This window comes from Butyrivibrio sp. AE3003 (assembly GCF_000686065.1).
Classification (GTDB): Bacteria; Bacillota; Clostridia; order Lachnospirales; family Lachnospiraceae; genus Butyrivibrio; species Butyrivibrio hungatei_A.
Genome location: NZ_JMLX01000001.1, coordinates 749,731 through 1,211,103, shown reverse-complemented (window position 1 = coordinate 1,211,103; position 461,373 = coordinate 749,731). Strand labels below are relative to the sequence as shown.

General features: G+C 40.6%; 421 protein-coding genes, 2 tRNA genes, 1 other RNA gene, 10 pseudogenes and 1 other annotated feature (2 of these 435 cut by a window edge). Of the genes and pseudogenes, 232 read left to right on the top strand and 202 right to left on the bottom strand.

Translation table 11 applies throughout. The features are described 5' to 3' along the window. Window positions 1-626, bottom strand: the 5' portion of a protein-coding gene (locus CD00_RS0105820) for a YitT family protein (RefSeq protein WP_034461998.1). The gene continues 250 nt to the left of window position 1, outside the view; only the first 626 of its 876 coding nucleotides appear in the window; the start codon lies at window positions 624-626; its stop codon lies off the left edge, out of view. 88 nt (window positions 627-714) lie between these two features. On the opposite strand from CD00_RS0105820, the gene CD00_RS19165 reads away from it, so the two are divergent. The 3 genes from CD00_RS19165 (at window position 715) to CD00_RS0105795 (ending at window position 3,518) form a co-directional block, all read left to right on the top strand. Beyond that, window positions 715-1,143, top strand: coding sequence for a hypothetical protein (locus tag CD00_RS19165; RefSeq protein WP_051594096.1), 429 nt, complete (start codon window positions 715-717; stop codon window positions 1,141-1,143). A gap of 21 nt (window positions 1,144-1,164) precedes the next feature. Further along, window positions 1,165-2,202: a hypothetical protein gene (locus tag CD00_RS19160; protein WP_051594095.1), complete on the top strand. Its 1,038-nt coding sequence runs from the start codon at window positions 1,165-1,167 to the stop codon at window positions 2,200-2,202. A 710-nt stretch (window positions 2,203-2,912) separates the two neighbouring features. After that, window positions 2,913-3,518, top strand: a complete 606-nt coding sequence (locus tag CD00_RS0105795; protein ID WP_026655098.1) for an L-2-amino-thiazoline-4-carboxylic acid hydrolase — start codon at window positions 2,913-2,915, stop codon at window positions 3,516-3,518. A gap of 191 nt (window positions 3,519-3,709) precedes the next feature. Here the strand turns inward: CD00_RS0105795 and CD00_RS17390 are convergent, their stop codons facing one another. Together CD00_RS17390 and CD00_RS21135 are read right to left on the bottom strand one after the other, a co-directional pair. Further along, window positions 3,710-4,363, bottom strand: a complete 654-nt coding sequence (locus CD00_RS17390) for a LysR family transcriptional regulator substrate-binding protein (RefSeq protein WP_330370343.1) — start codon at window positions 4,361-4,363, stop codon at window positions 3,710-3,712. A gap of 52 nt (window positions 4,364-4,415) precedes the next feature. Continuing rightward, window positions 4,416-4,583: a LysR family transcriptional regulator gene (locus tag CD00_RS21135; protein WP_330370342.1), complete on the bottom strand. Its 168-nt coding sequence runs from the start codon at window positions 4,581-4,583 to the stop codon at window positions 4,416-4,418. A 301-nt stretch (window positions 4,584-4,884) separates the two neighbouring features. Here CD00_RS21135 and CD00_RS0105785 point away from each other — a divergent pair, with 301 nt between their 5' ends. The 11 genes from CD00_RS0105785 to CD00_RS0105725 all read left to right on the top strand — a co-directional run bounded on the left by CD00_RS0105785 (window position 4,885) and on the right by CD00_RS0105725 (window position 14,413). Beyond that, window positions 4,885-5,880: an alpha/beta hydrolase gene (locus tag CD00_RS0105785; RefSeq protein ID WP_026655097.1), complete on the top strand. Its 996-nt coding sequence runs from the start codon at window positions 4,885-4,887 to the stop codon at window positions 5,878-5,880. Between the two features lie 100 nt (window positions 5,881-5,980). Next, window positions 5,981-6,226: a hypothetical protein gene (locus tag CD00_RS20570; protein WP_242838920.1), complete on the top strand. Its 246-nt coding sequence runs from the start codon at window positions 5,981-5,983 to the stop codon at window positions 6,224-6,226. A gap of 61 nt (window positions 6,227-6,287) precedes the next feature. Further along, window positions 6,288-6,974, top strand: a complete 687-nt coding sequence (locus tag CD00_RS17385) for a serine hydrolase domain-containing protein (RefSeq protein WP_242838919.1) — start codon at window positions 6,288-6,290, stop codon at window positions 6,972-6,974. Between the two features lie 85 nt (window positions 6,975-7,059). Continuing rightward, window positions 7,060-7,293, top strand: coding sequence for a hypothetical protein (locus CD00_RS0105775; RefSeq protein ID WP_026655096.1), 234 nt, complete (start codon window positions 7,060-7,062; stop codon window positions 7,291-7,293). Between the two features lie 1,062 nt (window positions 7,294-8,355). Then, window positions 8,356-9,858, top strand: coding sequence for a hypothetical protein (locus tag CD00_RS0105765; RefSeq protein WP_026655095.1), 1,503 nt, complete (start codon window positions 8,356-8,358; stop codon window positions 9,856-9,858). An 87-nt stretch (window positions 9,859-9,945) separates the two neighbouring features. Then, the gene (locus tag CD00_RS0105755; RefSeq protein ID WP_026655094.1) at window positions 9,946-10,233 is read left to right on the top strand and encodes a hypothetical protein; all 288 of its coding nucleotides are present in this window, start codon (window positions 9,946-9,948) and stop codon (window positions 10,231-10,233) included. A 110-nt stretch (window positions 10,234-10,343) separates the two neighbouring features. After that, window positions 10,344-11,489 (top strand): ATP-binding protein, encoded by a 1,146-nt coding sequence (locus CD00_RS0105750; protein WP_026655092.1) that lies wholly within the window; start codon window positions 10,344-10,346, stop codon window positions 11,487-11,489. A gap of 57 nt (window positions 11,490-11,546) precedes the next feature. Next, window positions 11,547-12,305 (top strand): SDR family NAD(P)-dependent oxidoreductase, encoded by a 759-nt coding sequence (locus tag CD00_RS0105745; protein ID WP_026655091.1) that lies wholly within the window; start codon window positions 11,547-11,549, stop codon window positions 12,303-12,305. Between the two features lie 212 nt (window positions 12,306-12,517). Beyond that, window positions 12,518-12,865, top strand: coding sequence for a PadR family transcriptional regulator (locus CD00_RS0105740; RefSeq protein ID WP_026655090.1), 348 nt, complete (start codon window positions 12,518-12,520; stop codon window positions 12,863-12,865). Then, window positions 12,865-13,416, top strand: coding sequence for a DUF1700 domain-containing protein (locus tag CD00_RS0105735; protein ID WP_026655089.1), 552 nt, complete (start codon window positions 12,865-12,867; stop codon window positions 13,414-13,416). The genes CD00_RS0105740 and CD00_RS0105735 overlap by 1 nt, the downstream gene beginning before the upstream one ends. 100 nt (window positions 13,417-13,516) lie before the next feature. Beyond that, a complete protein-coding gene (locus tag CD00_RS0105725; protein ID WP_026655088.1) occupies window positions 13,517-14,413 on the top strand; it encodes a DUF4097 family beta strand repeat-containing protein in 897 nt (298 codons plus the stop codon). 133 nt (window positions 14,414-14,546) lie between these two features. Here the strand turns inward: CD00_RS0105725 and CD00_RS17380 are convergent, their stop codons facing one another. Further along, entirely contained in the window at window positions 14,547-15,959 is a 1,413-nt protein-coding gene (locus tag CD00_RS17380; protein WP_185750397.1) for an IS1182 family transposase, read from the bottom strand. A 279-nt stretch (window positions 15,960-16,238) separates the two neighbouring features. On the opposite strand from CD00_RS17380, the gene CD00_RS0105715 reads away from it, so the two are divergent. Further along, window positions 16,239-17,234 (top strand): DUF4003 family protein, encoded by a 996-nt coding sequence (locus tag CD00_RS0105715; protein WP_026655087.1) that lies wholly within the window; start codon window positions 16,239-16,241, stop codon window positions 17,232-17,234. A gap of 98 nt (window positions 17,235-17,332) precedes the next feature. Here CD00_RS0105715 and CD00_RS17375 read toward each other — a convergent pair whose 3' ends face one another. Continuing rightward, entirely contained in the window at window positions 17,333-18,676 is a 1,344-nt protein-coding gene (locus CD00_RS17375; RefSeq protein ID WP_051198932.1) for a putative bifunctional diguanylate cyclase/phosphodiesterase, read from the bottom strand. Window positions 18,677-19,009: 333 nt separating this feature from the next. Here CD00_RS17375 and CD00_RS19155 point away from each other — a divergent pair, with 333 nt between their 5' ends. From CD00_RS19155 to CD00_RS17360, 10 genes are all read left to right on the top strand, one after another. Further along, window positions 19,010-19,645 carry a C39 family peptidase gene (locus CD00_RS19155; protein WP_051594094.1) on the top strand — a complete coding sequence of 212 codons (636 nt, stop codon included), beginning with the start codon at window positions 19,010-19,012 and terminating at the stop codon, window positions 19,643-19,645. Window positions 19,646-19,663: 18 nt separating this feature from the next. Further along, window positions 19,664-21,502: a C1 family peptidase gene (locus CD00_RS0105700; protein ID WP_026655086.1), complete on the top strand. Its 1,839-nt coding sequence runs from the start codon at window positions 19,664-19,666 to the stop codon at window positions 21,500-21,502. An 84-nt stretch (window positions 21,503-21,586) separates the two neighbouring features. Then, a complete protein-coding gene (locus tag CD00_RS0105695) occupies window positions 21,587-21,871 on the top strand; it encodes a hypothetical protein (protein WP_092336220.1) in 285 nt (94 codons plus the stop codon). 395 nt (window positions 21,872-22,266) lie between these two features. Continuing rightward, window positions 22,267-23,469, top strand: coding sequence for a cobalt-precorrin-5B (C(1))-methyltransferase (locus tag CD00_RS19150; protein ID WP_051594093.1), 1,203 nt, complete (start codon window positions 22,267-22,269; stop codon window positions 23,467-23,469). A 52-nt stretch (window positions 23,470-23,521) separates the two neighbouring features. Beyond that, complete coding sequence (gene trpS, locus CD00_RS0105680; RefSeq protein WP_026655083.1) at window positions 23,522-24,616, top strand: tryptophan--tRNA ligase; 1,095 nt, start codon at window positions 23,522-23,524, stop codon at window positions 24,614-24,616. Continuing rightward, entirely contained in the window at window positions 24,616-26,061 is a 1,446-nt protein-coding gene (gene glgA, locus CD00_RS0105675; RefSeq protein WP_026655082.1) for a glycogen synthase GlgA, read from the top strand. Before trpS ends, glgA begins: the two co-directional genes overlap by 1 nt. A 9-nt stretch (window positions 26,062-26,070) precedes the next feature. After that, the gene (locus CD00_RS0105670; RefSeq protein WP_026655081.1) at window positions 26,071-27,750 is read left to right on the top strand and encodes a putative polysaccharide biosynthesis protein; all 1,680 of its coding nucleotides are present in this window, start codon (window positions 26,071-26,073) and stop codon (window positions 27,748-27,750) included. A 75-nt stretch (window positions 27,751-27,825) separates the two neighbouring features. After that, on the top strand, window positions 27,826-28,374 hold the full coding sequence (locus CD00_RS0105665; protein WP_034461994.1) for a hypothetical protein: 549 nt from the start codon (window positions 27,826-27,828) through the stop codon (window positions 28,372-28,374). 184 nt (window positions 28,375-28,558) lie between these two features. Continuing rightward, a complete protein-coding gene (locus CD00_RS0105660; protein WP_026655079.1) occupies window positions 28,559-29,506 on the top strand; it encodes a hypothetical protein in 948 nt (315 codons plus the stop codon). 51 nt (window positions 29,507-29,557) lie between these two features. Further along, window positions 29,558-30,994: a radical SAM/SPASM domain-containing protein gene (locus CD00_RS17360; RefSeq protein WP_081811964.1), complete on the top strand. Its 1,437-nt coding sequence runs from the start codon at window positions 29,558-29,560 to the stop codon at window positions 30,992-30,994. 80 nt (window positions 30,995-31,074) lie between these two features. On the opposite strand, the gene CD00_RS0105650 is transcribed toward CD00_RS17360, so the two are convergent. After that, window positions 31,075-32,850, bottom strand: a complete 1,776-nt coding sequence (locus tag CD00_RS0105650; RefSeq protein WP_026655078.1) for an Rqc2 family fibronectin-binding protein — start codon at window positions 32,848-32,850, stop codon at window positions 31,075-31,077. A 206-nt stretch (window positions 32,851-33,056) separates the two neighbouring features. On the opposite strand from CD00_RS0105650, the gene CD00_RS0105645 reads away from it, so the two are divergent. From CD00_RS0105645 to CD00_RS0105635, 3 genes are read left to right on the top strand one after another with little or no spacing between them, the layout of a single operon-like run. Beyond that, entirely contained in the window at window positions 33,057-33,455 is a 399-nt protein-coding gene (locus CD00_RS0105645) for a hypothetical protein (protein WP_026655077.1), read from the top strand. A gap of 7 nt (window positions 33,456-33,462) precedes the next feature. Continuing rightward, window positions 33,463-33,882 (top strand): CPBP family intramembrane glutamic endopeptidase, encoded by a 420-nt coding sequence (locus CD00_RS17355; protein WP_026655075.1) that lies wholly within the window; start codon window positions 33,463-33,465, stop codon window positions 33,880-33,882. Between the two features lie 20 nt (window positions 33,883-33,902). Next, entirely contained in the window at window positions 33,903-34,106 is a 204-nt protein-coding gene (locus tag CD00_RS0105635; RefSeq protein WP_026655074.1) for a PspC domain-containing protein, read from the top strand. 57 nt (window positions 34,107-34,163) lie between these two features. On the opposite strand, the gene CD00_RS0105630 is transcribed toward CD00_RS0105635, so the two are convergent. Then, window positions 34,164-35,114: an SGNH/GDSL hydrolase family protein gene (locus tag CD00_RS0105630; protein WP_026655073.1), complete on the bottom strand. Its 951-nt coding sequence runs from the start codon at window positions 35,112-35,114 to the stop codon at window positions 34,164-34,166. Window positions 35,115-35,369: 255 nt separating this feature from the next. On the opposite strand from CD00_RS0105630, the gene CD00_RS0105625 reads away from it, so the two are divergent. From CD00_RS0105625 to CD00_RS0105525, 22 genes are all read left to right on the top strand, one after another. Further along, a complete protein-coding gene (locus tag CD00_RS0105625; RefSeq protein ID WP_026655072.1) occupies window positions 35,370-36,869 on the top strand; it encodes a tagaturonate reductase in 1,500 nt (499 codons plus the stop codon). Between the two features lie 77 nt (window positions 36,870-36,946). Further along, window positions 36,947-37,834 carry a YicC/YloC family endoribonuclease gene (locus CD00_RS0105620; protein WP_026655071.1) on the top strand — a complete coding sequence of 296 codons (888 nt, stop codon included), beginning with the start codon at window positions 36,947-36,949 and terminating at the stop codon, window positions 37,832-37,834. Continuing rightward, complete coding sequence (locus CD00_RS0105615) at window positions 37,827-38,090, top strand: DUF370 domain-containing protein (protein WP_026655070.1); 264 nt, start codon at window positions 37,827-37,829, stop codon at window positions 38,088-38,090. The genes CD00_RS0105620 and CD00_RS0105615 overlap by 8 nt, the downstream gene beginning before the upstream one ends. After that, a complete protein-coding gene (gene gmk / locus CD00_RS0105610) occupies window positions 38,080-38,700 on the top strand; it encodes a guanylate kinase (protein ID WP_026655069.1) in 621 nt (206 codons plus the stop codon). Before CD00_RS0105615 ends, gmk begins: the two co-directional genes overlap by 11 nt. A gap of 75 nt (window positions 38,701-38,775) precedes the next feature. Continuing rightward, the gene (rpoZ, locus tag CD00_RS0105605) at window positions 38,776-39,042 is read left to right on the top strand and encodes a DNA-directed RNA polymerase subunit omega (protein WP_330365391.1); all 267 of its coding nucleotides are present in this window, start codon (window positions 38,776-38,778) and stop codon (window positions 39,040-39,042) included. Between the two features lies 1 nt (window position 39,043). Next, complete coding sequence (gene rimO / locus CD00_RS0105600) at window positions 39,044-40,399, top strand: 30S ribosomal protein S12 methylthiotransferase RimO (RefSeq protein WP_026655066.1); 1,356 nt, start codon at window positions 39,044-39,046, stop codon at window positions 40,397-40,399. Then, window positions 40,396-40,938: a CDP-diacylglycerol--glycerol-3-phosphate 3-phosphatidyltransferase gene (pgsA, locus tag CD00_RS0105595; RefSeq protein WP_026655065.1), complete on the top strand. Its 543-nt coding sequence runs from the start codon at window positions 40,396-40,398 to the stop codon at window positions 40,936-40,938. The genes rimO and pgsA overlap by 4 nt, the downstream gene beginning before the upstream one ends. Beyond that, complete coding sequence (locus CD00_RS17350) at window positions 40,925-42,787, top strand: DEAD/DEAH box helicase (protein ID WP_051594091.1); 1,863 nt, start codon at window positions 40,925-40,927, stop codon at window positions 42,785-42,787. The genes pgsA and CD00_RS17350 overlap by 14 nt, the downstream gene beginning before the upstream one ends. A 6-nt stretch (window positions 42,788-42,793) precedes the next feature. Beyond that, window positions 42,794-44,038 carry an ion transporter gene (locus CD00_RS0105585; protein ID WP_081811840.1) on the top strand — a complete coding sequence of 415 codons (1,245 nt, stop codon included), beginning with the start codon at window positions 42,794-42,796 and terminating at the stop codon, window positions 44,036-44,038. An 18-nt stretch (window positions 44,039-44,056) separates the two neighbouring features. Further along, window positions 44,057-44,899, top strand: coding sequence for an HAD-IIA family hydrolase (locus CD00_RS0105580; protein WP_034461991.1), 843 nt, complete (start codon window positions 44,057-44,059; stop codon window positions 44,897-44,899). 387 nt (window positions 44,900-45,286) lie between these two features. Continuing rightward, window positions 45,287-45,976 carry a thiamine diphosphokinase gene (locus tag CD00_RS17345; protein WP_051198943.1) on the top strand — a complete coding sequence of 230 codons (690 nt, stop codon included), beginning with the start codon at window positions 45,287-45,289 and terminating at the stop codon, window positions 45,974-45,976. A gap of 27 nt (window positions 45,977-46,003) precedes the next feature. Then, entirely contained in the window at window positions 46,004-47,176 is a 1,173-nt protein-coding gene (locus CD00_RS0105570; RefSeq protein WP_026655062.1) for a cation diffusion facilitator family transporter, read from the top strand. A gap of 19 nt (window positions 47,177-47,195) precedes the next feature. Continuing rightward, window positions 47,196-48,920 (top strand): DUF4153 domain-containing protein, encoded by a 1,725-nt coding sequence (locus CD00_RS0105565; protein WP_026655061.1) that lies wholly within the window; start codon window positions 47,196-47,198, stop codon window positions 48,918-48,920. A gap of 105 nt (window positions 48,921-49,025) precedes the next feature. Then, a complete protein-coding gene (gpmI, locus tag CD00_RS0105560; RefSeq protein WP_026655059.1) occupies window positions 49,026-50,573 on the top strand; it encodes a 2,3-bisphosphoglycerate-independent phosphoglycerate mutase in 1,548 nt (515 codons plus the stop codon). Window positions 50,574-50,651: 78 nt separating this feature from the next. Next, window positions 50,652-50,894, top strand: coding sequence for a preprotein translocase subunit SecG (secG, locus tag CD00_RS0105555; RefSeq protein WP_026655058.1), 243 nt, complete (start codon window positions 50,652-50,654; stop codon window positions 50,892-50,894). A gap of 83 nt (window positions 50,895-50,977) precedes the next feature. Further along, window positions 50,978-53,428, top strand: coding sequence for a ribonuclease R (gene rnr, locus CD00_RS0105550; RefSeq protein ID WP_026655057.1), 2,451 nt, complete (start codon window positions 50,978-50,980; stop codon window positions 53,426-53,428). 12 nt (window positions 53,429-53,440) lie between these two features. Further along, window positions 53,441-53,908: an SsrA-binding protein SmpB gene (gene smpB, locus CD00_RS0105545; RefSeq protein WP_026655056.1), complete on the top strand. Its 468-nt coding sequence runs from the start codon at window positions 53,441-53,443 to the stop codon at window positions 53,906-53,908. Between the two features lie 82 nt (window positions 53,909-53,990). After that, window positions 53,991-54,346, top strand: a transfer-messenger RNA (tmRNA) gene (ssrA, locus tag CD00_RS19765). Window positions 54,347-54,410: 64 nt separating this feature from the next. Next, complete coding sequence (locus CD00_RS17340; protein WP_081811963.1) at window positions 54,411-56,093, top strand: glycoside hydrolase family 3 protein; 1,683 nt, start codon at window positions 54,411-54,413, stop codon at window positions 56,091-56,093. 188 nt (window positions 56,094-56,281) lie between these two features. Next, window positions 56,282-57,082 carry a glutamate 5-kinase gene (proB, locus tag CD00_RS0105535; protein ID WP_026655055.1) on the top strand — a complete coding sequence of 267 codons (801 nt, stop codon included), beginning with the start codon at window positions 56,282-56,284 and terminating at the stop codon, window positions 57,080-57,082. Window positions 57,083-57,239: 157 nt separating this feature from the next. After that, on the top strand, window positions 57,240-59,012 hold the full coding sequence (locus CD00_RS0105530) for a methyl-accepting chemotaxis protein (protein WP_026655054.1): 1,773 nt from the start codon (window positions 57,240-57,242) through the stop codon (window positions 59,010-59,012). Between the two features lie 240 nt (window positions 59,013-59,252). Then, window positions 59,253-60,086 (top strand): bifunctional hydroxymethylpyrimidine kinase/phosphomethylpyrimidine kinase, encoded by an 834-nt coding sequence (locus CD00_RS0105525; RefSeq protein WP_034461989.1) that lies wholly within the window; start codon window positions 59,253-59,255, stop codon window positions 60,084-60,086. 72 nt (window positions 60,087-60,158) lie between these two features. On the opposite strand, the gene CD00_RS0105520 is transcribed toward CD00_RS0105525, so the two are convergent. After that, window positions 60,159-60,728 carry a hypothetical protein gene (locus tag CD00_RS0105520; RefSeq protein ID WP_026655052.1) on the bottom strand — a complete coding sequence of 190 codons (570 nt, stop codon included), beginning with the start codon at window positions 60,726-60,728 and terminating at the stop codon, window positions 60,159-60,161. Window positions 60,729-60,827: 99 nt separating this feature from the next. On the opposite strand from CD00_RS0105520, the gene CD00_RS0105515 reads away from it, so the two are divergent. From CD00_RS0105515 to CD00_RS0105460, 12 genes are all read left to right on the top strand, one after another. After that, window positions 60,828-63,614, top strand: a complete 2,787-nt coding sequence (locus tag CD00_RS0105515) for an FtsK/SpoIIIE family DNA translocase (protein ID WP_026655050.1) — start codon at window positions 60,828-60,830, stop codon at window positions 63,612-63,614. Further along, window positions 63,615-65,291, top strand: a complete 1,677-nt coding sequence (locus tag CD00_RS0105510; RefSeq protein ID WP_026655049.1) for a formate--tetrahydrofolate ligase — start codon at window positions 63,615-63,617, stop codon at window positions 65,289-65,291. Between the two features lie 50 nt (window positions 65,292-65,341). Then, complete coding sequence (gene folD, locus CD00_RS0105505) at window positions 65,342-66,199, top strand: bifunctional methylenetetrahydrofolate dehydrogenase/methenyltetrahydrofolate cyclohydrolase FolD (protein WP_026655048.1); 858 nt, start codon at window positions 65,342-65,344, stop codon at window positions 66,197-66,199. Between the two features lie 40 nt (window positions 66,200-66,239). Then, complete coding sequence (locus CD00_RS0105500) at window positions 66,240-67,676, top strand: chitobiase/beta-hexosaminidase C-terminal domain-containing protein (RefSeq protein ID WP_026655047.1); 1,437 nt, start codon at window positions 66,240-66,242, stop codon at window positions 67,674-67,676. 50 nt (window positions 67,677-67,726) lie between these two features. Beyond that, the gene (locus CD00_RS0105495) at window positions 67,727-68,602 is read left to right on the top strand and encodes a sulfide/dihydroorotate dehydrogenase-like FAD/NAD-binding protein (RefSeq protein ID WP_026655046.1); all 876 of its coding nucleotides are present in this window, start codon (window positions 67,727-67,729) and stop codon (window positions 68,600-68,602) included. 62 nt (window positions 68,603-68,664) lie between these two features. After that, window positions 68,665-70,047, top strand: coding sequence for an NADPH-dependent glutamate synthase (gene gltA / locus CD00_RS0105490; protein WP_026655044.1), 1,383 nt, complete (start codon window positions 68,665-68,667; stop codon window positions 70,045-70,047). A gap of 117 nt (window positions 70,048-70,164) precedes the next feature. Beyond that, window positions 70,165-70,785 (top strand): Holliday junction branch migration protein RuvA, encoded by a 621-nt coding sequence (ruvA, locus tag CD00_RS0105485; RefSeq protein ID WP_026655043.1) that lies wholly within the window; start codon window positions 70,165-70,167, stop codon window positions 70,783-70,785. A 6-nt stretch (window positions 70,786-70,791) separates the two neighbouring features. Next, entirely contained in the window at window positions 70,792-71,823 is a 1,032-nt protein-coding gene (gene ruvB / locus CD00_RS0105480) for a Holliday junction branch migration DNA helicase RuvB (RefSeq protein WP_034461988.1), read from the top strand. 52 nt (window positions 71,824-71,875) lie between these two features. After that, window positions 71,876-72,283: a cell division protein ZapA gene (gene zapA / locus CD00_RS0105475; RefSeq protein ID WP_026655041.1), complete on the top strand. Its 408-nt coding sequence runs from the start codon at window positions 71,876-71,878 to the stop codon at window positions 72,281-72,283. 40 nt (window positions 72,284-72,323) lie between these two features. Then, on the top strand, window positions 72,324-74,606 hold the full coding sequence (locus CD00_RS0105470) for a peptidase U32 family protein (RefSeq protein WP_034462331.1): 2,283 nt from the start codon (window positions 72,324-72,326) through the stop codon (window positions 74,604-74,606). 4 nt (window positions 74,607-74,610) lie between these two features. Next, window positions 74,611-76,005 (top strand): FtsW/RodA/SpoVE family cell cycle protein, encoded by a 1,395-nt coding sequence (locus tag CD00_RS0105465; RefSeq protein ID WP_026655039.1) that lies wholly within the window; start codon window positions 74,611-74,613, stop codon window positions 76,003-76,005. Beyond that, a complete protein-coding gene (locus CD00_RS0105460) occupies window positions 75,971-77,434 on the top strand; it encodes a peptidoglycan D,D-transpeptidase FtsI family protein (RefSeq protein WP_026655038.1) in 1,464 nt (487 codons plus the stop codon). Before CD00_RS0105465 ends, CD00_RS0105460 begins: the two co-directional genes overlap by 35 nt. 7 nt (window positions 77,435-77,441) lie before the next feature. Here the strand turns inward: CD00_RS0105460 and CD00_RS0105455 are convergent, their stop codons facing one another. Beyond that, window positions 77,442-78,509, bottom strand: a complete 1,068-nt coding sequence (locus CD00_RS0105455) for an HD-GYP domain-containing protein (RefSeq protein ID WP_026655036.1) — start codon at window positions 78,507-78,509, stop codon at window positions 77,442-77,444. A gap of 148 nt (window positions 78,510-78,657) precedes the next feature. Here CD00_RS0105455 and CD00_RS0105450 point away from each other — a divergent pair, with 148 nt between their 5' ends. From CD00_RS0105450 to CD00_RS0105345, 21 genes are all read left to right on the top strand, one after another. Next, a complete protein-coding gene (locus CD00_RS0105450) occupies window positions 78,658-78,984 on the top strand; it encodes a hypothetical protein (RefSeq protein ID WP_026655035.1) in 327 nt (108 codons plus the stop codon). Window positions 78,985-79,001: 17 nt separating this feature from the next. Then, on the top strand, window positions 79,002-79,979 hold the full coding sequence (locus CD00_RS0105445; protein WP_026655034.1) for a hypothetical protein: 978 nt from the start codon (window positions 79,002-79,004) through the stop codon (window positions 79,977-79,979). A 28-nt stretch (window positions 79,980-80,007) separates the two neighbouring features. After that, window positions 80,008-80,409, top strand: coding sequence for a GerW family sporulation protein (locus tag CD00_RS0105440; RefSeq protein ID WP_026655033.1), 402 nt, complete (start codon window positions 80,008-80,010; stop codon window positions 80,407-80,409). Window positions 80,410-80,431: 22 nt separating this feature from the next. Then, window positions 80,432-80,968, top strand: coding sequence for a J domain-containing protein (locus tag CD00_RS0105435; protein WP_026655032.1), 537 nt, complete (start codon window positions 80,432-80,434; stop codon window positions 80,966-80,968). Between the two features lie 270 nt (window positions 80,969-81,238). Further along, window positions 81,239-82,300, top strand: a complete 1,062-nt coding sequence (gene recA / locus CD00_RS17335; RefSeq protein ID WP_034461987.1) for a recombinase RecA — start codon at window positions 81,239-81,241, stop codon at window positions 82,298-82,300. Next, a complete protein-coding gene (locus CD00_RS0105425) occupies window positions 82,300-82,917 on the top strand; it encodes a regulatory protein RecX (protein WP_026655031.1) in 618 nt (205 codons plus the stop codon). Before recA ends, CD00_RS0105425 begins: the two co-directional genes overlap by 1 nt. 119 nt (window positions 82,918-83,036) lie before the next feature. Then, entirely contained in the window at window positions 83,037-84,581 is a 1,545-nt protein-coding gene (gene rny, locus CD00_RS0105420; protein WP_026655030.1) for a ribonuclease Y, read from the top strand. Window positions 84,582-84,683: 102 nt separating this feature from the next. Further along, window positions 84,684-86,015, top strand: coding sequence for an RsmF rRNA methyltransferase first C-terminal domain-containing protein (locus tag CD00_RS0105415; protein WP_026655028.1), 1,332 nt, complete (start codon window positions 84,684-84,686; stop codon window positions 86,013-86,015). A 26-nt stretch (window positions 86,016-86,041) separates the two neighbouring features. Beyond that, window positions 86,042-87,766: an ABC transporter ATP-binding protein gene (locus CD00_RS0105410; protein WP_026655027.1), complete on the top strand. Its 1,725-nt coding sequence runs from the start codon at window positions 86,042-86,044 to the stop codon at window positions 87,764-87,766. Further along, complete coding sequence (locus CD00_RS0105405; protein WP_026655026.1) at window positions 87,763-89,493, top strand: ABC transporter ATP-binding protein; 1,731 nt, start codon at window positions 87,763-87,765, stop codon at window positions 89,491-89,493. The genes CD00_RS0105410 and CD00_RS0105405 overlap by 4 nt, the downstream gene beginning before the upstream one ends. Before the next feature lie 167 nt (window positions 89,494-89,660). Continuing rightward, on the top strand, window positions 89,661-91,316 hold the full coding sequence (locus CD00_RS0105400) for a putative manganese-dependent inorganic diphosphatase (RefSeq protein ID WP_026655025.1): 1,656 nt from the start codon (window positions 89,661-89,663) through the stop codon (window positions 91,314-91,316). 273 nt (window positions 91,317-91,589) lie between these two features. Next, window positions 91,590-91,970, top strand: coding sequence for a DUF5082 domain-containing protein (locus CD00_RS0105395; RefSeq protein WP_026655024.1), 381 nt, complete (start codon window positions 91,590-91,592; stop codon window positions 91,968-91,970). Window positions 91,971-91,991: 21 nt separating this feature from the next. Next, the gene (locus tag CD00_RS0105390) at window positions 91,992-92,294 is read left to right on the top strand and encodes a hypothetical protein (RefSeq protein ID WP_026654099.1); all 303 of its coding nucleotides are present in this window, start codon (window positions 91,992-91,994) and stop codon (window positions 92,292-92,294) included. Between the two features lie 5 nt (window positions 92,295-92,299). Then, a complete protein-coding gene (locus CD00_RS0105385; protein WP_026655023.1) occupies window positions 92,300-97,675 on the top strand; it encodes a DUF6531 domain-containing protein in 5,376 nt (1,791 codons plus the stop codon). Between the two features lie 752 nt (window positions 97,676-98,427). Continuing rightward, the gene (locus tag CD00_RS0105375; protein WP_026655020.1) at window positions 98,428-99,462 is read left to right on the top strand and encodes an RHS repeat-associated core domain-containing protein; all 1,035 of its coding nucleotides are present in this window, start codon (window positions 98,428-98,430) and stop codon (window positions 99,460-99,462) included. Further along, a complete protein-coding gene (locus CD00_RS0105370) occupies window positions 99,450-100,010 on the top strand; it encodes a hypothetical protein (RefSeq protein ID WP_026655019.1) in 561 nt (186 codons plus the stop codon). Before CD00_RS0105375 ends, CD00_RS0105370 begins: the two co-directional genes overlap by 13 nt. 39 nt (window positions 100,011-100,049) lie before the next feature. Continuing rightward, window positions 100,050-100,706, top strand: coding sequence for a hypothetical protein (locus tag CD00_RS0105365; protein ID WP_026655018.1), 657 nt, complete (start codon window positions 100,050-100,052; stop codon window positions 100,704-100,706). A gap of 73 nt (window positions 100,707-100,779) precedes the next feature. Next, window positions 100,780-101,892 carry an RHS repeat domain-containing protein gene (locus CD00_RS0105360; RefSeq protein WP_026655017.1) on the top strand — a complete coding sequence of 371 codons (1,113 nt, stop codon included), beginning with the start codon at window positions 100,780-100,782 and terminating at the stop codon, window positions 101,890-101,892. A 28-nt stretch (window positions 101,893-101,920) separates the two neighbouring features. Further along, window positions 101,921-102,085, top strand: coding sequence for a hypothetical protein (locus tag CD00_RS20365; RefSeq protein WP_207640453.1), 165 nt, complete (start codon window positions 101,921-101,923; stop codon window positions 102,083-102,085). Then, window positions 102,085-102,264, top strand: coding sequence for a hypothetical protein (locus CD00_RS0105350; protein ID WP_026655016.1), 180 nt, complete (start codon window positions 102,085-102,087; stop codon window positions 102,262-102,264). The genes CD00_RS20365 and CD00_RS0105350 overlap by 1 nt, the downstream gene beginning before the upstream one ends. Window positions 102,265-102,603: 339 nt before the next feature. Then, window positions 102,604-102,906, top strand: a complete 303-nt coding sequence (locus CD00_RS0105345; RefSeq protein WP_026655015.1) for a hypothetical protein — start codon at window positions 102,604-102,606, stop codon at window positions 102,904-102,906. Window positions 102,907-103,018: 112 nt separating this feature from the next. Here CD00_RS0105345 and CD00_RS0105340 read toward each other — a convergent pair. Next, window positions 103,019-103,101 (bottom strand) — tRNA-Leu (locus CD00_RS0105340). A 96-nt stretch (window positions 103,102-103,197) separates the two neighbouring features. After that, entirely contained in the window at window positions 103,198-103,803 is a 606-nt protein-coding gene (locus CD00_RS0105335) for an NUDIX hydrolase (RefSeq protein WP_026655013.1), read from the bottom strand. A 114-nt stretch (window positions 103,804-103,917) separates the two neighbouring features. On the opposite strand from CD00_RS0105335, the gene CD00_RS19145 reads away from it, so the two are divergent. From CD00_RS19145 to CD00_RS0105290, 9 genes and pseudogenes are all read left to right on the top strand, one after another. Beyond that, window positions 103,918-105,006, top strand: coding sequence for an HD-GYP domain-containing protein (locus CD00_RS19145; RefSeq protein WP_051198950.1), 1,089 nt, complete (start codon window positions 103,918-103,920; stop codon window positions 105,004-105,006). Window positions 105,007-105,122: 116 nt separating this feature from the next. Continuing rightward, window positions 105,123-105,446, top strand: coding sequence for a zf-HC2 domain-containing protein (locus tag CD00_RS17325; protein WP_027208305.1), 324 nt, complete (start codon window positions 105,123-105,125; stop codon window positions 105,444-105,446). A gap of 814 nt (window positions 105,447-106,260) precedes the next feature. Next, a pseudogene (polA, locus tag CD00_RS19760) lies at window positions 106,261-107,710 on the top strand (DNA polymerase I); the annotation flags it as partial. Then, window positions 107,697-107,984: a dephospho-CoA kinase gene (gene coaE / locus CD00_RS20565; protein ID WP_242838917.1), complete on the top strand. Its 288-nt coding sequence runs from the start codon at window positions 107,697-107,699 to the stop codon at window positions 107,982-107,984. The pseudogene polA and the gene coaE, both read left to right, overlap by 14 nt. Before the next feature lie 4 nt (window positions 107,985-107,988). Continuing rightward, on the top strand, window positions 107,989-108,339 hold the full coding sequence (locus tag CD00_RS20560) for a dephospho-CoA kinase (RefSeq protein ID WP_442856155.1): 351 nt from the start codon (window positions 107,989-107,991) through the stop codon (window positions 108,337-108,339). Beyond that, a complete protein-coding gene (locus CD00_RS0105305) occupies window positions 108,336-110,504 on the top strand; it encodes a cell division protein FtsA (RefSeq protein WP_242827150.1) in 2,169 nt (722 codons plus the stop codon). Before CD00_RS20560 ends, CD00_RS0105305 begins: the two co-directional genes overlap by 4 nt. 12 nt (window positions 110,505-110,516) lie before the next feature. Further along, window positions 110,517-111,314 carry an MBL fold metallo-hydrolase gene (locus tag CD00_RS0105300; RefSeq protein WP_026655010.1) on the top strand — a complete coding sequence of 266 codons (798 nt, stop codon included), beginning with the start codon at window positions 110,517-110,519 and terminating at the stop codon, window positions 111,312-111,314. Between the two features lie 15 nt (window positions 111,315-111,329). Continuing rightward, window positions 111,330-111,602: an ACT domain-containing protein gene (locus CD00_RS0105295; RefSeq protein WP_026655009.1), complete on the top strand. Its 273-nt coding sequence runs from the start codon at window positions 111,330-111,332 to the stop codon at window positions 111,600-111,602. 12 nt (window positions 111,603-111,614) lie between these two features. Next, complete coding sequence (locus CD00_RS0105290) at window positions 111,615-112,979, top strand: PFL family protein (protein WP_026655008.1); 1,365 nt, start codon at window positions 111,615-111,617, stop codon at window positions 112,977-112,979. 13 nt (window positions 112,980-112,992) lie between these two features. On the opposite strand, the gene CD00_RS0105285 is transcribed toward CD00_RS0105290, so the two are convergent. Together CD00_RS0105285 and CD00_RS0105280 are read right to left on the bottom strand one after the other, a co-directional pair. Next, window positions 112,993-114,300, bottom strand: a complete 1,308-nt coding sequence (locus tag CD00_RS0105285) for a sensor histidine kinase (RefSeq protein WP_207640452.1) — start codon at window positions 114,298-114,300, stop codon at window positions 112,993-112,995. 23 nt (window positions 114,301-114,323) lie between these two features. Then, entirely contained in the window at window positions 114,324-115,064 is a 741-nt protein-coding gene (locus CD00_RS0105280) for a LytR/AlgR family response regulator transcription factor (protein ID WP_026655005.1), read from the bottom strand. Between the two features lie 204 nt (window positions 115,065-115,268). Here CD00_RS0105280 and CD00_RS0105275 point away from each other — a divergent pair, with 204 nt between their 5' ends. The 21 genes from CD00_RS0105275 to CD00_RS19140 all read left to right on the top strand — a co-directional run bounded on the left by CD00_RS0105275 (window position 115,269) and on the right by CD00_RS19140 (window position 142,704). Continuing rightward, window positions 115,269-118,385 (top strand): polysaccharide deacetylase family protein, encoded by a 3,117-nt coding sequence (locus CD00_RS0105275; protein WP_026655004.1) that lies wholly within the window; start codon window positions 115,269-115,271, stop codon window positions 118,383-118,385. A 14-nt stretch (window positions 118,386-118,399) separates the two neighbouring features. Beyond that, window positions 118,400-120,289, top strand: a complete 1,890-nt coding sequence (locus tag CD00_RS0105270; protein WP_026655003.1) for a glycosyltransferase family 2 protein — start codon at window positions 118,400-118,402, stop codon at window positions 120,287-120,289. A gap of 9 nt (window positions 120,290-120,298) precedes the next feature. After that, window positions 120,299-122,158 carry a polysaccharide deacetylase family protein gene (locus CD00_RS0105265; RefSeq protein ID WP_026655002.1) on the top strand — a complete coding sequence of 620 codons (1,860 nt, stop codon included), beginning with the start codon at window positions 120,299-120,301 and terminating at the stop codon, window positions 122,156-122,158. A 33-nt stretch (window positions 122,159-122,191) separates the two neighbouring features. Next, the gene (locus CD00_RS0105260; protein WP_026655001.1) at window positions 122,192-123,253 is read left to right on the top strand and encodes a glycosyl hydrolase family 18 protein; all 1,062 of its coding nucleotides are present in this window, start codon (window positions 122,192-122,194) and stop codon (window positions 123,251-123,253) included. A 215-nt stretch (window positions 123,254-123,468) separates the two neighbouring features. Next, the gene (locus CD00_RS0105255; protein ID WP_026655000.1) at window positions 123,469-123,855 is read left to right on the top strand and encodes a GntR family transcriptional regulator; all 387 of its coding nucleotides are present in this window, start codon (window positions 123,469-123,471) and stop codon (window positions 123,853-123,855) included. Beyond that, window positions 123,852-124,757: an ABC transporter ATP-binding protein gene (locus CD00_RS0105250; protein ID WP_026654999.1), complete on the top strand. Its 906-nt coding sequence runs from the start codon at window positions 123,852-123,854 to the stop codon at window positions 124,755-124,757. The genes CD00_RS0105255 and CD00_RS0105250 overlap by 4 nt, the downstream gene beginning before the upstream one ends. Further along, window positions 124,729-126,927 (top strand): hypothetical protein, encoded by a 2,199-nt coding sequence (locus CD00_RS0105245; protein ID WP_026654997.1) that lies wholly within the window; start codon window positions 124,729-124,731, stop codon window positions 126,925-126,927. The genes CD00_RS0105250 and CD00_RS0105245 overlap by 29 nt, the downstream gene beginning before the upstream one ends. Further along, entirely contained in the window at window positions 126,924-127,844 is a 921-nt protein-coding gene (locus tag CD00_RS0105240; RefSeq protein WP_081670519.1) for a carbohydrate ABC transporter permease, read from the top strand. Before CD00_RS0105245 ends, CD00_RS0105240 begins: the two co-directional genes overlap by 4 nt. Before the next feature lie 8 nt (window positions 127,845-127,852). Further along, the gene (locus CD00_RS0105235) at window positions 127,853-128,794 is read left to right on the top strand and encodes a carbohydrate ABC transporter permease (protein WP_051594089.1); all 942 of its coding nucleotides are present in this window, start codon (window positions 127,853-127,855) and stop codon (window positions 128,792-128,794) included. After that, the gene (locus tag CD00_RS0105230; RefSeq protein ID WP_026654994.1) at window positions 128,791-130,350 is read left to right on the top strand and encodes an HlyD family efflux transporter periplasmic adaptor subunit; all 1,560 of its coding nucleotides are present in this window, start codon (window positions 128,791-128,793) and stop codon (window positions 130,348-130,350) included. The genes CD00_RS0105235 and CD00_RS0105230 overlap by 4 nt, the downstream gene beginning before the upstream one ends. A 2-nt stretch (window positions 130,351-130,352) precedes the next feature. Then, window positions 130,353-130,796: a hypothetical protein gene (locus CD00_RS0105225; protein WP_026654993.1), complete on the top strand. Its 444-nt coding sequence runs from the start codon at window positions 130,353-130,355 to the stop codon at window positions 130,794-130,796. A gap of 37 nt (window positions 130,797-130,833) precedes the next feature. Further along, complete coding sequence (locus tag CD00_RS0105220) at window positions 130,834-131,559, top strand: ABC transporter permease (RefSeq protein ID WP_185750395.1); 726 nt, start codon at window positions 130,834-130,836, stop codon at window positions 131,557-131,559. Further along, entirely contained in the window at window positions 131,526-133,997 is a 2,472-nt protein-coding gene (locus CD00_RS0105215) for an ABC transporter substrate-binding protein (protein ID WP_026654990.1), read from the top strand. The genes CD00_RS0105220 and CD00_RS0105215 overlap by 34 nt, the downstream gene beginning before the upstream one ends. A 38-nt stretch (window positions 133,998-134,035) precedes the next feature. Beyond that, complete coding sequence (locus CD00_RS0105210) at window positions 134,036-136,483, top strand: ABC transporter substrate-binding protein (RefSeq protein WP_026654989.1); 2,448 nt, start codon at window positions 134,036-134,038, stop codon at window positions 136,481-136,483. Between the two features lie 169 nt (window positions 136,484-136,652). Beyond that, entirely contained in the window at window positions 136,653-137,813 is a 1,161-nt protein-coding gene (locus CD00_RS0105205; RefSeq protein WP_026654988.1) for a hypothetical protein, read from the top strand. Between the two features lie 148 nt (window positions 137,814-137,961). Beyond that, the gene (locus tag CD00_RS0105200; protein WP_026654987.1) at window positions 137,962-138,264 is read left to right on the top strand and encodes a hypothetical protein; all 303 of its coding nucleotides are present in this window, start codon (window positions 137,962-137,964) and stop codon (window positions 138,262-138,264) included. A 50-nt stretch (window positions 138,265-138,314) separates the two neighbouring features. After that, window positions 138,315-138,494: a hypothetical protein gene (locus CD00_RS0105195; protein WP_026654986.1), complete on the top strand. Its 180-nt coding sequence runs from the start codon at window positions 138,315-138,317 to the stop codon at window positions 138,492-138,494. An 88-nt stretch (window positions 138,495-138,582) separates the two neighbouring features. Beyond that, window positions 138,583-139,068 carry a large conductance mechanosensitive channel protein MscL gene (mscL, locus tag CD00_RS0105190; RefSeq protein ID WP_051198952.1) on the top strand — a complete coding sequence of 162 codons (486 nt, stop codon included), beginning with the start codon at window positions 138,583-138,585 and terminating at the stop codon, window positions 139,066-139,068. 90 nt (window positions 139,069-139,158) lie between these two features. Then, window positions 139,159-140,697 (top strand): cobyric acid synthase, encoded by a 1,539-nt coding sequence (locus CD00_RS0105185; protein WP_026654983.1) that lies wholly within the window; start codon window positions 139,159-139,161, stop codon window positions 140,695-140,697. Between the two features lie 20 nt (window positions 140,698-140,717). Further along, window positions 140,718-141,818 (top strand): tRNA 2-thiouridine(34) synthase MnmA, encoded by a 1,101-nt coding sequence (mnmA, locus tag CD00_RS0105180; RefSeq protein ID WP_051594088.1) that lies wholly within the window; start codon window positions 140,718-140,720, stop codon window positions 141,816-141,818. 109 nt (window positions 141,819-141,927) lie between these two features. Beyond that, window positions 141,928-142,704, top strand: a complete 777-nt coding sequence (locus CD00_RS19140) for a hypothetical protein (RefSeq protein WP_051594087.1) — start codon at window positions 141,928-141,930, stop codon at window positions 142,702-142,704. Window positions 142,705-143,247: 543 nt separating this feature from the next. Here CD00_RS19140 and CD00_RS0105170 read toward each other — a convergent pair. Next, entirely contained in the window at window positions 143,248-144,270 is a 1,023-nt protein-coding gene (locus CD00_RS0105170; protein WP_242838915.1) for a LacI family DNA-binding transcriptional regulator, read from the bottom strand. Window positions 144,271-144,272: 2 nt separating this feature from the next. After that, window positions 144,273-145,691 (bottom strand): glucuronate isomerase, encoded by a 1,419-nt coding sequence (uxaC, locus tag CD00_RS0105165; RefSeq protein WP_026654980.1) that lies wholly within the window; start codon window positions 145,689-145,691, stop codon window positions 144,273-144,275. Between the two features lie 190 nt (window positions 145,692-145,881). Between uxaC and CD00_RS0105160 the strand changes: the two genes are divergently transcribed. Then, on the top strand, window positions 145,882-147,384 hold the full coding sequence (locus CD00_RS0105160; RefSeq protein ID WP_026654979.1) for a UxaA family hydrolase: 1,503 nt from the start codon (window positions 145,882-145,884) through the stop codon (window positions 147,382-147,384). Between the two features lie 9 nt (window positions 147,385-147,393). Here CD00_RS0105160 and CD00_RS0105155 read toward each other — a convergent pair whose 3' ends face one another. Beyond that, window positions 147,394-149,505 carry a hypothetical protein gene (locus tag CD00_RS0105155; RefSeq protein WP_026654978.1) on the bottom strand — a complete coding sequence of 704 codons (2,112 nt, stop codon included), beginning with the start codon at window positions 149,503-149,505 and terminating at the stop codon, window positions 147,394-147,396. A gap of 150 nt (window positions 149,506-149,655) precedes the next feature. Next, window positions 149,656-150,918, bottom strand: a complete 1,263-nt coding sequence (locus tag CD00_RS0105150; RefSeq protein WP_026654977.1) for a tRNA(Met) cytidine acetate ligase — start codon at window positions 150,916-150,918, stop codon at window positions 149,656-149,658. A gap of 115 nt (window positions 150,919-151,033) precedes the next feature. Between CD00_RS0105150 and CD00_RS0105145 the strand changes: the two genes are divergently transcribed. The 37 genes and pseudogenes from CD00_RS0105145 to CD00_RS19125 all read left to right on the top strand — a co-directional run bounded on the left by CD00_RS0105145 (window position 151,034) and on the right by CD00_RS19125 (window position 185,943). Next, entirely contained in the window at window positions 151,034-152,227 is a 1,194-nt protein-coding gene (locus CD00_RS0105145) for an acetate/propionate family kinase (protein WP_026654975.1), read from the top strand. A 78-nt stretch (window positions 152,228-152,305) separates the two neighbouring features. After that, entirely contained in the window at window positions 152,306-154,003 is a 1,698-nt protein-coding gene (locus CD00_RS0105135; RefSeq protein ID WP_026654974.1) for a hypothetical protein, read from the top strand. Between the two features lie 13 nt (window positions 154,004-154,016). Continuing rightward, window positions 154,017-154,877 carry an AraC family transcriptional regulator gene (locus tag CD00_RS0105130; RefSeq protein WP_026654973.1) on the top strand — a complete coding sequence of 287 codons (861 nt, stop codon included), beginning with the start codon at window positions 154,017-154,019 and terminating at the stop codon, window positions 154,875-154,877. Window positions 154,878-155,008: 131 nt separating this feature from the next. Further along, complete coding sequence (gene rpmF, locus CD00_RS0105125) at window positions 155,009-155,191, top strand: 50S ribosomal protein L32 (RefSeq protein ID WP_026512861.1); 183 nt, start codon at window positions 155,009-155,011, stop codon at window positions 155,189-155,191. A gap of 125 nt (window positions 155,192-155,316) precedes the next feature. Continuing rightward, on the top strand, window positions 155,317-156,324 hold the full coding sequence (gene plsX, locus CD00_RS0105120) for a phosphate acyltransferase PlsX (protein WP_026654972.1): 1,008 nt from the start codon (window positions 155,317-155,319) through the stop codon (window positions 156,322-156,324). Window positions 156,325-156,401: 77 nt separating this feature from the next. Further along, a complete protein-coding gene (acpP, locus tag CD00_RS0105115; protein WP_026654971.1) occupies window positions 156,402-156,638 on the top strand; it encodes an acyl carrier protein in 237 nt (78 codons plus the stop codon). Window positions 156,639-156,725: 87 nt separating this feature from the next. After that, entirely contained in the window at window positions 156,726-157,421 is a 696-nt protein-coding gene (rnc, locus tag CD00_RS0105110; RefSeq protein ID WP_026654970.1) for a ribonuclease III, read from the top strand. Next, window positions 157,421-160,978 carry a chromosome segregation protein SMC gene (smc, locus tag CD00_RS0105105; protein ID WP_026654969.1) on the top strand — a complete coding sequence of 1,186 codons (3,558 nt, stop codon included), beginning with the start codon at window positions 157,421-157,423 and terminating at the stop codon, window positions 160,976-160,978. The genes rnc and smc overlap by 1 nt, the downstream gene beginning before the upstream one ends. A gap of 6 nt (window positions 160,979-160,984) precedes the next feature. After that, a complete protein-coding gene (gene ftsY / locus CD00_RS0105100) occupies window positions 160,985-161,893 on the top strand; it encodes a signal recognition particle-docking protein FtsY (RefSeq protein WP_026654967.1) in 909 nt (302 codons plus the stop codon). A gap of 24 nt (window positions 161,894-161,917) precedes the next feature. After that, entirely contained in the window at window positions 161,918-163,144 is a 1,227-nt protein-coding gene (gene ilvA / locus CD00_RS0105095; RefSeq protein WP_026654966.1) for a threonine ammonia-lyase, read from the top strand. A gap of 4 nt (window positions 163,145-163,148) precedes the next feature. Then, on the top strand, window positions 163,149-164,024 hold the full coding sequence (locus tag CD00_RS0105090) for a YitT family protein (RefSeq protein WP_026654965.1): 876 nt from the start codon (window positions 163,149-163,151) through the stop codon (window positions 164,022-164,024). A 5-nt stretch (window positions 164,025-164,029) separates the two neighbouring features. Beyond that, on the top strand, window positions 164,030-165,118 hold the full coding sequence (locus CD00_RS19135; protein WP_051198956.1) for a glycoside hydrolase family 25 protein: 1,089 nt from the start codon (window positions 164,030-164,032) through the stop codon (window positions 165,116-165,118). Next, window positions 165,118-165,966: an AraC family transcriptional regulator gene (locus tag CD00_RS0105080; protein ID WP_081670521.1), complete on the top strand. Its 849-nt coding sequence runs from the start codon at window positions 165,118-165,120 to the stop codon at window positions 165,964-165,966. The genes CD00_RS19135 and CD00_RS0105080 overlap by 1 nt, the downstream gene beginning before the upstream one ends. A gap of 108 nt (window positions 165,967-166,074) precedes the next feature. Further along, entirely contained in the window at window positions 166,075-166,395 is a 321-nt protein-coding gene (ylxM, locus tag CD00_RS0105075) for a YlxM family DNA-binding protein (RefSeq protein ID WP_242838914.1), read from the top strand. A gap of 3 nt (window positions 166,396-166,398) precedes the next feature. Then, window positions 166,399-167,773 (top strand): annotated as a pseudogene (gene ffh / locus CD00_RS21355) (signal recognition particle protein). Between the two features lie 72 nt (window positions 167,774-167,845). Further along, window positions 167,846-168,091 (top strand): 30S ribosomal protein S16, encoded by a 246-nt coding sequence (gene rpsP / locus CD00_RS0105065; protein WP_026512872.1) that lies wholly within the window; start codon window positions 167,846-167,848, stop codon window positions 168,089-168,091. Window positions 168,092-168,134: 43 nt separating this feature from the next. Then, window positions 168,135-168,362: a KH domain-containing protein gene (locus CD00_RS0105060; protein WP_026512873.1), complete on the top strand. Its 228-nt coding sequence runs from the start codon at window positions 168,135-168,137 to the stop codon at window positions 168,360-168,362. 93 nt (window positions 168,363-168,455) lie between these two features. Continuing rightward, a pseudogene (trmD, locus tag CD00_RS21350) lies at window positions 168,456-169,266 on the top strand (tRNA (guanosine(37)-N1)-methyltransferase TrmD). Next, on the top strand, window positions 169,263-169,775 hold the full coding sequence (gene rimM, locus CD00_RS0105050; RefSeq protein WP_026654962.1) for a ribosome maturation factor RimM: 513 nt from the start codon (window positions 169,263-169,265) through the stop codon (window positions 169,773-169,775). Before trmD ends, rimM begins: the two are co-directional and overlap by 4 nt. Before the next feature lie 97 nt (window positions 169,776-169,872). Further along, a complete protein-coding gene (udp, locus tag CD00_RS0105045; RefSeq protein WP_026654961.1) occupies window positions 169,873-170,652 on the top strand; it encodes a uridine phosphorylase in 780 nt (259 codons plus the stop codon). A gap of 44 nt (window positions 170,653-170,696) precedes the next feature. Next, the gene (locus tag CD00_RS0105040; RefSeq protein ID WP_026654960.1) at window positions 170,697-171,902 is read left to right on the top strand and encodes a BMP family ABC transporter substrate-binding protein; all 1,206 of its coding nucleotides are present in this window, start codon (window positions 170,697-170,699) and stop codon (window positions 171,900-171,902) included. 148 nt (window positions 171,903-172,050) lie between these two features. Further along, window positions 172,051-173,565, top strand: coding sequence for an ABC transporter ATP-binding protein (locus CD00_RS0105035; protein ID WP_081811962.1), 1,515 nt, complete (start codon window positions 172,051-172,053; stop codon window positions 173,563-173,565). Further along, window positions 173,565-174,698 carry an ABC transporter permease gene (locus CD00_RS0105030; protein WP_034461981.1) on the top strand — a complete coding sequence of 378 codons (1,134 nt, stop codon included), beginning with the start codon at window positions 173,565-173,567 and terminating at the stop codon, window positions 174,696-174,698. The genes CD00_RS0105035 and CD00_RS0105030 overlap by 1 nt, the downstream gene beginning before the upstream one ends. Beyond that, the gene (locus tag CD00_RS0105025) at window positions 174,698-175,639 is read left to right on the top strand and encodes an ABC transporter permease (protein ID WP_026654956.1); all 942 of its coding nucleotides are present in this window, start codon (window positions 174,698-174,700) and stop codon (window positions 175,637-175,639) included. The genes CD00_RS0105030 and CD00_RS0105025 overlap by 1 nt, the downstream gene beginning before the upstream one ends. Window positions 175,640-175,653: 14 nt before the next feature. Continuing rightward, complete coding sequence (gene cdd / locus CD00_RS0105020; RefSeq protein WP_026654955.1) at window positions 175,654-176,076, top strand: cytidine deaminase; 423 nt, start codon at window positions 175,654-175,656, stop codon at window positions 176,074-176,076. 105 nt (window positions 176,077-176,181) lie between these two features. Beyond that, window positions 176,182-176,532, top strand: a complete 351-nt coding sequence (gene rplS / locus CD00_RS0105015; protein WP_026487880.1) for a 50S ribosomal protein L19 — start codon at window positions 176,182-176,184, stop codon at window positions 176,530-176,532. A 63-nt stretch (window positions 176,533-176,595) separates the two neighbouring features. Further along, window positions 176,596-177,183, top strand: a complete 588-nt coding sequence (lepB, locus tag CD00_RS0105010) for a signal peptidase I (protein WP_026654954.1) — start codon at window positions 176,596-176,598, stop codon at window positions 177,181-177,183. A gap of 29 nt (window positions 177,184-177,212) precedes the next feature. Continuing rightward, window positions 177,213-178,088, top strand: coding sequence for a ribosome biogenesis GTPase YlqF (ylqF, locus tag CD00_RS0105005; protein ID WP_026654953.1), 876 nt, complete (start codon window positions 177,213-177,215; stop codon window positions 178,086-178,088). 29 nt (window positions 178,089-178,117) lie between these two features. Next, window positions 178,118-178,657, top strand: a complete 540-nt coding sequence (gene lepB / locus CD00_RS0105000) for a signal peptidase I (protein WP_026654951.1) — start codon at window positions 178,118-178,120, stop codon at window positions 178,655-178,657. Continuing rightward, window positions 178,657-179,418 carry a ribonuclease HII gene (locus tag CD00_RS0104995; protein ID WP_026654950.1) on the top strand — a complete coding sequence of 254 codons (762 nt, stop codon included), beginning with the start codon at window positions 178,657-178,659 and terminating at the stop codon, window positions 179,416-179,418. Before lepB (CD00_RS0105000) ends, CD00_RS0104995 begins: the two co-directional genes overlap by 1 nt. Continuing rightward, on the top strand, window positions 179,415-181,154 hold the full coding sequence (fliK, locus tag CD00_RS0104990) for a flagellar hook-length control protein FliK (RefSeq protein WP_026654949.1): 1,740 nt from the start codon (window positions 179,415-179,417) through the stop codon (window positions 181,152-181,154). Before CD00_RS0104995 ends, fliK begins: the two co-directional genes overlap by 4 nt. A 2-nt stretch (window positions 181,155-181,156) precedes the next feature. Continuing rightward, a complete protein-coding gene (locus tag CD00_RS0104985; RefSeq protein ID WP_026654948.1) occupies window positions 181,157-181,456 on the top strand; it encodes an EscU/YscU/HrcU family type III secretion system export apparatus switch protein in 300 nt (99 codons plus the stop codon). Between the two features lie 23 nt (window positions 181,457-181,479). Further along, window positions 181,480-181,674, top strand: a complete 195-nt coding sequence (locus CD00_RS20090) for a YraN family protein (RefSeq protein ID WP_051594086.1) — start codon at window positions 181,480-181,482, stop codon at window positions 181,672-181,674. A 4-nt stretch (window positions 181,675-181,678) separates the two neighbouring features. Then, complete coding sequence (locus CD00_RS20360; RefSeq protein ID WP_207640451.1) at window positions 181,679-181,852, top strand: hypothetical protein; 174 nt, start codon at window positions 181,679-181,681, stop codon at window positions 181,850-181,852. A gap of 25 nt (window positions 181,853-181,877) precedes the next feature. Then, a complete protein-coding gene (gene pgeF / locus CD00_RS0104975) occupies window positions 181,878-182,759 on the top strand; it encodes a peptidoglycan editing factor PgeF (RefSeq protein WP_034461980.1) in 882 nt (293 codons plus the stop codon). Window positions 182,760-182,776: 17 nt separating this feature from the next. Continuing rightward, the gene (locus CD00_RS0104970; RefSeq protein WP_026654946.1) at window positions 182,777-183,472 is read left to right on the top strand and encodes a response regulator transcription factor; all 696 of its coding nucleotides are present in this window, start codon (window positions 182,777-182,779) and stop codon (window positions 183,470-183,472) included. Beyond that, window positions 183,469-185,943 (top strand): sensor histidine kinase, encoded by a 2,475-nt coding sequence (locus tag CD00_RS19125; protein ID WP_026654944.1) that lies wholly within the window; start codon window positions 183,469-183,471, stop codon window positions 185,941-185,943. The genes CD00_RS0104970 and CD00_RS19125 overlap by 4 nt, the downstream gene beginning before the upstream one ends. Before the next feature lie 75 nt (window positions 185,944-186,018). Here CD00_RS19125 and CD00_RS0104960 read toward each other — a convergent pair whose 3' ends face one another. Beyond that, window positions 186,019-187,218 carry a ribose-phosphate pyrophosphokinase gene (locus tag CD00_RS0104960; protein WP_026654943.1) on the bottom strand — a complete coding sequence of 400 codons (1,200 nt, stop codon included), beginning with the start codon at window positions 187,216-187,218 and terminating at the stop codon, window positions 186,019-186,021. A gap of 190 nt (window positions 187,219-187,408) precedes the next feature. Here CD00_RS0104960 and CD00_RS17280 point away from each other — a divergent pair, with 190 nt between their 5' ends. The 16 genes from CD00_RS17280 to CD00_RS0104885 all read left to right on the top strand — a co-directional run bounded on the left by CD00_RS17280 (window position 187,409) and on the right by CD00_RS0104885 (window position 203,701). Further along, window positions 187,409-188,767 carry a radical SAM protein gene (locus CD00_RS17280; RefSeq protein ID WP_034461979.1) on the top strand — a complete coding sequence of 453 codons (1,359 nt, stop codon included), beginning with the start codon at window positions 187,409-187,411 and terminating at the stop codon, window positions 188,765-188,767. 12 nt (window positions 188,768-188,779) lie between these two features. Then, entirely contained in the window at window positions 188,780-190,108 is a 1,329-nt protein-coding gene (der, locus tag CD00_RS0104950; RefSeq protein ID WP_026654942.1) for a ribosome biogenesis GTPase Der, read from the top strand. A gap of 2 nt (window positions 190,109-190,110) precedes the next feature. Beyond that, a complete protein-coding gene (gene plsY / locus CD00_RS0104945; RefSeq protein ID WP_026654941.1) occupies window positions 190,111-190,764 on the top strand; it encodes a glycerol-3-phosphate 1-O-acyltransferase PlsY in 654 nt (217 codons plus the stop codon). Window positions 190,765-190,781: 17 nt separating this feature from the next. Beyond that, the gene (locus CD00_RS0104940) at window positions 190,782-191,804 is read left to right on the top strand and encodes an NAD(P)H-dependent glycerol-3-phosphate dehydrogenase (RefSeq protein WP_185750394.1); all 1,023 of its coding nucleotides are present in this window, start codon (window positions 190,782-190,784) and stop codon (window positions 191,802-191,804) included. Window positions 191,805-191,869: 65 nt separating this feature from the next. Beyond that, window positions 191,870-192,122, top strand: a binding site (T-box leader). Between the two features lie 82 nt (window positions 192,123-192,204). After that, entirely contained in the window at window positions 192,205-193,425 is a 1,221-nt protein-coding gene (gene tyrS, locus CD00_RS0104935) for a tyrosine--tRNA ligase (RefSeq protein WP_026654939.1), read from the top strand. A gap of 100 nt (window positions 193,426-193,525) precedes the next feature. Then, complete coding sequence (locus tag CD00_RS0104930) at window positions 193,526-194,488, top strand: hypothetical protein (RefSeq protein WP_026654938.1); 963 nt, start codon at window positions 193,526-193,528, stop codon at window positions 194,486-194,488. Window positions 194,489-194,733: 245 nt separating this feature from the next. Next, entirely contained in the window at window positions 194,734-195,237 is a 504-nt protein-coding gene (locus tag CD00_RS0104925) for a hypothetical protein (protein ID WP_026654936.1), read from the top strand. Window positions 195,238-195,411: 174 nt separating this feature from the next. Next, window positions 195,412-195,771 (top strand): ArsR/SmtB family transcription factor, encoded by a 360-nt coding sequence (locus tag CD00_RS0104920; RefSeq protein WP_026654935.1) that lies wholly within the window; start codon window positions 195,412-195,414, stop codon window positions 195,769-195,771. A 77-nt stretch (window positions 195,772-195,848) separates the two neighbouring features. After that, a complete protein-coding gene (locus tag CD00_RS0104915) occupies window positions 195,849-196,067 on the top strand; it encodes a cation transporter (protein ID WP_026654934.1) in 219 nt (72 codons plus the stop codon). Between the two features lie 22 nt (window positions 196,068-196,089). Beyond that, window positions 196,090-198,000, top strand: a complete 1,911-nt coding sequence (locus CD00_RS0104910; protein ID WP_026654933.1) for a heavy metal translocating P-type ATPase — start codon at window positions 196,090-196,092, stop codon at window positions 197,998-198,000. A 50-nt stretch (window positions 198,001-198,050) separates the two neighbouring features. Continuing rightward, window positions 198,051-198,569: a hypothetical protein gene (locus tag CD00_RS19120; protein ID WP_051594085.1), complete on the top strand. Its 519-nt coding sequence runs from the start codon at window positions 198,051-198,053 to the stop codon at window positions 198,567-198,569. After that, entirely contained in the window at window positions 198,520-199,983 is a 1,464-nt protein-coding gene (locus CD00_RS17275) for a serine hydrolase domain-containing protein (RefSeq protein ID WP_051594084.1), read from the top strand. The genes CD00_RS19120 and CD00_RS17275 overlap by 50 nt, the downstream gene beginning before the upstream one ends. A 96-nt stretch (window positions 199,984-200,079) precedes the next feature. Further along, window positions 200,080-200,913, top strand: a complete 834-nt coding sequence (locus CD00_RS0104900; RefSeq protein WP_026654932.1) for a purine-nucleoside phosphorylase — start codon at window positions 200,080-200,082, stop codon at window positions 200,911-200,913. Between the two features lie 9 nt (window positions 200,914-200,922). Beyond that, window positions 200,923-202,596 (top strand): MutS-related protein, encoded by a 1,674-nt coding sequence (locus CD00_RS0104895; RefSeq protein WP_026654931.1) that lies wholly within the window; start codon window positions 200,923-200,925, stop codon window positions 202,594-202,596. A gap of 2 nt (window positions 202,597-202,598) precedes the next feature. After that, on the top strand, window positions 202,599-203,087 hold the full coding sequence (gene rnhA / locus CD00_RS0104890) for a ribonuclease HI (protein ID WP_026654929.1): 489 nt from the start codon (window positions 202,599-202,601) through the stop codon (window positions 203,085-203,087). Next, window positions 203,084-203,701, top strand: a complete 618-nt coding sequence (locus CD00_RS0104885) for a metallophosphoesterase family protein (protein WP_026654928.1) — start codon at window positions 203,084-203,086, stop codon at window positions 203,699-203,701. The genes rnhA and CD00_RS0104885 overlap by 4 nt, the downstream gene beginning before the upstream one ends. A 72-nt stretch (window positions 203,702-203,773) precedes the next feature. On the opposite strand, the gene fsa is transcribed toward CD00_RS0104885, so the two are convergent. Further along, on the bottom strand, window positions 203,774-204,427 hold the full coding sequence (fsa, locus tag CD00_RS0104880; protein WP_026654927.1) for a fructose-6-phosphate aldolase: 654 nt from the start codon (window positions 204,425-204,427) through the stop codon (window positions 203,774-203,776). 217 nt (window positions 204,428-204,644) lie between these two features. Between fsa and CD00_RS17270 the strand changes: the two genes are divergently transcribed. The 5 genes and pseudogenes from CD00_RS17270 to CD00_RS19750 all read left to right on the top strand — a co-directional run. Continuing rightward, window positions 204,645-206,192 carry a sodium:solute symporter family protein gene (locus CD00_RS17270; RefSeq protein WP_034461978.1) on the top strand — a complete coding sequence of 516 codons (1,548 nt, stop codon included), beginning with the start codon at window positions 204,645-204,647 and terminating at the stop codon, window positions 206,190-206,192. A 42-nt stretch (window positions 206,193-206,234) separates the two neighbouring features. After that, entirely contained in the window at window positions 206,235-207,116 is an 882-nt protein-coding gene (locus CD00_RS0104870) for an aldose 1-epimerase family protein (protein ID WP_026654926.1), read from the top strand. A gap of 21 nt (window positions 207,117-207,137) precedes the next feature. Beyond that, entirely contained in the window at window positions 207,138-207,983 is an 846-nt protein-coding gene (locus CD00_RS0104865) for an amidohydrolase family protein (RefSeq protein ID WP_026654925.1), read from the top strand. Between the two features lie 3 nt (window positions 207,984-207,986). Then, on the top strand, window positions 207,987-208,454 hold the full coding sequence (locus CD00_RS0104860; RefSeq protein WP_026654924.1) for a GNAT family N-acetyltransferase: 468 nt from the start codon (window positions 207,987-207,989) through the stop codon (window positions 208,452-208,454). Window positions 208,455-208,581: 127 nt separating this feature from the next. Next, window positions 208,582-208,749 (top strand): annotated as a pseudogene (locus CD00_RS19750) (diguanylate cyclase); the annotation flags it as partial. Between the two features lie 58 nt (window positions 208,750-208,807). Here the strand turns inward: CD00_RS19750 and CD00_RS0104850 are convergent. Beyond that, window positions 208,808-210,610: a methyl-accepting chemotaxis protein gene (locus tag CD00_RS0104850; RefSeq protein ID WP_026654923.1), complete on the bottom strand. Its 1,803-nt coding sequence runs from the start codon at window positions 210,608-210,610 to the stop codon at window positions 208,808-208,810. A gap of 200 nt (window positions 210,611-210,810) precedes the next feature. On the opposite strand from CD00_RS0104850, the gene CD00_RS19115 reads away from it, so the two are divergent. The 5 genes from CD00_RS19115 (at window position 210,811) to CD00_RS0104825 (ending at window position 217,360) form a co-directional block, all read left to right on the top strand. Beyond that, a complete protein-coding gene (locus CD00_RS19115) occupies window positions 210,811-212,178 on the top strand; it encodes a sensor domain-containing diguanylate cyclase (protein WP_185750393.1) in 1,368 nt (455 codons plus the stop codon). Window positions 212,179-212,309: 131 nt separating this feature from the next. Beyond that, entirely contained in the window at window positions 212,310-212,570 is a 261-nt protein-coding gene (locus CD00_RS0104840) for a prevent-host-death protein (RefSeq protein WP_026654920.1), read from the top strand. Beyond that, the gene (locus CD00_RS17260; RefSeq protein WP_034461977.1) at window positions 212,567-212,914 is read left to right on the top strand and encodes a type II toxin-antitoxin system RelE/ParE family toxin; all 348 of its coding nucleotides are present in this window, start codon (window positions 212,567-212,569) and stop codon (window positions 212,912-212,914) included. The genes CD00_RS0104840 and CD00_RS17260 overlap by 4 nt, the downstream gene beginning before the upstream one ends. 120 nt (window positions 212,915-213,034) lie before the next feature. Further along, complete coding sequence (locus CD00_RS17255) at window positions 213,035-215,206, top strand: DEAD/DEAH box helicase (protein ID WP_051594083.1); 2,172 nt, start codon at window positions 213,035-213,037, stop codon at window positions 215,204-215,206. Between the two features lie 162 nt (window positions 215,207-215,368). Beyond that, the gene (locus CD00_RS0104825; RefSeq protein WP_026654919.1) at window positions 215,369-217,360 is read left to right on the top strand and encodes an oxidoreductase; all 1,992 of its coding nucleotides are present in this window, start codon (window positions 215,369-215,371) and stop codon (window positions 217,358-217,360) included. A 214-nt stretch (window positions 217,361-217,574) separates the two neighbouring features. On the opposite strand, the gene CD00_RS0104820 is transcribed toward CD00_RS0104825, so the two are convergent. Next, window positions 217,575-218,441, bottom strand: coding sequence for a LysR family transcriptional regulator (locus CD00_RS0104820; protein WP_026513337.1), 867 nt, complete (start codon window positions 218,439-218,441; stop codon window positions 217,575-217,577). A 121-nt stretch (window positions 218,442-218,562) separates the two neighbouring features. Here CD00_RS0104820 and pnuC point away from each other — a divergent pair, with 121 nt between their 5' ends. From pnuC to CD00_RS0104800, 4 genes are read left to right on the top strand one after another with little or no spacing between them, the layout of a single operon-like run. Further along, a complete protein-coding gene (pnuC, locus tag CD00_RS0104815; protein ID WP_026654918.1) occupies window positions 218,563-219,261 on the top strand; it encodes a nicotinamide riboside transporter PnuC in 699 nt (232 codons plus the stop codon). Next, a complete protein-coding gene (locus CD00_RS0104810) occupies window positions 219,251-220,258 on the top strand; it encodes an AAA family ATPase (protein WP_034461976.1) in 1,008 nt (335 codons plus the stop codon). The genes pnuC and CD00_RS0104810 overlap by 11 nt, the downstream gene beginning before the upstream one ends. Window positions 220,259-220,286: 28 nt before the next feature. Beyond that, window positions 220,287-220,760: a flavin reductase gene (locus tag CD00_RS0104805; protein ID WP_026654916.1), complete on the top strand. Its 474-nt coding sequence runs from the start codon at window positions 220,287-220,289 to the stop codon at window positions 220,758-220,760. A gap of 25 nt (window positions 220,761-220,785) precedes the next feature. Continuing rightward, on the top strand, window positions 220,786-221,874 hold the full coding sequence (locus CD00_RS0104800; RefSeq protein WP_034461975.1) for a DUF6688 domain-containing protein: 1,089 nt from the start codon (window positions 220,786-220,788) through the stop codon (window positions 221,872-221,874). A gap of 344 nt (window positions 221,875-222,218) precedes the next feature. On the opposite strand, the gene CD00_RS0104795 is transcribed toward CD00_RS0104800, so the two are convergent. After that, window positions 222,219-223,250, bottom strand: coding sequence for a helix-turn-helix domain-containing protein (locus CD00_RS0104795; RefSeq protein WP_026654913.1), 1,032 nt, complete (start codon window positions 223,248-223,250; stop codon window positions 222,219-222,221). A 156-nt stretch (window positions 223,251-223,406) separates the two neighbouring features. Here CD00_RS0104795 and CD00_RS17250 point away from each other — a divergent pair, with 156 nt between their 5' ends. From CD00_RS17250 to CD00_RS0104775, 4 genes and pseudogenes are all read left to right on the top strand, one after another. Further along, window positions 223,407-224,147 (top strand): carbohydrate-binding module family 20 domain-containing protein, encoded by a 741-nt coding sequence (locus CD00_RS17250; RefSeq protein WP_026654912.1) that lies wholly within the window; start codon window positions 223,407-223,409, stop codon window positions 224,145-224,147. A gap of 73 nt (window positions 224,148-224,220) precedes the next feature. Further along, a pseudogene (locus tag CD00_RS19745) lies at window positions 224,221-224,337 on the top strand (arsenate reductase family protein); the annotation flags it as partial. Window positions 224,338-224,413: 76 nt separating this feature from the next. Further along, window positions 224,414-225,361, top strand: coding sequence for a phosphatase PAP2 family protein (locus CD00_RS0104780; protein ID WP_081811836.1), 948 nt, complete (start codon window positions 224,414-224,416; stop codon window positions 225,359-225,361). 236 nt (window positions 225,362-225,597) lie between these two features. After that, the gene (locus CD00_RS0104775; RefSeq protein ID WP_207640450.1) at window positions 225,598-226,542 is read left to right on the top strand and encodes a CPBP family intramembrane glutamic endopeptidase; all 945 of its coding nucleotides are present in this window, start codon (window positions 225,598-225,600) and stop codon (window positions 226,540-226,542) included. Between the two features lie 54 nt (window positions 226,543-226,596). Here the strand turns inward: CD00_RS0104775 and CD00_RS0104770 are convergent, their stop codons facing one another. From CD00_RS0104770 to iorA, 4 genes are read right to left on the bottom strand one after another with little or no spacing between them, the layout of a single operon-like run. Then, window positions 226,597-227,034, bottom strand: a complete 438-nt coding sequence (locus CD00_RS0104770; RefSeq protein WP_026654909.1) for an acetolactate synthase — start codon at window positions 227,032-227,034, stop codon at window positions 226,597-226,599. A 40-nt stretch (window positions 227,035-227,074) separates the two neighbouring features. Then, on the bottom strand, window positions 227,075-228,376 hold the full coding sequence (locus CD00_RS0104765) for a phenylacetate--CoA ligase family protein (protein ID WP_026654908.1): 1,302 nt from the start codon (window positions 228,374-228,376) through the stop codon (window positions 227,075-227,077). Between the two features lie 56 nt (window positions 228,377-228,432). Beyond that, window positions 228,433-229,008, bottom strand: a complete 576-nt coding sequence (locus CD00_RS0104760) for an indolepyruvate oxidoreductase subunit beta (protein ID WP_026654907.1) — start codon at window positions 229,006-229,008, stop codon at window positions 228,433-228,435. Window positions 229,009-229,010: 2 nt separating this feature from the next. After that, entirely contained in the window at window positions 229,011-230,768 is a 1,758-nt protein-coding gene (iorA, locus tag CD00_RS0104755) for an indolepyruvate ferredoxin oxidoreductase subunit alpha (protein ID WP_026654905.1), read from the bottom strand. Window positions 230,769-231,039: 271 nt separating this feature from the next. Between iorA and CD00_RS0104750 the strand changes: the two genes are divergently transcribed. From CD00_RS0104750 to CD00_RS17240, 6 genes and pseudogenes are all read left to right on the top strand, one after another. Continuing rightward, on the top strand, window positions 231,040-232,674 hold the full coding sequence (locus CD00_RS0104750) for a class I adenylate-forming enzyme family protein (protein ID WP_026654904.1): 1,635 nt from the start codon (window positions 231,040-231,042) through the stop codon (window positions 232,672-232,674). 62 nt (window positions 232,675-232,736) lie between these two features. After that, window positions 232,737-235,350 (top strand): annotated as a pseudogene (locus CD00_RS17245) (heavy metal translocating P-type ATPase). Between the two features lie 236 nt (window positions 235,351-235,586). After that, the gene (locus tag CD00_RS0104740) at window positions 235,587-236,024 is read left to right on the top strand and encodes a dUTP diphosphatase (protein WP_026654903.1); all 438 of its coding nucleotides are present in this window, start codon (window positions 235,587-235,589) and stop codon (window positions 236,022-236,024) included. Between the two features lie 164 nt (window positions 236,025-236,188). Beyond that, complete coding sequence (gene gltX, locus CD00_RS0104735) at window positions 236,189-237,667, top strand: glutamate--tRNA ligase (protein ID WP_026654902.1); 1,479 nt, start codon at window positions 236,189-236,191, stop codon at window positions 237,665-237,667. A 16-nt stretch (window positions 237,668-237,683) separates the two neighbouring features. After that, complete coding sequence (locus CD00_RS0104730) at window positions 237,684-239,552, top strand: ATP-dependent helicase (RefSeq protein ID WP_207640449.1); 1,869 nt, start codon at window positions 237,684-237,686, stop codon at window positions 239,550-239,552. Window positions 239,553-239,573: 21 nt separating this feature from the next. Next, window positions 239,574-240,407, top strand: a complete 834-nt coding sequence (locus CD00_RS17240) for a PD-(D/E)XK nuclease family transposase (protein WP_081811835.1) — start codon at window positions 239,574-239,576, stop codon at window positions 240,405-240,407. 91 nt (window positions 240,408-240,498) lie between these two features. Here the strand turns inward: CD00_RS17240 and CD00_RS0104720 are convergent, their stop codons facing one another. Further along, complete coding sequence (locus tag CD00_RS0104720) at window positions 240,499-240,858, bottom strand: DUF1292 domain-containing protein (protein ID WP_051198964.1); 360 nt, start codon at window positions 240,856-240,858, stop codon at window positions 240,499-240,501. A gap of 144 nt (window positions 240,859-241,002) precedes the next feature. Between CD00_RS0104720 and CD00_RS0104715 the strand changes: the two genes are divergently transcribed. The 28 genes and pseudogenes from CD00_RS0104715 to CD00_RS0104585 all read left to right on the top strand — a co-directional run bounded on the left by CD00_RS0104715 (window position 241,003) and on the right by CD00_RS0104585 (window position 272,262). After that, window positions 241,003-243,024, top strand: a complete 2,022-nt coding sequence (locus CD00_RS0104715) for an alpha-amylase family glycosyl hydrolase (RefSeq protein ID WP_026654897.1) — start codon at window positions 241,003-241,005, stop codon at window positions 243,022-243,024. Next, entirely contained in the window at window positions 243,021-244,265 is a 1,245-nt protein-coding gene (gene pepT / locus CD00_RS0104710; protein WP_026654896.1) for a peptidase T, read from the top strand. The genes CD00_RS0104715 and pepT overlap by 4 nt, the downstream gene beginning before the upstream one ends. Continuing rightward, window positions 244,265-245,731 (top strand): tRNA (N6-isopentenyl adenosine(37)-C2)-methylthiotransferase MiaB, encoded by a 1,467-nt coding sequence (gene miaB / locus CD00_RS0104705; RefSeq protein WP_026654895.1) that lies wholly within the window; start codon window positions 244,265-244,267, stop codon window positions 245,729-245,731. Before pepT ends, miaB begins: the two co-directional genes overlap by 1 nt. 68 nt (window positions 245,732-245,799) lie before the next feature. Beyond that, window positions 245,800-248,442, top strand: a complete 2,643-nt coding sequence (gene mutS, locus CD00_RS0104700; RefSeq protein ID WP_034462312.1) for a DNA mismatch repair protein MutS — start codon at window positions 245,800-245,802, stop codon at window positions 248,440-248,442. Continuing rightward, a complete protein-coding gene (gene mutL, locus CD00_RS0104695) occupies window positions 248,443-250,494 on the top strand; it encodes a DNA mismatch repair endonuclease MutL (RefSeq protein WP_026654893.1) in 2,052 nt (683 codons plus the stop codon). After that, window positions 250,491-251,430 (top strand): annotated as a pseudogene (gene miaA, locus CD00_RS21345) (tRNA (adenosine(37)-N6)-dimethylallyltransferase MiaA). The gene mutL and the pseudogene miaA overlap by 4 nt, the downstream one beginning before the upstream one ends. After that, window positions 251,423-252,724 carry a methionine gamma-lyase family protein gene (locus tag CD00_RS0104685; RefSeq protein ID WP_026654892.1) on the top strand — a complete coding sequence of 434 codons (1,302 nt, stop codon included), beginning with the start codon at window positions 251,423-251,425 and terminating at the stop codon, window positions 252,722-252,724. The pseudogene miaA and the gene CD00_RS0104685 overlap by 8 nt, the downstream one beginning before the upstream one ends. Window positions 252,725-252,788: 64 nt before the next feature. Then, the gene (gene radC / locus CD00_RS0104680; protein WP_026666765.1) at window positions 252,789-253,502 is read left to right on the top strand and encodes a RadC family protein; all 714 of its coding nucleotides are present in this window, start codon (window positions 252,789-252,791) and stop codon (window positions 253,500-253,502) included. Window positions 253,503-253,512: 10 nt separating this feature from the next. Continuing rightward, window positions 253,513-254,517: a rod shape-determining protein gene (gene mreB, locus CD00_RS0104675; RefSeq protein ID WP_026654889.1), complete on the top strand. Its 1,005-nt coding sequence runs from the start codon at window positions 253,513-253,515 to the stop codon at window positions 254,515-254,517. Further along, window positions 254,517-255,392 carry a rod shape-determining protein MreC gene (gene mreC, locus CD00_RS0104670; protein WP_026654888.1) on the top strand — a complete coding sequence of 292 codons (876 nt, stop codon included), beginning with the start codon at window positions 254,517-254,519 and terminating at the stop codon, window positions 255,390-255,392. The genes mreB and mreC overlap by 1 nt, the downstream gene beginning before the upstream one ends. Before the next feature lie 172 nt (window positions 255,393-255,564). Next, window positions 255,565-255,924, top strand: a complete 360-nt coding sequence (gene mreD / locus CD00_RS17230; RefSeq protein ID WP_051594082.1) for a rod shape-determining protein MreD — start codon at window positions 255,565-255,567, stop codon at window positions 255,922-255,924. Continuing rightward, window positions 255,917-258,928, top strand: coding sequence for a penicillin-binding transpeptidase domain-containing protein (locus CD00_RS0104660; RefSeq protein ID WP_034461970.1), 3,012 nt, complete (start codon window positions 255,917-255,919; stop codon window positions 258,926-258,928). Before mreD ends, CD00_RS0104660 begins: the two co-directional genes overlap by 8 nt. Window positions 258,929-258,953: 25 nt before the next feature. Continuing rightward, window positions 258,954-260,072, top strand: a complete 1,119-nt coding sequence (locus CD00_RS0104655) for an FtsW/RodA/SpoVE family cell cycle protein (RefSeq protein ID WP_026654886.1) — start codon at window positions 258,954-258,956, stop codon at window positions 260,070-260,072. Between the two features lie 18 nt (window positions 260,073-260,090). Further along, window positions 260,091-260,486: a methylglyoxal synthase gene (gene mgsA / locus CD00_RS0104650; protein WP_026654885.1), complete on the top strand. Its 396-nt coding sequence runs from the start codon at window positions 260,091-260,093 to the stop codon at window positions 260,484-260,486. Then, window positions 260,470-261,435 carry a D-alanyl-D-alanine carboxypeptidase family protein gene (locus CD00_RS0104645; protein ID WP_034461968.1) on the top strand — a complete coding sequence of 322 codons (966 nt, stop codon included), beginning with the start codon at window positions 260,470-260,472 and terminating at the stop codon, window positions 261,433-261,435. The genes mgsA and CD00_RS0104645 overlap by 17 nt, the downstream gene beginning before the upstream one ends. Window positions 261,436-261,507: 72 nt before the next feature. Further along, window positions 261,508-261,928 (top strand): annotated as a pseudogene (locus tag CD00_RS17225) (twitching motility protein PilT). Between the two features lie 47 nt (window positions 261,929-261,975). Further along, entirely contained in the window at window positions 261,976-262,440 is a 465-nt protein-coding gene (locus tag CD00_RS20555; RefSeq protein WP_051594081.1) for an HlyD family efflux transporter periplasmic adaptor subunit, read from the top strand. Next, window positions 262,412-263,539, top strand: coding sequence for an HlyD family efflux transporter periplasmic adaptor subunit (locus CD00_RS17220; protein ID WP_051594080.1), 1,128 nt, complete (start codon window positions 262,412-262,414; stop codon window positions 263,537-263,539). The genes CD00_RS20555 and CD00_RS17220 overlap by 29 nt, the downstream gene beginning before the upstream one ends. A gap of 117 nt (window positions 263,540-263,656) precedes the next feature. Next, the gene (locus tag CD00_RS0104630; protein WP_026654882.1) at window positions 263,657-264,184 is read left to right on the top strand and encodes a cell division protein SepF; all 528 of its coding nucleotides are present in this window, start codon (window positions 263,657-263,659) and stop codon (window positions 264,182-264,184) included. A 60-nt stretch (window positions 264,185-264,244) separates the two neighbouring features. Further along, on the top strand, window positions 264,245-265,351 hold the full coding sequence (gene aroB, locus CD00_RS0104625) for a 3-dehydroquinate synthase (RefSeq protein WP_026654881.1): 1,107 nt from the start codon (window positions 264,245-264,247) through the stop codon (window positions 265,349-265,351). Between the two features lie 217 nt (window positions 265,352-265,568). Continuing rightward, window positions 265,569-265,919, top strand: a complete 351-nt coding sequence (locus tag CD00_RS17215; protein WP_334291135.1) for a signal peptidase II — start codon at window positions 265,569-265,571, stop codon at window positions 265,917-265,919. A 12-nt stretch (window positions 265,920-265,931) separates the two neighbouring features. Next, a pseudogene (locus tag CD00_RS17210) lies at window positions 265,932-266,860 on the top strand (RluA family pseudouridine synthase). 49 nt (window positions 266,861-266,909) lie between these two features. Continuing rightward, window positions 266,910-267,545 (top strand): cytidylate kinase-like family protein, encoded by a 636-nt coding sequence (locus CD00_RS0104610; protein ID WP_026654880.1) that lies wholly within the window; start codon window positions 266,910-266,912, stop codon window positions 267,543-267,545. A 166-nt stretch (window positions 267,546-267,711) separates the two neighbouring features. After that, a complete protein-coding gene (locus tag CD00_RS0104605; RefSeq protein WP_026654879.1) occupies window positions 267,712-268,041 on the top strand; it encodes a hypothetical protein in 330 nt (109 codons plus the stop codon). 165 nt (window positions 268,042-268,206) lie between these two features. After that, a complete protein-coding gene (locus CD00_RS0104600) occupies window positions 268,207-269,244 on the top strand; it encodes a M42 family metallopeptidase (protein ID WP_026654878.1) in 1,038 nt (345 codons plus the stop codon). Window positions 269,245-269,266: 22 nt separating this feature from the next. Next, entirely contained in the window at window positions 269,267-270,040 is a 774-nt protein-coding gene (locus CD00_RS17205) for a PHP domain-containing protein (RefSeq protein ID WP_034461966.1), read from the top strand. Window positions 270,041-270,241: 201 nt separating this feature from the next. Beyond that, window positions 270,242-271,042 carry a CPBP family intramembrane glutamic endopeptidase gene (locus tag CD00_RS19105; RefSeq protein WP_207640448.1) on the top strand — a complete coding sequence of 267 codons (801 nt, stop codon included), beginning with the start codon at window positions 270,242-270,244 and terminating at the stop codon, window positions 271,040-271,042. A gap of 203 nt (window positions 271,043-271,245) precedes the next feature. After that, a complete protein-coding gene (locus CD00_RS0104585; protein WP_026654875.1) occupies window positions 271,246-272,262 on the top strand; it encodes a tyrosine-type recombinase/integrase in 1,017 nt (338 codons plus the stop codon). Between the two features lie 80 nt (window positions 272,263-272,342). On the opposite strand, the gene CD00_RS19100 is transcribed toward CD00_RS0104585, so the two are convergent. Continuing rightward, the gene (locus CD00_RS19100) at window positions 272,343-273,578 is read right to left on the bottom strand and encodes a D-alanyl-D-alanine carboxypeptidase family protein (RefSeq protein ID WP_051594079.1); all 1,236 of its coding nucleotides are present in this window, start codon (window positions 273,576-273,578) and stop codon (window positions 272,343-272,345) included. A 159-nt stretch (window positions 273,579-273,737) separates the two neighbouring features. Then, the gene (locus CD00_RS19095; RefSeq protein WP_051198970.1) at window positions 273,738-274,157 is read right to left on the bottom strand and encodes a LysM peptidoglycan-binding domain-containing protein; all 420 of its coding nucleotides are present in this window, start codon (window positions 274,155-274,157) and stop codon (window positions 273,738-273,740) included. Window positions 274,158-274,327: 170 nt separating this feature from the next. On the opposite strand from CD00_RS19095, the gene lexA reads away from it, so the two are divergent. Then, entirely contained in the window at window positions 274,328-274,948 is a 621-nt protein-coding gene (gene lexA, locus CD00_RS0104570; RefSeq protein WP_026654874.1) for a transcriptional repressor LexA, read from the top strand. Window positions 274,949-275,033: 85 nt separating this feature from the next. Here lexA and rsfS read toward each other — a convergent pair whose 3' ends face one another. From rsfS to CD00_RS0104420, 30 genes are all read right to left on the bottom strand, one after another. Continuing rightward, complete coding sequence (gene rsfS / locus CD00_RS0104565) at window positions 275,034-275,396, bottom strand: ribosome silencing factor (RefSeq protein ID WP_175531788.1); 363 nt, start codon at window positions 275,394-275,396, stop codon at window positions 275,034-275,036. A 13-nt stretch (window positions 275,397-275,409) separates the two neighbouring features. Further along, entirely contained in the window at window positions 275,410-275,991 is a 582-nt protein-coding gene (gene yqeK, locus CD00_RS0104560; RefSeq protein WP_026654872.1) for a bis(5'-nucleosyl)-tetraphosphatase (symmetrical) YqeK, read from the bottom strand. Then, the gene (nadD, locus tag CD00_RS0104555) at window positions 275,988-276,596 is read right to left on the bottom strand and encodes a nicotinate-nucleotide adenylyltransferase (protein WP_026654871.1); all 609 of its coding nucleotides are present in this window, start codon (window positions 276,594-276,596) and stop codon (window positions 275,988-275,990) included. Before nadD ends, yqeK begins: the two co-directional genes overlap by 4 nt. 28 nt (window positions 276,597-276,624) lie before the next feature. Beyond that, window positions 276,625-276,933 (bottom strand): ribosome assembly RNA-binding protein YhbY, encoded by a 309-nt coding sequence (gene yhbY / locus CD00_RS0104550; protein ID WP_026654870.1) that lies wholly within the window; start codon window positions 276,931-276,933, stop codon window positions 276,625-276,627. A gap of 5 nt (window positions 276,934-276,938) precedes the next feature. Then, window positions 276,939-278,297, bottom strand: coding sequence for a GTPase ObgE (obgE, locus tag CD00_RS17185; RefSeq protein WP_034461962.1), 1,359 nt, complete (start codon window positions 278,295-278,297; stop codon window positions 276,939-276,941). A gap of 81 nt (window positions 278,298-278,378) precedes the next feature. Next, window positions 278,379-278,666 carry a 50S ribosomal protein L27 gene (gene rpmA, locus CD00_RS0104540; protein ID WP_026654869.1) on the bottom strand — a complete coding sequence of 96 codons (288 nt, stop codon included), beginning with the start codon at window positions 278,664-278,666 and terminating at the stop codon, window positions 278,379-278,381. Between the two features lie 3 nt (window positions 278,667-278,669). Further along, entirely contained in the window at window positions 278,670-278,999 is a 330-nt protein-coding gene (locus CD00_RS0104535) for a ribosomal-processing cysteine protease Prp (protein WP_026654867.1), read from the bottom strand. 20 nt (window positions 279,000-279,019) lie between these two features. Then, window positions 279,020-279,328 (bottom strand): 50S ribosomal protein L21, encoded by a 309-nt coding sequence (rplU, locus tag CD00_RS0104530; protein ID WP_026654866.1) that lies wholly within the window; start codon window positions 279,326-279,328, stop codon window positions 279,020-279,022. A gap of 86 nt (window positions 279,329-279,414) precedes the next feature. Next, entirely contained in the window at window positions 279,415-280,587 is a 1,173-nt protein-coding gene (locus CD00_RS0104525) for a ribonuclease E/G (protein WP_026654865.1), read from the bottom strand. After that, a complete protein-coding gene (locus tag CD00_RS0104520; RefSeq protein WP_026654864.1) occupies window positions 280,580-281,308 on the bottom strand; it encodes a TIGR03936 family radical SAM-associated protein in 729 nt (242 codons plus the stop codon). Before CD00_RS0104520 ends, CD00_RS0104525 begins: the two co-directional genes overlap by 8 nt. A gap of 9 nt (window positions 281,309-281,317) precedes the next feature. Further along, window positions 281,318-283,195 carry a TIGR03960 family B12-binding radical SAM protein gene (locus CD00_RS0104515; protein ID WP_026654863.1) on the bottom strand — a complete coding sequence of 626 codons (1,878 nt, stop codon included), beginning with the start codon at window positions 283,193-283,195 and terminating at the stop codon, window positions 281,318-281,320. Between the two features lie 9 nt (window positions 283,196-283,204). Next, window positions 283,205-284,491: a bifunctional phosphoribosyl-AMP cyclohydrolase/phosphoribosyl-ATP diphosphatase HisIE gene (gene hisIE, locus CD00_RS20550; protein ID WP_026654862.1), complete on the bottom strand. Its 1,287-nt coding sequence runs from the start codon at window positions 284,489-284,491 to the stop codon at window positions 283,205-283,207. A gap of 4 nt (window positions 284,492-284,495) precedes the next feature. Continuing rightward, window positions 284,496-285,086 (bottom strand): imidazoleglycerol-phosphate dehydratase HisB, encoded by a 591-nt coding sequence (gene hisB, locus CD00_RS0104505; RefSeq protein ID WP_026654861.1) that lies wholly within the window; start codon window positions 285,084-285,086, stop codon window positions 284,496-284,498. A 183-nt stretch (window positions 285,087-285,269) separates the two neighbouring features. Beyond that, on the bottom strand, window positions 285,270-286,559 hold the full coding sequence (gene hisD, locus CD00_RS0104500) for a histidinol dehydrogenase (RefSeq protein ID WP_026654859.1): 1,290 nt from the start codon (window positions 286,557-286,559) through the stop codon (window positions 285,270-285,272). Window positions 286,560-286,562: 3 nt separating this feature from the next. After that, the gene (gene hisG / locus CD00_RS0104495; protein ID WP_026654858.1) at window positions 286,563-287,198 is read right to left on the bottom strand and encodes an ATP phosphoribosyltransferase; all 636 of its coding nucleotides are present in this window, start codon (window positions 287,196-287,198) and stop codon (window positions 286,563-286,565) included. An 11-nt stretch (window positions 287,199-287,209) separates the two neighbouring features. Next, window positions 287,210-288,319 carry an ATP phosphoribosyltransferase regulatory subunit gene (gene hisZ, locus CD00_RS0104490; RefSeq protein WP_026654857.1) on the bottom strand — a complete coding sequence of 370 codons (1,110 nt, stop codon included), beginning with the start codon at window positions 288,317-288,319 and terminating at the stop codon, window positions 287,210-287,212. Window positions 288,320-288,480: 161 nt separating this feature from the next. Next, complete coding sequence (locus CD00_RS0104485) at window positions 288,481-289,017, bottom strand: Holliday junction resolvase RecU (RefSeq protein ID WP_026654856.1); 537 nt, start codon at window positions 289,015-289,017, stop codon at window positions 288,481-288,483. A gap of 46 nt (window positions 289,018-289,063) precedes the next feature. Beyond that, window positions 289,064-290,047 carry an RluA family pseudouridine synthase gene (locus CD00_RS17180; RefSeq protein ID WP_051594078.1) on the bottom strand — a complete coding sequence of 328 codons (984 nt, stop codon included), beginning with the start codon at window positions 290,045-290,047 and terminating at the stop codon, window positions 289,064-289,066. Between the two features lie 8 nt (window positions 290,048-290,055). Continuing rightward, a complete protein-coding gene (locus CD00_RS0104475) occupies window positions 290,056-290,673 on the bottom strand; it encodes a hypothetical protein (RefSeq protein WP_207640447.1) in 618 nt (205 codons plus the stop codon). Window positions 290,674-290,682: 9 nt separating this feature from the next. Further along, window positions 290,683-291,414 (bottom strand): pseudouridine synthase, encoded by a 732-nt coding sequence (locus tag CD00_RS0104470; protein WP_026654854.1) that lies wholly within the window; start codon window positions 291,412-291,414, stop codon window positions 290,683-290,685. Further along, a complete protein-coding gene (locus CD00_RS0104465) occupies window positions 291,414-292,454 on the bottom strand; it encodes an N-acetylmuramoyl-L-alanine amidase family protein (protein WP_026654852.1) in 1,041 nt (346 codons plus the stop codon). The genes CD00_RS0104470 and CD00_RS0104465 overlap by 1 nt, the downstream gene beginning before the upstream one ends. Before the next feature lie 93 nt (window positions 292,455-292,547). Beyond that, window positions 292,548-293,261: a hypothetical protein gene (locus tag CD00_RS0104460; RefSeq protein ID WP_026654851.1), complete on the bottom strand. Its 714-nt coding sequence runs from the start codon at window positions 293,259-293,261 to the stop codon at window positions 292,548-292,550. Continuing rightward, window positions 293,262-293,765 (bottom strand): pantetheine-phosphate adenylyltransferase, encoded by a 504-nt coding sequence (gene coaD, locus CD00_RS0104455; RefSeq protein WP_026654850.1) that lies wholly within the window; start codon window positions 293,763-293,765, stop codon window positions 293,262-293,264. It abuts the gene before it with no gap. Then, complete coding sequence (rsmD, locus tag CD00_RS0104450; protein WP_026654849.1) at window positions 293,762-294,319, bottom strand: 16S rRNA (guanine(966)-N(2))-methyltransferase RsmD; 558 nt, start codon at window positions 294,317-294,319, stop codon at window positions 293,762-293,764. The genes coaD and rsmD overlap by 4 nt, the downstream gene beginning before the upstream one ends. Then, window positions 294,316-296,553, bottom strand: coding sequence for a DNA gyrase/topoisomerase IV subunit A (locus CD00_RS0104445; protein ID WP_026654848.1), 2,238 nt, complete (start codon window positions 296,551-296,553; stop codon window positions 294,316-294,318). Before CD00_RS0104445 ends, rsmD begins: the two co-directional genes overlap by 4 nt. A 10-nt stretch (window positions 296,554-296,563) precedes the next feature. Further along, window positions 296,564-298,486 carry a DNA gyrase/topoisomerase IV subunit B gene (locus CD00_RS0104440; protein ID WP_026654847.1) on the bottom strand — a complete coding sequence of 641 codons (1,923 nt, stop codon included), beginning with the start codon at window positions 298,484-298,486 and terminating at the stop codon, window positions 296,564-296,566. Window positions 298,487-298,543: 57 nt separating this feature from the next. After that, window positions 298,544-299,413, bottom strand: a complete 870-nt coding sequence (locus tag CD00_RS0104435; RefSeq protein WP_026654846.1) for a DegV family protein — start codon at window positions 299,411-299,413, stop codon at window positions 298,544-298,546. Window positions 299,414-299,481: 68 nt separating this feature from the next. Beyond that, entirely contained in the window at window positions 299,482-301,551 is a 2,070-nt protein-coding gene (recG, locus tag CD00_RS0104430) for an ATP-dependent DNA helicase RecG (protein ID WP_026654845.1), read from the bottom strand. Between the two features lie 92 nt (window positions 301,552-301,643). Next, a complete protein-coding gene (locus tag CD00_RS0104425) occupies window positions 301,644-303,536 on the bottom strand; it encodes a DAK2 domain-containing protein (protein WP_026654843.1) in 1,893 nt (630 codons plus the stop codon). 33 nt (window positions 303,537-303,569) lie between these two features. After that, a complete protein-coding gene (locus tag CD00_RS0104420; protein WP_026654842.1) occupies window positions 303,570-303,932 on the bottom strand; it encodes an Asp23/Gls24 family envelope stress response protein in 363 nt (120 codons plus the stop codon). Between the two features lie 229 nt (window positions 303,933-304,161). On the opposite strand from CD00_RS0104420, the gene rpmB reads away from it, so the two are divergent. Beyond that, entirely contained in the window at window positions 304,162-304,347 is a 186-nt protein-coding gene (gene rpmB / locus CD00_RS0104415) for a 50S ribosomal protein L28 (protein WP_026512990.1), read from the top strand. A 119-nt stretch (window positions 304,348-304,466) separates the two neighbouring features. Here the strand turns inward: rpmB and CD00_RS0104410 are convergent, their stop codons facing one another. The 5 genes from CD00_RS0104410 to CD00_RS20080 all read right to left on the bottom strand — a co-directional run bounded on the left by CD00_RS0104410 (window position 304,467) and on the right by CD00_RS20080 (window position 308,137). Next, the gene (locus CD00_RS0104410) at window positions 304,467-305,387 is read right to left on the bottom strand and encodes a hypothetical protein (protein ID WP_026654841.1); all 921 of its coding nucleotides are present in this window, start codon (window positions 305,385-305,387) and stop codon (window positions 304,467-304,469) included. A 79-nt stretch (window positions 305,388-305,466) separates the two neighbouring features. After that, window positions 305,467-307,290 carry a glycosyltransferase gene (locus CD00_RS0104405; protein ID WP_026654840.1) on the bottom strand — a complete coding sequence of 608 codons (1,824 nt, stop codon included), beginning with the start codon at window positions 307,288-307,290 and terminating at the stop codon, window positions 305,467-305,469. Window positions 307,291-307,295: 5 nt separating this feature from the next. Beyond that, window positions 307,296-307,520, bottom strand: coding sequence for an antitoxin HicB (locus CD00_RS0104400; RefSeq protein ID WP_207640446.1), 225 nt, complete (start codon window positions 307,518-307,520; stop codon window positions 307,296-307,298). Continuing rightward, window positions 307,517-307,765, bottom strand: a complete 249-nt coding sequence (locus CD00_RS0104395) for a hypothetical protein (RefSeq protein ID WP_026654838.1) — start codon at window positions 307,763-307,765, stop codon at window positions 307,517-307,519. The genes CD00_RS0104400 and CD00_RS0104395 overlap by 4 nt, the downstream gene beginning before the upstream one ends. Before the next feature lie 207 nt (window positions 307,766-307,972). Continuing rightward, entirely contained in the window at window positions 307,973-308,137 is a 165-nt protein-coding gene (locus tag CD00_RS20080; protein WP_185750389.1) for a hypothetical protein, read from the bottom strand. A 325-nt stretch (window positions 308,138-308,462) separates the two neighbouring features. On the opposite strand from CD00_RS20080, the gene istA reads away from it, so the two are divergent. Both istA and istB read left to right on the top strand, forming a co-directional pair. After that, complete coding sequence (gene istA / locus CD00_RS0104380) at window positions 308,463-310,025, top strand: IS21 family transposase (RefSeq protein WP_026654837.1); 1,563 nt, start codon at window positions 308,463-308,465, stop codon at window positions 310,023-310,025. A gap of 13 nt (window positions 310,026-310,038) precedes the next feature. Further along, window positions 310,039-310,815, top strand: coding sequence for an IS21-like element helper ATPase IstB (istB, locus tag CD00_RS0104375; RefSeq protein WP_034461944.1), 777 nt, complete (start codon window positions 310,039-310,041; stop codon window positions 310,813-310,815). 99 nt (window positions 310,816-310,914) lie between these two features. Here the strand turns inward: istB and CD00_RS0104370 are convergent, their stop codons facing one another. Both CD00_RS0104370 and CD00_RS0104365 read right to left on the bottom strand, forming a co-directional pair. Further along, window positions 310,915-311,271, bottom strand: coding sequence for a hypothetical protein (locus CD00_RS0104370; protein ID WP_026654835.1), 357 nt, complete (start codon window positions 311,269-311,271; stop codon window positions 310,915-310,917). Window positions 311,272-311,678: 407 nt separating this feature from the next. Next, window positions 311,679-311,873, bottom strand: a complete 195-nt coding sequence (locus CD00_RS0104365) for a hypothetical protein (protein WP_026512709.1) — start codon at window positions 311,871-311,873, stop codon at window positions 311,679-311,681. Here CD00_RS0104365 and CD00_RS21470 point away from each other — a divergent pair. The 3 genes from CD00_RS21470 (at window position 311,790) to CD00_RS0104350 (ending at window position 314,400) form a co-directional block, all read left to right on the top strand. Then, window positions 311,790-312,257 (top strand): DUF6431 domain-containing protein, encoded by a 468-nt coding sequence (locus CD00_RS21470; protein WP_442856190.1) that lies wholly within the window; start codon window positions 311,790-311,792, stop codon window positions 312,255-312,257. The two genes, CD00_RS0104365 and CD00_RS21470, sit on opposite strands and share 84 nt — an antisense overlap. 74 nt (window positions 312,258-312,331) lie before the next feature. Beyond that, on the top strand, window positions 312,332-313,594 hold the full coding sequence (locus CD00_RS0104355) for a DDE-type integrase/transposase/recombinase (RefSeq protein WP_026512707.1): 1,263 nt from the start codon (window positions 312,332-312,334) through the stop codon (window positions 313,592-313,594). Continuing rightward, window positions 313,594-314,400 carry an ExeA family protein gene (locus CD00_RS0104350; protein WP_026654833.1) on the top strand — a complete coding sequence of 269 codons (807 nt, stop codon included), beginning with the start codon at window positions 313,594-313,596 and terminating at the stop codon, window positions 314,398-314,400. Before CD00_RS0104355 ends, CD00_RS0104350 begins: the two co-directional genes overlap by 1 nt. Window positions 314,401-314,739: 339 nt before the next feature. On the opposite strand, the gene CD00_RS0104345 is transcribed toward CD00_RS0104350, so the two are convergent. The 10 genes from CD00_RS0104345 to CD00_RS17170 form a co-directional block, all read right to left on the bottom strand. Continuing rightward, complete coding sequence (locus CD00_RS0104345; RefSeq protein ID WP_026654832.1) at window positions 314,740-315,099, bottom strand: hypothetical protein; 360 nt, start codon at window positions 315,097-315,099, stop codon at window positions 314,740-314,742. Further along, on the bottom strand, window positions 315,056-316,846 hold the full coding sequence (locus tag CD00_RS21080; RefSeq protein ID WP_081811832.1) for an ATP-binding cassette domain-containing protein: 1,791 nt from the start codon (window positions 316,844-316,846) through the stop codon (window positions 315,056-315,058). Before CD00_RS21080 ends, CD00_RS0104345 begins: the two co-directional genes overlap by 44 nt. A 27-nt stretch (window positions 316,847-316,873) precedes the next feature. After that, a complete protein-coding gene (locus CD00_RS0104335; RefSeq protein ID WP_026654831.1) occupies window positions 316,874-317,653 on the bottom strand; it encodes an ABC transporter permease in 780 nt (259 codons plus the stop codon). A 44-nt stretch (window positions 317,654-317,697) separates the two neighbouring features. Continuing rightward, window positions 317,698-317,817 (bottom strand): SDR family oxidoreductase, encoded by a 120-nt coding sequence (locus tag CD00_RS21465; protein WP_185750388.1) that lies wholly within the window; start codon window positions 317,815-317,817, stop codon window positions 317,698-317,700. A 1-nt stretch (window position 317,818) separates the two neighbouring features. Beyond that, on the bottom strand, window positions 317,819-318,424 hold the full coding sequence (locus CD00_RS0104330) for an SDR family oxidoreductase (RefSeq protein ID WP_026654830.1): 606 nt from the start codon (window positions 318,422-318,424) through the stop codon (window positions 317,819-317,821). Between the two features lie 23 nt (window positions 318,425-318,447). Continuing rightward, the gene (locus CD00_RS0104325) at window positions 318,448-319,935 is read right to left on the bottom strand and encodes a class I adenylate-forming enzyme family protein (protein WP_026654829.1); all 1,488 of its coding nucleotides are present in this window, start codon (window positions 319,933-319,935) and stop codon (window positions 318,448-318,450) included. Beyond that, window positions 319,932-320,159, bottom strand: coding sequence for an acyl carrier protein (locus CD00_RS0104320; RefSeq protein WP_026654828.1), 228 nt, complete (start codon window positions 320,157-320,159; stop codon window positions 319,932-319,934). Before CD00_RS0104320 ends, CD00_RS0104325 begins: the two co-directional genes overlap by 4 nt. Window positions 320,160-320,285: 126 nt before the next feature. After that, a complete protein-coding gene (locus CD00_RS0104315) occupies window positions 320,286-321,833 on the bottom strand; it encodes an MBOAT family O-acyltransferase (RefSeq protein WP_026654826.1) in 1,548 nt (515 codons plus the stop codon). Between the two features lie 19 nt (window positions 321,834-321,852). After that, entirely contained in the window at window positions 321,853-323,391 is a 1,539-nt protein-coding gene (locus CD00_RS0104310) for a hypothetical protein (RefSeq protein ID WP_207640445.1), read from the bottom strand. 517 nt (window positions 323,392-323,908) lie between these two features. Further along, entirely contained in the window at window positions 323,909-325,063 is a 1,155-nt protein-coding gene (locus CD00_RS17170; protein WP_051594077.1) for a class I SAM-dependent methyltransferase, read from the bottom strand. A 130-nt stretch (window positions 325,064-325,193) separates the two neighbouring features. Here CD00_RS17170 and CD00_RS0104295 point away from each other — a divergent pair, with 130 nt between their 5' ends. Both CD00_RS0104295 and CD00_RS17165 read left to right on the top strand, forming a co-directional pair. Next, entirely contained in the window at window positions 325,194-325,493 is a 300-nt protein-coding gene (locus CD00_RS0104295) for a transposase (protein ID WP_026654823.1), read from the top strand. Continuing rightward, the gene (locus tag CD00_RS17165) at window positions 325,457-326,203 is read left to right on the top strand and encodes an IS3 family transposase (protein ID WP_185750495.1); all 747 of its coding nucleotides are present in this window, start codon (window positions 325,457-325,459) and stop codon (window positions 326,201-326,203) included. The genes CD00_RS0104295 and CD00_RS17165 overlap by 37 nt, the downstream gene beginning before the upstream one ends. A gap of 70 nt (window positions 326,204-326,273) precedes the next feature. On the opposite strand, the gene CD00_RS19085 is transcribed toward CD00_RS17165, so the two are convergent. The 23 genes from CD00_RS19085 to CD00_RS0104175 form a co-directional block, all read right to left on the bottom strand. Further along, a complete protein-coding gene (locus CD00_RS19085; protein ID WP_051594076.1) occupies window positions 326,274-327,176 on the bottom strand; it encodes a WavE lipopolysaccharide synthesis family protein in 903 nt (300 codons plus the stop codon). Next, complete coding sequence (locus CD00_RS0104280; RefSeq protein WP_026654822.1) at window positions 327,173-328,378, bottom strand: glycosyltransferase family 2 protein; 1,206 nt, start codon at window positions 328,376-328,378, stop codon at window positions 327,173-327,175. Before CD00_RS0104280 ends, CD00_RS19085 begins: the two co-directional genes overlap by 4 nt. Further along, window positions 328,378-329,421, bottom strand: a complete 1,044-nt coding sequence (locus CD00_RS0104275; RefSeq protein WP_081811828.1) for a WavE lipopolysaccharide synthesis family protein — start codon at window positions 329,419-329,421, stop codon at window positions 328,378-328,380. The genes CD00_RS0104280 and CD00_RS0104275 overlap by 1 nt, the downstream gene beginning before the upstream one ends. An 81-nt stretch (window positions 329,422-329,502) precedes the next feature. Next, complete coding sequence (locus CD00_RS0104270; protein WP_242838913.1) at window positions 329,503-330,267, bottom strand: glycosyltransferase family 2 protein; 765 nt, start codon at window positions 330,265-330,267, stop codon at window positions 329,503-329,505. After that, window positions 330,248-330,568 carry a hypothetical protein gene (locus tag CD00_RS0104265; protein WP_026654819.1) on the bottom strand — a complete coding sequence of 107 codons (321 nt, stop codon included), beginning with the start codon at window positions 330,566-330,568 and terminating at the stop codon, window positions 330,248-330,250. The genes CD00_RS0104270 and CD00_RS0104265 overlap by 20 nt, the downstream gene beginning before the upstream one ends. Further along, window positions 330,549-331,301 (bottom strand): glycosyltransferase family 2 protein, encoded by a 753-nt coding sequence (locus CD00_RS0104260; protein WP_026654818.1) that lies wholly within the window; start codon window positions 331,299-331,301, stop codon window positions 330,549-330,551. Before CD00_RS0104260 ends, CD00_RS0104265 begins: the two co-directional genes overlap by 20 nt. After that, window positions 331,301-331,933: an HAD family hydrolase gene (locus CD00_RS0104255; RefSeq protein WP_026654816.1), complete on the bottom strand. Its 633-nt coding sequence runs from the start codon at window positions 331,931-331,933 to the stop codon at window positions 331,301-331,303. Before CD00_RS0104255 ends, CD00_RS0104260 begins: the two co-directional genes overlap by 1 nt. Further along, entirely contained in the window at window positions 331,912-332,553 is a 642-nt protein-coding gene (locus tag CD00_RS0104250) for a hypothetical protein (RefSeq protein ID WP_026654815.1), read from the bottom strand. The genes CD00_RS0104255 and CD00_RS0104250 overlap by 22 nt, the downstream gene beginning before the upstream one ends. A gap of 129 nt (window positions 332,554-332,682) precedes the next feature. After that, entirely contained in the window at window positions 332,683-333,552 is an 870-nt protein-coding gene (locus CD00_RS0104245; protein ID WP_026654814.1) for a hypothetical protein, read from the bottom strand. Between the two features lie 635 nt (window positions 333,553-334,187). Next, window positions 334,188-334,349: a hypothetical protein gene (locus CD00_RS20070; protein WP_185750387.1), complete on the bottom strand. Its 162-nt coding sequence runs from the start codon at window positions 334,347-334,349 to the stop codon at window positions 334,188-334,190. 57 nt (window positions 334,350-334,406) lie between these two features. Then, the gene (locus tag CD00_RS0104235) at window positions 334,407-335,132 is read right to left on the bottom strand and encodes a DUF3226 domain-containing protein (protein WP_026654813.1); all 726 of its coding nucleotides are present in this window, start codon (window positions 335,130-335,132) and stop codon (window positions 334,407-334,409) included. Continuing rightward, window positions 335,129-336,226 (bottom strand): AAA family ATPase, encoded by a 1,098-nt coding sequence (locus CD00_RS0104230; protein ID WP_026654812.1) that lies wholly within the window; start codon window positions 336,224-336,226, stop codon window positions 335,129-335,131. The genes CD00_RS0104235 and CD00_RS0104230 overlap by 4 nt, the downstream gene beginning before the upstream one ends. Continuing rightward, window positions 336,226-336,531: a helix-turn-helix domain-containing protein gene (locus CD00_RS0104225; protein WP_051594075.1), complete on the bottom strand. Its 306-nt coding sequence runs from the start codon at window positions 336,529-336,531 to the stop codon at window positions 336,226-336,228. Before CD00_RS0104225 ends, CD00_RS0104230 begins: the two co-directional genes overlap by 1 nt. Window positions 336,532-336,636: 105 nt before the next feature. Next, the gene (locus CD00_RS0104220; protein ID WP_026654810.1) at window positions 336,637-337,722 is read right to left on the bottom strand and encodes a glycosyltransferase; all 1,086 of its coding nucleotides are present in this window, start codon (window positions 337,720-337,722) and stop codon (window positions 336,637-336,639) included. A gap of 16 nt (window positions 337,723-337,738) precedes the next feature. Continuing rightward, on the bottom strand, window positions 337,739-338,782 hold the full coding sequence (locus tag CD00_RS0104215; protein WP_026654808.1) for a glycosyltransferase: 1,044 nt from the start codon (window positions 338,780-338,782) through the stop codon (window positions 337,739-337,741). Then, complete coding sequence (locus CD00_RS0104210) at window positions 338,721-339,713, bottom strand: glycosyltransferase family 2 protein (RefSeq protein ID WP_026654807.1); 993 nt, start codon at window positions 339,711-339,713, stop codon at window positions 338,721-338,723. Before CD00_RS0104210 ends, CD00_RS0104215 begins: the two co-directional genes overlap by 62 nt. After that, window positions 339,682-340,350, bottom strand: a complete 669-nt coding sequence (locus tag CD00_RS0104205; protein ID WP_026654806.1) for an SH3 domain-containing protein — start codon at window positions 340,348-340,350, stop codon at window positions 339,682-339,684. The genes CD00_RS0104210 and CD00_RS0104205 overlap by 32 nt, the downstream gene beginning before the upstream one ends. 12 nt (window positions 340,351-340,362) lie before the next feature. Next, a complete protein-coding gene (locus CD00_RS0104200; protein ID WP_207640444.1) occupies window positions 340,363-342,075 on the bottom strand; it encodes a hypothetical protein in 1,713 nt (570 codons plus the stop codon). A gap of 108 nt (window positions 342,076-342,183) precedes the next feature. Next, window positions 342,184-342,855 carry a hypothetical protein gene (locus CD00_RS0104195; RefSeq protein WP_026654804.1) on the bottom strand — a complete coding sequence of 224 codons (672 nt, stop codon included), beginning with the start codon at window positions 342,853-342,855 and terminating at the stop codon, window positions 342,184-342,186. Window positions 342,856-343,080: 225 nt separating this feature from the next. Then, window positions 343,081-343,497, bottom strand: a complete 417-nt coding sequence (locus tag CD00_RS0104190) for a hypothetical protein (RefSeq protein WP_026654803.1) — start codon at window positions 343,495-343,497, stop codon at window positions 343,081-343,083. Then, window positions 343,494-344,261, bottom strand: a complete 768-nt coding sequence (locus CD00_RS0104185) for an RNA polymerase sigma factor region1.1 domain-containing protein (protein ID WP_026654802.1) — start codon at window positions 344,259-344,261, stop codon at window positions 343,494-343,496. Before CD00_RS0104185 ends, CD00_RS0104190 begins: the two co-directional genes overlap by 4 nt. Window positions 344,262-344,268: 7 nt before the next feature. Continuing rightward, on the bottom strand, window positions 344,269-345,147 hold the full coding sequence (locus CD00_RS0104180; protein WP_026654801.1) for a membrane protein: 879 nt from the start codon (window positions 345,145-345,147) through the stop codon (window positions 344,269-344,271). Window positions 345,148-345,242: 95 nt separating this feature from the next. Next, window positions 345,243-346,154, bottom strand: coding sequence for a hypothetical protein (locus CD00_RS0104175; protein WP_026654799.1), 912 nt, complete (start codon window positions 346,152-346,154; stop codon window positions 345,243-345,245). Between the two features lie 152 nt (window positions 346,155-346,306). On the opposite strand from CD00_RS0104175, the gene CD00_RS0104170 reads away from it, so the two are divergent. Continuing rightward, window positions 346,307-350,560 carry a 2-hydroxyacyl-CoA dehydratase gene (locus CD00_RS0104170; protein ID WP_026654798.1) on the top strand — a complete coding sequence of 1,418 codons (4,254 nt, stop codon included), beginning with the start codon at window positions 346,307-346,309 and terminating at the stop codon, window positions 350,558-350,560. A gap of 57 nt (window positions 350,561-350,617) precedes the next feature. Here CD00_RS0104170 and CD00_RS0104165 read toward each other — a convergent pair whose 3' ends face one another. The 50 genes from CD00_RS0104165 to CD00_RS0103925 all read right to left on the bottom strand — a co-directional run bounded on the left by CD00_RS0104165 (window position 350,618) and on the right by CD00_RS0103925 (window position 395,858). Continuing rightward, on the bottom strand, window positions 350,618-351,097 hold the full coding sequence (locus tag CD00_RS0104165; protein WP_026654797.1) for a hypothetical protein: 480 nt from the start codon (window positions 351,095-351,097) through the stop codon (window positions 350,618-350,620). A gap of 115 nt (window positions 351,098-351,212) precedes the next feature. Next, window positions 351,213-352,178 carry a homoserine O-acetyltransferase MetA gene (gene metA, locus CD00_RS0104160; RefSeq protein ID WP_026654796.1) on the bottom strand — a complete coding sequence of 322 codons (966 nt, stop codon included), beginning with the start codon at window positions 352,176-352,178 and terminating at the stop codon, window positions 351,213-351,215. Next, window positions 352,168-353,940, bottom strand: a complete 1,773-nt coding sequence (gene ligA, locus CD00_RS17155; RefSeq protein ID WP_330370314.1) for an NAD-dependent DNA ligase LigA — start codon at window positions 353,938-353,940, stop codon at window positions 352,168-352,170. The genes metA and ligA overlap by 11 nt, the downstream gene beginning before the upstream one ends. Then, a complete protein-coding gene (locus tag CD00_RS21075) occupies window positions 353,861-354,211 on the bottom strand; it encodes a DNA ligase LigA-related protein (RefSeq protein ID WP_330370313.1) in 351 nt (116 codons plus the stop codon). The genes ligA and CD00_RS21075 overlap by 80 nt, the downstream gene beginning before the upstream one ends. A 105-nt stretch (window positions 354,212-354,316) precedes the next feature. After that, window positions 354,317-355,027 (bottom strand): pseudouridine synthase, encoded by a 711-nt coding sequence (locus CD00_RS0104150; protein WP_026654795.1) that lies wholly within the window; start codon window positions 355,025-355,027, stop codon window positions 354,317-354,319. Between the two features lie 58 nt (window positions 355,028-355,085). Next, window positions 355,086-355,934 carry an adaptor protein MecA gene (locus CD00_RS0104145; RefSeq protein ID WP_026654794.1) on the bottom strand — a complete coding sequence of 283 codons (849 nt, stop codon included), beginning with the start codon at window positions 355,932-355,934 and terminating at the stop codon, window positions 355,086-355,088. 50 nt (window positions 355,935-355,984) lie between these two features. Further along, a complete protein-coding gene (gene hypE / locus CD00_RS0104140) occupies window positions 355,985-356,995 on the bottom strand; it encodes a hydrogenase expression/formation protein HypE (RefSeq protein WP_026654792.1) in 1,011 nt (336 codons plus the stop codon). Between the two features lie 90 nt (window positions 356,996-357,085). Further along, window positions 357,086-358,132: a hydrogenase formation protein HypD gene (hypD, locus tag CD00_RS0104135; protein ID WP_034461958.1), complete on the bottom strand. Its 1,047-nt coding sequence runs from the start codon at window positions 358,130-358,132 to the stop codon at window positions 357,086-357,088. Window position 358,133: 1 nt separating this feature from the next. Further along, complete coding sequence (locus tag CD00_RS0104130; RefSeq protein ID WP_026654790.1) at window positions 358,134-358,352, bottom strand: HypC/HybG/HupF family hydrogenase formation chaperone; 219 nt, start codon at window positions 358,350-358,352, stop codon at window positions 358,134-358,136. A 3-nt stretch (window positions 358,353-358,355) separates the two neighbouring features. Beyond that, window positions 358,356-360,704, bottom strand: a complete 2,349-nt coding sequence (gene hypF, locus CD00_RS0104125) for a carbamoyltransferase HypF (protein WP_034461957.1) — start codon at window positions 360,702-360,704, stop codon at window positions 358,356-358,358. A gap of 6 nt (window positions 360,705-360,710) precedes the next feature. After that, window positions 360,711-361,178 carry a 4Fe-4S dicluster domain-containing protein gene (locus CD00_RS19730; protein WP_026654788.1) on the bottom strand — a complete coding sequence of 156 codons (468 nt, stop codon included), beginning with the start codon at window positions 361,176-361,178 and terminating at the stop codon, window positions 360,711-360,713. Window positions 361,179-361,215: 37 nt separating this feature from the next. Continuing rightward, window positions 361,216-362,295: a hydrogenase large subunit gene (locus tag CD00_RS0104115; RefSeq protein WP_026654787.1), complete on the bottom strand. Its 1,080-nt coding sequence runs from the start codon at window positions 362,293-362,295 to the stop codon at window positions 361,216-361,218. A gap of 14 nt (window positions 362,296-362,309) precedes the next feature. Next, window positions 362,310-362,642, bottom strand: coding sequence for an NADH-quinone oxidoreductase subunit C (locus CD00_RS0104110; protein WP_026654786.1), 333 nt, complete (start codon window positions 362,640-362,642; stop codon window positions 362,310-362,312). After that, window positions 362,639-363,307, bottom strand: coding sequence for an NADH-quinone oxidoreductase subunit B family protein (locus CD00_RS21070; protein ID WP_026654785.1), 669 nt, complete (start codon window positions 363,305-363,307; stop codon window positions 362,639-362,641). The genes CD00_RS0104110 and CD00_RS21070 overlap by 4 nt, the downstream gene beginning before the upstream one ends. Window positions 363,308-363,323: 16 nt before the next feature. After that, window positions 363,324-364,193, bottom strand: a complete 870-nt coding sequence (locus CD00_RS0104100) for a respiratory chain complex I subunit 1 family protein (protein WP_026654783.1) — start codon at window positions 364,191-364,193, stop codon at window positions 363,324-363,326. Then, window positions 364,193-366,010: an NADH-quinone oxidoreductase subunit 5 family protein gene (locus CD00_RS0104095; RefSeq protein ID WP_242838912.1), complete on the bottom strand. Its 1,818-nt coding sequence runs from the start codon at window positions 366,008-366,010 to the stop codon at window positions 364,193-364,195. The genes CD00_RS0104100 and CD00_RS0104095 overlap by 1 nt, the downstream gene beginning before the upstream one ends. Window positions 366,011-366,158: 148 nt before the next feature. Further along, window positions 366,159-366,449, bottom strand: coding sequence for a metal-sensing transcriptional repressor (locus CD00_RS0104090; RefSeq protein WP_081811827.1), 291 nt, complete (start codon window positions 366,447-366,449; stop codon window positions 366,159-366,161). Window positions 366,450-366,570: 121 nt separating this feature from the next. Beyond that, window positions 366,571-367,014, bottom strand: a complete 444-nt coding sequence (locus CD00_RS0104085) for a MarR family winged helix-turn-helix transcriptional regulator (RefSeq protein ID WP_026654780.1) — start codon at window positions 367,012-367,014, stop codon at window positions 366,571-366,573. A 127-nt stretch (window positions 367,015-367,141) separates the two neighbouring features. After that, window positions 367,142-367,423 (bottom strand): cell division topological specificity factor MinE, encoded by a 282-nt coding sequence (gene minE / locus CD00_RS0104080; RefSeq protein WP_026654779.1) that lies wholly within the window; start codon window positions 367,421-367,423, stop codon window positions 367,142-367,144. Window positions 367,424-367,438: 15 nt separating this feature from the next. Continuing rightward, window positions 367,439-368,218 carry a septum site-determining protein MinD gene (gene minD, locus CD00_RS0104075; protein ID WP_026654778.1) on the bottom strand — a complete coding sequence of 260 codons (780 nt, stop codon included), beginning with the start codon at window positions 368,216-368,218 and terminating at the stop codon, window positions 367,439-367,441. A 12-nt stretch (window positions 368,219-368,230) separates the two neighbouring features. Then, window positions 368,231-368,974, bottom strand: a complete 744-nt coding sequence (gene minC, locus CD00_RS17150; RefSeq protein WP_051199086.1) for a septum site-determining protein MinC — start codon at window positions 368,972-368,974, stop codon at window positions 368,231-368,233. A 183-nt stretch (window positions 368,975-369,157) separates the two neighbouring features. Then, window positions 369,158-370,111 (bottom strand): translation elongation factor Ts, encoded by a 954-nt coding sequence (gene tsf, locus CD00_RS0104065; RefSeq protein ID WP_026654777.1) that lies wholly within the window; start codon window positions 370,109-370,111, stop codon window positions 369,158-369,160. 83 nt (window positions 370,112-370,194) lie between these two features. Beyond that, a complete protein-coding gene (gene rpsB / locus CD00_RS0104060; protein ID WP_026654775.1) occupies window positions 370,195-370,950 on the bottom strand; it encodes a 30S ribosomal protein S2 in 756 nt (251 codons plus the stop codon). 279 nt (window positions 370,951-371,229) lie between these two features. Further along, on the bottom strand, window positions 371,230-372,030 hold the full coding sequence (locus CD00_RS0104055; RefSeq protein WP_026654774.1) for a hypothetical protein: 801 nt from the start codon (window positions 372,028-372,030) through the stop codon (window positions 371,230-371,232). A 14-nt stretch (window positions 372,031-372,044) separates the two neighbouring features. Then, window positions 372,045-372,914, bottom strand: a complete 870-nt coding sequence (locus CD00_RS0104050; protein ID WP_026654773.1) for a DUF6115 domain-containing protein — start codon at window positions 372,912-372,914, stop codon at window positions 372,045-372,047. Between the two features lie 193 nt (window positions 372,915-373,107). Then, window positions 373,108-373,377: a hypothetical protein gene (locus CD00_RS0104045; RefSeq protein WP_026654772.1), complete on the bottom strand. Its 270-nt coding sequence runs from the start codon at window positions 373,375-373,377 to the stop codon at window positions 373,108-373,110. 15 nt (window positions 373,378-373,392) lie between these two features. Beyond that, window positions 373,393-374,970, bottom strand: a complete 1,578-nt coding sequence (locus CD00_RS0104040; protein ID WP_026654771.1) for a DUF342 domain-containing protein — start codon at window positions 374,968-374,970, stop codon at window positions 373,393-373,395. Between the two features lie 30 nt (window positions 374,971-375,000). After that, on the bottom strand, window positions 375,001-375,777 hold the full coding sequence (locus CD00_RS0104035; RefSeq protein ID WP_026654770.1) for a FliA/WhiG family RNA polymerase sigma factor: 777 nt from the start codon (window positions 375,775-375,777) through the stop codon (window positions 375,001-375,003). 26 nt (window positions 375,778-375,803) lie between these two features. Then, entirely contained in the window at window positions 375,804-376,145 is a 342-nt protein-coding gene (locus CD00_RS0104030) for a hypothetical protein (RefSeq protein WP_026654769.1), read from the bottom strand. Further along, window positions 376,142-376,627, bottom strand: a complete 486-nt coding sequence (locus CD00_RS0104025; RefSeq protein WP_026654768.1) for a chemotaxis protein CheD — start codon at window positions 376,625-376,627, stop codon at window positions 376,142-376,144. Before CD00_RS0104025 ends, CD00_RS0104030 begins: the two co-directional genes overlap by 4 nt. A 10-nt stretch (window positions 376,628-376,637) precedes the next feature. Next, complete coding sequence (locus CD00_RS0104020; protein WP_026654766.1) at window positions 376,638-377,273, bottom strand: chemotaxis protein CheC; 636 nt, start codon at window positions 377,271-377,273, stop codon at window positions 376,638-376,640. A 17-nt stretch (window positions 377,274-377,290) separates the two neighbouring features. Further along, window positions 377,291-377,794, bottom strand: a complete 504-nt coding sequence (locus CD00_RS0104015) for a chemotaxis protein CheW (protein WP_026654765.1) — start codon at window positions 377,792-377,794, stop codon at window positions 377,291-377,293. 38 nt (window positions 377,795-377,832) lie between these two features. Continuing rightward, on the bottom strand, window positions 377,833-379,959 hold the full coding sequence (locus CD00_RS0104010; protein WP_026654764.1) for a chemotaxis protein CheA: 2,127 nt from the start codon (window positions 379,957-379,959) through the stop codon (window positions 377,833-377,835). Window positions 379,960-380,074: 115 nt separating this feature from the next. Next, window positions 380,075-381,145 carry a protein-glutamate methylesterase/protein-glutamine glutaminase gene (locus CD00_RS0104005; RefSeq protein WP_081670603.1) on the bottom strand — a complete coding sequence of 357 codons (1,071 nt, stop codon included), beginning with the start codon at window positions 381,143-381,145 and terminating at the stop codon, window positions 380,075-380,077. Window positions 381,146-381,147: 2 nt separating this feature from the next. Beyond that, window positions 381,148-381,870, bottom strand: coding sequence for a flagellar brake protein (locus CD00_RS0104000; protein ID WP_026654762.1), 723 nt, complete (start codon window positions 381,868-381,870; stop codon window positions 381,148-381,150). A gap of 37 nt (window positions 381,871-381,907) precedes the next feature. Then, window positions 381,908-382,834, bottom strand: a complete 927-nt coding sequence (locus CD00_RS0103995) for a MinD/ParA family protein (RefSeq protein WP_026654761.1) — start codon at window positions 382,832-382,834, stop codon at window positions 381,908-381,910. Between the two features lie 17 nt (window positions 382,835-382,851). Continuing rightward, window positions 382,852-384,129 carry a flagellar biosynthesis protein FlhF gene (gene flhF, locus CD00_RS0103990; protein WP_026654760.1) on the bottom strand — a complete coding sequence of 426 codons (1,278 nt, stop codon included), beginning with the start codon at window positions 384,127-384,129 and terminating at the stop codon, window positions 382,852-382,854. Then, window positions 384,130-386,187, bottom strand: coding sequence for a flagellar biosynthesis protein FlhA (gene flhA, locus CD00_RS0103985; RefSeq protein ID WP_026654759.1), 2,058 nt, complete (start codon window positions 386,185-386,187; stop codon window positions 384,130-384,132). It abuts the gene before it with no gap. Window positions 386,188-386,235: 48 nt separating this feature from the next. Then, window positions 386,236-387,390, bottom strand: coding sequence for a flagellar biosynthesis protein FlhB (gene flhB, locus CD00_RS0103980; RefSeq protein ID WP_026654757.1), 1,155 nt, complete (start codon window positions 387,388-387,390; stop codon window positions 386,236-386,238). After that, window positions 387,365-388,150 (bottom strand): flagellar biosynthetic protein FliR, encoded by a 786-nt coding sequence (gene fliR, locus CD00_RS0103975; RefSeq protein ID WP_026654756.1) that lies wholly within the window; start codon window positions 388,148-388,150, stop codon window positions 387,365-387,367. Before fliR ends, flhB begins: the two co-directional genes overlap by 26 nt. 9 nt (window positions 388,151-388,159) lie before the next feature. Next, complete coding sequence (gene fliQ / locus CD00_RS0103970) at window positions 388,160-388,432, bottom strand: flagellar biosynthesis protein FliQ (RefSeq protein WP_026654755.1); 273 nt, start codon at window positions 388,430-388,432, stop codon at window positions 388,160-388,162. Between the two features lie 32 nt (window positions 388,433-388,464). Continuing rightward, window positions 388,465-389,409: a flagellar type III secretion system pore protein FliP gene (gene fliP / locus CD00_RS0103965; protein WP_081670602.1), complete on the bottom strand. Its 945-nt coding sequence runs from the start codon at window positions 389,407-389,409 to the stop codon at window positions 388,465-388,467. A gap of 3 nt (window positions 389,410-389,412) precedes the next feature. Next, window positions 389,413-389,754: a flagellar biosynthetic protein FliO gene (locus tag CD00_RS0103960; protein ID WP_034461954.1), complete on the bottom strand. Its 342-nt coding sequence runs from the start codon at window positions 389,752-389,754 to the stop codon at window positions 389,413-389,415. 58 nt (window positions 389,755-389,812) lie between these two features. After that, window positions 389,813-391,078 carry a flagellar motor switch phosphatase FliY gene (fliY, locus tag CD00_RS0103955; protein WP_026654752.1) on the bottom strand — a complete coding sequence of 422 codons (1,266 nt, stop codon included), beginning with the start codon at window positions 391,076-391,078 and terminating at the stop codon, window positions 389,813-389,815. Window positions 391,079-391,082: 4 nt separating this feature from the next. Continuing rightward, complete coding sequence (gene fliM, locus CD00_RS0103950; RefSeq protein WP_026654751.1) at window positions 391,083-392,066, bottom strand: flagellar motor switch protein FliM; 984 nt, start codon at window positions 392,064-392,066, stop codon at window positions 391,083-391,085. Between the two features lie 60 nt (window positions 392,067-392,126). Beyond that, complete coding sequence (locus tag CD00_RS0103945; protein ID WP_026654749.1) at window positions 392,127-392,669, bottom strand: flagellar basal body-associated FliL family protein; 543 nt, start codon at window positions 392,667-392,669, stop codon at window positions 392,127-392,129. Between the two features lie 18 nt (window positions 392,670-392,687). Beyond that, window positions 392,688-393,521 (bottom strand): OmpA/MotB family protein, encoded by an 834-nt coding sequence (locus CD00_RS0103940; RefSeq protein ID WP_026654748.1) that lies wholly within the window; start codon window positions 393,519-393,521, stop codon window positions 392,688-392,690. Continuing rightward, a complete protein-coding gene (locus tag CD00_RS0103935; RefSeq protein WP_026654747.1) occupies window positions 393,521-394,330 on the bottom strand; it encodes a motility protein A in 810 nt (269 codons plus the stop codon). The genes CD00_RS0103940 and CD00_RS0103935 overlap by 1 nt, the downstream gene beginning before the upstream one ends. Window positions 394,331-394,380: 50 nt before the next feature. Then, entirely contained in the window at window positions 394,381-394,554 is a 174-nt protein-coding gene (locus CD00_RS19725) for a flagellar FlbD family protein (protein ID WP_081670600.1), read from the bottom strand. Window positions 394,555-394,928: 374 nt separating this feature from the next. Beyond that, window positions 394,929-395,858, bottom strand: coding sequence for a hypothetical protein (locus CD00_RS0103925; protein WP_026654745.1), 930 nt, complete (start codon window positions 395,856-395,858; stop codon window positions 394,929-394,931). Between the two features lie 309 nt (window positions 395,859-396,167). Here CD00_RS0103925 and CD00_RS0103920 point away from each other — a divergent pair, with 309 nt between their 5' ends. Beyond that, entirely contained in the window at window positions 396,168-396,737 is a 570-nt protein-coding gene (locus CD00_RS0103920) for a tyrosine-type recombinase/integrase (RefSeq protein ID WP_026654744.1), read from the top strand. A 43-nt stretch (window positions 396,738-396,780) separates the two neighbouring features. Here the strand turns inward: CD00_RS0103920 and CD00_RS0103915 are convergent, their stop codons facing one another. The 24 genes and pseudogenes from CD00_RS0103915 to CD00_RS0103795 all read right to left on the bottom strand — a co-directional run bounded on the left by CD00_RS0103915 (window position 396,781) and on the right by CD00_RS0103795 (window position 423,480). Further along, window positions 396,781-397,020 carry a CopG family antitoxin gene (locus CD00_RS0103915; protein WP_051594073.1) on the bottom strand — a complete coding sequence of 80 codons (240 nt, stop codon included), beginning with the start codon at window positions 397,018-397,020 and terminating at the stop codon, window positions 396,781-396,783. Beyond that, window positions 397,017-397,214: pseudogene (locus CD00_RS21340) on the bottom strand (BrnT family toxin); the annotation flags it as partial. The pseudogene CD00_RS21340 and the gene CD00_RS0103915, both read right to left, overlap by 4 nt. 205 nt (window positions 397,215-397,419) lie before the next feature. Further along, window positions 397,420-398,814, bottom strand: a complete 1,395-nt coding sequence (gene ltrA, locus CD00_RS0103905; RefSeq protein ID WP_026654742.1) for a group II intron reverse transcriptase/maturase — start codon at window positions 398,812-398,814, stop codon at window positions 397,420-397,422. Between the two features lie 545 nt (window positions 398,815-399,359). After that, window positions 399,360-402,473 (bottom strand): flagellar hook-basal body complex protein, encoded by a 3,114-nt coding sequence (locus CD00_RS20530; protein WP_051594072.1) that lies wholly within the window; start codon window positions 402,471-402,473, stop codon window positions 399,360-399,362. A 157-nt stretch (window positions 402,474-402,630) separates the two neighbouring features. After that, window positions 402,631-403,056 carry a TIGR02530 family flagellar biosynthesis protein gene (locus CD00_RS0103890; protein WP_026654740.1) on the bottom strand — a complete coding sequence of 142 codons (426 nt, stop codon included), beginning with the start codon at window positions 403,054-403,056 and terminating at the stop codon, window positions 402,631-402,633. Window positions 403,057-403,080: 24 nt separating this feature from the next. After that, window positions 403,081-403,764, bottom strand: coding sequence for a flagellar hook capping FlgD N-terminal domain-containing protein (locus CD00_RS19070; RefSeq protein WP_051199084.1), 684 nt, complete (start codon window positions 403,762-403,764; stop codon window positions 403,081-403,083). A 21-nt stretch (window positions 403,765-403,785) separates the two neighbouring features. Then, window positions 403,786-405,279 carry a flagellar hook-length control protein FliK gene (locus CD00_RS19065; protein ID WP_051594071.1) on the bottom strand — a complete coding sequence of 498 codons (1,494 nt, stop codon included), beginning with the start codon at window positions 405,277-405,279 and terminating at the stop codon, window positions 403,786-403,788. A 124-nt stretch (window positions 405,280-405,403) separates the two neighbouring features. After that, window positions 405,404-406,351: a magnesium transporter MgtE N-terminal domain-containing protein gene (locus tag CD00_RS0103875; protein WP_026654739.1), complete on the bottom strand. Its 948-nt coding sequence runs from the start codon at window positions 406,349-406,351 to the stop codon at window positions 405,404-405,406. Window positions 406,352-406,353: 2 nt separating this feature from the next. Beyond that, window positions 406,354-406,812, bottom strand: coding sequence for a flagellar export protein FliJ (locus CD00_RS0103870; RefSeq protein ID WP_026654738.1), 459 nt, complete (start codon window positions 406,810-406,812; stop codon window positions 406,354-406,356). Between the two features lie 18 nt (window positions 406,813-406,830). Beyond that, the gene (gene fliI / locus CD00_RS0103865) at window positions 406,831-408,150 is read right to left on the bottom strand and encodes a flagellar protein export ATPase FliI (RefSeq protein WP_442856189.1); all 1,320 of its coding nucleotides are present in this window, start codon (window positions 408,148-408,150) and stop codon (window positions 406,831-406,833) included. A gap of 56 nt (window positions 408,151-408,206) precedes the next feature. Continuing rightward, window positions 408,207-409,082, bottom strand: coding sequence for a FliH/SctL family protein (locus CD00_RS0103860; RefSeq protein WP_026654736.1), 876 nt, complete (start codon window positions 409,080-409,082; stop codon window positions 408,207-408,209). Further along, window positions 409,075-410,100, bottom strand: coding sequence for a flagellar motor switch protein FliG (gene fliG, locus CD00_RS0103855; protein WP_051199082.1), 1,026 nt, complete (start codon window positions 410,098-410,100; stop codon window positions 409,075-409,077). Before fliG ends, CD00_RS0103860 begins: the two co-directional genes overlap by 8 nt. Window positions 410,101-410,114: 14 nt before the next feature. Continuing rightward, window positions 410,115-411,731: a flagellar basal-body MS-ring/collar protein FliF gene (gene fliF, locus CD00_RS0103850; RefSeq protein ID WP_026654734.1), complete on the bottom strand. Its 1,617-nt coding sequence runs from the start codon at window positions 411,729-411,731 to the stop codon at window positions 410,115-410,117. A 48-nt stretch (window positions 411,732-411,779) separates the two neighbouring features. After that, window positions 411,780-412,121: a flagellar hook-basal body complex protein FliE gene (gene fliE / locus CD00_RS0103845; protein ID WP_026654732.1), complete on the bottom strand. Its 342-nt coding sequence runs from the start codon at window positions 412,119-412,121 to the stop codon at window positions 411,780-411,782. Window positions 412,122-412,167: 46 nt separating this feature from the next. Continuing rightward, window positions 412,168-412,614: a flagellar basal body rod protein FlgC gene (gene flgC / locus CD00_RS0103840; RefSeq protein ID WP_026654731.1), complete on the bottom strand. Its 447-nt coding sequence runs from the start codon at window positions 412,612-412,614 to the stop codon at window positions 412,168-412,170. A 45-nt stretch (window positions 412,615-412,659) separates the two neighbouring features. Then, window positions 412,660-413,055 (bottom strand): flagellar basal body rod protein FlgB, encoded by a 396-nt coding sequence (flgB, locus tag CD00_RS0103835; RefSeq protein WP_026654730.1) that lies wholly within the window; start codon window positions 413,053-413,055, stop codon window positions 412,660-412,662. 313 nt (window positions 413,056-413,368) lie between these two features. Next, window positions 413,369-414,148, bottom strand: coding sequence for a GTP-sensing pleiotropic transcriptional regulator CodY (codY, locus tag CD00_RS0103830; protein ID WP_026654729.1), 780 nt, complete (start codon window positions 414,146-414,148; stop codon window positions 413,369-413,371). A gap of 139 nt (window positions 414,149-414,287) precedes the next feature. Beyond that, window positions 414,288-416,402 (bottom strand): type I DNA topoisomerase, encoded by a 2,115-nt coding sequence (gene topA / locus CD00_RS0103825; RefSeq protein ID WP_051594070.1) that lies wholly within the window; start codon window positions 416,400-416,402, stop codon window positions 414,288-414,290. Window positions 416,403-416,521: 119 nt separating this feature from the next. After that, window positions 416,522-417,679: a GGDEF domain-containing protein gene (locus CD00_RS0103820; protein ID WP_026654727.1), complete on the bottom strand. Its 1,158-nt coding sequence runs from the start codon at window positions 417,677-417,679 to the stop codon at window positions 416,522-416,524. A 225-nt stretch (window positions 417,680-417,904) separates the two neighbouring features. Beyond that, entirely contained in the window at window positions 417,905-418,582 is a 678-nt protein-coding gene (gene hypB / locus CD00_RS0103815; protein WP_026654726.1) for a hydrogenase nickel incorporation protein HypB, read from the bottom strand. Between the two features lie 30 nt (window positions 418,583-418,612). Beyond that, on the bottom strand, window positions 418,613-420,010 hold the full coding sequence (gene hemZ / locus CD00_RS0103810) for a coproporphyrinogen dehydrogenase HemZ (protein WP_026654725.1): 1,398 nt from the start codon (window positions 420,008-420,010) through the stop codon (window positions 418,613-418,615). 1 nt (window position 420,011) lies between these two features. Next, window positions 420,012-420,665 (bottom strand): MBL fold metallo-hydrolase, encoded by a 654-nt coding sequence (locus CD00_RS0103805; RefSeq protein WP_034461953.1) that lies wholly within the window; start codon window positions 420,663-420,665, stop codon window positions 420,012-420,014. Continuing rightward, on the bottom strand, window positions 420,665-422,950 hold the full coding sequence (locus CD00_RS0103800; RefSeq protein ID WP_051199080.1) for a RelA/SpoT family protein: 2,286 nt from the start codon (window positions 422,948-422,950) through the stop codon (window positions 420,665-420,667). The genes CD00_RS0103805 and CD00_RS0103800 overlap by 1 nt, the downstream gene beginning before the upstream one ends. 5 nt (window positions 422,951-422,955) lie before the next feature. After that, window positions 422,956-423,480, bottom strand: a complete 525-nt coding sequence (locus CD00_RS0103795) for an adenine phosphoribosyltransferase (protein WP_026654721.1) — start codon at window positions 423,478-423,480, stop codon at window positions 422,956-422,958. 470 nt (window positions 423,481-423,950) lie between these two features. Here CD00_RS0103795 and CD00_RS0103790 point away from each other — a divergent pair. Beyond that, a tRNA-Thr gene (locus tag CD00_RS0103790) sits at window positions 423,951-424,023 on the top strand. 224 nt (window positions 424,024-424,247) lie between these two features. Here the strand turns inward: CD00_RS0103790 and CD00_RS0103785 are convergent. From CD00_RS0103785 to CD00_RS19055, 14 genes are all read right to left on the bottom strand, one after another. Next, window positions 424,248-424,571, bottom strand: a complete 324-nt coding sequence (locus tag CD00_RS0103785; RefSeq protein ID WP_026654720.1) for a hypothetical protein — start codon at window positions 424,569-424,571, stop codon at window positions 424,248-424,250. A gap of 131 nt (window positions 424,572-424,702) precedes the next feature. Continuing rightward, window positions 424,703-427,135, bottom strand: a complete 2,433-nt coding sequence (gene glgB / locus CD00_RS17120; RefSeq protein ID WP_034461952.1) for a 1,4-alpha-glucan branching protein GlgB — start codon at window positions 427,133-427,135, stop codon at window positions 424,703-424,705. Window positions 427,136-427,263: 128 nt separating this feature from the next. Further along, window positions 427,264-428,505, bottom strand: coding sequence for a DUF1015 domain-containing protein (locus CD00_RS0103775; protein ID WP_026654719.1), 1,242 nt, complete (start codon window positions 428,503-428,505; stop codon window positions 427,264-427,266). A gap of 2 nt (window positions 428,506-428,507) precedes the next feature. Further along, complete coding sequence (locus CD00_RS0103770; protein ID WP_026654718.1) at window positions 428,508-429,677, bottom strand: phosphoglycerate dehydrogenase; 1,170 nt, start codon at window positions 429,675-429,677, stop codon at window positions 428,508-428,510. 1 nt (window position 429,678) lies between these two features. Then, window positions 429,679-430,761 carry a 3-phosphoserine/phosphohydroxythreonine transaminase gene (serC, locus tag CD00_RS0103765; protein WP_026654716.1) on the bottom strand — a complete coding sequence of 361 codons (1,083 nt, stop codon included), beginning with the start codon at window positions 430,759-430,761 and terminating at the stop codon, window positions 429,679-429,681. Between the two features lie 384 nt (window positions 430,762-431,145). Beyond that, on the bottom strand, window positions 431,146-432,735 hold the full coding sequence (locus CD00_RS0103755) for a L,D-transpeptidase (protein WP_026654715.1): 1,590 nt from the start codon (window positions 432,733-432,735) through the stop codon (window positions 431,146-431,148). A gap of 62 nt (window positions 432,736-432,797) precedes the next feature. Further along, the gene (locus tag CD00_RS19060) at window positions 432,798-434,339 is read right to left on the bottom strand and encodes a L,D-transpeptidase (protein WP_026654714.1); all 1,542 of its coding nucleotides are present in this window, start codon (window positions 434,337-434,339) and stop codon (window positions 432,798-432,800) included. Between the two features lie 24 nt (window positions 434,340-434,363). Further along, entirely contained in the window at window positions 434,364-436,046 is a 1,683-nt protein-coding gene (gene ilvB, locus CD00_RS0103745; protein ID WP_026654713.1) for a biosynthetic-type acetolactate synthase large subunit, read from the bottom strand. Between the two features lie 33 nt (window positions 436,047-436,079). Next, the gene (gene ilvD / locus CD00_RS0103740) at window positions 436,080-437,756 is read right to left on the bottom strand and encodes a dihydroxy-acid dehydratase (RefSeq protein ID WP_026654712.1); all 1,677 of its coding nucleotides are present in this window, start codon (window positions 437,754-437,756) and stop codon (window positions 436,080-436,082) included. Between the two features lie 20 nt (window positions 437,757-437,776). Then, window positions 437,777-439,474 carry a glycosyltransferase family 39 protein gene (locus CD00_RS0103735; protein ID WP_026654711.1) on the bottom strand — a complete coding sequence of 566 codons (1,698 nt, stop codon included), beginning with the start codon at window positions 439,472-439,474 and terminating at the stop codon, window positions 437,777-437,779. Then, complete coding sequence (leuB, locus tag CD00_RS0103730; protein WP_026654710.1) at window positions 439,452-440,555, bottom strand: 3-isopropylmalate dehydrogenase; 1,104 nt, start codon at window positions 440,553-440,555, stop codon at window positions 439,452-439,454. Before leuB ends, CD00_RS0103735 begins: the two co-directional genes overlap by 23 nt. Before the next feature lie 122 nt (window positions 440,556-440,677). Continuing rightward, on the bottom strand, window positions 440,678-441,052 hold the full coding sequence (gene yajC / locus CD00_RS0103725; RefSeq protein WP_026654709.1) for a preprotein translocase subunit YajC: 375 nt from the start codon (window positions 441,050-441,052) through the stop codon (window positions 440,678-440,680). Window positions 441,053-441,154: 102 nt separating this feature from the next. Next, complete coding sequence (gene tgt, locus CD00_RS0103720; RefSeq protein WP_026654707.1) at window positions 441,155-442,336, bottom strand: tRNA guanosine(34) transglycosylase Tgt; 1,182 nt, start codon at window positions 442,334-442,336, stop codon at window positions 441,155-441,157. A gap of 9 nt (window positions 442,337-442,345) precedes the next feature. Continuing rightward, window positions 442,346-443,461 carry a M15 family metallopeptidase gene (locus tag CD00_RS19055; protein WP_051199078.1) on the bottom strand — a complete coding sequence of 372 codons (1,116 nt, stop codon included), beginning with the start codon at window positions 443,459-443,461 and terminating at the stop codon, window positions 442,346-442,348. 227 nt (window positions 443,462-443,688) lie between these two features. On the opposite strand from CD00_RS19055, the gene aroC reads away from it, so the two are divergent. Further along, window positions 443,689-444,786 (top strand): chorismate synthase, encoded by a 1,098-nt coding sequence (gene aroC / locus CD00_RS0103710; protein WP_026654706.1) that lies wholly within the window; start codon window positions 443,689-443,691, stop codon window positions 444,784-444,786. 42 nt (window positions 444,787-444,828) lie between these two features. Here the strand turns inward: aroC and CD00_RS0103705 are convergent, their stop codons facing one another. The 15 genes from CD00_RS0103705 to CD00_RS17105 all read right to left on the bottom strand — a co-directional run. Then, entirely contained in the window at window positions 444,829-445,893 is a 1,065-nt protein-coding gene (locus tag CD00_RS0103705; protein ID WP_026654705.1) for a lactonase family protein, read from the bottom strand. Between the two features lie 42 nt (window positions 445,894-445,935). After that, window positions 445,936-446,622, bottom strand: coding sequence for a hypothetical protein (locus tag CD00_RS0103700; protein ID WP_026654704.1), 687 nt, complete (start codon window positions 446,620-446,622; stop codon window positions 445,936-445,938). Window positions 446,623-446,693: 71 nt separating this feature from the next. Beyond that, entirely contained in the window at window positions 446,694-447,746 is a 1,053-nt protein-coding gene (locus CD00_RS0103695) for a S66 family peptidase (protein WP_051199077.1), read from the bottom strand. After that, window positions 447,743-449,689: a class II aldolase/adducin family protein gene (locus tag CD00_RS0103690; RefSeq protein ID WP_026654702.1), complete on the bottom strand. Its 1,947-nt coding sequence runs from the start codon at window positions 449,687-449,689 to the stop codon at window positions 447,743-447,745. Before CD00_RS0103690 ends, CD00_RS0103695 begins: the two co-directional genes overlap by 4 nt. After that, on the bottom strand, window positions 449,689-450,930 hold the full coding sequence (locus CD00_RS0103685; protein WP_026654701.1) for a glutamate-5-semialdehyde dehydrogenase: 1,242 nt from the start codon (window positions 450,928-450,930) through the stop codon (window positions 449,689-449,691). The genes CD00_RS0103690 and CD00_RS0103685 overlap by 1 nt, the downstream gene beginning before the upstream one ends. 18 nt (window positions 450,931-450,948) lie before the next feature. Further along, entirely contained in the window at window positions 450,949-451,551 is a 603-nt protein-coding gene (locus tag CD00_RS0103680) for a 5-formyltetrahydrofolate cyclo-ligase (protein WP_026654699.1), read from the bottom strand. Between the two features lie 23 nt (window positions 451,552-451,574). Further along, a complete protein-coding gene (locus CD00_RS0103675) occupies window positions 451,575-453,281 on the bottom strand; it encodes an NAD(P)/FAD-dependent oxidoreductase (protein ID WP_026654698.1) in 1,707 nt (568 codons plus the stop codon). Window positions 453,282-453,305: 24 nt separating this feature from the next. Continuing rightward, entirely contained in the window at window positions 453,306-454,535 is a 1,230-nt protein-coding gene (locus tag CD00_RS0103670; RefSeq protein WP_026654697.1) for an aminoacetone oxidase family FAD-binding enzyme, read from the bottom strand. A gap of 11 nt (window positions 454,536-454,546) precedes the next feature. Continuing rightward, window positions 454,547-456,178: a hypothetical protein gene (locus tag CD00_RS0103665; protein WP_026654696.1), complete on the bottom strand. Its 1,632-nt coding sequence runs from the start codon at window positions 456,176-456,178 to the stop codon at window positions 454,547-454,549. A gap of 24 nt (window positions 456,179-456,202) precedes the next feature. Beyond that, the gene (gene ybeY, locus CD00_RS0103660) at window positions 456,203-456,706 is read right to left on the bottom strand and encodes an rRNA maturation RNase YbeY (RefSeq protein ID WP_026654695.1); all 504 of its coding nucleotides are present in this window, start codon (window positions 456,704-456,706) and stop codon (window positions 456,203-456,205) included. After that, window positions 456,690-457,469: a hypothetical protein gene (locus CD00_RS0103655; protein ID WP_185750385.1), complete on the bottom strand. Its 780-nt coding sequence runs from the start codon at window positions 457,467-457,469 to the stop codon at window positions 456,690-456,692. Before CD00_RS0103655 ends, ybeY begins: the two co-directional genes overlap by 17 nt. A 419-nt stretch (window positions 457,470-457,888) precedes the next feature. Continuing rightward, the gene (locus CD00_RS0103645) at window positions 457,889-458,938 is read right to left on the bottom strand and encodes a PhoH family protein (protein ID WP_026654691.1); all 1,050 of its coding nucleotides are present in this window, start codon (window positions 458,936-458,938) and stop codon (window positions 457,889-457,891) included. Continuing rightward, window positions 458,935-459,417 carry a 23S rRNA (pseudouridine(1915)-N(3))-methyltransferase RlmH gene (gene rlmH / locus CD00_RS0103640; protein ID WP_092335963.1) on the bottom strand — a complete coding sequence of 161 codons (483 nt, stop codon included), beginning with the start codon at window positions 459,415-459,417 and terminating at the stop codon, window positions 458,935-458,937. The genes CD00_RS0103645 and rlmH overlap by 4 nt, the downstream gene beginning before the upstream one ends. Window positions 459,418-459,566: 149 nt before the next feature. Then, window positions 459,567-460,610 (bottom strand): branched-chain amino acid aminotransferase, encoded by a 1,044-nt coding sequence (locus tag CD00_RS0103635; protein WP_081670598.1) that lies wholly within the window; start codon window positions 460,608-460,610, stop codon window positions 459,567-459,569. 88 nt (window positions 460,611-460,698) lie between these two features. Continuing rightward, window positions 460,699-461,373 carry the final stretch of an AI-2E family transporter gene (locus CD00_RS17105; RefSeq protein WP_051594069.1) on the bottom strand. The gene runs 720 nt beyond the window's last position, so only the last 675 of its 1,395 coding nucleotides appear in the window; its start codon lies beyond the right edge, outside the window; it ends in the stop codon at window positions 460,699-460,701.

The following is a 461,373-nucleotide window of genomic DNA, read 5'->3' as shown; positions in this document are numbered from 1 at the left end:
AACAGCGTAGTTTGCTGGTATTTACGGTACAGTACGTGGATCACTGTCGTAGATACGTATTGGAATACAATGGAATAAAGAGCTCTTTCCCACCCGAACAATGCTCCGGCGGTAATGAGGATACAGGCATTAACATATAATGCAACATTGAAGCCGTCAAAACCTTTTTTGTACAGATAAATAGCTATAAAGTCTATTCCTCCGCTAGTTGCATCCATCAAAAGGCAAAGGCTTATGGCCACTCCGTTTATGATGCCTCCAAAGATGCTGATGAGTATAAGGTCGTTGGTTATCACATAGCCGGGAATAAGATCGGCCAGAATACCTGTGAGCAAGATAACAATGCATGAAAGCGAAGTGAACTTTTTTCCTATATACTTAAAACCTATAAAAACGGGAACAACGTTTATGGCGACGTTAATAGGAGTATAGGGAATCTTGATTCCTATAAATCTATCAGCAATCTCCTGTATCAGAAGTGTCAATCCGGTCGCTCCTCCGGGTAAGATACCTCCTGTTCTGACAAAAGATTTGATATTAAGCGCAAATACCACAGAAGCAATAGTCACCACAACAAATCGAAGCGACATCCATCTGTAATTATTTCCTTTAATCTTTTCGTTCATTTCAGACCATCCTTACATATTCGTTTCTTTCCTATAATTATATCATTAGAGTATAATTTAATAAAAAGAAACAGGAGGCGTATACGCTATGGCGTTTAACATTGATAAGATTTTTGAAAGCTATGAGCCTTTTAGCAGGATAACTACTAAAAAAGAGTACGAGAACCGGATGAGCACCTTTCAGGCTGAAAGATACTCTTATCTTAGTGAACTTACAGAGGCCACGGATATAGCAGTAGCTTCAAATGCTTTTTGCGACGGAGTACATGAGAAGTTTAAGAAGTTTGGCAAGGTTCGCACGGGAACGTTAATGGACTTAAACTGCTTCCTCATTTACTACATTTTTCCCGCTATTCTTAAGAATGAGGGAGAAAGAGCTTTGACTATATGCGACACTCTTAGGGACACCTGGAACAGCCGCTTTAAATGCGACATAAACTATACGGATTACGATAGCTTAATGAGTGGATTTAAGAAAAAGCTGCTGGGAATTGCGGTTGAAGAAGAGGACAAATAATAGAAGTGGGAGAGTATGTTCATGACACGAAATAAATTGAAATTCATGGGACTTTTGGTTTCATCTGCTTTGCTTGTAGCATGTGGTGAAAAGAATGTAGAACAGGCAGCAGTTGAAAGCTCGGAAGCGGCGATTGAGAGTACAAGTGAAGTGGCAGAAAGTGTCGGTTCGACGAGCAAAGCGCCTGAAGATGGAAACATTTTTGCTCAAATGCCTAAGAACTTCACGTTTGCAAGCGGTGCGGGTGCATGGGCTACATCTCTTAAATTGTCTGAGGACGGTTCATTTGTCGGAGGTTATCACGACTCGGATATGGGGGACAGCGGCGACGGTTATCCAAACGGAACAATTTACGTATGCGGATTTTCGGGCAAATTCTCGGATCCCGAGCCTACGGAATATCAGAATATCTATTCAATGAAGCTCCAGGAATTAAATATAGATGATAAGGACAAGCTTAATACAGAAGAAATCATAGACGAAGTTAAGTATGTTTATTCTGAGCCCTATGGACTTGAAAATGCCGATGAGCTCCTTATCTATACGCCGGGAGCGCCTCTTTCCGAAATACCTGAAGAATGCATGTCGTGGACAACTCTTAGTTCTTCGGTTTCAGATGTGGTACCTGACGGATATTACATAATTTATAATGTCCATGACGGAGAAGCTTTTAACGGAATGACTGACGGCTGCATATGGACACGTGATTTTAAATATGAGAATGGCGATGCATATGCAAATTTTAGCCCGAGGTGCTCGGGAAGTTATCTGGTGTTTATTGCCGAAGAAGATACTCCCGCTTCATTCTCTGTAAAAGTTCCGTGGGACGGAAAGAATGAAGATTCGATGGTATGTGAGAGTTATTGGCACGACGATGACGATGGCGATGATACCAAGGTTAAAGTCACGGTGAAAAAGGATGAGACATCAGAACCTAATAAGCTGAAATATGTACTGAAACTGGAACATGTCTCGGATCCGCAGTTTGATTTTTCAGCGTGGGGAAGTGATGAGCCGGGGAAGCTGAGTGCGGTGTTTGAAGAGGTGAAGTATGAATAAAGAATTAATAGGGCCGGAAGATGAAACAGCGAAAACTGGTGAATCTATGATTTTTGCTGTTGAAAATGAAGCTTATGTTTTAATTATGACAGCGGGAAGTACGGTTTTATAAAAGCCGCTGTTGAAAAGCAAGTTTTTGTCTTGATTATGACAGCGGGAAATGAAGTTTTTAGTGTTTCGCTGTGTTTGGGCGAGTTTATGATTACTTTAGAAAGTTGCGGACAATAATGTAAGTGAGTATAATTTGTTTTAAATCAGCTGAGTATTTCCTTAAATGGGTTATCTTCTAGAATTTTATGAGAACAGAAAGTACGTTTTAAAAGTAGGGAGATGATTCATATAAGGTTATTGAATTTACGGATAGTCTACAAAACGAAGGTAATGTTGTTAAACGCAATGAGGATGGGAGGTGGAGTATATTACACTTCTGATGAGAGATAGAGAGAAAATTGAATATAACGAAGCTGTTAAACTTCTTGAGAAAGAGGATGAGATTTAAAAGACTATAGCTACAACGTGAAAGAAATAATATCAAATCTTGAATAGCAGCTTTTTCTTTATTTACGGGAGAAGCTGTTCTTTTATTCTACTATGGAGTTGAATTTTTATTGGGTCACGCTGACCCGATAAATGACCCAATAAATGACCCAATAAAAAGGTGACTGTTAATTTAGAAATGAATGATAACATTAAGGAGATTGACTAGAAGTATGAAGACAGTAGAGAAGGCTATGAAGGGGATGGACTTCATAAAAGGCGAGGTTTACAAAGAATTTGCACAAAGCGATGCAGATGAGATCTGGAAAAATGCTACAGATAAACTTGAGAAGATAATGGCAGATCATGCGAATCTTCCTAAGGGAGTGGCGGCGCACACTGACAGAGCAATATTTCCTTCAGCTGCAATTTATCTTTCTATGAAGGAAAAAGATGCGGATAAAGCATTTGAAGTAATGAGAGTAGCAATGAAAAACAGAAGCGAGCAGTCGGGAGCGTCTTTGGCAAGAACTGCAAAGTTTCCGGGATTTACAAGATTCTTTCTCGCCATGTGGGGACCCGTAGCTCGTAAGAGCTTTGGAGAAGCTTCGGGATTTAAAAATGTCTTTTACCCAAAAAAGAAAGGTGAGTTCTGCATGGACATAACACAGTGTCCATATCACACATATCTCACTGAACTTGGCTGTCCTGAGATAAATAAGCTGTTTTGTGATAACGATATCTACAGTTACGGTAATATTCCGGGGCTTGAGTTTATAAGAACCAAGACAATCGGCAATGGGGATGAGCTGTGTGATTTCAGGCTCAGACTTAAGTGAAAGTTACGCGGCAGGAGATATAGATTATATACGAGGAGTTAGGAAGAGAATTATAGTGGTGGCTATGGGACCTTTTCTTTTCCTCATGATAAATCCTGTTATTACTAAGAAGAGCGGGGAGTACCGGACGGAAGAAAGCTGTCTGTCGCTGGAAGGTGTCAGGCCGTGGACGCTCTTGAAGGAATTATAACTCAAAATGACTCCCTTATCTGTGCCAGAAATTTCTCTGCAATAGGTGTGAAAGTCTGGTATTTGTTCCAAATCAGATATAGCTTTGTTTCCTGCTTGGGTGTGAGGGGGCGGAATACAAGATCACTTTCTTCGGAGCAGTTAATGAGGTGCTCAAAGGTAAGAAGTATTCCGAGACCTTCTTTGGCAAACATAGAAGCATTATAAGCAAGGCGAAAAGATCCTTCCAGGTGGAGTTTGGAGAATTGATTGCCTGCCCACTGTGGGATCTCAATATTCCAGCTTTGTTCAGAGCAGAAGAGTGGATGGCCGATAAGGTCGGTTGCCTTTATGCTCTTTTTCTTTGCAAGAGGGTGGCTCTTTAACATTACAGCTCCCCAACGGTCGGTATCAGGGAATGTGATAGAATCGTATTTTTCTTTGTTTGGAAGCTCGCAGATTACGCCGAAATCAAGCAATCCCTTATCAAGCTTTTCTGTTATCTGTTCTGTGTCACCGCTGGTGATGTGGTAGGTAAAGGAAGGATAGCTGTCTTTGAGTTTTTTTATTTCTTTAGCAAGGTGGCAGATTTGATAGGATTCAGCCAGACCAAAGTATATATCACCGCCGGTGATGTCATTTAAGGAGATAAACTCCTGCTCGATTTTATCTGCCATAAGGACCAGATCCTCGGCACGGTCGCGAAGGAGCATTCCTTCATCAGTGAGCTTAATGGAGAAGCTGTGGCGCGTGAATAGTTTTTTTTCCAAGCTCTTCTTCAAGACTCTTTAATGACTTGGAGAGGGTGGGCTGCGTTACATGGAGTAATTCAGCGGCTCTGGACATGTTCTCTTCTCTGGCAACAGCTAGAAAATATCTTAAATTTCTTATTTCCATAATGGATTCCTTTCAGGCAGTGATATAACCAAAATGAATATCATGATATTCATTATAACCATTAGCGAAAGCGATGTATACGGATTATAGTGAGATTGTCAGGGAAAAATATAAATATGGTACTAAAAATGAACTTGGAAACTGTTGAGTCGTAGAAAAGAAGACTGTAAGAATGGAGTACATGATCATGAAAAGAATTGGAAAGCTTTTGGCAGTATCATTAATATCAACACTTGCTCTTTCAATTGGAGTATGTGGGAGTCGGAATCCGGAAAATGTAAAGGCTAAGGAGAATAAAGCGATGATGAAAACTGAGAAATTAAATCTGACAACAGAGTGGGATAAGACTTTTGAAAAGAGCGATAAAGTTGATCACAGCAAAGTAACATTTGCAAACAGATATGGGATAACACTTGCTGCTGACATGTATGTTCCAAAGAACGCGGAAGGAAAGCTTCCGGCAATTGCGGTTGCGGGGCCTTTTGGTGCGGTTAAGGAACAGTGTTCGGGATTGTATGCACAGGAAATGGCAGAGAGAGGTTTTTTGACAATTGCCTTTGATCCGTCATTTACAGGAGAGAGCGGAGGTCAGCCTAGGTATATGGCATCTCCTGATATAAATACAGAAGATTTCATGGCTGCTGTGGATTTTTTATCGGTTCAGGACAATGTGGATCCTGAGAAAATAGGAATTATAGGAATCTGCGGATGGGGCGGAATGGCTCTTAACACCGCGGCTCTTGATACCAGGGTAAAAGCTACGGTAACATCGACAATGTACGACATGTCCAGAGTTAATGCCAACGGATATTTTGACGCAGATAATAACGAGGAAGCCAGATACAATAATAAAGTGGCGCTCAACAAGGCAAGAACAGAAAATTACAGAAGCGGAGAATATACAAGAGCGGGCGGATGCCTTCCGCTTCCCGTGCCGGAAGATGTCCCTTTTTATGTAAAAGACTATAGCGAATATTACAAGGGAAGAGCCTATCATGAGAGGTCCTTAAATTCCAATGAAGGATGGAATACTGTAGGCTGCATGTCTTTTATCAATCAGCCGATACTGAGATACACAAATGAGATAAGAAGTGCGGTTCTCATGATTCATGGGGAAAAAGCCCATTCTTGCTACTTTAGTAAGGATGCCTACGCAGATATGACAAGAAACAGTAAATACACAGACAACAAGGAGCTGATGATCATACCTGGGGCGGTTCATACAGATCTTTATGACAACGTGGAAGTAATTCCTTTTGATAAAATGCAGGATTTCTTTGTAAAGAATCTCAAATAGGTTCAATATCAAACGTAAGATTTTTCTTGAAAAAGATTTTAAATTCAATTAGCCTTTTCTTAGGACGTCCGAATCTTTCCTAAGAGGAGGCTTTTTTACTATGAATAAAGAACAACTACACAGGTACATTTCTGAGAGCACCGGGAATGAGAGTAATATATGCCAGATTTATTCCATCAAAGATGGTGAGGTGGTGCTTGATGATTGTTGGCATGGATTCAAGACTTTGGATGCGATGAATGTCAATTCTGTGACTAAAGGCATTATGGCATTACTGGCAGGAATCGCGTTGGATAAGGGATTTATCCAAAACTTGGATCAAAAGGTGATGGATTTTTTTTTCTGATTACAATGTAAAACGTGGGGAGAAAACTATCTATGACGTTACGATCAGGCATATGCTCACGATGACAGCCCCGTATAAAGGCAAGTCAGAGCCGTGGAAGAAGGTATGTACATCCGCAGACTTTACGCTTGCGATTCTTGATTATCTTGGTGGCCGAAGCGGAATCACCGGAGAATTCAGGTACGCAACACTTGGCATTCAGATCCTTGCGGGGATAATCGAGAGAGCAACAGGTGAAAAATGTATTGATTTCGCTAACAAGAATCTTTTTGAACCACTGGGACTTCCCGAGCGTATACCTCACGGAGACAGTTCTAAAGAGGATCAGTTTGATTTTTTTATGAACAAAAATCCCAGGAAATACGAGTGGTACTCTGACCCTAAGGGCTGCGTTACAGCAGGCTGGGGATTATGTATGTCGGCAAAAGATATGGCTACTGTCGGTGAGCTTGTTTTGGATGGTGGACTTAGTGGCGGCAAGAGGATCATCTCTGAAGAATATTTAAAGGATATGCTGGCGCCGCACCTTAAGCTTGGCGAGCGGTTTGGTTTCATTAACTATGGCTATTTATGGTACAAGCCATACGATGACAAGGGTGTATATGCTGCGATTGGTGACAGCGGAAATATCATTTATGTAAACAAAGAGGAAAATGTATCTGTGGGAATGACGGGGACATTTAAGCCGAGAATCTTTGACCGTGTGGAATTTATTGAGCAGAAAGTGTTGCGGGCGATTAGTGGGTGAGCTTCGCCCTGATGTAAAGTGGGGCGGCTATATCCTGAGGGTTAACGGGAAACGCATTTACGTTACGGGAGATACGGAGATAAATATGGATTCTATTTTGATTAAAGACACTACAAGAGAAGAAAGAGAGCGCATTGTTGCCGAATCAATCGGTAATATCGATGGCAGTTGTGACGGCTGCAGCGCGGGGCTGATTGAGATGTATCAGCCATATATAGATGGCGTTAAGGAAATCCGTGAGATCAATATGGAGTTTAGGGCGCACTATGAGTCGGGAATTGATGGACCGGTGAAGAAGGAATGCGGATATAAGATGTGATTGGAAGCGGGCTTTATGGGCGTCGGGCTAAGGAAGGATTCGGGTGAAAACAGCGGAAATAGGTAAAAATATGAATTTTGCCGCCTGAAATAGGGCTTGTGCGTTAATTCTTACATCGGAAAATCTTTTTTATTATGATCCGCTGTTGAAAAGCGGTTTTTTGTCTTAATTATTGCAGCGAGAAATGAGAATTTTAGAGTTTCGCTGTGTTATACTCCGCAATAGCTTTAACATGTGTCGCTGATTGTTGTTATGGGTCGGCCGTTCGCTTCAGACGTACAATTAACTTTCTCCGACTTTTTGTGGAAAAAAATCATAATATTTCTCCGCCAATCTGATTAAATAATATGGACCTATTAGCAAATGAGGGGGAGCTAATAGGTCCTTGAGTTCTATATGGCATATAAACCAGTACAAGAACTTATGGGGGCTTATATATTTCATGGAAAGAAAAAAATATATAAGTCTAAAATTGGGTATTCGTACAACAAAATAACGTTAACATATTCTTAAAAGAAAATCAATATAAATGTTATTAAAAATATTATTTTTTTTGGATGGTGCCAGGTGAGAAGAACTACATAAAAGTTGCAAGATGCAGTATCTACCAGTGCTATGTGCGAAAATAAAAAGAAAAAATAGGTGTTAAAAAACATTGAAAAAGAATTTTTTGCATGACAAAATGTTAATGAGAGATTAAAGAGATTCATTGAGGAGTAACTCTGTTTATAGGAAAAGAAACGGTAGGATTTGGAAGGTGAGTAAAACATGAAGAAAAGTGATGTTTTAAAACAAGTAAGAATCCTCATGCATATTACATGTACAAAAGGCTTTGAGAGACATAAGAAAGCTTATGTAGCTTGCGAAGGATAAGAGTGGATTCGATATGCGTCTGGGTGAAAAGTTCGATGCTTCGGGCAAGATTATTCTTAATCCCGGAAAAAGCCGGTTCTGGAGCGAACTTCAAATGTGAATAGCAATTTAATTTTATATACAAAGGCCTTGGAGATGGGTATAATCATTGGGTGAATGAATATGTGAAGAAAGAGTGGGATAGAAAAAATGAAGTCTAAGCATAAAGATATTTTGCTTTTCTCAGGGATTTTTTTGGTGCTGTTTGTATTCTTTTATGTTGCTCATCCTTTGATACTGTTTGATTCGGATGACTGGGAGATGTGCAGTTATTTCAGGAGACCTCTTCCGATGCCGGGTGGGTATAACGGAATTAAAGTTTTTCCGGAAACATTATTCCCGATCATAACAGAGATAGCAGCGAATTTTGTCTATCCTATAATGAAAGATTATCTTATGTCACTTGCTTTGGCTTTTGCAGTGACGGGTGCATTGTTTATTTCAGTTTATTGCACGGTATTTGTTTCACTGATAAGAACAATCATGGATGATAAAGAAAGCATCATACCTGACCTTTTGGCTGTTTGCTTTTTGTCATTTCATTTTCTTATTTATAAAAATGATTGGTTTTCAAATACGCACTTGTTCTGGTCTGGAGATGTGACGTGCTTCATCCACTATGTGCTGACCGGTGTATTTAATATCACTATGGTCATGTGGTTTATGAACAAGGCGTACAAAGAAGGCGATGCCTATGAACTAAAGCCTGTCGGACTAAAAGACGGGGTTATATTACTTGCAATTTATTTTGCAGTTTTTTCAAACATGTTTACAAACATTGTTCTTGTCTCTTTTGTGGCAGTTGAGATGCTCAGCGGCTTTTTCAAAAACAGAAAAGACAAGAATGCGATCAAAAAATTCATCATGTGCAGATGGTATTATCCGGCTACGCTTATTATGTGGGCATTTGCGTTGGTGATTCAGCTTATGGATCCTAGAAACGCTGATGCCAAGAAGCAGATAACAGATAAGATTGGCATTATGGAAATAACAAAGTCGGTTATTTCTAATTTTACCTCGATAAATAAGATGTGCTTACTTATTTTTGCTGTAATGACGGTTTTGTTTGTAATCGGTGTTTTCAAAAAAGGTGAGAATGTCGTAAAGACTTCAGAAGCTGCGATACTCGTTAAGATCATAGTTTCGGGATTTTTTACTGTTTTATATCTGATTCTTTTGTCAGGGGTTAGCGGAATCAATTATGCTCAAAGAAGTGATGTTTCGCTTGGCTATTATTTTTATATGTTCTTGTTCTTTATGATCGTATTTGGTATGGCACTTAAGAACGCCGATGGAAAAGAGTCGGGACTTGGTGTTGTTCTGCCACTCCTTACTTTTATAACGGTTGCCCAGACAATCAACAGTTGTAAATCTTACAGGGATTACAATGATTTTGCTTTGTCAAAAGAACAGGTTTATTCGATCGGACAAGATATCTTAAGTCAGTATTTTGCGGCGGATAAGAGCGGAACAGAGACTATGGAGTTGCATGTTTTGGCCAATGAAGAAAGAGACAATACCTGGCCGTATACATTCTATGTCGGAGATGCAATCTCAGATTCTTTATCAAGGCACGGAGTTATAAGTAAATTCATCAAGTGCACGGTAATTTACGATAGACAGAAGGATGAAGAATTTAAGGTGGGATTTTAAAGTGGCGTATATTTTAGGGGCGGCTATTGTAGCTGCTCCTATTTTTGTTATAATTCTTATAAGTTTTAATGAACAGGAGGAGAGCTTATGAATACGGCAGATAAACTTGAGATACTTTTGGAAAAAGCAAAGAGTGATTCGGCTCTTAAGCGGAATCTTCTTGATACGAGAAATGAGGCAGATCCGCTTGCGGCTTTTTGTAAGGTGGCAGCAGGCGCAGGTGTGGAGCTTACCGTTATGGATATAGTCAATCAGGGCGAGGAGTTTTATGCGGAGATCAAGCGCAGTACCAACGGTGGCGGAGAGAATTCTCCGGATCTTGATTTTCAGAATGATGAGTATTCTATATTTATGATGAGACTTTCTGATCTGTGATATGGAGTTTTTTTGGGAGTAGCTATTGTTGCTGCTCCCATTTTTGTTATAATGCTATATCAGATAGAGAAAAAATTGAGATAAAAATGTGTTAGGAAAGAAAAAACGCAATGAAAGAAATATCACTTAACGACCTTCGTAAACTTCCGGAGGGTTCATACAGGCTTATAGATGTGCGCGATGAAGCGCTTGCTTCGTATGGTATGCTTCCGGGCGCGATTCATATTGATATGGAAGAGCTGGGAAAAGAAGACAACGCGGCAATCGGCGATATTCCGCAGGATAAGACTATTATTCTTTACTGCCAGATAGGTAAAAAGACTAAAGAAGCAGAGGAGCTTCCTGCTCTTAACGGACGCGAGTATTACGGTCTTGAAGGCGGATATATGGGCTATCTTCAGGATGAGCTTGCCCACATGGAAGAAGGTGGCGAGAAGCAGAAGAAAGCTGAGATGAGTATCAGAAAGAAATACCATAAACAGCTCTTTTCCAGATTTGCGAAGGCGTGCAAGACTTATAAACTCATAAATGAAGGAGATCATATTGCGGTATGCATCTCTGGCGGCAAAGATTCTATGCTGATGGCGAAGCTCTTTCAGGAGATTCAGACGCACAGACAGGTGAAGTTCGACGTGACTTTTCTTGTCATGGATCCCGGTTACAACAAAGAGAACAGGCAGCTTATCGAAAGTAACGCCAAGGCGCTTGGCATACCGATCACGATTTTCGAGAGCAACATATTTGACTCCGTCGACAATATAGAAAAGAGTCCTTGCTATATCTGTGCGAGAATGCGCAGAGGTTTTTTGTACAGCAAGGCAAAAGAGCTTGGATGCAACAAGATCGCGCTCGGCCACCACTACGATGATGTTATCGAGACCATTCTTATGGGAATGCTCCAGGGCGGCCAGATCCAGACGATGATGCCAAAGCTCCACAGCACTAACTTTGAAGGCATGGAACTTATAAGGCCTATGTATTTTATCCGTGAGAGTGATATCTGCGCATGGAGAGATTACAACGAGCTTCATTTCCTTCAGTGTGCATGCCACTTTACGGAGACATGCTCGACCTGCCATACGGACGGAACTACATCGTCAAAGAGGCTTGAGACCAAGAAACTTATCGAAAGGCTCAAGAAAGACAATCCTTTCGTTGAGTCAAATATCTTCAGAAGTGTCGAGAACGTGCAGCTTAATACTATCATCGAGTACAAAAAGGACGGCGTAAGGCATAACTTCCTCGATGAATATTGATATTTTGCAATATAAACAATATCGGAAAAACTAACTAATGCGATAAGGTAATGATATATGAAAACAGCTTTTATAACCGGAGCAACCTCAGGACTTGGCGCCGAGTTTGCTCGTAGATATGCAAAAGAAGGATATAGGCTTATTCTCACGGGAAGAAGAACGCAGCGTTTATGCGCTCTTAAAGAGGAGCTTGGTACAGAGTGTCTTATCATAACGGCGGATGTTTCGGATGAGGCTAATTGCAAGAAGCTTCTTGAAGAAATAGCGGATGAAGAGATAGATGTATTCATCAACAACGCGGGTTTTGGCACAGCGGGAAGTTTCCTTGAGACTGATCTTGAAAAAGAAATTTCAATTGTAAAGGTGAATGACATTGCAATGCACATTTTGTTCAAAGGCGTGCTTGTAAAGATGCAAAAACAGGGGCATGGAACGATTTTAAATGTCGCATCGTCGGCAGGTCTTTTGCCTGCGGGGCCTTATATGGCAACCTATTATGCATCAAAGGCTTATGTCACATCTTTAACCAAAGCTGTTGCGTGTGAGCTAAAAGAGATTGGCAGCAGCGTATATGTCGCATGCCTTTGCCCGGGGCCTGTAGATACTGAGTTTAACATGAATGCGGACGTTTCTTTTTCCCTAAAAGGTATTACAGCGGAGAAATGTGTCGATGAGTGCTTAAAGGGCATGAGAAAAAAGAAAACGGTTATCATACCGACACTCAGGATGAAGGTCGCACTCTACGGAAGCAGGTTTGTTCCTCAGAGTTTTGTAATCAAGATGACTGCAGGGCAGCAGAAGAAAAAGACGAGATGATATGAAAAAGTACACTGTTTAAGCAGGATATATGGCTTGGACAGTGTGCTTTTTTGATAGGAAAATTCCTATCAAAAAAGCTCTGCTATGGATGCGACCGATGCGCAAGCATTTCGCGAATGATTCTTTGATATCTTTTAAATCACACTTGACAGTCGTAATATTATACGCTATATAATATTGTATCAAAACAAAGCAAGAGAGGTGAGTGCATGACATATCAATTAACAGCCCCCTTACTTGATGCTTGCGTTCTGGGAATAGTCCGAAGTGAAGATTCGTACGGATATACTCTGACACAAAAAGTCAGGCAGGTTGTTGATATTTCCGAATCGACGCTGTATCCGGTGCTTAGGCGTTTGCAGAAGGTGAACTATCTAAGGACATATGATGCGCCTTATCAGGGGAGGAATCGAAGGTATTACGCGATAACAGATGAGGGCAGAAATATGCTCGATTTTTATGAGAGCGAATGGAATGAATATAAGGAGAAAATCGATGGCCTTATCAAGGGGACAGGATTTGTGCCGTCGGAGGGAGCAATGGAGGAAAAAGACTGATGAATAAGGAACAATTTTTGAGGGAGCTTAATGGAAAACTTAAATATCTTCCCGAAGCTGACAGGAATGATGCGATTCGTTTTTATGACGAATATATTTCGGAGATGGAACTCTCCGATGAGGAGGATGTTACGACTAAGCTCGGAACACCAAAAGAAGTTGCGTCAGATATCATAAGTCAGTGTACTCAGAGACATATTGATAATGAGACAGAACAGAAGACTGTTAAAGGCGGTGCCACAACAATCTGGCTTGTTATTCTTGGAATACTGTCACTTCCGTTATCTCTACCGCTTGCGATTTTGGCACTTACATTTATTTTTGTATTTATAGTTCTTTTTTTAGTAATGATTGTTGTTGCATTTGCAGGAGCAATTGCAATCCCGTATGCGCTATTTGTTCACGGGGTGGCGCAAAAAATATTTACATTGGGATACGGTCTTGTGTCCCTTGGTGGTGGTATCTTAATGGTGTATGTTTTGTCGGCTGTTTTGAAAAAGATGTTTAGTGCGATGACTAAGAAAAAGAGAGTCAGGAGCATATATGAATAGAAAAACAATTCTTATCATTGCCGCTGCGATGATGGGAACGGGATTTTTGCTTGGAATAATATTATTTGAAAAAACTTAAAGATAATGGAAGGATATATAGATGAAAAAGAAAGTATTACTTATCGCAACGTGTGCGCTTATTGTTGTCGGGGCAGTGGCTGTGAAAATTTCAATCGGGATGGGAGCGATTCCGGTTGTGAAGATTGGAGGAGAAAGCGTAGAAGAAAGCCAAAATATGGTACGTGGTAATATAGACATAAGTGAATTTGATACTCTTACGATTGATGCGAGTACGGTAGATGTGCGTATTTTGGAAGGAGACGCGTACAAACTTGAGTATAATGTAAAAGAAAAATATGTTCCGGAGGTCAGTCAGGACGGTAAGAATTTGACTGTAAAACAACCTTCTCTTAAAGCGGAAATAACATTTTTTGATATGGATTTAACAGCGTGTAAGGAAGAATCAAGTTATACCATTACGGTACCTAAAGATACTGCACCTATAAATGTTGATGTTAAAGCTTCCACGGACGACGTTGTAATTGACGGTGTTGATGTGAATGGAAAGGTTGTTTCGGATACGGATAGCATTACATTAAGTAATGTGTCCTCAAGCAATCTTTATGTAAAGAGCTCCACGGGAAAGATAAAGCTTGATTATTCTGAGTTTGACAAGCTTGAGCTTGAATCGTCCACTGATGACATAATCGTTGAGAATTGTACTATTAATGATCTCGCTGCAGATTCATCAAGCGATAAGATCACACTTAATAATGTCAAGTTAAATACTGCAGATCTTAAAGCACTTGATGACATTGTTATTGATATAGTGGGACAAAATGATTATTCATTGGATCTGACATCATCTACAGGAGAAGATATCATTGTTGAAGGAAATACGGCGGAAGGCTCTTTTAAGTCAGATAATGGAAGCGGAAAAAGTATAACTGCTAAGTCAAGTACAGGAGAAATCAAGGTTTCTTTTGCAAATAAGTAATCATCGTTATTTGAGCGGTACAATATGTACCGCTCAGACTGTAGACAAAGTGGTCTTGAGAGCATAGCTCTCAAGGCCATTTTGTCTTCCTAAGCCGGATTTTCATAATAAAAATGGTCAGAAACAGCCCTTATCAGGCCATTTCTAACCGCCATTCATTCTTGATTCTTGCAAGCTTTTTTAGATTCATACACGCAAAGGTAAGCGCGACCTTCATTTCCATCCGCGCCTTTCCATACATCTGTGTATATCTAAATCCATGATTCTCTTTGGCTGTCCCAAAGATTCTCTCTATTGTCTCCTTCCTGTGAGAATAGAGATCTTTCATCCCCTCGGTGTATCTTATGTCATCACATTCATCCATGTAATCTTCCCAGATATGACGGGTTACCAGTTTTACATGATTCTTGCTAAGTGTACATTGTTCAAGGTAAGGACAGTTTTCGCAGACCTTTCCGCAACTCTTGTATTCTCTGTATCCATCGCGATTTGTGGTCGAATACTCCAGCACCTGATCGTTTGGACATATATAGCAGTCATTGTATTCATCATAAGCAAACTCAGATTTTCTGAAGAATCCTTTCTTCGTCATTGGCCTCTTGTAGGGAAGAAGAGGTTTGATGCCATCATCTATGAGTAGTTTTGCTATAGCTGGAGTTTTGTATCCTGCATCTGCAACGATTGTTTCCACGCCGATATCCCTGATCTTATCGTAAAGTCCTTTGAATGTACGGCTGTCATGCTCATTGCCTGGGTTGACAGTGAAATCTAAAATCCATCCGTTCTTGTCACAGGCTGTTTCAATTCCATACGCGAATACATTCTTATGTTCACCTTTCCTGAACCATCCACTTTCAGGATCGGTAGTGCTGCACCTTACTTTCTTGGTATCTTTAGGAACGTCGTCTGTGAAATCACTGAAATCATCATGTCCACCAGCACCTTTATCGTCATCATCATCCTTATCTTTAAGTGGCTTTTTGCCATGCTCAGCTCGGTCTTCGTTTATTTCCTTTTTGAACATTTCTTCGTAGAACAATGCTTCCTGCTTTGCAAGTTTATGCTGCATCTTTCTGTTGTTTGCTCTCGCCTTTACATGAGTAGCATCTACAAATACAGCAGTAGGGTCTACCAGCTTGAAGCGATAGCAGTCTTCAAGAATGCGCTGGAATATCTGCTCAAAAAGGTCTGTATCCTTAAAGCGTCTTGTATAGTTCTTTCCAAAAGTTGAAAAGTGTGGGACAGGCTCGTTAAGCTCTAAGCCCAGGAACCATCTGTATGCAACGTTGACTTCTATTTCCTTGATAGTTTGTCGCATGCTGCGAATTCCGTATAGATACTGAATGAAAGGGATTTTAATGAGTGTGACAGGATCCATGCTGGGCCTGCCCATATCTGATGAATACTTATCTTCAACAAGGTCATATATGAATGACCAGTCAATTGCTTTATCAATAAGCCTGAGCATGTGATCCTGAGGTACCAGATCATCCATGCTCACAAACTGCATTTGTTCACGCTTTCTTTCGGTATTAGAAGTCATCATAAAGGCAATCCTCATCCCCAACTTTGATACTTCTATTATACCAGAAAAAGTACCTCAAGCCCAGATAAATACTGGGCTCGAGGCACTTTTATAAAGAAAAATCCACGGCAGATGCCGTGGACTTTGTCTACAGTCTGAGCGGTACAATATGTACCGCTTTGTTTATGCATAATAAAGAAAAAAGTAATAATTTGTTCGAGAAATACTATGTTATCTTCATTGACAGCGCTGTATCATATTGTATATGATATTTTGGATAATCATAGAAGGAGAGATACGATGCAGACCGAAGTAATGGAAAAATGTGACAGACTTGTAGAGAACAGAAACATTATTTACAAGGGTTTTATGTTGGAAGACAGCCTTATGCAGATATTGGCGGCATTGTCGTTTATTGATCGTGGAGAGACGGCAGATGTTAAGGCTATAAAGAGATGCAGAAAAATTTTACGCAAGAAACACAGCGCGTTTTCATATCTTCGCGGAAACAACGAACTTTTTATTTCAACAAAGATGGCTCTTTCCGAAGATCCTGAGAAGTATCTTGATGATGTTACAGAAATATATGAGAAACTTCAAAAAGGTAAATTTCTTGGATCGACATACAGAGTTTTATCTGCGGTTATCATCTGCGATTCCGGCAAGGCAGATGATTCGGATAAGGTAATAGAGAAGACGGAAGCGCTTTTGGACGGAATGAAAGCGGCACATCCTTTTCTTACAAATGATGAAGATACATGTCTTGCGGTTTTGCTTGCAATGACAGAGAAGAGCACGGAAAATATTTTGAGCGAACTTGAATCGACATATCTTGAGATAAAGAATGATTTCATGCTTTACAACAATTCGGCATATTCTCTTTGCCAGGTGCTTACAACTCTTGACGGTGCGTATAAGAAGAAATGCGAGAAGACGATCGCGCTTTTTGATGCATTTAAGGAAGCCGGAACTAAGTACGGCAAGGAATATGAGCTTGCGTCACTTGCACTTTTGATAGATATTCCTATGGATGCAAAAGATATTGTTGCAGAAGTTATCGGAACTGCTGAATATCTCAGAACGAAAAAAGGATTCACATTCTGGTATATGACAAAGCAGACAAGACTTATGTTTGCGGCAATGCTCGTATCCGAGAGCTATCTGGACAATTCTGCTACAGCTGATGCATCAGTGATAAGCAGTACCGTTGCAAGAGTTATTGCCCAGCAGGCAGCGATGTTTGTGATCATTGCCACATCTTCAGCGGCATCGATTGCCTCTTCATCATCGAATTAAAAATCGGATTAAACATACGAAAGAAACAGAATAGAAAGATAAAAGAAAATCGGGAAGGATGTTTATCACATCTTTCCCGATATTATTATTCATAAAAATCAATTTGCAACAGCAAGCAATTTCTCAAATTCTTTTGTTTCAAGGGGCTTAGAGAAGTAATAGCCCTGAATCATGTCGCAGCCTGCGTTCTTTAAAAGGAAATACTGCTTTGCGTTCTCAACACCCTCAGCGATAACTGTAAGATCCAGGAGCTTTGCCATCTCAAGAATACATCCGAGAAGATTTTTACCTCTGTTGTTCTCAGCAATATCTTTTATAAACTCTATATCGAGCTTAAGTGCATCGAGTGGAAGCGTAGTAAGCATATTTATTGATGAATAACCTTTTCCGAAGTCGTCCATTTCAACCATAAATCCGGCTTTCTGGAGCTTTTTTACAACAGATACAATATGATCCACATTATCCGTATAAGCTGTCTCTGTGATCTCCAGGTGGATGTCTGAAGGGCTGATCTCGTTTTCTTCGATTGTCTTTTGAAGGAAATCGATAATGTCGGGATCGAATATGTCAACTCTTGATACGTTTACAGAAACAGGAATGGAGTAGCCGAATTCTTTTTTCCATTTACGAACCTGAGCGGCAGCCTCTCTCCAAACATATCTGTCGAGCTGTCTGATAAGACCGTTCTCTTCAAGCAAAGGAATGAAGAAATCAGGTTTAACAAGGCCGAATTCAGGATGTTTCCATCTGATAAGAACTTCAGCACTGGCAAGCTTGGGAGTTTTACCGTGTACATTGTACTTGGGCTGGAAAACCAATTTGAACTGGTGCTCGGAAAACGCTTTGCTTATACCATCAAGAAGCCTTGCTTCAAACATTTCTTTTTCATGCATCTTGGCATCATATACTTCATAAGAAGTAGAGTGCCTGACTTTAGAAATGGAGTTGCAGGCCTGAATAGCACGATCAAAACGCTGTTCAAGAGTAGCCTCTCTTGTTATGTCCGGATATATTCCGATTCTAACGCGAATGTCCGGAGTTTTTAGCATAAGCGCAAGCTTATCGGAAATTTGATGTACAAGAAAATCGTAATTATCTTGATGCTTTATATATATATAGAATTTATCCGCATCATATCTGCATGCGATTCCGCCATGTTCCTTTGCAGTTTGAGATACACAATCACCGATTGCACACAAAACCTTATCTCCGAAGCTTCTGCCATAAAGCTCATTTATAAGGTGGAACTTGTTATAGTTCAGTACAATTGCATCAACACCTTCGGACGGGTGCTTTCTGTCGTAATCATATGCCTGAATAAAAAACTGCTCTTTGGAACAAAGACCTGTCAACGGATCGACAGTTGGAATATTGATTAGATCGCCATATGATGTCATACCGATGCTAACCGACTCTACAGAAGATCTTGGCGATATGTCCATAAAGTTATTTTCCTCGCTCCCTTTTGCGTTATTATGTAATACTAGTTAGTTTAATTAATTATACATACAAATTACAAAAAAAACACAAAGTTCGCAAAAAAAAACACAATTTTATCACAATTTCTTTTTTGCCCGTCGTTAAGCTAAAAACTCTAATTCCAGGTTTTATCTGGGGTTGAGCTGTATTTGATGCTATCTGCCACAATTAAAAAAATATTTTTTTTAATATGATATAAACTTGTTTTTTATCGTTGTTTTAGTTTATAAAATTATGTATATTTAATAGATACAATCAAATAGTTTTTTGTTTTTTGAAGGTGAAATACGATATACATGAAGAAGAAACCATATGGAGGAATAAACGATATTCCAAAATATCTTCTGGAACAATATGGGGACAGAGGCAGGATGATACGTCAGGGGCCGCCTGTTCCGATGGATACGAAATCAATGGAAGCCATAAGCGGCAGGCGGACGAGGAACTGTTCCGTGGTTGCCGTTGCAAGGATCATAGATTATTACAGACGACGAAATAAGATCACATCTATTCCCGAAGATATAAAGCACATATATAAGGATGTTGAAGAGATAGCTGAGAGCTACGGATATACCGATAAGATAGGAACGTTTCCTTTTTTTATCTCAGGAATTGCTAAGGAGGCTTTCGCAAGATACGGCGTGAAGGTCAAGTGCAGAGGCATTTATATATGGAGCTTTGAGAAACAGGTAGTCAGAGAAATCTGCGCGGGGAGACCTGTAATATTGAATATAGCCAGAGGTTTTTACAAAGATCATACGGTAGTTGTCTCAGGTTACAACATCTGGCAGGTTGGGGAAAAAACATATCCCATGGTCCGCGTGATAGACGGATGGAAGAGCGGTTATCACTATATTGATTATGAAGCGTTCGCAAAAGATATACGTCAATCAATATTCGGATCGTTTAATACAATAAAGGTAATACAATAGAAGTTGAGGTTTAAAGTAGTGAAAAAGAAAAAAATCGCATTTGCGGTAATCATAGCAGTAGTACTTGTTTCGGTTTTGGCTGTTGTCTTCGTTAAAAAAGGCGCACCCAAGACAGAGAATGCGTCAAGAAGAGACGGCGCGGCAGTTTCAGGCGGAGGTGATGAAGATCTTTTGCTTGTAGGCGGCGATCCGGATGCGCAGTTTGGAGCAACCAAAGGTCCGGATGCTACACAGAAGCCTGCGGAGACACTTGTTGGTGATGTGTCAAACAGTCCTGTTTCCGATAATGTTGATGAGGTCAGAACAATGACCATTTCCGAGGCTGTTGTTATAGATGCGGGCGACCGTGATGCTTTCTATAATGATGCTGAGTACAAAGATGTTGTGCCTACCGATGCAGATTCTTTTGCCGGTGATGCCGATGAAACGAAACTTGCAGAGATACCTGCAAAGTATGATTCCAGAAATGTTGATGGGAAATCGTACGTTACGGGAGTCAGAGACCAGGGATATTCGTATCTGTGCTGGGCTTTTGCTTCTGCAGGTGCTGTTGAGTGCGATATTTTAAAGCATTATCCTGAATATAAATCTTTGGATCTTGATCTGTCCGAGAAACATCTTGCTTATTACAATGTTCACAAGGCTGCAGGTTCTCATGGCGGAAATATTGATGATGATTACAGGGAACTTGTGAATAACGAGAATGAAGAGGGCGCTTGGGTTGTAGATAACGACACGGGCTATATTGCCATGGGCGGAGTTACGAACTATTGCATAAGCCTTCTTACAGCGTGGAAGGGACCTGTTTTTGATAAGGGAACGGATTCTTTTAAGAGTATTTACGGAAGCAAATATATCTTTAATGATAATAAGGATAAGCCGTCTGAAGCGTATGCGTCTGAGTTTCACGTTCAGGATGTAAGCCAGGTTTGCGGAAACTATGACAACAACATGCTTATCAAGCAGATGGTGATGGAACACGGCGGAGCAACTATCGGAGTTAATTCCGACGAGAAGTTCTGGAACAAGAATCACGGAAATCTTTATTCTCACTTTAATGGAGAACTTCCTCCTACAGCCAATCACGAGGTTCTTATAATAGGATGGGACGATGATTACAGCGCATCTAATTTTTCTTCAAGTCCGAAGGAAAACGGTGCATGGCTTTGCAAGAACAGCTGGGGAGACAAAGCGGGTTCCGACGGATTCTTTTATCTGTCATATTATGATGAGACCGCTGCCGTAAGTAACGCAGCTGCGTACAGTGCAAAGGCCAAAGGCGATGAACGATATTTTGATAACAATTATCAGGTCGGCGGATTCATCACAAACGAGGTCAGTGCGCTTGAAGATACCAAGAATACGGTAACTGCCTACACTGAATCTTCCAATCCTTACGGTGTACTGTACACTGCGATCGGCGATGAGGAGCTTGATGCGATCGGACTTATGAGCCTTGAATCATACAGACAGTACGAGGTCAGCATTTATCTTAATCCTACTGAGGGCGATGATGAGCTTAGCTTAAAGGATCTCGGAAAGCCTGTTCTTACTCAGAAGATTTCTTCTGTGAGCGGAGGTTTCCATACATACGATCTTGATGAAAAAATAAATCTTAAAGCAGGGGACAAGTTCTTTATCCTTATAAAGCCTCATACTCCGGGCAAGCTTGTGTTCGAGACTGCGGGCGATATTACTTATGAAAAGAACTACGATGAGTGGAACAATCTTACGGGAAATATCCACAACAGTAATTCTGCGAGCGGTAAGAGTTATTATATTTCGGATGACGGAAAATCATTGAACTGCCAGAAAGATAAAGACTTTTTTATCAAGGCATATACAAAAAATAAGTAACTGTGTATGTTTATGAGAACATACTTTTGAAAATGGCGAAGGAATATGGTATATTGTGTTAAAAGAATTAGAAAGGCACAATATATGGCTATTAAAGATAAGCAACCTGAACAGATAGGTACAACAGATAAGCTCAAGGCATTTAAGGCGCTTAAGGATGCGGGATATAGGACAGAATTCAGTGCCAGCGGTGTTCCCACAGTTATCTGCAAAAGCGCTGAGGATATCAGCAAGGAACTTAAGGATATCAAGAAGTTGTTGAAAGAACTCAGATATAACGGAAGTTTCGGGTTAAGAGGCCCCAGAAAGAGCGATCAGCTTGCACAGGAAACTGCAGAGGCTGAGGAGAAGAAAGAACTGACGGCTTAAAATGATACGCAAATTCACTAGGCGCGAAAGAACCTTGCCAAGTGAATTCGCGTGGTTCGCACTAAACTCGACAATACCTCGTTAAGTGCTCTACACAAGAAAACCACCTCGTTAGAAGGTGGTTTATTTTTGGGAGGAGGGGTCAACCGGTGGGGAGCCGACTGACCCGGTATGAAAAAAGTTTTGTTGGGGGAGTCAGAAGTTATTCTTCTGATAGTATATATAGTAAATTCAAAATTTGGACAAATTATGGACAAATTATAAATTTAAAATAAAGAAAGTCGAAATAATAAATAATTAATATACGGAATATTGTAAATTATTATTTGCTTTATGATATAGCGAAATAATGTATAATTAATGATGATTAAGAGTTTTTTGTGAGGAAGGTGTATATGGACAGGTTTGATGCAAGAGATTCGGGACTTATAATTAGTCCGTTGACAACGGGGGATTGCGCAGCAGCGGCGGCAAGAGCGGCAGCGGCGAGTCTTTTGTTTAAATTTGACTATGAATATGTGACGATACAGCACGAAGGGAATACCAGAACTATCGAGGTTTATAAAGATGCTGACAAATGCACACGTAATGAGACCCATTTCTATGCGGTAATGGAAGGCGGCATGGCACCTGATATCAGGGAAAAAGCTGATATACACGTAAGTGTTTCGAAGGTGACCGATTTTAGAAAAGTTGACAGCAGGGCATTTATGGATGTCAGATACGGCAATCTTTTCCTTTATGCGGGCGATGGTATCGGAATAGCGTCTGTCGACGCACCTCCTGCAAGAAAAGGTCAGGCTAATATCGAAAAAGATGCAAGAAAGCTTATTTTTGATGCGGTTGCGGGTGTGTGCGAAATTTCGGATGGAGCACAGCCTCTTTTAATAACAGTAAGTTGTCCCGAAGGAATGATGATAGCTGCAAAGCAGAACAATGCGCTTAACGCGTTTATGGGCGGTATCGGTATCATGGGAAATTATGGAACCATATCAAGCGTTCATCAGAGGGATATTGCAGGTTCTATTGAGAATCAGATCCGTGAACAGATTGAGATGGGAGTTAAGAGTATTCTTGTTTCTCCCGGAGATTACTGTGCGGACAAGATATATGAAGGAATACACGTATCGCTTAAGACTGCGATAAATTGTTTCAATTTCCCCGGAAGTGCCATAGATGCGGCATGCGAAGCGGGAGTTGAAAATCTTCTTCTGGTAGGAAATGTGGGAAAGCTTGTGAAAATGGCTGCCGGTATCATGAATACCAATTCATATGCATCTGACGGAAGAAGAGAGATCTTTGCCGCACACACGGCGATTGTCGGAGGCACATCAAGCCAGGTTAGGACGGTTATGGGATGCACCACATGTGATGAGATTTTGGCGCTTCTTAATACATGGGGCCTTCGAGACAGAGTAATGGCAAGCATAATGGCCAAGATAAACGAAGCTGTTGCAAGACGTTGCAACGGTAGGATAAGGTTCGGAGTAGCTCTTTTTTCTGAGGAATTCGGGCTTTTAGGCGCGACGGCCGACACAAGGAATGTTCTTGTAAAGGTTTCGCAGGAGCAATATGCATTGTCACTTAAGTTAAAATAGAGTATCATATTTTTTATCCAAAAATAATTAGAGGTTTAGGAGAAATACACTGATGAGCAAGATTATTTTGACCGGAGATCGCCCGACAGGTAAGCTTCACGTAGGACACTATGTGGGATCACTTAGAAGAAGAGTTGAACTTCAGAACTCCGGCGAATTCGACAAGATTTTTATTATGATAGCGGATGCTCAGGCACTTACAGATAACGCCGACAATCCGGAAAAAGTACGTCAGAATATTATAGAGGTTGCGCTGGATTACCTTTCTGTGGGACTTGATCCCGCAAAGTCAAATCTTTTCATCCAGTCACAGATACCGGAGCTTACAGAGCTTTCATTTTATTACATGAACCTCGTTACCGTATCAAGACTTCAGAGAAATCCTACGGTTAAGACCGAACTTCAGATGAGGAATTTCGGAACAAGTATTCCTGTTGGATTCTTTACATATCCTATCAGCCAGGCTGCTGATATTACTGCGTTCAAGGCAACGGTTGTTCCTGTTGGAGAAGACCAGGAGCCTATGATCGAGCAGTGCAAAGAGATTGTAAGAAAGTTTAATTCAACATACGGAGAAGCTTTGGTTGAGCCTGAGATTCTTTTGCCCGATAATGCTGCATGTCTGCGTCTTCCCGGTATAGACGGAAAGGCAAAGATGAGTAAGTCGCTCGGAAACTGCATTTATCTTTCCGAGGAGCCCGATTCTATTAAGAAGAAGGTTATGAGCATGTTTACGGATCCCAATCATTTGAGAGTGGAAGATCCCGGACAGGTTGAAGGAAATCCTGTATTTATCTATCTTGATGCATTTGCCAAGGATGAGCACTTTGCTGAGTTCCTTCCTGAGTACAACAATCTTCAGGAACTCAAGGATCACTATTCAAGAGGCGGACTTGGCGACGTTAAGGTTAAGAAGTTCCTCAACAATGTACTTCAGGCAGAGCTTGAGCCTATTCGCAACAGGAGAAAAGAATTCCAGAAGGATATCCCATATGTTTATGATGTTCTCAGAAAGGGCAGTGAGATTGCAAAAGAGACCGCTGCCAAGACTCTTGAGGACGTAAAGAGTGCAATGAGAATCAATTATTTTGATGATAAAGAACTTATTGCTATGCAATCTGCAAAGTATGAGGAGATTGGTGACTGATGAAAAATATCCTGTTTATTGCATCTGAAGGAGTACCTTTTATCAAGACCGGTGGACTTGCCGATGTTGTTGGCTCTTTGCCCAAAAATATCGACAGGCGATACTTTGATGTTCGCGTTATTTTGCCGCTCTATAAGTGTATAAGCCAGCAGATGAAGGATAGGATGGAATATGTCTCCAACTTCTATATGGATTTCCATTGGAAGAATGAGTATGTGGGCATATTCAGGTCAGAGGTTGACGGGATAAAATATTATTTCGTCGACAATGAGTTTTATTTCAACGGAATGAAACCTTACAGTGACGACACTGTTTTTGAGATTGAGAAGTACGCATTCTTTTCGAAGGCTGCGCTCTCAATCCTTCCGGTCATCGATTTCAGACCGGATATTATTCATTGCCATGACTGGCAGACGGGGCTTGTTCCCGTTTATCTCAAAGAGAGATTTCAGGGAAGTGAGTTCTATAGGGGAATCAAGGCTGTTATGACTATCCATAATCTTAAGTTCCAGGGAAAATGGGACATTAAGACGGTTCGTGATATTACGGGCCTTCCCGATTATTATTTCACTCCCGATAAGCTCGGACTCTTTAAGGACGCCGATCTTCTTAAAGGCGGTATTGTTTATTCCGATGCCATCACTACGGTTAGTAATGCGTATGCCGAAGAAATCAAGACGGAGTTCTACGGTGAGAATCTTGACGGACTTTTAAGGGCGCGCGCAGGAGATCTTCGCGGCATTGTAAACGGAATAGACTATGATGAATTCAATCCCGAGACGGATGAATTTATTCCATACAGATATAATTCGATCAATTTCCGCAAAGAGAAGTACAAGAATAAGAAAGAGCTTCAAAAAGAGCTCGGACTTAAAGCGGATGAAAAGTGCATGATGATCGGTATCGTTTCAAGACTTACCGACCAGAAGGGCTTTGACCTTATTAACTGCGTTCTTGACGAACTCTGCCAGGATGCGGTTGAGCTCGTTGTTCTGGGAACGGGAGATGAGCAGTATGAGAATTCGTTCCGTCATTTTGACTGGAAGTATGATGACAAGGTTTCTGCGAATATTTACTATTCAGAGCCGATGTCTCACAAGATCTATGCGGCCTGTGATGCATTCCTTATGCCGTCACTTTTTGAGCCCTGCGGACTTTCACAGCTCATGGCTCTCAGATACGGAACCATTCCCATTGTAAGACAGACAGGCGGACTTATTGATACGGTCGAGCCTTACAATAAATTCGAGGGAACGGGTACTGGTTTTGGTTTCCTTAATTACAACGCCCATGAGATGCTTGCCACGATCCGTGAAGCGGAGAGCGTGTTCTACGACGGAAAGCGCGAGTGGAATAAGATGATAGACCGCGCGATGGCTGTTGATTTCTCTTGGAAGGTTTCAGCGGAAAAATATCAGGAGATGTACGATTGGCTCAGGCCATGATTTATAGTTATGAGTGAAGATTCAAAGAAAAATTTATTTAAGCAGGCGGGCATATTGGCCATTGCCGGCATAATATCGAGAATAATAGGTCTTTTATATAACAGTCCTCTTGCTGCAATTATCGGCGACGAAGGTAATGGCTATTATAGTGGTGCTTTTCAGGCATATACTATAGTTCTTATGATTTCTGCGTTTAGCATTCCATCTGCTATATCTAAGATAATAGCTGGAAAGTTGGCACTGGAAGAATATAGAAGTGCACACAGAATTTTTAAGTGTGCGCTTATTTATGTTGCTATTGTTGGTGGAATTGGAAGTCTTGCTTTGTTTATGGGAGCGGATTTATTTGCTGATGATGCGGGAACGGCATTGGTTCTTCGTTTCTTTGCACCAACGGTATTTCTTTTTGGCTTCTTGGGTGTGCTTAGAGGATATTTTCAGGCACACAGAACGATGACGCCTACATCAATTTCTCAGCTTCTTGAACAGATATTGAATGCTGTAATAAGTGTATTTGGTGCGCTTTGGCTTACTAAACTTGCTGGTGATGAAACAATGATCATTGCAGGAGAAAAAGCTTCAAAGAAGGCTGTTTACGGAGCTATAGGAAGTTCGCTCGGCACAGGTTCGGGAGTAATAACTGCGCTTATTTTTATGTGCGTTGTCTATTTTGTTAAAAGAGATAAGATAAAAAGCAAAATTGATAGTGATAAAGGAAGAGAAATTTCCAACAGCGATGCTCTTAAGCTTATCGTTTCAATAGTTACACCATTCATTTTAAGTACATGCATTTATAATCTTTCCGGATTTCTTAATTTTTCAATCTTCAGTCGTGCGCTTAGATATGTAAGGGAAATGAAAATTACCGGTGCATATGGCATAAAATGGTATTATGGCATATTTACAAGAAAGGCTATGGTTATAACCAATATTCCTATTGCATTTTCAGCAGCCGCTGCCTCTGCAATGATACCTGAAATATCTACAGCGTTCGCAAAAGGCGACAAAAAAGATGCAGCAGAGACTGTTGCGGGAGTTATGAGAGTAATGATGATGATTTCTATCCCTTGTGGTGTTGGACTTTTTGCTCTTGCCAGACCTGTAATGATGATATTATTTCCACAGAAGGATTCGCTTGGTATAGCATCATTTTACTTAGCGTTTTTGGCTATAACTGTTATTTTTTATTCTGTTTCAACTGTTACAAATGCTGTACTTCAAGGAACAGGTAAGTTAAAGGCACCTGTTGTCAATGCGGCTATAGCTCTTGTGATTCAAGGTGTTATGCTTGTTCTGTTGCTTTCTTTTACTGATTTGATAGGTGAAGCGCTTTGTATTGTAACTATTGTTTATTCGCTCCTTATGTGTATTCTTAATAATATTTCTATGAAAAAACATATCGTTGTACCGATAGATATTAAGAAGACTTATGTATTACCGGCCATTGCGGCTTCTGTTATGGGAATTGTGGCGTATTTCTTATATGCAGTACTGTCAGCACTTTTGGGCGGAATTATTGCAGGAGAGTACTGGCTTAATCTTTTGTGTGCGGGAGTATCAATATTAGTTGCAATATTTGTTTACTTTGCCGTACTAATAAAGATCGGAGGCGCAGCAAGAGAGGATATCCTCAAGTTCCCCAAGGGAAGAAGCCTGGTTAAGGCGCTTGAGAAAATCAAATTATTATAACTAAGATAATAAAAATCCTTATGACGTTGTTAAGATGCCATGAGGATTTTTTATATAAGGATTGGACAAATTATAATGGCTGAAAGATTTGCAGTAATAGACACGGAAACAAACTGGAAGAATGTTGTAATGTCAGTGGGGATAGTAATTGCGGAAGATGAGCATTTTGTGGCTTTGGACAATACATACATTATCATTGAGGAAGCTGCCAAAGTTGGCGGGATGTACTCATACGCGCTTAATATCAAGGGAAAGACTCCGCAGATGCTGGATCGCATAAGCGCTGTTAAAGCCATAAAGGATTATCTGAATTCTTTTGGCATAAAATCGATATTCGCATATAATGCATCGTTCGATGCCAGAGTGTTACCGGAGTTAAAAGAGTATAGTTGGCATGATATATTAAAACTCGCAGCTTATAAGCAGCATAATCCTAAGATTCCGCCTGAAGCACCATGTTGCTCGACCGGACGTTTAAAGAGTGGCTACAGAGTCGAGAATATTCTTCATATGTTCGGCGAGGAAGGATATGAGGAGTTTCACAATGCGTTGACGGATGCGGTCGATGAGCTTAGAATCATGCGCTATCTAAAATACGGTATAGAGAAGTATCCGGTACTGTGAGTGCTGTCGGGATGTAGATCAATAAAGTTGTCTATATCCCGACTTTTTATTGACATAAAAAAGAGCATCCCCCATAATTTTAAGTATAGGTATTTACTGGTGTAATACGTTGCCTTTTTAAAGCGTCAAGGCAAGACGCCGGCAACGTCAACTAAAAATTCCAACTAGATGGAAGGGGGTTCTTATGGCAAACGAAATGGTAGTATTTCAGGGAAAATCATTCTCGGTTGGGCTTCAGTCAATGCTTGGTTCTACAGCATACGGATGGTGCCTGACAGGTCTACCGAAAGGCGTAGTATTGTTAAATATCGAAACGGAAAAGGTTCAGTCACCTAACACGGTTGCGCCTATTATTCAGAAGTTCTGGTTCGTTGCTGTTTCTGAAACAGATAAGAAAGCTGAAATTGAATTTACAATGATGAATTTCACTAACTTGTCTGCGACAGATCAGAAACATAATGTTTCAATCTCAGTTGTTCCCAGTGATTCAGATGAATTCGCTAAATATAGCGAAAATAATGATGCAATGCTAAGAAGTATCAGCAATGCTGCAATTCCTTACGGATATGTGCTCGGAGCACAGGATCCGCTTCTTAAGTACGGATATGCGTGCGATGCAGCCGATACTCCTACACTTAAATATGGATATCCGTGTGGGATACAGGATGCAACTAACACCAATGTGAAGTATGGCTATACATGCGGTGCAAATGATGCGACTGCTGTAAAATACGGATACCCTTGCGGTACACAGGATGCAACACTTATGAAGTACGGATATCCTTGCGGAGTAGAAGATGCAACGCTTAAGTATGGATATCCGTGTGGAGCGGAAGATGTGGCAACCGGCGTTAAATACGGCTATCCATGCGGAGAACCGGTTCTTAAGTATGGCTATCCATGCGGAGACACACCTGCACTTAAATATGGATACCCTTGCGGAGACGCTCCGGTACTCAAGTATGGTTATCCATGCGGAGAAACACCGGTACTTAAATATGGATATCCTTGCGGCGCACAGGATGCAACGCTTAAATATGGTTATCCGTGCAATATTCAGAATTCAGCGGTTGCTTACGGATATAACTGCAATGCGCAGAATGCAATGATGAAATATGGTTATTTCTGCTAACAAATTGAATACATAATGCCCATCGGCGGTTTGGAGGTTAAGAAAAAAGAAATGGCACATATTGAATATAAACCGGTTACAGCAGTCTGGGAGGTTACGATGGGATGCAACATGCGTTGCGGCCATTGCGGCTCGTCTTGCGCGGGCGCGCTCCCAGGAGAACTTAGCACAATGGAAGCTCTTGACCTATGCGATCAGATCGCGGAGCTTGGGCTGAGATGGATAACCTTGTCAGGAGGAGAGCCGCTTACAAGAAAGGATACACCGGATCTGGTGAAAAGACTTTCCGGTAACGGAGTTAAGGTAAATATCATTACCAACGGCTGGCTTCTTGATACAGATATGGCAAAAAGACTCAAAGACAGTGGGATATCTACAGTTGCAATAAGTATTGATGGTACACCGGAGATACATGACAGTGTAAGAAAAGAAGGAGCTTTTGAACACGCCCGTAATGCATTTCATGCAATGACGGAACTTGGGATAGAGACCGGCGCTGTCACAACCATAACTAAGAAAAATATAGATATCCTTTCGGATCTTAAAGAAGAATTAATCGGCATGGGAGTTAAGACATGGCAGGTACAGCTTGGTCTGCCCATGGGAAATCTTAAGGAACGCCCTGACTGGGTGCTTGAGCCGAAACAGGTCAATGATGTCATCGATTTTTGCTACAACACGGCAAAAGAGGGAAGAATTCGAATATACCCCGCCGATTGTATCGGTTATTATTCGAAAAAAGATCTTGAAACAAGGCGTATATCTTTCGGCTTTGACAGACATTCTTTGTGGGATGGCTGCAATGCGGGGGTTCGCGGCTTTGGAATATTGCATAACGGAGATATTTTGGGATGTACTTCAATTCGCTCAAAAGAGTTTATTGAAGGGAATATCCGTAAGAGAAAACTGCGTGAAATATGGGAAGATGAAAATGCATTCTTATGGAGGCGCCAGCTGACAAAAGAAAAACTTTCCGGCTCATGCAAGACCTGTGTCTATGGCTCAAAGTGCCTCGGAGGCTGTCCGAATACTAGGCTTACAATGAAGGGCAGTATATACGAGGAGAACGAGTATTGCGCATACAATCTTTCTCTCAAGAAAAAAGAAACAAAGTATTCCAAGTGCGACAATGCCGCTGCATTACGCAGACTGGCAGATTCGCTTATACAGCAGGGGGATTATCAGGAAGCATCTTTTGCTCTTAAACGGACAAAAGAGCTGGATCCCGAGAATGCAGATGTATATAGCGCAATAGGCTACAGCGAATTCATGTGCGGAAACTATGAATCCTGCCTTGAAGCAAATAATAAGGCGCTCGAGATGGACAGCAATAATACTTACGCCATGGGCGGTCGTGCACTTGCTTTGTTCAGACTCGGACAGAAGGATGAAGGCATTCGCATCATGCGCGAAGCAGTCGCTTTGACAGGCGGTCGTGATATTAACTTGATTCAGGATCTGAGATACATGACAGACGGTAAGATGTGATGATATGTAAAGAATAATAGAAAGGCAGCCTTTTTCGAGGAATAGAACTGAAAAAAGGCTGCCTTTAGGTGCTTATTTCTTTAATCACTTATAAGTTTAAGAGCGGATATATCCGGTGAGATCGAAAGCGAATAGTTGGTGTAATAAACTACGAAGCCGGGTTTTGAGCCGTTTGGTTTCTTTACGTCTTTGCGCTTTAAATAGTCAATCTCGACCTTCTCCTGAACTTTTCCTTTTGAGTAGTAGGCTGCAAGGGCAGCAGCTTCCTCGAATGTTCTGTCGGGAACTTCTTTGCCTTTTGTTATGAGGACAACGTGAGATCCCGGTATCTTCTTTGCGTGAAACCACCAGTCTCCGCCGTTGGCGGTCTTGAAGGTAAGTTCATCGTTCTGGATATTATTTTTTCCGACATAGATATCAAAGCCGTCGCTAGACTGATAGTGGAAGGGCTTGCTTGTTATCTTTTCTTTGCGGCCGCTCTTTCCAAAGCCTGATTTTATGTAGCCGCTCTCGTGGAGTTCTTGCCTTATCTGGGCAAGATCTGCTTCTTTTTCTGCAATTTCAAGAGCACACTCTATTGATTCAAGCTGCTCAATCGCTTCTTTAGATTCTTTTAGCTGCTCTTCAAGAGCTTCAGCGGTTCTCTTAAGTTTCGTATATTTATCAAAATACTTCTTGGCATTCTGGCTTGGAGTCAGAGTCGGGTCAAGTGTGATCGTTATGTCTTTTCCCGTGTTGTAATCGTTGACAGTAATCTTATCGGCGCCCGGCTCCGCGCTGTAGCCGTAAACTGTAAGGAGTTCGCCGTAAATTCTGTACTTGTCCTTTTTGTCGCAGTCGAGCATTTGCTTGGTCTGAAGGTCGTACTTACGAACGTTTCTTTCAAGTGCAGTCTGAACGATTTTTCTGAGGTCGACAGACTTTTGTCTGATTCTTGTGACGACGTTCTTTTCTGCATAGTACTTGCTGATAAGCTCAGAGATACTGTTCTGGGCAACTGCGGAAAATCCCGGTGCGTCCTTGTACATGGTAAGCGGGATGGAAGAGTACTCCTTGGGAGAGTTTCCTTCATAGATGATCTCGGGCGTAAATTCGCCGTTTTTTACCATATCAACGATCTCGGAAAAAGCTCTGTAAAGCGCTATGGATTCGGATGTGTCGAGCGCTATCGCGGACTTGTCGGAATCGATGTTTGCTCTTTTACAAATCTCCTGAGAAATAACGGGCGAAAGACCTGTGTAGCCTTGATAAATCGCTTTGAATACAGGTGCACCCTTACTCAGAACAACTGCTGAGAATTCGTCTGCACTTGTCGAAAGAGGGTTCATCTTATCCTGCGAAGGAACGAAATACTCGCGGCCCGGAAGAACTTCTCTTACTGAGCTGACCGATGCGGGAATGTGCTTGATACTGTCGATTATCACATTGTCCTCGTCGGTAAAGATGATATTGCTGTATTTGCCCATGATCTCGATGAGGAGGACTTTGTGCCTAAGATCACCCATTTCATCCAGGTGCTCAATCTCAAAGCGGATAATTCGCTCAAGCCCGGGCTGAGTTACAGAAATGATGCGGCCGTTCTGGATGTGTTTTCTTAAAAGCATACAGAAATTCGGCGCAGTCATGGGTGATGGCTTCGTTTCGTCTGTCATATAGATGAGCGGAAGAGAAGCGTCGGCCGACATGATCATCTTAGCCTGCTTTATTCCGTATTTGTCAGTGTTTTCGTAGGAAAGCTTGACCGTGATGAGAAGTTCGTCACTCTCTGTTTGAGCAATCTTGTAGACCCTTCCTCCGGTCAGAAGATCGCTCATATCTTTAGTTATATTTGCTATGGTTATACCGTCAAATGCCATTTTTTACTCCGTATATTAAAGTTGATAATATATTGTATAGTCTACTAGCCGCGGGAATGTCTGTCAAAAATGTTTTATTTTGTCAAAAAAGAAAAATAGAAGGTTTTTATATGCTGCATAGGATGTATATTTTTAAGCATTTGCTGTATATAATTACTTCATAACAAAGAGTGATATCTAACAAAAAATTAAAGACGGAGGAAGCTATGGATAAATCACTTAAACCCAAGATTAAAACAATCTTATTTGCGGCTGTTTTAATTGTGCTTATGCTTGTAACTCAGTTTGTTGCAGCTTTTTTTGGAAGTGCTGCTGTTTCATTTGTAACAGTATTTATGGGGAAAAGCTTAGATGTACAGAGTCTTATCCCGATATCTTTGCTGGTATCTGAGATAGTGTGTATTATTGTATTTGGAATCTGGTATTTCAATAAGTATGTAAAAAAAGATAAAAATGAAGGTGTGTACGAATCGGGATTAAAGAAGATTTTAAACTTCAAAGATCTTGTTTTTATCATCACACTTACTGTTGCCGGATTTTTTTTTGGCGAATATAATATCTCAATTTATATCGGCTGCTATTCCGGAAGCGGGTCAAAAGTTTAAATCAGTTATGGATTCAGTTCTTGTTGATGGCAATATATTTGGTGTTATCGCAACTGCCCTGTTGGGGCCTATAGCGGAGGAACTTGTTTTTAGAGGGCTGCTTGTGAAGAATGCAAAGAAGGAATTTGGGCTTATAGGATGCATGGTGTTAAGTGGTATTGCATTTGGTATTATGCATCTTAATCCGATACAGGGTATTTATGCGATCCCTCTGGGAATGATATTTGCTTATTTTGCATATAGGTATAACTCAATAATTCCGACAATATTGGCACACATTATAAACAATTCTATTGCTGTGTTTCTTCCAAAAATATATCATGGAGATATGGGATATATCACTTGCGCAGTATTGTGCTTAGCATTTTTAGCTGTTTCTGTAACTGTTAAGAAGTGTTTTTTTAAAAAAGAATTAGTTATATCATAAGGGTAAGGAGAAAGCGTAAGATGGAAAAAAGAAGAATTTATAAAAGTAATGACAGAAAGATCTGTGGTGTATGCGGAGGACTTGCGGAGTTTTTCGGAATTGATCCCACAATAGTTCGCCTCGTTTATGCGATACTTGCACTTACATACGGAAGCGGATTATTGATTTACATCATTGCAGCAATCATCATGGATGATAAGCCGGATTATGTAAGCAGAGGATGATTGATTATAATGTTAAAGGCTATGCATGTGATCTATGCATAGCCTTTCTTTTTAAAATCAGAATCCGATTCTCTCAATTTCCGCAGCGAGATTTCTTCCGTATGTCTCGCATCCGAAGCAATTGGGATGAAGATTGTCCAGGAAGTATTCGGGGAAGTGAGGTACCATTTTCATTCCGTCGATGATCTTTACGTTTTTGTATTGTCCGGCAATATCTCTGACTTTTTCGCAGAAAGAATATAGCGTCGGCAATTCGTCTATATGATCTCCTCTCCACAGAGGCGATATGCAAAGAATAGGTATCTCATTACCGTATATACCGGTTAAAGTCTCGTAATATTCCTCGACTTTGCTCATGTCGCCGTCGCCGTACTGATTGGTCCCGAGCGCAACAATAATCTTGTCCGGCATATATCCGTCCATTTTCATGAGTGAGTTCTTATCGTATATATATCCGCCGATGCCCTGGTTAAGTATGCCATAATTAAGAATCCTGTTGGCGACGCTTACATATGTACAGGACGATCGTAAGGGGCCGTAGCCTTGAGTGATGGAATCTCCGAGCCACAATACTTTTTCACCTTTAACAGCGGGAATTACATCGGCATCTATCGTGAAGTTCTTGATCCAGACCGTGGCATCTGCCGGAAGATAGATGATTACATTCTTTTTACCTTCGGGAAGTTCCCATTCAATCGTGCCGACATCCATGATGTCTTTTACATACTTGATTTCAGTTACAAATCCGTCGACCAAGAGCTCAAAAGAATCGGGAGAACCCTTCCATATTATCTTGTAATCAAATGAGAGTTTACTTGCGGATGTAGTAAACTCAAGCGTTTTGGCGGTTGTTGCGGTGCAGCGGTCATACCACATCTCAAACGCGCCTTTAAAGTATTCAACTTGCTTTTTGGAATACTGAAAAGCCTGAAGATATCCGTCTTCGGTCTCTTCAAATTCATAGGCCCCAAAATAAATCTTTTTTAATTCTTCATTTGTAAAAATCATTGCTATAACCTCCCAAACTGCCTGGCGCCTAATGTATCTTTGTTTTATGCCAAAGCAGTACATTTTTAATTATAATGAACAGCTTACATGTTGTCATTACTTGGATGAATCTTACGAATCTCTTTCCAAAATATGGCATTTTTTGATATTTATAATTATTTTATTGTAAACGCTTACATAATCTGTTATAACAGTAAAAGTAAAGATTTTTATTCAAAAATTAATGTAAGAAGTTACATTCGGAGGGTATGGGTTATGCAGCTATTAAATTACGATGTTTTGGCGAATACAGGTTACAAGGGATTTGTACAAAAAGATGCGCAGATTAAGGTTCTTCAGTTTGGAGAAGGCAACTTTCTTCGCGCGTTTGTTGATTATTTTTTTGATATAAGTAATGAAAAAGCAGGTTTTGACGGCAAGGTTGCGCTGGTTCAGCCAATCGCGCAGGGACTTACGAAGCTCATTAACGATCAGGAGGGGCTTTACACTCTGTATCTCAGAGGAAGCGAGAACGGAGAGAAGGTAGATCTTAAGAGAGTTATTTCTGCGGTCAAATGCTGTCTTAATCCTTATGAAAAGAGCGATTTCGATAAGATGATGGAGATTGCCGCGAGCGATTCTCTCGATATCATCGTTTCAAATACAACGGAGGCGGGAATTGCTTACGATCCTTCCTGCAAGTTTGAGGATGTTCCTGCAAGCAGCTTCCCCGGAAAGCTCACACAGGTTCTTTATACACGATTCAAGGCAGGCAAGAAGGGCGTGGTTATTCTTTCCTGCGAGCTTATCGATAATAACGGAAAAGAGCTCCTTAAGTGCGTAAACAGTTATATCGATCAGTGGAATCTCGGCGAGGAGTTCAAGAACTGGGTGAATGCTGACAACATTTTTTGTTCAACTCTCGTAGACAGGATTGTTCCGGGACGTATCCGCGATGCAAAAGAAGTTGAGAAGCTCGAAGCTGAAAACGGCTATCACGATGAGCTCATTGATGTCGGTGAGATATTCGGTGTCTGGATAATCGAAGGCCCCAAGGAACTTGAGGACAGGCTTCCTTTTAAGAAGGCAGGAGTAAATGTTCATGTTGTTCCTGATGTTATGCCGTATAAACACCGCAAAGTCCGCATTCTTAACGGGGCACACACGGGATTTGTGCTTGGCGCGTATCTTGCGGGACAGGATATTGTAAGAGACTGTATGCAGAATGATACAATCGCAGGTTTCATGAACAAGATGCTTAATGACGAGGTTATTCCGACGCTTGTGGATCACCTTGATAAGGACGATCTTGATGAGTTCGCGAGTGCGGTTAAGGACAGATTCAACAATCCTTTCGTAAATCATGAGCTTATGTCGATATCGCTTAACTCAACAAGTAAGTGGAAGGCAAGAAATATGCCGTCATTCCTTCAGTATATTGAGAAGAACGGCAAACTTCCCGTATGTCTTACAATGTCACTTGCGGCATATATTGCTTTTTATTCAAATGATATATCCGAGCTTACGGACGCAGGGCTTTTATGCAAAAGACCTGCAGGCAATACCTACACTGTAAGCGATGACAGATGGGTTCTTGAGTTCTACTATGAGCACAGAGCCGATTCCGAAGAAGCGCTTGTTAAAGCAGTTCTCGGAAACAAGAATATGTGGGATACTGACCTTAATGAAATAGAAGGTCTTACAGACGCAGTTATAAAAAATCTTGAGAAAATACGTAAAGAAGGTGCCGAGGCAGCATATGCAAGCTGTCTCTGATTTGCATTGACCTTAATTTTGGGTTATATTATAATAACTTGTGTATTATTATGCCCAAAAATAAGGGGGATTTACAGATGGTCTGCAGTATGACTGGTTTTGGCAGAAGTGAAGTCACAGAAGGTCAACGCAAGTACATTGTTGAGCTTAAATCTGTTAACAATCGTTATCTTGATATAAATGTCAAGATGCCTAAGAAATTCAACGCATTTGAGTCTGCAATTCGTTCAGAACTAAAAGGCTATATGAAACGTGGCAAAGTTGATGTGTTTGTCAGCTACGAGGATTTTTCGGAGTCCGAGTCCAAGGTTAAATATAACAAGGCTATCGCGCAGGAATACTACGATGCTTTGCAGGAAATGATCAAGGACTTTAACCTTGATGATGAGATAAGACTTCCTCTTTTATCCAAGTTTCCCGAAGTCTTCACAATGGAAGAAGAGGAGCTTGATGAGGAAGAAGTTTGGACGGGGCTTAAGAGAGCTCTGAATGAAGCCGGCAAACAGTTCATGGAGTCAAGAGCTAAGGAAGGTGAATTCCTTTGCGCCGATCTCACGGCAAAACTTGAGGAGATGCTTGAGAATGTCGAGTATATTACCGAGCGTTCGCCTGAAATCATCAAAGAGTATAAGGCTAAACTCAGAGAGAAGATTCAGGATCTGATGGAAGATAAGCAAATCGATGAGAATCGTCTCGCCATGGAAGTTACCATATTTGCCGATAAGGTATGCGTGGATGAGGAACTTACAAGACTCAGAAGCCATATAGAAGCGACATCAGATGCACTCAGAAACGGTGATGACAAGGATGGAATCGGAAGAAAACTTGATTTCCTTGCGCAGGAAATGAACAGGGAAGCCAATACTATCCTTTCTAAATCAACTGATCTTAAGATCTCCGACAGGGGAATCTCACTTAAGACCAATATAGAAAAAGTAAGGGAGCAGATTCAGAACATTGAGTAAACTCATTCATATTGGATTTGGCAACATTGTCAACGCCGACAAGATTATCAGTATAGTCAGTCCTGACGCAGCTCCGATAAAGAGAATGGTTCAGAAGGCCAAGGAACAGGGGACGGGTGTTGATGCAACGCAAGGACGTAAGACCAAGGCTGTTTTAGTCATGGAGAACGGTATGCTTGTGTTATCAGCTCTTTTGCCTGAAACAATCAGTGCAAGAGCACAATCAGAGAGTGAGAATATTACAGATGAATCGTAAAGGTATTATAATTGTTGTCTCGGGCTTTTCAGGCGCGGGCAAAGGCACAGTAATGAAGGCACTTACAGCAAAGTACGATCAGTATGCTCTGTCTGTATCGGCTACGACCAGAACTCCCAGAACGGGCGAGGTCAACGGAAGAGAGTACTTTTTTGTAACTACCGAAGAATTTGAGAAGATGATCGATGAAGACGGGCTTATCGAACATGCCAAGTATGTCAATCACTACTACGGAACTCCCAGAAAGTACGTAGAGGATAAGCTTGCCAACGGAATCGATGTTATCCTTGAGATTGAGATTCAGGGAGCGCTTCAGATCAAAGAACAGTATAAGGACGCAGTTCTTTTATTCATAACACCTCCTTCAGCCGGGGAACTCGAGAAGAGACTTCGCGGAAGAGGAACTGAGACCGATGAAGTCATAAAGAAACGCCTTAGCAGGGCAAAAGAGGAATCGGTTGGAATTGAGAAGTACGACTATATTGTTGTCAATGATAAGCTCGAGGAGTGCGTTGAGAATGTGCACAGGATCATAAGTGCAGCTCATTGCAGTCCGGACAGAAATCTTGAATTTATAGATGACATAAGGCATCAGCTTGAAAAATACTAATTTAATCAAATAAATGTTATTTGCGGATATCCGCAGGAAAGGAACAACATGATACATCCTTCATATGTAGATCTGATGAAAGTAGTAAACAAGGGAGTTGAAGAGGGTGAGGAGCCTGTAATCAGCTCAAGATATTCAGTAGTTATGGCTACTGCAAAGAGAGCAAGACAGATTATTGCAGGTGACGAGCCTATGGTTAAGGTTAAGGACAAGCAGAAGCCTCTTTCAATTGCGGTTGAGGAAATGAATCAGGATACTCTTCGCATTCTTACTGAAGAGGAAAAAGAAAAGCTTGATAGCGCAGACGCAATTGAGGAAGTTGAGAGTACAGAAGAAAACTGATATGAAGATATTGTTTGTATCGCTTGGATGCGACAAAAATAGAGTTGATACCGAGGTTATGCTTGGTATGTTGCATAGCCGTGGGTATGACTTTACAGATGATGAATCGGAAGCCGAAGCAGCAGTTGTTAACACCTGCTGCTTTATAAATGATGCTAAGCAGGAAAGCATTGATGCAATACTTGAACTTGCGGAGCTTCGAAAGGCAGGACAGCTGAAGGCGCTTATCGTTACAGGTTGTCTTGCACAGAGATACAAGGAAGAAATACAGGACGAGATTCCTGAGGTTGATGAAATCCTTGGTGTAACCTCCTCTGATAAGATTATAGAAGCTATTGATGAGACTTTAGCCAGAAACACGATTTTTTCTCACAAGAACTATTTTGATGATATCAATAAAAAGCCTGTGGGAGGCATGGACAGAATTATTACTACAGGCGGTCTTTTTAATTATCTTAAGATTGCAGAAGGGTGCGATAAACATTGCACTTATTGCATAATACCCAAAGTTAGAGGAAATTACAGAAGTGTTCCGATGGAGCAGCTTTTGGAAGATGCCAATAAGCTTGCGGAAAAAGGTGTTTCTGAACTTTTGATAGTTGCACAGGAAACAACCTTGTACGGAACGGATCTCTACGGAGAGAAGAAACTCCCTGAACTCTTGCATAAGCTTTGCGAGATTGAGGGCTTTAAGTGGATAAGGGTTTTGTATTGTTATCCGGAAGAGATCACCGATGAACTTATTCAAACTATAAAAAATGAGCCTAAGATATGTAATTATCTTGATATACCCATTCAGTCCGGATCGGATAAGATCCTTAAGAAGATGGGGCGCAGAACCAGCAATGCCGAGATTAGGGAGCTTGTAGGCAAGCTTCGAAAAGAAATTCCGGATATTTGCATAAGAACAACGCTTATAAGCGGGTTCCCCGGAGAAACTGCGGAAGATCACAATGAGACGATGGCGCTTGTGAGAGATCTTCGATTTGACAGATTGGGTGTATTTACATATTCACAGGAAGAAGATACACCTGCTGCGACTATGCCGGATCAGGTATCTGAGAGGGTTAAGACGACCAGAAGGAATAAACTTATGAAGCTTCAGCAGGAAATTGCGTTTGAAGCTGCCGGTGAGATGGTCGGAAGAGATGTCGATGCGGTTATCGAAGGCAGAATCACAGATTCAGATGATGATGACGGCCTGTCCTATGTTGCGCGTACATATAAGGATGCTCCTGATATAGACGGTTATCTTTTTGTGACCGGAGTGCAGAGAGAGCTTATGACAGGCGATTATATAAAGGTACATATAACAGGCTCTAACGAATACGACTTGATTGGGGAGGAAAAAATATGAATTTACCGAACAAATTAACAGTATGCAGAGTAATATTGATTCCTTTTTTTGTATTTTTTCTTTTATTTGATCCTAACAGCGTTTCATTTAAATGGATCGCGCTTGGAATATTTGTAATAGCAAGTCTTACCGATATGCTTGATGGAAAGATTGCGAGAAAATATAACCTTATCACTGATTTTGGTAAGTTTATGGATCCTTTGGCAGACAAACTTCTTGTTTGCAGTGCGATGATAGGACTTATAGAACTTGGAAGAATTCCTTCATGGATAGTTATAGTTATCATCGCCAGAGAATTCGTTATCAGCGGATTCAGACTTATTGCTTCCGACAACGGAAGAGTAATTGCCGCAAGCTACTGGGGCAAATTTAAGACAACGTTTCAAATGATTATGGTAATCCTGATGATTGCAAATATACAGAACGACGCTTTTTATATGCTTACACAGGTAATTATGTGGATAGCACTTGCGCTCACCATCATTTCTCTTGTGGATTACCTTGTAAAAAATAAGGATGTAATGAATGGAAGTAAATAATAACAACGAAGAAATAAAGATCAGATATGACGAATCAGGTCTTAATGAGAAGATAATCCGTGCTGTTTCAGAGATGGGATTTGAGTATATGTCCCCCATCCAGAAAGCGGCAATTCCTGTAATGATGGAAGGTAAAGATATCATAGGTCAGGCGCAGACGGGTACAGGTAAGACCGCTGCGTTTGGTATTCCTCTTTTGGAGAAAGTTGATCCCGAGAATAAACACTTACAGGCAGTTGTGCTTTGCCCTACAAGAGAGCTTGCAATGCAGGCTGCCGACGATATAAGAGATTTTGCCAAGTATATGCATGGAATCAAGGTTCTTGCGGTATACGGAGGCCAGGATATTTCAAGACAGATAAGAGCACTTTCGGCCGGAGTACAGATTGTTGTTGGCACACCCGGACGTGTTATGGACCACATGAGAAGACATACCATGAAGATGAAGGATGTCAAGGTTCTCGTACTTGATGAGGCGGATGAGATGCTTGATATGGGCTTTAGAGAGGATATTGAGACTATCCTTGAAGGAATGCCCGAGGAGAGACAGACAGCTCTTTTTTCAGCAACAATGCCCGAGCCTATTTTGCAGATAACAAGAAAGTATCAGAAAGATGCTGAATATATAAAGATGACTCCCAAGGAGATCACTGTAGCAGCGATCGAGCAGACTTACTATAGGGTTCCACAGAGAATGAAGGAAGAAGTTCTTGTAAGACTTCTTGATTATTTCAATCCCGGAAGAACACTTATTTTCTGTAATACAAAGAGAATGGTTGATGAGCTTTCAGAGAAGCTCAAGGGCAAGGGATTCCTTGCAGACGGACTTCACGGCGATCTTTCACAGAATCAGAGAGACACTGTTATGAAGCTCTTTAGAACCGATAAGATCAATATCCTTATCGCTACGGATGTTGCGGCAAGAGGAATTGACGTAAGCGGTGTTGAGGCTGTATTTAACTTCGATATTCCCGAGGATATCGAGTATTATGTTCACAGAATCGGAAGAACAGGTCGTGCGGGCAGAAGCGGTAAGTCATTTACGCTTGTCGGCGGAAGAGAGATGTACAAGCTCCGCGAGATCGAGAGAGTTTGTCATACCAAGATTGAGGAAAGAAGAGTTCCTTCTGCAAAAGAGATCACAAGAGTTAAGTCACAGAAGGTATTCGGTGAAGTTATAGATATAATCGAGAACGGCGATATTACTTCTACCCTTGAATTTGTAAATCAGAAAATTGAAGAGGGCGAGTATACTGCGGAGCAGCTTGCTGCCGGATTCATGAAGCTCAAGATGGGTGCCGATATCGAGGATCTTGTTCTCTTTGAGAAAGACCGTGATTACGGCGATCGCAGACGCAGAGGTGGAAGAGATTACCGTTATGACGAGAGAACCGGAAAGAGAGACAGAAGAAGAGGTCCTAACGGTGGAAGAAGAGCTTCCGATATGAAAAAAGGCGCGTTTGAAGGCAGACGCGCTACAGACGGTAAGAGAGGTTCATCTTCGGGCAGAAGAAAGTTTGAAGACAGAAGGGGAAGCGATAAGCGCAGATCCTCTTATAAGAATGCGGAGCTCCCTGAAAGAGAGAACACTTCTCCCAAGCCGAGAAGAGAACGTTCTTCATCCAAGTCATATCAGGACGGAGCATCTGTGTTTGAGAATGTAGGAAGACTCAACATCAAGGATGAGAAATCTACAAAAGCATGGTATATGGGCGAAGATAGAGATACAATGAATGTATCAAAGTCAGATCGCAAAAATATAAAAGCAGAGAATAAAAAGAGAAGTATTGATTATCTTCAGGATGTCGACGATCTTGTAATGGAAAGCTTTGGAAAACGCAAAAAGTAAAGATTTATGGCTGAGCGTAAGGGAGGCGGAACAGTGAAAGACAGAAAAACTCTGATCGGCAAGACCTTAAGAGCAAAGATATTTAATATGGTCAGTGTCGGTGTGATAGATGAGCCTATCAACAGATTCTATGACTTTTTGAGTATTGTTGCACTTGTTCTAAATCTCTTTTCAGCATTTGCGATAACCTACAATTACATGGAGGAGCATTATAAAGGGCTCCTTCTTGGGATTGAGGCTGTGACAACATTTTTCTTTGCAATTGACTATATCTTACGGCTTCTTTCCGCTAATGAGCTTTATCCAAAGGATAGTGAGCTTACATCACTCAGAAAATATATTTTGTCTTTTACGGGTATTGTTGATCTTTTATCGTTTTTACCCTACTATCTTTCAGTATTTTTCCCGGTATTCTTTCCGGCAGGAACAGCTGTATTCAAACTCTTCAGAGTTGCAAGGATTCTCAGGCTGTTCAGAATCAATTCCTATTACGATCAACTTAATGTCATAACGGAAGTAATAAACAGAAAGAAGCAGCAGCTCATGGCTTCTGTGTTTATAATACTTATACTTATGATGGCAGCAAGCCTTTGTATGTACAGCGTTGAGCATGACAGGCAACCGAAAGTGTTTAAAAATGCCTTTTCCGGTATATGGTGGTCGGCATCGACGCTTCTAACCATAGGATACGGCGATATATACCCTGTTACGATTATGGGTAAGATACTTGCAATAATAATTGCATTTCTGGGCGTCGGAATGGTCGCAATCCCTACAGGTATCATTTCCGCGGGATTCGTCGAACAGTTCCAGAGGCTTAAGGATATAGGAGAGTTTGAGGAAGAAGAGAATATTCACTTTATCAGGGTCGTGCTTGGGAGTAATGATTCATGGACGGGGAAGAAGATTGCCGATATAGGCCTTCCGAAGGATATCATGGTGGTAGCTGTTCAGAGAAACAATGAAACGATAATTCCAAGGGGCAGCACTGTCCTTCGTGCAAACGACCTTATTGTTTTGTGCGCCGAAAAGACCAAGGAACTTCAGCCTGTTGCGATAAAAGAGATTGTCATAAATGAAGGCCATTCATGGAATAACACTGCGATCAGGGATATAGACATTTCTAGACAAAGTTATATCTTCATGGTAAGAAGAGATAATAAAGCCCTGGTTCCTAACGGTAAACTTGTTATAAAAGCAGGTGATATTGTTTTGCTTTATGACAAGCACCTGCATAATGAAAATATATAGAAGACTGACGAGGTAAAAATGTTTAGCTTGGAGAATAAGAAAAAAATACTTAATAACACGGATCTGTTTGTACTTGATATGGACGGAACCTTCTATCTTGAAAATGACATATTGGATGGCTCACTTGACTTTCTGGAAGCGGTGAAAAGAGCCGGCAAAAGATATATCTTTTTTACCAATAATTCATCTACTTCTTCTGAGGAGTACATCAAGAAACTTGCGCGAATGAACTGCCATATCACGAGTGATATGATCATGACATCGGGAGATGTGATGATAAAATTTTTGCAGACAAAGTATCAGGGAAAATCAGTGTATCTTCTCGGTACAGAGCCGCTCAGAAAGAGCTTTGTCGATGCGGGAATAAATCTGTATGATGCAAAGACGGGAGTATCTGCGGATGGAAGGAAAGCAGAGCGTCCCGATATCGTTGTTGTCGGATTTGACAAGACTCTTACTTATGAGACTCTTACAAATGCGTGCATATATATACGAGAGGGAGCAACTTTTCTTGCGACACATCTGGATATCAATTGTCCTGTGAAAAACGGATTTATCCCCGATTGCGGCGCAATATGTGCGGCGATTGAACTTTCTACTGGAGTTAAGCCAAGATTTGTCGGAAAGCCTTTTAAAGAAACGGTTGATATGATAGTTGCATCTACGGGAATTTCTGCTGAAAGAATTGCATTTGTAGGGGACAGAATATATACGGACGTTGCGACCGGTGTAAATAACGGCGCAATGGGAGTTCTGGTTCTTACGGGCGAGACCAAAAAAGAGGATATTCCTACATCTAAAGTGCAACCTGATGTGGTATTTGCTTCGATTAAAGAGATGGGAGAATTGCTTTCAGAGTAATAAATATTTGTATAAAAAGTTAAACAGGGCGGAAATCTTGCGATTTCTGCCCTGTTTAGAAAAGAGAGAAAAGTGGGGGTTTACTTTGAGGATAGCTTAAACAGTGGTTGTGATTACTTTTAACCACAATCTGATTTTATTTAATTTTTTTGATTATGTCTATGCCTATAAGCACAAAGTGTAATTTTTGCAAGATTTCGTTCATATTAGTGTACAAATTAATTAGTAGGCTAAAATTAGCCTATCAAAGTAAGCAAGCGGAATGTGTGTACTTTTCCGTAACACGCAATATTATTTAAAATAAATTAGCTTTATGATATAGTTAAAAATACCTGTTATGAAAGTATTGTTTTAGTTACGAAATATCATACAACTGAGGGAAATGTAGTGAATAATAATAGAATTGAGCCTAAATGTGTAATAATTTCCGCCGGAAGTTTTGTTCCGGTTGATATAAAACTCAATGAAGGTGATTATCTTATTGCATGTGACGCAGGTTTTGCATATGCGGAGCAACTGGGACTTTTGCCCAATCTTATTGTGGGTGACTTTGATTCGACGGCTGAGCTTGGTCCACAGGCTCTTAGAAGCCTTGAAGAGATCGCCGAGTCGGATCCGGACAGAATCCTGCGCCTTGATGTGAGAAAGGATGATACCGATACCATCAAAGCTGTTAAGATAGCTCTTTCAAAAGGCTATAAAAAGATATACCTGTACGGTGCTCTGGGCGGGGCACGTTTCGACCATAGTTTTGCTAATGTACAGACTTTGTTGTATATTAAACATAACGGCGGAACGGGATATATCATGGAGCATGATAAGATGCTCATGATTGCGGAGAACGAAACTATTAAGTTTAACAGAGGAAATACGGGGTATCTTTCAGTTTTTTCGCTTTCCGAAAAATCCTACGAAGTAACTTTAAAAGGACTAATGTATACGCTTGATAAGGGGACTCTTACAAGTGATTTTCCGCTTGGTGTCAGTAATGAGTTTATCATTGATGAGGAGGCGGAGGTATCTGTGGGCAGAGGGACACTTCTGATATGTATTCATTTTTTTGAAGACAACAGATAATGGCTGCTTGCAATACTCTGTACATGTATGATCTGTTTTCTTGCAAAGTTTTTCATAAAAGACTATACGCAGGTTAAGAATGCGAAAGTCAGGCAGCAATACGGCGTGCTTTCCGGGGCTGTCGGAATTTTTTTGAATCTGATTCTTTTTGTATCTAAATTGATCGCTGGATTTATTACCGGATCGATTTCAATTATGGCAGATGCCTTAAATAATCTTTCGGATGTTGGTTCATCCGTTGTGACTCTTGTGGGCTTCAGGCTTTCGGGGCATGAAGCTGACGAGGAACATCCCTTCGGACATGGCAGAATTGAATATATTGCGGGACTTATAGTTGCGCTTCTTATTATTCTCATGGGAGTTGAGCTTATCCGTACATCTTTTGGGAAAATACTCAATCCCGGAGAGATAAGCTTTGATCCTGTTGTGGCAGGTATTCTGATCTTTGCCATATTTGTCAAATTTTTGATGTACATGGGAAATAAGGAAGCTGCAAAGAAGATAGAGAGCCCTGCGCTTAATAATACGGCTCTTGACAGTATTTCCGATGTTTTTACAACAACCGTCGTACTTGTATGTGCGATAATTACGAGCCAAACAGGTATTGTTCTTGATGGCTATGTGGGAATACTGGTTGGAATACTCATTGTAAAAACTGGACTTGATGCCGCAAAAGATACGATCAATCCGCTCTTGGGAGAGCCACCCAGTAAAGAGCTTGTAAAAGAAATCGAGGATACGGTTCTTTCACACGAAAACATCCTCGGAGTGCATGACCTTGTGATACACAATTACGGACCTACGGGACTTTTTATGTCGCTTCATGCCGAAGTTGACGGAAGACTCGATCTTGTGACCGTTCATGATTTTATCGATGATATAGAGAATGAACTCAGGGCCAAATACAGCTGCGAGGTTGTTATACATATGGATCCCGTAGTTATAGGAGATAAGGACACCGACAGATTAAAGCGCAAAGTGAGCTGCATTGTAAAAAATCTTGATCCTGAGCTTAAATTTCACGATTTCAGGCTTAAACATTCAAATGATAAGGGGCACAGGGTTGCGTTTGATCTGAGCGTTCCATACAAATACAGTATGAAAGACGATGAAATAACCGCATATCTCGAAGATAGAATAAAGAGGGTGGAACCCGATATCGAATGCGATATTACCATAGATAAGACAGAGAAGGCATAAAGAGAGTTAAGGAGGAAGTATGTTGGGACTTAGAAAAATCAAAAACGGTTTTGTTGAAATTGTAAAAGAACATCCGGTTTCAGTTATAAGCGTACTGATAGCAACAATTCTGTACAGCTTCATTTGCGATGGCGGAAGTGATGATGCAACGCGCATTGTCAGATGCCTTGCCATATTCTTTTTGATATTTGCTTTGGGAGCGATTCCCTGTGAAGCTTTTCGTGTATATAAAATAAAAAGCGGTGAGAATCATATTTTTAAGAATAAGAGATATCTGGCCATCAGTGCTGCGGTCATGGTTTTTAGCACGATACTTGGTGTTTTGACGGCATTATTTTTTACATACGGGCACAATACAATTGCGGAAAAAATTGGTGTTTCGGAGTTTACTGTAGATCTCTGGGAGGAATACGATTACAGGATCGTGGCATGTTTTGCGGTCGCTGTGATATGCGTGTCTTTATACCTGTTCTTAAAAAAGAGCGGTTGTACGTTTGAAGAATATACCGCAAAGGCTTTTTGCGGTCTTATGAAAGCGGAGATTGTTTTTTGTGTCGTTCTTATCGGTCTTATGATGATCATAGGGGCGTTTAGTGCACTTATATTTGAAGTTGATTTTAGCGTTTATGAGCGCGTGTGGATATTGCTTCTCGGATTTGTTCAGTATCCTTGCATGCTTATGGGGATTTCCAAGACTGAGGATGAAATCTCTAAGTTTGGCAAAGTGATGCTAAGCTACGTGCTTACAGGTCTTTTGGCAATTGCATTTGTGATCATCTATGCCTATATAATCAAAGTGATCGTAAAATGGATGTTTCCGATGTATATGGTGTTTGGTATTCTTACATCGCTCTTTGGCTTTGGCGTGTTTATATGGACGATGGCTCAGGGAATATGCGAAGAGAGCATGAGAAAAATTTTTAAATTTATGCCGCTTCTTTTTATTCCTTGCATCATCATGGAAATCGTGAGTCTTGGAAGGCAGATTTACATATATGGTCTTACACTTGCAAGATACGCGGGTATTGCGGCTATTGTATTTGAGATCGCATATTTTGTTTTGTATATATACAACATGAAAAAAGAGAAGAACGCTATGCCGGTTGTATTTTGTATAGTAATTGCGGTTTCTTACGTAGCTCTTTTGGCTCCCGGAATAAATGCTTATTCTGCGGTTATCGCGTCTCATAAGGGGAACGTGATGAAGTATCTTGCGAATAACAAAGAAAATATTTCCACGCATGCCGTTTCGGAGTCATACAGAACCATTGCGTATTCATGCGGAGCTGCGGGAAAAAATTATATACATAAAAAGCTAAGCGACGAGCAGAATAATGCAATGATCGAACTTGCAGGAACCGAATATCATCCGGCCGGTGGAACTACATATATCTATGCAAACAGAAATGATGATAATTGTTTTGATATTTCCGGCGGATATGAGAAGCTATATATTGTCGATATTGCATATTCCGGTTCTGAGGATGGGGATTCAGGCCGTTATGAGTATGACGTTACCTGCGGAGAAGAGAAGGTAGGTGTTGTCAATCTTGAAGATTTGATAAAAAAACTTGTTAATCTGGAAAAAGCGGGAGCAGGCAGTGAGGAACTTAATTCTGTCATTGAGGAGCCTGTTGCGCTTAACGACGGCGGAAAACTTATTATTTCTTATATCAGTATAGATTGTAATGAGGAAGACGGCCGTGTCAAAAGAGTAGATTCAAACGGTTATGTACTAAAATAAACTTATCTTGTCATTTTGGTACTGTTTGAGATATACTATCCAAGGAAAAAAATTAATTTATTAGTATTTTAATCGCATTAAGCGTAGATATGGAGGAATATATAAATGAAAGGTTCAAAGCCAACAGTTCTTTTGATTCTTGACGGATACGGAATCAACCCTAATCCTGAGGGAAATGCTATTGCAATGGCAAAGACTCCTGTGATGGATTCACTTATGAAGGAATATCCTTTTGTACAGGGAAATGCCAGCGGACTTGCGGTAGGTCTTCCTGACGGACAGATGGGTAATTCAGAGGTTGGACACATGAATATGGGTGCCGGCAGAATTGTGTATCAGGAGCTCACAAGAATCACAAAGTCTATCGAGGATGGTGATTTCTTCACAAATGAAGGGCTTATGGTTGCAATTAATAATTGTAAGGCAAATGATTCTGCACTTCACATGTACGGACTTGTTTCAGACGGTGGTGTACACAGCCATATTACACATATTTACGGACTTCTTGAGCTTGCTAAGAAGAACGGTCTCAGCAAAGTATATGTACATTGCTTCCTTGACGGAAGAGATACTCCTCCGGAGAGCGGAATTGATTTCGTTCAGCAGCTTGAAGATAAGATGAAGGAACTTGGCGTAGGTCAGATTGCTTCTATTTCCGGCCGTTACTATGCTATGGACAGAGATAATAACTATGACCGTGTTGAGTTTGCATACAATGCGCTTACAAAGGGCGAGGGTAATAAGGCAGACAGCGCACACGAGTGCATGGTTCAGACATATAAGGATGGCAAGACAGATGAGTTCGTTATTCCTACAGTTATCATGAAGAACGGCGAGCCTGTTGCTACAGTTAAGGATAAGGATTCAATCATCTTCTTTAACTTCCGTCCTGACAGAGCAAGAGAGATCACACACTGCTTCTGTGATGATGAGTTTGATAAGTTTAACAGAGGTAAGAGACCCGACGTTACTTATGTTTGCTTCACAGATTACGATCCTCTTATTCCTAATAAGGAAGTTGCATTTAAGAAGGTTCTTCTTACAAATACATTCGGTGAGTGGCTTGCAGCTAAGGGACTTAAGCAGGCTCGTATCGCTGAGACAGAGAAATATGCTCACGTAACATTCTTCTTTAACGGCGGTGTTGAGAAGCCCAACGACGGTGAGGACAGAGTACTTGTAAACAGCCCTAAGGATGTTCCCACATACGACCTTAAGCCTCAGATGAGCGCTCCTGAAGTATGCGAGAAGATTCTCGATGCTATCAATTCTCAGAAGTACGATGTTGTTGTAGCTAACTTCGCTAACCCTGACATGGTTGGACACACAGGTGTTATTCCTGCAGCTGTTCAGGCTATCGAGACAGTTGACGAGTGTGTTGGCAAGATCGTTGAAGCTATTAAGGCAACAAACGGAACAATGTTTATCTGTGCAGATCACGGTAATGCAGATATGATGATCGATTACGAGACAGGCGAGCCTTGGACAGCTCATACAACAAATCCTGTTCCTTTCATCCTTGTTAATTACGATTCTGCGTACACTCTCAGAGAGGGCGGATGCCTTGCAGATATCATTCCTACACTTATCGAGTGCATGGGAGAGAAGCAGCCTGAGGAAATGACAGGAAAGTCTTTGTTGATAAAAAAGTGATAATATGTTAAAGTATTATTTGTTCGCTAATTGCGACAAACATTTTTTTCAGTAATACGTACTGGGAGGGCTATTTTTGTGAATGCTTTAAATTACGTAGTAGGTGTAATTTTTATATTGATATGTGCCGTTCTGGTAGTTCTTGTTCTTCTTCAGGAAGGCAAGAGCCAGGGACTTGGGGCAATTCAAGGTTCAGTTGAGAATACATACTGGGGTAAGAATAAGGGACGTTCTTCAGAAGGAATGATGAAGAAGTTAACAGTTGTCCTTGCTATTCTTTTCATCTTATTAAGTGTATTTCTTGATATGAATATTATTTGATCTTTGTTTTTGATGGATTTCGGGCACTCTATTAATTTAGAGTGCCTTATTTCGTATTTGACATAATGTCGTGGAGCTTAATTATGAGTAAGGGGAAAAAACTTAAGAGAATAGAAGACAGCGTATATGGCGGAAGCAAGAAAAAATCCGCTGAGCTTATAGTGGGTAAATTTATCTCAAACGCCAGAGGATTCGGCTTTGTTAGCGTTGACGATATGGATGAGGATATTTTTATCCCCGAGGAATACGTGCACGGGGCTTATCATTCCGACACTGTTGAAGTTGAGCTTCTGAAAGAACAGACGGGTAAAAGAAAAGAAGGCCGTATCAGAAATATTCTTGTAAGAGGTATTGAAGAGATTGTCGGAACGTACCAGGCTGAGAAGAATTTTGGCTTTGTTATTCCCGACAGTGATAAGTTTACCAGTGATATTTTTATCCCGATAGAACATCATAATAAGGCTGTTACCGGCGACAAAGTTCTTGTTAAATTAACCGACTACGGAAATGTAGCCAAGAGACAGAAGCCTGAGGGCAAAGTTCTTGAGATAATCGGAAATATAAACGATCCCGGAGTAGATATTCTGTCTATTGTAAAGAATAACGGAATCCCCACGGAGTTCCCCGAGAAGGTCATAAACCAGGCGAATAAGTGCCCTGATTTTATCAGCGAAGCCGATATGTACGGAAGAGAGGACTTAAGGAATCTCACTATGGTAACCATTGACAGTGAGGATGCCAAGGATCTTGACGATGCGGTAAGCCTCTATATTGATGATGAGGGACTTTATCATCTGGGTGTTCATATTGCCGATGTTACGAATTATGTTCAGGAGAGCTCTGCACTTGACAGGGAAGCGCTCAAGAGAGGAACCAGTGTGTATCTTGTTGACAGAGTAATCCCTATGCTTCCGCACAGACTTTCTAACGGCATATGCTCTTTAAATCACGGCGAAGACAGGCTTGCACTTAGCTGTCTTATGACTGTCGATAAAAACGGCGGTATCGTCGACCACAACATAGTTGAGTCAGTCATTAACGTCAACGAGAGAATGTCCTATACTTCGGTTGCGAAGATTCTTGAAGATGAGGATGAAGAGGAGATTGCCAAGTACAAAGATCTTGTTCCCATGTTCAGAGATATGGCGGTTCTTTCCGGTATTCTCAGGAAAAAGAGAGAGAAGAAAGGTGCCATTGATTTTGATTTTCCTGAATCAAAGATTCTTCTTGATGCGGACGGAAATCCTACAGATATAGTTATGCGTGAAAGAAATACGGCAACAAAGCTTATTGAAGATTTCATGCTTGCTGCCAATCAGACTGTTGCAGAGCATTTTTATTTCATGCAGAGTCCTTTCGTGTATCGTATTCATGAACAGCCCGATCCTGAGAAGATCGCAACTCTTTCTGTTTTTGTAAATAACTTCGGGTTCCATATCAAAACCAGAAGAGATGAGGGAGTTAAGCCAAAAGAGATACAGAAACTCTTAAAGGGCATAGAAGGAACCAAAGAAGAAGCGGTAGTCAGCAGAATGACTCTTCGCAGCATGATGCAGGCTAAGTACAGCACAGACTGCACGGGACACTTCGGACTTGCGTTTGATTACTATTGCCACTTTACGTCACCGATAAGAAGATATCCCGATCTTCAGATACACAGAATAATCAAGGATCATCTTCGCGGAAGGATGAATGAGGCCAAGGCTTCTCACTATGAGGAAATTTTGGATGAAGTTGCAAAGCATTCATCCGAGATGGAACGAAGAGCGGAAGAGGCTGAGCGTGAGACTGAAAAGCTCAAGAAGGCCCAGTACATGGAAAATCATATCGGAGAGAAGTTTGAAGGTGTTATTTCCGGCGTTACTCAGTGGGGAATGTTCGTTGAACTTGAAAACTCCTGCGAGGGCATGATCAGAGCGGCTTCAATGGAAGATGATTTCTACGTGTATGATGAAACTTCGATGAAGCTTGTGGGAGAGCGATATCACAAAGAGTATACTCTTGGAATGAAAGTCATGATACGTGTTCTCGGAGCTGACAGGATTACCAAGACGATAGACTTTATGTTGATAGATCCCGATAGCGATGATGGAGATTTTTACCCTGTTGGGGATCGTTTTGTTCCAAAAGCAAGAAAGATTGCCGAGGATAAGGCAAGGAAGATCAGAAAGCTCAGTGAAGCTGCGGAAAATATAAACGAGGGTGTAGACTATTCAGAGGATGAGTTTGACGATTCGGAGGATTCTGCAAAAGAGCTTGTCAGGAAAAGACTAGTTGAATATGCGGGCAGGCTGATAGATCTTAATGAGTATGAGCCCGATCCGAGGACGGGAGAGCCTAAGCCTAAGCGCAAAAAAGGTGCTAAGGCCGGAAGAGGTTCTGCGGCGAAATCATCACGTTCCGGAAGAAAAAAGACTGATGATAACGGCGAGAAGAAATCAACCCGCAAAGTTTACAAGGTGCATAAATACAAGAAGTCTGCCACGAGTAAGGCTGCAAGAAGCGCTCAGGGCAAAGGGAAAAGAAGAAAATAAAAAGGAATTATTATGGCAGAAGATAAGGCAAGAAAGCTGGTAGCCAATAACAAAAAGGCTTATCACGATTATTTTATAGAAGAAAAATACGAGGCAGGTATTGAACTTTTCGGAACGGAAGTTAAATCTATCCGCCAGGGAAAGTGCAGTATAAAAGAAGCCTGGATCAGTATTGATAAAGGTGAAGCTTTTATCATGGGAATGAATATCACTCCGTATGAGAAGGGAAACATCTTTAATAAGGATCCGCTCAGGGTTAAGAAACTTCTTTTGCACAAGACTGAGATAAGAAAACTCGACCAGCAGAAGATGGTTCAGGGATATACACTTGTTCCACTTGAAGTGTACTTTAAGAACGGCAGGGCTAAGGTCGAGATTGGTCTTGCCAAAGGTAAGAAGCTGTATGATAAACGTGCGGATATGGCCAAGAAAGACCAGCAGAGAGAAGCTGAAAAAGAATTCAAGATGAGATTTAAGTGATAAAGCTGTTGATAAATGGCTGTTTAGACGATATACTTAATAAGCAATAAGAGCCACAGGCTCTTTGCATATAATTTAATAAGGGTTAGTAAAGGTTTCGACAGGGATTTTGAAGCTGGAGAAGCTATCCGCAGGATGGTGCGTTAAACCTCAAATTAAAATTAAACGCTAACGATAATTTAGCATACGCTGCCTAAGTGCAGCCCGTCGACCCGGGTACACCTACATATCCGGTAATCGGCGTCAAAACTTGTAGGAAACGACACAGCTTAAGCTTTGCGGTTGTGGTCGTATCATGAAGCTACCGATTGTTTGCGGTTGTCAATTACTGCAGGCATGAGGGAACAGGGATGCAGAATCCCGCAATAATTGACTATGATAGTAGAAGTACAGGGGATGAATTTTTGGACACGGGTTCGACTCCCGTCTAATCCATAACTTAAAAAGCGCGTGGTTACGCGCTTTTTCAATATTCATAAATGTACAACAGAAAGGTGATCATATGAGGCGATTTACATCAATTCTTTTGGCATGCGTGATGGCAACAGGGGTATCTTGCAATAACGGTAGTTATGCAAAAGCGAAGGAGTCGGTTGAGGCTATTGCTTCATCAATGACGGTGGAACAAAAGCTGGCTCAGATGATCATGCCGTCGATGCGAACCTGGAACGATAAGGAGCTGACTTCTTTAAATTCGGAGATTACAGGTGCTCTGAAGAAATATGATTTTGGCGGAGTGATTCTTTTTTCGCAGAATACTAAGGATGCGGCTCAGACAACGAAGTTGATAAACAGCATTCAGAAAGCACATTTAAGTGGTGGTTTTAAATCCAAGATGTTTGTCGCTGTAGATCAGGAAGGCGGAAGAGTCACACGTTTAAAGACCGGTACGAAGTTGCCGGGAAACATGGCTGTTGCGGCGACGGGCGATGCTGCAAATGCTTTTAAAGCTGCAAACGTGATCGGTGAGGAATTGGCTGTGCAGGGATTTAATCTTGATTTTGCACCGGTTGTGGATGTGAACAGTAATCCGGCAAATCCCGTTATAGGTGTCAGGTCTTTTTCGGAAAATCCAAATGTTGTAACGCAGTTTGGATTGCAGTATGTAAACGGCCTTCATGGACAGAGTGTAATGACTTGTCTTAAGCATTTTCCGGGACACGGAGATACGGATGTTGACAGCCATACAGGACTTCCAAAGGTCAATAAGACTTATGAGGAGCTGGTGAAAACAGAGCTCGTTCCGTATGCTTCTCTTGCTTCGGCTTCGGATTTTATAATGACGGCGCATATTCAATACCCGCAGATAGAAAAGGAAATGTGCGTTTCAAAGTCTTCCGGACAAAAGATATATTTACCCGCGACTTTGTCAAAGAAATTTTTGACGGAGATCCTAAGAGGAAAACTTGGATATAAGGGACTTATCATTACCGATTCTATGGAGATGGATGCCATATCTACGAATTTTGACAAGGTTGATGCATCGGCCAGAGCGATAAATGCCGGCGCGGATATCATTTTGATGCCTGTAAGCCTTACTTCGTCCAAGAGTTTGAAAGATGTGGATGCGTATATTGAAGCTCTTGCGGCAAAGGTCAAAAGCGGAGAGATTTCCGAAGCAAGACTGAATGATTCTGTGATGAGAATTTTGCAGGCTAAGGATAAATACGGACTTTTGGATACTTCCGTAGAAGCTTCTCCAAAGAAGGCTGCAAGCTTGGTCGGCTCTAAGCAGCATAAAGCTGTTGAATGGGAGCTTGCAACAGCAGGCGTTAAGGAAGAGAAAAATGACGGCGTTTGTCCTGTCGGAAAAGATAAGAAGGTAGTTATTTTTTATCCTAAGAAAGATGAATTATCTGCAATCAAGTCAGGTGTTCAAAAGGCAGGAGCTAAGTCTGTTACATATGTGAGCACTGAAGGCGGCTTGCCGGCTACTGCAGATTCCGATATCCAAAAAGCGGATGTGGTCGTATGCATATCTTCCTGCGCGATGGGAGAGGATCTTAAAAACACTGCTTCGGTAAATGTGCTGATTGAAAAAGCAAAGACAAGTGGCAAAAAGAGTGTGGTGCTTAGTACGAATCTTCCGTATGACCTTGCAAACTACAATAACGCAGATGCGCTGCTGGCATGCTACGGACCGGGAATTAATGTGACTGCGGCGATTTACAAGTTATTTTCGTAATAGTGGCATATTAACGGCATTCTTTATGGGACCGCTCATCGATTTCTTTAATGTCAAATTTGCGAGACCATTTCTTGAAAAAGGTAACTAATTATCTTACTTCACAGGCTCAATTTAGCAACTTCTTGACTAATTAACTATGCCAATATAAAATCAATTTATTCTGATAAAGTGAAGAAGGAACTGATATGAGCGTAAGTAAGAAGAGAATAGTTGTAAAAGTTGGAACATCTACTATAACGAATGACAGCGGAAATGTTGATATTCGTTCACTTGATCATTTATGCAGAGCACTGTCCGGTGTTGAGAATCTGGGGTACGATCTGGTACTGGTATCTTCGGGAGCGATTGCGGTAGGCGCAGGAAAGATGCGCCTTGCGCAGAAGCCCAAGGAGATAAGGCTCAAGCAGGCGGCTGCAGCGGTCGGACAGACAGAGCTCATGCATCTGTATGATAAATTCTTTGGTGAATATAACAGAATGGTCGGACAGATTTTGCTTGATAATGCGGATTTCTGTAATCCTGTAAGAAGCGAAAATCTCAAGAATACATTCGATGCACTCTTGGAAAATCATATTATTCCCATAGTTAATGAAAATGATTCGGTTAGCCATACGGAGATTGAGTCGGATAAGAAGCTCTTTTCCGACAACGATATGCTTTCTGCGCTTGTTGCTATTTTCTGTAATGCAAGTAAGCTAATTATTTTCTCTGATATTGACGGGCTTTACGACGGCAATCCCAATACGGATCCCAATGCCAAGGTTATCAGCAGAGTAGAAGAGATAACTGAAGAACTTAAGAGTGTTGCGTCCGGATCGGGCTCAAACAGAGGAACCGGCGGAATGATCACTAAACTGGAAGCGGCAGAACTAGCTACATCACATGGAATAGACGTGCTTATTACCAACGGAAAAAACCCGGAAAAATTATATGATATTATCGAAAAAAAGAAAGTAGGAACACTTTTTGTTGCTAAAGAACAGTGATAAAGTAGCATTTTTTTAACTAATTTCTTGCAAATACTGGATAAATATATGAAATTTTTACTATTTATATTAACTCAGCTTGCTTAAATTATAATGCAATTATATTATTATTGAGTAAACTAATGCGCTTTATTACAACTAGCATCTGGAGGGTTATATGGGACACAAACGAAAAAAAAGTGGTATTAAGTGGTTTAATTCTATTCTATCTCAGGTTATTGCCGTTAACGTTATTATGGCTCTTGTTTTTGGACTGGTCATGTTTGCAACGATGGATTCATTGGACAACTCTGTTAATATGTCTTCTTCCCTTATGTCGTATATTGCCAATGTAAATAATTACGAAGGCAAGATATCTGCCAAGGTCTATTTCCTGTATTCTCAGCCTTTTAGTTATATATATACAGACAGAGAACAGAAGAAGAATATTGAAAATGTGGTGCAGCAGAACGGAGCGGAGCTCAAAAAGAATCTGACAGATCTTATGGATGAGCTTGGAAAGAATACAAGTGAGTATTCGGTGAAAGCCTTGAGTGTAGCTCAGCAGTTGTCGGAAAGTGTTGAGAAGTATGTAAGTCTCGTTGATGAGGCATATGAGCTTGCGAAGAAGGCGCAAGGTGCTTCATGTGCACACATGATGGAAACAGATGTAAAGGATCAGCTCGGAGTAGTGGAGCAGAATTTGCAGGAGCTTAATTATGCTGTGGAGCAGATTGCAACAGGATCTATCTATGACATGATAGATATGAGAAACGGTGCGGTAGCAAAAACTATTATCGGACTTAGCATCTTTATCCTTTGCATTATTGCAACATTCTTTATGAACTATTTCCTTATTATCCGTAAGATTTCTTCAATGTCCAATGAAGTTAACAGGATCATTGATGAAATTGATAACGGTCAGGGTGACCTTACTTCGAGAATTACGACAAGCGTTGATTCTGAGCTTATATATTTTAAGAAGGGATTCAACAGATTCATTGAAACTCTTCAGACAATCATGCGTGAGATCAGAGAGGGTACATTGGTACTTGCTACTTCTGAAGAAGAAGTTTCCATGAAGATTCAGAAGGCAAATGACAATGTTTCAAATACATCGGCAGCTCTCGAAGAACTTTCTGCAAGTATGGAGAATGTATCACATACAGCAAATCGTATGCTTGATAAGCTTGAAGATGTTAAGCGTGCTACTCAGAGCATAAATGATGAAGTATACGGCGGACAGGAAGCTGCAACGGAGATCAAGGTTGAGGCATCAAACGTTCGTGATGAAGCTAATCTTAAAAAGAGCAATACAGGTGCTAAGATGGAAGAACTCAGTAAGGTTCTTGAAATGTCTGTTAAAGAGAGTGAGCAGGTTAACCAGATCGGTGAACTTACAAATGTCATTCTTGATATTGCATCACAGACTAACCTTCTTGCGCTTAATGCAAGTATTGAAGCGGCAAGAGCCGGCGAAGCAGGTAAGGGTTTTGCGGTTGTTGCTGAAGAAATCAGTTCACTTGCTGAAAACAGCAGACAGACAGCCGGAAATATTCAGGCAATCAGCCAGAATGTTACAAGCGCAGTTAAGGACCTTTCGGATAATGCACTTCAGGTTCTTGATTTCATTAACACAACAGTTCTTTCCGATTATGATTCATTTGTAGAAATCGGTGAGAAGTACGGCAATACAGCAGTAATCATTGACAATATGCTCAGTAAGTTCAATGCGAAGGCTGATAATCTCAATGCAATCATGGCTGAGATGGCAACATCCGTTACTTCAATCAGTGAGTCTGTTAAGGAAAGTACTGTAGCAATCAATACTTCAGCATCTAACTCGACAGAGATTGTCGGAGAAATGCAGGGTATCGGAGAGGCTATGGATAACAATAACCGTGTTACAAACCAGCTTTCTGACAGTACAAAGCAGTTCGTTAATCTGTGATCTTTGGATCGCTGTTTGATTAGATTTATAAGGCATGGCTCATATCATTGTTGGGTCGTGCCTTTTTAATTGAAATTTCTCCGAAATTCCCTATTCAATTAAATATGTTCTGCAGGGATGCAATCGATGTGCAGATGAATCTGGTATTTAATAATTATATAGAGCTGTATATTTATGTGATACCAGAATGGGAGTATATTGGAAAAGTGCTATAAATAAACAGGCGAGAGAGGAAACATAATGAGAGTAGCAGCAATAAATGATCTTTCCGGTTTGGGAAAATGTTCACTTGTGGCAGATATTTCAGTCTTTTCAGCAATGGGAATAGAAACATGTGCGGTGCCGACAGCGGTACTTAGTGCTCAGACGGGCTTTTCATCATATTATTGTAAGGATCTTACGGGAGTTATACCGGAGTATACAGCCAAATACAAAGAGCAAAAAGCGTGTTTTGACGGAATCATTACCGGATTTATGTTGAACGAGGTACAGGCCAATAATGCGCTTGAGTTCATAAAGGCTTTTAAGACTAAAGGCACACGTGTACTTGTTGATCCCGTGCTTGGAGATGACGGTGAGAGATACATGAATTATTCGGAAGAGCTTCTCGGCGCGATTAAGGAGATGGTTAAAGAGGCTGATATAATAACACCGAATATAACGGAACTTTGCCTTCTTGCGGATGTTGATTCCGGTGAGTACCGTAAGTATTCGGGAGATGAGCTTATAAATTATATACTTGAAGTATCCGAAAAAGTCAGAGGAGCAAGAAAGCAGATAATAGCCGTTACGGGAATACCGGTACCTGAAGCGGGCGAAGTCGGAAATCTTATGATAACGGAAGACGGCCACGGCCTTATAAAGTCTCATACAAACGGTGTTCATTATTCGGGGACGGGAGATCTTTTTGCGGCAGTTCTTTTTGGAGGAATCCTTAACGGTATGAATGTTCTTGAAGCCTCAAAACTTGCGGGGGATTTCATACGTGCGTCTGTTGAAGATGCTGAAAAAGACGGTGCTTCGGGAAATGAAGGAATAGCATTTGAAAAGAATCTCGGAATGCTTATTATATAAATATATAGATTGTTGCAATAGAAAAGCGGAGTAAAGAGTATTGAAGCTCATTACACCGCTTTATGTTTTGGATCAAGGGTTTTCATGATATTTGTCGTAAATTTCTGCGAGATATGTTTTTACAATCTGGATATTTGACATCTTGCGGAGGTCGAGATTTCCCATAAGAACTGCAATTTCATCGGCGAGTAAAAGCATGTTGTAGATCTTGAGCTTGAACTCGTCTCTTGTGAGTTCGTCGATGTTAATTTCCATAAGAGGAGCGCCGAGTTTAAGAGTTACGTTTTCGTCGGCTATTCCTGTTAACATAATTCTTGTAGTAGGATCAAAATTTACATACAAAAGCAGCTTTTCTTTCTCATGTTTCTTGAGAGTGATGGGACTTTGATGTGATGATTCCATCCATTCGTAAAGATCGGTTTCGTCGGGATTCATTAGATACTTTGTAAGCTCTTCTTTATGCTTTTCAATGTACTGCATATATTTACCGGCGTTAGGACCTGTGTATGCAAGCTCTACTTTAACCCCGTTGTCTGTTCTGACAAGTCTGCACTTTTCGGCGACTTCTTTAAGTTTTAATGTTGCTTCCGCTGCGCCGACCATTTTAAAAGTGCCTGTTTCTAACTCCTGTGTGAATTCCATTTTTATCTCCTTTACGCAAAACTACAATAACGTTAGTATAGCATATGGGGTTAGAAAATGGTATACTTATAAGAGTTTTGTATAAATCAAGGGGAGAATATGGCACAGAGTAATAATGGTAGAAAACAGACAAGAAAGACCGCTTCGAGGAGTACGGGTAGAAGCTACTCCAGAGCAAACACTTCCGCCAGAAAAGCAGAAGAAATTGACTATTCTTTAAGAAGCGAACTTGTGGTTATTGCAATGGTCGCTTTAACAATTTTCCTTTTCTTATGTAATTTCGGTGTTTGCGGAGAGCTTGGTAGTGCAGTAAGCGGAATATTATTTGGCTTTTTCGGTATTACGGCGTATTTTGCACCACTTGTGGCATTGGGCGCTGTTCTTATTTCAGTGGCAAATTACGGCTCAAGTGCAGCACAGCGTAAGGTCGTTTCCGGAATTGTACTTTTCTTTATGATAGGTATAATCGCGGAGCTTTTTACGAACAGACCACAGCAGGCGCAGAATTACGATGTTGCATTTATATTTAATTCAGCAAAAGCGGGTAGAGACGGAGGCGGATTCTTCGGCGGAACCCTTGCTTATGTATTGTACAAACACCTTTCATTTGCGGGAACGGCTCTTGTACTGCTTCTCATAGGCATTGTTAGCATGGTGATATTTACCGAACAGTCTTTTGTCGGTGGTATCAGAAACGGTAGCAGGAAGCTTATTGAGAAAACAAGAGAAGATGCTGCAAATTACAGAGACTACGCCGAGAGAAGGCGTGAGATGGCAGAGAAGCGCAGAGCTGAGATAAAAGAAGAAAAACGCCTTGCCATTGAACAAAAAGAAGACGCAAAGATCCTCAGGATGGAGAAAAATGTTCGGGGAGTAATGCTTGATACCAACATCACCAAAGAAGATGTTGAAGAAGAAAAAAGTGATAATATCCATATTTATGGTGATAATAAAGAAGAAAACGTTGGGAACGTATTTATTCCCGATGAGGAAGAGTTCCACGACGATATTCATGAGATCATGCTCAATAAGCATGAGATAGAGACAAACATTGAACCTGACGGACAAAGAGTTCTTGTCACAGAGCCAAGAATTCACAGCATGGATTTTGGTTCATCAAAGGAAGAGGAGCCTGTTGCTTTACCTGATAATCACGGTAAGCTTGTGGCAAAGGCTGCTCCTAAAGAAGCACCGGAAGATATTCTTCCCGATGTACCGATACATGCAGAAGATCTTGGAAACGGCATGAACGGCGATTATGCGATACATGCTCAGGACCATATTTCCAGATCGCCCGGCGCTTCGTCCAAGATCACATCGACTGCCGAAGCTGTGCATGTTCCTTCAGGCCCCGGACCGCATACGGTTAATGTCGGAATGGAAAAAGAGATTGAGGCACATAAACGTGCAATTGCCAAGAAATACGTATTCCCTCCTGTAAGTCTTTTGGAGAAGGGTGTTAAGAATAAAAACCTTGAGACTGCAAGACAGCTTAAGGAGACGGCACTTAAATTGCAGGAGACACTTAAGACTTTCGGCGTAAATGTAACTGTTACTGATATAAGTCAGGGTCCTTCGGTAACAAGATTTGAACTTCAGCCCGAAGCGGGTGTCAGGGTCAACAAGATCGTCGGACTTGCCGATGATATCAAGATGAACCTTGCTGCAAGGGATATCCGAATAGAAGCGCCCATTCCAGGTAAAGCTGCAGTCGGAATCGAGGTTCCGAACAAGGAAAATCAGGCTGTTGCATTAAGAGATCTCTTTGAGTCAAGAGAGTTTAAGGAGTTCTCATCAAAACTTGCCTTTGCTGTCGGCAAAGACATAGCAGGAAAGACGGTAGTTACGGATATTTCCAAGATGCCGCACCTTCTTATCGCGGGTGCTACGGGATCTGGTAAGTCCGTATGTATAAATACAATAATCATGAGCCTTATCTATAAGGCTAAACCTGAAGAAGTTCAGATGATCATGATCGATCCCAAGATCGTTGAGCTCAGCGTTTACAACGGAATCCCACACCTTATGATTCCTGTTGTGACAGATCCTAAAAAAGCTGCGGCTGCGCTTAACTGGGCTGTTGCCGAGATGACAAACAGATACAAGAAGTTTGCCGAGGCGGGTGTCCGAGATCTCAAGGGATATAACAAATCCGTTGAAAACAGCGGTGATCCGGAGAAACAGGTTCTTCCACAGCTTGTCGTTATCGTAGATGAGCTTGCAGACCTTATGATGGTTTCCGCAAATGAAGTTGAGGATGCAATCTGCCGACTTACACAGCTTGCGAGAGCAGCCGGTATTCATTTGATCATAGCAACTCAGAGACCTTCGGTTGACGTTATCACAGGCCTTATCAAGGCCAATATGCCGAGCCGAGTTGCATTTGCCGTATCAAGTGGTGTTGACTCAAGAACAATCCTTGATATAACCGGTGCGGAGAAGCTCCTTGGAAAGGGAGACATGCTCTTTTATCCTCAGGGATATACAAAGCCGGCACGAATGCAGGGCGCATTTGTTTCCGATAAGGAAGTTCAGGCAGTTACAGATTTCCTGAGAAATCAGGGAATAGAATCATCTTACGGTGAGGAAATAGAACAGCAGATTCAGAACATTCAGAGCCAGGGCGGAGGCGGCACATCAGCAGGTTCTGGCGATGCGGCATCTGCCAGAGACGAGTATTTTGTCCAGGCCGGAGAGATGATCATAGATAAAGAGAAAGCATCTATCGGAATGCTTCAGAGAGTATTTAAGATTGGATTTAACAGAGCGGCCAGGATAATGGATCAGCTTTGTGAAGCCGGTGTTGTAGGTGATGAAGAAGGCACTAAGCCAAGAAAAGTCCTTATGACAAAAGTTGAATTTGAACAAATGGTAGGAGGAGAGTAAATGGGAGTAAAAAGTGATATTGAAATTGCACAGGAAGCTAAGATGCTTCATATCAAAGAAGTTGCAAAGTCGGTAGGTGTTGAAGAGGACGACCTTGAGTTTTACGGAAAATACAAGGCTAAACTTACTGAGGAATATCTTAAAAAGGCTGAAAACAACAAGAAAGGAAAACTTATTCTTGTTACAGCGATCAACCCCACTCCCGCAGGAGAAGGAAAAACAACTGTATCCGTAGGACTCGGAGATGCCCTTAACAGACTTGGACATAAGACTGTTATCGCACTCAGAGAGCCTTCACTCGGACCTTGCTTTGGAATAAAAGGTGGAGCTGCAGGTGGCGGATATGCTCAGGTTGTTCCCATGGAAGACTTAAACCTTCATTTCACAGGTGATTTCCATGCGATCACTTCTGCAAACAACCTGCTTGCCGCACTTCTTGATAACCATATCCAGCAGGGTAATGAGCTTATGATCGATACAAGACAGATCATCTGGAAAAGAGCTGAGGATATGAACGACCGTGCGCTCAGAAATATCGTTGTGGGACTTGGCGCAAAGGCAGACGGTGTTCCGAGAGAAGATCATTTCGTTATCACGGTTGCTTCTGAGATTATGGCTATTCTTTGCCTTTCAAGCGATCTTGAAGATCTCAAGAAGAGACTTTCAAACATAATTGTTGCATATAACTTTAAGGGTGAGCCTGTAACAGCGGGTGACCTTCAGGCTGTCGGAGCGATGGCAGCTCTTCTTAAAGATGCGCTTAAGCCCAATATTGTTCAGACACTTGAGCACACACCTGTTATTGTCCATGGCGGTCCTTTCGCAAATATCGCACACGGTTGTAACTCGGTAAGAGCTACAAAGACAGCTCTTTCTATTGCTGATTACACCGTCACCGAGGCAGGATTCGGTGCGGATCTCGGAGCTGAGAAGTTCCTTGATATCAAGTGCAGAATAGCAGGACTTAAGCCTGATGCGGTTGTTCTTGTTGCAACAATCAAAGCACTTAAGTATAACGGAGGAGTTCCTAAGACAGAGCTTGGAAAAGAAAACCTTGAAGCTCTTAAGAAGGGAATCGTAAACCTTGAGAAGCACATCGAGAATATCCAGAAGTACGGCGTTCCCGTTGTTGTAACACTCAACTCCTTTATTACAGATACTGAAGAAGAGACTAATTTTGTAAAAGAGTTCTGCGAGAAAAAGGATTGCAGATTTGCTCTTGCCGAAGTTTGGGCAAAAGGCGGCGAAGGCGGCGAAGCTCTTGCAAAAGAAGTTATTGATACAATTAATACAAAGCCAAGTAACTATGCGCCTATCTACAGTGATGATATGTCGATTAAGGATAAGATCGGTACGGTTGCTACAGAGATTTACGGAGCAGACGGAGTAACATATACACCTGCTGCAAGCAGACAGATCGCTAAGATCGAAGAAATGGGATTTTCAAAACTTCCGGTATGTATGGCAAAAACTCAGTATTCATTGTCTGATGATCCGAGCCTCCTTGGAAGACCTACCGGATACAATATAACTGTAAGAGAAGTCTATGTTTCCGCCGGCGCGGGATTTGTGGTTGCACTCACAGGTGCCATCATGACAATGCCCGGACTTCCCAAGCATCCTGCCGCTTACGACATTGATGTTGACGAGAACGGCAAGATTACAGGATTGTTCTGATGCAATACTGATTTGATCATCATAAAAACTATTTACATTTAGGAGTACACATGAGCGCACAGATTATAGATGGAAAAGCGATTTCGCAGATTATAAAAGATGAACTGAAAGAAAAAACGGCCCGTCTTAAGGAACAGGGAATAGAGGTTACACTTGCCGTGATCCTTGTCGGAGAAGATCCTGCTTCTCAGGTTTATGTAAGGAATAAGAAGAAGGCATGTGAGTATATTGGCTATAGATCTCTTTCATATGAGCTTCCGAAGGAAACTTCGCAGGAAGAGCTGCTTAAGCTTATCGATGAACTCAACAACAGAGATGACGTTAACGGAATACTTGTTCAGATGCCGCTTCCTTCACAGATCGATGAGAAGACGGTTATCGATGCCATTAGTCCGAGGAAGGATGTAGACGGATTCCATCCGATGAATGTCGGTGCACTCTGCATAGGTGAGAAAGGCTTTGTATCCTGCACTCCTGCCGGAGTCATTCAACTTTTAAAGAGAGGGTGCGACGGCAAGATAGATATAGCCGGCAAAGAATGTGTTATCGTAGGAAGATCCAATATTGTCGGCAAACCAATGTCAATGCTGATGTTGAGAGAAAATGCAACCGTTACGGTTGCGCATTCCAAAACAAAGAACCTTAAAGAAGTCTGCAAGAGAGCGGATATTCTTATTGCAGCTGTCGGAAAAGCCGGTATGATCACAAAAGATCATGTAAAAGAAGGTGCAGTTGTAATAGATGTCGGAATTAACCGAAATGAAGACGGTAAGCTTTGCGGAGATGTATGCTTTGATGAGGTAAAAGAGATTGCTTCGGCAATTACACCGGTTCCCGGTGGCGTTGGTCCCATGACTATTGCTATGCTTATGAACAACTGTTATGAAGCTGCTACAATGTTTAGATGATTGTAGAAAAAAGAGTAGAGATAATAGTGGAGTATAAGATATGAAATGTCATAATTGCGGCGCCGAGATACCCGATGGACATCTGTACTGTGATAAATGTGGCGCGGAGATAAATATTGTTCCGGAGTTTGAGCCGGAAGTAGAAAATGAAATAGATACAACGCTATCATCGATTGCAGATAGACTCATTAAAGATGATAAGCCCAAAGTTGTGATCAAATACAGAAATAAAGATGATGTTTTTGAATATATTAAGCAAAAGAAGAATGTCATCATTGGAAGCCTTTTAGGAATACTGATCCTAGTTCTTTTTGTCACTTTGATCTTTATGTCTCAAGACAGAACAGGAGCTAAATATCTTAAACTTGCCGAAAAGGCAAAGAGTAACGGCAACACGTATGAGGCGGTTGCCTACCTCACGGAAGGAAATAAGAGATATCCCTATAATACAGATATTATTTTCGGACTGGCGGATTGTTATCTTGAACTTGGGTCAACCGGAAATGCGGTTGATACGCTGAGAATAATAACCGATTCGTCAATTTACCCAAAAGATTCTGTTACATCAGCGTACGAAAGTATAATTTCGATATATAAACAGGCGGGAGAATATGATAAAATAGCTGAGATTCTTAATGAAGGTCAGAATGAATCTGCTGAGGCACTTAGAAAAGAATATGTTCCAAGTGACCCTGAACTCACTCCCGGAGACGGAACATACGAGGAAAAAGTCACAGTTTCAATTTCAGTTGATGACGGTTCAAGCATTTATTACACAATAAATGAGGACGCTCCTACAAAGAGAAGCAACGCGTACAGAAGTGAATTTGAGATTGATAAAGACGGCGAATACAATATTAAAGCAATAGCTATCAATGAATATGGTGTATCAAGCTCTGTCGTTGAAAGAACTTTTATAATAGAAGGCGGAACGGCACCTACTCCCGAGATCATGGAACCAAGTGGTGATTATAAAGAAAACACCATGATAGTAGCCATAGCGGGTGATGGATGCAGGATCTATTATACAACCGACGGTTCAGATCCGACCATGGACTCACAGGAATATACCGAGCCTATTCCTATGCCTATGGGAACATCTAATTTTAAGTTTATTGCATATAATGAAAAAGGTAATCCGAGTGAGATAGTCGAACGTGAATATGTTCTTGCGTATGACAGAAAAGTTACCAAAGAACAGGCTGTGCAACGACTTGTGAGTAAACTTCTTGCTCTCGATGTACTTCTTGATGAAAAGGGAAGTGTAAGAGGCGGCGGACATAATGAATATATTTATGATTCTGTAATTGAGGTTCCGGGCGCCGGTGAGTACTATAAGATCATCGAAGAATTTGTTCGAGGAGACGGAACAAGAACTCAGACGGGAAGATTGTTTGCCGTTAATACGCATGACGGTACGCTTAATCATCTCGGATATGATACCGGTGGCAGATTTACATTAAAGACCATCAAATAAAGAGTAATTTATTTTTATATACTATTACCAGATATTGGAGGAGGATGACTATGTTCAAGATTTTAGAGGCAAATGAGCTTACTACGAACATCTATCAGATGATCGTTGAGGCTCCTCGTGTTTCGGACGCATGTTTACCAGGACAGTTTTTGATTATCCGTGTTGATGAGGAGGGAGAAAGAATTCCTCTTACAATATGCGACTATGACAGAGAAAAGGGGACTGTAGAGATTGTTGTTCAGGCTATAGGAGCTGAGACACATAAACTTTCCAAACTCAAGGCTGGCGATTGCTTGGCTGACGTTGTCGGACCTTTGGGTAAGCCTTCAGATCTTTGCGAAGAGAGCATTGAAGACTTAAAGAAAAAGAAAATCGTATTTATCGCAGGTGGCGTAGGAACAGCTCCTGTTTACCCTCAGGCAAAGTGGTTAAAAGAACAGGGTGTTGACTGCGATGTTATTATCGGTGCTAAGACTAAAGATCTTGTTATCATGGAGGAGAGATTTAAGAAAGTATGTAACCTTCACATCACAACAGATGACGGTTCTTACGGAAGAAGCGGAATGGTTACAAAGGCTCTCCAGGATCTTTGGGATGAAGGAAATAAATATGATCACTGCGTAGCTATCGGACCTATGATCATGATGAAGTTTGTTTGCAAGCTTACAAAAGAGCTTGGAATTCCTACAATTGTCAGCATGAATCCTATTATGGTTGACGGAACGGGAATGTGCGGAGCTTGCCGTCTTACAGTTGATGGACAGGTTAAGTTTGCCTGCGTTGACGGTCCTGAGTTTGATGGACACAAGGTTGACTTTGACCAGGCAATGAATCGTATGAAGCTCTACAAGACTGAGGAGGGAAGACTTCTTCTCAAGGCTCAGGAAGGTGATACACATCACGGTGGATGCGGAAATTGCAACTGATATATAAAAGATTTGTTTCGCAAATATATTCTATTTACGATAACTATATAGGAGAATAAAAGATGGATGGATTTGTAAGAGTTCCGGTCCGCGAACAGGACGCTAAGGAACGTGCTACTAATTTTAAAGAAGTATGTCTCGGATATAATAAAGAAGAAGCTGAGAAAGAAGCTCTCAGATGTCTTAATTGTAAGAACCCCAAATGTGTACAGGGATGTCCTGTATCAATCAATATTCCTGCATTTATCGAGCAGGTTAAGCAGGGAAATGTAGAGGAAGCTTATCAGGTGATCAGCCAGTCAAGTGCACTTCCCGCTGTATGCGGACGTGTATGCCCTCAGGAGAGTCAGTGTGAGGGACAGTGCGTAAGAGGAATTAAGGGCGATGCCGTTTCAATCGGTAAGCTTGAGAGATACGTTGCCGACACAGCAAGAGAGATGGGAATCAAGCCCGAGGGTGCAAAAGAGAAGAAGGGCAAGAAAGTTGCCATCATCGGTTCAGGCCCTTCAGGTCTTACATGCGCAGGCGATCTTGCAAAGATGGGCTACGATGTAACTATTTTCGAGGCGCTTCATGAGGCAGGCGGTGTTCTTGTATATGGTATTCCTGAGTTCCGTCTTCCTAAGGATGCGGTTGTTAAAAAAGAAATCGAGAACGTTAAGTCACTTGGCGTTAAGCTTGAGACAGACGTTGTTATCGGTAAGTCTGTTACTATAGACGACCTTATGGAGAAGGAAGGCTTTGAGGCTGTATTTATCGGTTCCGGAGCAGGACTTCCCAGATTCATGAATATCCCCGGCGAGCAGGCTATGGGTGTATTCTCAGCAAACGAGTTCCTTACAAGAAGCAATCTTATGAAAGCTTTTGATGAAAATTCAAGAACACCTATCATGAGACCTAAAAAGTGCGTAGTTGTAGGTGGCGGTAATGTTGCTATGGACGCAGCAAGAACAGCACTTCGTCTCGGAGCTGAAGTTCATGTTGTATATCGTCGTGGTGAGGAAGAGCTTCCTGCACGTAAGGAAGAAGTAGGACATGCTAAGGAAGAGGGAATCATCTTCGATCTTCTTTGCAATCCTGTTGAGATCCACGCTGATGAGAACGGCTGGGTAACAGGAATCACATGTATCAGAATGGAACTTGGTGAGCCTGATGAGTCAGGAAGAAGAAGTCCTGTTGAGGTGCCCGGTTCTGAGTTTGAGATTGAGTGCGATGCGGTTATCATGTCACTTGGAACATCACCTAATCCGCTTATTTCTTCAACAACAGCAGGTCTTGATATCAACAAGAGAAAATGTATTGTTGCAGAAGACAACGGACAGACATCAAAGCCCGGTGTATTTGCAGGCGGTGACGCTGTTACAGGCGCTGCTACAGTTATTCTTGCCATGGGTGCAGGAAAAGCTGCCGCAAAGGGTATTGATGAGTATCTTCAGAGCAAGTAATATATACGAAAATATTGACATAACACCGTCACCCGTTATCGGGTGACGGTTGTTAATCTATATAAATACTGATATGATCAGCGTTTATCTATAAAAAACACGGAAAGAACAGAAAATATGGTTGCTTATGTAAATGGTATTCTTGAGAGTATCGAGGAGGGAAATGCCGTTGTAGACGTTAACGGCATTGGAATAAACGTAAATATTTCCGGTTCTACCATGGACAGAATGCCCGGAATTGGTGAAGTGGTAAAGCTTTACACTTATACGAACGTCAAAGAGGATGCGTTTACACTTTTCGGATTCCTTTCAAGGGATGAGCTGGGTCTTTTTAAACTTCTTATTACAGTTAACGGAATAGGTCCTAAGGGCGGACTTGCAATATTGTCTGTCATGTCGCCGGACGATCTTCGTTTTGCGATTATAGCAGGTGACAGTGCGTCTATTGCAAAGGCTCCCGGAATAGGCAAAAAAACTGCAGAGAGAATAACTCTTGAACTCAAAGACAAGATAAAAGTTACGGAGGATTCATTGCTTTCACAGGGCGGAGATTCACTTGGAGGAGAACTTTCGGGTGAGAACTCGTCTGCAAAGGATGAGACGGTTGCTGCACTTGTGGCTCTTGGTTACAATCAATCCGATGCCATGAGAGCAGTCAGAAAAGTTCTCGGAAGTGATGCAGGCGCAGCCGCAGATACGGAAGATCTGCTTAAACTTGCTCTTAAGGAGATGTTTTAAACAGCCATGGAAAAGAAAAAGATTGTAACAAACGCCAGAGGAATGGCACCGGAAGCAAATCGGGAAGACATAAAGATCGAAGGATCTCTTCGTCCTCAAAACCTTGATTCGTATATCGGACAGAAGAAGATCAAGGAGAGTCTTAAGATATATATTGAGGCTGCGAAGAAAAGAGGAGATTGTCTCGATCACCTTCTTTTTTACGGACCTCCCGGACTTGGTAAGACCACTCTTGCAGGAATCATTGCAAATGAGATGGGCGTACACATCAAGATCACAAGCGGACCGGCTATCGAAAAGCCCGGTGATATGGCGGCTATATTAAATAATCTTCAGGAAGGTGATATCCTTTTTGTGGATGAAATACATCGTCTCAACAGGCAGGTTGAGGAAGTTCTTTACCCTGCTATGGAGGACTATGCTATTGATATCATGATAGGAAAGGGGCCTACTGCTAGATCTATAAGACTGGATCTTCCTCATTTTACGCTTATAGGAGCGACAACCAGAGCGGGAATGCTCTCTGCCCCTCTAAGAGACAGATTTGGAATGATCCACAGAATGGAGTTTTATGATATTGACGAACTTTGCAGTATCATTTTGCAGTCTGCAAAGCTCCTTGATGTCGATGTAGACAAAGGCGGCGCAGTTGAGATGGCAAGGCGAAGCAGAGGAACGCCGAGACTTGCCAACAGGATACTTAAGCGTGTCAGGGATTTTGCACAGGTTAAGTTTGACGGAAAAGTTACGGGCGAAGTTGCAATGACAGCTCTTGATCTTATGGATGTTGATAAGATGGGACTTGACCATACGGATAGAAATCTTCTTTTTACCATGATAAACAAATTTGCGGGAAAGCCTGTCGGACTCGATACTTTGGCGGCTGCGATAGGAGAGGATCCCGGAACCATCGAGGATGTTTACGAACCTTATCTTATTAAAAACGGTTTCATAAACAGAACTCCCAGAGGACGCGTGGTTACTGATATTGCGTATGCTCATTTGGGACTTGAAAACCCCGTCGATACCGATATATAATTTAAAAGTACAAATTTGCTTATTGGTTGATTTTTTATGCAGGGAGAAAACTATGGCTTCTAAAACGGATACTGAAGTAATTATCGGGGGAAAAGTATTCACCTTAAGCGGCTACGAAGGCGAGGAGTATCTTCAGAAAGTAGCTTCGTACATTAACAATAAGATTGCGGAATATAACAAGTTAGACAGCTTTAAGAGGCAGCCGGTAGATACGCAGAATGTTTTGTTACAGCTTAATATTGCGGATGACTATTTCAAGTTGAAGAAGCAGATAGAACTTATGGAAGAGCAGCTTACCGAGAAGGAAAAAGAGCTCTATGATCTTAAGCATGAGCTTATCGCCACGCAGATAAAGCTTGAGAATACCGAGAAGAACAGCAAGAGCCTTCAGAGTAAACTTGATGATTCTTCCAAAAAGATAATTCAGTTAGAAACACAGGTTAAAGGTAATAAAAGGTGATTTAATGGGGCTGTCTTTAGGGACAGCCTTTTATATGAATATGAAAAAAGTCGAACTTTTGGCTCCCGCCGGGGGCTATGAAACAATGGTAGGCGCTTTCAATGCAGGTGCCGATGCCGTTTATCTTGGTGGCTCTAAATTCGGAGCAAGGGCGTATGCGGACAATTTTGATGAGGCCCAGGTTCTGGATGCTATTTCTTATGCCCATTTACACCATAAAAAAATTTATATGACAGTCAATACTCTCGTTAAAGAGCGAGAGTTTTCCGAAGTATATGACTTTATGCTTCCTTATGCCGAAAAGAATCTTGACGGTGTTATCGTGCAGGATCTTGGGGTAATGAAGTTTTTGCGTGACGAATTTCCGAATGTGGAGGTTCATGCAAGCACGCAGCAGACCGTTACGGGAGTTTACGGAGCAAAGCTTTTAAAAGAGCTTGGATGTTGCAGGGTTGTTCCCGCAAGAGAGCTCAGCCTTTCTGAAATGAAGGCAATCCGCGAAAAGGCTGATATTGAAGTTGAAGCATTTATTCACGGAGCGATGTGCTATTGCTATTCGGGGGCCTGTCTTTTCAGCAGTATGGTTGGAACGAGAAGCGGTAACAGAGGCCGTTGTGCGCAGCCGTGCAGACTTCCGTATAAAATAGCGGGATCAAACGGCAAAGAGGAATATCCCATCAGTCTTAAGGATATGTGCACGATAGATCTGATTTCGGAACTTATTAGCGCCGGAATCGATTCTTTTAAGATAGAAGGACGTATGAAAAAGCCTGAGTATGCGGCAGGCGTAACTTCGCTTTACAGAAAATACATCGACTTGTACTATAAAGAGCCCGATAAGGAACACAGGGTATCCAAAGAGGATATGGATATTCTGAAGGCTCTTTATCTCAGAACGGGTATAAGCGACGGATATTATCACAGGCATAACGGAAGAGAAATGGTAACCGTTTCATCGCCTGCGTATAACGGAACTTCTGAAGAAGTTTCCAAGATGATAAAAGAAAAATATCTCGGCTACGAGAAGAAGATAAAGTGTGATATTTACTGCAATCTTACCGCGGGGAGCACTGCAAAGCTTACAATGCTTCTAAAGGATAACAGCGGAGTTGTCTGTGAGATTACGGGAAAAGAAGTTCAGACGGCTTCTAACAGACCGATGGATGCGCAAAATATTGAAAAGCAGCTTAGAAAGCTCGGAAATACACCTTTTGAAGCGGATGATGTTGTTGTTTCAATAGATGACAACGGGGCAGGATGCGGAATCTTTATCCCTGTGAGCGAGCTTAATGAGTACAGACGCAGTCTTTGCGATAAGATGCTTGAGATACTCCTTGATTCGGGTGATGCCAAGGAAAAAGCATATGATCGAAGTGCGGATAAAAATATCGATAGTGCTGAATCGTCAGATAATCATCTGAAGGTACAAAAGAGAAAGGCGGATATACATGTGCTTGTCAGTAGTAAAGAGCAGCTTGGCGTTGCACTCGGATATCTTGCAGGAGATTCGCACAAAAAGAAAATCGAAAGAATTTATGTTGATTCAAAACTTCTTCTCGGAGAAGAAAAAGACAGTGTTTTAAAAGATTTAAAGATCGCCGCAGATGCAGGCACAGAGGTGATCGCGGCTCTTCCTTATGTCACAAGAGAAGAGAAGATTGACGGAATACTTGATATTATAACGCTCATAAATATCTGCAAGGCAGGTAATCTGTGCGGTTTGCTTGTAAGAAACCTTGAGCAATTGGGATATTTGAGAGATAATAATTATCTTGGGAAAGTAATCTGCGATTACGGAGTTTATGTATGGAATGCTGAGAGTTTTAAGCTCCTTTCTGAGTGTACGAAGGGAGATTTCAGTGTTGATGAGATTTCTGTTCCATACGAACTTACTATTCATGAGGCAAAAGATGTTACAGTAGCGGTTAAGTCTATTTGTGATGTTCCTGTTACGTATAATATCTACGGACATGTTCCCATGATGATAAGCGCCGGCTGTGTAAAGAAGACTACAGACAGATGCAGCGGCAAGAACGGAAGCGTTCATAGCGAGAAAATGCATATGATCGACAGGATGGGAAATGACATGACAGTTACGACTGATTGCAGGAACTGCTACAATGTCATATGGAATACGGATCCGACAGTTCTTTTGGGCAAAATGAAGACTATTGATGATATGGACATCTTCGATCATTACAGGATTGACTTTACGATTGAATCCGGAAATGATACGAGGGATGTTCTTGAAAGTTTTATCAATGATAAAGCTTTTGAAAAAAAGAACTATACCACGGGTCACTATAAACGCGGAGTGGAATGATTTAATGAAACTTTTTGTTACAGAGATAGCTAAATATTTGATAGCTCTTTTACTTCTTTTTTATACCGCCGATTCCTTCGGCGCGCTTGCAAAACCGTATGAGAGCGACAGGAAGTTTATATATACCAGGCAGATAGGCTGTATGTTCGGAGTTCAGATAACCTGTTTTATACAGATATTGGCAAGAACGGGAAAAGTGTCCTATCTTTTGTTCTTTCTGTTTCAGATAGTTATATTTGCTTCGGTGATCATGCTTTTTTATATTATTTATCCGGACGCAAACAAGCTTGTTATCAATAATATGTGCATGCTTTTGATGATCGGAATCATCATGCTTACAAGGCTTTCTTATGAGAAAGCGATAAAGCAGTTTGTTGTTGTTGCGGCATCTATAGTATTAGGCTTCTTTATTCCGGAACTGATTTTCAGATTAAATGTCATAAAGCGCTACGCATGGGTATTTGCGGCAATAGGCGTTACGATGATCGGTATAGTTCTGGTTCTCGGAACCGCAACAAACGGATCTAAGATCACATATACGATTGCGGGAATAACCTTTCAGCCTTCGGAATTTACGAAGATTATTTATCTGCTCTTTTTGGCGGGAGCGTTATTTAGGGCAAAAGAACTGACGGATCTTATCAAGATCGCGGGGGTTGCAGGAGTCCATGTAATTATCCTTGTGCTGTCAAAAGATCTTGGAAGTGCGCTTTTGTTCTTTATTGTTTTTCTTGCACTTATATATATTGCGACGAATAATATCGGATATCTTATTCTGGGACTTGGATTCGGGTCGGTGGCGAGCGTTATTGCTTACGGACTCTTTTCACATATACAGGTGAGAGTTAAGGCATGGCTCGATCCGTTCGGAAATATTGAAAGTGCCGGATACCAGCTGGCACAGTCACTTTTCGGAATAAGCAGCGGCGGTGCTTTCGGACTTGGACTATACGGAGGAGCGCCACAGTCGATTCCTTTCGTTGAGCAGGATTTCATTTTCTCGGCAATCGCGGAGGAATTCGGAATCGTATTTGCGGTTATAATGACACTTATATGCCTGAGCACATTTATGCATATCATGTACGAAGGTTACATGATGCACGACAAGTATTACAGACTTTTGTCATGCGGAATAGGCGTGTCATACATTTTTCAGACGTTTTTAACTATAGGAGGAGGCTCCAGATTCATTCCTCTTACGGGTGTAACACTTCCTCTTGTAAGTTACGGCGGATCGTCCGTAATGGTTACGGTTATCATGGTGATGATATTTGAGGGGATTTGTCTTGTGCGGAATTTCGAGGAAGCGGAAGACTACATGAGACACGACAGATCAAGAGGAAACAAGAGGGATTATTATTACGATGAGAGAAACGAGAGATACGAAGAGGACTACTAGAGATACAAGGGCGTCGCAACCGACTTCGATAATTGTACTTTCATTTATCTATTTGGCGTTGTTCGTGTCAATGCTTGTATTTATCGCGTATTCCGCTACTGTAAATAAACAGAAATACATGAATAACAACTTTAATACCAGACAGAAGATACTGACTGCCCAGAATACACGAGGCAAGATCTTATCAAGAGACGGTGATGTTCTTGCGTCCACCAAAACGGACAAAAAAGGCAAGGAAGTAAGAGAGTACCCTTACGGAAAAGACTTTGCGCATGTTGTGGGGTATTCATCACACGGAAAAGCCGGTGTTGAGCTTATTTCCAATTATTATCTGATAAATTCGGGGATAGATCTTTCTCAAAAGGCAATATATGATGCCAAAAAGAAGAAGTTTCCCGGAAACGATGTTACGACGACTCTTTCTGTTGAGCTTCAGCAAATCTGCAGTGATGCAATTCCTTCACCTAGAAAGGGTGCGATAGTTGTATCGGATCCAAGGACCGGTGAGATACTTGCAATGGTATCAAAGCCTGACTTTGATCCAAACAACATTCAGGATGATTGGAAGAGTTATCTTGAAGACGATTCAGGCGATGCAACTTTAGTAAACAGGGCAACTCAGGGTCTTTACCCTCCGGGTTCCACTTTTAAGATTGTTACTTCGCTTGCATATTTAAGGGACCATCCCAAGGATTACAATGATTATAAGTTTACCTGTAAAGGCAGGGTTTCCGAGGGAGAGAACACGATATCGTGTTACCACGGAGAAAAGCACGGAAAGCTTGACCTTTATACGTCTTTTGCAAAATCATGTAATTCTTCGTATGCGAATATAGGAGTTAATTATATCGATCAGCATACGTTTAATGATGTTCTTAAAAGTCTTATGTTTAATGATAAGCTTCCTCTTGACCTTACATATTCAAGAAGTAAAGCGAGGTATAAGGACGGAATGTCAAAGGGAGATGTTATGCAGCTTGCGATAGGTCAGGGTGCTACAACGGTTACTCCCATGCATATGAACATGATAACTTCTGCGATTGCTAACAAAGGAATTCTTATGAAGCCTTATCTTGTCAAAGAGGTCAGAACTGCCGACGGCAAGGTTTTGGAGTCTTATGACGGCGAAGAAGTTAAGAGAATGATGAGCGAAGAAGAGACGGAAATTCTTACAGAGATGATGACACAGGTTGTTGAGAAGGGAACTGCGAGCAAATTAAAAGGCCTTTCCTACACTGCGGCAGGAAAGACCGGTTCTGCTGAATTTAATTCATCAAGTTCTGATTCGCATGCTTGGTTTACGGGATTTGCGCCTGCCGAGAATCCCCGGATATGTGTTACCGTCATTGTTGAGGATGCTGGAAGCGGCGGAAGCTTTGCCGTACCTATCGCTAAAAAGATCTTTGATGCATATTTCAAATTAAGATGATAATTCATCAATAGACTTCTTCAATTGCAAATCTGTAATCCATCGAAAGATCGAGTGGAGCATTATTTTCATTTAAAAGTATTATGGGATGGGAGAGCGCGTGTTCATTTATACGGATCACGGTTCCTCTCTTCCCATTATTTAATTTAATGCTAAATCCAAGCTGAGAATTTGCAATGCGCAAAAGAATCGCATTGAGTGCTTCGTAGTCGAATTTATGAAAACCTTGCGCTTCGTAGTTTGCAATAATCTGAAATGCATTTAATTTTCTTCTGTAATTTCTTTTTGAAGTCATCGCAACATATGAATCGACGATTGCGATGTACTTGGCAAATCTGTCGATACTGTCACTGTGGAGACCTGCAGGGTAGCCTGTTCCGTCACATCTTTCGTGATGTTGCATTGCAGCGTTCAAAACATGCTCATTAAAATCCCCCATATTTTTAAGAAAATCATATCCGATAACGGTGTGCTGGATGATTATCATATATTCTTCCCTTGTAAGACGCTGCGGTTTTGTCAGAATCTGAGTGGGAATACTGAATTTACCTATGTCATAAACAAATGCGCACTGAATAAAAAGCAGCTGATCTTCGGCGGAAAGGCCTATAAAAGATCCGAAAACGCCCGCAATAAGAGCTGATTTTAAACAGTGATGAAGAATCATATCCTCATCATCCGCAGGTGTCAGATTATAAAGATATTCAAGGAGTTGCTCACCGCTTGCAACAGAAGAGATGACCGAATTGTAAACATCTATGAGCTGCTGCATGATGATAGGCTGATGAGATGTGATCGCCCCCATCACATATCCCTTGAATACAGGAAAATAAACATTATATATTGATTCAAATTTTTTAAAACCTTCTGAAATACGAACTTTATCATTGTGCGTTGTAGCAAAGTCGGCTTCTTCTTTTATCGGTACAGCCATAATGGACTGCCTGGTGAGCCTTTCGATGATCGTTGCATCTATCTTCGTGTTTGCGGCAACAATTATCTCATTCCTATAATTCAAAATATTTTCTGCGGCTACCATACCGGGTTTTAATTCCATCCTGGCAACGTACTTCATTTTAGTGACCTCCCGTCACACATTCCTGTGCATAATTCCATAAACGCCGCCCTTATGATAAAATAATAAGGATTTATAGCGCTTAATAATAATATACTTTTTCGTGTTATCAAGGTCAATTTATTTATCTTAGGGAGCTATGATATTTATGATAAAAAATGGATTCTGTAAATTTTATAAGAATCTGTATTGGGATGATACCATTAAAAACAGAAATTTAGTTAAGTGGCGTCTGTGCCATAACAGAAAGCAACTCACGATTTTCTGCGTTGTGAGAGCTACTAACGGGATCGATCAGCTTGAGATTATTCACAATGCTTTTTTATCTCAGGACTATTACAGAAAACATCCGGTGTACATCTACGGTATCGCATCAGGTTATACGGAGGCACTCGATATTGTTATAAGAATTTCGGATGAAGCGCAGAAAGTGGGGAAGCCCGGTAATCTTTTGGATTATCTGGACAAAAAATAAATTAAACGGAGAAGTTTATGTTGGCGGTTTTTTTATCGGTATTGAAAGTGGTCGGCATCGTGTTGCTTGTGCTGCTTCTTATAGCTGTATTGCTGGTTCTGTTGGTTCTTTTTGTGCCTGTCAGATACAGAATAAAGGGGAATTATCCAAAGAGTATCTTTGAGGAAGGGCAGGGATTTGATAAGGATAAAGCGTATTTATCCGTGAATTTTTCCTGGCTTTTGCATGTGCTGTCGGGAAAGTTCCTGTATCCCCAAAGGCCCGAGTTTGTCATAAGGATATTCGGGATAAAGTTTTTTCCGCGAAAAGAAAAGCCGGAAAAGATAAAAGAGAAGAAAAATAAAGATAAAGAAAATAAGAATGAAGAGAAGATTATTTTTAAAGAGAATTTTGTTAATAAAAAAGAGAACTTTAATGACGAAAATACATCTTTAGGTGAACATATCGAAAACAATGTTTCGGAATTTTATCAAGAAGATAATGAAATAACAGAAGAAAATATCGAAGATGACGATAAAGACACTTTTTTCGACAAGCTGAAAAAAGTCGCGGAAACGGCTTTGGAGCTGATAAAAAAGCCAAAACATGTGTTTAAAAAAAATCGATATACAATATCTAGAGTTTGTGATAAGATAAGAATGATAAAAAATACTCTGGAAAATGATATTTTCAAGAGAGCTTACAGTCTTGTTAAGGAAAAGCTTGCGCGACTTTTAAAAATGATTCTTCCCGACAAGAGCAGTATTGAACTGTATCTGGGAATGGGGGATCCCGCTACTGAGGCGGAACTTATGTCTGTTTACGGAATTTTGTATCCTGTTTTATATGACAAGCTTAAGTTTACACCCGATTTTGAGAACAGGGCACTCGGTGCGGATCTGGATCTAAAGGGGCATATAACTGTTTTTACGGTTATATATTGTGTCGCTGTTTGCTATTTCAACAAGGATGTAAAAAAAATAATAAACAGATTCAAGAAGATAATGAATTCATAAGGCAATTCTTTATCACCCGGAGGAGTAAATGGGAGACAATAATTTTGGCAGCGTGGTTGACTCGCTGCTTAAAGGTATGAATTCAATTCTTGCGACAAAAACTGTCGTGGGAGAGGCAACTAAGGTTGATGACACAGTGATCTTACCACTTGTCGACGTATCTTTCGGTGTTGGAGCAGGCTCCAGCGATGCGGACAAGAAGAACGGTGGAGCAGGCGGATTTTGTGCAAAGATGTCGCCAAGTGCCGTATTGGTGATCAAGGATGGATCTACTAAACTAGTTAATATCAAGAACCAAGATGCTGTAACAAAGGTTCTGGATCTCGTGCCCGATATTGTGGATCGTTTTTCCAAAAAAGAAGAGAACATGATGGATGATAACGCGGCAGTAGACATTGCTTTTCCCGAGAACAAGAATAAGGGAGAGTAAGTCTTAGGCTAGGGGGGTCCTAATGGAAAAAAAGAGAGACATTGAAGACATTATTCTTAACGGGACAAAGGACGAACTTTCGGAACTCAGACTTTGGCTTTTCAAAGAAAGCGTAAGACTCGAGAATCAGGAGAGTTCACTTTCTGACCGTTACGCACGACTTGAAGCCGATGAGCTTTCATTCAAGAACAGAGTCGATGCGGCAGAGAGAAAGTTGGAAACTGCTACAAAGCGCCTTGATAACGATCAGGCACTGTTTGAGCAGAGACTCAAAATTCTTAATAATGGCTTTGATCAGCTTAACAGCGACAAGAAAAAGCTGCAGAGTGAGTTTGTAAGACTCGAGAGGGAGAGAACTTACCAGCGTGAAATTGAGTATGATGCGGTTGATTGTCTGTTTAGAGGAGTCAATAGCGCACTTGCTCTTAAAAAGAGATACAAAGACCTGATGAAAATGTTTCATCCTGACAATATAAGCGGAGACCAGGATATGGTCCAGCTTATCAATCAGGAGTACAGTGAATTGTGCAGACGTTATGATGTTAGCATGATTAACTAAATATAGTCTTCATAAAATCTTAAGTTGTTTGTTATCACAATATATGATAATGTAAACAAGTCATTGTTCAGTCTGTGAACAATGGCTTGTATATGTTTTCGGGGATATTATGTTCCGTCATGTATTTGTGCCGGACAAAAAGCTTATATGATGGCATTTTCGCCATAGATTCCAAAATAAAAAATTATAAAATTAAATTATTGACAAGAACGAACGTTTGTTTTATTATAATTTTTAGTTAGAACAGATGTTCTAGAAAAGGAGACCCGTATGGAGAGAGAAGAAAAACAAAAAGCACTTGAGGCAGCACTTGGTCAGATTGAGAAGCAGTTTGGTAAAGGCGCTGTAATGAAATTAGGTGATTCATCAGATACTATGAATATCGAAACAATTCCCACAGGCTCACTCAGCCTTGATATTGCACTTGGACTTGGCGGAATTCCCAAGGGAAGAATTGTTGAGATATATGGACCTGAATCAAGTGGTAAGACTACGGTTACTCTTCACATGATCGCTGAAGTTCAGAAGAGAGGCGGTATCGCAGGATTTATCGATGCTGAGCATGCACTTGATCCTGTATATGCCAAGAACATCGGTGTAGATGTAGATAATCTTTATATTTCACAGCCCGACAGCGGAGAGCAGGCTCTTGAGATCACAGAGACCATGGTTCGCTCGGGTGCTATTGATATAGTTGTTGTTGACTCGGTTGCTGCGCTTGTTCCGAAGGCAGAAATTGACGGTGATATGGGAGATTCTCATGTCGGACTTCAGGCAAGACTTATGTCTCAGGCACTTCGTAAGCTTACTGCGGTTATCAGCAAGTCAAATTGTACAGTAATCTTTATCAACCAGCTCAGAGAGAAGGTTGGTATTATGTTCGGTAATCCCGAGACTACAACAGGTGGACGTGCCCTTAAGTTCTATTCATCCGTTCGTATGGATGTTCGCCGTATTGAAGCAATCAAGCAGAACGGTGAGAACACAGGTAACAGAACAAGGGTTAAGGTCGTTAAGAATAAGATCGCTCCTCCTTTCAAAGAGGCAGAGTTTGACATTATGTTCGGTAAGGGAATATCTGTTACAGGAGATATCCTTGATCTTGCTGCAAGCGTAGATATTGTTAACAAGAGTGGTGCCTGGTATCAGTACAATGGCGAGAAGATCGGACAGGGACGTGAGAATGCAAAGCTCTATCTTGAGAACAACCCTGAGATTCTTGCAGATATCGATGCTAAGGTAAGAGCATATTACAATCTTCCCGTAGATGTATCGGCAGCAAAGAAAACTGCTGAGGAACCTGCAACAAAGAAGACTAAGGCAGCGAAATAATGATCGTTTCAGATATATGTGCATTGGATAAAAAGAGATCCAAAGTATTCCTAGACGGTGAATTTGGTTTTGTCTTATACAACGGTGAGCTCAGAGACTTTGATATTAAAGTCGGCAATGAACTTTCCGAAGAAAAATACAATGAGATTATGTGCGGACTTCTGCCCAAAAGGGCGAAGCTCCGTGCTATGAATTTATTGCAAAAAAAGGACTACACGGAGAAACAGCTAAGAGATAAGCTTTCTGACGGTATGTATCCGGAGGAGTGCATAGATACTGCGATAGATTATGTTAAGTCATTCAGATACGTGGATGATGAGAGATACACGGGTGACTATATAACTTATCATATGTCAATGCGAAGCAGGAACAGAATTATAATGGACCTGATGAATAAGGGGATTTCCAAGGATATTATCCTGCAAAAGCTTGAAGAACTGTATTCTGAGTGCGGAGATGAGGCTGAAATTTCTCAGATCAAACAACTTCTTATCAAGAAAAAATATGATGCGCAAACGATTGACCATAAAGAAAAGCAGAAACTTATTGCCTTTCTAATGAGGCGAGGGTACGACCTCTCTATGATTAAAAAGGCTATGGATAGCGGAATAACTTGACACTGCGTTTTATAGAATGTAAAATTTAAGTGTTGTAAAATTGTATTTAAGTGTGCATTTTTTTTGTGCACTATACAAAATATTGTACAATGAAAATTGAATAAGGAGGTGCTCCTGTAATGACTACTGTTATAGTTGCAGCAGTAACTCTTGTTCTTTCTGCGATTTTAACTTGGATTGTTTCTTCTGCTTATCAGAAAAAGGTAACAGAGGGAAAAATCGGAAGCGCTGAAGAGAGGGCAAGAAAAATTATTGACGAAGCACTCAAGACTGCCGAAGAAACGAAGCGTGAGAAACTTCTTGAAGTAAAGGAAGAGGCACTTAAAACACGTAATGAACTCGAGAAAGAAGTACGAGACAGAAGAAATGAAGTCCAGCGTACAGAGAGGCGTATTCAGCAGAAAGAGGAAAACGTCGAGAAACGATCTGAAGCGATCGAAAGGAAAGAGCAAAGTTTAAATGCGAGAGAGGACGCTTTAAACAAGAAGAATGAAGAGGTTACTAAGCTTAACGAACAGAGGGTACAGGAACTTGAGAAAATCTCTGGCTTAACCTCCGAGCAGGCTAAAGAGTATCTTTTGAAAATTGTCGAAGATGATGTAAAACACGAATCAGCTGTCATGATTAAAACCATGGAAGCTGAGGCTAAGGAAGAAGCTGATAAAAAGGCGAAAGAAATCGTTGTTAACGCGATTCAGCGTTGTGCCGCTGATCACGTCTCCGAAACAACAATTTCCGTTGTTCAGCTTCCCAATGATGAGATGAAGGGTAGAATCATCGGTAGAGAGGGAAGAAATATCAGAACTCTTGAAACAATGACCGGTGTTGATCTTATTATTGATGACACACCTGAAGCTGTAGTTATTTCGGGATTTGATCCCATCCGCCGTGAGGTTGCGCGCATTGCACTGGAGAAATTGATCGTTGACGGTCGTATTCATCCCGCTAGGATTGAAGAGATGGTTGAAAAGGCACAGAAAGAAGTTGCTGCCAAGATCAAAGAGGAAGGTGAAAATGCTGCCATTGAAGCCGGTGTTCACGGCCTCCACCCGGAAGTTATCAAGATTCTTGGTCGTATGAAATTTAGAACAAGTTACGGCCAGAACTGCTTGAAACATTCTGTAGAGGTTGCTCAGTTATGTGGACTTTTGGCGTCGGAACTTGGTCTCGATGTCAGAGTTGCTAAGAGAGCAGGACTTTTGCATGATATCGGTAAAGCTGTTGATCATGAGCTTGAAGGCTCACACATTCAGCTTGGTGTAGATATCTGTAAAAAGTATAAGGAATCACAGACTGTTATTAACGCAGTAGAAGCTCATCATGGTGATGTTGAGCCTCAGTCACTTATTGCTATCCTTGTTCAGGCTGCCGATACAATTTCGTCAGCTAGACCGGGCGCAAGAAGAGAGACTCTTGAAACTTACACATCTAGACTTAAAGAACTCGAAGATATTACCAATAGCTTTAAGGGTGTTGATCACTCTTTCGCTATTCAAGCCGGCAGAGAAGTCAGAGTAATGGTTGTTCCTGAGCAGGTTTCAGATTCAGACATGATACTCATGGCTCGTGATATTGCTAAGAAGATTGAGGATGAAATGGAATATCCCGGACAGATTAAGGTTAATATCATCAGAGAGAGTAGAGCAACTGATTACGCTAAGTAATGCTGTTTCTGAACATTATTGGGTAAATGTAGTGGAGAGGCTATTTTGCGAAAGCAAGATAGCCTCTTTTTGAGTAGAGCACTTATGGAGAATTAAATATATATGTTGCCTTTTGAATTTAAAAACAGAATGAAAGATCTTCTGGGTGATGAAGATTATGAACGTTTTATTGAGGCGTTTGAAGCTGATAACAGATATCATGCTTTAAGGCTCAATACTTTAAAGGCTCGGGAAGATTTTATTGATAAGCTCGAATGTGTAACAGAGCAGGTTCCGTGGGAAGAAACGGGGTATTATTACAGTGCCGACTTTGCGCCGGGTAAACATCCGTATCACGAGGCGGGGCTTTATTATATTCAGGAACCAAGTGCAATGGCTCCTGTGCATTTCCTTGACCCAAAGCCCGGGGAGAAAATCCTTGATCTTTGCGCTGCACCCGGTGGTAAATCCACTCAGATTGCATGCAAACTTGAGGGCAAAGGTCTTTTAATTACAAACGAGATAAATAAAGACAGAGCGAAGATACTGTCTTTGAATATAGAGAGACTTGGCATTTCCAATGCGATGGTCTTAAATGAAACGTCTGAACATTTAGCAGACTATTTTTACGGTTATTTTGATAAAATATTGGTGGATGCTCCATGTTCCGGCGAAGGTATGTTTAGGAAGAATGATAACGCGGCTGATGAATGGAGCGTAGATAATGTGCTTCTTTGTGCTGAGAGACAGGCGGAAATACTTGATAATGCCGCTGCAATGCTTGTTCCCGGAGGCACGCTTATCTATTCAACGTGTACTTTCTCAAGGGAAGAGAATGAGGATAACATTGAAGCGTTTTTGAACAGGCATAATGATTTTAAGTGCGAACTTACTAAGAGACTCTTTCCTCATGAAGTTAAGGGGGAAGGACATTTTCTGTGCGTTCTTAAAAGAGACGGTGAGAATATTTCGGTTAAGAACGGCTATGTTCCGGGAGGCAGGATAGTGCCTGCAAGGAAAGAACAGGTAAAGATTCTTGGTGATTTCCTTAGTGAGACTTTTACGAAGGATGCTATAGACAGGCTCTTTGACGGCAAAGTTATATTTATGTTCGGAGATCAGATGTATGCGGCTCCAAAAGATATGCCATCTTTTGAAGGGCTTAAAGTATTACGTCCGGGGCTTCATTTGGGAACTCTTAAGAAGGATAGATTTGAGCCTTCACATGCTTTGGCACTGTTTTCAAAGCCGGAAGATGTTAAACTGTCATATGAGATCGCATCCGATGATGACAATATAAAACAGTATCTGAACGGCCAGACACTTCGCGTATCGCGAACGGGTAATAAGGGATGGTGTCTTATCACAACGGACGGATATAGTATAGGCTGGGCGAAGGAAGCCGGCGGAATGCTCAAGAACCACTATCCGAAGGGGCTTCGCATTAACTACTAAAATAAAACAGAAGGAATAATCTAAGAATGAAAAAACTTCTTGTATATCTTAGAGATTACAAAAAAGAAATAGCGCTAGGACCTTTGTTTAAGCTGTTGGAGGCATCTTTTGAACTTATGGTGCCTCTTGTCATCGCAGCTATGATAGATAAAGGTATTGAATTAGGGGATAAGTCATATGTAATTAAAATGTGCATGATACTTATCCTTTTGTGCGTTATCGGATGTATAAGTGCGATAACTGCACAGTTCTATGCAGCTAAGGCTGCGGCCGGCTTTGCAAAGAAGGTAAAAAGAGCTCTTTTTAACAATATACAATCGCTGTCATTTTCAGATATGGACAGGATCGGCACATCTGCAATGATGACGAGGATGACAAGCGACATAAATCAGGTTCAGCAGGGCGTTAATCTTACTATTAGGCTTTTGCTGAGGTCGCCTTTTATTGTCTTTGGCGCAATGATAATGGCGTTTACGATCGATGTCAGACAGGCGCTTATTTTTATTGTGACGATAATTCTGCTTTTTGCGGTTGTCGGCGCGATCATGGGATGGAGCATCCCGAAGTACGGCGAGATTCAGAGTAGGCTTGATACCGTATTAAGGCTCACAAGAGAGAATCATACGGGAGTCAGGGTGATCCGTGCATTTGGACTTGAGAACGAGGAAAAAAATAAATTTCATAAGAGCAACGATTCGCTTATGGAGCTTCAGAGCTTTGTCGGCGGAATTTCTTCGCTTATGAATCCTGTTACTTTTGCAATTCTTAACATTGCGCTCTTGTTCCTAATTTATAAGGGCGGAGTTTATGTTGAAGCGGGCGAGATGACAAAGGGTGAAGTTGTTGCGCTTTATAACTATATGTCCCAGATTCTCGTAGAGCTTATTAAGCTTGCGAATCTTATTCTTACCATCACCAAGTCAATCGCATCAGGAAACAGAGTTCAGGAGCTTATCGAGCTTAAGTCTTCCATGGCTGACGGAAACGTTGATACATTTGATGAAACGGATGAACACGTTGTGTTTAACGATGTGTACATGAGATATGAGGGTGACAGTGAGGATTCGCTTGAGAAGATAAATCTCACGGTAAAAAGAGGTGAGAGAATCGGAATTATCGGAGGAACAGGTAGCGGAAAGTCTACGCTTATTAACCTTATTCCAAGATTCTATGATGCCCGCGAGGGAAGCGTTGTAATTGACGGCAGAAATGTCAAAGAATATAAGCTTGATGCCCTTAGAGAGAGAATCGGTATCGTTCCTCAGAAAGCGGTTCTTTTCCACGGAACCGTCAGGGACAATATGCGCTGGGGCAAGAACGATGCGACGGATGAAGAGATTTATGAGGCTCTTCGCATTGCGCAGGCTGAAGAGATTGTTAAGGGAAAAGAAAACGGACTTGATCATATGGTATCGCAGGGAGGAAAGAACTTCTCAGGCGGTCAGAAACAGAGACTTACCATTGCGAGAGCGCTTGTAAGAAAACCTGAGATACTTATTCTTGATGATTCGGCTTCTGCGCTTGATTTCCTTACTGATAAGAACTTGAGAAAAGCAATCGGCGAGATGAAAGATGCACCGACTACTTTTATTGTGTCTCAGAGAACGTCCGCTGTTCACGACTGTGACAAGATACTTGTTCTTGAAAATGGCGCGATTGTCGGAATGGGAAAGCATGATATGCTCCTTGAAACTTGTGACTTATACAAGGAAATATATGAATCTCAGTACAAGAAGGAGGGAGCGGTATGAAAAAAGGAACGCTTAGAAAGGTGCTTCACTACGCGGGAAAGTACCGTGGACTTGTCTTTTTGTCAATGATACTTGCTGTTATCACGGCAGCACTTGCGCTTTATATTCCTATTCTTGCCGGAGGGGCGATAGATCTTTTGGTTGGAAAGGGGGACGTTGATTTTGGCAAAGTGATGGCGGTTCTTATGAAGATGCTTGCAGCTATCGTATTTACCGCAATCTGCCAGTGGGTGATGAACAAAGCAAATAATGCGATCACTTTTAAGGTTGTCAGAGACGTTAGGGCGGAGGCTTTCGATAAGCTTCAGATTCTTCCTTTCGAATATCTTGATAAAGTACAGACGGGCGAAATAGTGAGCAGAATAGTGGCGGACATAGATCTTTTTGCGGACGGGCTTCTTATGGGCTTTACGCAGCTCTTTACGGGGATAGTGACTATTCTTTTTACGCTTGTATTTATGTTCTATCTGAATTTCAGGATTGCTATAGTTGTAGTTGCTCTTACGCCGCTATCTCTTATTGTTGCGAGAGTAATTGCGGATAAGTCGTTCAAGCTCTTTAAACTTCAGAGCGAAGCAAGAGCAGAGCAGACTTCGTTTGTTGACGAGATGATAGGCAATCTTCAGGTTGTTAAGGCGTTTGCTCATGAAGACGAGAATATGGAGTATTTTGATGAGGTGAACGGAAAACTTGAGGATGCTTCGGTTAAAGCGGTTTTTGTTTCCGCAATAACCAATCCGGGAACCAGATTTATCAATAACCTCGTGTATGCTTTCGTTGCGCTTTTTGGTGCGTTTGCTTGTATCAGCGGCGGAATGACGGTTGGTGGACTTACGATCTTTTTGAGCTATGCAAATCAGTATACTAAGCCGTTTAATGAGATTTCAGGCGTTGTTACCGAACTTCAGAATGCGCTTGCCTGCGCAAGACGTGTCTTTGACCTTATTGAGGAAAAGAGCGAGGAGAAGGATAAAGAGACGGCTCCGGAGAAGTTTACCGCTGAGGGTGTTGTGGATATAAGTGATGTTTCTTTTTCCTACGATAAGAAAAAGAAGCTTATTGAAGACCTTGACCTTAGTATCGTTAAGGGGCAGAGAGTTGCGATAGTAGGACCTACCGGAAGCGGAAAGACAACGTTTATTAATCTCCTTATGAGATTCTATGATGTTGACAAGGGAAGTGTTAAGATTGACGGCTATGATATCAGGGATATCAAGAGGCTTGATCTTAGAGATAATTTCGGCATGGTTTTGCAGGAGACGTGGCTGCGGCACGGAACTGTCAGGGATAATATTACTCTCGGAAGAAAAGATTTTAGTGATGATGATATAATCGAGGCGGCTAAAGCGACTCATGCGCACAGCTTTATAAAGAAGCTTCCTGATGGGTATGATACAGTGATTTCGGAGAATGGCGGAAATCTTTCGCAGGGTCAGAAACAGCTTCTTTGCATTACCAGAGTTATGCTCAATATTCCTCCGATGCTGATTCTTGACGAGGCGACTTCTTCAATCGATACGCATACCGAGATGAGGATACAGAGGGCGTTTAATAAGATGATGAAGGGCAGGACGAGTTTCATCGTTGCACACAGACTCTCGACCATAGTCGAAGCGGACGTGATCCTTGTTATGAAGGACGGACATATCCTTGAGCAGGGTAAACACGAGGAACTTCTGGGTAAGAAGGGCTTTTATTATGAATTGTACAATAGCCAATTCGCGTAAAATGTGGTGTTTGATGCAATGATTTGCGATGATGACTTGTTTTGTTACCGGATTTGTTGTGCGAAGAAGCTGAAATAGCACATATTTACTATGGTTCAATATTTTATAGTTATTTTTCGAACTATGTAATAGAATTAGTATAGATGCTTTAAATATGAGGGGAATATATGAAATCAAAAAAGAAAAAAAAGAGACCTGTTTTTGTTATCGGACACAAGAATCCCGATACGGATTCTATATGTGCTGCGATTACATATGCGAAACTTAAGAGCGAGATAACAGGTGATGAGTATATTGCAGGAAGAGCGGGGCACCTAAACGAAGAGACGCAGTTTGTGCTGTCTCATTTTGGCGTGCAGATTCCTGTTTATATTAAGGATGTCAGAACTCAGGTAAGAGACATGGAGATCAGGATGCTCGACGGAATCGGAGCGGATCTTTCTCTTAAGAAAGCCTGGGCTGAAATGCGTGACGCTGAGGTTGTGACTTTGTGCGTTACCGAAAATGATGAAGTAAGCGGAATAATAACGACGAATGATATTGTTGAGACATATATGGATGTTATAGATCCCGGGATTTTGTCTTCTGCAAAAACATCGTACCAGAATATTGTCGAGACTCTTGATGGTGAGCTGATCGTGGGCGATATCGGAGATACCCTTGATAAGGGAAAAGTTGTTATCGCTGCGGCGAGCCCTGATATGATGGAGAATTTCATTGAAGAGGGCGATGTTGTTATTCTCGGAAACAGATATGAGTCACAGCTTTGTGCGATTGAGTTAAATGCCGGATGTATCATAGTCTGCGAGGGCGCGGATGTTGCCAAGACTATTAGGACTCAGGCAAGAGAGCACGGAACCAAGATTATCACAACTCCGCATGACACATTTGTTGTGGCAAGGCTTATCAATCAGAGCATGCCTATAAGCTACGTTATGAAAAGAGATAATGTCGTCTGCTTCCACATGGACGACTACATCGAAGATATTCAGGAAGTTATGGCTTCCATGAGACACAGGTATTTCCCTGTGCTTGATAAGAATGAGCATTATGTCGGAATGATCAGCCGTAGAAATTTCCTTGGTGCGAAAAAGAAGCAGCTCATTCTTGTAGATCACAATGAAAAGAACCAGGCTGTTAACGGCGCGGATTCTGCGGATATTCTGGAGATTATCGATCATCACAGGCTTCGCACGATTGAAACATCGGGACCTGTATTTTTCAGAAACCAGCCCCTTGGTTCAACATGTACGATCATTTATCTGATGTACAAAGAGTACGGAGTTGATGTTGATAAGGTTACAGCGGGACTTCTTCTTGCTGCAATCCTTTCCGATACGCTTATGTTCAGATCGCCGACTTGTACTAATATTGACAAGAAAGCGGGAGAGGAACTTGCTTCGATAGCGGGCGTTGATTACGAGGGATTTGCAAAAGAGATGTTCCATGCGGGATCCAATCTTAGCGGCAAGACTGCAAGCGAGATTCTTCATCAGGACTTTAAGAAGTTTACAGTCGATGATATGAACATCGGAATCGGCCAGATCAACTCAATGAGCTCTGAAGAACTTCTTGATATAAAAGACAAGGTTGAACCTGAACTTAAGAAAGCTGCGGAAGATGATGGTCTCGACATGCTGTTCTTCATGCTTACCAACATAATCGACGAGTCTTCTGAAGTTCTTTTCACCGGCGCAAAGTCGCAGTATACCATCAACAGCGCCTTTGGCATAAACGTCTCCGGCGACAAAGCAACACTTCCCGGCGTTGTTTCGAGAAAGAAGCAGCTTTTGCCGGCAATTGTTGAGGCGATTCAGAATTGAGAAGCTTGGGAATTATATTTTTAAAAGTTAAAATTGAATTGATGGAAATGTTTATTTAAAAAATGTTAATGTACTTATGATGCTATTCAATGTTTTGACCTTGTATTTCCATTGAAATACTAAGTTTGGCATGACTTTGGCTATTGAGCCTACCGGATACCCTATATTCTGGTAGGCCCTTTTTGATTTTTAAAATTATATTGCAGGAGTGCTTTAAAAATCGTATAATTTTGATGTTAAACATAATGTTACAATAACGTGTTGGAGGTTATAGTGAGTAGAATCGGGGATTGCAGAAGAAAGATTGCAGAAATCAGAGAAGACATCAGAGCAATGAGGGAGAAACAGACAGTTATCGACGGCTATATCAGACAGATTGAGACCCAGAAAGATACACTTGATGGGATAGATCTAAGCAGAGCAGGCGAGTGGATTGGCGTTAACGAGCAGAACGCAGTTAAGACTAAGAACGTCTGCGTTTTTAGAATGGACGGTGCAAAAGGCGAGTGTACGCGGCTTAGAAGCGCCATAGATAGGATGATAAGTGAAGCCGAGGCTCAGATCGCAGAGCTTGAAGCTGAGATAGAAAGAATTGAAGAAGAGGAAAGACGTGAACGTGAGCGCGAACGCGAACGTGAACAGTCTCAAAATTAAGGATAGCGGGGATGGTAAACAATGAGTGGTAAAGGTGAAAAGATACAGTTGGGGAAACAGGCGGTAGATGCGCTTATTTCAGATATAAAAGATTCTGCAAACGTTCTTGAGATTAAAGATTCTGCATTGGCAAAAGCCGGACTCATCGGCGAAGATGCCTCACTCCACATGATCAAATATATAGCTGAGAGACAGAAAGATCTGACAGCAACATATAAGGATGTTGTAAGTATTGATACTGCAACACTTTTAGATAACAGTACCGGCAAGATAGTTGAAACAGATATTGATATTGCCGCGAAAATAGATAGGGAAGAGGGTTAATACTTATGGAAAATAAATGGATAAACATGGCGGAATTTAATGCTTACATAAGTGACCTTTTTTCTGCTATGGATGAATATGAAGAAAAAGCTGCAGCGCATAAGAGAGCGCAGGACAGCTTTACAGGGGAAGCAAACTGGGAAGGAAAGAGTGCTGACAAGGCAAAACTCCTTGTAGGAACAGTTGAGCAGGCAAAGCTTGATGAAATACTCAGGATCGAAAGGGATTTTAGGGCTATTCTTACGGATTATGTAAGTGGCTTTAAAGCAGCGGTTGATGAAGCCGACGATGCCAAGATAAGCACGATCGTTCTTGAAGGACTTAACATAGAACTTCATGGCTGTGCTTCTGTTTATAAAACATGGGCAACAAGCATGGAGGTTTTAAAGGATAACATTCACAGCAGGTTTGGAAGTAAGTACGGAAACCGCGATGAATACGATTTCTTTATGGCATCAAATGCTTACGGGAATCTTTGCGGAAACGAATCAAAAGACGGAATGATTCTTGACCTTATTAACAGGTTCACCAACTTCGATAATCAGCAGGCGGCCAAGATATCGTCTGTTAGTTTTCCTTATAGAATAGGCAAATTAAAACAGGAGATTGAAGAACTTAGGAGCTGCAAAGGTTTACTTGTGAATGGTAACGGCGACATTGAGATGGGCGTTATCGAAAGGCTTGGTGATTTCCTTGAGGACAGCGTAAAAAGAGCACAGGGTTCGGGAAGTTTTGTAGATAAACTCGGTAATAACGTGCTCAGCACAATTCTTAAGTATGACCCTGTAAACATGTGCAGCGGAAACTATATAAACGAATACGTTGACATTGAACTTGGAGGTAAATATCCTCTTTCATTTGCAAGATTCTACAATGCAATGGATAAAAAGGGCGGACGTCTCGGAAAAGGCTGGAAGCATACCTTTGAAAAGCGCATTGTGGAAGAAGACGGAATAATAAAGATAGAAAAGTCTGACGGAAGTAAAGGTGAGTATAAAAAGATTGATGATGTATATGACAAAGACCTTTACTTCGAAACACAGGGCGAACAAGGACTCCTTGAAAAACTTACAGGCGGATATGTTATCACTCAGGATGACGGCACATATGAGAGATTTGATGACAGGGGATATCTTGTAGCGCTTGGAGATTTCGACGGCGATAATGTATCTTTTACATACGATATCGTTGGAGGCAAGCGCTGTGTTACACATATAAGTACCAAGAACGGAAACACTCTTACATTTGAGTATCTCGAAAAATGTATCTTTAATGAACTTGGAAAAACAAGAGTTACGCTTATGACATCTGTTACCGATCAGGCGGGCAGGTGTGTTTCTTATGCCTATGATGATGACAGGCTCACAGAGATAAAAGGAACTGACGGAGCAGTAAGGAAGTTTACATACACGGAAGATGGAATAATCAAGGATGTAATTAATCCAAAAGGAATTACATCTATCACAAATGAGTATGATGAGCAGGGAAGAACAGTAAAGCAGAGTTTTCCTGACAATACTGTGATGACATATGAGTATGACGACGAGAAGAAGATAACGGTTGCCATAGAGCAGAACGGCAATAAGGTTACTTACACGCATGATGATTTTGGAAGGCATATAGAGACAGCTTACTATGACGGTAAGGAAACTTATTCATACAATGGTATGAATCTTAAAACAAGTATTACCGATAAGAACGGCAATACGACCAAAATCGCTTATGATAACAGAGGTCATGTAACCCAGGTTATTGATGCGCTTGGAAATAAGACCAATATTACCTACAGGGCAGACGGAAAGCTTCATACCGTAAAAGGACCAAGAGACGACACATACAAATATTTTTACAACAAAAACGGCACGATAAAAGAGATTGCTGCTCCCGGAGGAAATGCCAGCATTTTTGCATACAGTGACGGAAACATAAAAGCAGTCTATGACGATAGAGGAATAGGGCCAATCTTTACTTATGATGACAGAGGAAACGTTGCTACAGTAACAGATCCTGACGGGGTAAAGACAAGCTATAAATATGATGATCTTAACCGTGTCGTAGAAACAGTTTCTGCTGACGATGCTAAGACTACATTTGAGTACGACAACGCCGACAGGATCGTAAAGACAACAGATGCCCTCGGAAATACAAGGGAATACAGATATGATAAGTCGGGAAAAGTGACTTCTGTTAAGGAATTTGATGGAACTCTTAAATGTTATGATGTAAATATCATGGGAAGGGTTTCAAAGGTAACCGACGAAGCAGGAAGAAGTACAGAAATAAGCTATAACGTAATGGGTAAGCAGGAGCTTGTATTACTTCCAAACGGCGGACAGATAAAGTATGAGTACGATCCTCTTATGAGACTTATTAAAGTCACAGATCCCGAGGGAAGAACAACAGGCTATGATTATGATAAGAACGGAAATGTAACGGCTGAGTATCTTGGCGATGTCAGGGTAAAGAGCTATGTTTATGATGCCCTTAACAGAGTTACGGAAGAGATAGATGCTCTCGGTCATAAGACAAGCTATACATATGACGAAGCAGGTAATGTTACGGAAGTAACAGATGCTCTCGGAAATGTTTCAAAGCGTGAGTATGACCTTTTAGACAGAGTGACAAAGGAAACGGACGCTCTTGGAAATGAAGTATCTTACAAATACACCAAAATGGATCTTATAGATTCAATTACTGATGCATCAGGAAGAGTTCGTAAGTTCACTTACACAGAAGGAAAAAGACTTACATCGATAAGCTTCTGCGGTGTAACAGAGCAGGAACTTACCTATGATGAAGCCGGAAGAGTAAAGACAAGAAAATTTGCTGATGGTTATGAGATCAACTATGGTTACGATGCCTTAAGCCGGGTAAATAAAGTAACAGGCTCAGACGGAAGATGTGTTGAATACGAGTATGATGCACTTGGAAGAGTTACAAAGGTAATTGACGGAAGCAGTATAACACTTTACCTTTACACGGCAACAGGACGCCTTAAGTCTGTAATAGATGCTCTCGGAAATGAGACAGCTTATACATACGACAGTCTTGATAACCTTAAAACCATTCACAGAGTTGAAGGAAGAATAAGCCTTGAAGAGCAGACTGACGACTATATGCCGACAGTTGGAAAAGACGGTCATGTAACGCTCTATTCATATAACCTTGCAGGTCAGCTCACAAGCGTAACAGATGCTCTTGGGCAAATTGAAACATATGAATATGACCAATACGGAAGACTTCTTGCAAAGACTGACAGGGATAACTATAAGACAACTTATAGCTATAACGCTTTGGGAAGTGTTTCAAATGTCGCATATTCAGACGGAAGATCAGTAGCGTTTGCGTACAATGAGCTTAATCAGCTTAATCAGATAAATGACTGGAATGGAAAGACAATTCTTGAGAATGATATCCTTGGAAGACTTACAAAGGTAACAGACTTTAAGAACAGGACTGTAGCTTATGAGTACGGCGCTACAGGTGAGAAGACTAAGCTCACATATCCTGACGGAAGAGTGGTTTCTTATAACTATGATGATAAGCTTCAGCTTAGGAGCATTATAGGAAATGGAGAAGAGACTACTTATGCTTATGATAATATAGGACGTCTTTCAAAGAAGACTTTTGCAAATGGCGTAAGTCAGGCTTATACATATATGCCCGGTGGAAACCTTGAAAGTATGATCAGTACTGATCTGGAGGGAGTACTTGATAAGTATTTCTATTTTTACGATAATTCGGGGCTCATAAATGGTATTGACAGGAGCAGACGTGGCCTTGACAAAGTATCAGGTAGATATGAGTACAGCTATGATGCTATTGGACGTTTAACAAAGACAACACATGATGGAATAACAAAGGCAGCATATGAGTATGATGCGTTTGGTAACAGAACAGCAATGTCTGAGATTGTGCCGGATACAGAAGAAAGCATAAAGACTTCTTACACTTACGATGTCCTTGACAGACTTGTAGAAGCTAAGGAGCTTAATAACTCTCAGGCTATCCTTAAGACCTACGACTACGATAAGAGAGGTAACCAGACAAAAGAGTTCATAAACGGTCTCTTGCAGAAGACCTTTACTTTTGATGCTACAAATATGCTCTCAAATGTAGTCGATAAGGACAAGGGAGAACTTGAGAATCAATACAACGGACTTGGATTTAGGGTATCATCTACAAGACCTGAGGAAAAGATAGAGTACCTGTGCGATCTTTCGAAGGATTACTATAACCTTCTTGAGAGAACGGTAAATGGCGAGACAGAGAGCTTTGTATATGATAACAATGTAATCTCAATGTCAAAGAGCGGCAACAACTTTTATTATCTTCAGGATGAACTTGGCTCACCTATGTACATGACAGGTACAGACGGAGTGGCTGTAAGTGCATATGCTTTTGATGATTTTGGTAGAAATATCAATCCGTTTACAGGAAAAGTACGTAACAGCAGAAATAATAGTGCATCAAAGCATGCTTACACAACAAATGGAAACATCATCCAGCCGTTTGCCTTCACAGGATATCAGGAAGATGCTGTGTCGGGGCTTAAGTTTGCGCAGGCGAGATTTTACAGTTCTGATAACGGAAGGTTCCAGTCTGAAGATAACGTGAAGGGATTCATTGATAGTCCGTTTACGCTTAATCATTATGGCTATTGCTGGGACAATCCAATCGGATTAGCGGATTTGGATGGTAATCTTCCTAAGAGGATGAGTAATGTAGTTAACAAAGTTAAAAAAGGAATGAACGAGGCAGGTAAATTTATTTCAGATAATAAAGGAACCATTATTAAAGTGGGAGCAACAGTTGCAGTTGTTGGAGCCCTTGCTGCAGGTGTAGTGTTTGCTCCGGGGGTTGTAGGATTTGTTTGTGCAACTGCTTTGACATCTGGAACAATAGCTATGGGAGTAGACACTGCGGCGCAGGTGATTGCAAATAAAGGTTTTTCAAATTATAGTTTGGATCAAACATTGATAGCAGGTGCAGGAGGTGCATTAGGAGGGGCGTTAAGTTGTATAACGGCTAACCCTACAATGTTGTTTGCAGGAAATGCAATTATAAACGGAGCTGCATATGCTGGAACTCAGGCGGTTAATGGTGAAAAGATTACTGCAGAAGGGGTGATTATTAATAGCATAATTGGCGGTATAACAGGTAGATTTGCGGGGTCGTCAAATGCGAAAATGAAATTTTTAAAACACGAAATGTTTTGGAACAAAATGAGAGAAGTAGTAGGTTCAAAAACTTCTTGGATTAATGAAATCATAAGAAACACTGTTGAGGACGTTCTAGGTGGCTTTATTAGATCAACAGTTTATGAAATTACAAGATATGCTACATCTAGTTTTTTTTGGTGGACAGAAATTTTGGGATGAAATGAAGTATATTTGGGACGAAATTAAATTTTGTGCAGGAGATTAACTAAAATGAGATTTATGGTTATAATCATATTTTTTTTATATTTTCTTAGTTGGTATATGAATGGAGAACGTCGTAATAATGTTTCATATCATAGAATTATTATTTCTAAGGGACTAAAGATAATATTGAATCCATTTCACAAGAATAATGAATTTGATTTAACGTCGGTGATATTTGAGATGTATGCGCATATTAGTCTGATTATTGTTTTGATATTCTGGTGCGCAAATATTGGCTTTAATTATAGCGCATGGATGTTGGCTACACTTGTTCTGTTTTGCGGGACTGGAGCTCTTAGTTTTATTTTTGACTTAAAAGAATGTAAGTCTCTTTTTTCAAAAATACTGACATATATAATAATCTTTATATTGTTATTTGTCGTTATCATTTCACTAGTCATTTTAGTGTGGATTTTATTAAAGAAATAGATGTGTATATTGTTGGCTGGCGGTACATTATTCTGGTACAGATGGAATGGCTAAATTTTCTATGCTTATTATGAGTTTGGAAGAACGATTGATTCTAGGACTGACAAGCGAAAGAAAACAGATTATACAAATCAGGGTAATACAATTCAGCCATTGGCGTTTACTGGATATCAGTATGATGAGATGACTGATGGCTATCAAAGGATTATTACAACCTTCTTGAGCGTACAGTAAATGGCGAGACAGAGAGTTTTGTCTACGACAATAGCGTAATCTCAATGTCAAAAGCCGGCAACAACTTCTATTACCTACAGGATGAGCTTGGCTCACCTATGTACATGACAGGTACGGATGGCGCAAGCGTATCAACATATGCTTTTGATGATTTTGGAAGAAATATAGATCCGTTCACAGGAAAAGTATGTAACGGCAGAAAACAGAACGCATCAAAACACGCTTATACAACAAACGGTAATATCATCCAGCCTTTTGCATTTACAGGCTATCAGGAAGATGAAGTCTCAGGTCTTAAGTTTGCACAGGCGAGATACTATAGTGCGGATAATGGAAGATTTCAGTCAGAAGATAATGTAAGGGGATTCGTCAATAGACCATTTACACTCAATCATTATGGCTATTGTTGGGCAAATCCGATAGTACTTGTCGATAATGATGGCAATTTGCCAAAATTCATTAAGGATACAGAAGAATTTGGAAAATCAATAATATCTTCTGCAAATAAGGTTAAAGAGCAGATAATTGAAAAACTTGAAGATTTTGAGGGTGACGAACGTCCTATTATTGTGTTTGGCATTTCAGGGGCATTTGGGCAAGATTTATATCTTGGTGGTGGTGGTCAAATGGTTTTGGATCCACTAAAGGTGATTACAGATCCTGCACATGCTTTGGGATTTCAGGCAGTAGGTGGAACAGGAGGAATTATAAGCGCTGGCCCTGGTGAAGCAAAAGCAACAATTTACCTTGGAGCATATTCAGCTGAAAGTATATCTGAGCTAGAAGGCTTTGGAACTGAAGTTGGCGGAAGCGGAGGCGAAGTCATAGTATTAGGAGGCGGCTTTTGGGCTTCTGGAGAATGGGGATCTGGAGAAAACGGTATAAAGGATAAACATAGATATGGTGGATACGTGAGTGTGGGCGCTAACGTAACACCAAGTGTGGCGGAGGGGCATGTAACTATGTCTGAAACTTCAAAAACATTTTATCCGGTAGAGTATATATATAATATGATTACAGATATTAAAGAAAGCATAATGAATTCTATTTATAGAGGAGATGGAGAATGTGCAGGGTAAAAAAAGTTGATTGGTCCAAAATATGGGTATATATAGTTGTTTTTGTTATCATTCTTTTCATGGTAAAGGGAATGAACAAAAATTCAAAATATGATGTCATAAGATTTGGTGATACCCATTTTCGTTTGCCTAATAGAATTACAGGTGGGTTAGATAGAATTGAGGGAGAGGATTATGTATTCCTTCATTCTGATGATTATTTGGTTTTGGGAGTTGGTCCTGATTGTGAAGGCATAGATTCTGATATTTTAGAGCAGTTTGATATTTCATTTGAAAAAATTAAAGAAGTAAATTCAATCAAGAATGCGTATGAATTAACAGAATTTGTTGGGAATAACAGTGGAGTTGTTGTTGATAGTGGGGTAAGTAATAAGCCGAGTTTTGATGAGTGTTTTTTACAATATAGATTGGAAGATATTGAAAAAATCATATATTTTTTTACAGCAGATAACAAAAGCGTTATTGAAATTATTGTAGCGCCCAGAGGGGATATATCAAAAAAGGAAATAGAAGAAATGTATGGTTCTTTGGCATATAGTTACTACTAATGTTATGCGCGTAATTTGAAAAGAGGAGAACGTGTAGTAATGAGTGTTGATAAAGTAACTGTTACTAAAAGGTGCATTACTTATGTTATAGCAGAGGCAATGGTATATTTACTAATTCCATTTTTTATATATGTGGATAAAAAATATCATTTAGATATTTTGAAATGGATATTGTTCTCATATTTTATTTATACAATGTTTAACATACCTTTGTTTTTGTCTATGGCAAATGAGAAAATTATAGTTTCGGATACGGGCGTTATGCATGTTTTGCCGACAAAAAAGATACGGTCATATCGCTGGAGGGATGTTTGCAAAGTTTATCTAGATAGCTGTGGAAGATATACTAATGCAAGAGTGGTCATGAAAATATATGACGGAAAAAAAATAAAGCTACCATATTATTTGACGGAATATGACTTATTAAAAGAGTATTTGGTTGAGCGTGGAATATTGGGGATGTATTCTGACAGTCCGTTATATTACTATTCCAATATGGAAAATAAATCACGATATTCCTTTGACAGGTCGAGTACAACCCAATTTTTTGATGAGTGTAAAGTGGATATTTCAGAAGTAATCGATAAAGTTAAATCAAAAGATTATTTACTTGCGGCAGATATATTGAACCAAAAAACAGATATAGGTATGGATGAATCGTTTTTATATATTAGACAAATGAAAGCAATGATATAAATATCAGGCAATCCTTAAGGCCTACGATTATGATAACCGTGGTAATCAGACAAAGGAATTTATAAATGGTCTCTTGCAGAAAACCTTTACTTTTGATGCTACAAACATGCTCTCAAAAGTAATCGACAAAGACAAGGGAGAACTTGAAAACTTCTACAACGGTCTTGGATTTAGGGTATCATCTACAAGACCTGAGGAAAGAATAGAGTATCTCTGCGACCTTTCGAAGGATTACTATAACCTTCTTGAGAGAACGGTAAATGGCGAGACAGAGAGCTTTGTTTACGATAACAACGTAATCTCTATGTCAAAGTCAGGAAACAACTTCTATTACATCCAGGATGAACTTGGAGCACCTATGTACATGACAGGTACTGACGGGGCAGTTGTATCATCATATGCATTCGATGACTTTGGAAGAAATATAGATCCGTTTACAGGCAATATAAGAAGCAATAACTTGAAGCACGCATACACAAAACAGGGCAATATAATTCAGCCATTTGCTTTTACAGGCTATCAGGAAGATGAAGTATCAGGTCTTAAGTTTGCACAGGCAAGATACTACAAGGCAGAAACAGGAAGATTACAGTCTGAGGATAATGTAAAAGGTGTTATTAATGAACCATTTACGTTAAATCATTATGGATATTGCTGGAATAATTCCGTTAATTTTACAGATAGAAATGGTAATTGGCCTGAGTGGGTGCAAAAAGCTGGCCAATGGTGTTCGAATAATAAAGAAAATTTAATAAAGATTGGTGTTGGTGTAGGTGTTGCAACTATAGGAGTGGTTGCAACAGTTGCAACAGGAGGTGCTGCGTTACCAGCGGTTATTGCTGCTGGAGAATCAATGCTTGCTGCCGGAGCTACAAGTGCTTTGATAAGTGGGGGGATTACTACTACCAAATTAGCGATAGAAGGAAATTTAGACAAAAAACATATAGGGGAAATTGCAAATTCAGCATGGGATGGATTGGCAGAGGGTGTTATGTTTGGAGGAATATTGTCTGGTATTTCTCAGGTGTCGAGTGTGGGGTTAAAAGTAGCAGCGCAATCAGGTAAACTTGCAACTGGAAGAAAGGGCGGGATAGCTATTTCAAAAAATATGAAAATACTATCACCAGATTCACTAAAAACATGCCAATGGAACTCCAGGAGGCACACTAATAAAATTTGGAAATAAGTTTAGAATAGATGTTAGAACTGGTGATATGAAAAATATTTTCTTAGGGGCTGGAAAGTTGTTTCATGCTCATATTGGAGCTAGTGAAGCGTCACATATTCCATTAGGATTGTTAATTACTTCAATATTTCCAGGGATAAAAAGTGGATTAGAAAGTAATGCGACATTGGAGGGGCACTGCGATGGAGAATAATGAAAAAACAATATGCGATATTAGCGGATGTTGATGAAGTGAATTTATATAAAAAAATAACTTGGTTAAAAAAAGAAAAGTGGGTATCCATTACTCATAATCATCCGAACGGAGATTTTACTGATGATGGAATGGAGATTATCAAAGCTGTTGATTATTTGATTGCAAAGGCTCGTTGACTAAGAACAAAATTCTATGCTCTTTCCATAATGGTTGAAATTGATGGAGCAGAGTATGAATATAGTGTGGTTGGACACTATAAGAAAATAAAAAAGGAGATAAAGTCAAAGTTACCTCTTTACTACATTCAAAGTATACGGTTATAGAACTTGATTAAGCCAAAAAGAGCAAAAATGTAAAATATTGGAGAAAAATGGATTCATTTAAAGTTGGATTGAGTTGGAAAGGGATATCCTTAGCGATTACTTATACAATTGGAATTATTGTAGGGCTTATTTTTTCTTTGCCTGATTTATTTAAATGTTGTCACTGAAGCAAAAAGTCTAGGAGAATACTTGGTGTTTCTTGCACCATTTATAGTGGCGGTTGTATGTACCTGGCAGTTATCGCATTTGCTTTTGGATAGGATAATTGTACATGGTGATGAGGCTGTAATAAAAAGGGCCTTTAAGAAGAAAAAAGTAATATCGTCAAAAGAGATTATCTCTTATTCCAATACAGAAAAAACTATAAGATCGAATAGCTATAATGAAATAGCTATTGAATTTGGCGATAAGGAAATGATTCATATTAGTGATGAAACATATAAGAATTATGATCTTTTGCTATATTATCTTTCCAAGAACTGTTCATGTAAATAGACTATTATAGTAAAGTAACTTCGGAAATAATTTATCATTTTTTTACTTCACTAAAAAACCGATAACTTAGCCTCTTGAATCAAAAGAAGCATGGTTATCGGTTTTTATTTAGTGCCGGCAGTGGGACTTGAACCCACACGTGGTTACCCACAACAGATTTTGAGTCTGCATCGTCTGCCATTCCGACATGCCGGCGTTTTTCCCTGTGCCTGTACTGACGTACAGCTTTTTTACTATATCATAGAGAAAATGTATAATCAAGAGGCAGATTTATTATTTGCAGTAAAAATCTTATTTAATCTTATCTTTAAACAGATAATATGCCAGTACATGCAGAGCCTGCTTGAAGTCTCCGCCGTTTATCGCGGACAGGAGCTCTGTTTCGCTGAGAGTTACTACATTCAAAAATTCCGTATCATCAAGTTCCTGAGAAGCGGAGAGTACGCAGTCTGTGGCACAGTAGATGTGGACGTTACTGTTAGAGATCGTGGCGTTTGCGGGAATTGTGAGAAGGTGTGTCCAGTTATCCGAGGTGTAGCCTGTCTCTTCGCGAAGTTCGCGCTTTGCCGCTTCGAATGCGTCGTCTTCCGATGCGATGATGTTTTCTTTTGTTATGCTTGAACCGATGTGATGCGGATCGTATTCAATGCCTCCGGCCGGGAATTCCGTAGTGATTTCATCGATTCCGTGTCTGTACTGGCGGACGCAGATGTATTTTCCGTCTTTATCGGTTGCTACAACAAGAGAAAAGCTGTGTTTTGAGTAGTTGTAAACGGGTGAAATCGTCTGTCCGTCGGGGAGTTTGTATTCGTTTCTTCTAAAGTCAATCCATTGATCCTGGATGATATGTTCTTCGTTTTTTAATTCCCAGTATAGTTTTTTCTCAAAATTGGTCATAAATTACCTCTTTTTTTCTAAATTTTACGCAATGTATTTTATCACAAATCAGGCATTTACTGATATAATATTTCGTAGGTATGGTTATTTCTATTTATGAGGCGGTGTAATAATATGAAACTACTAGCAGTTGATAAACTTGTGCCCGGACTGATTGTTTCGGAGAATATATATACGATTGACGACAGACTTGTTCTGGCGAAGGGAACCGTTCTTGATGAGAAGGATATACTCAGAATCAAGTCGCATTCCCTTTATAACATCTTTGTTGAAGACGACAAGCCGGTTGAACGTACGGAAAAAGAAGAAACAAATCCTGAGGACTTTTTATCATACTCAGAAAAACTCAAAAATTCTGAAGGGTTCATCAGATTTAAGCGCGACATAGAAGAGAAAGCCAAAAAACTCGAAGAATCTTTTAAGATGATCGCTAATGACGGAGCGCCTCTTGACGTAGAGAAGCTTACAGAACCAGTTTTCCACCTCTTTGTTGAGGCTGGCGGCACGGCAGGAGTGTTCGATATGCTCCATAATCTTAGAGATAACAGCGATGCGGTATTCATGCACAGCTTGAATGTCTCTCTTATAAGCAACACGCTTGCAACATGGATGAGACTTCCTGAGGATGTGGTTCAGGTTGTAACAGCAGGCGGACTTCTTCATGACATAGGCAAGATGCTTATGCCTTCGGAACTTCTTAACAAGAAAGCGGCTCTTACAGAATATGAAGAGCGCGTTATGAGAGATCACGTAACCAAGGGATATGAGCTTGTTAAGAACGAGGATATCGATCAGAGGATAAAGAACTGCATTCTTATGCATCATGAGTTCAAGGATGGATCGGGATATCCGCTTCATCTTAGCGGAGACAAGATTGATGAGGTGGTTTCAATCGTCACAGTTTCCAATATATACGATGAGATGACATCACGCAGGACCTACAGAGCACCGATATGTCCGTTTACCGTGATATCGCAGTTTGAAAAAGAAGGAATCAACAAATTCGATCCCAACGTAATCATGACATTCCTTGGCAATATCGCAAATACATTCATTGCCAACAGAGTTATGCTTAATACGGGCCAGACGGGCGAGATCATATTTGTCAACGCAGAGCACCTTTCGCGTCCTGTTGTAAAGTGCGGAGAGAACTACGTAGATCTTTCATCAAACAAGAGCCTGTCTATTGTTGCCGTTATTTAAATCATTGTAAATGAAATTTGTTTGTAGTATTCTTTATGTTGTAGAAATGGCTGTTGAGAGTACATTATGTTATACAACATATTGGAATTTTTGATATTTGTTATGCGGAGCCGAACATGAACTGTAAAGAAGCGGATAAACTTATTCCATTATTTTTAGACGATGATCTTGATAACCGTGAACTTTCCGAATTTCTCAGTCATGTTGAGACTTGTCCCGGATGTAAGGAAGAACTGACCATTCAGTTTTTGGTTAAGGTCGGTATGAAGAGGCTTGAAGACGGTAATACCTTCAATCTTCGAAATGAACTTGATGCTCTTTTACTTGATGCAAATAAAAGACTGACAACCAGGAAATATCTGGTGCTATCAAGCTATCTTTTGCAGGCTGTGGTTCTTGCTCTCGGAGGAACAGCACTTTTTCTCGCACTGTTTTTATGAAAAAAGATAGGAACGGGTTTCCTATAAGATCACAAAATAAGCACTATGTTGGGGAAAAAAGTCATTGAGTATTCACGTTATTGACGCTACAAATTTTATAAAGGATGCATTCTACGCCATGCCCGATTTTTCCGATGCTGAGGGAAATCGCATCAGTGGCGTTTACGGTGCAATATATAAGTTAAAGAGCATGCTTCCCGGAAGTGAAGACGCTCTTTTTGCTTTTTCTTTTGAAAAAGATAATGAATCTGAATATACACCTGCGGTTCTCTATCAGACAGACAGGTTTAAAGATATTCTATCAAATGCCGGAGTGCCCGAACTTCTGGATGTATCAAAGGGAGCGGCCGGCTCGTCTGAACTTATTGCATATCTTGAAAGCGAACTTGTAAAGCTGTCGCCCACAGGTAAGGTAACCAAGACTCCACAGTTTGAACTTAATATTATTAAGACTTCGGATCTTAACGAGGTTGAGGAAATTTTCAAGAATGCGCATGAGTACGGCGCTAAGAGCAAGGATAGTTATATCGGATATTTCCTCATGAGAGAGGGAAATAAAGATACATCTTCCAAGAAAAAAGATACAGTCGGTATCGCACTTTGCTTTGATGAAAAGAGTGCTGTATATATTCCTGTAGAGAACTTCATTTCAGAGTCTTATATCGGAAATAAGCTTGCAGAGCTGAGTAAAGACTGCGCGCTTGTGACATTTGACATTAAGGACGGATATGACATTTTCGAACCTTATGAGATAAGCGACAGGACATCAGGGTATGATGCGGAAGATACAAGCTATCTTACTTCACCGAAGTGCTTTGATACTTTGATAGGAGCTTATCTGTGTAATCCTATCAAGAACGACTACGCAATCGAAGATATTTCCAAAGAATATTTAAAGATTCCTTTTGATAAAAGAAGTGACGTGTTCGGTAAGATGAGTGTTAAAGAAGCGGATGCGGACAAAATTGCGGACTACGCATGCAAATCGGCTTATATATGCAAGGCTTCGGCTCCTCTTATAAGAGAAAAGCTTGCAAAAGCCGGCATGGAGAATCTCTTTTACTATATTGAGATGCCTCTTTCATACATACTCTTTGCAATGGAAAAAGAAGGTATCATAGCAAGGAAAGATGAGCTCAAAGCATATTCGGACAAGCTTGCGGTCAGGATTGCAGAGCTTGAAAAGGCAATATATGAGGCTGCGGGATGCGAGTTTAATATAAACAGTCCCAAGCAGCTTGGAGAAGTTCTTTTTGAAAAAACTCGGACTTCCTGCTGAGAAGAAGACAAAGTCCGGATATTCAACAGCGGCTGACGTACTTGAAAAGCTAGCTCCCGATAATAAGATCGTTGCGGACATTCTCGAATACAGAGGGCTTGCGAAATTAAAGTCAACATACGCTGACGGGCTTGCGGCTTATATCGACAGCGACGGAAGGATACATACAAGCTTTAATCAGACTATTACCGCGACGGGAAGAATCAGTTCTACAGAACCGAACCTTCAGAACATCCCCATGAGGACTGAAGAGGGAAGGCTTATCCGTAAGGTCTTTGTTCCGAAAGACGGATATGTTTTCGCAGATGCGGATTATTCCCAGATCGAGCTTAGGATACTCGCTCACATGTCGGAAGATAAGGGGCTTATCGAGGCATACCACGAGGGCGAAGATATTCACAGGATTACGGCATCAAAGGTCTTCCATGTACCGTTTGATGATGTAACACCGCTTCAGAGGCGAAACGCCAAGGCTGTTAACTTCGGTATCGTATACGGAATCAGCTCTTTTGGCTTGTCCCAGGACTTGTCCATTTCAAGAAGCGAAGCAAAAGAGTATATGGACAAATATTTTGAGACTTATCCCGGTGTGAAGGAATATCAGGACAAAGTGATCGCAAGTGCCAAGGAAACAGGCGTGAGCGACACACTCTTTGGAAGAAAGCGCCCTATCCCCGAGCTCAAAGCATCTAACTTCAACTTAAGACAGTTTGGTGAGAGAGTTGCGATGAATGCTCCTATTCAGGGAACTGCTGCGGATATTATGAAGATAGCCATGATAAATGTCTTTTTCAGGATAAAAAGAGAGAATCTTAAATCAAGGCTGATACTTCAAATCCACGATGAACTTGTGATCGAGACGGCACCTGATGAGAAAGATACAGTAACAAATATACTTACACAAGAGATGGAGAGTGCGGCAGATCTTTCGGTTCCAATGGAAGTTGACTGCCATATCGGAAACGACTGGTATGAATCAAAGTAAGATGCAGAATAAACTACAAAAAGGAAAAACAAATATTATAGGTGTTACGGGCGGCGTTGGAGCCGGCAAGAGCACCGTACTTAAATACATAAATGATAACTATAACTGCAAGGTTGTCTATTCGGATGACGTTGCAAATGAGATCAAGAAGAAGGGATATCCCGCATATGATGAGCTTGTGAGAGTTCTCGGGCAGGAAATTCTTGGTGATGACGGCGAGATTGATAAGGCCAAAATGGCGAATGCGATCTTTAAAGATGCAAAAAAAACTTGAAAAAGTGAATAAAATTTTGCATCCTGCAGTAAATACATTTATTATTAATATAATAGATGAAGAGAAACTCAGAAACAGAATCGATTTTGTTTTTGTTGAAGCGGCTCTTTTGATCGAAAACGGATATAAAAATATTGTCGATGAGCTTTGGTATATCTATGCCGATGAAGATACCAGAAGAGACAGGCTCAAAGACACAAGAAGCTATTCAGACGAAAAGATTGACGGAATATTTGCTCAGCAGCTTGATGATGAGACATACAGACTAAATGCGGATTTTGTGATTGATAATAGCAGAGATTTAGAAGCAGCATCGGAACAAATTAACAAGAAACTTGGAGAGTGGAGAGAATGATGGCAAGTTTGGAACAGACAGATCAGAAAGTAGTATTTGGTCTTGATATCGGAACAAGAAGCGTGGTGGGAACTGTCGGATACATGAATGACGGACAGTTTAATGTTATTGCGCAGGCGGTTGAGAAACACCAAACAAGAGCTATGCTTGACGGACAGATTCACGACATCGGTAAGGTTGGCGCTACTATAAGAGTTGTCAAAGAAAAGCTTGAGCAGCAGACCGACATACATCTTACTGATGTTTGCATAGCGGCTGCCGGACGAGTTCTTCGTACTGTCAGAACTACATATGAGTATGAGTATCCGGAATCACATGATATTACGGATGAAGATATATATAACCTTGATTCTGCTGCGGTTCAGCAGGCTTATTCGGAATTCCTTCAGAAGAACACATCAGATCTTAAGTTCTATCTGGTTGGATATTCCGTAATGCATTATTATCTTGATGGATATCAGATCGCTAATCTTGAAGGCCATAATGCTGGTAAGGTAAGCGTTGAGCTTATCGCTACATTCCTTCCGGATGATTGTGTAGACGGACTTTACAAAGCGTGCGAGAGAGCGGGGCTTAGTGTTGCAAACCTGACTCTGGAGCCTATTGCAGCTATGATGGTTGCGATTCCCGACAGATTCAGAATGCTCAATCTTGCACTTGTTGACGTTGGTGCGGGTACATCCGATATCTGTGTAACCAACGATGGTTCTATCACGGCTTATGGTATGCTTCCTATAGCCGGTGATGATATTACAGAGATTATAGCTCAGCACTGCCTTGTTGACTTTAATCAGGCCGACGAGATCAAGATCGCGGCAAGTCACAACGACAGAGTTGATTTCATTGATATCATGGGTCTTCGTAAGACCATAACAGCCAAGGACATTGCCAAGATCATAAGACCTCAGGTTGATATGATGGCAAAAAAGGCAGCAGAAGAGATCAAAAGACTTAACGGTGATAAGCCCGTAAGCGCTGTATTCGTAGTAGGTGGCGGTGGATGCGTGCCCGGATATACCAAGGCTATTGCCAGAGAAATGGATATTCCCGAAGAGCGTGTTGCCCTTCGTGGTGAGGAGGTAATGAAGAGCATTACTTTCCTTAATAATGACGGTATCGAGAGAGATTCACTCCTTGTAACACCGCTTGGTATCTGTATCAGCTACTATGAAGAAGCAAACAATATTATCTTTGTTTCATTCAACGGCGAACAGACAAGAATCTACGATAACGGCAAACTTCAGATCATTGACGCGGCTATGCAGGCTTCATTCCAGAATGAAGATCTTTTTCCCAAGAGAGGACAGGAACTTAGATATCTCGTTAACGGAAAAGAGAGAGTTGCAAGAGGTGAGCCCGGCGAGGCAGCAGTTATCAGCCTTAACGGAAAGAGTGCGGACATTCACTCCAAGATTCGTGCAAACGATATCATAGAGGTTACACCTTCAACCGCGGGTGAACCCGGAAAAGCTGTTATTGAGAACATTCCTGAATTTAAGACTAAATTCATGGTGAATGTAAACGGCGTAAATGTTGAGGCATCAAGATTCGCAACTGTAAACGGAGAGCCTCAGACTGCCCTTTACAGCATTAAGAACGGCGATGACATTCAGATACTTGATTACAATACCGTTGAGCAGGTTGCGGCTCTAATGGATATTGAAATTACTGAAGATACGTATATAATCGTAAATAATGAACACGGCGATAAGACTACTCCTGTCTATGAGAATTTCAAAGTAGAGTTCAAGGACAGAGAAGAAGCTATCATGGAATATTACAGAGATTTCCCTGATGCAGACGAAGTTGCTGTAAGCCAGGCCAATGAAGAAGCCTACGAAAGCGATGATTATGATATCAGGAAGTTCGAAGGCAGAAGCGATGAGATGGGATATGAGGATCTTCCCGATGATGACGGAGAGTACCACAGAAGCGAAGAGTCTGTAAAAAATATTCTTGCAAGAGACCTTCATATTATGGTGAACAACGATGCCGTTACACTTCACGGTAAGCCTGAGTACGTGTTTGTTGACATATTTGATTCCATTGATTTCGACCTTACCAAGCCAAACGGTAGGGCAATCGTTACGACCTTAAACGGAAAGACTCCCGATTACTTGCAGTCTATCCATGAAGGCGACAAGATAGAAGTATATTGGAAGTAAGGGGACTATTTGATGCGTTTTACCAGTATTGCCAGTGGAAGCAGTGGTAACTGTACCTATGTCGGATCTGACAACACTCACATCCTGATCGATGCAGGAATCAGTATGAAGAGAATAGGGGAAGGACTTAATAAGCTTGATCTGTGCTTTGACGACCTCGATGCGATTTTTGTGACACATGAACATGTTGATCATATAGCTGCTCTTCATACGATACTTAAGAAGCATAACATACCGGTATACGCCACTGAAGGCACAATACAGGGAATAAGAAACAGTGATAAAAAGAATGAGATGACAGGTTCCGTATTCTGTCCGGTTCAAGCGGATAAGAGTCTGTGTGTCGGAGATATGATAATCAATCCCATGACAATTTCACACGATGCTCTTGATCCCTGCGGATACAGAATTTACTGCGGGGATAAAAAGATAGGAGTTGCGACCGATCTTGGCTGCTATACGGATTACACCGTTGAAAGCCTTTCCGGTTGTGATGCGCTCCTTATTGAAGCCAATCATGATGAGAGGATGCTTCAGGCGGGGCGTTATCCTTACATGCTCAAAAAAAGAATTTTGGGCGATAAGGGGCATCTTTCAAATGCAAAGAGTGCAGAACTTCTTTGTAAGATCTTGAACGATAAGATAAAAGGTGTGTTCCTTGGGCACCTTTCCAAGGATAATAATCATCCGGATCTTGCCTATAAGACGGTCAGCGTCGAGATAGATATGGGAGACAATCCGTATTCAAGCGGAGATTTCCCTTTAATGGTTGCAAACAGAGCAGAGCTTTCGCCTGTTATCGAATTTTAAATAAGTGGAGGAAATATGAACAAGATTATTATTACAGTTGTTGGTAAAGACACAGTGGGAATTATTGCTAAGGTATGTACTTATCTTGCAGATTCAGGGATCAATATCCTCGATATCTCTCAGACTATCGTAAGCGGATATTTTAATATGATGATGATCGCATCTATGGAAGGGACATCAAAAGATTTCAACACTGTTGCCGATGATCTTGAGAAAATTGGTAAAGATATCGGTGTTGTAATTAAATGTCAGAGAGAAGAAATTTTTGATTCCATGCATAGAATTTAAGGAGACAACCTAATGATAAACACTAAAGAAGTCATCGAGACCAATGAAATGATCGAGAAGGAAAATCTCGATGTAAGAACAATTACAATGGGTATCAGCCTTCTTGACTGTATCGATTCAGATCTCGAAACTCTCAAGAAGAATATATACAATAAGATTTATGAGTCTGCAAAAGACCTTGTTCGGACCGGAGACCAGATCTCAAGAGAGTTCGGTATTCCTATCGTAAACAAAAGAGTTTCCGTTACACCTATCGCTCTTGTCGGTGGGGCAGCTTGTAAGACAAAAGAAGATTTTGCGGAGATAGCAAAGACTCTTGATGAAGTTGCAAAGAAAATCGGAGTAAACTTTATCGGAGGATATTCAGCGCTTGTAAGTAAGGGAATGACACAGGCAGACAGACTTCTCATTGAGTCAATTCCGCTTGCTCTTTCTCAGACAGATCTTGTTTGTTCATCAATCAATGTAGGTTCAACCAAGACAGGTATCAACATGGATGCTGTTCGTCTTATGGGAACAATTATAAAAGATACTGCTGAAGCAACCAAAGAGAATGATTCTCTCGGATGCGCAAAGCTCGTAGTATTCTGCAATGCGCCTGATGACAACCCGTTCATGGCGGGAGCATTCCACGGCGTTACGGAGGCAGACAGAATTATCAATGTCGGTGTTAGCGGACCCGGTGTTGTTAAGACTGCACTTGAAAAAGTAAGAGGAGAGAATTTTGAGATTCTCTGCGAGACTATAAAGAAGACAGCATTTAAGGTTACAAGAGTTGGTCAGCTCGTTGCAAGGGAAGCATCAAAGAGACTTGGCGTTCCTTTTGGAATAATCGACCTTTCACTTGCACCCACACCTGCTATCGGAGACAGCGTTGCCGATATTCTTCATGAGATAGGAGTTGAGCATGCAGGTGCGCCCGGAACAACGGCAGCTCTTGCACTTCTTAACGACCAGGTTAAAAAAGGCGGTGTTATGGCTTCTTCTTACGTTGGCGGACTTTCGGGAGCATTTATTCCTGTAAGTGAAGATCAGGGAATGATCAACGCCGTTGAAGCGGGAGCGCTTACACTTGAAAAGCTTGAAGCAATGACATGCGTATGCTCTGTTGGTCTTGATATGATCGCGATTCCCGGAGATACAAAGGATACAACCATCGCCGGAGTTATTGCGGATGAAATGGCAATCGGAATGATCAACCAGAAGACTACTGCAGTAAGACTTATTCCAGTTATCGGAAAGGGAGTGGGAGAGACTGTTGAATTTGGCGGACTTTTGGGATATGCACCTATTATGCCTGTAAACGGATTCTCTTGCGACGCTTTCGTAAACAGAGGCGGAAGAATTCCCGCCCCCGTACATAGCTTTAAGAACTAATGATTTTTAAGAATTATTTGACTGCACTGAACGGAATGGTGATGTTTGAGTAAAACTCGTTTTCACTGTTTCTGAAATCTGCTGAACCACCATAGGTTTCAGCTGCAGACTTGATTGATTTTAAGCCTATACCACTGCCGGCACGTCTGGTGGTGATATAGGTGTTATTTTTTTGCTTAACAAAGCCGTTGAAGCTGTTGGTCGTAACTATATAAAGGTTACTCATATTTCTTTCAAGGATCTTGATATCTATCTTTCTGTCTTCCTCGGGAAGTTCCCTACAAGCAAGAACGGCATTTTCCAAAAGATTTCCTATTATATTGCAAAGATCTATGGTTGATATCGATATTTCTTTTACCGGAAGAGTAACTTTGCAGTTAAACTGTATCTTTTCACTTTTGCATTGTCTCATATAGTGATTGAGGAGTGCGTTGAGCGAATTGTTCTTGCAGTAATATCTGATCTCGCTTTCGGGCATATTACTGATGTAATTGCTGAGGTACTCTCTGATAGACCTTATGTCACCGCTGTTTGCAAGAGAATCGAGCAGGCAGATGGTATGCTTGAAGTCGTGTCTTACCCTTGCTGTATTCTCAATATAGCTCTGCTGACTTAAGTACTGAGCTTCTTTCATCTGCAGGATATGATATTTCTCTTCATATTTAACTGCGTTCATTATCTCAAACACTATGTTGTAAAAAATGATAGTAAGAATAATGAAGACAAAGAACATTCCTATAAGAAGTCCCCAATAAGTGGCAAATATATCATCAACGTAGAGAGAACTGTATTTGCCGGGCATTATAAGCAAACTGATAGCCACGAATATGATTGATACGGGCATTGTTATAATCCATATCTTAGGAATTGTGAGCATATCAACAAGGTTGCTTCCGTGATCGTAAAGAGGAGACCAGAAGATAGCAACGATGAAGAAGCTTATGGTAACACGGATAAATGTTGTTTCTATATTATATGTGTCGGAATTGGATGCGGGATTGACAATTGCATCGTATCCGTAGACTCCGTTTATTATTATCGACATCAAGGCACACATCCAAAGGTAGATCGCAAGGGATTTTGCAAGATCTGCAACAAGAGTTTGCTCATAGATAAAATACAAGATAAAAACCAATAAAAGAAATGTAAAAGCTTTATCTGCATCAAGTGTAAGTGTAATAAACGAAAACAGCGCGGACAGGATTACTATTATGGCGCTCATTCCGATAAAAAGCGGTTTGGTTCGGTACTTCAGATGATTCTTAAACGGCAGGTAGCACATGATAAGTGCCGGGATAAGAATGAGGTTTGAAAAAAACATATTCAAAAAATTAAAGGCGTTCATCAGATAACTTCACTTTCATTTCTAATTTTATTAAAGATATAATTCTTCCAGATCTGCTCAAGCTGTTTTTCTTTTCTGAGCGTGATGGGAGTCTGCATGTCACCGGCTATAAAACAGCTTCCGTTTTTTAAGGAAGTGATATAGTCCATATTTACCAGGATTCCTCTCATGACAGGAAGAAATCTGATGTCTTCGGTCAGAATGTCCGAGATTCTTGAAAAAGTCATTCTGACTTTATATGTCCTCTGATTCTTTAAGACAATCTCGTTGTAGTGGCCGATGGATCTTATAAGTGCGATATCTGAATAGGGCACGGATACTTTATCTTTTTCATAAGTAAAGAAAAGGTACGGAACATCTTCGGCCATTGTTTTTTTCTTAAGGAAATCATCCATAACCTTATAGAGCTTGCCAATCTCGGCAGGTTTTGAAATGTAATCATAGGCATGGATACTAAATGCTTCCGGCATGAATTCATTGCTGCTTGTAAGAAAGATGATAGCGGTATCGGTATCGGTTTCTCGTATTTTTTGGGCAGTTTCGATTCCTGAAATGCCATTCATATAAATATCCATGAAGATCAAAGTGTAATTATATTTTTTATACTCGGAAAGAAAATCTTCGCCTCCCGAAAAGACTTCGATAGAAAGATCGAGTGAGTTCTCATAAGCGTAACTCATCAGAATAGTTCTCAGCTGATCCGCATCAGAACGCAGATCGTCAACAATTGCAATATTCATTTAACTATAATTCCCCGTCATAAAATTAGCGTTTTGAAAAATATTTCATAATAGATTATAATATTATAATGCATCTTATGCCAAAAAAAAACATTTTATGACATAAATATTGCTTCGAAATCGCGTTGACAATAAAATTTTATACGTCAACGGCAAACGGTTTGACTAAATTTGAGCGATAAACTTATGCAAAGAGGGGCACTTATGTTTAGAAGATTAAAAAATCTGTTTGTATTCGCTCTCGTTGCTGTCATCGGCACTACAAGTCTTGTAGGCTGCGGAGATAACACCGAATCGGTTTCTGATATCGATCTTACCAAGATTCAGAGACTTTCTTATGATGCAACAGACGAGCACGAAATTGCGTTGGAGAAATTCAATAAAGGTTGTGAACCTGCCAAGATTATTCGTGACGACAAGTCACAGCCTGAAAAGAACTTTTGTCTGATTTTTCAAGGCGCAAAGGATTCAGTTACCGTAGAAAAGGTACTGCAGATCCTTGATGAGAAGAATATCAAGGCTACATTCGCTATTACTGCGGCAACAGCTGCGGAAGACGATGCTTTGATCGACCTTATTATTGAAAAAGGACATGACATTATCGACAATGGCCTTAACGGCGATTCTTCTATAGATGTATTGTCAGATGAAGATATGGTCAGCAATTTTTCTGATTCCAGAAAAGTTTTTTCCACATTAATGGATGTTCCACCCGATAAGATGATGCTTAACACTACATATTATAATGACACGATATGTATGGCAGCGTCTGCTTCAGGTTACAACAAACTGGTTTCACCCAGTTCCGGAAGCTACCTTAATGAGAAGAGTTTCAGAGATGCTCAGAATACTTCTGAGTATGTTTTAAGACAGGGAAGCGGTAAGATCCTCGTTATCAAGCTTGATGAGTATGTTGAATCTCTCGAGGTTGATCCGAAGGTTGAATACAAGGACCCTGCTATTGACGTACAACCGACTATAGTTCCTTCAGCCGACAGCAAAGAGAAGGAAGATGAAAGAGACGTTGTCACCATGGTTGGATGGCTTCTTGATGCAATGCAATCTCAGAATGTTCAGAACGTTAAGCTTGATAAGCTTAAAGCTCTTAATGATGAAGAGTACGTAAGACAGTTGTATGAAGAGACAGGCGGATATTCTGCCGAAGTATATGAAGAAGTAGCAACAATGAAAGATGTTACCGGTCTTTGCTTCTACGGAATTCCCGAGAATGCCGAGAGCGTTGATGCTATTACAAAAGCACTTATCAAAGCCAATGCAAAAGCCACTTTCTTTGTAAGCTCAGAGGATATAGAGAAGAACCCCAAGTCTGTTGAGAAGATTGTAAATTCAGGATTTTCAATCGCAACAAGAGGCACTACGGGTGGAAATATCAGTAACAAAGAATTCTATGATATATATGTTGATCTCAAGACTTCTGTAAGAAGCATTCAGAAGAACTACGGTCTTAAGGCAAAATACTACATGCCTGAAGATGCAAGCGAGATAACGGAGAACCTCAGAATCGCAGCAAAGGTTGCGGGACTTGATGTTGTTTCACCCAAGAATGAAGCAGTTCCTGAGAAGGGCTACATCAGCTGTTTCGATCTTACAAGAGAGTTCGATATGGCTAAGCTCAATGCTTATATTTCATCCACGGCAGGTAAAAATCAGCAAGTTGTAGATATCACAGAACTTGTCAAATCATCTACATGTGAGCCTGTTACCGATAAAGAGACACTTGCGCACCTTAGAATGGAAAATCATGCAAGACTTGCTCAGGAGAGAAAGAATATATATACATCTGAAAGAGCTGTGACCATGACATTCTACGGAATCTCAAATAAAGCGGTTCTTAATGATGTTCTTTCAATACTTAAGCAGAACGGATACAAGGGAACATTCTTTGTAACACCTGATGAACTCAGTAGATGCGGAGAGTCAATTACCAAGATCCTTAACGGCGGAAATGAGATCGGTATTGCATATGTTAGCAATTCACAGATCGATCAGAGTTATGATGAAGTTGCCGGATATATATTTGGTGCCCAGCAGTATGCAGAGTGGAAATATGATGCCAAGATTTCTGTTGTAATGCAGCCTTACGGCGTTCCTTCCAAGGATACCAAGGAAGCTGTCGCTTCATGCGGATGCTCACTTGCAGGATATGAGTACTCGATGGTTCAGTCTAAGGACAGAAGTGCTGTAGACTTAAGCTTCTACACAACACTTGCCAAAAAGGTTGAAGCACACAGAGGAAGCATTATTTACTTTAATATGAATTACTACACCGCAGACCAGGATGCTGCAAGCGGTGACGGAACAACACTTCTTGCGGAACTTTTGAATAAGTTCATTGAGACAAAGATTTATGCACTTACATATAAGGATGTTTACGGAAAGTCACAGCCTTCAACATCATATACGGTTAAGACTTTCAGTGAACTTGCTTCTTCACAGTATGTATATGCACCTATCAAGAATTCACAGAAGATTGTTTCAAACAATAACAACATTGTTGAAGCACTTCCGGATAATGCAACAAAGAATGCATATATGGCCGGACATTACATTGGAAATCCCGATGTTACATACATTCCCGGATTTACCGATGATGAGATGAAAGCTTATGACAAGACCGGTAAGATATCAAAGAATAAGGTTATTTTCCTTACTTTTGATGACTGGGGATATGAGCAGGATATAAATGAACTTCTTTATGTCCTTGATAAGTACAAAGTAAAAGGAAACTTCTTTGTAAGAACAAACAATGTTGCCGACAACCCGAATCTTTTAAGAGCTATCGCGGTTGACGGACACATGATAGGATCACATTCCAATTCACACATGGTTGCATGGAATGCTACCCAGAACGAAGACGGAACATATAGTTACGAATCAATCAGTGAGGATGCCGGAAAGAGACTTAGAGCAGATGTAGTTAACAGCTACTCAACACTTAATAAATACTGCGGTGATGTAGTCGTAGACGGAAGACGAGCGCTTTCAACAATCTACAGACCACCGACCCTTGCAATGAGCCGAATCGCTATGGAAAATATTTTGGATGTAGGATTCTCATACATTGTCAGCGGAGACTTTAGCTCAGGGGACTACAATTGCAGTTCTGTTGATGAAGTTGTGAACATATTACGAAACGGCAAGAAAGCATGGTACGGAAATGCAACTATAGGAAATGGTTCATGTATCGTATTGCATATGTCGCCCAATGCACAGTATACTGCCGAGGCACTCGATATCATGATTCCGGAATGGAAAGCTCAGGGCTACAATTTTGGCAGACTTGACGATTACCTAAGATGATTGAGGGGTAAAAGATGGAATTTCTGGATAAGATAAAAAAGAAAAAAGGTTCTGTAAACAAAGAAGACGTGATGACTGTTGAAAAGAAAGACAGACGAGTCCTTTCACATGTTCCGGATTCTTCAAATAAAAGAACAAATACAGAACGAAGAGGAAACAGTAACGACAATAAGAATAATGATTATGAGGCTTTTCTTAAGGAGAGTAAGTCGGGCATAAGATACGTTACAGGTTTCCCGGTACATATGAGAAGCTACTCCAAAGAAGGCCCGAAAGTCAGCGGAGTCGGGAAGGTAGTTGATATATCAAACACCGGTATGCTCGTCGAAGTTGGAAGAGAGGAATTTAGCGCTCTCAGCACCAAGACGATGCTCAAAGTTGACTTCAGGGTTGTTCCGGGAAGTATGCCTGAAGGTAATGAAATGCGGGTTAAGCAGAAAGTGAAAGTAGTCCGTACTTTCATTACTTCCGACGGAAAGTTCATGATCGGAATAAACTTTGGCAAAGAGCTTCACAATTATGCTGCCGCAAATAAAGACAGATTCATGTTTGTATCTTCGGTCATTCTGATAGCGTTTACTATCGCATGCGTCATCCTTATGAGAGCGGAGAGCATCATTTACTTTAAGTTTAATAAGCTCCTGTATCTGTACAGTATGGTCACAGCAGTGTATCTTTTGAGTAGATATATCTTCGGAGCTTTCTACAGACCAAAGAAAGTTGATCCCGATTTTACACCGGGTGTTTCAATCCTTATTCCATGCTTCAACGAGGAAGAATGGATAGGAAGAACCATAGAGAGCTGTGTGAATCAGGAATATCCGATAGAAAAGCTTGAAGTCATCATAATAGATGACTGCTCAACCGATGGTTCTGTTGAGAAGATAAAAGAGACAATAGAAAGATTAAAGAAAGAAGCAAACGGTAAGTATGATCTTGAAGGCAGAATTTCTTATTGCGTACAGGAAAAGAATGCCGGAAAGAGAGATGCTCTTGTAAGGGGAGCGGAACTTGCAAAACATGAGCTTGTTGTCTTTGTTGATTCGGACAGCTTCCTCGATCCGTTTGCCATAAGACATCTGGTTCAGCCCTTTAAGGATCCTAAGATGGGCGGCGTTGCAGGAAGAACCGATGTTGCAAATACTTACACAAATGCACTTACCAAGATGCAGAGTGTCAGATATTACATTGCTTTCAGGGTTATGAAAGCTTCTGAAGGGCTCTTTGATGCGGTTACATGTCTTTCGGGACCTCTTTCCTGCTACAGGAAGGAGATAATCCTTGCAAACAAAGAAGCGTGGATGAATCAGAGATTCCTTGGACACAAGGCTACATTTGGTGATGACAGAGCGATGACAAACTTCATCCTCAGGCATTACAGGACGACATATCAGGATACGGCGGTTTGTTCTACGATCGTTCCCAATAAACATTCTGTCTTTCTTAAACAGCAGATGAGATGGAAGAGATCGTGGCTTAGAGAATCACTTATTGCAGCATCTTTTATGTGGAAGAAGGAACCGTTTGCGGTTATCGGATTCTATATGGGACTTGTGGTTCCTGTAGTTGCTCCGCTGGTTGTTCTTTATAACCTTGTATATGTACCTTTGACACAACACATTTTCCCGACCGCATTTTTACTGGGATTGTTCCTGATGTCATTCTTGATGAGTATGTCGCAGATGCTTCTCAGAAAGAGCTCAACATGGGCGTACGGCCTTTTATTCTGCATTTATTATGAGCTTATTCTTTTGTGGCAGATGCCTATTGCATGGTTCACGTTCTGGAAAACCACATGGGGAACCAGAATGACGCCAAGTGACCTGGAGGAAGCTGAAAAGAAGCGCCTTCGCAAGGAAAAGAATAGCAAAAATAAGTCGTCAGATAATAATAACGTGGAATAAGGTGGAAATATGTATAAGATTGAATCATCAAAAGATATAAAGAAGTTGATACGTTCAATATTAGAGCTTGTACTTCTGCTTTCGCTTTTGGCTTTTGTATTGAATGCACTACTTACTTCTACAACGTACAGACCGTACAATCCGTTGGATACAAATGTGGTTTCACGTATGGATCATGGATTTATCGCTGTTTCATATTCCGGTGTGGCAAGAGATGGAAGTAGTTCAAGAATCGGTGTCGACAGGCTTGATGAACATCTGAATGCGCTTCAGAAGTGCGGATATGTTACTATCACGCAGAATGATATCGATAATTATTACAACAAGGGTATTGCGCTTCCTGACAAAGCTCTTTTCCTTATGTACGAGGATGGAAGAAATGACACGGCCATCTTTTCACAGAAGTTAATGGAAAAATACAACTTCAAGGCAACGATGTTTACTTATGCCGAGAAGTTCAGAAGCAAAGATGCGTTTTTTCTTATGCCTGATGAGCTTAAGAGACTTGAAGAGAGCACCTACTGGGAGCTGGGAAGTAACGGATACAGACTTGGATACATAAATGTATTTGACAGATACGACAGATATATCGGAGAACTTTCAAGTGAAGAATATTCTTCCATGAGTAAGTACTTCGGAAGAAATTACAATCATTATCTTATGGACTACATAAGAGATGAGAACGATGTTCCGAAGGAATCCTACAACGAGATGCAAAAGAGAATCTTGGGTGAGTACGGACTCATGAAACAAGAGTACCAAAAGGGACTTGGCAAAGTGCCCGGTGCTTATGTGCTTCTTCACTCAAATACAGGAAAGTTTGGTGAAAACGACAAAGTAAGTGCTGTAAATGAGAGGGCTATCGGAAATACCTTCGCTATGAACTTTAACAGAGAAGGATATGCACTCAATAACAAGAAGAGCAGTATTTACGATCTTACACGCCTTGAGCCTCAGCCGAACTGGTATACAAACCATCTTCTTATGAGGATAAAGGCTGATCTTCCGGAGGAGGATCAGAAAAATATAGAGTTCATCAATGGGGATGGTGACTCAAAGAATGCCTGGGAGCTCGAAAAAGGAGCTGCCGAGTACAGGAAGAATGATGAAGCTATCGCGCTTACATCACTTCCTCAGGAAATGGGTATCTTAAAATTAAAAGGCAGTGAAAACAGTAAAAATGTTGAAGTGTCTGCAACGCTTAAAGGAAATGTACTTGGTTGCCAGTCGGTTCTTCTTAAGGCTGACAGTAAGCTTGATGCCGGAGTGGAAGTAAGACTCATGAACAATCATCTTTACCTTGTAAACGGTAAGGATATTCTTGAGGATATCGATCTCTATGATTTTGACGGCGGAGAAAAAACTTCCGTTGAAGAGGACATGAGAAATTCACTTGCCGGTGAGTATGCTGCATTTGCCAGATATGCTGCAAGCCACAAGGAAGCCGAAGAATACACAAAGCTTTCGAACGAAGCCAAAAAGGCTAAAGTCAAGACTTTGCAGGATGGCGGCGAAGAGTACAGACCTGTTTTCCAGATCGGGGATAAAGGAAACAGGAAACTTGACATAACGCTTATTGATAACATGATCACTGTTAAGCTTGATGGCAAAGTTGTTTTTGAGAATTACGAGCTTAAGAAGATCGGTGACGGAGCAATCTATTTGAAGAGTGCCTGGACTGAGTACGGTTATAGCCAGAGAAACATTGCTGATGATGTTTACGACGGAGTATTTGAAAAATTAACCGTTAAAGACCTTGATAATGGCACTGTACTGTACACAAACGTCCTTACAGGTGTACAGAATGTTCAGAGAAAAGCTGAGCAGACAATTAATTCAGTAATAAACTGGTTTATTACAAATATTTGATTGGATGATGCCTGACAACAGATAGGGGATACTATGAAGAAGAGAGCTTATACAGTGCTTTTGATGGCGGCAATATGTATTGGAACATTCTGTGGCTGTGGGGACACTACAGATAATGACAAAGACACCGCTTTAGGAAGTGAAGCTGAATATGCTACTGTGATCACCGGCGGAAATGGGGAAGAAGCCAAGGATGCATCTGTCTGGTATCCATATTGGGATAATGCAACTGCTGATGAGGAACTTGCCGCTATTGGCGATGACCTTGGTACGATCTGCTTCTTTGCAGCGTACTTTGACAAGAACAGCAATATGTTTATTCCCGATAATATCACGGACAAGATAGGACAGTTCGATAAGTCGGGTTATTTAAAAGGAAAGACAACATTTCTTACAATAGTTAATGATAAGTTGCTTGATGAGGGTTCATCCCTGAAAGACACTGAGCTTTTGTATGAGATATTGGGGAGTAGCGACCTTGCGGAAAAGCATGCGGACAATGTAATAAAACTTACCAAGAAATCCGGTCTTGGTGGAGTTGAGATTGATTATGAGGCAATTAAAAAAGACACTGAGCTATGGGGACACTTTAACGAATTCATTAAGGTGTTGTCAGAAAAGGCTTCAAAAGAGGGACTCCTGCTCAGGGTTGTATTTGAGCCTTCAGCGCCAATAGGCAGCTATGAATGGCCTGAGTATCCGGAATATGTGATGATGTGTTACAACTTAAAGGGCTACGGTACTGATCCGGGTCCAAAAGCGGATGTGGCATTCATAAAGGATATGTATGAAAAGATGACTGTCCTTAAAGGTAAGATCAATTTGGCGTTTGCCACGGGAGGATTTGATTTTGCCGCAGACGGATCGGTAAAACAGGTTAATTATAGAAATGCTGTGACTCTTTGTGAAGAATATAATGGCGAAATTGCCAGAGATCCTGACAGCAGTGCGTTACATTTTGAATACACCGATGATGCGGGACATAAGCACGAGGTGTGGTACGCAGACCAGGAAACGCTTAAAGTTTGGACTGATACAGCCAAAGATGCCGGATGTGAAAAGTTTTCGATATGGAGACTAGGTGGTAACTTCTGACCGTATATTTTGCAGACAGAAAATCACAAAGAAAAAGTCATAAAATCGGTATTATAAGTGGGTTTATCAATGTCGATTTTATGACTTTTTTTGTAGAAAAAAAGTAGTTGCAATATTGGAAACGAGATGATATTATTTTAGTGTACTAAGTTGAATAGTACACTTATTGCTTGTTACTGAGTTATATCATAAATTAAATGACGGATGGGAGAACTATGAAAATTATAGACTACCAAGACAGCAGACCTATTTATGAGCAGATAGTCGAGAGTTTTAAATTACAGATATTTAAAGGTATACTCCAGGCTGATGAGCAAATGCCTTCTGTCAGAAGTCTTGCAATGGAACTTTCCACTAATCCCAATACGGTTCAGCGTGCATATACGGAGCTGGAGCGGCAGGGGTTTATTTATACTGTTAAAGGTAGGGGAAACTTTGTCAAGGGAGACGATACTCTTAAAATAACCAAGAAGCAGGAAGTGATAGATGAAATCATGGAACTGTTTGTTGAAGCCAACGCTATAGGAATTGCCTATGACGAAGTATTATCGGAGATAGAAGAGAGGCTAGCCGAACTTAAGAAGGAGGAAGGAAAGGCGTGATTGAGTTAATTGAACTTAACAAGGCGTTTGATGACATCAAAGCTGTCAATCATGTTTCACTGAAGATTGCTGACGGTGAAGTTTTTGGCCTTGTTGGGACAAATGGGGCAGGAAAGAGTACTACGCTTAGGATTATTGCAGGAGTTATCAAACCGGATTCCGGTGTTGTATGTGTTGATAACAGACCTGTATACGACAATCCTGACGTAAAGAAGGATGTGTTTTATATTTCGGATGATCAGTACTTTTTCCCTAACAGTACACCTAATGATATGGCAGGTTTTTATGCATCGGTGTATGTAAATTTTGATAAAGAAAAGTTTTATAAGTTTTTGACAGGCTTTGGCCTTGATAAAGACAGAAAGATAAATACCTTTTCCAAAGGTATGAAGAAGCAGGTATCAATCCTGTTGGGATTATGTGCGGGAACCAAGTACCTTCTTTGTGATGAGACATTCGACGGACTTGATCCTGTTGTCAGACAGGGAGTAAAGAGCCTTTTTGCAGCCGAGATGGAAGACAGAGGTTTGACTCCCGTAATCGCTTCACATAATTTAAGAGAACTTGAAGATATATGCGATCATGTGGGACTTCTTCATAAGGGCGGTGTTATTTTGTCTGAAGATATTTCCGACATGAAACTTAATATGCAGAAAATTCAGTGTGTATTTAAGACTGAAGAAGATGAGAAAAAGGCACTTGAAGGACTTGATGTGCTTATACATGACAGGCGCGGAAGACTTCATACTATTACCGTCAGGGGTGAGAGGGCGGATATAGAGGCTGCATTTAAGCGTGCAGATATGATTTTCTTTGAGATATTGGCTCTTACATTGGAAGAGATCTTCATTAGTGAGACGGAGGTGGTTGGATATGACATCCGCAAATTCATCATGGGTTGATAAAGTTAAAGCAAATAAAAATATAATGAGCAACAAGAGTTTGTGGTCATATGTAATGGTCGCTCCGGTTATGTTTATCGCTTTTGTTGTACCGATGGTGCTTTTGTTCATCAGATCGCATCACTTTGGAATTGAGCATGAGCAGGAAGCAGCTCAGATGCTGTATGAAAAGCAGGTAGTAGTTATGCATACTATCGGACTTGGCTCAATGTTTTATTTTTTGATAGGTGCTCTTGGAATAATATATGCATTTACTAAGTTTTCTTATCTCTTTAGTATGAGTAAGCTTGATTTTTATTTAAGCCTTCCTACTACAAGTGCAAGAAGAATGCAGAGTGCTTATTTCGTTGCGGTTACCAATTTTATAACCATATTCCTCGGCGTAGAAGTTGTTGCAATTCTTACCGCATTGGCATTTGGGGCGTTAAACGCCGCTCTTATCATTGCTGTTCTTATTCAGACAGTCAGAATGATAATATTTTTCTACACATGCTTTACTATAACCACACTTGCCATATTGCTGTGCGGAACAAGGATTATTGCACTTATACTGACAGCTATTATGCTGTATTTCCCATATATAATCGGTGAAGAATTCCATTATCTGAATCGAGTATTCTTTTCAACAGCAAGTTATATGTCGGAAAATACGGCCATTTTGTCACCTTGTAACGATGTAAAAAACCTTGCAAATAACATAATGTACAGATATGAATACTATTCGATAGATAAGTCTTTTGATATTTCAAGCGTTATGAGTAATTATCTTCGTTCAATCAGATATGACATAGATATGATCGTTACTGCAATCATAGCAACAGCGTTGGTTGTATTTGTGTACAAGTACAGAAGAGCAGAACATGTTGGAAAGACTGTTATCTTCAGACTTGTAAGATGGGCATGTAAGGTTCTTGTTTGTGTAATAACATCGCTTGGCGGAATGGTTGTTCTTCATACGATTTTTGATATGACATGGAATCGTAAGCTTTATGTTTTGCTCTGCATTGCAATGCTTACAATATGTGCTTTTACTGGTTCGATTATTGAAATCTGTCTCGACTCGGATGTAAAGAGCTTTGCTAAAGGAAAACGTCAGACTTTCATGGCAATGGCTATACTTTTACTGATTTTTTTTATATACAGAGGTGACCTTCTTGGCTATGACAGTTATGTCCCGAATGCGTCATCTGTTGAGAGTGCGGCTCTTTTTTATAATGATTTCGGATACTATTATCAAAGTGAATATATTCATGGTTTTAATTCCTCAATAGATTGGGACACTTATTCCTTCAAAAATATGAAGATTACGGATATGGATACATTTCTTCCGATTGCCCAAAAGAGTATGGAGTGTGCCAGAAAAGCTGACGGTGATTATTATAAATACGGGTGGGGAGAGAAAATTCTCTATAATCTTAAAGACGGAAGAAAAGTTTATCGTGATGTTGTGATTCCTTATGATATTGATCCCGCGCTTATGGATAAGCTTACAAGCAGTGAAGAATTTATAAAGGGACATGTTCCGTGTTTTGGCGATGACTTTTTTAGAGCAGAACAGATATCAACCGGAGAGGCGTCAATGACGTGTTCTTTCCCCGGGGGAGATGAATTTACAACAGATGTATCGGTTATGGGAGATTTTATAGAAGCATACAAGCAGGATATTCTGGAACACTACAAATTCTCTTATATAAAAGATACCAGTGCTATCGGAGAAGTGGATTTTAATAATGATCCTTATACTTCTTATTCTATGCCTGTATTTGAGAATTTTACACGTGTAATAGATGTGCTGACAAAGAATGGTCTTTATAAAGGAAAAGAGTATCCTGTTGACAAAATACAGGAACTTACGGTTACTGATTATTTTCCCGGGTATAACTTTAATGAGATGTCTTTGGAAGAACAAAGAGAAGTCTATGACAAATGGTATTATGACGGAAAAGATTTTGGTTTTAACGTAGAAACATATACCGATAAAGACAAGATAAAAGAAATCATGGAAAACTGTATATTTGAGAACTATGTTGAGTGGGAGAATCCGTTTGATAAGGTAGACAAGAAGTTTAATGTATCATTTGATGACAAATATCAAGATGCTTTTACATATCACTATAGCTTCAAGAAAGGATCTGTTCCTAAATTTGTTTATGAGGATTTTAATAAGTGAAGATAAAGTCTTTGATTACTGAAAGAACTAAACAACCGAAACAAAGAGTAAAGACTGTAGGAAAGAGAGAACTCATTTCATGGTTCTTTCTTCTCCCTTCGCTGATCGGAGTATTTGTATTTTTTGTGGCACCGTTCATGGTTATTATAGGTTATTCATTTATGAATAACCCGATACAGAAAGAGTTTGTCGGATTTAGTAACTTTGTGAATGTTTGGAATAATGACGCGTTTAGGAAAGCGGGACTTAATACTCTTAATTTTTCCTTTACCGCGGTGCCGCTTGCGGTTGTACTATCGCTGATACTTGCTGCAGTGATGGAATCAAGGATTCCGTTTAAGAGCTTTTTCAGGTCGTCGTTCTTAAGTCCGCTTATGGTTCCGACGGCATCGATAGTACTTATCTGGCAGGTAATGTTTCATCAGAACGGAATTGTAAACAACGTTCTTGCAGCGCTTGGGGATACATCCAAGACAGACTGGCTTAAGTCAGATAAAGCATACGTCGTTTTGCTTACGCTTTTTTTATGGAAGAACCTTGGATATAACATGATCCTGTTCATGTCTGCGCTTGCAGGAATTCCAAAGGAACTTATAGAAGTTGCAAGAATAGAAAGTGCCGGTAAATTACAGATATTTTGGCATGTGAAGCTTAGGTTTATATCACCTACGATAATGTTTGTGACTATTATGTCGCTTATCAATTCATTTAAGGTTTTCAGGGAGATATACCTGCTGACCGGAGATTATCCTTATGACACGCTTTATATGCTGCAACATTACATGAACAATAAATTCGCATCGCTGGACTATCAGATGCTTTCTGCGGCGGCGATAATCATGTTCATAATTGTTTCGATACTCATATACTTTTTGATAAAGTTTGAGGACTCATACGGTAAAGACGTCGAAGGATAATAGCTTTTATGGAAAATGAGTTTAGCAAAATATACAGAAAAAGAATAAAACAGAAAAAAGAACTTGAAGATAGAACAAAGAAGATTATAGTAACAGTTTCGGCAATTATATTCGCATTTTTCTTCATAATGCCGACACTTCTTACGCTTACCAATTCGTTTATGGCTGCGACAGAGATAAATGCGAATTACGGTTCAATTTTTGATAATTACGGCAAAAACGAAAATGGAGCGAGGACATACATTTCAAAGACTGTAAATCTAAAGTTTATTCCGGATATGGTTACTTTTGATCAGTATTACACGGTTCTTTTAAAGAGTCCCGAATATCTGCTCAAGTTCTGGTATTCAATGATATATACGGTTCCGATAGTTATAGTACAGCTTGCGCTTGCATCGTTTGCGGCTTACGGATTTTCGCGGCATGAGAGCAGGATAAAAAATGTGATATTTTTCGTTTATGTCATTCTGATGCTTATGCCATATCAGGTCACACTTGTTCCGAACTACCTGGTTTCGGATTTTCTGGGGATTCTGGATACAAAGTGGGCAATATGGTTTCCCGGATTTTTTTCACCGTTCGCAATATATCTGCTAACCAAATTTATGAAACGAGTTCCCAAGGAACTTACAGAAGCGGCAGAGATAGACGGTGCCGGTGAATGGGAGATTTTTTCAAGGATACAATTTCCGCTGTGCAAGGGCGGGATCGCTTCAATAATGATATTGGTATTTTTCGACTATTGGAATATGGTTGAGCAACCTCTTATCTTACTAAAGGATGTAGATAAACATCCGCTGTCGGTATTTTTGTCAAAGATCAATCAAGGTGAGATAAGTCTTGCGTTTGCAGTTGCGGTAATATATTTAATTCCGCCGTTGTTATTGTTCTTGTACGGCGAAGATTATTTGGTGGAAGGTATTTCCTACCAAGGAGGAGTCAAAGGATGAGTAATGAAAATCAGCTTATCGTTGAAGATAAGGATACAGACAAAGAGAAGGACAAAAAGAGGGATAAAAAAGATATTGTAAAGAACGTAGCAATTGTTTTTCTTTGCATTATGCTTGCGCTGACATTCTTTTCAAATACCATCATGAATTATTCGCTTGCACAGGTTGCGACCACTGCGGTGGATAGCGGAGAAATAATCAAGGAAATTCCTATATCCGGAGAAATTGTCGCAGAAGACCCGTATGAAGTTACAGTAAAAGAATCGAGAAAGATTTCAGGTGTTGCCGTAAAGGAAGGCGCACACGTAAAGAAAGACGACATTCTCTTTTACCTTGATGATATAGAGTCGGAAGAGTTTCTTGCAGAAAAAAAGAATTTGGATGATCTTGAGCTTGCATATGATAAAGAGCTTTTTTCGGGAAATGTGCCGGACGATGTTATTACAAATGTTCGTAAAGGGAAAAAGTCATCACATGATAAACTTCAGAGTGAATTGAAGGCGGCAACTGACAGATATGATGCGGCACTTGATGCAGACCGCGCGGCTCAGGCGCAGATTGACGCAATTACTCAAAAAGCATCTACAGATAGCGCTGACAGTGCTTATAATGCAGCAACTCCCGGATATACTCTTGCACAGGCTCAGGCAGATCTTGCTGATGCGCAGGCTCGTGGAGATGAGGACAGAGTAGAGGATCTTCAGAAAAAGGTAGACGAACTTACAAAAGATCAGAGCCAACTTACTAATCTCGGAACGCAGCTTGATGCTGACAATCAAAAAAAGCTTGCTGCGGCTACGGCGGAGAAGGCTAGGACTGCTGCAGAGCTTGAGGCAGCTACAAAGGAAAAGGAAAAAGTTTTGGCAAGCTTGGGATCAGAGATAGGTCTTACGGATTTAAAGGATAAGATTGCTGAGTCAAAGGCAAAGCTTGCAAAGCTTGAGGCTGAGTCAACAGGAGCAACCATAAAGGCACCCGTTGATGGAATAATCTCCAGCATAAATAAAGTTGCCGGAGAAAAGACAAATGCAGAAGAACCCGTTGCGGTTATTCAGGTTGACGGAAAGGACATGACACTTGAGTGCTCCGTAAAAGTTGAGCAGGCAAAGAGAGTAAAAGTCGGAAACGTTGCCGAACTTACAAATCCGTACAGCTTTGAAAAACCAGAGGAATTTAAGGCAATACTTAAGTCCATTAGAAATGACAAAAAAGATCCTGCAAATATGAAGGTTTTGACCTTTAAGATTCAGAGTTCCGAGGTTACTCCGGGACAGGAAGTATCTCTTAAGATGGGCGAAAAGCCCAAGCATTATGATCTGATTGTTCCCAATAATGCAATCAAAGGCGCAGACAACAGGAACTATGTACTTGTTCTTACAGAGAAGAGTTCCCCTCTTGGAAACAGATATATTGCTACAAAGGTTGAAGTAAATACTCTTGATTCAGATTCGAAGAATACAGCGATTGAGGGTAATCTTCCCGAATATTGCAGTATTATAACAACAGCTTCAAAAGCGATAGAGCCCGGAGATCAGGTAAGACTTGCAGAGAAATAATTATGGATAAAGAAAAAGTATCAGAGTTTAATGAAAAAGCAAAAAATAAAATAAAGACTTTTTTAATCGAGGCAAAAGTACCGCTTATACTCATTACGATACTGCTTTTGATAGATCTTATTCTGGGGATCATAACGAGATTTATGGTTGGGAGTATGCCTGACCAGAATGTTATAGGAAGGTTATCTGTTGATGATAAATGGGCACAGGTAAGTGTGTTTTATGCCCAGAATCAGTGTATTGATGAAAATGCCATCAAAAAACTTGAATATGATTTTAAAAATAAGATGGTAGATGAGGGCGGAATCAATGAAAAAAAGCTGAATTTCAGCAGTTGTTACAGTGCTCAGGGATCTGTAGGCATTAGCTACGATAAAGATAAGGAGCCGTACAAGGCTCGTGCCATAGGAGTCGGAGGAGAGTTTTTTTCTTTTTCACCCGCTTAATTTTGTGACGGGTAATGCATTTAAAGATGATCCCACGATGTCCAATTATATTGTGTTGGATAAGCAGATAGCGTGGGATATGTTTGGATCCAGCGATATATGTGGAGAAGTTGTTTATATCAATAATTTTCCGCATTATATTGCAGGTGTTGTAGACAGAGAAGAGGGAAGGTTTAGTGATGCCGCAGGACTAAAAGAGCCTGTTATCTATATGTCCTATGAAAGCCTTTCAAGATTTGGAGATATATACAGCGGCAGAACAGTAGAAAAAGAGATTTCCGAAACCGGACAGAAAGCTAAGTTCGGCGGGATCAATTGTTATGAGATTGCTTGCCCCAATCCCGTAGAAGGGATTGTTTGCAAATATATAACTGAGAGTTGCGGTCTGGATGGCGGATCGGTGCACATCTGCGAGAATTCAGAGAGGTTTAAACCTATGTCGCTTCTCGAAGTTGCAGCTTCTTTTGGTACAAGAAGTATGTGGCAAAAGGCAATATATTACCCTTATTGGGAAAACATTGCCAGAGGATACGAAGATGTTTTATCTGTCCTTTTTATTATTGGACTGTTTTTGAAAGTGAGCGTTGTTGTGACAGTCATCCTTTTTGTAAAGAATTGCTATACGCATAGGGAGACTGATCTTCACGGCTTAATGGAAAAACTGGCTGATAAGAAGTATGAACTTGAAGTGAAAATTAATGACAGGAAGAAGAAAAAGAGGATAAGTAAATGGGAAAAAGACAATTTGTCGGGAGAGCAGTAAGTTGTTTGCTTGTATCCGTACTTTTGGCAACATCGATGACCGGATGCGGTAAAAAGAAAAATAGTGGCGTTTCATTGGAAGATGCCAAGAAAATTGATAAAAACTGTATTTTTAAACAGGAAGACATTGAAGGTATTCTTGAGCCGGGCGAAGAGGTATCTGTTCTTACAAGTGCCGGAGATAAGATCAAGGTTGTTGCAAATACTGAAAATGGAAAGTGCAGATTGATCTCTTTTAATTCTGATGGATCCGATGTTCAATCAGTAGATGTCGGAAGCGGAAAAGATACTTATGTATATAATTGCGTATTCGATAAAGACGGAAACGCTTATATGAGAGTCTACGTAGGTGACAGAGATATGATGTACGGTGGGAGCGTAGAAGCTGATGATTCTGAAGATGCTTCTGCAGAAGAAGTTTCATCTGCAGATTCTTCTGCGTCAGACGCTTCAGTGGCTGATACTGCTACAGCAGACGCTTCTGTAGCAGAAACATCAGCTGATGAAGCTAATGCTTCTGAAGACAGTAAGTCTGAAGGTGATGCGTCGGAGGAAGGAAAATCTTATTTTGTAAAGCTCGATCCTACAGGAAAAGAGCTTGCAAAGGTTGATCTTGACCAGTTTTCTAAAGAAGGAGCCGGTGAAGATGAAGGATTCGATCTTTACAATATGATTTGGACTGAGAAATATGGTCTTATCGGTCTTTCGGAAGAAGCAATTCAAACTTTTGATGAGAAAAACGGACCTCAGGTTCTGATCGAGAAAAAGAAGATCTGCGGCGATGACGGATGGATCAACAATATGTCTAAGCTTTCCGAGAATGAGCTTCTCTTGACATATTATGATGGTTCGGGAGAAGGTGGCGAAATCAACGCGATTTTTGACCTTGATAAAAAAGAAATCGGTAAGAAACTTGATGGCTTCGGTAAGTACAGTAATTATAGTTTCTTTACAGGCGGCGAGGGAAATCTGTACGCATCAAACGAAGACGGTATTTTTAAATATGACATGAACGCAGGTAAGCTCAACAAGCTTCTTGATCTTAGAGATTCCAACATAGGTAACGGTGGATATATGTGGTTTGATGCCGTTGCACTAAGTGATACGGAGTTTATTGCAAATATTCCCGGATCGGATGATGAAAGAGGCAGTGGTTCGATTTTGGCAAGACTTACCAAGGTTAATCCTGAAGATGTAGTTGATAAGACCGTTATTACACTGATGTCACAATACATGAATGGTGATATCGGAAATGCGATCATGAAATTTAACAGATCAAATGATAAGTATATGATCAAGATGATCAATTACGATACTTTGTATCAGGATGATTGGGAAGCTGCACAAAAGCAGTTTAATCTTGATATCACTTCGGGAAAAGCTGCTGATATTATCTGTGTTTCAAATAATGAAGCTGCATTACGTAAGTATGTTGATAAGGGAATATTGCTCGACCTTACACCTGCATTTGAAAAAGGCGGTCCGCTTGGAGATATCGAGTATCTTCCCAATGTGGCTGAAATGATGAAAATTGACGGTAAATTCTATACATTTATGCCTTCGTTTTATGTTGAAACATGTTCAGCAAAGACAAAATTCCTTAATGGAAAAACAACTCTTTCATTTAAGGATTGGGATGATATTATTAACGCCAACGGTGCAAAATATGATCTTGCATTCGGAACGTATAACTCAAGAGAAAATGTCGGATCATATTTATGGACATATTACGGCGACAAGTTCGTTGACTGGAAGAATAAGAAGTGTAACTTTAACAGTCCGGAATTTATTGAATATCTGAACTTTGTAAGTAAATTCCCTGATGAGGAACATCAACACGAAAGTGAAGAAAACGGAGAGTGGGTTCCTGAAGAAAAATATGTCCAGGAAGATAAAACATTGTTCTACAGAACATACCTCAATAGCTTTGAGGAGTATGGACGTATTAAGCAGCTCACCTTTAAAGAAGATTTTGAATTTATAGGATTTCCTAATGACAGCGGTGAGAATCTGGCAGCAATTTATCCTTCTACATTTGCCGTAAACAGCAAAACAGAACATAAGGATGTTATTTATGATCTGATCAAGAGTATTTTGACTGCGGAAAAGGATGCTTTCTATGGATTCTCTCCGGTTAAGGCTAAGTTTGAAGAACAATTTGCTGAGGCTACAAAAGAAAAGCCTGAAGATGATTATAGATCGACCTGGTGGGATCAGGTTACCGGAAAGGAAGTAAAGGCAAAACCTCTGACTCAGGAGGAAGCGCAGCTTGTGAAGGATTATATCCTTGGTATCAAGTCGCTTGAATGTTATGACGAGGAAGTGTCCAAGATTGTTGAAGAAGAGACTGCAACATTCTACAGTGGACAGAAAACGGCTGAACAGGTTGCTGAAGTTATTCAGAACAGAGTTACTACATATCTGAATGAGAACAGCTAACGACTTGAATGTTCAGTCAAGATTTACGGAGAAGAGAAATGAGAAAAGTTGGTACAGTAAAGAGTACTGTTTGTAGTATTCTTGTTCTGTTACTTTGTGTAACATCAATTACCGCTTGCGGTAAAAAGAAAAATAATGGCGTCTCATTGGAAGAAGCCAAGAAAATTGATAAAAATGTAATTTTTAAACAGGAAGACATGGAGGGCATTCTTGAACCCGGCGAAGAAGCTGCTGTTATCAAATGCGTCGGTGATAAGATAAAGGTCTTTACAAGGTCCGATATGGGAAAATGCAGATTAATTACATTTAATCCGGATGGATCCGATGTTCAATCTGTCGATGTCGGAAGTGAAAAGAATTTTTATGTAATTAACGGTTCTTTTGATAAAGACGGAATTGCATATTTGGACGTCTATGAAGGCAAGAGAAATATAGAAGGAATGCCCGATGATACTGAGAATTCAGAATCAGGTGCCGCAGATGAAGCTTCTTTGGACGCTTCGTCTGCAGACTCTTCTAATACAGATGCTTCGTCTGCAGGCACTTCTGCAGAAGAAACTTCAGCTGATGAATCTGAGACTTCCGGTGATGGCGAAGACAGAGCATCAGAGGATGGCAAAAATTATTTTGTAAAGCTTGATCCAAGCGGAAAGGAAATTGCCAAGGTTGATCTTGCGCAGTTTGCTCCTAAAGATAATCAGGACGAAGGCGTTGAGTTCAATATTAATAATTTGACATGGACTGAGAAATACGGTCTTATTTGCCTTACGGAAGAGGGAGTTCAAACCTTTGATGAGAAGAACGGTCCGCAGATGCTGATTGAAAAGAAGAAAATTTGCGGTGAAGACGGTTGGATCGATAATCTTATCAAGTTGTCAGAGAATGAGATGATTATATCTTATTATGGTGGAGATGATGGCGAAGTTAACGCTATACTCGACCTTGACAAAAAAGAAGTCGGAAAACCGCTTGAAGGCATTGATAAGTATGGCAATTATACATTTTTCTCGGACAATGCAGGAAACCTGTTTGCATCGAATGATAGCGGAGTATATAAGTATGATCTCAAGGGTTCTAAATTAAATAAAATTCTTGATTTTAAAGATTCCAATATCGGCACAGGTGGTTACATGTGGCTTGAGATGGTTGCGATAAGTGATACGGAGTTTATTGCAAGTATCCCTGAAGATGAGCAGTATAGTAAGGTTTCTCTAGCAAGACTTACCAAAGTCAATCCTGAAGATGTAGCGGATAAGACTATTATTACGCTTATGTCAGAGTGGAATGATTCAGAGATCGGAACTGCCATCATGAAGTTCAACAGGTCAAATGATAAGTACCAGATTAAAATTATCAACTACAATGAATTATATTCTGATGATTGGGAGACTATAGAAAAGCAGTTTAATCTTGATATTACGTCAGGAAAAGCTGCCGATATCATAAGTGTTTCCGGAAGCGAAGCGGCTATTCGTAAGTATGTTGATAAGGGTATTTTGATGGATCTTACACCTGCATTTGAAAAGGGGGGACCGCTCGGTGATATTGAGTTTCTTCCAAATGTGGCTGAAATGATGAAGGTCGACGGCAAAACATACACATTTATGCCTTCATTTTATGTTAATTCATATGCTGCCAAATCAAAATTCCTTAATGGAAAAACAACTCTTACATTTAAGGAGTGGCAGGATATTATTGAAAATAGCGGAGCAAACTACGATCTTGCTATGGGAACATATAATTCAAAAGAAAATATGGGCGCAACTTTATGGTCAAGTTATGGCGATATATTTGTTGACTGGAAGAATAAGAAGTGTAATTTTAACTCACCTGATTTTATTGAATATCTGAATTTTGTAAATAAGTTTCCCGATGAGGAACATCAAAATGAGGGTAAGGAAAACGGTGAATGGGTTGATGATGATAAATTTGTAGCAGAGGATAAAACTATTTTCTACAGGACATTTTTCTCGGACCCCGGTGATTATGCACGTTATAAACAGCTGGCATTCAGAGAAGATTTTGAAATGGTAGGTCTTCCCAATAACTCCGGTGAGAATCTTGCTTCGCTTGATGGTTCTATGTTTGCTGTAAACAACAAAACAGAACATAAGGACGTTATCTTGGATCTCATTAAGGGTATTTTGACAGATGAGAAGGATTCATGGTATGGATTCCCGACAATTAAGCCTAAGTTTGAAGCGCAGTTCCAGGAGGCGACAAAGGAAAAACCTAAGGATGACCAGACATACTGGGTAGATCCCGTAACCGGAAAGCACGTTACAATAAAGCCTTTATCTGAAGAGGAAGCTAAGAAGTTACATGATTATATTCTTTCCATAAACAAATTGGATTGCTATGACGAAGAAATAAACAATATTGTTCAGGAAGAAACGGGAGCATTCTTTGGTGGGCAAAAGACTGCCGAACAGGTTGCCGAAGTTATACAAAACAGAGTTACAACATATCTTAATGAAAACAGCTAATACTTAAATACATTTTGCATCATGGGGAGGACACTTTTTTCCTATGCTGAGATAATTCAGAACAGAGTTAATGTATACATTAATGAGAATAGCTGATTTTATAGGAGGGTGCGCGCTATTTGCGTAACCCTCCTATGCTATAATAGAAATTAGAAGTGGAGATAAGCGTATGAGAAAAGAAAAACTATCAAAAAAAGTTGTAACAGGCATCCTTGCAACGGCTTTATGTGCTACAGCTTTTACGGGATGCGGGAAAAAAGCAGCCGACGGTATGACTGTTTTGGAGGAAAAAGTTCCACAGCAGGCAGACAGCGGCATTTATAAACAGGCAAATCTTGAGGGAATCACCAAAGAAGGTGAGTATCTGGAATTCTTTGATTATGAAAGCGGACGGGTAATTGCCGTAGCTCACGGTCAAGACGGAAAACGCAGATGTGTTTCTTTTAAACCTGACGGATCCGATATAAAATCTTTTGACATTGCAGGCGATGGAAACAGCATGTCAGCTCTTTTTACTGCTGACAAGGACGGAAATCTCTATATGCAATATCAGGAATTCTCCGAAGAAAAAGGAGGTGCAGAGGACGAAGAAGGTGTTGCTCACGCCGGCGAAAATGACGGAAGCCTTGAGGCTAGCGGTGAGGGCGAGAATGATGATGCAAGCGTCGGAGATTCAGCACCTGCAACCGAAGAAGGCGCAGAAGATATTTCTTACAAGGTAAGCAAGGCTTTTCTTGTGAAGTTCGATACTACAGGAAAAGAAGTGCTTAATAAAGATATCATTGATGCGTTTTCGGGAGAAGAAAACTTTAGTGTCAATGGTCTTGTCTGGACTCAGAAGAACGGTCTTTTGTTCAATACTACAAAAGGAATAATGAAATTTGATGAGAACAGCGGTCTTAGCACTGTTATGGAGCGCGGAGATTTTGGCGATTCATATGAGGGATATTGCACTCTCTTTAAGGGAGCGGACGATCAGCTTTTTGCTTCGATATACAGAGTCGAAGGTGAGGGATATATGTGCTACAAGGTCGATCTTGATAATAAGAAACTCAACGATCCGCTCGGAGTGTTTAATGACAATTATTATGATTTCTTCTCGGGAGAAGGCTATGATTTCTATGCGGCAGACACCGAGGCACTTTACGGATATGACAGCAAGGCCGGCAAAGCAGTGAAGGTTGTAGATTTCCCCGGATCGGGAATGAGCCCCGACGTTGCAGGAATCGTGTTAAATCACGCCGTAATTGTGAGCGATAAAGAGATTATTGCTGATATGCCCGGTGGATCGGAGTTTACAGCAAACATCTGCAAGCTTACAAAAACGTGAGCGTTATAACGCAGAAAAACAGTGAGTTTGCGTCACTAAAAACTGTAAAAGCCGGTACGTTATATGGTTAATTTTATCTTTATGGGTTAATATTAATGAGTTTTTTTCTTCCGAGTGATATAATACATTCTGGAGGAAAAATGAAGAAATGGATGATAAGAAGATTATGAATGAAAATGTACCCTACGTTGTCCATGAGGCAACATTGTCAAGGCTTGAAAGAGGCAACAGAAGAATGTTGATCGCGCTTGCAATTTGCGTGGTTGTGATGCTACTAAACAATATTGCTTGGTTTGTGCATGAGGAGCACATTGCTAATCCTGAGAAACATACAAAACAGGAGAGTGTAACTGATAACGAGGATGAATCCGGATACGATGACGGCTACGGAGACGAGTACTCCGATGAAGAATATCGTGACGGTAGAAGGGAGTCGGGGAAAGGACGCTAAAGATAAAAATTTCCTCGATAAATTATTTGGTAATCTAAAAAAGAATAAAGATGGCAATAAGGATTCTAAAGACAGTAAAGATACCAAAAAGAAGAATACAAGAAACAGAAAAGACACTTGATAATATTAAACCTGATAAAGATAGGATTAAATATAAACAGGCTCATGGATTTTACTCTGTGAGTCTGTTTTTATTGATGTGTAATCCTTTAATTATTGGGGAAATATGATATAATCTCATTGTATTGTTGGCAAATTGTTATTGTTCATGCTTGAATGATAACAATACAATTTCATATTGATAAGGGGAGAAAAAGCATGACAGACAAAGTTAAATCAGTTACTAGTAAAGGCAAAGGTCTTGCAAATGAATTCCGCGAGTTTATTATGCGCGGCAATGTTCTCGACATGGCAGTCGGTGTAATTATCGGTGGAGCATTTCAGAAGATTATTTCATCTCTTGTTGATGACATAATCATGCCGGTAATCAGTATTATCACAGGCGGCATTGATTTCAACAATATGTTTGTATGCCTTGACGGCAACACGTATGTAACTCTTGAAGCGGCTAAAGAAGCTGGAGCCGTAACACTTAACTACGGAACATTTATTACCGTTGTTATCAATTTCCTTTTGATGGCAATCGTAATCTTTGCACTTGTTAAGGTAATGAACTCAGTAAGTTCCAAGTTTGAAAAAGAAAAGGCAGAGGAACCGGCGACAACAAAGATCTGTCCTCACTGCAAATCTGAGATCAACATTGAGGCAACAAGATGCCCTCATTGTACATCCGAATTGGGTTGATAGTATATTATTCTTTAGTTTATAATAGTTTTGAAAAAAGAGTCGCGAGCGGCTCTTTTTTCAATAAAAAGCTTTTTATAGGATAAAAAGATGGCAAAAGTAATCATGGTTCAGGGAACTATGTCGGGGGCGGGAAAAAGCCTTCTTGTAGCCGGTTTGTGCAGAATATTCAGGCAGGATGGCTATGTGGCAGCACCCTTCAAATCTCAGAATATGGCGCTTAATTCCTTTATTACTTCAGAGGGTCTTGAGATGGGAAGAGCACAGGTTATGCAGGCTGAGTGCGCAGGCATTGAGCCTTTGGTCTGCATGAATCCTATTCTTTTAAAACCTACAAGCGATGTTGGCTCTCAGGTTATCGTTAACGGTGAAGTAATCGGAAATATGAGTGCACGCGAATACTTTGCATATAAGAAAAAACTTGTTCCCGATATAATCAAGGCATTTGAACAGCTTAGCAAGAAAGCTGATATTATCGTGATAGAAGGCGCGGGAAGTCCCGCAGAAATAAACCTAAAAGAAAATGACATCGTAAATATGGGAATGGCCAAGATGGTCGATGCACCTGTTCTTCTTGTCGGTGATATAGACAGGGGCGGAGTTTTTGCCCAGCTCTTTGGAACAACAATGCTTCTTGAAGATGGGGAGAGAGACAGGATAAAAGGCTTTGTGATCAACAAATTCAGAGGCGATGTTTCTTTGCTTGATTCAGGAATTGATATGATCACTGAGAAAACAGGCATTAAGACGGCCGGAGTTATCCCATATATGAACATCAAAGTTGATGACGAGGATTCACTTACCGATAAGTTTAATGACAAATCAAAAGCAGAAGTGAGCGGAAACGCTGCGGATATCGTCGTTATAAGGTATCCCAGGATTTCCAATTTTACAGACTTTAACTGCTTTGACGCTCTAAGTAATGCGGTTGTAAGATACGTTGATTCTGTATACGATCTCGGAGACCCCGATATTATCTTCCTGCCCGGAAGCAAGAATACGATAGCCGACCTTAAATGGCTCAGGGAATCGGGCATTGAAGCTGTGATAAAACGTTATTCAATGAAAAAGCCCGTATTCGGAATCTGCGGAGGTTTCCAGATGCTTGGAAATAAGATAATCGATCCTTCCGGTGCCGAAAGCGGAATTGGTTCAGCAATCAGGGGAATGGAACTTCTTGATATCGATACGCAGATTCGGGAGGAAAAGGTCAGAAAACAGGTTGATGCTAAGATTTCTTTTCCGAAAGGAATATTTGAATCACTTAAAGATATGGAGATTTCAGGATATGAGATCCACATGGGCGAGAGTGCCGGAGGCGGAGCAGATCAAGTAGGCACAGGAGCCGGCGGAGATGCAGATAACGGAAATGATGCGATTGAAGGTGATGGTTGCAATCTTGTGGTCAGCAATGGAAAGAATGTCTATGGAAGCTATGTACACGGTCTTTTTGATAAGGGGAATATTGCTGCATGTATATTGAAGGCGCTGGGTAAATCGGACTCAGAGAAATTTTCTTATGAAGAATTTAAAGAGAGCCAGTATGATATACTTGCTGATACAATAAGGCAGAGCATGGATATGGATTATGTGTATTCGTGTCTTAAAGATGCTAAAATAACATTGTAGTTCATTTTTTTGGAGTTTTTATGTCAGAAAGTGTTTTAAATAATAAATCAAATAAGAAAGCTTTGATAGCGATGAGTGGTGGCGTTGACAGTAGTGTCGCGGCTGCACTTATTGCGGACAGAGGTTATGATTGCATGGGATGCACCATGAGATTATATGAAAATGACGTTATTGGTGAGGATCTCTTCGGAACCTGCTGCAGTCTTAACGATACTCAGGATGCGAGAGCAGTCTGCGAGAAGATTGGAATTCCTTATAACATCTACCATTACGAAGCTGAATTCAGGGAGAAAGTTATCGAGCCATTTATCTGTAGCTATGAAAATGGTGAGACACCAAACCCTTGTATCAGATGCAACAGATACCTTAAGTTCGACAGCCTCTACAATAAGGCCAAAGAACTTGGCTACGAATATATCGTAACCGGACACTATGCGCGAATCGAGGAAAGAGACGGCAAATACTACCTTCTCAAAGCCAAAGATCTCAATAAAGACCAGAGCTACGTTCTTTACGATCTTACACAGGAACAGCTCGCGCATACATTCTTCCCACTCGGGGAATATACAAAGAACGAAGTAAGAGCAATTGCAGAGAAGAAGCAGTTTGTAACATCACATAAAAGCGAGAGCCAGGACATCTGCTTTGTTCCTGACGGCGACTATGCTGCAATGATAAGACGCTACAGAGACAAAGAGTATGAAAAAGGCGACTTTGTAGATACTGAAGGAAACGTTCTCGGTACCCACGAAGGAATTATAAATTACACAATCGGCCAGCGCCGAGGTCTCGGAATTCCCGCAGACAGAAGACTCTACGTAAAGCAACTCGACGTAAAGAACAACAGAGTCATCCTCGCCGACAACAAAGACCTTTTCGAGAAAGAATTTATAATCCGCGATTTCCACTGGATAACAGGCGATGTTCCGGCTGAGCCAATGCGCTGTAGCGCCAAAATCCGCTATCGCCATAAGGAACAACCCGCAACCCTCGAGGTCCTCAGTGACGGCAAAGCCAAGATCACTTTCGACGAACCTCAGCGTGCCATCACCGCCGGTCAATCCGCAGTTCTCTACGATGGCGACATCGTCCTCGGTGGCGGAATCATCACAAATGAGTGATTGCACAGATAAAATAGTTTTTCTAGTAAAATGGTTATCTGTTGATGCCGATAAAATCTATGTAGGAAAAAGTATTTGACAACGGATTTTTCATAGGGGGATGCATCTAATGAATATAGCAGGTGTTTTCGGAGAAAAAAGAGCCAAAATAGAATATTATGGTAATGATAATAAAAGCCAAAGCTCTTATATTGCCCAAAGCGCATCAAGCAAGAAAGACACTGTAGAGATATCTGATGAAGCTTATGCGGCGCAGCTGAACAATAATATATCTGCGACTTCCGGAAAAGACATATTGGGAGCATCAAAGGGAGATAAGGAAAATACATTTATAGTTCACTTTGCAGATTCGGCTATGGTGAACAGAGCTGTTTCGCGTGGCTATATTACAGTCAATGGAATCAATATAGAATTATCGGCTGAGATTAAAAAGAAACTGCTAGAAACTGATAAAAAAGCAGAAGCGGATAGGATGAGCGCGTTTAATAATTATATCATGCAACATGAACTGGCTGTTGCACAGCAGCAAAGCGAAGCATGGAAGAAAGCTGCAAAAGACGCATCGGATGCTTTTGAAATTGCCGCAAAAATATCAAGCGGAAGATCTATAACAACCGTTGAAGCTCAAAAACTCATGAAGTATGATCCGCAATTATATGCCATGGCAATGAGCACATTGGCGATGAAGAAAAATCATCAAAAACAGGAGTTTATAATAGATAATTATAATGATCAAACACCCGATAGAAATGTAGAAGGCGTCGATTGGTCACAGTTTGAATGGAAGACTTACGACAGCAGAATTACAGTTTCTCTTGGAGAAGATTGCAATATAGAAGATGTTTTCGAAGGTGAAATAGTATTAAATGAGCCTCGAAACTTATGATTATTTGCATATGAAACCGGTAAAATGGAGCTTATCGAATTAGCATAGTATGTCGCTACTTTATGGATTCCATTTTTGCTGGTGCATGGTGTGATAAAGTTGAAGTTAATCGTATAAATTCAACCTGCAGACTATCTCTGTGCACTTCAAAAGAATGAAAAAGTATGCTTAGAGTTTTATATAATTAGGCGGAGATCCGTGCCGAATAATTTCCGTATGAGATTCATAATATACTTTCCATGCGGGACTTTGGCTATTTTTTATTTGTACGAGCAAGATGATTTTCAAAATTTATAAAAACAGGAGATGCTGACTTCTCTGAACAACGTGAAAGGAAGCATCTCCTGTTTTTTATAAATTAATGAAAATCACTGCGCAGACAACCAAAAAATAACCAAAGTCCCGCATGGAAAGTATACATAAAGGGCAACACCGTATATTCTCGCATATCCCCTTGTAAATAAAGGGCAACACCGTATATTCTCACACATCCCCTTGTAAATAAAGGGCTATACCGTAAATCACGGCATAGCCCTTTGATATTTAGAAGTTTGTCGATCCCCTCTTGATGAGCTCGCCCGAGAAGATTGTCTTCTGAGGCATCTCATTCTGACTGAGAGTTCCGATAAGTGTTTTAACAAGCTGAATGCACATATCTTCAAGACGATTGTCTACAGAAGAGATGTTGGGTTCTGAACAGTGAGCCAGGATAGAATTGTTATATCCTACAATCTGAAGCTTGTCCGGTACATCAATTTTATTTGCTTTCGCAAAATTCATGGCACCGATAGCAAGGAAATCCTCACTCGTAACAATTCCGTCAAACTTAAGACCTTCTTTGTAAAGCTTATCGACAAAATCCCTTACTCCGTCGATATCCTCACGACTTCCGGGGAAGCACTGCTGATATTCCTTTCTGAGAGGAATATCATGTGTTAAGAGTGCATTTTGGAATCCGGCAAGCTTCTTTAATCCGGAATATGTTGTGCTGTTGTAGAGATACAGAATATTCTTTATTCCTGCATCGAGCATGCATTCCGTAGCATCCTGGGTTGCCTTGTAGTCATCGCAGAGTGTGCAATATACATTGGGGCAATCAAAGTCTGCATTGAGAAGCATGATAGGTACCGAAGCAGCTCCATCAATAACATACTGGTTATCTTCAGCATTGTTCATAATAAAGTTAGAACCGACCATTATTACGCTATCTACATGCTGAGAGAGTAGGAGATTAAGGCATTTCTTACGAGATGGAATCTCGTAACCGGTACAGCATAATACTGAATTGTAACCGTTTTCTCTAAGGTTCTGCTCAATGTAGTAAATTGCCTTTGCAAGATATAGATCGGATGCATCGGCGCAAAGAATACCAACGGTCTTCATTGAATTGAGACCGAGTCCTCTTGCGAATGCATTTGGTTTATATCCGCATTGTTCAATTATATCCAGTACCTTTTTGCGGGTGCGGGGCTTTACGTTAGAGCTTCCGTTAAGTACACGTGAAACTGTAGCGATTGAAACTCCGGCTTTTTTGGATATGTCGTAAATAGTCATTTGGTTGCTCATACTTATCTCGTTTCTAAAGGAAATTTGAAGTATCTTACTGCATTGTTATATGAAATATCAGCGGCAATCTGTCCGAGTGTATCGATGCACTCTGCAGGATATTCGCCGTTTTCAACAAGTGATCCAAGGAAGTTGCAAAGGATTCTGCGGAAGTACTCGTGTCTTGTGTAAGAAGTAAAGCTTCTTGAATCTGTGAGCATTCCTACGAAACCTGAAAGGTTACTTGATTCTGCAACTGCCTTTAAGTGCTGTTCCATGCCGAGCTTGGTATCATTGAACCACCATGCGCTTCCCTGCTGGATTTTAGCAACTGTAGGAGCCTGGTTGAAGCAGTTAAGCATAGTGTTGATGATCATAAGATCGTTGGGGTTAAGGCTGTAAATGATCGTCTTGGGAAGAGCATCCTTTGAATTAAGTGCATCAAGGAAGTCTGCAAGTTCGCCCATAGGATAGTAAGCATCGATAGCATCAAATCCTGTATCGGGTCCGATTTTATTAAACATAGCGGTGTTGTTGTCACGCTTGCATCCGAAGTGGAGCTGGATAACCCAATCTCTCTTAGCACATTCCTCACCCTCAAAGAGCATGAATGCTGTCTGGTACTGAAGGTACTCTTCGTAAGAAACTTCTCCGCCGTTCATCTTCTTGGCGAAGATCTCCTCAATCTTTTCTTCAGAAACAGGCTTGTACATAACGTACTCAAGAGCGAAGTCTGCAACGTTGCATCCCTTCTGCTCGAAGTAATCGTGTCTTACCTTAAGAGCTTCTTTCAAAGCCTTGAATGAATCAATCTTAACACCGCTTACTTCAGATAACTGATTGATATATGAAGCAAATTCGGGCTTGATGATGTTCTTAGCCTTGTCGGGACGCCAAGCGGGAAGAACCTTAACATCGAATGTCTCGTCATTCTTTATCATATCATGCCATTCAAGTGTATCAACAGGATCGTCTGTTGTACAGATGAGTGTTACGTCTGACATCTTGATGAGCTTTCTTGCGCCCATGTCGGGAGCCTGAAGAACCTTGTTGCAGATATCGTAAACTTCCTCAGCTGTGCTCTCATTGAGAACTCCGTCATAGCCGAAGTACTTCTTGAGCTCAAGGTGTGCCCAGTGGAAGATGGGGTGTCCAACAGCTTTTCCGAGGCATTTTGCAAATGCAAGGAACTTTTCTTTGTCGGAAGCATCTCCTGTGATATATTTTTCTTCGATACCGAAAGATCTCATGAGACGCCATTTATAATGATCTCCGCCGAGCCAAACCTGAGTGATGTTGTCGAAATGCTTATCTTCGGCAATCTCTCTGGGATTGATGTGGCAGTGATAGTCAAGTACGGGCACTTTCGCAGCGTAGTCGTGATAAAGTGTCTTAGCGGTTTCACTCTGTAAGAGGAAATCTTTGTCCATGAATTTTTTCATTAAATACCCTCCGTTTATAAACGTAATTTTTTATTCTTTAAATATGTAAGCCTTTTCATATTTTTCAAAAGTATTATACAAGAGCCATATATTAAATACAATAGAAAAAATTCGTTGACGAGTGGTCATATTGAATATATGATGAGTTTGTAAATGCTTACATTAGGATGAGGGTAAAAAGAGGTAGCAAATGAATAAATTTCTTAAAATCAATGAGAAGGACAATGTTGTTGTTTGTCTTGAGCCTGTAAAGGCGGGGGATGAGATCGTGCTTTCCGACGGATCTGTAATCAAGGCAAGAGAAGACATTCCTTCGGGACACAAGATGTCCGTCAAAGCTATTGGACACGATCAGGAAGTTATCAAATACGGTTTTCCGATAGGTTGTGTCACGGAGAATATTGAGCCCGGAACATGGATCCATACACATAATACAAGGACTAAGCTTAACGGTATTCTTCAATATGAGTATATGCCGGACGCTGAGGATATATCCGAGAAGCTCAAGATGATGGGGAAAGAAAAGAGCTTTTTTCACGGATATGTAAGAGACGACGGAAGAGTCGGAATCAGGAACGAAATATGGATAATCCCTACGGTTGGTTGCGTAAATAACATTGCGACGGCTCTGGCAAAAGAGGGAAATCATATGATAAAGGGAAGCATCGACGAAGTTGTTGCTTTCACGCATAATTACGGCTGTTCGCAGACGGGTGACGATCAGGAGTATACAAGGACTATCTTGTCAGATCTTATAAGACACCCCAACGCAGGAGGTGTGCTTGTAGTAGGCCTTGGCTGTGAGAACAGCAATATAGATGTATTAAAACCTTATCTCGGTGATTTTGACGAGAACAGGATCAAGTTTCTTGTTTGTCAGGAATCGGATGATGAGATGGAAGACGGTATCAGGCTTTTGCAGGAAATAATCGATGCGACAGCCGGAGACAGAAGAGAGAAAGTCAGCGCGTCAAAGCTTGTTATCGGGCTTAAGTGCGGTGGAAGTGACGGATTTTCGGGAATTACGGCAAATCCTCTTGTCGGACGAATCTCCGATATGATAATTAAACGCGGCGGTACATCGATCCTTACCGAAGTACCCGAGATGTTCGGGGCGGAGACGCTCCTTATGAACAGATGCAAGGATAAAAATACTTTTCATGATACCGTTGATATGATAAATAATTTCAAAGAGTATTTTACCAAGCTCGGAGAGCCAATATATGAGAATCCATCGCCCGGAAATAAGGCAGGCGGAATTACGACGCTCGAGGATAAATCACTTGGATGTACCCAGAAATCAGGAAGTTTTCCTGTTATGAACGTTCTTGACTACGGTGAGACCACCGATACCACAGGGCTTAACCTTCTTTGTGCACCCGGAAACGATCTTTGCGCAGCTACGGCACTTGCAGCATCGGGCGCTCAGATAGTTCTTTTTACAACAGGAAGAGGAACTCCGTTTGCATGCCCTGTACCTACGCTTAAGATCTCAAGTAACAACAGAATCCGTGACAAGAAGAATAACTGGATAGATTTTTCTGCGGGAGATGTTCTTGAGGGAAAGAGCTTTGATCAGCTTGCCGAGGAGCTCTTTGATATGATACTCAATGCGGCATCCGGCGAGAAACTTAAGAGTGAAATAGCCGGCTTCCACGATATGGCAATATGGAAGCGCGGCGTTACATTGTAATTGCTGTATTTATTTGGCAAGATATTCGATTTGGTCTGTGAGTTCATGAGGAACTTCCAGACCTTCTTTTTTTAGCCTGAATTCAAGGTTCTGAAGAGGCTTTGAGACATTGGCGTTGTGCGCTGTGTAATGGTTTATGAGCTCCTTGTACTGCGGATTGTCATAAACCGCTTCGCGATATTGTTTTGAAAAAGGACATGAGTTAAACAAAATCTCTCTTGCGACCTTGTTTAGTCTCAGTGACCCTGTAGCCTCATATTTCAGGTATGCGAGGTAGTCGCTTATGAAAATGCTCTTGTAATTATTGTTATATTTCTTTAGATCAAGGCGAAGCTTATCTTTTTGTTCGGAAGAAAGAGTCTGGTTTTTCTTAAAGAACTGAAGATAGTCGCAGTACATGGAAGTAAGCGACGGATCGGTGACGTCGTTCCAGTGCACGCCTTGTTCCGTCTTGCACATTTCCCATCTGAACTCGCCAAGGAGCTTGATCATGCAGTCTTCGGTGTTTTCGAGGTTGAATATGGAGATGAGCATTCTGGCCTTTGTGTTTCTCTTTTTACCCTCGATTTCCTGCCACAAAGTGGCTCTGGTTCCTGCGTTTGGCATAAGTATGATATAGGGCTCGACTTCTTCTGCGTAATAAACCTGCGTGATCCCGATGTCGGTGTTGGAATACACGGCCTGCCTGCAGAATACACCAAAGTCGATGCTTTTAATCTTGGAGATGTGCTCCTTGATTTTAGACGAAGTCATATATGCGAGATTGAGCGGCTTTAGCACATTCATTGAATCGAACACGGGAACGAATACGGAAATTCTGCCGAACGTCATCCTGTTTCCGAGTGAAAAGAGATTGTTAATCTCGAAATCAAGTCGGCTATCCGGATTGTTTATCATGGCGTCGATCTGTTCCTGTTTAAGAACTCCCGTGGCCTTTTGCTCGCGAAGATATGTTTCCCAGTCCTGGTCAAATTCGTTTCTTGAAGGATTAGCCTGGAGTTTGTAGACTTTTTTGAGCCATTCCGATAGAAGAAGAATATTGCCTTCGGGATCGGGAACGTAGGATCTTGCGATGTTACAGAGGATGGAAGTGTTCTTTTCGCCGGCGAGTTCTTCATCGACAAAGCCGAACATTAGGAACATCCTGACCTCTATCGGTATGTCTTTGTCTGACAGGCTCTTTAAGAAGACTTTCTTGTATATTTTATAAAAAGACGATGAGATGTTCTTTCTAAGAAGACGCGCTTCGTCAGCTGTGTCATAGCGGGTTTCGCTTGCTTTAAATGCAGCAATCTCATCCTGAAATTTGGCGGAGAGTTCAGAATCTACGCCTGAGTATGTGAGAATAACGGCAAGAGCGTTGGTGATTACAGGCTCGTTTTCATTTCCTTCCGCAGTCTTTTCGTTGTTTTCAATCTTTGCGTGTATCATTTTTAAGGTAGTGGTGAAATCTGCGGTATTTCTGCCAAGCTGCTTTTTGTACGCGGTGAGGAACTTGGTTGAAACGGAAATGAGTTTCTGGTTCTTTTCCGCGATCATGATCGTTCCGATAGCTATGTCCTGGCTTAGTGCGTAATAGGACTTTCCCAGAGCCGCTTCGTGTTCCTTAAGACTCTTGTAATAGCCGTATTCCCAACTTGAAAGCATATTATTTTTTACGGGAGGAACTATGAGATCGAGCATCTCGAATTTTGTCGGGACTTCGCCTGCCCTTATGCAAAGTTCGGGATAGTCTGCGTAGTCTGATTTTATTTTTTTGAATTCAAAAAGAGCTGATTCGAAAAGTCTTTCGTATTCTGAAAATAGTTCGTGAGTTATAAAAACGGATTGCGAGGCGAGAACCGATGTGATTTTTTCGTTGCATTTAAGCATTGCGAGAATATCATCTGTGCCTTCGTAAGGATAAGTGTAGACGGAAGCGTATTCCAGAGCTTCGTATGTGTATTGGTATTCTTTTGAAGGGGATTCAACAAGACCGATGATTCCTCCAACATTTATTACAAATGAAGTGAATTGATCGGTTGCCCTGATTTTTCCTTTTACAAGAATTTCTAAAGTACCTACAGTATCGGACATCGCTTTGTGCACGATCTGTCCCTTGGTTAATGTAACAAGTCCCATTAAAAATCTCCTCAAAGCCGGTCTGAAAAATATTTTTAAAGAAAAGCATGAAAAACATTAAAACTATATAACTATGAAATTCTACATGTATATGTTAGCACGATAAAATAGCATCTGCAATCCGAAAAACGCCGTTTTTAGGCTTTTCCCCTAGAGTATGATCGGCGGAAGGCTGAATTCACTGACATTTTTCTGGCCGCATAAAAGATTATATACCTTTGATGCTGCAAGAGTTTCGCTTAGAAGCTGCATGGACAGGGAATCAAGAATCTTCCCGGCATCTTTTAGTCTGTTGATCACGGGGATATCTGAGTTTTCGCCTATCTTAGCCAGTAAGGGAAAAGAACTCTTTTTTTGCCCGAGGATCCTGATAAATGAGGTGAAGCCGTCATCCTTGTATTTCTGCATGTTGCCGGTTTTGACATCAAGAAGAATGTGCATAAGGCATCTGCTTATGCGCGTGTAGGAGAGGTCTTTTGACTTAAGGATGTTGCAGAATCCGTCAAAAGTCTCGTATTTATCTATGGTTTTATTTATCTTGTTTGAAAGGCTTTCGTTTATATCAAGGAAAGCCGTGAAATCGCCTTTGTTCTGCATGAGTTTGTAATAAAGAAGGTTATCGAGGATGTTTTCCTTTACAAATTGTCCGCGGCGTAGCTTGTCGTTTAGTAAGTTAAAAGATGTTTCGGGCATGGCATTTTTTACAGAGCCCTCTAGAGTGAACCTGCCGTCTGTATCTTTTGTGATGCTGTTTCTTATAGCTGTGGCGGAAGAGTATTCGGTGATATCTGTTGAATGGTAGTTTTCACCGATTCTTTTTATCATTACCGGTGTGATGCGGCTGTTTGTTCTTCTTAATGCGCGCAGATACTCGGTTGCAAGAATGCTGTTTGGTAATGTAAGCGCTTTTTTGACATCAGTTTTCTTGTCACATTCACATATTGATGAATTGATCGTGCAAAGCTCGGAAAATACTGCACTTTCACGGGAAGCGGCGTAGCTTTTTCCACTTTTTATATTTTCTTTTATATTGCGTTTGAATGAATCTGATTCTTCGTTCAAAATGCCTGCAATATTGAACAATAAATCTATGTTTTCCGATTCACTTCCAAAGCACAGATAATCCACGGAATTTAATTTGTTTAAAAGGAAAACGGCGCCAGATGCAAAGTATTCGGCACTTCCCAAAGCGTAGTAGGACGGAAGTTCCAAAACAAGGTCAGCGCCTGAATCAAGGGCAGATTTGACTCTTGTGAATTTGTCTGTTATTGCGGGTGCTCCGCGCTGCACAAAATCACCGCTCATAACTACTATACAGTAGTCTGCACCGGTTCTTTTTTTGCTCTCTTCGATGAGATATTTATGGCCGTTATGGAACGGATTAAACTCAGCAATGATTCCTACAGTTTTCATCTTGGTGTAAACGCTTTCAAAAATTCAAAAATTTTGTACACTTTTTCTATTGTTATGAAATAGTATTATAAGTATCATGATATATTATATTACATTTGAAAAGAGGCAATTTGATATGAAAATTTTAGTTATTAACTGTGGAAGCTCTTCACTTAAATTTCAGCTTATCGATTCAGAGAGCGAGCAGGTTATCTGCAAAGGTCTCTGCGAGAGAATCGGTATTGACGGAAGCAGAATAGTATACACTCCCGAAGGAAAGAATAAGATTACTGTTGAAACTCCGATGCCCGATCACAACAAGGCTATCGAGCTTGTGATAGAAGCACTTACAAACAAGGAGAACGGTGTTGTTTCTCTTGATGAGATCGGAGCCGTAGGACATCGTATCGTTCACGGTGGTGAGAAGTTTACAAAGTCTGTTGTTATAAATGACGAAGTAATCAAGGCTATTGAGGATGTAAGCGATCTTGCTCCTTTGCACAATCCTGCAAACCTTATCGGAATCAAAGCTTGCCAGAAGGCAATGCCAGGCGTACCTATGGTTGCCGTATTTGATACAGCTTTCCATCAGACAATGCCTGAGAACGCTTACCTTTACGGACTTCATTATTCATATTACGAGAAGTACGGAATCAGAAGATACGGTTTCCACGGAACAAGCCATTCTTACGTAAGTAAGAGAGCTGCCGAGATCCTCGGTAAGGACATCAAGGACCTTAAGCTTATCGTTTGTCACCTTGGAAACGGTGCATCGGTATCTGCTGTAAAGGGAGGCAAGTGCATCGATACTTCAATGGGACTTACACCTCTTGAAGGACTTATCATGGGAACAAGAACAGGTGACATTGATCCATCTGTCGTAGAATTTATTATGAAAAAAGAGAATCTTTCCGTTGCGGAAGTAAACAATATTCTCAACAAGAAGTCCGGTGTATTCGGCCTCTCAAATGAGCTCTCATCTGACTTCAGAGATCTAGAGGACGGATACTTAAACGGAAATGAAGGCGCTAAACGTGCAGTTGACACATTCGCCTATAGAGTTGTAAAATACATTGGCGCTTATACTGCAGCTATGGGCGGAGTTGATGCAATCTGTTTCACAGCCGGTGTGGGCGAGAATAGTGGCTTTACTCGTAAAATCATAATTGACGGCCTCGGATTTATCGGCGCATCATTAAATGAAGAGGCTAATACTGTACGTGGTAAGGAAGAGATTATTTCTAATCCTGATAGCAAGGTAACACTTATGGTTGTTCCTACAAATGAAGAGCTTGCGATCGCTCGAGACACATACGCTCTTTGCAAATGACTTTTAAAGCCGGCTTTTTAGTCGGCTTTTTCTGTTTTTTTATACTTGGCGCTGCGATCGATTTTATGGAGAGAGGTTATGTATAGTAGAAAAAAATGGGCGGTACTGTCCGGAATAAGTATACTGTACTTTATTCTGTGTATAGTAATTGGTTGTTTGAAATATGTTACAAGCGATGACGCTATCATGAATCTGATAGCTGCCGGAGCTTTTGGCAGTCCTTCACAGTACCTTATTTTTAATAATATTGTCATCGGATATTTTCTGAAATTCATGTATGCCGTGATACCGTTTGTGAACTGGTATCTTTGGCTTTATCTGTTTTTTAATCTTTTGAGTATTATCGTTATCTGTGTCGTTATCACAGACAGACTTCCGATGAAAGCATCGATTCTTGTTACGGTGCTTATTAATCTTCTTTTGGCTTATGATTTTTACTCGAATATTCAATTTACACAGAGTTCGACTTTATATGGAGTTGCAGGCGTAGCACTTATTCTGGCACAGCTTTTTTATGAAAAGAAGTCAGTGATCCTCATGGTTATTGCAACCGCGATAATTGGCATGGGTGTCGGCGCGAGAGTAGTAGGTGTAGGCATGGTTGCACCATTTGTTTTAGCCGCGTTTCTTTTTTACAAAGGTGATCTTAAAAAAAAGATAAAAAAGGTTGCAATCTTTTTCCTTATGCCTATAATTGTCTCTGTGCTGATGCTGGCGGCCAATTTTTACGCATATTATATGAATCCGGAGTGGAGATATTTCACTGACTGGAACAATATAATGTCGGAAAAACGAGACTTTGGAAATTTCAATTTTTCATGGAATAAAGATGAGTATCTTGCTGCGGGCTTTACCGAGATTGATTTTAAGCTGATGGATATGTGGCTTTGGAACGATACCGAATATTTCACTTTGGACAGACTTAAGACGATGAAAGAAATCGGTAAGGACACCAGAGTTGATGGATTTAAACTGGACATAGGGGTGCTTACGGATTCACTTGAAAAGATGGGAGAGTCTTGGAAACACGGGGCTTATTCCGCTGCATTTCTGCTGATCGTAGTATTTGCGCTAATCTTTTTCGAGAAAAGATACAAATTTTTCGTGATTTTGCAGACATTTTTTGTGATTTCTGAGTATTATGGTTTGACGTGTTTCAGACGAATAATGTGGAGGGTAGAATGTGGCATTTGGGTTTCAGCTTTATTCTTCACACTGATGTTTTTAATATATGAGGGATGTTTTGATAAGATTTATGCCAAAGTAACCTCAGATAAAGTGAAAAAAACACTTGGCATATGCGCAATCGGTTTATCGACTGTTATTACAATAATTTTTGGAGCGGGGAAGGTTGATACGTTTGTAAATCAAAAGCATTGTCGTGTTATTCCTGAAGATGACTGGATGTACGGCAAGGCAAAAGCGATAACGGAGTTAGAGGGATTTTATATCGTAGATGTTGATACTTTGTACAGCAATCTGTGCGGGGCGAGAAATATCTTCGATATTGATGCGAAATATCGCGATTTTTATGCCAATGTTTGTCAGTTTGGTGGTTGGATAATGCCTTCACCCATAGGGCTGTATCACGCTAATCTGGTTGGAATTGCCAATCCTGCAAGAGCTCTTGTTGAGAGAGACGATGTATTTTTTATCGGCGGGGGCGAAAAAGCCGGATATATATATGTTTATTTGAATGAAAAATACGGGCCGGGAATCAATATGGAAATGGTTGATGAGGTTTATGAGGTGCCCGTTTGGAGATTTTCTAAATGAGAGGGAACTTGATATGAAAGAACTAAACTCTTGCAAAGAGGCTATGGCTGAAAGCATGGAGAAAAGATATTTCTCCATCGCACATCTTTACAAGGATGAAAAGGCAATGGATATGCATATCCATGATTGCTATGAACTGTATTATTCAATTTCGGGCGGAAAGCAATTTCTTATAGATAATAAGCTTTACGATGTGGCACCTGGCGATATTTTTCTTATAAGCCAGTATGATTCGCATTATCTTACACAGATAGACAAAGAGCTTCATGAAAGAATTGTTATAATGATAGATCCTGAGTTTATGAAGAGCATTTCGAGTGAAGAAACTAATCTCAATGCTTGTTTTGAGCATCAGGGAGAGGAATTCTCACATAAGATCAGCCTCAATCAGGAACAGCAGAAGAGATTTCTTTATTTTGTAAATAAGATACTTACAAGTAATGGTTACGGACATGATCTTCTTGAAAAGGCAACATTTATAGAACTCTTTTTGATGATAAACAAGATCGTGATCGACAGAGACAACAATAAGCAGGAAGAGGAAGTTGCCACATATAACGAGCAGGTGGATGCAATTCTTTCGTATCTTAACAACAATATACAGAACCCCGTAAGTATTGGTGATCTTGCAAAGCATTTCTACATAAGTGAGTCCTATATCTGCAGAATTTTCAAGTCGGCTACAGGAACTACGATAAACAAATATATGACAGCCAGAAGGATTTCTATCGCAAAGTCGCTTTTGGCGGAGGGAAAAGGTGTCAGCGAAGTCTGCGAGGAATGCGGTTTTTCGGATTATAGCAACTTCTTAAAGGCATTTACAAAATCCGTGGGAATTTCACCGAAGAAATACTCACAAAACTGCTATAGATAGCATATAAAAAACTGTTGACAAATAAAAAACCTATGAGTATACTACATAGGTATGCTAATGAATAAACGTAAACAATTGCCTTTGTAAACAGGCAGTTTCTTATACGGTTACTGTAAGGAGGTGTTACTCAAATGTCAATCTGCCCTAAGAACAAGTCATCAAAAGGCCATAGAGATCAGAGAAGAGCTAACTGGAAAATGACAGCTCCCACTTTGGTAAAGTGCAGTCATTGTGGAGCTCTTATGCAGCCTCATCAGGTTTGCAAGAAGTGTGGCTACTACAATAAGAAGAGTATTGTTGAGACTGAGGCTTGATATACTTTTGGTATGACCTCATAAAGTCAGAATTTAAAGGCTTTCCGGCTATGTCGGAAAGCCTTGATTTTTGTCATTCACTCTAGTATATTAAAATAAGTTCAATTTAATAGGAGGTCCCGAATATGTCGGAACTTGTACGTGTTGCCGTTGATGCTATGGGTGGAGATAATGCACCTGTTGCAACGGTCAAGGGAGCGGTTGAGGCAGTAGCCGAATCCGATGCTCTCAAAGTGTTTCTTGTCGGTAAGAAAGAGGTTCTGGAGAAAGAACTTTCTGCATACAGCTACGATAAAAACAGAATTGAAATCGTTGATGCAACAGAAGTCATAGAGATGGCGGAACCGCCGGTTTTGGCTATCAGGACCAAGAAAGATTCATCAATAGTTAAGGCTATGTATATGGTGAATCACGGTGAAGCGGATGCTTATGTATCTGCGGGAAGCACCGGAGCCACACTAGTTGGCGGCCAGATAATTGTCGGAAGACTTAAGGGAGTAGACAGAGCACCCCTTGCTCCACTTATTCCTACAGAGAAGGGTAATTCTCTTTTGATCGATTGCGGAGCAAATGTTGATGCAAGAGCAAATCATCTTGTTCAGTTTGCTAAGATGGGAACCGTTTATATGGAGAACATCATGGGAATCAAGAATCCCACGGTTGCGATCGTCAATATCGGAGCTGAAGAGGAGAAGGGAAATGCACTTGTTAAGGAGACATTCCCTCTTTTGAAAAATTGTCCCGATATCAATTTTATCGGAAGTATCGAGGCGAGAGACATTCCTGCTGGTTATGCCGATATTATTGTCTGCGAAGCTTTTACGGGAAATGTTATTCTTAAGATGTACGAGGGCGTTGCAAAATCTCTCGTCAACGTTATTAAGAAGGGACTTATGTCAAGTCTTAAGAGCAAGGTAGGAGCACTTCTTATCAAAGACGACCTTAAGAAGACTCTTGGCAATTACAGCCTTGAGAAGCACGGCGGAGCACCCATGCTTGGATTAAAGGGGCTTGTCGTTAAGACTCACGGAAGTTCAAGTGATATTGAGATTAAGAATTCAATATTACAGTGTGTAACTTTCACAGAGCAAAAAATAAGTGAGAAGATCAGCGCTAAGATTTCACAGGTATGATATTTACCTGCTTAGATTGTTGTAAAGTCGCTTAAAAAAGAAATAAAAAAGCTGCCATGCAGTGGAGGAAAAGTTTTATGGAATTTGAGAAAATGAAAGAAGTTATTGCCAGCGTACTCAATGTTGATCCTGAGGAAATCAAGATGGAGACAACATTCACAGAGGATCTCGGAGCTGATTCTCTCGATCTTTTTCAGATTATTATGGGGCTTGAGGACGAATTTGATGTTCAGATAGAGCCTGAGAAGACTGAAAATATCAAAACTGTTGGGGAAGCTGTTGAGCTTTTGAAGGCTGCAATAGAAACTAAGTAATTCTCAATTGATTTTTGTTTGTATTATCTGAGGCAGCATTATAACTGCCTCTTTTCTATTTTATTCTAAACACTTTTCGAGGTGACTATGTTAACGGAAAATGACATCAGCAGACTGGAACAGACTATCGGTTATAAATTCAACAACAAAGCTCTTATTATCGAGGCTCTTACACACAGCTCTTACGTGAATGAGCACAAGATCAATAAGAAGCATGATTATGAACGCCTTGAATTTTTGGGAGATGCCATTTTGGAGATGATCTCCAGTGAATATCTCTTTAAGACATTTCCGGAAAAGAAAGAGGGCGAGATGTCTAAGATAAGGGCTGCACTTGTTTGCGAGCCTGCTCTTTATCATGATTCTCTTCAGATTGATCTTAAAAATTATATTCAGTTTGGAAAAGGCGAAGAGGCGACCGGTGGAAGAAATAAGGAGTCCATTATTGCCGATGTTATGGAGGCTGTTATCGGAGCTCTTTATCTGGACGGCGGTTTTGATGAGTCAAAGAAGTTCATTGATAAGTATGTTCTTAGCAATGCTGAATCCTATCAGATGTACAATGACAACAAGTCTACTTTGCAGGAGCTTGTGCAGAGTCAGAAGCTTGGCACTGTGAGATATGAAACTTGTGGCGAAAGTGGTCCTGAACATGATAAAATGTTCAAGGTTCGTGTTTTTGTAGCAGATAAGAATATGGGAGAAGGGACTGGTAGAACCAAGAAAAGTGCTGAACAACAGGCGGCATATCAGGCGGTTCTTACTTTGAACAAAAAGAAATAATGTATTTAAAAAGTATTGAGATTCATGGTTTTAAATCATTTGCCAATAAAATAAAATTCGATTTTCACAACGGCATTACCGGAATCGTCGGACCTAACGGCTCAGGAAAGAGTAACGTCGCGGACGCCGTAAGGTGGGTTCTCGGTGAGCAGCGTATCAAGCAGCTCCGAGGCGGATCCATGCAGGACGTTATTTTCTCGGGAACAGAGCTCAGAAAACCGCTGGGCTATGCTTTTGTTGCCATCACACTTGATAATTCCGACCATTCACTTGCAATAGATTATGATGAAGTTACTGTTTCCAGACGCTTATACCGTTCGGGAGAGAGTGAATATATGATCAACGGCTCTGTATGTCGTCTTAAGGACGTAAACGAGCTGTTTATGGATACCGGTATCGGTAAAGAGGGATATTCCATTATCGGACAGGGTCAGATCGATCAGATCCTCTCAAGTAAGCCTGAGGACAGAAGAAATCTTTTTGACGAGGCTGCAGGTATCGTTAAGTTTAAATCCAGAAAAGAAACTGCGGTTAAAAAGCTCGCCGAAGAAAAGATAAATCTTACCAGAATAAGCGATATTCTCGCTGAGCTGGAGAAACAGACGGGGCCTTTGGAGAAACAGTCCGAAAAGGCCAAAGAGTATTTGAAATACAGAGAGAGGCTTAAGACTCTCGATGTGAATATGTTCCTTGTTGAGAATAAGAATCAGAAGGAACAACTTGAAGAAGCAGGAAAGAACCTTCTTATAGCAACAGAGTCTTTGAGTGAGTCAAAGAACAATTATGAGAAGGCTAAGGAAGAATATGAAAATATCCAGAAGAAGCTTGAACAGATTGATGCGGAGATAGACGAAGCAAGGGCAAAGATCACGGATTCTTCTGTAAAAAAAGAAAAGCTTGAGGGTCAGATCGGAATCCTTAATGAGAAGATCAATTCCGCATCCTCAAACGATGCTCATTTCAAAACGAGAATTAATGATGAGCAGGCTAAGATTGCTGATAAGAATAAAGAAAAAGAGAAGTATTTACAGGAAAAAGAGGAGATTGACGCAGAAGTTGCAAGACTCCTTGAAAGTAAGGATGAAGCAAGAAAAGAGCTTGATAAAGTCCTTAATCAGATCGGCGAGATCAACGAACAGATTGAAGAGTGCAAGAGCACTATAATAGAAACCCTTAATACAAGAGCTACCATTAAGTCCAAGCTTAGTTCCCTTGATACAATGAAGGAACAGGTAAATATCAGAAAGGCTGAACTTACCGGTAAGCTTGTTCGTGCGCAGTCCGATGAATCCAGACAGGAAGAAACAATCAAAAAATTAAGGGATGAGTTCGATGCGATAACCGCTGAGATTTCTGAGATGAACATGAAACAGAAAGCTACGGATCAGGAAATCGTGGCTATCAGAGAAGAAATGTCCCGCAAGGATGCTGAGCTTAGAAAAACTCAGGGACTTTATCAGCAGGAAAAATCAAGACTTGATGCTCTTGCCAATATTACCGAGAGATACGAAGGATACGGCGGAAGCGTTAAGAAGGTAATGGAGAGGAAAGACACCGTACCCGGAATTATCGGTGTTGTTGCCGACATTATCAAAACCGAGCCAAAATACGAGACCGCTATTGAGGTTGCTCTTGGCGGTAATATTCAGAATATTGTTACCGACGATGAAGAGACTGCGAAGAAGATGATTGCATACCTTAAGGAATCAAGGGCAGGCAGAGCGACATTTTTACCTCTTACATCTCTTGATAATCCCCCTGAATTAAAGGCTAAGGAAGCTCTTAATGAAGAGGGTGTACTTGGTATGGCGGATGAACTTGTAAACACGGATCCCAAGTACAAGAGTGTGGCAAAGGCTATGCTTGGAAGAATCGTCGCAGTCGATAATATCGACAATGCCGTAAAGATAGCCAGAAAATACAGATATACTGTCAGAATGGTAACTCTTGAGGGTGAACTTCTTGTTCCCGGCGGAGCTATCAGTGGTGGTGCTTTTAAGAATAACAGTAATCTCCTTGGAAGACGTCGTGAGATGGACGATATGGAGCTTAATGTTAAGAATTATAAGGAACAGATTGACAGGCTCCAGGCTGAGATTGCCAAGGCCAAGGAAAAGAGAAATGAACTTCGTACTCTTTCCGAGGAACTTCGTACAGAACTTCAGGGTAAGTTTATTGCTCAGAATACGGCAAGACTTAACGTTGAAAACGAGGAAGCCAGACAGGAAGAACAAAAGGGTAACTACAGCGACCTTAAGGCTGAAAACGATGAGATAGAGACAAAGGTTGCAGAGATCGAAGCTGAGAAAGAGGAAGCTCTTTCTGCTCTCACAGAGTCTGAGAATACAGAGAAGACCTGTACCGAACAGGTTGAGAAGTTCAAGGCTATGCTTGAAGAGTTGCACGCTGTTGAAGAACGTGAAAATGATGCTGTCTCCGTAAAAGAGATTGAATACGAGAAGAGTCATCAGAAGCAGGAGTTCTATCAGCAGAATGTCGATCGTGTAAATGAAGATATCGAGACCGAAGAGAAAGCTCTTGCTGAGATCATTGAATCCATGAATGAGAACGCAAGACTTCTTGAGCAGAATAAGAAAGATATTGAAGAAATCAGGCTGACGATCGAGGCATCTTTGGATGTTCAGTCGGATGCCACCAAGGAACTTGAGGAGAAGAAAGAAATCAAGAATAATCTTTCCGAGGCCCAGAAGGAGTTCTTTGGAAAGACGGAAGATCTGAATAAGCAGATGTCCGATCTTGATAAAGAAGTTATAAGACTTACTTCCAAGAAGGAAAAATGTGAAGAGGCGATTGAGTCACAGATCAATTACATGTGGAATGAGTATGAGATCACATTGTCCGATGCAGCAGAACTTCGCGATGAGGAAATGAATGATGTCCCTTCTATGAGACGAGAGATACACTCTTTGAAGGATTCGATCAGAAAACTTGGCGATGTCAATGTAAATGCCATTGAGGATTACAAGAACCTCATGGAGAGATATACATTTATGAAGACTCAGCACGATGACCTTATCGAAGCTGAGAGACAGCTCAAAGAGATCATCAACGATCTTGATGAGTCTATGAGAAAGCAGTTTATGGAGCAGTTTAAGCTCATAAATACTGAGTTCGACCAGGTATTTAAGGAAATGTTCGGTGGAGGAAAGGGAACTCTTGAACTTGCGGAGGATGAAGATATCCTTGAAGCGGGAATCAAGATCAACGCTCAGCCGCCCGGAAAGAAGCTTGTAAACATGATGCAGATGTCCGGTGGAGAGAAAGCACTTACCGCTATTGCGCTTCTTTTTGCCATTCAGAACCTCAAACCTTCGCCATTCTGTCTTCTTGATGAGATTGAAGCGGCACTTGATGAAAACAACGTTGTACGTTTTGCAAAATATTTGCACAAGCTTTCCAATACACAGTTCATTGTAATTACGCACCGTCGTGGTACAATGGAAAGTGCCGACAGACTTTACGGTATTACGATGCAGGAAAAAGGCGTATCAACACTTGTAAGCGTAAATCTTATCGATAAGGAGCTCAGTAACTGATGGCTAATGGTTTTTTTTGCAAAATTACAGCATGGATTGTCCAAAACAAGAGAAAATATCGCTAAGGGTATAGACAATGTCTTTAACGGATTTTCAAATATAGACGATGAATTCTATGAGGAGCTTGAAGAGACGCTTATCATGGGTGACATTGGTATCGATGCAACCAGTAAGATCATTGACAGCCTACGCAAGCAGGTTAAGGAAAAGCATGTATCAGACCCTGCGGAGTGTAAGAAGCTTCTTGTGGAAAATATCAGAGAACAGATGAGAACCGGCGAAGATGCCTATGATTTTGAAGATAAGAAGACGGTTATCTTTGTTATCGGCGTAAACGGTGTCGGAAAGACTACATCTGTAGGAAAACTTGCGGCTATTTATAAGAATAAGGGCAAAAAAGTTCTTATCGCAGCTGCCGATACATACAGGGCGGCCGCTACAGAGCAGTTGAAGGAGTGGGCAGACAGAGCCGGAACTCCGATTATCTGCGGAAAAGAAGGCGGGGATCCGGGAAGTGTTATTTATGATGCCGCTTTCGCTTTTAAGTCAAGGGATTGCGATATTCTGATAGTTGATACTGCAGGGAGACTTCACAATAAGAAGAATCTTATGGATGAATTGTCCAAGATGAACAGGATCCTTGATAAGGAACTCGGTGATGTTTGCAGAGAGAACTTTATTGTTCTTGACGGAACCACAGGTCAGAACGCTATAATGCAGGCAAGGGAATTCGGAGAAGCCGCAGATCTTACAGGCATTATACTTACCAAGCTTGACGGCACTGCAAAGGGAGGAATTGCTGTTGCTATAGTTTCAGAGCTCAACATTCCGGTCAAGTATATCGGCGTAGGTGAAGCTATAGACGACCTGGAAAGATTTGACTCCGATCAGTTTGTAGATGCATTATTTTCATAAATATTAAGTTGGGAGATAGAAGAAATGGCTGAAGAATCAAAAATGACACTTGAAAAATTTGAAGAAGCTTATGATGCTGTAAAGAAAGTTACACTTGAAACCAAGCTTATTTACAGCGATTACTGGAGCAACTGTACAGGCAACAAGGTTTATTTAAAGCCCGAGAACCTGCAAAGAACCGGAGCATACAAGGTTAGAGGTGCTTATTATAAGATTACGACTCTTTCCGATGAAGAGAGAAAGAAAGGGCTCATAACCGCATCTGCCGGAAATCATGCGCAGGGAGTTGCATATGCTGCAAAATGCTATGGTGTAAAAGCTACTATTGTGATGCCGACTTCGACTCCTCTTATCAAAGTTAACAGAACAAAGGCACTTGGCGCTGAAGTTGTACTTCATGGAAATGTATATGATGAAGCTTATGAGCATGCTTGTAAGCTTGCGGAAGAACATGGATACACAATGGTGCATCCTTTTGACGATCTTGATGTTGCGACAGGTCAGGGAACCATTGCAATGGAGATTATCAAAGAACTTCCCACAGTTGATTATATTCTTGTTCCCATTGGCGGAGGCGGACTTGCGACAGGTGTTTCAACACTTGCAAAGCTCCTTAATCCCAAGATTAAAGTAATCGGTGTTGAGCCTGCGGGAGCAAATTGCATGCAGGAATCTATGAAGGCGGGACATGTCGTTACACTTCCGGGTGTAAATACTATTGCCGACGGTACTGCGGTTAAGACACCGGGAGAGAAGATATTCCCTTATCTTACCAAGAATATCGATGAAATCATCACTGTTCCCGATGAAGATCTTGTTGTTTCTTTCCTTGATATGGTCGAGAATCACAAGATGGTTGTTGAGAACTCCGGACTTTTGTCTGTTGCAGCGCTTAAGCAGCTTGATTGTAAGGATAAGAAGATTGCCTGCGTTCTTTCAGGCGGAAATATGGACATTATCACAATGTCTTCCGTTGTACAGCAGGGTCTTATCATGAGAGACAGAATCTTTACCGTTTCTGTACTTCTTCCCGATAAGCCGGGTGAGCTTTCAAGAGTATCCGGTATTATCGCTGAGGTGAACGGAAACGTTATTAAACTCGAGCACAACCAGTTTGTTTCAATAAACAGAAACGCTGCGGTTGAGCTTCGTATAACACTTGAAGCGTTCGGAAGCGAGCATAAGGAGCAGATCCTTGGTGCTCTTACCGAGAAAGGCTTCAAACCCAAAATTGTAAGGACAAATATATAAAGAAATGAGTAAAACAATTAGTGCAAAAAGAAGGTGCATTGAGTATCTGATAATAACCTTTGGGGCTTTGCTTTACGGAGTTGGAACAAGTATGCTTATCGATCCAAACGATATAGCACCGGGTGGTCTTACGGGACTTGCCATTGTTCTTAACCGAGTTGTGGGAATCGGAACAGGTCTTTGGTTCTGGCTGATGAATATTCCGATCCTTATTCTTGCTATTTGGAAATTTGGAATGAGGTTTACGATTTCAACAATCTATGCAACGTCGATGATCTCAATTTTCACCGATTTTTGCACGAAGTTTTTTTCTGATTATGTAATCCGAGATAAGATTCTTGGTGTTACATTCGGAAGTGCTTTGACTGCAATTGCAATAGGCCTCATTTTTAAATGCCATGCAACAAGCGGAGGCACAGATGTAATTATAAAGATTCTCAGACTTAAGTATCCGCATGTCAAAACGGGCGCTTTGTATATTCTTACAGATATCGGAGTATTGTTTGTTGCGGCGATTGTATTTAATGATGTAGCCGCTGCTATGTACTCCTTCCTTTCTGTAATGATCACGTCCTTTATTCTTGATATTGTGCTTTACGGAAGAGACGGAGCAAAGCTTATCTATATTATTTCGGACAACCCGGATGCCATAACGGCAAGGCTTTTGGAGGAACTTGATATAGGTGCGACTCACGTTTTCGGACAGGGAGCGTATAGTGGAGAAAAGAAAAAAGTTATTATGTGTGCAGTTAAAAAAAGGCTTTCACCTATGGCGGAAGATGTCGTCAGGGATGAAGATCCAAATGCATTCATGATCGTTACGAGTGCTAGCGAGATTTTCGGAGAAGGCTATAAGAGCTATTTTGATGAGAGAATGTAGAGATTATGAGTAATAACCTTCCGGATTCAAGAGAAAAAAAGGGAGCAAGCGGCGCCCGTAATACGTTGTCTATTATTTTTATGAGCCTTGTCGCTATCATGACGCTTACTTTCAGTATCGTTCTTCTTATAAAGAATGCATCTCTTCAGAGAGAGACTGATGCTGTGAAAAGCGAGCTTGACACTATGGACAAGGAACACTTTTTTACAGAAGGCGAAATGGGCAGTCGTATTGAAGAAGCCAGGATAGAGGCTGCGGAAAATGCGGACAGGGCTCTTAAAGAAGATATCAAGAAAAGACTCGAAGAAGGAGAAGGACCGAATTCAATTTTTAAGTCTCTTTTCCCCGATGAGCTTGTTGTTGCAAGAAACAACAGATATTATTTCTTCCCCATAAGTGACAAGATCGCGCACCATGATTTTAAACCCGATGATTTTGAGTTTGATGACAAGGGCTTTCTTCAGTACAAAGGTGAGAAGAAAGATTTTAAGTACAAGCACGGAATTGACGTATCGAGGTTTCAGGGGAAGATTGACTGGGCTAAGGTAAAAAATGCCGGAATTGAGTTTGCTATTATAAGGGCATGCTACAGAGGAATAACCGAAGGCCTTATCATTGATGATGAGACTTTTGAGGATAATATCAAGGGTGCGACGGAGAATGGAATTGATGTCGGAGTGTATGTTTACTCCCAGGCAATCAACAAGGAAGAAGCGCTTGAAGAGGCCAATCATGTTATCGAGATGATCAAGCCCTATAAGATAACATATCCGGTTGTTATAGATATTGAATCGGCTGATTCAGACAATGCCAGAACACTTAATCTTTCGGCAAAAGAATATGAAGAGGTTGCAAATGTTTTTTGCAACAGAGTTGAAGAAGCGGGATATAAGTCCATGGTATACGGCAATCTTTTGTCGTTCACTGTTCTTATGAACGCGGAGAACGTTGATAACAGAGATATATGGTTTGCACAGTACAACTCATCTCTTTATTATCCGTATCACTTTAACATCTGGCAGTATACAGCGTCGGGCAAAGTGCCCGGAATTGAGAAAAACGTTGACCTTAACATTTGTATTACCGAGTATTGATGATGAAAAAGACAGATAATATAACGGAATATGAGCAGAGAGGATACTTGGACAGCGATTTTAAGTATTTTCATATTTCCGATAAGGTAACTTCAGATATTGACTTTCACTATCATGATTTTTACAAGATAATCCTGATTCTGAAAGGTAATGTCAGGTATTTGATCGAAGGACGAGAGTATGAGCTCTTGCCCTTCGATTTTGTGCTTGTAAACCGATTTGATATACATAAGCCGGTTGTCGAGAGCAAGGACGATTATGACAGAATCATTTTGTATCTTAAACCTGAGTTTCTTGAAAAACTTGGGCTTCTTGATGCTTTTATGAAGGCAAAGGAGCTTGAGAGCTATGTTGTCCGTTTTAATTCGGGAACAAGTGCCCACATCTATGATATGCTTCTTAAGGCAGAAGAGGATATCAAGATAAAAGATACCGAATATGCGGGCGAACTTACGGCTAAGATCGATGTGATCACAACACTTATAGAGTTTAATAAGGCGTGCATCTCCGAGGATTTTGGCTTCAGGCCCGAAGCAAGGTTCAACAGGAAGGTTATCGAGATAATCGAGTATATTAATGAGAATCTGCAAAAAGATCTGTCGATAGATTCAATTGCCGATAAGTTTTATCTCAGTAAATATCATATGATGAGGATATTTAAGAGTGAGACCGGATATTCGGTTCACCGTTATATTTCCGAAAAAAGAATTCTGCTTGCAAGGAATCTTATAATGTCGGGAGTTCCGTCAACGACGGCATGTCTCGAGTGCGGATTTAAGGATTATTCATCTTTTAGCCGCGCATTTAAGAATCAATTGGGAATCCTGCCTTCTGAGGTGAAGATATAGGTGTCAAGAAAAAATACTTGACACCTATTTTTGTTTGATATAATATAACATTTGTGCAACTGGTAGAGAAGAGGAATTCTATGGAAAAAAATCGTAGAGCAGGGCTTGTTGTATGATTTTTACGGCGAGCTTCTTACCGATCATCAGAAAAGTATATACGAGGCCGCGGTTTACGAAGATATGTCTCTTACAGAGATTGCCGATGAACATGGTATCAGTAAGCAGGGAGTGCATGACCTCATAAAGAGATGCACCAAGACATTGCAGGGATATGAGAACAGGCTTCACATGATAAAGAGGTTTGAAGCAATCAAGCAGGATGCTGAATTTCTCAAGGAACTTTCGGATAAAGCCGATGAGATATCAAGTGATGAACTTAAGAAGAATCTCAGGATCTTATCGGGCAAAATTATAGAGGAGCTTACGTAATTAATGGCTTTTGAAAGTCTTACAGATAAATTACAAAACGTATTTAAGAATTTAAGAGGTAAGGGACGTCTTTCGGAAGAAGACGTTAAGGCTGCCCTTAAAGAAGTAAAGATGGCTCTCCTTGAGGCGGATGTAAACTTTAAGGTGGTTAAGCAGTTTGTTGCTTCCGTACAGGAAAGAGCTGTGGGCGAGGATGTTTTGAACGGCCTCAATCCCGGACAGATGGTTATCAAGATAGTTAACGAAGAGATGACTGCACTTATGGGATCCGAGACAACGGAGCTCAAACTCCTTCCGGTTGATAAGATTACAGTCATCATGATGTGCGGTCTTCAGGGTGCAGGTAAGACAACAACTGCAGCCAAGATTGCAGGAAAGCTCAAGATGAAAGGCAGAAAGCCGCTTCTTGCAGCATGCGATATATACAGACCTGCGGCTATCGATCAGCTCAAGATAAATGCTGAGAAACAGCAGGTGGATTTTTTTTTCCATGGGTACCGGTGTAAGTCCTGTGGATATTGCGAAAGCATCTGTCGACCAGGCTAAGAAGAATGGCAATAACGTTGTCATCGTCGATACAGCCGGTCGTTTGCAGATAGATGAAGGAATGATGAAGGAACTTTGCAACATCAAGGAAGCAATTGAAGTTCATCAGTCACTTCTTGTAGTTGATGCCATGACGGGTCAGGATGCCGTCAATGTTGCATCAGAGTTTAATGAGAAAGTCGGAATCGACGGTATCATCTTATCAAAGATGGACGGTGATTCACGAGGTGGTGCGGCTCTTTCAACAAAGGCTGTTACCGGGAAGCCTATTTTGTATGTGGGTATGGGCGAGAAACTCTCAGATCTTGAGCAGTTCTATCCTGACAGAATGGCAAGCCGAATCCTAGGCATGGGTGATGTGCTCAGTCTTATCGATAAGGCGGTTGAGGCAAACGCTGAACGCGATATCGAAAAAGACAAAGAGATGGCATCCAAGATGAAGAAAGGCAAGATTGATTTCGAGATGTATCTCGAGAGCATGAAGCAGATGCGCAATATGGGCGGTCTTTCTTCAATAATGGGAATGCTACCCGGTATGGGCAAGATAAGCGATGACCAGCTTCCCGATGAGAAGAAACTTGCAAAGATGGAAGCAATCGTTCTTTCCATGACACCTGAGGAGAGAAGAAACCCCAAGCTTATGAATCCACAGAGAAAATTCAGGATCGCTAAGGGTTCGGGAAATGATATTGCCGATGTAAACAGGTTTATCAAACAGTTTGAGCAGATGCAGAAGATGATGAAGCAGATGCCCGGCCTCATGGGAGGCAAGAGAGGCGGCTTTGGTAAATTCGGTGGCCTCGGCGGATTCGGTAAGAACAGATTCTTTTGATATGTCATGCAGCCGGTGCTGCTTTATACATATAAAAAAATATATTTCATTATTTTACGGAGGAAGTTTAAAATGGCAGTAAAGATCAGATTAAAGAGAATTGGTAAGAAGAAGGTTCCTTTCTACAGAATTATCGTTTCTGATTCAAAGTTCCCTGTACAGGGTAAGTTCATCGAGGAGATCGGAACTTATGATCCCAATACAGATCCCAGCACAGTAAAGGTTAACGAGGAGCTTGCAAAGAAGTGGATCGCTAACGGTGCACAGCCTACAGAGTCAGTTGCTAAGTTGTTTAGACAGGCAGGAATTAGCAAGTAATCACACTTTTGTACATGTAATTACTTATGCCGGAGGATAAACAATGAAAGAGTTAGTCGAAGTAATCGCAAAAGCGCTTGTTGACAATCCGAGTGAAGTTGTAGTCTCCGAGAAAAAAGACGGGCGCAATATTATGATCGAGCTTCATGTTGCACCTTCAGACATGGGCAAGGTAATTGGCAAACAGGGCCGTATAGCAAAAGCTATACGTTCTGTAGTTAAGGCGGCTTCAACCAGAGAAAACCTTAAGGTTGATGTTGAGATCGTCTAAGGCTGCCGGAAATATTGAGCCGAATAGGAAAATCTTATTCGGCTCTTTTTTAATCAAAACAATTATTCTATTTTCTAAATTATTGGGACGAGTATGAATTTTCATATAATGACGTTATTTCCCGAGATGGTAACAGATTGCCTTTCTTCCAGCATTATCGGAAGAGCTATGGGAAAAGGGCTTATAAGATTAAATGCTGTTAATATCAGGGATTATTCAAATGATACCAAACACCATAAAGTTGACGATTATACATACGGAGGCGGTGCCGGCATGCTTATGCAGGCACAGCCGATATATGATTGCTATATAGATATCAAAAACAGGATTGAAAAAGAAAACGGTAAGGCTCCGAGAGTCATCTATGTTACTCCGCAGGGTAAGGTTTTTAATCAGAACATTGTAACAGAGCTTGCGCAGGAAGAAAATCTCGTTTTTTTTGTGCGGACATTACGAGGGGGTCGATGAGAGAGTTCTTGAAGAGATAGTGACGGATTATATCTCTATCGGGGATTATGTTCTTACAGGCGGTGAGCTTCCGGCAATGGTAATGATAGATGCAATATCACGATTTGTTCCGGGAGTTCTTAATAATGATGAGTCTGCTATGACAGACAGCTTTAACAACAATCTTTTGGAATATCCTCAGTATTCAAGACCTGAGGAGTGGATGGGGAAAAAAGTTCCGCCGATCCTTCTTTCGGGAGATCATAAAAAAGTGGATGAGTGGAGACTTGAGCAGTCCATATTGAGGACTAAGGAAAGACGTCCCGATCTCTATGAGAAGTGGCTTTCCGAGAATCCACCCGTTGAAAAGAAAAAGAAAAGACGCAGAAAGAGCGCAGAAGCTCAGACAAATGCTGAAGCAGTCAAAGATTCTGAGAATGATGGAGATAATTTATGACAGACAGATTCCAGGTGGGAGTAATAGCTTCAACACACGGTTTAGGCGGTGAGGTAAATGTTTTTCCCACGACCGAAGATCCAAACAGATTCAAAAAACTTAAGAAAGTGACACTTCATACAAACAGAGGCGAGCAGCTTGAACTTGATGTTCAGAGCGCCAGATTTTTTAAGAAGTTCGTTATTGTAAAGTTCAAACAGTTCGACAATATAAATGACGTTGAGAAGTTCCGCGGATGTGAGCTTACGATCTCAAGAAAGGATGCGATAAAACTTGCTCCCGGAGAATATTATGTTGCTGATCTTGTCGGACTTGATATAGTTGATGAGGATGGAAAAAAACTTGGAGTTCTTTCTGATGTTATTCAGACAGGAGCAAATGATGTATATGAAATGACACCCGAGGATGGTGTGGAGAAGGTGTATATTCCTGCGATAAAGGACTGTGTTAAAGAGATTGACACCAAGAATGGCAGGATCGTAATTCACGTAATGGAAGGATTATTTTAACTAATTTATAGTTGATGACTTTTTACAGATAATGCTCTATAATTATTTTGTGATTTAATTTTTTATCTGGCACTATATATTGTGTGAGGATTTTTTTATGGTTGATTATACTGAAGGTGCAGGTTATCAGTATCATACGCACGTCAAGAAAGGCGATGTCGGCAGGTATGTGATCCTTACCGGCGACCCCGGAAGATGTGAATCTATTTCTAAACTTTTTGACAATCCTAAATTTATAGCATATAACAGAGAATATAATACATATACAGGCACATTGTGCGGTGAGAAGGTTACGGTTATGTCTCATGGTATCGGAGGCGCTTCAACGGCTATTGCTATTGAAGAGCTTGCTAATTGCGGAGCTGATACCTTTATAAGAATGGGCACTTCCGGCGGAATGCAGGAAGATGTAATAGGCGGTGACATTGTTATTGCAAACGGAGCCATCAGAGCGGAGGGAACATCTAAGGAATATGCTCCTATAGAATATCCAGCCGTGGCTGATTTTGATGTTGTTTCTGCGCTTGTTGACGGAGCTAAGAAAGCAGGAGCAAAGTATCATGTGGGCGTTGCACAGTGCAAAGATTCTTTCTTTGGACAGCATGAACCCGAGACAAAGCCCGTAGGACCGGAACTCATGTATAAATGGGATGCCTGGATCAAGTGCGGTGCACTTTGCTCTGAGATGGAGTCTTCAACATTGTTTATTGTGGGTAGTTATTTAAGAGCCAGAACAGGAGCTGTTCTTCTGGTTGTAGCGAATCAGGAAAGAGCAAAAAAAGGTCTTTCCAATCCACAGGCTCATGATATGGAAATTGTCTATAAGACAACGATAGAGGCTATTAAGAGCCTGATTGCTATGGATAAAACCAAATAAGGTTTTATATAAATTTTTTTCATTATAAACAATGGAGGATAATTATGAAAAAAAGAATTTTTGCAGTAATTATGGCTGCAACAATGGTATTTTCTCTTGCTGGATGTGGTTCTAAGGCACCCGATGCAAGCGCAACAACCGAGACTTCAGCAACTGAAGCTAAGGCAGACAGCGCAGATGCAGCTGATGCAAGTGAACCTGCCGGCGACATCAAAGTTGCAATGGTAACAGATTACGGCGACATCACAGACCAGTCATTCAACCAGTCAACATATGAAGCTTGTCAGGTTTTTTGTGACGAAAACAAACTCGGTTTCACATATTACAAGCCTGAAGGCGATTCAACAGCTGAGAGAGTAGCTCAGATCGATAAGGCAGTGGCTGACGGATATAATGTAATCGTTATGCCGGGATATGCTTTCGCTGAAGCTATCGTAGAGACAGCTGAAATGTATCCCGATGTTAAATTTGTAGCTCTTGACGTATCTGAGTTTGACCTTGAAGGTGAAAGCTCAGACTTCAATAACGAGACATATCCCAATGTATTTTCTGCAGTATACCAGGAAGAGCTTCCAGGATACATGGCAGGATATGCTGCTGTAAAGATGGGATATACAAAGCTTGGATTCCTTGGTGGAATGGCAGTTCCCGCTGTTATGCGTTACGGTTACGGATTCGTTCAGGGTGCTGACGCTGCCGCTAAAGAGTTAGGCGCTGATGTTTCTCTTAATTATGTTTACGGTAACCAGTTCTCCGGTGATGCTGATATCACAGCTGCTATGGATACATGGTATCAGGGCGGAACAGAAGTTGTATTTGCTTGCGGCGGTGGTATCTTTACTTCTGCAGGTGAGGCAGCTGCTAAGGCAAACGGCAAGGTTATCGGTGTTGACGTTGACCAGGCTGCAACAATCGACGGAAAGTTCGGTAAGGGCATGACTGTTACTTCAGCTATGAAGGGACTTAAGGCAACAGTTAATACACTTCTTACAGCAATCGTTGGCGGTAAGTGGGATGAATATGCCGGAAAGATCTCAAGTCTTGGTCTTGTATCCGGTGATGATACTTCTCTTAACTATGTAGGACTTCCTGAGGAAACAACTTTATGGAACGACACATTTAAGAAAGAGGATTATCTCAAGCTCGTTGCTGACATGGCAAACGGAACAGTCAAAGTTTCCAATGACACAAGTGCTGAGAAGCCTTCTGCTGAGAACATCAAGATCAACTTCCAGGGTAACATCAAGTAATTTTACTTATTACAGCTTATAAGCTGACAGGGACCGGCAGATTCATAGTCTTCCGGTCCTTTTTACCAATTTATGGTTTTATTTTACGAAGATTCAAAATTTAATGGAGGAGACAAAAGTGGCAGAAAACAGCGAATATGCTATTGAAATGCTTGGTATAACAAAACGTTTCCCGGGTATTATCGCTAATGACAACGTTACCATTCAGCTGAAAAAAGGCGAGATACATGCTCTTTTGGGTGAAAACGGAGCCGGTAAATCAACTCTTATGAGTGTGCTTTTTGGTTTGTATCAGGCTGAAGAAGGCGTGATTAAAAAGGACGGAAAGGAAGTGCAGATAAACAATCCCAATGATGCCAACGACCTTGGTATCGGAATGGTTCATCAGCACTTTAAGCTTGTTCAGTGCTTTTCTGTTCTTGATAATATTATTTTGGGTGTTGAGACGGTCAAGAACGGTTTTTTACAAAAGGACGTGGCAAGAAAGAAGATACTGGAGATTTCTGAGAAGTACGGTCTCAAAGTCGATCCCGATGCCAAGATTGAGGATATTACTGTCGGTATGCAGCAGAGAACCGAGATCCTTAAGATGCTTTACAGAGATAATGAGATACTTATCTTTGATGAGCCTACGGCGGTTCTTACTCCCGCAGAAATAGATGAGCTTATGCAGATCATGAAGAATCTTGCCAAAGAGGGCAAGTCCATTCTCTTTATCTCACATAAGCTTGCTGAGATCATGTCTGTTGCAGACAGATGCAGCGTTTTGAGAAGAGGTAAATATATCGGTACCGTTAATATTTCCGATACCAATCAGGAAGAGCTTTCCAGAATGATGATCGGCCGTGATGTACAGCTTGTCGCAACAAAGGAAGACAAGACTCCGGGCGAAGTTATTCTTCATGTCGAAAATATGACGGTTCCTTCAAAGCTTCATAAGAATAATGCGGTTAAGAACGTCTCTTTTGATGTAAGAGAAGGCGAGATCGTATGTATCGCAGGTATTGACGGAAACGGTCAGACAGAGCTCGTTTACGGCCTTTCGGGACTTGAAAATATTACTTCGGGTAATGTCACACTTTCCGGAAAAGATATTACTCATGCTTCCATAAGAGAGCGTTCTACAAGCGGAATGAGTCATATTCCCGAGGATAGACACAAACACGGGCTTGTACTTGATTATTCGCTTGCATATAATCTTGTTCTTCAGAGATATTTTGAGCCTGAGTTTAGTTCGAAGTTCGGATTTCTTAAAAAGAAAGATATCAATAAATATGCGGATAAACTTATTGAGCAGTATGATATCCGTTCGAGCCAGGGGGCTGAAACGGTAACAAGAAGTATGTCCGGCGGTAACCAGCAGAAGGCTATTATTGCAAGAGAAATTGATAAAGATCCCAATCTTCTCATTGCGGTTCAGCCTACAAGAGGACTTGATGTAGGTGCCATCGAATATATTCACAGGCAGCTTATTGCACGAAGAGATGAAGGCCGTGCGGTTCTTCTTGTTTCGCTTGAACTTGAAGAAGTTATGAGCATTTCAGACAGAATACTTGTCATGTATGAAGGAGAGATAGTGGGAGAGTTTGATCCCAAGAAGACAACTCCCGAAGAACTCGGACTCTACATGGCAGGAGCAAAAAGAAAGGAGGTAGGTGCATAATGTCAGCAGAGATTAAGAAAACGGCTGAAAAAGAAAGCTTTTTGTCCAAGCCCGCCGTTCAGTCAATTATTGCATCGCTTCTTTGTATAATTGTAGGACTTTTTATCGGCTATATTGCACTTCTTTTTATAAATGCACAAGGTGCTACGGATGCCATAATAACAATTATAAAGAACTATTTTACTTACCCTACAAAGGCAGCTGCGCTTAAGTATTGCGGTAATACACTTGTAAAGGTGGCACCGCTTCTTATGTGCGCTCTTTCAATCCAGTTCTGTTATCAGGCAGGTCTTTTCAATATAGGAGCGGCCGGACAGTACGTAGTCGGAGCGGGAGCATCACTTTTTTGCGCACTTAAACTTGGACTTCCTTGGCATGTATGTCTTTTGGCAGCACTTGTTGCAGGAGGAGTATACGGAGTTTTCGTAGGAGTGCTTAAGGCATATCTTAATGTTAATGAAGTTATTTCGGGTATCATGCTTAACTGGATCGGCCTTTATTCGGTTAATATGATACTTAATAGTGTAAAAGAGGCTTCGAGCCCTTATACGGTCTCGCTTGAGAAGACAAATGCTTCGGCAGTTTTACCGTCACTTGGTCTTGAAAAGCTCTTTTCTAATAACAAATACGTTACCATAGCAATCCCGCTTGCTGTTATTATTGCAATTCTTCTTAAGGTTGTTCTTTCCATGACGGTTTTCGGTTATGAGATAAAAGCAACCGGAATAGCTAAGGATGCCGCAAAGTACAGCGGAATGAAAGAGAAGAGAAATGTCATTCTGACACTTTTTATCGGCGGTGCACTTGCGGGAATCGGAGCTGCATTCCTTTTCCTTACAGGATATGAGCAGTGGTCTGTAACACAGTCTTCGGTTCCGGGAATGGGCTTTAACGGTATTGCTGCTACGTTCCTCGGAGGACTCGATCCTATCGGAACAATTTTTGCTTCATATTTCATACAGCATATTACAAGTGGAGGATCGTATATTGATAAGAATGCATATCCTTCACAGATCTCCGACTTTATTTCGGCGATCATCATCTATCTCTGCGGTTTTGTACTTTTCTTTAAGTTCTTCTTAAACAGCAGGATCAGAAATAAAAAGAATAATGCAGAAGGAGGTAACAAATAATGGTATTACTTCTTCAATATACACTTTTGTTTGCCTCGGTTTTGATACTCGTAGCTCTTGGCGGATGCTTCTCGGAGCATTCTGGTGTTATCAACCTCGGACTTGAAGGAATAATGGTTATGGGAGCTCTCGGAGGAGCGCTTACACTTAAGTATATAGATCCTTCACTTCCTAAGATTATTATCGTATTGGCTGTACTTTTGATCTCGGTATTGTGTGGTGCGGTTTACTCAATGCTTCTTGCTTTTGCCTGCATCAACTTTAAGGCTGATCAGACACTTGTAGGAACAGCGCTTAATCTGCTTGCTGCAGCTGCCGCAACGGTTATTGCAAAGTCTATCAATATTATTGAAGATCCCAATAACGTATCTTCGACCGTACAGTACGTTGAAGCAAAGAAAGCACTTGTTGTAAGTATCGGAAAGTTCCAGTTTAACTGGTTTATGCTTATAGCTTTCTTGGCACTTGTTTGTGCATATATGGTACTTTATAAGACCAGATTCGGATTAAGACTCATGGCCTGCGGTGAGCATCCTCAGGCTGCTGACAGCGTAGGTATTAACGTATATACCATGCGCTGGGCAGGTGTTCTTATTTCCGGTATGCTTGCCGGTGTGGGCGGAATTGTTTATATTACGGCCGGCGTAAGTGAGTGGAAGTTTGAGAACGGTGTTGCAGGATTTGGTTTCCTTGCACTTGCGGTTATGATCTTTGGCCAGTGGAAACCTGTAAATATCGGACTTGCAGCGTTGCTGTTCGGATTCTTCAGAGCTCTTTCGAATGTATATTCGGGATTTGATTTCCTTGCAGCACTTAATATACCGGGCTCTGTTTACAATATGATGCCTTATATTATCTCACTTATCGTGCTTGCATTTACATCTGCAAATTCTCGTGCACCTAAGGCTGAGGGCATTCCTTACGATAAGGGATCCAGATAAAAGGAAGCGTTGTTATGGATGAGAAGATTATAAAAGAGCTTATTTCCCAAGCTGCCGGAATGAGGAAGATTTCATATACTCCTTATTCAAAGTTTAATGTCGGAGCGGCTCTTCTTGCTGGGAACGGACAGATATATACGGGGTGCAATATAGAAAACGCCTCGTATACGCCTACGATATGTGCTGAGAGAACAGCTTTTTTCAAAGCTGTCAGCGAAAATGTCAGGGAATTTACTGCTATAGCCATTATCGGAGGTGCATCAGATGCAGAGGAACTTGAGTATTGTTTCCCTTGCGGCGTTTGCAGACAGGTTATGAGCGAATTCTGCGATGATGATTTTGTAATAATAATCGCAAAGTCGGAAGATGAGTACAAAGTTTATACTTTGCCTCAGATGTTGCCCGAAAGATTCGGCCCTAAGGATGTTTTGGGTTGACTTTTACTATGATTTCGTGTTATTATATTTTGCGTTGTAAAAATCAGACGGTCCTCTGTTACTAAGTTTTTGTATTAAGAACGTCCATTTAATAGGAGAAAAGATATGAGTACAATTATCGAAGAGCTCGAGAAAGAGCAGCTGAACGCTAATGCGCCTCAGTTCAACACTGGTGATACTGTAAGAGTACACGCTAAGATCAAGGAAGGAAACCGTGAAAGAGTACAGGTTTTCGAAGGAACTGTTAAGAAGATCCAGGGTGGAAGCAACCGTACAACATTTACAGTAAGAAAAGAATCTTATGGTGTTGGCGTTGAGAAGACATGGCCCCTTCACTCACCTATCGTTGAGAAGGTAGAGGTTGTTAGAAGAGGTAAGGTTAGAAGAGCTAAGCTTAACTACCTTAAGGGTCTTACAGGTAAGAAGGCTAAGGTTAAGGAACTTGTTACCAGATAATTGGTTAGGAAAGGCAGTTACTTTTAGTAGTAATTGCCTTTTTTCTATAATAGGGGATCATATATGTTTAAGTTTCGAAGAAAGCGAACACTTTCTTTTTATCAGAAAAAAAGAGTTATTACACCCAAGCTGTTAAAAGAGATCCTTTCCTGGATCATTATAACCTGTATTGCTATTATGCTTGCATTTGTGATCGTTCATTTTTACGGAACACGAATCGGAAACGTCGGAGATTCGATGGAAGATACGATTGCAAACGGACAGGGAATACTCGTGAACAGAACCGCATATAAGGTTTTTAGACCAAAGAAGAATGATGTGATAGTTTTTTTGCCAAACGGAAATGTGAATTCTCATTACTATGTTAAGCGAGTTGTGGCTACTTCCGGAGACAGAGTTCAGATAATTGACGGAGAACTTTATGTGAACGGAAACATTCAGAAAGATAATTATGATAAAATGGAAAATGGAGGCATTGCCAATAATGAGATCACGCTCGGTAGCGGAGAATATTTTGTTCTTGGTGATAACAGAAACGGCAGTGAGGATTCCAGAAGTCCTAATATCGGAATTGTAAAAGATAACATGATCGTCGGTAAAGCGTGGTTTAAGCTTAGATTCGGTAGCAGATCCGGCGGATTTATCAATTGACGGAAAACATATAAGAAAATGGTGGTTATATGAATTATCAGTGGTACCCGGGGCATATGACAAAGGCAATAAGGATGATGCAGGAAAACATCAAACTTATTGATATTATCATAGAACTGACTGATGCAAGAATACCTGCAGCAGGAAGAAACCCCGATATAGATGAACTTGGAAAAAACAAGTACAGGCTTGTTATACTGAATAAAGCAGATCTTGCCGATCCTTCCGTGACGAAGAAGTGGCAGGAAGCTTTTAGTGATGGCAAGACCTTGGTAATGGAGATGAATTCCAAGACCGGAAATGAGGCAGCCAAGGTAAAAGATCTGGTTCAGAAAGCCTGTGCCGAGAAAATAGAGAGAGATAAAAAGCGTGGAATTGTCGGAAGACCTATCAGAGCGATGGTTGCCGGAATTCCCAATGTCGGCAAGTCGACTTTTATAAATAAGCTTGCAGGAAGGGCATCTGCCAAGACGGGTAATAAGCCCGGTGTTACTAAGGGAAAGCAGTGGATCTCTCTTGGGAAGAATATGCAGCTTCTCGATACTCCTGGAATTTTGTGGCCTAAGTTTGAGGACGAGACTGTAGGTCTTCACCTTGCACTTATCGGATCCATGAATGACGAGAATCTTGATGTGTGCGAGCTTGCATGTGAGCTTATCAAGATCCTTGAAGTTAATTACAAGAATGCTATTCCCGACAAGTACGGCATTACGGACGAACAGGTTGAAGAACTTGAGAATAGGCAGTATGCTACTCATTATAGTGCAATTCTATCTGCCATAGCCGAGAACAGAAAATGCTTTAAGCAGGGAGCGGAACCTGACATCGACAGAGCTGCGGCTCTTCTTCTTGATGATTTCAGAAACGGCAAGCTTGGCAGGATATCACTTGAAAGACCGCAGTAAAAACTAATATAAGGAGTGGGACCGTGGAAATGAAAAATGTATTAAAAGAAGTACTGAGTACAGTGTTGTATCTTGCAGTTGTTTTTGTACTTACTTTTTTGTTTATAACTTTTGTTGCACAGAGGACGCGTGTAGTCGGACATTCAATGGAGCCTACGTTGCAGGATGCCGATAGTCTTATCATTGAGAAGGTTTCTTACAGATTCAGTGCACCAAAGAGATTTGATATAATTGTTTTTCCTTATGAGCATGGCAATCAGGGAAAGGAATTCTTTGTGAAGAGAATAATCGGACTTCCCGGCGAGACTATAAAGATTGACGAAGAAGGTAATATCTTTGTAAACGGTCAGAAGCTTGAGGAAAACTATGGAAATGAAGTAATCGAGGATCCGGGAGTGGCAATAAACGACGTTGTTCTTGGAGATGATGAATACTTTGTAATGGGAGATAACCGAAACAGAAGTATGGACAGCCGATTTGAAAATGTCGGAAATATCAGCAAGGATAAGTTCCTTGGAAGGGTTGTTTGCAGGATATTCCCCTTTGATAAAATCGGGGGAGTAAAGTAATGCAATCTCTTAATGACATCAAGAGCGTTCTAAATGAATCTGTTACCGTCGATGCGCTTAAGAGCTTTATTGCCACGTATGAAAGTGATGAGAGAGCGGGTGTCCGTAAACTTATTGATACGGCAAAAAAGCGCATTGATTCTATAGAGAAAGAACTTGCCAGACTCAAGGAAATGAGAAAGTTTGAAAATGAGAACAGGCAGTTCGGTCTTCTTTGCGGAATTGACGAAGTAGGAAGGGGCCCTTTGGCGGGACCTGTATATGCTGCGGCTGTAATGCTTCCCGAGGATGTTGATATTTTATATATTAACGATTCCAAGAAATTATCCGAAAAAAAGAGAGAAGAGTTATACTCTGAAATAATGGAAAAAGCTGTAGCGGTGGGCATAGGACATGCATCCGAAAAAAGGATAGATGAGATAAACATTTTGCAGGCAACTTTTGAAGCGATGACTATGGCGGTCTCCGAGCTTTCCGTTAAACCCGGAGCTCTTTTGATCGATGCGGTGCATATTCCCCAGCTTGAAGAGTACAAGCAGATTTCTATAATAAAGGGAGATGCAAAGAGTGCGTCGATCGCGGCGGCAAGTATTATTGCCAAGGTTACGAGAGACAGAGTCATGAAAAAGTACGCGGAAGAATATCCCGAGTATGGATTTGATTCGAATAAAGGCTACGGAAGTAAAGAGCATATCGACGCCATAAAGAAATACGGCCCTTGTCCCATTCATCGCAGATCTTTTATAGGGAATTTTATATGAGCGGTATTTTAAATGTATCACAACAAAATACTACGATTACCGTTGAGGGCGTTCAGACTAAATTACAGCCTGCCGAAGGTAAGCCGGTCGAGCTTAAGGCGGGCGACAGTATTCAGGGAACGGTTGTATCCGTAGCTGAGGAAAACGGCGAGAAATACGCCGATATAAGTCTGGGCGATAATGTTATACGCGCCAAACTCTCTGAGGATATGGGGCTTAGGCAGGGACAGACATTGAATTTTGCTGTTAAGTCCTTGTCTAAAAACGGAGTTTCTCTTACCCCTCTTTTTGAAAACACGGCAGTTTCTTTAAGCACGGAGAAAGCATTAAATGCTGCGGGCATAGCGATTACACGTGACAGCGTTGCTATGGTCGAGAGTATGATGAAATCAGGCCTTCCGATAAATAAGGATGCGCTCCGTGATATGAACAATGTGGTTTCTTCTTTTCAGAATGCTTCTATTTCAACACTTGTTGAGATGAAGAGTCTTGATATTCCAATTACCGAAAACAATATTTCACAGTACCAAAACTACAAGAATTATGAGCATCAGGTAATAAACGAGATGCAGGAATTTGCAGACGAACTTCCGCAGGCTTTTAATGCGCTTGCATCGGAAGGAAAGATTGATCAGGCTCTTAATCTTTATAAAGGAATCATAGATGAATTTGTTTCAACCGGATCATCTTCTTTACAAAACGAAGCAGAAGAAAGTGCGGTTAATGTTTCACCGAATATTGAAAGCAGTGAAAAGATGTCGGGAGAACAGACAGGTGTTACCGCTAATTCATCTGTGGATAATGTAGATAAGTTTGTTGATAAAAATGATAGGGGTGTCATTTCTTTAGATGTGGCAAGGGCTGACGAGTTTACAAAAAATTCTGAAAAAATGCCTTTTGAGGACATTTCGAAGGAAGATTTCGTACAAAAACTTAACAATTTAAATATTTCCCCAAAGATAACAGAGAGATATTTGGCGGCTTCTCTTAACGAAAATACGGATGTCAAGTTTGACGGAAAAGAGTTGTTAAAAGAACTGTCATTCATGCTCTCGGACACAGAGAACATGTCGGATGAGACTAAAGCTCTTTTTAAGGATCTCTTTTCACATAAAGAATTCGGAAAGATATTGAAGAATGCCATAGCTGATGATTGGCTTCTTAAGCCGTTTGATGTCGAGAAGAAGGACAATGTGACTTCGCTTTATCAAAAGCTGGGAAGTCAGCTAAAGAGCATGTCTGATACGATCACGAATACACTGGGCGCTGAATCAAAACTTGGAAGCACCGTGACCAATATGCAGAACAACCTTGATTTTATGAATCAGCTTAATCAGATCTTTCAGTATGTTCAGCTGCCGCTTCAGATGAGCGGACAGGAAGCGCACGGCGATCTTTACGTCTATAGGAATAAGAACAAAAGAGTCAGCGAGGACGGTTCGGTCAGTGCGGTTCTGCATCTTGATATGGATAATCTCGGGCCTGTTGACGTGCTTGTTAAGATGAAGGAAAATAAGGTTTCCACAAACTTCTATGTCATGGATGAAAGCGTTCTTGATCTTATAAATGACAATATCCATATCCTCAACGAAAGGCTTGAAAAGCGCGGATATACCATGCAGGTCAAGATGATGCTTCATGATGATAAGGACGAAGGTGACATGGCTGTGAATGAGATGTTTGATGTTAATAAGATGTCTGTGATCTCCACAGCTTCGTTTGATGCGAGGGCGTAACTATGGCAGATAAAGATGAAAACAAAAAAGTAAAAACCGCCGTCGCTCTGGGATATGATCCCAATGAAAACGGGGCACCCGTAGTACTTGCTTCGGGAAAGGGCGCACTTGCCGAGAAAATCATTGAGCAGGCTCAGGAGAACAAAATCCCGGTTCATGAGGACAGTAAGCTTGCGGATACGCTTTCAAAGCTGGAAATTGGAGAGATGATCCCTCCTGAGTTATATGAGGTTGTGGCGGAGATTCTTGTCTTTGTCGATGCAATGGATAAAATTAAGGCAAAAGATAAGTCTCAAAGATAGAAATAAGTTAGAAATAAGTTATTATGAATAAAAGAGATTTGGGAACTTTTTATGAGGATATTGCTGCCGAGTATATTAAAAACAAAGGTGGCAGGGTCATAAAGAGAAACTTTAGGACAAGACAGGGCGAAATTGATATTATTGCAAGAGACGGCGAATATCTTTGCTTTGTAGAAGTTAAATACAGAAAAAAAAGACGATTACGGCAATCCGCTTGATTGTGTGGGTTATACTAAACAGAGAACCATATGCAAAGTTTCGAACGTTTATATTAAGATGAACGGAGCGGATTTTGATGTGCCGATAAGGTATGATGTAATTGCAGTTAATGCTTCCGAAGAAGGAACACTTAATGTAAACTGGCTTAAGAATGCCTTTGAATACGTATTAAATTGAAGAAATGAAGAAATTGGAGATTTAAATGATCAGATATATTGACATAAAGAGATGCGGCGGCGAGAAGACAATGGAGCTTAGGGAAAAGAAAGGTGTTCATTACCTTGTTTTTCCTAAAATAGAAGAACTTGGAATTGTAGATCATCTGTTTAGTACAAGGCTCGGCGGAGTTTCAAAGGGATGCTTTTCCGAGATGAATCTAAGCTATACACGTGGAGATGAAAAAGAAGCTGTAGATGAGAATTACAGGAGAATTTCAGAAGTCCTGGGACACGGGAAAAAGCTCGATGATTTTGTGTGCACTTTCCAGACGCATACCGTAAATGTAATGAAAGTTACGGAAGAAGACAGGGGTAAAGGCCCTGCAAAACTTCGCGATTATACGGATATAGACGGACTTATCACGAATATTCCGGGGATTATTTTATCAACGTTCCATGCGGATTGTCCTCCGGTATTCTTTATCGATCCCGTCAAAAAGGCTATAGGCCTTTCTCATTCGGGATGGAAGGGAACAAAAGGTGAGATTTCCGCAAGAACGATCGAAGCAATGACAAGGGAATACGGAACGGATCCTGCTGACCTTATCTGCGCCGTCGGACCTTCTATCTGCGGCGAATGCTATGAGATTGGCGGCGATGTTGCGGATGAGTTTGCCGAGAATTATACTGAGGAAGAACTTGAGAGAGAAAAAATTTTAGTTCCGTATCCGAACGGAAAATTCAGGCTTTATCTGTGGAATGCCATTAGATATACGCTTATAAAGAGCGGTGTTAAAACTGAAAATATACTTATTACCGATATATGCACCAGATGCAATCCGGATCTTTTGTTCTCGCACAGAGTTCATAAGGATAACAGGGGTAATCTGTGCGCATTTTTGTCACTTAAGGATGAAACAGAATAATTTGTTGTGAGGTTGATATGGAAAACATTTTAGTATGTGATGATGATAAAGAAATAGTTGATGCCATTGAGATTTATCTTGAACAGGAGGGATTTAGGGTATACAAGGCATATGACGGCATAGAAGCTATCGAAGTTATGAAGAAAGTTGAGATTCAGCTTGCGATAGTTGATATTATGATGCCCAGAATGGACGGAATCCATTTTGTAAAAGAGCTCAGGAAATTCAGCACCGTCCCCGTTATCTTTCTTTCCGCAAAGAGCGAAGATTCCGATAAGATACTCGGGCTTAACATCGGTGCTGACGACTATGTGTCAAAGCCTTTCAATCCATTGGAACTCGTCGCAAGAGTTAAGTCCAATCTCAGAAGATATGTATCTCTCGGACGCATGGTGGAAAAGGAAAATGTGTATTCGGCGGGCGGACTTGTGATTGACGATAATTCCAAGGAATGTTTTGTTTACGGTGAGAGCATCAGACTTACACCTATTGAATACAATATCCTTGCTTTTCTTGTAAAAAATAAGGGGAAGGTTTATTCAATAAATCAGATTTATGAGCAGATATGGCATGATTCCGCGGTTCGCGTAGATAATACGATCGCGGTTCATATCAGACATATTCGTGAAAAGATTGAGATAAATCCCAAAGATCCCAAATTCCTTAAGGTTGTATGGGGAGTAGGATACAAGGTTGAGGATGAGATTGTATGAGGAAAAAAGGCTTTAGATATAGCGTGACAATGCGCATAATACAGCATATTCTGGCTGCTTTTGTTGTATTTATCATTATATACTCGGTTGTCGGAACCAGCGTTGTTATTAACAGTGCGGGAAAAGATGTTTCCTACAACCTATATGAGTCCGATAAAAGCAGAAGCTATGAGGAGTCATATCTTTTTAACAACATCCTTGGAAACAATATGTCGAATGTATTCAGGCTTGTTGCGGAAAGAACCCAGCTTGAGACTAAGGGACAGTATAACGGCAAGAAGGTTATCGATGTCACCGCATATGCCAGTAAGGGAAGTGTTCTACCGGGAGATTATATTACCGCAAATTACTACCTTGCAGATCTCTTAAACTGGGGAAAGAGCGGTTTTGAATATAAAACTCTCAAATTTACCGATGAAGACAGCAGTAAGTTCTTGAGTCCCGTAACAACATATACACATCTTAAGAACAACGTGGTATCAGGTGGTATGAACTCTTATCTCAGTTCGCAGCTTGATGATAACAGTTTGATTTTTACCATATCGGGGAATTCTGCGCCTGAAGGCGGAACATACAATATACTTACGCAGAGATACAAGACTGTCGACGGAAAAAATATTGAGAATATCGTTTCGACATGGGAAGATTACAATCTTTTGGCTTCGTATGTCGAAGAGTCGGCGAACAATCTTGCGCTGAATTTTGCGGAATACGGAAAGCTTATCAATTACTACAGCTACCAGAATTCAAATTTAAGATATTACATTACCAGAATGATCAACGGTAAGACGGAAGTCTATACCAATGTCGAAGAACTCAAGAACGAGACAATAGGCGTTAATATTCTTGAAAAGTTTAAGAGATACGGAAGATATATTTACTACTGTCCTTACGAATTCCAATATGAGACCGACACTCTTATAAATGAGAACACGGTAAGATCCGTTATCAACACATACGGCTATGCATATCCCGACCAGATCAAGGTATATCTTGGAGTGGATACAAAGGAATATCCGGCATCCGATGATTTTACAAAAGGAAAGGCAAGCTTTTCAAAATACATGCCTTATCGAAGCCAGATCTACATTGTCTGCGGACTTGCGATTCTTTCTTATCTGATCATCTTTACGGTATATATCGTAAAGATCCCTGTAAGAGAAGAACTTGTCTATGGTAAAAAGAGAATTCCGACGGAAATACTCTTGCTTGTTTGCGCGCTTTTGATGGCGATTCCGTTTATTGTGGTCGGCGCTGTTATGACTGCTTGGAATGTAAGTTTCGACAAGATATTCAGACATGTGCTGTTCCCGTATTACGGAATGGTGTCATCTGTCGTTATTGATATAGGACTTCTTTCTCTTGTATACGGACTTGTGCAAAAGGGAAAAGATAAGGTTCTTTGGGAAGACAGCTTTTTGAAAAAAATCGTGGCAATCTTTAGGGAGATGATTCTAAATACCACGAACAACGGCAGTGTGATCATAAGGACATGGGGTCCGTACGCACTGTTTGTTGTGCTCAATTTCCTGCTTTTCAGGATAGGAATTCTTGGAATAGTTATTGCCGGATTTTTTGACATGCTTGTAGGACTTTATTTATACAGACAGAATTATGACAGGCAAGGGATAATTCATGTCATAGAGAATATTAAAAAAGGTGATGTCAGTGCTAAAGTTGATGTGACGGACCTTCATTCCGACAATGTAAATCTTGCTGAAGCGGTCAATTCAATCGGCGAAGGAATTAAGATCGCGGTTAATACAAGCATGAAGGATGAGAAGCTAAAGGCCGATCTTATCACGAATGTATCTCATGATATCAAGACACCACTTACTTCGATCATCAATTATGTCGATCTTATCAAACGTGAGAATATCGATAATAAGAAGGTAAAAGAGTATGTCGAGGTTCTTGAGACCAAGTCGCAGAAGCTTAAACAGCTCACAGAAGACCTGGTAGAAGCATCTAAGATAAGTTCGGGAAATATAAGCATTCAGCTTGGAACCATTGATTTTGTTGAATTTATAAATCAGACTATAGGCGAATTCTATGAGAAGTTTGAGACTCACACACTTACTCCGATATTTAAACACGAAGATATGAGCATGTGCATAAGCGCAGATGCAAGGCATCTTTGGAGAGTTATAGAGAACCTCTTGAATAACGTTTGCAAATATGCTCTTCCGGGAACCAGAGTATATATGGATATGGTCTATATCACAGAAGATAGTAAGAATAAGAAAGTTGAGTTTTCAATCAAGAATATTTCTGAATCCGAGCTTGATATCGGTGCGGATGAACTGACGGAAAGATTTATAAGAGGAGATGAGTCCAGAACAACGGAAGGAAGCGGACTTGGACTTTCTATCGCAAAGAACCTCACAATCGCACAGGGCGGAGAGTTTGATATAAGACTTGACGGTGATCTTTTTAAAGTAGTGATAGTGTTTGATTGTGTAGAACAATAAGAACAAGGAATTTCAAATAAAAAAGAACCTCCGGTTTTTCAATTTTACTTGAAAAGTCGGAGGTTTTGCTTATCTTCAGTCGAACAATTCGCCGGGAGTCTTGCATCCTGAATTGTACTTACCGACGATCTCGCGGATTTTTTCTGTAGGCATGTTAACGCTCTGCATTGTGGCATCGTGATTTAAGAAGTCGATGATCGTTGCAAGGAACTTGCCCATGTCGGCAATAAATATATAAGGTCTTGTTGTTATTTCGGAATCCATATATGTAAGGTTTGTAGTAATTACCGCATCGAAGTATTTCTTTTCATATCCCTCATCAAACTTATCCATTCCGTTTGTGAAAAGACCAAATGTAGTGCAGATAAATACTCGCTTAGCACCCATGCTCTTAAGCTGCTTGGCTGTGTCGATCATACTTGATCCCGATGAGATCATATCATCGATGATGATAACGTCTCTTCCTGAAATATCAGAACCAAGGAATTCGTGTGCAACGATAGGATTGCTTCCGTTTACAACGTGGGCATAGTCACGTCTTTTATAGAACATACCTGTATCTGCGCCGATAACGTTTGCAAAGTATACGGCTCTGTCGAGAGCTCCTTCATCAGGACTGATTACAGTGAGATGATCTTTGTCTACGATAAGGTCATCAATGTGTGAGAGAAGTGCCTTCATAAACTGGTATGAAGCTAGGAAGTTGTCAAATCCTCCGAGAGGTTTTGAGTTTGAGATTCTCGGGTCATGAGCATCAAAAGTGATGAAGTTTGAAATGCCCATGTCATACAGCTCTTTAAACATCTGAGCCGCGTCGAGAGATTCCATGCCGTTTCTCTTGTGCTGTCTTCCTTCATATAAGAAGGGCATGATGACATTGATTCTCTTGGCCTTTCCCGTAAGGGCGCCGATAACTCTCTTAAGATCCTGATAGTGATCGTCGGGAGATTTGTGATTTATGTAGTTATACATTTTATAAGTAATGCTGTAATTGCAGACATCGGTAAGAATATAGACGTCGTTTCCGCGGACGCTTTCATTGATAGCAGCTTTTGCTTCGCCGCTTCCGAAACGGTCAAGACAGTATTTTATCTTGTAGCTGTCCTTGACATAGCCGTGAAATGCGGGATCGTTTTCAGGCATTTTGTAAAGATTGTGGCGAAACTCCGCGATATAATGATCTACGCTGTCACCCAGCTCTTTTGCTGAGTCCATAACAATTAAATTAAGCGGAGCTACCGGAATAGAAGTTTCCAGTTTAGAAAAATCTGGCATATTTGTTCCTTTCTTCGGAATATGAAGTTTATATTTTATGAAGCATTTAACTTCCTATATTGTTTTATCATTATGATTACTGACAAGTCAAGGAATTTCATATATAATACATTATCGGAGGATTTCGTTACCGCACATGTGTAGGCGTAAGCGGTAACGCCGATCCTGCAGAATATGAGGTTATTTTTTGATGGTTTCAAAGAAGGGGCACCTTATCGGCAGAGTCGATGAGGGCAGTATTGCCGAAGAACTGAATATTGAGCCGGGCGACACACTGCTTAAGATTAACGATCAGGATATTCAGGATATATTTGATTATCAGTATCTTGTGCAGGATGAACATCTCGAAGTTCTTATCAGGAAAAGTGATGGTGAGGAGTGGCTCCTTGACATCGACAAGGAGTTTGATGAGGATCTCGGAATAGAGTTTGACAACGGACTCATGGATAACTACAGGTCTTGCAGCAATAAGTGTATCTTTTGCTTTATAGACCAGATGCCGAAGGGCATGCGCGATACTTTGTACTTTAAAGATGATGATTCCAGACTTTCTTTTTTGCAGGGTAATTATGTCACACTGACCAATATGTCCGATGCGGATATCGACAGAATCCTGAAGTATCATCTTTCACCTATCAATGTTTCATTTCAGACGACCAATCCTGAACTCAGATGCAAAATGCTTGGAAACAGATTTGCCGGCGAGGCTCTTAAAAAGGTGGACAGACTATGTGCACCGGGAACGGGAATTGAGCTTAACGGCCAGATCGTTTTGTGCAAGGGAGTAAATGACGGAGCCGAACTTGAGAGATCGATCTCCGATCTTACCAAGTACATCCCAAATCTGCAGAGCGTATCGGTTGTTCCCGTTGGGCTTTCCAAATACAGGGACGGGCTGTATCCGCTTGAACCTTTTGAGTACGAGGATGCGTGTGCTGTCATAGATCTGATAGAAAAATGGCAGAAAAAAGTGTATGATGAGCACGGCATACATTTCATACATGCAAGCGATGAATGGTATTTCCTTGCAGGAAGGGACTTCCCCGAAGCTGAGCGCTATGACGGATACATTCAATATGAGAACGGTGTCGGAATGATGAGACTTCTTCTCGATGAATTCGGTGAATCACTTGATGCTCTTATCAGTAATTATCCGGATGAACTTGCTTCGGTAAAAAGAGAAATATCACTTGCGACAGGAAGGCTTGTATATCCTTGTATAAAGCAGATGGCTGAAAGAGCGATGGAAGTGTGCAAGGGCCTTACGATTCATGTTTATGAAATAGTCAATGAATTTTTTGGCGAAAGGATTACTGTTTCCGGACTTCTTACGGGACAGGATATTATAAAGCAGTTAAAAGACAAAGAGCTTGGAACAACACTGTATCTTCCGGAAAATCTTTTAAGAAGCGGCGAGGATTATCTTCTTGATGATGTTAAGGTCGGAGATATAGAAAAAGAGCTTGATATAAAGATTGGAATATCAAAATGCGACGGGCATGAACTTGCCGCATTACTATTCGGTGTTCCGGTTGATAATACATATTAAAAAGGAAAACACATGAGCAGAAAAAATATAGTAGCGGTGGTCGGAAGACCAAATGTCGGAAAATCAACACTCTTTAATGCTCTTGCGGGAAGCAGGATTGCTATTGTGCAGGACACTCCCGGTGTTACAAGAGACAGAATTTATCAGGATGTTGAGTGGCTTAATCACAGTTTCACTCTTATTGATACCGGTGGTATCGAACCTGATTCAAAAGATATTATTCTCTCTCAGATGAGAGAACAGGCGCAGATTGCCATAGATACGGCCGATGTTATCTTATTTATGGTTGATGTAAAGCAGGGACTTACCGATTCTGATTCCAAAGTGGCTGATATGCTGAGAAGATCGGGAAAGCCTGTTGTTTTGTGTGTAAATAAGGTTGACAGTTACAGCAGGGATTCACTTGATGTATACGAGTTTTACAATCTCGGAATAGGTGAGCCTTTCCCGATTTCTGCTGTCAATAAACTTGGTATAGGCGATCTTCTCGAGGAAGTCGTAAGTCACTTCAGCAAAGATTCAACAAATGATGAGGAAGATGACACAACTAAGATTGCAATTATCGGTAAGCCCAACGTAGGTAAGTCATCTATTATCAATAAGCTTATCGGCGAGAACAGGCTCATTGTTTCCGACATTGCGGGAACTACGAGAGATGCCATCGATACCGATGTTAAATACAACGGTAAGAAGTACACGTTTATCGATACGGCCGGACTTAGAAGAAAGAGTAAGGTCAAGGACGAACTTGAGCATTACATGATACTCCGTACCGTCGGAGCTGTTGAGAGAGCTGATGTTGCCATCCTTGTTATCAATGCCGAGGACGGGGTTACGGATCAGGATGCCAAGATCGCGGGAATTGCGCATGAGAGCGGAAAAGCCGTAATAATAGCTGTTAATAAGTGGGATCTTATTGAAAAAGATAATCATTCCGTTAAGGAATTTACCAAGAACATCAGGAATACCCTGGCGTTTATGAACTATGCAGAGATTATCTTTATTTCTGCCCAGACAGGTCAGAGACTTGTGAAGCTTTATGACATGATAGATATTGTAAGCGAAAATCATGCGCTCAGAGTTTCTACAGGTGTTCTCAACGAGATTATGACTCAGGCAGTTGTTATGCAGCAGCCGCCTAGTGATAAGGGTAAGATATTAAAGCTTTACTATATCACTCAGGCTTCGGTTAAGCCGCCGACTTTTGTTATCTTCGTAAATGACAAAAAGCTCATGCACTTTAGTTATACGAGATATATAGAAAATCAGATCCGAGAAGCATTCGGATTTAAGGGAACACCCCTTAGATTTATAATAAGAGAGAGAAAAGAGGATAAGTAAAAATGGAAAGAGTAGTTTGTTTGATCGTAGGATATGTATTTGGCCTTTTTCAGACAGCTGTATTGTACGGAAAAATGAAGGGCGTTGACATCAGAAGCGTCGGAAGTAAGAACGCGGGAACAACAAACACACTCAGAGTTATGGGAGCCAAGGCGGGACTTATAGTTTTGTTTGGCGATATGTTTAAATGCATATTGGCTATAATTGTTACTTATTTTCTTTTTGGAAGAAGCAATCCGGACTACAGATACTTCTATATGATATATACAGCCGCAGGAGCTGTGCTTGGACATGACTTCCCGTTCTTCTTAAAGTTTAAGGGCGGAAAGGGAATTGCCTGCACTGCGGGATATATCATCGCAATGGGTTGGAAGTTTGTTCTTGTTGGACTTATTGCTTTCTTTGGCCCTTTTAACATTACACATTTCGTGTCACTCAGCAGTCTCTGCCTTTATGCATGTTTTCTTGTGCAGTATGTTATATTCGGACAGATGGGATTTCTCGGAAATCTTTCGCAGAGTGCACTTAATGAGATGTATGTGATAGTTGCACTTCTTACGGCGCTTGCTTTTTATCAACACAGAAGCAATATAAAGAAGCTTATTTCAGGTACAGAAAGAAAGACCTATATTTCAAAAAAGAATAAGGTCGACTGATCAGGAGGAATATTTTTTTGGGTATACAAATTGGTGTAATTGGTGCGGGAAGCTGGGGTATTGCGCTTTCCTATGTATTGGCGGGTAACGGACATGATGTTACTGTCTGGTCCAGAAGTGACGAGTCTGTTGAAAAGCTCAGGCTATATCACGGTAATGAAGCTAAACTTCCGGGAGTAAAACTTCCCGAATCCGTTAAATACACATCAAGTATGGAAGAAGCCGTAAAGGACAAAGATATCATTGTTGTAGTCGTTCCTTCGGCTCATATGCGTGAAACTATAAGGCTTATGAAGCCTTTCATTAACGAGAGTGAAGAGCACAGACAGATCATTGTTAATTGCAGTAAGGGAATCGAAGAAGATTCGCTTATGGTCATGTCCGATGTCATTCTCGATGAGATACCGGGATGTAATGTATGTGTTCTTTCAGGCCCCTCTCATGCGGAAGAAGTCGGAAAGAGCATGCCTACTACACTTGTAGTCGGTGCTTTTGAAAAAGAGATTGCAAAATATATACAGAATATATTTATGAATTCTTTTCTCAGAGTATATATCAGTCCCGATATGCTTGGAATCGAGATCGGTGCGGCACTTAAGAATGTCGTTGCGCTTGCTGCGGGAATTGCTGACGGCTATGGCTGCGGTGACAATGCAAAGGCTGCGCTTATCACAAGAGGAATCGCTGAGATCTCAAGGCTTGGAATGGCAATGGGCGGAAAATTTGAAACTTTTGCAGGACTTTCAGGAATCGGTGATCTTATCGTAACCTGTGCATCGATGCATTCACGTAACAGACGCGCCGGTATTCTTATCGGTCAGGGAAAAACATATAAAGAAGCCATGGATGAAGTAAACATGGTTGTTGAAGGCGTTTACAGCGCCAGAGCAGCACTAAAGCTTGCTGAAAAATATGAGGTTGAAATGCCTATAATCACGGCGGTTAATGAGATATTATTTGACGGAAAATCTCTTGAGGAGGCTGTAAAAGACCTTATGATGAGAGATAAGAAGACAGAAAACAATATGCTGGAATGGTGAATGGCTTTTTGTTTAAAAAGTATTTGACATAATATCATTATGCTACTAAAATTTCATATTATACAAAAAAGGCAATGATCGGAATAAGTAGTGATTACAGGCTGACAACAGAGAATAGCCGGTTGGTGAGAGGCGTATGTTAAGAGTAATCGTGAATACCTCCGTGAGCTGCGAGGCGGAAATTATAGTAGGCTTCGACGGGACTGACCGTTATATCGGAAGAGTATCGTTTCGCTTTATGTGAGACCGTACTTGCTGAGGTATGTAGTGTGAGCTGCATACGAATGAAGGTGGTAACACGATTATTTCGTCCTTCGCAATCATTGTTGGTTGCGGAGGACTTTAATTTTGTATTCCAATATATAGAGCACTTCGCAATCGGAAAATACAGGAGGGAAAAATGAAGATTTATGAAGAATTACAGGCGAGAGGCCTCATCGCTCAGACTACTGACGAAGAAAAGATCAGAGATCTTGTAAACGAAGGAAAGGCAACTTTTTACATCGGATTTGACTGTACGGCTGATTCACTTACAGCCGGTCACTTCATGGCACTTACACTTATGAAGAGGCTTCAGATGGCCGGAAACAAGCCTATAGCTCTTATCGGAGGCGGTACAACAATGATCGGCGATCCTTCGGGAAGAACCGATATGCGTAAGATGCTTACAAGAGAAGATATCGATCACAATGCAGCCTGCTTCAAGAAACAGATGGAGAACTTCATTGAGTTTGGAGAAGGAAAGGCTATGATGGTCAACAACGCAGATTGGCTTCTTAACCTTAACTATGTTGAACTTCTTCGTGAAGTTGGTGCTTGCTTCTCAGTTAACAATATGCTCAGAGCCGAGTGCTACAAGCAGAGAATGGAAAAAGGGCTTTCATTCCTTGAATTTAACTACATGATCATGCAGTCATACGACTTCTATTACATGTTCCAGAAGTACAACTGTAACCTTGAGTTCGGCGGAGACGATCAGTGGAGCAACATGCTTGGCGGAACAGAGCTTATCAGAAGAAAGCTCGGTGAAGATGCGCACGCTATGACAATTACTCTTCTTACAGACTCTCAGGGTAAGAAGATGGGTAAGACAGCAGGAAATGCCGTATGGCTCGATCCCAAGAAGACATCTCCTTACGATTTCTATCAGTACTGGAGAAATGTAGCAGATGCTGATGTAGATAAGTGCATAAAGATGCTTACATTTATTCCTATTGAAGAAATCCTTGAGATGGAAAAATGGGATCCTTCAAGAGTCAATGAGAAGAAGGAAATTCTTGCATTTGAGCTTACATCTCTTGTACACGGCAAGGAAGAAGCTCAGAAAGCTCAGGATGCAGCAAGAGCTCTTTTTGCAGGCGGCGGAAATATGGATAATGTTCCGGCTGTTGCACTTAAAGAAGAGGACTTCAGAGACGGTGTTGTTGATATCCTTCAGGTTCTTGTATCGGCAGGACTTTGCAATACAAGAAGCGAAGCAAGACGTGCAGTTGAGCAGGGCGGTGTAACTGTAGCGGATGCAAAGGTTACAGACGTAAAGACTACTTACAATAAGGACTTCTTTGCTGACGGAGTTATGGTAAAGAAAGGAAAGAAGTCATTTAAGAAAGTTACTGCATAATATAATTGAAGAGCTTGTGAAAAATAGGAAAAATATTTTTCATAGGCTCTTTATTCTTGTATCAAGTAAATTACTTAAAAATTATACGAAAGAGGTACATATGGAGCCTTTAGTCATAACAATATTAGCCATTGTGCTTATGCTGACGGGATGTGGAAAGATTGATGAAGAGAAGGCAAATGTATCTGATGGTGCGTCTGTTGCAGATATATCTGTTGCGAATATGTCTATTGCTGATGATGCCGGTACGGAAGCTTCAGATAATGAAAATGATGCATCCTCTTTTATCTCCCATGAGCGTTATCAGCAGGCAAAAGATGATAAAAGCGGAAATTATACAGCTTTTTTGAACAATGAAAAAAAGGCAAAAGTTGATTGTGATGATTATGTATTCGAGAGTGAAGAAAAAAAGGAATACGATTTTGAGGAGTTGAAAGAGCTTGCATCAGATAGCACCAGTCTTCGTGAGAATCCATGTGATTCTGACTATAGATATATAGACTGTGGGTGTGACGGCGAAAAAGAATTGTTGATATGGGTAAGCAAAAGTGAGTATGGTTTTGGTTTTGTTTTAAAAGATGAAGGTGGCGAACTTTATATTCGATATGTTTCTGAATCCGGTGAGAAATTCTATGAAGGAATATGTGAAGACGGTTATGTCAGTGGCTTTGGAAAAGCCGGAGCATCTCTTGCCATATATGATTATGGCTATCTTGATAAAGATGCGAGATATCATTTTTTTTATACTTGTCAATATTATCTGGCGCTTGATTTGGGAATGGCAGGCATAGAGGATGAGGATGTGCTCAATAATAATCAACTTCTTGTTTATAGTTTTGGTATGTATGGTGATGCTAAGAGTGAAGACTCTATGTGTACAGATGAGGGCTTCGTTGATACATGGATAAAAAAATCGTTTATTGATGACGGTTATAAGTTCTATTCAAAAAAAGAACTCAAAGAACGTATGCTAAAAAGAGCTGATGAGATTGGTCTCAGTAAGCTAGATATAGATGAATGGAAAGAAGATATCAGCAGGGAGTTTGATGATGAAGAAAAATAAGTTGAAATAATATGTATAATTATTAATTAAAATGTATAAAAGCGTTAATTATGGGCTGTTGCGCAAACATTGCGCAACAGCCCATGTTTTTGCGTAAATATATTTATAATTTATACAATTTATTGTTGATTTAGGGTGAATGGTATGATAATATGTTATTACTTTGTTGTTAAATAATTAAAATTATTGTAATAATAGAAATGAAGAAAGAGAGATTATTGTTATTAAAAGGGAGGAGTTTGTAAATGGCAAAGACAAGAGAGTGGTTATTTAATACATCTACCGGTATGCCGGTCAGGATTACATTAAATAAAAACAGATTAGTGTCTGTCAACGGTAGTCCTGAAACCAAGGTGATGGCATTTAAATCGCCTGAAAGCAATTTTGCTGAGAGAGTATTTGATATTCCTTTAGGCAATGGGGAAATTGCAAAACTTTGCGTCAGAAATAAGCAGGTACTTGTATATAACGGAAGAAATGTAGAAACAGGTGAAGAGTACAAAACTATTCAGCTGCCGAAGTGGGTTTATGTCTTTGTGGTTTTATATATTGTAAATTTCTTTGTGCTTCTCGGAGGTGCACTTGGAGGTGCTACTTCAGCAATCGGAGCATATGCATCAGCAAATATTTCTGCTGATGAGAAGAGAAACACATTAACCAAAGTATTGTTCTGTGTATTGCTTTACCTTGGTATATCTATTGTATCTTTTCTTTTGGCTTATGCAGCGGGCAAAGCTTTTCAGCTCTAAAATAAATTGATAACTTACGAAAATAGGACGTTGCCCTAAGGTTATTAGTGCAATGTCCTATTTTAATTTAATTGCGATTAATAATTTACCGCATCGATATTGACAAACCGATGCGGTAGTTTTATATTAAACATATGAACAGTTATTCATATGTTTAAATGAAAGGAAAAGCGAATGGCTATAAATGATGTAGAACACTGCGAAGTACATAATGTTCACAGAGAGCTTGTAGACAGAATTGGGAAAGAAATGCCTCCGGAGGATGAACTCTATGATCTGGCTGAACTCTTTAAAGTATTTGGAGATTCGACCAGAATCAAGATTTTGTTTGCTTTGTTTGAATCTGAAATGTGCGTATGTGATATAGCTGAGACACTCAACATGACTCAGTCGGCGATATCGCATCAGCTGAAGATTTTGAAGCAGAGTAAGCTTGTAGGAAACAGGCGCGAAGGTAAGTCGATCATTTATTATCTGGCTGACGATCATGTGAGAACGATTATCGCTCAGGGAATGAGCCATATAAATGAGTAATCGGGAACTGTAATTTGGCATGCGTATGCATACATAAATTTATAAAATTCATCCCAAGAGGAGAAAGGATATTTATTATGAAGAAGACATTTAAGTGTGAAGTTGATTGCGCAAACTGTGCTGCAAAGATGGAGGAAGCTGTTAAGAAAATCGAAGGCGTTGTAAATGCCAGAGTTAATTTTATGACTCAGAAGTTTGTTCTTGAAGCAGCAGATGATGTATTTGATGATGTTTTTGACAAGGCTGTTAAGGCATGCAAGAAGGTTGAGCCCGATTGTGAGATAGAGGGCGCTTAATTAAGAAAGAAGAGATGTCACTATGACTAAGAAGCAAAAGAAAACAAGAAACAGAATACTTATTGTACTTGGAATATTTACGGTATTACTTATTCTTGAAAAGACAGGCTTGCTTAAAAATGTTCCGCTTATCGTGAAATTCCTCATATTCCTCGTTCCGTATGTGATGATCGGCTACGACGTAATTAAAAAGTCGGCAGTAAATATCAGTCACGGACAGGTTTTTGATGAGAACTTCCTTATGATGATCGCTACATTTGGTGCTTTTGGTATCGGAGAGTATCCCGAAGCGGTTGCGGTAATGCTCTTTTACCAGATCGGAGAACTGTTCCAGAGCTATGCTGTTGGAAAGTCGCGCCAGTCCATCACTGAGATGATGAGCATTGCACCTGAGATTGCCAATATTGTCGGCGAGAACGGTGAAGTGAATGAAGTTGACCCTTCTGAAGTAAAGATCGGTGACACATTACTTGTAAGAGCCGGTGAGAAGATTCCTGTAGACGGTGTTGTTATCGAGGGCGAGTCCTTTATTGATACGGCAGCGCTTACAGGCGAATCTGTTCCGAGACGAGTTGTAAAAGACTCTGATGTTATTAGCGGATGCGTAAACGGCGAAGGAATTCTTAAGATCAGAGCCGTTAAGGCATATGAAGATTCAACCGTTTCAAGGATTTTGGAGCTTGTTGAGAATGCGAGCGATAAGAAGTCCCGTATGGAGAACTTCATTACGAGATTTGCAAGATATTACACTCCCGTGGTTACAATAGGAGCACTCCTTCTTGCGATCATACCGCCGATTCTCGGACAACTGGCTTTATCTGACAGTATAAAAAGAGCTTGTATCTTTCTTATTGTTTCTTGTCCATGTGCGCTTGTAATATCTGTTCCGCTTGGATTCTTTGGCGGAATCGGAGCTTCTTCCAAGATTGGTGTTTTGGTTAAGGGAAGTAATTTCCTTGAAGCTGTGTCGGGTATAAAGACGGTCGTTTTTGACAAAACGGGAACACTTACCAAGGGCGAGTTCAAAGTTACAGATGTTGTATCTTCGAACGTGGCAAAGATTTCGAGAGATGAACTTCTTGATATGGCGGCTACAGGTGAAGCATTCTCAAATCATCCGATCGCAAGGTCTGTATTTACTGCTTATCTTAATGAGTCGGGCAAAAAAGACATAGACAGAAGCAGCATAAGCGAAGCTGATACAAAGGAAATCTCAGGAAGAGGAATAGAGACTCTTTATAATGGAAAAAAGCTTCTTCTTGGCAATTCAAAGCTTATGAACGAAAATGCCATAAGTTCTTTTGCGGAAGCTGACTCTGTATCCGGAACAATTGTCTATGTAGGATATGACGGAGAATACAAGGGATATGTTGTTATCTCTGATGTTATAAAGGATACAGCCAAAGCTGCGATTGCAGGCATCAAGAAGGTTGGCGTTGCAAAGACAGTCATGCTTACGGGTGACAGGAAAGATGTTGCCGAAGATGTCGGAAGGAAGCTTGGTATAGATGAAGTTATTTCACAGCTTCTACCTGCAGATAAGGTGGAACGGGTTGAAAAAATGCTTTCATCAGAGGATAATGGTAGTAAGCTTGCGTTTGTTGGCGATGGAATTAACGACGCTCCGGTCCTTATGAGAGCGGATGTCGGAATAGCCATGGGTTCACTTGGAAGTGATGCGGCCATTGAGGCTGCGGATATTGTTATCATGGATGATGATATCAACAAGATACCTTCGGTTATTGCTATTGCCCGCAAGACTATCAGGATCGTGAAAGAAAATATTGTATTTGCGCTTTCCGTAAAGGTCATCATTTTGATCTTGGGAGCACTGGGACTTACAACGATGTGGATTGCGGTGTTCGGAGATGTCGGAGTGGCCGTAATAGCTATTCTGAATTCCATGAGAGCGCTTAAGACAGAGAAGATATAATATTTTTTTATCATAAAAAAGATCCGGGCTCTGACGGAGGAAACAGAATAATGGCAAAAGCAGGACTTGACATAGGAGAGCTTCTTTTAAAGATTGCTACCGGCGAAACCGGCGAGATCAGCAAGGTTGATTATGTTGCACAAAAACCGAAATTCAGCACCATTAGTGCAAATGATGAACAAAAGCTAAAAAGATGTTCGCCTGAATCGCAGGGTGTCAGTTCTGCTTTTTTTACGTCTTTATTAAGGGAACTTGCCGAGAACAAAGAATGTAAGATGCACAAATTCATGGCTCTAAGAAACGGAAATGTTATCTGTGAGTGTGGATTTGAGCCGTATTCCATTGATTATTGGCATGTTTCTTATTCTATGTGTAAGAGTATTGTCGCTATGGCAATAGGCATACTCATAAACGATGGGAAACTCACTATTGTAGATAGGGTTGATGATATTTTCAGTGAGCAGATAGGTCTTCTTAAATTCCACAGAAAGACAATAACGGTAAAAAAATCTTCTCGATATGACAAGCGGCTCCGAATTCAACGAAGCAGGTGCCATAAGCGGAAATGACTGGGTATCGGCGTTTCTTGAAGCGGGAACCAAATTTGAACCGGGCTCGCAGTTTGAATACAACAGCATGAATACTTATATGCTGTCGGCTATCGTGACGCAGATTACGGGCAAGTCTTTGTTTGAATTTTGCAAAGAACGTATCTTTGATCCGATGGGAATAAAAAGAGTGTTCTGGGAGAGTTGCCCAAAGAAGATAACAAAAGGCGGCTGGGGACTCTTTATCCGTACTGAAGATATGGCAAAGCTCGGACAGCTTTATCTAAATAAGGGAAAGTGGAACGGTGTACAGATTGTCCCTGAGAAATGGGTGGAAGAGTCTATCACTCCGCAGATTCTTACGGGACGTGAAGACAGCACGCACTATGGTTATCAGTTATGGATTAACGGGGACAGGCAGGATTCTTATGCGTTTAACGGAATGCTCGGTCAGAATGTTTTTATCTATCCGGATATTAACATGGTTGTGGTTACGAATGCCGGAAACAGCGATATTTTCCAGACGTCATTGATGGCAGTTAAGATTCGAGAGGCTATTAAGAACCTTGAGATAGGAAATAAGCCTTTGGATGAGAATTTCTCGGCGTATTCAGAGCTTATGGCACTATGCAAATCGATTAGTGGAGAAACTGTCAGTTACCCTGCGATTGTCAGCGGAGGCTGGAAAAACAGGGCGATTAAAGAATCTGTCGGAAGTACAAGAGGAAGGACGGCCGCTTATAAGAGCAGGAGAGGCGACTTTAAGAAATCCCTTAATTATTTCAATATGAGAAATGAAAGCCTTCTTGCCGCAAAATGGCTTCGCAAGATCGACGGAAAAATCTATGATATTGAAAATAATAATATAGGCGTATTTCCTATTATGATGCAGGTTGTGCACAATAACTTTACCGACGGCATCAAGAAAATCGGATTCAGGATTGATGATAACGGATTCTTTTTCATAGATATCTATGAAGGGGATGCTCTTTATGCGCTTAAATGCGGCTTTGGCGGTAAGAGATATGTCACAAATATCAACATGCACGGTGAGATGTATCAGGTAAGTCTCGAGTCGTATTGCAAGACTGACGAATACAACAGATTTGTGCTTAGAAATGAGATCGTGTTCCTTGAGGAAGCCTGCAGCAGAACAATAAATATCTATTTTGACGACGATGCTTCCGACAGAGCGGACAGGAAAGGTACATTTATTTATCCGTCGGTTCCAAGCGGTATTGAGGTTAGATTCTTTGAAACACCGGGCGGTGAAATGCTGATTGATGCGATGAAGAATGTTTCTCCCGAAGGTCTTGGAGGACTTCAGGGTATTATCTTTGGAAAGATCATAAAAGGCGGTGTCAAAGGGCTTTTTGAGGATGCGATAAAGAATATGCTCGAACCGAAAGTTCGTGGAGTATTGTCGCAGTGGTAATTATGATAGAATGTCTAAGGAAACACTGATTGATTTTAATATTATTTAAAGTGTTTTTTGGAAAACAATGTAATTTCAGATGAGAGAGGTGGCAAAATGGCTGATAAATTATATGAAAAACTTACAGGCTGCGTTGATGCGGTTAGAAGTAAGACTGATTTCGTTCCCGATGTAGCATTGGTTCTTGGTTCGGGACTTGGAAATTATGCGGAGAATATTAAAGTCTGCGCTGAGATTGAATATAAGGATATACCGGGATTTCCTGTTTCTACTGTTCCCGGACATGCAGGTAAATTCATATTCGGATATGTGGGCGATACTAAAGTTGTCTGCATGAAGGGAAGAGTTCATTTTTACGAAGGATATGATATCAGCGATGTCGTTCTTCCTGTTAGACTTATGGGAATGCTGGGCGCTAAGATTCTCTTTTTGACAAATGCTTCCGGAGGACTTGGAAAGGGCTTTGCGGCAGGCGACCTTATGCTTATAACGGACCACATTTCATGCTTTGCACCCAATCCTCTTATCGGCGCGAATATCGATGAACTCGGACCCAGATTCCCCGATATGAGTGAGGTATACAAAAAAGATCTTCAGGATATCATTAAGGAAACTGCGAAGGAAAACGGTATCGAGCTTAAAGAGGGCGTTTATTGTCAGCTTACGGGACCTTCGTTTGAGTCACCCGCTGAGATTCAGATGCTTGCAAAGCTGGGTGTTTCTGCAGTCGGAATGAGTACAGTAAATGAAGCAATCGCTGCAAATCACATGGGACTTAAAATCTGCGGAGTTTCATGTATCTGTAACCTTGCATCGGGACTTTCGGAGAATCCTTTGTCTCACGAGGAAGTGCAGGAAGCTGCAGATAAAGCGGCTCCGTTATTTACAAAGCTTGTGACGGAATCAATCAAAAAATTCAGCAAAGGATGATGACAGTATATGGATAATTCGGGACTTGTATATGTTTTGGGAGTTCTTTTTGCGTTCGTGATCATTGCTTACGTTCTGGGCGTGAGGGATGCTGCACTTGCAAAGAAGAATCTTATTTATAAACTAAAGAAAAATTGGGGCGATTCGCCAAAGAGAAAATATAAGGAAGATGACTTTGATCATATTACCGGTTACTACGATAACCATAGAGAGGGATTTCAGGTAGACGACACGACCTGGAATGACCTTAACATGGACGGCGTATTTACAAGAATGAACTATTGCCTCAGCGCTTCGGGTGAAGAGTATCTTTATTATATGCTCAGAACGCCCAAGCAGACTGACGACTTTGAGAATGAGGAGAAAAAGATAAAGTTCTTTTCCGAAAATGACGAGGCAAGGCTTAAGTATCAGCAGATCTTTGCCAGAATCGGAAGAGGCAACAGATATTCAATCTATGATTATCTCAAAGTTCTCAATGATGTAGGGAATTTCAGCAATGCAAAGCACTATCTGATGATAGCTCTTATTGCTTTGACGATCGTTATTACATGCATTAAGTTTGAGCTCGGAGCATTTCTTTTTCTTGCTGCCGTAGTAGCAAATGTGATCATGTATTTTAATATCAAAGGGAAGATTGATCCGTATCTTTCGACATATTCTTATATTCTTAAGGCTCTTTCGTCTGCGAAACTTTTTAAAGGAGCAAGTTATCCTGAGCTTAGTGATGATATTGAGCTTTTGAATAAGTCTTATGACAGCCTTAAAGGATTTGTCAGCGGTTCAAGTGTTCTTATGAAGCCGTCGGGTGGCGGTGGTCCTGCTGATATTATCATGGATTATGTTCGTATGATCACGCATATCGATCTTATCAAGTTTAACAAGATGTACCGTCAGCTCATGGAAAAGAAAGATGATCTTGATGTGATAATCACAGTGATAGGAAGAATGGATGCGTATATTTCGATTGCTTGTTACAGAGAGTCTGTAAAGGGACAATATTGCACTCCGACTTTTGCAAACGGCGAGATGAACTTTGAGAACGTGATGCATCCTCTTATCGAGAATGCGGTTTCTAACAGTATCGATACTAATAAAGGAGTTCTTTTGACCGGCTCGAATGCTTCCGGTAAATCGACATTCCTTAAGACCATCGGTATCAACGTTTTACTTGCACAGTCTGTGCATACAGTTCTTGCAAAGAGTTACAAAGCACCTCTTCTCAGAATTTATTCTTCAATGGCGCTTAAGGATGATATCTATGAGGGTGACAGTTATTATATTGTCGAGATCAAGTCCATGAAGAGAATAATTGATGCGGCGAAGGAAGAGGGAAATCCTGTTCTTTGCTTCGTTGATGAGGTACTTCGCGGAACAAACACGGTTGAGAGAATCGCTGCGTCGACAGAGATACTTAAGTTCCTTACAGATTCCGGAGTTAATTGTTTTGCCGCTACGCATGACATCGAGCTCACTCAGCTTCTTAAGGATAAGTACGACCTCTATCACTTTGAGGGAAATGTCTCTGACAACGATGTACATTTTGATTATATGCTTAAAAAAGGTCCTGCGACGAACAGGAATGCGATCAAGCTTTTGAGCGTTCTTGGATATGACAGCAGTCTTGTAGACAACGCGCAGAATCTTGCGGAGAAATTTTTGAATACGGGAGTTTGGGAATAAATATGAAAGTTGAAATATATTCAGACGGTGCTGCAAGAGGAAATCCGGACGGACCCGGAGGATACGGCACTGTGCTTAGATATGTCGATTCAAAGGGCGAGGTTCATGAAAAAGAACTGAGCGCCGGCTATGATAAGACGACTAACAACCGAATGGAGCTTATGGGCGCAATAGTCGGTCTTGAGTGCCTTAACAGACCGTGCGAAGTTGAGATGTTTTCCGATTCGCAATATGTTATCAAGGCATTTAACGACAAGTGGATAGACGGATGGATAAAAAGAGGCTGGAAGACAGCGGGAAAGCAACCTGTAAAAAATGTAGAGCTCTGGAAAAGACTTCTTGAGGCAACAAAGGGACATGCGATAAAGTGGAACTGGGTCAAGGGGCATGCAGGACATCCTGAGAATGAGAGGTGCGACGAGCTTGCGACAACTGCTGCCGATGACGATCCGTCTACACTACTTCACGATGACGGCGGTGACCTTCGATGATATATTATATTGCCGATTGCCATTTTTTTCATAACGCACTTAATGAGAAGATGGATAAGCGCGGCTTTTCAAGCTGTGAAGAGATGAATGAGTACATGATAAAAAAGTGGAATGACAAGGTTACGCGCGCCGATACCGTTGTTATTCTTGGAGATTTATCTTTTGGCACGGTTGAAGAGACCAATGAACTTATTCACAGGCTGAAAGGAAAGCTCTGTCTTATAACAGGGAATCATGATAAATATGTCAAATCTATAAATTTTGATAAGGACAGATTTGAGTGGATCGATAATTACAGAGTGATCACGGATTCCCAGAAGAAGGTTGTCTGTTGCCATTATCCGATGCCTTTCTATGACGGGCAGTACAGGCTGAAACACAGCGGAGAACCTAAGACTTATATGTTATACGGGCATGTGCATGAAACAAGAGATGAAGTCCTCATGAAGAAGATAATTGAGATGATAGGATCGACGCCTTATGTGCCGATTGCGGCGGAGCATGAGAAGACAATTCCATGTAATATGATAAACTGTTTCTGCATGAGATCCGATTATGAGCCGCTGACGTTGTCAGAGTGGATCAAGTTGTCGGGTAGTCTTGGCGGAATTTAAAGAAAAAGAAAAGGCATATCACCTTAGAGCTTACTAAAGTGATATGCCTGTATTTATGCGTGTAACGCTTTATTATTTGCCGAATACTGCTTCGTAATCTTTTACGAATTTCTCAATTCCCTGATCTGTAAGAGGGTGGTGTGTCATCTGCTCGATTACCTTGTAAGGTACTGTTGCAATGTCTGCTCCTGCAAGTGCGCAGTCGGTAACGTGCATAGGATGACGTACGCTTGCTGCGATAATCTCTGTTTCAATTCCGTGGATATTGAAGATCTCGGCAACTTCAGAGATAAGATCTGTTCCGCGAACGCTGATGTCGTCAAGTCTTCCAAGGAAAGGACTTACGAATGCAGCGCCTGCTCTTGCTGCAAGAAGAGCCTGGTTAGCTGTAAAGATAAGAGTTACATTGACTTTGATTCCTTCAGCTGCAAGTGTGTGGCAAGCTTTGAGACCTTCGACAGTCATAGGGATCTTAACTACCATGTTTTTATGTATTTTAGCGATTTCGCGGCCTTCCTTGATCATTCCTTCAGCATCTGTTGTTGTAGCTTTTACTTCGCCGCTGATAGGGCCGTCAACGATAGATGCGATCTCAGCAACTACCTGTGTGAAATCACGTCCTTCTTTTGCGATAAGAGAAGGGTTTGTTGTAACTCCGCAAATTACGCCCATGTCGTTGGCTTTTCTGATCTCATCGACATTGGCTGTGTCCAAAAAGAATTTCATTTTTGCATATACTCCTTGTCTGTAACCTTATTGATAGTTATGGATAATCCCTAAGGATTTCCAAATAAAAATGATACCACTAGGATAGCACTATATTATTTTTTTTCAATATGAATTTCTTGTACATTTTACTTTGACTTTTTTGTACTATTTGATTGCCTTTAGCGATTGAAAGTGCTAAAGTGAAGAAAGATTATTTACTTTAAGGAGAGAAGGTATGATTATTAAAGTGTTAATGTTACTTGTGTTCTTTTCTGTAATGATCTACATCGGTCTGATGTGCAGGAAGAACTCGACTGACGTAAGCGGTTTTGTACTTGGTGGAAGAGCAGTAGGCCCATGGGTTACAGCCTTTGCTTATGGAACATCCTATTTTTCCGCGGTTATTTTTGTGGGGTATGCGGGACAGTTTGGATGGAAATACGGTATAGCCGCAACTTGGGTTGGAATCGGCAATGCACTCATAGGTTCACTTCTTGCATGGGCTATCCTCGGAAGAAGGACAAGGATCATGAGTCAACATCTTGATTCAGCCACGATGCCGCAGTTCTTTGCTGCAAGATTTGGAGGAAGATCTCTTAAGATAGCAGCCTCCGTTATCACATTTATTTTCCTTATTCCTTATACAGCTTCATTGTATAACGGACTCTCAAGACTATTTGGTATGGCTTTTAACATCGATTATTCAATCTGCGTTATTGTTATGGCCGTACTTACAGGTATTTACGTAATCGCGGGCGGTTACATGGCAACTGCGATAAATGACTTTATTCAGGGAATAATCATGCTTATCGGTATCTGCGCGGTTGTTCTTTCTGTTCTTAATTCGCAGGGCGGTTTCCTTGCAGCTCTTGACGGACTTGCAAGAATCTCAGATGAGAGCGTATCGACAACACCGGGCGTGTTCGCTTCATTCTTTGGACCTGATCCGCTTAATCTTCTCGGAGTTGTTATCCTTACATCGCTCGGAACATGGGGGCTTCCTCAGATGGTTCAGAAGTTTTATGCGATAAAGAGTGAGAAGTCAATCTCAAAAGGTACCATTGTTTCTACATTCTTTGCGTTTATTGTTGCCGGCGGATGTTACTTCCTCGGCGGTTTCGGAAGAATCTTTTCCGATAAGATAGATATTGCGGCGGATGGCTTTGACAGTATCGTTCCTACGATGCTTTCGGGACTTCCGGATTTCCTTATTGCTGTGGTTGTTGTTCTTGTTCTTTCAGCTTCAATGTCCACACTTTCATCACTTGTTCTTACAAGTAGTTCGACTCTTACGCTTGACCTCTTGAAGGGCCATGTTATCAAGAATATGGATGAAAAGAAGCAGCTTCTTATCATGAGAATTCTTATCGTCGTATTTGTCGGCATCTCTGTTGTTATTGCGATTGTTCAGTACAAGCAGAACGTGACATTTATCGCGCAGCTCATGGGTGTTTCGTGGGGAGCGCTTGCGGGAGCATTCCTTGCGCCTTTCTTTTACGGATTGTATTTTAAGTTCATTACAAAAGCTGCTGTATGGGTGAATTTCATATTTTCTACAGTAGTTATGCTTGCAAATATGCTCATAAGACCCAAGTTCCCTCAGCTTCTTCAGTCACCTATAAATGCAGGTGCGTTCTGCATGATCGCGGGACTTATCATTGTGCCTGTAATATCTCTTTTCACAAAGAAGCCTCCGAAGGAACTTGTGGACGGTGCGTTTGCATGCTACAACAAAGAAGTTCTCGTTCATCAGAGCACTTCACTTTCAGATGATTCCGAATAAGTGGTAAAATAATGTGAAAAAAGATTATTTTATGAGGTGAACATGGCAGAACATATTTTAAAGAATAGTTTTATTGCGATAAAAGTATCGAATCACGGAGCAGAGCTTAAGTCACTCGTTAAGGCAGATTCGGGAAAAGAATTCATGTGGCAGGCGGATGCCAAGTACTGGGGGAGGACTGCACCTGTTCTTTTTCCTATTGTAGGTTCTGTATGGAACGGCGAGTATAAAGTTAACGGCGTTTCTTATAAGCTTTCACAGCACGGATTTGCAAGGGATAATGATTTTTCTCTTGTAAAAAAAGCTGATGACGAGCTTGTGTTTGAGCTTACCCAAAATGAAGATACGCTTAAAAAATATCCTTTTAAGTTTTCTTTGAAGATTGGCTATAAGCTTGTTGGAAGCAAGGTTACAGTATCTTATACGGTTTCCAATCCGGATGACAAAGAGATGTATTTTTCAATCGGTGCGCATCCTGCATTTAACTGCGATCTTAATAAGGATGAGCTCTTGTTTGAAAAAGACGGCGCTGCAGTTTCCGGTTCTCTTAAGTCAAATGTGATTGATATGTCCTGCGGATGCCTTTCCGATAAGCAGATTGACGTTGAGACAGCGGAAGGAATAGTTAAACTTACTCCAGGACTCTTTGACGGGGATGCGCTTATATTCGAAGACAGACAGGCTGATGCGGTTACACTTGTAAGTGCGGCAGATGGAGATAAGCTTCGTGTTACTTGTGATGTTCCGCTGTTTGGAGTATGGTCACCGGTTAAAAAGAATGCACCTTTTGTCTGCGTCGAGCCTTGGAACGGAAGGTGCGACAGAGTAGGCTTTGAAGGTGGCATTGAAGATAGAGAGTACGGCAATAAATTAGCGGCGGGAGAGAGCTTTGATACTTCATTTGAAATTGAGATTCTGGAATGAAGTTACTTGGCGGAACGTTTTATGATAATTGATTTTCATACACATACATTTCCTGATTCAATCGCTGCAAGGGCGGTTGACAGCCTCAGCAAAGAGGCACATATCGTTCCGCATGCTGACGGTACGCTTTCAGGTCTTTTGGATTCAATGGATAAGGGCGGCATAGATATGTCCGTCCTTTTGCCTGTTGCAACGGCTTCTTCTCAGGTAGAGAGCATCAATGATAAGGCTCTTAGAAATAATGAGAAGTACGGGGACAGGTTATGTTCTTTTGGATGTATTCATCCTGAGTATTCACGTTTTAAAGAGGAGCTTAGAAGGCTCAAAAATAACGGCATTAAAGGAATCAAGATTCATCCTGTTTATCAGAATGAGGATATTGATTCCAAGACTTTTCTTGATATCATTTATGCTGCCTGCGAGAATGACCTTATCGTCATTACCCACGCAGGGCTTGATATCGGCTTTCCGGGCGTTGTCAGATGTTCGCCGAAGATGTGCAGAAATGTAATTAACACGATTGGTGAGTTTAAGTTTGTTCTCGCACACATGGGCGGATGGAGGAACTGGGATGAAGTTCCTTTGTATCTTGAGGATACAACGGCTTTTCTGGATACATCTTTTTCCTCCGGGAGAATTCAAGCGCTTTCTGATGGATATTGGGATGATAAGGATACAGGAATGCTTGATGCAGATGGATTTATGAAGCTTGTAAAGGCTTTTGGTAGTGACAGGCTTTTGTTCGGAAGTGATTCACCTTGGTCAGATCAGAAAGAGGCTACCACGTTCATCAAGGGATTACCGATTGATGAGAATGATACTACTAAGATTCTTAGCGGGAACGCATGTAAACTGCTCGGGAGGTGAGATATGATCATAAGAGATGCACAGAATAAAGATATTCCGCAGCTTTTGAAGCTGTTGTCTGAGGTGCTTGAGATTCATGTAAAGATAAAGCCGGATTACTTTGTATCCGGTTATACGAAGTATAGTGAAGCTGAGCTTGAGGCTATCCTTAAAGCTGAGGATGTGAAAGTATATGTTGCGGATGATGGCGGTAAAGTCCTTGGTTATGCGTTTTGTATGCTGCAAGAGACTTTACGCAAGCCTTTTGTAGTGTCTTTTAAATATATGTATATCGACGATCTCTGCGTTGATTCTGCGTGCAGAGGTAAAGGCATTGGCAAGAAGCTTTTTGCGCATGTCTGCAAGGAAGCAAAGGCACTTGGCTGCAGGGATATTACGTTGAATGTTTGGGAAGGTAATGACAGTGCCAGAGCTTTCTATGAGAGCCTTGGCATGAAGGTGCAGAAGACAACAATGGAAATTACACTTTGACTTTTGACCAGAATTGATCCTATTCAAAAGAGAAACGGAATAAAGCTAGGAGAAGTTTTCTTTGCACATCTTTATGATCACTATATTCTAAAGTATTACAACTATTTTCCTAAGCCATAGGAAGAGGAGGGCCAAGACCATGAAGTTTGATTCTGAGTTTGGAAAAGACCTCCTTAAGAAATTAGGAGTTGAAGGCAACTTCGAAGGAATCGGTCATTGTGCACTTGGCTATGCTGCTGAGCCTGCTAAGGATGCTGCTCCCAGAAAAGAAAACTATGTTTACTACGTAGAATAATAGAATAAAAAACCGGATGCTTCCTGTCAAATATAGGAAAGCATCCGGTTTTTGTTTATTAAAGTGAGAATTTGGAAACGAACTCCTGCAGGTCTTGTGCATTGCTGGCAAGTTTATCGGAAGCTTCTGCAACTTCATGCGAGGAAGCGGTTTGTTCCTGTGAAGCGGCGGAAACGTTCTGGGTTTCATCTGCAACGCTGGCGCTCATATCCTCTATCTTGCTGATGTTACTTGCAATGGTGTCGGTGCCTTCAGAAAGCTGGTTGACAATTTCACTCATTCTTTCTGATTGCTCGGAGATTGAGTATACCATATCTACGATACTGTTGAAGGTATTTCCTGCGTCGTTGACGGTTTCTGTTCCGGATACAACGTCCTGAGCACCCTGACGCATTGAAGAAACAGCTTCGTCGGAGTTGTGCATTATTTCATCAATCAGTTCCGTGATCTTTGAAGCAGCTTCATTGGACTGGTCGGCAAGCTTGCTGATCTCGCTGGCAACAACCGCGAAACCTTTACCCATTTCTCCGGCTCTTGCAGCTTCTATGCTGGCATTGAGGGAAAGAAGATTGGTCTGGCTTGCTATTTCTGCTATGGTATCAACAAAAGTGTCGATATTCTTGAGCTGATCGCCTAAGGCTTCTACTACAGAGGCAGTGCTTTCCACGGAATTTTTGATTGAACTCATCATATTTGTAGCATTGGTCATGTCAGAAGCACCCTTGGTAGCAGCTTCATTAGTGGTTTTTATCATTTCAGTGGTCTTGTTGATCGCATCCTGGAATTCCTGCATGTTATTTACAAATGCCTGTGTTTCGTTACTTGCTTCCGCTACAGAGGTTATCTGTCCGGAACATGATTCGGCAACTGAAGTGCAGGAGGTAGCAACCATTTCACTGGCTTTCGCGGATTGCGAAGCGCTTGATGAAAGCTCTTCAGATGCTGATGCTACGTAAGATGTTGTGTCAGAGATTTTTAGCATAAGTTCTCTTATGTTGTTGTGCATAAGGTCAAGTGCCTTTGCAATCTGTCCGATTTCATTGTTCTCTCTGGCAGGAAGCGCTCGGACGCTATTCATTTCTTTATTATCAGAAAAATCATTATTGGACATTCTGACCATCTGGCTTGTAGCAAGTTTAATGGGAGTAGTAATTCTTTTTCCCATATAAGCAGCGATGGCAATTCCGATGAGCAAAAGAATTATCATGGTAATAATGCTGTTTCTGATGGTGGCTGCAAGTGCTTTGCCGGATTCCGCTGTATATTCGCTCTTAAGCGTATCGATATAATCAACCCATACGCCGGTGCCCATAACCCAGTCAAAAGGCTCGAAATATGCTGTATAGTTGATCTTGGGAAGAGGCTCGGTTTCATTGGGCTTAGCAAACATAAGATTTGTGTAACCGCCTCCGGACTGCATACCATTTTTTATCATTTCCTGGATAAAGTACGTGCCGTTAGGGTCAACGCTGTCCCATCTTGACTGTCCTTCAGTATCTCGGCCTAAAAGAACCACGTTAATGCCTTCAGAAGTATCAACCCAAAAGTAGCCTGATCCATCATTATACTTTAGCTCTCTGATGATATTGGCAGCTTCTAATTTAGCTTCTTCCAGAGACATTGTACCGGCTTGAGATCTGTCATACATAACCTGACAAATGCTCATGGCTTCCTGTGTTTCATTTTTTAGCTCAGACATAATATCTTCCCTAAGCCTGTTCTCGTAGGCCTGTGCCTGGGAAGCATTGGTCTTGATGGTGCTGTACATATTAAAACCGGCGATGGAAAAAGCAGTGATCACTACTGCAAGGATGATAGATCCGACGATAGGTAACATCAAAGAACCGCTTTTTTTCTCCATAAGAACGTCCTTTCTTTTGAATAATGTTATCGCAATATCGTTATCTCTTATTAGACTATATCACCAATGTGATAACCGGTAAATGTAAATTTGTTAATAATTCATAAAATAATCGCAATAATGATGGAGACTGGCTATTACATGATAAAATATATTATGGAAAACAGTTTCTTTGTTGTCTTATACAGAAGGTGGCTCTCTTGAAAAAATACAGGTATAGTGATGAAGAACTAAATCTATTGGAAAGTAGCCCGATTCCCTTTGCAATTTACCAGTGTATTGATGGGAAAGTGGTTACAATAGTCATGTCTGAAGGTTTTTTGGAGCTTTCAGGATATGAGGATGTGGAGAAAAAAGAAATCTATAATCTTGTAAATGATGACATATATCGTAATGTACATCCTGATGATCTGTCTTCTATAGTTGAGGCTGTAAATTGCTTTTTGGCAGAGGGCGGCGTATTTGATGTGATCTACAGGCAAAAAAAGGATGGAGAATACAGAGTAGTCCATTCATATGGCAGGCACATTTACAAAGAAGACGGCACAAGACTTGCTTTTGTCTGGTACACGGATCAGGGAGCTTTTGTTGGAGAAAGTATAAATGAAAATGAGGATATTTCAGCAGAATATGCGAGACTTCAGCAGGAGAATGAGCGTCTTAGGAAAGAGGCTGATGCAAGCCGAAAGATAATGAGCCTTAAGAAATCGCTTTCAGATCTTTTGACCAATATGCCGGCCATGACATTTTCAAAAGATGTAGACACAGGGAAATATCTTGCTTGTAATCAAGCCTTTGCCGAGTATGCAAATAAAGAAACTCCGGAAGGTGTTGTAGGGCTGACTGATTTAGAGATTTTTGACGAAGAGACTGCTATTCATTTTATAGAGGATGATAAGAAAGCTCTTGCGATGGATGGACCGTATATTTTCTATGAGGACGTGCCTGATGCGGCCGGCAATCCGAGACAGTTTCAGACAACAAAGCTTAAATTTACAGATGATACAGGAAGGGAATGCTTGTTAGGTCTGTGTCAGGATGTGACTGATGCTATGCGCATTAAACATGAATATACGGAGAAGCTTGCGCTTGTGCAGAATATGGCTGAGATTGATTCGCTTACAGGCATCAAGAACAAGAATGCATATAAGGTAAGAGAGAGTATCATGAATCAGAGAATTCAGGAGCAGCGTCAGCCTGAGTTCGCTATTGTGGTTTTGGATGTAAATGATCTTAAGAAAATTAATGATACTGAAGGGCATGAAGCCGGTGATAAGTATATATGTGATGCGTGTGACATAATCTGCAATATTTTTAAGCGCAGCCCTGTTTACAGAATAGGCGGCGATGAATTTGTGGTTATTTCGCAGGATGAGGACTATGCTCGCAGTGAGGAACTTGTAGATGTAATTGCACGGCATAACAAGGATGCTCTTATAAACGGCGGAGTAGTCGTTGCCTGTGGTATGGCAAAATATGACCAACAAGATTGTGTGGCTGCAGTATTTGAAATTGCAGACAAAAGAATGTATGAAAACAAGAAGAGCTTGAAGATGCGTAGGTCATAGAGGGATAAAAAGTTATATGCTGTAAATTAGCAGTGTTTATTTACGGGTGAATTAACTTGTGATTTTTCTGGAAGAGTTTTATACTAAAAGTTAGAGTTATATATATTGTAGTAGATAGGAGGTTATTTAACATGCCAGCTATTATGCCTATTTCCGATCTTAGAAATTATACAGATGTACTTAAAGAAGTTGATTCAAGTAGTAGAGTATACCTTACCAGAAATGGTAGAGGTGCTTATGCAATAATGACTGTGGAGGAAGCAGATGAACTTGATCGCTTAAGGACTCTTCATAATGTATTAGGTGATCTTAAGAAGGCTGAAATGCGTTCGAATCGAGAAGGTTGGGTTAGTGATGAAGAAATGCAGAAAGTGATGGGACTTGACGATTGAAGGCATTACGTTATTCTCAGGATTATAAAGAAAAGATTATAGAAATGCGGAAGTACATTGACTCGTATTTTGGAGAAGCAAAAAGGAAAGAAGTATTCGCAAAAATAAATGGCAGAATCCATGAAGTCAAGGAAAATGAAAATATAGGAATATCTGTCAAAAATATGTTTGGAATCGATACTGATTACTATTTTATTTATGTTGCAAAGAATTATATTTTCTACAGGATTGATGATAATCAGATATATATTGTGAATATTTATGATGAACGTGAAGATTATATGTGGAAATTGTTTGGAATAAAAACGACTTCTCAAGAAACAGAAGAATATTGGGGCGAATAATTAGTGTCACATTTTGGCGTGATAGGATATGGAATGGATATCTTAATCACGCTATTTATACATATATAGGGAATTTTTGATGGATTATAAGCAGAATATTCATACCATTAGGCGATACTTATGGACAAACCAAATTTCAAAGATTTAAAGAAGTTAATAAACGCAATTGATGATGCAAATGCGGCATTTAAAAATATCTATAATGACCGGACGCTGCAGGAAAGTAATATTAAGCAGATTTGCAATAAGATCGCAGGAATTGAGGCTCGGAAGGAACTTTTTAACATTCCTGTGGATGAGCTAAAAAAAGCAAGAGCAGGCATCCGGGTTCAGGCACTAGTGGATGCAGGTTATACGAGCCTGGGGCAGCTGGCAAAGGCTACTGACTATGAAATACAGTCTCTTGACGGCATAGGAGAAAAGCAGACAGAGGCTATAAGAAATGTCGTTACTGAATTTGCCAATAGTTTGGCGTCAAGAGTGACAATCCGTCTTGATCCGGATGATAAGTCTGAAAATGCAGACGACAATGCTGAGCTTATTACAGAACTTGCTAATTATCTTAATAGCGAAAAAGTAAGAAGAGATGTTTCGGAAGGTTCATCAAATCTTGATGATTATGCTCAGAGGATAAAGAACAGCGGGATGATAAGAAACGGGTTCCACTGGATCTTTTCCTCAGGTGTTTCTAAGCAGAATACCGTGACTATGGCTGAAGACATATATGAGTTTGTGAGTAGCTCTTTCTTTGATAATATGCTTCATGCCATTAATCAGTATCAGGAAGCATCTCATACAACTAAGGTTGCGGCCATGGAGGCTTTTAACAGGAATAGCGCTGAATTCTATGTGCTGCTGGAGAGCCTTGGCAATATGACCGGCAACAAGCCTTTTGTATATGACAGTATTCCGGCGCAGCTTGCAGAAGAGATAAATGAAACAGCTCTTAATTTGGATGGATTTAGTGGATCGCTTAGGGCTTATCAGATATTTGGAGCAAAATATATTTTACATCAGAAGAAGGTTCTTCTTGGCGATGAGATGGGACTTGGAAAGACAATCCAGGCCATTGCTGCAATGGCTCATATACAGGTGACGCAGCAAAAGAAATGTTATTTTCTGATCGTTTGTCCTGCCAGCGTGCTTATAAACTGGGCAAGGGAACTAAAGAAATTTAGCAGGATAGAGGCTTTTATCATACATGGTCAGACACTTGAAGATTCTTTTGAAAGATGGAAGGATAATGGCGGTGCTGCAATAACCAACTACGAGTCCATGGGAAAGATTGTAGATTGCATAGATAATCACATGTCTCTTTCTATGTTGGTTATAGATGAAGCGCATTACATGAAGAATCCGGATGCCAAAAGAACTATGTACATCAGAAGGCTTGATAACGAGTCGGAGAGAATTCTTTTGATGACAGGAACGCCGCTTGAAAACAGCGTTGACGAGATGTGCAACCTGATTGATTTTGTTCGGCCCGATATGACAGAACAGGTAAAGGCACTGGCAAATATCAGTCACTTGCCGCAGTTTAAAGAAAGCTTGGCACCGGTATATATCAGAAGAACAAGGCAGCAGGTTCTCAAGGAACTTCCGGAAATCGCACAGGAACAGGAGTGGTGCAGCCTTACAGATGCAGATAAAGACACCTATAAAGATGCGATTGTAAGTGGAAGATTCTCCGATATGAGAAGGGTTTCTTTTCTTCAGGATGACATGACTACATCATCAAAGTGCATGCGACTTCTGGAACTTCTTGATCAGGCAGAAAGTGAAGGAAGAAAGGTTATCATATATTCTTTCTTTAGAGAAACAATATCTAAAGTCAGTGATCTTCTTGGAAGAAGATGCATAGGTGTGATCAGCGGAGACACTAAGATGAGTACAAGGCAGTTTCTTGTGGATAAGCTGGGCGAGGCTCCCGGAGGAAGCGCTCTTGTTAGCCAGATAATTGCAGGGGGCGTCGGATTAAATATTCAGGCTGCCAGTATAGTGGTGTTTTGCGAACCACAGATCAAACCGTCTTTGGAAAGCCAGGCCCTTTCAAGAGTATACAGAATGGGACAGGTCAGAAACGTGCTTGTATACAGGCTGTTATGCCCTGATACTATAGATGATGAGATGATGCTGATCCTTGATGAGAAACAGATAGAATTTGATAACTATGCTGATGAGTCCGTAGTTGCAGGCGCTTTCGATAACATAATGGACAAGGAATGGATTACTAAAGCAATTGAAAAAGAAAGACAAAAATATTTACCCGCTAGTTTTTCAAATTTCATATGATTCTATTTTCTTCCTAAATAAAACGTTGCTGCACAACAACTATTTGTTGATGGTTATCAAAAAGCCCGTATTTTAAAATATTTCTATGGCAAATTTTTTTAAATGATGGTTATCGGCATATGGCAGAACTAAAAAAATATGCCGGATAATAAGGAGGTTTCAATGAAATACAAAGGGCTTTTTGAGCCGATCAAAATCGGCAAACTGGAAATCAAAAACCGCTATGCCATGGCTCCCATGGGACCGCTTGGTCTCGGAGACTGCGAAGGCGGATGGAATGACAGAGGTATCGACTACTACACCAGACGTGCTCAGGGTGGTATCGGTCTTATTATTACGGGTGTAACTTTTTCGGATACAGAGGTGGAAAAACCTTCTTTCCCCAACACACCCAATTCAACATACAATCCGGTTCAGTTCGTAAGAACCAGCCGTGAGATGACAGAGCGTGTTCATGCTTACGGATCAAAGATCTTTTTACAGATGAGCGGTGGATTCGGACGAGTTACAATTCCTACAAACTTAGGTGAATTTCCGCCTGTATCTGCATCACCAATTCCTCACAGATGGCTTGATAAAACTTGCCGTCCACTTACAGTTGAAGAGATTCACGGAATCGTAGAGAGTTTCGGAAAAGGCGCATATAACGCTAAGCGTGCAGGATTTGACGGCGTTGAGATCCACGCTGTTCACGAAGGATATCTTATCGATCAGTTCGCTATCTCATTCTTCAACCAGCGTACAGATGAATATGGCGGATCACTTGAAAACAGACTTAGATTTGCAAAAGAAATCCGTGAAGAGATCGCTAAGACTTGCGGATGGGATTTCCCTGTTGCATTAAGATTCTCATTAAAGAGCATGGTTAAGGATTTCCGTGAAGGCGCACTTCCCGGAGAAGAATTCGAGGAGAAGGGACGTGATATCGAGGAAGGTATCGAGGCCGCAAAGCTTCTCGAGAAATATGGCTATGATGCTCTTGATGTTGATGCCGGAACATATGATGCATGGTGGTGGAATCATCCCCCGATGTATATGGAGAAGGCTCCTTACAAAGAGTTTGCAAGAATTACAAAAGAAAATGTAAATATCCCTGTTATCATGGCCGGTCGTGTCGATAACCCGGATACAGCTCTTGAGTGCCTGGAAAGCAATATTTGCGACATGATCTCTCTCGGACGCCCGACTCTTGCCGATCCTGATATTGTAAATAAGATTCGCAGAAATAATTTAAGCCAGATCCGTCCTTGCATCAGCTGCCAGGAAGGCTGTATGGGTCGTATTCAGAGCTATTCGCTTATAAACTGTGCCGTTAACCCTCAGGCAGGTAAAGAGAGATTAAACAGGTACAATCCTATTGTCAAAAAGAAGAAGGTTCTTGTAGTAGGCGGTGGTGTTGCCGGACTTGAGGCTGCACGCGTACTTGCAGAGAGAGGTCACGAACCTGTTCTTTATGAGGCAACAGAGAGACTTGGCGGAAATCTTATCCCGGGAGGCGCACCTTCATTTAAGGAAGACGATATAGCTCTTGCAAAGTGGTATGAAGATGAAATGACACGTCTCGGAGTAGAGGTTCATCTTAATACCAAGGCTACCGAAAAAGAGATTCTCGACGAGCAGTTCGATGCTGTTATCCTTGCAACAGGTTCACGTCCGAAGATGTTCTCGCTTGGAGATGACGAGAAGGTATATTCTGCAGAGCAGGTACTTCTTGGCCGGAAGGAAACAGGTGATAACGTAGCTGTAGTTGGTGGAGGACTTGTCGGATGTGAGCTCGCACTTGACCTTGCCATGAAGGGTAAGAAGGTTACTATTGTTGAAGCTCTTGATAAGATTCTGGCAGTTAACGGACCTCTATGCTCAGCAAATAAGGAAATGCTTGAGAAGCTTATTCCTTTCAACGGAATTGAAGTTGTAACAGGAGCGAAGGTTACAGAGTATAAGAACGGCGTTCTTAAGGCTGAAGTTGCAGACAGCACTAAGGAACTTGCCGCAGACAGCGTTGTTTTATGCGTTGGATATTCGAGCGAAAATACTCTTTATAACCGGTACAAGAACGATGTGGATGAGATCTATCTTCTAGGAGATGCAAGACAGGTATCCAACATTATGTACGGTATCTGGGATGCATTTGAAGTAGCAAATCATATCTGATAAAAGAAAATCAAAAACACAAATAAAAACGACGAATGACTCATTATCTAAGTCATTCGTCGTTTGTTTGTTTGATAGGAAAATCCTATCAAACAAAAAACGCTCCGCTATGGATGCGACCGATGCGCAGATGAATTATGCAAGCTTAAGCTTGCGCGCATCGGCGCGCAAAGAGTCGCGAGCGACTCTTTGTTCTGTAGAGCATGTAACAAGCTTAGTGAAGCTTATCTGAACACTGCTCCAAAAACCTCTTCGCCAGTTCCGCATCAGGTGAGTTTTCCAGATAAATCCCATACACATCCCAAGTATAGGTATCAGTTATAGGAATCGCTTTAACGTCGGTATCATCTTTGAAAAACCTTGGAGCAATGCCGATTCCGATCCCATTTTTTACAAGACGGTAAATAGAATCCCCTTCGCCAACCTTTGCAACAATCTCGGGATTGAAATCATTCATGTGGCAGGCGTTTATGAAATCGTGATAAATGTGGTATTTCTCGTTCATGGAGATAAGAGGTTCATCTTTGATCTCCGTAATACTGATCTGCTGTTTGCCTCTGAGTCTGTGGTCTTTGTGGACATACAGGACGATATCTACAGATTTGATGAGTTCTGACAAAAGCCCCGGAACCTGCGGCTTTCCTACAACGAGACCGCAGTTTATCTCATCGTTCAGCACACGCTTCAGGACAGTTTTGTTTTCCTGTTCATCCCAGCTTGCAACAATTTCCGGATTCGATTTCATAAAAGAATGCACCGAAGGAATATCTACAGCTCGCAGTGTCCCGGCCGCAAATCCAATCCTGAAGCGCTTCTCCCTGTCATTCACAGCTCTTATCTCCGAGAACATTTCATTCATGCTTTTAATTATAGTCTTGGATTTTTCATAAAAAATCTTTCCGCTCTCCGTAGGTACAAAGCCGTCTTTAGTCCTTGAAAAAAGTTGAGTGCCGCATTCCTCTTCAAGGTTCTTTATGATCTTACTTAGGCCTTGCGGTGACAGAAAAAGTTTATTTGCAGCTACCTGCAGGTTACGCTCTTCATATATGATTTGAAAACATTTTAGATTTCTCGTGTTCATAAAAAAATAATAGCAAGGTGGGAAAAATATGCAATAGTCGCATCGGCGGAGAGTTTATTTTTATGTGATATACTTTAGTGAAAAGACACTTTTTTTCATTGAGGGATTAAGGAGATAAAAAATGGATGCCATTAAAAAATTTGTAAAAAGCGAACTTAGCGGATGGAAGCCGTTTGATGTTATTTGGCTTGTTTTTGCGACTGCGGTAATCCTGGGATTGTCAATTTACTGGAAGGATTCTCCGGTCAGCCTCTGGGCCGCTGTCACAGGCGTTTGTTGTGTTATTCTGACAGGAAAAGGAAAAAGGTCTTCTTTTATCTTTGGACTTGTAAATACGATTTTGTACGCGACTGTTGCTTTGTGGGCAAAATACTACGGGGAAGTAATGCTGAATCTTATTTATTACCTCCCGATGAATTTTGTGGGCTTAATTGCATGGAAAAAGTATATGAATGATGAGACGGGCGAAGTCATCAAGGAGCGCCTGAGCTTATCAAAGAGTATTGTTGTCTATGCGATAACTGCGGTATCAATCGTGATATATGGTTCTATATTGAAAAGAATGGGTGGAAACTTGCCGTATGTTGACAGCATGAGCACGGTTGTTTCGGTTGTTGCACAGGTTCTTTCCATTAAACGATTAACGGAACAGTGGGTCCTGTGGATCGTCGTTGATATTGTTACCGTGTTTATGTGGGCAGTGGATTTTATGAAGGGAGGAGAATCTATTTCTACTCTTGCCATGTGGAGCATATATCTTATAAACGCTTTTATCATGTTTATTCGCTGGTATAAGGAGGCCAAAAAGAATGCAGTATAACGTTGGTATGTACGGTGGCAGCTTTAATCCGCTTCATTTGGGGCATGTGGATTGCATTATACAGGCTGCAAACATGTGCCGTGAATTATATATAGTTCTGAGCGTAGGAAATAACAGAGGCGAAATAAATTACAGAGTACGCTACAGATGGCTTTATCAGCTCACAAAACATATCGGAAATGTAAAGATAATAACTTTGTTTGATGATGCTGCCACAAAAGCTGATTATACAGAAGAGTACTGGGACAGCGATGCAAAGAAGGTTAAGGAGCAGATCGGAAAGCCGATAGATATCGTTTTTTGCGGAGACGATTATGATGAAAACAGCTTCTGGAACAAGTGCTATCCGGAAAGTGAGATCTATTTTTTCCCGCGGAATGATATAAGCTCTACAGAGATTAGGAAGAATCCGTATAAGCGATGGGATTGGATCCCGAATGTTGCAAAGCCTTATTTTGTAAAAAAAGTTCTCCTCATGGGCGGGGAGAGCACCGGAAAATCAACGCTTACCATTAACCTGGCAAACAGATTCAATACAAACTATATTGATGAAGCCGGAAGAGAAATCTCAGAGCGAAGCGGAACCGACATGTTAATGCTCTCGGAGGATTTCACGGAGATCTTATTGCAGCACAAGTTGAATGAGATCAACGCCATAAATAACAGCAATAAAGTTTTGTTTATAGATACGGACACCCTGGTAACACAGTTTTATATGAGTTTTCTGAACGATCCGGAAATAGACAGGAACAAAGCACTTTCAGATGCGATAGATGCTGTCAATGAATATGATCTTATCCTGTTCCTGGAGCCGGATGTTGCTTTCGTTCAAGACGGTGATCGAAGCGAAGTCATCCGCGATGACAGGGAGACCTACAGCAATAAGATAAAAGACCTGATCACATCTCACGGCAAGAATTTTATAGTTATAAATGGAACGTACCAAGAGCGCTATATTAAAGCCGTTGAAGCAGTAGAAAGATTGCTTTCGGATTAATGTGAAATCATACAAAAGGAGAGAGTTTATGGAATTTACAACAGATATTTTCAGTCAGTTTGATAAGAAGTGGGCACTTCTTACAGCGGGGGAAAAGGACAATTTTAACACAATGACGATTAGTTGGGGCGGTCTTGGAACATTATGGAATAAGCCGGTTGCTACAGTTTATGTAAGGACACCCCGTTACACTCATGATTTCATGGATAATAACGAATATTTCACGATCAGCTTCTACCCTGAGAAGTATAAGGATACACTTGTAGTACTTGGAACAAAATCAGGAAAAGAAATCGATAAGATGCATTCGTCGGGGCTGACTGCCAAAGAAGTTAATGGCTCAATGACTTTTGAGGAGGCAGAGGTAACTCTGGTCTGCAAAAAGCTCTTTTGCCAGAGACTTGATCCAAAGAACATGCATCAGGACATTTCAAAGCGCTTCTATGACGGGGATGCGGAGCATGATATGTACATTGGGGAAGTTGTGGATGTTTTGAGATAACCGCGTACAGTGGTTGAGGTTTATTATGATTTTACTTTTATCCATACCAATATTTCTTACAATATGGGAAATAGCTTTATTTATACGTGAGCTAAAAAAGAATCCATTCGATGAAAGTTGGGCTATTGATGCACTGGTGTTCATTTTCGGAGCTATATATGCTCGCCTATATGGGGTGTATAAATGGATTACATGGGAAGACTGGAATGTACAGCTTGTAAATGCAGAAAGACATGCGCCAATCTATACAGATTCGCTTTTCACGGTTGTAGTTATCTTTATAATCGCTTTTGCAGGATACGTTCTGCTTCAGCGTAAAGAGCTGACAAAAATGCCACCGTTAGTAGTTGTGCTTTCGATTTCTGCTATGTATCTGGGAATGATCCAGTTAATTGTTTATACGATACAGATAGTCGGAGCTAAAATAGATAACGATCCTCTGGATTATTCTGTTATTGTTTTGCCTGTATGTTGCGGCATCATCACTGCAAGAACCATACTGAGAAAAATCCATGAGTGGAAAGAACAGAATACAACAAATGACAAGATACTGGAAAACAAAATATTACGTGTCGCTGACAAAATATTGAGAAAGGCAGATCTATGGCCTGTACTGGCATTTTTATTAATGTTCCCCCTTCTTGGAATACTTATTATGATTCTCATTTTGTTTGGACAAGCGCCGGATTCTATCATAAAAGCCTGGACAGAAACAAGTGAATGGGCATTATCAACAAAGCAGAGCCCGCCCAACCTGCATGTTGACGAGCATTATCTATGTACAGTTGCCGCAGGAGGACATAGAAAAATAGTTAAGCCAATCCGAAAAGGAATACGGCATGGACACGAAGTTATCGTAAATAGACAGCTCTGCATTGCCAACGCCTTCGAGGAAGTCCTGCAAGAAAAAACGCCCCGTGCGCATAGGCTGATACGTGGTTTCTATGACAAATACGGCTTCCCTGTCGCCAAACTTATCAGACATAAGTGGTCAGCGGATATTGTCTACTTTTTAATGAAACCACTGGAATGGATATTCCTTATCGTCCTGTATTCAACCGATGTCCACCCTGAGAACAGAATTGCCGTTCAATATACGGGTTACAAAAAATAAATTATAATTATAATTCTCAGACATCATTCCTATTTGGGAGTGGTGTCTGATTTTTTACGTACATTAAATCTGGGAAATTGATTTGTACCCGTAGAAATAAGTGAATGTAGGAACGGCTTTACGGGCATGGAATCCAGAAATCGATTTGTACCCGTAGAAATAAACGAATATGATAAAGATTTTACGGGTATAAAGTTTGCAATTGAATCTGAGCCACGTAGGGGAGGCCACAGAGGCTATCTGGATTACTAAGCTGTCTTTCTTGGAATTAAAGATACAACTAAGTAAATACATGCTAGTGTTAAAAAAGCAGAACAGAGATGCGCTTCTCTGTTCTGCCAAAATTATGCCAAAGACTTCCAATAGTCATTATCATGCATGTAATCAAAACATTCGTCTTCAACAAATCTTTTTATAAGTTTCGCTTTGAAATTTTCATAGAATTCGTCGCTTACATTTCCTGTTTCAACATGTGAAAAGAAATCCGACTTTGCATAATCAAGGATAGTATCGGTGTTATCAATGAGTTTTTTCATTATCTTCGCGGTTGCATCAACATCTTTTTCATGAGCGGCAAGCTGCAATTTGAATGCATTTTCCTGATAAGGACCGAGGTCAAAGCATTTCGCAAGGTTACAGTTAAGCTCTGAAGTACGCTTCGCAAGTTTCATATCATTTTTTTCCAGACAGAATACGTGCAGAGCATCCACGATCATCCGTAGCCTGCTCAGTTGCTCGAACATCAACGACTCATAAGTCCTATAAGCTTCGGTATCCTTACCTGTTTTGGCGAGAATATTTGCGGTGAAAAGCTTCTTATCGGGATTCTCGTCAGAGAAGTATTTAAGATATTCATGTGCTTTCTCATATTCTTTTTTGCTCATTTTAAGGTGGAAAAGAGATTCTGCCGCAGTCTTTCTTATTTTCGGATCTTTGGCGTTGATTAACTGCGAATACCACAGAGCTATTGTGTCACAATACTTATCCTCATTGAGAATGCTCTTCATTATAAGAGCTGAATTGAGCGTTATCGCTACTTTCCACTTGAGATTTTCACAGTTCGGATATTGCTCGACTTTTTCTTTTGCAAGATTGAACATGTCTTCAAAAGGCGCGTTGCCGTAAATCTTCATACTCAGATCTTTTACAAAAAAACTAATCTCGTCATCCGTCAGTTCATCTTTATACGCAAGGAGTTCATCTGTGGTTATTCTAAGAAGCCTTGCAATCGGGGCAAGCAGGCTTATGTCGGGAAGAGTATTCCCGTTTTCCCATTTGTTGACTGCGGGTGTAGTAACACCGAGACGCGTTGCCATTTCTTCCTGCGTAAATCCAAGTTCTTTTCGATATTTTCTAATAGTATTTCCTATATCCATCTTCGTGCCCTCCAATAATCTATTGTAACCGGTTCTGAGATTATGATATCGGAACGCCGCAGAAAATACTATTGAACAGGTGTTAATTATCGGGAAATTTTTTTAACCGCAGGGAAATAACAGCTATTCAATAACCACCGGTAGCGTGGTATAGCTTTGTCTCATCAGCGCCGGATTGTCTATTTTTCTGATTATCATGTCAGCAGCCTGCAGGCCCATGTCGTAGACGTTGATATCTACGATCGTGGGTTTTGGATTGATTATACAGGTGCCGACGGAGCACGCGTTGATGCCGCAAAGTGCATGTCTCCGAAGACAATACATGAACTTGAGGAGTATATAGGAGTACCTACATTCGGTGAGAATTTTGACATGGATGTTGATTTTGTCAGCAAGTGGGTTGGCGATAACGGAGTGAGCGGAATGCTTGACTTCCCGCTGTTTCAGGCAATCGTAAATGATTTTGCACATGGCCGTAACTTTGATAACACTGATGAGATCTCATTAAAGACTATATTCAATCAGGACGGTATGTATGGTGACCATGTCAATCAGATGGTTACATTTATCGATAACCATGACAGGAACAGATTCCTCACAGAGGCGGGCGGCGATATTTACAAAATGAAGAATGCGACAACATACTGGGGACAGAGTGTATATCTTTCAGGAGACTGCGAAGCACTTGGAAATTGGGATCCTGCTCTTGCAGCCGGACCGGCATCATGCCCCGATTATCCGAAGTGGACATTTTCTGTAAAGCTTCCTATCGGTAAAAATATCGAATTTAAGGCCATAATGAAGGATGAAAGCGGAAATGTGACTTGGGAATCCGGCAACAATCACAGCTACACGGTTCCTTCAGAAGGTGGAAATTATACAATTCACTGGAATTGATGATCTGAGATTTTATTGCTATTATATTCCTGTCTCGTGTATAGAAATATATGCGAGGCAGGAAAGGAAAAAAATGAACATACAGATTTTTGGTACGAAGAAATGCAATGATACTAAGAAGGCGGAACGCTTCTTCAAAGAGCGCGGCATCAAGTATCAGTTTATCGATATGAAAGAAAAGGGTATAAATGACATTGGGACGGTTCTAATGTTATGCCTTTGACTTTTGACTAAATACATAAATTACAACATGGAGGAGACATAATATGAGTTGGGAAGTGCAATTGATGGAGTGGCTACAGGCCAATATTCCGGGACCGCTTATTTTGCTAATTTCGCAGTTTTCTGCTTTTGGAGAGGAGTTTGCGCTTGTTGCGGTCATGGGCTTTGTTTATTGGTGCTATGATAAAGAATTTGGACGAAAAATAGGATTACTTGTATGTTCTTCACTAATTTTATTTCCTATGATAAAAAACATTGTTTTCAGGATTCGTCCCTATATGGAGCATAGCAGCATAAAATGCCTGCGTCCCGTAGAGCCTGATGCGGATCTTATGGATGTGGATGCGCAAGGGTATTCATTTCCAAGCGGACATTCGACCAATGCGGCAACAGTCTATCCCGGAATTGTTATTTTTGGAAAAAATAAGGACAGGCTCAAATTGGTGTTATCAATTATATTGATGCTGTTTGTAGGTTTTTCGAGAGTTGTAGTCGGATGTCATTATCCTACAGACGTGCTCTGCGGATGGACACTTGGTTTAGCTATGGTTTTTGTTATTTCTTTTTTGTATAAAAAGATAAAGAATCAAAATGTCATATTTGCGATAGCTGCAGTAATCGGAACTATCGGAGTCTTTTATTGCAAGACAAGCGATTTTTTTAGTGCATACGGTATACTTTTTGGTCTGTGGCTTTCAATACCTTTTGAGAAGAAATTCGTAAATTTTGAATCTACAAGAAATCCAATGTCAAGCATTTTAAGACTTGTTGGCGGTGCGGTAGTATTTTTTGCACTTGATGAGATTTTAAAAATTCCTTTTGGCAAGGAGTTCCTAAATTCGGGAACTATGGTTGCTCATCTTGTAAGAAGCGGAAGATATATGATCGCTATTTTTGTTTCGCTTGCTGTATATCCAATGTTATTTAAGTTTAGAATTTTCTCGCTTGAGGTGCCTGAACGTGGCGAAGAAGTTGGCGACGGAATTTACTGATTTGTATTTGATTTAAAGTTATATGGGGAAATTGTAACAATAAGGAAAGGGTAATAAAGAAGCTTGTTATGTAGTACAAAAATAAAATAAAAAGGAGACTTGAAATGGAAAGTACTAACAAGAAACGATTTATAACCTTTATTGCCGTTGCGTACGGTGCTGTAGCTCTAATGTGTATCTTTATGTATATCGGCTTAAAAGCCGGAAAAGATCTTTCAGTCTTTCCGCTTGCACATATGCTTTTTCCTGCATGCGGAGTTATAATTGGAACTTTATTGTTTGGAGATAAGGAAAAAAAGGTTCCGAAAGCAGGATTTTTTGTGATGATTATTACCATGGTAGTTTTGTTGGTTATGAGTTTAGCTTCTATATTTACAACGCAGAAAAAGATTCAGACCGTGACAGGAGAGGGTACAAACTGGTCATCATACGCTCAGACTGTGATTGTTATAGCAAGTGTTGTATGTTACGTCCTTTTCTGGGTATGTGGCAAGGAAAAGAGAAAAAATGTCGGACTTAGTAGGAATGCGGTTGGTAAAAGCATACTTTTAGTTGCTGTTTTCATTGTTTTATATTTTGTAAGACTTTTTATTTGGACTGCTTTGAAGCAGGTCTTTGTAAATGATGGAACAAATGCTGTAGGTGAAATGGCAAAAGTGTTATTTTCGCCTCAGAGTGCATATATAGCTTTTTCAATTCTTATTACTTTTCCTTTGTCATTTACATTGTTTTTGGGAGAAGAATATGGATGGAGATATTATTTACAGCCAATTCTGCAAAAAAAGTTTGGGTTACGACGCGGTGTTTTGATTTTGGGGGTTGTATGGGGAATTTGGCATATTGGATTGGATTTTATGTATTATGCGGTTAATTCCGGACCAATGTATTTTGTAAATCAGATTATTAACTGTATTGCCTTGGCTATATTTTTTGGATATGCATACATGAAAACCAAAAACATATGGGTAGTAACATGGATGCATTATATCAATAATAATTTTGCCTTGTTATTTGCTAATGGGGATACAGATTTGTTTCAGAATCAGACAGTTTTGGCTTCGGATTTACCATTCATTATATTGGGAGCAAGCGTACTCATTATCTTTATTTTTGCGCCAATCTATAAGGGGAAAAAAGATATGCTTGAATCTGAGCAGGGAAATGAACAGAATGTAGCATAAAAATAAAAGCTGTGAACTAATGAAATACATCGGTTCACAGCTTTATTTTTTACATCAAATCTGTGCAAGATCTTCCTGAGTAAGCATCTTGAGAGATTTGTTTGCGGCAAGTTTTGCTTCGGCATTCTTGGTATCTGAAACTCTGAATATCATGTAAGCGTGATCCTTGGCGCATCCGCCTGAGAAAGCGTACATGTACTCGATGTTGACTTTGGCTTCGTCAAATACCGAAAGGAGTTTATCAAGTCCGCCCGTCTCATCCGGAATCTCGATGGCAAGAACCGGAGTGAGGCTTGCTACAAAATTATTTTCTTTAAGAGTATTAACAGCTGCGAGAGCATCGTCAACTACAAGTCTTGCAATACCGAAGTCTTTGGTTTCGGCAAGAGAAGTAGCGCGCATGTCAATCTTGTTCGCTGCAAGTACACTTGTCATTTTCTTCAAGGTACCGGGTTTATTCTCAAGAAATACTGAAATCTGCATTACGCTCATAGCTGTATCCCCCTTTGCATCTTATATTTTCATTATACGATTAGATTTTTCTCTTGTCGATTACACGAACAGCTTTTCCTTCGCTTCTTGCGATAGACTTGGGAGCAAGGAGAGAAACCTTAGCCTTGATTCCAAGCATGGACTTAAGGCCTTCAACAAGTTTTTTCTGACGTTCTTCAACTTCACCGACGTTATCCGTGAACATTTCGGGAGTCATTTCAACCTGAACGTCGAGAGTATCTGTGTTGTTTACTCTGTCTACGACAATCTGGTAGTTTGCTGCATAGCCGTTGTTCATAAGAACAGTCTCAATCTGGCTCGGGAATACATTTACGCCGCGGATGATAAGCATGTCATCTGAACGTCCCATAGGCTTAGCCATGCGGACATGAGTTCTTCCGCAAGAGCATTTTTCTCTTGTGAGCTTGCAGATGTCTCTTGTACGATAGCGGATCATCGGGAAAGCTTCTTTATCTACGGCTGTGAATACCAGCTCACCTTGTGAACCTTCGGGAAGAACTTCTTCTGTGTCGGGATCGATGATCTCGGCAATGAAGTGATCCTCATTGATGTGCATTCCGTTCTGAGCAGAACATTCAAATGCAACACCGGGACCTGAGAGCTCTGTAAGTCCGTAGATGTCATATGCTTTGATTCCGAGAGTCTTCTCGATATCTGCACGCATTTCTTCACTCCAGGCTTCTGCACCGAAGATACCGGCTTTAAGCGGAATATCATCGGGGCCGTAGCCCATCTCTTTGAAACGCTCACCGAGGTAAGCGGCATAGCTGGGAGTACAGCAGAGGATAGTGGCACCAAGATCGTTGATGAACATGATCTGTCTGTCTGTATTTCCTGAGCTGATGGGAACAGTTAGAGATCCTACTTTGTGTGAACCGCCGTGAATTCCGGCTCCGCCTGTGAAGAGACCGTAGCCGTATGCAACATGAACGACGTCTTCATTTGTTCCGCCGGCAGCCATGATGGCACGTGCACAGCAATCTTCCCAGAGGTCGATGTCATGCTGCGTGTAGTAGGCAACAACTCTTTTTCCGGTTGTTCCGGATGTGGAGTGGATACGAACACATTCCTTTAACGGTTTTCCGAGAAGTCCGTAAGGATAAGCGTCTCTTAAATCTTTTTTGGATAAAAAAGGAAGTTTATGGAGGTCGTCAACCGACTTGATATCATCAGGTGTAACACCTTTTTCTTCCATTTTTTTGCGGTAGTAAGGAACATTGTCCCATACGTGTTTTACTTGCTTAACTAGTTTTTCTGATTGAATCTTGCGAATTTCCTCATAGGGCGCACACTCAATGTCCTTTTGATAATATCGCTCCATGTATAATTCCTCCGTGTGTTTGTAGATAGGTGATAAAAAAGCTTATGATAGCAATATCACTTCATGTTTTTTCCAAGCTCAAATGCCTTCTTGTTCATTTCAAGGAACTTGGAAGGTACATTTGCTTCAAGTGACTTCATCCATGCTTCTTCGGGAAGATCAAAGTAGTGTGAGAGTCTTCCGAGAAGAACGATGTTAACGGCTTTTGCAGATCCTGCCTGCTCAGCAAGTGAGAGACAGTCGAGAGCATCAACTTTAGCACCTGTTTCTTTTAACTTGGAAACAAGATCTTCGGGATACTCAGCAGCACCTGTAATTACAGGCATGGGATCGATCTGCTGTGTATTCGTAACAATCTGTCCGTCTTTTTTAAGGAAAGGAAGCCATCTTGCAGCTTCGAGAATCTCGAAAGAAACAATGTAATCAGCTTCGCCCTTATCGATAACGGGAGAGTAAACCTTATCACCGTATCTTACGTAAGTAACAACGCTACCGCCTCTCTGAGACATTCCGTGTACTTCTGACACTTTAACGTCGTAGCCCTGTGAAAGGAGGAGGTGTCCCAATAATTTGCTGGCAAGAAGAGAGCCCTGTCCGCCAACTCCGACAATCATAATATTCTTAGTTTCCATTATCATGCCTCACTTTCTGCTGTGCTTTCAAATGCACCGACAGGGCACATCTGTGAACATACATTGCAGCCTACACATAATGTGTTATCAATAGTTGCCTTGCCGTTCTTCATTGAGATGGCAGGACATCCGATCTTCATACATGACTTACATCCGACGCACTTATCTGTATTAACCTTAAGAGGAGCGTTGTGCTTTACATATTTAAGAAGAGCACAAGGTCTTCTCGAGATGATAACTGAAGGAGCTTCTACATTAAGTTCTTCCTTAAGAACTTCGTCGCACTGCTTTAAGTTGTAAGGATCAACGACTCTTACGCGCTCAAAGCCCATAGCTTTGCAAAGTGCCTCGAGATCAATCTTGCCTGCAGGATCTCCCTTGATGTTGTAACCTGTTGTAGGATTTTGCTGGTGACCTGTCATTCCTGTGATTGAGTTATCAACGATGACGATAGTTGAGTTTGACTGGTTGTAAGCAACATTTGCAAGTCCTGTCATACCTGAGTGCATGAATGTGGAATCGCCGATAACGGCAACAGTCTTTTTCTCGCTCTCAGCGCCGCGAACTTTGTTAAAGCCGTGAACGGCACCGATTGAAGCACCCATGCAAAGTGTCATCTCGATTGCTCCGAGAGGCGGAACCGCGCCGAGTGTATAACATCCGATATCACCAAGAACCGTACAGTTATTCTTTTTAAGAGTGTAAAAGAGTCCTCTGTGAGGGCAGCCTGCACACATAACGGGTGGTCTTGCGGGAATCTGCTCATCGATGGTAAAGCCTTCATTTACATCTTTTCCGAAAGCCTTTGCAAGAAGATTCTGTGAGAACTCATCGATAACGGGAAGAAGCTCTTTTCCCGTAACTTCGATTCCGAGAGTCTTAACGTGATTTTCGATGATAGGATCAAGTTCTTCAACAACAAAGAGCTTGTCAACTTTTGCAGCAAAGTTCTTTATAAGATCGCAGGGAAGAGGATTGGTCATTCCAAGCTTGAGAACGCTTACGGAGTCACCGAATACTTCTTTTACATACTGATAAGAAGTTGAGCATGTGATGATACCGATCTCTGTGCCGCCCATTTCAACTCTGTTGATGGGATTTTCTTCGGCAAATTTGATAAGATCCTGAGTACGCTGCTCAACGATGGGGTGACGCTTTTTGGCATTGCCGGGCATCATAACGTATTTAGCGATATTTTTTTCATACGGCTTGTCGGGAACAGTGCGCTCGCCTGTCTCAACGATAGATTGAGAGTGAGCTACTCTTGTGCACATCTTAAGAAGGACGGGAGTATCAAACTTCTCGGAAATCTCATAAGCAAGCTTGGTGTACTCAAGAGCTTCTTTGGAATCTGAAGGCTCGAGCATAGGAACCTTAGCTGCGATAGCGTGATGACGTGAATCCTGCTCGTTCTGGGAAGAATGCATTCCGGCATCATCGGCAACAACTATAACAAGACCGGCATTTACTCCGGTATAAGACATTGTATAAAGAGGGTCTGCAGCAACGTTAAGTCCAACGTGTTTCTGAGCACAAAATGCTCTGCGACCTGCGAGAGAAGCACCAAAAGCTGATTCCATAGCAACCTTCTCATTTGGAGCCCATTCGCAATATATTTCATCATATTTGGCAGCTTCTTCGGTAACTTCCGTGCTGGGTGTTCCGGGATAACTGGAAATAAAGCATACTCCGGCCTCATAAAGACCGCGAGCAACAGCCTTGTTGCCCAGCATCAGCTGCCCATTTTTTGTTTGATCCATGGTAAAAAACCTCCTACAGAATTTTAGATGGCTCATAATTACTGTTCAATCAGAAATGCGCATATACTGCGCATTTCGTGAGAATATGATTCAAGAGTGAGCACATTCCTCGCGAAGCGAATTTTAATGAATGTGCGAATGCATTACTGGAGCGAGCAGTATGCGAGCGAACAGTAATCAATTTAGCGCGATAAAGTTAATATATCATATTTGACCTTTAAATAGAATACGTTTATACTTTACTTTAGCACTTTAAAGCGGAGGATTTCTTATGCCAATTACGGATTTATTGGAACGAAACAGCAAATTGTATGGGGATGAAGTTGCTCTTGTTGAGATCAATCCGGAGATTAAAGAAGAGCAGAGGGTTACGTGGAGAGAATACGAGCTTATACAGCCGACTTCCACAGCATATTACAGAAGACAGATCACATGGTCGGTTTTTGATGAGAAAGCAAACAGAGTTGCAAATATGCTCATCGAAAGAGGAATCAAAAAAGGGCAGAAATGTGCGATACTTCTTATGAACTGCCTTGAATGGTTGCCTATTTATTTCGGAATATTAAAAGCGGGAGCAATAGCGGTTCCTCTTAATTTCAGATTTGATGCTGAAGAAATTGATTATTGTCTTAACGCATCCGATTCGGATGTTTTATTCTACGGACCTGAGTTTATCGGACGTATTGAGGATATCGCAGAGAAGATAAAGAAGGAGACACTTCTTTTCTTTGTGGGAGACCAGTGTCCTTCTTATGCGGAAGACTACTACAGACAGGTTTCCAACAGTTCTTCGGTTGCGCCGAGAGTTCTTATTGAGGATAAGGATGATGCGGCAATCTATTTTTCATCGGGAACAACCGGATTTCCCAAAGCTATTTTACATATTCACACTGCACTTATGCAGTCTGCCAAGATGGAGGCAATTCATCACGAAACTACACATGAGGACAATTTCCTTTGCATTCCTCCTTTGTATCACACGGGAGCCAAGATGCACTGGTTTGGATCTCTTTATACAGGTAGCAGAGCGGTTCTTTTGAAAGGAAATTCACCTGAATCGATATTCAGAGCCGTTTCGGAAGAAAGATGTACGATAGTATGGCTTCTTGTTCCGTGGGCGCAGGATATTCTGGCAGCGCTTGATTCGGGAAAACTCAAGATAGAAGACTATCATTTAAAACAGTGGAGACTTATGCATATCGGTGCTCAGCCGATTCCGCCGAGTCTCATAAAGAGATGGCTTAAATATTTCCCGCATCACAAGTATGACACAAACTACGGCCTTTCGGAGTCAACGGGCCCCGGCTGCGTGCATCTGGGACTTGAGAATGTTGAGAAAGTCGGCGCCATCGGAATTCCCGGATACGGCTGGAAGACAAAGATTGTCGATGAAAACGGCAAGACCGTTGATCAGGGCGAAATTGGGGAACTCTGCGTAAAAGGCCCGGGAGTAATGGTCGAGTATTACAAGAACCCCGAGGCGACGGCCGAAATATTAAAAGACGGCTGGTTATTTACCGGAGATATGGCTCGTCAGGACGAAGATGGATTCATATTTCTTGTAGATAGAAAAAAAGATGTTATAATTTCAGGTGGAGAAAATCTTTATCCGGTTCAGATAGAGAGTTTCTTAATGAAAAATGACAAGATACATGATGCTGCAGTTATAGGACTTCAGGATGACAGACTCGGCGAGATCGCAGCTGCCATTATCCAGGTAAAAGAGGGAATGACTTTAACTGAGGATGATGTCGATCGTTTCTGTATGGATCTTCCGAGATACAAGAGGCCGAGAAAGATTATTTTTGCCGACGTATTAAGGAATCCTACGGGAAAAATTGACAAACCGAAGCTCCGTGAAATATACTGCGGAGAACATCTTGTTGAACGTCAGAATAAATCTTGATGCTCACAAGCTGTCAGGGGAAAAATCCGACAGAAATTGCGGAGTATGAAAAAGGGAATGTTATGGAAAAGTATGTAATTACCGGAATGAGTTGTGCTGCATGCCAGGTGCGTGTGGAGAAAGCAGTTAATTCTCTCAAAGGAGTTACGGAGTGTACTGTTAATCTTCTTACCAATTCAATGACGGTTGAGGGAAATGTTCTTACCTCAGACATTATCAAGGCTGTTGAGGATGCCGGATACGGCGCAACGCTACTTGATGAAGAGAGTCAAAAAAAACGAGGAGGAAGAGGCGCTTAAAGACAAAGAAACTCCTATTCTTAAACGAAGACTGCTTTATTCGGTCGGATTTCTGCTCGTTCTTATATATTTCTCCATGGGACATAAGATTTTTGGGTTCCCGCTTCCGCCGTTTTTGGACGGAAATGTTATTGCAATCGGAATAATTCAGATGATCTTATGCATTGTCATAATGATCATAAACAGAAATTTCTTTATAAGCGGATTCAGAGGGCTGATGCATAAGTCGCCCAATATGGACACTCTTGTGGCCCTCGGAAGTTCGGCTTCTTTTGTGTACAGTGCGTTTGCGCTGGCTATTATGATGATCTCAAAAGCTAACGGAGCTCCCGAAAAAACAAATCTGTTCTATGATGAACTTTATTTTGAGTCGGCTGCCATGATACTTACTTTTATAACGGTCGGTAAGATGCTCGAAGCAAGAAGCAAGGGTAAAACGACAACAGCCATTAAGAGTCTTATGAAGCTTGTATCAAAGACGGCGACTGTGATAGATGAAAACGGAGCTGAAAAAGAAGTTCCGATCGAGCAGGTCAAAGTTGAAGATATATTTGTTGTTAAGGCAGGGGAGAGGATCCCTGTCGACGGTGTTATTGTCGAAGGTAGCAGCGCGATTGATGAATCATCTCTTACGGGAGAAAGTATTCCGGTTGATAAGAATGTCGGAGAAGATGTATTTGCTGCAACAATAAATTCATCCGGTTATCTTAAATGTAAGGCTACAAGAGTAGGAAAAGATACAACTCTTTCACAGATCATCACAATGGTAAGTGATGCGGCCGCAACGAAAGCTCCTATTGCAAAGCTTGCGGACAAAGTATCCGGCGTTTTTGTTCCTGTAGTTATGTGTATAGCCCTGGTTACAATAATGTCATGGCTTATAGTGGGAGCAAGTTTTGGTTATGCGCTTGCCAGAGGAGTTGCGGTACTTGTAATAAGCTGCCCGTGTGCACTTGGTCTTGCGACTCCGGTTGCGGTAATGGTCGGAAACGGTGTCGGAGCAAAGAACGGCATTCTTTTTAAAACTGCCGCAACACTTGAAAATGCAGGTAAATGTAATATCGTGATCCTTGATAAAACAGGAACCATCACAAAGGGTGAACCTGTTGTTACCGATGTATTTCTGGCTGAAGCGATCACTGAGAGCGGTTACTCAGCAGAAGAAAATCTTAACGCTGAGCTTGAGTTTGTCAGACTTGCAGGAATACTTGAGGCAAAAAGCAATCACCCTCTTGCAAGGGCGGTGGCAACTCATGCTGTAAATCTCTGCGCGGATATGGATGTTCCCGTGGATGATTTCAGCGAGATCTCGGGTAACGGACTTGAGGGAACTATTGAAGGTGCCGTAATCAGATGCGGTAATCTTGATTTTATTTCCAAATATGCGAACATTCCCGAGGAAGTTTCAAAGAGAGCATACGGATTGTCCATCAGAGGAAAGACACCGCTGTTTTTTGCAAAAGATAATATTTTTGTTGGAATCATTGCAGTTGCGGATACAATCAAAGATGATTCGGCTCAGGCAATCGAAGAGCTCAAGAATATGGGCATACGAGTTGTCATGATGACGGGTGACAATGAAAATACTGCGCGAGCAATCGCTGCAAAAGCAGGTATCAACGAGGTTTACGCAGGCGTCCTTCCGGGTGGCAAAAAAGATATTGCCGATGAACTCATGAAACAGGGAAAAGTTGTTATGGTCGGCGACGGAATTAACGACGCTCCGGCACTTACGGCTGCAGATGTCGGAATTGCCATCGGCGCGGGAACTGATGTTGCTGTAGATGCGGCAGATATCGTTCTTATGAGAAACAGTCTTCTTGATGTTTCCGGTGCGATAAGATTGTCAAAAGGAACTCTTGCAAATATACGCAGGAATCTTTTCTGGGCATTTATTTACAACGTGATAGGTATACCGATCGCAGCTGGCTGCTTTATCGAACTTTTCGGTCTTAAATTAAGTCCTATGTTCGGAGCTGCCGCAATGAGTTTATCAAGCTTCTTTGTTGTTACGAATGCTCTCGGGCTTAATCTCTTTGATATTCGTGATGCGTCAAAGGATAAGAAGATGTACAACAAGATTAAAAAACATAAAACTGATGATGAGGATGATGATTCTGATAATGAGATAATTGTTTCGTCACTTTCAAAAACGGAGGAAATCAATATGACAAAGACACTTAGTATTGAAGGTATGATGTGCGGTCACTGCGAGAATACTGTTAAGGCGGCTCTTGAAGCTGTTGAAGGTGTTACCGAAGCGGTTGTAAGTCACGAGAAAAATACAGCGGTCGTAACACTTAATCTTGAGGTTTCGGATGATATACTCAAGAAGGCAGTTGAAGAGAAAGATTATAAGGTTATTGAGATAAAATAATGGATATTTGAATGGGTAAAATATGTAGTGTTTGTGCGGGTGCAACGTGATGTTGCACCCTCTTTTTGCTTGCAAAATGCCATAATAGATGTCGTAATAAATGGCGAAATAGAAGATTGGATTGCAAGAGAAAATTGTTAGCTTTTCCAAAACTTGATGATTCAAGATTGGATAATCATGATAAATCAATTATAATAAAATTCGTTGAACAAATTATTGGAGAGGATGATAGATAAGTGGGAAAAAATATTAAGATAAAATACTTTAATGATAAGCTTGAAAAGCTTACATATATCGATGGAAAGTCAGATTGGATCGATCTTAGGAGCGCCGAAGATGTGGACCTTAAGGAAGGCGAGTTCCATCTTGTGCCACTCGGGGTTGCGATGGAGATTCCTGAAGGCTATGAAGCGCATATCGTTCCGAGAAGTTCTACATTTAAGAACTTTGGTGTTGTGCAGACCAATCACATGGGTGTTGTCGATCATTCATACTGCGGGGATAACGATCAGTGGTTTATGCCTGTAATTGCAATGAGAGATACACATATCGGATTCAATGACAGAATTTGTCAGTTCAGGATCATGGAGAATCAGCCCGCGATCGTATTTGATGAATGTGACCATCTTGAAGGCGCCGACAGAGGCGGCTTTGGATCCACAGGTAAGAATTGATATCGGAAACATGGATATAACATGTTGCGAGCAATATGCAGCTTGGTATTGAAAAAAAGATATTGTATGCTAAAATTATAAATCGTTTGAAAACATAAGATGCATTCTTGAACTTCATGTTCAAGAATGTAAAAACATATATAAAATAATAATCGAGGTAAAAAATGGCAAAGATTCGTACAAGATATGCACCGAGCCCGACAGGCCGTATGCACGTCGGAAACTTAAGAACAGCTCTTTATGCTTATCTTATCACAAAGCATGAGGGCGGCGATTATATTCTAAGAATTGAAGATACAGATCAGGAGCGTTTTGTAGAAGGCGCTACCGAGATTATCTATAAGACACTCAAAGACACAGGACTTATTCACGATGAAGGTCCCGATGTCGGAGGCGATGTAGGCCCTTACGTTCAGAGTGAGAGACAGAAAGCCGGAATCTACATGACTTATGCAAAAGAGCTTGTAGAAAAAGGCGAAGCATATTATTGCTTCTGCGATCAGGAGAGACTTGCTTCACTTGTTCAGGTTGTTGAAGGTAAAGAGATCAGTGTTTATGACAAGCATTGTCTTTCTCTTTCAAAAGAAGAAGTCGAGAAGAATCTTGCTGAGGGAAAGCCTTTTGTTATAAGACAGAACAATCCGACAGAAGGAACAACAACTTTCCATGACGAGCTCTACGGAGATGTAACAGTTGATAACAAAGAGCTCGATGATATGATCCTTATTAAGTCTGACGGATATCCGACTTACAATTTTGCTAACGTTGTTGACGATCATCTCATGGGAATCACTCATGTTGTAAGAGGTAATGAGTATATTTCATCATCACCTAAGTACAACAGACTTTATGATGCATTTGGCTGGGAGATTCCCAAGTATATACATTGTCCTCTTATCACTGACGAGGAGCACAAGAAGCTTTCAAAGAGAAGCGGACATTCTTCATTCGAAGATCTTATCGAGCAGGGATTCCTGCCTGAGGCTGTTGTTAACTTTGTTGCACTCCTTGGCTGGTCTCCCGATGATAACAATGAGATCATGAGCCTTCAGGAGCTTATCGAGAAGTTTGATTACAAGCGCATCAATAAGTCGCCCGCCGTATTTGATTACACTAAGCTTAAGTGGATGAACGGCGAGTATCTTAAGAAGATGGATGAGGATGAGTTCTTTAAGATGGCTAAGGGTTATATCGTAGATGCACTTAAGGAAGAAGGTGACAGCGTACTTTCTTCTGATGATGCCAAGCTTAAGCAGATTGCAAATATGGTAAAGACTCGTATTGAGATCTGGCCTGACATTGCCGATATGGTCAAGTTCTTTGCAAAGCTTCCCGAGTATGATACGGCTATCTATACTCACAAGAAGATGAAGACCAACGAAGAGACATCACTTAAGGTGTTAAAAGAGGTACTTCCCATTCTTGAAGCACACGATGATTATACAAATGATGCTCTTTACGCACTTCTTTCCGATTACATCAAGGCTAATGAGTACAAGAACGGTTTTGTTCTCTGGCCTGTAAGAATCGCTGTTTCGGGAAAAGAGATGACTCCTTGCGGAGCTACTGAGCTTATGGAAGTCATAGGCAAAGAAGAGACAATCAGCAGAATTAAAAAAGGAATTGAATTACTTGAGAAATAATAACGTTTACCCATCTTTGGTTGACGTTAAAGTAAATGCCGCTCAAGAGGAAGCAATAACTCATAAAGACGGCCCTGCAATGGTACTTGCGGGGCCGGGAAGCGGCAAAACTTTTGTGATAGTTCAAAGGCTTAAGTTTTTAATCGAAGAATACGATGTTCCTCCTTCTTCGATTCTTGTTATAACGTTTACCAAAGTTGCTGCCATTGAGATGCAGCAAAGATTTTTAAAGATCACGGATAGTTCATATCCTGAGGTTTCGTTCGGAACCTTCCATTCACTTTTTTACAACATACTAAGAGAAAACAGTAAAGCGGCCGGCTTCTACAACAAAATTGAGATAGCGGACGAGCTTTTTAAATACAAGCTGGTAAAAGATATTCTCATTAATGCGCTCAAAAACAGCAGGGAGAATTTGAATAAGCTTTCTATCCTTGATGAAAATGAGATTGTAAAAGATATTACGTCTGAGATTTCAAGGATAAAAAACGCGGGACTCTCGCTTGATTCCGTCTCGGATTCTGTTCCGTATAAAGATTATTTCAAGGTGATATTTGAAAAATATAATAACAGTCTAAAATCCTTTGGGAAAATCGATTTCGACGATATGTCTCTTATATGTGCGCAGATTTTTGAGAGCAGAAAAGAAATTGCACAACTTTATAAAGAAAGATATAAGTACATCCTTATTGATGAATATCAGGATATCAATGAGATGCAGCAAAAAAATATCGAGTCGATCCTGAACGGGGATCAAAATCTTTTTGTTGTAGGGGATGACGATCAGGCAATATACGGATTTCGAGGCGCAAAACCCGGAATAATGATGGAGTTTGAAAAGCGCATGAAAAGAGAGGTTCATATAGTAAATCTTTCCGTAAATTACAGGTGTGGCAAGTCTATTTTGGATAATGCGAGTTTGGTCATAGCTGAAAATAAGATGCGATTTAAGAAGAAAATCGTATCCGGAACAGGAACAAACGGATATGTCATAGCAAGAAGATACAGGACAAAAGAAGAACAATATGAAGCGATGAGCGTGTTTCTTAGCGGACAGAGTAAATTAAATGACATCGGTATCTTATGCAGGACCAATTCGGAGTGTAAGACGATTGCGTCATTTTTAAAACAAAAAGGCATAAAGAGCAACATCGAAAACACGGATGATATAGCGCTCTATGACGATGAGGGAGTTATTCTGTGTGTCTGTTATCTTTCTTTTGCGTGCATCGAAAGCTCGAGGGCGCTCTTTTATAAGATTATGAACAAGCCTCTTCGCTATATATCAAGAGAAAGCGCTATGAAGGAAATAGTCAGGAAAGAAGATGTCTTAGCTTTTTATCAAGGAAACAGGGACAGAAGTAAGGTTGTAAATAAGCTGTTTCATGAGATTTCGATGATATCAAAGATGCGACCGGCGTTGTCTGTCAGGTTTATCAGGAAAGAGATCGGTTTAGATAAGCTTTATCCAAACAGTAAAAAGAAATTGGATTTGTTTGAAGATATGGCAAAAAAATATGCAGATACAAAAGCTTTTATAAAGTCTTTTGATGAAGAAAAAGAAAATTATGCTGTTCAAAATAAAAGAAATTCAAAGCATAGTAAAACAGAAGATACGGTAAATATAATTACGCTACATAGCTCAAAAGGTCTTGAGTATAAATGTGTTTGGATTCCTGATCTTAACGAAGGAATAATCCCATCGCGAAGCGCCGTATCCGAATCAGGGAAAGAGGAAGAACGACGCATGCTCTATGTGGGAATGACCAGAGCTAAAGAGGCTTTGATAATGTCTTATGTATGTGGCACAAAAGAAAATGCCATGCTTCCTTCGAGGTTCCTTCGACCAATTAGAAAACTCTGGGAAAAGGAACCTAAAAAGTGATATTATTTAAGGAGAATATAAATGATAAAAAATGAAAAAATAGATGACGGAAATCATTTAAATAAGCGGCAAAACAGTTATGAAGTAAGTAGGATTATCGATAATCTTACACTTTTTGATGATGACATGATGTCATTGGCGTTTGATAAGAATATACCTGCAACAGAGCTTGTACTAAGGATTATATTAAAACGTGATATTATAGTAAAAAGCGTTGAAGGACAAGAAGAATATAAGAATCCACTTGTCGGTGGAAGAGACATTACTCTTGATATTCATGCAATTGATATTGATGGGGAAGAGATTGACATTGAAGTACAAGGAAATTCTGAAGGAGCACATGTCAGACGGGCCCGATTTCACAGTGCTATGATGGATTCTAGGATGCTTAGGGAAAAAGATGCATTTAATAAAATTAAAGATTCTTATGTGATATTTATTTATAAGCATGATAAATTCAGAAAAGGATTGCCTGTATACAGAGCCGATAGAACTGTTTTGGAAACAGGAGAACCATTAAATGATGGCTCGCATATTATATATGTCAACGGAAAGTACAGAGGAAATGATGATATCGGGAAATTGATGCAAGATTTTAATTCGAGCAACTCTAATGAGATGCATTATAAAGAATTGGCTGATAGCGTTCATCATTTCAAGGAAACAAGGAAAGGTCGTATTATTATGTGTGAAGCAGTGAAGAAATATGCAGAAGAGTGTAAAATCGAAGATAAGGCAATGACAACTCTTAATCTTATGAAGAATATGAAATGGACATTAGAGGAAACATTGGACAATATGGGAGTTTCGGATAAAAAAGAACGTGATGTTATAGCCAAGTTGCTTCAAGAATAAGGATATTTGGGGTATAAAAAACAGCAGATTATGTAAAAATCTGCTGTCTTTAAAAGGGTTAACATTCATATCAATTCTGATACCGATTCTCTTACAGATCTTCAGCATCTTCCTCGGGAATCTCAACAATTTCATCAAATTCAACATCGTCGAGATAGAGGTTGAAAGCCTCGGCAACGGCATCGTACTCGGCGTCGTCTTCGATATAGCCAAGTTCAGGCTCTTCATCCTCACCTTTGTAGATGAATTCGTAGAACCATACGTTTCCGTCGTTGTTCTGACCGTTTTTATCAAGCGGAAGAAGAACAATGTAATCTTTTGAATTAACTGTAAGAACTATGATGATCGCACAGGTAACAACTTTGTTGTCATCAAGTTCGATGTCAACGGTCATCTGCTCGTCATTTTCAATTCTGGTATTCATTTCTGTTGCTACTTTGGAAAATTCCATAAAAATCCTCCTGAAAATCTTTTTCAATGGTTATCATGATTATAGCATACTTCGTGCACATAAAGACATTATGTGTTAAAATATTAGGGCTTATGTTGTTTGATACAATAAACAGTAACTTTGAGCACAAATTTCGGAGAGATTATGACTTCAGCGTACAAGATTACTGATGAAAAGCCTTATCCATTGGGCTGCTATATTGACTATGATAAGAGTCTGGTTGTCAGAGCTGTATTTGACGGTGGTTCTAAGCGTGGTATCACGCTTTACCGAGGCGAAAAAGGCGAGGACGACGGTTTTGTCATTGAGCTCCCTACGGAATGTAAGCGCGGGAATATTTATTCTGCGAGAATTTCCGGAATAAAGGATGTGGACGGATTTACGCAGTACAATCTTTTTGAAGATGAGGATTATTTTTGCGATCCGTATGCAAAGCTTGTCATAGGACTTGATAAATTTGGCGAGGAAGTCGAAGATTCCGCTATCAGAGCCAAACTTGACAATAAATCACTCAGATCCGATTCATCTACTTGCTTTGACTGGGAAGGTAGTTCTTCTCCGCAGACCCCGTATGAGGACAGCTTCGTTTATCTGATGCATGTAAGAGGCTTTACGAAGAGTTCTTCGAGTGGGCTTCCGGCTGATATCAGAGGTACGTTTTCGGGAATAATCGCAAAGCTTGATTATCTTAAATCTCTTGGCGTGACTTGCATTGAGCTTATGCCTATATACGAGATGAATGAACTTCAGGATTCCGAGAAGAGAGGCAAAGTTCGCAGTGCCATTAAGGGTTCGAAAGCACTTAAGGGAAGCGATGTTATCTTTTCCAGAAACGGAAGTATTACAAACAAGGGAAGCCTTGATCATAAGGTTAATTTCTGGGGATACAAAAAAGGTTATTACTTTGCTCCCAGGACTTCTTATTGTGTGGATCCCGCAAATGCCGAGGATGAAGTGAAGAACTTTATCAAGACTATGCATGAGAACGGCATTGAAGTAGTTCTTCAGTTTTATTTTGAAGAGGATGAGAGCGAGAGTATAATAATTGATGCGCTCAGGTACTGGAGATGTACGTACAGAGTGGATGGTTTCCATGTCAAAGGAGCCCGTCTTCCTATGCGGAATATCACAAAAGATCCGCTTTTTGCCGATGTAAAGATCTGGCATGAGTGGTTTGACTATGGTGATATATACGGCGGAAAGCCTGTTAAAAAGCGTTTTCTTGCCGAATATAACAATACATTTTTGAATTCTTCGAGAAAATTCTTAAAAAGTGATGACAATACCGCGGGGGATTTCCTCAAGGTAATGATCGCCAACGGATGCGAACACGGTGTGATCAATTATATTTGCAACTACGAAGGATTCAGGCTCGCCGATCTTGTTTCTTTTGAACACAAAAGAAATGAAGAAAACGGCGAAAATAATAAAGACGGTACAGACGAGAACTACAGCTGGAACTGCGGAATCGAGGGAAGAACCAGAAAAAAAGGCATTCTTGATCTTAGAAACAGGCAGATAAAGAATATTTTATCCATGCTCTTTTTGGCACAGGGAACTCCCATGATATTCAGCGGAGATGAGTTTGGTAACTCTCAGGGCGGCAACAACAATCCGTATTGTCAGGATAATGATATCGGATGGGTTGACTGGAAGGCGCTTGATAAGAACGAGGATCTTCTTGAATATGTCAAATTTCTCGTAAATATGAGAAGAGAGCATATTATGTTCAGAGAGCCGTCTCCGTTTAAGCTGATGGATTATATTTCATGCGGTTATCCTGATTTTTCTTGTCACGGGAGAGATGCATGGAGACCTGATTTTACGGCGCAGAGTCATGTTTTGGGACTTCTTTATTGCGGGCTTTATGATAAAAAATCGGAAGATAAGCCATTTGTATATGTGTGTTACAATATGTGCTGGAATAAATCGGAAATAGCTCTTCCGAAACTTCCGGACGGAAATTCGTGGAAGCTTATATCAGATACCGCATGTGCGGAAGTGAACACTGATTCCGATAACAATTATGTCGTAAAAAATAAAAATGAGTCAGATAAAAAAGCCTTGGATAATGACAAAGTGACGCTTACAGAGCGTTCTGTCAGAATATATCAGAGCTTTAAAGATAAAAAAGATAATAAAAGGAAAAGTAGTAAAAAGAAATGAACAAACCGGACGTTATTGAAAAATTTTTAAGATATGTAAAGGTTGATACCCAGTCAGATCCTGATTCGGGTACGTCTCCTTCTACCATGAAGCAGCATGACCTTGCGAAAATCTTAAGAGATGAACTTATCGAGATCGGAGCTTCCGACGTATATTATGATGAAGATCATTGCTATGTTTATGCGTCTATTCCTTCGAATATCGATGATGGAAAAAAGAGATACAAGATGGGCTTTGTTGCTCACATGGATACTTCCGATGAAGTTAGCGGAAAAGATGTAAAGCCCAGAATAATAGATAATTACGAGGGTACGGACATATGCCTTTCAAAGGACGGGAAGGTTATTCTTTCACCAAAGGATTTCCCCGAGCTTTTAAATCATGTCGGTGAAGATCTTATCGTTACAGACGGAACGACACTTCTCGGAGCAGATGATAAGGCCGGTGTTTCGGAAATTATGACAATGGCGGAAACTCTTTTGTCCAATCCCGAAATTAAGCACGGTGATATTAGGATCGCGTTTACTCCCGATGAAGAGATCGGCGAGGGAACAGCTCATTTTGATCTGAAGAGATTTGGTGCAGACTTTGCATATACCGTTGACGGCGGAAAGCTCGGAGAGCTCGAATACGAGAACTTTAATGCTGCGGAAGGAACTATAAAGGTTCACGGAAGAAGCGTTCATCCGGGTGATGCCAAGAATAAGATGATAAATGCGGCTCTTATCTGCTATGAGTTCCATTCAATGCTTCCCGTATTCCAGAATCCCATGTATACGGAGAAAAGAGAGGGATTTTTCCACCTTACAAACGTAAACGGCGGAACAGAGAGTGCAGAGGCAACATATATCATAAGAGATCACAATGAGAAGCTTTTTAACAGCAAGAAAAAGCTCTTTTACGATGCCGCGGAGTATCTTAACAAGAAGTACGGTATTGGAACGGTTGAAGTTAATATAAGAGACCAGTACTTCAATATGCTCGAGAAGATCCGTCCGCACATGCATCTTGTCGAAAATGCTAAGAAGGTAATGATCGGACTTGCTATCACACCGATCGACTCACCTATAAGAGGCGGTACAGACGGTGCTTCGCTTTCATATAAGGGACTTCCCTGCCCGAACCTTTGCACGGGTGGCTACAACTATCATGGCAAGTATGAGTATGCTTCTATACAGGAGATGCGCAAGGTTGTAGATATCCTTTTGGGAATTGTAAAAGTATACGGAGAAGATTTTTAATGGCTAGTGAAAAAGCAAATAATATCAGTATATTAAACGCCAACAGGCAGGACGTTGCCGATGAGGAGAGCGTCAGACAGCTTGAATATATTGAAAAAGCCAAAGCTCAGGTTTCTTTTATGGAAAAAGAGCTTGGAAGAAAGCTTAAGGCATGTGTTGTTACTTTCGGATGTCAGATGAACGCGAGGGATTCCGAGAAACTTCTTGCGACACTTAAGCTTGTCGGATATGAAGAAACAGAATCGGAAGATGCCGATTTTGTAATCTATAACACATGTACCGTTCGCGATAACGCCGACCAGAGAGTTCTTGGAAGACTCGGTCAGTGCAGTAATTTTAAGAAGAGCAATCCTTATATGAAGATTGCGATCTGCGGATGCATGATGCAGGAGAAAACAGCCGTTGATAAGATTAAAAAGAGCTACAGATTCGTCGATCTTATTTTCGGAACACATAACATTTATAAATTTGCGGAGCTTTTGTACCAATCACTTAACTCCGACAAGATGATAATCGATATCTGGAAAGAGACTGACAAGATTGTCGAGGATCTTCCGGTTCTTCGTAAGTATTCATTTAAGTCGGGCGTAAATATTATGTTTGGCTGCAATAATTTCTGCACTTATTGTATTGTTCCTTACGTCAGAGGACGAGAGAGAAGCAGAAGCCCCAAGGACATAATCAGAGAGTGCGAAAAGCTTGCAAAAGACGGCGTTAAAGAGATCATGCTTCTAGGACAGAACGTCAACTCATACGGAAATGATTTTGAGGACGGAAATCCGGATAAGATTTCTTTTGCGGAGCTGATTGACGAAGTCACTAAGGTTGAAGGTATAGAGAGAGTAAGGTTTATGACTCCTCATCCTAAGGACTTTTCAGATGAGCTTATAGATGTTATTGCAAATAATAAAAAAATAGCAAGACAAATTCATCTTCCTCTTCAGTCGGGAAATACCGAGATTTTGAGGAGAATGAACAGAAAATATACCAAGGAAGATTTCCTTAATCTTGTAAATAAGATAAGGACTAAACTTCCCGATGTTGCGATCACAACGGATATTATCGTAGGTTTCCCCGGTGAGACCAAAGAGGACGTTGATGATACTATCGATGTTGTGAAGAAATCAGCCTTTGACAACGCATTTACCTTTATCTATTCAAAGAGGTCCGGAACACCTGCCGCAACTTTTGAAGATCAGGTACCGGAAGACGTTGTTAAAGAAAATTTCGACAGGCTTCTTAAAGTCGTTCAGGATACGGCGAAAGAGCAGTCTCTTAAATACAAGGGACAGGTTCAGGAAGTGCTTGTTGAAAGCGTAAACGATCATGATGATTCTCTTATGACGGGAAGAATGTCAAACAATACACTTGTACATTTCCCCGGTAGCGAGGAACTTATCGGTCAAATGGTCAAAGTAAAGATTACTGATTGTCACGGCTTTTATTTCTTTGGGGAGAAAGCATAATAACGGAGGAATTATACGTGGAGAGTACCACGACGTATGAGAATGTAGACATAGAAAAAGTATCACCCATGATGCAGCACTATCTTCAGACAAAGAATGAGTACAAAGACTGCGTTTTGTTTTACAGACTGGGGGATTTTTACGAACTATTTTTTGACGATGCGAAGACTGTTTCAAAAGAGCTTGAACTTACCCTTACGGGAAAAGCGTGCGGACTTGAAGAGAGAGCACCTATGTGCGGAGTTCCTTTTCATGCGGTTGATACTTATCTTACAAGACTTGTTTCAAAGGGATACAAGGTTGCTATTTGTGAGCAGACCGAGGATCCAAAGCAGGCAAAAGGCATCGTAAAAAGAGATGTGACAAGGATCGTCACACCGGGAACGAATCTCAATATGCAGGCTCTTGAGGAGACCAAAAACAACTACCTCATGTGTGTATTTTATGATTCGGAATGCATCGGAATTTCTGTTGCGGATGTTACGACGGGTGACTATTACCTCACGGAAGTTTCAAGCATCAAGGAAGCTTGCGACGAGATTGGAAAGTACATGCCTTCCGAGCTTATCTGCAATGAAGCTTTCACCTTTTCAGGTGTTTCAACCGATGATCTTAAGAATAGGCTCGGAGTATATATAAATCCTCTCGATGCAAGATATTACGATGAGGAAAATTGTAAAAAGACACTGATCACGCACTTTAAAGTCAAGTCGCTTATCGGTCTCGGACTTGATGATTTCGGAAACGGAATCGTGGCTGCCGGAGCTCTTTTGCAGTATCTCATTGATATGCAGAAGACAGAGATAGCGAATATCACTCATATTTACCCTTATCTTACAAGTAAGTTCATGCTTCTTGATTCATCTACAAGGCGAAATCTTGAACTTGTTGAGACGATGAGGGATAAGCAGAAGAGAGGAACGCTCCTGTGGGTTCTTGATAAAACCAAAACAGCTATGGGTGCGAGAACGCTTCGAAGCTTTATAGAACAACCTCTGATCGAGAAAGATGATATTCTTTTAAGACAGGGTGCGGTCGAAAAGCTTGTAAAGAATGTGGTCACAAGGGAAGAAATACGTGAGTATCTTAATCCCGTATACGATCTTGAAAGACTTATGTCAAAGATCGTGTTTAAGACTGCAAATCCAAGAGATCTTCTTGCTTTCAGGAATTCAATCAGGATGATTCCGGCGATAAAGACATCTCTTATTGATGTTAAGGATGATCCGGAGCTTTCTTCACTTGAGGAGAGACTCGATCCTTTGAGAGATATATATGACCTTATCGATATGGCTATCGTTGAGGAGCCTCCGCTTACGATAAAAGAAAGCGGAATCATAAAGGATGGTTTCGACAAAGATATCGATACATTCAGAGAAGCCGGAACCAACGGAAAAAGTTGGCTTGCACAGCTTGAGGATGAAGAAAAGGAAAAGACGGGGATAAAAAATCTTAAGATCAAATACAGCAATGTGTTTGGTTATTCCTTTGAGGTTACCAATTCATTCAAAGACAAAGTCCCCGATTATTTCATCAGAAAACAGACTCTTACAAACTGCGAGAGATATACGACTCCCAAGTTGAAAGAGCTTGAAGATACAATTTTAAACGCTCAGGATAAGCTCAATAATCTTGAGTATGAGATGTTCTGCAAGATAAGAGATTCCATTGCTCTTGAGATAGACAGAATACAGGGCACGGCTAAAGCACTTGCGCTTCTTGATGTATATGCTTCGCTTGCTTATGTTGCCGAAAAAAATCATTATGTTAAGCCCTCAATAAACGAAAAGGGCGTATTTAACATAAAGAACGGAAGACATCCGGTTGTTGAGCTTATGCTTGATTCTTCCGATATGTTTATCTCAAACGATACATTTCTGGATAACAAAAAGCACTGCATCTCAATTATCACAGGTCCCAATATGGCGGGTAAATCGACATATATGAGACAGACGGCACTTATTTCACTGATGATGCAGATAGGAAGTTTTGTACCTGCAGAGAAAGCCGATATATGTGTCGTTGACAGGATATTTACAAGAGTCGGTGCTTCCGATGACCTTGGCAGCGGTCAGTCTACATTCATGGTTGAAATGAACGAAGTTGCTAATATATTACGTAATGCGACTTCAAATTCTCTTTTGATACTGGATGAGATAGGAAGAGGAACATCGACATATGACGGCCTTGCCATTGCCTGGGCTGTTACGGAGCATATCAGTAACAGAAAGATACTTGGTGCCAAGACTTTGTTTGCTACGCATTATCACGAGCTTACAGAGCTTGAGGGCAAGATGGACAATGTAAATAACTACTGTATTGCCGTTAAAGAAAACGGTGATGATATTGTTTTTCTAAGGAAAATCGTAAAGGGAGGCGCCGACAAGAGCTATGGTATTCAGGTTGCTAAGCTTGCGGGCGTTCCCGATATGGTCATCGACAGGGCCAAGGAGATTGTTGCTGAACTTACCGACAATGATATTACCGATAAAGTCCAGAGTATTGCAAAGGACAATAAGAGTGATAAAAAGGTCAAAGTTAAGCATTATGACGACGTTGATATGGATCAGATGTCACTGTTTGATACTGTAACCGATGAAGATGTGCTTAAGAGATTGCAGGAAATCGATATTACAACTCTTACGCCCATGGACGCTCTGAATACTTTGTACAAGCTTCAGAGTGATTTGAAAAACAGGTGGAAAAACTAAATGGCATTCATTAACGAACTCGACAAAAATACCATAGACCAGATTGCTGCAGGAGAAGTTGTTGAGAGACCTGCGAGTGTCGTAAAAGAACTTGTTGAAAACGCGATCGATTCAGGTGCTACCGCAATCACTGTTGAGATAAAAGGTGGCGGTATAGATATGATACGTGTCACCGATAACGGTTCCGGAATTGAAAAGACCGAGATAAGGAAAGCGTTTAAAAGACATGCTACAAGTAAGCTTAAGTCTATTGAGGATCTTTTTACGATTCATTCGCTTGGATTCAGGGGAGAGGCTTTATCAAGTATTTCTTCCGTTGCCCAGGTTGATCTGATCACAAAGACAAGAGACGATCTTGTCGGAATCAGATACAGTATAAGTGGCGGTGAGGAAGTATGCTTTGAAGAGATTGGAGCTCCTGACGGAACTTCTCTTATCGTAAGAAATCTCTTTTTCAATACTCCTGCGAGAAAAAAGTTTCTTAAGACTCCTCAGACTGAGGCAAGTTATATAGGTGATGTCATGGAGCATCTTGCTCTTGATAATCCTACAATATCATTCCACTACATAAACAACAGGGATGATAAATTCAATACTTCAGGAAACGGAGATCTTAAAGAGATCATATACAGGATTTACGGAAGAGATGTTTCACTTAACCTCGTTCCCATTAATATCACGGAAAAGGGCGTGACTATTGAGGGGTATCTTGGTGAGCCTTCCATAAACAGGTCAAACAGGAATTTTGAGATCTTTTTTGTAAACGGAAGATATGTAAAAGATAAGATTATTTCCAAGGCGCTGGAAGAGGGATACAAGCAGTATCTTATGATGCACAAGTTCCCGTTTGCCGTTCTACACATTAGAATGGATCCCGCGATGGTAGATGTAAACGTGCATCCCGCAAAACTTGAAGTCAGATTCGACAATCAGACTGCGCTTTATGAGCTTATCCGTTCAAATGTTGAGAATACGCTCAGAAATCGAGAGATGATTCCCGATGCGGTTCTTGACGATAACAAGAAGAAAAAGCCGGAGACTAATGCAGTCGAGCCCGTGAATATAATTAAGGCCGACAATGAAATTGCTCCCGAGCCAAAGAGCGTTGATGTATTCTTCGATGATGAAGCGGAAGATAAAGTTAAAAAAGCCGCTCCTGCCGTAAAAGAGAATGAGGCTACGAAAAAGAAAACCGCTCCGGAACCGTTTGAAAAGCAGAGATTCGAGGAGAATCTTGTAAAAGAAGAAACTCCTATCTACTCAAAAGATGCAAGCGGCGAAAAGGTTAAAATAAGTGATAACAACAAATCTGCCGTATGGACAAGGATTTTCGGAGATCTTGAGGGAAAACAGGCTGAAAAAACAGAACATCCTTCACCTATAATTAAGCCTTCGGAAGCTATTATAGTTGAAAAGCCCGTACAGCTGGATCTCTTTGAAGAGAAAGTTCTGAGCAAAGAGAATGTCAAAGAGTATGAGATTCTTGGTCAGATATTCGGAACATACTGGATCATCGGTTACAAAGATAAGATGCTTCTTGTGGATCAGCATGCTGCGCATGAGAAAGTAAACTACGAGCGCATGATAAAGAGATACAAATCGGGCGAAATGCTTTCACAGATGGTAAATCCGCCTGTTATCGTAACTTTGGCTTCTGCTGAGGAGGAACTTTTCCTTCGCTACAGGCAGTATTTTGAAAAGATAGGCTTTAACATCGAGAACTTTGGCGGACATGAATATGCGATGAGAGCTATTCCGGTGGATCTTTTTGGATGTGATGATGAGAAGGATCTTTTTATCAAAATCCTTGATGAACTGTCGCACGAGACAAATCTTGACAGGACACCGGATGTGATAAATTATAAGATCGCGAGCATGGCCTGCAAGGCTTCTGTTAAGGGCAATACCAAGATGACCAAGGAAGAGATGGAAGCTCTTTTGGACGAACTTCTTACTCTTAATAATCCTTATAATTGCCCTCACGGAAGACCTACGATCATATCGATGACAAAGTATGAAATTGATAAAAAGTTTAAACGAGTTGTGGAATGAATAAACAAAAGCTGATTGTTTTAACGGGGCCCACTGCGGTGGGAAAATCCAAATTATCAATAGAGCTTGCCGGAAAGATAGGCGGAGAGATAATCTCCGCTGATTCTATGCAGGTCTATAAATATATGAATATCGGCACGGACAAGATTTCCAAAGAAAAAATGGGTGGTATCCCTCATCATCTGATCGACTTTCTTGACCCGAAAGAGGACTTTAACGTCTTTATGTTTCAGAAACTTGTGAAAGATGCCATTACGGATATTTCATCAAGAGGAAAAGTGCCGATACTTGTCGGTGGAACAGGCTTTTATATTCAGGCGGTTCTTTATGATATTGATTTTACCGAGACGGATGAAGATAATACCATAAGACATGAACTTGAAGAAAGAGTCAGAAAAGAAGGCACTTCCGGTATTTATGAGGAACTAAAAAGTGTCGATCCCGAGTCAGCTCTTTTGATACATGAAAATAATTCAAAGAGGGTTATACGTGCTCTTGAATATTATAAAAAGACCGGCAGGAAGATATCCGAGCACAACAAGGAACAGAGCGAAAAAGTTTCGCCTTATGATTTTTTACTACTTTGTGCTTACGGATGACAGGGAAGTTCTTTATTCAAGAATTGATAAAAGAGTTGATGCCATGATAGAAGAAGGTCTTGTCGATGAAGTTAAAGAACTTCGAAAAATGGATATTCCAAAGACCGCGACATCAATGCAAAGCCTTGGATACAGAGAGATATTCGGCTATCTTGACGGCGAATACGACCTTGAAAGAGCGATATATCTGATAAAGAGAAACACAAGGCATTTTGCGAAGAGGCAGCTCACATGGTTTCGAAGAGAAAAGCAAGTTCGCTGGATAGACAAATCGGCATTTAACAGAGACGATAATCTCGTTTTGGAAGAAATACTAAGGATATATGAAAATGAGTGAATTAAATCAGACAATAGACAAGTTATATGATGAGTTCGGCATCTCAGAGAAGGTGCACAGATTCGGAGAAATTATTATTGAGGAGCTCGCGGAGAGATTTAAGAAGATTGATGAGACTGCTGAGTATAATCAGCTCAAGGTTCTTAAAGCTATGCAGGACAATAAGGTAAGTGAAGCATGTCTTATGGGAACAACGGGCTACGGATACAACGATATCGGAAGGGAAAAGCTGGAAGCTGTTTATGCATCAGTGTTTCACACCGAGGATGCGCTTGTTCGTCCGCAGATAACATGCGGAACTCATGCGCTTGCACTTGCTCTTATGAGTAATTTAAGACCCGGTGACATGCTTTTTTCTCCTGTAGGAAAGCCTTACGATACACTTGAAGAAGTTATCGGAATAAGAGAATCAAAGGGCTCTCTTGCAGAGTATGGAATCACATATTCACAGGTGGATCTTCTTTCTGACGGAAGTTTTGATTATGACAATATCAAAAAGGTTCTTGAAGAGAACGAGAACATAAAACTTGTTACCATACAGAGGTCAAAGGGATATCAGACAAGACCGACTCTTTCCGTATCGAGAATAGGAGAGCTTATTGCATTTATTAAGGGCATAAAGAGTGATGTTATATGCATGGTAGATAACTGCTACGGAGAATTCGTCGAGAGAATCGAACCTACAGATGTAGGCGCCGATATGGTTGTCGGATCTCTCATAAAGAATCCCGGAGGCGGACTTGCTCCGATCGGTGGTTATATTGCGGGCAAAAAAGAATGCGTCGAGAATGCGGCATTCAGGCTCACTTCCCCCGGACTTGGAAAAGAAGTTGGCGCTTCACTCGGAATACTTCCTTCTTTCTATCAGGGTCTTTTCCTTGCACCTACAGTAACTGCAAGTGCGCTTAAAGGTGCAATATTTGCTGCCAATATTTATGAGAAATTCGGATTTTCCGTTTGTCCGGACAGCAAGGAAGAAAGACATGACATCATACAGGCTGTCACATTCGGAAAGCCTGAGGGTGTTATAGAATTTTGTAAAGGTGTTCAGGCTGCGGCTCCCGTTGATTCATTTGTAACTCCCGAGCCATGGGATATGCCGGGATATGATTCACAGGTAATAATGGCTGCAGGTGCCTTTGTTTCGGGCTCTTCAATAGAGCTTTCGGCTGACGGTCCCATCAAGGAACCTTACTCTGTATTCTTCCAGGGAGGCCTTACATGGCCGCACGCCAAGATCGGTATACTAAAGACTTTGCAAAATCTTGTAGATGCAGGCCTTATCTTGTGCTAAACTAATAGCTGTATGATTTTGATTCATTCTGATCGCCCGGAAAGCTTGTATCAGGAGGAATCACATGAAGCAATCAGATATCTCTTTTAAAGAGCACAGAACATATGAAGACCAGCTTCCCTATGAGCGCTTTTTAAAGTCAGGTCCGGAAAGTCTGACCGATGCCGAACTTCTTGCAATTATAATTCGAACAGGAAGCAGCAGTGCATCTCCGGTTGATATAGCAAAGAAAGTTATGGCAATGGGTAGAGGAAAGGAGAAAGGACTTAACAGTCTTTTCTGTGTTTCTGTTGAAGAACTTATGAAAGTTCATGGCATAGGGGAAGTCAAGGCGGTCAAACTTAAATGTATTGCTGAGCTTGCAAAGAGAATGTCTTGCCAGAAAGCGGATATCGGCCTTTTATGCAACGATCCGTCTATGGTTGCAAATTATTTTATGGAAAAGCTAAGGCATGAAGAATCCGAGAGGGTCTTTTTGCTTTGTCTTAACAACAGATTAAAGCTTGTCCAAGAAGTTCTTTTGTCCATGGGGACTGTCAATTCAGCCTCATTATCACCGAGAGATGTTTTTATTCACGCTCTTAGAACGGGAGCTTCAAATCTGATATTGGTGCACAATCATCCGGGCGGAGATCCGTCTCCGAGTAAATCGGATGTTCTTATTACCAATAAGATCAGGGAATCAGGGGCAATGCTTGATATCATTTTAAGGGATCATATTATTATAGGAGATCGCTCATATTACAGCTTTGAAGAAAAAGGGCTGTTATGGCAATAAGGAGGACGTTTTGAGTAACATATTTGGAATCGATCTTGGAACCAGCAACATTAAGATTTATAACAGAGATGAGGATGGACTTTTCGTTGAGAAGAACATGATTGCCATCGAAAACAAGACAAGAGTTTTTGCTTATGGTAATTCTGCATACGAGATGTACGAGAAAGCTCCCGATAAGATTCAGATAACATATCCTCTTAGCAGTGGTGTTATTGCTGATATCGAACACATGGAAGCTCTTGTAAAGCTGTTTTTGACAGATCAGATGAAGGGTTCCGTTAAGCCTTGCGAAGTTTATATTGCAGTTCCCAAGGATGTTACGGAAGTAGAAAGGCGTGCTTTCCACGATCTTATAAATGATGCCGGAATTAAAGCCAAGAAGATCATGATGGTTAAGAAACCTCTGGCTGACGGTCTCGGAATGAATGTTGACGTTATGAATTCACAGGGTGTACTTGTTGTTGACGTCGGATATGACACAACAGAGATCTCAATTCTTTCACTCAGAGGAATCGTTGTCAGCAAACTTATCAAAGTCGGCGGAAAGAAGTTCGACGAGGCGATAAGAACCGTTATCCGTAAGGAATTTGGTCTTCTTATTGGTGAAAAAACATCGGAAACTGTAAAAATGTCACTTAAGGATCTTGAAAAAGAGGGTAAGGATGCAGTCGTTTACGGAAGAGATATCGTAACAGGTCTTCCCGTAGAGAGAATGATCCCTACAGATCTTCTCAATCAGGCTCTTATTGAGAGCTTTGACGTAATCCTTGATAATATTAAAGCCACACTTGAGAGAACTCCTCCGGAACTTGCGGCAGATATCTTCAAGCACGGACTTTATCTTACAGGCGGTGCTTCTCAGATTTGCCACCTTGCACAGAGACTTTCAAACGGTGTAGGCCTTAATGTTAATCTTGCCGAGAACCCGATTGGTTCTGTTGCCCTTGGTCTTTCTAAGATTATTAAAGATGACCAGTACAAGGTTCTTGCTTATGGAATCGAAGAGGATAAATAATGAGCCCTGTTATTAGGAGAAACGGAGAAGAGTTTACTGTCCCCAGTAAATATCTTCTCTCTATTTTAACTGCATTATGTATTGTTCTTATGCTGATAACGTTTAATGCAGACAAGATCAATGCAGGTCCGCTTGAAGGACCGATAAATGCTTTTGCAAGTGTCTTTATGATGCCGCTTCAAAGAGGCATCACGACTGTCGGAACCAAGATTAAAAATACCGCCGACAGATTGTCTGAGATCTCAAGACTTCTTGACGAGAACGAAAGACTTAAAGCAAAAGTAGATGAACTTACAATTGAAAACAACAAGCTTCAGCAGGATAAATACGAGCTTATACAATTTCGTGAGCTTAAAGAACTTGATGATCAGTATAATTTTGATACTGTTGCTGCAAAGGTTGTGTCTAAAGAGCCCGGTAAATGGTATGACTCCTTTATTATTAACAAGGGAGAAGATGACGGGCTTGAAGTTGATATGAATATTCTTGCCGACGGTGGTCTTGTAGGACGTATTATCAAATTGGGGCCGGATTGGGCTCAGGTTCGTGCAATCATTTCTGACGATAATAATGTTACCGGAACAGTTTTAGCCTTGAAGAAAAATCTTAATGTTTCCGGTAGCCTTAAAGAGTATGATCTTAGCGGAAATATTACTTTTTCAAGATTTAAAGACGATAAAGTTGCGCGTGGAGATTCTGTGGTTACATCCTCTATCAGTGAAAAATATATTCCCGGTGTTCTGATCGGATATATTTCGGAAATAGAGAATGAACCCGACAATACCAAAAAAGGAACAATTACGCCCGCTGTTGATTTTGAGCATTTGGACATAGTGCTTGTTGTCAAGAATCCCAAACCTTTTAAACAAAAATAAAAACAGATGAGTATAAGAAGATTATTAGTAAATTTTTTATTGACGATATTGACGTTTGCAGTGCAGACTTCAGTTTTTAACAGAGTATTGGATTTCGGAGGTGTTACTCCGGATCTTATGCTTGTTTTTGTGACCTCTGTTGCCTTTTTACGAGGAGAAAAAAACGGGACTTATGACAGGTTTTTTTGGTGGTTTATTGATTGATATATTTTTTGGTCACCTCGGTTTTTATGCACTTATCTATATGTATCTCGGGTTCCTTGTGGGAAAACTGAACGAGGTCTTTTATTCTCAGAATATTGCAATCCCCATCACGATAATATCTGTTTCTGATTTTATCTACAATTTTGTTTGTTATGTTTTGCTACTCTTGTTCAGAAAGCGATTTGATATCGGTTATTATATGATGAACACGATAATACCCGGAGTTGTCTATACTGCGCTTGTTGCGATTTTCTATTATCCGGTTATCTTGAAGATACATGAATGGATCCTTGAGAAGGAACAAAGGAGCGAGAAAAAATTTGTTTGACGAGATTAAAGAGAAATTTATAAAGTTCATAACTTCAAGATCTGTAATGCTTGCAGGGGTAATTGTTGCATTTGCATGTGTTTTGCTTGCTCGTTTATTTTATTTGCAGATAATGATGGGAGATTATTACAAAGAAACGGCAACCAACGAAACAATCAAGGATAAGTATATCCCTGCACCTCGCGGATGCATCTATGACAGAAACAAAAATCTTCTTGCTCATGATGAGCGTGCGGATTCCGTAACGATAGAAGATGTATATCCCGATATGAAGCTTAAGGAAAAGAACCGTAAGATCAATGAAACATTACAGAAGACTATTGAGATTATCGAAGCCAACAATGATGAAATAGATTTTGATTTTGATATCGTGAGGGACGTTTCGGGAAAATACATTTTTAAGTCGGAAAATGAATCGGATATTCTAAAGTTTCTCAGAGATGCTTACGGAAGAACTTCCGTAAAAGAGCTTAAAACTGAAGAAAAAGTAAAGACAGCCAAACAGGTGGTTGAGGATCTTTGCTATAGCTACAGTATCGGAGATTATACGGATCCTCAAAATAAGAGCAGAGAAACATTTGAGGCTATGAAGGGGTATTCGCCCGAAATTGGATTTAAGATACTGGTTATCAGATATAGAATGGCTAAACAGGGCTTTCAGAATTATCTTGCTACCACTATTGCTTCGAAGGTTTCGGAAGAAACCGCCGCTGCAATTTTGGAGAGTAAAGATCAACTTGAGGGTGTTGATATTACAAGCAGCTATGTAAGAATGTATGATGATGATTTCTTCTGCTTTTCACCGATTCTTGGATATACTGGAAAAATATCAGTCACAGAGCTTGATGAATTTAATAACGGTGCAGGCGACGAAGCAGAAGAGGATAAAAAAGGCTTATTTGCAAAAGCCGGTTCCGCCGATGATGAAGAACAAAAATATGATCTGAATGATATTGTCGGAAAATCCGGTATTGAAAAGTCACTTGAAAGTGAACTTCAGGGAATAAAAGGAAAAGATACAATTCACGTAGATAAAACAGGACATATTCTTGAAATCAGTGACAGTGTTGAGCCTGTCGCAGGCCATGACGTGTATCTTACCATCGATAAAGAACTTACCAAGGGATGCTACAAGATTCTTGAAAAAAATCTTGCAACCATTCTCCTTGATAAGCTTAAAGATTCAAAACGCGGACCCGTTTTTGATGAGAAGCCCAGTGCAAATCAGATGTGGCTTCCCATATATGACGCATATATAAATCTTTTTGTGAATGATATTATAGATATTTCTAAATTTAAAAACGCTGACGCGCAGGAAAACGAAAAGGCTTTGTATGCAGCATTTGTTCCCAAGAAAAAAGAAACGATCGCTGCGATAAAGGATGAACTTCTGAATAAGAAAACTCCTAAAAATCAGCTTCCGGAAGAGTATCAGGAATATATGGATCATATTCTGAACATCTTAAAGGATAAAAACTATCCTGTAATTTCAGCTGATAAGGATGACGAAGATTTCGTTAAGATGAATAAGGAATGGAAAGCGGGAAACGTTTCTCTTTCCCAGTATATTGACAGGGCGATAATAAACGAATGGGTTGATGCATCTAAGCTTGATATTGAAAATCTTTATTCCGATTCGGATGAAACTTACAGAGAGATCGTCAATTATATTGTCGAGGGAAAAGAAGGTAAAGGGGCTACAAAGCAGTACGGCCTTAATAACGATCATATATTTGATACTTATCTATATAAGCATATGCTTTATTCAGATACCATAACTCCGAGGCAGGTATGTAATGTTCTCTTGGAGCAGGGAATCATAAAAGCAGACAATATTGATCCTGATGAACTTACAGTCTGGAATAATGGTGGAATTTCGCCTTATGTATTTTTACGTAACAGGTTGGAAAAACTGGATATAACTCCTGCACAGCTTGGCTTGTATCCTTGTACCGGTTCCATGGTAATTACAGATGTACAGACCGGTGATATTCTGGCACTTGTATCATACCCGGGATATGACAACAATCGTCTTAGTGAAGGTGATCCCGATTATCTTACCAGTCTATTGACGGATAAATCAAATGCTAAACCTATGTACAATCATGCCACTCTTGAAATGACAGCGCCCGGATCTACATTTAAGATGGTAACCGCTACCGCGGGACTAATGGAAAATGTTATAACTACAACTTCGGCTATCAGCTGTAGCGGAATTTTCAGTAAATCGGATCCTCAGCATCCCGCAAAATGTTGGAAAAAAGGCGGACACGGTTCACTTAATGTTGTAGGTGGTATCAGAAATTCTTGTAACTGCTTTTTCTATGAAGTCGGTTATAGATTGGGAACAAGTGGCAATAAATATGACAGTGATCTTGGTTGCGCCAAGCTTGCTAAATATGCGGGAGAATATGGCCTGACAGATAAATCCGGAATAGAGATTGCCGAAGCGGAACCAGAAGTTGCCTCAGAGGATGCTGTCCGTGGCGCTATCGGACAGGATACAAATAACTATTCAACTGTTGGTCTTGCAAGATATATTACAACTGTTGCAAACCGCGGAAAATGTTTTGATCTTACATTGGTAGATAAGATTGCGCTTGATTCCTACGGCAAAATGAAAGATAACAGTGCTAAGGTCAGAAATCAGATAAATATGCCGCAGGCTTACTGGGATTTCATTCATCATGGAATGAGAGAAGTAGTAATGGATAAGCCTTATTACAGCGAACTTTCAAATAAAGGATGTCCTGTTGCGGGTAAGACCGGAACGGCGGAAGAAGGATTGAAGCCCAACCATTCGCTGTTTGTCTGTTATGCACCGTACAGTGATAAGAACGAGCAGCCTAAAATTGCGGTTGCTACCAGAGTTGCAAACGGATATACATCAAGTTATGCGGCTCAGATCACTGAAAAGGTTCTTGAATACTATTTTGAATATAAGACACTTGATGAAATTCTCGGTGGAGGAGAAGCTCTTGTCGGAGGCGGACGCGAGGACTAAAGTTTGGAGAAATTAAATGCGTGAAATGCTGAAAAAATATAAGATAACTGAATATGATTTTTTCCTTGTGGCAATGATCTTGATAACAAATATCTTTGGTATTCTTGCCGTCACTTCCTCTTTTCCCACATTGAAGACAATGGTAATCGGCGGATCGATAATAAGTTTTTTGCTAATGATATTTTTGTCGCTTGTGGACTATACTTTTTTGCTAAAGTTTAATTGGCTCTTTTACATTGCAAATCTTGTCCTTTTGGCACTCATTTTTACTCCTATGGGAACGACGATTAACGGTGCAAGAAGGTGGTTGAATCTTGGCTTCAGATTTCAGCCTTGTGAAGCGGCCAAAATAATATTGATTTTATTTTTTGCGCAGTTTATTATGAAATATAAAGATAAAGTTAAAGATATACGCTTTATCTTTGTTTGTTTTGCTTTGTTGGGGGCTCCTATTTTGCTTATTATAGGGCAGCCCGATCTTTCGACATGCATCATGATATTTGTTACTTTTGCGTGCATGTTGTTTGTTGCCGGAATGGACTGGAGACTGGTTGCAATTGCGCTAACCGTGGCAGTTCCGCTTGTTTTATTTGTTATCGGTGATGCTGTAAACGGCTGGGGTATTGTTTTTGGTAAGGTTTTAAAAGTTTATCAGGGTGAACGAATACTTGCATGGTTGCATCCCGAAGATTTTACAACTGACAAGGCTTATCAGACATTACATTCGCTTATGGCAATCGGTTCGGGTGGAATCCGCGGAAAAGGATATAACACAGATGATGTCACCGTACTTAATGCGGGATTTATTTCAGAACCTCAGTCAGACTTTGTTTTTGCGGTAATAGGAGAGGAATTTGGCTTCATTGGGGGATGCGCGGTTATCATTCTGATCTTAATAATTTCGGTCAGATGTTTTATGATCTCCTTTAGGGCAAAAGACAAAGCAGGACAGCTTCTTGCAGCAGGAATGGGAGCTTGGGTCGGATTTCAGGGATTCATCAATATATCCGTTGTTACAGGTCTTTTCCCAAATACGGGACTTCCGCTTCCGTTTATCAGCGCAGGAACATCTGCAATTTTAAGTATGTATGCAGGCATGGGTATCGTCCTTAATGTCAGATTGCAAAGCAACAAGTATATCTAGGGAGGGTTATAGATAGAAATGAATATTGCGCTTATTGCACATGATGCAAAGAAGAAGCTTATGCAGAATTTCTGTATAGCATATAGGGGTATATTGAGTAAAAACGATCTTTTCGCCACGGGTACAACGGGCAGACTTATAGAAGAAGTTACAAATCTTAGTATTCATAAGTATCTTGCGGGACACCTCGGAGGTGCACAGCAACTTGGAGCTGCTATCGAACATAACGAGATTGATCTTGTTATTTTTTTGAGAGATCCGCTCACTGTTAAATCACATGAGCCTGACATCAGCAATGTCATGACTCTTTGCGATATGCATAACATCCCGGTTGCAACTAATCTTGCTTCAGCAGAACTGCTTATTAAATCTTTGGATAGAGGAGATCTTGAGTGGCGTGAAATGTATAAGTAAGCCTTGTTCTTTTTTTGCTATAGTGTTGATGTTGTCATCCGTTTTTATGAGCGGATGTTCTTCAATTCCATACGAAGCAAAGTATTCGATTGATAAATCAACAACAAGTAACAGATGTGAGCCTTTTGCGGCAGATAAGTGTATTGCCGACGTAGAGGATATTACAAGCCAGGACATGCAGGTCAATGACAAAGTAAGTGCCGGTCTGTTTGACATTAACAGAAGAAGAACACTTTATGCAAAGAACGTACATGAAAGACTTAAACCCGCCAGTCTGACGAAAGTCATGACTGCTTATATTGCGCTTAAATATTTCGGAGATCAGCTTGATAAGGTGCTTGTTGCAGACTCATCGGTATATGCCAATGAGAGCGGAGCTCAGGCACTCGGACTTAAGGAAGGCTGCTCGATGACGCTGAACGAAGCACTTTGTGCGCTTCTTATTTATTCCGCAAATGACGTGGCAAATCTTATTGCGACTAATCTTGCGGGATCCATTGAGGCTTTTGCCGATATGATGAATGCCGAAGCCTTAAAACTTGGTGCGACTCAGTCTAATTTCAAGAATCCAAACGGTCTTAATGTTGAAGATCACCTTGTTACCGCATATGATATGTATCTGATCTTCAGTGCCGCTATGAAATATGATAAGTTTTCAGAGATAATCAGCATGAATTCTTATGATGTAAAGTGGACCGATGAAAACGGTGAAGGCCAATCAAGGACAATTGATAATACAAACGGATATCTCAGAGGAGATGTGGCAGCACCGAGCGGAGTCACTGTTATCGGTGGTAAAACCGGTACCACAAATGCTGCCGGACATTGCCTTATCCTGCTTGCGAAAGATGGAAGCGGTAATCCGTACATCGCAGTAATTATGCGCGATACAGACGGTGATACATTGTATTCAGACATGACTAATATGCTTAACGAAATCGTTAAATGATGTTGTCTTTTAGCACCTAATATCCTATAATTAATATATCGATAAAATACTTACTTGCGGGAGGGTATGCCGATGGTTCAGTTAATTGTTGGGAAAAAAGGAAAAGGTAAGACCAAATGCTTATTGGACAAGGTGAACACCGAGGTAAAAAATGTTCTCGGTTCCGTAGCCTTTCTTGATAAGAGTACCAAGCACATGTATGAACTTAACAATAAGATTCGTCTGATAGTCGTCTCGGAGTTTATGATAGAAAATTCCGATGAATTCATTGGTTTCGTCAGTGGTATTATTTCTCAGGACCATGATCTCCAGCAAATGTATTTTGACAGTTTTTTTGAAAATATCTTGTCTTGAAGGAAAAGATATTTCCGGAACTATCGACAAGCTCGAAAAGCTTGGCGAAAAGTTTAATATTGATTTTGTTCTCAGTCTTTCAATGGATGAGTCAGAACTCCCCGAAAGCGTAAAATCAAAGGTTGTTATTTCACTTTAAATTTTAAGTATGAGATATTTGAGCCGCGGATCACCGCGGCTCAATGTATGAAGAAGGTTAATAATATGGCCGGCCAGAATAGCCGAAAAATTACAAAGTATCCCAAAAACATAAATAATCTAAATATCGGAGTGGTTTTCTTTGTTGCCGTGGCAATATATATAATCATCAGTGTTGTCATTTACCTTGGAAAAGACCGCGTTATTCCTTATCAGGTTATGGACGGATCTCTTTCGACCAATAATATATATGAAGCCATCGCTATCAGAAGCGAAAAGATCGTTCCTGCTGACCGCGCAGGCTATGTGTATTATATTGCATCCGAAGGTACCAGGGCAGCGGTCGGAGATCTTGTTTATACTATAGATGAATCGGGAAAACTTATTGAATATTTAAAATCACAGGGGTCGGAAGAAGTGGAGCTGAATGATGAGAGCATGTCGGAACTTCGTTCTCAGATCATGTCGTTCACTTCATCTTTTGATGAGAAAAAATTTTTATACTGTTTATGATTTTAAGAGCGGACTTGACGGCACAGTGCAGAAGCTCTCAAACAGTAGTCTTCTTAACGATATTCAATCTCTTAATCTGAATAATTCCATTGCCAGAGTCAGTGCACAGGATCCGGGCATAGTAATTTATTCAACCGACGGCTATGAAAATCTTACTCCCGATAGTATTACTCTTGAAAATTTTGATCAGTCAAAATATGAAAAGCATCAGCTTATAAATAATTCACTTGTAAAAAAGGGTGATCCGGTTTATAAGATCTGCGACAGTGAAGACTGGTCCATTATAATAAATGTAAAAGATGAAGAGCAGGCCAAGGAACTTGAAAGTCATCAGTATGTTGATGTTAAATTCATCAAGAATCAGGATATTTCCTCGGCAAAGGTGTCTTCGTTTACCAACGGAAACGGTGATAAATTTTTCATGTTGTCTTTTACCAATTCCATGATCACTTTCTGCAGGGACAGATTCTTAAGTGTGGAGATTATGACAGACAGTAATAACGGTCTTAAGATACCTAATTCCGCAATTGTAGAAAAGAGCTTTTTTACCGTTCCGCAGGATTTTATTTCTGAGAACAATGATGAAACGACGAGCGTTCTTAGGGATAAATATGATGAGCAGGGAAATAAGACTGTTGAATCGGTCAATATATCAATTTATAATGAGGATGATTCCGACTGCTATATAGATACGGATTCGCTAAGAGCCGGAGATGTGCTTATAAAGCCGGATTCGAACGCGACATTTACAGTAGGCAAAACGGGTACGCTTAAAGGCGTATATAATTATAATAAAGGCTATGCCGACTTCAAGCAGATTGAAGTCCTTTACAATAACGAGGAATACTCTATAGTTAAGTCTAAAACCAGATACGGCCTTAGAGTTTATGACTATATTATTCTGGATGCCGAATCATATGATAAAAATCTCAGATCCAAAGACGAAGCGCAAGATTCACAGGATAGTGAAGAAACTTCGGCTTCACAAGGATCGGCGGATGAGGCGGAGAGCGCATCTTCAGGTGATTCACTGAATTCAGAAGATTCTCAAGCGACAATTGATGAATCGGCAGATGGCGGTTCGACCGCAAATCCTTGACCAAAACCCGAGCAAAGAGCCCGTTTGTCTCAACAGCGATTTGACATACGGTACAAATCTACGATAATATTAAAGTAGATTTTTGTTGGGATTATTATTATGAGGAGCATATAGATAATGAGCGTAATGGATAAGTTTTTAAAAGCAATACAGCTTACGGGAGATGATGAAAGCGGATATTACGATTCTGATGATGTCTACTATGATAGCAGTTCCAAAAACGATATATTTAGCAATACGACTCCTATTGGAAAGGATGTTCCTGCAATAGATCTTTCCGAGGAAAAGAAGAAGACAACTCCCAAAGTTGTTCCTACCAGATCAAGGAAGGCTTTATCTGCGGCAGGCATGGAGGTTTGCGTGATTAAACCTACATCTGTCGAGGATGCAAGGGAGATAACGGAAACACTTTTGGCTAACAGGACTGTTGTGCTTAATCTGGAAGGTCTTGATGTTGATATCGCACAGCGAATCATTGATTTTACTTCGGGTTCGACATTTGCAATATCAGGTAATCTTCAGAAAATTTCCAGATATATATTTATTATTACACCTGCATCTGTAGATATTTCAGGTGATTTCCAGAGTATTTTGAGCGGGACATTCGGTGGTGGAATTACAGAAGGACCACAGCAGATAGATTAAAAAGATCGAGGCTGTTGACACAGATAATAAGGTCAACAGTCTTTTTTTGAGGAGAATGTTATGGAAAAGACATTAAACGTATGCTATCAGGAGAAACCTTGCTATGACATCGTATATAGCAAAGACTTTTCTGACCTTGCTGACGAAGTAAAGAAAATCGGTTTTGAGAACAGAAAAATCTGCCTTATCACAGATTCTAATGTGGATGGGCTTTACTCAAGTGAAGTATGTGATATACTAAATAAAGTTGCAAAAACTGTTATAAAGTGTGTAATACCCGCAGGAGAGGCAAATAAGAACCTCGATGAGATAAATAAGATATATGAACAGCTTATTTTGAACCGGTTTGACAGGCATGATCTTATCGTTGCTCTCGGCGGCGGAGTTGTAGGCGATATGTCAGGTTTTACGGCTGCAACTTATTTAAGAGGGATTGCTTTTATCCAGATTCCTACGACGCTTCTGGCTCAGTCGGACAGCAGTATCGGCGGAAAGACAGGCGTTGATTACAAAGGATATAAGAACATGGTCGGAGCATTTTATATGCCGAAACTTGTTTATATGAATATATCAACTCTTAATACACTTGACGAAAGACAGTTTGCTTCAGGTTTTGCCGAGGTTATGAAGCATGGAATCATCAAGGACAGCGAATTCTACACCTGGCTCATTGACAATATGTATGAGATTGATAACAGGGATATTGATACTCTTTTGGAGATGGTATACAGAAGCTGTCTTGTGAAGAAAGCTGTTGTTGAGAAGGATCCCACAGAGAAGGGCGAAAGAGTACTTCTTAACTTTGGTCATACACTCGGACATGCAATTGAGAAGTACAAAAACTTTGAGCTTATGCACGGAGAGTGTATTTCGCTCGGTTTTGTTGCGGCAGCATTTATCTCTTGGAAGAAGGGACTTCTTTCGATGGAAGAATATTACGAAGTAAGAGATATGCTTGTTCCGTTTAATCTTCCTATTTCTCTTGAGAGTATTGACGCGGATGAGGTTATAAAACTTGCAAAATCCGACAAGAAAGCGGATGCGGATAAGATCAAGTTTATCCTTATCAAGAAGATAGGCAGAGCCGTTATCGATACTACGGTTACGGATGATGAGATGAGAGCCGCTCTCGAAGAAATTGATTGGTCAAAAAAGGCCAATGAATAAATAGAGGTTTTACGAGGATTTATTATGAACACAAATTTATCTAAAAAGAAAAAACTTTTTTTACTTTCCGATCTTGTACTTATTGTCTTGCTGATATTTTTCGATCAGCTCACAAAGCACCTTGCATTTGTACATCTTCAGGATAAGCCCGCGATCAAGATAATCAACGGGGTTCTTGAGCTAAATTTTTTGAAAAAACAGCGGAGCTGCGTTTGGAATGCTTCAGAATCAGAAGGTTTTTTTCGTACTTATTGCCGCAATTATGCTTGTGGTTATCGCATACGTTCTTTTCAGAATGCCCGATGACAAGAAATATAATATTTTGCATATTGTTCTGGCACTTGTTGCAAGCGGTGCCGCAGGAAACATGATCGACAGAATACATAATGATTATGTTATTGATTTCATTTATTTTGTTATCATCAATTTTCCTATTTTTAATGTGGCCGATATTTATGTTACGGTTGCAACATTTATCTTTGCGGTACTTCTTCTTTTTTACTACAAGGATAACGATTTTGAATTTTTGAGCTTCAAGCAGCAGAAGAAATTCAAGGAGTTCAAATAAGGTATTTTGAGAATGGATGAAACTAATCTCTTTGAATGTGTAGTTACCGATGAATATGAAGGATACAGAATCGATAAGCTTATAAGTGAACTTATCGATTCTTTTTCGCGTTCTTATATAAAAAAAACTTATCGATGATAAAAAGGTTTTTTGCAATGATAAGAATGTAAAGGCAAGTTATGTTGTATCTGAGAATGATGTGATAAAGATGGAGATTCCGCCGCTTAAAGTTCCCGAGATTGTACCGCAGGATATCCCTCTTGATATCATTTATGAGGATGAAGATGTGCTTGTTGTAAATAAGCAAAAAAAACATGGTGGTGCATCCGGCTCCCGGCCATTATTCCGATACGCTCGTAAATGCCGTTATGTTTCATTGCAAGAATCTGTCGGGTATAAATGGCGTTTTAAGACCCGGAATCGTGCACAGGATCGACAAAGATACGACAGGTTCCGTTATTATCTGCAAAAATGACGCCTCTCACAGGGATATAGCGGCTCAACTTAAGGAGCATTCCATAGACCGCATTTATCATGCCATCTGCTATGGAATAATCAAAGAAGATGAAGGCGATATTGATGCGCCGATCGGAAGAAGTCCTTCTGACAGAAAGAAAATGGCTGTCGTTTCAAAAGGCGGAAAAGATGCGTTTACACATTATCGCGTTTTAAAGCGTTTTGAGCAGGATAATATGACTTATATAGAGTGTAAGTTAAAAACAGGAAGAACGCACCAGATTAGGGTTCATATGGCGCATATCGGGCATCCTCTTTTGGGAGATGAGGTCTATGCTTCCGGAAGAAAGAGCAAATTTAAGACGGAAGGTCAGTGTCTTCATGCAAAAACTCTTTCTTTTGTTCATCCGAAAAGTTCTGAATATATCGAGACAGATGCCCCTTTACCTGCATATTTTCAGCATTTGCTTGATATTCTCAAATAAGGTAAGATATAAATGAGAGTAAAGCTTTTTATAAAAAGGGGTGATCTGTATGAATACGATAATTACTATCGGTAGACAGTTTGGATCGGGCGGAAGAGAAATCGGAGAGATGGTGGCCGATCATTTTGGAATAAAATGTTATGACAAGGAACTTTTATCAAGAGCCGCAAAAGAAAGCGGATTCTGCGAGGAAATGATCCAGAATCACGATGAGAGGCCTACAAATTCTTTTTTGTATAATCTTGTAATGGATACATATTCTTTTGGATATAATTCTTCAAGCTTTGTAGATATGCCGATCAGTCACAAGGTTTTCCTTGCACAGTTTGATACAATCAAGAAGATTGCGAAGGAAGAACCATGTATCATCGTCGGAAGATGCGCAGACTATGCGTTGAGTGACCTTCCGAATGTTCTAAATCTCTTTATTTACGGTGATGAAGAATGTAAGATTAAGAGAATCCGTGAGAGATTTTCCGATATCACATCAAACGAAAAAGCACGTGAGATGATGATAAAGAAAGATAAACAGCGCCAGAGTTATTACAACTATTATTCTTCCAAGAAATGGGGAAGAGCAGACAGCTACGATCTTTGCATCAATTCAAGCATCCTTGGAATTGAGGGCACTGTAAAGCTGATAATTCAGTATATTGAAGACTACGAAGCCGCAAAGAATGGCTGATAGCCGGGAAATCACGAGCAAGGCAGATTTTAAGTCTGTTTTGCTCTTTTTACGTTATTAAACAAAATATGGTATATTTTGAATTTTTTGTAAAATGACTTAACTAAAATTCGTGTCTTCCGATATATAATTTGTATCTGAATAATTCCAGGGAGATATTTCATTTATGGATTTTAATTTTATGGCATCGGTTGACAGTATTACAAACAAATATCTTAATCAGACTGCAATCTCTTCTTTGAGCGAAGAAGATAAGAAGAAATTCGGGGCTGATTTTGCCGAAGTATATGAGTCAATGACATCAATGAAACTCTTGAGCGCTAATCTTCGTTCAAGCTATGAGAATACTCATACCGACGATCTGAGCGAGCATGCATCAAGACTGGGCTATTCTATAGATAACAGGGTTATAAATATGCTTCATGTGCAGATTTCCGATGACATGAATACAAAGGTTAAATCTGCAATGGATAATGCTGTAAAATCTTTGCTGTAATAAATTTTATCAATAGGTCTGTATCTTATGGATACAGGCTTTTTTTCTGCATTATCGGGGGATTCAATTTTTTTAAATAAAGATTTTATCCTTTTTTGCTGGAATATTGCATTTTCCAAGAGTAGAATGTTTTGTTGAGGAGCGAAGTAAATATGAAGAGAAAACTTGAAAAAAAAATATGTCGATTATCTTGTAAAGAAAACTGAAGAAATCGTAAACATCGATTCTCCCACAGGTTATACCGAAGAAGCAGCTTCTTTTGTAAAAAAAGAGTTTGAAGCGCTTGGTTTTAATGCTTACTACACGGTTAAAGGCGGTATTATTGTTGAGTTTGGCGGCAAAGATAAAGATAACGGGCTCCTTCTCGAAGCTCATGTAGATACGCTTGGCGGAATGGTCTCAAGGATCAAGTCAAACGGAAGACTGGAGCTTACCAATCTTGGCGGCATGAATCCAAACAATGCCGAGACTGAAAACGTAAAGGTCATAACCAAGTTTAACGGTGAATACGAAGGTACTTTCCAGTTAAATGATGCATCAATTCATGTAAACGGGAAATATAACGAGCAAAAAAGAGACTGGGACAGCTGCGAAGTTGTTCTTGATGAAGATGTAAAAGATGCAGACGATGTAAAGAAGCTTGGTATCTCTATCGGTGATATAGTATGTTTTGATCCGAATTTCAGAGTGACAAAGAGCGGATATATCAAATCCAGATTCCTGGATGATAAGCTTAGCGTCGGAATTTTATTTGCTTATGCAAAATATCTAAAAGATAATAATATCACCCCTGAAAGAGCGATATATGCCCATATAACGGTTTTTGAAGAAGTTGGCCACGGAGGATGCGGAAGTGTTCCAAAAGGCTGTACAGAGGTGATATCAGTTGATATGGGATGCGTCGGTGAAAACCTTGATTGTAGCGAAAAACAGGTTTCAATTTGCGCAAAGGACAGTGGCGGGCCTTACAACTACAATATTGTAAGAGCTCTTATTGAGATTGCAAAAGATAATGACATAGATTATGCCGTTGACGTTTATCCGTTCTACGGAAGTGATGCAGAGGCTTCGCTTCGCGCCGGCAACGATCTTAGGCATGGACTTATAGGTGCCGGTGTCTATGCTTCTCACGGGTATGAGAGAAGTCATAAAGATGGCGCAGAAAACACCCTTCGCCTTTTGATAGCATATACGACTGACTAAAGGAGCACAAAAAGACAACATTATGAAGTACATTTATGAAACTCACATGCACACCAAGGAAGCGAGCGCATGTTCCGGAACAGAGGCCCGCGAGTTTATAAAATACATGTCTGAACTTGGTTACAGCGGAATAATTATTACAGACCATTTTTTTAACGGTAACAGCTGTGTCCCGAAAGATCTGCCCTGGGAGAAGAGGGTAGAGATGTACTGTAGCGGCTACGAGCATGCTTTGGAAGAGGCTCAGAAAACCGGCTCGGATCTTACCGTTATGTTCGGTATAGAATATAATTTTCACGGAGACGAATTTCTTCTTTACGGAGTTGATAAAAAGTGGCTTCTTGACAATCCCGACATTCTTGAAAAAGACAGATATGAAGTTTGTAAATCTGTTCATGACTACGGCGGAATCATGATTCAGGCTCATCCATACAGGGAAAGAGGGTATCTCAGCGAGATAAATCTTACACCGTCTGTTTGTGACGGTGTCGAGGCATACAACGCTTGCAATCTTGATTATCAAAATTCACTCGGTTATCAGTATGCCGTCCAGAAGGGGTTCAGAATGTCTGCAGGTTCCGATATTCATAATCCCGGTCAACCAGATATGGGTGGCATGTGCTTTGATCATAAGATAAAATCTATAAGCGAATATATCAATGCTTTTATGAACAACGAGGGAATTCCTGTATTTATGCGAGATATATCTGTTAATCGTGAATTTAAGGAAGTTTCAGGAAATAAAGATTTTACAGTTCCTACGCAGGGGCCGACGCTTGAAGTTATCTGGCATTAATTCTGTAAGTGAATAAATATATTCCATAATTTTCTTTTTTCTTTTCTATAAGGTCAAGAAAAGCTAAAAAAGTCGTCCTAATTGTACGGTTAGGGCGACTTTTTGCTTGTTTTTTATACCAATGGTATGTGTACAGAAGCTTTGTTTTTTTATACTATGTCTATAATAGTACGGCAGCTGAAATATTTAATAGTGTTTTTGATGAAAGAGAGAGAAAAAATGGAAAAAAGAAAATTTGCACCGGGATTGGTGCTTTTTATCATTATGTTTTTAATATCGACAGTAGGATTGACGCTTTTAGGTGAGGGAAATTTTGCACTACCGGGAATGATTGCTCGTTATGTTATAGGTACTGTCAGCGTTGTTTTTATGGCAAATATATATGGAGTGGAATTTAAAATTAAAGGTTTTTTTAAGGGACTTTTTAGTGCTATAGGCTTGGTTGGAGTAGCTTGCTGCATACATAATTTATTAGCTATGAGGATTCCCACTGATATTGGTTTCAAAGAGGGACTTCCAAATGCAATATTCATGTTTCTGCTTATGATGTCAGTAGGTGTATTTGAAGAGGCTATCTATAGAGGTGTACTCTTTAATACATTAAGAAATTGTTTGGGCGAAAGCAAGGGGAGAATAATTTTGGCGGTAATTTTATCTGCGATTCCTTTTGGACTTACTCATTTTCTTAATCTTATTTTCTATCCAAATCTTGTAGTATGGATTACTTCTCAGGTTGTATATGCGACTGCAGGTGGAGTCCTTTTTGCATGTATTTATTATATTACAGACAATTTTTGGCTGGTTGTGGTCTTGCACGGACTCTATGATTACTTAGCCAGTATTTGGTCATGCTTTGTAAGTCAGGCGGAAGGAATTGGTATTCCTGCAGTAGATTCAACAATAATGCAAGGAATAAAAGATGCAATTCCCGACTGTATCTTCGGATTGATTGCATTCATAGTATTGTTAGTAGTTCTCAATAAAAGAGAAAAGGATAGCTAACTTACAAACAGTTATTGCAAGCATATATAAGATTATTCAAAGATTTTACTAAAGATCTTCCCATAATAGGGATGCAAATATACTTTTTCGCAAAATTCTAGTTTTACGAAAAACATGTAACGTGTTATAATAGATATATGGGTATTCTATGCCTATATATCTATTTTTATGCGAATAAAAGTCTTTTTTGGGGGAAATATAATATGCCTGATAACAAAAAACAATACTCTGATAAAATCAATGAGCTTTTAAGTGAAATGCCTGAGTTTGTTTCTGATTTCATATACAACTTCGGGCGTGTCGAAAATTATGCGACCAAACTCGAATATTGTCGTGACATAAAGGTCTATCTTGAATTTATTGTAAGTTTCCTTCCAAAGCATTGTGATAAAAACATTAAGGATCTGTCAATAGATGACGTGGCCAACATAGAAATTCTTGATATAAACAGATTCCTGACAACGCTTTCCGGAAATCACAAGGAATCAACCGTAAAAAGAAAACGTGCTTCATTATCCAGTATGTACGGCTTCTTTGTAGCTACGGGCAAAATGTCCCGTAATCCGATTGCAGCTACGAAGACAATAAAAATTCCAAACAAGGATGTTATTTATTTAACAAACAACGAACAACGCGTTCTTCTTGATACTGTAAGGCACGGGACGAATCTTCATGATTCTGTCGCAAAGGTCCATTATATCTATGCTGACAGAGATTCGGCCATGTTCATATTACTTCTGGATACCGGCCTTCGTGTTTCCGAGATGCTTGATACGGATATTATCGACTTTAATCTTGAAGAATGCAGTGTTGTTGTCACAAGAAAAGGCGGCGATACGCAGGTAATCTACTATTCCGATGAATGTCGCGATTATCTGGAGATTTACTTTACTTCACAGAAGGCCAAATTTGGATTGACCTCCAAGAATCTTAGATTTCCTGCTTTCACTACTACTTCCGGCAACAGACTGGGAGTGCGTGCGGTTGAGATTCTTGTAAAGAAATATGTTTCTGTGTGCCTGCCGGAAAAAGCAAGGATTATATCTCCGCACAAATTAAGATCCAGCTTTGCGATGAGCTTTTATGCTGCAAGTGACAATGATATTCTGCTTCTTAAGAAAAAAATGAACCATAAGAGCATTCAGACGACAAATATATATGCAAAAGCCTCTGATACAGCCATGAAGGAATCACGTTCATTGCTACAGGGATTGCGATGATATTTATATATTTGTTTTAAAGTATGAAGTTATGTAAGAAAAACTGCTTGAGAAATTTTCCCCAAGCAGTTTTGTTTTATTTATTTTAATGCTTCATTACTTGCTTCAATATTATCTTTGTTTTCGTTGGCGATTTCTTCGGGAGTTTTGTCTACAAAAGTAGTGTAAATAGCTACATGATCATATATGCATCTCCATGAACTATATGCTTTCGCAGTAACACATATATAGTGTTTTCCCTGCGCAGACACTTCATAACTGGCCGCACATGATCCGGCCTGGTGTACATATCCGGTCTTTGCACCAAGTACAGTACCCAAGGTATCTTTATCTTCTATTCTTCTGATAAACAAGTTACTAATGCTTATTCCGTTCGGAGCAGCTTTTGTAGGCGAAGTAGTATACGTTTTTGTGTGTAGAACTTCATTACAAAGCTTGTTCTCTTCAGCAGCCTTAAGAATAATTGCTATATCTAAAGGTGTACAATAGAGGTCTTCATCAAAAATACCGACACAGTTAGTGAAATGTGCCGAACTTGAAAGGCCGAGCTCTGCAACTTTCTGGTTCATAAGCTCTACAAAAGCCTCTTGAGATCCTGCAACATATTCGGCAAGCCCAATCGCTGCATCAGCACCGGATTTAAGAATCGTACCGTACATAAGATCGCGAACGGTCTGTTTGTCACCGGCTTCAAGACCAACGTTACTACAGTCGTTTTCTAAGACATATTGTACTATGCCTTCATTTATTTCATACTCGTCATCAAGACTTTTTATGTGTTCGGCAGCAACCAAAAGAGTTAATATCTTGGTCATCGATGCCGGGAACATTCTTGTCTTGGCGCCTCTTCCGGCAATTACTTTTCCTGTATCAAGATCAAGAAGAACGGCATACGAACTGTCTACATAGTCTTCTTTATCTTTGTTATTGCTGTTTAGATGGGCAACATTAGTCTCCATATAATCAACTTTATAGCCCTTAAAGAAGGCACGTGCATCCTCGGATTTTTCCAAGAAAGGATTTAACTCGACTTCTTTTATTTCTGTATCAACAATATCATGTGATGCCTCATCATCGTCCCCTTGCTCGGTGAAAGTATCAAACGGTCCGTCCTTTGGTAAGGTTATATGGACCTTGCTCATGATAAATACAAAAACTGTTACGAGTATTGCAACTCCGGCTGCCAGTGAAGCTGTATGTACAAGTATTTCTTTTCTTCTTCTTAATTTATATTCTCTAACGGACAGTCTTTGACCGTTTCTTTTTCTGTAAGTTCTTCTCCCTAAAGAACGTCTTCTTTTTCTGCTATTTCTCAAATTACTAAATCCACCCTATAAAAAAATACAACAACTAAATGTTATCATTTTTTTATCTATTTGTTCAAGTGGAAAAAGCTACAAAATAATGCAAAAAAAAACTTACATGCAGATAAAACTTGAATTTTATGGACGATTTTTCTGTAAATTTGGTAAATTTTACTTAAATTCTGTTGAATAATACGGAACTATCAATGAATCTCCGGCAATTAATTCCGATGCATCCGCAAGATTGTTAATATTGCAAACTTCATCAATATAATCATTCATATCATTGTAGTGCTCGGATGAATACATGTCTCCGGCTATTGTCCAAAGGCTGTCACCGTAATTGACGGTTATTGACTTATAATATTTATATTCGGGTGTATATGTATCTGACTGCGCATCTGAATTAAAAGTTGACAAATTAAACATTATGATGAAAATCAATGCAGATACGACAGCCATAAGCATAACAAACTGCCTTCTGACAATATTTTTACGTCGTATCTTATTATTCCTGATTCTGATCTCACTCTTACTGAAATATCTCGGATCATTGTATAAACTTGCTGCTATCCTCATTGCTTCGCTCATAATTTTCACCTCTCAGTATAATACGAACAAATATTTGCGAACAACCGTTCTGTTATCATGATATCGAACAAACATTCGCTTGTCAAGAAAAATCAGAACATATTTTCGCGAACAAATATTTGTGTTTTGAATTTCTCTATGATATACTTGGATTAGATTAGGAGGTTATTATGGACAAGAGCAAACTTACACCAATTCAGGAAAAGATCCTCGATTATATCAAGGAAGAGACATTAACAAAAGGCTTTCCTCCGTCAGTTCGCGATATTTGCGCTGCGGTCAATCTTAAATCAACATCTTCTGTTTTCACACATCTCGGTAATCTGGAGAAAAAGGGATATATAAAGCGCGACCCCACCAAGCCGCGTGCTATCACTATCTGTGATGACAGTTTCAATATGATAAGGACGGAAATTGTCAGTATTCCTGTCGTAGGCCAGGTTGCTGCAGGTACTCCTATCCTTGCGGAAGAAAATATCGATTCTTACATTCCGATTCCAGCTTCAATGTGCCCTAAGGGCTCTGATGCATTTATACTGAATGTAAAAGGCGATTCAATGATCAACGCCGGAATATATAATGGAGATCAGATCTTTGTTGAGGTCTGCAATACTGCCAAGAACGGCGACCAGGTTGTAGCTCTTATCGATGATTCCGCTACCGTTAAGACTTTTTATAAAGAGAACAATCGCATCAGACTTCAGCCTGAAAACGATACTATGGATCCTATAATCGTTGATGACTGCAAGATTCTTGGGAAAGTATTCGGTGTAATGAGATTTTACAGATAAAACAAGAAAAGTATATAGATAACGGTCGGATTGATTCATATCAGAATCAGTCCGACCGTTTTATTTCGCTGTTAAATTAGAATGATCAGTTAAGACTGTCTTTCTCTATCGGCTTTCCATCGCGCCATATTCTCTCAAGATCGTAAAATACTCTGTTCTCGCTGTCAAAAACATGAACAATAATATCGCCGAAATCAAGAAGAATCCAATTGGCTGATTCATAGCCCTCAACGTTCTTTGTGAGGAATCCGGCTCTTCCGAGAGCATCCTGAACGCTGTCTGCCATTGCCTGAACCTGACTGGAGTTGGTTCCGTTTGCAATGATAAAGTAATCTGCAAGTGTAGAAATTTCGCTTATATCAATGGCGTGAACATCAATTCCTTTTCTGTCTTCCAATGCTTCCATCGCCATCAAAGCCATTTTCTTTGAGTTCTCAATATCTGACATATTCACCTCGTTCTTAATTATAGTATTTCTTATAGAACTCATAAGCTTTCATGGTGGTATCATCGCACTCTTTACCTATGGTCCTTAAATAAATGATCGAATTATGCAATATATGCGCAAGACACTTGTCTAAGTCTTCAAAAGCTTCTTTTCTGATTATATTCATATCATCTAAAGGCTTTCTGTTCGGCTCTATGAAATCCGCGATATATACGATTTTTTCAAGAAGAGACATATTTTCCCTTCCTGTTGTGTGATATCTTATTGCATTTAATATCTCGGGATCGCGAACTTCATATTTGGTGCTTGCTATATAGATTCCTGCCTTTGCATGAAGAAGTGAATGGTTTCTTCTTTCTACATCGGTGACTTCTATATTGTTTTTTTCACATATACTAAGCTGTTCATCGTGAGACAAGCATTTGGCGCAATCGTGCAAGAAGCCTGCTATAAGTGCTTTATCAACATTTGCACCGTGTACCATCGCAAGAGATGCGCTTGTATAGGCAACTCCCAATGTGTGATCGTATCTGTCGGGCTTTAATTCCTTTTCGAGTTCTTTTCTAAGCTTCTGAGTAATTTCCAAGGTCTTCATTTATATAATCCTTTTAAACAAATAAACTCTATACACTCTTTTGGAACCATATATTTAATGCTTCTGCCCGTTCGCACTCTTTTTCTGATCTCCTGAGACGAAATGTCCACTCTGTTAAAAGTAAGTAGCTGAATATCAACATCGTACTGTTTAAGCAGCTTTCTTCTCACATTATCAAGTGCAGCCACATCATGATTATCTCTTACGGCAGCTAAAATGGTGCATGACTGCAAAAGCTCTTTTGAATTATACCAGGTCTCTATATCGACGACGGCGTCTCCGCCAAGTATCAGATACAATTCATCGCCGGGATACATTCCCTTTAAGTCCTTGATCACATCGTATGTATAGGTTCCTTTGGGCTTATCAATCTCAATTCTTGAACATGTAAAATACGGATTGTCTTTAATTGCCATCTTGACCATGTTATATCTGATATCGCCTGATGATAAATTATTGCCCTTCATAAGATGAGCAAGTTTTTCGGGAATAAAAATTACTCTGTCCAAACCATATTGCTCCCTTGCGGCTTCTCCCAAAAGAAGATGTCCGTAGTGAATGGGATCAAAATTTCCAATAAGAATACCGATCTTTCTGCCAGCCATAAGAGTGCCTCCGTAATGATAAAAAATATCAATTTATAGCCTTCTTGGTTCTAGGTAAAACAATCTTTGGTTCATCCTTGAAAGGCTTGTATAAAACAAATTTTCTTCCGATAACCTGTACAAGATCCGAACGTGTTCTTTCTGAAACCATTATCGCAACATTTGACACGTCATCCATGCAGTTCTTCAAAACTGTAATCTTTACAAGCTCGTGTGTATTGAATGTTTCAGCAATAGCATCTATTATTTCGGGAGTCACAGTTGACTTCCCTATCTGAAAAACAGGATCAAGGTCAGCCGCAAGGCTCTTTAAATATGCTCTTTGTTTACTTGTCAAAGTCATTATGTTTCATCCTCTTCATCGTCATATTCATCTGTATCGTTAGCAGGAACAGTATCCGCATTGCGATAGTATTCAAAGCTGTATCCGTACATTCTGACGGTATCACCTTCGTTAATATGGAGTTTCTCGAGCTCGTCAAGAATTCTGTTGTCCTTGAGGAAGTTCTGGAAGAATGCAAATCCCTTTTCGGATTCAAGGTTGGTGTAACCAAGCATCTTCTCAATCTTAGGTCCTTCAATGACAAATTCTTTCTCATCGCTATCATATGTTACCGTAAATGCTTCATCAGTATCACGGGCCATAGTCTCTGGGAAGAATTCCTGCTTGAATACAACAGCATCTTTTGGAAGTTCATCAAGGGTCCTACTTACATAGTATAGCAGTTCCTTAATGCCTTTTCCAGTTAGTGTCGATGTGGCAAAAACCTTTACTCCGAGAGGCTCGTACTTCTCTCTTATCTTCTTAATGATGTCCGAATCTTCGCCATCGGGAAGCATATCGATCTTATTTGCTGCGATTACCTGAGGTTTGCTTGATATATCTGCATTGTAGTTCTTAAGCTCCGCATTGATCGCTTCAATATCTTCCATTGGATCGCGGCCTTCAGTAGATGCCGCATCTACAACATGGATCATCATTCGGGTTCGCTCAATATGTCTCAAAAACTCGTGTCCAAGTCCCAGTCCTTCTGAAGCTCCCTCAATAAGTCCCGGAATATCCGCAACAACAAAACCTCTTGCATCAGAAAGATCGACAACACCGAGCATTGGTGACAATGTGGTGAAGTGATAATTCGCAATCTTGGGCTTTGCATTGGATACCTTGGACAAAAAAGTTGATTTTCCAACATTTGGGAATCCTACAAGTCCTACGTCAGCAATGACCTTAAGCTCGAGCATAACTTCAAGCATAAGTGCCGGCTGACCGGGCTGAGCGTATTTTGGTGCCTGCATGGTGGAAGTTGCATAGTGCATATTACCGTTTCCGCCTCTTCCGCCTTTTAATACAACAACCTTCTTGTTTTCTCCGCTCATATCGGCAATTACCTTTCCGGTATTTGCCTCTTTAATAACTGTTCCTTCAGGAACTTTTATATATAAATCCTCGCCATTTTTACCGTGGCAACGTCTCTTGTTTCCGTCCTGACCGTTTTGTGCTTTATATTTACCGCCGTAATGAAAGTCTGCAAGTGTATTGATTCCTTCATCTACGACAAAAATTATATCGCCGCCTTTTCCGCCGTCACCGCCATCGGGGCCGCCGTTAGGCACATATTTCTCTCTTCGAAACGAAACGTGTCCGTCTCCGCCTTTTCCGCTTTGTATAAAGATTTTTGCTTTATCTACAAATACCGGCATAATCAAATTCCTTTCGGATAAATTTCCTAAGATTAAAAATATGGGCTTCAAACATTTTAGTTTGAAGCCCGTTTAGTTAAATTACTTATTCTCTACAGGATGAACGCTAGCCTGCTTTTTATCTCTGCCCTTGCGCTCAAATCTAAGAACACCATCAACAAGTGCGTATAATGTGTCATCGCTACCGATTCCAACATTTACACCGGGATGAATGTGTGTTCCACGCTGTCTGTATAAAATATTACCGGCCTTAACGAACTGTCCGTCAGCTCTTTTTGCTCCAAGTCTCTTGGATTCTGAATCTCTACCGTTCTTGGTTGATCCTACACCCTTCTTATGAGCAAAAAATTGAAGGTTCATATTCAACATGACTTATTCCCTCCTAAATTTAATGTTCAAAAATCTCTTACCGTACTCTCGGAATATACTATTAACACCAAGTTCATAGGATTTTAGAAGTAAATCCGCGTCCTTTGAAGGCTCTTGTTCAAAGGAGATTGAAATGTACCCGTCATCTTCATTCTGATCACAAGTAAATCTATCCTCGGTAAATCTTTCAAGCGAATTGATAAGATTTATCGTAAGAACAGATATCGCAGCACATACAATATCTTCGCCGCTGTCGGCAAAACCTGCATGTCCGCTACACTCAATTCTCTTATATGAATCTGCCATAGATTTGGTAATTGTAATAGTAGTCATTATTCCGCTTTGTAAATAAATTACATAGTGATCTTGTTAATCTTAACAAGTGTGAAAGGCTGTCTGTGACCATTCTTCTTGTGATAGCCAGTCTTTCTCTTGTACTTGTAAACAACAACCTTCTTAGCACGGCCCTGCTCAACAACTGTTCCGCTAACCTTAGCTCCGCTAACATCGCCGGCAACCTTAAGTGCCTTGTCATCATTTACTGCAATAACATTGTCAAATGTTACTTCTTTTCCGGGCTCTACATCAAGCTTCTCTACTTTGATCTCATCGCCCTCGGAAACTTTGTACTGCTTTCCACCAGTTACAATAATTGCGTACATAAGTTACCTCCTTCTTCAAAAAACTCGCTAACTTTGGCGGGATAAAACCACTTAAGCCTAGTTATGCGGCATACCAAGATATAATATCACTGATAAATACTGTTGTCAACAGCTTTTTCGACATCCTTCAATATTTCTTTTAACGTTTTATCGTTTTTGTTTCGAGTAAGCTCCATAATGCCAAGCCCCGTCACATCTATGAAAACCGTATGTACCTGTTCATATTTGCAAAAGGCTTTAACTTTATGTATCAATTCTTCGTATTTTTCCTCGTCGTTCATATTGATAAAATCGATGAGGATCATTCCTGTGAGATTCCTAAGGCGAATTTGCCTGAATATCTCATTTACCGCTTCAAGGTTTACCTTAAAGGCTATGTCATCTTTTCCCTTAATGGCCTTACCTGTATTTACATCAATCGCATTAAAGCTCTCAAGCTGCTCAATTATGATATATGCTCCGCTCTTAAGCCAGACTTTGCGGTGTTTCAAATCTTCAATCGCCGACTTTATCCCATGAATGCCCGTATCTTCTATAACAGAGAATTCCGTTTCGCCTCTGATCTTAAGGAAAGCTTCGGCATTTTCTATGAGCTGCCCGGTACTTCCGCTATCGGATCTGTGAATGCAACTGTATAGCGTTCTGTTTCTTCCTTCTGAAAGAATATCCGCAAGTTTATCAAGACAAGTTTTAAATGAAGCTTCGATCACATCACACGCTTCTTCATCTGCTATTTCGGAAGACTTCGTTCTTATGATGATCCCTGCCGTCGTATCCGAAAGCTTCTCGCGGTACTCATCCATTATGTTTTCATAATCAGCCTTTATCTTATCGGAAAGAAGCGCTCTGATATTGTCGGATAACTTTATTGATGAACCGACGCCGTATTTTCCGAGGGTCACGGCAACATAATCATCCGAAACAGAAAGATTTGTCGTAAGCTTGGTCTTCTTGGTCTTTACAGCCTCAGATTCAACCTGAACAATAACGTCGTCACCGTTTTTCAGAGTATCATCGCTTCCAAATGCGCGGCCTATAACGCAAGCGCCTGTTATGTTTTTGAGCGGTAGATATCCGGTCTTGTCCTTATCGTACCTGACAAATGCTGCGCCGATATTTTTAACTATATGATCGACTTTTGCGACATATATGTTTCCAAGTTCGTTCTCTCTTACAAAAGAAAGAAACTCCATCTTGTTGCCTATAAACGCAGTAACGACCGGCGTATTTAAATATTCGGAAACTATGATCTCAGACATTTAAATAAAACCTCTTTTGGATATCATCTGTTATAAATGGCTCAATATAAGGTTTTCCGTCATTCTCAACATATCTGTAGATATCGAGCCTGTGTATAGCCATGGCGTGAGGAGCAAGTTCCTCTTTGATATGGTCAAAAAAGCCCTGTAACAAAAGCGCCGGCTTTAAAGTCGCACTGCTGCTCATGCTGAGCAAGAGCTCAATGTATCTTTCTTCCTTGTTAAAAGAAAAATCAAATATCAAGGGCTTCATATCAATTTCTTTTTCGCCCTTTTTGGTCTTCTTCATGGCAGGAAGTTTATCAAGCGCCAGATATTCTCTGAATTTCTCAATCCAGTCATATGTAGGCATGAATTTTTCTCTGAAAGAGATCCTGTATTTTGCGGCATATGCAGCGGTCATCGCCTTCTCATCGTTATCCGAAAGCTCTCTTATAGCGATGATTTCGATTCCCTCGTTCATGACAGAGTTTAATCTGTTCATAATATCTTCGGCGCTAACCATGCTATTTACGGAAATATCCATGTATTCACCGTCGCTTGTCGCGCCTACACTGAGAGGCTGGGCAAAAGATATGATCTGATGCGGGCTGAAACCTTCAGAATACTTGATATCAACCTCAGCTCTTCTGATAGCCTTCTGAAAGTATCTCATAACATCAAGATGGCCGATAAATTTGATCGGGCCGTTTTTGGAAAATTTAAGACGTAATTTATTCATTTAAACTTATTATCCCTTTTTGTTCTCAAAGCAGACTCCGACACCGTATGATGCGGCTCCGCAGCCAAGACAGCCGTTTCTGCAATTGCTTGATTTATTGCCGGCAAGCGCATTTTTCCATTCGCGAAGAAGGAAATCTTTAGTGACTCCGCAGTTTAATATATCCCAAGGAAAAACCTCGTCGTCGCCTCTTTCCCTGACTGTATAGAACATAGGATCAACTCCGCATTCCTTAAAGGTATCCATCCATACGTCGAATTTGAAATATTCTCCCCATGCATCAAAAATACAGCCTTTTTGATAAGCTTTAAGAATAACGTTGCAAAGCTTTCTGTCTCCTCTTGCAAGAACACCTTCCATCATACTTGCATCAGCTTCGTGCCAGTTGTACTTAATATGCTTCTGGTTAAGCTGGGACATAATGCCTTTTCTTGTCTTATTTGCCTTTTCAAGGAATTCTTCCTTTGTATTCATAGGCGCCCACTGGAACGGAGTAAACGGCTTGGGAACAAAGAAAGACGTACTTGCAACAATATCAATGGTCCTTCCGTTTCTTCTTTCCTTCGGAACGGTATCAAAATACTCGGCGGCGACTTTATTGGCTATTTCGCCGATTCCGAGTATATCTTCATCGGTTTCTGTCGGAAGTCCCAGCATGAAATAGAGCTTAACCTTGTTCCAACCTCCGAGAAACGCTTCGTGTGAGCCTCTTAAGATATCTTCTTCTGTAAGTCCCTTATTGATAACGTCTCTCATCCTCTGAGTTCCGGCCTCGGGCGCAAATGTAAGACTGCTCTTTTTTACATCCTGAACCTTACTCATTACATCAAGAGAAAACGCATCGATTCGAAGAGACGGAAGTGAAATGTTTACCTTTCTCTCATTACAGCTCTTTATCAGGAAATCAATGAGCTCCGGGAGCTTGGTATAATCACTTGAACTTAATGAACTAAGTGAAATTTCTTCATAACCGGTATTTTTTAATGACTCTATCGCAAGTTTCTTGAGGTGCTCAACATCTTTTTCCCTAAGTGGCTTGTAAAGCTGTCCCGCCTGGCAGAATCTGCAGCCTCTGATACAGCCTCTCATGATCTCGAGCACAACTCTGTCCTGAGTTATCTTGATATAAGGAACAACGGGCTTTGTTGGGTAAAAAACATTTGATATTTCTAAACACATTTCTTTTTTAATGGTTTTTGGAATATCATCGTATATCGGAAGCATGGACTTTATCGTGCCATCTTCCTTATATTCAACATTATAGAGCCCCGGAACATAGATACCGGGCATCTTTGCGCACGCATGAAGGAAATCTTCCCTTGAAGTTCCGTCGGCCTTACACTTTTTATAAAAATCAAAGATCTCTCTGTATCTTGTCTCGCCTTCGCCTATATAGAATATGTCAAAAAAGTCTGCGATAGGCTCGGGATTGTATGTGCACGGGCCTCCGCCTATGACAATCGGATCGTCCCATGTCCTGTCCTTTGCAAGGAGCGGAATCTTTGAAAGATCCAGAATCTGCAGAATATTTGTGTAACACATCTCATATTGCAAAGTAAATCCAAGGAAGTCAAAATCCTTGATAGGATCCTGAGATTCCAACGCAAAAAGAGGAATGTCCTCTTTTCTGAGGACCTCATCCATGTCGAGCCACGGCGAATAAACGCGCTCACACCAGACATCCTCAAAAGAATTGAACATTCCGTATAAAATCTGTATTCCCAGATGTGACATACCAATCTCGTAAACATCAGGAAAACACATGGCGAAACGAATATCAACCGCTTTTTTATCCTTTGTAATGCTGTTGACCTCGTTTCCTATGTATCTCTCAGGTTTTTCGATACTTAAAAGTATGTCATCTGACAGTGCTAAATTGTAATTCATATTTTTCCCTTATCGTCTTGACAGTTCGTCGGTAATATCCTCCCAGCTGACATTTTTTTCAGCCATAAGGACCATCATATGATACAGGAAATCAGAAATTTCGTAAACAATTTCTTTTTTCTCGGGATTCTTTGAAGCAATAACAATCTCTGTAGCTTCTTCTCCGAGCTTCTTAAGAATCTTGTCCACGCCCTTGTTAAACAGGTAATTTGTATAAGAGCCCTCTCTGGGATTGACCTTTCTGTCTTTAATAACATCGTATACGCTGTCGAGAACCTTCTGAGGATTCTTCTCCGTATAGTTCTTGCTTGCAATCTCATTAAAGAAACAAGAGTACTTTCCTGTATGACATGCAGCTCCGATCTGCTTGACCTTTGCAAGAATCGTATCGTAATCACAATCTGTGTAAAGAGATTTCACATACTGATAATGTGAGCTCGTCTCGCCTTTTATCCAGAGCTCATTGCGGCTACGGCTGTAATATGTCATCTTACCTGTCTTGATTGTTGTGTTATAAGCTTCCTTGTTCATATAGGCAACCATAAGCACCTGATCGGTACGGTAATCCTGAACAACAACCGGAACCATTCCGTCTGAATTCTGCTTGAGCTGATTCCATGAAAATGCAGCTTCAAGTCTGAATACCGGAATTCCCTCGCTCTTGCAGACATCCTTCCAATCATTTATCTTTGCGTAGTTCTTATTTACATAAGTTCCTGTAACGCCCTGAACTTTTTCATTCTTAAGACTTTCTACAAGGCCGTTGTCATCGCAAGTTTCAAGGAATAATACAACGGGTAAAAGAGAATTCGTCTTAAACTTACCTTCATCTCCGATAAATATAAGCTCTGAAGCAAGCTCATCCACATTTTCGATATCATCTGTAATATCCTGAGGATTGCTGTAGCAAATGCCTATCTTATCTTTTCCGAATTTGCTTGAAACTTCTTTAAGGATTTCTCTGTTGCCCTCTTTTGAATAATTAAGAAATGCTTTCTTGCATCCGGCGTATATGAGCTTCTTGATATCCTCCATGCGCTTAACGTTTCCGGCACCCATTACTTCAACGTCTACAGCTTTGCATATCTTCTGAAGCATATGAAGTGAATCTTCATGGAGTTTATCGTCTCCCTCAGGTGAAAGATCAAAGACTATGATCTCATCTGCGCCCGCGTCTGAATAAGCCTCAGCAAGGGCTGCAGGGTCTTCACTGATAACATCTGATTTTTTAAAATCTGACCAAGCCTTATTTTCACACAGATAAATGCAGGGAATAAATTTCTTATTGTCATTCATAATATTAGAGGGCTCCTTTTGTACTAAGTACATCTTTTATTCTGGGATCGAAACATGTAGCTTCATCAAGCGACTTGGCAAAAGCCTTGAACATAGCTTCAATCTTGTGGTGTTCGTTATATCCTGTTATCACTCTGAGGTGAATGTTCATCATCGCAGCATAAGAAACCGCATAGAAAAACTCACTTACAAGCTGTGTATCGAAATCTCCGACCATAGGTGCATTAAACTCGGCATCCATAACAAAATAAGGTCTTCCGCAAAGATCCACAGCACTCATTACAAGTGTCTCATCCATAGGAAGGATCTTGCTTCCGTATCTCTTTATGCCCTTTTTATCACCGATAGCTTCAAGAATCGCCTGTCCAAGCACAATTCCGGTATCCTCAACCGTGTGGTGTCCGTCGACATCAAGGTCGCCTTTAACCTTCACCGTAAGGTCAAAAAGACCGTGTCTTGCAAATCCTTCGAGCATATGGTCAAAAAAACCGATTCCTGTTGAAATATCACTCGTACCTGTTCCGTCAATATTGATGGTAACAGTAATCTGAGTCTCTTTTGTGTTTCGGGTAACACTTGCAATTCTGTTATCCATAGCTTGTGTCTCCTTATAGTTAAGTACAAAATGTTGTTGTTTTTTGAGTACGGAAAACCGTAAACTTGCATTTTATGGACTTTTTAGAAAGTACACTTGCAATTTTAAAACAATTATATACAATTGCAAATATGTATTATCGATATTTACGATATCATGCAATATAATAACAGTCGCAATAAATCACTCAAATCTGACAGCTATAGAGTTTGCATGTGCTGTAAGTCCTTCTTCTTTTGCAAATAGTTCGATATCTTCGTGAACCTTGCTGAGAGCATCTCTCGAATAAGAAATGATGCTTGTTTTCTTCATAAAATCGTCAACATTTAAAGGTGAGAAGAATCTTGCCGTCCTGTTTGTGGGAAGAATGTGATTGGGGCCTGCAAAATAATCTCCGAGAGGCTCAGAAGAATAAGCTCCAAGGAAAATAGCTCCCGCATTCTTTATCTTTGTCATAACTTCATACGGATCTTTTGTAATGATCTCAAGGTGCTCTGATGCGATCGCGTTTGCTGCATCTACAGCGGCATCCATATCATCCGCTATGAAAATATATCCGTAATTATCAAGAGATTTCTTGATGATATCTGTTCTTGAAAGTTCCTTCAAAAAGCCTTCTATCTCTGCAGAAACATCATTTGCAAGCTTCTCTGAAGTAGTAACCAGTATTGCACTTGCAAGTTCATCGTGTTCAGCCTGTGAAAGAAGATCTGCGGCAACGTATCTTGCATTTGCGGTCTCATCCGCAACAACAAGAATCTCACTGGGGCCTGCGATAGAATCAATAGAAACATGTCCGAAACATGCCTTTTTTGCAAGAGCTACGAAGATATTTCCGGGACCTGTGATCTTATCAACCTTGGGAATACTCTCTGTTCCAAATGCCATAGCGGCGATAGCCTGAGCTCCGCCAACTTTGTAAACTTCTGTAACACCTGCGATATCTGCAGCAACTAAAGTTCCCGCATTTACCTTGCCGTCTTTACCGGGAGGTGTGCACATAACAATTCTCTCAACGCCTGCAACCTTGGCAGGAACAACATTCATAAGAACGCTTGAAGGATAAGCAGCCTTACCGCCGGGGACGTATACACCCGAAATCTCGATGGGAAGAATTCTCTGACCGAGGATACTTCCGTCTTCTCTTGTGTCAATCCATGAATTTCTCTTCTGCTTCTCGTGGAATACGCGGATGTTCTCGGCACTCTTTTTCATTACTTCAACAAACTTAGGATCAAGTTCCTTGTAAGCAGCCTTGATCTCGTCCTCTGTAACCCTGATATTTGAAGCGCTGAGTTCGCTCTTATCAAACTTAAGAGTGTATTCGAAAACAGCCTTATCGCCGTTTTTCCTTACGTTATCAATTATATCATTAACAATAATCTCATATTCTGTGTAGCTTCCGGGATTTCTGTTTAAAAGATTTCCAAGGAGTTCGCTCTGTGTTTCTTCTGTAAGCTTTAATGTACGCATATCTTATAAATTCTCCTTCATAGCATTGATGAGCTTTCTGATTCGCTCGGTTTCCATCTGCATGCTAACCTGATTAACGATCACTCTTGCAGACAACGGACAAATTTCTTCAAGAACCTCAAGTCCGTTCTCTCTAAGCGTAGAGCCTGTTTCAACTATATCCACGATAACATCCGACAGATTAACGATAGGTCCAAGTTCAACAGAGCCGTTAAGCTTGATAATATCTACAGTTTGATGCTTTTTGTTAAAAAAGTAATCCTTTGCGATATTGGGATATTTGCTCGCAACACGGATCATCTCACGATGCTCCAAAAGACGCTTCGCATCATGCGGTCCGCAGACACACATTCTGCATTTTCCGAATCCGAGGTCCAAAACCTCATAAACGCGCCTGTTTTCTTCCAGGATAGTGTCCGCACCGATAATTCCGATGTCTGCGGCTCCGTACTCAACATAAGTCGGTACATCGGGGCCTTTTGCAAGGAAGAACTTGAGGCCGAGTTCCTCATTGGTAAAAATAAGTTTTCTCGTCTTTTTATCAAGTACTTCTTCGCATTCAATCCCGCATTTATTTAAAAGTTCCATTGTGTCTTTAACAAGTCTGCCTTTTCCAAGTGCAAAAGTTAAGTATCTCATGTCTCCTCCGATCATTCTGCCTCCAAAGCAACGTTTGTGCCATTTTGTCTAAGTTCTTTTGCTTTGCTGAGCATTTCTTCAAAATTATCCTCGTTATATGTGATTACAACGCGCTCAGATTCATGCTCAACTGTAGCATTCTGTCTGTAAAGCGCAGACATAAGATCGTCGATTATGATCGAGAATCCGATTGAAGGAGCATCTGCTCCGTACTTTCCGAGAAGATTGTCGTATCTTCCGCCTTTTGCAATAGCATCTCCCACGCCGTATGTATACGCAAGGAAGATCACTCCTGTGTAATAATTGAATCTGCTGAGGATTCCAAGGTCAAAAGAGACATATTTTTCAACACCATAATTGGTAAGAACCCTGTAGAGATCCTTAAGTCTCTTTATCGCATCAAGTGAACGCTTATTGCTCACTTCGCTTTGTGCCTTATCAAGAGCCTTGTCTGTTCCGATAAACTCAGCAACCTTACCGATAAGACCGCGGTATTTCTCAGGAACGTTTCTCTCGCTCAAAATTCCTTCAACAGCAAAAATATTCTTGTCGATAATCTGCTCTCTGATCTCTTCCTCAGTCTCGGCATCAATTCCGGCTTCCTCGCAGATTCCCTTGTAGTAATCAGCATCACCGATACTGATCTGGAAATTTGTAAGTCCCGTGCTCTTAAGTGCCTCTATCAAAAGAGCTATATTCTCGGCATCGGCATAAACAGATGAATCGTTCATAAGCTCTACACCGATATTGTTATTCTCTTTAAGTTTACCCTGAAGACTTGATGTATTAAGGAAAGTCTTACCGTTGTAGCATACTCTGACAGGCTTTGAATCTTCAAGCATCACCTTTGATGCACATCTTGCAATCGCAGGTGTGAAGTCGGGTCTTAAAACCAATGTATTTCCGTCTTTATCAAAGAACTTGTAGAGTTCACGTGCGTCGGAAGCATTTATCTCCTCTGCAAAAACATCAAAAAACTCGAATGTAGGTGTGTCGATATCGCTGTAACCATAGCTCTTTATAACGTTATGAATCTTATTTTCAACGATAAGTCTGTCGCTATATTCACTACCGTAAATATCACGTACTCCGTCGGGAGTATGTAGAAGAACTTTATTCATAAAAACCTCGCTTAATTTAAATGTCATTTTAAATAAAAATCTTTATATATACTTTAGAGACGCGCAGTAAAAAATATTTTCACTTTAGTATTGCGCAGTGCTAATTAATTACTATACTACAGAGTTTAACATCAATTTTATAAAGCTGTCAATCACTTTTGTTATCTGGCATCCAAGTCTTTTTGGAGTGCTTCCAGATAAGGAATAAGGAGACCATTTTCACCCGGAGATCTGATCACATAATCTTCGTCAAGTTCCTCGTGCCTGAAACTTTTTCTTCCGCCGTTCTCCGCTCTTTCCCAGAATTCATACAGCTTTCTGAACGGGAGATAATAAAATTCATTAAGTCCTGTGTAATATATGAGAAAAAAAGCTACTCCCTCCTGCTTTTCAAAGTTTTTCATAAATTCAACCTGATGAGGATGGATATTTTCGAGAGCAAACGTCTCAGCCGCGCACTCTTTTGCATCAAAACAAACGGGAATTCCCTGCACAACGCCTATATAATCGACGGTACTCTTTTGATCAAAATAAGCAAGCGTGATATGCCTCGTACTCTTATCAATCTTTATAGGCGTGATCGGAGTCGGAATCTTCTGGATAAGCGCAAGCGAAAGCTCATTGTATCTTTCGTTAGTCCTGTTTATAAGTTCTTCCAAAGTCGAGCCTCGAAGTCCCCTCGATTTCCATGTAGGCATATTTTTCCCCTTTTATTCAAAGAATCTGCGCAGCAGTGCCTTTTTATCAGTCAAAAAATTTATCGTAAACATCGGGAAGATCAGTCTTAAACTCTCTTCCCCTGATATTTTCAAATTCATCGGGCATATCATCCGGAAAGCATACCCTGTAGCAAAAAAGAAGCTGATGATTAATTCCTTTGTACGTCTTTCCTCCGTATTTCACATCGCCTATAAGCGGATGGCCTATACTCGATAAATGCGCCCTTATCTGATGTGGCTTTCCTGTAATAAGCTTAACTTCAAGCATTGTAAGATCCGCATCTTTGTTATATTTAACCGGAACAATTTCCGTTTCTATATAAGAATATCTGTCATCATGAGGATCGTCTTTTTTTATAAAGACTTTGTTTTTCTTCTCGTTTTTATAAAGAAATCCCTTCAGATAAATATTCTCAGACAGATTGCCCGAAACAATAGTCCTATAATATTTATCAAGGTTTCTGGTCTTTAGAAGCGCATTCATTATCCTTGCGCCCGAAAGCGACTTTGCGCAAATGACGATTCCGCCTGTATTTCGGTCAAGCCTGTTGCATATGGACGGCTTGTAGATATCAAGCTCTTTTGTCGCTTCGCTGTTCATGGACAAAAGGTATTCAATAAGCCAGTCATTTAAACTGATATCTTTAGGAGAACTCTTTTGCGAAAGGAGTCCTACAGGCTTTGAAGCAAGAAGAATATTGTCATCTTCATAGACAACCTTCACATCCCCGTATTTAGAAAGATCTATCTCTTTTTCAGAATTCTTAGAACTCTTAATAGCGTCAGAATTTACTTTGAATTTCGCGAATGTTTCATCAGAAAAAAAGATCTTAATAAGATCGTTTTCTCTGAGTTTCTCTGTTCCATCGGCTTTCTTGCCGTTAAGAGTTATATTCTTTTTACGCAGCATCTTATAGATAAATCCGCTGCCAGCTCCGGGAAGATACCCTTTTAAGAAGCTGTCCAGGCGCTTTCCAGCCGCATTATTTCCGATTTTAATTTCTTTCATGATTATCCTTATAATGAAATGGACAAAAGAATTGATGCCGGAGTTTGTGTTGTTCCGGGAATCCAGCTCTCTTCAATAGCTACAGGATCGATACCCTTATCTGCGCGCAGTTTCTCAAGCTGAGTAAGTCTGTCGCAGAATTTATCAATATCTGTAAATATCTTTATGCTGTGGTTTGAATAACCGCTCTGAGCGATCATCTTCTTGATGTGCTTCTCACAGTCAATCTCATCAATATCTTCATCAGATGAATAGCAGCAAATATTCTTATCAAGAACAGTTGATGCCGATACATAGAAGTTTTTGTCATAAGAAGTTATAACATGATCGTAGTGTATAAGAAGGCCGCCTCTGCAGGCTTCAATCTTATTTTTGTCGCTCTCTATGCAGCCCTTTGCTTTAATGAACATTATCATATTTACTGCGCTCCAGCCCGTAGGAAGACAGCCGAGGGCCGCGATAATACTCATTACATTCTTTTGAGAGCCGTATTTCCAAAGACCAGCCACGTATATCCCGACAGTAATTGCAAGACTTATCACCGTCCTGATAATCGCAGCATTTTTCCTGTATTTGATATAACCAAATTCGCCCTTATATACTCTGTGCAGATTCAATTTATTCACCCTCTTATTTTAAAGCCCTAATTTCTTCATCTCTTCATTCGTAAGAGCTCTGTATTCTCCGGGCTCAAGTTTTTCATCAAGAAAAAGCGGCCCCATTGAAAGTCTTTTGAGAAAAAGAACTTCATTTCCGACCGCTTCAAGCATTCTTTTAACCTGATGAAAACGGCCTTCATGAATAGTAAGTTCGATAACGGGATGCCCGTCAAGGTCTGCTTCCTTTGCGCAAACACGCGCAGGAAGCGTAGCCTTAACGGAACCGTCATCGTTTTTATCACCGATATCAACTCCGTCAGAAAGTCTTTTGATATCATTCTCAGAAAGCTCATGGTCAATATGAACTTCATAGACCTTATCTACGTGCTTTTTTGGAGATAACAGCTTATGTATCAAAACGCCGTCATCTGTTATCAAAAGAAGCCCTTCGGTGTCAATATCGAGTCTTCCGCAGGGACTTAGATCCCTTATATTTTCTTCCTTCAGAAGGTCAAGTACCGTTGTGTTTCTCTTATCATTTGTCGCAGACACTACTCCTGCCGGTTTATACAGCATGAAGTAGTGAAAACGTGCATAAGAAAGCACTTTCCCATCGAAAGCAATCTCATCGGAATTTTCATCAATGTGTACGTCAGGTTTAACGACAACAACGCCGTTAACCGTACAACGACCGTTTTTCAAATATTCTTTTATCTGTTTACGGGTTCCTAAATTGTGGTCACCCAGATATTTATCGAGTCTCAAGATCAATAATCCTTTACAGGAACAGCGTTACTTTCCTTGCCAAGTTCATAGATATTGTATGAACGGCATACGATAACGGGATTCTCATAACCTGTGGGAACCTTTACATTATAGGACTGTGTCTCCTTAGATCTGTCCCACATCTGGAAAGGACTGAAAGTCTTACCACCGTCATAACTGTATGCAAAATAAGCAACAGGACTCTGGTTATCCTTTGTAGTCATCTGAACAAGAACGTTTCCGTCCTTCTTGCTGGATGCAAGAACCTTTATCTCACAAACATCGGGACCTGTCTCATCCTGACGAACAGGGCCTGCGGGTGCGGGTGTGGGATCATACTTAAATCCTGAGAAATCAGCACCTGTCTTTGAAGACTTAAGCTTGAAATACTTTGCAACAGCCGTTGCATCCTTTACACCGAGCTGAACATAGAAGTTAGGTGACTTAACCTTCTGAACATCATAACCGTGATCGATGTAAGCGTGCTCGATGATTACACCGGGAATATTTCTTGCCGTACATGCTCTGATAACGCCATAGTAATCTACGCCCTTAGAACCGATTTTGGTCTTTACGCCCTTCTGATATACTCCGAGGCTTCCGAGCTCTGCAAGCTCGATTTTACCAAAATCCTGTCCCTTCTGGTACTGATTACCGAATGCCGATGTCCAAACTTCACATCCGTAGAAATTATGATCCTTGGATGCATTGAAATGAAGACTGAACAAGAAATCAGCATTTACGCTCTGTGCAAAAGCAGCTCTGTCCTCAAGTGAAAGACCCTGATCCGCACTTCTTGTCAAATATACAGTTACATTGTCGTACTTCTCAAGTTCTGCCTTCATTGAATTAGCAACAGTAAGGTTGATATTTTTTTCAATAAGACCGTTATACTCCGCACCACGGTTGTCCGCGCCGTGACCGGGATCGATAACGATAACTACCGGCTTGTCAGCTGCGTTTGAAGTAACTGTGGTTGTCGGCAATATGCCGCTAACCGACAATAAAACAGCTGTAGCAATTGTTGCGATACATCTTCTCATACTACTCTCCTCTTTCTTTCTAAAACTAACTGTGGTTCCTGCCAAAAAAATGTAAAAAGCTGTCGCAAATAAGCGGCAGCTTAGATATTCCGTTTATCCGTTTAGCATATCAAGGTTAATGGCTTCCTGTTCCGTTATACCCTGAACCTGTTGCTCTTCGGTGGCAGCTCCTTCTGCGGGAACTGTGCTTGCCGGAACAGCCTCGGGCGGTCTGAGATCGGCCCTGTTGGATTTGATAACCTCACCGTACTGGGTAAGAGCTGACAACACACTGTCTGTACTCTGTGAGATCTCTTTTACCATATTGATGCTGTTCTGCTTTATAGTCTCAACAATATCATCGGTGCTCTTACTTGTGACATCGATTGACTGTGTGATGATGTCCTCAACTCCTGCAAGGAGCTGGTCTGTATACTGTACAGCTGCCGATTTCATGCTGTTAGCTTCAGTCATAGCGTTGTCCAGGATTTCTTTTGCCTGAACAGCGGCCTGTGAAACGACTTCATTGGCCTGAGCATAAGCTTGCTGCATAATCTCATGCTCATTTATAAGTTCATTTGTTTTTATTGTAGCCTGATTTACGATATCTTCGGCTTTTCTGCGCGCATCGTTTAAGATGGCTTCTTTGTTGCTGATGATTTTCTGATATTTCTTTATCTCTTCGGGAGTTTTTGAGCGAAGTTCACGTAAGAGCTCGTCAATCTCCTCTTTATTGACAATAATCTTTGTCTGTGACAAAGGCTGAGGCTTACAATTATCGATATAAGTCTCTATCTCATCAATTAACTGCTCGATTTTGCTGGTCATTTATACATCCCCCTGATCTTTCTGTTTTTCAAACTTTTGGTATAGAGCTTTTGCGACAAAATCTGAAACACAAGGTGATATATCACCTTTATAACTTGCGACCTCTTTTACCACAGAGCTGCTAAGATATGAGTATTTGATATTAGTTGTGAGGAAAACCGTATCGACCTCATCGTGCGACAGTTCCTTATTGGTCTGCGCGATCTGGAGTTCATATTCGAAATCGGTTATCGCTCTTAATCCTCTTATAACAATATGAATGTCTTCTTTTTTGCAATAATCGATCAAAAGTCCGCTGAATGATTCGACAACTACATTATCAATTCCGATTACGGATTCTTTAATCATTTTAACACGTTCATCCAGTGTGAACAATGGAGTTTTCGCTGAATTACACATTACGGCAACAATAACTTTGTCAAACATTGAAGCCGCACGTTTTATAATGTCCAAATGTCCGTATGTTATGGGATCGAAACTGCCCGGATAAACCGCTGTTTTCATAGCGCTTCCTTTCTATACAAAAAGACATGCTTATTTGTTTTATATTCTTTTTCGCGTCTGACTTCAAAACCGTAATCTTCAGCGAATGAAAAATCCATATCAGCCGAACTCTCAACAATTATCATTGTATGTTCGGTCACATATTTCATCGTGCCAAGCTGTGCAAGCGTTCTCTCGTAGAGCCCTTCATGATAAGGAGGATCGAGGAAAATAATATCAACTTCTTCCTCGTGAATATTCCTAAGTCCGATAACAACGTCCTGCTTAAGGACTGTGGCATCTTCTTCAAAATGCGTCGTCTTTAAATTCTGCAAAATGCACTTATAAGCCGCCGCGGCGTTTTCGATAAAATACGCTTTGGACGCGCCTCTTGAAAGCGCTTCGATACCAATTCCGCCGCTTCCCGCAAAAAGATCGAGAAATACAGCGCCCGGTACTTCGTTCTGGATCATATTAAAAAGTGTTTCTTTTATCCTGTCCTGAGTCGGTCTGGTATCGTTTCCTTCAGGGGTAACGAGCTTCAGCCTTCTTGCAGTTCCCGCAATTACTCTCATATCCTTACCTTTGTTCCCTTAGTATCTCTGCTTGTTATCTTAAGATGGGCAAGCTCCAGCTTTTTACTGTTGTGCTCAACAGTCATTTCTTCAAGGTCATTCAGATAATAAACGTCTCTTACAAAATCATTTTTTCCAAGTCTCATTCCGCGAACGCCGACAGCCGTCTTCTTTTTCTCGGGAATCGTATCAACCGGGAATCTTAAGAAATAACCATCCTCTGTTCTAAGTATAACAGTCTTTTGCTCTTTAAGCACTTCTACACTTACAAGTTCATCGCCGTCCGTAAGTTTTGTCGCTGCAACGGTTCTCTTGGAAACATCGAATTCGCCGCCGTTTACCGTCTTCATCATAGATGACTTTGTGGTAAAGATAAGTCTGTAGAGATTAAGCTCAGACTGGCTTGCGACAAGAACGACACTTTCTTCGGAAGCGTTGTAATTGCTCACATTATCGATCGGAACGCCCTTATCCCTCATTTTTCCTTGAGGAAGGTCCATAGCCTTTATGGTATGCAGGTTACCTGCACTTGTGAAAAGACATACTTTTCCCGTGTTCTTCATCACAAACGAATACTTGAACTCGGCTTCGATAGTCTCTTTGTTTCTCTCATATGTTGAAGCATCGATTGTCTTTGCATATCCGAATCTGTCCATGATAAATGCAACATCGATCTCCTCAACGGGCTTTTCTTCATATACGGCATTTTCCCTGTTATCGATAACAGTTTTTCTCTTTGCCTGATACTCTTTCTTGATCTTGCCAAGTTCATCCTGTATAACCATGGACATTGACTCGTGACTTTCAAGAATATCCTCGTATCTGTATATGTTTGCGACCGTTTGCTCGTGTTCCTTGATAAGAGCCTCGAGCTCAAGTCCTATGAGCTTGTATAAACGCATCTCAAGAATGGCATCAGCCTGTCTTTCGGTAAAAAGAAGCTGCGCAGCCATTGCTTTTGATTCTCTTGATTTAAAGTTAATGCCTTCGGTAACACCGTTTACAAGGCAGTTCTTAGCCATAGCCCTGTCTTTTGAACCGCGGAGAACCTCGATTACAAGATCAATCACATTGCAAGCCTTGATAAGACCTTCCTGGATCTCTTTTTTCTCCTGTTCCTTCTTAAGAAGGGTTGTATACTTTCTTGTTGCTATCTCAAACTGGAAGTCTGCGCACGCCCTCATGATATCCCTAAGAGACATTGTCTCGGGACGTCCGTTGTCGATAGCAAGCATATTAACGCCGAATGTATCTTCGAGCTTAGTCTTCTTGTAAAGAAGATTTGTGAAGTTCTCGACATCTGTATCTTTCTTAAGTTCAATAACGATTCTTACACCTTCTTTTGAAGACTGGTTTGAGATATCGATGATGTCGTTGGTAATCTTCTTTTCAGCAAGCTCGGCAACATCAGCCATGAACTTACCGATTCCCATACCGATCATAGTGTAAGGAATCTCTGTGATGACAAGATTGATATGTCCGTTTTTGCCCTTTTCAGTTTCGACCTTACCTCTTAACCTGATCTTACCGGTACCTGTCTCGTAGATATTAAGAAGCTCGTCCTTGTTGATAACAACGCCGCCTGTCGGAAAATCAGGTCCCTTAATATACTTCATGAGCTCTTTTGTCGTAAGAGAGTCATTCTGTATATATGCAATCTCGGCGTCTATTACTTCAGCGAGATTGTGCGGAGGCGTGCTTGTTGCCATACCTACCGCGATACCTTCCGAACCGTTTATAAGAAAGTTCGGTATCTTAACGGGAAGAACCGAAGGTTCTCTCTCGGTCTCATCAAAGTTTGGAACAAAATCAACCACGTTCTTGTCGAGATCTTCAAGGAAATTCTCCTGAGTAAGCTTTGAAAGTCTTGCCTCGGTGTAACGCATTGCAGCAGCGCCGTCGCCTTCAATATTTCCAAAGTTACCGTGACCGTCAACAAGAGGAACAATCTTTTTAAAATCCTGAGTCATAACGACGAGACAGTCATAAATTGAGCTATCGCCGTGAGGGTGATATTTACCCATGGTATCGCCGACAATTCTCGCACTCTTTCTGTACGGTCTGTCATATCTGATACCGAGTTCATACATATCGTATAAAGTTCTTCTCTGAACAGGTTTTAATCCGTCTCTTATATCAGGAAGCGCACGAGCAACGATTACGCTCATGGCATAGTCTATGAACGACTTTTGCATTATATCCGAATACTCGGTCCTTATAATTCTGTCTTCCATATTTTCCCCTTTAAATATCTAACTCAGCATCTGTTGCGTGCTGATGAATAAATTCACGTCTCGGAGGAACATCCACTCCCATCAAAAGCTCGGTCATCTGAGAAGCCATCTTGGCATCCTCAATCTCGACCGCTTTAAGAAGTCTTCTCTCGGGATCGAGGGTTGTTTCCCAAAGCTGCTCGGGATCCATCTCACCAAGACCCTTGTACCTCTGAAGGGTGAAGTTTCCTTTGTGTGTATTTCTGTATTTTACAAGAGCATTGTCATCGTAGAGATACTCTTCCTTGCCTCTTGCAGGCATAGCCTTATAAAGCGGAGGCATAGCAATATAGACATGTCCCTGATATATAAGCTCGGGCATGAATCTGTAGAAAAGAGTAAGAAGCAGTGTTGCAATATGCTCACCGTCTACGTCGGCATCAGCCATGATTATGATCTTGTCATATTTAAGCTTATTTATATCAAAGTCATTGCCGTATCCTTCGGAAAATCCGCATCCGAAAGCATTGATCATTGTCTTTATCTCAGCGTTTGCAAGAACCTTGTCGATACTTGCTTTCTCAACGTTAAGTATCTTACCTCTGATAGGAAGGATGGCCTGATAATTTCTGTCTCTTGCCATCTTCGCACTGCCGCCCGCGGAATCTCCCTCTACGATGAAGATCTCGCATTTAGACGCATCCTTACTTATGCAGTTTGCAAGTTTTCCGTTTGAATCAAAGGAATACTTCTGCTTTGTAAGCATGTTTGTCTTGGCTTTTTCTTCCGTCTTCCTGATCTTTGCAGCCTTTTCCGCGCAGCCGATGATAGACTTAAGCGTCTCAAGATTTCGGTCAAAAAATCTTGTCATCTCATCGCCTGTTATCTTGGAAACGATCTTTGCCGCATCTTGATTATCAAGCTTAGTCTTTGTCTGGCCTTCAAATCTCGGATCGGGATGCTTTATGGAAACAACGGCAGTCATACCGTTTCTAACATCTGTTCCCGTAAAGTTTACGTCTTTTTCTTTTAATATATTAAGTTCACGGGCGTACTGATTGATTATGTTGGTAAACATAGTCTTAAAGCCGGTAAGGTGCGTACCACCCTCGGCATTATAGATATTGTTACAAAAACCGAGTACATCCTCATGGAACTCATTTACATACTGGAAAGCAACTTCGACTTCCACGCCCTCACTCTCGCCTCTGAAAGCGATAACATCGTGAACAGCCTCTTTTGACTTATTCATATCGCGAATAAAGCCTGTAATACCGTCCGGCTCATGGAACTGTGTATATTCCTCGACACCGGGTCTTTTATCCTCGAATATTATTGTCAGTGAAGGATTGAGATAAGACGTCTCGTGAAGCCTTGATTTGATATCGTCTTCCTTGAATCTTGTCTTTTCAAAGATGGTATTGTCGGGAAGGAAATTGATCGTTGTTCCCGTTTCCTTTGTTGTGCCGATCGGCTCCAAAAGGCCGTTCTTAAGCTGTGTTGTGGGAATACCTCTCTCATAGGTATCCTGATAGATATATCCATCTTTAAAGACTTTAACGCTCATTCTTGAAGAAAGCGCATTAACAACCGATGAACCTACACCATGAAGTCCACCGCTTGTCTTATATGAATTATTATCAAATTTACCGCCGGCGTGAAGTGTTGTCAGAACGATACGTTCAGCCGTCACTCCCTTTGCGTGCATACCGACGGGAATACCTCTTCCGTTATCGGAAACTGTTGCGGAACCGTCTGCTTCCAAAGTCACCTTTATCAAAGTACAAAATCCGGCCAAATGCTCATCTACCGCATTGTCCACAATCTCATACACAAGGTGATTAAGGCCTCTTGTGGTTACGCTTCCGATGTACATTCCGGGACGTTTTCTTACCGCCTCAAGACCTTCAAGGACAGTAATACTGGAAGCATCATATTCATCGTATGAAGCCATATAATTTAAACCCCTTTTCAAAACTTTTTGTATTATGAGCCTTTGTTATGCTCTAACTCAAAAATGTAACTTTCTCGTTACCGTTACAGCGAGCGCGCCGGGACCGATGTGGCAAGCGACGGAAAGAGAAAGCGGATCCATGTGAATATTCATTCCGGGAAACTCTTTTTCGAGCTCTTTCTTCCACTCGTTTGCTGTGTCGATATCCTTTGTATAGGCAGCAGCTATCCAGTAGTCATTGGCTTCCTTGCCGCCAAAACGCGTCTCGATATCGTTCTTTATCGCATTTATCATTATGCTCTTGCCCTGACTGCTTGTTCTTGCTTTGGCAAAAGCATCAAGTTTCTCGCCCTGAATCTGAAGGACGGGTTTAAGTCTGAGGAGTGTTCCGAGTGCTGCGGCAGCAGGTGTGATCCTTCCGCCTTTTTTAAGATAATAAAGCGTATCGAGCATAATATAGATACTTGACTCGAACTTGGTATCCATGAGCTTCTGAACAATTTCTTCCGCAGAGTAGCCTTTTTCAGCCATATCTCTTGCGTCAATTGCAGACTGTCTCTGTGTTACGGATATTCTCTGGTTATCAACCACGAATACCTTGCCCTCATACTCTTCCTGGGCAAACATGTATGCACTCTGACAAGAGCCCGAAAGTCCCGAACTCATTGGAATATAAACGATGCTCTCATGATCTTTCAAAAGCTCGTCCCAAATTTTCATAAGAGAATCAGGAGTAGGCTGACTTGTAGAAACGTTGGCATTGTCGCCAAGCTTCTCATAGAACTGCTCCTGTGTAAGATTTATATCTTCAAAGAACTCTTCTTCGTCAATCATAAAAGGCATGGGAACTACATGAATGCTAAGTTCCTTTGCCTGTGCCTGCGTTATTCCGCTGTTACTGTCTGTTAATATCGCTATTTTTGCCATAAATATTCATCGGTAAAAAGCCGATATTCCTCCTATTTTCAACCTAATCAACTAAAATAATATTACTTTTATAAAGTAGTAAAGTCAACAAAATTTGCCGATTTAGTACTTAACGTACTTCTAAGTACACTATATTGTATATCGTCAAGATTCGGATCTTCGGCTAAAATTCTGTCCGCGTCCATCGACGCCTCCTTCAAAAGGTCGCTGTCATGATAAATATCTCCGACCCTGAAATTAAGTTCTCCGCTCTGCCTTAGTCCGAACAATTCTCCGGGGCCTCTCTGCCTTAAATCTTCCTCCGCAATCTTAAATCCGTCATTTGACTTGTTCATTATATCAAGGCGATTTTTGGCATCATCAGACTTTGATGTGTTCAAAAAGATGCAATATGACTGCGCATTCCCTCTTCCCACGCGTCCTCTGAGCTGATGAAGCTGCGAAAGCCCAAATCTCTCGGCATTTTCTATCATCATAACCGTTGCGTTCGGAACATTGATTCCGACCTCGATTACCGTCGTTGAAACAAGAACATCTATATCCTTACGCGCGAAGGCTTCCATTATATCATCCTTCATCGAAGGTTTCATCTTACCGTGAAGCATTGCAACGGAAATATCGGTCGGAAGCATGGATTTGAGCTTGTCCGTATAGTCCGTAACGTTCTCAACGCCGTCAAGCTCGCCTTCTTCGACCATTGGACATATCACATACGCCTGATGTCCCGCTTTTACCTGGTCGCAGATAAATTTATACGCGGTATTTCTGTAATCTGTTCCCACAACGCAGTTCTTGATCGGAATTCGGCCACCCGGAAGCTCGTCGATTATGGAAATATGAAGGTCTCCATATAAAATAATGGCAAGCGTCCTCGGTATAGGTGTCGCGCTCATTGCCAGAACATGGACGTTTTCTCCCTTGCCTGCAAGAGCTTCTCTTTGGCGGACGCCGAATCTGTGCTGCTCATCGGTTACGACAAGAGCAAGGTTCTTGTACTCGACTTTATCCTGTATAAGCGCATTTGTTCCGATGATGCAGTTTACTTCGCCTTCTTTTATCATCCTCTGCGCTTCTCTCTTATCTTTTGCAGAAAGAGCTCCGGTCAAAAGAACCGGTTTAAGGCTTGTAAGTCCGTATTTCTCGATCATTTCCTTGAAACTCTCAAAATGCTGGGCCGCAAGTACCTCCGTAGGCGCCATTATTGCTCCTTGATAGCCGTTTGCGGCAGCAGTTAAAAGAGTAAGAAAAGCAACCACGGTCTTTCCCGATCCCACATCTCCCTGAATAAGCCTGTTCATGACATACGGACCGGAGATGTCGTTTATGATATCGTTATACGCATTAAGCTGCGCATTTGTAAGTTTATACGGAAGTTTTTCCAAAAAACGCTTTGCCTCTGCAACTTCCATCATGGGAAATGTATTTTTGTTTTCTTCTTGAAGCTTTTTTAAAAGGCGAAGTTTTAATACAAATATGAAAAATTCGTTATAAGCAAGCCTTCTTCTTGCCTGCTCCAAAGAAGCTTTGTCTTTTGGAAAGTGGATACCGTAGATGGCATCAAAAAAGCTCATAAGTCCAAGTCTTTTGATGATATCTTCAGGAACAAATTCTTCGAATCTGCCCGCGTTATTAAACGCCTTCTGAACAGCCTTTGTCACGGTATTGTTGCTAAGACTCTTTACAAGAGGATATCTTGGCATAAGTTTGCCGCATAGAGCCGCATATTCTTCAGGTTTATACATCTTAGGCTGGTCTATGGTAAAGAAGTTACCTTTTTTCCTGACTACTCCTCTGAAAATATGTGTCGTTCCGGATTTTAGGGAGCTTGCAAGGTAAGGCGCATTAAAATAAGTCATCTTAACTCTGCCTGTCTGATCTCCGCCTTCAAAAGAAATGATAGAAAGATTTCTTATCCTTCTTTTCATAATGCTTCCGATAATTGTAAGAGAAACGGCGCAGACTTCACCTTCCACAAGTTCTGATGCGCGAATGGGAGCTTTGAACTCATCATAAGTTCTGGGAAAATAGTATATAAGGTCTCTGCACGTGAAGACACCGCACTTATTAAAGAGTTTCGCCGTCTTTTCTCCGATTCCTTTTAGATTTTCAACAGATTCTGTAAGTTCTCTTTCTCCCATACCGGTCCTCGTTTTAGATAAAAATTATGTCTTATGTAAAGTAAATATAATGAAAAAGCCGGGCTTTATTGCCCGGCCGGTATATACAATAATTACTCAGCTGAAATAACGTAGTAATAAATAGGCTGTCCACCGTTTTGAAGCTCAACGTCGCACTGAGGATATTTCAAGGTAATCCTATCCTTAAGATCCTGAGCATCACTTTCTTTGATCTCATCACCATAATAAATACTGATAAGCTCGAGATCGTCATTCATCATCTTGTTGAGCATGTCAAAAGTAACATCGGACATGTCAGTACCAACAGAAAGAATTCCGGAATCGCCGATTCCCATGAAGTCACCCTGTTTGATCTGAACATCATCAATAACAGTATCTCTTACGGCGTAAGTAACTTCACCGGTCTTAACTGTTGTGATAGCTTCTGTCATTGCAGCTACATTGTCATCAATCGGAATGTCAGGAACATAGTTTATGATCGCAGTAACACCCTGAGGTACAGTCTTTGAAGGAACAACAATTATCTTCTTATCCGAATCATCATCCTCAGACATGATTGCAGCCTGATTTGCAGCAAGGATAATGTTCTTATTGTTGGGAAGAACGATTACTGTATCTGCATTAACCTTCTCAACCGCATCAAGAATATCTGCGGTACTGGGGTTCATTGTCTGTCCGCCCTCGATAACGTAGTCAACGCCAAGACCTCTGAAGATCTCGGCAAGACCTGCACCTGCGCATACAGTAACAAATCCTACATCCTTACGAGGCATCTTGGGCTCTTCTTTAGGAGCAGGCGCTTCAGCCTTTGTCTCAGGCTCTTTTGCAGCCGCAGTATCAACCTTAGCATTTTCTTTTGTCTCTGTCACAGTCTCAGCCTTAGCGTCAGACTTATTCTCAGAAACAGCCGATGAATCTACTTTTCCTGCAAGAGGAATATTCTCATCATTAGGTTCATATGTAGGAGTGAGCTCAGCTGCTCCGTTTATCTCTGTCTCGATCTCTGCCCATGAACCGTCTTTGTTTTCATGGAAGAGCTTCTCTCTGTGTTCCATTCTCATGTTGTCGATCTTCATATTGGAAAGCTGACCGTACATGAGAGCTCTCTGGATCGCAAGTCCGGGGTCGTTTGAATGAACGTGAACTTTGCAGATCTCATCATCGGCAACAAGAACGATACTGTCACCGATAGACTCAAGGAATCCCTTGAAGTCAATTTCCTGTTTTACATTAAGAGGCTTGTTCAAAAGAACTATAAACTCGGTACAGTAACCGAATTTGATATCAACCTCTTCCTGAGCAGATTCTTTTGCCCTTGCACCGGGGGTAACCTGCTCTTCAGTGATAGAAAGATCTATCTCTTTTCCAAGGAATCCGTCAAATGCTCCCTTGAGCACCTGAACAAGTCCCTGTCCGCCTGAATCTACAACACCGGCTTGTTTGAGAACAGGAAGCATCTCAGGAGTCTTTGCAAGAACTTCCTCGGCATATTTAATAACTTCATCGCAAAAATAAGTGATATCTGTTGTGCCTTCTACAGCGAGTTCGTGAGCCTTCTCTCCGGCACCCTTGGCAACCGTAAGGATTGTTCCTTCCTTCGGCTTCATAACTGCCTTATATGCAGTCTCAACAGCCTTGTCAAAAGCTTCTGCAAGTATTGCCACATCAACTTCATCATGCTGCTTAACAACTTTGGTAAATCCTCTAAGGAGCTGTGAAAGGATAACACCCGAGTTACCTCTTGCACCTCTCAAAGAACCTGAAGAAATAGCTTTACAAATTGCTTCCATTGAAGCGTTGTCGCCCAGATTTGATACTTCTTTTGCCGCAGACATGATAGTCATTGTCATGTTGGTACCTGTATCACCGTCCGGAACGGGGAAAACATTGAGTTCATTTATCCATTCTTTTTTCGCTTCCAGATTCTTGGCGCCGCTTAAAAACATCTTAGCCAGCAGTTTAGCGTCAATTATATTATTACTCAAAACAAAATTCCTCCTAGAACTTGATCTCTTGGCTTAATCAATCACGCGGACACCTTCGATGTAGATGTTGATCTTCTCGATTTCAAGCCCCGTAAATTCCTCTACTTTATATTTTACATTGTCGATCAAATTGTCTGAAACAGCTGAAATGCTAACCCCATAAGCAACAATTACATGGAAGTCAAGTATCAGTTTGTTATTTGCATCAAGAGAAACGTTGATTCCTCTTGTCATCGAATCAATCTTAAGAAGACTCACAAGTCCGTCTTTTACATTAACATTTGCCATCCCAACAATACCGAAGCACTCCATTGCTACAGCTCCTGCGTACTGAGCGATTACTTCGTTGTCAATAGATATACTACCCATGTGAGTATTCATAGAAGAAGCCTTCATATTTACCCTCCTTAATACCCGAAGCTCTTTAATTCTCATGGAGCTCCGTTTTAGCATACACATGTATTATAATAGCAATTTATCGAAAAATAAACCATATAATTTTTAGCGACATATTTTTTCGTATATTTTGCTTGCAATTCTGTTTTTCTTCTGCTAATATATCAATGTTGCGGATATTTGCAATAATATGCTATTGAACGAACATGGCTTATAAGGAGGTGTCAAAATGGCTAAATGTGATATTTGTGGCAAAGGCGTTCATTTCGGTAACAATGTAAGCCATTCTCATAGAAGATCTAACAGAGTTTGGAATTCAAATGTTCACCGCGTTGCTGTTAAAGTTAACGGCGGCACAAAGAGAATCCACGTATGCGCTAGCTGCCTTAGATCTAACAAGGTTGAAAGAGCTTAATAAGATCAAAAATTAAACCACCCTGATGGGTGGTTTTTTGTTGTAGATTTTTTAATATAAAAAGAACAGCCCCCTCATACATCCGGAGCTGTCCGTATAATTAAAACAGTTTATTAGTCTCATACTACTGAAGGAATTGAGATTCCGTGTTCAGAAAGTAATTTTTCGGTTGCCGACAAATCGAGTCCAAGCTCTTCTGCAGCTTCACCAAGTGTAAGCTTGCCCTTTTTTACCAAGGAAAAAACTGTATTTTGTTTCCCTTCCGTTTTTCCTTCTTCTCGTCCTTCTTCTCGTCCTTCTTCTCGTCCTTCTTCCTTCATTAGCTCGCCCCATTTAATCTCATCAAACTCAGTTAAGCACATATCAACAACCTCCTTTCTATGGATTGTCAAAAACTCTTTTAAAACATTATTTTTTATGCAATCTTCAACAGATTTATTGACTGCATCTTTAATATTCATTGTTTTATTGTTTTCAATTACCTCTTCGACAAAAGTCGAATATTCCTTTAGCATCCGACATTTTTCAAGAATATCTCTGTTTTTGTCAGCACGTATATTGATCATCGTAGCTGTCCATTCGAATTTTCCGGGCTCTGTTTCACCAATAAAAGCAGATGATAGCTTTAGCTCAATTACATCATCCGGCATCTTGGACGAATCACCATTATAAAAAACAATATACTTTGGAGCCGGAATTCTTACAAGTTTGGACATATATAGGCTTTCCGTATTAGGTAAAATTTTTCTGTATAAATCTGCAAAATACAGCAAGCCTCTCAATGGCATATTCGGATTATATGTACTCTGATGCTCATATAAACTAAGTGATGAATCAAATATAAATGAAACATCATTCTTGGCTTTCATGTAAATAACATCTTCCAGCGTTGTAAATTCAAGTTCATCCTCATTTGTATATGATGTACCATTTACTGCATTATATAAACTAAGCGCATTCTCTTTGCTTTCTCCAAAAAGTTTTCTAAAAATAGTGTCTTTATAATTTTTGTTTATCTTTACATCCTTGTTAGCGGTCATGAATCATCTCCCTATAGTCATCTATATTATAGCAAAACCGCTAAAATACGCAACTTTCTAAATTATTCATAAACACATATTACTCCCACTTTCCCCCGCTGATCTTCCACAGATCTACCGCGAAAGCCATCTTCACAATCCTCCAGATTCCCTTAAAGAACTCCCTATTACTCCGCTTCATCACGCATCCTTTCCCCGTCGCAGGCTCATAAAGCAGGACACTCTTATGCCGATACGTTGCCCAAGGCGAATCAAGCGGTGTAATAATCTTAAGTTCCTTATCTGCAGGCAAAAACCAGCCGTTAAACGTTGCCTTCTTTATAATAGAAGATTCAAACCTTGAATGACTGTAATATTCCCGAAGCCTTTCAAGCTTTTTGGCCTCTTCACTAACATCCCGTAGCTCAGAGCTAAGCCCCACATCTCCATAGAACTTATCAAACGGACATATCTCCCGATACATCGCCATAAGCTCTTTGTGCAACCCTTCAGGATCACTCGATACAAGCCATTTCTTCCCCTTAAGGAAATCCATCAGCCCCTTATACACAAACTCACAGTCGCCGTACCTGTAGCTTACAAGCATTCCGATATACCGCTTGATTACCCAGACTTTAAGATGCTTTCGCAGATACTCAGGCTCAAAAAGCGCAGACGTTATCAGCGTATTTCTCATATTGTAATACTGCTTGACTCCCGGAAATACAAGCTCAAACCCCTGATGCCACACACAGATGCCATTAAGGAACACAATCCCCCGGCCACGTTGCTTAAGCCCAAACTGAATGTCATCGTGATGCACAAATATAGGAAGCGGCAGATTCTCTTCGGTAACAGCATTCATATGATAACAGCAGCACCACCACGCTCCGTAAATTTTCTCATCGTAAGAAGCCGCAGTCATCCAATCCGACGTACACACATCAAAATCTCTAAGATCTGCCATCAGGTGATCATTATATACTTTAAATCCGCTATACCACTCTCCGGCAGCATGCTGTATAAAAGGATAGTCCTCCCTCATAAGCCCGCCGCCTACAGTAATCTCCTTATACTCATCCTTCAGGGTAAAAAGAAACCCATACAGCCTTACAAAAATTTCAGGATCAAAAACAGCGTCATCATCCATCATAAGCAGATGCGTAAGCCCAAATTCATCACGCCTCTTAATAGCCTCTGTCATCCCGCGACCAAAGCCACCTGCGCCGCCGGTATTAGCATTTGGAATAACTGTGATCAGCTTCCCATCACCAAGATTTCCTTCGCACACCTCGCTAAATTCATCATAAGAGCTAAGCGTACCTGCATTATCTACTATAAATACATGCATATGGTCTGCTACAACCGGCGTGTTCCCGTCAATATCAACTGAATTTTTCCAATCCATCAAAGCACGCATATTTCTCGTAACATACTGCTCGCGTTTATAAGTACAGATATTCACCGCAAGCTCAACAGATCTACATTTCTCATCAACACTGTTGTTTTCAATTACAGCACAGTAATATCCACTCAATTCCCATCCATCGTTTTCATCACAGATCTCAGCCTTAAACCACAAAACGCCCTTGTCATATGCATTATAAGGCAGTTGTATCGATAGCCTCTGCTCCACCTGCCAAGTAGGCACTTTCCCCACAAGTCGCTCCATACCGCTAGGAACAATTACATCAACCTGAACCTCACATGCAACATCCTTATCATGCATCACAAAAATTCTCTTTATACCCTTAACCTTAAGTTCAAGACTTAAATTTTCTATATTACAATACGTCTTGTGTTTCTCCAGGTAAAAGAGATTAAAAAATCCGTCAAACAGAATAAAGCTCCCATCTCGGTGGAGATAAAGAGCTTCTTCATTACATATATTTTCTTTTGGATAAAGAATTGACTGTAGATTCATGTGTTTTATTTTTCCTGAAGATTCTTATCTTCAAAACTAGCCAAATAATCATCAATGGCACTACGAAAATCATCCTTTAGTTCCTTTATTGTTTCGCCTTCATAAGAAACTATATCATTTGGATTCTTTAAATTCTGAACATGACCATATAAAATATCTGCTTCAGTATCAACTTCAATACTTCCTTTATATCCTTTATATTCAAGAACACTTAATATATTGTCATTCAAATCAATCCCTCCCTTCTAAAATAAGAGATCATATCTTTAACTGCATATTCCTTAAAATAGCTGTAATTATGCGGCTTATGAAACGCATGCCTTGCACCGCTTGGCGAAATTATCATACACCTTGAGCCGCTTCCTTTTTGAGATATAGTACATCCAAGTTTAGATGTCAATCCTCTTAACTCAAAATATGTATAGTCCTTAGGAACAGACAATAGACGTTCTATCATCTTTTCTTTAGTAGACATAATATTATTATACTCCTTTCATGTTCTATTCTCATCATTTCTCTCCTTTCTATGCATAAAAACATGCCGGATGATAAATGAACAAAAGAACATAAAGAAATATTAATAATTCTACAACACTCTTTAGATAATCATATAATATAAATACCATTCAAAAATATGGGAATAACTGAGCGAATTGCTCGGATATCTATCCAACATGAACTCTTATGCGATTTGATTATAGCGAATAACCGCCGATTCATAGAATAACATACCCCCAATTATATGTAAAGCAATATCAATATATACCATCTTTAATATTGTATCCTGCCCAATCCTTCTCTCTTCAATTACATTAATTCCCTTGAATCCCTCAAATAAATCACTCATATGGCGCTCCATCTTTCTTCTTCACAAGTTCATCGTTACTGTAATCCGCAGTATTTACAAGATGATACCTGTAGTCGGACAAATATGGTGAAAAGATATCACTCAAAGCAATTCTGCTCTTTAAAGACTGATCAGCAGTCCAATTCCCTGATGATTCTTGTAACATCCGGACAGGATTCTTGAATTATCCGGACACGTAATCTTTTATTATCCGGACAAGCATTCTTGAAACATGCGGACAGCCATTCCTGAATCATCCGGACAAATGACATCTCACATTGATCTTCTTAGAATGTAATTAATTACATTCTAAGGAGGGTATGAAATGAGGTGTCTTGATACTATGAAAGTTACTGAAATCCTTCGCCTGAGGGAAATGGAGCTCAATCTACGAGATATAGCATCAGCTGTAGATTGCTCCAAAACTACCGTTGGCGAAATTCTTAACAGATGCAAGGACTGTGGACTAACCTATGAAGAATCAACAAAGCTTTCTCCTGAGCGGATCAATGAGCTGATATATCCAGACTCCTTTGGCCGTAAGCAATCCAAGGATGAACCAGACTGGGAAGCTATATACAAGCGACTTATGTCCAGCAGAAGAATCAACCTTTATTACATCTGGGAGCAAGAATACCGCAAAGATAATCCTGATGGCTACAGCTACAGTTACTTCTGTGCCAAGTTCAATACATGGAAAGAAGATACCGGTAAAGAAGTGGTACTGCCTCAGGAGCGCGAGCCTGGCAAGGAACTGTTTGTCGACTGGATTGGTGATACTCTTCCATGCGTTGTTGACTATGAGACCGGTGTGATTCATGATGCTCATTTCTTTGTAGCTACGCTTGGAGACAGTTCATATCCTTTTGTTGAAGCATTTCCTAATGAAACACAGATCAACTGGAATCAGGCTCATATAGATGCTTTTGAGTGGTATGGAGGGCTTCCCAAGATACTTGTGCCCGACAACTGCAAAACAGCGGTTGTACATACCAACCTCTACAATCCGGAGCTCAACCATGCTTACAGAGACCTTGCCCGTCATTATCAGGTTGCTATAATCCCTGCAAGGGTCAAAAAGCCAAGAGACAAACCTACAGTTGAATCAGGCGTAGGCTGGCTTGAAACATGGCTCCTTGAGTGGCTAAAAGATAAGATATATCACAGTTTTGAAGCCCTTAATGCTGATATAAAGGATCGAGTGCTTGAACTTGCAGAAAGACCATTCAAGCATCGCTCCGGCTCTAGAAGCAGCAACTTTACTGCTCTTGATAAGCCGGCACTTCGACCATTGCCCAAGGATCCATTTGAGTATTATGAAACACTGCCAGTTAAGACAGTACCGAATAACTATCACGTCTACTATGACGGCTTTTATTATTCAGTGCCATATACTCTTTACAAGGACTCCGTCACAATACATGCCTATGCCAAGAAGATTGAAATCTTCAACACTATGGGCGAAAGGGTTGCGCTACATATCAGAAAGTTCTCTGGAAGGCGTTATGCAACCGAGATAAACCATATGCCTGCAAACCACCGTGCTATCAGAGAATTCAATCAGTATGATGGAACTCATTATCGCTACAGGGCATCAAGTATCGGTCAGAATGCTTATCGCTTTGTAGATACACTCCTTAAGTCTGCTGACTTTGAGGAACAGGCATATAAATCCTGTATGGCTGTAGTGAACTTCAGCAAGCAGTACGGTAACACCAGAGTTGATAATGCCTGTAAGAAGGCACTTGATCTCAACTCTGTTACATATACAACACTCAAGAACATCCTGAAAAACAATCAGGATAAGAAGCCCGTAAACGCTGAACACTCCGATGCGGACACTCCAACCCCAAGCCACGAAAATCTCCGTGTCGGAGAATGGGAATAGGAGGTGATGCATCATGAACTACCAGACAGCGGAACAGTTAACAGCAATGAAGTTAAATGCCATGAGACTTGAGTACGCCAGGCAGGATGAACTTCCTGCTTCGCAAGCTCTTTCCTTCGATGACAGACTGGGAATGATAGTGACAGCCCAGTTCAATGCAAGAAACAAAGCCAAGACAAACCGGCTTATACGTCTTGCGCATTTAAGGGAGCCTACAGCATGCCTTGAGAACCTGGATTATGAGCCTATACGAAAGCTCAAGAAGGCAGATATAGCAAGACTCTCTGACTGCCAGTGGGTCACAAGCGGTAATAACCTCATCATCACAGGAGCGACTGGTGTTGGCAAAACATATCTGCTCTCAGCTTTTGGCAGAGAAGCTTGCACTAGAGGACTTACTGTAAGGTGCTACAGAGTTCCAAGGTTGCTCACAGACCTGAATATCGCCAGAGGCGACGGATCATACAACAAACTGATGCAGGATCTGGTAAAACCTAATCTTTTGTTGCTTGATGATTTCGGTATGAAACAGTTAGACCTTGGCATGACTCAGGACTTCCTTGAAGTCATTGAGGAGAGATACCACAAACATAAGTCTGTAGCCATCTCAGCACAGTTACCTGTTAAGAATTGGGTTTCAATTTTCAAAGATCAAACGATTGCAGATGCGGTCCTGGACCGCATAGTGCGCAATGCGTATAGGTTCGACCTAAAAGGTCCTTCCCGCCGTCCTACGATAGAACATATGCCGGCTGACGCCGGAGATGACAATAAGACGGCAAGCGAGTAATATAAAAAATAGATGTCATCTTGTCCACTTGATACAGGAATCTTGTCCGGATATTAGTAGAAACCTTGTCCGGATAATTGCGGAACTGACGTCCGAGTATTACAAGATGCTTGTACCAAATAGACAAGAATCATCACAATTCCCCTCGCCATTATAATAAACGATAGGCAAAATCGGAGGATATTTAAACCCGGCCAACTTACTCACATCCGGAATATGTTCAATCAAAGCAATGAAAACTTCCTCATTGTCATTAACCCTAACCTGCTTAACAACATCTGCGTTTCTCTCCTCTGTGAACATAGGAATATAACGTTCTGTAACATCAGTTATATCCTCAGGCCGAACATTCTTCAAAAGATCAATATTCGAATAATCTCGCAGTAACTGAGCACAAAGCGTAGGATTCTCAAAGATAAGCTTAGCACCGTTATCTTCAACTTTGCTGTTAGACATCTTGTAATGCGTCGAATTAATCCTCTCACCTACTGAAGGTTTACTGCGGATTAATTTCTCGTTCTCCTATATATTGTCTATCTGAACGTGCTGTTTTTTTACCGCACGTTTTTTTCGTGTCTATATTGACTGACTATCCCCTTCGGATCTATATTCATACAGTTGCATAAAAAATGAGGAAAGACAGCCCCTACCACAGTTCGTCCTTCCTCATTCACACCCTTAAGAGCTGCACACAGGTCCTGCGCAGGGTCAATGCCCTAATTATGGTTGCCTGTTCATAAGCAGTCATCTTAAGTCCCCTTTCATACCTGTCCAGAACGAATCCGGGGAATAATGAAAGGAGATACGTCTGTATGATACGGAAAAACTTACTGTTTATCAAGATGCTAAATATTAAAACTTCATCAAAAATCCTCTTTGACCGATTTATGACCCGCTTTGTTCCATCGAAGGAGACCTGTCCTGTCTGCGGATCCAGAGGCGAATGTCATGTCCACGCTTACTATGGTCGTACTATCACTGACTTTGTTAATGGTCGGAGACACAAATGCTCCATCAGTGTAATGAGGGTTATCTGTGACAGCTGTCATCACACTCATGCCATACTTCCTGACCACATCATCCCTTATGGGACATATGGGCTGTTCTTTGTGCTCAGGGTTCTGTCAGAGCACATCTTTCAATTCCGGTCCATTGAAAGCATCTGCGAAAGATATGAAATATCCATCAGTCAGTTCCGTAAGTGGAAGTGCCTGTTCAGGCAGCATAAGAAACTCTGGCTCGGTGAACTTGAAAATCTTAAAACAGATACCCGTGATTTTATGAAAACTCTGGTCAGTAATCCTTACAATGGATTCTCTTCGGAATTCATCAGCCATTTCGCATTCTCATTCCTTCAGTCGCATAAAAATCCATCTGTATGCTGTAGCGAATCCGCAGGGTACTGCCAGAAGATATTTCTTCCGGATTACAGAATCACCTGACCACACAACCGGTGGCTGTTTATGCCCATATCTTCGCTTTATGCTTTAGAAAACATAAAGGAGGATCATAATACATGAATAATAACCCTGAAATCACAAAGCAGGATGCCGACATGGCCCAGTTCCGCTTTGCACTCATAGCTCCTGTAGTCCAGGGGCTTTTTCCTGATGCATCAGCTACAGCTTATTACAAGAGAGTGACCGAAAACCCGCTCACACTTCCTGACGGAACCGTTGTAAAGTACAGCTACAAAACACTGGAGAAGTGGAAATCAGAGTATACTAACGGCGGCCTTGATGCGCTTCTTCCCGGAAGGCGCTCCGATATGGGCGTTTCCCGTGTTCTGAACGACGAAGCAATCTGTGAGATCTACCGCATGAAGCAGGAGCATCCCCGCATGAATGCCACCCAGATATACCACCACCTGGTAGCTGAATCATTCATCCCTGCCTGTGTAAGCGTCGACTCAGTCCAGAGGTTCATCAAAAACAATGACCTCAAGTCCGCACGAAATCCCAATCTAAAGGACCGTAAGGCATTTGAGGAGGACGGCTTCGGAAAATGCTGGCAGGCGGACACCTGTTATCTCCCATATATCACTGAGAACGGTAAATCCAAGCGCGTCTACTGCATAATGATAATCGACGACCATTCAAGGCTCCTTGTCGGAGGCGGTCTGTTCTACAGCGACAACGCTTTCAACTTCCAGAAAGTCCTTAAACAGGCTGTTGCTACCTACGGCATTCCTGACAAGCTCTATGTCGATAACGGCTGCAGCTACTCCAACGAGCAGCTCTCCATGATCTGTGTGTCGCTTGGCATAGTGCTCCTGCATACAAAAGTACGCGACGGTGCCAGCAAAGGCAAGGTGGAACGCCATTTCAGGACACTCAAGGAAAGATGGCTGTACACACTGGATATCGGATCCATCACATCGCTCTCCCAGTTTGACAGCATGCTCAAGGACTATATGCGCACCTACAACACCACTTTCCATCGCGGCATCGATTCTACTCCAATGGACAGGTACTTAAATTCAGAATACAAACCCAAGCCGCCTCAGTCCGAAGAGTGGCTTGATGAGTGCTTCCTCAACCGCATAACCCGCAAGGTAAGGAAAGACTCCACCATCTCAATCGACAAGGTCAGCTTTGATGTCCCCATGCAGTTCATATCTGCAAAGGTTGATATCCGCTTTCTTCCGGATGACATGGATTCTGCCTACATTCTTTTTGATGGAAAACACTATCCCCTCCGCAGGACCAACCGCAATGAGAACTGCCATGTAAAACGCCAGAACCCTATCGACTACTCAAGGATTGGAGGTGTAGGCTGATGTACAATAGCTTCTATGGTCTGTCATACAATCCCTTTGACAAGCAGCAGCTCAAGGAAAAGGACTGCTTTATCTCAAAAGATTTCAACGAAATGACAAACCGTCTCAATTACCTCAAGGACATCAGGGGCATAGGAGTATTCACCGCAAGACCGGGCATGGGTAAATCCTATGCCCTCCGGTGTTTTGCAAACAGCCTCAACCCCAGCCTTTACCACATGGAGTACATGTGCCTGTCAACTATCAGTGTCGCCGACTTCTATAAACAGTTCTGCAGTATCCTGGGTGTGAAAGAAAAAGGCGGTAAGCCTGCGATGTTCCAGGCAATCCGCGAGCAGATATCGTACCTTTTCAAGGAAAAGCGGCAACCTCTGCTCCTTGCAATTGATGAGGCGCAGTACCTGAACACCGGAATCCTTAATGACATCAAGATGCTGATGAATTATGGCTACGATTCCGTCAACTACTTTACGCTCATCCTTTGCGGTGAATTACACCTGAATGACACCCTTAGAAAGCCCGTTCATGAAGCCCTCCGCCAAAGGATCACCGTCCACTACAACTACAGCGGACTGGATGACGGTGAGGTTGCAGAGTATATACTTCACAAGATAAAGCTTGCCGGTGCATCCGAAAAGATCATTGATACCGCTGCACTGTCTGCAGCCCACAGCTATACCCAGGGCAACCCCAGACTCATCGACAACCTGATGACCGATGCCTTTGCCATCGGCTCACAGCGTAAATGCAAGGTCATCGATGCCGATATCATCCGTGATGCCGTTGAGAACCAGGCTCTGGATTGATGAAATTTTCAATGTACAAGGCTGTGACTGTTTAGTCATGGCCTTATTTCAAAAAGCATTCCGAATGCTCTCTGGAATAAAGCTATGACAGTGTGCGGTGTTCCCGCCAATATCCTGCGGTCAGGAATTATACCGCACGGTCAGGGAGTGGAAACTGCCGAAAACAATCAGCCGTTACCGCCTCCCACAATGTGCCGCCGGACAGACATCTGACCTCTAACAGACTCATTTGTTTCTTCTTGCATACACATATGCCTCCTTCATAAACATATGCTTAATTCAAATGCAAGAAACACATCCTGATGTAAAGTATAAAATTTCCAAGGTACCTTTACATTACTAATCTTCAGTATTTTCATTCATAGTAAACAATGAAGATTTAGAAAATACCCTGCAATCCCTCTTCAACTTCCCATTACACACTTGTTTGAATAAAACAAACACATATACCACACCAAAAGAAATAATTACCGTACATATCCATAATCCTACACAACAGACAGCAAGTCTTATCGCACTACCGTCTTCACGTACCGCTCCCAATCTAAACACATACCTTGTAAGTATTAATTGAATCGATCCATATACAAAAACAACACCTAAAACGCATCTTCCAACCTTGTCAAAAAAGCTTCCAATCCTCCGGTACATATCGTTAATCCTGAATCTTAACAGCAGATCCACACCAAACAATGCCATCAACGACACTCCAAAAAAAGGTAGGTTTTATCAGATATCCCACACCTCTATCATCAAAGAATATCTGTGACCACACTGTAAGTGCAAAAGCAAAGGCAAAGAACATAACCTCCTTGCTTCCCTTGAATATCCTTTGCATATATCTCGAAATCAAAAAACCTAAACAGAAGTAAAAGAAATAACAAAACGTTCCAAGTGACTGCGGAAAGCTACTTTCTCCGCCGTTTGCCTGTCCATAATAATCAAGCCCGGGAAAAAGAAAAAATAACATCCAGACAATCAGCATAATAAATCGCAGCGAACCTACACTAAACAGTTGCAGCACAAGAGCAACATATGGAGTAATAAGCATAAAAAAGAAAATAAATCTAAATATCCATAAGCATCCAACATCAATATATTTAATCAAAAACGCTTCTTTCATCCAAACAGCAAAGTCAAACTTCCTTCCATCAAAAGCATGCAAAAACATCTGATAAAACAGCACCCAAACCTCCCATATAGCAAGCGTGGGTAAAAAAGCTTTTATATAATAATTGAATCGCTTCGTTTTGCTACTATAATCCCTTTTAAGCAGCTCAAATCCAAGTAATATCAGTATCATCGGAATAGACACTCTTCCAATAACAAAAAGAATATATCCCCAAACCTTAATAATGACATCCCTAGTCGCTATAGAAATAACACCCTCAGGAATCTCATTCCATCCAATAACAAAGACATCTGCACTGGCAGATAACAAAACCATAAGTACAACCATCGAGACAAAAGTAATTGATCTACCTTGTATACCTCCACCTTGCCATTTTGCAGAAAAAGCCTCTTGTCTCTTCCTTATCTCTTGAAGCTGACGTTCTCTAAGTATCTTTCTCTGCTTTCTCTTAGTCTCTATAACATTATCATCATCAGAACCACTATCCAAAGCCTCTAATCCAACGTTTTCTCTGCGTTCTGCATCCTCTTGTCTTTGTTCTTCCTCTAACTCATCCCTCTCTTCGCGCTTACGAGTCATCGCTTCCTCATAATGAGCGCAAACATCCTCAGTAGAGCCATCTTCTCTTATCCGGCCATTTTCTATCCATATACATCTATCAGCTATTTCTCTGATCTGTCCCATGGAATGAGAGACAAGAACAATAGTTATCCCTGCTTCTCTAAGTTCATCAAGTTTCCTAATACATTTCTCCTGAAAAGCCTGATCACCAACTGCCAGTATTTCATCAATAAGCAAAATATCAGCATCAACATTTATAGCAACAGAAAATGCCAGGCGCATATACATACCGGAAGAATACGTTCTTATCGGATTATCAATAAATTCTTCAAGTTCAGAAAAACGTATTATTTCATCAATTCTCTTATCAACCTCTTCCCTTTTGATACCAAGAATAGATGCATTAATATAAATATTTTCTCTTCCACTCATATCCGGATGAAATCCGGCACCAAGCTCAATAAGACTGGAGACCTTACCTTTAACAATCACTGAGCCTTTATTAGGATAAAGAATCTTGGTCAGCATCTTCAACGTTGTAGATTTACCGCATCCATTCTGTCCTATTAGAGCTACAGTTTCACCACGAAAGACATTAAAAGAAATCCCCTTTAGGATTTCTCTTTCTTCATACCTGCTACGCCCGGGAGTCACAAAGTGTTCCTTGAGCATACTTCCTTTATCAAAGTACACCCTAAAAATCTTATATACATCATTAACTTCTATTATTGCTTCTCTATCAGACAAGCTCATTATTCAGTCCGCTCCACAGTAATAATTTTATAATTCTTCTGCAAATCTTTTTTCTAAAATCTTAAATACAACAGAACCAATGAACATTATAAAAAGCGCAAACAATATTGCCTTCCACATATACATAAGATTAGGCGATACCTTGTAGTACAAAATTTGTTGATACATACTGATTACATACAGCATTGGATTCCAATAGAAAACCGGCAAAAATTTCTCAGGAATGATATCAATACTATAAAACATAGGCGTAAAGTACATCCACACCATCATAAGTACAGAAACAATATGTTCAATGTCCCTAAAATATACTTCAACAGCTGATAATAAAAGAGCTAACCCAAGTGAAAAAAAATACTCAATCAACATAACCGGAATCAACCAAATTTGCTGCTTAAGTGCAATTCCCCACCCAGAAATCAATAGAATGCTATAAATAATGGCAAAAGAAATAAGCATATTAATAAAATTAACTGTTAGCGACACTATCGGCAAAATTTGTCTTGGAAAATAAACTTTCTTAACCAAATCGCCCTGATATCTTACAGAACCAAGGCCTTGAATAACTCCACCTGTAAAAAAATTAAACGGAAACATACTGACAATAAGATAAATATGGAATTTTTCAATTCCACTTCTAAAGATTTGAGAAAAAACAAAGGAGTAAACTAATATCTGTAACAAAGGATTGATATATGTCCACAAAAATCCCAATACTGATCCTTTATACTTTCCTCTTAGTTCTCTATGGGTTAATTCAATAATCATATCTCTGAATTTCCAAATATATATAATATCTCCAAGCATATGAGCTCCTACTTTTTTATTATCATCTGAATAATATCAACTAATCATCGCCCCCCAGATATCAATAAATTTTCACCTGTTATATATTGGCAATTCTCTGACATAAAAAAATCAATAGCAGGAATAACATCATCAGGATTAGCAAGCCTTTTTAAAGGGGACATATCAAGCATCTTTTTTTTTGACAAAAGGAGAAGTATCAGCTACAAACTTGGTATCTATCATTGTTGGTGATAAAGCATTGATTGTTATCCCAAATGGTGCGAGTTCCTTTGCAAGTGCCTTGACTTCTCCAAGAAGCGCATATTTCGATATCATATAGGAGTAATTATATGTCACTGGTTGATATGTTACACTTGATAACATAAAACATATCCTGCCAAATTTAGCCTCCTTCATGTATGGTATAAATTTCTGAATAGCCATGCTACTTGATACTACCTGAAGAACAAAGTCCGTCTTTATATCAGAAAGACTAGTCTCTTCAATTTTCATTAGCTGTGTCTTTCTTGCCGGCAAAAACACTATATTTGAAGGTAATTCTCCACTTTCTTCAATTTGTGACAGCATATACTCAATTGATTTCTCATCCAACAAATCACATTGTATTGGCGTAATGTTATTACATCCTTCTGAAATCAATCTCTGCAATTCTATAACATTAGAATTATAATGAGCATAAACTTTCTTATAATTACTTCCATATTTTTCAAGATATCTAATACCAATATCTGAAGATGCTCCAAACATCAAAAGTATTCTGTCATTCATAAGCTAACCCCAATCCTACTTGATTATCTAAATGCATTTCTATCGGGTTTACCGACATAATTTCTAGGAACTTCTGCAATTGTCTCTATTAGTTTAGGTACCTGGTAACTTTCTAATCTTTCGGACAAATATCTTATCACTTTAGCACTATCGAATTCATATCCATCCTTCACCACAACGTATAACTTCAACGCCTTACCTGTGATATCATCATCTATCGCCGTACAAATACAGTCTCTAATTTCTCCCATAGTAAGTGCAACTTCTTCAACATCAGTAGGTTCAACCTTTAGGCCACCGATATTTATGGTGTCATTTTGTCGTCCAACCACATAAAGGAATCCTTCTTCATCAAAATACCCAATGTCATTGGTATATACAACACCATCCACAAGTACTTGTGCTGTAATATCCGGTGCATTGTAATAACCCTTCATATTAATTGAACTTCTATTAGCAATCAGCCCCATGTTTTCTTTTGATGACACTATAGGTCTACGATCATCATCAACAATGATGACATTTGAATTAATCATAGGCCTTCCAACACACCCCGCCCCTTTATCACGATATTCGTTAAAATCATACATAACCATGGCTCCACATTCAGATAGTCCATAATTGTTATATAGACGTGATTTGGGAAGTTGCTTTCTAAGAGTTTCCTTATCATATTCAGTTACCGGTGCTGTTGATGTCTCTACAAAATCTATTTGTCCCGCATAATCAGCAAGTTTATCACCGGAATGTTGCCATATAAGCCTTAAGAAAGCAGGTGGTAAACATAAAGATGTCACTCCTTGATTGTCCAAGGTATCAAAAAATGCCTTCATATTCATCAGTCCATTAAGTATGATAATTGTGCTCCCATTCTTAATACTCATGTAAAGTTTTCGCAAAGGATTTACATGATTCATCGGCCCTGGTACAGCCATTACATTATTTTTTTTTATCTCAAACCCCGAAATATAATTATCTGCTGTTGCCAGAAGCACACTATGAGTAACTTCAACACCTTTAGCCTTTCCGGTAGTCCCGGTTGTGTACATTATGTCTGCACTATCCATTAACTTTGGAAGCGCATATTCCCATGTATCGTCATAATTACTTTCCGCTAGCTGTTCCACTTCTTTAGTATTTATATACTTAGTATTAAGTCCAGGAATATCCTTAATTGCTATATAGACTTTAGCATTAGTCTCCTTTACAATATTCGTTATCTTTTCGTCAGCCATGCTTTTCTCGAGCGGAACAAAAACACCGCCTGAAAGATGTATTGCAAAATAACAAATACAGTACGATAAAGTTTGTGTAGCCTTAACAACAACCTTATCGCCCTTGTTCACATTGCAATCAAAGCTCAGATACTTGGCAAATCCGCGTACATACTTCCATAATTGCCCATATGTTGTATGGACATCTTTAACAATAATAGCATCTTTGGCAGATTGGGATGATGCATTTCCCTTGAGATATGCCTCTATGCTTTCATAGTCCCTTTGTATTCTCATACTTGTAGCCTTTCCACCATTTTTGCTAATCTTTCAACAGAATTAAAATTTTCCTCTACAATCTCCTCATACGGTATTGTTATTCCAAACTCCATGGTTAACAATGCTATGATGCCTGTGATAGTTAACGAATCCAGTGTTCCATCATCAACTAACATGTCTGATGATTTGAAATCAATCTCTGGATACTCTTTACTTAACAGTTCATAAATCTTATCTACCATTACTTATCCCCTCCGTAACAGAATTGCATATATTACAAAAATCACTAGCATTATATCCTGGTTCATATATTCCCAAAAATCAGAATTGTAAACAACAGTCCATAATAAAATGAATTTAATCATCAACTAATACTTCATATAAACAAAATCACTGGCATTATATCCCGGTCCGTACATTCCAAATATTATTATCACAATGATCAAACCATAATACATTATCCATCGGGCAACAATCTGCTTTTCTGCTATCCAATCTCTTCCGGAATATCCTTTTTCTTCATAAGCGCTAACCCAATAAATTATAAGCAGGAATATGATAACAGCAATAAAATTCGGCTCATTAAGCCCCATTTTAAATACAGTTCCATCTACAAGTTCCCATGGGTTAAATCTAAAAATAATCCTTTTGAAAATCTCTAATGAAGCTAATAAATCACTTGGAATTGTAATAATTCTTCCAATAACAAAAAGAAAGAAAGTTCTGATTCTTCTAAATAGATGACATTCATTAGAGTCACTATTTATATGCAATATACTAATCAGTCTTGAAGATAGAGATTCAAAAAGAACACTAAAAATAATAAGAATTCCCCAATACAATCCCCAAACAACAAAGCTTAATCCGGTTCCATGCCATAATCCGGTTAAAATCCAAACTATAGACAAAGATATTATAGTATTTATGTTTTTGGCAAAATGCATGCCAAATCTTTTCTTGGTATGCTGCATCAACTTAATCATCAAAGGTGCAACTGATAACGGCATATAAACATAATCTTTAAACCATGTGCCCAATGTAATATGCCATCTTCGCCAAAATTCAGATGCTGATTCAGAAAAAAAAGGATGATTAAAGTTTTTCTCAAGTTTGATTCCGAGTATCTCCGAAAAACCACATGCTATATCCATACATCCGGAAAAATCACAATATAATTGAAAAGCACCAAAAATAGCAGCTAAAAATAAGATACTTCCCGATTTATGATGATAATCCGTAAAAACAACGTTAATAAATACTGACAATCTATCTGCTATCACCATCTTTTTAAAATATCCCCAAAGCATTAGTTGTATTCCATAGCAAAGATTGTGATACTCATACTTATGAGGCTCTAACAATTGTGGGGCCAAGTATCTGTGTTTTGAAATAGGGCCTTGAATAACTTTAGGGAAATAAGATGTAAATAACAATAATTTGAAATAATTAGTTTCAGCTTTATCTTTTTTCCAATAACAATCTGCAAGATAACCTATAAGCGAAAAGGTGTAATAAGAAATTCCCAAGGGAATAATAATACTTATCTCGCCATCAAATGACTTAGCAATAAGCGATCCAATCTTGACATAAAGCAATAATACTAATAACAAAATTATAGAAATAAATAATATACGTCTGCATATTTTTTTAGTAATGACTTTAATTTCTTTCTTATCTTCTTCACAAGCAAATTTGCACTTATTTTCGCAGTCAATATATTTTTTATTGATCAAAGAACCCGCAGTCCATGCAATCCATGTAGATAATAGCAAAAAAGGAATTTTTCCTATTCCCCAAGTACAATAAAAAAAAATACTAAAAACAAGCAAGACAACCCACTTGTGTTTTCTAATTCCAAAATAAAATAGCACCATAAATATTGCAAACATATAAAATAAAGGAGTTGTAAAGTTCATTAATTCCCCTCCGATAATATTATTTCCTTTTTAATAAAAAATTTTGATATTCAACAAGTAACATTTCATCTCTGGCATGAATTACTTCATGTTTATGATCACAAGTATCACAATAACTCCTGTCAATAACTAATCCTGATTCTGCATCTACAATAACAATATTAATGCCTCTACCATTTAAAGATTTTTCTTCTCCATCTATACAAATAGAACTTGAACAACCATCCAAAAATCCCCCACTACTAATTATTACATCTTCATCATCAAGCGATAATGTATATATTTGTTTTCTGCTTGACATTTTTTCATATATAACCCCTTCCTCGCTACTAACTACTGCTATAAAAGAATCCCTATAATTCATATTATTAAAGTCTGTTTTTAAGTCTAAATATTTAAGTGCTTCTATATCAGAAGTGTTCAAACCGGCTCTCATGTCATCATTAGCAGAAATAAAAATAATTAAATTATGTCTCGATTCTCGAACACTTTTAGCATAGTCCTTAAAATCATATTTAGCTTGAATTTCTGCAAACTCTATATACTTATTATATTTTTCAATTTTTTTTTCATATTCATATTCTTTTCTAGGCATAATAGCAAATTTATCACGTAAAATTTCGCCTACATAATCTGTTACTTTTAAAGCGCCTAGATAGTTTAAATGGCACCCACCATCTCTGGTATCATGATTCCAATCTATAACTAAGTTTGAATCATAATTCAAATCAATAAAAACAACGCCTAATTTAGTTGCAATTTTTTGAATGTTATCATGCCGAACATTAGACCATGTAGCTGAATAAGTCCCTGCTGAAGTATTAACGGGATTTTTGAGCAGTATAAGTTGGCAACCATGATCTTTGCAAGTTTTGGAAATCTCTTCTAAAATTTGAACATTATAATCTAAAGCATCATCTATATATGTTTTATCTTTAGAATAAGATAATTCATTTTCCTTATTATCCCTATTAGCAATAATTCTTTCTTCCGATATTTGGTTTTCAATAACTTGCGAAGCTATCACGTCTACATCTTCTACAGGCATCATAGAAGCATTTATTGTTGAACACGCATAAAAACCCTGTAAAAAATAATTTTGAGTTATATTTGGAAAAAAATCACCATAATTAAGTTCCTCCCATCTTGTATGATATTTGTATAAAGGCAAAATAAATCCAAGGGCTTTTTTATAAGCATCTAAGGAAAAGCATTTATTATTATTATTAGCAAAATAGTTATATATAAGTTGTATCTTATTTTTACTTATTCCTACATTATCTGAAACATACCTAACACCAGCTTCATTACTCTTAAGAAATAAACTACTAGCATCCATTGCAATTACTTTCGGTTTCTGGCCTCTATCAAAAATATAATGAACCAAGAAATTTGTCACTTCAATAGGTTGCATACTAGTAGATGCATTATAAGTCACTATTCCATAATCTTCATAAAGTTTCATGGGAGATATACTAAATTCCATATGACTTGTCCCAACAAAAAAAAACATCCACATTACAATCCAATTTAGTAATTTCATTAATACAAAAACCATGATTTTCAAATATTGTCGGGTTATTCCAATTAGGTGTAAGAACAGTATTGATCAAAAAGCAAATTGCCAAAAGCAGGGCTAGAAATAAAAATATTTTAATTCCTCTTTTGCTTATAAAATGCATAGCTAGTGTCTCCATGTATAGTGGCTTAGTTTTGGGGTAATAGAGAAATATTTTTGATCATTTAAATAATAACTTAGTTAAAGTTCCATTCTGTGTAAAACTTCCATGTCAAAACTTGCACTTAGAGTATATGGATTAATATAAAATCCTAGTGTAAAATATTTTTTATTATATGCTTTTATAAATAGGAAGTATCCAACGGATCTTATCTGAAAACGAATTAAATAACAAATCTTTGTTTAAATAATCAGTTACTATTGACATTTTATTCTTAGAATATGAATTATCGGTAATGCTGAAGAAACTATTTTAATAATAAAAAAATATTACACAAAATGATACAAGCTTTATTCTTTTTGTTTTCACCTACAATTTAATAATATGTGAATCGGACTACAACTTTTGCTTTCTTAACCACAAACTAGCACCTTTCCCAATAATATCAGGACACATCTCGTATTCTGATACATCAAAATCAATCAACTCACATTTTGCAATCATATCTCCAAAATAATAAATCTTATATACATCATTGCCAGATAATAAAGCTCTTACAAGGTATGCCTCATTATATGGTCTCCCTTCTTTTATCCATCTTTCTGGATACGTGAATGGATAAAGCATATCATGAATATGAATAAAAACCCCTTTTTTTAATATTGGTAATATTCTAAAATACTCATAAGGTATGTCTCCTCCTGTTTTTATCACATGAGAAGAATCAATAAATAAGATATCATTTTCTTCTAGCTCGTTAAATAAATCAAGTGTTACATTTTGTACGTAGTCTTCAATAAGAGTTATCCTTGTTTTATCTTCTTTTTTTAATAATTCTTTTAATCTTATAGGAAATGGTTCGATACATGTAATTCTAATGTCATAGTTCATTTGCTCTATTATATCTAACATTATAGCCGTAGAATAACCACTCCCTATTTCGATTATTCGCTTGGGATGATATTTATTAATCATATACCATAAAGCCATTGCATCACATCCCTCAAACCATCCATTTTTTATCCTATATCTATGAACACCATTCAAAAAGTCACTATATTCATTAATTTTTTTATGCATATCTATTGCAATTTTTTTCTGCTTTTCTATATTTAAATCTATATCTTTCAATAAATCACCTTCTAAAGTCCTCTGTAAAAAAATGATATCTTTATCATTACTAAATGGAGATTCATATCCATTAAAGGGCATACTGCATTCATAAGAAAAACCATCTATTCCTAAATTATCTGGAATGCCATAACAATTAAATTTACTTATAAACCTAATAAAAAATACATCTACAACAATGTGATTTTTATATTCAGCCTGAATTAACTCATCAGAGCCAGACTGAATATTTGCATGATCATATGATGTAGAGTCTCGCTTAGTAGTTAGAACAATTACATTAGTATATTGTTTCTTATTATATACAATGCTTATATGCAATTCATTAAGGAGCTTAAGCACTTCTAATTCATGCTCTCCCCCTTTAACAACAATTACACCAAACTCATACATACTGGATATCAAATCAAACATGTACATTTTTTCCTCTTCTAATTTTAATAGTAATACACACTTCAACTTCGAATATGTTAGTGCTAGCATCTAATTAGTACATTTTAAAATGAGTTAATCCCTTAAATATCATATAATATAAGAGGAGGAACTCATTATGCCTAGAAAAAACAAGCAACATACAAAGCAGTTCAAGTTGGATGCTGTCAACTATCGCAAGGAACACCATGATCTCACTCAGGTTGAATGTGCCAAGAATCTCGGAATAGGAACCAGCACCTTAGCAAGGTGGGAAACCCAGTTCAGAAACAATGATGGTGACATTCCTACAAGAGGATCAGGTAACTACTCGTCAGACGAAGCTAAAGAAATAGCTCGTCTCAAACGCGAATTTCGAGATACTCAGGATGCGCTTGAAGTATTAAAAAAAGCTATCAGCATTCTGGGGAACGATTAACGGAAATCATATACACGGAAGTTACTGCTAAGGTAGAGGCATCTAAAGTTACAAAACGCCGTGTCTCTACTTCCGGAATGCTGAAATCTCTAGGCGTGTCTAGATCTGGATACAGAGCTTTTCTCAACCGTAAAGTCTCTCCTTCCAAGCAAAGAAAAGAGGCTGTGAAAAAACAGATCCAGCAAATCTATGATGATTCTAAACAGAACTACGGAGCGCCAAAGATAACTCAGGAACTTCGTAAATCTAGTGAGACCATTTCGGAACGCGCAGTAGGTAAATACATGCGCGAAATGGGTATTAAAGCTCAGTGGATCAAACCTTGGACCACCACTACCAGAGACTCTGATTTCAGCAGTGAACTTCACAACACTCTCGACGAACAGTTTAATCCAGAGCGTTCTAACGCTGTCTGGTGTACTGATATCACATATATATGGACTCGGGACGGATTTGTATATCTTAACTGCGTTATGGACTTATTTGTCAGGAAAATCATCGCCTGGGCTCTTGCAGACACAATGGATGTGTCTACAGTAATTGAAACTATAAATAAAGCAAAAGCCTGCCGTAACACTGATCTGCAATTAATAATCCACAGCGACAGAGGAAGCCAGTATGTTTCAAACGCATGGCGTGAAGCTACCGAAAAAATGCAGCGTAGCTATTCTCATAGCGGTTATCCATACGATTTTAATTTGTACTATTAATTGACATAGGAGCATGTAACTTTTATAAAAATAATATGTACTGTACAATATTTATATTACCCCAAAATCACTATTTTCTACCCTTAGATAGGAACATATAATACACGCTCAACATCTTTACCTTTAACATATAAAGCAAAAATCCTCCCCCTTTTTTTCTACTATAACTTAATCTGAGAATTACCCAATCCAAATGGCTATAACAATTATGTATAGGAACACTCTTATATATTTCTTTTTTTAATGACCTTATTCCAATCTGGTTGTTAGATAATACAATAAAATTCATTGCCAATAATTCTTCATTAACATTCATTAAAATAGCATTATCAGTAATACTTAATAATTCAGGATTTTTTTTTCTCAAATAACATGTCCATATATATTGCTCGGGGAATAAGCATATCGTACCATTAAATAGCAAATTCAAAAGCTCTGTTTCTTTGCAATTGTATAAAGGAATTGAGAATAATTCTTCCAAATCATCTTTAAGACCAAAATAAAAAATATCTGATGGGTGGAAACAAACTGAAAAGGGAGCATATTTCACTCTCGGATTTCTAGAAAACAATTCACAACATATTATAGGATGAGAAAAAAAGGAGTAACTTGAATAAACTTTGTCATATTTTTCATATATTCTTAGAAACTTATTTGAAATCAGCTCAAAATCTGTTCTCATTTTTATGACATACTTTTTTGATGTTGCCTTTATTCCAGCGTTAGTAGATAATATCTGTCTATTAACGTTATTGATAGTATATTCATCTTCTTGAAAAAGCCTATTACCTCCTGGATCAGAACTAAAAATCACTTTATCGTATTCTAAACCAGCAACATCCATTCCCTCCCACGTTGAAAGAATCAATTCGGCATCAGGAAGGATTTTTCTAACGCTAAGAAGACATTTTCTTGTTTTATTACTTGTAATCGCTCCTTGCACAACTATTGATATTTCATTCACACTAATCATATAGATTCATTTTCACCCAAATAATGCTTTAATATTTCTCTTTCTTTCTCTTCTTTAGCATTCTTTTCCAACTCTAATCTTAAATTGTTAACCTCACTCTGCAATTCAATAATTCTTGATCGCAGATTTGTTGTCGCTCTATAAGTAGGAGATACTATTCTAAAGAACCTATCATAAACACACTTACTTTTCTCATCACGATTTTTTTTTAGTTTTCGTTCAACATCATAACAACCTAAAATACTTTTTTTTTCATCATGATGCATTTTAAGAATCTGTGCTCGATCAAGTATTCCAAAATATGATGTAATAGATAATAACAGTATAAAAGGTATTTCGTTTATAAAAGTGATCATTTTATTTTTATAGAGTACCTTTATCCTTTCTTTTACACCGGAACCGGATAGCCTATCTCGATAAAAAGAATAAACTTGAAGCAGTGCCTTATAATAAAAAGAGTATTCATTATTATTCCATTTACCAGTTTCTCCAAAATACTTCTTTGCTCTTTCCACAGCAACAAAAACATCCAAACATTTTTCATTTACAATATGAGATGTACTTCCCTTCCAATTCCATCTATAGTTATATAATGCAAAATCCATCCACTTAGCCTTAGAAGAAAAAGCTAGATAATGCGCCATAAATTCCCAATCTTCATATATAGTTCCTTCTAAAAAAGTAATTGCCTCCTCGCGAATCTTTTTCATAGAAAAACATCCAAAACATACATTTGCAAAAAAACCAAAAAGCTCTGAATCTTCAGTTAAGATTCCGTTTGTAATTCTTTTATTGCCGGGAAAAAATAGCCCTTTATATACATTTCCATATGGGTCAAACATATTACAATTAAATAAAACTACATCTAAATTATTGGTTCTCATTTCTTTTTCGCATATAGCCACCGCCTCAATGCATAAGTAATCATCTGCGTCACAAAACATAACGTAATCCCCAGTTGCATGTTTTAGCCCGATATTTCTAGCATAAGCTTGACCATGATTCTCTTGCTTAAATAACTTTATTTCCTCATATTTTTTTTTATAATCACAAAGTATTTCATAAGAATCATCAATCGATCCATCATCAATAAAAATTAATTCAGTATTTTTATATGTTTGATTTAGTAAACTATCTACACAATCCTTTATCACTTCACCACAATTATAAACAGGAACAATAACACTTACTTTCTTCTCCATCATTTTCTCCATATGACGAATCTTTTATTTAATAACTTATATAGGTAAATTTGAAGTTTTCCTCTATAACTACTCTTATATTCGCTGTCGCAGTAATCCTCATACATTTTTTCGAACACATCCCATCTAACAAGCCCTTCCCACACGTCAAATGGTATAGAAAAAATATTTTTAGTCCATTCTCTATATGGATCAACTCCATTTTTACCACAATATAATCGGAATTGTTCAGGATTAAGTACAATGCAATTATTAGCAATTATTCGATTGCTCTTTTCAATATTCTCACTATTAAAATCCAAAATATTTTTGAAATGTAAATCGCCAAATTTTTTTTCTATTGCCTTAATGAATATATATTGTTCAGGAGCATATTGGTGTGATGCGCCAAACATATCAGTTTTTATAGTTTCTTTTTTATGAGTAATAAGATAATTTGTATTTTCAGGTTCTTTCGCTAACGGAATATCGAACAGCAATAATAAATCAGTAGTTAGCCCAAACATAATCCAATCACTAAGGTGATACGGAGTAGGATGAACATAACTTGTCGACACACCTAAATATCTCTTAAAAAAATAAGAGCAAAAAATAACTCTGTTCTCAAACAAGCTTTCTTCCTTACATCTTTTTGGAAAGCAACCAAAGTATTTTAAAAAATTATTGCTCTCCAAAATTAAATCATTTCTTATTTTCATGCAGTACTTTGTATTAACCTTTTTTATTCCTGCCAGACTCGATACTATCTGCCTATTCATATTATTAACAAAACTGGTTTTTAAATCTTTGAATCCTCCTGGATCCGTATTGTAAATCACTTCATCATACACCAAGTCGTGCACATCTTCTCCTTCCCATGTTGAAACAATAATATGCGCTCCTGGCAGATGTTTCCTTATGCTTTTTGTACACTTTTTTGTATTTTCAGAATCTATTTTTCCTTGAACTATCACAGTAATATCTTTTGTATTAATTTTTCCTACAATCATTATGAACCTCTGCCATAAGTTTATTTTATACATGCTTTGAGTTGCTGGTATCATACAATCTTTTTATTTCTTCAAAACGTTGAAAGAAAAATACATTATACTAGAGTTTTTTATTCGTAATGCACAAATTACTCATTATATTGAATCCAAAAACAAATTCAAATCCTCTGGTGTTCCTAAACCGTGCATCTTCGCTCCAACATTATAAAAAACAATTTTCTTCGCATCAGCTATCATCTCATTATAAACAGGAGCTACATAAAACTCATTATTAACACGAATATTCTTATCAATCATCTGGTGTGCGTATTTTACAAAGTCCTTACCATGTTTATAGTTATAAATACCAACAGTAGCCTCATGAGAAATAACTTCCTTTTCTCGAACTTCTGTCACAAAACCGTTGTCATCAAATCTTATATAACTCCACTTAGGGTGATTTGCCGGCATTGTCATGATTAAGCCATCATTATCACCTTGCCTATTAATATAAGAGTCTATATCTGTATCCACATACTGATCACTATTAGCAATCATCATTTCATCATCATTATTTATATATTTTTCCGCCAAAAGCACAGTACATGCTGCACCTTCAGTAATATGATCAATTGTTACAATTACACATCCAGGAGCCATCCTATTTAATTCAGATTCCAAATTATATTTTTCAAGGTGCTCTTCTTGACATATATATATATACCGGTGTTCACAATATGGTCTTATGTTATTTGTTACAACCTCTATCATAGGTTTTCCGTTAACATCTATAAGAGGCTTAGGTAACTTATAACCAGCTTCAGCAAATCTACTACCTCTGCCAGCCATAGGAATGACAATATTCAGCATATACTTCCCCCCTAAATACATCATTTGAAACTCATACAATATATTTGTCATTATTTGCTCCAGGTATCTTTACCACCACATTTGTGCTATCAGTAATTGCAGTGAAATCAGTCGCTTCTCCCGGCTCCATAACAATAATGTCATTTTTTTTATATCTGACTCCATTCATTTCAACTTCTCCGTCTATAATTACTGTATATTCTGTAGCAATTTTGTGATAATGTTTATTTTCATAATCTCCGGCCTTATAACTCTTAACAGCAATTTCCACTTCATTTGTCTTGTAAAGAGAAGGATTGAAATTTCCTATAAACCATCCTTTTGTCATACTATCAAGCTTTTCTAATTTCATTTAATCCCTCCAAGTGATTCTGATATGCTTCAATTCCATTCGGCGAAGCAAGAGAAAAATATCTGTTTCTGTCAACTTTATATATGCCTAACTTCTTTTGCATCAGAACCATCTCATTAAATACCGGGCATATGTAAAATAGATCATTTACAGATGCATCTTTCCTTATCATATTCTCCGCAGCCTTTACATAATCAGAACCTTTTCTAAAATAATAAACACCTATTGTTGCATTTCTACTGATAGGACGTTTCTCCGTAGCTTCGATAATTTGTCCAGATTCATCACACTTTACAAATGACCATCTCGGATGAACACTCTCAAATGTCACAGCCCCTCCATCGAGTTTTCTCTTTCTAAAATTTTCAATAGCAGGTAATATTGACTCTTCAAGAATAATATCTCCATTAATAACAACAAGTTCTTCGTTATTATCTATATTTTTTATCGCAAGAAGTACAGCACATGCAGCTCCTTTTGTAATATTGGGTACACTAATGATTTTTACACTTGGAAATAAAAGTCTTGCTACAGACGAAGTATGGTATCGATCTATTTCAGGTTGTCGCATTGTAAGAAGAATCTCATCAGCGCAATCCAAAACATCCCTAAAACATTGAATAACATTCTGAATCATAGGAGTTCCATCTATTTCTATAAGATTTTTGGGATATAAAAAACCATTTTCTTTAAAAGCAGTATCATCACCGGAAAAAAGCATCAATATTTTCATCAAGTCGTCTCCTCGAATTCTTTTATATTCTTCATGATATTGTCATATGTGACATCATTTACAGTCTCGACCTGCATAACATATGCTCCGGCTGCTTTCCCTGCCTTTATGCCATTAATATTATCTTCTATAACCATACAGTCTTCAGGATTCATCTCAAGACCTTCGATAGCTTTAATGTATATTTCAGGATTAGGCTTACCTTCTTTTACATCTTGATTGGATACGATTATATCTATATATTTACTAAGGTCGCTCATATCCATCATGGTTACAATTGAATTCCTTACGGAATTAGAAGCAACACCAATTCTATAGCCATCCGCTTTAAGCTTTGACATTGCATATTCTCTCTGAAAAACAGGCTTACATTTTGAATGGACAATTTCCATGGTATATTGCTGTTTCATTTCATTTATAAAACTATGTAACTCTTTAGGAAGGTCACGCTCCTTAGTAAGCATTTCAAGCTTTTTTCTAGTTGGAAGTCCATCGTAAGTCACTAAATGATCATATCTTGTGATTGTATAACCAAAAAGCCCCAATGCTCTATTTAAAGCTTCATAATGCCATTCTTTAGCATCTATAAGAACACCATCCATATCAAAAATTACAGCCTTGATCTTAGCCATAAAAAAAACTCCTTTGCTTTATCCGGATAGTCAGTACAAAGAATCACTCCATCATCAATTAGTATTTCTTTGTCATTTATTCTTTCCCATAGTTTTGTGTAATCCCTTTTATGTAGATCTGGAGAAACTATGCAAACTTTCTTACCTTTTTTTCTATGATTCCGGATATACTCTTTAGTAATCCAATTATCACTTTCAAATCCATCAGCCCAGACACCATCGGCTTTTTCATATAGATTATTTATTGTTTCATATTCACTTTCTCTTGCAAAAAATTTAAGATCTGAATTGATGTATTCAAGAGTATCTGGAATAGACATGTCAAAACAGAAATAATTAGTAATATTATTTTTTTTCAGCGATTCTTTTAAAAGCTGTTGGATCCCGTCCGCCTTTATATTTAGAGCAAGTGTATATTCCTGATTTTTGTACATCGCAAAAAAATCGTCCGCACTCATGCAAGTATTGTCAGCAACATTATGTGATATTACAAGTTTTTGTTCATAATCTCTGAAATCTGTTTCTGTTCCAATCTGTTCCTCCCTTGCACGAACAAAAGCTTCTTTTTTGTTCTTTTCTTCTTCTTTTTTCCAAAAGCCGCGATGTGCTATGATCTCCATTTGATATCTGTCTCCTAAAGCTTATTAATGTAAATTCTTAGTGGGTTGTACATTTCTCTGGGAACTCTTTTTACAGAAAAAATCTCTTTATCATATAATTTATATTTAACGATTGAATCATTAAGGAAATTATGTTTTTTTTAAAAAAGTCGCTTGATTTGTTATTATTCTTTGGATTTTTTTTATTGTAAGTGAAACAGATTTATTATTAGATATAACTCGGGAATAGCTCTTCTCAAACTCATCATATATTGTTTTGGGGATTATTTTTTGTAACCCTAATCTATGATAAATCCCCCATGTAAAATGTTGCATTTTCCATAGTTTTCTATCGAAATCATGAACTTCAGAATATGTTGTTGGATATCCTATTTTTGAATTGGAAAGAAGTTTATATGCTATCGTCGAAAAATAAACTTCTTCTCTGGTATATTTTTTTTTGTATTTTTGATCATTTTGCACTACGTGTTTTCGAGCTTTTTCAATAATACTTACAATCTTAGAAAATAATTCTTTTTTATAAAATGAGCTTTCTATCTGAGTTGCAACAGGATATTCTGCTCCAATTAGTTTTAATATTTCTTTTAATACAGGATCCTCCAATGCATAAGCACTAGGCCACCATCTACTCACTTTATATATTGGGTGAATATGAAAGCCTGCATCATAGTTCTTAACATAGTCTTCTACCCCTGGAAGAATGTACATATCATTTGAAGCATGAAACATAATATAATCAAATTCAACACAATCACGCAGATAAATAAAATTTGAAATATGCGCATCTATTATGTTTCCCCACTCACAAGATAATCTATGTGGATTAATAAATAAATAGCCTTCAGAATCTGCATATTTGATCAACTTATCACATTCTTTGAAGTTATCATCTAAATGAATTACAACAACTGAATTTGGAACGTATTTTTTTATATTCTGAATCTGATTAATGACTACATCCTGTTTCTCATGCACAGGAATAGATATTCCTATTGTCATAACATAATTTACTCCAATCACATTCTTGTATGACGCAAAAATAGCGTCAACTACAAATTTTACATTGTGATAAAGAATATTTTTTAATGAATTTTAAATCCCTGATGTGGGGATAAGATTTAAAACACAGATTGCTTTCCTATAAATGCCTATCATAAAAGTGCCCCCTCAACAAGTACTCTTATACTACCGCAATACAATAAAGCTATTTGTGAAATAAAAAAATAAATATTATTACATGGAAATAATTTAGAACTTTTAATTATCGAACTGTTATTATTGTACCGCTTATAAGTTAGCAATGCAATGATAATATCGATGTTTTTTATCAATATAACGAACACCAGCCCAAACCATGTGGCTTGAGCTGGTGTTGATTTTTATTACTATCTATTCATCTGATTCAGGATTGTTCTTTTTCATATCAGCGATAAATTCTCGCATAGATTCGATTGATTGTCGCAATTCTTCTTTTGTATATATGGGATTAGCGTTATAACAATAATATCAACATTTTTATCATTAATGCAAATAACAGCCCAGAGCACGTGGATCTTGAGCTGTTACTTCATAAACTATTCAAATACTTTTGTGGTGTATTCTTCAAGATTATGAAAGAAACCAACCACATAAATCTATAAGTCATACTTCTCCCTTATAGATGAAAGCGCTGTTCTTGCATTCTTAACATTGCCGTTATTGATTTGCTGTTCTGACAGTTCTATTTCGCTATACATTTTAAGTTTCTTTTGAGTCGATTCATATTTTAAATCATTAATCGATATAATCTGTGGCATATAATTTCTCCTTTTGATGATTATGCAATATTTATGTCTTTATGTACAAATATCAATTTAGATTTTTATAAGCTGCTCAAAACATTTCCTTAAAACTTCTGAGTTTTCCCATTTAACGCTTAGAATTTGTTCATTTATAAGCTTAAAAACTTTTTCAGGATACTGTACTGCCCATGTCACACCTAAATGAGCTTTTATTTCCTTTCGTCTTCCATTGATATACCTAGAAGCAACAGTTTTCATTTCGTCTACGAATTCACCTGCTCTTTTAACAATGGCTTCATCATACGAATTTTCTGCTATCGAATCCAGCATAAGTGTTTCCAATGCTCCTTGATGCTCTGTGGGAATGACTACAAGTAGCGCATCAATAGCCTGTTCTATTCCATAAGCATCCATATATGAATTCTTAATCCATTCATTATTTTTCATCGTAGTAACTACAGGCTTAAAAACGGAAGATGCATGAGCTTCTATAGATTGAATTTCTTTATCGTCTCTATCGAGTACTAATGCAATTCGTGAAAATGCACCTGCATCCACAATAGGTCGCATAACCGTGCTTCTAAAAAATTCAGCAAACTTATCTTTCCCGCCAACTGAACATATCAGTAATCTATCATCGTCCTTTTTATACCAATTAACTGACTGATCAAAAGTATTAGACTTGATTGCAATTCCATCAGGGGCTTTTTTGCAATATTCCCAACCTGCCACTTTGCCAAGATAATAACTTAAAAGGATGGCGTCAGTTTCACCCTCGCACAAAATAATCTTATTCATATACGCACCTCAAATTCAAATGCTTCTCTGTTTTCAAATACTTCTCTGCCGGAAAGCACTCTTGAATAGGATGCATCAGATAATCTTTTTATAGTGCAAACACAGATATCATCAGTGTTGTTTTGTACATCATAATCCTGTGTTGACAGTAAAGCATCAATTGCTTCCATACTGTGCGTCGTGATAAAAACCTGTACATTAAATGATTTACAAGCTTTGACAACAAAACCCAAAACATCATCATAATACTTCTTGTGTATTGCAGTTTCTATCTCATCAATCAAAAGAATACCATCTGCCGCTTGTGCAATCGCATTTGCAAGTGCAAGAACTTTTTTTATGCCGTCACCATAAGATGATATAGGCATATCACCAAGCTTTTTATGTCTGATATACTCTACGGGACGATTTCCAATATCACTTTTAAATATCATGATATCCTCTATCTCCGAGTCAAATAGCTGAAGCGCCTTAACACAAATCTTCTTATAGGATTCATTCTTTATTATCCTGTTAGTTACACTGCCCCTAAGATGTTCGAACGGAGCTACATAGATAATACTAAATCTATCTTTATCAGATGTTGGTGTACCTGTAACACTTGAATACTGATTTACATTGACAATTTTTATCTTCTTTTCATCTCCAAATGTCAGCTTGATATTTCCATTAAATACATCTGCCTCAACCTCACCCGAGGGTAACTCCGATAACCGAAACTTACTTGTTGAAATTTCTTTAGTATCAAGTAAAACTCTATCCTTTTTCCCTTTCAATTCAAATGAAATGTCTTTATCATTACAGATTCCGGATATAGCTATTTCACATTTTTCATTTTTTTCTTTTGGAAACATACAAATGAAATTGTCAAAAATAGAATTAGCATTGTTAATCGAAAGGCTTTCCCTCAACCTTGAAACCTTAAAAATATTTGCCAAATTTCCGGATGTACGCAAAAGTTGAATTGCTTCAAGTACACTTGTTTTTCCGCAATTGTTATCACCAACAATAAGATTGACACTCTTAAGTTCGTCAATTTTAAGTGCTTTTATTCCTCTATATTGCTCTATATATATTTTTCTAAAAAAAGCCATTACTCAACCTCTCGTCCAACAAAATCTACAACCAAACGTACTCCAAGAGCATCCGCTATTCTCTTCAAAGACTCAATTGTAGGCTTTGAAGTTCCCTTTTCAAGATTACTAATATTAGCCTGCGTTATTCCACATTTTGCCGCAAGTTCCTTTTGAGTTATATGATTATCATGCCTCAACTTAATAATCATTTCTCTGATTTCTTTATAAATATCGTACTCATCAGGAACATCATACGATGCATCTTCTTCATTTAATTGAATACCACTTAGGTTCTCGTCCAAATACTTCTGAAAATCACTCATAATGTACCTCTCTTAAAGAAAGACTAGCATTCATATTTAGAAAAGTCAAGCGTAATATATCAGCAGCAATATATTAATCTATCTAAATATATTATTGCTGATATATTATTTTCTATATTCAAACTTATACATCATCCTTAGTGTCCATAGAAACCTTGCCCTACAAGCCATAGTCACTGCAACAAGCTTGGGTTCAAGTTTCTTAAAACGAACGCATTTGAACGCAAACTTATATGGATTTGATGTAATGCATTCCTTCAGCTCTTTTCTTATCTGTTTTTGAGATTTTGGATTAGATGGATTGAAGTAGTACAGCCGCAAGCTGATGGCAAAGCTCTTTATCATACGAGCATACAACGCATGATAAAAGCGTGAAGCCTCAGACTTATTGAGCTTCATTTCATCAATAGAACTTTTAAGATACTTAAAGACTTTGATATCCTGTTGAACGCGGTCCTCTCTATAGCTATTTGTAATAGAAGCTTCTTCAACCATGTAGTGGTACAGCGTGACCGGAATATATGATATGTTCTTTGCTCTCCCGAAAACATTGAAATTAAAGCACATATCATCAAGAACTCTCAACTGTTCAGGGAAAACAAGGTAATTGTCTATTAGAAACTTTCTGCGATACATTTTATCCCATGGCGCAGCCAAGGGAATATCTCTGTTAAATCTCATTCCACAGGCTTTCGCAGCCATGTATGGATATATAATCTGTCTTTGCATGGATCTTATTTCGCGAATATCTTTTGAATTAAAGCTATATTTTGCATGATTCCAGAGTTCTTTTTTAGCATTGTCACCTTTGCCTGTTTCTCTTACGGCATCAAATAGAACGATATCGGAATTATTATGTAATGCATTTACATATGGTATTTCGAGATATTTCCCATCAACTATATCGTCAGGATCGACAAAAGCTATAAAATCTCCCTTTGCTTTTTTAAGCCCTGCATTTCTCGCTGCTGCAGGGCCTGAATTTGTCTGGTGAATCACAGATACAGAGCAATATTCCTTTTCATACGAATCACACACCATTCCTGAATCATCTGTTGAGCCGTCATCTACAAATATAATCTCGTATTCATCATGGGGCATTGTCTGATTCCACAGACTGTTCATGCATCTGTTAAGGAATTTCGCTGAATTATATACAGGAACAATTATTGAAACCTTGATTTCACTCATCGACCAACCTCATACATTACTCTGATATAGCTTTTCTAACAGCTTCAACAATTCTCTCAGAATTTCCTCTCGGAACAAATATATGTTTATCATCAGCCTCAAAGATTTCTTTATTGGCTTTGGTATCACCCAAGATCATAGTCTTACCAAGAGCTTCATAGATCATCGCTTTTCCCGGAATGGTTCTGTCTGCCTTATCTATACCGGGATCAAAGTGTCCTGCAAGACACACTGATGCACTTTCGATTTTTTTATATAATTTCTTCTGATCAAGCCATTCATAAAACGTTATGCATCCTTTTCCGCATCTAACCGCTCTGTCTTTACAAGATAGCAGTTTTCTCTTTAGATTCCTGCTCATGTTATTCAAACCACCGATATAAATACAGTTACATCCATATTCTTCTGCCAGCACATTAAATGCTTTCGCAACATAATCCGTCCCCTGCAGAGGAAGTCCGGTCCCAAAATATAGGACAATTTTAGAATTTTCATCTTCATTTTTATCCAAAACAACGTTAGTAGAAATATAGTCACCTAAATCCGCTTCCAGATAAAGCGTTTCAAATTTCTCTCTATCTTTTCCAGTTCCAAATTCTTTTGCAAAAAAATCAGCATCTGCCTTGGTATCGGTAATAATATAATCCGTCTCTTTAACAACTGTGCAGTCAAACCGTTTACAGATATGAGCAATAATTCCCCTTTTCCAAACAAGTCTCCTGTCAAGAACTACCGTATCATAGAGAGAAATGAACATTTCCGCGATAACAATGATTCCTGATCCTAAAGTGTGCTTAACTAAATCTTTCCATATAAGCTGCGGAAGAAATCCTGCTATAACGATATCTACTCCTTCAAAAGAAATACTCCGAAGTTTCTTTCTTATATCAATTGCCCTCGTTAAAGGATTTCCTTTTTCTGATGAATAGATTCTAAATTTCCTTGCATTTTCAGTCAGTATCCATTTAATCTGCGAAGTTCTTATGTAGTCTTCATTTTTAACGGTAATATATACGACATTTTTCCCTTTTAACAGGTTCAGCAATCTTGACTCCGTCATAGTACTGTTTCCTCGAGTGGTATTGAATATCCTGAAGTATTTTGCGATTAGCCCCGATCGTATCACCGAGAATTCCTATCATGATACATACAAAGCCTATGATAATAAGGGTACACGCAAGTATAAGAGACTGTATGTGTCCTGCTCCGCCCAGCGTAACAAAAAAGTACAAAAACCTTATCCATATAATAATTCCGGGAATTGCCGGAAACAGTGACAGAAACATAAATGCTTTAAGTGGCTTATAAACAAGATATGCTCTTAATATCGTAAGCATAGAGGTTCTGACATAACCAAGCATTGTCTTGGCAAGTCTAGAAGGTCTAACTGCCGGATTTGTGCTGATAGGAACAGAGACAATCGGTATCTTCTCTCTTCCTGCCTGTACAATGGTCTCAAGTGTATATGTATAATCATTAACCACATTAAGACGAAGCGCAGCTTCTCTTGAAAATGCCCTGAATCCGCTTGGTGCATCGGGGATATCTGTCTTGGATGCCTGTCTTACCGCCCAGCTTCCAATCCTTTGTAATTTCTTTTTTAAAGGCGAAAAATCTGAAATATCAGAAATTGGTCTTTCACCGATTACGATATCCGATTCCTGTTCCATAATCGGTTTGATGAGTTTAGCGATATCTTTCCCACAGTACTGATTATCCGCATCTGTATTAACGATAATATCAGCACCGTTTTCCAGAGCAACATCAATACCGGACATAAAGCCTTTAGCAAGCCCCTTATTTTGAGTAAAGTTAACTATATAGTCGACTCCCCACTCCTTTGCAACTCTTGTGGTTTCATCGCTACTTCCGTCATTGATTATGAGATATTCAATTTCATCAATCCCTTCGATACTCTTAGGAAGATCATCAAGTGTATTCTTAAGGGTTTTCTCTTCATTAAAGCACGGAATCTGAATAATCAGTTTCATTTACGCTACCCTTCTCTTGTTCACTTGTATCGTCTTTTTCAGCAACCTTTTCCTCTATCTCATTTTCATTCTTATCATCACTATTATTTTCGTTCATATTTTCATTGTTATTTATATTCTCAGGTTCTTTTATAGCATTTTGGTTCATTATTCCAATGAAAATTGACACCGCAATCACCGCTGCGACAAGCACTCCAATAGCAATTTTCCATATAAGAGAACTAAGTTCCTGCTTTTGTTTTCTCATATAGTTATCAATTGCAATACTGGTATCCAGATCATTTTTATTGATTTCATCTTCAACTGCCTGCCCCAATTCTTCCGCAGATTTCTCTGCAGCAGCAATATTCTCATTGCCGATTTGATCTGTCGGAATGTATCCTGTCTCACCTTTATAGAATATCTCTGTCCAGTTTTCATCCGCTCCTGTAACAAAAATGCTATCTCCCTCAGAAAACTCCGCAATAACATTAGACGAAGTATCTTTTTGCTCATATGCAGTTACAGGATTTTCAAGAAAAGTCACTGTACCACTCGTGGTAACAAATGAAATTTCTTCCGCTTCGATATTCCTACTTATTAGAACCAACAATGCAAATACCATCAATAATACAACTACTCTAAATCTTTTTGTCATAGCTCACCCTCGCTAATAAAACATACTTAGATGTCCAACTGTTATAATATTTTTGTAATAATCACTTGCAAGTGTTGAAATAGGTCCGTCCATGTCAACAATCAAGATAGTATTGTCATTAAGATATCTGTCAGACGAAACCTCCTCTATTGTTCCATCAATCACATTTATTTCTCTTGCTCTGTCAATGAACTGCACAATCTCAATATACTGTGCACCGTCCTCATATACATGCAGAAGTTCTTTTCCCGGATTATCTCTGATCACATCTTCAAGCATCTGCCCCATCAGTACATCCCCGTAAATATTGTCCTGATTATAGAAAACATAGTGATCACATACATTCAGGCTAAGTATTATCTGAGGCAGAACAATCAGGAACAACCAAAGATTTTTCTTTTTGTAGCGATACAAGATAACAATAAGCATAACAAATATCAACAGCCCTATAGAAAGTGCCGATTCTTTATAAAAATACGGTATAGTATCCGTGCCTCTCTCATGAAGATAACTCATGCCAACCATGGTAAATCCGTGTCCACTTGTCATATGTGTCTCATTACCGAGAATAACAAAATAAGAAACTGTCATAAACAGAAAATGGAAAGCGGCAATCACAATCGCCTTGATCCATAATTTATTGCAAGTCGATAGTTCCATGATTCCAAACGCGATAACTATAGGAAGGAAAAAATCTATATACCTGCCATGCAGAAACAAATCTAGTCTATTATTGGTCGAATCCGATGCCCCGATAAGATATACAAGAGCAACGAGATACTGCATGAAACAAGCAAGAAAAATAAATAATCCGGCCATACATGAATTATCATTTTTCTTTTCCCGTAAATGTCTTACCGTATTATATGCAACTCCAAAAAGCCCCACTATCCCCCAGTATCCAAGTCCGTATGTGGCACAGCCAATATAATACAACTTACCGCACATCTCCTTGAATATTCTCATAAAGCCTTCCAAGCTGAAGACTTTACTGAGCCTGTACATAATGCCTGAGTAATCATTCCAGGACAGAACGCTATCCGGAACTTTTCCGTATATTTTTTCTATTATGAAATCTTTAAAGAGAAACGTCCCCGCAAAAAGGACAAGTAGTACAATCGGAACAATAAGATAAGCTGTCTTTTTTTTGCCCGAATCTTTTGTCCCGGTAACTTCCTTAGAATTACCAAAAAGCAAAAAAGCCATAAATATCACAGTCGCAATTATAGTCCCGATACATCTCATGTGGACTACATACATGAATAGCGACGTGATAAATACTAAGATTGCTCTTACAATCGTCTTCTTTTCCAGAAATCTGACCACAAAAAAAATAGTCAGGACAAAAAGGAAATTTAACAGCCCCTCGACCATAGTCATCTGCGTATAATATACCCACGCAGGATAAATCACAGAAACAGCAGCTACAATTTGTCGTGCTTCTTTTTTTATACTTGGGAATAAAAAAGTAAGAATCTTATGCATCATAGGTATCGATATGCATTGAAGTAGCATATTTACTACTATTGCAAACCTATATGCGATTACCGAATTGTGGAAAAAGAAAAGGATTGGAAATAAAACAAGGCTGTATCCATATGAATAATAGGACCCAAGCGACGTGATATTCGACCAGTCATATCCAAGAAATGCTGCGGCCGGTGCCCAGTATCCGAATTCATCGGGAAATGCCGAAAACCCATAAATAGAAAACAACCCATGCATGCACAAAAAGACAACTATCATTATCCCCAACAATACAAATATGTTTTCTTTTAAAAAAGAGAGACAACCTGAAATAGGTTGCCTCTCAGGACATTTATGATCCATAGATTAGTATTCAACGATAGCGTAAGCTGCTGCGCCGCCCGGGATATCACTTGTGATAGCTGCGGGATCTTCACTTACGTTCTCAAGAATCTGTGTTGCGCCGCCCTTAGCTGCTCTTGCAAGTGCGTGCTTCTTATTCTTATCAGCGTTCTTAGGAAGACTGATGGTTGTTCTGGAAACAACGCTAGGGTCAAGTTCTGAGAACTTACCATATGTCATCTTACCAAAGTTAAGCTCTACGCACTGAAGAACGTTTCCGCCAACAGATCCTGCAACACCGGTAAGTGCCTGATATGCAAGAGGTGACTGCTTAGCAGTAAACTCCCATCCTTTGAAGTAAAGTGCCTCGCCTGCGCCAAGTCCTGCTTTGGATTTAAGTTCGGATGCAGGAGCAACAACAGCGATTACTACATTACGAGTAATAAAAGCGCCGCTTACGGTTGATTTAACAACCTTACCGCCTACGATAACCTGAGGTGTAGAAACTACGCCTTCAACAGCAGCTGAACTGCTTGAAGAATCTGATGAGCTTCCTCCACCACCGCCACTTGAGCTACTTGTTGTGCTATCGCCCGATGAAGTATCAGTTGTTTTTGCAAAAGCTGACAAAGGCATAGCTACAATTGTTAAAGCTACGGCGAGTGTAAGCACTCTCTTTACGGTTTTCATGTTCATTGACTAAACATCTCCTTTCATCATAAAAAATATTTTTTATGCGATATTGATACTTAGGTCAGATAAATCAAATTCTGTTTTTTATTATAAAACTAATTAAAATAACATTCAACCAATAAACGTTTTATCGAATACATTTTATATCTATTCATGCCTGACAAACGCCGTATTTTCTAGATTTGTGACAGTTTATAAACATTTATAAACTTTTTATAAATCAGTTTTTTATACGCTAAAACCAAAAAGCGCCAATTTCGACAAAATAAGCTCTCTCACAATAATCCCCATCTTCTCTTTCTCATCCACGGGAATCTTCACAAGGCTCTCAATCGTATAAACCTTCTCCTTAAATCCTTTTTCCGGTTTATTCATATCCTTGTACTGCGAAACTCTTATTCTGCTTCGGAGCTGCTTGTAGACTCTGTAGTCATAAGTCTCTTTGGTCATGTGATAAAAGTGACTTTCCAAAGTTACATCAAGATCCACATCATCTTTTATATATTTCGTGATGATTGTTTTGAATTTAAACGGAACCATCTCGTTCTTAAGAAGCTCATCGTAGCTGTATCTTGCACCGAAATAGTTCCTCTCAAGATCTTGCATGCAGTATTTAAAATCATCATCGTTTACAATGTTATTCATGACTCTTTTTTCTCTCCGCTGTCGAGATCTTCGATATTATCACCGCTGAACTTGATGGCTGTTCTGATCTTGTCTTCATCCCATCCGGTCTCGTCCATAAGTTCCTTTACGGTTACTTTTCTTCTGAGGTCGTCAGCAAGTTCTTTTGCCTTATCAGCAACTTCCTGAACGAGTTTCACTACCTTCTGGCCGCCTGCGGCTTCTTCGAGATCCTGTTCGATGATGTTCTCCATCGCATCAAGCATGAGTTTGTACAAAAAGCTCTCAATTTCCTGAGGTTCACCGACGGCATCAAGCATATTTACGCCTCTTGTAAGCGCATAGTTTCCTTCACCGATAAGATCCTCAATATATACGCCCTGATCGGCATACATCTTGGCAACGTCGACTACGAGAGGAAGATACATATCAATAAGTTTAAGCTTGGCATCGCTCTCGCCTGCAAGCGCGCCGATCTTGATAGCTTCTTTTTCCCCATCGGAGAATTTTGGAAGTTGCTCTAAGCTGCTGATATAATCATCGAGATAGTTCTTTTCCTCCTCGGTAAAATCCTCTTCGGTCTCGGGAGCCGGCTCATCTACGCCGATCTTGTGATTTCTTAAATATTCAAATACCATCTCGAACTGCTCGGAAGAAAGGTCAAGGTCTGCAAATGCCTCTTTTACCTCTTCCTTGGAAATGATATTTCTGTTCTCTCTCGCTGTTCTTGTGACGAGTTTAAGTGTCTCTGCAAATTCTTTTTCCTTGTTGTCTATATTTCCCATTTAAGCCTCACTTTACATGTACATGATTAAACAAATGATCCTGACAATACTCGTAGTTTCCGTTACATTTTGAGCAGAATCTGAATTCGAGATTTGGATCGTCAAGTTCCGTTCTTCCGCAAACCGCGCATTTATGCCTTGTTATTCCCTTAGGCTGCATCTTAACGCTTGATTTAAATTCTCTTTTTCTCTTGATCTCACCCGGTCTGAACTGGTTGAGATTACCTGTACTCATATGAAAGAGTAGCAAGTTGATAAACTGGGAAGCTATCGCAAAAAATGTCGCAAAATCCTTATTTATAAGCGCTCCGATGCACTGATATGCAAGGATAAGCCCGTATGCAATCGCAATCCATCTCACCTTGATCGGAATGAGGAACATCAAAAGCACCTGAATATCCGGGTACATAACAGAAAAAGCAAGAAATACCATCATCTGGATAAAATATGTGCTAAACGAACCGGACGCCCTGAACATCACCATTCCGAGCGCATCACCTGTAATGCCGAAAAATACGTGATATACAAGCATTGTCGCAAAAGAAGCGAGGATCATAAGGATCATTCCGCCGAAAATAAACACATTATATCTGAATGTCCCAAGTGTCCTCTCCATTCCGGTTCCGACAAAATAATAGAACATCAAAGTTATGATAATAAGAAGACTGAAGCTTCCGGGCGGAATCAGAACCCATGAAACAAGTCTCCATATCTGCCCATGTAATATCAGATACGGATCGAGCGTAAGAAAACGTGTTATATTCACGCTCTGCGGCGCAAGCTGCAGCACATAACCCACGGCATACAGCATAACAATGTACTTTGTAAGATTTACGATCGCGTATTTACCAATTTTTCTCTCAAGATCATTCAAAAATTTGTTCATTCACTAAGCCTCTGTTTTTTTATTTGATATTTTTTGATTTTATCATTGTGAGAATTTATTGTAAACAAGCCACTTACTTATATTATAGGTTATATTTATTGTTCATTTTCAAGTTTGTTTGCTTTTTTCAGTCTGTCTTCAAAAATGCAGTCTTTAAAGAAATAAAAAAGTTGGTCAGTCGTGCGCATCTTAGTTATTTCATTAATAAGAATATTTGCCGGAATCTGGATCAGAACGCATATCGTAAGCGTCGTAAACCAGAACACAACTCCGTACAATGAAATCCCAAGAAGCGGTACATTATTTGCAAGTATCATTCCCTTATCATAAAGTCCGGGGAGCGAAAAAAACGCAATCATCATCTGCTCAAACTTTGAATCGACAAGCTGCGCCACGCTTGGAATGAGCATCGCCGCAAAAATTATTCCGATTATCTGTTCGTGATGAAGGCTCAAAATACTGTGCCTTTTCTTAAAAAATCCGCCAAGAAAATAGATGTTTAGGTCATCCTTTGTACACCCTTTTGCCTTGGCCAAAAGAGCTATTGCCTTATATAATTTTTCCTTATTTGAATCTTTATCGTCGAAATATTTTCTAAGTCCCAGTTTATGCTTGTTTTCAAATGCTTTTATAATAAAAAAAACTGCGATCATTGAAAGCGGCGCCCAGAATATTCCTGCGACACTTCCAAAGTAAACTGATAATGTCAGAAGCAACAAAAAGCTCATACATGCTACGAGATATATGAAGTACATTATTGTCTTTTTCTTTTTATCCGATTCATATTTCTCAATAGCCTGTGTCTTGATTTCCTCCGTTACTATCACCGTTCCGAGCGATACTTTATAATTTTTATTATTTGAATCTATTGAAAGTTCGTAGAAAAGTTTGGTCACATCTTCCCACCACTCTCTTGCACGATCTTTTTCTTTTTCGAGATTTTTTTCCTGCTCTTTTTTTTGTTTGATTTGTTCTTTCTTTAATATCTTATCTATTTCTGTTTCCATATAACATCTCCAAAACTGATGCTTAAGTATACCATAAAGTGTTTTATCTTAAACAGAGTTTGGCAGCGTATATCGTATTCAGTAAATTGATTTTTAATCACTCGTGCATTATAATCAATATAATTATGCATATTAATAAGAAGAGGTTAACAATGATTTCTAAAGACTATACTTTAGGTATTGACATCGGATCCACCACAGTCAAGGTGGCTCTCTTGGATAAAGAAAGAAATATAATCTTTTCCGACTATAAAAGGCACTTTGCAAACATTCAGGAAACTTTGGCTGAACTTCTTGTAGAAGCAAGTAAGAAGTCGGGTAATGTCCTGCTTCACCCCGTTATCACAGGTTCGGGCGGACTCACACTTGCCAAACACCTTGATGTACCTTTTGTTCAGGAAGTTATTGCAGTATCAACTTCGCTCAAGACTCTTGCTCCCAAGACTGACGTAGCGATTGAGCTCGGCGGTGAAGATGCGAAGATTATTTATTTCGAAGACGGAAATGTAGAACAGCGTATGAATGGAATCTGTGCCGGTGGTACAGGTTCTTTTATCGACCAGATGGCGTCGCTTTTACAGACAGATGCCTCAGGGCTTAATAAGTATGCCAAAAATTATAATTCACTGTATACAATTGCGGCCAGATGCGGCGTTTTCGCTAAGTCCGACATTCAGCCATTAATTAATGAAGGTGCAACCAAGGAAGACCTTGCAGCTTCTATTTTTCAGGCCGTTGTCAACCAGACAATCTCAGGTCTTGCATGTGGAAAGCCTATTCGCGGACATGTTGCTTTCCTCGGCGGTCCTCTGCACTTCCTTGACCAGCTCAAGGCTGCATTTATCAGGACTCTTAATCTCGATGAGGAACATACTATAGAGACCGACAACTCTCATCTTTTCGCAGCTATCGGCTCTGCCCTTAACGCTGATGAGAACGTCTGCTATGAGATGGATGAGATGGTAAAAAAACTGTCTCACAAGATTGTCATGGATGCCGAAGTATCACGTCTTGACCCTCTTTTTGAGAATGAAGATGATTACAGAAAATTCAGAGCGCGTCAGGATCAGTACAAAGTAAAGACAAGAAAGCTCGATGATTACAAGGGAAATGCTTTCCTTGGAATCGACGCGGGCTCTACTACAACAAAATGTGCGCTTATAAGCGAAGACGGCGATCTTCTTTATTCTTTCTATTCAAGCAATAACGGAAGTCCGCTTAAAACAGCGATTTCTTCCATTCAGGAAATATATAAGCTCATGCCCGAAGGCGTTAAGATCTCAAGAGCATGTTCAACAGGTTACGGCGAGGCGCTTCTTAAATCAGCGCTCTTACTTGACGACGGCGAAGTTGAGACAATCGCTCACTACAACGCCGCTGCTTTCTTTGATCCCAAGGTTGACTGTATCCTTGATATCGGCGGTCAGGACATGAAGTGCATTCATATAAAGAACCAGTCCGTTGATTCGGTACAGCTCAACGAAGCTTGCTCATCAGGATGCGGCTCTTTCATTGAAACTTTTGCAAAATCTCTGTCTTACAGCGTTCAGGACTTTGCTAAAGTTGCTTTGTTTGCGAAATCTCCCGTAGATCTTGGAACAAGATGTACTGTATTTATGAACTCAAGAGTTAAGCAGGCTCAGAAGGAAGGCGCCGATGTTGCCGATATTTCTTCTGGTCTTGCATACTCTGTTATTAAGAATGCCTTGTTTAAGGTTATCAAGGTATCTGATGCCAAGGATCTTGGCTCACACATCGTTGTTCAGGGTGGAACTTTCTACAATGATGCGGTTCTTCGCGCATTTGAGATTATTTCAGGCGCAGAAGCAATCCGTCCCGACATTGCCGGAATCATGGGTGCTTTCGGTGCTGCTCTTATCGCAAGAGACAGATTTTTTGAAACAGATGATTACAAGACAACCATGCTCACGATCGATCAGATCAACAAACTCGAGTACACAACGAGCATGACAACATGTCAGGGATGCACCAACCACTGCAGACTTACTATCAACAAGTTTACAGGCGGTCGCCAGCATATCTCAGGAAACAGATGTGAGCGCGGAATCGGCAAGGTGAAAAATGCCGACAATATCCCTAATCTTTTTGACTATAAATATAAGAGAATTTTCAGATACGAGCCTCTTACCGCCGACAAGGCAACAAGAGGAACCGTAGGTATTCCGAGAGTCCTTAATTTCTACGAGAACTATCCTTTCTGGTTTACGTTCTTTACAAATCTCGGTTACAGAGTTGTTCTTTCACCAAGATCGACTCACCGGATTTACGAGCTCGGAATCGAATCAATCCCGAGTGAATCGGAATGCTATCCTGCAAAGCTCTCGCACGGACATATCGAGTGGCTTATTAAGCAGAAGGTTGACTTTATCTTCTATCCCGGTCTTTTCTATGAGAGAAAAGAGGTTGAGGGTGCAACCAACCACTATAACTGCCCTATTGTCACTTCATATTCCGAGAACATAAAGAACAACGTTGAGGCAATTACAAACGGCGAAGTTAAGATAAGAAATCCTTTCATGGCATTCACAAGCCTTGAGATTGCTACAGATGCTCTTGTAAAAGAGTTTTCTGAGATTCCTGCAGGTGAGATCATCAAAGCCGCTAAACTTGGCTGGGATGAAATGGAAAATGCAAGAAACGACATCCGCAAAAAAGGTGAAGAAACCCTTAAGTGGATGGAGGAAAACAACAAGCATGGTATCGTTCTTGCCGGAAGACCTTACCACGTGGATCCGGAGATCAATCACGGAATCCCTGATATGATCTGCTCTTACGGTGTTGCGGTTCTTACGGAAGACAGTGTTTCGCACCTTGGAAAGCCCGAGAGACCTCTTATCGTTTCCGACCAGTGGATGTACCACTCAAGGCTTTACGCCGCTGCAAGCTTTGTAAAGACAAGGGATGACATTGATCTTATTCAGCTAAACTCCTTCGGGTGCGGACTTGACGCCGTTACAACGGACCAGGTAAATGACATTCTCGCAGGCTCAGACAAGATCTATACATGCCTTAAGATTGACGAAGTAAATAACCTCGGAAGCGCAAGGATCAGAGTAAGATCTCTTCTTGCCGCTATCAGAGTTCGTAAGCAACATAATAAAGAAAGAACAATCAGGTCAAGTGCATACAACAGGGTGATCTTTGATGAGAACATGAGAAAGAATTATACAATTCTCGTTCCTCAGATGTCTCCCATCCACTTTGACATCCTTGAACCCGCCTTTGCATCCTGCGGTTACAATTTTGTCGTAATGCAAAACGATAACAGGCACGCAGTCGAAGTCGGACTTAAATATGTAAATAACGATGCCTGCTACCCTTCACTCTGGGTTGTTGGTCAGATAATGGATGAACTCTTATCAGGCAAATATGACCTCAACAAAGTTGCAGTCATGATGTCACAGACAGGTGGCGGATGCAGAGCTACAAACTATGTAAGCTTTATCAGACGTGCTCTTAAGAAAGCCGGAATGGAACAGATTCCTGTTGTTTCTCTTAACTTAAGTAAGCTTGAAGCAAATCCGGGGTTCCATTTAGATGCCAAGATGTTTATCAAGGCTGCTTATGCGGTTATTTTCGGTGATATATTCATGAGATGTGTCTACAGAATGAGACCTTATGAGAGAATTCCGGGTTCTGTAAACGCATGCCACGAGAAATGGCTTGAAAAGTGCAAGAAATTCGTGACATCAAAGCATCCAAGCCTTTTCAAATTTGAAAAGATGTGTAAAGCTATCGTTGAAGACTTTGACAGAATCGAGATCACAGACGAAGTTAAACCTCGCGTAGGTATTGTCGGAGAAATTCTGGTTAAGTTTGCTCCCGCAGCAAATAACCACCTTGTTAAACTCCTTGAGGATGAAGGCGCAGAAGCCGTTGTTCCGGATCTTATGGACTTCATGCTCTACTGCTTCTACAACCAGATCTACAAGGCAGAAAACATCGGAACTTCCAAGAAGACCGCACTCTTCTGCAGATTTGGAATATGGGGATTAGAGAAGCTTCGAAGCAGCGCTTCTAAGGCATTTGAAAAGAGTGTTCACTTCGATCCGCCTACAGACATCTATGAGACTGTCGAGTACGCTAAACCTATCGTAGATATCGGAAATCAGACAGGTGAGGGATGGTTCCTTACAGGTGAGATGGTTGAACTTATCAAGAATGGCGCAAGCAACATTGTATGTACACAGCCTTTCGGATGTCTTCCAAACCACGTTGTCGGTAAGGGTGTAATCAAGCAGATGCGACACCTCTATCCCGGCTGCAACATTGTTGCAATAGACTACGATCCCGGCGCTTCAGAAGTAAATCAGCTCAATCGTATCAAGCTGATGCTCTCCACCGCTCAGAAAAAAGTCGAAGAAAAAGTCAGAAAGACAAGTTAATATAAGAGAAAATCAAAAAGAGCCTGACCGTTACCGATCAGGCTCAAACAACAATTATTATTTATACTTTGCATTTAGCTTCTCAATCGCATCCTCATGTCTCTGAATGGCATAAGTTGCAGATTTAATTTTAAGTTCAGTATCCATGCGCTTTTTGTGAGTTTCGTTACACTTTACGTAGTACTCGTAAACTTCTTCATCCTCAACTTCGAGGTACTTGTCGGCGATGCAACCGGGAAGGACAAACTTCTTAACTACATCCTTGAATTTTACTTCGATGTACTTTCCATCCTGAGAAATAACCTTGCCTTCACCGAATTTTCTATGTGTAACCTTCATCTTAAGAGCAGACTTCTCTCCGAGGTCCGCTGCTTCTTTTTCAAGATCTGACAGCATAGAATTGAGCTCAACTTTTTCGCTCTCGAGCTCTTCTATCTGCCTTGCGTTCTCTTCAAGCATCTCTTTGGTCTTCTTGGTAGGTTTCTTTTTAAGTTCATTCTTTGTTTCAACTTCATTATTTTCAAGCTCAAGACCCATAAAGCATTCTCCTTTTCGTTCAACGCTTTTCGATGCACATTATCATCACGAAATAAACGAGTTAACATATATATTTTAACTTATTTAGAGACATATTACAACCAAATGGAGACGCTTATATTTTCTGCGTAAGTCCCTTCGAAGCGAGCTTACGCTTCTCCTCATCAAGGATCTGGCCCCACTGGTATGGCGTATTCTGGTAAACATAATAGTTGAGCCAGTTGGTGTAAAGGATATTTGCGTGGCTCCTCCACTGAAGTGTGGGCTTATTATCGGGATTGTCATCGGGATAATAATTTATGGGCATCTTGATATCGAGTCCCTTTGCCAGGTCGCGCTTGTACTCGGAATCAAGTGTAAGTCTGTCATATTCGGCATGTCCCATTACAAAGATCTGGCTGCCGGATCTGTTCATGCAAAGGAATACTCCTGCAATCTCAGATTCCGCAAGAACAATAAGGTCTTCGCAGGCATGAATCGCATCGGAAGGTGTCTCGGTATGTCTGGAATGAGGAAGTTTGAATATATCATCAAATCCTCTTACAAGCGGAACCTTTCTGTTCATGACTTTGTGCTCATATATTCCGAATCTCTTTTCCGAAAGAGGTTTCTTGTCAATTCCAAAATGGTAGTAGATTCCGGCCTGAGCGCCCCAGCAGATGTGGAATGTCGATGTGACATTTGTCTTTGTCCACTCGAAAACTTTACAGAGTTCCTGCCAATAATCAACTTCTTCGAAAGGCATCTGCTCAACAGGGGCTCCCGTGATGATCATTCCGTCAAACGTCCTGTCTTTTAGCTCATCAAAGGTATGATAGAACCTGTTAAGATGGTTCGGTGATGTATTCGTAGAATGGTGAGAACTCATCTGCATAAACGAAACATCAATCTGAAGCGGTGTATTTGACATTGATCTAAGAAGCTGAAGCTCGGTATCTTCCTTAAGAGGCATCAGGTTAAGAATACAGATCTGAAGCGATCTGATGTCCTGATGACAAGCTCTGTTCTCGTCAACAACAAATATATTTTCCTTTTCAAGAATCTCTCTGGCAGGTAAATCGTTCTGTATTTTAATTGGCATTTTTAATCATCTCCATAAATTCAGCTTCGTCTATAACTTTAATACCAAGATCGTTTGCTTTGGTAAGTTTACTGCCCGCTGCTTCGCCCGCAAGGACAAAACTTGTCTTCTTAGAAACGCTTCCCGAGGCTTTTCCGCCGTTTTTGACAATGAGCTCTTCAGCTTCTTTTCTTCCGAGTGTAGGAAGTGTTCCCGTTACAACAATGGTCTTACCGGCAAAAATATCTGATGCGTCCTCATCTTTTGTGGCTGTCATATTTACGCCAAGTGTCTGCATCTTGGATAAAACCTCAAGGTTCTTCTCATCATGAAAAAACTCATAAAGATCGCCTGCTGTAGTCTCTCCGATATCAGGGATATGAAGAAATCCATCCTTTGTGACCTTTGAAAGATCCATAACATTGTCAAAGTGCTTCATGATCTCACGGGCTGTTGACTTTCCGACATTCCTTATCGCAAGTCCCGTAAGAAGCCTTACAGCATCATTTGACTTCGACTTCTCAATCTCGCCGAGAAGCTTATCTGTATTTTTCTCTTTTCCAATGATTCCCTTTTCAATCAGTTCATCTCTGTGCTCGTTAAGGCTGTAAATATCCGCATAGCTCTTAAGATAACCTTCTGAAACAAGTGCATCTACAAGAGTATCGCCAAGTCCCATAATGTTCATGGCATCTCTTGAAGTGAAATACGCGATTGTTCTTGTAACCTGCGCAGGACAGATAGGATTGATACATCTGATATCCGCAGTATCTTCCTCTCTTACAAGCACGCCACCGCACACGGGGCATGTTTCCGGCGCTTTATATACTTCGGAAGGCACTTTTACACAGCCGTTGAGTTTAGGGATAATCTCGCCGCTCTTAAACAGCTTATATTCGCCGCCGATTCCGACCTGCATCTCGTTAATATAATCCTGATTGTGAAGCGTTGCTCTTGAAACACTGGTTCCGCAAAGTCTTGCTGCCTTGCCTGTCTCTTTATCGTGAAAGCTTCCTGTAAATGTGAGCTTACCTGTTCTTCCGACATCGACAAGAATCTCGTCCATGACAACGACTCTTTCTTCCGGCGGATACTTATATGCGATATGGCCGCTCGAATACTTGGAACTTGTAGAAAACTCCTCTCTCCAAGAAGTCGTATCAATCTTTATAACAGCTCCGTCAAGGTCAAAATCAAGATTTTCTCTCATGTTACCGATGTCATCGATTGCCGCGCTCACTTCGCTCGAAGAGACGCATGCCCTGTGATAAACGGTCTTAACTCCCGCTTTTTCAAGGATATCAAGTCCCTTAACATGAGAACTCTTTACTTCCTCAGGGCCGTCCTGAACGTTAAACACGAACATTCGAAGGCCTCTTTCCTTTGTAACCTGCGGATCAAGCTGTCTGAGCGTTCCCGCAGCAAGGTTTCTCGGATTTGCAGCAAGCTTTTTCCCAAGCTTCTCCTGCATCTCGTTGAACTTATCAAAGTCCTCGTGGGACATATAAACTTCTCCTCTGAGTTCAAGATACTCATAGGGAAGATCGATCACTTTTTTCACATCAGGGATAACAAGAGCGTTCTCGGTAACATCTTCGCCGATAAAGCCGTCGCCTCTTGTCTCCGCAGTCCTAAGATGAAGCTTTCCGTCAGCTTCGTCCTTGTAATATCTAAGCGACAGGCTGAGTCCGTCAATCTTCTGCTCAACGGAAAAAAACTGCGTCGCTGTGCCTTGCGGTAACTTTCCCGATCCACTCGGCAACTTCCTCTTTACTAAAAACATCCTCTATCGAAAGCATCGGGACATTGTGAGTTATCTTAACTCCGGCTTCCCTCTTCGCAACACCGCCGATTATCCTGGTGGGCGAATCCTTCTTTACAAACTCAGGGTGTTCTTTCTCGATCTCCTTGAGCTTTTGCATGAGCATATCGTACTCATAGTCGGAAATCTCAGGTTCATCCTGATTATAATAAAGATCCATGTGATGCTTTATTGTCTTAACAAGCCCCTCATACTCTTTTTTTATCAAATCTGTGTCTTGATTAAGTGACATATAACTCTCCCCAAATTTATTACAAACTAACCTGCCTCGCGAATCCATAGCGGCTCACGCAGACAACAAATTTATTATATCAGTAAATTCTCAAATTGGGACAAACTATTTAACTCCCGCTTCGCCGTACAAGAGCTTCTTTGCCTCCTCGGAAAGTTCGGCATATCCGCCCGGTTTAAGATTATAGTCGCTAAGCTTAACACTCATGACGCGCACCCTCTTAAGCTTTACAACTTCGTAGCCAAGTTCTCCGCACATTCGCCTAATCTGCCTGTTAAGCCCTTGTGTGAGTATTATGGTAAAAGATCTTTTGCCCGTTTTACTGACTTTGCAGCGCCTTGTTTTTACACCCAGCTCACGCAAAAAAACTCCGGACGCCATCCCGGTTATAAACTCAGTCGTTACGTCCTTATCTACCGTTACTTCATATTCTTTCTCATGTTTATTTGCGGCTCTCATCATCGCATTGATCAGATCGCCGTCATTTGACATGATAAGAAGTCCCTCTGAATCCTTATCAAGACGGCCTGCATAGGTTACTCTCTCTTTGTATCCGAGATCTTCAATGACGGTTCTCTCGGCATGAACGTCGTTTTCGGTGCATACAACGCCGACCGGCTTATAATATGCAAGAACAATCTTATCTTCCTTGGGTTTTATCTCTTTTCCGTCAAGACAGACTGTGTCGCCATCCTCGACCTGTGCGCCGCACGTAGCTATAACGCCGCCTATCGTTATTCTTTTATCTTCAATAAGCTTATCGGCTTCCCTTCTTGAACAGACTCCGCAGGAAGCAATGAATTTATTAAGCCTCATCTTTACCTCAAAAAATAAAGAGCTGCTTAGCTTAGCAACTCTTTCTATTTTTTATTCTTTAAAACATCTGTGCCAGATGCTCGATCGCATTCTCTCTGATTATACAATCATAGCTCTCTCTGATATAAGCGATTGCCTGAGGAGCCGAACACTGAAAGTGTCCGAATTCATAAGCCATCGTAAAGAGCGATGCGAACTTCTTGGTATCCTCGTCACCTCTTCTGATATCAAGGAAATACTTACCTGTTTCCTCATTCTTGTACAGAGTGCTGCAGATATTGTTGCCCATAGGAGCCTTTGCGCAGAACTTCTTAACTTCCATAAAGCTGTCAAATGTGAATACAAATTCACTGAACTGAAGCTGCTTAAGATTTTCCTCATTATGAACACGCCTGTTCTCTGCTTTTCTCTTAGCACCGACCGAAAGACTGTCGGCAAGGTTCTTGTTCTTATCTGAAGAACCGTTTACATTTATCGGAACAGATTCTTTATTTATTATATTCTTCATTGAATTGGTCAGATTCTTGAGACTTTTGAGATAATCGTTAAGTCTTGAAATTCTGTCCTCATCAACCGCATCTCCAATGTCCTCAAGAACGTTCTTAGGGATATTGACTCCCGCCTTCTCTGTAAGATTTCTTAAGATTTCCCCAAATGAAGCTGATGCATTTTCAGAAAGAGTAAGTGAAATCGAATGATCGGGTAAAACAGTTATCTGAAGCGGCATGAAAGAACCGGTCGGCTTGTAGTCAACTTCTTCCTGTGCCTTAAGCATTACATCGTGTAAAAAATCCAATGCTTCTTTCTTCTTCTCAAAAAGGTCTTCAAGCTTTATCCCCTGTTCATCCATATCATCTTCTGTGATGATACAGTTGACGGTGTCTTTGTTAATTCTCTTAAATTCCATTAATCTACCTCGCATTTATACGACTGCATAGCATAACTATTTTACAACATTTAGCAGATTCTTGGAAGACCCTCTCCATACATCAGTCCTATCACTCTTTTTCCGCCTATATTGGTATTTAGCACCACTTTATGCATGTCGGAAGGCTGATTATTTTTTTTGACCATGCCGATAATGGCGGCGTTTTCGCCGTATTTGGAACTACGAATTATTGAAAGCGCTCTGTCAGCGTCTTCGGGGTGAACACTAAGTACAAACTTTCCTTCGTTACCCATATATATCGGATCAAGTCCAAGAAGTCCGCAGAAATCTTTGACTTCAGAAGATACAGGAAGCTTATCCTCGTAAAGTTCTATATCACAGGAAGAGCTCTCCGCAAATTCATTTAAAACAGTGCCAAGTCCGCCTCTTGTTACGTCTCGCATCGCATGAATCCTGACTTTCTGTGCCATTAGATTATTTACGGCGTCCGTCAAAGGAGCCGCATCAGACTTAATATTATTTTCGATTCCCATTCTTTTAGCCAAAATAGCCGCGTGATGGTCTCCGAGATTTCCGGAAAGAATAATAATATCGTTATCTTGAAGATTAGAAGGCCCTATAGATTCTGCATCATCAGAAATAAAGCCGACTCCCGAAGTGTTGATTATAAGCCCCGCTTCTCCTCCTCTGTTCTCAACAACCTTGGTATCGCCCGTAACTATCGTAACCCCGGCCTCTTTTGCACACTCAGAAAGAGCCTTGACCTGATTCTCAAGGACATCGAGATCAAGTCCCTCTTCAAGGATAAATCCGCATGTTATATACATGGGCTTAGAGCCGCTCATAAGAAGATCGTTTACCGTTCCGCAAACAGAAAGTCTCCCGATGTTTCCTCCCGGAAATTCTATGGGAGTCACCACGAAACTGTCGGTTGTTATCGCAAGTCTTGATGCTCCTCCGACAACCGCGGAATCCTCAAGTTTATTTAATATATCGTTATTAAAATATTTTGCAAAAACATCTTTTATAAGCTTTGAAGTGGACTCTCCGCCGCTTCCGTGAGCCATTGTAACTTTCATACCGTGCCTCTTTCGTCAGTCATCTAAAATTTATCTCCACATAATAGCGTAAAGATTTTGATTCGATAGAAATTATTGTATCTGTAAAAATCATCTTCTGCCCGAAACAAAATAGTTATAGCAGCTTCCCTCCGTTGAAACCATACATGCTCCGTGAGCCGTATCGGGCGTACATTTTTTTCCAAACATCGGACAATCGCAGGGCTTTATCTTTCCAACAAGAACATCCGCACACCTGCATCCGGGCGGCATATTGTCCTCATCAAGCATATCGCTTCCCGCGTCATATTTCTTGTATTCTTCTCTTAAGATAAGGCCTGAACCCGGAATCTTTCCCATTCCTCTCCAGGATGCATCAGAAGCTTTAAAATATTTTTCGATGATTTCTTTTGCCTTGATATTGCCTTCTTCTTTTACCGCGCTCTTGTACAGGTTCTTAAATCCGCCTTTTCCCTTCATCTTCACAAGAGAATATATGGTCAAAAGAAGCTGTGCGCCCTCAAATCCGGAAACTACAAAAGGAATGCCGAATTCCTCAGAAAGTTCTTTATAGATATCGCTTCCCGTAATTGTGGCAACATGCCCCGGAGCAATGAATCCGTCGATCCCGCCGCCGTTTTTTACGACATATCTAATGACTTCGGGCATAGTCTTTAATGACGTAAGAAGCTTAAGATTATCAAGATTATTTTTTTCAGCTTCTTCCAAGACCATCGCATACACGGGCGTTGTGGTCTCGAATCCGATAGCGGCAAAAACATAGTTGTGATCCGAATCTTCTTTTGCAAGCTTAACCGTCTCCATTGGCGAATAGACCATCTTCACGTGCGCTCCCTCGCCCTTTGCTTCCGCAAGAGACATACTTGTACCCTTAACTCTTATAAGATCACCGAACGTAAGGACCACCGTATCGCTTCGCATGGAAAGCTCGATAAGCTTATCGATAACCGCGGTCACAGTAACGCAAACAGGGCATCCCGGTCCCGAAATAAGCTTTATCTTGTCGGAAAGCATGGAAGGAATGCCGTTTTCTGATATCGCAGCTGTATGGGTACCGCAAACTTCCATGATACGGACTTCGTCGCCGTCATAGTTTTTCAGTTCTTCTGCAATCTTTTTTATATCAAAACCTGCCATGTCAGTTACTTAAATCCTCAATTTCTTTCATAAGACTTTCAACTTCATCCGCAAGTTCATCACTCATTGTCTGAATGATACATCCCGCATGGACAAGAACTCTGTCGCCAACTTTCGTATCAACAAGTCCCGCATCGGCAACAACAATATTCCCGCTAAAATCAACGGTAGCCTTTGTGCCGTCCATACTTATAACTCTTCCGGGTATCGCAACACACATTTTTTACACCTCTTTCTGCGATAATAAACCATAATACGCCTGCCCGAGCGATATTCCCGCATCTCCCGCAGGCACAAACTCATTTATATATACACTAAAACCGTCTTCCGAAAGCGCGCTCACAGCCTTTTCAAGCAATATCCTGTTCGCAAAAACGCCTCCTGACAGACATACATTATTTTCTTTATGCTCGTCTCTGATAAGACGGCACATTTTGACGACAGCCCCTGCAAGTGCCTCGTGAAAAGCATATGCGATGGCTTCTTTTTCATATTTGCCGCTGTTATACGCCTTTTTTATATCATCAAAAAGTTTGAGCTGATTCGCAATAAGCATATCACCCGCCCTATCTATCTTAAATGAAATACAGGGCTTATTCAAATTCATGCCCCTTCTCGCGGCATTTTCAAGAAGTATCGCACATTCACCTTCATACGAATTTTGTTCTTTTATCTCAAGAAGCGTGCAGACACCGTCAAAAAGCCTGCCCGTACTCGAGCTCTCAAATGTATTTATATTATTTAAAAGAGCTGCCTTTATAAGCGGATCTATCCCAGCTCCTTCATTATTGCCGTATTCATAGCACGACTTAACGAGCTCCGCATTAACGGAAGCCTTGTCACCTCCGCATAGTTTCACATACGAAAGATGCCCTGCCCTTACAAATTCTGTGTTCTTGCAAAGCAAAAACTCTCCGCCCCAGATTTTTCCGTCAGTTCCATATCCCGTTCCGTCAAAAGAAACACCGATACAGCTCTCAAGCGAATTCTCAGCCATCACGGAAAGTGCATGTGCGTAATGGTGCTGAACTTCATAGAGCGGCAATCCCATTTCATCCGCTAGGTTCTTGCCATATTGCGCGGAATGATATCCCGGATGAAGGTCGCAGACGATCATATCCGGCTTTATATGATAAAGAGCTATATATTTTTTTATATATTTCTTAAAGTTCTCAAGGCATCCCAAGTCCTCAAGATCACCGATATACTGCGATGTTATCACTCTGTCTTTTTTGGCAAAAGAAAAAGTGCTCTTTAAATCTCCTCCAAGTGCAAGAACAGTCTTATAACATCCCGATGTATTCTGTAATATAAGCGGAAGGGGTACGTATCCTCTTGCGCGCCTTATAAACAACATCTTTTTTGCATTATCCCAGCATTCTTCATTCGAAGTGAGTTTATCCGAAAGATTCTTATGAACAAATACCACAGAATCGTCCTGTGCCATGTTTATTCTTCGCTCATGTCTAAGAACGCCGTCAACACAGTGATTTTTGTAATCTTCATTACCACCTTCAACCATATCGCGCCTAAAGAAGACTTTATCGAATTCCGCGTCATCTGTCACCATCGCATCGCCCGATATGTTCGCGCTAGTAACGATAAGAGGTCCGAGCGCATCACACAAAAGCCTGTGAATTCCGGCAGAAGGAAGAAACGCCCCTATGTAATCGCTGTCTCCGCATACTTTCTTTGGAAAATCCTTTATCTTATCAAGAAGAACAATAGGCCTTGCGGATGACTTCAGGATCTGCTCTTCAAAAGGAGTTATTTTGCAATACTCTCTTACTTTCTCAGCCTCACTGAACATGATTGCAAAAGGCTTGCGCTCACGCCCCTTTATTTCCCGTAATTTTGCCGCAACATCTTCTTTGGGTACACAGACAAGCTGATAACCCGAAACTCCTTTTAAGCCCAAAATTTTGCCGTTTCGAAGAAGCTTAATTGCTTTAGAAACAGAAGCGCTTTTATCCTCAGTAAATGCATCTCCGTTTTCTTTATACTCAAGAACAAACTGAGGTCCGCACTCAAAGCACGATACAGTCTGTGCGTGTCTTCGTCTTCCTACTTTGTAGTCGCTCGCACAGACAGGACACATCTTAAAAGGCTTCATCGCGGTATTGTCCCTGTCGTAAGGAAGCGCATCCGCTATACTGATCCTTGGGCCGCACGATGCACAGCTTATCAAAGGATATCCGTATCTGACGTTACTCTCATCAAGCATCTCGGAAAGACAATCGTCGCATATCCCTATATCCGGCAGAAAAACAGGAAGTTCCGAGGAAAGATCAACATCCGCGCTTTCAACAATTGAAAACTCTTCGAACTCTACAGACTCATCCTTAGCTTCCGATATTTCAACATCTAAAATAAAAGCACCCGCAGGATATTCCTTCTTTAAGAGACAAGAAAATGCCCTTAGCCTATCTTCATCTCCCGCCGCAAGAATTTCTACAGCTGCTCCTATGTTTTTAACATAGCCTTTCAATCCGTATTCAGTTGCTTTTTGTGCAATAAAGGGGCGATAGCCAACGCCTTGTACCGCCCCTTTTACTTTGATCAAAAGTATCATTATTTATTATTTGTCTTCTTTTTTCTCAGCAGTATTTTCCTGTGCCGCTTTCTCCTGAGCTTCCTTCTCAGCCTTTGCCTTGGCTGCGGCAGCAGCTCTTTCTTTTGCAGCCTTCATAAGAGCTTCCTGAGCGGCAATAGCCTTCTCAGACTGCTTAAATGATTTTACAACCTTCTCACTGCCGGGCTCCTGGAATCTTGTTCCCATAGAAAGAGATTTCTTAGGGCAGCTGTCAACGCAGCATCTGCACTGAATACAGCTCATAGGTCTGATATTCCAAGTCTTTTCTACCTTATCAACCGTGATGGCATGAGTCGGGCACTTTATGGAACAAAGACCGCAAAGGATACAAAGATCCATATCATTCTCGACATGACCTCTTGTTCCTTCCGGAAACTCTTTCTCGGTTTTTCTGGTATATGGCTTTGAAAAAAGGTTTTTTATAATTGTATTTTTAAAACTAACAAATGCCATTTCAATCTCCTATCTGTGCTGTGTTCACGAAGTGCGATCATCTCTCTGTACAACTGATACAAGGATCGATCGTAAGTACAAGAATCGGAACATCAGCAAGATCGCAGCCTTTAAGGATCTCTACGAGACCTGAAAGGTTTGCAAAAGTAGGTGTTCGAACTCTCATTCTATCAATGAACTTGGTTCCGTTTGCCTTAACGTAGTAAAGAGCTTCGCCTCTTGGCTGCTCGATTCTCATCATATACTCGCCGTTTGGCATTCCCTTAACAGGCGCCTCGATAGGTCCGTCAGGCATCTTTGCAATAAGCTGGTGAATAATATCAAATGCCTGGAAAATCTCCTGTATACGGCAATATGTACGAGCATATGAATCACCTTCACTGCTTACGATAGGCTCAAAGTTGACATCTCCGTAAGCACAGTATCCGGTAGATCTTATATCTCTTACAATTCCGCTTGCTCTTAGGAAAGGTCCGGTGCATCCGAGAGCATCTGCCTGCTCTGCGCTGAGAACACCGACTCCCTTAAGTCTTGTCTGTACGGCAGCATCCTCAAGGAAAGGTCTTGCGATAGCCTTAAGATCTTCTTCCATCTTGGAAATTCTGTTGTCAAAATCTTTGAGCTGATCGTCTGTGACATCTCTTCTGATTCCGCCAATCTTCATAACCGAGAAGATTACACGTCCGCCCGTAGACTCTTCAAACATATCAAGAGCTTCCTCTCTGAGTCTCCAGCAGTCCATATAAAGACTCTCAAATCCGAAAGCATCTGCCAAAAGTCCGAGCCAGAGAAGATGTGAATGAATTCTGCTAAGCTCAGACCAGATAGTTCTCATATATCTGGCTCTTGCAGGTACCTCAATATCCATGATATGCTCAACAGCCTCGGAGTAACCAAGACCGTGTCCCAAAGAACAGATACCGCAGATACGCTCTGCAACATATACCATTTCATTAAAATCTTTTTTATCAACCAGCTTCTCCAAACCTCTGTGGATGAATCCGATTGAAGGAATAGCCTCAACCACCTTCTCATCTTCCATAACAAGATCTAAGTGAATAGGCTCCGGAAGAACCGGATGTTGAGGTCCGAATGGGATTACACTTCTGTTAGACATTACAGTTCCTCCAATTATTTAAACGGTGTCTCTATAGCTGTGCGATAGAGTTTTCCTTCATAGTCAATATTTATCATCTTGATCTTTACTCCGAAGAGATCGTGCATCTCATTCTCATAGATGAATGCACAAGGGAAAATACTTGTGATACTGGAAATCTCATTCTCTTCGGGAAGAGTTATCTTAAGCTGCTTAACTTCAAGATCTTTTCCGAATGTATAAATAAGTTCAAAAGCATCCGGAACTCTTGTAGCGCACTGTTGCATAAGATGATATCCTGCAAATTTAAGCTTCTGAGACTCGTCAATGACATTCTCGGGATTAACATTTACAAACTCGGTATTCATTGTTTTTTGTCTCCTTTCTCAGTATTTGCCGCATTTGCAGCGGGTGCCGGAGTAGCGGCTGCAGCAGGTACCACAGGCTTGGGAGCAGGCTTTGCAGAAGCTTTGATCTTCTCTTCCGCCTGTTCTCTTAGTGCCTCTTCCGTAAGAACAGCATCATACTGATCTGCAGGATTATAATCTTCCTCAGTCATATGAACAGCCATCTTGCTGTAGTCTACAGTACAATATCCGGCCTTCATTGACTGTTTTAACTTGTTCTTCTTTTCTTCAAGGATTCCAACCGCCTTAACAACGCCCTGAATAAGAGCTTCCGGTCTTACCGCGCATCCGGGAACATAAACGTCAACCGGAACGATCTTGTCGGCGCCACCCAAAATGTTGTAGCACTCCTTGAAGATTCCGCCGTCACATGCACAGATTCCGCACGCAACAACAACCTTTGGATCGGGCATCATGTTGTAAAGCTGTCTTACAACAGGTGCCGTCTGCGCATTCATTCCTCCCGTAAGCAAAAGTACATCTGCATGCTTGGGATTACCTGTATTAATAATTCCGAATCTCTCCACGTCATAAAGAGGAGTCATCGTAGCCAAAACTTCTATATCACAGCCGTTACAGCTGGATCCGTCATAATGTAACACCCATGGTGATTTAGATATTTTCATATATCATTCCCTCTTCTTATTTCAACACATTAAGAATAAGCAAATTTGTACCTGCAAAAATCAATATAACCGACCAGGTAACCTTGAGCATTGTCATGTACTTAACTCTGGGGAACAGGTTGTCGATAAGTGTTTCCAGGAAAAATACAACAGCACATGCGATAACAGCTCCAAGAATACTGATAGGTGCAGAAGTAACAAAGAACATTCCCACAATACCCATCATAAGTACCACATCATACCACTCTGCGATCTCGACAAGCGCAAGGTTTCCTCCGGAAAGATCCGTTGTAAGGCCCTTTACCATCTCCTGATGCATATGATGTGAAGTACTAAGGTCAAAAGGTGATTTTCTGAGCTTTATCAAAAGCACAAAGACAAAGCCTATAAAGAAGCCGGGAATCTGCGCAATAGCCGGAATATCTGCTTTCGCAAGTTCATCAACCATGAAGCTTCCGTTTGCATAATAGAATCCGATAGCAACAAGAAGTGTCATAGGCTCATAGCACATCATCTGCAAAAGCTCACGTTGTGCGCCCATTATACTGTATGGTCCGTTTGTTGAAAAAGCTGCAAGAACCATAACTACTTCTGACATAGAAAGCGCAAAGAATACTAAGAGCATATCTCCGCCGGCAAAAAACAACGCACCTGTAAATATGGTAAATACAAGATAACTTGTAACAAACAACACCTGAATACTGTTAACAACGGTTGTCTGCTTACTCATCAGCTTGGACACATCATAGAAAGGCTGAAACAGAGGGGGACCCTGTCTTCCCTGCATACGAGCCGAGAAAACTCTGTCGATTCCCGAAAGCAGACCACCTAAAACAGGTGCCAAAAGAATATATAATAAAACTCTTATGATCATATAAATATTCATCAGATAGCACCTCCGACAGCAACAATAAGCATAACGGCAACCAGAACAGTCGCAACATAGATACAAGGCTTTAAGAATTTCTTTTCACCAAAGACCTCATCCATGTACCAGTTAGACATATAAAGAGCTCTCTCTTTACCGAAAGAATCGATATAATGTCTGTCATCTCCTGCATTTACACCGGCAACGTAAGACATTGTCATCTTACTGTTCTTACCGATGGACATTATTCTGGAACCGATAGGGATCATAAATACCATCGCAACCATTATCATCATGATGATAACATCGCTTCCGCCGATAACGTCAGGGATATTTGTGTGATAAGCCTCATCAAGAATAGGCTGTATCATGTTTCCTGACATCCAGGGGAATGCAAAGCACATGATAACTATCATTGTAGTAAGAGGGAAAATAGATACCATCTCACTTCTCGGAGTTATATCTTCAAGTTCAAATGACTGATGAATAACCGCACAGATCTTACCGAGCCACTTTGCCCAGTAGAAAAGCGTACTTCCCGATCCGAAAACAAGGAAAAGAACAAGCCAAACAGAACCGGAATCTACGAATGATTTAAGAGCAGCCCACTTTGAAACAAGCATTCCAAACGGTGCCATGAACATTCCGCAAATACCGATTATCATGATAAATGCAAGTCTGGGAAGTTTGATTATAAGTCCATGCATATCCTCAATGTCACGGCTTCCCATACAGTTCTCAATATCTCCCACTGTCTGGAACAAAAGTGACTTTGAAACCGCATGGAACAGAACGAGCATAACTGCAGCCCAAACACCTTCGGTTGTTCCTGTTCCCGCACATGCGGTAATAAGACCGAGGTTAGAAATTGTCGAATAAGCAAGCACCTTCTTGCCGTCGCTTACTGTAATCGCAAGAAGTGATGCCGCAAAGAAAGTAAATCCACCGATAACGGTGATCATAACTCCCGTAAGAGTTCCGAACATTACGGGCGCAAGTCTGATAAGCATGTATACACCGATCTTAACCATCGTTGCAGAGTGCAAAAGTGCACTTGAAGGTGTAGGTGCAACCATCGCTCCCAAAAGCCATCTTGAGAATGGGAACTGCGCACTCTTTGTAAGAGCGGCAAATGCAAATAAAGTTACCGGAACAATAATTGTAGTAGAAACACCGGGTGTGATCTCACTAAGATTCGAGATGCCGAGAACCATATTGCAATACATGAGTCCTGCCGCGAATCCGCATCCACCCAAAAGATTCATCCAGAGAGCTCTGAATGAGTTATTTACAGCTTCTTCTGTTCTTGTGTATCCGATCATAAGGAATGAACATACACTTGTGATCTCCCAGAAGAAATAGATAAATCCAAGATTATCTGAAGAAATAAGTCCGAACATTGCGCCAAGGAATACAAACATAAGCGCAAGGAAATATCCGGAACGGTCTTCAACATCTGTGTGATGATGGTGATAATCCTTCATATAACCTGATGCGTAGATACAGATAAGAATACCTACGAAACCAACGATCAAATACATTACGGCAGCAAATGTATCGATTCTGAGGCAAGTATTTCCTTCAACCGCCTTGTGTGTCAAATCCATCCAAAGTACGGGGATAGTTCCGACAAGCGAGAAAATAATTGCATAATACTTTTTGTACTTAATACTGAGAAAACATACAAGTCCCATTAAAAAGACTTCCCCACAAAGAATTACCTTTTCGGGAATTTCCGGATGTTCCAAGTATACAAATTGAGATGTATCACCGTACATTAGAACATTGACGGCAACATAAATAGCCACACCCATGATTGCAAAGCCACCTGCCATAATAAGAAGGCTTCTAAACAAACTGGCATGCTTAAAAATAGATATTATAATTGCCATACAAAAGGGAAATAAAATAAGAAAATAAACTAAATTCAAAAGATTTGCCAAGGTGTTCGCCCCTTTCACATACATACTCACGAGTAACTCATTACTTCATAAATTTCTCGATAGCATCATTTAACTCAACGATAGCCTCTTCATCACCATCTGAAACAGCATGGACTATGCAATGACTTATATGTTCTTTAAGTATTTCCTTGCCTGCCCCGTTTATTGCTGAACGTACAGCTGCCAATTGTACGAGTACTTCAGTGCAATCCCTGTCATCCTCAACCATTCTTTTAACCGACTCAAGGTGTCCGATAGCCTTGGAAAGTCTGTTAACAATAGCCTTCATCTTCTCAGGATCATGATGATGTTTATGGGTATGAGAACTCATAAAACCTCCAATAAATATATGCATTGTTATTTTTTTAACTTATATAGGACAAAAAAATAAATCTACATATATTTTTTAACAAAATATATTATATTCCTTCTAGGGAAAAATACAATAAAGATTATCTAACATTACTGATAATCTTATGTAAAAGATTGTAAAGGACTTTGGCTTCTTCTTCCGTAAGCTTAACACAGCTTCCTACCTTAGAAGGAATCGTGACAGCTTTATCCCTTAATTTCATACCGGAATCGGTAATTGAAACTACAAGATTTCTCTCATCTTTTTCAGATCTCTCACGTGTAATATACCCCTTACTCTCAAGCTTTTTTAGAACAGGCGTAAGTGTACCCGAATCAAGAAACAGACACTCTCCAAGCATTTTTACATTAACACTCTTCTTTTCCCACATGACCATCATGGTAATATACTGGGTGTATGTAAGATCAAGCTCATCAAGAAAAGGCTTGTACTTTCTGATAATCTCTTTTGAACATGCATATAATGGGAAACATAACTGATTACCAAGTTTTAAAGAATCATATTTTTCATTATTACAATTCATAAGCGTCTCCAAAAACAATTTTATCCTATTTAATCATATATCATTATATCACAATAGAGATTATGTGTTTGCAAAAAACAAAAACCCGCGAAAATCCTTTTGGGAAATTCACGGGTTGCAATGCCGATCAAAGCTTTGAATTATGATTCATATTTTTGATAGGAATATTAGCATAAAGAGCCGGTGCTGATTTTCCACCGTTATCTTCAGCATCCAGACTTGTAATATTGATGTCAATTCCTTCCATATCTATCTCAGCATATTTCGAAAGCACTTCTATGATATCGCTTCTGATTTTTTGCATAAGCTCAGGTGAGCATGATGCTCTGTCTGAAACCAAAACAAGCTTCAGTCTATCCTTGGCTATATCACTTGAAGATTTCTTTTTGAAAAAATCAGTGATTTTCATAACTTTGCCCCCTTATCACTTTTTCTTAAACCAAGAAAAAAGTCCTCTCTTGGCTTCAAGGTCAAGAAATGGAACCTGTTCGCCTGTAATTCTGCGACAAATGTTCATGTATGCCTGGCCTGCAAGTGAATTGTCACCTACAAGAGGTTCACCGTTATTAGTCGCAACAACAATACTCTCATCATCCGGAACCTGACCTATAAGCTCGATAGCAAGGATATCTATAACGTCATCTGATGACATCATATCACCTCTCTTGACCATATCAGGGCGAAGTCTGTTTACTATGAGATGAGTCTTTTTAATCTCGTTTGCTTCAAGAAGCCCGATGATTCTGTCGGCGTCACGAACAGCCGATACCTCAGGTGTTGTAACAACAAGTGCTCTGTCAGCGCCGGCAATAGCGTTCTTGAATCCCTGTTCAATACCTGCAGGACAATCCAAAATAATATAATCGTAATCCTGCTTAAGTTCATCTGTAAGCTTCTTCATTTGCTCAGGAGTAACGCTTGTCTTGTCCTTAGTCTGTGCAGCGGGCAAAAGAAAGAGATTCTCATATCTCTTATCTCTGATAAGCGCCTGCTTAATCTTGCAGTTACCTTCAATAACATCAACCAGGTTGTAGACAATCCTGTTCTCAAGTCCCAAAACAACATCAAGATTTCGAAGTCCTATATCTGTATCAATAAGAACAACCTTCTTGTTCAGCTTTGCAAGGCCTGTTCCGATATTTGCGGAACTCGTAGTTTTACCTACTCCACCTTTTCCCGATGTTATAACTATAACTTCTCCCATAGTTTCCTCCGTTTACATATTAAATTGTCTCAAAAAAGAAGAACCGTAAACACTTTTTACGATGTGCCCGTTTTCGATATATGCAACTTCAGGCTCACTTTCTACCGTAGAAGGTTTCTTTCTCCCCAATTTGAGTTTGGCACTTTTTTCAGATTCAGGAGATATTGCGATAGAATCCGCGATCCTGACCTGTAATGGGTTGAGACTAAGTGCCATTACTACAGCATCTTTATCTCCGCCTGCACCGGCAAATGCATTGCCTCGCAGTTCTCCCAAGATAAATATGCTTCCATAGGAGATTACGTTAGCTCCCGGCTTAACGTCTCCTAAAATAACAATACTCTGTTCGCAGGAAATATCCTGACCGGATCTCAAACTGCCCTTATAAATAATTGCACTGTTCTGATCCACTTTTACTGTAGCATCCGACTTCTTGTTCGTATTGATCTCAAGAACAACATTATCGTTTGAAGCTGCGACATCTTCAAATTTTCTCTGAATATCTGACTCTTCGTCGATAATACATGTAATTGTAAGCATTGAATTATCTTTGATACTCTTTAGAACTTCATCTTCTTCCGATTCGGAAAGCTTTCTGCCTCTTATGATAAGGCCCATGTTATTCTTTCCGAGAAACGAAGATGCTTCCTTGAATTTCTCGCCAACTTCCGTGATAAGCGTTGAAAAATCGACCTCGGGATCCAAAACAAGAATGATGCCAGATCTTGTACCCTTAATTGTAACTAACTGACTCAATGTTTAATTCACCCAACCTTTATAAAAATCTATACTACAACAGTATAGGCTATTTTTGTAAAAAATTAAAGATATCAAAGCCCATTTATGCCAAAGGTTTGGTGGCTAAAAATAGCTTAATTATTACACATTTAAGAAAAAATGAGCTCCGGAAATCCGAAGCTCATTAATAATCTAATATTATTAGTTGAGACCGGCAGCCTGCTTAGCAACTTCCTCAGCGAAGTTCTCGTTCTTCTTCTCGATTCCTTCACCTGTCTCGAAACGTACGAATCTCTTGATAGAAAGATTAGCGTTATTGTCTTTAGCAACCTTAGCGATGTACTGACCAACTGTCTGCTTTCCATCCTCAGCCTTTACGAATACCTGCTCGTTAAGGCAGATTTCCTTAAGCTCTTTGTTGAGACGTCCGATAAGCATCTTCTCGATGATCTCCTGAGGCTTTCTCTTTCCTTCAGGAAGCTCCTCGTTCTCCTTCATAGCCTGAGCAAGAAGGATCTCCTTCTCGTGATCTCTGTATTCCTGTGAAACGTCCTCAGTTGCAACATACTTGGGATTAAGAGCTGCAACCTGCATAGCTACGTTCTTAACTGCCTCCTTGATGTTATCGTTAACAACATCTGTCTCAGCCTCAACTACAACAGAAATTCTTCCGTTTCCGTGTACGTAAGGAACTACGATACCGTTAGAAGCAACAACCTTCTCGAAACGTCTGATGCTGAGCTTCTCACTGATAACTGCTGTGATCTCAACAAGTGCATCGTTAACTGTCTTAGACTCATCAAGGTTCCACTTCTCAGCCATGAATGAATCAAGATCCTTGGCATCTGAATTAACTGCCTGCTGAGCAACTGCCTCAACAAAGCTCTGGAACTTGTCGTTCTGAGCAACGAAGTCTGTCTCTGAGTTAACTTCAACAACTGCTGCTGTCTGGTCGTCCTTAAGAACAACTCTTGTAAGACCTTCTGCAGCGATTCTGCTAGCCTTCTTCTCAGCCTTCATGATTCCGTTCTTTCTAAGGAATTCTACTGCTGCATCCATATCTCCGTTAGTTTCTGTAAGAGCCTTCTTGCATTCCATCATTCCTGCACCGGTAGACTCACGCAATTCTTTAACCATTGCTGCTGTGATAGCCATGTGTATTTTCCTCCGTTTTTATAATAGCAGCCAACCATATAATGATTGGCTGCACCAATTTAGTTCCAAATTATCAATCTATATTACTCTGCGTCTGCAACTTCTTCGATATCCTCAGCTGCCTCTGCAACGAACTCAGCTGCAACATCAGCCTCAGCACCCTGGTTAGCTTCGATAACAGCGTCTGCCATCTTACCAACGATAAGCTTTACTGCTCTGATAGCGTCATCGTTTCCGGGGATGATGAAGTCAAGCTCTTCAGGATCGCAGTTTGTATCAGCGATACCGATAAGAGTAATTCCAAGAGACTCAGCCTCCTGAATGCAGATTCTTTCCTTCTTAGGATCTACTACGAAAATAGCATCAGGGATTCTCTTCATATCTCTGATTCCGCCAAGGTTAGCCTGAAGCTTGGAAAGTTCCTTCTTAAGCTGAGCAACTTCCTTCTTGGGAAGAACTTCGAATGTTCCGTCTTCCTGCATCTTCTCGATAGTCTTCATTCTAGCGATTCTGCTCTGGATTGTCTTGAAGTTTGTAAGCATTCCACCGAGCCATCTCTCGTTGATGTAGTACATTCCGCAACGCTCAGCCTCTGACTTAACAGCGTCCTGCGCCTGCTTCTTTGTTCCTACGAAAAGGATTGTTCCACCCTGCTGTGCAATCTCGAATACTGCCTTGTAAGCCTCGTCAACCTTGATAACTGACTTCTGAAGGTCGATGATGTGGATTCCGTTTCTCTCTGTGAAGATGTAAGGAGCCATTTTAGGGTTCCATCTTCTTGTCTGATGTCCGAAGTGAACACCTGCTTCAAGTAACTGTTTCATTGATACAACGCTCATGATATTACCTCCATTTGGTTAGAATCTTCCGCACATCCTTGGCTCATATGATATATCAGCGCGTCTTCCGATATACAGAGCTCTCTTCTGATCGGTATGACCGACACCGGAAAGAGAATTAAATGTACGTGATTATTTGTTTTACCGTGAAATAGGCATAAACACACCTATGAACACAGCTTTTTAACTATATCACAAGGAAAAACATATTTCAAGTAAAAAAAGCTGTGAAAATAAGTTATTTTCACAGCTTTAAAGCTAAAATTATTTAATACAAGGTCATTGTGTGATAGCTTTCGCTATTTCTTCATATGAAGCTCCCTGACTTATTGATTTGGTTCCGGAATGTATCTTTCTGTCCCAGCCTTTCTCAATAAGGAATTTGTTAAACTGAATGGCATCATCCACGAGTCCCGCATCATGTAAGATCTTAGCTACTTTATCGGACGATGAACCTCCCGGAATAGTGACCTGCACCGGATTTGCAGGAGAAGGACTCGATGTGCTCTCACCTGAATTGTCTTCAGGTTCCTCAGCGGGTTCTTCCTCTACTTCTTCAGGCTCTTCCTGAACTTCTTCTTTTTTCTTTTCTACGACAGGCTTTTCTTTTTCCTTATCCTTGTCTTTATTCTTGTCAGCATTCTTGGCACTTACAGAATTGCCTGCGGATGAAGCTTTTTCGACAGCTCCGCTTATACCGTTAGCAACAGTAGATGTGCCTGTGCCCGTGCCTATGCCGGCAGAAGTCTCAGGCTTTTCAATATCCGCACCTCCGGCAGCTGAATCGCTTGCAGATGTGTCAGGTAATGAGGGGCCTGCGTCGACTCCCTTTGCAGTATCCGTAACTTTATCTGCCGGAGCTGAATTATCTGGTTCCTCTTTTACCGCCTCGCCGGTACTTGCGTCTTCACCGGAATAATCCGAAAGAACACCGCCTTCAACCATTCCGAGATCTTTTGCTTTCTCGATCACCTCGGCATCACTGACCGGTGCATTTCTGGCTCCAAGTGCAAAGCCCATGATTATAGCTGTAAGTACAACGCCAAGACCAATCCCCCTAAGGTAATATTTTAGTTTCATTTATAGAGTATTCCTCACTTAACTTTTCTGTGCTTGTTGGAAAGATCTATCACAAGCTTAACTTCTCCGATACCCAGACCAAGTTCTCTTGCAATAACCATATTTGATTTTCCGGCCTTATGCATCTCAATGATCTGTCTGTTCTGCGAGATCGGATCGGCTGCTGTGAGTTCTTTCATGTTCTTATCGGGATTGGTGCTCTTAGCTTCAACTCTCACAGCTTCAGTAATGGGAACAACTTTGGCATTCGGCTGTTGATCCTGTATAGGCTTAACTTCCTCTTCATCGGTAGAAGTGTTTCCTACAACATGAAGCCCAATAGCTTCTTCGGGAGTTATAACTTTAGCTGTGATCTTTTCAAGTTCCATGACAGGCTCTTTTTCAACAGCTGCAGAAGGAGCGGCAGATGCAACCGGTGTAACAGGTATGATTTCATCTGACGGAGCGGGAGTAATGATCTTCTCCTCTACCTCTTTTACAACTTTCTTGGCCTCATCGGCTTTCTTAGTTACTTCGGAAACCACGGAAGTGAGGTTCTTATGCTTATCGTTAAGCATGTCATACATGAACATTACTTCATCATGATTCTTGTGTATATCGTTGATCACAGTATCGGAATATTCTCCGATAGCGGAAAGTTTTTCGTTTGATATACGTTCCATTGCTCTCTCTGTTCTGTCCAAAGAAAGATCTACGGTATCGTCTACCATATTTTCAATATTTTCTCTCTGATCTTCAACTTCACGACGAACAAGCTCACGGATTTCTCTCTCCATGAGCATCTTATCTTCCTCGTCAAGTTCCTTTCCCGCAGGAAGAAGGTAACCCAATATTATTGCCGCGAATCCGACAACGATGAGAACAATCTCTGTAATACTAATCATTTATCCGCCTATTTTACTAAAAAATTCAGGCACCGTGCCCGTTTCCACCATTATAATATAGAAATGTTAAATCTTCAAATCAAAACCGTGAGAAATACCAAGATCTACAGGCTTTCCATTTCGGTCGAGCATGTGCTCCGAAATTTTTTCCATTTTCTCAACTGATAGCTGTCTTTCTAAAATGGGATTATTCTCATTCTTTTCGTCCTGCTTCTTTTTTCTGTTTTTTTCCGCCGTCCCCCGCGTATTCATTACCGCCTTTCTCGCCGGCATCCGCAGAAACTTTGGCTCCGCTAACGTCATCCTTTTGAATAACCGAATTGCGCTGGTTATCAACTTCTTCGTTAAACTGAGTCTGAAAGTTCTGCCTGTCCATCATGGGTCTTGCATCCTCCGACGCCTTCACCGCGGAAACCTCATTAGAAGCAGCGATCACGCCAAAGTCAATTCTGTTTATTGACATGGTTCTCTCCTCCGTTTAGATAGGTGCTAATCTTACATCTCCTTCCCTGACAACAAACTTGCTGTACTGAACAGGTTTCTTTACGATCATGGACAACTCACCGATATTAACGGTAGTTCCGGGATATGCGGTTCCCTCAACCACAACCTCGGCTTCCTTTGCTTCCGCAAGTCTTTCCATAAGATTTGCATATTCCTCCGAGTCATCCTGAATCTGTTCCGTAAGGGTCTTGTTTAACTCTATAAGTTTCTTTGCACTTTCGACCTGCTGAGGGCTAAACTTTACTCCCGCCTTTAGCATCTTGGTAAAGCCTTCGATAGTAGGTTTTATGCTCTCTATGCTCTTCTGTGCTTCGGTCATTTCTTTCTGAAGCTCTTTGAGTCTTTGCTTAAGCTGCGGATCTGCCCCAACTTCTATGATGGTATTTGCCCCCATCTCAGATCCGAGAACCTTAGCCTGAATCTTGTCTGCAGCACTAACTCTTCCTCCGGCGATAAAGCCTCTTCGTCCGGTTACGTTTACCTCTGTTCCCGAGGAAACGTTTGAGTGGAGTATGCATTCACTTGTGATGCATCCCCTTGCGCTCACATTGGCATTCTCAATAAATCTTGTGACTATATTGCCACCGGCCTTAATATTTCCACCGGCTTTTGCTCCGCATTCAAGGATTATATCGGCGCCGGCATCAAGAACGGCTCCTTCAACAATACCTCTGACAATGATGTTTCCGCCTGCCTTTACGCTAAAGTTGGTTGCAACAACACCGTTTACCTCAACACTTCCTTCATAATCAATGTTACCTGTGGCAACATCAACATTCTCAAGCTGCAATACATCGGAAACAACAACTTTACCTTCGCTCAAAGTTACGTGACCGGACTTTCCTGCCTTAAGTGTAAGCTTATCTTCCGAAAGAATGGTATTCTTACCCGCTCTGATATGAGAAGGCTTAACAACAGCAGGCTTTATATTCTCTCCAAAAACATTGATCCCCGGAACCCCCGGAATCTCCTTATGAAGTGTAGCGAGAAGATCGCCTTCATTTATATTATTGATCAGGTTAAGATGGAAATAGTCCACACTTCCATCCTCTTTAAGTGTGGGACGTGCTCTTAAGTTGGTATTAAAGTGATACTCAACGTATGCATTCTTACCCTGAACAACTTCTTTTCCCTGAGCTATAAGTATTTCCTTACAGTACTCTCTATGTTCAAAAAATGCTTTTATGTTTTCGTCCTGAATTCCATAAGTGATCTTTCTGTACGCGATCGAGCTTCTGAACTCATTCTCCGTCATAAGCTGCGCGCCTTCTGTCGGCGGATAGAAAAATGCCGTGACAGTCATTTTATCCTTGGAAACATCAAACTTTACCCCTTCTCGTTCAGGATGTACCTGCGTTTCGGTAAAAATGTAGACGTTAGCGTCAGACTTGGTCACAGCATCATTTAGCTTGATTACATCGTATTGAATTTTTCTTTCGTCCAAGTACTCACGAACGTCATTAACGTTTAGCGGCTTACCTCCATCGGTTGGGGCGTAAATTCTGATACCGGTTCCCTGCGGTGTGTTTACGAGTTGAAAATATCCGTTCATACAAATCCTCTTCCATAAATAAATTTCCTACTATCTTGAGTTTGTAATAATACCTAGATAGTCTCCCAGCTTTTCGCGCATCTTCTGCAGCGCCTTTGTGTGAAGCTGTGACACTCTCGACTCTGAAACCTCCAGAACCTCACTTATCTCCTTTAATGTAAGCTCCTCATAATAGTAAAAGAGTATGACCTTTTTCTCCTTGTCTGTAAGATGTTCCAAGGATTCGGCCAACATCTTTTTAAGTTCCTCCTTTTCTATAGCCTCCTCAGGCTTTGTGAAACCTGAACCGGTAGCATTGCTTGCATCATCGGCAATATCCGCGCCCTGATCCATGAACTCATTTAAGGAAACAACCCCCGTAACCTTCATCTGGTTCTGCCAGTTCTGGTATTCATCTTCAGTAATATCCATTTTTGCCGCTATTTCGGCATCTGTAGCAATATGACCGCTCTCTTTTTCAATCTCTCTGATGGCAGTCTCAATCTTCTTCTGTCTCTGTCTTATAGTTCTGGGAATCCAGTCCATCTTGCGGATCTGATCAAGGATTGCTCCTCTGATCCTCAGACTGGCATAAGTTTCAAACTTAACGTCTTTCATGAGATCAAACTTATCAATGGCATCTATGAGTCCGAAAATGCCATATCCTACAAGATCGTCATATTCGACATTAAATCCAAGATACATGCTAAGTCTTCCGGCTACAAGCTTGACAAGAGGAGCATACTCTAATATGAGCTGCTCTCTGAGTTCACCGGATTTGGTATTACCATATTCTGTCCATAATTTATTTCTAGCTGCATCATCCATGTGTAAGTTTCCCCGGTTCTATTTTTTTACTGAGGAATGTCGTGTACTTCCATATTATCGACATCTTCCCCGGCACTACTTTCTGCCTCCATTGCTGCTCTTGCCTCTTCCTCGAGTCTCTCAGCTTCAAGTTTTTCGGCCAAAGCTTTCTCGTAGTTAATATCTAAAAACTTTGCGATCATCTTCTCCGTGATAAGTCCGATCACCAAAAATATAACTACCGAAACAAATACAATAAAAATCCACTCACCCGCCGGATAGTGCTTAAAGAACGTAAACACTGAAACAACAGCCGTTGCTGAAAGCACTATCAGGGGAGTTATTAGTTTGGTATTAATTTTCTTCAGTTCATCTAAATCGGTATTCATATGATTTTTTCAGGCTTTCCTACAGCTCTGATAATATAGTTTCCGTTTTCGGGATAAAAAATAACTGTCCGTCCGTACGAATCACCGGTATCCTGAGCAAGTACAGGAATATTAAGCTCCTTTAATTTTTTTAGTGATGCCGCAACATTTCTGTCACCGACACGCATCGTGGCATTGTTTGACTGAAAAGCAAACATCTGCGCGCCGCCGGCAATCTTTGCCACAAGACGTGATTTATTACCGCCTTTGGCAATTATGAGCCTGACAAGTTCTTCAATTCCTGTATCGGCAAATTTAGGTATATTCGAATTGTTCCTAATCTCAGTTGAATCCGGCAACATTACATGAGCCAGCCCACCAATCTTGGTAACAGGATCCCTTATAGCAATTCCAACGCAGGACCCAAGCCCCAAAGTTGTAATTCCGTCGGGGCTGACACAAATATTCAGATCGGCCATTCCAACCTTAATTATTTGACTCATATTAGCCCCTTCACGAATCTGAAACGTCTCCCATGCCTAAAGAAGAGAGAATTTTACGGTATCCATCAATATCAGGTAAAAGAATAAAATAACCGCTCAACTTAAGTTCATCAAAGAACTGTGTCTCAATAAGAAGGATTTTGTCACCCATCATTCCAAACTGGATCGCGGGAACACTAAGTATCGCCGCAGCCATATCAATGGCAACATATGGAATAGATGGAATGAGTTTTAGGTTTGTCATCATGGAAAGTGAATTGAGATACGAACCGGTAATGATATTACCGACTTCTTTAAGGGCTGACATCTCAACTTCATCAAAATCCTGATCTTCAGGCTTGGGGCCTGTACCCATAAGCTGATCGACCAAATGTCTGGCTGCCTGTTTGCCCAAGAGGAACATGATGCTTCCGTCGATATCGCCGTCAACAGCAAGATAAATACCTGCCATTATCTTCTCAGCTCCGCCCATGAGGTCTCCGACATCTTTGAAGTCCAGAAGTCGTACCTGCGGAACACACATATCAACCTTTGTTCCGATCATCTGAGCAAGCGCTGTAGTTGCATTCCCGGCACCGATATTACCAAGTTCCTTCAGCACGTCAAAATACTTGTCGGATAAATTATCCAAACTCATGTCTGCCATAAAATAAATCCTCCGAATTAACTTGCGTTAGACGCTTTTTCTTTTGATTCTTTCTCAGACACAACCGCATCGAGATCGAGTATTGAAACCAGTCCGCCGTCGTAATGGCCTACGCCGCTGACAAAAGAAACTTTTGACTGTCCTTTCTTATCGTCGTAACGGACTTTCTCAATGTCTTTTTCATTAAGTGTAAGAACCTGATTAACCTGATCCACGATTATACCTACAAGATCACCTGCCTCAGTCTTTAAGATGATTATTCTTGAAGCGCCTGTGATCACGTCTTCGGAAAGTCCCATCTTCATTCTTACACTCATAACAGGAACAATCTCGCCTCGGATATTGATAACTCCCTTAAGGAATGCGTCTACCTTTGGCACTCTCGTAATCTGCTGCATTCTTACAATGTTGTCTATAAATTTGATGTTGATGCCATACTGCTCATCATCAATCTTTATAACTATATACTGAATAAGTTCGCCTTTATCGGCTTTTTCTTTAACTTCTTTTATCTCATTCATATTCGGCTCATCCTTTCTTCGCTAAAAAAATGTTACCATCAGAAAATTGAATTGGTATCAAGAATAAGTGCGATCTCACCATCACCAAGGATAGTAGCTCCGCTTATAAGCTTGCACTTATTTGTGTATTTACCCAAAGGCTTGATAACGATTTCCTGCTGTCCCATAAGTTCGTCGATAACAAGTCCGATCTGCTGGTCTCCTTTTCTTGCGATAACAACTACCATATCGTCGTCGGGTGATTTACTTGACTCTGTATCAAGCACTTCATTGAGTCTTACGATAGGTGTTACGCTTCCACGAAGATTTATAACTTCTTTATTCTCTACAAGTTTAAGGTCTGAAGGAGATACATCTTCAATACTCTGGATTGAATCAAGAGGTATTGCATACTTCTCATCTCCGACAATAACCATGAGAGCCTGAATAATAGCAAGTGTAAGAGGAAGTCTGATGATCCAGGTGGATCCTGCTCCAAGCTTGGTATTAACGGATACCTCACCGGAAAGAGATTCAACTTTGGATTTAACAACGTCAAGTCCTACACCACGTCCTGAAATTTCAGAAACCTGCTTTGCTGTTGAGAATCCGGGATGGAATAAGAGCTCTACGCACTGCTTCTCTGTCAAAAGAGCTGCCTGCTCGGGAGTAACTATTCCTTTCTCGATAGCTTTGTTCTTAACAGCTTCCGCATCTATTCCGTTACCGTCATCGCCAACCTCGATAACAACGCTGTTACCGTCCTGGAAAGCGTGAAGGAAAATCTGTCCTACTTCCGGCTTGCCTCTCTGGGCACGGATATCGGCTGCTTCAATTCCGTGGTCGGCACTGTTTCTGATAAGGTGCATCAAAGGATCACCGATCTCATCAACCACGGTTCTGTCCATTTCTGTATCTTCACCGGTCATTGTCAGTTCCATCTTCTTGCCGAGAGTCTTGTTAAGATCTCTGATCATACGAGGGAACTTCTGAAGAACACTCTCGATAGGAACCATTCGAACTTTCATGACTGATTCATGAAGATTTGTGGTAACACTCTCAAGATATTCAATCTGCTCATTAACGTTTCCGTTGCTGACACCTGAAGTATTAGCTGCGGAAATAAGTGAGTTCTTTGCAATGATAAGCTCAGAGACAAGGTTCATAAGAACATCCAGTTTCTCGATATCAACACGGACTGTTCTGTTTACGACAGGCTTGCCTAAAGGCTTCTTGCCGCCTGCAGGTCCTGCTGCGGGTGCCTTTCCTGCTGCAGGTGCGGGCGCAGGTGCTGCTCCCTGTGTGGGAACGGCTGCCGGTGCTGCTGCAGCTGCGGGTGCAGGCTCGGGAGTTTCCTCTGCTGCAGCTTTTTCTGCATCGAGGTCGAATTCTCCACATTCGCATCCTGCCACTTCGGAAACAGACTTAACTATTTCCATGACCTTCTCTTTTGACTCATCTGTGATTATTACAAGGCTGAATGAGAAATCAAATTTCTCATCTTCTATATCCTGTGTATTAGGCTCGGAAACAACAATTTCACCGATCTCTTCGATTCCCTTAAATACAAGGAAACCTCTGGCTGCCTTAAGAATACAGGATTCCTGAATATGTACGGTAACACCGAAAACATTCTTTCCCTGAGATTTAGCTTCTTCCAAAGTAGTTCTTGCGGAAGAATCAAGCTTGATAGCTCTGTAGTCACTCGCGGGATCTGCACCGGGTTCAACTGCAGGAGCTGCACTTTCTGCAGACTCCGAAGCCTCAGCTACTCCATCGGAAGCTGCAGCTTCTGCTCCTGTATTACCCGATCTGATATCGGCGAGCGCTTTAATGATATTCTGGTGTTCTTCAGTACCTTCGTCCTGATTCTCGGTAATGTTGTCAACATATCCCTGAATAGCGTCAAGACACTGAAGAAGCACATCGATCATCTCTGATTTGATCTTGATCTTACCGGCTCTGACATCGGAGAAAACATCCTCCATGTCATGAGTAAGATTCTGCATTCTGGTATAGCCCATTGTTCCGGCCATACCTTTCATTGAGTGAGCGGATCTGAAAATTTCATTGATACAATCCTCATTTTCAGGATCTTGCTCAAGAACCATGATGTTGTCGTTTAAAGACTGAAGGTGCTCCTTTGCTTCATCAAGAAAGACACTTAGATACTGAGAAACATCCATAATCAATCTACCTCCATAAGAAAAATTGTTTAGTCATGCAAATTGTGTTTGTTTTCATCGGTAGTTAATGGAGGGGATATGGATCGTCAGATATGAAAGATTAAAAGTAAAACCCTCAATTAACACCAACACTCATTATTATTTCCTGGGCGATGTCATCAAGTTTTACAACCTGATCGACAAGTCCAGCTGTTGCTACTGATTTGGGCATTCCGTAAACGGTGCAGGTGCTTTCGTCCTGGCCGATTACATGTACTTTTTTCCTAGATTTCAGATTCTTGATTCCCTCAGTTCCATCGGCGCCCATTCCGGTCATTACTACGCAGCAGATCTCATCGTAATCAGAATCAACAAGTGATTCATACATGAAATTTGCACAAGGTCTTACGCCTTCTCTGGTCGGTCCATCCATATAGTGGATAACACTTTTTCCTGCATTCTTAACGATATGCATGTGTTTGCCGCCCCTTGATATATATACCGTTCCCGGTGCCAATATATCGCCTTCTGCGGCTTCCTTAACACGGACCTCACTCAGAGAATCAAGCCTTTCAGCAAGTGATGCTGTAAAGCCTTCCGGCATGTGCTGAACTATAACTACAGGGGTTTTGAGGTTTTTGGGAAGCCTTGGTATTACAGACTGTAACGCCCTTGGGCCGCCCGTTGAACTTGCTATTGCAACGATTCTGTTTCCCGTGATCTTGCTCGCGGATTTTGTGACCAGTTCAACAACTTTACGTGATTCCTTAACTTCATCAAATGAAAAGGCTTTTGTTGAACCCGGTGCTTTACTGTTTGCAACAGCTGCAAGTGTATTCAGGAAAAGCTTACAAAACTCTTCGCCCTTACACTCAGACGCTCTGTCCGGCTTGTGCACGAAATCAAGCGCACCCAGATCAAGCGCATCCATTGTTACTTTTGCACCTTCCTTAGTATCGGTGCTGGCCATCATTATCTTGGCTTTTATTCCGTTCTTATGAAGTTCTTTAAGCATTGTGATACCGTCCATTCTCGGCATATTAATATCAAGTACGACAGCATCATAAGTATTCTGCTTTAAAAGCTCCAATCCCTCAATTCCGTCTTTAGCCTTGTCAGCTACCTGGAATCTTGAATCTGAGTTAATAATATCACTAAGAACTGTTCTCATAAGTGCAGAATCATCAATTATCAAAATTTTTTTCATAATTATGTTTGCTTCTTTCTTATTTTTCGTTCTTCCTCAAAGATGAAGTGGATAATATCTTCTCTGGAAGGTTCGTCGATATACACGTATTGGATACGATGTTCAAATAAACCCGGTCTACTTTCTAACTCTTGTACCTTTAATATGCTGCAAATCATCTCAAATTCTCTATCATTTGCCCCCCTCGGTAAACGATACGAGCAGTAAATTGTACTGCCCTCCTCGTATTGGAAGTTAGCCACAAACCGTAGCCCGCCTCCGCTTATGTCAACTATAACGCTCCTTTGGAGCGGTTTTGTCTTGTCGACGAGATATTTTCTGTTCTTTTCAAAGGCTTCCAGCTCTCCTTTTGTGCAGGTTCGGGATTTTAATTCAAGAGCACAGCTGAACCTGTAATACTCTCGTCTTTGTAGTCGTTGAAGCTCGCTGGAAAGATCGAGCACAAGTATATACATATTGTCGCTTCTGTACCTGTCTACAATCCTGGAATAACATTGAAACAATCCCTTGGTACTGTAGAAACACAAGCTATATTCTCCGTCAACGGGCAGTAGAACAAGTTTGCCTTTTTCAAACGGCATGAGGACTTCAATCCTATCATCCGAAGTCACATCCATAACTTTGCTCATATAGATGTGTCTCGTTCGCGTATCCTCATCCATCCAGACTTTACCGGCTGCCTTAAGTTCCACTCTTATCCCGGGTGAAATATAATCAGTGAGCATATAATACCTTGTCTCCAATCCGCCAATAATTAACGACTTAGTTTTCTGAAGTTATGCTTTGTCCCTGTGCTGTCTCCCTGCTGCTAAGCTTTCTTCCCGTAATAATATGTGAAAAGAAAGCCGCCATTCCTCTCTGCTTTACTTCTTCCTGACTTCCCGGATTCATAAGCTGATTCGCAATACTCTCAAACGCCTTAACCGACTTGGCATTCGGATACTGCAATGAAACCGGTGATTGTTGCATTACACTTCTGGCAAGATACTGATCCTGCGGGATTGCTCCCATGTAAGATAAAGGAAGTTTCAGATATCTGGCCACAACCGCGTTTAACTTATTAAACAGCTGCTGACCTTCATCACTTGATGAAACTCTGTTCGAAACAACTTTTACCTTAGTGTTCTCCCTCGAAAAACGCGGAGACTGGTTCAGTGCCTTAAGAAGTGAATACGAATCGGTAATCGATGTAGGTTCCGGTGTTGTAACAAGTATGATCTCACCGCTTGCCACAAGAAACTCCATTACCGCGCTCGATATTCCCGCTCCCGTATCTATTATTATTATATCAGCAATTGCATCAAGTTCGGCAAGATTAACAATAATATATACAAGATAATCTCTGCTTAAGTTATACATACCCGAAATTCCCGATCCGCCGGAGATAAATCCGACACCCTCAGGTCCCCAGGTAATGATGTCCTTAATATTCTTACCCTGATAGATAAGATCGCATAAATTGTGCTTTGGCACAGTTCCAAACATTATCTCTATATTTGCAAGTCCGAAATCGGCGTCCAGAATAATGACTCTTTTGCCCATCTTCCTGAACTGAACCGCCAGATTTATGGAAACATTTGACTTACCAACACCGCCTTTTCCGCTTGTAACGGTGATAATTCTAGCAAGCGGACGCTGCGGCTTATTTGAATTTTTAATAATATTTCTAAGCTGTTGCGCCTGATCCATATATAACTATCCCCAAATCAACTTTTTCCGCCAAGAAGGTTCTTTACTATTTTCTGTGCATCAAATACCGCGATGTCATCCGGCACGTTTTGGCCGTTTGTGATATACGCGATGGGCGAACCCGTATGCATTCTGATATTGTAAAGGTTACCTTTTGCGCCTGTCTCATCCATTTTTGTAAAAATAAGCTTATATGCAACCATTTCCGAATACGCATCCGAAATCTCAATGAGGTCGCGGTACTTGGTAGTCGCTGACAAAACAAGATAGTTTTCGCACTCCATAAGCTCCTCCAAAGCCCTTATGTAGTTCTCAACATCTCTTATAAGCTCTTCATTTTTAAGTGAATGTCCCGCCGTATCGACCATGATGTAGTCATATTCCCTGAAATCTTCAGCCGCCTGCTTCATCTCATCGACAGAATAAATAACCCTGAAAGGAATCTCAAGTATCGATGCATATGTGCGAAGCTGCTCGGCTGCCGCAATTCTGTATGTATCCATGGTCAAAAGAGCTACTTTCTTCTTTTTGGAAACAGTAAGCTCCGACGCAAGTTTGGCAATCGTAGTTGTCTTGCCGACACCTGTGGGACCTATAAAAACCTCAGCTATCGGCTTTTCTTCACCGACTTCTTTTATAGGCTCAGACTTACCGAACTTAAGAACCATCTTCTGATAAACGTTTGCAAGCGCGTAATCAAAAGGAAGTCCGGGTTTACTTATCTTTTCAACCTCATCGGTAAGCTGGTTTACGTATATCTCGTCAACTTCATTCTCTATAAGAGTATTATATAACAATTTTATGAAAGAAAGTGTTTCTTCTGATATATCATTTTTAGAAGTTTTTACGCCATCATTATTTTTCTCGGGAACAACACCCGTTTCTTTTTCAGCTTTGGGAACAACAACCTCCTTCTCATTCTTGAGAATATTTTTCTCCAAAAGAGAGCTGAGATTATCAAGCTTTTCTTCGATAGCGCTGTTATCTTCCTTCGGCGCAGAAACCTTGGTAGCCGTCGCAGCAGCGGAAACCACGGTATCTCTTTGAGCATTGTCAAAAGAGCCCCTGCTTTCCTGTACTTTGGGCTTTTGCGGAGTATAGGTCGTTCTTACCGGCCTTTCAGGTTCCTCCTCAAGTGCCACTGTCACTTCAATCTTCTGAGACTGGAACAGAGCCAGAAAACCGGACTTCTTAACAGGTCGCACATTCATTACGACGATGTTCCCCCCGAGCTCCTTTTTTGCCTCATCCGTGGCTTCGCTTTCATTTTTTCCAACATACTTTTTAATAATCATTTACGCAGTTACCATCCCCACCGATTGTAGTTCGATACTGGCTTCGACTTCGTTATATGAAATAACAACCAGATCTTTATAGTAGTCTTCTGTCATCTTCTTAAAGTACATACGCACTATAGGTGACGCCATGATGATTGCCTGTTTACCCGCATCTTCAAGCTTCTTGACCTGCTCTCCCACAGCAGCAAGTATAGACTTGGTTCTGGCGGGATCAAGTGTAAGATAAGCACCTGTTTCTGTCTGCTTAACGCTGCTCATGATCTCCTGTTCGATCTTGGGATCAAGAGTAACAACGCTCGTAGTCTCTCCCGGCACAAAATACTTGTTGGAGATAGCTCTCTTTAAGCTCTGTCTTACATACTCCGTAAGGATATCCGGATCGTGTGTAGACGGAGCAAAATCTGCAAGCGTCTCGAATATTGTCACAAGGTCCCTTATGGAAATGCCTTCGCGAAGGAGATTCTGAAGAACCTTCTCAATCTCACCAAGGCTCATGAGCTTAGGCACAAGCTCTTCCACAAGAGCATGATTGTTCTCTTTCAGATTGTCCACAAGGTTCTGTACATCCTGCCTTGTAAGAAGTTCCGCGATATGTTCTCTTATAATCTCCGTCAAATGCGTAGCAATGATTGACGGCGGGTCTACAACGGTGTAGCCAAAGCTCTCTGCTCTTTCTCTCTGTCCCTCCGTGATCCATATCGCAGGAAGGTGGAATGACGGCTCAAATGTAGGAATACCTGTAATCTCTTCCTCGACATGTCCGGGATTCATAGCCATGTAATGATCGAACAAAATCTCACCGTCACTAACCTGTATACCTTTAATTTTAATGATATATTGATTAGGATTCAACTGAATATTATCTCTAAGTCGAATTATCGGAACAACGGTACCAAGTTCAAGGGCAACCTGCCTTCTGATCATAACAACTCGGTCGAGAAGATCTCCACCCTGATTAACATCAGCAAGCGGAATAATACCGTAACCAAACTCAAGCTCGATGGGATCAACCTGCAATAGACTTGTTACATTCTCGGGCTGTCTTATCTCTTCAGCCTGCTGTTCTTCAGGCGATGCAACTTCTCCCTCAACCGCAACTTCCTCGATAGTCTGACTCGCAATTCTTCCCATAAAAATGAATCCTGCACCGAAAGCAACATAAAGAAGCGTAGGAAGCGGTGAAAAAATTCCAAGCCCTGTCAAAACTCCGCCCACAAGGTAAAGAGTCTTCGGCATACCAAAGAGCTGACCGATAAGCACGTGGCCAAAATCTGCCTCTTTTGATCCCTTTGTAACAAGGATACCTGTCGACATCGATATCATAAGAGAAGGAATAGAACTTACAAGTCCATCACCCATCGTGAGAATCGAATATGTATTGATGGCAGTATTTACGTCCATCCCTTTTCTCAGGATACCCATGGCAATACCGCCAAGAAGGTTAACCGCCGTAATAATAAGGCCCGCAGTCGCATCTCCTTTTACATACTTCGTAGCACCGTCCATAGCTCCGAAGAAGCTTGCTTCATCCTGAATCTTCTGTCTTCTCTGTTTCGCCTCAACATCAGTGATGGCACCCGTATTAAGATCGGCGTCGATAGCCATCTGCTTACCGGGCATGGCATCAAGAGTAAATCTTGCCGATACTTCCGCAACTCTCTCAGAACCTTTGTTGATTACCATGAGCTGTACGATTATGAGAATTACATAGACGATAGCTCCGACAATAAGGTCACCTCCGCCAACGAAGGAACCGAATACTTCAATAACTTTACCCGCACCGCCCTCTGTCAGGATAAGACGGGTAGATGAAACGTTAAGTGCAATTCTGAAGATAGTCGTAAAAAGAAGTATCGTAGGGAAAAACGACATATCCAGAACATCAGCCGCAAACATGGCGGTAAACATTATCACAAAAGAAAGTGACATATCAAAAGCAAGGAGAATATCCAGCACCCAGTCACGAAGCGGTATAATGAGCATTACGATAGCCGCAACAATATATAAAGCAAGACCGTAATCATATACGCGGTCTCTGATTTTTTTCGCGTCCATGCCGTACTCTCCTTTCTGTAAAAATTTCTAAATCCATAACTAAACCTTTTAAATCTTACCCTTTAAGTGGTAAACATAAGCAAGTACTTCGGCAACCGCCTTATAAAGCTCCGGCGGAACAAGCTCGCCAACTTCAACATTCGCATATAGCATACGCGCAAGCGGCTTGTTTTCTACAATCTCGACGTCATTTTCCTTAGCAAGCTCTTTTATCCTCTGAGCCATGAAATCCGCGCCCTTCGCAACAACAATGGGAGCTTCCGCTTCTTCCGCATCGTACTTAACGGCAACAGCGTAGTGCGTCGGGTTCGTAATAACAACGTCCGCCTGGGGAACTGCCTGCATCATTCTTCGTCTTGACGCTTCCATCATCCTTCTCTTCTGCGCCGACTTAACCTCCGGGCTTCCCTCGGAATTCTTGAACTCATCCTTTACTTCCTGCTTGGTCATCATCATATCCTTGGTAAACTTGCGCTTCTGATAGATGAAATCCGCGATTGCTATGATCATATACGCGATCGCAACCCTGAATCCAAGGTCTATAATGAGATTCCCCATAAGCCCGATTGCCTGACCAAGCGGCATATCATACAGAAGGAACAGATAATCATTTCTTTTTGAAAAAAAAGAAAATATAACAATTCCCATAACAATGAGCTTTAGGATTGATTTGGCAAGTTCAAAAAGCTTTCTCGTAGAAAAAATCTTTTTAAGTCCCGAAACAGGATTAAGCTTTGAAAGCTTTGGTTGCAGCGGCTTTGATGTAGGCTTATAACCAACCTGAACATAGTCGCAGATAAAAGCAACGGCAAATCCGACTATAAAAAACGGTGCACACAACAAAAGAAGTGTCAGCATCGCCTTATTTATAATGCTTGTTATATACGCAATGGGGAGCTGCCCGTCATAAGTCCTCGCAACATTGGGAATGTCATTGTACACTCGCGGGAAAATATTGGTAAAAGTGCTTCCCATAAGTGCGTAAACCAATCGCAAGATTACGAAAAGTGCCAGCAGGCTAAACGCCGTCGCAACTTCCTGGCTCTTTGCAACCTGGCCTTCTTTTCTGGCATCTTCAAGCTTTTTAGCCGTAGGCTGCTCGGACTTCTCGGCACCGTTCGCATCCTCGGCAAAGAACTGCAGATTGTATTTAATTAACAACGGCCTGTATTCAAACTCAGCCTCTCTGCATGCTGTATACAAATTCCTGCATAAGCTCCTTCATATTATTAAAAATAAAGTTTGACGCATCTCCCAGCATCGATACCGTGATCAGCATTACCATAAGCCCTACGATGATCTTTATCTGAATACCTACAGAGAACATGTTCATCTGAGGCGACACCTTGGCAAGAACGCCGAGGATAACGTTTGTGATAAACGTAATGATAAATATCGGCAGGCTTATTCTAAAGCCGATGACAATGTAATCTCTCAAAAAGGCGACTACGGCGTTTAGCATCCTGTCACTGTGAATGACCGCGCCGTTAATCGGTATCAGGGAAAATGTATCAATAAGCGAATCCAGAATATATCTGTACATTCCCGTAATGATAAGCGAAACAATAAGCACCTGCGAATAGAGCTGACCTGTAATAGTAACCTGTTCGTTCGTATTCGGGTCAAAAAGGTTTACCATCGACAAGCCTATCTGCATATCAACAATCTGACCCGCAAAGTTAATTACAAGCTGGCACAACTGCACCGCATAGCCCACAAGAAATCCAACCGTAACCTCCTTCATAACGATCACCGTGTAACCGATAAGCGTGTTATATGAAGGCGCCGTATACGGAACAGCTCCGTACACAAGAGTTGACAAAAGCAGGCCAAATCCCACTTTCACAAGGTTAGGCGTCTGCCTTCCTCCAAAGAAAGGGCAAACAAAGATAAAACTTGTAACTCTTACAACTATTAGCAAAAAAACTTCCAGATCGCCGTATCTGAAGTTGTAATCGATCATACTTCACCTCTAGCGCACATACTTCGAAAAATCAGACCAGATAAGTGTAATAAAGCCCGAAAGCTCAGTCATCATCCAGTTTCCCGTCAGCATAATCATAAGAAATACGCATATTACCTTAGGAACAAAGGTAAGCGTCTGCTCCTGTATCGAAGTAACCGTCTGAAATATTGAAATAATAAGTCCGACGATCATCGAAGTTAAAAGAACCGGAAGCGACATCTTAATAACGAGCATAAGTCCCTGATTTACGATCGTATTGATATCCGCCATTGTTATCATAAAAACATTCCTCCCCTATCTCATAACAAAAACTAATAGAACGACTTGACCAGATTACCGATGATAAGGCTCCATCCGTCAGCAAGGACAAAAAGAAGTATTTTAAACGGCATTGAGATCGTAGTCGGCGGAAGCATCATCATACCCATACTCATAAGTACAGATGCCACAACCATATCAATAACAATAAATGGAATATATATCAAAAATCCAATTATGAACGCTGTTCTAAGTTCGCTTACAATAAAGCTCGGAATCAAGACAACATTGGGAATACTCTCAAGTTCTCCGTCCCACTCGGTCTTGTTTATCTCCATAAAGAGCTTAACGTCCTTAGTCTGGGTCTGGCCGTACATAAACTGCCTAAACGGCGCCATTGCGACCTTTCCGAACTCTTTCTGGTCCATCTCCCCCTTTTCAAAAGGAATGACCGCATCATTATAAACAGTCGTAAGCGTCGGCTGCATAATGAAAAGTGTCATAAACAAAGCAATCCCAATCATCACCAGGTTGGGAGGAGATGTTTGGGTTCCTATCGCGGTTCTGGTGAAATGGAGCGCCACGATGATTCTCGTAAAAGAAGTCATCATCACAATAAGCGTCGGCGCAAGGGAAATGAGCGTTAAAGTAATAAGTATCCTCAGTGATCCGCTCAGTGACCCGTTTCCGTTGTCATATGTAACAGTAACCGTATTGGCTATATTAAGTTTTTTCAGATCGTCAGGGGACTCTGCTGAACCCGGATCCGTGATATTTGTTCGTTCAGCTTCAGAACCTGTAAGATTAGATTTTCTTGAATTGGTAGGATCGGTAGGTTTGGTATCTTCAACCACATTTTCGGTAGCAACTACCTTAACGGGTACTGCAAATGACAAAAAGAGTATCAAAAAAACAGACAAAAAGGCGATAAACGCCCCTTTTTTCAAACGACGTTTTTTAAAGATATTCTTTTTATTCTCTCCCCACTGTATACTCATAATTTATTTCTTAAACTCGCTTTTTATTTTTTCAAGAATTTCGTTAAAGCTTAACGTGCCCGCATTTTCAGGATTGTCAAAAACAAGTGACTCCTTGTCAAGTTCGCATAATGCAGTAACTTCATCCTTCCCCACTGCGATGGCCATATATTTATTACCCAGACGCACTATCTGGATATACTTGGTAGTTGAAATCCTTCCGGTCTCCAAAACCTCAATGTTCTTTCCGCTGCCCTTTTCTTTTTGATAACCGGCAAGCCACTTGGTCACATAATAAGTAAGCCCCAGCACAAGAACAAAGATTATTAAGATGGCAACAAACTGTAAGTAAGATTCGGCTGACATTATGCAAACACTCCATCTGTTTCTTTTTATATAAAAGAAATCTTGTAAAAAGAAATCGTCACTGAACAATCTCGGTCACACGAACACCGAAACTTTCTTCAATTACAACTACTTCGCCTTTTGCAACGAACTTACCGTTTACAAGTACGTCGACAGGCTCACCCGCAACCTTATCAAGCTCGATAATGGTACCGGGTGCAAACTCCAGAATATCGGAGATCGGTTTAGCAGTTCTTCCAAGCTCAACCGTAACTTCCAAAGGAACATCCTTGATGATGCCGATATTTTCCCCTCCGGCCATCATTCCGGGACCACCCGCAAACGTCTGGAACTGTGCGGGCTGAATGTTCATATTCATCATCTGAGGCATCTGCATCTGCGGCATACCCATCGGAGGGGTCTGCATCTGTGGCATTCCCATCTGTGGCATCTGCATTTGCGGCATACCCATCTGTGGCATTCCCATTTGAGGCTGCGCCATCATATTCGGATCGGGCGCTGCGGGCGCAGGCGCTTCTGCAGGCGCAGGTGCAGGTTCGGGAGCAGGCGCAGGTGCTGCTTCTTTTGCTCCTGAATCAGTAAGAACAAGATCTTTTAACGCCTTGGCAAAATCAATGGGATACAACTGCATAAGCGTTGAATCCACAAGATCTCCGACCTGCATCTTGAAAGATATCTTTACAAATGTTCCCATAAGGAACTCTGCGATATCCGAAGGATCGTCGTTGATCATATCAAGAAGTGTAGCCTGCGGTGGGCTGATATCAACCTTCTGATTGATCATTGTAGAAAGAGATGTTGCCGCCGCACCCATCATCTGATTCATTGCTTCAGAGATAGCTGAAAGTTGAAGTTCTCCAATCTCTCCGGAAATATTTGTTCCGTCGCCACCCATCATTAGATCGGTGATGACCATAACATCACGTTCTTTCAGGATAAGGATATTGGTTCCGTCAAGACCTTCCGTATACTGAATCTGAATAAAGACGCAAGGTCTCTCATAGTTATTTATTACATTTTCCCAGTTGGCAAGTTCAACCTGGGGTGTTGTAATATTAACCTTCTGATTTACAAGGGAATACAGCGTAGTAGCCGAAGATCCCATACTTATATTAGCCACCTCACCGATGGCATCTTTTTCCGCATCATTAAGAAGCGATTCGTCTATCTCGCTTCCTCCTGAAACCGGTGCGCCGGAAGTTACCGGTATATCCGAATTATCGGAAGGTGCTTCTGCAGCCGGAGCATCACCTTCTCCACCGGCTGTTGAATCCATGCCGGATAGCAAAGCATTAATTTCATCTTGAGATAACATTCCATCCATGCTCCTACTCTTCCTCCTCTCTTACTACCGACGTGATCCTGACGGCGTATTTATCTTTCGTAGTACCGGGCAAACCGGTGAATTTGTAGATATTTCCAACGTAAACCTGCATATCCGTGTTTACTCTGTTATCAAGTCTGATAATGTCGCCGGGTTGCAAATGAACAAAGTCATTAACGGAAACATTACACTTGCCAAGAACCGCTCTTACGGGAACATCAACATGTTTGACCATAGTCTCAAGATATTCTCCGAAATCTTCATCCACGTTCTTCTGCATCGTGGAGAACCAGAACTTGGTATTAAGTTTATCCATAACACTCTCAAGCGTGAAATAAGGAAGACATACATTCATAAGTCCTTCCGTTTCACCGATCTTAATATTAAGAGTGACGATGGCGATCATGTCTGTAGGTGAAATAACCTGTGCAAACTGCGGGTTTGTCTCTATCTTTTCCATGACCGGATTGATAGAAACAACATTCTGCCACGGCTCTACCATAAGCTGCATGCAAATAGTCACAAGCTTCTCTATAAGTGGCATCTCAATATCGGTGAATGGTCTCGGTTTATCAAGTCCGATGCCGGTACCTCCAAGCATCCTGTCGATAAAAGAGAATCCGATGTTGGCCTGCAGTTCCAAAATAATCGTTCCCTGTAAGGGGAGGAAGCTTATAACTCCCAAAATAACCGGGTTTGAAAGGGCATTGCTAAACTCCGAATATGTAACCGTCTCTGAGTTAGCAACCGACACCGTAACATTCTTTCTAAGATATAAAGGTAATGTAGTAGACAAAAGCCTTCCGTAATGCTCGTATATCATCTCCAAAGTTCTGAGATGTTCCTTGGAAAACTTCGCCGGACGTTTAAAGTCATAATCTTTGACTTTTTTCTCGTCTGCGGCTTGCATCTGATCTACATCTAGTTCACCGCTATTAAGTGCTGCCAACAGACCATCTATTTCATTTTGTGACAGTACTTCGCTCAAGTTGGATCTCCTTCCTCCGATAAATAGCTATCGGCGTATCCTTTTTAATAAAATGCAGCATTACTGATAAAGCACACTGCTGAAATCAACTCTGTAAATAAAGTTGGAATTGTAAAGTTCTCTTACCTTATCAACAATTGCATCTTTTGCGGGCTGACTGTTTTCCTGAAGTTCTTCCATTGAATAACTTGAAAGTGTATCGGTAACAATTGACTTCACACGATCTCTCATTCCCGAAAGCTGCTCGGATGAGCCATATGATGCATAATCAGGATTGGCTGTATTCATGGAAAAAACAACTTCAACAACCATCATATGTGATTTGCCGTCATTGCCCGGCTTAAGATTTATGGTAAGCCTGTCCTGATTTCCAACAAATCCGAATGTAGCTATTTCATTAACTCCCGAAGGTTCTGAAGGCTCAGTGTTAAGTCCTCCGCCGACACCGCCGCTTGTTTCAAGTTCAAGCGCAGCCGCTATGTCAGAAACAAGTTTGGCCGTCTGGGAATTTGTAGTCATAACACTCAAAAGCATAAAGCCCGTCATGGCGATATTTACAACAAGTAAAGCCAGAATGATGATTGATAGTAAATTCTTTTTCATTTGAAAAATCCCCCTCTTTTAGTATGAAGAACTAAGTGGATTATATATTTTAATCTCAACTCGTCTGTTACGGGCTCTTCCCTCATCGGTTGAATTATCAGCGATCGGGTTATATTCCCCTCTGCCCGTATGAACTATGTTCGCAGGATCAAGATTAGTGTTCTCACAAAGATAATAGAAAACCGAAAGAGCTCTTCCTGAGCTGAGCTCATCGTTGTTCGCATACTTTCCGCCTGAAGACATGGGAACGTTATCAGTATGTCCCTCAACCGCAACAGTTCCTCCGGCATAAGTCTCGAGTATCTGCCCAACTTTATCTATTACAGGTTTTGCATCTTCCTTAATATCAGTCTTGGCAGAATCAAAAAGGATCGAACCCTGTATGGTAAGCTGAACAAACTGACTCGTATAATTAAGAGCAACAACATCCTCTATATCTTCTTCATTAAGAGCTTCCTCAATCTTCTCAGCAAGCTCCGCCGAAGCTTCGAGCTGTTCTTCCTCAGCCGCTTCCATAAGTTCCTTTTGGTTCATATCACCGACTTCCACATCCTCGGTGTCGGAATCTTCACCGGTCTGCGCAAGACCCATGGAAGTCACATAACTTGAAAGCTCGGTAAGCTGTGACACACCGTCTCCGATAAGTGCACCCTGGCCGATAGCCATCTCACCGCCCGAGAAAAATCCAAACGCCGAACTAAACGACGCGGCAACCTCTTCAAACTTAGCGGCATCCATAGTTGACATGGAGAAAAGAAGTACGAAGAAACAAAGGAGCAGATTCATCAGATCTCCAAATGTCGCGGTCCACGCGGGCGCGCCCGGTTTTACTTCTTCTGCTTTTTTTGCCATTATTCTTCGCCTCCACCTGCTGAACCTGTTCCGGTCTCAGCTTCGTAAGCCGTTCTGTCAACGGGTGACAGGAATGACTTAAGCTTCTCTTCTGTTACACGGGGATTTTCACCCGCCTGTATAGACAAAAGTCCTTCAATGACAATACTCTTTGACATGTACTCTGCATTGCTTCTTGCCTTTAACTTGGCTGAAGCAGGGAAACAGAACCAGTTCGCCATAACTGAACCGTACAATGTCGTGATAAGAGCAGTCGCCATGGAAGGTCCAATCTTCGATGCATCACTCATATCATTAAGCATGTTAACAAGTCCCAAAAGTGTACCGATCATACCCCAGGCAGGACCCTGTGACGCAATGTCTTCAAATAAAGAATAGTTAGTCTTATGTCTCTCAGCCATAGCATCTATCTCGGCCTCAAGAATGCTCTTTACAAGCTCAGGCTCGGTACCGTCGACAATAAGCATGACGCCTTTTTTCATAAAAGCATCGTCAAGATTGCCGGCCGCTTCTTCCAGAGCGAGAAGGCCTTCTTTTCTGGCTGTATTGGACAGATCGATGATCTGCTTGATTACGGCCTTGGTATCATCGGTAGTAAGTTTAAATATTCGCGTATAGCACTTGAGTCCGCCGGTAAACTCCGAAAGCGGTCTGGATGCCAAAACAGCCATCAAAGCTCCACCGAATGTAACCAGAGCCGACGGCGCATCCAAGAAATTTCCAACAGAACCGATGCCTCCGGATGTGATGATTCCAAGAAGCATAAATACAATTCCCATTACTACACCGATAATCGACGCAATATCCACAGCATTTACCTCTCACATTAAAAATTAGTCAACATCTTCTTCCGCACGTTTCAGGAATTGATAAGACTGCAAATATCTTCCATGCTCTCTTTCACAATAAGCTTTCTTCCGGTAGATAAGACCACGACAGTATCCGGATTACTCTCAACTGTCTCAATCAAACTCGGATTAATGAGTATCTTACGCGTATCCATTTTGGTAAGCTCAATTACTCCCTTGTTCATAAACACCTTCTGATATAAAATTACATTTTTTAGTGAAAAAATAGACCAGAAACGAAACTTAATTTCTTAGCATATTAATTTTACCATACTAAAATGCTTAATTCTTGCTTAAATGCAACTTTTTTAGTCCAATTTGAATCGTAATTTCATTTTAGAGCAAAATGAATGAAATAAAGTTAGCAATTATGTTTCATAGTGCATGCAATATACTACATATAGTGGTATTCAATTTATTTTAACACATTTTCATTTACTGTACAGTATTAAATATCAAAAACAACGGTTAGTTTCTACGATTTTTCTTGACAAAAAATAAAACGCTCACACCCCAGTCAAGTGCAAGCGTTGCCCAATGTAATTAATTTTAATTGAAATTACTTATTTTTTAGATTTTCAAGCAATTTTTCAGTCCTGTCATTTTTGATCTGTTCAACAAGTTGAGAATATCTGTCTTTTTCAGCAAGTAATTCTTTGTATGCGTCATTCTTTGCCTTGAGTTCCGCATTCGCTGTAACAAGTTTGATCTCAGCGGTATGTGAAGTTCTCATGGATTCGATATCGTCGCGCAAAGATTTGTTTTCCTGCGTAAGTCTTGCATTTTCCGCAACTAAAACTCTGTTTTCCGAAGCAACTTTTGATATATTTTCTCTGAGAGGATTTTCTTTATTCTTAAGTTCTTCCACTTCATCCATGAGTTTTACGGAAGATGCAACTCTTTCATCGTAAAGTTTCCTTATATCGGATTCATTTTTCTTTGCTTCAGCCAGTTCTTCTTTTATAGAAGAAACTTGTTCTTTTAATTCATTGCACTCTTCTTTGCTTTTCTCAAGCTCTTCTTTCAGATGTTCAATCTCATCCTGCATCTTTTGCTTTAATTCATCATTTTCTTTGCGAAGCGACTCTGCCTTTTCTGCAGCCCCGTCTTCTCCGGCTTTTATATCCTTAAGATTTTTCTGAAGTTCGCAGATTATATCATCTTTAGTATCAAGTTGTTTTGCAAAATCTACACGGGCAAGATCTGCAGCATCGTTTCTGGATCTAATAAGATCCATGAAAATATCATGCATCTTAGCCTGGTACTTCTCGAATTCTTCGAGCTGTTCCGCACCTGCAGGTAAAGCATCTTTCTCTATCTGCCCTTCATATACCCTAAGAAGTTCCGATACGGCATGTTGCTGATTCCCGCCAAGTTGTGCCGCGAGTTTCTTTATATATTCAAACGTTTCATCCGTAAGTCTCATTGTGCGAGGCTTTGTTGTATCATCTACAGTTCTTTCTTCCTTAGTTGCTTCCTTGTTGCTCATTCTGCCTCCTTGATAACAGTAATCTTATGAAATATGTATTTTTACTGACTTTATTATATCATCTCAGCCTCTTAATCTCAATACAAGATGTACACATTACAATGTGTACATTGTATACGTATATAAAGTTCGCAAATTGCATATTATGCGAACCTAAAACCATTGAAAAACGCGATAAATACGTATATACTATCGTTATGCCCAATTTTAACGCCAAAATTCAATTGATGAATTTTGCGAAAAAAAACGGCTCAAAAAAAACATGGAGAGACATCAGATTCAGATCAGATTTGATCAAGGACTAAAATAATGGGACAATACGCTACCGTACCGATTACGAGAGAACAATACACTGAAATAATTGAAACAATGAGGACCGGAGCTTCCAAGCAATTCAGGGCCAATCCCAGAATTGCCGAGATTCTAATCGCGGAGGCCAATCTCGGAATCCGTATCGAAGACGTCCTTTCACTTAAGCCATCAAGCTTTATTGCTGCAGGAAATATACATAAAATAAATATTGTAGAAATGAAAACGAAGAAAAAACGGTACAAGACCGTTTCTGAAGAATACTATAAACATCTGAAAGAATATATTGCAGAAAATCACATTCAAAATAATGCGCTGATATTCGAGATCAGTGAGCGTGCAGTACAAAAATACCTGCATAAAGTCTGCGAATATCTTGGCTATGAGAATGTATCTACGCACAGTTTCAGGAAATACTGTGGCATGCGCTTATATGAATCCAATGGCTATAATATCGTTCTCGTTATGGAATTTTTCCAGCACTCTTCTCCTGACATTACAAAGAGATATCTCGGTGTAGACGCCCGTGAAATGGAAGAAGCACTCCAGAACCATGTCGAACTAGTATAATGAATAAATCGCCCACAACATTGCATAGTTGTGGGCGATTCCTTTATTTCCATTGAATTTCAAGCTTTTTATTATGATCTGCGCAATCAATAAGATACAAATTTATAAGTGTTTGATATGGAATGCCTGATTCAGACGACTGCTTTTTAAAATACTCAAGAGCATCCTCTCTTACGTTCATGGTTATCTTCTTCTGGAGCTTTTTTGCATAAGGATTCTTTATCGCTTTACTAAAATCAAATTCTTTTTCCAAAAATTCATCTTCTTCATTTATATTCTTCATAAGCCTTTACTCCTTTCATATCCTTTGCGTTCATTATCCGTCGCTTTTCGAGATGATATAATTCTGATAACTGATTCTTCTCGAATACAATGTACAACCATAAGCACTTTTCCGGAATAACTCATTCCAAGAATGCGGAAACGATCCTCTTGTTCTGAATGTTTCTCATCATACTCCAAAAGAGCATTCCCATCATAAAATACAGTTTATGCTTCTTCAAAAGATACTCCATGCTTTTCTTTATTTATTGAATTCTTATTTTCATCCCATTCAAAACTTATTTCATTCATACATATATTATACATATCAAATAAATACTCTTCAAGCAATAGAGTAGGAGGCGGTGACTAACCGCCGTCCTCTCGCAACACCGTACGTACCGTTCGGTATACGGCGCTTTCAATAGTTGACGTGCACAGACTGATAGGCTGTGGCTAAATCATAGAAGCCACTGTTTATCAGTCTTTCTTTTGTCATTGCCATGTTGACTGCAACTGTATGTGTGGTAAACCAATGTCCGCGCCGACTGTTACCAGCCATAAGCGCCAAGTCCTTGGGCACGCCCATCTTTATGAGATTGCGTACTTTAGTTTTTGGCTTCTTCCACTGTTTCCATATACACATACGTATTCTGTGATAGAGCCATCCATTGATTTCGTCTATGTTGTACTTCATGCTTGCTATACCGTAGTAGTTAAGCCATCCTCTCGCATATACCTTGATTTTCTCAAGACTAGGTTTGATGGACTGCACAGACTTACGGGAAGATAAATCTTTCAGCTTTGACTTGAACTTCTTCAATGACTTTGGATGAACCCTGACGAAAACGCCACTTCCGTTCCTTCCCAATGCAAAGCCAAGGAATTTAAAATTTTGAATTGCAAACACGCTGACCGTACGACTTTTCTCTCGATTTACTGTTAACTTCAGTTTCTCTTCGAGATATTTTGTACTGCTTTCCAAGAGTCTCTCTGATGCTCTTTTGCTTTTCGCTAGAAGAACGATGTCATCTGCATATCTTATGCAGGGCACACCCCTTTTCAGAAACTCTTGGTCGAACTCATTGAGGTAGATATTCGCAAGAAGTGGAGATAAATTCCCACCTTGCGGCGAACCTTCTTCAGTATCAATGACCACTCCATTTTCCATTACCCCACTTTTCAGATAACGCTTTATTAGTTGAACTACACGTTCATCCTTCACATTCCTTCTGAGGAGATTGATAAGAATTTCATGATTCAAGGTGTCGAAATACTTTGATAAATCCAAGACTACTGCAAAAGTGTAACCTTGTTCTGCGTATTCTTTTGCCTTCTGTATAGCGTCCTTTGCGCTTCTGTTTGGGCGATAGCCGTAGCTTCCTTCCACAAACAATGGTTCATAGATTGGCACTAACTGTTGAGTTATTGCCTGTTGGAGTGTTCGGTCTATCACGGTAGGTATGCCAAGCTTACGCACACCTCCATCTGGTTTTGGAATCTCAACTCGCCTGACTGGCGATGGAGTATACTTGCCGCGGTATATGCGGTCAGTTAACTCCTGCTGATGTTCCTTAAGGTACGGAAGTGCCTTTTCGATGGTCATACCATCAATACCTGGCGCTCCCTTGTTTGCCTTAACTCTTTTATACGCTCTGTTAAAGTTATCCTTATACAGTATCGCTTCCAAGAGCTTCGGCTGTGCACTGTCTCTTTCTTTCCATATCCGATTGAACGACCTAGACGCTTTCGCATACCCTTCGTGTTCCGCACTATCTCTTTGCGAACAGCCATTATTATCAATGTTTTCTGCCATTAAAGGTCATTCCTCCTTTCTCGGTCATACTTAAGACTCCTACTGATTCGGTCCTTCGGTTAACATGTCCATGTTTCCATATCCATGTCCCTACTATGACCTCTGCTGACTTCTGCATGTTCAGCACCGCCTCGTTGCCTTGTGCGGTGGTTACTCCTTTCGGAGCATTTCATGCAGACCTCCCTAGGTACCACACGTTTCTTCCACTCCATCCATCTGCCTCATTTATCATGCATGATTCCGTGTAGTTATTGGGCTTCGACTTGCTAAGCAGCCTTACCCTCATGCATAACCTCGTATGAGATTTCTGTTCGTCAGACCAGAGATTTGCCCATGAGTTAGTATGTTCCTCACATCCAGCTTCCTTCAGATTCCGCCTCACGACGGACACCCTTGCTTTCGGCTATATCCTTCCCACTACCGGGCGGATTCGGGACTTTAACCCGTTAGAAACGTGCGCCGCTAGGCGCACTTAAAAAATCGCCCACATCCCCGACCGGATGTGGGCGATTGCCTTATGATTTAATTGTATATGTTACAGATTATTATCTCTTAAGGTTTGTAAGTTCCTCAAGAAGTGTATCGGATACTGTGATGATACGGCTGTTAGCCTGGAATCCACGCTGTGTTGTGATCATCTCAGTAAACTGTGCTGAAAGGTCTACGTTTGACATCTCCAATACACCTGTGCTCATGTAGCCACCGTCAGTTGTGATATCCTGAATTGTAGCATCACCTGAGTTAAGTGTTGATGCATAGAGGTTATCACCCTGCTTTGAAAGACCTGATGCATTAGCAAACTCTGCAGATGCGATCTGTCCCAAAAGCTTTGTCTGGCCGTTTGAATATGATGCATAAATCTGACCGTTATCACTTACATTTATACCATTCATCTCTCCAACTGCACGTCCTGTATTAAGTGACTTTATATCACCTTTGTTTGCAGTGATAGTTGAAGATTTATTTGTATTGTAATTTGTAAGATTTGAGAAATCGATGCTGATCGTATGATTTCTTTTCATTTCTTCAGCATTTGCAGGATTAGCCTGGAAACCAAATGCCATAAGTCCTTCAGTGTCCTGACCGTTTAATCCAAACGTAATATTCGCACTCTTACTCTTTGAATCTCCGTCAGCTGAAACAATCGAACCGGTAGCCTCATCAAACTGAAGCTGAATTGTACGATCACCAATTCTAAGATTTATCTTTCCAAAATCAGATCCCTCAGCTGTAATGATCTCATATGTTCCGTCACCACCAAAAGCTGCAGCAGCCTTATCGCTGATTCCGTACACTTTCTTAAGAAGCCCTTGTTCTTTACTTCCTTTACCATCTATTGCTTCTAATAAATCAGAAATTTTTCCTGTAACAGGTACTTCCTTAAATGCTGAAGATGATAAATACTTAATAGTTCCATCCGCATTTTGTTCGATAGAAAATTCGCTGGCTGCAATTCTGCGGGGATCTGCCGTTTCCATATGATTGATTGAAATCTGTCCGTTTGTCGAAATGCTAAAGTTGTAACTAACACCGTTTCTAAGCTGCACAGACGGAAATACATCTCTAATTAAATCAGCATTAAGATTGTTCATCGTAAGCTTATTACCGGGAAGATAATAACCTTTTTCAAACTTCTCATTTGGATTAGACGTATTCTTAAAAACATAAGAAGGTTCATCAACAACAAATCTGTTGTTATTTGTTGTGTCTTTCTCAACAAAGCGCGCTGTTTTTTCAGCTACAGACTTTGAATACTTCGTTGTAGCGTTCGGATAAGGCTTTGCTATCTCTCCTTCTTTTTCAAAATTGATTACAAGGACCTTATTTCCTGTTTCATCGCCAAGTTTAACTTTTACATTTCTTACAGCAACGGGATTTCCATTTTCATCTGTTAAATTAGTTTTTCTTTGTGCCGCTTCGACAATAGCTTGCGCAACTTTTCTTACATTTGCATCAGGATAAGTTGTCGTATCCGTGATCACATTCCGCAAAATATCAAGAGAAACCGAATCAGCATTGTTTGATCCCCATCTTTTATTTAATGCAGTAAATAAAGAATCTATTGCATCACCATCAGTAAGAGTACTATCAAGTGACTCTGTTTCAGGATCGGCATCTATATAGCCCGTCTCCATCTGGAATAAGGAAACAACACCTTCTGAAGAATATGTATATCTAAGATTACTAACACCCGAAACAATCTCTGAAAGTTTTCTGCCCGCAGCATCTCCAATGAAGTTAAAGCTATCCATAACACTGGAGCTAATTTCCTTTGGCTCTGAAGTTACAGCAAGTCCAATATCCTTTTTATAGAATGAAAGTGTTCCGTTTGAATCATAATCATATCTATAATCAGAAGTTCTATATTTCGAAATGTCGCTATCATTCATTTCGAAAACTTCTTTTAAAATACTTACAGAAAGTTCATTTGCATTTCCGTTTGTAGGAACCTTATATGCAACCTGTGTATCCGCATCAACGAAGAACTTTTCTTTATTTGCTACTCCGCCTTCCTGTGTTGAATCATCCTGATTAAGCCACGCATAGCTTCCGGAGCATGCCTCATCTTTATAATCTGTCATAGGATAAGTAACAGTAATTCTTCCGGAAGAATCAACGGAATATTTTGCATTTATATAATCTTCACCAAATAAAGTTTTTGCTTTTTCATCAGTGATTCCATAAACAGTATCAAGCAATCCGGCCTTTGTACCATTTGACAAAAGATCCGACAGCTTACCGTCAGAAGCCTTTACATTATCATACTTAACATCTCCACCGATTTTGTTAATTGTAATATGATCGGAATCATTCTCTATTCTTTCAAATGTATAACCCTGAATCGCAGTCTTCTTTTCTACTCTGTTGAGCCCTTCAAGATTACCAAATGTTATCTGACTCATAAGGCCGCCTCTGTCATCAAGCGAATTACCATTTGAATCAATAATATCTGTAAGCGTTAATGCAAAAAGATGATTATCTACATTTCCATCTTTTGTATCTTTTAAAGTAAACTTTCCGGTATACAAATATCCTTTGTTATCATAAAACTCAAGTGTAATTGTTTTTCCGTCTACCGACATAACATTTGTATCGTTAGAGTCAATATTATTGTTAAAAATAGCCGCGGTTGTTGAAGCAGGTGAATATGTAAAATTCGCAGGGCTCATAATCTGAAGACTTGAAAGTCCTCCGTTCTTATTTACTGTAATTTCACCGGTCTCTCTGTCTTCTTTTGCAGCCCATCCCTGAACGAGATATCCGTTTGACTGCATTGCAAGATTTCCTGCTCCGTCAACATAAAATGATCCGTCTCTTGTATAGAGATTCTCAACACCGTTATTTACAACAAAGAAAGACTTACCTGTGATCATGATATCAAAAGGGTTATTTGTTGTCTGTGTTGTTCCCTGAGATGTAATCGCTGTATTTATAGCTCCCGACTTAGTACCAAGACCAATCTGACGAGGGTTGATACCACCCTTTGTCTCTGTTGCTCCTGAAGCTGTCTGTGTTGTCTGATACATAAGATCAGAGAATGTGATTGACTGAGATTTGTAAGAAGTTGTGTTAACGTTAGCGATATTGTTACCGATAACGTCCATCTTGGTCTGGTGTGTCTTAAGTCCGGCAACACCGGAGTAAAGAGATCTCATCATAAGGCAAAGTCCTCCATCATAAAAAAGAAATAAATTAAATAGATTGATTTTGGACGGATGCGTCGTGATTTTCGTCAAAGAACTTCCTTCTGTCGGTCGGGAAGTTAAGATTTCCTGACGGCAAGGCACTTCAGGCCTGTCTGCCGCTTCGGTCCAATCATACGATCACTGCACCGTCTATGTTTGTGAAAACATTGTTTTTGTTTTCTGTCTGATCCATGGCAGTAACGACCATGTTATTGGGAACGTTCACTATAAAAGCAAGCTGGTCAACCAGAATAAGTGACTCTTTAATTCCCTTTTCACCGGCCTCAGCTTTTCCACGGTTAAGTCTCTGCATCTGTTCCTCAGAAAGCTCAATGTTTCTGTCGCTGAGTCTGTTTACGGCATGCTTAGAAAATCTAAGATTCTCCGTGCTGATATTATTATCGGCAGACTCTTGGATTTTGTTTAGAACAGATGCAAAAGAATTTTCACCTGTTGGAATATTTTGTTTGTTCTTATCCGTTTTTGGTACAGTACCGTTTAAATATTGGTCCTGCACCTGCCCGATGGACATAAACTGACGACCATCCATTGTCATAGCTTATACCTCCTATGCATTTGTTTACTTATCTTTATTAAATGTTCGATGTTCACTATTATTAAGATCATCAATTCTATTTACATACTGAAGAAGCGAAGTTACATAGTCTTTATCCATAAGCCTTTTCGCTTTTTCATCCATATTCATGTAATAGTCATACATAGAATCGATTGTCTTTTCGTGCTCCTCAAGAGTCACAAGCGAAATATTATCAGGAAGCTTATCAATATTCTCCTGGAAATCCTTCACTGTATTAAGTGCATTCTCATAGTCTTCACCAAGTATCTGAGTAACATCGTCAACATTATAGTTAGTTCCGTTAATGTTAAGAAATGCCTTATTACCGCTGTAGGTAACAAAGTCTACAACACCCTGAACCTCAGATTTAGTCCCGGTTTCAGGATTGGTCTGAGTTATTGTAACAGTCTTTCCAACCATCTCAGATGCTCTTGAAAGGCTCATAGCGTTAGCCATGTTGTTCATCTGCTCAACCTGAGTGAATGTAGCGTACTGTGAAATGTACTCAGTATTTGAAGTAGGCTCCATGGGATCCTGATATTTCATCTGGGCGACAAGGATCTTAAGAAAAGAATCCTTGTCGTAGCCCTTAGCCTGTGTATTTTTTTCTTTCGACTCGGTTTTATTTGAAGCGTTCTCAATCTTGCCGTCTTTAACTATTGCAGTAACAGAATTTACATCTGCCATAATAACCTCTTTCCGGCCGGCTTACGCACTGAAATCAACAGTGTTTCCGCTCATAGCCATCATCTGTGCCGATAATCTCTCGGCTTCGTCCATATCCGTTTCGCTTGCAATATCATCTGCATCCATCAGATTGATCCTGCGAAGTCCTTTTCTGCCCTTTGAAGCCTGTTCGTTATTTCCTTCGCTTCCGCCCTGCTGCTGAAGATTCTCTTCAAACGCGTGACTGGAAACGGTAACTTCTATGGAATTAACTTTAATGCCCTGTGCTTCAAATTTCTGCTGAAGCTGGATCATCTGGCTTTCAACCGCTTCTTTTACAATCTCGTTCTGTGCCGTGAATCTTGCAATAATACCGTCCTTACCGCTTGTAAGAAGGATATTTACATTACCGAGACTTGCCGGATGAAGCTGAAGTTCCATCTTGGTCACATCTTCGCTTGCAGAAACTGTTATCTTTTCCGTGATCTGTCTCACGATGTTCTCCATCTGAGCTCTGTCGGTATATGCAAGCATCTCTTCAGCCGCCGTCGAACCGTTTATCGCATCCGTAACTCCGTTAAGGAATTGATTAAATACGGTTGTTCCCTGTGATCCGTGATCATAGTTTCCTGACTGATTGTTGTTTTTTGTTGTGTTGTTGGAATTTTCAACGGGTTTGAATTCATCCTTGAATACATCAGCTCTGTCTACAGAAACCTCTTTTTGAACATCCTTGTGGATTTCCTTATCTATAGGTTCCCTTACTGCTTTTTCAGGTCTAAGATCGTTAATTTCGATCAAAGGCTCTGCTTCTTTCTTAGGCTGTGCATCTTTTTCCGTTACTTGAGAAAATTCCTCATGCATGTTGCTGACAACGGTTTCAAAATCTTCCTCAGTTAAGCCAAACTCATTCATAAGTTCGCTTCTCATACCATCCGCATCCTCCATGAGGTCCTGCAATGATGTATAGAGGTCTGAGTCTGTGATAAGATTTACTGCCTGTTCCTGTCCTCCTACAGTAGAAATAAGCTGTATAAGATTTTCAGGTTTAAACAGGTCCGCCGCCGTGATTCCCAGTGCCTGCATCGCATTCACGATATCTTCCTCAGATACGTCAAGCTCTTCTGCAATCCTGGTAATCAGCTTTTTGCCTTCTTCTGCAATGGCATCCTGCAGCTCTTCGCCGGCTTCCTTGCCATTTGTTTCTTCCGCAACCACTTTGTTGTCTGTATCAACAAGCTTATTTTCCGTGCCCGTATTGTCGCTTGTTACATCCTTTGTAGCGACATTTGCAGTTTCCTTCTGCACCGATACATTCAAGTCTGTCTTTTCCTTAGACACAGTCACATCCTTTGCTGCATTTACAGAATTAAGCTGTGTAACCGCATCGTTTGCCTGATTCAAAATAGTGCCAAAGCTCATTGAAGCATTTGCGCTATATCCTTCAGACATTGTTACGACTGAAACATTTGAGGCTGCAGTGCCGGTCGCCATAATGTTCATGGCTGCACTAATTGGGTTTGCCGCACTGCTCATAGCTTCCTCCTTATGTATTTAATTTCCGAAATGCATGATCCCATAAAGAGACCATGGCATCTCATACATTATATCGGCTTAATATCTTAAACCTTTATACATAATTCAAAAGATTTTTAGGAAATCATCCCGTAACTTTGGTTGATTTATTCTTGAGTGCATTAGGTTCCAACAGCTGAGTGAGTTTTGCGGCATTTTCTTCCTTCATCTGAGCAAGAATATCTCCGCGGTTTTCTACACTCATCTGAGCCAGAATCTTTGAAACAAGTTCGATCTGGTTTTCATTAACCATCTCATCAAAGATCTTGGCAGCCTGTTTAGCCTTCATTCCCGAATATGTCGTAGCAAAAGCCTTAATTGCAGCTTCTTCACCTTCATCGCGCTTGATCTTCTCATAGATCTTCTCAGCCGTATCGGGATCGATCTGCTCAAAATACTTGGCATATTCTTCAGGATCCGGCGCATTGTCATTATAGACAATACTGTTGTAAAAAGCCGCTCTCTCTTCATAAAACTCTTTTTGCTGCTGTTCGAATGGCTCAAGTCTTTTAACTTCCGCTTCAAGCCTGTCTATCGTAGACGCATAGCTGCTGTTCTGGTTCATTTCATCCTGAAGAGCCTTCTCAAGCCTCTTTATATATGCATTGGCTTCATCGATAGTCTGAATTCCGCCGGCTTCGCTTCCTTCTGTGCTGAAGTCAATCGGCTCATCAATCTTTGCATCCGCATCATTTCTTGCTTCCTTGGGCAAAATGGCGTTAATTACAGGAATATCCTTAATGAGCGGAGCCATGATATCGGATCCGAAATTTCCTACGTTGAACTTTATAAGAAGTGCCATTATAGCAAGCCAAATAAGAACAATGAAAAAAGTGATCACGATGGTGGCAAGTCCGCCCGCATCGTCTCCGCTAAGTTCCGCCGACCTCTCGGCAAACTCATGCAGCTTTTCCTTATCAGCTTTCCTCTGTTCTTTAAGTTTCTTCCTATATTCTAATTTGTCAGCTTTTAGCTTTGCCTTCGCCGCCTTCTGATCCTCAAAAGGGGACATCGGCATATCCAGATCAGCCATATTTACTTCTTCTCCTGTTGTCTCTGTCCGTATGTGAAACTACTTCTCTGGTCGTTCTCTTTGGCTTCTTCCTGCTTTTCTTCCTCGAGATACTCCGCATAAGCCCTGTCGCGAAGGGTCTCCTGCATTTTTCTCTCCTGAATGGCTCTTGTAAGCTTTACTCTGACTTTTTCGACCTCAGCTTCATATTCCTTGATTACCCTCGACTGGGAAGCAATCATAACATCCATCTGAGCAGTGGCATACTGATTATCCAATATATCCTGAAGTCTCAGACTCGCTTCGTTTCTAAGCTCCTCAGCTTCGATAAGGTAATTCTCTTTTCTTTTTACATACTCATCCAGAATATCGTACTGCTTGTTAAGCTCCGCCTGGGCTGCGGCAAATTCCATCTTAACCTGCCCTTCGGTCTTTTCCTTGATATTCAGGATGCTCTGCATCTTATAGACAAATCTTGCCATAATAAAACCGCCGATTTATCAAAATCTGAACATATTGATAAGTTGATTCCTGATCTCTTCAAACGAGAATTTCTCATCAGTCTCCTGTAAAAGAAATTCATTTACCATTTCAATCTTGGATATCGCATAGTCTATGTTCTTGTTTGCACCCATTCTGTACGCGCCTATATTTATAAGATCCTCGGCGTCATTATAGGTGGCAAGGACATTTTTAAGCTTTCCTGCAGCCTTCTTGTGCTCCGGATCCGCAATTGCAGACATACATCTTGAAATACTCGCAAGAACATCTATAGCCGGATAATGATTTTTCTGTGCAAGTTTTCTGTTAAGCACTATATGTCCGTCCAGAATACCTCTCGCGGTATCCGTTATAGGTTCGTTCATGTCATCACCGTCAACAAGAACGGTATAAAGACCCGTTATCGAGCCTTTTTTTGACTTTCCGGCCCTCTCAAGAAGCTTAGGCATCTCAGCATATACACTGGGCGGATACCCCCTTGAAACAGGCGGTTCGCCGCTCGCAAGTCCTATTTCTCTCTGAGCCATTGAAAAACGGGTAAGAGAATCCATCATGAGAAGGACATCCTTACCTTTATCCCTGAAATATTCAGCTATCGAAGTAGCCGTCTTGGCTGCCTTAAGTCTCTCAAGAGCAGGCCTGTCGGAAGTCGCGCAGACAACAATCGAGCGCTTCATACCTTCTTCACCCATATCTCTTTCGATGAACTCTCTAACCTCCCTGCCACGCTCTCCGATAAGCGCGATAACATTTATATCCGCCTGGGTATTTCTCGCAAACATACCAAGGAGTGTACTCTTACCAACACCTGAACCCGCAAAGATTCCGATTCTTTGTCCTTTCCCGACTGTCAAAAGGCCGTCAACCGCCTTAACGCCAAGCGAAAGAACATCCGAAATCGGGTCTCTTGTCATGGGATCCGGCGGTTCATTCTCAACCGAATATGCAACTCCGCCTTCAAGTGCGGTTCCATGTCCGTAAGAAATACCGTCAATCCTTCCAAGTCCGTCAAGTGTCTTTCCAAGAAGTCCTTCGCCCACATTTACTCTGAGCGGTGAGTCCGTATTCTCAACGATACTTCCGTTTCCTATGCCACTTACATTCTCATAAGGCATAAGCTGAACATGATTGTCCTTAAATCCCACAACTTCAGCCATTGCAGGCTTATCATCAATGTTTATCGCAGATTCGCTGTCTTTTTTCTTTGGGTAAATAAGGCAGATATCGCCGAGTTTCGCATCGGGCCCCGCCGATTCGATAGTAAGACCGATAACATTGACAACCTTGCCCCTCATGCGATAATAAGGAGCATTTTGCATTTTCTTGTATTTAGATATATCAATTGAAGATGTGAGCATAATTTATAACCTACTCTTTATCTTTTCTTTCTGTCAAAAGAAAGAAGTCTGAGTTTTCTTGTGAGCTCAGAAAGCTCAACTCCGAGACTGCAATCAAAAACACCGCTGTCCGACTCTATCATGCATTCATTTTTCTTAAGAAGCGGATCTTCGATAATCTCCATAGTCGTACTCGGAGAAGAAATACATGCGTCGATAGAATCTTTTTCATCCATAACATCGTCGTAATCATCGGGAGAAATATGCACAATAAGGTCGTTACCGGGCTCAATTCTCGAAAGCGTATTCTTAAGAAGATGAAGGATGATTCCTTTATCTTCCCTGAGATCAACACCGAAAACATGCTCATAGATCTGAGTCAGCACATCAACCATCTCAGGTTCAAGTTCATCGACGATCTGCTGATACTCTTTGTCGAGTTCTTCCTGCTTTTGAAGCGTTTCCTGTTTTATCTGCTCAACAGCAGCAAGGCCTTCCTGATATCCGGCGTCATACCCTTCCTGTCTTCCCTGATCCATAGCCTGATTTCTGATGTTCTCAGCCTGTTGCTGTGCATCATTTATAATCATCTCGGCCTGTTCCTGAGCCTGCTGGAGTTTAAGGTCTATCTCAGCCTGCATGGCTTCCATATCAAACTGAGGGTCCGGAAATGATCCCAGCATATTCTGGTCCTGAGTAAGCTGATCAATCTGTTCAAGTCCTATCCCCGGAACAAAATCTTCAACACCCTCGCCCTCTTCGTAGCCTTCCTCCTGCATCATTCTGGTTCTCTGACGCTTAAGTTCTCTTTCCTGATATGCCTCAATCTTTCTGTTTGAAAGATCGTTATTATCTATTATTCTTGCATCGCTCTGATCAAAACTCACAAAGCCGGCTTTAAAAAGATTAGACAATTAGCTCATCACCTCCGCCTCTGGAGATTACAATTTCACCGGAATCCTCAAGCTTTCTGATGACGTTAACGATCTTCTGCTGAGCCTCTTCAACATCCTTCATACGAACAGGTCCCATGAAATCCATATCCTCGCGGATCATAGCTGCAAGACGCTTTGAAAGATTGTTGAAAATAGCATTCTGAACCTGCTCTGTAGCACCTTTACATGCAAGAGCAAGATCACTGTTCTCAACTTCACGCAGCACTCTCTGAATCGATCTGTCGTCCAAAAGAAGAACGTCCTCGAACACGAACATCTTCTTTCTGATCTCGTCCGCAAGTTCGGGCTCTTCGATCTCGAGAGTCTCCATGATATGCTTTTCTGTAGCTCTGTCTACCGTATTCAGGATTTCTACAACAGCATCTACGCCGCCAATGATTGTGTAATCCTGGTTTACAAGAGAAGAAAGCTTTGATTCAAGCACTTTTTCCACTTCCTTTATGGTATCCGGACTTGTTCTGTCCATGGATGCGATACGCTTTGCAACATCAGCCTGCCTGTCAGGCGGAAGAGCCGACAATACCATTGCGCTCTGAGACGGTGACATATATGACAATATAAGTGCAATCGTCTGCGGATGCTCGTCCTGAATGAATGTAAGTATCTGAGAAGGTTCTGTCTTTCTGATAAACTCGAAGGGCTTAACCTGAAGCGAAGCTGTAAGTTTACTGATAACATCAAGAGCCTTATCTTCACCGAGAGCTTTCTCAAGAAGCTCCTTAGCATAATTGATACCGCCTTCTGCGATATACTGCTGAGCAAGGCAGACTCCGTAGAACTCTTCAAGGATTGCTTCCTTGATCTGCGAAGTAACGCTTCTTGTATTGGCGATCTCGAGGGTAAGCTCCTCGATTTCTTCCTCTTTCAGATGCTTAAATATGGCGGATGATTTCTCCGGTCCCAGTGCAATAAGGAGAATCGCCGCTTTTTGTGTGCCGGTAAAATCCGAAGTTAAAGGATTTGACCCTATATCCATATTATTTCACCCCATCATGTATAGTCTTCGTTCAACCAGTTTCGAAGAAGCGTTGCGGCCGCTTCGGGATTCTCGTCAACGAATTTCTCGATAAGTCTCTTTGTCTCAGATCCCGTATCCATCTCGATATCTTCGAGAAGCTCCTCGGGCTGTGACTCAAGCAGTGATTCAACAGACAAAGGCTCGGGTTCTTCCACTTCCTCCGTCTTCTTGGTCGTCCACATGCTCCTTATGATAATAAATGCAAGAAGTCCCAAGATCACAAGGATAAGAACTATCTGAAGGATGTCCGAAAGCGTTACCGAAGATCCTGACTTATCAAAAAACATGTACTCCGTAGATGCCACTATAGCAACATTCTCAGCAGGAATTCCCGTAGCCTTGGAAACAACATTCACGATGTTTTCGGGAACTTCCTCTGTTGAAGGAGTTTTATTTTGTGCCTTAAATTCAGCCCATGTAAGATTTTCATGATCTGCGCTGTTGTAATCTTCCTCATTCATAACAACGTAGTTGATCGCTGTAACGGATATCGAAGAAGATGCGTATTTAACAGCACCCGGCTGATTTGTAGTTGTTGTTATCTTCTCATTCGGAAGATAATCTCTCGACTCCTCGTTGATATTTGAACTTGAGTTATTATTGTCCTGAGTTACGTATGTAGTCTCATCATCGGCATTTGTATCCGTTCCCGGTATACCACTGATGCCATTTACGTTTTCTGCGGTATAGATATCCTCATGACTGAGCACACCCTGAGTCTGATCTTCAGCCGGTGTATAGTCATGCTGAACAACCTCTTCATGAGAAAAATCCATGTCAAGATTACTTGCAACCTCAACTGCGTCATACAACTTGGTTCCAAGTATAACTTTTTTGACTTCGTTTTTTACAATCTGTTCAGCCTTGGACTTAAGCGAAAGCTGTGTGCTTGCAAGTCCCGTAACGGTAGAATCTTCATCTCCCGAAAAAAGAAGGTTACTTTGGTTGTCTACGATTACAATATTCTTTGTATCCGAATTACCCAAAGCCTTCGCTACCGCTTTTGCAAGGAATGCGGCATTATCCTCGGTAAACTCCGCTCCCTCTGCAATCTCAAGCATAATGGTTGCGGAAGCTTCCTCTTTATTTCCGATAAGGGTTCCGTCATTATCCGGTATATGCAACTGAACATGCGCAGCGTCAATCGTTGTAAAATTCTGGATGAAGTCAGACTCCAGCTGCTTCTCCAGATAAACCACATACTTTTTTTGCTTGTCTGATTCTGTCGTGGAAAAACTTCCGTTAGTTACGTTGTCGATACTGTATGCGTATGATTGTATATCATTAGCACCTAAAAGAAGATTGGCATTAGCCTGATCTTTTTTGAGGACCTTAAAATCAAGACCGTCATCAGACATCTTGTAGTTGATGGCGTTTGAGTCCAAAAGGTCCTTGATCTCCGATGCCTCTTTTGTAGAATTGGCACTCGCCAAAAGAACATATTGAGGCTGATTCAAAGCAGATAACAAGATGATAAGTGTGAGAAGAACTACTGTCCCCGCTCCAACAACCAGCGTTTTTTGTTTCGCTGTAAACTTGTTCCACCAATCGAGAATTTTCTGCCACAGCTCTTTAAACCTGTCAGCCATTTATTCTCCCTCCCAAAAAAAACTAAAAAAACTATTAAAAAAGAGCGATCAGATCTGCATTTGTGTCAGCTCTCTGTATGCAGCCAGGGCCTTGTCACGCACAGCGATAGTATACTGAAGCGCTGTCTGAGCCTTCTGAAGCGCGATGGTAAGGTCATGCGTATTGTCAGTCTTGCCAAGAGCCCATCTTATCTCTTCATTCTCGGCATCTGAAAGATATGCATTTGTTGTATTTATGTTCTGCACAGCCTGATCAAAGATCGAAGAAAAAGAGTTTGCCGAGTCATCATTGTTCCCCAAAACGTTATAGACTCTGCTGTTTGTCTTCTCTGCATTCTTGATTGCCTGTGAAGTTACATTCCTAAGTTGTGATATATCAAGTGAAGCCATTAAATACTACCTCCAAAATTAACGGTTTAGTTTAAACCATACCGTATCAGCCGTTTCCTATCTCAAGACCTCTGGTAGCAAGATTCTTGCTTGCATTGAAAGCTGTAGCATTTGCTTCGTAAGATCTGCTTGCATCAATAAGGTTTGTCATCTCTGTAACCGTATTGACATTTGGATAAGTCACATATCCGTTTTCATCGGCATCGGGATGTGAAGGATCGTAGACAATATTCATCTGTGTCCATGTGTCATCCTGAACCTTAGTAACCTTGACACCTCTTCCCGAATAGTGGTCAAGTCTTTCGTTCAATATCCTTGAAAAAGGAGTCTGTGAGCCTTTCTCTGCAAATGTAACTACCTTTCTGACATAAGGAGTTCCATCCTGTGTTCTTGTTGTATTTGCGTTGGCAATGTTTTCAGAGATAATGTCCATTCTGAATCTCTGAGCAGTCATTCCTGATGAGTTGATGTTGAAAGAATCGAAAATACTCATACCGGTTACCTCCTATGAAATAAATAAAAAATAATGTATGAATGATTACGAAGACTTAGTAACAGCAAGAAGATTCTTGAACTCAGAATTAAGTCCTGCCATAAGTCCCTGATATTTAATCTGATTAGCTGCAAGTGTGACATTCTCAGTATCTATGTCAACATTATTTCTGTCGGTCCTGTAAGAGAAACTCGAGTAGTCGTTGACAACTCTTGCTTTTAAATGCTTATCCTTTAAATCCGAAACTTTCTGGTCCATGGTCCTGTATCTTGAATGCCCGAGTGCTCTCTCAAGCTCATCCTCAAAATTCAGGTCCTGTCTCTTGTACCCCGGAGTGTCTACATTCGCTATATTGTTCGCGATAATCTCATTTCTTGTCCAAGACGCGTCAGAAGCCTTATCCAAGACATTGATATAATCAAAAACACTGCTATTGATCATCTTCTTCCTCCTTAAATCATAAAGATGGGTACACTTTATGTATCATACTTATATTTATAATAGAATTTTTTTAGCTAAAATACAAGTAAAATATACTTTATATTGTGCCTAATTTCAAAATTAACTACTAAATGAAGTACGAAAACTTATTTTAAACACAACTTAATTAAACATAAAAATTAATATTAATATTAAACAAACGTTTTTCTATGTTATTTTTTATCCAAATAAAAGAAGGGGTCTACCTTTCGATAAATCCCTTCATCACTGATACTATCCGTATTTTATGCTGTTCTATATATATATCGGACAATTACATCTCTTGTTTTAGTTTCTTGATCTCGCTGAAGACAACATCGTTAATTACTTTGATATATGTTCCCTTCATTCCCGAAGATCTGGATTCGATAACGCCGGCACTCTCAAATTTTCTGAGGGCATTGACGATAACGCTTCTTGTGATTCCGACTCTGTCCGCGATCTTACTTGCTACAAGCACACCTTCCATTCCGTCAAGTTCATCAAAGATATGGATGATTGCCTGCATCTCGGAGAATGACAATGTTCCGATCGCTGATTTTACAACCGCAAGCTTTCTGCTCTCTTCCGCATTCTCTTCATTTACTGCGCGGAGCATTTCAAGTCCTACAACCGTCGTTCCGTATTCACACAGAATAATATCATCGATATCATAAGGTTTATCCGTCTTATAGATAAAAAGAGTACCGAGTCTTTCTCCGGCAATCTCTATGGGAGTAATAATCGCCTGAAATTTACTGCTGTCAATCCCTTCGAAACCAAGAGTCTCGAGATTGACATTCTCCTTTGTTGAAAGAATGGTAAGAAGTCTCTCATTGAGCATCGGGTCGATAAAAGAACCTACGCTGTCAACGAGCAATCCGCTTAACGATTCAACGCTGGCACTCTCTCCGATTCCAAGAACCTTTCCCTTCTTACTGATGACAAACATGTTTGATGAGAGAATATCACATAAAACCCTGCAGATATCATTAAATACCACTTTACCCAAGTTACTGTTATGAAGCAGTTTTCCGATTTTTCGGGTTTTATCCAGTAGTTGAACACTACTCATAAGAATCTCCTTCTATTATCAAAAAAGAAATGTTTACACGGTGTCTTAACGTAATCTTAGCATAAAAATATAGGCGCTTCAAACAATAAAGCGCCTACAATTATGAAAAAAATCTAAATTTTTCTAAATATTCAATCAACTAGTTTTTCTTCTCGAGTTCGTCCTTGTTGCACACAAATCCGCAGTCTGTATTTGTGCATGCCAACTTGCTGCTCTTAGCAACCATAAGGCTTCCGCACTTAGGACATTTAGTTGCAACAGGTCTTGCCCAGGACATAAAGTCGCACTCGGGATTGTCGATACATCCGTAGAAAATACGTCCCTTTCTTGTGCGCTTCATTACGATATCTTTGCCGCACTTAGGACACTGTACACCTATCTTCTCATAGTAAGGCTTGGTATTCTTGCACTCGGGGAATCCGGGGCAAGCAAGGAACTTACCGTGAGGGCCGTACTTGATAACAAGATTTCTTCCGCAAACTTCGCAGATCTCATCTGTCACTTCATCCTGAACCTGGATCTTTTCCATTTCCTTCTCCGCATCGGCAACAGCCTTATCAAGATCGGGATAGAAGTTTCTGATAACAGTCTTCCACTTAACTTCTCCGTCGGCAATTCCGTCAAGGAGTGATTCCATGTTGGAAGTAAAGTTAACATCAACAATCTGAGGAAAAGCGTCATTCATCATCTTATTTACAGCCTGTCCAAGCTCTGTGATGTAAAGACTCTTATTTTCCTTTGTAATATAGTGTCTTGCAATGATCGTAGAGATTGTAGGCGCGTAAGTACTTGGTCTTCCGATACCGAGAGCCTCAAGATCATGAACAAGAGAAGCCTCTGTGTAATGAGGAGCCGGCTGTGTAAAGTGCTGGTCTTCATCGAATGACTCAAATGTAAGCTCAGAATCTACATTAAGATTGGAAGAAATAACATTCTTCTCAACCTGATCGTCCTCATCGGTATATACGTTAAGGAAACCGTCAAATACAGTCTTGGACGCAGCCATTGTAAATCTATGTTCTCCGGCATCTATCTTAACCGATGTTGTCTCATATTTAGCGGCAGCCATTCTGCTAGCCATGAATCTTCTCCATATGAGCTGATAGAGTCTGAACTGATCCTTTGAAAGATATTCTTTTACAGTAACAGGATGTCTGTCAATATAAGAAGGTCTGATCGCTTCGTGAGCATCCTGAATCTTAGTTTCCTGCTTCTTGGCACCTGCTCCCGAAGCAAGATACTCTTCTCCGAAATTCTCGGAGATATAGATATTTGCAGCTGCAACAGCTTCATCAGATACACGTGTGGAATCTGTTCTGAGGTATGTGATAAGACCCACAGTGCCTTCTTTTCCAAGGTCGATTCCTTCGTAAAGTTGCTGTGCAACACGCATTGTCTTCTGTGTAGAGAAGTTGAGCGATTTGGAAGCTTCCTGCTGAAGTGTTGATGTTGTAAAAGGAAGCGGAGCCTTCTTGGTTCTCTCGCCCTTCTTTATATCCGTAACCTTGAACTTCTTGCCCTTAAGTGAAGCGCAGATAGCATCAAGGTCTGCCTTACTCTCAATTTCTTTTTTCTCTTCGGTTGTTCCGTAGTAATGAGCTACGATAGGCTTCTTTTCGCCTTTAATCTTGAGATTGACATCAAGTGTCCAATATTCCTTGGGAATAAAAGAATCAATCTCTTCTTCTCTGTCTGCTATGATCCTGAGCGCAACAGACTGCACTCTTCCGGCACTTAAGCCTCTTTTTATCTTAGACCAGAGAAGAGGTGAAATGCTGTAACCAACCATTCGATCAAGCACTCTTCTTGCCTGCTGTGCATCAACGAGATTCATATCAATGTCTCTTGGATGCTTCATTGCTTCCTTGACGGCATTCTTGGTGATCTCATTGAATGTCACTCTCTGTATCTTAACATCTGATTCGTTTAATTTAAGAGCCGAGATAAGGTGCCATGAAATTGCTTCACCCTCTCGGTCCGGGTCAGTTGCGAGATATACGCACTTGGCCTTCTTGACCTGCTTTCTGAGAGAAGCGAGTACATCGCCCTTTCCTCTGATTGTTATATATTTAGGTTCGAAGTCATTATTGATGTCTACCCCCATCTGACTTCTCGGAAGATCTCTGACATGACCGTTACTTGCCGCAACTTCATATCCGGAACCCAAAAACTTCTTTATAGCTTTAACCTTTGTGGGTGACTCAACGATAAGAAGCGAATTTTTCTTATCCCCTGTACGCTTGCTACTTGCCATTGTTTAAATTATGCCCCTTCATATATATTAATTGTTAATTATGTTTGTTCCGCTTAAAACTCACGTTCTTATTAATATACATTTTTAAAGTTTTCGTCAACCCCTTTAATAAATTATTATCAATTTGCTGCCACCTTAACCTGCTTTGACAAATGATGAAGAGCCTTCTCCTCATACATCCTGCTGTCAACAAATTCCATGAAATCTTTGCCGTGCATATCCATTTCCTTGCTGTAAATGGCAATTCCGGCACTCACTGAAAGATCCATTTTACCACGGTTGCTCCACTCAAAATCTTCAACAAGTTTTTTAACCTGATGAATTCTCTTTTCAATCTCGAGTTCATCGGTCATATGAGTTATAATGCAGAACTCGTCTCCGCCATATCTTCCGACTACATCCTTCTTGTCAAATGTGTTAAGAAGAATAGCCGCGATACCCTCAAGAACCTCATCTCCGACCTTATGTCCAAAATTATCGTTTATGAGCTTAAAGTAATCAATATCGATCATGACCGCACAGAAAGGATTCTCGGCACTGTCGGCCATAGCCCTTCGAAGCGCGGCATCTATTCCTCTCCTGTTCACCGTACCCGTCAGGTAATCCATATGGATATCTCTTCTCTGAACATAAATAAAGAGAACCATAAACGCGAACACAGAAGATGCGTAGGCGAAATTGATATACGGAATAAAATACTGCAGAAATTCTCCCGTGACTAAAATAACCGGAAGAGCCTGTATCGGAGCCACGTACCATTTGTGAATGTAGCTCTTATATACAGTTATAAACGCGAAAATTATCGCACATGACATGATCTGCATAAAAAGTCTTAACATATACAAACTTCCCTTCTCATAACCCGTCTTGTAGCTTATATAAAACCACCCTTTGGACAGATGCGCATCGAGAGCGACAAGTATGCAGTTAAAGATCGCATAGATCATAATAGGGTTAATATATGCGTTTCGGCCGTTCCTGTCATCGGCGGTAACGAAACTGTCAATATATTTAATTGCAAACAGGAAGCTGAACGGATCCAGGGCATATATCAGATAATTGGACAACTTCGAAAGGAATATGAAGTTTCCGTCTGAAAGACTTGCAACGTCTCTCAAAGCGGAAACCCCGACCAAGATGGCCAGTATTCCGATCAACCTGATATAAGCTACACTGGAATGTGACTTTCTGCCCCTCTCCTGGAAGAACAGTAACATAAGAGACAGAAACAATGTGTAGACATTAATCACTAAATCCCCTAAGAACGCCATATCCATAGCAAATCCCCCTATTAGTTTAAGAAAAAAACCATGAAACACATGCCACAATTTCCTAAACAAAACCCTTATACATTTTTACTACGGGGGTCTATTTTTTTCAAGACGTCTTAGTCATAATACACAAATGTCAGTGTAGGATTTGCGAGTATTGGTGCAGATTTATGCATATTTTATAAAAATTCTCTAAACAAAAACAGTAGATATTATAAAATTGCATCAATTCTAGTTCCGACCATCGATTGCATTGTCTATGTTTTCAGAAAGCCAGGAAATCCACTCATCAAAGCCCTCACCGGTCTTCGCACATATAGGAATTATCTTGGCTTTGGGATTTCTCATCCAAACGTATTCTTTGCATTTTTCGAGGTCAAAATTAAAATATGGCATGACATCGATCTTATTTATCAAAACCACGTCACATATAGAAAACATCAGTGGATACTTAAGAGGCTTATCATCTCCCTCAGGCACAGAGAGGATCATGGCGTTCTTGGTACTTCCGGTATCAAACTCCGCGGGACAAACAAGATTTCCGACATTCTCAAGTATAGCAAAATCAACGTCTTCTACTCCGAGAGCATTGATACCCTGCCTTGTCATGTCGGCATCAAGATGACACATTCCGCCGGTATGGAGCTGGATTGCCTTTACGCCCGTCTCCTGTATCTTAAGTGCGTCAACGTCTGAATCTATATCGGCTTCCATAACGCCAATGCGGTATTTATCCTTAAGTTTGGATATTGTCTGTGAAAGAGTCGTTGTCTTTCCTGCTCCCGGGGATGACATTAGATTCAAAAGAAATGTCTTGCTTCTTTTTAACTCTTCTCTTAACTTGTTCGCATCCTCGTCGTTACTCTCAAAAATACTTCTTTTAAGATCTATAATTCTTACATTTCCCATAAAATAAAACCTCCGTTTTTTAATTTTAAATTATGAAAATAGATTTTTCTTTCTCTGAATCATTTCATCAATCTGCGACATGTAGAGTTTAACATCTTTAACATTATCACATCTCTCTATTCTGCCGTCATATCCGTACACTCTCTTTGTTACGGTTCCCGCACCAAGTGCAACAATTGACTGAACTTCTTCATTAATAAGTATATTGTAGATTCCCGCTTTTCCCGAACGCGCATAACCCGTATTTTCAAAATTACCGCTTATATTTTTCTGCCTGTACAGATAATACGGTGTAAGCCCCATGAAAAGTGCTCCCTCGGATGCAATCTTCATCATCTCTTCAGTATTTTGGATAGATGAAAAGACATCTCCTTTTAGTTCACCTTTTAATTCTTTTTGCTTCAGAACTTCGGCAAGCCTGGATCCTCTTTTGATCGCAAGAGAATGAACCGTAAGGTCGTCGGGATCAAGCTTTTTTATCTCATCCATGGTATATCTGACATCATCTGCAGTTTCATAAGGAAGTCCAAGGATAATATCCATGTTAATATTATCAAAACCTTCTTCTCTTGCCATATTATAGGCATCGATAAGCTGGCTTACAGTGTGCCTTCTTCCGATGAGTTCAAGCGTCTTATCCCTCATAGTCTGGGGATTTACGGAAATTCTTGTAACGCCCATTTTTTTCATGGTCGCAAGCTTTTCTCTTGTGATCGAATCAGGGCGTCCCGACTCAACCGTAAGCTCTTTTACCTTTGACACATCAAGCTTATCGTAAACATATCCAAGGAGCCTTTCTATCTGCTCCGGAAGAAGCGTTGTGGGTGTTCCCCCTCCGACATAGATCGTATCAAGTGTCTTGCCCTTGAAATTCTCAGCCACATAATCAATCTCTTTCATTATGCACTTAAGATAATCATCAACTATATTCGCATACGAGCAGATCGGATACGACGTAAACGAGCAGTAAAGACATGTTGTCGGGCAAAAAGGAATACCGATGTAAAGACTGTAACCGTTGTCATAATCGATATTTTTTAATATCTCTTTTTCCCTGTGTGCAATCGAAAGACTGAGCGCAGTTTTCTCATCACTCGTATAATAATTGTCTTTCATATACATAAATATATCCTCATCGCTCATATTCTGCTCGATGAGGTTCATAACAATTCTGGTCGGCCTAATGCCCGTAAGATTCCCCCACGGGAGCTCTTTTTTGGTCTCAAGACTAAGGAGCCTGTATATATTCTTTTTAAGATCGTTTTTCGAAACGGAAACATCTATATTATAGATTTTATCGCCTTCTTCAGCCTCGTAATTTCCGTCGGGAGAAACAATGACTTTAACATTCTCCTCAGGAAAAAATGCTTTAAAAAGCGAATGTATATCATATCCGTATTTATCTTCGGGAATAATTATCTTGATCATATTATGCATAAGGATTGTACTCTTTTTCATGTCCGATACTGGTCATCTCTCCGTGTCCCGGATAAACGATTGTTTCATCCGGAAGGATAAATAACTTTTCTCGTATAGACCTTACAAGCTCACTTGTAGAACTCGTAGGAAAATCGGTTCTTCCGACCGATTCTTCGAATAATGTATCTCCGCTAATAAGTACATTATCATCTTCAAAGTGATAGCAACATCCGCCCGATGTATGACCGGGTGTAGCGATAAGCTTGCAGGAAAGTCCCGCAGCTTCGATAACATCGCCATCTTTATATGTAATATCAGGCTTAACGCCAAAATTACTGCCAAAAGAAACAGAAAGGTTGAGATGAGGATCGCTGCATATAGCAGCTTCCTTCTCATAACATCCAACCTTTGCACCCGTAAGCTCTTTAAGCTCAGGAATTCCCATTATATGGTCAAAATGGCCATGGGTTAAAAGAATCAGATCAACAACAATATCATTTTTCGAAAGTTCATCATAAATCTTCGCACCGGCGTCCGCAGGGTCAAAAACGATAGCATGCTTTTTGCCGTTTTCATCGGTATTATCCGCATCAAAAACAAAATAGCAGTTTGTAGCCACCATTCCCAGAGTCAAAACTCCGACTTGTATATTATGCTTACTCATCAACCCGTAGTCCTTTCGATGTCAATTACGCTTTCGATCATTCTGATCTTATCGACAATGCCGCGAAGCTGTCCTCTCGAAGAAACCTTGAAAGACATCTCCATTGTGGCAAGTCCCTGTTTACTTGTTCTTGTGTTCATTGAAATGATATCAATATCTTTTTCCGTAAGTGCCCTGGAAATATCGGCCAGAAGACCGTTTCTGTTATTGGCAAATATCTTGATAGTCGCAACATACTTTCCACCGCTCTGGGAATCGGACTGCCACTTTGCTTCAATAAGCCTTGTCTTGTCCTCTTCCTGCATCTTAATAACATTGACACAATCTCTTCTGTGAATCGACACTCCGCGGCCTCTTGTTACAAAACCGCATATCTCATCGCCGGGAACAGGATTGCAACACTTTGAAAATCTGACCGCAACATCATGAACGCCTTTAACGATGATGGCATTATCGGAACTTGAAACCTGAGGCGTGATATTTGACTCGGCAACTGCTGCAAGAACCTCTTCATCAGTCATGTTGCGCTTGTGATCCTTTTCACCAAGCTCAAGCATCTTGTTGATGATCTGGCCCTCTTTAAGTCCGCCGTGTCCAACAGCCGCAAGCACGGCATTCCAATCATGGAATCCGTATTTATTTATTACTATAGCCTGGAATTCAGGCTTGGATATTGCAAAAAGATCTATTCCCTTACTCTTACAATACTCGATGAGAAGGTCTCTTCCTTTTGCGATATTCTCTTCCTTAAGTTCATTTCTGAACCACTGATTGATCTTGTTTTTGGTTGAAGTAGCCTTCGCAATGGCGAGCCAGTCTCTGCTGGGCCCCCTTGAATTCTGGCTGGTGATAACCTCAACTCTGTCGCCGTTCTGAATCTTATAATCAATCGGAACGAGCTTGCCGTTGACCTTGGCACCGATCATCTTATTACCCACAGCGGAATGAACGCTGTACGCAAAGTCGATAGGTGTGGAGCCTGCCGGCAGATTCTTAACTTCTCCCGTAGGAGTAAAGCAATAAACATCCTCTGAAAAGAGATTAAGATCACTCTTCAAGAGATTCATAAACTCCTGGTTGTCAGACATGTCCTGTTGCCATTCCAAGATCTGACGAAGCCATGTGAGCTTCTCCTCTTCGCCGTTTTCAGCTTTTTTGCCATCCGAAGCTTCTTTATACTTCCAGTGCGCAGCGATACCGTATTCAGCAGCTCTGTGCATGTCATAAGTTCTTATCTGAATTTCGAAAGGCTGTCCTGTCTGACCGATAAGTGTCGTATGAAGTGACTGATACATGTTTGGCTTAGGCATTGCGATGTAATCTTTAAATCTTCCGGGAATCGGTTTATACATCTCATGAATAACACCAAGTGCCGCATAACAATCCTTAACGGTTCCGACAATGATCCTTATTGCGAAAAGATCGTATATCTGATCAAGAGTCTTGTTCTGATTGCGCATTTTCTTATAGATGCTGAAAAAATGCTTAACTCTTCCGTTTACTTCTCCGGAAATACCGGCGTCTGCAATAGCCTCTCTTACCTTAACGCAAATATCCTCAACATACTTTTCTCTCTCGTTTTTTCTGATCGCAACCTTTTCAACAAGATCGTAGTAAATGTCGGGCTTAAGATATTTAAGCGAAAGATCGTCAAGTTCAACCTTGATACGGCTGATACCAAGCCTTCCGGCTATAGGCGAATAAATATCAAGAGTCTCCTGCGCTATCCTCGACTGTTTCACGGGAGGCATATGCTCAAGCGTGCGCATATTGTGAAGTCTGTCCGCAAGCTTGATAAGAATAACTCTGATATCCTTTGCCATAGCAAGAAACATCTTACGCAGGTTCTGCGCCTGCATATCAATCTGTTCCTGAGTCTTGTTGCCCATATCGCTGTTGGCATGAAGCTGCAAAGCAGTCAGCTTTGTAACACCGTCAACCAAGAGCGCAACATCGGCTCCGAAACTCTCTTCTATCTGCTCTTTGGTAAGTATGGTATCTTCAACGACGTCATGAAGCAGGCCCGCAGCTATAGTCTCTTTGTCCATTTCAAGATCTGCCAAAATTATGGCAACACAAAGAGGGTGAATTATATATGGTTCACCCGATTTTCTAAGCTGCTCCTTATGAGCCTCAGCCGCTTCCTGATACGCCTTTTCAATTAGAGTAATGTCGTCGGACGGATGGTATTTTCTTACCCTCGCAATAAGTCCTTCATATAGTTTGTCAGGCGATTGGAATTCCTCAATGGCTTCAATTTTTCCATCATCGAAGTCCTGTGGCATGCAAATTACTTCCCTTCGTAGCTTATTGCAGAATCAAGTCTGTACTTACTGAGTCTCTCTCTGCCCTTTAATCCCTTAAGTTCCATGAGAACAAGGATTCCTGCAACTTCACCGCCAAGCTTCTCAACGAGCTTGATCATAGCCTCGATTGTTCCGCCTGTAGCCATAAGATCGTCTACCAAAAGAACCTTCTGTCCGGGCTTGATAGCATCCTTATGAAGTTCGAGTACAGCCTTTCCGTACTCAAGGTCATATTCAACTTCAATAGTCTCGCAAGGAAGTTTTCCCTTCTTACGAACAGGAACAAGTCCCTTTCCTCTTGCATATGCAATAGGTGCACTGAAAATGAATCCTCTTGACTCAGCGCCCAAAACAACATCAAAATCAAGATCCTTTACAAGGTCCATCATCTCATCGATGGCAAGCTTGAATCCGTCGGGATCCTGAAGTACCGATGTAATATCTCTGAACATAATGCCTTCTTCAGGGAAATTGGGAATAGTTCTGACGTAATCTTTTAATTCTTTCATTGAATAGTCCTCTCTGAAATATGCACCAAACGTGCGTTATCACATAAAAATAATTTTTCAACTTAAAATTATATCACAAATTGCGGCTTTCCGCGAATATTGTTTATCTTGCACAGGCTGTTTGCAGTGTTCATGGACTCCCAAATGGCAGGAAGGTATATATTTAAACTGTTCCATCGCTTGTTTTCATGGTTTTCCAAAAATGTCACAAAAATTCTATCGGCTCAAAACTCCGGTCGACTTCTACGAAGTCGGCCGTCAAACAGTGAGCCTCAAAGCAGAATTTTTGTGGCATTTCCGGAAACCTCATGAAAAGCTAAGCTCTCTCACAATGTTTAAAAATATGCCTTCCTGCCATTTGGGAGTTTAATGAACATATCAAAAGCTGTGCATACTAAGCATTTTCCACCTTGCAAAAAGCCATTAAGGATTGTATAATCTCTTTTGTGTGAATTTTATGACTCACATGTGCTGGAATAGCGCAGTTGGTAGCGCAACTGATTCGTAATCAGTAGGTCGAGGGTTCAAGTCCCTTTTCCAGCTCTAAAAAAAGATAGCAACCATGCCGGAAGTTTATTAAATGCTGCATGACTGCTATTTTTTGATTGTTTTTTAATTCAAAAATCTGATTTCAAAGCATGAATAATTGTGTTTCCTAATACATCGTTACTTTAAATAACTATACCAAATCCATTACTACTTACTCGATAGCATTCAGCAAATTAATCCAGTTAATTTTGCTAACAATGTACTAGTATATTCAACTTCTAAGCACCATATTCTCTTACTATCTCCCATAAGCTATCATGGATTCTATCAAATGGTTCATTTATCTCCATTCTCTTTTCATAGTCATTATCCCAAACATAAAACTCCGAAAGCCCACCTTTTCCTGGATATAACTGATTATATCCTCGTATAAAGAAATCCTTTTTTTCTGATTCTGTCGCATCTGAATTAAGTATTTCAATTAGATTTTGAACAATCCTATATGAATATATAATCGAATTATCCCCGTATTTTTTTAGCAATAATTCAAGCTCTTCAAGTAAAGTTACTATTTTTTTATATTCCATTTTTCCCTTCCCCATTCTGTCGAGTTCTCAACAATAAGAATAATTTTCATATAAAAAGTATACTCTATGTATACATTTTTTGATTCAAAAAAAACGGACAGATAAAAAAGATTTTTTCAACTTTTTCATCTGTCCGCACACTTATTCTATTTCTTCTTCGATGCTTTACGTTTGCCTGGCGACTTTCCGGAAATACTTTTTATTGCTTCCTTAGAGACAATATCGCAGATTCGCTCTTCCTCTATCTTTTCGTACTTTTCTTCGATAGCCCGCTCCTGTTCCGCAAGTTCTTTTTCATACTTGAGCTTAAGCTCGTTCAAAAGCTTCCTCTCTTCTTCATTCTGTTTTTCCTTCAAAGCCTCAATCTTTTCTTTGCGCTCCTGTTCCTTCTTAATTTCTTCTTCCTCTTTTATCGCACGGATTTTCTTTTCCTGCTCGGAATAAGGAACGTAGCTGAAAATCGCAAGGGTAACAGCGGCAAGTCTAAGTTTCAGAGAATAATCTCTTCCGTCAACTTCTTTTCTGACAGCAGCAAGCTTGCCTTCGTTAAGCATTCCGCTTCCGCCGTAAGAAATATCATCACTGTTAAAGACCTCCGTATATCTTCCGTCAGTGGGAACACCGACCTCAATCTCTCTCTCGATTCCGGCCATATTGGCAACAACGATAAGCATCTCTTTTTCATCGGAACTCTTCCTTGCAAAAGAGACCATACATTCATCGGCCGCCATATTGTTGATCCATTCAAAGCCGTCGTTTGAGCTGTCCGCCTCGTGAAGCGCCGGCTTAGCCTTGTATATCTCATTCAGCTTACTGAGCATATTTTCAATATAAACCGCCTGGTCGATCGTAAGCGCATCAGGCTCCATGTAAATGTGCTTTCTGCCGGGATGCACCATCATATAACTGAGCGCAAGTCGCAAATTTGCAAGCTTTTGATAGGAATCTCCGGGCATCATATAATACAGACCCTCAAGTCCTTTCTCAAGCTCCTCATGCGTAAATGCAAGAACAAATCGCTCAGTGTAGCAATAGATCATGCTGAATGTCAGCTCATCGTGATGTCCCGCCCTAAACAGCGGATCGTTTCTCATATAGCTGAGGAAATCCCTTGTCCAGCCGTTGTTCCACTTATAATCAAAGCCAAGTCCGCCGTTCTCAACAGAATCGGTAACCTGAGGCCAGCACGCAGTCTCTTTTGTGATCAAAAGAACTCCCGGATTATTCTTATGCACATTCTCTGTCAGCTGCTTAAGAAACTCAAGAGCCTCCAGATTCTCGTTTCCGCCATAAATATTCGGCATCCACTCGCCGGGCTTTCTGTCATAATCAAGATAAAGAATCCTTGAGATATCCGACGTTCTGAGACCGTCCACATGATAGTTCTCAATCCAGAAAAGAGCATTCGAAATAAGGAAATTCGTAACTTCTTTCCTTCCGTAGTCAAAAATAAGATCTCCCGACTTAGGACGGATGCCCACTCTCGGATCCTCATATTCATATAAAGTTTTTCCGTCAAAATCACTAAGTCCAAACGATGCCTTAGGGAAGAATGTCGGAACCCAGTCAAGAATCACCCTGATACCTTCGTTGTGCATCGTATTTACAAAGTTCATAAAATCTTCCGCAGTTCCGTTCGACTCATCCAACGCGTAGAAATTAAGAATATGATAAAAATGCTCCGGCACATGCTTCATTACAGGCATAAGCTCAACCGTATCAAAGCCGTGATTTTTTACATATTCCAATATATCCGCCGTAATCTCTTTAAATCCGGTCTTGCCGTTATGTCTGTCCGCAAACGCCTCGATAGAGATCTCACAGATAGAAAGAGAACTCATATCCTTATCAAACTTTCTGCGCTGCGTCATCCACTTCTGGTCCGTCCACGCAATAGATCTCGGCTTATTAATTACAGAAATAATACCGTTTTCACCCTTCGACTCAGTCGCATAAGGATCGGGTCTCTTAAACACAAGACCGCTTCTTGTCTTTATCTCGAACTGATAGCCGTCATTTTCTTTTGCTCCCGGGATAAATATCTCAAAAATACCGATAGGATCGAGCCTTCGCATCTGGCAAAGACGTCCGTCCCAATTATTGAAATCTCCGATAACACTCACCCTGGCTGCAGAAGGTGCCCAGACAGCAAACTGCGTTCCGTTCACACCTCCGCGCCTCATCGGATGAGCTCCGAGTTTTTCATAGATATGATAATGAATTCCGCTTCCAAACTTGATAAAATCTTCGCGCTCAAGAAGCGGCTCGAAAGAATAAGGATCTACAACGGTAGTCTCGCTACCGTCAACACCCTTAATAATAAATTTGTATTTTAACTTCTCAACATAAGGAACGATCGCAGCATAGAATCCCGCCTCATCGGCAAGTTCCATCTCGTACGACTTCTTATGATTGTCGACATACACGCTTACAGATACAGCATCAGGAAAAAAAGCCTGAACAAGATAATTGGAACCCACCTTATGCGCTCCAAGTATTCTGTGAGGATTATCTCCGTCAGAGTAGATAATTTCCTCAATTTCCGGCCAATTCATCATCTTGTACAATTTACTGTTCACTGTGATGCCCTCCAAATCAAATACAATCTAAATACAATCTGAATATAACCTTTATTTAGTTAATTGTACCATTAATTGCATGATTTGCTCAGACAATTTTACATGATATCTGCATACATGCTTTGATTTTATATCAAAGCATGTATAAATAATCCGCTGAGAAGCTTTGGTTCAAACCATGTCGACTTGGGAGGCATGAGCCTTTCCGCGTCCGCAACATCAAACAGTTCAGCAATTGATGTCGGATACATCGAAAACGCAAGCTTCATATCCTTGTGGCACCTGTCCTCAAGCTCCTTAAGTCCTCTTATTCCGCCAACGAAATCAATTCTCTTATCCGTCCTCGGATCACCGATTCCAAGAATAGGAGAAAGGACCTCATTCTGCAAAAGAGATACATCAAGGCCTTCAACCGCATCGCTCTTTTTTATATGCTCTTTTGCAACAAGCTTGTACCAGTTATCTTCAAGGAAAAGGCCAAACTCGCCCTTGCATGAAGGCTTAACCGCGTCAGAAGCTTTTTCGATATCAAACATATCTTCAAGCTTACCAAGGAACTCACCGGCCGTAAGTCCGTTAAGATCTTTTACGACTCTGTTATAATCCATGATCATGAGCTCATTGTCAGGAAAAAGAACTGAGAGGAAATAATCATACTGCTGCTTTCCCTTTACCTTACCGGCGTTCTCTTCTCTCTTTTTAAGCCCGACCTTGACTGCAGAAGCACATCTGTGATGTCCGTCCGCAATATAGATACTGTCTATTGTTGCAAACACTCTGCAAATTGTCTCAGTTTCTTCAAGATCCGAAATGATCCAAACCCTGTTCTTAACACCGTCATCAGATGTGAAATCGTAAACAGGTTCGTCAACTTCCTTGATCTTTGCAACAAGGTCACTAAGCATCTTGTTGTTTCTGTAGCACAAAAAGATAGGACCTGTCTGCGCTTCGCAAGTATAAACATGCTTGATCCTGTCTTCTTCTTTTTCAGCTCTCGTATTCTCATGCTTCTTGATGACATTGTTAAGATAATCATCTATTGAAGCACAGGCAACAATGCCTGTCTGAGTTCTGCCATTCATTGTCTGCTCGTAAATGTAATAGCAGTTTGTCTCATCCTGCTCAAATACTCCGCTCTCGATCTGTCCCCAGAGCATATCATGTGCCTTCTGATATACTTCAGGTGCATACATATCGTAGTCCTCAGCGAACTGAGTCTCCGGTCTGTCTATAGCAAGAAATGAATCGGGATTTCTTTTCACCTCTTCATAAGCCTCTTTCCTGCTAAAAACATCATAGGGAAGAGCCGAAACTCTTCCCACTTTATCCTTTATTGGTCTATATGCTTTAAAAGGTTTGATGTCTGCCATAATTATGCTTCCTTCTTAACAACTCTGACTCTGATAACACCGTCAATCTTTTCCATCTTCTTAATAAGAGTATCTGATATCTTGTCCTCAAGGTCAATAAGAGTATAAGCAAAATCGCCCTTTGACTTGTTAGTCATATCTGAAATATTATAACCTGCCTCGCCGAGTACTGTTGTAAACTGGCTGATCATATTTGCAACATTCTTGTGGAAGATTGCGATTCTGGGCTTTGTAGCAATTCCCATGTCACATCCCGGATAATTTACAGAGTTATTGATGTTACCGTTCTCAAGATAATCCTTGAGCTCAAGTACAGCCTTAACCGCACAGTTATCCTCAGACTCCTCTGTAGATGCTCCAAGGTGAGGAATTACGATACATCCGTCGTGACCTGCTGTTGTAGGATTCGGGAAGTCTGTTACATACTTGCGAATCTTACCTGAGTTGATTCCTGCAAGAACGTCAACTTCGTTGCAGAGAATATCTCTTGCAAGGTTGATAAGGATAACGCCCTTCTTCATCTTAGCGATTGCATCCGCATTGATCATGCCCTTTGTAGAATCAAGTGCAGGTACGTGAACTGTAATAATATCACACTTTGAATAGATATCATCAACGTTTGTCACGTGCTTAACGTCTGAAGAAAGTCTCCAAGCAGCGTCGATTGAAAGATAAGGATCGTATCCGTAAACATCCATACCAAGCTGTCTTGCAGCATTCGCAACTCTGACACCGATAGCGCCAAGTCCGATGATACCAAGCTTCTTTCCGAAGATCTCAGTTCCCGCGAACTTCTTCTTTGACTTCTCTGTGAGCTTTGCAATGTCAGGATCGCCTGCATTTGCCTTAACCCACTCAGTTCCACCGATGATATCTCTTGATGCGATAAGCATTGCGGCAAGAACCATCTCTTTTACACCGTTTGCATTTGCACCGGGAGTATTGAATACAACAATACCTTTTTCAGCACATCTGTCAAGCGGGATATTATTTACACCGGCACCTGCTCTTGCGATAGCAAGAAGGTTATCGGAAAACTCCATCTCAAGCATATTGGCACTTCTTACAAGTATGCCTTCTGCATCATCAACATTATCTACTGTCTGATACTCATCTGTGAAATTATTAAGACCGATCTTTGCAATCGGGTTCATGCATTTATATTTGTACATATCAGCTGTTCTCCTTTTCAAACTTAGCCATGAATTCTACGAGCTTCTGTACACCCTCGATAGGCATAGCGTTATAGATGCTGGCTCTCATTCCGCCAACAGTTCTGTGTCCCTTAAGGCTTACAAATCCGGCAGCTGTAGCTTCCTTGATGAACTTAGCGTTAAGCTCTTCGCTGTCTGTAACGAAAGGAACGTTCATAAGTGATCTGTCCTCAGGTCTTACTGTTCCCTTGAACATCTTGCTCTGGTCGAGATAATCATAAAGAACCTTAGCCTTAGCCTCGTTTCTCTTCTTCATCTCCTCAAGACCGCCCTGCTCCTTGAGCCACTTGAATACAAGACCGCACATATAAATGCTCCAGCAGTTAGGTGTGTTGTAAAGAGAGCCGTTATCAGCCTGAGTCTTCCACTTAAGCATTGTAGGTGTGTAAGCAGGAACATCATCTGTGATGAGGTCTTCTCTGATAATTGCGATAACAAGACCAGCAGGTCCAACGTTCTTCTGAACACCGCCGTAGATAACGCCATACTTTGTTACATCAACAGGCTCTGAAAGGAAGCATGATGATACGTCAGAAACAAGAATATGTCCCTTTGTGTTGGGAAGTGTCTTGAACTTTGTTCCGTAAATTGTATTGTTCTCGCAGATATATACATAGTCAGCATCTTCAGGAATATCAAGATCTGAGCAATCGGGAATATATGAGAAAGTCTTATCTGCACTTGAAGCAACCTCAATAGCCTCGCCGTACTTCTGAGCTTCCTGATAAGCCTTCTTAGCCCACTGACCTGTTACGATATAAGCAGCCTTGCCGTTCTTCATAAGGTTAAGAGGAACTGCTGCGAACTGCTGGCTTGCGCCTCCCTGTAAAAAGAGAACCTTATAATTGTCGGGGATGTTCATAAGATCCCTGATATCCTGCTCTGCAGTCTGAATAACTTCATCGAAAGTCTTTGATCTGTGGCTCATCTCGTTGATAGACATACCACATCCGTTGTAATCAAGCATCTCTGCTGCTGCTTTCTTAAGCACTTCCTCAGGAAGCACTGCCGGGCCGGCAGAAAAATTATAAACTCTAGACATTTCTTTTTGTCCTCCTATAGACGATTTAATAGTTTAACTTACTAAAATAACTCATAAATTTCATTCTATACTCAAATAAAAAAATGTCAAGAACGTCATTCCATAATGCGTGTTATTTTATTATTTTTAGTCGCATTATTAATACACACTTTTTTATTCATCCGTGAATCATTTTTCTGCAAGCACATATATTAACTGCGTTTGAGCAAATTTATTTTTATTATATCTCTCAAAAACGTCCTCTCAAAAAATTGAAATTTTTCTCAATTTTTTTAAATTTTTTCTGCATATTTTTAAAAAAAATTCTCTCGACAACGTCCATAAACATCGTCGAGAGAATTTCATAAATACATTCTCATATAAAACTTATGAATAATTTATCGATCATCTGTAATAAACAATTACCGGTGTCTTATTTTTTACATTGTTCCACAACAGTTCCGCCATGTCCGGAGGACAGTTTATGCATCCGTGCGATCCGTTATGCAAATAGACATCGCCTCCGAATTCATGCTTCCAGTATGCGTCGTGAATTCCGATTCCCGCATTATTAAGTCTCATCCAATAATGAACAAGTGTCTCATAATCATCGCCTTTAAGTGTCTTCTCTCTCTGCTTATCGTAAGCATTATAGAATCCACTCGGAGTTCCGTGTCCCTTGGACATATCACCGGTAACAATATCTGTCTCGATACTTACCGCTCCGTTCACATAGTAATACAAATGCTGATTGGTAACATCCACTTCAATATATGTATCACCAAGATCTTTTTTGGCATCGATGCAATCGACCTTTTTCTCATTGGTAAGTTCCCTTACTTCTTCTCCGGTCTCATCGTTGTTTTCTTCTTTTTTATCGTCCTTCTTGTCATCTTTCTTTTCGTCAATCTTCGTATTGCCCGCTCCTGAAATAAATACCTTCTTCAGGTAATTATATTCAGCGACATTATCGAAGATTTTCGGATTCCCGGCACGATTATTCTTGGGAACCATTATCTCAACATCCTCGCCGTTCTTGTAGCGTTCAAGAGCGTCTGCGGTATAACCGGCCTTAACCATCTTATAAAAGAAATCATAAATTCTCGCTTCGGAGATCAAAGGATCACCATTCTGAGTAACCGCGAATCCCTGAAGATTACGAACATCCGAAAGGCCCACTTCTGAGCTGCCCGCAATATAACGGCCGCGTCCCGGATTATCGTACTCATAATCTTCCGTGCCTTCCTTCATTTCCTCGTTCGTAAGCAAGAATTTACTTGCGGTTCCGTCTTTCAAAGGAATCTTTTTACTTCCATACACATAAGTAATATTGCAGTTAATGATCGGTTCAATCTTCGAATAAAGATCGATAACTTCCTGCTGCGTGGCATTAGGTTTGATAGGTCCGTAACAATCCTTATACTCCTTTGCATTAAGATCTATATCTTCCGCAGCATTAAGCGCAGCGACATCTACAGCCTTAATAATATTGTCCTTATTCGGAACCGACAATAATTCGTTCTTAAGCTCGTACCCTTTATCGTTTTTAACAATGGACACATCCAGAGTATCCTGAGGTACAAATATTTCCCAATCACCAACTATCTTTGCAAGTTTCTTCTCGTCACAGGTAATGTTGGGCTCAACCTGGCCGGCAAGCCCCTTAAAAATATATATTCCCCATGACAAAGCATTTTGATTCTTAATAAACTCTTTGAGCGCATCCGTATAATCTATATTAAAATCCATATCCTCAGCGCTTACAAAAAGTGTTGCACCGTTCTGATCCTTAATGGTTATTCCTTTATAATCAAATTTACTGCATAATTCGGAATTAACCTGTTCAACACTCTTTCCCGTGCAATACACCCCATTAACCCAGGTGCAGCAAGGGAAACCTTTGCTGTAAAAATATCCGATGATCAGATACAGCACAACCAATCCGGCAAAAGCCGGGGCTGCAATTCGCACGATTAGTTTAGTCTTATCTTTCATTCACTCTCTCGTATTCTTTAAGTGATCCGCCCGACTGACCGTCCGATCGCCCTGACAGAACACTAGTATGAGTAAGTCACCGAGCTTCTGTAATAAACAATAACCGGTGTCTGCTCTTTGACATTTTCATAGAGAAGACGAGCTATGTAAGGAGGGCAATTTATGCATCCGTGCGATCCTGATTCACGATATATCTCACCGCCAAACGATTCCTGCCACCAAGCATCATGAATACCTACTCCAGTGTCGGTCAAACGCATCCAATATTCAACCGGACATTCATAGTCCTCTCCTACTAATACTTTGTTTCTTTGCTTATCATATACATGGAAAAGACCTGCAGGAGTACCGTGACCTCCAAGCATAGTACCGGATACTATCAAAGTATCTATATAGACTTCTCCATTCCTATAATAATACAGGTGTTGGTTCGCTATATCAAGTTCAATATATGTTCCGCCAAGTGCTTTCTTGGCATTGAAGAAATCAACTTTCTTCGGATTCGTAAGATTTCTGGTCTCTTCCTGTTCAAACGATCCCGACATAAAAGCTTCCTTCAAGTGTTTATATTCGGCATTATGATCAAATACAAAAGTACTGCCGTTTCTGTCTTTCGGGCAAATTATATCGACATCTTCACCGTTCTGATACCTCCTAAGCATAGTCGGCACATCGCACAATTTCTGCTTCTGGTAAAAGAAATCGTAGAGTCTTGCCTCAGATATAAGCGGCTCATTGTCCGAAGTAACGGCAAAGCCTTCAAGGTCACGAACAGTGTCCGCCGAAATGCCAACTTCATTACTTCCGGAAATAAATCTTCCAAGCCCGGGATTCTCATAGTCATAAACATCTCCCGAGAGCTGATCATAAGTCAAAAGAAATCCATTAACAACTTCGCCCTTAAGCGGAATTGTATCATTTCCAAACTGATAAGTAATGCCGCAATTAAGGATTCGCTGTAACTTTCCGTAGAAATCAACAATTGTCTGCTGTTCTTCCGTAAGCGTAACGGGTTCATAGCAGTTTTCAAACTGTTCGGAAGAAAGATCCAGCTCACCTTGCATCTGCATAGCTGCATCGCCTACAACCTGAGCTATATTTTCCCTTATGGGAGTGCTCAAAAGAGTATTCTTAAGTTCATACCCGTTTTCTGTATTAACAATAGAGACATCCCTTGTTTCATCAGGAACAAATATATCCCATCCGGCGATTATATTATCAAGTTTTTCTTTATCATAACTGATACTGGGCTGTACAGAGCCTGTCAGTCCTTTAAAAACATATACTCCCCATGATAAAGCATTCTGCTCGGAAATAAACTTATTGAGTTCTTCGGTATAATCCACTGTAAACCCAAGGTCCTCAGCACTGATAAACAATGTTGAACCGTTTCTGTCAACAACATTTATTCCCGGATACTGAATTGTTTTACATAGTTCGGAATTCACCTCCGCTACGCTTTTTCCTGTGCATTTAATTCCGTTTACTTTAGCTGCACAAGGAAATCCTTTGCTGTAGTAGTACCCGATGATCAAATAGAGCACTAACAGCGCCGAAATAATCAGGAGCACAATGCGCCCGATTAATTTTGTCCGTACATTCATTTACTCTCTTTCCCCAAAACATAATTACTTCTCCCCTTCTATATCGCTTGCATCAAAAGCTTCACTAATTGAAGCACCTGCAGGTACCATCGGAAATACCTTGTCATCCTCTTCAATAACACAGTCAAGGACGATCGGTACTTTTGAACTTAATGCCTTCTTAAGAGCAGGTTCAACTTCCTCCTTCTTGGTGATCCTGACAGCCTCACAACCAAGTGCTTTGGCTACCATACAATAGTCAACCTTATCCTCAAATACCGTCTGAGAATAATGCTTTTCATAAAACAGTGTCTGCCATTGTCTTACCATTCCCAGAACTTTGTTGTTTATTATGATCTCAACAATAGGAAGGCCGTAACCCGATGCAGTCGCAAGCTCCTGCATGTTCATCCTGAAACATCCGTCTCCCGTAATATTTACGCAGACTTTATCAGGATTTCCTACTTTTGCACCAATACATGCTCCAAGTCCGTAACCCATAGTTCCAAGGCCACCTGATGTAAGGAATGTCCTCGGCTTTCTAAACTTATAATACTGGGCTGTCCACATCTGATGCTGTCCTACATCAGTTGAAACAATGGCATTACCCTCAGTAAGCTTATAAAGTGTCTCGATGATATACGGACATGTGAGCTTATCCGTCTCATAGCTCAAAGGAAACTTTTCCTTGTATCCGTTTATCTTTTCCTTCCATTCGGTGTGATCCATCTGATCAAGCTTAGCGTTTATCTCAGAAAGAACCTCCTTCAGATCTCCGACTATGGAATAACTTGTTCTGATATTCTTATTAATCTCAGCAGCGTCGATATCTATCTGAAGAATCTTCGCTTTTGATGCAAAAGTCTTAGTGTTACCGGTTACTCTGTCAGAAAATCTTGCTCCTAAAGTAACCAGCAGGTCGCACTCACTTACGCCATAATTGGAAGCTTTTGTGCCGTGCATACCGATCATGCCGGTATAAAGGGGATGTGTACCGTCGAAAGCCCCCTTGCCCATAAGTGTGTCGCAAACCGGACAATCAAATTTCTCGGCAAACTCCAATACCTCTTTGGAAGCGCCGGAGATAATAGCACCACCTCCCACATATATGAAAGGTCTTTTTGATGCTTTTAACATTTTGATTGTTACATTAATGTTATCATCAGTATATGTCTTTATCGTCGATTTGTCAGCAACTTTTTTTATTTTTTTAAATTCACAGCTTTTTGCTGTTACATCTTTTGTAATATCTACAATAACAGGACCCGGTCTTCCGGTGCTTGCAATCTTAAATGCTTTCCTCAAAGTATCAGCAAGTTCTTTTACGTCTTTTACGATAAAACCATGCTTTGTGATAGGCATAGTTATTCCCGCAATATCAGCTTCCTGGAAAGTATCTTTTCCCAAAAGAGGAAGATTTACGTTACACGTTATCGCTACCATAGGAACAGAATCCATATATGCCGTAGCAATACCTGTTACAAGATTCGTTGCTCCGGGGCCGCTTGTCGCAAAACATACGCCGACTTTACCCGTAGATCTTGCATATCCGTCTGCAGCATGGGCAGCTCCCTGCTCATGAGAAGTTCTGATATGAAGAAAATCATCACTCTGCTTGTAAAGTTCATCATAAATATTAAGAATACTTCCGCCGGGATAACCGAATATGGTATCTACTCCCTGCTCTTTAAGACACTCTAAAACTATCTGTGACCCGTTTAACTGCATTTTAAATGTACCATCCTATAAGATTTATTCGAATTATTTTGAAGTTCCGGGAATCTCAAGGATTGCTCCTCTGTTTCCGCTTGTAACAAGTTCTCTGTATCTTGCAAGGTAACCTGTTGTGATCTTAGGCTCTCTAGGCTGCCATTTTTCTCTTCTCTTGGCAAGTTCTTCGTCAGAAACCTTAACATTAAGTGCATTGTTAGGAATATCGATGCTGATGATATCGCCTTCCTCAATAAGAGCGATCGGTCCGCCGACAGCAGCCTCAGGAGAAACATGTCCGATAGACGCTCCTCTGCTGGCTCCTGAGAATCTTCCATCCGTAATAAGAGCAACAGATGATCCGAGTCCTCTTCCGGCAATAGCTGATGTAGGATTGAGCATCTCTCTCATTCCGGGGCCGCCCTTAGGTCCTTCATATCTGATAACAACAACGTCACCTGCCACAATCTTACCTGTAAGAATTGCCTCGATAGCATCTTCCTCACAGTCGAATACTCTTGCAGGTCCTTCATGAACAAGCATCTCAGGAACAACAGCAGACTTCTTGACAACGCCTGTATCGGGAGCGATGTTACCCTTAAGAACGGCAATTCCGCCCGACTGCATGTATGGATTCTCAATAGGTCTGATAACTTCGGGATTGAGATTCTTTACGCCCTCAAGGTTTTCTTTAATTGTCTTACCTGTAACCGTGATAAGATCTGTATTGATAAGGTTCTTTTTAACAAGCTCAGACATAGCCGCAAGTACACCGCCTGCCTCGTTGAGGTCTTCCATATATGTGGGACCTGCAGGTGCAAGATGACAAAGGTTAGGTGTTCTGCTTGATACTTCATTAGCGATTTCCATATTAAGATCAACGCCTGCTTCATGCGCGATCGCAGGAAGGTGAAGCATTGTATTTGTTGAACATCCAAGAGCCATATCCATTGCCATTGCATTCATAAATGCCTCTTTTGTCATGATATCTCTTGGTCTGATATTCTTCTCGATAAGATTCATTACTGCGTAGCCGGCATGCTTGGCAAGTCTGATACGTGCCGAGTAAACAGCGGGGATTGTTCCGTTTCCGGGAAGTCCCATACCGATTGCTTCTGTGAGGCAGTTCATTGAATTTGCAGTGTACATACCCGAACATGAACCGCAGGTAGGACAAGCCTTCTCTTCATACTCACAAAGTTTCTCGTTTGTCATTTTTCCTGCAGAAACACTTCCTACAGCCTCAAACATTGAAGAAAGAGATGTCTTATGTCCATCAACTCTTCCTGCCATCATAGGGCCGCCTGATACAAATACTGTAGGGATATTAACCCTTGCAGCCGCCATAAGAAGACCGGGAACATTCTTGTCGCAGTTGGGAATGCATACCATTCCGTCAAAAGCATGAGCTGTTGCAAGACACTCTGTGCTGTCCGCGATAAGGTCTCTTGTAACAAGAGAATACTTCATTCCGATGTGTCCCATTGCGATACCGTCACATACGGCAATAGCGGGAACAACAACAGGCATACCGCCCGCTTCTGCTACCGCAAGTTTTACAGCTTCCGTGATCTTATCAAGATTCATGTGTCCGGGAACTATTTCATTATAGGAACTAACGATTCCAATAAGAGGTCTTTTTCTCTCTTCTTCAGTAAATCCAAGAGCATTAAACAAACTTCTGTGAGGAGCCTGCTGAATGCCCTCCATAACTCTGTCACTGTTCATAGCCATAATCTTTTCTCCTTTTACTTGATATATAAAATAAATTTGTCATTCTCATATCTTACGTGCATTGAAGACAGGTAATCCCAATCAATCGTCCTATATGTCTGATAAAACTTCCAAAGGTCGTCTCCGTTATAATTCGGATCAAACATATTCTTATCAAGCAGCACGCAATCGGCGCCTTCAACGTCTGTCTTGTCGCAATCAATATCCCAGCCAAACTTTAGAAGATATTGCTGATCACAGTCTAACACTGCGATACTTTGTCTCTTTGTCACTTCAGCGACATAAAGCGTATTGAACACATTGTTTTCTCTTTCAGCTATCTGACAACTAAATCCGGGGTCAAAAAATCTGAAAATAAAAAGTATCACTATTACAATAACAGGTATATAAATTCCTATACCCGAATACCATTTATCGCCTTTTTCAACCATCTCTATCTCTTCATGAGATTTTATTCCCTCATCACCTCTTGCGATGAATTTTCTGCGGTTATACAGTCTTATGCCCACATTTATTAGTCTTTCAAGCGCCGTGCAGACGCACAAGACAATAACAAATGCAACATAACCAAAAATGCGAAGATATGGCAATGTACGAAGTGAAAATAAAACAATGCCAAGAAACATCAGGTTTACGATAACAACAAGATTGATCACAGTCCTGCTGTATTCAAAATGTTTAAAGCATTCATAAAACAAGCATCCCAGGCTTATCAGCAGGAATAAAAGTGTCATGATGCTAAACTTCGGCACCAAAGAATTTAAAAGGCTCATAAACCATGACCATAACCCTTTACCAAAAGCCGCCGAAGAAAGCCTTTGGATATAAGAATGAGACATCATATACCTCATTCCGGTCATGACTGATTTAAGAGGCGCTTTAATAATAACACTAAAATGAGATAATTCAAAAAATACAGAATCTTCTGAACTCACAAGTATGTTAGATCCGATTGCGAGCCAAATTATCATATATAACAATATGACAATCGTCATAGAAACTACCGCTGTATCAAGCAGCTTACGAAGTTTCCCGTAATAGATATTTTCGGAGATTGAACTGTATACGTCCTTACTTCTCATCGCATTGATGAAAAGAAATATAGCGCCCGAAGCCCATACCGGCACAACCCAATATATGCTGCTCGGAACAATATACATTCCAAGAACCAGCGTTCCTCCGAACAAATAGTAATACGACTTCTTATCGGCTCCCAGCCTGCAAATATAACCTATGTAATATATCGAAAGAAGAAAACATGTCGTAGCAAGTGTATATCCTCTTCCGAGCACGCTGTAATCATTCACTATCTGCATCGATGCATAGAGCACGACAGCTCCGAACGGAATCGCATGGGAATAATACTTCCTGCAGATCCTATATACAAGGATCAGATTTACAATGGCTGCAACATATGACACACCCCTTAAAGCTATGTAAGAATTGCCGCAGCGATACAGCATCGCTGAAAGGATCGAATATCCCACATGATTGTTCGGAAGAGGCCAATGTATAGCTGAATACAAAGGGCCTCTCGAAACAAAATTATAATATGTGTAAAGCTCATCGTAATTCGGAGTTATCGCAAACATTCTCCACAGATAATAAGAAGCCATCGCGATCACAAAAAGAGTAACCGCCATTCCCTCTGGACTTTGCGGAAGAAGTTCATTTATTTTCTTTTCAGTTTTAGCAATTACCGATCCGTTCAACCAATAAGTCTCCCATCATGCGACAACCGACAAGTTTAAAGTTATCTTCCTGACCCTTAGGCAAAAGATCTGTTGTCCTGTAACCGTCTTCCAAAACCTTGCGAACGGCATTTTCTATAGCATCCGCTTCCTTATCAAGGTTAAAGGAATATCTGAGCATCATTGCCGCAGAAAGTACAGTGGCAATGGGATTTGCAATATCTTTTCCCGCAATGTCGGGAGCGCTTCCGTGACTGGGTTCATACAGTCCGAAGCTTGTATCGTTAAGTGAAGCACTCGGAAGCATTCCGATAGATCCTGTGATCATACTTGCTTCATCGGAAAGAATATCACCGAACATGTTCTCTGTAAGAACGACGTCAAACTGTGTAGGCTCTTTTACAAGCTGCATGGCACAGTTATCAACGAGCATGTGCTCAAGTGTCACATCGGGATAGTCTTTCTTTACCTCTTCAACAACTTTTCTCCAAAGTCTTGAAGAATCAAGAACGTTGGCCTTATCTACGCTAATAACGCTCTTTCTGCGCTTTCTTGCAACATCAAAAGCACGGATTGCAATTCTTCTGATCTCACTCTCTCTGTAAACAAGAGTATCTGTAGCTACAAGCTCTCCCTCTTCTTCCTTGGTAAATCTGTCACCAAAGTAAAGGCCGCCTGTAAGCTCTCTCATAATGAGCATGTCAAAACCTTTATCCGCAACAGCCTCTTTCAAAGGACATGCATCCTTGAGCTGAGGATACAGATATGCAGGTCTCAAATTTGCAAAAAGATTAAGAGCCTTTCTGAGTTTCAAAAGACCTGCCTCAGGTCTGAGGGAAGGCTCAAGTTTATACCAAGGAGATGTTGATGTATTACCGCCGATTGATCCCATAAGCACGGCATCGGCAGCCTTTGCATCTTCAATAGCCTCATCTGTAAGAGGCACCCCGTGAACATCGATTGAACAACCGCCCATCAGAATATCCTTATATTCTATGGAATGTCCAAATTCTGAAGCAACTTTATCAAGAACTTTCTTTGCTTCGGTAACAATTTCAGGTCCTATTCCGTCACCCGGAATACATGTAATATTAAGCTTCATACCCGTATCTCTTTTCTATAATGTATTTTTTAAGTCATAACTTAATGTTTTTCATCTCATTATGCAATAAAGCCCGATTGAGTGCGCAAGCACCAATCAGGCTTAACAGAATCAAAATTTAATTACTTTTTCTTTGAATTCTTTGAATCCTTGGTGCTATCGTTTGAAGAAGCGATTGCGTCCTCGGGCTTCTCAACTTCAACAATTGCATCCTTAACCATGGGGATACGACAATTCTTATTATTACCAAACTCTACAATAACCATATCGTCGTTGATGTCAATGATAGTTCCGATAAAACCACCTGTGGTTCTTACGCTGTCACCTACAGCCAATGCAGCCAATACCTGCGCTTTCTGCTTACGCTCTTTGCTGTTGGGACGAACAAGCAGGAAATAGAATACTGCCATTACCACAGCATAAAAAAGTAATGTCGGTACAATTGCAGAACCTGCAGAAACAGGCTCTGTTGCTGCTTCAGTAAAATATAATAACATAACATCCTCCAAAAACTTATTCTTTAATTATATACCAAACAATAATACTAGAAAGAAACGGCAAATTCAAGTAGTCAAAATTCATCCGGACACATTACAAATTTAACCTTTTCTCCAATTTCGGGCAATATTGTATGACTCACTTTTTGCCACAGAATCAAACTCCATCATTCCTTCTAAGGTTTTCTTCTTGTAAGCCTGATAATTGTTGTTTCTTATTGCCTCTCTGATCTCTTTTACCAGATTGTTGTAAAAGTACAGATTATGAAGAACACAAAGTCTCATTCCAAGCATCTCTCCGGCCTTAATAAGGTGTCTGATATAAGCCTTGGAATAGTTCTTGCACGCAGGACAGTTACATCCTTCTTCAATAGGAGTGTCATCAAGTTCATATCTGGCATTTAATATGTTGATGTGACCTCTCTTGGTATAAAGATGTCCGTGTCTTCCGTTTCTGCTGGGATAAACGCAGTCAAAGAAGTCCACTCCTCTGTCAACAGCTTCAAGGATATTTGCGGGAGTTCCCACGCCCATAAGATATGTAGGCTTGTCCTCAGGAAGGAAAGGCACAACATTCTCAAGAACATCGTACATCTCCTCGTGGCTCTCGCCAACAGCAAGACCGCCGACCGCATATCCGTCAAGATCCATCTCTCTGATTCTCTTGGCATGCTCTATCCTGATGTCGTTAAAAATAGCTCCCTGATTGATTCCAAAAAGCATCTGATGCGGGTTAACCGTATACTGAAGGCCATTCAGCCTGTCCATTTCTTTTTTGCATCGCTCAAGCCATCTCGTCGTTCTATCCACAGACATCTGAACGTATTCGTGCTCAGCCTTTGCAGAAGGACACTCATCAAAAGCCATAGCGATCGTCGATCCCAGATGAGACTGAATTCTCATACTCTCCTCAGGTCCCATGAACAGCTTGTGTCCGTCGATATGCGAATGGAAGTATACTCCCTCTTCTTTTATCTTTCTCGTCTTAGCAAGAGAAAAGACCTGGAATCCGCCTGAATCTGTAAGAATAGGCTTGTTACATGACATAAACTTATGAAGTCCGCCCATTCTGTATATCAGATCATCTCCCGGTCTTAAGTGCAAATGATACGTGTTCGAAAGAACAACCTGAGTGTCGATTTCCTCAAGGTCTCTTGTGGATACACCTCCCTTTATTGCCGCAACGGTTGCAACATTCATAAATACGGGAGTCTGTACCTCACCGTGCACAGTGGAAAAAGTAGCACTCTTGGCGTTTCCGTCCTTATTTACAATTTTGTACATATAAATCCTCTAATTAACATAAGTATTCCAGAATTCTTCCAGACAGATACCATTTTCATGTATAACAGTCGCCGCGTCAACCCCTACATATCTAAAATGCCAGGGTTCGAATTCAATACTTGTAATATTCTCTTTTCCGGCAGGGTATCTTAAGATGAATCCGTACTTGTAACTGTTGTCTGCAAGCCACTTTCCGGCACGCGTATTGCCAAAGCCTTCATCAAGACTTGAATACCCTTCCGTGATAATGTCAATCGCAAGGCCTATCTGGTGCTCCGAAGATCCGGGAACAGTAACCGCCTGAGAAGCAAGATTATATGCTTCCATATAATTCATTCCGCCTTCCATGTACCTGCTGACCTTGTTGTTAAAAAGCATCGTCTGCCTGTCTCTGTCTCTGTAAGGAGAACAAATGATAAGTGCCACCCCGTCTTTATTTGCAGCTCTCATCATCTCAAGGAGCGGTGCAATAATTCGCTCATCGCATCTCATTGTTCCGCTGATTGTTCCAAGCGGAAAATCATAATCATCGGGAATCGGATGTTGCTTATTTACAAGCATTATCTTCCAATCGCTGCTGTCAAAGTTCGTAACCCCAAGATATGACAGATTAACACCGTCATCCGTATTTTCAGGCACTGCCGTGCCATCGTCCGTCGCTTCAAGAATCTGTGAAAGAGAAGCCTGCTTCTCGGGATCTAGGTGCTCAGCCTCCGCAACATCGGGATTCTCACTCTCCATAGCTTCTTTGATAAGCTCGGAATCAACATCCTGGCTTACCGCAAGCTCGGCATCGGACTCCGCAACTTCCTCACTTGAAAGCACTTCTTCCGTATCGGAAGAATACCCGTCTATACTCACATCCGAAGCGAAACTGATATTGAGTGACATCGCGGGATACGAAAAACTGCTGCTAAATACAAAAAACAGCAATCCGCACGCAAGACAAATATACCTCTTACTGCTTCTGTAGAAGTAAAAAAGAATATCGTAAAGTGCTATTGCCGTAAAAGCGTAAGCAATGCCCAAAAAGGTCAATGCTTTGTGTTTTCTGTTAAAACTTTTCACCTTGGAAAAAATTTTATTTTTATAGGCAAGCTTCATCTGCAAGCTACTAGCGTTCATATCGGAAATCCCCTCTCATTTCGGATACTTGGCTTGTAATATGACAACGCATATAATATGATATGTTATGCGAATTGCTCCACGTTATACGCCATTTTTGTTATAACGTCTATATAATTATATAACAATTTAGCGTTTATTACATCATTTTTTATAGCAAATTATGCGCTGCAATGCGCTATATATAGTATATTTCAAAAATTCTCACACAATATGAAAGGATACCTATGTCAGGTTCAACACTCGGAAAAAACATAACAATATCAACCTGGGGAGAATCCCACGGCGAAGCACTCGGAGTCGTTGTTGACGGCTTCCCCGCAGGGCTTGATCTTTCAAAAGAAGATATTCAGAAGTTTCTCGACAGAAGAAAGCCCGGAACTTCATCTGCCACAACTTCAAGAAAAGAGGACGACGAAGTCCACATTCTTTCCGGAATATTTGAGGGAAAGACAACCGGAACTCCCATATCGATGATGGTAAAAAACACTTCTCAGAGATCCGCGGATTACAGCGAGATTGCAAGCTACTACCGCCCCGGACACGCAGACTATTGTTTTGATGAAAAATACGGTTTCAGAGACTACAGAGGCGGCGGTCGCTCATCCGGAAGAGAAACTATCGGAAGAGTCGCTGCAGGCGCTCTCTGTCAGAAAATGCTTGGTGAAATGGGAATCGATGTCTTTGCTTATACACGTTCTATCGGAGACGTAGAGATAAACGAAAGTAACTTTGACAGAAACACAATATACACAACTCCCACTTCTATGCCCGATGCGGACGCTGACAAAAAGGCAATGGATCTTATCATGAAATGTCGCGAAAACATGGATTCAATAGGCGGTGTTATTGAGTGTCGTATAAAAGGTGTTCCCGCAGGAATCGGTGAGCCCGTATTTGATAAACTGGATGCCCTCCTTGCAAGAGCCGTTATGAGTATCGGCGCAGTTAAAGCCGTTGAGATCGGATGCGGAACAAAAGCAGCACGACTCTACGGTTCAGAAAACAACGATGAATTCGTAATCGAAAATAATGAGATTAACAAAAAAACAAACAATTCAGGTGGAATACTCGGAGGGATGTCAGACGGAAGCGAAATTATACTCAGAGCTTACGTAAAACCCACTCCCAGCATTGCCCGTTCCCAGAACACGGTCAACAAATCCGGTGAAAACATCGAAATAAACATAAAAGGCCGTCACGACCCTGTTGTAGTTCCAAGAGCCGTCGTAGTAGTCGAAAGCATGTGTGCTTTCACTCTCCTCGATCTCCTTATCTCCAACATGTCCGCAAAGGCCCAAAACATAATCAATTTCTATAAGTAGTTAAAAACTGCCATATGCGTTCAGCATATGGCAGTTAGTTTCTTATCCCTCTAATTTGTGGAATACGATGCAGTTAGGTCTCTTTACGGGTTCTTCGGGTCCGTTCATAACAAGAGTTCCTGCCTCGGGATCCACTTTAAAGAATGTCATTGAATCCGACTCATGATTGAGTGATACAAGATGCTTATTGTCAGGGAACAACGCAGCATCCTTAGGATATTCACCCGCGATAGGAAGCTGGATCTTCTTTGTAAGAAGTCCCGTCTCTTTATCAACCTTGTAGATAATTACGTTATTCTCTCCCGCTGTTGAGCTTACAAGATAGTTGTAATCCTCAGAGAATGTAAGCGCACTGCTTGCAACACCGATAGAATCGGCTTCATCTGAATTTGATACAGTCTGAATCTTGTTAAACTCGGGATCTCCGTTGTTATCTACGTACTCATATACTTCTATGCCGCATTTCTGCTCAAGGCACACATAAAGAAATCTTCCATCCTTAGAGAACTGCATATGTCTCGGTGATGACTCCTGATCGCAATGGATAACATCAACTTCTTTGATCTTGCCGGACTCGACATTGAGAGAATATACATTAACTCTATCCATTCCAAGATCAGCTGCAAGAAGATACTTATTATCCTTAGATACTTTAATACACTGAACGTGAGGCACGTGGTTTCTTCCGGCTGCCGTTCCAAGACCCTTGTGGTATCTCTCGTCGGTAATCTCGCCGATACTTCCGTCTTTATTAAGCTTAAGGATTGTCACCTTGCCATCGTGATATCCGGCTGTCAAAAGGAAATTGTCTTCCTGATCCATATTAAGATAACATCCGCGCATTCCGTTGATAGAAGCCTCATTCAAAAACTCAAGGCCACCGTCGGGCAGAATATGATAAGCCTCAACGCCCGCATCCGTAATAGAATAAAGCGTCTTCTTATTGTGAGATATTCCAATATAAGATGAATTGGTTATCTCAACCTTCTGCTTCTCCTTAAATCTGCCGTTTTTCATATCAACGTCATAAATTTTAATTCCATATTTGGAACCAAGTCCGGAAGTGTAGCTAGATACATAAGCCACATACTTGTCTTTTCCAGCCATTTTACAACATGCCTCCTGAATGTTTATTGAAATATCTAAGAATTACCAATTCTTATACTTGCCGTTTACGCATACACCGGCAAATCCGTTTGCTGCCATAACAGCTTTGTCTGATTCTGAAATAACAGGTGTGGAATCTGTTGCAGAAACAACATCAAAGTACTTTGAACCCTCATTAACTGAAACGCCCTTTAATGAAAGTGTTGCCATCTGTCCGTTTCCGTTTGTAAGAGAGAATGATGCCATTGCAACATCCTTATCATTGTAAAGCATTGCAACGTTTCCGTTCTTCTTTACTGTTCCTGTTGCTTTCTTAGCAAGCTCAACCTGAACAGACTCAGAAACCTGAGCGGCATTTCCTACACGTACAAGAACCTCGTCATATGTGCCGTCTGACTGAACCTTTGCATCATCGATATAGAAATAGAAAGGTACGTCTTTAGCCTGCTCATCGGCGCCAACATGGAAAATAACATCCTGTGTTCCGCTCTTGAATGAGCACTCAAGGTACGTTCCTGCGCTTGTGTGAGGTCCGAGATGATATGTGTAGTTAAATTTGGACCTCATATGCATTGTGTGTTCGCTACCTGCGTTCATGTTAATTACAGTATCCCCAAAGTCAAAGTACATAGGGAGATCACTTTCCGCATGTGCATTAACCGACATGAGCGATCCCGCAACCAAAAATGTACTAAGCGCAGTAATAAGATTTTTTTTCATTCCAGTCATAAATTTTTCCTCCGTCTTATCTTAATCTTATTGTCTCTTCTCTTTTTGTTTTTATATTTATAATTATAACGTTATAAATATCCAATCTCAAGGTTATCGATATCTGCCGATACATTTGCTTTCGCACCCATTATAACGGGAAGCATCGGGTCGATATGTCCGATATCCGCATCAAAGATCATAGGAACACAGTATTCCTGCAAAAGATCCGTAACTGCATTGAACTTATCTACTCCCATGAGGTCACCTTCAAAGCATCCGTTTGATCTTCCCATGATAAAGCCCTTTGTATTTTCAAACCATCCGGCTTCTTTCATGTTCCAGATTGCCCTTCTGTAGCTCATTGGACTAAGCTCGCAGTTTTCAATAACCCAAAGTATTCCTTCATCGCATTTTTTTGCAAAATCTGCAACTCTGTCAAACCTTGTTCCTATCATATTAGCCATTACATCTATACAGCCGCCCAAAAGTATTCCCTGCATATTTATCTTTTCGCCTGTCTTCTCTGCTTTCTTTGAAGAACAGTCGAAATTTGTCAGTACCTTTTTGGTATCACAGTTGTAAAAAAATGGCTTGGAATAATCAATTTCTTCTTTTCCTTCCTTGGGCTTTACAAACTTATCATATCCCTTGAAAGAAGTCTTTGTTCCCTCCAAAAGAGCAAAAGCATCACATTCCGTAGCTTCCCACTCCTTGGCATAGCCCGAAATGCACGGGCCGTAAATTCCACATGTATTTGCAATCGTAACAAGCGGCAGTAAAAAGCTTGTATTGTCGGAATATCCGACAAACCACTTGGGCTTACTGTTTTTTATAACCTCAAAATCAACATTTGAGATTGTCTCAACCATAAGCTCGCCGCCACCAGCAGATATTATCGCATCAATATCATCTCTTTTATAAAACTCCATAAGTTCTGCACCGGTAACTTTCGGATCTGTGCTGATACCGAGTCCGTCTCCCAACCTGGCAGTCTTTCCCTCAATGATATTGTAGCCTCTTTCTTTTATTTTTTTCTCCGCAATATCTATCAGAAAACTGTATGGTTCTGTTGCCGCACCAAATGCCGGAGCCGTAATTCCTATGGTGTCACCTTTTTTTATGCTCTCAGGCTTTCTTATCATCTTCTCCTCGTTCTCTTGCTTGAATCATCTCCAAACAAGCCTCGTGAACCGCTTTTTCCTTTTGATCTCAATTTTGAGTAATCAGCTCTGAAATCATCGCCGAATTCTTCTCTGAATTCTTCTTCGAAATCGTCTCCGAAGCCCTCTTCAAAGTCGTCTTCGTACTCTTCTTCAAAGCCCTCTATATACTCTTCTTCGTAATCATCATGATCTTCGTCATCGTTAAAATCATTCTCGAAATCGTCTTCAAGCTCATCCTCGAAGTCATTTTCATATTCTTCCGAAAAACTCATTCTTGAAGCAGATCTTGTATTTTTTCTGAGACTCTTTATCGAATCATTGAAAGATTCTTTTTTTGAACTTCTCTTGGGCGTGAGCTCTTCTTCCTCAAAATCATCTTCGAAATCATCTTGCGATCTTCTGAATGATTCCCTCTTAGGTAGCTTTGAAAGTTCCCTTGTAGGTTCAGGCTTTCTGAGTGAGTTCTTTATTGAATCTCTTACAGCATTTCTTCTGGCGATTTTGCTTGAAGCTATTTCAGATTCCTCATCTAAATCAACATCTAAGTCAATATCTACGCTTCTCTTTACCCTTCTGTCAGACTCTCTTCTTAACTCTATCTTGGGTTCCCTGACAGATTCTCTGGTTTTTTCTCTTGAAGAATCTTCATCTCTGAACGATCTTTTTCCGGTTTCTCTTGTCGTTTCTCTCTTTGACTCCCTCGATGATTCACGTGAATTTTCACGTGCGGATTTCCTTGAAGGTTTTCTTACGATATCTTCCTCTTCATCGTCTTCGTCATCTTCAAATTCATCTCTTTCATCTCTGTACTTCTCTTCAAGATAATCGGATGAAATTCTTGAATAAATCTTTTTATAGTACTTATTCATCTTAATGCAGTCAAAATATGATATGGGATGTCCCTCTCCATGACGAAGAGCCGCAAGATAAGCAATACATCCCTTATCGAGAACTATCGATGCGGCAACCGCATCTTCCAAAGTCTCACCAAGGCAATAAGCGCCGTCATTAAGCGCAAAAACTGCATTTGAATTTTTCTTGATATTATGATAACTGTGTCCGTCTTTTCCATGCTCGTTACTCGGAATCTTTACACTATATCCGACAAGCTCGGCAAAGTCGAACAAAAGAGGTCTTAAATGAGTTGCGGTTCTTGAAACCGTCATAACCGCATCAGACTTATTGTGGACGATATATTTTACATCCGGTCTTCTGTCATAGATCTCTCTGTGAATATGTTTAACACGCTCAGGTGTATCCTCGACATCATAAATAATCTCATCGTCTTCAATATGGCTTCCGAATCCCTCTTCAACACCATGATACATATCGGTCTTGCATACATCCATAAGGAAGTTATCACAGGCATCCTCTGTTCTCTCGATATTCTCGATTACTTCATCGGAAGTTGCACCCATAAACAATGCACCGTGATTAGACAGGATAAAACTGTCAGACTCTCTGTTCTTCTTAACGGTCGCAGCAACATTTCCCGCAAGCTTGGCACTTCCGGGATAAGCATACGGAACACAAGGAATGACAACATCCTCGTCCTCAACATATGTGTATATTCTCTTAAGACCCAAAACTCCGGCACATGAAGCAAAAACCTGATGTGTAAGAGCGACAAACTCCACATCTTTTCTGGTTCTGTAGCAAGCTGCATGTACTCCCCTTTCAAAAGAGGGAGTAAACTCTCCCATAAAGTTCAGATTTTTGAGATTAACAAGACATATCATATCCGGCGTCATATCTTCATATCTGATCCCACTCGGAGTGATCACAAAGATTTCCTTGTTGACTCTGCAGCTCACGCTTCCCCATGTACGTGGTAAATAGCCCTTTTTGTGCAACTCATTTGCCACATCAATGACATGCTGTTTTGCCTCAAGCAATTCAGAATCTTCTTTTCTATTTTTCATTATCTGATCTGCCCCTCTCCGGTAATTTGATACTTGTATGATGTAAGCTCTTTAAGCCCCATAGGTCCGCGCGCATGAAGCTTCTGTGTGCTTATACCAATTTCGGCTCCGAATCCAAATTCAAATCCGTCTGTAAATCTTGTTGAAGCATTTACATATACGCAAGCCGAATCCACTCTGTCAAGAAATCTCTTTGCACTCTCTTCGTTCTCCGTGATAATGCAATCGGAGTGGCTTGTGTTGTACTTATTTATATGTTCAATGGCTTCATCGACGTTCTTAACAGTCTTTACAGAAATAATATAATCAAGGAACTCTTTTCCAAAGTCCTCTTCAGTAGCAGAAACAGCACTGTTCATAAGCTTGCGGCTCTCTTCGTCGCCTCTTATCTCAACGTTATGCTCGTTCATTGCTTTCTCAAAAAGAGGAAGGAATCTGTCCTTAATATCCTCATGGACAACCAGGGACTCAGCAGCGTTACATACGCCTATTCTCTGAGTTTTGGCATTGATAATGATAGGGATCGCTTTGTCAATATCGGCATCCTTATCGACATAGATGTGACAATTACCCGTTCCGGTCTCGATTACGGGAATCGTAGAATTTTCAACAACGGCATTTATAAGTCTTGCACTACCTCTGGGAATAAGAACATCTATGTACTCATTCATCTGCATAAACTTAGTTGTAACCGCTCTGTCTGTATCTTCAATAAGCTGTATCGCATCGGGATTGATGCCGCATTCCCCGAGCGCAGCTCTCATAACATTTGCAATTTGAATATTACTGTCTATCGCATCACTTCCGCCTTTTAAAACAACGGCATTACCCGCTTTAAAAGTAAGCGCAAAAGCATCCGCGGTAACGTTGGGCCTCGCCTCGTAAATTATACCGATAACGCCCATAGGAACCCTTACTTTTTTAATTTTAAGACCATTGGGACGCTCAAAGCTTTCGATTTCTTCTCCTACGGGATCGAGAAGGGCCGCAACCTGCCTAAGTCCCTCTGCCATGGCTTCAATTCTTTTTTTATCAAGAAGAAGTCTGTCCAAAAGGCCTTTATTCATTCCGTTTGAAACGCCTCTCTCATAATCCTTCGCATTTGCCGCGATAATGCTGTCCGCTTCCGCAACAAGCTTATCCGCAACCGCAATAAGAGCGTCATTTTTCTCTTTCGTAGTAAGACACTGAATCTCGTATTTTACTTTTTTAGCTTTTTTGCAAATCTCAATAAGTTCCATCTATGTTCTCCAGCTCCTTTATTTCTCGTGAATGATACTCTTTACGGGAATATCATGCTCACTCGGTATAATCTCATCAACAATCTGAATCTTATAGCAAAGTGCCACAGTATCGGCATAGCTTACTTTGGAGAGAAATCTGTCGTAGAAACCTCCCTTGTAACCTATCCTGTTGCCTTTCTCATCAAAAGCAACTCCCGGAACGATAACCATCGTCTTTCCGGCGTTCTCACCATCTATCCGGCGAACATTTGATTCATCGGCATAAAAATCCGGATCGAATATCTCGCTGTCCTCCTTAATCTCCGGTTCCATAAGACCATAATCACCGGGAACAAGGTTTTCGGGCTCATAAATTCTGACGAACTTCATTATGCCATTTTTCTTATCTGTAACCTTAGGGCAAAAAACTCTTTTCCCCAGCGCAAGCGCATCAAGGATAATCTCGTCCGTCTTAACTTCATTTCTGACAGAAGCATAAATAAGAATATTTGAGGCTTCGGCATACTCGGGTCTTGTGACAAGTTCCTCGAATATCTCCCTGCTTTTCACCTCAATCTTATATATACTGAGTTCATCTCTTTTTTGTAAGACATCTTTTCGTATTAAGTCTTTTTCCATCGGTACCTTCCATTGTATTTGAATCAGCGCAAAGTTTCTACTAATTTTTTTGCAATAAATTCGGCTATCTTGATACCATCCATCGCTGCAGACATGATTCCGCCTGCATATCCGGCTCCTTCACCGCACGGATAAAGTCCTTTAATATTTTCCGACTCACCGTTTTCTGTTCGATTAATCCTTACAGGAGACGAAGTTCTTGTTTCAACACCGGCAATAAGAGCATCCGGTGAATCATATCCCTTTATCATTGTACCGAACTTCTCCATTCCTTCAACAAAGGATTTATTAAGATCGTCCGGTAATATCTCGTGAACATTTGAAAAAGTATACGCGCCCTTCATACAAGGCTTGCATACATCCCTGAATCTCACAGGTTCTTTCAGATTTTTTTCTTCATGGGATCCATCATCGTCCGGTGCGACCGCCTTCTTAAAATCTTCGTAATACTCAACGGGAATCTTGCCTTTTCCAATCTCATACGCCTTTTCTTCAAGCCTTCTCTGAAACTCAACACCTGCAAGTATATCATCCAATCCGAAATCCTTGGGGTCGACCGTGATAATAATGGCGGAATTGGCATTCTCCGAATCTCTCTTGCTGTAACTCATTCCGTTTACCGCAAGTCTTCCCTCCTCGGATGAAGCATTTACGACATACCCTCCGGGGCACATGCAAAAAGAATAAACACCGCGTCCCTCTTTTGTATTCATAACAAGTTTGTATGAAGCTACGGGAAGAGATTTTGGTTCCTCAATTCCGTACTGGGAAAGATTTATCAGTTTCTGAGGATGCTCAACCCTAAATCCCACAGCAAAAGGCTTCTTCTGCATAGATACTTTTCTGTCTTTCAGCATTGAAAAAGTATCTCTCGCACTGTGTCCGATAGCAAGAACGGCTACGTCAAAAGGAATCTCTTCGCCGTTTGCAACGACCGCTTTTACGGCGCCGCTTTCATCCGTAAGGATATCAGTCACCTGCGTCTCAAACCTGAACTCACCGCCCAGAGAAACGATCTCATTTCTCATATTCTTAACGACGTTTCTAAGTACATCCGTTCCGATATGAGGCTTTGCGTCATACATTATCTTACTATCTGCGCCGAAAGTCGTAAACAAGGACAATGCTTTTCTTCCTCTTCCATCCTTGTCTTTTACCATCGTATTTAACTTGCCGTCCGAAAAAGTTCCCGCTCCGCCTTCTCCGAACTGGACATTCGTGCGGGTATCAAGCTTTCCCGTCTCCCAGAACTTTTCTACTATTTCCTGCCTTTTGTCGACATCTGCTCCTCTTTCAAACACAACAGGCTTAAAGCCGTTTGAAGCAAGCATATATGCGCAAAAAAGTCCCGCAGGCCCCGATCCGATAACGGCAATCTTTGCACCGGCTGCACTTGAAGGTATCTCTCCCCCGATTCCCGCTTTTTCCAAAAAATTATAAATAACGGGAGTCACAACCGAAATTCCTTTGTCTTTCGATCTCGAAACAATCTTTTCCTCAGATTTTATATCCAAAGCTCTCTTTACGGAAACATCCACCATAAAGACATCCACTATCTGAGGTTTTTTCCTTGCATCAATCGACTGACGCATTATAACAAGATCTTCAATATCATTTTCCGTTATACGCAAAAGCTTTGCTGCCTTTTTCTTTAAGACATTGCAAAGCTCATTGTGACTACGTATATTATTACCGTCGTTAAGTATTTTTATCTGATTGATTCTTATCATATAATTCCTGATTTCTGTGCTTTCTTACATCGAAGCGGCTGTACCGGCTATGCTTCCGCTCGTCCATGCAAACTGAAGATTATATCCTCCGCACCTTCCGTCAACATCAAGAAGCTCTCCGACACAGTATACTCCGGGATATCCCGCAACAGCCATATCATCGCCGATATCACCAAGGCTCATTCCGCCAGTCGTAACCTGCGACTGGATATATCCATAGCTATCCGTAAGATTAAAACGTATATCTCTGTACCTGTCCAGTATACAAGATACCATGCTGTCTGCAATATTCTTCATATGCATGGTCTGCGAAAGTTTCATCTTCTTAAGCACCATCGAATTTATATTGCTGTTTGCAAAACCAAGCAAAAACTCCTCAAGCGTCCTGTTATCACGAAGCTTATACATATCTCGTTTAAGAGCTTCGAAATCTTCTTCGTCATACTCGGGGAAAAAATCTGCAGAAGCAACCACAGGCTTTTTCTCGGTCACAAACTTTATTATCTCCCTGCTCGCCTGCATAACGGGAATACCTGAAATACCGTCCTTGGATATCTGAAGTTCTCCGCTCTCCGAAGTCAAAAGCTCATCTCCGAGATAAAAAGAAATCCTTGCAGCAGCTCTTACTCCCGCATCCGGCATGGTTCCGTCATCCTCGCACTTAAATCCGACAAGCGCAGGATATGTATCTTTTAAACTCATCCCAAGCTGCTTACAGATATAATATCCGTCGCCTGTTGACATTGTACTCTTTGCTCCCGAAAGAGATCCGAGTGCAAGAATAACGGCATCGGCTTCGTACTTATCCTTATTGGTAACAAGTACATACGGCATTTTGCCGTTTTCAGTCTTTTTTACAGTCTTAACCTGACTCTCCGTAACAACATCCACATTAAGTCTTTTCAGCTCGTTAATGAGCGCATTAACAACCGTAGAAGCCTGTCCCGAAATCGGATAGATATAACCGTTCTCACTCTTTACTATCACACCGAGCGATTTAAAAAACTTTATCGTCTCTTCGGGGCCGTAGAGTGAAAGCCAGTTCTTCATTCTTCCCTCTGCAGCCTTATTGTAATATTCCGGGCGCATATCGAGATTGGTAAGATTACATCTTCCGTTTCCCGTAACGGAAAGCTTTTTTCCAAGTCTTGTATTCTTCTCAACAATCGTCACATCGGCGCCGTTTCTTGCCGCATAGATAGCAGCACACATTCCCGCAGCGCCACCGCCTACAACATATACTTTTTTACTCACACTAAATCCTCTTACGCTTCGTCAGTCTTGATAAAAACAGGCAGTGACTTAAAGTACTTGCCCAAAGGAATACTGCGAAGTTCCCTCTCATCAATACTTCCGCTCATAACCATGATTGCAAGATATACAACATAGAAAACAGGCGTGCAGATTAAAAATGTAAGAATCTCACCTATATTCTTAACCAAAACCATATCGATCAGAAATACAACAAATCCCGCAACAGCTGCTGAAACAAGTGTTTTTACAAAGTTGACCGCAAGCGCATAATTTGCATTAAGCATTTTCTTAAATACAATAAGCGAAAGAACGTCATATACAAAGAATGAAGCGATAACAGGGATCAAAACACCGTACAATCCGATGTTTCCTACACTCGCACACACAAAGAGCATCGCGATATGAACAAGCCATGTTATTCCAAGTCCGAAAACGATAAGGATAGACTTACCTGCATGGAACAATATCCATGAAAAGAAAATCGCAAAAGGAACAAGAATAACAAGACAACTTGCAGCTCTCAAAAGCTCAACACTGAAATCATTTCCATTCCAATAAACAACCGTATCTATCGACGGAGCCAGTGTGAAGATAAGAAGCGAGGCAGGAACCGTGACCTCAATAAAGTGCTTTACAAATCCGGAAAGCTTCTCTCCCGCATTCTCGGGCTCGTCTCTCTCAAATCTTGCTCTTATCCTGTTCCACTCGATAAGAAAAGGAAGGCAGCAAAGAAGCGAACATGTTATTACAATGGGAATCGTTCTTCCCGCATAAATACCGTAGTTATAAATAGGATCTGCCTTGCTTCCGACAGTTCTGTGATGGATCATGTAAAAGACCTGATCGACCAAAAGAGCTATTCCCGGTGAAGCATACATGAACAAAATAGGTCTGAGTCCCGACATAACGTCATTCTTACTGTCAACGTATCTTGGAGCACTTCTCTTTCCAATCTCTTCGAGCTCATTTCTTCTCACATAAAAGCTTACGGATGTATGAACAAGTCCTACGATAGATGCGACAAAAAGTCCGATCGTCATTCCGGTCGAACCGTATACTGCACTGAATTCATCAATATGCATAAGCGTATTTACTTTAAGTCCGTATCCGTACATGATCGCTGAAAACAAAGTTCCGACAAGAAATGCCGCTATTGCCATCAAAGCATCGGAAATAACAATGGGCTTGGTATATCCGACTCCCTGAAGATATCCTCTTACAACGCCCTGGACACACAGGAACAAAACTGAAAAAGTAGAAATAAGGAACTGAAATCTTCCCCATTTGGAACCAAGCAAAAGATCGGAGAAGTTGATTCCGATAATAGTAAATACCACTGTTACAAGAACGCCGGTAAATGCAAATATCTTAAGTGATTTCTTCATGTTCTCCTCAGCATTTTTGTACTGGGATTTTCTGGCTCTTACACGTACCATTACCCATACGGCCTTCTGCACGGCAAGAACAAAAGAGCAATAAAATGCAAAAAATATCGCAAGAGAACCCGCAGAATAACCTGCTCCCTTTTCTCCGTAAATTCTAATTGCCACAACCTCATATAACATAAGTATTATGATTGCCCAATATACAGCGGCTGTAAGCACATCGGGTCTTATTCTTTTTTCTTCGTAGTACTTTTTCATGTTTGATCTCCAATTGTATTATTTTCAGTCTCTTGTTATTCCAAGTGTATTAAGAACATCGCTCTGTTTCTTTTCCATTACCTTTGCTTCATCGTCCTCCATGTGATCGTAACCGCACAGATGAAGCATGCTGTGAGCGATGAGAAAAGCAAATTCCCTCTTTGTGCTGTGACCGTATTCTTCAGCCTGACTTCTAACCCTGTCCTCGTTCACAACAATATCGCCAAACATAATATTTCCTGTATCGGGATTGAGAAGATCGACCTCCTGCTCTCCCTCCATAACAGAGAAATCCCCAGGTTCCTCATACGAGACATTGGGAAAAGAAAGAACATCCGTCGGCCTGTCTATCTCCCTGAATTCTCTGTTAAGCTCCTGAATCCCCTCATCATTGGTGATCGTGAGACTTATCTCAACTTCCCTGTCACACCCCTCTGACCTTAAGACTTCTTTTGCAACAAGCGTCGCAACTTCCTCGGGATCAAAATCAAAAACAGCTCCCGTCTCATTTTCAACGCAAAAAGTCATAGTAAAGCTTCTCCTTTTTCATTATCTTCTTCATAACTTCAAGTTCCCTGAAAGTGACATCGTAATCTTTAAGTTCACCTTCGGAAACCTTTTTGTCTATTATCGAATCAATAAGATTGTCATAATCTATCTTCGCATCCTTATCTTTTTTAAGAAGATACATTATGGACGCAATAAGCATTTCGCCAAGCCTGACAACTAGTGCTTCCTTGGATTTGGGCTCATTTTTCTTGGGTTCGATATAATCATGTAAAAAATTCATCGCCTCCGTCGGAAAGCTGTTATCCGTATAGATATGTTTGACATCATCCCATTGTGTCTTTCCTTCAAGCACACCTATCCTGTGATAATAAGAACAGTTCTTGACCGCTCTTGCATTTATATTTAGTCCGAGCGCCATTCTCTCGGCAATATATGCCGTGTGGATGGCTCTGTAATATTCGTCTTTATTATTTTCCTTGAGAGTAACAAGAAGCGGGAAATCCGCATCATTGATTACCATATACATATCATTTGTCCGTCTTATAACATAAACACCGAAAATGTTCAGGAATATAAGAAGGATGGTAAGATTGAGCATAATATTGATAGCCGGTGAAACAAGCAGGTATGCGGAAAAAGTTCTGTTCTGGAACAACACGTTATATGCAACCAAGAATACCGCCTGCATCATAAGAGAAATAAATGTAGGAATACCAATCTCGGTATCTTCTTCCAAGTCCCTGAACATTGCTATGGCAACCGCTCCGGCAAGGATATACATAAATAACTCTCCGCATCCTCCGTTTTTTTTCGAGCATGACAGAAATCGAAACAAAGCCTATACCTGTCATCATACCGATTTCCGTATTTGAAAAAAGTGCAAGCATAACAAAAAGTGACATGTACGGCCAAAACACATTAGGTATCAGGCTAAATACACATGCCAAAACGAGTGCAACAAAATATCCCGCAACAAAGCGGTTTCTCACCTCATTATTATCATATAACAATCTGTTCTGTCCGTCGGCCGCGGCATCAACAAGCATAAAAACAATTGTCCCCGCGATTGCTACAGATACGATCGTGTTTCTCAAAGTAGCTTCATAGCTTTTATCCGTAAAAAAAGAAAACGCAAATACAATAACTCCTGTAAAAATAAGCATTGCCGCATATAACAATTTGACTTTCACATTCGAAATCTTATCGTTTGCCATTGTCTGAACGCTTCTCCAATTTTTGTATAGACTTCTTTTTCTTCTTGTTTTCGGCTTTCTTCTCGTAATCTTCGTAAGCCTTAACAATCTTCTGAACAAGCGGATGTCTCACAACATCGCTGCTGGTAAGTGTACAAAAAGCTATATCATCAATTCCCTTTAAGACATTTCCCGCAATCTCAAGTCCGGATCTGACATCTGCCGAAAGATCCTTCTGGGTCGCATCACCTGTGATGATGACCTTTGAGCCGAATCCGATTCTTGTAAGAAACATCTTCATCTGTGCAGGTGTTGTATTCTGTGCCTCATCGAGAATTATAAAAGCGTTATCCAAAGTTCTTCCTCTCATATATGCAAGAGGCGCAACTTCAATAAGCCCTTTTTCCATATTCTTGATAAAATTCTCAGTGCCCATTATCTGGTAAAGAGCATCATATAATGGTCTTAAATAAGGATCGACCTTACTCTGAAGATCACCCGGCAAAAATCCGAGTTTCTCTCCTGCCTCAATCGCAGGTCTTGTCAAAATAATCCTGCTGACCTCTTCCCTCTGAAACGCCGTTATCGCCATAGCCATGGCAAGATAAGTCTTACCCGTTCCGGCAGGTCCGAGTCCGAAAACGATCATCTTATTTCTGATCGCATCAATGTATTTCTTCTGTCCGAGAGTCTTGGGTTTAATAGGTTTACCCGAGATCGTATGACAAATGATATCTCTGTCTATATCAACAAGAACATTGTCATTCTGTGCAACATCCTTGTTCTTAGCAGAATCTTCTTTTAATGAGATCGCGTAATCAACACTCTGCTCTTCAATATTCGAGCCTCTCCTTGAAAGCTGAACAAGCTCGCGTATGATACTTGAAGCCTTGTTGGCTCCCTCTTTTTCACCTATGATCCTAAGTTCGCCGTTTCTGTCGATGATCTCAACATGAAGACTGTCTTCAATCTTGCGGATATAGCTGTCGTTTCCGCCGAATATATTGCGCTCATCCTCAGCGGTAAGCGCTAATCTAAGTTCTGTAATCTCACTCATTTATGGTACGGTTCTCCACAGAAAATTTTATAACCACGATAAATCTGTTCCAAAAGAATAACTCTCATCATCTGATGAGGAAATGTCATATCCGAAAAGCTGATTGATGAATCCGCCCTCTTAAGGACGCTTTCATGTAGTCCAAGCGATCCACCTATGACAAATTGTATGTGACTTGTGCCGTTTACACCAAGTCCGCTTATATATTCAGAAAAAGCTTCCGACGTGTATCTCTTGCCCTTTATGGCAAGCACACAGACATGTGCTCTCTCATCAATATTCTTAAGAATTCTCTCCGCTTCTTTTTTCCTTATCTGCTCCTCTACCGCAGGCGGAGCATTGTCCGGAGTTTTCTCGTCGGCAACTTCCACTATGCTTAATTTGCAATATCTCGAAAGCCTCTTGGAATATTCCGCTATCGCATCATTCCAGTACTTCTCCTTGATCTTGCCGACACAAATTATACTGATATTACCCAAAAATATTCTCCTGTTTTTTAGTCTACATAAAATGACCGCAGGCTATCATCAAATAATCTCATACATTATATCACATTCTATGCATTAAATCGCGCAAAAAAAGAAGCAGATGCAGTGTTATTTCTGCATCCGCTTCGATATTGTTCAATTTATTCAATTGTGTGGATCCATCCCTCAGGAGCTTCAATGCGTCCCATCTGGATTCCTGTAAGTGTATCATAGAGTTTCTTGGTAACAGGTCCCATCTCTTCCATTCCGCTTGCAAAGCAGATTTCTTTGCCGTGATCGTTGATCTTACCAACAGGACTGATAACAGCTGCTGTTCCGCAAAGTCCCATCTCAACAAAGTTCTCAACTTCTGAAAGCTTAACAGGTCTCTCTTCAACATTAAGTCCAAGAATCTCTTTCGCAACATAGACGATAGATCTTCTTGTGATTGAAGGAAGAATTGAATCTGTGTGTGACTTGGGAACTACAAGTCCACCTTCTTTTGTAACGAAGATGATATTTGCTCCGCCTGTCTCCTCGATGTAAGTTCTGCTCTCTGCATCAAGATATACATTCTCTGCAAAACCTTCCTCATGAGCCTTTACAATAGGATGTAAGCTCATTGCGTAGTTAAGACCTGCCTTGATATTTCCTGTTCCGTGCGGTGCAGCTCTGTCAAAATCACTTATCTTAACAACGATAGGCTTAGCACCACCCTTGAAGTAAGGTCCAACGGGTGTTACGAAAATTCTGAACTGATACTCATCAGCGGGCTTTACTCCGATAACATTTCCTGTAGCAAACATAACAGGTCTGATATAAAGTGTCGCTCCGCTTCCGTATGGAGGAACCCAGTCAAGGTTAGCCTTAACAACTTTCTCAACAGCCTCGATAAATTTATCTTCAGGGAAAGCAGGCATCTCAAGTCTTGTAGCTGAATCTACCATTCTCTTTGCATTTAAGTCAGGTCTGAAAATTACGATCTTGCCGTCCTCAGTCTCATATGCTTTAAGTCCCTCAAAGCACTCCTGCGCGTAATGAAGAACACCTGCATCCTCACTAAGAACGATCATATTGTCTTCGGTAATGACACCGTCATCCCATTTTCCGTCTTTATAATTCGAAACGAATCTTTTGTCGGCAACCATGTAACTAAAGCCGATATTTGCCCAATCTAAATTTTTCTTACTCATTTTACACTGCATCCCCTTTCCAGTTACTTTAATGCGGCAAAGCGCTAATAGTTAAATTATAGTCCAATATTTTTGAACGTCAAGTAATGAATAAAAACAATTATTTCTTGTCGGGTTTATCTTTCTTTTTAACCTTTTCGACAATCCCCTTCACCTTATCGCGGCCGTTGTGATAGAGCTTTGTCACCATACCGACTTCTTTGTGTGCATTGTACTTATCATTATGCTCATCGGTAAGCGTCTTATATTCTTTATTCTCTATATACGCAAGATCGTCATAATCCTCCGTCGCGACACTGAGTTCTTTCTTGGTAAGAAGGATATTGGTAATCCTCGATATAAAGGCATATATGACGGCAAAAATGGGAACACCCACAAGCCATCCTACTATTCCCCACATTCCGCCAAAGAACGTGATTGAAAAGAGAACCCAAAAGCTTGAAAGTCCCGTTGAATTTCCAAGAATGGCAGGTCCTAAAATATTTCCGTCAAACTGCTGCAGTACAATAATAAATATCAGGAAAATAAGTGCCTTTACCGGAGTTATCAAAAGAAGCATCGCTCCTATCGCTCCTCCGATATACGGTCCAAAGAAAGGAATAATATTGGTCACGCCTACAATAACAGAAATAAGCAAAGGATAATCAAGTTTAAGAAGAACACATCCTATATAGCATATAATTCCTATTATTACGGAATCAACCAACTTACCTCCCACAAATCCTTCAAAAATATCTCCGATAAATCTAAATCCGCCGATAACTTCATTTGCAAA

Coding starts and splice junctions, on each gene's coding strand:
- CD00_RS19165 (WP_051594096.1), top strand. CDS start 715: ATGGCGTTTAACATTGATAAGATTTTTGAAAGCTATGAGCCTTTTAGC.
- CD00_RS19160 (WP_051594095.1), top strand. CDS start 1,165: ATGACACGAAATAAATTGAAATTCATGGGACTTTTGGTTTCATCTGCT.
- CD00_RS0105795 (WP_026655098.1), top strand. CDS start 2,913: ATGAAGACAGTAGAGAAGGCTATGAAGGGGATGGACTTCATAAAAGGC.
- CD00_RS17390 (WP_330370343.1), bottom strand. CDS start 4,363: ATGGCAGATAAAATCGAGCAGGAGTTTATCTCCTTAAATGACATCACC.
- CD00_RS21135 (WP_330370342.1), bottom strand. CDS start 4,583: ATGGAAATAAGAAATTTAAGATATTTTCTAGCTGTTGCCAGAGAAGAG.
- CD00_RS0105785 (WP_026655097.1), top strand. CDS start 4,885: ATGATGAAAACTGAGAAATTAAATCTGACAACAGAGTGGGATAAGACT.
- CD00_RS20570 (WP_242838920.1), top strand. CDS start 5,981: ATGAATAAAGAACAACTACACAGGTACATTTCTGAGAGCACCGGGAAT.
- CD00_RS17385 (WP_242838919.1), top strand. CDS start 6,288: ATGACAGCCCCGTATAAAGGCAAGTCAGAGCCGTGGAAGAAGGTATGT.
- CD00_RS0105775 (WP_026655096.1), top strand. CDS start 7,060: ATGGATTCTATTTTGATTAAAGACACTACAAGAGAAGAAAGAGAGCGC.
- CD00_RS0105765 (WP_026655095.1), top strand. CDS start 8,356: ATGAAGTCTAAGCATAAAGATATTTTGCTTTTCTCAGGGATTTTTTTG.
- CD00_RS0105755 (WP_026655094.1), top strand. CDS start 9,946: ATGAATACGGCAGATAAACTTGAGATACTTTTGGAAAAAGCAAAGAGT.
- CD00_RS0105750 (WP_026655092.1), top strand. CDS start 10,344: ATGAAAGAAATATCACTTAACGACCTTCGTAAACTTCCGGAGGGTTCA.
- CD00_RS0105745 (WP_026655091.1), top strand. CDS start 11,547: ATGAAAACAGCTTTTATAACCGGAGCAACCTCAGGACTTGGCGCCGAG.
- CD00_RS0105740 (WP_026655090.1), top strand. CDS start 12,518: ATGACATATCAATTAACAGCCCCCTTACTTGATGCTTGCGTTCTGGGA.
- CD00_RS0105735 (WP_026655089.1), top strand. CDS start 12,865: ATGAATAAGGAACAATTTTTGAGGGAGCTTAATGGAAAACTTAAATAT.
- CD00_RS0105725 (WP_026655088.1), top strand. CDS start 13,517: ATGAAAAAGAAAGTATTACTTATCGCAACGTGTGCGCTTATTGTTGTC.
- CD00_RS17380 (WP_185750397.1), bottom strand. CDS start 15,959: ATGATGACTTCTAATACCGAAAGAAAGCGTGAACAAATGCAGTTTGTG.
- CD00_RS0105715 (WP_026655087.1), top strand. CDS start 16,239: ATGCAGACCGAAGTAATGGAAAAATGTGACAGACTTGTAGAGAACAGA.
- CD00_RS17375 (WP_051198932.1), bottom strand. CDS start 18,676: ATGGACATATCGCCAAGATCTTCTGTAGAGTCGGTTAGCATCGGTATG.
- CD00_RS19155 (WP_051594094.1), top strand. CDS start 19,010: ATGAAGAAGAAACCATATGGAGGAATAAACGATATTCCAAAATATCTT.
- CD00_RS0105695 (WP_092336220.1), top strand. CDS start 21,587: ATGGCTATTAAAGATAAGCAACCTGAACAGATAGGTACAACAGATAAG.
- CD00_RS19150 (WP_051594093.1), top strand. CDS start 22,267: ATGGACAGGTTTGATGCAAGAGATTCGGGACTTATAATTAGTCCGTTG.
- trpS (WP_026655083.1), top strand. CDS start 23,522: ATGAGCAAGATTATTTTGACCGGAGATCGCCCGACAGGTAAGCTTCAC.
- glgA (WP_026655082.1), top strand. CDS start 24,616: ATGAAAAATATCCTGTTTATTGCATCTGAAGGAGTACCTTTTATCAAG.
- CD00_RS0105670 (WP_026655081.1), top strand. CDS start 26,071: ATGAGTGAAGATTCAAAGAAAAATTTATTTAAGCAGGCGGGCATATTG.
- CD00_RS0105665 (WP_034461994.1), top strand. CDS start 27,826: ATGGCTGAAAGATTTGCAGTAATAGACACGGAAACAAACTGGAAGAAT.
- CD00_RS0105660 (WP_026655079.1), top strand. CDS start 28,559: ATGGCAAACGAAATGGTAGTATTTCAGGGAAAATCATTCTCGGTTGGG.
- CD00_RS17360 (WP_081811964.1), top strand. CDS start 29,558: ATGGCACATATTGAATATAAACCGGTTACAGCAGTCTGGGAGGTTACG.
- CD00_RS0105650 (WP_026655078.1), bottom strand. CDS start 32,850: ATGGCATTTGACGGTATAACCATAGCAAATATAACTAAAGATATGAGC.
- CD00_RS0105645 (WP_026655077.1), top strand. CDS start 33,057: ATGGATAAATCACTTAAACCCAAGATTAAAACAATCTTATTTGCGGCT.
- CD00_RS17355 (WP_026655075.1), top strand. CDS start 33,463: ATGGATTCAGTTCTTGTTGATGGCAATATATTTGGTGTTATCGCAACT.
- CD00_RS0105635 (WP_026655074.1), top strand. CDS start 33,903: ATGGAAAAAAGAAGAATTTATAAAAGTAATGACAGAAAGATCTGTGGT.
- CD00_RS0105630 (WP_026655073.1), bottom strand. CDS start 35,114: ATGATTTTTACAAATGAAGAATTAAAAAAGATTTATTTTGGGGCCTAT.
- CD00_RS0105625 (WP_026655072.1), top strand. CDS start 35,370: ATGCAGCTATTAAATTACGATGTTTTGGCGAATACAGGTTACAAGGGA.
- CD00_RS0105620 (WP_026655071.1), top strand. CDS start 36,947: ATGGTCTGCAGTATGACTGGTTTTGGCAGAAGTGAAGTCACAGAAGGT.
- gmk (WP_026655069.1), top strand. CDS start 38,080: ATGAATCGTAAAGGTATTATAATTGTTGTCTCGGGCTTTTCAGGCGCG.
- rpoZ (WP_330365391.1), top strand. CDS start 38,776: ATGAAAGTAGTAAACAAGGGAGTTGAAGAGGGTGAGGAGCCTGTAATC.
- rimO (WP_026655066.1), top strand. CDS start 39,044: ATGAAGATATTGTTTGTATCGCTTGGATGCGACAAAAATAGAGTTGAT.
- pgsA (WP_026655065.1), top strand. CDS start 40,396: ATGAATTTACCGAACAAATTAACAGTATGCAGAGTAATATTGATTCCT.
- CD00_RS17350 (WP_051594091.1), top strand. CDS start 40,925: ATGGAAGTAAATAATAACAACGAAGAAATAAAGATCAGATATGACGAA.
- CD00_RS0105585 (WP_081811840.1), top strand. CDS start 42,794: ATGGCTGAGCGTAAGGGAGGCGGAACAGTGAAAGACAGAAAAACTCTG.
- CD00_RS0105580 (WP_034461991.1), top strand. CDS start 44,057: ATGTTTAGCTTGGAGAATAAGAAAAAAATACTTAATAACACGGATCTG.
- CD00_RS0105570 (WP_026655062.1), top strand. CDS start 46,004: ATGATCTGTTTTCTTGCAAAGTTTTTCATAAAAGACTATACGCAGGTT.
- CD00_RS0105565 (WP_026655061.1), top strand. CDS start 47,196: ATGTTGGGACTTAGAAAAATCAAAAACGGTTTTGTTGAAATTGTAAAA.
- gpmI (WP_026655059.1), top strand. CDS start 49,026: ATGAAAGGTTCAAAGCCAACAGTTCTTTTGATTCTTGACGGATACGGA.
- rnr (WP_026655057.1), top strand. CDS start 50,978: ATGAGTAAGGGGAAAAAACTTAAGAGAATAGAAGACAGCGTATATGGC.
- smpB (WP_026655056.1), top strand. CDS start 53,441: ATGGCAGAAGATAAGGCAAGAAAGCTGGTAGCCAATAACAAAAAGGCT.
- CD00_RS17340 (WP_081811963.1), top strand. CDS start 54,411: ATGAGGCGATTTACATCAATTCTTTTGGCATGCGTGATGGCAACAGGG.
- proB (WP_026655055.1), top strand. CDS start 56,282: ATGAGCGTAAGTAAGAAGAGAATAGTTGTAAAAGTTGGAACATCTACT.
- CD00_RS0105530 (WP_026655054.1), top strand. CDS start 57,240: ATGGGACACAAACGAAAAAAAAGTGGTATTAAGTGGTTTAATTCTATT.
- CD00_RS0105525 (WP_034461989.1), top strand. CDS start 59,253: ATGAGAGTAGCAGCAATAAATGATCTTTCCGGTTTGGGAAAATGTTCA.
- CD00_RS0105520 (WP_026655052.1), bottom strand. CDS start 60,728: ATGGAATTCACACAGGAGTTAGAAACAGGCACTTTTAAAATGGTCGGC.
- CD00_RS0105515 (WP_026655050.1), top strand. CDS start 60,828: ATGGCACAGAGTAATAATGGTAGAAAACAGACAAGAAAGACCGCTTCG.
- CD00_RS0105510 (WP_026655049.1), top strand. CDS start 63,615: ATGGGAGTAAAAAGTGATATTGAAATTGCACAGGAAGCTAAGATGCTT.
- folD (WP_026655048.1), top strand. CDS start 65,342: ATGAGCGCACAGATTATAGATGGAAAAGCGATTTCGCAGATTATAAAA.
- CD00_RS0105500 (WP_026655047.1), top strand. CDS start 66,240: ATGAAATGTCATAATTGCGGCGCCGAGATACCCGATGGACATCTGTAC.
- CD00_RS0105495 (WP_026655046.1), top strand. CDS start 67,727: ATGTTCAAGATTTTAGAGGCAAATGAGCTTACTACGAACATCTATCAG.
- gltA (WP_026655044.1), top strand. CDS start 68,665: ATGGATGGATTTGTAAGAGTTCCGGTCCGCGAACAGGACGCTAAGGAA.
- ruvA (WP_026655043.1), top strand. CDS start 70,165: ATGGTTGCTTATGTAAATGGTATTCTTGAGAGTATCGAGGAGGGAAAT.
- ruvB (WP_034461988.1), top strand. CDS start 70,792: ATGGAAAAGAAAAAGATTGTAACAAACGCCAGAGGAATGGCACCGGAA.
- zapA (WP_026655041.1), top strand. CDS start 71,876: ATGGCTTCTAAAACGGATACTGAAGTAATTATCGGGGGAAAAGTATTC.
- CD00_RS0105470 (WP_034462331.1), top strand. CDS start 72,324: ATGAAAAAAGTCGAACTTTTGGCTCCCGCCGGGGGCTATGAAACAATG.
- CD00_RS0105465 (WP_026655039.1), top strand. CDS start 74,611: ATGAAACTTTTTGTTACAGAGATAGCTAAATATTTGATAGCTCTTTTA.
- CD00_RS0105460 (WP_026655038.1), top strand. CDS start 75,971: ATGAGAGAAACGAGAGATACGAAGAGGACTACTAGAGATACAAGGGCG.
- CD00_RS0105455 (WP_026655036.1), bottom strand. CDS start 78,509: ATGAAGTACGTTGCCAGGATGGAATTAAAACCCGGTATGGTAGCCGCA.
- CD00_RS0105450 (WP_026655035.1), top strand. CDS start 78,658: ATGATAAAAAATGGATTCTGTAAATTTTATAAGAATCTGTATTGGGAT.
- CD00_RS0105445 (WP_026655034.1), top strand. CDS start 79,002: ATGTTGGCGGTTTTTTTATCGGTATTGAAAGTGGTCGGCATCGTGTTG.
- CD00_RS0105440 (WP_026655033.1), top strand. CDS start 80,008: ATGGGAGACAATAATTTTGGCAGCGTGGTTGACTCGCTGCTTAAAGGT.
- CD00_RS0105435 (WP_026655032.1), top strand. CDS start 80,432: ATGGAAAAAAAGAGAGACATTGAAGACATTATTCTTAACGGGACAAAG.
- recA (WP_034461987.1), top strand. CDS start 81,239: ATGGAGAGAGAAGAAAAACAAAAAGCACTTGAGGCAGCACTTGGTCAG.
- CD00_RS0105425 (WP_026655031.1), top strand. CDS start 82,300: ATGATCGTTTCAGATATATGTGCATTGGATAAAAAGAGATCCAAAGTA.
- rny (WP_026655030.1), top strand. CDS start 83,037: ATGACTACTGTTATAGTTGCAGCAGTAACTCTTGTTCTTTCTGCGATT.
- CD00_RS0105415 (WP_026655028.1), top strand. CDS start 84,684: ATGTTGCCTTTTGAATTTAAAAACAGAATGAAAGATCTTCTGGGTGAT.
- CD00_RS0105410 (WP_026655027.1), top strand. CDS start 86,042: ATGAAAAAACTTCTTGTATATCTTAGAGATTACAAAAAAGAAATAGCG.
- CD00_RS0105405 (WP_026655026.1), top strand. CDS start 87,763: ATGAAAAAAGGAACGCTTAGAAAGGTGCTTCACTACGCGGGAAAGTAC.
- CD00_RS0105400 (WP_026655025.1), top strand. CDS start 89,661: ATGAAATCAAAAAAGAAAAAAAAGAGACCTGTTTTTGTTATCGGACAC.
- CD00_RS0105390 (WP_026654099.1), top strand. CDS start 91,992: ATGAGTGGTAAAGGTGAAAAGATACAGTTGGGGAAACAGGCGGTAGAT.
- CD00_RS0105385 (WP_026655023.1), top strand. CDS start 92,300: ATGGAAAATAAATGGATAAACATGGCGGAATTTAATGCTTACATAAGT.
- CD00_RS0105375 (WP_026655020.1), top strand. CDS start 98,428: ATGTCAAAAGCCGGCAACAACTTCTATTACCTACAGGATGAGCTTGGC.
- CD00_RS0105370 (WP_026655019.1), top strand. CDS start 99,450: ATGTGCAGGGTAAAAAAAGTTGATTGGTCCAAAATATGGGTATATATA.
- CD00_RS0105365 (WP_026655018.1), top strand. CDS start 100,050: ATGAGTGTTGATAAAGTAACTGTTACTAAAAGGTGCATTACTTATGTT.
- CD00_RS20365 (WP_207640453.1), top strand. CDS start 101,921: ATGAAAAATATTTTCTTAGGGGCTGGAAAGTTGTTTCATGCTCATATT.
- CD00_RS0105350 (WP_026655016.1), top strand. CDS start 102,085: ATGAAAAAACAATATGCGATATTAGCGGATGTTGATGAAGTGAATTTA.
- CD00_RS0105335 (WP_026655013.1), bottom strand. CDS start 103,803: ATGACCAATTTTGAGAAAAAACTATACTGGGAATTAAAAAACGAAGAA.
- CD00_RS19145 (WP_051198950.1), top strand. CDS start 103,918: ATGAAACTACTAGCAGTTGATAAACTTGTGCCCGGACTGATTGTTTCG.
- CD00_RS17325 (WP_027208305.1), top strand. CDS start 105,123: ATGAACTGTAAAGAAGCGGATAAACTTATTCCATTATTTTTAGACGAT.
- coaE (WP_242838917.1), top strand. CDS start 107,697: ATGAATCAAAGTAAGATGCAGAATAAACTACAAAAAGGAAAAACAAAT.
- CD00_RS0105305 (WP_242827150.1), top strand. CDS start 108,336: ATGATGGCAAGTTTGGAACAGACAGATCAGAAAGTAGTATTTGGTCTT.
- CD00_RS0105300 (WP_026655010.1), top strand. CDS start 110,517: ATGCGTTTTACCAGTATTGCCAGTGGAAGCAGTGGTAACTGTACCTAT.
- CD00_RS0105295 (WP_026655009.1), top strand. CDS start 111,330: ATGAACAAGATTATTATTACAGTTGTTGGTAAAGACACAGTGGGAATT.
- CD00_RS0105290 (WP_026655008.1), top strand. CDS start 111,615: ATGATAAACACTAAAGAAGTCATCGAGACCAATGAAATGATCGAGAAG.
- CD00_RS0105285 (WP_207640452.1), bottom strand. CDS start 114,300: ATGTTTTTTTCAAACCTCATTCTTATCCCGGCACTTATCATGTGCTAC.
- CD00_RS0105280 (WP_026655005.1), bottom strand. CDS start 115,064: ATGAATATTGCAATTGTTGACGATCTGCGTTCTGATGCGGATCAGCTG.
- CD00_RS0105275 (WP_026655004.1), top strand. CDS start 115,269: ATGTTTAGAAGATTAAAAAATCTGTTTGTATTCGCTCTCGTTGCTGTC.
- CD00_RS0105270 (WP_026655003.1), top strand. CDS start 118,400: ATGGAATTTCTGGATAAGATAAAAAAGAAAAAAGGTTCTGTAAACAAA.
- CD00_RS0105265 (WP_026655002.1), top strand. CDS start 120,299: ATGTATAAGATTGAATCATCAAAAGATATAAAGAAGTTGATACGTTCA.
- CD00_RS0105260 (WP_026655001.1), top strand. CDS start 122,192: ATGAAGAAGAGAGCTTATACAGTGCTTTTGATGGCGGCAATATGTATT.
- CD00_RS0105255 (WP_026655000.1), top strand. CDS start 123,469: ATGAAAATTATAGACTACCAAGACAGCAGACCTATTTATGAGCAGATA.
- CD00_RS0105245 (WP_026654997.1), top strand. CDS start 124,729: ATGACATCCGCAAATTCATCATGGGTTGATAAAGTTAAAGCAAATAAA.
- CD00_RS0105235 (WP_051594089.1), top strand. CDS start 127,853: ATGGAAAATGAGTTTAGCAAAATATACAGAAAAAGAATAAAACAGAAA.
- CD00_RS0105230 (WP_026654994.1), top strand. CDS start 128,791: ATGAGTAATGAAAATCAGCTTATCGTTGAAGATAAGGATACAGACAAA.
- CD00_RS0105225 (WP_026654993.1), top strand. CDS start 130,353: ATGGATAAAGAAAAAGTATCAGAGTTTAATGAAAAAGCAAAAAATAAA.
- CD00_RS0105220 (WP_185750395.1), top strand. CDS start 130,834: ATGTCCAATTATATTGTGTTGGATAAGCAGATAGCGTGGGATATGTTT.
- CD00_RS0105215 (WP_026654990.1), top strand. CDS start 131,526: ATGGGAAAAAGACAATTTGTCGGGAGAGCAGTAAGTTGTTTGCTTGTA.
- CD00_RS0105210 (WP_026654989.1), top strand. CDS start 134,036: ATGAGAAAAGTTGGTACAGTAAAGAGTACTGTTTGTAGTATTCTTGTT.
- CD00_RS0105205 (WP_026654988.1), top strand. CDS start 136,653: ATGAGAAAAGAAAAACTATCAAAAAAAGTTGTAACAGGCATCCTTGCA.
- CD00_RS0105200 (WP_026654987.1), top strand. CDS start 137,962: ATGGATGATAAGAAGATTATGAATGAAAATGTACCCTACGTTGTCCAT.
- CD00_RS0105195 (WP_026654986.1), top strand. CDS start 138,315: ATGGCAATAAGGATTCTAAAGACAGTAAAGATACCAAAAAGAAGAATA.
- mscL (WP_051198952.1), top strand. CDS start 138,583: ATGACAGACAAAGTTAAATCAGTTACTAGTAAAGGCAAAGGTCTTGCA.
- CD00_RS0105185 (WP_026654983.1), top strand. CDS start 139,159: ATGGCAAAAGTAATCATGGTTCAGGGAACTATGTCGGGGGCGGGAAAA.
- mnmA (WP_051594088.1), top strand. CDS start 140,718: ATGTCAGAAAGTGTTTTAAATAATAAATCAAATAAGAAAGCTTTGATA.
- CD00_RS19140 (WP_051594087.1), top strand. CDS start 141,928: ATGAATATAGCAGGTGTTTTCGGAGAAAAAAGAGCCAAAATAGAATAT.
- CD00_RS0105170 (WP_242838915.1), bottom strand. CDS start 144,270: ATGAGCAACCAAATGACTATTTACGACATATCCAAAAAAGCCGGAGTT.
- uxaC (WP_026654980.1), bottom strand. CDS start 145,691: ATGAAAAAATTCATGGACAAAGATTTCCTCTTACAGAGTGAAACCGCT.
- CD00_RS0105160 (WP_026654979.1), top strand. CDS start 145,882: ATGAATAAATTTCTTAAAATCAATGAGAAGGACAATGTTGTTGTTTGT.
- CD00_RS0105155 (WP_026654978.1), bottom strand. CDS start 149,505: ATGGGACTTGTTACATTAACCAAGGGACAGATCGTGCACAAAGCGATG.
- CD00_RS0105150 (WP_026654977.1), bottom strand. CDS start 150,918: ATGAAAACTGTAGGAATCATTGCTGAGTTTAATCCGTTCCATAACGGC.
- CD00_RS0105145 (WP_026654975.1), top strand. CDS start 151,034: ATGAAAATTTTAGTTATTAACTGTGGAAGCTCTTCACTTAAATTTCAG.
- CD00_RS0105135 (WP_026654974.1), top strand. CDS start 152,306: ATGTATAGTAGAAAAAAATGGGCGGTACTGTCCGGAATAAGTATACTG.
- CD00_RS0105130 (WP_026654973.1), top strand. CDS start 154,017: ATGAAAGAACTAAACTCTTGCAAAGAGGCTATGGCTGAAAGCATGGAG.
- rpmF (WP_026512861.1), top strand. CDS start 155,009: ATGTCAATCTGCCCTAAGAACAAGTCATCAAAAGGCCATAGAGATCAG.
- plsX (WP_026654972.1), top strand. CDS start 155,317: ATGTCGGAACTTGTACGTGTTGCCGTTGATGCTATGGGTGGAGATAAT.
- acpP (WP_026654971.1), top strand. CDS start 156,402: ATGGAATTTGAGAAAATGAAAGAAGTTATTGCCAGCGTACTCAATGTT.
- rnc (WP_026654970.1), top strand. CDS start 156,726: ATGTTAACGGAAAATGACATCAGCAGACTGGAACAGACTATCGGTTAT.
- smc (WP_026654969.1), top strand. CDS start 157,421: ATGTATTTAAAAAGTATTGAGATTCATGGTTTTAAATCATTTGCCAAT.
- ftsY (WP_026654967.1), top strand. CDS start 160,985: ATGGTTTTTTTTGCAAAATTACAGCATGGATTGTCCAAAACAAGAGAA.
- ilvA (WP_026654966.1), top strand. CDS start 161,918: ATGGCTGAAGAATCAAAAATGACACTTGAAAAATTTGAAGAAGCTTAT.
- CD00_RS0105090 (WP_026654965.1), top strand. CDS start 163,149: ATGAGTAAAACAATTAGTGCAAAAAGAAGGTGCATTGAGTATCTGATA.
- CD00_RS19135 (WP_051198956.1), top strand. CDS start 164,030: ATGAGTAATAACCTTCCGGATTCAAGAGAAAAAAAGGGAGCAAGCGGC.
- CD00_RS0105080 (WP_081670521.1), top strand. CDS start 165,118: ATGATGAAAAAGACAGATAATATAACGGAATATGAGCAGAGAGGATAC.
- rpsP (WP_026512872.1), top strand. CDS start 167,846: ATGGCAGTAAAGATCAGATTAAAGAGAATTGGTAAGAAGAAGGTTCCT.
- CD00_RS0105060 (WP_026512873.1), top strand. CDS start 168,135: ATGAAAGAGTTAGTCGAAGTAATCGCAAAAGCGCTTGTTGACAATCCG.
- rimM (WP_026654962.1), top strand. CDS start 169,263: ATGACAGACAGATTCCAGGTGGGAGTAATAGCTTCAACACACGGTTTA.
- udp (WP_026654961.1), top strand. CDS start 169,873: ATGGTTGATTATACTGAAGGTGCAGGTTATCAGTATCATACGCACGTC.
- CD00_RS0105040 (WP_026654960.1), top strand. CDS start 170,697: ATGAAAAAAAGAATTTTTGCAGTAATTATGGCTGCAACAATGGTATTT.
- CD00_RS0105035 (WP_081811962.1), top strand. CDS start 172,051: ATGCTTGGTATAACAAAACGTTTCCCGGGTATTATCGCTAATGACAAC.
- CD00_RS0105030 (WP_034461981.1), top strand. CDS start 173,565: ATGTCAGCAGAGATTAAGAAAACGGCTGAAAAAGAAAGCTTTTTGTCC.
- CD00_RS0105025 (WP_026654956.1), top strand. CDS start 174,698: ATGGTATTACTTCTTCAATATACACTTTTGTTTGCCTCGGTTTTGATA.
- cdd (WP_026654955.1), top strand. CDS start 175,654: ATGGATGAGAAGATTATAAAAGAGCTTATTTCCCAAGCTGCCGGAATG.
- rplS (WP_026487880.1), top strand. CDS start 176,182: ATGAGTACAATTATCGAAGAGCTCGAGAAAGAGCAGCTGAACGCTAAT.
- lepB (WP_026654954.1), top strand. CDS start 176,596: ATGTTTAAGTTTCGAAGAAAGCGAACACTTTCTTTTTATCAGAAAAAA.
- ylqF (WP_026654953.1), top strand. CDS start 177,213: ATGAATTATCAGTGGTACCCGGGGCATATGACAAAGGCAATAAGGATG.
- lepB (WP_026654951.1), top strand. CDS start 178,118: ATGAAAAATGTATTAAAAGAAGTACTGAGTACAGTGTTGTATCTTGCA.
- CD00_RS0104995 (WP_026654950.1), top strand. CDS start 178,657: ATGCAATCTCTTAATGACATCAAGAGCGTTCTAAATGAATCTGTTACC.
- fliK (WP_026654949.1), top strand. CDS start 179,415: ATGAGCGGTATTTTAAATGTATCACAACAAAATACTACGATTACCGTT.
- CD00_RS0104985 (WP_026654948.1), top strand. CDS start 181,157: ATGGCAGATAAAGATGAAAACAAAAAAGTAAAAACCGCCGTCGCTCTG.
- CD00_RS20090 (WP_051594086.1), top strand. CDS start 181,480: ATGAATAAAAGAGATTTGGGAACTTTTTATGAGGATATTGCTGCCGAG.
- pgeF (WP_034461980.1), top strand. CDS start 181,878: ATGATCAGATATATTGACATAAAGAGATGCGGCGGCGAGAAGACAATG.
- CD00_RS0104970 (WP_026654946.1), top strand. CDS start 182,777: ATGGAAAACATTTTAGTATGTGATGATGATAAAGAAATAGTTGATGCC.
- CD00_RS19125 (WP_026654944.1), top strand. CDS start 183,469: ATGAGGAAAAAAGGCTTTAGATATAGCGTGACAATGCGCATAATACAG.
- CD00_RS0104960 (WP_026654943.1), bottom strand. CDS start 187,218: ATGCCAGATTTTTCTAAACTGGAAACTTCTATTCCGGTAGCTCCGCTT.
- CD00_RS17280 (WP_034461979.1), top strand. CDS start 187,409: ATGGTTTCAAAGAAGGGGCACCTTATCGGCAGAGTCGATGAGGGCAGT.
- der (WP_026654942.1), top strand. CDS start 188,780: ATGAGCAGAAAAAATATAGTAGCGGTGGTCGGAAGACCAAATGTCGGA.
- plsY (WP_026654941.1), top strand. CDS start 190,111: ATGGAAAGAGTAGTTTGTTTGATCGTAGGATATGTATTTGGCCTTTTT.
- tyrS (WP_026654939.1), top strand. CDS start 192,205: ATGAAGATTTATGAAGAATTACAGGCGAGAGGCCTCATCGCTCAGACT.
- CD00_RS0104930 (WP_026654938.1), top strand. CDS start 193,526: ATGGAGCCTTTAGTCATAACAATATTAGCCATTGTGCTTATGCTGACG.
- CD00_RS0104925 (WP_026654936.1), top strand. CDS start 194,734: ATGGCAAAGACAAGAGAGTGGTTATTTAATACATCTACCGGTATGCCG.
- CD00_RS0104920 (WP_026654935.1), top strand. CDS start 195,412: ATGGCTATAAATGATGTAGAACACTGCGAAGTACATAATGTTCACAGA.
- CD00_RS0104915 (WP_026654934.1), top strand. CDS start 195,849: ATGAAGAAGACATTTAAGTGTGAAGTTGATTGCGCAAACTGTGCTGCA.
- CD00_RS0104910 (WP_026654933.1), top strand. CDS start 196,090: ATGACTAAGAAGCAAAAGAAAACAAGAAACAGAATACTTATTGTACTT.
- CD00_RS19120 (WP_051594085.1), top strand. CDS start 198,051: ATGGCAAAAGCAGGACTTGACATAGGAGAGCTTCTTTTAAAGATTGCT.
- CD00_RS17275 (WP_051594084.1), top strand. CDS start 198,520: ATGACAAGCGGCTCCGAATTCAACGAAGCAGGTGCCATAAGCGGAAAT.
- CD00_RS0104900 (WP_026654932.1), top strand. CDS start 200,080: ATGGCTGATAAATTATATGAAAAACTTACAGGCTGCGTTGATGCGGTT.
- CD00_RS0104895 (WP_026654931.1), top strand. CDS start 200,923: ATGGATAATTCGGGACTTGTATATGTTTTGGGAGTTCTTTTTGCGTTC.
- rnhA (WP_026654929.1), top strand. CDS start 202,599: ATGAAAGTTGAAATATATTCAGACGGTGCTGCAAGAGGAAATCCGGAC.
- CD00_RS0104885 (WP_026654928.1), top strand. CDS start 203,084: ATGATATATTATATTGCCGATTGCCATTTTTTTCATAACGCACTTAAT.
- fsa (WP_026654927.1), bottom strand. CDS start 204,427: ATGAAATTCTTTTTGGACACAGCCAATGTCGATGAGATCAGAAAAGCC.
- CD00_RS17270 (WP_034461978.1), top strand. CDS start 204,645: ATGATTATTAAAGTGTTAATGTTACTTGTGTTCTTTTCTGTAATGATC.
- CD00_RS0104870 (WP_026654926.1), top strand. CDS start 206,235: ATGGCAGAACATATTTTAAAGAATAGTTTTATTGCGATAAAAGTATCG.
- CD00_RS0104865 (WP_026654925.1), top strand. CDS start 207,138: ATGATAATTGATTTTCATACACATACATTTCCTGATTCAATCGCTGCA.
- CD00_RS0104860 (WP_026654924.1), top strand. CDS start 207,987: ATGATCATAAGAGATGCACAGAATAAAGATATTCCGCAGCTTTTGAAG.
- CD00_RS0104850 (WP_026654923.1), bottom strand. CDS start 210,610: ATGGAGAAAAAAAGCGGTTCTTTGATGTTACCTATCGTCGGATCTATC.
- CD00_RS0104840 (WP_026654920.1), top strand. CDS start 212,310: ATGCCAGCTATTATGCCTATTTCCGATCTTAGAAATTATACAGATGTA.
- CD00_RS17255 (WP_051594083.1), top strand. CDS start 213,035: ATGGACAAACCAAATTTCAAAGATTTAAAGAAGTTAATAAACGCAATT.
- CD00_RS0104825 (WP_026654919.1), top strand. CDS start 215,369: ATGAAATACAAAGGGCTTTTTGAGCCGATCAAAATCGGCAAACTGGAA.
- CD00_RS0104820 (WP_026513337.1), bottom strand. CDS start 218,441: ATGAACACGAGAAATCTAAAATGTTTTCAAATCATATATGAAGAGCGT.
- pnuC (WP_026654918.1), top strand. CDS start 218,563: ATGGATGCCATTAAAAAATTTGTAAAAAGCGAACTTAGCGGATGGAAG.
- CD00_RS0104810 (WP_034461976.1), top strand. CDS start 219,251: ATGCAGTATAACGTTGGTATGTACGGTGGCAGCTTTAATCCGCTTCAT.
- CD00_RS0104805 (WP_026654916.1), top strand. CDS start 220,287: ATGGAATTTACAACAGATATTTTCAGTCAGTTTGATAAGAAGTGGGCA.
- CD00_RS0104800 (WP_034461975.1), top strand. CDS start 220,786: ATGATTTTACTTTTATCCATACCAATATTTCTTACAATATGGGAAATA.
- CD00_RS0104795 (WP_026654913.1), bottom strand. CDS start 223,250: ATGGATATAGGAAATACTATTAGAAAATATCGAAAAGAACTTGGATTT.
- CD00_RS0104780 (WP_081811836.1), top strand. CDS start 224,414: ATGAGTTGGGAAGTGCAATTGATGGAGTGGCTACAGGCCAATATTCCG.
- CD00_RS0104775 (WP_207640450.1), top strand. CDS start 225,598: ATGCTTTTTCCTGCATGCGGAGTTATAATTGGAACTTTATTGTTTGGA.
- CD00_RS0104770 (WP_026654909.1), bottom strand. CDS start 227,034: ATGAGCGTAATGCAGATTTCAGTATTTCTTGAGAATAAACCCGGTACC.
- CD00_RS0104765 (WP_026654908.1), bottom strand. CDS start 228,376: ATGGAGCGATATTATCAAAAGGACATTGAGTGTGCGCCCTATGAGGAA.
- CD00_RS0104760 (WP_026654907.1), bottom strand. CDS start 229,008: ATGGAAACTAAGAATATTATGATTGTCGGAGTTGGCGGACAGGGCTCT.
- iorA (WP_026654905.1), bottom strand. CDS start 230,768: ATGGATCAAACAAAAAATGGGCAGCTGATGCTGGGCAACAAGGCTGTT.
- CD00_RS0104750 (WP_026654904.1), top strand. CDS start 231,040: ATGCCAATTACGGATTTATTGGAACGAAACAGCAAATTGTATGGGGAT.
- gltX (WP_026654902.1), top strand. CDS start 236,189: ATGGCAAAGATTCGTACAAGATATGCACCGAGCCCGACAGGCCGTATG.
- CD00_RS17240 (WP_081811835.1), top strand. CDS start 239,574: ATGATAAAAAATGAAAAAATAGATGACGGAAATCATTTAAATAAGCGG.
- CD00_RS0104720 (WP_051198964.1), bottom strand. CDS start 240,858: ATGGAATTTTCCAAAGTAGCAACAGAAATGAATACCAGAATTGAAAAT.
- CD00_RS0104715 (WP_026654897.1), top strand. CDS start 241,003: ATGACTTCAGCGTACAAGATTACTGATGAAAAGCCTTATCCATTGGGC.
- pepT (WP_026654896.1), top strand. CDS start 243,021: ATGAACAAACCGGACGTTATTGAAAAATTTTTAAGATATGTAAAGGTT.
- miaB (WP_026654895.1), top strand. CDS start 244,265: ATGGCTAGTGAAAAAGCAAATAATATCAGTATATTAAACGCCAACAGG.
- mutS (WP_034462312.1), top strand. CDS start 245,800: ATGATGCAGCACTATCTTCAGACAAAGAATGAGTACAAAGACTGCGTT.
- mutL (WP_026654893.1), top strand. CDS start 248,443: ATGGCATTCATTAACGAACTCGACAAAAATACCATAGACCAGATTGCT.
- CD00_RS0104685 (WP_026654892.1), top strand. CDS start 251,423: ATGAGTGAATTAAATCAGACAATAGACAAGTTATATGATGAGTTCGGC.
- radC (WP_026666765.1), top strand. CDS start 252,789: ATGAAGCAATCAGATATCTCTTTTAAAGAGCACAGAACATATGAAGAC.
- mreC (WP_026654888.1), top strand. CDS start 254,517: ATGAGCCCTGTTATTAGGAGAAACGGAGAAGAGTTTACTGTCCCCAGT.
- mreD (WP_051594082.1), top strand. CDS start 255,565: ATGACAGGTTTTTTTGGTGGTTTATTGATTGATATATTTTTTGGTCAC.
- CD00_RS0104655 (WP_026654886.1), top strand. CDS start 258,954: ATGCTGAAAAAATATAAGATAACTGAATATGATTTTTTCCTTGTGGCA.
- mgsA (WP_026654885.1), top strand. CDS start 260,091: ATGAATATTGCGCTTATTGCACATGATGCAAAGAAGAAGCTTATGCAG.
- CD00_RS20555 (WP_051594081.1), top strand. CDS start 261,976: ATGAAGAAGGTTAATAATATGGCCGGCCAGAATAGCCGAAAAATTACA.
- CD00_RS17220 (WP_051594080.1), top strand. CDS start 262,412: ATGAGAAAAAATTTTTATACTGTTTATGATTTTAAGAGCGGACTTGAC.
- CD00_RS0104630 (WP_026654882.1), top strand. CDS start 263,657: ATGAGCGTAATGGATAAGTTTTTAAAAGCAATACAGCTTACGGGAGAT.
- aroB (WP_026654881.1), top strand. CDS start 264,245: ATGGAAAAGACATTAAACGTATGCTATCAGGAGAAACCTTGCTATGAC.
- CD00_RS17215 (WP_334291135.1), top strand. CDS start 265,569: ATGCTTCAGAATCAGAAGGTTTTTTTCGTACTTATTGCCGCAATTATG.
- CD00_RS0104610 (WP_026654880.1), top strand. CDS start 266,910: ATGAATACGATAATTACTATCGGTAGACAGTTTGGATCGGGCGGAAGA.
- CD00_RS0104605 (WP_026654879.1), top strand. CDS start 267,712: ATGGATTTTAATTTTATGGCATCGGTTGACAGTATTACAAACAAATAT.
- CD00_RS17205 (WP_034461966.1), top strand. CDS start 269,267: ATGAAGTACATTTATGAAACTCACATGCACACCAAGGAAGCGAGCGCA.
- CD00_RS19105 (WP_207640448.1), top strand. CDS start 270,242: ATGAAAGAGAGAGAAAAAATGGAAAAAAGAAAATTTGCACCGGGATTG.
- CD00_RS0104585 (WP_026654875.1), top strand. CDS start 271,246: ATGCCTGATAACAAAAAACAATACTCTGATAAAATCAATGAGCTTTTA.
- CD00_RS19095 (WP_051198970.1), bottom strand. CDS start 274,157: ATGAGCGAAGCAATGAGGATAGCAGCAAGTTTATACAATGATCCGAGA.
- lexA (WP_026654874.1), top strand. CDS start 274,328: ATGGACAAGAGCAAACTTACACCAATTCAGGAAAAGATCCTCGATTAT.
- rsfS (WP_175531788.1), bottom strand. CDS start 275,396: ATGTCAGATATTGAGAACTCAAAGAAAATGGCTTTGATGGCGATGGAA.
- yqeK (WP_026654872.1), bottom strand. CDS start 275,991: ATGAAGACCTTGGAAATTACTCAGAAGCTTAGAAAAGAACTCGAAAAG.
- nadD (WP_026654871.1), bottom strand. CDS start 276,596: ATGGCTGGCAGAAAGATCGGTATTCTTATTGGAAATTTTGATCCCATT.
- obgE (WP_034461962.1), bottom strand. CDS start 278,297: ATGCCGGTATTTGTAGATAAAGCAAAAATCTTTATACAAAGCGGAAAA.
- rpmA (WP_026654869.1), bottom strand. CDS start 278,666: ATGTTGAATATGAACCTTCAATTTTTTGCTCATAAGAAGGGTGTAGGA.
- CD00_RS0104535 (WP_026654867.1), bottom strand. CDS start 278,999: ATGACTACTATTACAATTACCAAATCTATGGCAGATTCATATAAGAGA.
- rplU (WP_026654866.1), bottom strand. CDS start 279,328: ATGTACGCAATTATTGTAACTGGTGGAAAGCAGTACAAAGTTTCCGAG.
- CD00_RS0104525 (WP_026654865.1), bottom strand. CDS start 280,587: ATGTCTGAGATCATAGTTTCCGAATATTTAAATACGCCGGTCGTTACT.
- CD00_RS0104520 (WP_026654864.1), bottom strand. CDS start 281,308: ATGAATAAATTACGTCTTAAATTTTCCAAAAACGGCCCGATCAAATTT.
- CD00_RS0104515 (WP_026654863.1), bottom strand. CDS start 283,195: ATGAATTACAATTTAGCACTGTCAGATGACATACTTTTAAGTATCGAA.
- hisIE (WP_026654862.1), bottom strand. CDS start 284,491: ATGAATGACAATAAGAAATTTATTCCCTGCATTTATCTGTGTGAAAAT.
- hisB (WP_026654861.1), bottom strand. CDS start 285,086: ATGGATAACAGAATTGCAAGTGTTACCCGAAACACAAAAGAGACTCAG.
- hisD (WP_026654859.1), bottom strand. CDS start 286,559: ATGCGTACATTAAAGCTTACAGAAGAAACACAGAGCGAACTCCTTGGA.
- hisG (WP_026654858.1), bottom strand. CDS start 287,198: ATGAGATACTTAACTTTTGCACTTGGAAAAGGCAGACTTGTTAAAGAC.
- hisZ (WP_026654857.1), bottom strand. CDS start 288,319: ATGAATAAAGTTCTTCTACATACTCCCGACGGAGTACGTGATATTTAC.
- CD00_RS0104485 (WP_026654856.1), bottom strand. CDS start 289,017: ATGCCTACATGGAAATCGAGGGGACTTCGAGGCTCGACTTTGGAAGAA.
- CD00_RS17180 (WP_051594078.1), bottom strand. CDS start 290,047: ATGAAAGAAATTAAAATCGGAAATAATGCGGCTGGAAAGCGCCTGGAC.
- CD00_RS0104465 (WP_026654852.1), bottom strand. CDS start 292,454: ATGAGAAGATGTATCGCAACAATTGCTACAGCTGTTTTATTGTCGGTT.
- CD00_RS0104460 (WP_026654851.1), bottom strand. CDS start 293,261: ATGACCAGCAAAATCGAGCAGTTAATTGATGAGATAGAGACTTATATC.
- coaD (WP_026654850.1), bottom strand. CDS start 293,765: ATGAAAACAGCGGTTTATCCGGGCAGTTTCGATCCCATAACATACGGA.
- rsmD (WP_026654849.1), bottom strand. CDS start 294,319: ATGAGAGTAATTGCGGGAACTGCAAGAAGGCTGAAGCTCGTTACCCCT.
- CD00_RS0104445 (WP_026654848.1), bottom strand. CDS start 296,553: ATGGAAGACAGAATTATAAGGACCGAGTATTCGGATATAATGCAAAAG.
- CD00_RS0104440 (WP_026654847.1), bottom strand. CDS start 298,486: ATGGCTTCATACGATGAATATGATGCTTCCAGTATTACTGTCCTTGAA.
- CD00_RS0104435 (WP_026654846.1), bottom strand. CDS start 299,413: ATGGCAAAAATAGCGATATTAACAGACAGTAACAGCGGAATAACGCAG.
- recG (WP_026654845.1), bottom strand. CDS start 301,551: ATGGGAGAAAGAGAACTTACAGAATCTGTTGAAAATCTAAAAGGAATC.
- CD00_RS0104420 (WP_026654842.1), bottom strand. CDS start 303,932: ATGAAGGCTTCTTCTATGAATACTCACATGGGTAGTATATCTATTGAC.
- rpmB (WP_026512990.1), top strand. CDS start 304,162: ATGGCTAAATGTGATATTTGTGGCAAAGGCGTTCATTTCGGTAACAAT.
- CD00_RS0104410 (WP_026654841.1), bottom strand. CDS start 305,387: ATGACCGCTAACAAGGATGTAAAGATAAACAAAAATTATAAAGACACT.
- CD00_RS0104405 (WP_026654840.1), bottom strand. CDS start 307,290: ATGAATCTACAGTCAATTCTTTATCCAAAAGAAAATATATGTAATGAA.
- CD00_RS0104395 (WP_026654838.1), bottom strand. CDS start 307,765: ATGTCTACTAAAGAAAAGATGATAGAACGTCTATTGTCTGTTCCTAAG.
- CD00_RS20080 (WP_185750389.1), bottom strand. CDS start 308,137: ATGAGTGATTTATTTGAGGGATTCAAGGGAATTAATGTAATTGAAGAG.
- istA (WP_026654837.1), top strand. CDS start 308,463: ATGAGGTGTCTTGATACTATGAAAGTTACTGAAATCCTTCGCCTGAGG.
- istB (WP_034461944.1), top strand. CDS start 310,039: ATGAACTACCAGACAGCGGAACAGTTAACAGCAATGAAGTTAAATGCC.
- CD00_RS0104370 (WP_026654835.1), bottom strand. CDS start 311,271: ATGTCTAACAGCAAAGTTGAAGATAACGGTGCTAAGCTTATCTTTGAG.
- CD00_RS0104365 (WP_026512709.1), bottom strand. CDS start 311,873: ATGAGTGTGATGACAGCTGTCACAGATAACCCTCATTACACTGATGGA.
- CD00_RS0104355 (WP_026512707.1), top strand. CDS start 312,332: ATGAATAATAACCCTGAAATCACAAAGCAGGATGCCGACATGGCCCAG.
- CD00_RS0104350 (WP_026654833.1), top strand. CDS start 313,594: ATGTACAATAGCTTCTATGGTCTGTCATACAATCCCTTTGACAAGCAG.
- CD00_RS0104345 (WP_026654832.1), bottom strand. CDS start 315,099: ATGGCATTGTTTGGTGTGGATCTGCTGTTAAGATTCAGGATTAACGAT.
- CD00_RS21080 (WP_081811832.1), bottom strand. CDS start 316,846: ATGAGCTTGTCTGATAGAGAAGCAATAATAGAAGTTAATGATGTATAT.
- CD00_RS0104335 (WP_026654831.1), bottom strand. CDS start 317,653: ATGCTTGGAGATATTATATATATTTGGAAATTCAGAGATATGATTATT.
- CD00_RS21465 (WP_185750388.1), bottom strand. CDS start 317,817: ATGTCCCCTTTAAAAAGGCTTGCTAATCCTGATGATGTTATTCCTGCT.
- CD00_RS0104330 (WP_026654830.1), bottom strand. CDS start 318,424: ATGAATGACAGAATACTTTTGATGTTTGGAGCATCTTCAGATATTGGT.
- CD00_RS0104325 (WP_026654829.1), bottom strand. CDS start 319,935: ATGAGAATACAAAGGGACTATGAAAGCATAGAGGCATATCTCAAGGGA.
- CD00_RS0104320 (WP_026654828.1), bottom strand. CDS start 320,159: ATGGTAGATAAGATTTATGAACTGTTAAGTAAAGAGTATCCAGAGATT.
- CD00_RS0104315 (WP_026654826.1), bottom strand. CDS start 321,833: ATGAACTTTACAACTCCTTTATTTTATATGTTTGCAATATTTATGGTG.
- CD00_RS0104310 (WP_207640445.1), bottom strand. CDS start 323,391: ATGGTTTTTGTATTAATGAAATTACTAAATTGGATTGTAATGTGGATG.
- CD00_RS17170 (WP_051594077.1), bottom strand. CDS start 325,063: ATGTACATGTTTGATTTGATATCCAGTATGTATGAGTTTGGTGTAATT.
- CD00_RS0104295 (WP_026654823.1), top strand. CDS start 325,194: ATGCCTAGAAAAAACAAGCAACATACAAAGCAGTTCAAGTTGGATGCT.
- CD00_RS19085 (WP_051594076.1), bottom strand. CDS start 327,176: ATGATTAGTGTGAATGAAATATCAATAGTTGTGCAAGGAGCGATTACA.
- CD00_RS0104280 (WP_026654822.1), bottom strand. CDS start 328,378: ATGGAGAAGAAAGTAAGTGTTATTGTTCCTGTTTATAATTGTGGTGAA.
- CD00_RS0104275 (WP_081811828.1), bottom strand. CDS start 329,421: ATGATACCAGCAACTCAAAGCATGTATAAAATAAACTTATGGCAGAGG.
- CD00_RS0104270 (WP_242838913.1), bottom strand. CDS start 330,267: ATGACAAATATATTGTATGAGTTTCAAATGATGTATTTAGGGGGGAAG.
- CD00_RS0104265 (WP_026654819.1), bottom strand. CDS start 330,568: ATGAAATTAGAAAAGCTTGATAGTATGACAAAAGGATGGTTTATAGGA.
- CD00_RS0104260 (WP_026654818.1), bottom strand. CDS start 331,301: ATGAAAATATTGATGCTTTTTTCCGGTGATGATACTGCTTTTAAAGAA.
- CD00_RS0104255 (WP_026654816.1), bottom strand. CDS start 331,933: ATGGCTAAGATCAAGGCTGTAATTTTTGATATGGATGGTGTTCTTATA.
- CD00_RS0104250 (WP_026654815.1), bottom strand. CDS start 332,553: ATGGAGATCATAGCACATCGCGGCTTTTGGAAAAAAGAAGAAGAAAAG.
- CD00_RS0104245 (WP_026654814.1), bottom strand. CDS start 333,552: ATGACAATAGGAATATCTATTCCTGTGCATGAGAAACAGGATGTAGTC.
- CD00_RS20070 (WP_185750387.1), bottom strand. CDS start 334,349: ATGCCACAGATTATATCGATTAATGATTTAAAATATGAATCGACTCAA.
- CD00_RS0104235 (WP_026654813.1), bottom strand. CDS start 335,132: ATGAATAAGATTATTTTGTGCGAGGGTGAAACTGACGCCATCCTTTTA.
- CD00_RS0104230 (WP_026654812.1), bottom strand. CDS start 336,226: ATGGCTTTTTTTAGAAAAATATATATAGAGCAATATAGAGGAATAAAA.
- CD00_RS0104225 (WP_051594075.1), bottom strand. CDS start 336,531: ATGAGTGATTTTCAGAAGTATTTGGACGAGAACCTAAGTGGTATTCAA.
- CD00_RS0104220 (WP_026654810.1), bottom strand. CDS start 337,722: ATGAGTGAAATCAAGGTTTCAATAATTGTTCCTGTATATAATTCAGCG.
- CD00_RS0104215 (WP_026654808.1), bottom strand. CDS start 338,782: ATGACGGAGTCAAGATTGCTGAACCTGTTAAAAGGGAAAAATGTCGTA.
- CD00_RS0104210 (WP_026654807.1), bottom strand. CDS start 339,713: ATGAAACTGATTATTCAGATTCCGTGCTTTAATGAAGAGAAAACCCTT.
- CD00_RS0104205 (WP_026654806.1), bottom strand. CDS start 340,350: ATGACAAAAAGATTTAGAGTAGTTGTATTATTGATGGTATTTGCATTG.
- CD00_RS0104200 (WP_207640444.1), bottom strand. CDS start 342,075: ATGCATGGGTTGTTTTCTATTTATGGGTTTTCGGCATTTCCCGATGAA.
- CD00_RS0104195 (WP_026654804.1), bottom strand. CDS start 342,855: ATGAACATGAAAACCGTAAAGAGAGTGCTTACACTCGCCGTAGCTTTA.
- CD00_RS0104190 (WP_026654803.1), bottom strand. CDS start 343,497: ATGAATAACATTGTAAACGATGATGATTTTAAATACTGCATGCAAGAT.
- CD00_RS0104185 (WP_026654802.1), bottom strand. CDS start 344,261: ATGGGAAATATAGACAACAAGGAAAAAGAATTTGCAGAGACACTTAAA.
- CD00_RS0104180 (WP_026654801.1), bottom strand. CDS start 345,147: ATGAACAAATTTTTGAATGATCTTGAGAGAAAAATTGGTAAATACGCG.
- CD00_RS0104175 (WP_026654799.1), bottom strand. CDS start 346,154: ATGGAAACAGAAATAGATAAGATATTAAAGAAAGAACAAATCAAACAA.
- CD00_RS0104170 (WP_026654798.1), top strand. CDS start 346,307: ATGATTTCTAAAGACTATACTTTAGGTATTGACATCGGATCCACCACA.
- CD00_RS0104165 (WP_026654797.1), bottom strand. CDS start 351,097: ATGGGTCTTGAGCTTGAAAATAATGAAGTTGAAACAAAGAATGAACTT.
- metA (WP_026654796.1), bottom strand. CDS start 352,178: ATGCCAATTAAAATACAGAACGATTTACCTGCCAGAGAGATTCTTGAA.
- ligA (WP_330370314.1), bottom strand. CDS start 353,940: ATGTTTTTAGTAAAGAGGAAGTTGCCGAGTGGATCGGGAAAGTTACCG.
- CD00_RS21075 (WP_330370313.1), bottom strand. CDS start 354,211: ATGTCACTTAATCAAGACACAGATTTGATAAAAAAAGAGTATGAGGGG.
- CD00_RS0104150 (WP_026654795.1), bottom strand. CDS start 355,027: ATGAGGCTTAATAAATTCATTGCTTCCTGCGGAGTCTGTTCAAGAAGG.
- CD00_RS0104145 (WP_026654794.1), bottom strand. CDS start 355,934: ATGGAATTTAAGAGAATTAACAAAGACACCGTCAACTGTATCATCACA.
- hypE (WP_026654792.1), bottom strand. CDS start 356,995: ATGAAAGTTACAATGGCTCACGGAAGCGGCGGAGAGTCCACTTCAAAG.
- hypD (WP_034461958.1), bottom strand. CDS start 358,132: ATGGCAGGTTTTGATATAAAAAAGATTGCAGAAGAACTGAAAAACTAT.
- CD00_RS0104130 (WP_026654790.1), bottom strand. CDS start 358,352: ATGTGTGTTGCGATACCCGGAAGAGTTATAAGTATGGACGGCACAAAG.
- hypF (WP_034461957.1), bottom strand. CDS start 360,704: ATGATACTTTTGATCAAAGTAAAAGGGGCGGTACAAGGCGTTGGCTAT.
- CD00_RS19730 (WP_026654788.1), bottom strand. CDS start 361,178: ATGGCATTTGTTAGTTTTAAAAATACAATTATAAAAAACCTTTTTTCA.
- CD00_RS0104115 (WP_026654787.1), bottom strand. CDS start 362,295: ATGTCTAACAGAAGTGTAATCCCATTCGGACCTCAACATCCGGTTCTT.
- CD00_RS0104110 (WP_026654786.1), bottom strand. CDS start 362,642: ATGAATACCGAGTTTGTAAATGTTAATCCCGAGAATGTCATTGACGAG.
- CD00_RS21070 (WP_026654785.1), bottom strand. CDS start 363,307: ATGAAAATATCTAAATCACCATGGGTGTTACATTATGACGGATCCAGC.
- CD00_RS0104100 (WP_026654783.1), bottom strand. CDS start 364,193: ATGAATATTTATATGATCATAAGAGTTTTATTATATATTCTTTTGGCA.
- CD00_RS0104095 (WP_242838912.1), bottom strand. CDS start 366,010: ATGGCAGGTGGCTTTGCAATCATGGGTGTGGCTATTTATGTTGCCGTC.
- CD00_RS0104090 (WP_081811827.1), bottom strand. CDS start 366,449: ATGAGTTCTCATACCCATAAACATCATCATGATCCTGAGAAGATGAAG.
- CD00_RS0104085 (WP_026654780.1), bottom strand. CDS start 367,014: ATGAATTGTAATAATGAAAAATATGATTCTTTAAAACTTGGTAATCAG.
- minE (WP_026654779.1), bottom strand. CDS start 367,423: ATGAAAATCACTGATTTTTTCAAAAAGAAATCTTCAAGTGATATAGCC.
- minD (WP_026654778.1), bottom strand. CDS start 368,218: ATGGGAGAAGTTATAGTTATAACATCGGGAAAAGGTGGAGTAGGTAAA.
- tsf (WP_026654777.1), bottom strand. CDS start 370,111: ATGGCTATCACAGCAGCAATGGTTAAAGAATTGCGTGAGTCTACCGGT.
- rpsB (WP_026654775.1), bottom strand. CDS start 370,950: ATGAGCGTTGTATCAATGAAACAGTTACTTGAAGCAGGTGTTCACTTC.
- CD00_RS0104055 (WP_026654774.1), bottom strand. CDS start 372,030: ATGAAACTAAAATATTACCTTAGGGGGATTGGTCTTGGCGTTGTACTT.
- CD00_RS0104050 (WP_026654773.1), bottom strand. CDS start 372,914: ATGATTAGTATTACAGAGATTGTTCTCATCGTTGTCGGATTCGCGGCA.
- CD00_RS0104045 (WP_026654772.1), bottom strand. CDS start 373,377: ATGTCAATAAACAGAATTGACTTTGGCGTGATCGCTGCTTCTAATGAG.
- CD00_RS0104040 (WP_026654771.1), bottom strand. CDS start 374,970: ATGAACGGATATTTTCAACTCGTAAACACACCGCAGGGAACCGGTATC.
- CD00_RS0104035 (WP_026654770.1), bottom strand. CDS start 375,777: ATGGATGATGCAGCTAGAAATAAATTATGGACAGAATATGGTAATACC.
- CD00_RS0104030 (WP_026654769.1), bottom strand. CDS start 376,145: ATGAATACCGATTTAGATGAACTGAAGAAAATTAATACCAAACTAATA.
- CD00_RS0104025 (WP_026654768.1), bottom strand. CDS start 376,627: ATGAGTCAAATAATTAAGGTTGGAATGGCCGATCTGAATATTTGTGTC.
- CD00_RS0104020 (WP_026654766.1), bottom strand. CDS start 377,273: ATGGCAGACATGAGTTTGGATAATTTATCCGACAAGTATTTTGACGTG.
- CD00_RS0104015 (WP_026654765.1), bottom strand. CDS start 377,794: ATGAATGAGATAAAAGAAGTTAAAGAAAAAGCCGATAAAGGCGAACTT.
- CD00_RS0104010 (WP_026654764.1), bottom strand. CDS start 379,959: ATGGATGTTTCTCAGTATCTAAGTGTCTTTCTTGATGAAGCAAAGGAG.
- CD00_RS0104005 (WP_081670603.1), bottom strand. CDS start 381,145: ATGAAAAAAATTTTGATAATTGATGATTCTGCACTTATGAGAACAGTT.
- CD00_RS0104000 (WP_026654762.1), bottom strand. CDS start 381,870: ATGCTCACTGATTATATTTCACCCGGGATAAGAGTGGAACTTAAGGCA.
- CD00_RS0103995 (WP_026654761.1), bottom strand. CDS start 382,834: ATGGATCAGGCGCAACAGCTTAGAAATATTATTAAAAATTCAAATAAG.
- flhF (WP_026654760.1), bottom strand. CDS start 384,129: ATGATTATTAAAAAGTATGTTGGAAAAAATGAAAGCGAAGCCACGGAT.
- flhA (WP_026654759.1), bottom strand. CDS start 386,187: ATGGACGCGAAAAAAATCAGAGACCGCGTATATGATTACGGTCTTGCT.
- fliR (WP_026654756.1), bottom strand. CDS start 388,150: ATGATCGATTACAACTTCAGATACGGCGATCTGGAAGTTTTTTTGCTA.
- fliQ (WP_026654755.1), bottom strand. CDS start 388,432: ATGATAACAATGGCGGATATCAATACGATCGTAAATCAGGGACTTATG.
- fliP (WP_081670602.1), bottom strand. CDS start 389,409: ATGAGTATACAGTGGGGAGAGAATAAAAAGAATATCTTTAAAAAACGT.
- CD00_RS0103960 (WP_034461954.1), bottom strand. CDS start 389,754: ATGTCAGCCGAATCTTACTTACAGTTTGTTGCCATCTTAATAATCTTT.
- fliY (WP_026654752.1), bottom strand. CDS start 391,078: ATGGATGGAATGTTATCTCAAGATGAAATTAATGCTTTGCTATCCGGC.
- CD00_RS0103945 (WP_026654749.1), bottom strand. CDS start 392,669: ATGAAAAAGAATTTACTATCAATCATCATTCTGGCTTTACTTGTTGTA.
- CD00_RS0103940 (WP_026654748.1), bottom strand. CDS start 393,521: ATGGCAAAAAAAGCAGAAGAAGTAAAACCGGGCGCGCCCGCGTGGACC.
- CD00_RS19725 (WP_081670600.1), bottom strand. CDS start 394,554: ATGAACAAGGGAGTAATTGAGCTTACCAAAATGGATACGCGTAAGATA.
- CD00_RS0103925 (WP_026654745.1), bottom strand. CDS start 395,858: ATGAGCAACAAGGAAGCAACTAAGGAAGAAAGAACTGTAGATGATACA.
- CD00_RS0103920 (WP_026654744.1), top strand. CDS start 396,168: ATGGGACAATACGCTACCGTACCGATTACGAGAGAACAATACACTGAA.
- CD00_RS0103915 (WP_051594073.1), bottom strand. CDS start 397,020: ATGAAGAATATAAATGAAGAAGATGAATTTTTGGAAAAAGAATTTGAT.
- ltrA (WP_026654742.1), bottom strand. CDS start 398,814: ATGGCAGAAAACATTGATAATAATGGCTGTTCGCAAAGAGATAGTGCG.
- CD00_RS20530 (WP_051594072.1), bottom strand. CDS start 402,473: ATGATGAGATCTCTTTACTCCGGTGTTGCCGGACTTAAGACACACCAG.
- CD00_RS0103890 (WP_026654740.1), bottom strand. CDS start 403,056: ATGACAATGGATGGTCGTCAGTTTATGTCCATCGGGCAGGTGCAGGAC.
- CD00_RS19070 (WP_051199084.1), bottom strand. CDS start 403,764: ATGGCAGATGTAAATTCTGTTACTGCAATAGTTAAAGACGGCAAGATT.
- CD00_RS19065 (WP_051594071.1), bottom strand. CDS start 405,279: ATGAGCAGTGCGGCAAACCCAATTAGTGCAGCCATGAACATTATGGCG.
- CD00_RS0103875 (WP_026654739.1), bottom strand. CDS start 406,351: ATGGCTGATCTGGATATGCCGATGTCCCCTTTTGAGGATCAGAAGGCG.
- CD00_RS0103870 (WP_026654738.1), bottom strand. CDS start 406,812: ATGGCAAGATTTGTCTATAAGATGCAGAGCATCCTGAATATCAAGGAA.
- fliI (WP_442856189.1), bottom strand. CDS start 408,150: ATGCAAAATGCTCCTTATTATCGCATGAGGGGCAAGGTTGTCAATGTT.
- fliG (WP_051199082.1), bottom strand. CDS start 410,100: ATGGATATAGGGTCAAATCCTTTAACTTCGGATTTTACCGGCACACAA.
- fliF (WP_026654734.1), bottom strand. CDS start 411,731: ATGGCTGACAGGTTTAAAGAGCTGTGGCAGAAAATTCTCGATTGGTGG.
- fliE (WP_026654732.1), bottom strand. CDS start 412,121: ATGGCTTCACTTGATATATCACAACTTAGGAATGTAACTTCACAGGCA.
- flgC (WP_026654731.1), bottom strand. CDS start 412,614: ATGAGTATTTTCGATTCTTTCAACATCAACTCATCAGGAATGACTGCT.
- flgB (WP_026654730.1), bottom strand. CDS start 413,055: ATGATCAATAGCAGTGTTTTTGATTATATCAATGTCTTGGATAAGGCT.
- codY (WP_026654729.1), bottom strand. CDS start 414,148: ATGAGTAGTGTTCAACTACTGGATAAAACCCGAAAAATCGGAAAACTG.
- topA (WP_051594070.1), bottom strand. CDS start 416,402: ATGGCAAGTAGCAAGCGTACAGGGGATAAGAAAAATTCGCTTCTTATC.
- CD00_RS0103820 (WP_026654727.1), bottom strand. CDS start 417,679: ATGGATATGGCGTTCTTAGGGGATTTAGTGATTAATGTCTACACATTG.
- hypB (WP_026654726.1), bottom strand. CDS start 418,582: ATGGGAAATGTAAGAATTATAGATCTTAAAAGAAGTATTTTTGAGAGT.
- hemZ (WP_026654725.1), bottom strand. CDS start 420,010: ATGATCAAGATAATTATTCCCGAAGATAAATACGGATATGATATACAT.
- CD00_RS0103805 (WP_034461953.1), bottom strand. CDS start 420,665: ATGAGTAAGCATAATATACAAGTCGGAGTTTTGACTCTGGGAATGGTG.
- CD00_RS0103800 (WP_051199080.1), bottom strand. CDS start 422,950: ATGCCACAGGACTTCGATGATGGAAAAATTGAAGCCATTGAGGAATTC.
- CD00_RS0103795 (WP_026654721.1), bottom strand. CDS start 423,480: ATGAAAGAATTAAAAGATTACGTCAGAACTATTCCCAATTTCCCTGAA.
- CD00_RS0103785 (WP_026654720.1), bottom strand. CDS start 424,571: ATGGGGAAGGGAAAAATGGAATATAAAAAAATAGTAACTTTACTTGAA.
- CD00_RS0103775 (WP_026654719.1), bottom strand. CDS start 428,505: ATGGCAGACATCAAACCTTTTAAAGCATATAGACCAATAAAGGATAAA.
- CD00_RS0103770 (WP_026654718.1), bottom strand. CDS start 429,677: ATGTACAAATATAAATGCATGAACCCGATTGCAAAGATCGGTCTTAAT.
- serC (WP_026654716.1), bottom strand. CDS start 430,761: ATGTCTAGAGTTTATAATTTTTCTGCCGGCCCGGCAGTGCTTCCTGAG.
- CD00_RS0103755 (WP_026654715.1), bottom strand. CDS start 432,735: ATGAAAGATAAGACTAAACTAATCGTGCGAATTGCAGCCCCGGCTTTT.
- CD00_RS19060 (WP_026654714.1), bottom strand. CDS start 434,339: ATGAATGTACGGACAAAATTAATCGGGCGCATTGTGCTCCTGATTATT.
- ilvB (WP_026654713.1), bottom strand. CDS start 436,046: ATGCAGTTAAACGGGTCACAGATAGTTTTAGAGTGTCTTAAAGAGCAG.
- ilvD (WP_026654712.1), bottom strand. CDS start 437,756: ATGAACAGTGACAGAGTTATGGAGGGCATTCAGCAGGCTCCTCACAGA.
- leuB (WP_026654710.1), bottom strand. CDS start 440,555: ATGAAGCTTAATATTACATGTATTCCGGGTGACGGAATAGGACCTGAA.
- yajC (WP_026654709.1), bottom strand. CDS start 441,052: ATGTTATTATATTTTACTGAAGCAGCAACAGAGCCTGTTTCTGCAGGT.
- tgt (WP_026654707.1), bottom strand. CDS start 442,336: ATGTACAAAATTGTAAATAAGGACGGAAACGCCAAGAGTGCTACTTTT.
- CD00_RS19055 (WP_051199078.1), bottom strand. CDS start 443,461: ATGAACGCTAGTAGCTTGCAGATGAAGCTTGCCTATAAAAATAAAATT.
- aroC (WP_026654706.1), top strand. CDS start 443,689: ATGTCAGGTTCAACACTCGGAAAAAACATAACAATATCAACCTGGGGA.
- CD00_RS0103705 (WP_026654705.1), bottom strand. CDS start 445,893: ATGGCTGGAAAAGACAAGTATGTGGCTTATGTATCTAGCTACACTTCC.
- CD00_RS0103700 (WP_026654704.1), bottom strand. CDS start 446,622: ATGACTGGAATGAAAAAAAATCTTATTACTGCGCTTAGTACATTTTTG.
- CD00_RS0103695 (WP_051199077.1), bottom strand. CDS start 447,746: ATGATAAGAAAGCCTGAGAGCATAAAAAAAGGTGACACCATAGGAATT.
- CD00_RS0103690 (WP_026654702.1), bottom strand. CDS start 449,689: ATGAAAAATAGAAAAGAAGATTCTGAATTGCTTGAGGCAAAACAGCAT.
- CD00_RS0103685 (WP_026654701.1), bottom strand. CDS start 450,930: ATGGAACTTATTGAGATTTGCAAAAAAGCTAAAAAAGTAAAATACGAG.
- CD00_RS0103680 (WP_026654699.1), bottom strand. CDS start 451,551: ATGGAAAAAGACTTAATACGAAAAGATGTCTTACAAAAAAGAGATGAA.
- CD00_RS0103675 (WP_026654698.1), bottom strand. CDS start 453,281: ATGATAAGAATCAATCAGATAAAAATACTTAACGACGGTAATAATATA.
- CD00_RS0103665 (WP_026654696.1), bottom strand. CDS start 456,178: ATGAAAAAGTACTACGAAGAAAAAAGAATAAGACCCGATGTGCTTACA.
- ybeY (WP_026654695.1), bottom strand. CDS start 456,706: ATGACTTTTTGCGTTGAAAATGAGACGGGAGCTGTTTTTGATTTTGAT.
- CD00_RS0103655 (WP_185750385.1), bottom strand. CDS start 457,469: ATGTATATCCTTGCCGGAGCGGTTGCCATAGCAATGTTCAGGGACTTG.
- CD00_RS0103645 (WP_026654691.1), bottom strand. CDS start 458,938: ATGAGTGAGATTACAGAACTTAGATTAGCGCTTACCGCTGAGGATGAG.
- CD00_RS0103635 (WP_081670598.1), bottom strand. CDS start 460,610: ATGCAGTGTAAAATGAGTAAGAAAAATTTAGATTGGGCAAATATCGGC.